At 59.7% G+C, this 461,373-nt stretch carries 371 protein-coding genes, 5 tRNA genes, 1 other RNA gene and 14 pseudogenes (2 of these 391 only partly in view); 152 read left to right on the plus strand and 239 right to left on the minus strand.

Translation table 11 applies throughout. The annotated features are described in order from the left end of the window. From PCPL58_RS18215 to kdpF, 9 genes are all read right to left on the minus strand, one after another. On the minus strand, positions 1-781 hold the 5' portion of the coding sequence (locus PCPL58_RS18215; protein WP_032609408.1) for a DUF58 domain-containing protein. 203 nt of this gene lie to the left of the window's left edge; 781 of the gene's 984 nt are visible here — the first part of the coding sequence; its start codon is at positions 779-781; its stop codon lies off the left edge, out of view. Continuing rightward, positions 751-1,668, minus strand: coding sequence for an AAA family ATPase (locus tag PCPL58_RS18220; RefSeq protein WP_003433070.1), 918 nt, complete (start codon positions 1,666-1,668; stop codon positions 751-753). The genes PCPL58_RS18215 and PCPL58_RS18220 overlap by 31 nt, the downstream gene beginning before the upstream one ends. A 572-nt stretch (positions 1,669-2,240) precedes the next feature. Further along, positions 2,241-2,519, minus strand: coding sequence for a lipoprotein (locus PCPL58_RS18225; RefSeq protein WP_003316607.1), 279 nt, complete (start codon positions 2,517-2,519; stop codon positions 2,241-2,243). Positions 2,520-2,614: 95 nt separating this feature from the next. Further along, the gene (locus PCPL58_RS18230) at positions 2,615-3,307 is read right to left on the minus strand and encodes a response regulator (RefSeq protein ID WP_003366785.1); all 693 of its coding nucleotides are present in this window, start codon (positions 3,305-3,307) and stop codon (positions 2,615-2,617) included. After that, positions 3,304-5,967, minus strand: a complete 2,664-nt coding sequence (locus PCPL58_RS18235; protein ID WP_065351077.1) for a sensor histidine kinase — start codon at positions 5,965-5,967, stop codon at positions 3,304-3,306. Before PCPL58_RS18235 ends, PCPL58_RS18230 begins: the two co-directional genes overlap by 4 nt. 67 nt (positions 5,968-6,034) lie before the next feature. Further along, the gene (gene kdpC, locus PCPL58_RS18240) at positions 6,035-6,607 is read right to left on the minus strand and encodes a potassium-transporting ATPase subunit KdpC (RefSeq protein WP_065351078.1); all 573 of its coding nucleotides are present in this window, start codon (positions 6,605-6,607) and stop codon (positions 6,035-6,037) included. Positions 6,608-6,661: 54 nt separating this feature from the next. Next, positions 6,662-8,740, minus strand: coding sequence for a potassium-transporting ATPase subunit KdpB (gene kdpB, locus PCPL58_RS18245; protein ID WP_065350089.1), 2,079 nt, complete (start codon positions 8,738-8,740; stop codon positions 6,662-6,664). Between the two features lie 10 nt (positions 8,741-8,750). Further along, positions 8,751-10,445, minus strand: coding sequence for a potassium-transporting ATPase subunit KdpA (kdpA, locus tag PCPL58_RS18250; protein ID WP_003433073.1), 1,695 nt, complete (start codon positions 10,443-10,445; stop codon positions 8,751-8,753). Positions 10,446-10,447: 2 nt separating this feature from the next. Further along, a complete protein-coding gene (kdpF, locus tag PCPL58_RS18255; RefSeq protein WP_003406089.1) occupies positions 10,448-10,543 on the minus strand; it encodes a K(+)-transporting ATPase subunit F in 96 nt (31 codons plus the stop codon). 242 nt (positions 10,544-10,785) lie between these two features. On the opposite strand from kdpF, the gene PCPL58_RS18260 reads away from it, so the two are divergent. Further along, positions 10,786-11,049 (plus strand): helix-turn-helix domain-containing protein, encoded by a 264-nt coding sequence (locus PCPL58_RS18260; protein WP_003366775.1) that lies wholly within the window; start codon positions 10,786-10,788, stop codon positions 11,047-11,049. A gap of 80 nt (positions 11,050-11,129) precedes the next feature. Here the strand turns inward: PCPL58_RS18260 and PCPL58_RS18265 are convergent. The 5 genes and pseudogenes from PCPL58_RS18265 to PCPL58_RS18285 form a co-directional block, all read right to left on the minus strand. Then, positions 11,130-14,415, minus strand: a pseudogene (locus PCPL58_RS18265) (RHS repeat-associated core domain-containing protein). A 92-nt stretch (positions 14,416-14,507) separates the two neighbouring features. Continuing rightward, positions 14,508-14,993 (minus strand): hypothetical protein, encoded by a 486-nt coding sequence (locus PCPL58_RS18270; RefSeq protein ID WP_003366771.1) that lies wholly within the window; start codon positions 14,991-14,993, stop codon positions 14,508-14,510. 36 nt (positions 14,994-15,029) lie between these two features. Further along, positions 15,030-20,234 carry an imidazole glycerol phosphate synthase gene (locus PCPL58_RS18275; protein ID WP_065350090.1) on the minus strand — a complete coding sequence of 1,735 codons (5,205 nt, stop codon included), beginning with the start codon at positions 20,232-20,234 and terminating at the stop codon, positions 15,030-15,032. 48 nt (positions 20,235-20,282) lie between these two features. Next, positions 20,283-22,724 (minus strand): hypothetical protein, encoded by a 2,442-nt coding sequence (locus tag PCPL58_RS18280; protein WP_065350091.1) that lies wholly within the window; start codon positions 22,722-22,724, stop codon positions 20,283-20,285. A gap of 66 nt (positions 22,725-22,790) precedes the next feature. Then, positions 22,791-24,578 (minus strand): hypothetical protein, encoded by a 1,788-nt coding sequence (locus tag PCPL58_RS18285; RefSeq protein WP_065350092.1) that lies wholly within the window; start codon positions 24,576-24,578, stop codon positions 22,791-22,793. Between the two features lie 282 nt (positions 24,579-24,860). Between PCPL58_RS18285 and PCPL58_RS18290 the strand changes: the two genes are divergently transcribed. The 5 genes from PCPL58_RS18290 to PCPL58_RS18310 all read left to right on the plus strand — a co-directional run bounded on the left by PCPL58_RS18290 (position 24,861) and on the right by PCPL58_RS18310 (position 35,428). Then, the gene (locus PCPL58_RS18290; RefSeq protein ID WP_065350093.1) at positions 24,861-29,942 is read left to right on the plus strand and encodes an RHS repeat-associated core domain-containing protein; all 5,082 of its coding nucleotides are present in this window, start codon (positions 24,861-24,863) and stop codon (positions 29,940-29,942) included. A 355-nt stretch (positions 29,943-30,297) separates the two neighbouring features. Continuing rightward, positions 30,298-30,861, plus strand: coding sequence for a fimbrial protein (locus tag PCPL58_RS18295; RefSeq protein WP_065350094.1), 564 nt, complete (start codon positions 30,298-30,300; stop codon positions 30,859-30,861). 106 nt (positions 30,862-30,967) lie between these two features. Beyond that, positions 30,968-31,714, plus strand: coding sequence for a fimbrial biogenesis chaperone (locus PCPL58_RS18300; RefSeq protein ID WP_065350095.1), 747 nt, complete (start codon positions 30,968-30,970; stop codon positions 31,712-31,714). A gap of 37 nt (positions 31,715-31,751) precedes the next feature. Continuing rightward, positions 31,752-34,265, plus strand: coding sequence for a fimbria/pilus outer membrane usher protein (locus tag PCPL58_RS18305; RefSeq protein ID WP_065350096.1), 2,514 nt, complete (start codon positions 31,752-31,754; stop codon positions 34,263-34,265). 47 nt (positions 34,266-34,312) lie between these two features. Beyond that, complete coding sequence (locus PCPL58_RS18310; RefSeq protein WP_003366756.1) at positions 34,313-35,428, plus strand: fimbrial protein; 1,116 nt, start codon at positions 34,313-34,315, stop codon at positions 35,426-35,428. A gap of 43 nt (positions 35,429-35,471) precedes the next feature. Here PCPL58_RS18310 and PCPL58_RS18315 read toward each other — a convergent pair whose 3' ends face one another. The 3 genes and pseudogenes from PCPL58_RS18315 to PCPL58_RS18325 all read right to left on the minus strand — a co-directional run bounded on the left by PCPL58_RS18315 (position 35,472) and on the right by PCPL58_RS18325 (position 41,698). Then, the gene (locus tag PCPL58_RS18315; protein ID WP_083188425.1) at positions 35,472-37,004 is read right to left on the minus strand and encodes a hypothetical protein; all 1,533 of its coding nucleotides are present in this window, start codon (positions 37,002-37,004) and stop codon (positions 35,472-35,474) included. A gap of 106 nt (positions 37,005-37,110) precedes the next feature. Continuing rightward, a pseudogene (locus PCPL58_RS32445) lies at positions 37,111-39,319 on the minus strand (autotransporter outer membrane beta-barrel domain-containing protein). A 297-nt stretch (positions 39,320-39,616) separates the two neighbouring features. Further along, positions 39,617-41,698: a hypothetical protein gene (locus PCPL58_RS18325; RefSeq protein WP_065350098.1), complete on the minus strand. Its 2,082-nt coding sequence runs from the start codon at positions 41,696-41,698 to the stop codon at positions 39,617-39,619. A gap of 409 nt (positions 41,699-42,107) precedes the next feature. On the opposite strand from PCPL58_RS18325, the gene PCPL58_RS18330 reads away from it, so the two are divergent. The 3 genes from PCPL58_RS18330 to xopAW all read left to right on the plus strand — a co-directional run bounded on the left by PCPL58_RS18330 (position 42,108) and on the right by xopAW (position 44,762). Next, positions 42,108-42,857, plus strand: coding sequence for a response regulator (locus PCPL58_RS18330; protein ID WP_004661894.1), 750 nt, complete (start codon positions 42,108-42,110; stop codon positions 42,855-42,857). Continuing rightward, a complete protein-coding gene (locus PCPL58_RS18335; RefSeq protein ID WP_003433089.1) occupies positions 42,854-43,888 on the plus strand; it encodes a sensor histidine kinase in 1,035 nt (344 codons plus the stop codon). Before PCPL58_RS18330 ends, PCPL58_RS18335 begins: the two co-directional genes overlap by 4 nt. A 115-nt stretch (positions 43,889-44,003) precedes the next feature. Continuing rightward, complete coding sequence (gene xopAW, locus PCPL58_RS18340; RefSeq protein ID WP_065350099.1) at positions 44,004-44,762, plus strand: XopAW family type III secretion system calcium-binding effector; 759 nt, start codon at positions 44,004-44,006, stop codon at positions 44,760-44,762. 45 nt (positions 44,763-44,807) lie between these two features. Here xopAW and PCPL58_RS18345 read toward each other — a convergent pair whose 3' ends face one another. From PCPL58_RS18345 to PCPL58_RS18385, 9 genes and pseudogenes are all read right to left on the minus strand, one after another. Continuing rightward, on the minus strand, positions 44,808-45,854 hold the full coding sequence (locus tag PCPL58_RS18345; protein ID WP_065350100.1) for an AI-2E family transporter: 1,047 nt from the start codon (positions 45,852-45,854) through the stop codon (positions 44,808-44,810). 69 nt (positions 45,855-45,923) lie between these two features. Further along, positions 45,924-46,747, minus strand: a pseudogene (locus PCPL58_RS18350) (DUF4892 domain-containing protein). Positions 46,748-46,886: 139 nt separating this feature from the next. After that, on the minus strand, positions 46,887-47,741 hold the full coding sequence (locus PCPL58_RS18355) for an alpha/beta hydrolase (RefSeq protein WP_065350101.1): 855 nt from the start codon (positions 47,739-47,741) through the stop codon (positions 46,887-46,889). Further along, entirely contained in the window at positions 47,738-48,547 is an 810-nt protein-coding gene (locus tag PCPL58_RS18360; RefSeq protein ID WP_065350102.1) for an alpha/beta fold hydrolase, read from the minus strand. Before PCPL58_RS18360 ends, PCPL58_RS18355 begins: the two co-directional genes overlap by 4 nt. Positions 48,548-48,683: 136 nt before the next feature. After that, positions 48,684-49,163, minus strand: a complete 480-nt coding sequence (locus tag PCPL58_RS18365; protein WP_065350103.1) for a hypothetical protein — start codon at positions 49,161-49,163, stop codon at positions 48,684-48,686. A 119-nt stretch (positions 49,164-49,282) separates the two neighbouring features. Then, entirely contained in the window at positions 49,283-49,726 is a 444-nt protein-coding gene (locus PCPL58_RS18370; protein ID WP_003366728.1) for a hotdog fold thioesterase, read from the minus strand. A gap of 62 nt (positions 49,727-49,788) precedes the next feature. After that, positions 49,789-50,244 (minus strand): phosphohistidine phosphatase SixA, encoded by a 456-nt coding sequence (gene sixA, locus PCPL58_RS18375; RefSeq protein ID WP_044308395.1) that lies wholly within the window; start codon positions 50,242-50,244, stop codon positions 49,789-49,791. Beyond that, positions 50,241-50,585, minus strand: a complete 345-nt coding sequence (locus PCPL58_RS18380; protein ID WP_044308396.1) for a DUF4389 domain-containing protein — start codon at positions 50,583-50,585, stop codon at positions 50,241-50,243. Before PCPL58_RS18380 ends, sixA begins: the two co-directional genes overlap by 4 nt. 24 nt (positions 50,586-50,609) lie before the next feature. Further along, on the minus strand, positions 50,610-51,635 hold the full coding sequence (locus PCPL58_RS18385; RefSeq protein ID WP_060707551.1) for an NAD(P)H-dependent glycerol-3-phosphate dehydrogenase: 1,026 nt from the start codon (positions 51,633-51,635) through the stop codon (positions 50,610-50,612). 283 nt (positions 51,636-51,918) lie between these two features. On the opposite strand from PCPL58_RS18385, the pseudogene PCPL58_RS18390 reads away from it, so the two are divergent. From PCPL58_RS18390 to fabB, 3 genes and pseudogenes are all read left to right on the plus strand, one after another. After that, positions 51,919-53,861: pseudogene (locus tag PCPL58_RS18390) on the plus strand (ATP-binding protein). Between the two features lie 221 nt (positions 53,862-54,082). After that, positions 54,083-54,598 (plus strand): 3-hydroxyacyl-[acyl-carrier-protein] dehydratase FabA, encoded by a 516-nt coding sequence (gene fabA / locus PCPL58_RS18400; protein ID WP_003316569.1) that lies wholly within the window; start codon positions 54,083-54,085, stop codon positions 54,596-54,598. A 10-nt stretch (positions 54,599-54,608) separates the two neighbouring features. Then, positions 54,609-55,832, plus strand: coding sequence for a beta-ketoacyl-ACP synthase I (fabB, locus tag PCPL58_RS18405; protein WP_054081897.1), 1,224 nt, complete (start codon positions 54,609-54,611; stop codon positions 55,830-55,832). Between the two features lie 147 nt (positions 55,833-55,979). On the opposite strand, the gene PCPL58_RS18410 is transcribed toward fabB, so the two are convergent. Continuing rightward, on the minus strand, positions 55,980-56,708 hold the full coding sequence (locus PCPL58_RS18410) for a dienelactone hydrolase family protein (protein ID WP_065350104.1): 729 nt from the start codon (positions 56,706-56,708) through the stop codon (positions 55,980-55,982). A gap of 90 nt (positions 56,709-56,798) precedes the next feature. Continuing rightward, the gene (gene htpG, locus PCPL58_RS18415; protein ID WP_065350105.1) at positions 56,799-58,706 is read right to left on the minus strand and encodes a molecular chaperone HtpG; all 1,908 of its coding nucleotides are present in this window, start codon (positions 58,704-58,706) and stop codon (positions 56,799-56,801) included. Positions 58,707-59,019: 313 nt separating this feature from the next. On the opposite strand from htpG, the gene PCPL58_RS18420 reads away from it, so the two are divergent. Beyond that, complete coding sequence (locus PCPL58_RS18420) at positions 59,020-59,280, plus strand: hypothetical protein (protein WP_003366710.1); 261 nt, start codon at positions 59,020-59,022, stop codon at positions 59,278-59,280. Positions 59,281-59,373: 93 nt separating this feature from the next. Here PCPL58_RS18420 and brnQ read toward each other — a convergent pair whose 3' ends face one another. Continuing rightward, entirely contained in the window at positions 59,374-60,687 is a 1,314-nt protein-coding gene (gene brnQ / locus PCPL58_RS18425; RefSeq protein ID WP_044308399.1) for a branched-chain amino acid transport system II carrier protein, read from the minus strand. Positions 60,688-60,987: 300 nt separating this feature from the next. Here brnQ and PCPL58_RS18430 point away from each other — a divergent pair. Beyond that, a pseudogene (locus tag PCPL58_RS18430) lies at positions 60,988-61,550 on the plus strand (GNAT family N-acetyltransferase); the annotation flags it as partial. Between the two features lie 91 nt (positions 61,551-61,641). Here the strand turns inward: PCPL58_RS18430 and PCPL58_RS18435 are convergent. Beyond that, positions 61,642-62,412, minus strand: coding sequence for an ArsR/SmtB family transcription factor (locus PCPL58_RS18435; RefSeq protein WP_065350106.1), 771 nt, complete (start codon positions 62,410-62,412; stop codon positions 61,642-61,644). 74 nt (positions 62,413-62,486) lie between these two features. Between PCPL58_RS18435 and PCPL58_RS18440 the strand changes: the two genes are divergently transcribed. Together PCPL58_RS18440 and PCPL58_RS18445 are read left to right on the plus strand one after the other, a co-directional pair. Next, positions 62,487-63,647: a cytochrome P450 gene (locus PCPL58_RS18440; RefSeq protein ID WP_167355213.1), complete on the plus strand. Its 1,161-nt coding sequence runs from the start codon at positions 62,487-62,489 to the stop codon at positions 63,645-63,647. Next, the gene (locus PCPL58_RS18445; protein ID WP_065350108.1) at positions 63,644-63,988 is read left to right on the plus strand and encodes an antibiotic biosynthesis monooxygenase family protein; all 345 of its coding nucleotides are present in this window, start codon (positions 63,644-63,646) and stop codon (positions 63,986-63,988) included. The genes PCPL58_RS18440 and PCPL58_RS18445 overlap by 4 nt, the downstream gene beginning before the upstream one ends. 27 nt (positions 63,989-64,015) lie before the next feature. Here the strand turns inward: PCPL58_RS18445 and tnpC are convergent, their stop codons facing one another. From tnpC to sdhC, 12 genes are all read right to left on the minus strand, one after another. Further along, positions 64,016-65,554: an IS66 family transposase gene (gene tnpC, locus PCPL58_RS18450; protein WP_065351080.1), complete on the minus strand. Its 1,539-nt coding sequence runs from the start codon at positions 65,552-65,554 to the stop codon at positions 64,016-64,018. Positions 65,555-65,687: 133 nt separating this feature from the next. Then, a complete protein-coding gene (gene tnpB / locus PCPL58_RS18455; RefSeq protein WP_083188426.1) occupies positions 65,688-65,939 on the minus strand; it encodes an IS66 family insertion sequence element accessory protein TnpB in 252 nt (83 codons plus the stop codon). A gap of 11 nt (positions 65,940-65,950) precedes the next feature. Then, complete coding sequence (gene tnpA, locus PCPL58_RS29730; protein ID WP_083188427.1) at positions 65,951-66,259, minus strand: IS66-like element accessory protein TnpA; 309 nt, start codon at positions 66,257-66,259, stop codon at positions 65,951-65,953. A 222-nt stretch (positions 66,260-66,481) separates the two neighbouring features. Beyond that, the gene (gene sucD, locus PCPL58_RS18460) at positions 66,482-67,363 is read right to left on the minus strand and encodes a succinate--CoA ligase subunit alpha (protein WP_003316562.1); all 882 of its coding nucleotides are present in this window, start codon (positions 67,361-67,363) and stop codon (positions 66,482-66,484) included. Next, on the minus strand, positions 67,363-68,529 hold the full coding sequence (gene sucC, locus PCPL58_RS18465) for an ADP-forming succinate--CoA ligase subunit beta (RefSeq protein ID WP_003316561.1): 1,167 nt from the start codon (positions 68,527-68,529) through the stop codon (positions 67,363-67,365). Before sucC ends, sucD begins: the two co-directional genes overlap by 1 nt. Positions 68,530-68,737: 208 nt before the next feature. Beyond that, complete coding sequence (gene lpdA / locus PCPL58_RS18470) at positions 68,738-70,174, minus strand: dihydrolipoyl dehydrogenase (protein ID WP_003409846.1); 1,437 nt, start codon at positions 70,172-70,174, stop codon at positions 68,738-68,740. A gap of 172 nt (positions 70,175-70,346) precedes the next feature. Beyond that, positions 70,347-71,591, minus strand: coding sequence for a 2-oxoglutarate dehydrogenase complex dihydrolipoyllysine-residue succinyltransferase (odhB, locus tag PCPL58_RS18475; protein WP_065350109.1), 1,245 nt, complete (start codon positions 71,589-71,591; stop codon positions 70,347-70,349). A 41-nt stretch (positions 71,592-71,632) separates the two neighbouring features. Then, positions 71,633-74,464: a 2-oxoglutarate dehydrogenase E1 component gene (locus PCPL58_RS18480; RefSeq protein ID WP_065350110.1), complete on the minus strand. Its 2,832-nt coding sequence runs from the start codon at positions 74,462-74,464 to the stop codon at positions 71,633-71,635. 259 nt (positions 74,465-74,723) lie between these two features. Further along, positions 74,724-75,428: a succinate dehydrogenase iron-sulfur subunit gene (locus PCPL58_RS18485; RefSeq protein WP_003343563.1), complete on the minus strand. Its 705-nt coding sequence runs from the start codon at positions 75,426-75,428 to the stop codon at positions 74,724-74,726. Between the two features lie 12 nt (positions 75,429-75,440). Then, the gene (gene sdhA, locus PCPL58_RS18490) at positions 75,441-77,213 is read right to left on the minus strand and encodes a succinate dehydrogenase flavoprotein subunit (protein WP_003419913.1); all 1,773 of its coding nucleotides are present in this window, start codon (positions 77,211-77,213) and stop codon (positions 75,441-75,443) included. 3 nt (positions 77,214-77,216) lie between these two features. Beyond that, a complete protein-coding gene (gene sdhD / locus PCPL58_RS18495) occupies positions 77,217-77,585 on the minus strand; it encodes a succinate dehydrogenase, hydrophobic membrane anchor protein (protein WP_003316551.1) in 369 nt (122 codons plus the stop codon). Then, the gene (gene sdhC / locus PCPL58_RS18500; protein WP_003423585.1) at positions 77,579-77,953 is read right to left on the minus strand and encodes a succinate dehydrogenase, cytochrome b556 subunit; all 375 of its coding nucleotides are present in this window, start codon (positions 77,951-77,953) and stop codon (positions 77,579-77,581) included. The genes sdhD and sdhC overlap by 7 nt, the downstream gene beginning before the upstream one ends. 361 nt (positions 77,954-78,314) lie before the next feature. Here sdhC and gltA point away from each other — a divergent pair, with 361 nt between their 5' ends. Next, on the plus strand, positions 78,315-79,604 hold the full coding sequence (gene gltA, locus PCPL58_RS18505) for a citrate synthase (protein WP_065350111.1): 1,290 nt from the start codon (positions 78,315-78,317) through the stop codon (positions 79,602-79,604). Positions 79,605-79,668: 64 nt separating this feature from the next. Here gltA and PCPL58_RS18510 read toward each other — a convergent pair whose 3' ends face one another. The 9 genes from PCPL58_RS18510 to PCPL58_RS18550 form a co-directional block, all read right to left on the minus strand. Beyond that, the gene (locus tag PCPL58_RS18510; protein WP_065350112.1) at positions 79,669-80,280 is read right to left on the minus strand and encodes an START domain-containing protein; all 612 of its coding nucleotides are present in this window, start codon (positions 80,278-80,280) and stop codon (positions 79,669-79,671) included. Between the two features lie 56 nt (positions 80,281-80,336). Then, positions 80,337-80,594, minus strand: coding sequence for a YkgJ family cysteine cluster protein (locus tag PCPL58_RS18515; protein ID WP_003366694.1), 258 nt, complete (start codon positions 80,592-80,594; stop codon positions 80,337-80,339). Between the two features lie 94 nt (positions 80,595-80,688). Further along, positions 80,689-81,330: a translation initiation factor 2 gene (locus PCPL58_RS18520; RefSeq protein WP_083188428.1), complete on the minus strand. Its 642-nt coding sequence runs from the start codon at positions 81,328-81,330 to the stop codon at positions 80,689-80,691. A gap of 114 nt (positions 81,331-81,444) precedes the next feature. Further along, on the minus strand, positions 81,445-82,884 hold the full coding sequence (locus PCPL58_RS18525; protein ID WP_003366691.1) for an aminotransferase-like domain-containing protein: 1,440 nt from the start codon (positions 82,882-82,884) through the stop codon (positions 81,445-81,447). 218 nt (positions 82,885-83,102) lie between these two features. Beyond that, a complete protein-coding gene (locus PCPL58_RS18530; RefSeq protein WP_065350114.1) occupies positions 83,103-83,918 on the minus strand; it encodes an OmpA family protein in 816 nt (271 codons plus the stop codon). Further along, positions 83,915-84,268: a DUF4398 domain-containing protein gene (locus PCPL58_RS18535; protein WP_003345625.1), complete on the minus strand. Its 354-nt coding sequence runs from the start codon at positions 84,266-84,268 to the stop codon at positions 83,915-83,917. Before PCPL58_RS18535 ends, PCPL58_RS18530 begins: the two co-directional genes overlap by 4 nt. A gap of 10 nt (positions 84,269-84,278) precedes the next feature. Continuing rightward, positions 84,279-85,106, minus strand: a complete 828-nt coding sequence (locus PCPL58_RS18540; RefSeq protein ID WP_065350115.1) for a substrate-binding periplasmic protein — start codon at positions 85,104-85,106, stop codon at positions 84,279-84,281. Positions 85,107-85,222: 116 nt separating this feature from the next. Then, positions 85,223-86,152 carry an electron transfer flavoprotein subunit alpha/FixB family protein gene (locus PCPL58_RS18545; RefSeq protein ID WP_003366683.1) on the minus strand — a complete coding sequence of 310 codons (930 nt, stop codon included), beginning with the start codon at positions 86,150-86,152 and terminating at the stop codon, positions 85,223-85,225. Continuing rightward, positions 86,153-86,902, minus strand: a complete 750-nt coding sequence (locus tag PCPL58_RS18550) for an electron transfer flavoprotein subunit beta/FixA family protein (RefSeq protein ID WP_003366681.1) — start codon at positions 86,900-86,902, stop codon at positions 86,153-86,155. It abuts the gene before it with no gap. A gap of 519 nt (positions 86,903-87,421) precedes the next feature. On the opposite strand from PCPL58_RS18550, the gene PCPL58_RS18555 reads away from it, so the two are divergent. Continuing rightward, positions 87,422-89,077, plus strand: coding sequence for an electron transfer flavoprotein-ubiquinone oxidoreductase (locus tag PCPL58_RS18555; RefSeq protein WP_065350116.1), 1,656 nt, complete (start codon positions 87,422-87,424; stop codon positions 89,075-89,077). Positions 89,078-89,128: 51 nt separating this feature from the next. Here PCPL58_RS18555 and PCPL58_RS18560 read toward each other — a convergent pair whose 3' ends face one another. Continuing rightward, complete coding sequence (locus PCPL58_RS18560; protein ID WP_003433116.1) at positions 89,129-90,034, minus strand: AraC family transcriptional regulator; 906 nt, start codon at positions 90,032-90,034, stop codon at positions 89,129-89,131. 179 nt (positions 90,035-90,213) lie between these two features. On the opposite strand from PCPL58_RS18560, the gene PCPL58_RS18565 reads away from it, so the two are divergent. Next, positions 90,214-91,266 (plus strand): NAD(P)-dependent alcohol dehydrogenase, encoded by a 1,053-nt coding sequence (locus PCPL58_RS18565; RefSeq protein WP_003366675.1) that lies wholly within the window; start codon positions 90,214-90,216, stop codon positions 91,264-91,266. Between the two features lie 11 nt (positions 91,267-91,277). Here PCPL58_RS18565 and PCPL58_RS18570 read toward each other — a convergent pair whose 3' ends face one another. From PCPL58_RS18570 to leuC, 9 genes are all read right to left on the minus strand, one after another. After that, positions 91,278-92,087 (minus strand): IclR family transcriptional regulator, encoded by an 810-nt coding sequence (locus PCPL58_RS18570; protein WP_065350117.1) that lies wholly within the window; start codon positions 92,085-92,087, stop codon positions 91,278-91,280. 79 nt (positions 92,088-92,166) lie between these two features. Next, the gene (locus PCPL58_RS18575) at positions 92,167-93,477 is read right to left on the minus strand and encodes an MFS transporter (protein ID WP_065350118.1); all 1,311 of its coding nucleotides are present in this window, start codon (positions 93,475-93,477) and stop codon (positions 92,167-92,169) included. Between the two features lie 322 nt (positions 93,478-93,799). After that, entirely contained in the window at positions 93,800-94,948 is a 1,149-nt protein-coding gene (gene dgoD, locus PCPL58_RS18580; protein ID WP_003366667.1) for a galactonate dehydratase, read from the minus strand. Positions 94,949-95,017: 69 nt separating this feature from the next. Then, on the minus strand, positions 95,018-95,653 hold the full coding sequence (locus tag PCPL58_RS18585; RefSeq protein WP_065350119.1) for a 2-dehydro-3-deoxy-6-phosphogalactonate aldolase: 636 nt from the start codon (positions 95,651-95,653) through the stop codon (positions 95,018-95,020). 1 nt (position 95,654) lies between these two features. Further along, positions 95,655-96,659 carry a 2-dehydro-3-deoxygalactonokinase gene (locus PCPL58_RS18590; protein ID WP_065350120.1) on the minus strand — a complete coding sequence of 335 codons (1,005 nt, stop codon included), beginning with the start codon at positions 96,657-96,659 and terminating at the stop codon, positions 95,655-95,657. Between the two features lie 179 nt (positions 96,660-96,838). Further along, a complete protein-coding gene (gene asd, locus PCPL58_RS18595) occupies positions 96,839-97,951 on the minus strand; it encodes an aspartate-semialdehyde dehydrogenase (protein WP_002552957.1) in 1,113 nt (370 codons plus the stop codon). A gap of 70 nt (positions 97,952-98,021) precedes the next feature. Continuing rightward, positions 98,022-99,104: a 3-isopropylmalate dehydrogenase gene (gene leuB / locus PCPL58_RS18600; protein WP_003366657.1), complete on the minus strand. Its 1,083-nt coding sequence runs from the start codon at positions 99,102-99,104 to the stop codon at positions 98,022-98,024. A gap of 150 nt (positions 99,105-99,254) precedes the next feature. After that, the gene (gene leuD / locus PCPL58_RS18605; protein WP_003366655.1) at positions 99,255-99,896 is read right to left on the minus strand and encodes a 3-isopropylmalate dehydratase small subunit; all 642 of its coding nucleotides are present in this window, start codon (positions 99,894-99,896) and stop codon (positions 99,255-99,257) included. A 10-nt stretch (positions 99,897-99,906) separates the two neighbouring features. Then, on the minus strand, positions 99,907-101,331 hold the full coding sequence (leuC, locus tag PCPL58_RS18610; protein ID WP_065350121.1) for a 3-isopropylmalate dehydratase large subunit: 1,425 nt from the start codon (positions 101,329-101,331) through the stop codon (positions 99,907-99,909). A 145-nt stretch (positions 101,332-101,476) separates the two neighbouring features. On the opposite strand from leuC, the gene PCPL58_RS18615 reads away from it, so the two are divergent. Both PCPL58_RS18615 and PCPL58_RS18620 read left to right on the plus strand, forming a co-directional pair. Then, positions 101,477-102,349: a LysR family transcriptional regulator gene (locus tag PCPL58_RS18615; RefSeq protein ID WP_065350122.1), complete on the plus strand. Its 873-nt coding sequence runs from the start codon at positions 101,477-101,479 to the stop codon at positions 102,347-102,349. 66 nt (positions 102,350-102,415) lie between these two features. Next, positions 102,416-104,608, plus strand: a complete 2,193-nt coding sequence (locus tag PCPL58_RS18620) for a putative bifunctional diguanylate cyclase/phosphodiesterase (protein WP_065350123.1) — start codon at positions 102,416-102,418, stop codon at positions 104,606-104,608. Positions 104,609-104,674: 66 nt separating this feature from the next. Here the strand turns inward: PCPL58_RS18620 and PCPL58_RS18625 are convergent, their stop codons facing one another. From PCPL58_RS18625 to PCPL58_RS18635, 3 genes are all read right to left on the minus strand, one after another. Beyond that, positions 104,675-105,118 carry an Hsp20 family protein gene (locus PCPL58_RS18625; RefSeq protein WP_003316521.1) on the minus strand — a complete coding sequence of 148 codons (444 nt, stop codon included), beginning with the start codon at positions 105,116-105,118 and terminating at the stop codon, positions 104,675-104,677. 129 nt (positions 105,119-105,247) lie between these two features. Beyond that, entirely contained in the window at positions 105,248-106,213 is a 966-nt protein-coding gene (locus PCPL58_RS18630; RefSeq protein ID WP_065350124.1) for a tRNA dihydrouridine synthase, read from the minus strand. Between the two features lie 29 nt (positions 106,214-106,242). Continuing rightward, positions 106,243-106,704, minus strand: coding sequence for an acyl-CoA thioesterase (locus PCPL58_RS18635; protein ID WP_024663306.1), 462 nt, complete (start codon positions 106,702-106,704; stop codon positions 106,243-106,245). Between the two features lie 546 nt (positions 106,705-107,250). On the opposite strand from PCPL58_RS18635, the gene PCPL58_RS18640 reads away from it, so the two are divergent. The 9 genes from PCPL58_RS18640 to PCPL58_RS18685 all read left to right on the plus strand — a co-directional run bounded on the left by PCPL58_RS18640 (position 107,251) and on the right by PCPL58_RS18685 (position 114,591). After that, positions 107,251-108,663, plus strand: coding sequence for a DUF6538 domain-containing protein (locus PCPL58_RS18640; RefSeq protein ID WP_060403803.1), 1,413 nt, complete (start codon positions 107,251-107,253; stop codon positions 108,661-108,663). A gap of 376 nt (positions 108,664-109,039) precedes the next feature. Then, positions 109,040-109,882, plus strand: coding sequence for a helix-turn-helix domain-containing protein (locus tag PCPL58_RS18645; protein ID WP_065350125.1), 843 nt, complete (start codon positions 109,040-109,042; stop codon positions 109,880-109,882). A gap of 106 nt (positions 109,883-109,988) precedes the next feature. After that, positions 109,989-110,222, plus strand: a complete 234-nt coding sequence (locus tag PCPL58_RS18650) for a hypothetical protein (RefSeq protein WP_065350126.1) — start codon at positions 109,989-109,991, stop codon at positions 110,220-110,222. A gap of 258 nt (positions 110,223-110,480) precedes the next feature. Further along, positions 110,481-110,900, plus strand: coding sequence for a hypothetical protein (locus PCPL58_RS18655; RefSeq protein WP_065350127.1), 420 nt, complete (start codon positions 110,481-110,483; stop codon positions 110,898-110,900). Between the two features lie 25 nt (positions 110,901-110,925). Next, positions 110,926-111,180, plus strand: a complete 255-nt coding sequence (locus tag PCPL58_RS18660; RefSeq protein WP_003316512.1) for a hypothetical protein — start codon at positions 110,926-110,928, stop codon at positions 111,178-111,180. A gap of 43 nt (positions 111,181-111,223) precedes the next feature. Next, positions 111,224-112,174 carry a hypothetical protein gene (locus PCPL58_RS18665; protein WP_065350128.1) on the plus strand — a complete coding sequence of 317 codons (951 nt, stop codon included), beginning with the start codon at positions 111,224-111,226 and terminating at the stop codon, positions 112,172-112,174. 263 nt (positions 112,175-112,437) lie between these two features. Then, the gene (locus PCPL58_RS32125) at positions 112,438-112,797 is read left to right on the plus strand and encodes a hypothetical protein (protein WP_232002816.1); all 360 of its coding nucleotides are present in this window, start codon (positions 112,438-112,440) and stop codon (positions 112,795-112,797) included. A 43-nt stretch (positions 112,798-112,840) separates the two neighbouring features. Next, on the plus strand, positions 112,841-113,101 hold the full coding sequence (locus PCPL58_RS18675) for a hypothetical protein (RefSeq protein ID WP_065350130.1): 261 nt from the start codon (positions 112,841-112,843) through the stop codon (positions 113,099-113,101). Between the two features lie 911 nt (positions 113,102-114,012). Beyond that, complete coding sequence (locus tag PCPL58_RS18685; RefSeq protein ID WP_060403809.1) at positions 114,013-114,591, plus strand: recombinase family protein; 579 nt, start codon at positions 114,013-114,015, stop codon at positions 114,589-114,591. A gap of 305 nt (positions 114,592-114,896) precedes the next feature. Here PCPL58_RS18685 and PCPL58_RS18690 read toward each other — a convergent pair. The 6 genes from PCPL58_RS18690 to uvrB all read right to left on the minus strand — a co-directional run bounded on the left by PCPL58_RS18690 (position 114,897) and on the right by uvrB (position 119,414). Continuing rightward, positions 114,897-114,972, minus strand: a tRNA-Glu gene (locus PCPL58_RS18690). Between the two features lie 46 nt (positions 114,973-115,018). Continuing rightward, positions 115,019-115,094, minus strand: a tRNA-Ala gene (locus PCPL58_RS18695). Positions 115,095-115,145: 51 nt separating this feature from the next. Beyond that, a tRNA-Glu gene (locus PCPL58_RS18700) sits at positions 115,146-115,221 on the minus strand. Between the two features lie 88 nt (positions 115,222-115,309). Continuing rightward, positions 115,310-115,385: transfer RNA gene (locus tag PCPL58_RS18705), tRNA-Ala, on the minus strand. Between the two features lie 148 nt (positions 115,386-115,533). After that, on the minus strand, positions 115,534-117,015 hold the full coding sequence (gltX, locus tag PCPL58_RS18710; protein WP_065350132.1) for a glutamate--tRNA ligase: 1,482 nt from the start codon (positions 117,013-117,015) through the stop codon (positions 115,534-115,536). A gap of 383 nt (positions 117,016-117,398) precedes the next feature. After that, complete coding sequence (gene uvrB / locus PCPL58_RS18715) at positions 117,399-119,414, minus strand: excinuclease ABC subunit UvrB (protein ID WP_065350133.1); 2,016 nt, start codon at positions 119,412-119,414, stop codon at positions 117,399-117,401. 402 nt (positions 119,415-119,816) lie between these two features. Here uvrB and PCPL58_RS18720 point away from each other — a divergent pair, with 402 nt between their 5' ends. Together PCPL58_RS18720 and PCPL58_RS18725 are read left to right on the plus strand one after the other, a co-directional pair. Beyond that, positions 119,817-121,013 (plus strand): amino acid aminotransferase, encoded by a 1,197-nt coding sequence (locus PCPL58_RS18720; protein ID WP_003366639.1) that lies wholly within the window; start codon positions 119,817-119,819, stop codon positions 121,011-121,013. A gap of 223 nt (positions 121,014-121,236) precedes the next feature. Continuing rightward, the gene (locus PCPL58_RS18725; protein ID WP_003366637.1) at positions 121,237-121,548 is read left to right on the plus strand and encodes a hypothetical protein; all 312 of its coding nucleotides are present in this window, start codon (positions 121,237-121,239) and stop codon (positions 121,546-121,548) included. 52 nt (positions 121,549-121,600) lie between these two features. Here PCPL58_RS18725 and pvdQ read toward each other — a convergent pair whose 3' ends face one another. Then, the gene (pvdQ, locus tag PCPL58_RS18730) at positions 121,601-123,934 is read right to left on the minus strand and encodes a bifunctional acylase PvdQ (protein ID WP_065350134.1); all 2,334 of its coding nucleotides are present in this window, start codon (positions 123,932-123,934) and stop codon (positions 121,601-121,603) included. A 192-nt stretch (positions 123,935-124,126) separates the two neighbouring features. Here pvdQ and PCPL58_RS18735 point away from each other — a divergent pair, with 192 nt between their 5' ends. The 3 genes from PCPL58_RS18735 to PCPL58_RS18745 are packed head-to-tail and all read left to right on the plus strand — an operon-like array spanning position 124,127 to position 128,669. Further along, positions 124,127-125,299, plus strand: a complete 1,173-nt coding sequence (locus tag PCPL58_RS18735; protein WP_065350135.1) for an efflux RND transporter periplasmic adaptor subunit — start codon at positions 124,127-124,129, stop codon at positions 125,297-125,299. After that, the gene (locus PCPL58_RS18740; protein ID WP_065350136.1) at positions 125,300-127,273 is read left to right on the plus strand and encodes a MacB family efflux pump subunit; all 1,974 of its coding nucleotides are present in this window, start codon (positions 125,300-125,302) and stop codon (positions 127,271-127,273) included. Positions 127,274-127,280: 7 nt separating this feature from the next. After that, on the plus strand, positions 127,281-128,669 hold the full coding sequence (locus PCPL58_RS18745; protein ID WP_065350137.1) for an efflux transporter outer membrane subunit: 1,389 nt from the start codon (positions 127,281-127,283) through the stop codon (positions 128,667-128,669). A 23-nt stretch (positions 128,670-128,692) separates the two neighbouring features. Here PCPL58_RS18745 and PCPL58_RS18750 read toward each other — a convergent pair. From PCPL58_RS18750 to pvdP, 4 genes and pseudogenes are all read right to left on the minus strand, one after another. Beyond that, positions 128,693-129,443, minus strand: a pseudogene (locus tag PCPL58_RS18750) (SDR family oxidoreductase). An 80-nt stretch (positions 129,444-129,523) separates the two neighbouring features. Next, positions 129,524-131,143, minus strand: coding sequence for a GMC family oxidoreductase (locus PCPL58_RS18755; RefSeq protein ID WP_065350138.1), 1,620 nt, complete (start codon positions 131,141-131,143; stop codon positions 129,524-129,526). Positions 131,144-131,380: 237 nt separating this feature from the next. Then, positions 131,381-132,331, minus strand: a complete 951-nt coding sequence (locus tag PCPL58_RS18760; protein ID WP_065350139.1) for an AraC family transcriptional regulator — start codon at positions 132,329-132,331, stop codon at positions 131,381-131,383. A 331-nt stretch (positions 132,332-132,662) separates the two neighbouring features. Next, positions 132,663-134,297: a pyoverdine maturation tyrosinase PvdP gene (gene pvdP, locus PCPL58_RS18765; RefSeq protein WP_044308422.1), complete on the minus strand. Its 1,635-nt coding sequence runs from the start codon at positions 134,295-134,297 to the stop codon at positions 132,663-132,665. A 182-nt stretch (positions 134,298-134,479) separates the two neighbouring features. On the opposite strand from pvdP, the gene pvdM reads away from it, so the two are divergent. The 6 genes from pvdM to PCPL58_RS18795 all read left to right on the plus strand — a co-directional run bounded on the left by pvdM (position 134,480) and on the right by PCPL58_RS18795 (position 145,025). After that, positions 134,480-135,874, plus strand: a complete 1,395-nt coding sequence (gene pvdM / locus PCPL58_RS18770; RefSeq protein WP_065350140.1) for a pyoverdine-tailoring dipeptidase-like protein PvdM — start codon at positions 134,480-134,482, stop codon at positions 135,872-135,874. Next, the gene (gene pvdN / locus PCPL58_RS18775) at positions 135,867-137,147 is read left to right on the plus strand and encodes a pyoverdine-tailoring periplasmic protein PvdN (RefSeq protein ID WP_065350141.1); all 1,281 of its coding nucleotides are present in this window, start codon (positions 135,867-135,869) and stop codon (positions 137,145-137,147) included. The genes pvdM and pvdN overlap by 8 nt, the downstream gene beginning before the upstream one ends. A gap of 45 nt (positions 137,148-137,192) precedes the next feature. After that, complete coding sequence (gene pvdO / locus PCPL58_RS18780; protein WP_065350142.1) at positions 137,193-138,059, plus strand: dihydropyoverdine dehydrogenase; 867 nt, start codon at positions 137,193-137,195, stop codon at positions 138,057-138,059. 68 nt (positions 138,060-138,127) lie between these two features. Next, positions 138,128-139,804, plus strand: a complete 1,677-nt coding sequence (locus PCPL58_RS18785) for a cyclic peptide export ABC transporter (protein ID WP_065350143.1) — start codon at positions 138,128-138,130, stop codon at positions 139,802-139,804. Positions 139,805-140,109: 305 nt separating this feature from the next. Further along, on the plus strand, positions 140,110-142,341 hold the full coding sequence (locus PCPL58_RS18790) for a TonB-dependent siderophore receptor (RefSeq protein ID WP_065350144.1): 2,232 nt from the start codon (positions 140,110-140,112) through the stop codon (positions 142,339-142,341). A 272-nt stretch (positions 142,342-142,613) separates the two neighbouring features. Then, positions 142,614-145,025 carry a TonB-dependent siderophore receptor gene (locus PCPL58_RS18795; protein ID WP_065350145.1) on the plus strand — a complete coding sequence of 804 codons (2,412 nt, stop codon included), beginning with the start codon at positions 142,614-142,616 and terminating at the stop codon, positions 145,023-145,025. Positions 145,026-145,376: 351 nt separating this feature from the next. Here the strand turns inward: PCPL58_RS18795 and PCPL58_RS18800 are convergent, their stop codons facing one another. The 5 genes from PCPL58_RS18800 to PCPL58_RS18820 form a co-directional block, all read right to left on the minus strand. After that, positions 145,377-154,007, minus strand: coding sequence for an amino acid adenylation domain-containing protein (locus tag PCPL58_RS18800; RefSeq protein ID WP_065350146.1), 8,631 nt, complete (start codon positions 154,005-154,007; stop codon positions 145,377-145,379). Between the two features lies 1 nt (position 154,008). Beyond that, the gene (locus PCPL58_RS18805) at positions 154,009-160,473 is read right to left on the minus strand and encodes a non-ribosomal peptide synthetase (RefSeq protein WP_065350147.1); all 6,465 of its coding nucleotides are present in this window, start codon (positions 160,471-160,473) and stop codon (positions 154,009-154,011) included. A gap of 14 nt (positions 160,474-160,487) precedes the next feature. Then, positions 160,488-168,365, minus strand: coding sequence for a non-ribosomal peptide synthetase (locus tag PCPL58_RS18810; protein WP_065350148.1), 7,878 nt, complete (start codon positions 168,363-168,365; stop codon positions 160,488-160,490). Next, positions 168,362-171,772: a non-ribosomal peptide synthetase gene (locus PCPL58_RS18815; RefSeq protein WP_065350149.1), complete on the minus strand. Its 3,411-nt coding sequence runs from the start codon at positions 171,770-171,772 to the stop codon at positions 168,362-168,364. Before PCPL58_RS18815 ends, PCPL58_RS18810 begins: the two co-directional genes overlap by 4 nt. Positions 171,773-172,179: 407 nt before the next feature. Further along, positions 172,180-173,157 (minus strand): TauD/TfdA family dioxygenase, encoded by a 978-nt coding sequence (locus tag PCPL58_RS18820; protein WP_003436569.1) that lies wholly within the window; start codon positions 173,155-173,157, stop codon positions 172,180-172,182. A 296-nt stretch (positions 173,158-173,453) separates the two neighbouring features. Between PCPL58_RS18820 and PCPL58_RS18825 the strand changes: the two genes are divergently transcribed. Genes PCPL58_RS18825 through PCPL58_RS18860 form a run of 8 tightly spaced genes read left to right on the plus strand, consistent with a single transcriptional unit; the run spans position 173,454 to position 179,654 of the window. Next, on the plus strand, positions 173,454-174,677 hold the full coding sequence (locus PCPL58_RS18825) for a PepSY-associated TM helix domain-containing protein (protein ID WP_044308433.1): 1,224 nt from the start codon (positions 173,454-173,456) through the stop codon (positions 174,675-174,677). Continuing rightward, positions 174,674-175,219, plus strand: a complete 546-nt coding sequence (locus PCPL58_RS18830) for a hypothetical protein (protein WP_044308434.1) — start codon at positions 174,674-174,676, stop codon at positions 175,217-175,219. Before PCPL58_RS18825 ends, PCPL58_RS18830 begins: the two co-directional genes overlap by 4 nt. Then, entirely contained in the window at positions 175,216-175,548 is a 333-nt protein-coding gene (locus tag PCPL58_RS18835; protein WP_065350150.1) for a hypothetical protein, read from the plus strand. The genes PCPL58_RS18830 and PCPL58_RS18835 overlap by 4 nt, the downstream gene beginning before the upstream one ends. Then, the gene (locus PCPL58_RS18840; RefSeq protein WP_065350151.1) at positions 175,545-176,111 is read left to right on the plus strand and encodes a DUF6162 family protein; all 567 of its coding nucleotides are present in this window, start codon (positions 175,545-175,547) and stop codon (positions 176,109-176,111) included. The genes PCPL58_RS18835 and PCPL58_RS18840 overlap by 4 nt, the downstream gene beginning before the upstream one ends. Positions 176,112-176,146: 35 nt before the next feature. Then, complete coding sequence (locus PCPL58_RS18845) at positions 176,147-177,076, plus strand: metal ABC transporter substrate-binding protein (RefSeq protein ID WP_044308436.1); 930 nt, start codon at positions 176,147-176,149, stop codon at positions 177,074-177,076. Next, positions 177,073-177,837: a metal ABC transporter ATP-binding protein gene (locus PCPL58_RS18850; RefSeq protein ID WP_044308437.1), complete on the plus strand. Its 765-nt coding sequence runs from the start codon at positions 177,073-177,075 to the stop codon at positions 177,835-177,837. The genes PCPL58_RS18845 and PCPL58_RS18850 overlap by 4 nt, the downstream gene beginning before the upstream one ends. Continuing rightward, positions 177,837-178,736 carry a metal ABC transporter permease gene (locus tag PCPL58_RS18855; protein ID WP_003348835.1) on the plus strand — a complete coding sequence of 300 codons (900 nt, stop codon included), beginning with the start codon at positions 177,837-177,839 and terminating at the stop codon, positions 178,734-178,736. The genes PCPL58_RS18850 and PCPL58_RS18855 overlap by 1 nt, the downstream gene beginning before the upstream one ends. Then, a complete protein-coding gene (locus tag PCPL58_RS18860) occupies positions 178,737-179,654 on the plus strand; it encodes a metal ABC transporter substrate-binding protein (RefSeq protein ID WP_065350152.1) in 918 nt (305 codons plus the stop codon). A 340-nt stretch (positions 179,655-179,994) separates the two neighbouring features. Here the strand turns inward: PCPL58_RS18860 and PCPL58_RS18865 are convergent, their stop codons facing one another. The 4 genes from PCPL58_RS18865 to PCPL58_RS18880 all read right to left on the minus strand — a co-directional run bounded on the left by PCPL58_RS18865 (position 179,995) and on the right by PCPL58_RS18880 (position 195,736). After that, positions 179,995-180,213, minus strand: coding sequence for an MbtH family protein (locus tag PCPL58_RS18865; protein ID WP_003304661.1), 219 nt, complete (start codon positions 180,211-180,213; stop codon positions 179,995-179,997). 81 nt (positions 180,214-180,294) lie between these two features. Further along, positions 180,295-181,707 (minus strand): aspartate aminotransferase family protein, encoded by a 1,413-nt coding sequence (locus PCPL58_RS18870; RefSeq protein ID WP_044308439.1) that lies wholly within the window; start codon positions 181,705-181,707, stop codon positions 180,295-180,297. A 164-nt stretch (positions 181,708-181,871) separates the two neighbouring features. Further along, positions 181,872-194,882 carry a non-ribosomal peptide synthetase gene (locus tag PCPL58_RS18875; protein WP_065350153.1) on the minus strand — a complete coding sequence of 4,337 codons (13,011 nt, stop codon included), beginning with the start codon at positions 194,880-194,882 and terminating at the stop codon, positions 181,872-181,874. 95 nt (positions 194,883-194,977) lie between these two features. Further along, positions 194,978-195,736 (minus strand): thioesterase II family protein, encoded by a 759-nt coding sequence (locus tag PCPL58_RS18880; protein WP_065350154.1) that lies wholly within the window; start codon positions 195,734-195,736, stop codon positions 194,978-194,980. Positions 195,737-196,051: 315 nt separating this feature from the next. Here PCPL58_RS18880 and PCPL58_RS18885 point away from each other — a divergent pair, with 315 nt between their 5' ends. Further along, positions 196,052-196,588 carry an RNA polymerase factor sigma-70 gene (locus tag PCPL58_RS18885; protein ID WP_003319375.1) on the plus strand — a complete coding sequence of 179 codons (537 nt, stop codon included), beginning with the start codon at positions 196,052-196,054 and terminating at the stop codon, positions 196,586-196,588. A gap of 78 nt (positions 196,589-196,666) precedes the next feature. Here PCPL58_RS18885 and PCPL58_RS18890 read toward each other — a convergent pair whose 3' ends face one another. Continuing rightward, positions 196,667-197,191 (minus strand): SgcJ/EcaC family oxidoreductase, encoded by a 525-nt coding sequence (locus PCPL58_RS18890; protein ID WP_003371658.1) that lies wholly within the window; start codon positions 197,189-197,191, stop codon positions 196,667-196,669. A gap of 192 nt (positions 197,192-197,383) precedes the next feature. Between PCPL58_RS18890 and PCPL58_RS18895 the strand changes: the two genes are divergently transcribed. Genes PCPL58_RS18895 through PCPL58_RS18910 form a run of 4 tightly spaced genes read left to right on the plus strand, consistent with a single transcriptional unit; the run spans position 197,384 to position 202,039 of the window. After that, positions 197,384-198,568, plus strand: a complete 1,185-nt coding sequence (locus tag PCPL58_RS18895) for a sensor histidine kinase (protein WP_065350155.1) — start codon at positions 197,384-197,386, stop codon at positions 198,566-198,568. Then, positions 198,565-199,233 (plus strand): response regulator, encoded by a 669-nt coding sequence (locus tag PCPL58_RS18900; RefSeq protein ID WP_003371654.1) that lies wholly within the window; start codon positions 198,565-198,567, stop codon positions 199,231-199,233. Before PCPL58_RS18895 ends, PCPL58_RS18900 begins: the two co-directional genes overlap by 4 nt. After that, the gene (locus tag PCPL58_RS18905) at positions 199,230-201,578 is read left to right on the plus strand and encodes an ATP-binding protein (RefSeq protein WP_065350156.1); all 2,349 of its coding nucleotides are present in this window, start codon (positions 199,230-199,232) and stop codon (positions 201,576-201,578) included. Before PCPL58_RS18900 ends, PCPL58_RS18905 begins: the two co-directional genes overlap by 4 nt. Next, positions 201,575-202,039 carry a response regulator gene (locus tag PCPL58_RS18910; protein WP_065350157.1) on the plus strand — a complete coding sequence of 155 codons (465 nt, stop codon included), beginning with the start codon at positions 201,575-201,577 and terminating at the stop codon, positions 202,037-202,039. Before PCPL58_RS18905 ends, PCPL58_RS18910 begins: the two co-directional genes overlap by 4 nt. Here the strand turns inward: PCPL58_RS18910 and PCPL58_RS18915 are convergent, their stop codons facing one another. The 6 genes from PCPL58_RS18915 to PCPL58_RS18940 form a co-directional block, all read right to left on the minus strand. Further along, positions 202,040-202,471 carry a universal stress protein gene (locus PCPL58_RS18915; protein ID WP_058396578.1) on the minus strand — a complete coding sequence of 144 codons (432 nt, stop codon included), beginning with the start codon at positions 202,469-202,471 and terminating at the stop codon, positions 202,040-202,042. Between the two features lie 116 nt (positions 202,472-202,587). Then, positions 202,588-203,586: a tRNA dihydrouridine(20/20a) synthase DusA gene (gene dusA, locus PCPL58_RS18920; RefSeq protein WP_044308444.1), complete on the minus strand. Its 999-nt coding sequence runs from the start codon at positions 203,584-203,586 to the stop codon at positions 202,588-202,590. Positions 203,587-203,849: 263 nt separating this feature from the next. Next, positions 203,850-204,977, minus strand: coding sequence for a sensor histidine kinase (locus PCPL58_RS18925; RefSeq protein WP_065350158.1), 1,128 nt, complete (start codon positions 204,975-204,977; stop codon positions 203,850-203,852). A 133-nt stretch (positions 204,978-205,110) separates the two neighbouring features. Beyond that, positions 205,111-205,350 carry a hypothetical protein gene (locus PCPL58_RS18930; RefSeq protein WP_044308445.1) on the minus strand — a complete coding sequence of 80 codons (240 nt, stop codon included), beginning with the start codon at positions 205,348-205,350 and terminating at the stop codon, positions 205,111-205,113. Positions 205,351-205,428: 78 nt separating this feature from the next. Further along, positions 205,429-205,872, minus strand: a complete 444-nt coding sequence (locus PCPL58_RS18935) for a LexA family protein (protein WP_065350159.1) — start codon at positions 205,870-205,872, stop codon at positions 205,429-205,431. A 137-nt stretch (positions 205,873-206,009) separates the two neighbouring features. Further along, complete coding sequence (locus PCPL58_RS18940) at positions 206,010-207,272, minus strand: M20/M25/M40 family metallo-hydrolase (RefSeq protein WP_003436597.1); 1,263 nt, start codon at positions 207,270-207,272, stop codon at positions 206,010-206,012. Positions 207,273-207,626: 354 nt separating this feature from the next. On the opposite strand from PCPL58_RS18940, the gene tal reads away from it, so the two are divergent. Further along, on the plus strand, positions 207,627-208,559 hold the full coding sequence (gene tal / locus PCPL58_RS18945; protein ID WP_065350160.1) for a transaldolase: 933 nt from the start codon (positions 207,627-207,629) through the stop codon (positions 208,557-208,559). Between the two features lie 67 nt (positions 208,560-208,626). On the opposite strand, the gene rssC is transcribed toward tal, so the two are convergent. Both rssC and rssB read right to left on the minus strand, forming a co-directional pair. After that, positions 208,627-209,112, minus strand: a complete 486-nt coding sequence (gene rssC / locus PCPL58_RS18950) for an anti-sigma factor antagonist RssC (RefSeq protein ID WP_003315067.1) — start codon at positions 209,110-209,112, stop codon at positions 208,627-208,629. Beyond that, positions 209,109-210,293: a two-component system response regulator RssB gene (gene rssB, locus PCPL58_RS18955; protein WP_003315068.1), complete on the minus strand. Its 1,185-nt coding sequence runs from the start codon at positions 210,291-210,293 to the stop codon at positions 209,109-209,111. Before rssB ends, rssC begins: the two co-directional genes overlap by 4 nt. Before the next feature lie 267 nt (positions 210,294-210,560). On the opposite strand from rssB, the gene PCPL58_RS18960 reads away from it, so the two are divergent. Beyond that, positions 210,561-210,860, plus strand: a complete 300-nt coding sequence (locus tag PCPL58_RS18960) for a PilZ domain-containing protein (protein ID WP_003371638.1) — start codon at positions 210,561-210,563, stop codon at positions 210,858-210,860. An 88-nt stretch (positions 210,861-210,948) separates the two neighbouring features. Here PCPL58_RS18960 and PCPL58_RS18965 read toward each other — a convergent pair whose 3' ends face one another. Further along, complete coding sequence (locus tag PCPL58_RS18965; protein ID WP_003371636.1) at positions 210,949-211,650, minus strand: MlaA family lipoprotein; 702 nt, start codon at positions 211,648-211,650, stop codon at positions 210,949-210,951. 198 nt (positions 211,651-211,848) lie between these two features. Between PCPL58_RS18965 and PCPL58_RS18970 the strand changes: the two genes are divergently transcribed. Both PCPL58_RS18970 and PCPL58_RS18975 read left to right on the plus strand, forming a co-directional pair. Continuing rightward, complete coding sequence (locus tag PCPL58_RS18970; protein ID WP_065350161.1) at positions 211,849-212,457, plus strand: phosphatase; 609 nt, start codon at positions 211,849-211,851, stop codon at positions 212,455-212,457. A 103-nt stretch (positions 212,458-212,560) separates the two neighbouring features. After that, entirely contained in the window at positions 212,561-212,830 is a 270-nt protein-coding gene (locus PCPL58_RS18975; protein WP_003315072.1) for a DUF4404 family protein, read from the plus strand. A 172-nt stretch (positions 212,831-213,002) separates the two neighbouring features. On the opposite strand, the gene queF is transcribed toward PCPL58_RS18975, so the two are convergent. From queF to PCPL58_RS18995, 4 genes are all read right to left on the minus strand, one after another. Then, the gene (gene queF / locus PCPL58_RS18980; protein ID WP_003436606.1) at positions 213,003-213,833 is read right to left on the minus strand and encodes an NADPH-dependent 7-cyano-7-deazaguanine reductase QueF; all 831 of its coding nucleotides are present in this window, start codon (positions 213,831-213,833) and stop codon (positions 213,003-213,005) included. Positions 213,834-213,963: 130 nt separating this feature from the next. After that, a complete protein-coding gene (locus PCPL58_RS18985; RefSeq protein WP_065350162.1) occupies positions 213,964-215,208 on the minus strand; it encodes a lipoprotein-releasing ABC transporter permease subunit in 1,245 nt (414 codons plus the stop codon). 75 nt (positions 215,209-215,283) lie between these two features. Next, positions 215,284-215,967 (minus strand): lipoprotein-releasing ABC transporter ATP-binding protein LolD, encoded by a 684-nt coding sequence (lolD, locus tag PCPL58_RS18990; protein WP_016567727.1) that lies wholly within the window; start codon positions 215,965-215,967, stop codon positions 215,284-215,286. Between the two features lie 7 nt (positions 215,968-215,974). Continuing rightward, on the minus strand, positions 215,975-217,225 hold the full coding sequence (locus tag PCPL58_RS18995) for a lipoprotein-releasing ABC transporter permease subunit (protein WP_003315078.1): 1,251 nt from the start codon (positions 217,223-217,225) through the stop codon (positions 215,975-215,977). Positions 217,226-217,327: 102 nt separating this feature from the next. On the opposite strand from PCPL58_RS18995, the gene PCPL58_RS19000 reads away from it, so the two are divergent. Continuing rightward, positions 217,328-217,915, plus strand: a complete 588-nt coding sequence (locus PCPL58_RS19000) for a PilZ domain-containing protein (protein ID WP_065350163.1) — start codon at positions 217,328-217,330, stop codon at positions 217,913-217,915. A 44-nt stretch (positions 217,916-217,959) separates the two neighbouring features. Further along, positions 217,960-218,682: a glycerophosphodiester phosphodiesterase gene (locus PCPL58_RS19005; protein ID WP_058415942.1), complete on the plus strand. Its 723-nt coding sequence runs from the start codon at positions 217,960-217,962 to the stop codon at positions 218,680-218,682. 42 nt (positions 218,683-218,724) lie between these two features. On the opposite strand, the gene sthA is transcribed toward PCPL58_RS19005, so the two are convergent. Together sthA and PCPL58_RS19015 are read right to left on the minus strand one after the other, a co-directional pair. Further along, a complete protein-coding gene (sthA, locus tag PCPL58_RS19010; protein ID WP_003436620.1) occupies positions 218,725-220,119 on the minus strand; it encodes a Si-specific NAD(P)(+) transhydrogenase in 1,395 nt (464 codons plus the stop codon). 165 nt (positions 220,120-220,284) lie between these two features. Continuing rightward, positions 220,285-221,307, minus strand: coding sequence for an FAD:protein FMN transferase (locus PCPL58_RS19015; protein ID WP_162273820.1), 1,023 nt, complete (start codon positions 221,305-221,307; stop codon positions 220,285-220,287). Positions 221,308-221,689: 382 nt separating this feature from the next. Here PCPL58_RS19015 and tcuC point away from each other — a divergent pair, with 382 nt between their 5' ends. After that, complete coding sequence (gene tcuC / locus PCPL58_RS19020) at positions 221,690-222,982, plus strand: MFS transporter (protein WP_003415899.1); 1,293 nt, start codon at positions 221,690-221,692, stop codon at positions 222,980-222,982. A 62-nt stretch (positions 222,983-223,044) separates the two neighbouring features. Here tcuC and PCPL58_RS19025 read toward each other — a convergent pair whose 3' ends face one another. From PCPL58_RS19025 to PCPL58_RS19070, 13 genes are all read right to left on the minus strand, one after another. Next, on the minus strand, positions 223,045-224,310 hold the full coding sequence (locus PCPL58_RS19025; protein ID WP_065350164.1) for an MFS transporter: 1,266 nt from the start codon (positions 224,308-224,310) through the stop codon (positions 223,045-223,047). After that, complete coding sequence (locus tag PCPL58_RS19030) at positions 224,303-226,750, minus strand: lantibiotic dehydratase (protein ID WP_065350165.1); 2,448 nt, start codon at positions 226,748-226,750, stop codon at positions 224,303-224,305. The genes PCPL58_RS19025 and PCPL58_RS19030 overlap by 8 nt, the downstream gene beginning before the upstream one ends. Positions 226,751-226,753: 3 nt before the next feature. Then, positions 226,754-227,563 (minus strand): hypothetical protein, encoded by an 810-nt coding sequence (locus tag PCPL58_RS19035; RefSeq protein ID WP_065350166.1) that lies wholly within the window; start codon positions 227,561-227,563, stop codon positions 226,754-226,756. Beyond that, positions 227,553-228,467: an MbnB/TglH/ChrH family RiPP precursor modification enzyme gene (locus PCPL58_RS19040; protein ID WP_024681297.1), complete on the minus strand. Its 915-nt coding sequence runs from the start codon at positions 228,465-228,467 to the stop codon at positions 227,553-227,555. The genes PCPL58_RS19035 and PCPL58_RS19040 overlap by 11 nt, the downstream gene beginning before the upstream one ends. Before the next feature lie 75 nt (positions 228,468-228,542). Further along, on the minus strand, positions 228,543-228,695 hold the full coding sequence (tglA, locus tag PCPL58_RS31555) for a 3-thiaglutamate biosynthesis pearlin carrier peptide TglA (protein WP_007252214.1): 153 nt from the start codon (positions 228,693-228,695) through the stop codon (positions 228,543-228,545). A gap of 10 nt (positions 228,696-228,705) precedes the next feature. Further along, positions 228,706-229,848 carry a M50 family metallopeptidase gene (locus PCPL58_RS19045; protein WP_065350167.1) on the minus strand — a complete coding sequence of 381 codons (1,143 nt, stop codon included), beginning with the start codon at positions 229,846-229,848 and terminating at the stop codon, positions 228,706-228,708. Then, positions 229,845-230,516, minus strand: coding sequence for a class I SAM-dependent methyltransferase (locus PCPL58_RS19050; RefSeq protein ID WP_232002819.1), 672 nt, complete (start codon positions 230,514-230,516; stop codon positions 229,845-229,847). The genes PCPL58_RS19045 and PCPL58_RS19050 overlap by 4 nt, the downstream gene beginning before the upstream one ends. A gap of 54 nt (positions 230,517-230,570) precedes the next feature. After that, positions 230,571-230,762, minus strand: a complete 192-nt coding sequence (locus PCPL58_RS32130; RefSeq protein WP_232002821.1) for a hypothetical protein — start codon at positions 230,760-230,762, stop codon at positions 230,571-230,573. A 13-nt stretch (positions 230,763-230,775) separates the two neighbouring features. Further along, a complete protein-coding gene (locus tag PCPL58_RS19055) occupies positions 230,776-231,519 on the minus strand; it encodes a methyltransferase domain-containing protein (protein WP_024681294.1) in 744 nt (247 codons plus the stop codon). An 83-nt stretch (positions 231,520-231,602) separates the two neighbouring features. After that, entirely contained in the window at positions 231,603-232,814 is a 1,212-nt protein-coding gene (locus PCPL58_RS19060; RefSeq protein WP_065350168.1) for an MFS transporter, read from the minus strand. Between the two features lie 37 nt (positions 232,815-232,851). Then, positions 232,852-233,682 carry a pyridoxal phosphate-dependent decarboxylase family protein gene (locus PCPL58_RS19065; RefSeq protein ID WP_269453950.1) on the minus strand — a complete coding sequence of 277 codons (831 nt, stop codon included), beginning with the start codon at positions 233,680-233,682 and terminating at the stop codon, positions 232,852-232,854. 47 nt (positions 233,683-233,729) lie between these two features. After that, entirely contained in the window at positions 233,730-234,254 is a 525-nt protein-coding gene (locus tag PCPL58_RS32350) for a pyridoxal-dependent decarboxylase (protein WP_269453951.1), read from the minus strand. 377 nt (positions 234,255-234,631) lie between these two features. Further along, on the minus strand, positions 234,632-236,095 hold the full coding sequence (locus PCPL58_RS19070) for a glyceraldehyde-3-phosphate dehydrogenase (protein ID WP_003371610.1): 1,464 nt from the start codon (positions 236,093-236,095) through the stop codon (positions 234,632-234,634). A gap of 190 nt (positions 236,096-236,285) precedes the next feature. Between PCPL58_RS19070 and mfd the strand changes: the two genes are divergently transcribed. From mfd to PCPL58_RS19085, 3 genes are all read left to right on the plus strand, one after another. Then, positions 236,286-239,738 (plus strand): transcription-repair coupling factor, encoded by a 3,453-nt coding sequence (gene mfd / locus PCPL58_RS19075; protein WP_003436628.1) that lies wholly within the window; start codon positions 236,286-236,288, stop codon positions 239,736-239,738. Between the two features lie 11 nt (positions 239,739-239,749). Next, positions 239,750-240,274 carry a CsiV family protein gene (locus tag PCPL58_RS19080; protein ID WP_003436629.1) on the plus strand — a complete coding sequence of 175 codons (525 nt, stop codon included), beginning with the start codon at positions 239,750-239,752 and terminating at the stop codon, positions 240,272-240,274. Positions 240,275-240,349: 75 nt separating this feature from the next. Then, positions 240,350-243,094, plus strand: coding sequence for a DEAD/DEAH box helicase (locus tag PCPL58_RS19085; RefSeq protein WP_003371603.1), 2,745 nt, complete (start codon positions 240,350-240,352; stop codon positions 243,092-243,094). A gap of 13 nt (positions 243,095-243,107) precedes the next feature. On the opposite strand, the gene PCPL58_RS19090 is transcribed toward PCPL58_RS19085, so the two are convergent. Then, a complete protein-coding gene (locus tag PCPL58_RS19090; RefSeq protein ID WP_060403860.1) occupies positions 243,108-243,674 on the minus strand; it encodes a cysteine hydrolase family protein in 567 nt (188 codons plus the stop codon). Positions 243,675-243,787: 113 nt separating this feature from the next. Here PCPL58_RS19090 and PCPL58_RS19095 point away from each other — a divergent pair, with 113 nt between their 5' ends. Further along, complete coding sequence (locus PCPL58_RS19095) at positions 243,788-244,537, plus strand: 3-oxoacyl-ACP reductase family protein (protein ID WP_005744370.1); 750 nt, start codon at positions 243,788-243,790, stop codon at positions 244,535-244,537. Positions 244,538-244,715: 178 nt separating this feature from the next. Then, positions 244,716-244,805, plus strand: a tRNA-Ser gene (locus PCPL58_RS19100). A 250-nt stretch (positions 244,806-245,055) separates the two neighbouring features. On the opposite strand, the gene PCPL58_RS29760 is transcribed toward PCPL58_RS19100, so the two are convergent. The 21 genes from PCPL58_RS29760 to PCPL58_RS19205 form a co-directional block, all read right to left on the minus strand. Then, positions 245,056-245,943 carry a hypothetical protein gene (locus PCPL58_RS29760; RefSeq protein WP_080543552.1) on the minus strand — a complete coding sequence of 296 codons (888 nt, stop codon included), beginning with the start codon at positions 245,941-245,943 and terminating at the stop codon, positions 245,056-245,058. Continuing rightward, positions 245,936-246,442 (minus strand): CesT family type III secretion system chaperone, encoded by a 507-nt coding sequence (locus PCPL58_RS19110; RefSeq protein WP_005739958.1) that lies wholly within the window; start codon positions 246,440-246,442, stop codon positions 245,936-245,938. Before PCPL58_RS19110 ends, PCPL58_RS29760 begins: the two co-directional genes overlap by 8 nt. Before the next feature lie 320 nt (positions 246,443-246,762). Beyond that, entirely contained in the window at positions 246,763-248,007 is a 1,245-nt protein-coding gene (locus tag PCPL58_RS19115; RefSeq protein ID WP_017698622.1) for an SGNH/GDSL hydrolase family protein, read from the minus strand. After that, positions 248,004-248,216, minus strand: a complete 213-nt coding sequence (locus PCPL58_RS19120; RefSeq protein ID WP_003383111.1) for a hypothetical protein — start codon at positions 248,214-248,216, stop codon at positions 248,004-248,006. The genes PCPL58_RS19115 and PCPL58_RS19120 overlap by 4 nt, the downstream gene beginning before the upstream one ends. A 12-nt stretch (positions 248,217-248,228) precedes the next feature. Then, a complete protein-coding gene (locus PCPL58_RS19125; RefSeq protein ID WP_005739961.1) occupies positions 248,229-248,744 on the minus strand; it encodes a DUF2514 domain-containing protein in 516 nt (171 codons plus the stop codon). After that, the gene (locus PCPL58_RS19130) at positions 248,741-249,286 is read right to left on the minus strand and encodes a glycoside hydrolase family 19 protein (RefSeq protein ID WP_005739962.1); all 546 of its coding nucleotides are present in this window, start codon (positions 249,284-249,286) and stop codon (positions 248,741-248,743) included. Before PCPL58_RS19130 ends, PCPL58_RS19125 begins: the two co-directional genes overlap by 4 nt. A gap of 61 nt (positions 249,287-249,347) precedes the next feature. Further along, positions 249,348-249,716: a hypothetical protein gene (locus PCPL58_RS19135; RefSeq protein WP_005739963.1), complete on the minus strand. Its 369-nt coding sequence runs from the start codon at positions 249,714-249,716 to the stop codon at positions 249,348-249,350. 13 nt (positions 249,717-249,729) lie between these two features. After that, positions 249,730-250,044 carry a hypothetical protein gene (locus PCPL58_RS19140; protein WP_005739965.1) on the minus strand — a complete coding sequence of 105 codons (315 nt, stop codon included), beginning with the start codon at positions 250,042-250,044 and terminating at the stop codon, positions 249,730-249,732. Continuing rightward, positions 250,044-251,147, minus strand: coding sequence for a phage tail protein (locus tag PCPL58_RS19145; protein WP_065350169.1), 1,104 nt, complete (start codon positions 251,145-251,147; stop codon positions 250,044-250,046). The genes PCPL58_RS19140 and PCPL58_RS19145 overlap by 1 nt, the downstream gene beginning before the upstream one ends. Before the next feature lie 25 nt (positions 251,148-251,172). Further along, positions 251,173-251,859 (minus strand): hypothetical protein, encoded by a 687-nt coding sequence (locus tag PCPL58_RS19150; protein ID WP_065350170.1) that lies wholly within the window; start codon positions 251,857-251,859, stop codon positions 251,173-251,175. Continuing rightward, a complete protein-coding gene (locus PCPL58_RS32135) occupies positions 251,859-252,167 on the minus strand; it encodes a hypothetical protein (protein ID WP_005739968.1) in 309 nt (102 codons plus the stop codon). The genes PCPL58_RS19150 and PCPL58_RS32135 overlap by 1 nt, the downstream gene beginning before the upstream one ends. Positions 252,168-252,175: 8 nt before the next feature. Further along, on the minus strand, positions 252,176-256,321 hold the full coding sequence (locus tag PCPL58_RS32140) for a phage tail tip fiber protein (protein WP_060402350.1): 4,146 nt from the start codon (positions 256,319-256,321) through the stop codon (positions 252,176-252,178). Continuing rightward, positions 256,321-256,719, minus strand: a complete 399-nt coding sequence (locus PCPL58_RS19165) for a DUF6950 family protein (protein ID WP_060402351.1) — start codon at positions 256,717-256,719, stop codon at positions 256,321-256,323. Before PCPL58_RS19165 ends, PCPL58_RS32140 begins: the two co-directional genes overlap by 1 nt. 2 nt (positions 256,720-256,721) lie before the next feature. Continuing rightward, entirely contained in the window at positions 256,722-257,324 is a 603-nt protein-coding gene (locus PCPL58_RS19170; RefSeq protein WP_060402352.1) for a hypothetical protein, read from the minus strand. After that, positions 257,324-257,908, minus strand: a complete 585-nt coding sequence (locus tag PCPL58_RS19175) for a hypothetical protein (RefSeq protein ID WP_005740784.1) — start codon at positions 257,906-257,908, stop codon at positions 257,324-257,326. Before PCPL58_RS19175 ends, PCPL58_RS19170 begins: the two co-directional genes overlap by 1 nt. Positions 257,909-257,936: 28 nt before the next feature. Further along, entirely contained in the window at positions 257,937-258,236 is a 300-nt protein-coding gene (locus PCPL58_RS19180) for a hypothetical protein (protein WP_005740785.1), read from the minus strand. Next, complete coding sequence (locus tag PCPL58_RS19185; RefSeq protein WP_065350171.1) at positions 258,233-262,294, minus strand: phage tail tape measure protein; 4,062 nt, start codon at positions 262,292-262,294, stop codon at positions 258,233-258,235. Before PCPL58_RS19185 ends, PCPL58_RS19180 begins: the two co-directional genes overlap by 4 nt. Before the next feature lie 55 nt (positions 262,295-262,349). Next, positions 262,350-263,027, minus strand: coding sequence for a hypothetical protein (locus PCPL58_RS19190; protein ID WP_065350172.1), 678 nt, complete (start codon positions 263,025-263,027; stop codon positions 262,350-262,352). 65 nt (positions 263,028-263,092) lie between these two features. Then, positions 263,093-263,344 (minus strand): hypothetical protein, encoded by a 252-nt coding sequence (locus tag PCPL58_RS19195; RefSeq protein ID WP_065350173.1) that lies wholly within the window; start codon positions 263,342-263,344, stop codon positions 263,093-263,095. A gap of 17 nt (positions 263,345-263,361) precedes the next feature. Further along, positions 263,362-263,835 (minus strand): hypothetical protein, encoded by a 474-nt coding sequence (locus PCPL58_RS19200; RefSeq protein ID WP_065350174.1) that lies wholly within the window; start codon positions 263,833-263,835, stop codon positions 263,362-263,364. Between the two features lie 71 nt (positions 263,836-263,906). Continuing rightward, positions 263,907-264,827, minus strand: a complete 921-nt coding sequence (locus PCPL58_RS19205; protein WP_065350175.1) for a phage tail tube protein — start codon at positions 264,825-264,827, stop codon at positions 263,907-263,909. Positions 264,828-264,947: 120 nt separating this feature from the next. Between PCPL58_RS19205 and PCPL58_RS19210 the strand changes: the two genes are divergently transcribed. Further along, positions 264,948-265,505 (plus strand): hypothetical protein, encoded by a 558-nt coding sequence (locus PCPL58_RS19210; RefSeq protein ID WP_065350176.1) that lies wholly within the window; start codon positions 264,948-264,950, stop codon positions 265,503-265,505. Here the strand turns inward: PCPL58_RS19210 and PCPL58_RS19215 are convergent. The 14 genes from PCPL58_RS19215 to PCPL58_RS19280 form a co-directional block, all read right to left on the minus strand. After that, on the minus strand, positions 265,502-265,897 hold the full coding sequence (locus tag PCPL58_RS19215) for a phage tail terminator-like protein (RefSeq protein ID WP_065350177.1): 396 nt from the start codon (positions 265,895-265,897) through the stop codon (positions 265,502-265,504). The genes PCPL58_RS19210 and PCPL58_RS19215 overlap by 4 nt on opposite strands. Then, on the minus strand, positions 265,894-266,271 hold the full coding sequence (locus PCPL58_RS19220; protein WP_065350178.1) for an HK97 gp10 family phage protein: 378 nt from the start codon (positions 266,269-266,271) through the stop codon (positions 265,894-265,896). The genes PCPL58_RS19215 and PCPL58_RS19220 overlap by 4 nt, the downstream gene beginning before the upstream one ends. Beyond that, positions 266,271-266,654 (minus strand): hypothetical protein, encoded by a 384-nt coding sequence (locus PCPL58_RS19225; protein WP_065350179.1) that lies wholly within the window; start codon positions 266,652-266,654, stop codon positions 266,271-266,273. The genes PCPL58_RS19220 and PCPL58_RS19225 overlap by 1 nt, the downstream gene beginning before the upstream one ends. A gap of 9 nt (positions 266,655-266,663) precedes the next feature. Beyond that, the gene (locus PCPL58_RS19230; protein ID WP_065350180.1) at positions 266,664-267,659 is read right to left on the minus strand and encodes a structural protein; all 996 of its coding nucleotides are present in this window, start codon (positions 267,657-267,659) and stop codon (positions 266,664-266,666) included. Further along, positions 267,656-268,177 carry a DnaT-like ssDNA-binding protein gene (locus tag PCPL58_RS19235; RefSeq protein ID WP_065350181.1) on the minus strand — a complete coding sequence of 174 codons (522 nt, stop codon included), beginning with the start codon at positions 268,175-268,177 and terminating at the stop codon, positions 267,656-267,658. The genes PCPL58_RS19230 and PCPL58_RS19235 overlap by 4 nt, the downstream gene beginning before the upstream one ends. Positions 268,178-268,229: 52 nt before the next feature. Further along, entirely contained in the window at positions 268,230-268,613 is a 384-nt protein-coding gene (locus PCPL58_RS19240; protein ID WP_065350182.1) for a hypothetical protein, read from the minus strand. Positions 268,614-268,623: 10 nt separating this feature from the next. Beyond that, positions 268,624-269,583 (minus strand): DUF2184 domain-containing protein, encoded by a 960-nt coding sequence (locus tag PCPL58_RS19245; protein WP_065350183.1) that lies wholly within the window; start codon positions 269,581-269,583, stop codon positions 268,624-268,626. 1 nt (position 269,584) lies between these two features. Further along, positions 269,585-270,064, minus strand: a complete 480-nt coding sequence (locus tag PCPL58_RS19250) for a structural cement protein Gp24 (RefSeq protein WP_065350184.1) — start codon at positions 270,062-270,064, stop codon at positions 269,585-269,587. A 9-nt stretch (positions 270,065-270,073) separates the two neighbouring features. Further along, complete coding sequence (locus tag PCPL58_RS19255; RefSeq protein WP_232002823.1) at positions 270,074-271,141, minus strand: DUF2213 domain-containing protein; 1,068 nt, start codon at positions 271,139-271,141, stop codon at positions 270,074-270,076. Between the two features lie 90 nt (positions 271,142-271,231). Continuing rightward, the gene (locus PCPL58_RS19260; RefSeq protein ID WP_065350186.1) at positions 271,232-271,459 is read right to left on the minus strand and encodes an Acb2/Tad1 domain-containing protein; all 228 of its coding nucleotides are present in this window, start codon (positions 271,457-271,459) and stop codon (positions 271,232-271,234) included. A gap of 1 nt (position 271,460) precedes the next feature. Next, complete coding sequence (locus PCPL58_RS19265) at positions 271,461-273,290, minus strand: anti-CBASS protein Acb1 family protein (RefSeq protein ID WP_065350187.1); 1,830 nt, start codon at positions 273,288-273,290, stop codon at positions 271,461-271,463. Then, the gene (locus PCPL58_RS19270) at positions 273,287-274,552 is read right to left on the minus strand and encodes a terminase large subunit domain-containing protein (protein WP_083188561.1); all 1,266 of its coding nucleotides are present in this window, start codon (positions 274,550-274,552) and stop codon (positions 273,287-273,289) included. Before PCPL58_RS19270 ends, PCPL58_RS19265 begins: the two co-directional genes overlap by 4 nt. Then, a complete protein-coding gene (locus PCPL58_RS19275; protein ID WP_065350189.1) occupies positions 274,542-275,063 on the minus strand; it encodes a DUF2280 domain-containing protein in 522 nt (173 codons plus the stop codon). Before PCPL58_RS19275 ends, PCPL58_RS19270 begins: the two co-directional genes overlap by 11 nt. A 32-nt stretch (positions 275,064-275,095) precedes the next feature. Continuing rightward, positions 275,096-275,719 carry a putative metallopeptidase gene (locus tag PCPL58_RS19280; RefSeq protein ID WP_065350190.1) on the minus strand — a complete coding sequence of 208 codons (624 nt, stop codon included), beginning with the start codon at positions 275,717-275,719 and terminating at the stop codon, positions 275,096-275,098. 79 nt (positions 275,720-275,798) lie between these two features. Between PCPL58_RS19280 and PCPL58_RS19285 the strand changes: the two genes are divergently transcribed. Then, positions 275,799-275,984 carry a hypothetical protein gene (locus PCPL58_RS19285; RefSeq protein WP_157893911.1) on the plus strand — a complete coding sequence of 62 codons (186 nt, stop codon included), beginning with the start codon at positions 275,799-275,801 and terminating at the stop codon, positions 275,982-275,984. A gap of 26 nt (positions 275,985-276,010) precedes the next feature. Here the strand turns inward: PCPL58_RS19285 and PCPL58_RS19290 are convergent, their stop codons facing one another. The 11 genes from PCPL58_RS19290 to PCPL58_RS19340 form a co-directional block, all read right to left on the minus strand. Beyond that, positions 276,011-276,256: a hypothetical protein gene (locus PCPL58_RS19290; protein WP_413788846.1), complete on the minus strand. Its 246-nt coding sequence runs from the start codon at positions 276,254-276,256 to the stop codon at positions 276,011-276,013. 29 nt (positions 276,257-276,285) lie between these two features. Beyond that, complete coding sequence (locus PCPL58_RS19295) at positions 276,286-276,624, minus strand: hypothetical protein (RefSeq protein ID WP_065350193.1); 339 nt, start codon at positions 276,622-276,624, stop codon at positions 276,286-276,288. Then, positions 276,624-276,995, minus strand: a complete 372-nt coding sequence (locus tag PCPL58_RS19300; protein WP_007244263.1) for a hypothetical protein — start codon at positions 276,993-276,995, stop codon at positions 276,624-276,626. The genes PCPL58_RS19295 and PCPL58_RS19300 overlap by 1 nt, the downstream gene beginning before the upstream one ends. A gap of 223 nt (positions 276,996-277,218) precedes the next feature. Continuing rightward, on the minus strand, positions 277,219-277,758 hold the full coding sequence (locus PCPL58_RS19305; protein ID WP_065350194.1) for a hypothetical protein: 540 nt from the start codon (positions 277,756-277,758) through the stop codon (positions 277,219-277,221). After that, positions 277,755-277,886: a hypothetical protein gene (locus PCPL58_RS32355; protein ID WP_269453952.1), complete on the minus strand. Its 132-nt coding sequence runs from the start codon at positions 277,884-277,886 to the stop codon at positions 277,755-277,757. The genes PCPL58_RS19305 and PCPL58_RS32355 overlap by 4 nt, the downstream gene beginning before the upstream one ends. A gap of 34 nt (positions 277,887-277,920) precedes the next feature. After that, positions 277,921-278,193, minus strand: a complete 273-nt coding sequence (locus PCPL58_RS19310; protein WP_065350195.1) for a hypothetical protein — start codon at positions 278,191-278,193, stop codon at positions 277,921-277,923. Continuing rightward, entirely contained in the window at positions 278,190-278,633 is a 444-nt protein-coding gene (locus tag PCPL58_RS19315) for a RusA family crossover junction endodeoxyribonuclease (RefSeq protein WP_065350196.1), read from the minus strand. The genes PCPL58_RS19310 and PCPL58_RS19315 overlap by 4 nt, the downstream gene beginning before the upstream one ends. After that, complete coding sequence (locus PCPL58_RS19320) at positions 278,626-279,201, minus strand: hypothetical protein (RefSeq protein WP_157893940.1); 576 nt, start codon at positions 279,199-279,201, stop codon at positions 278,626-278,628. Before PCPL58_RS19320 ends, PCPL58_RS19315 begins: the two co-directional genes overlap by 8 nt. Then, on the minus strand, positions 279,194-280,159 hold the full coding sequence (locus PCPL58_RS30975) for a DnaT-like ssDNA-binding domain-containing protein (protein ID WP_157893912.1): 966 nt from the start codon (positions 280,157-280,159) through the stop codon (positions 279,194-279,196). The genes PCPL58_RS19320 and PCPL58_RS30975 overlap by 8 nt, the downstream gene beginning before the upstream one ends. Positions 280,160-280,161: 2 nt before the next feature. Next, the gene (locus PCPL58_RS19335) at positions 280,162-280,473 is read right to left on the minus strand and encodes a CII family transcriptional regulator (RefSeq protein ID WP_065350200.1); all 312 of its coding nucleotides are present in this window, start codon (positions 280,471-280,473) and stop codon (positions 280,162-280,164) included. Positions 280,474-280,475: 2 nt separating this feature from the next. Further along, on the minus strand, positions 280,476-280,712 hold the full coding sequence (locus tag PCPL58_RS19340; RefSeq protein WP_065351082.1) for a helix-turn-helix domain-containing protein: 237 nt from the start codon (positions 280,710-280,712) through the stop codon (positions 280,476-280,478). 115 nt (positions 280,713-280,827) lie between these two features. Between PCPL58_RS19340 and PCPL58_RS19345 the strand changes: the two genes are divergently transcribed. From PCPL58_RS19345 to PCPL58_RS19410, 14 genes are all read left to right on the plus strand, one after another. Further along, the gene (locus PCPL58_RS19345) at positions 280,828-281,478 is read left to right on the plus strand and encodes a helix-turn-helix domain-containing protein (protein WP_065350201.1); all 651 of its coding nucleotides are present in this window, start codon (positions 280,828-280,830) and stop codon (positions 281,476-281,478) included. Between the two features lie 29 nt (positions 281,479-281,507). Then, a complete protein-coding gene (locus PCPL58_RS19350; protein WP_157893913.1) occupies positions 281,508-281,846 on the plus strand; it encodes a Rap1a/Tai family immunity protein in 339 nt (112 codons plus the stop codon). A gap of 346 nt (positions 281,847-282,192) precedes the next feature. Next, positions 282,193-282,480 carry a hypothetical protein gene (locus tag PCPL58_RS19355; protein ID WP_065350203.1) on the plus strand — a complete coding sequence of 96 codons (288 nt, stop codon included), beginning with the start codon at positions 282,193-282,195 and terminating at the stop codon, positions 282,478-282,480. Next, entirely contained in the window at positions 282,477-282,734 is a 258-nt protein-coding gene (locus PCPL58_RS19360) for a hypothetical protein (RefSeq protein ID WP_065350204.1), read from the plus strand. Before PCPL58_RS19355 ends, PCPL58_RS19360 begins: the two co-directional genes overlap by 4 nt. Positions 282,735-282,858: 124 nt before the next feature. Next, positions 282,859-283,227, plus strand: a complete 369-nt coding sequence (locus PCPL58_RS19365; RefSeq protein WP_157893914.1) for a hypothetical protein — start codon at positions 282,859-282,861, stop codon at positions 283,225-283,227. 124 nt (positions 283,228-283,351) lie between these two features. Further along, positions 283,352-283,873 (plus strand): zinc-finger-containing protein, encoded by a 522-nt coding sequence (locus tag PCPL58_RS19370; protein ID WP_065350206.1) that lies wholly within the window; start codon positions 283,352-283,354, stop codon positions 283,871-283,873. Continuing rightward, a complete protein-coding gene (locus PCPL58_RS19375; protein WP_065350207.1) occupies positions 283,870-284,673 on the plus strand; it encodes a PD-(D/E)XK nuclease family protein in 804 nt (267 codons plus the stop codon). The genes PCPL58_RS19370 and PCPL58_RS19375 overlap by 4 nt, the downstream gene beginning before the upstream one ends. A gap of 6 nt (positions 284,674-284,679) precedes the next feature. Continuing rightward, the gene (locus PCPL58_RS19380) at positions 284,680-285,630 is read left to right on the plus strand and encodes a hypothetical protein (protein ID WP_065350208.1); all 951 of its coding nucleotides are present in this window, start codon (positions 284,680-284,682) and stop codon (positions 285,628-285,630) included. Positions 285,631-285,636: 6 nt separating this feature from the next. Continuing rightward, positions 285,637-285,837: a hypothetical protein gene (locus PCPL58_RS19385; RefSeq protein ID WP_057458394.1), complete on the plus strand. Its 201-nt coding sequence runs from the start codon at positions 285,637-285,639 to the stop codon at positions 285,835-285,837. 9 nt (positions 285,838-285,846) lie between these two features. Beyond that, positions 285,847-286,677: a hypothetical protein gene (locus tag PCPL58_RS19390; RefSeq protein ID WP_065350209.1), complete on the plus strand. Its 831-nt coding sequence runs from the start codon at positions 285,847-285,849 to the stop codon at positions 286,675-286,677. A 7-nt stretch (positions 286,678-286,684) separates the two neighbouring features. Then, complete coding sequence (locus PCPL58_RS19395) at positions 286,685-288,439, plus strand: AAA family ATPase (RefSeq protein WP_065350210.1); 1,755 nt, start codon at positions 286,685-286,687, stop codon at positions 288,437-288,439. A gap of 62 nt (positions 288,440-288,501) precedes the next feature. Further along, entirely contained in the window at positions 288,502-289,113 is a 612-nt protein-coding gene (locus tag PCPL58_RS19400; protein WP_065350211.1) for a 3'-5' exonuclease, read from the plus strand. A gap of 9 nt (positions 289,114-289,122) precedes the next feature. Further along, complete coding sequence (locus tag PCPL58_RS19405) at positions 289,123-289,896, plus strand: hypothetical protein (RefSeq protein WP_065350212.1); 774 nt, start codon at positions 289,123-289,125, stop codon at positions 289,894-289,896. Positions 289,897-289,945: 49 nt separating this feature from the next. After that, positions 289,946-292,114 (plus strand): DNA cytosine methyltransferase, encoded by a 2,169-nt coding sequence (locus PCPL58_RS19410; protein ID WP_005740787.1) that lies wholly within the window; start codon positions 289,946-289,948, stop codon positions 292,112-292,114. 63 nt (positions 292,115-292,177) lie between these two features. Here the strand turns inward: PCPL58_RS19410 and PCPL58_RS19415 are convergent, their stop codons facing one another. Further along, positions 292,178-292,834: a hypothetical protein gene (locus PCPL58_RS19415; RefSeq protein ID WP_065350213.1), complete on the minus strand. Its 657-nt coding sequence runs from the start codon at positions 292,832-292,834 to the stop codon at positions 292,178-292,180. A 157-nt stretch (positions 292,835-292,991) separates the two neighbouring features. Here PCPL58_RS19415 and PCPL58_RS19420 point away from each other — a divergent pair, with 157 nt between their 5' ends. Continuing rightward, positions 292,992-293,663, plus strand: a complete 672-nt coding sequence (locus PCPL58_RS19420) for a hypothetical protein (RefSeq protein WP_005740790.1) — start codon at positions 292,992-292,994, stop codon at positions 293,661-293,663. A 2-nt stretch (positions 293,664-293,665) separates the two neighbouring features. On the opposite strand, the gene PCPL58_RS19425 is transcribed toward PCPL58_RS19420, so the two are convergent. Beyond that, the gene (locus PCPL58_RS19425) at positions 293,666-293,884 is read right to left on the minus strand and encodes a hypothetical protein (protein ID WP_005740791.1); all 219 of its coding nucleotides are present in this window, start codon (positions 293,882-293,884) and stop codon (positions 293,666-293,668) included. Between the two features lie 168 nt (positions 293,885-294,052). On the opposite strand from PCPL58_RS19425, the gene PCPL58_RS19430 reads away from it, so the two are divergent. From PCPL58_RS19430 to PCPL58_RS19455, 6 genes are all read left to right on the plus strand, one after another. Further along, positions 294,053-294,244, plus strand: a complete 192-nt coding sequence (locus tag PCPL58_RS19430) for a hypothetical protein (protein ID WP_005740792.1) — start codon at positions 294,053-294,055, stop codon at positions 294,242-294,244. A gap of 59 nt (positions 294,245-294,303) precedes the next feature. Further along, the gene (gene xisR / locus PCPL58_RS19435; RefSeq protein ID WP_003378582.1) at positions 294,304-294,519 is read left to right on the plus strand and encodes an excisionase family protein; all 216 of its coding nucleotides are present in this window, start codon (positions 294,304-294,306) and stop codon (positions 294,517-294,519) included. Then, on the plus strand, positions 294,516-295,769 hold the full coding sequence (locus tag PCPL58_RS19440; protein WP_005740793.1) for a site-specific integrase: 1,254 nt from the start codon (positions 294,516-294,518) through the stop codon (positions 295,767-295,769). Before xisR ends, PCPL58_RS19440 begins: the two co-directional genes overlap by 4 nt. A 406-nt stretch (positions 295,770-296,175) precedes the next feature. Further along, on the plus strand, positions 296,176-297,102 hold the full coding sequence (gene rbsK / locus PCPL58_RS19445) for a ribokinase (RefSeq protein WP_065350214.1): 927 nt from the start codon (positions 296,176-296,178) through the stop codon (positions 297,100-297,102). A 29-nt stretch (positions 297,103-297,131) separates the two neighbouring features. Continuing rightward, positions 297,132-298,463, plus strand: a complete 1,332-nt coding sequence (gene fucP / locus PCPL58_RS19450; RefSeq protein ID WP_058396584.1) for an L-fucose:H+ symporter permease — start codon at positions 297,132-297,134, stop codon at positions 298,461-298,463. Continuing rightward, the gene (locus PCPL58_RS19455) at positions 298,460-299,527 is read left to right on the plus strand and encodes an aldose 1-epimerase family protein (protein WP_065350215.1); all 1,068 of its coding nucleotides are present in this window, start codon (positions 298,460-298,462) and stop codon (positions 299,525-299,527) included. The genes fucP and PCPL58_RS19455 overlap by 4 nt, the downstream gene beginning before the upstream one ends. 5 nt (positions 299,528-299,532) lie before the next feature. Here PCPL58_RS19455 and deoR read toward each other — a convergent pair whose 3' ends face one another. Then, entirely contained in the window at positions 299,533-300,297 is a 765-nt protein-coding gene (deoR, locus tag PCPL58_RS19460) for a DNA-binding transcriptional repressor DeoR (protein ID WP_042931039.1), read from the minus strand. A 108-nt stretch (positions 300,298-300,405) separates the two neighbouring features. Here deoR and deoC point away from each other — a divergent pair, with 108 nt between their 5' ends. Beyond that, entirely contained in the window at positions 300,406-301,086 is a 681-nt protein-coding gene (gene deoC / locus PCPL58_RS19465) for a deoxyribose-phosphate aldolase (protein ID WP_065350216.1), read from the plus strand. 33 nt (positions 301,087-301,119) lie between these two features. Here deoC and PCPL58_RS19470 read toward each other — a convergent pair whose 3' ends face one another. From PCPL58_RS19470 to PCPL58_RS19495, 5 genes are all read right to left on the minus strand, one after another. Beyond that, the gene (locus PCPL58_RS19470; RefSeq protein ID WP_065350217.1) at positions 301,120-301,368 is read right to left on the minus strand and encodes a hypothetical protein; all 249 of its coding nucleotides are present in this window, start codon (positions 301,366-301,368) and stop codon (positions 301,120-301,122) included. A gap of 372 nt (positions 301,369-301,740) precedes the next feature. Beyond that, complete coding sequence (locus PCPL58_RS19475) at positions 301,741-302,766, minus strand: sensor histidine kinase (protein ID WP_065350218.1); 1,026 nt, start codon at positions 302,764-302,766, stop codon at positions 301,741-301,743. A 10-nt stretch (positions 302,767-302,776) separates the two neighbouring features. After that, positions 302,777-304,237 carry an ATPase domain-containing protein gene (locus PCPL58_RS19480; RefSeq protein ID WP_065350219.1) on the minus strand — a complete coding sequence of 487 codons (1,461 nt, stop codon included), beginning with the start codon at positions 304,235-304,237 and terminating at the stop codon, positions 302,777-302,779. A 123-nt stretch (positions 304,238-304,360) separates the two neighbouring features. After that, positions 304,361-304,669, minus strand: a complete 309-nt coding sequence (locus PCPL58_RS19485) for a hypothetical protein (RefSeq protein WP_232002826.1) — start codon at positions 304,667-304,669, stop codon at positions 304,361-304,363. A 725-nt stretch (positions 304,670-305,394) separates the two neighbouring features. Further along, entirely contained in the window at positions 305,395-305,652 is a 258-nt protein-coding gene (locus PCPL58_RS19495; protein WP_065350221.1) for a DUF1652 domain-containing protein, read from the minus strand. Positions 305,653-305,867: 215 nt separating this feature from the next. Between PCPL58_RS19495 and PCPL58_RS19500 the strand changes: the two genes are divergently transcribed. The 3 genes from PCPL58_RS19500 to PCPL58_RS19510 all read left to right on the plus strand — a co-directional run bounded on the left by PCPL58_RS19500 (position 305,868) and on the right by PCPL58_RS19510 (position 307,598). Next, positions 305,868-306,371, plus strand: a complete 504-nt coding sequence (locus PCPL58_RS19500; RefSeq protein WP_065350222.1) for a cupin domain-containing protein — start codon at positions 305,868-305,870, stop codon at positions 306,369-306,371. A gap of 261 nt (positions 306,372-306,632) precedes the next feature. After that, positions 306,633-307,163, plus strand: a complete 531-nt coding sequence (locus tag PCPL58_RS19505; RefSeq protein WP_003436676.1) for a hypothetical protein — start codon at positions 306,633-306,635, stop codon at positions 307,161-307,163. A gap of 66 nt (positions 307,164-307,229) precedes the next feature. Then, the gene (locus PCPL58_RS19510) at positions 307,230-307,598 is read left to right on the plus strand and encodes a c-type cytochrome (RefSeq protein WP_065350223.1); all 369 of its coding nucleotides are present in this window, start codon (positions 307,230-307,232) and stop codon (positions 307,596-307,598) included. Positions 307,599-307,664: 66 nt separating this feature from the next. Here PCPL58_RS19510 and PCPL58_RS31560 read toward each other — a convergent pair whose 3' ends face one another. Then, complete coding sequence (locus tag PCPL58_RS31560) at positions 307,665-307,835, minus strand: DUF6021 family protein (protein ID WP_003371575.1); 171 nt, start codon at positions 307,833-307,835, stop codon at positions 307,665-307,667. 157 nt (positions 307,836-307,992) lie between these two features. On the opposite strand from PCPL58_RS31560, the gene PCPL58_RS19520 reads away from it, so the two are divergent. Further along, a complete protein-coding gene (locus tag PCPL58_RS19520; protein WP_065351083.1) occupies positions 307,993-308,412 on the plus strand; it encodes a DUF4124 domain-containing protein in 420 nt (139 codons plus the stop codon). Position 308,413: 1 nt separating this feature from the next. On the opposite strand, the gene PCPL58_RS19525 is transcribed toward PCPL58_RS19520, so the two are convergent. Continuing rightward, the gene (locus tag PCPL58_RS19525; RefSeq protein WP_003371573.1) at positions 308,414-308,743 is read right to left on the minus strand and encodes an EthD family reductase; all 330 of its coding nucleotides are present in this window, start codon (positions 308,741-308,743) and stop codon (positions 308,414-308,416) included. A 152-nt stretch (positions 308,744-308,895) separates the two neighbouring features. Between PCPL58_RS19525 and PCPL58_RS19530 the strand changes: the two genes are divergently transcribed. The 3 genes from PCPL58_RS19530 (at position 308,896) to PCPL58_RS19540 (ending at position 311,099) form a co-directional block, all read left to right on the plus strand. Next, a complete protein-coding gene (locus PCPL58_RS19530; protein ID WP_003405751.1) occupies positions 308,896-309,189 on the plus strand; it encodes a DUF6388 family protein in 294 nt (97 codons plus the stop codon). A 125-nt stretch (positions 309,190-309,314) separates the two neighbouring features. Then, positions 309,315-310,004, plus strand: a complete 690-nt coding sequence (locus tag PCPL58_RS19535) for a crotonase/enoyl-CoA hydratase family protein (protein WP_003371569.1) — start codon at positions 309,315-309,317, stop codon at positions 310,002-310,004. Between the two features lie 123 nt (positions 310,005-310,127). Further along, a complete protein-coding gene (locus tag PCPL58_RS19540; protein WP_003371567.1) occupies positions 310,128-311,099 on the plus strand; it encodes a magnesium and cobalt transport protein CorA in 972 nt (323 codons plus the stop codon). Between the two features lie 63 nt (positions 311,100-311,162). Here the strand turns inward: PCPL58_RS19540 and PCPL58_RS19545 are convergent, their stop codons facing one another. Beyond that, the gene (locus PCPL58_RS19545) at positions 311,163-311,891 is read right to left on the minus strand and encodes an amidotransferase (RefSeq protein ID WP_003436690.1); all 729 of its coding nucleotides are present in this window, start codon (positions 311,889-311,891) and stop codon (positions 311,163-311,165) included. Between the two features lie 607 nt (positions 311,892-312,498). Between PCPL58_RS19545 and PCPL58_RS19550 the strand changes: the two genes are divergently transcribed. Beyond that, positions 312,499-312,870 carry a rhodanese-like domain-containing protein gene (locus tag PCPL58_RS19550; RefSeq protein WP_005731508.1) on the plus strand — a complete coding sequence of 124 codons (372 nt, stop codon included), beginning with the start codon at positions 312,499-312,501 and terminating at the stop codon, positions 312,868-312,870. 55 nt (positions 312,871-312,925) lie between these two features. Here the strand turns inward: PCPL58_RS19550 and PCPL58_RS19555 are convergent, their stop codons facing one another. From PCPL58_RS19555 to PCPL58_RS19590, 8 genes are all read right to left on the minus strand, one after another. Further along, positions 312,926-313,756 (minus strand): transglutaminase family protein, encoded by an 831-nt coding sequence (locus PCPL58_RS19555; RefSeq protein ID WP_065350224.1) that lies wholly within the window; start codon positions 313,754-313,756, stop codon positions 312,926-312,928. After that, positions 313,753-314,712: an alpha-E domain-containing protein gene (locus PCPL58_RS19560; protein WP_003371559.1), complete on the minus strand. Its 960-nt coding sequence runs from the start codon at positions 314,710-314,712 to the stop codon at positions 313,753-313,755. The genes PCPL58_RS19555 and PCPL58_RS19560 overlap by 4 nt, the downstream gene beginning before the upstream one ends. Positions 314,713-314,724: 12 nt before the next feature. After that, a complete protein-coding gene (locus tag PCPL58_RS19565) occupies positions 314,725-316,134 on the minus strand; it encodes a circularly permuted type 2 ATP-grasp protein (protein WP_003371557.1) in 1,410 nt (469 codons plus the stop codon). 460 nt (positions 316,135-316,594) lie between these two features. Then, positions 316,595-316,936, minus strand: coding sequence for a ribonuclease E inhibitor RraB (locus PCPL58_RS19570; RefSeq protein WP_003371555.1), 342 nt, complete (start codon positions 316,934-316,936; stop codon positions 316,595-316,597). A gap of 248 nt (positions 316,937-317,184) precedes the next feature. Further along, positions 317,185-317,421 carry a hypothetical protein gene (locus tag PCPL58_RS19575; protein WP_003436696.1) on the minus strand — a complete coding sequence of 79 codons (237 nt, stop codon included), beginning with the start codon at positions 317,419-317,421 and terminating at the stop codon, positions 317,185-317,187. Positions 317,422-317,611: 190 nt separating this feature from the next. Beyond that, the gene (locus PCPL58_RS19580; protein WP_065350225.1) at positions 317,612-319,699 is read right to left on the minus strand and encodes an LTA synthase family protein; all 2,088 of its coding nucleotides are present in this window, start codon (positions 319,697-319,699) and stop codon (positions 317,612-317,614) included. 263 nt (positions 319,700-319,962) lie between these two features. After that, a complete protein-coding gene (speE, locus tag PCPL58_RS19585; protein ID WP_003371548.1) occupies positions 319,963-320,823 on the minus strand; it encodes a polyamine aminopropyltransferase in 861 nt (286 codons plus the stop codon). A 201-nt stretch (positions 320,824-321,024) separates the two neighbouring features. Then, positions 321,025-321,216, minus strand: a complete 192-nt coding sequence (locus tag PCPL58_RS19590) for a PLDc N-terminal domain-containing protein (protein ID WP_003315122.1) — start codon at positions 321,214-321,216, stop codon at positions 321,025-321,027. 152 nt (positions 321,217-321,368) lie between these two features. On the opposite strand from PCPL58_RS19590, the gene PCPL58_RS19595 reads away from it, so the two are divergent. Beyond that, on the plus strand, positions 321,369-322,295 hold the full coding sequence (locus PCPL58_RS19595) for a ZIP family metal transporter (RefSeq protein WP_065350226.1): 927 nt from the start codon (positions 321,369-321,371) through the stop codon (positions 322,293-322,295). On the opposite strand, the gene PCPL58_RS19600 is transcribed toward PCPL58_RS19595, so the two are convergent. Both PCPL58_RS19600 and PCPL58_RS19605 read right to left on the minus strand, forming a co-directional pair. Next, on the minus strand, positions 322,292-322,810 hold the full coding sequence (locus PCPL58_RS19600; protein WP_065350227.1) for a hypothetical protein: 519 nt from the start codon (positions 322,808-322,810) through the stop codon (positions 322,292-322,294). The two genes, PCPL58_RS19595 and PCPL58_RS19600, sit on opposite strands and share 4 nt — an antisense overlap. A 102-nt stretch (positions 322,811-322,912) precedes the next feature. Next, positions 322,913-323,458: an ankyrin repeat domain-containing protein gene (locus PCPL58_RS19605; RefSeq protein WP_003436706.1), complete on the minus strand. Its 546-nt coding sequence runs from the start codon at positions 323,456-323,458 to the stop codon at positions 322,913-322,915. A gap of 346 nt (positions 323,459-323,804) precedes the next feature. Here PCPL58_RS19605 and PCPL58_RS19610 point away from each other — a divergent pair, with 346 nt between their 5' ends. Further along, positions 323,805-324,083: a DUF3509 domain-containing protein gene (locus PCPL58_RS19610; RefSeq protein WP_003315128.1), complete on the plus strand. Its 279-nt coding sequence runs from the start codon at positions 323,805-323,807 to the stop codon at positions 324,081-324,083. A gap of 111 nt (positions 324,084-324,194) precedes the next feature. On the opposite strand, the gene PCPL58_RS19615 is transcribed toward PCPL58_RS19610, so the two are convergent. From PCPL58_RS19615 to aroC, 6 genes are all read right to left on the minus strand, one after another. Then, positions 324,195-324,917 (minus strand): helix-turn-helix transcriptional regulator, encoded by a 723-nt coding sequence (locus tag PCPL58_RS19615; protein WP_065350228.1) that lies wholly within the window; start codon positions 324,915-324,917, stop codon positions 324,195-324,197. A 254-nt stretch (positions 324,918-325,171) separates the two neighbouring features. Continuing rightward, positions 325,172-325,855 (minus strand): acireductone synthase, encoded by a 684-nt coding sequence (gene mtnC / locus PCPL58_RS19620; protein ID WP_003371538.1) that lies wholly within the window; start codon positions 325,853-325,855, stop codon positions 325,172-325,174. Between the two features lie 16 nt (positions 325,856-325,871). Continuing rightward, positions 325,872-326,417 carry a 1,2-dihydroxy-3-keto-5-methylthiopentene dioxygenase gene (locus PCPL58_RS19625; RefSeq protein ID WP_065350229.1) on the minus strand — a complete coding sequence of 182 codons (546 nt, stop codon included), beginning with the start codon at positions 326,415-326,417 and terminating at the stop codon, positions 325,872-325,874. A gap of 82 nt (positions 326,418-326,499) precedes the next feature. Beyond that, positions 326,500-327,114 (minus strand): methylthioribulose 1-phosphate dehydratase, encoded by a 615-nt coding sequence (locus PCPL58_RS19630; protein WP_003371534.1) that lies wholly within the window; start codon positions 327,112-327,114, stop codon positions 326,500-326,502. 28 nt (positions 327,115-327,142) lie between these two features. Further along, on the minus strand, positions 327,143-328,258 hold the full coding sequence (locus PCPL58_RS19635; RefSeq protein ID WP_162273833.1) for an MFS transporter: 1,116 nt from the start codon (positions 328,256-328,258) through the stop codon (positions 327,143-327,145). Between the two features lie 54 nt (positions 328,259-328,312). After that, complete coding sequence (gene aroC / locus PCPL58_RS19640; protein WP_065350230.1) at positions 328,313-329,404, minus strand: chorismate synthase; 1,092 nt, start codon at positions 329,402-329,404, stop codon at positions 328,313-328,315. A gap of 141 nt (positions 329,405-329,545) precedes the next feature. On the opposite strand from aroC, the gene PCPL58_RS19645 reads away from it, so the two are divergent. Then, a complete protein-coding gene (locus PCPL58_RS19645; protein WP_065350231.1) occupies positions 329,546-330,577 on the plus strand; it encodes an alpha/beta hydrolase in 1,032 nt (343 codons plus the stop codon). Positions 330,578-330,720: 143 nt separating this feature from the next. After that, a complete protein-coding gene (locus PCPL58_RS19650) occupies positions 330,721-331,524 on the plus strand; it encodes a hypothetical protein (protein WP_003315140.1) in 804 nt (267 codons plus the stop codon). 74 nt (positions 331,525-331,598) lie between these two features. Here the strand turns inward: PCPL58_RS19650 and prmB are convergent, their stop codons facing one another. Further along, positions 331,599-332,507, minus strand: coding sequence for a 50S ribosomal protein L3 N(5)-glutamine methyltransferase (gene prmB, locus PCPL58_RS19655; protein WP_065350232.1), 909 nt, complete (start codon positions 332,505-332,507; stop codon positions 331,599-331,601). A 260-nt stretch (positions 332,508-332,767) separates the two neighbouring features. Here prmB and PCPL58_RS19660 point away from each other — a divergent pair, with 260 nt between their 5' ends. The 3 genes from PCPL58_RS19660 to PCPL58_RS19670 all read left to right on the plus strand — a co-directional run bounded on the left by PCPL58_RS19660 (position 332,768) and on the right by PCPL58_RS19670 (position 334,427). After that, positions 332,768-333,358, plus strand: a complete 591-nt coding sequence (locus PCPL58_RS19660; RefSeq protein ID WP_003315142.1) for a cysteine hydrolase family protein — start codon at positions 332,768-332,770, stop codon at positions 333,356-333,358. A 148-nt stretch (positions 333,359-333,506) separates the two neighbouring features. Next, positions 333,507-333,824, plus strand: coding sequence for a hypothetical protein (locus tag PCPL58_RS19665; protein WP_065350233.1), 318 nt, complete (start codon positions 333,507-333,509; stop codon positions 333,822-333,824). A gap of 45 nt (positions 333,825-333,869) precedes the next feature. Then, a complete protein-coding gene (locus PCPL58_RS19670; RefSeq protein ID WP_003371521.1) occupies positions 333,870-334,427 on the plus strand; it encodes a Smr/MutS family protein in 558 nt (185 codons plus the stop codon). Positions 334,428-334,887: 460 nt separating this feature from the next. Here the strand turns inward: PCPL58_RS19670 and PCPL58_RS31565 are convergent, their stop codons facing one another. Both PCPL58_RS31565 and PCPL58_RS31395 read right to left on the minus strand, forming a co-directional pair. Then, on the minus strand, positions 334,888-335,055 hold the full coding sequence (locus PCPL58_RS31565; protein WP_003371518.1) for a hypothetical protein: 168 nt from the start codon (positions 335,053-335,055) through the stop codon (positions 334,888-334,890). A gap of 91 nt (positions 335,056-335,146) precedes the next feature. After that, a complete protein-coding gene (locus PCPL58_RS31395; protein WP_058396597.1) occupies positions 335,147-335,356 on the minus strand; it encodes a hypothetical protein in 210 nt (69 codons plus the stop codon). Between the two features lie 488 nt (positions 335,357-335,844). Between PCPL58_RS31395 and folE the strand changes: the two genes are divergently transcribed. Both folE and PCPL58_RS19685 read left to right on the plus strand, forming a co-directional pair. Next, on the plus strand, positions 335,845-336,390 hold the full coding sequence (gene folE, locus PCPL58_RS19680) for a GTP cyclohydrolase I FolE (RefSeq protein WP_010427107.1): 546 nt from the start codon (positions 335,845-335,847) through the stop codon (positions 336,388-336,390). 73 nt (positions 336,391-336,463) lie between these two features. Continuing rightward, a complete protein-coding gene (locus PCPL58_RS19685; RefSeq protein WP_003315148.1) occupies positions 336,464-336,841 on the plus strand; it encodes a glutaredoxin family protein in 378 nt (125 codons plus the stop codon). Between the two features lie 20 nt (positions 336,842-336,861). Here PCPL58_RS19685 and PCPL58_RS19690 read toward each other — a convergent pair whose 3' ends face one another. The 3 genes from PCPL58_RS19690 to PCPL58_RS19700 are packed head-to-tail and all read right to left on the minus strand — an operon-like array spanning position 336,862 to position 339,093. Then, positions 336,862-337,254, minus strand: a complete 393-nt coding sequence (locus PCPL58_RS19690; RefSeq protein ID WP_065350234.1) for a lysozyme inhibitor LprI family protein — start codon at positions 337,252-337,254, stop codon at positions 336,862-336,864. 30 nt (positions 337,255-337,284) lie between these two features. After that, positions 337,285-337,887, minus strand: a complete 603-nt coding sequence (locus PCPL58_RS19695) for a glutathione S-transferase family protein (protein WP_003343108.1) — start codon at positions 337,885-337,887, stop codon at positions 337,285-337,287. Between the two features lie 39 nt (positions 337,888-337,926). After that, positions 337,927-339,093: an aminotransferase-like domain-containing protein gene (locus PCPL58_RS19700; RefSeq protein WP_065350235.1), complete on the minus strand. Its 1,167-nt coding sequence runs from the start codon at positions 339,091-339,093 to the stop codon at positions 337,927-337,929. Positions 339,094-339,175: 82 nt separating this feature from the next. Between PCPL58_RS19700 and PCPL58_RS19705 the strand changes: the two genes are divergently transcribed. Both PCPL58_RS19705 and PCPL58_RS19710 read left to right on the plus strand, forming a co-directional pair. Then, positions 339,176-339,646, plus strand: coding sequence for a MarR family transcriptional regulator (locus tag PCPL58_RS19705; RefSeq protein ID WP_042931015.1), 471 nt, complete (start codon positions 339,176-339,178; stop codon positions 339,644-339,646). Positions 339,647-339,762: 116 nt separating this feature from the next. Next, a complete protein-coding gene (locus tag PCPL58_RS19710; RefSeq protein WP_065350236.1) occupies positions 339,763-340,956 on the plus strand; it encodes a benzoate/H(+) symporter BenE family transporter in 1,194 nt (397 codons plus the stop codon). A gap of 26 nt (positions 340,957-340,982) precedes the next feature. Here PCPL58_RS19710 and PCPL58_RS19715 read toward each other — a convergent pair whose 3' ends face one another. Continuing rightward, positions 340,983-341,918: a S66 peptidase family protein gene (locus PCPL58_RS19715; RefSeq protein WP_065350237.1), complete on the minus strand. Its 936-nt coding sequence runs from the start codon at positions 341,916-341,918 to the stop codon at positions 340,983-340,985. Between the two features lie 374 nt (positions 341,919-342,292). Here PCPL58_RS19715 and PCPL58_RS19720 point away from each other — a divergent pair, with 374 nt between their 5' ends. Beyond that, entirely contained in the window at positions 342,293-343,300 is a 1,008-nt protein-coding gene (locus PCPL58_RS19720) for an NADP-dependent oxidoreductase (protein WP_065350238.1), read from the plus strand. 77 nt (positions 343,301-343,377) lie between these two features. On the opposite strand, the gene pyrF is transcribed toward PCPL58_RS19720, so the two are convergent. Next, positions 343,378-344,076, minus strand: a complete 699-nt coding sequence (gene pyrF / locus PCPL58_RS19725) for an orotidine-5'-phosphate decarboxylase (protein ID WP_003436736.1) — start codon at positions 344,074-344,076, stop codon at positions 343,378-343,380. 291 nt (positions 344,077-344,367) lie between these two features. Between pyrF and eat the strand changes: the two genes are divergently transcribed. Both eat and PCPL58_RS19735 read left to right on the plus strand, forming a co-directional pair. Then, a complete protein-coding gene (gene eat / locus PCPL58_RS19730; protein ID WP_044309798.1) occupies positions 344,368-345,732 on the plus strand; it encodes an ethanolamine permease in 1,365 nt (454 codons plus the stop codon). Positions 345,733-345,851: 119 nt separating this feature from the next. After that, positions 345,852-346,019, plus strand: coding sequence for a DUF2897 family protein (locus PCPL58_RS19735; RefSeq protein WP_003371498.1), 168 nt, complete (start codon positions 345,852-345,854; stop codon positions 346,017-346,019). A gap of 35 nt (positions 346,020-346,054) precedes the next feature. Here PCPL58_RS19735 and PCPL58_RS19740 read toward each other — a convergent pair whose 3' ends face one another. Beyond that, complete coding sequence (locus tag PCPL58_RS19740; RefSeq protein ID WP_032609972.1) at positions 346,055-346,894, minus strand: substrate-binding periplasmic protein; 840 nt, start codon at positions 346,892-346,894, stop codon at positions 346,055-346,057. Positions 346,895-347,146: 252 nt separating this feature from the next. Here PCPL58_RS19740 and PCPL58_RS19745 point away from each other — a divergent pair. Together PCPL58_RS19745 and ppnP are read left to right on the plus strand one after the other, a co-directional pair. Then, positions 347,147-347,541: pseudogene (locus PCPL58_RS19745) on the plus strand (3'-5' exonuclease). 112 nt (positions 347,542-347,653) lie between these two features. After that, positions 347,654-347,935 carry a pyrimidine/purine nucleoside phosphorylase gene (ppnP, locus tag PCPL58_RS19750; RefSeq protein WP_003371493.1) on the plus strand — a complete coding sequence of 94 codons (282 nt, stop codon included), beginning with the start codon at positions 347,654-347,656 and terminating at the stop codon, positions 347,933-347,935. Between the two features lie 59 nt (positions 347,936-347,994). Here the strand turns inward: ppnP and PCPL58_RS19755 are convergent, their stop codons facing one another. After that, complete coding sequence (locus PCPL58_RS19755) at positions 347,995-349,764, minus strand: ABC transporter transmembrane domain-containing protein (RefSeq protein ID WP_024663020.1); 1,770 nt, start codon at positions 349,762-349,764, stop codon at positions 347,995-347,997. A 286-nt stretch (positions 349,765-350,050) separates the two neighbouring features. Here PCPL58_RS19755 and PCPL58_RS31570 point away from each other — a divergent pair, with 286 nt between their 5' ends. Next, positions 350,051-350,221, plus strand: coding sequence for a PA1571 family protein (locus PCPL58_RS31570; protein WP_003371488.1), 171 nt, complete (start codon positions 350,051-350,053; stop codon positions 350,219-350,221). A gap of 74 nt (positions 350,222-350,295) precedes the next feature. Here PCPL58_RS31570 and pdxB read toward each other — a convergent pair whose 3' ends face one another. The 4 genes from pdxB to dnaX form a co-directional block, all read right to left on the minus strand. Further along, positions 350,296-351,438 carry a 4-phosphoerythronate dehydrogenase PdxB gene (gene pdxB / locus PCPL58_RS19765; protein ID WP_003436743.1) on the minus strand — a complete coding sequence of 381 codons (1,143 nt, stop codon included), beginning with the start codon at positions 351,436-351,438 and terminating at the stop codon, positions 350,296-350,298. 89 nt (positions 351,439-351,527) lie between these two features. After that, positions 351,528-351,782, minus strand: a complete 255-nt coding sequence (gene tusA / locus PCPL58_RS19770; protein ID WP_065350239.1) for a sulfurtransferase TusA — start codon at positions 351,780-351,782, stop codon at positions 351,528-351,530. Between the two features lie 156 nt (positions 351,783-351,938). After that, a complete protein-coding gene (locus PCPL58_RS19775; RefSeq protein WP_002552818.1) occupies positions 351,939-352,265 on the minus strand; it encodes a YbaB/EbfC family nucleoid-associated protein in 327 nt (108 codons plus the stop codon). Positions 352,266-352,326: 61 nt separating this feature from the next. Further along, positions 352,327-354,537, minus strand: coding sequence for a DNA polymerase III subunit gamma/tau (gene dnaX, locus PCPL58_RS19780; RefSeq protein WP_065350240.1), 2,211 nt, complete (start codon positions 354,535-354,537; stop codon positions 352,327-352,329). A gap of 100 nt (positions 354,538-354,637) precedes the next feature. On the opposite strand from dnaX, the gene PCPL58_RS19785 reads away from it, so the two are divergent. Then, complete coding sequence (locus tag PCPL58_RS19785; RefSeq protein WP_065350241.1) at positions 354,638-355,432, plus strand: substrate-binding periplasmic protein; 795 nt, start codon at positions 354,638-354,640, stop codon at positions 355,430-355,432. Positions 355,433-355,525: 93 nt separating this feature from the next. Next, a complete protein-coding gene (gene acpA, locus PCPL58_RS19790; protein ID WP_004413947.1) occupies positions 355,526-357,211 on the plus strand; it encodes an acid phosphatase in 1,686 nt (561 codons plus the stop codon). 5 nt (positions 357,212-357,216) lie between these two features. On the opposite strand, the gene PCPL58_RS19795 is transcribed toward acpA, so the two are convergent. Then, a complete protein-coding gene (locus PCPL58_RS19795; protein WP_003315176.1) occupies positions 357,217-358,341 on the minus strand; it encodes a mechanosensitive ion channel family protein in 1,125 nt (374 codons plus the stop codon). A 336-nt stretch (positions 358,342-358,677) separates the two neighbouring features. On the opposite strand from PCPL58_RS19795, the gene PCPL58_RS19800 reads away from it, so the two are divergent. Beyond that, a complete protein-coding gene (locus PCPL58_RS19800; RefSeq protein ID WP_065351084.1) occupies positions 358,678-359,331 on the plus strand; it encodes a DUF1826 domain-containing protein in 654 nt (217 codons plus the stop codon). Between the two features lie 519 nt (positions 359,332-359,850). Further along, a pseudogene (locus tag PCPL58_RS19805) lies at positions 359,851-360,297 on the plus strand (recombinase family protein); the annotation flags it as partial. 303 nt (positions 360,298-360,600) lie between these two features. Here the strand turns inward: PCPL58_RS19805 and PCPL58_RS19810 are convergent. From PCPL58_RS19810 to ffs, 4 genes are all read right to left on the minus strand, one after another. Then, positions 360,601-361,176 carry a hypothetical protein gene (locus PCPL58_RS19810; protein ID WP_065350242.1) on the minus strand — a complete coding sequence of 192 codons (576 nt, stop codon included), beginning with the start codon at positions 361,174-361,176 and terminating at the stop codon, positions 360,601-360,603. Between the two features lie 112 nt (positions 361,177-361,288). Continuing rightward, positions 361,289-361,966: a DUF2971 domain-containing protein gene (locus tag PCPL58_RS19815; protein ID WP_065350243.1), complete on the minus strand. Its 678-nt coding sequence runs from the start codon at positions 361,964-361,966 to the stop codon at positions 361,289-361,291. A gap of 113 nt (positions 361,967-362,079) precedes the next feature. Next, on the minus strand, positions 362,080-363,510 hold the full coding sequence (locus PCPL58_RS19820) for a hypothetical protein (RefSeq protein ID WP_065350244.1): 1,431 nt from the start codon (positions 363,508-363,510) through the stop codon (positions 362,080-362,082). 291 nt (positions 363,511-363,801) lie between these two features. Further along, positions 363,802-363,898, minus strand: an RNA gene (gene ffs / locus PCPL58_RS19825) — signal recognition particle sRNA small type. A gap of 226 nt (positions 363,899-364,124) precedes the next feature. Here ffs and PCPL58_RS19830 point away from each other — a divergent pair. Further along, positions 364,125-364,613 carry a GNAT family N-acetyltransferase gene (locus PCPL58_RS19830; protein WP_065350245.1) on the plus strand — a complete coding sequence of 163 codons (489 nt, stop codon included), beginning with the start codon at positions 364,125-364,127 and terminating at the stop codon, positions 364,611-364,613. 56 nt (positions 364,614-364,669) lie between these two features. Here PCPL58_RS19830 and PCPL58_RS19835 read toward each other — a convergent pair whose 3' ends face one another. The 5 genes from PCPL58_RS19835 to PCPL58_RS19855 form a co-directional block, all read right to left on the minus strand. Continuing rightward, the gene (locus PCPL58_RS19835; protein ID WP_065351085.1) at positions 364,670-365,836 is read right to left on the minus strand and encodes a zinc-binding metallopeptidase family protein; all 1,167 of its coding nucleotides are present in this window, start codon (positions 365,834-365,836) and stop codon (positions 364,670-364,672) included. 296 nt (positions 365,837-366,132) lie between these two features. Beyond that, complete coding sequence (gene ligA / locus PCPL58_RS19840; protein WP_065350246.1) at positions 366,133-368,496, minus strand: NAD-dependent DNA ligase LigA; 2,364 nt, start codon at positions 368,494-368,496, stop codon at positions 366,133-366,135. 129 nt (positions 368,497-368,625) lie between these two features. After that, the gene (gene zipA, locus PCPL58_RS19845) at positions 368,626-369,489 is read right to left on the minus strand and encodes a cell division protein ZipA (protein ID WP_065350247.1); all 864 of its coding nucleotides are present in this window, start codon (positions 369,487-369,489) and stop codon (positions 368,626-368,628) included. A gap of 250 nt (positions 369,490-369,739) precedes the next feature. Beyond that, complete coding sequence (gene smc, locus PCPL58_RS19850; protein WP_065350248.1) at positions 369,740-373,228, minus strand: chromosome segregation protein SMC; 3,489 nt, start codon at positions 373,226-373,228, stop codon at positions 369,740-369,742. Positions 373,229-373,232: 4 nt separating this feature from the next. Beyond that, entirely contained in the window at positions 373,233-373,892 is a 660-nt protein-coding gene (locus PCPL58_RS19855; RefSeq protein ID WP_003371456.1) for a GntR family transcriptional regulator, read from the minus strand. Positions 373,893-374,168: 276 nt separating this feature from the next. Here PCPL58_RS19855 and xdhA point away from each other — a divergent pair, with 276 nt between their 5' ends. Genes xdhA through guaD form a run of 4 tightly spaced genes read left to right on the plus strand, consistent with a single transcriptional unit; the run spans position 374,169 to position 380,302 of the window. After that, the gene (xdhA, locus tag PCPL58_RS19860) at positions 374,169-375,623 is read left to right on the plus strand and encodes a xanthine dehydrogenase small subunit (protein ID WP_065350249.1); all 1,455 of its coding nucleotides are present in this window, start codon (positions 374,169-374,171) and stop codon (positions 375,621-375,623) included. Continuing rightward, on the plus strand, positions 375,616-378,135 hold the full coding sequence (gene xdhB, locus PCPL58_RS19865; RefSeq protein WP_065350250.1) for a xanthine dehydrogenase molybdopterin binding subunit: 2,520 nt from the start codon (positions 375,616-375,618) through the stop codon (positions 378,133-378,135). The genes xdhA and xdhB overlap by 8 nt, the downstream gene beginning before the upstream one ends. Further along, positions 378,132-378,971, plus strand: a complete 840-nt coding sequence (xdhC, locus tag PCPL58_RS19870) for a xanthine dehydrogenase accessory protein XdhC (protein WP_065350251.1) — start codon at positions 378,132-378,134, stop codon at positions 378,969-378,971. Before xdhB ends, xdhC begins: the two co-directional genes overlap by 4 nt. Before the next feature lie 17 nt (positions 378,972-378,988). Beyond that, complete coding sequence (guaD, locus tag PCPL58_RS19875) at positions 378,989-380,302, plus strand: guanine deaminase (protein ID WP_065350252.1); 1,314 nt, start codon at positions 378,989-378,991, stop codon at positions 380,300-380,302. Between the two features lie 567 nt (positions 380,303-380,869). Here the strand turns inward: guaD and PCPL58_RS19880 are convergent. Continuing rightward, complete coding sequence (locus PCPL58_RS19880) at positions 380,870-381,619, minus strand: GntR family transcriptional regulator (protein WP_044308605.1); 750 nt, start codon at positions 381,617-381,619, stop codon at positions 380,870-380,872. Positions 381,620-381,728: 109 nt separating this feature from the next. Continuing rightward, the gene (uraH, locus tag PCPL58_RS19885; RefSeq protein WP_004413963.1) at positions 381,729-382,082 is read right to left on the minus strand and encodes a hydroxyisourate hydrolase; all 354 of its coding nucleotides are present in this window, start codon (positions 382,080-382,082) and stop codon (positions 381,729-381,731) included. Between the two features lie 398 nt (positions 382,083-382,480). On the opposite strand from uraH, the gene puuE reads away from it, so the two are divergent. The 6 genes from puuE to PCPL58_RS19915 all read left to right on the plus strand — a co-directional run bounded on the left by puuE (position 382,481) and on the right by PCPL58_RS19915 (position 388,144). Then, positions 382,481-383,410, plus strand: coding sequence for an allantoinase PuuE (puuE, locus tag PCPL58_RS19890; RefSeq protein ID WP_065350253.1), 930 nt, complete (start codon positions 382,481-382,483; stop codon positions 383,408-383,410). Beyond that, positions 383,407-383,922 carry a 2-oxo-4-hydroxy-4-carboxy-5-ureidoimidazoline decarboxylase gene (gene uraD / locus PCPL58_RS19895; RefSeq protein WP_002552800.1) on the plus strand — a complete coding sequence of 172 codons (516 nt, stop codon included), beginning with the start codon at positions 383,407-383,409 and terminating at the stop codon, positions 383,920-383,922. Before puuE ends, uraD begins: the two co-directional genes overlap by 4 nt. 41 nt (positions 383,923-383,963) lie before the next feature. Next, positions 383,964-384,959: an allantoicase gene (gene alc, locus PCPL58_RS19900; protein ID WP_003371441.1), complete on the plus strand. Its 996-nt coding sequence runs from the start codon at positions 383,964-383,966 to the stop codon at positions 384,957-384,959. Positions 384,960-385,182: 223 nt separating this feature from the next. Continuing rightward, positions 385,183-385,695: an ureidoglycolate lyase gene (locus tag PCPL58_RS19905; protein WP_003371439.1), complete on the plus strand. Its 513-nt coding sequence runs from the start codon at positions 385,183-385,185 to the stop codon at positions 385,693-385,695. 5 nt (positions 385,696-385,700) lie between these two features. Next, the gene (locus PCPL58_RS19910) at positions 385,701-386,993 is read left to right on the plus strand and encodes a urate hydroxylase PuuD (RefSeq protein ID WP_065350254.1); all 1,293 of its coding nucleotides are present in this window, start codon (positions 385,701-385,703) and stop codon (positions 386,991-386,993) included. A 365-nt stretch (positions 386,994-387,358) separates the two neighbouring features. After that, positions 387,359-388,144, plus strand: coding sequence for an outer membrane protein OmpK (locus PCPL58_RS19915; protein WP_065350255.1), 786 nt, complete (start codon positions 387,359-387,361; stop codon positions 388,142-388,144). A gap of 193 nt (positions 388,145-388,337) precedes the next feature. Here PCPL58_RS19915 and PCPL58_RS19920 read toward each other — a convergent pair whose 3' ends face one another. Continuing rightward, on the minus strand, positions 388,338-389,246 hold the full coding sequence (locus tag PCPL58_RS19920; protein ID WP_065350256.1) for a DUF808 domain-containing protein: 909 nt from the start codon (positions 389,244-389,246) through the stop codon (positions 388,338-388,340). Positions 389,247-389,393: 147 nt separating this feature from the next. Beyond that, on the minus strand, positions 389,394-389,900 hold the full coding sequence (locus tag PCPL58_RS19925; RefSeq protein ID WP_058397692.1) for an Lrp/AsnC family transcriptional regulator: 507 nt from the start codon (positions 389,898-389,900) through the stop codon (positions 389,394-389,396). A 186-nt stretch (positions 389,901-390,086) separates the two neighbouring features. Here PCPL58_RS19925 and PCPL58_RS19930 point away from each other — a divergent pair, with 186 nt between their 5' ends. Continuing rightward, the gene (locus PCPL58_RS19930; protein WP_002552793.1) at positions 390,087-391,103 is read left to right on the plus strand and encodes a 1-aminocyclopropane-1-carboxylate deaminase; all 1,017 of its coding nucleotides are present in this window, start codon (positions 390,087-390,089) and stop codon (positions 391,101-391,103) included. 51 nt (positions 391,104-391,154) lie between these two features. Here PCPL58_RS19930 and PCPL58_RS19935 read toward each other — a convergent pair whose 3' ends face one another. Beyond that, complete coding sequence (locus PCPL58_RS19935) at positions 391,155-392,009, minus strand: LysR family transcriptional regulator (protein WP_065350257.1); 855 nt, start codon at positions 392,007-392,009, stop codon at positions 391,155-391,157. Between the two features lie 74 nt (positions 392,010-392,083). Here PCPL58_RS19935 and PCPL58_RS19940 point away from each other — a divergent pair. Beyond that, a pseudogene (locus PCPL58_RS19940) lies at positions 392,084-393,016 on the plus strand (DMT family transporter). Positions 393,017-393,222: 206 nt separating this feature from the next. Here the strand turns inward: PCPL58_RS19940 and PCPL58_RS32760 are convergent. From PCPL58_RS32760 to PCPL58_RS19950, 3 genes and pseudogenes are all read right to left on the minus strand, one after another. Continuing rightward, a complete protein-coding gene (locus PCPL58_RS32760; protein ID WP_414860620.1) occupies positions 393,223-394,095 on the minus strand; it encodes a methyl-accepting chemotaxis protein in 873 nt (290 codons plus the stop codon). 33 nt (positions 394,096-394,128) lie between these two features. Beyond that, positions 394,129-395,151 (minus strand): annotated as a pseudogene (locus tag PCPL58_RS32765) (methyl-accepting chemotaxis protein); the annotation flags it as partial. Positions 395,152-395,419: 268 nt separating this feature from the next. After that, positions 395,420-396,547 carry a saccharopine dehydrogenase family protein gene (locus PCPL58_RS19950; protein WP_065351086.1) on the minus strand — a complete coding sequence of 376 codons (1,128 nt, stop codon included), beginning with the start codon at positions 396,545-396,547 and terminating at the stop codon, positions 395,420-395,422. Between the two features lie 154 nt (positions 396,548-396,701). Between PCPL58_RS19950 and PCPL58_RS19955 the strand changes: the two genes are divergently transcribed. Further along, positions 396,702-397,217, plus strand: a complete 516-nt coding sequence (locus PCPL58_RS19955; protein ID WP_003371419.1) for a GNAT family N-acetyltransferase — start codon at positions 396,702-396,704, stop codon at positions 397,215-397,217. Positions 397,218-397,259: 42 nt separating this feature from the next. On the opposite strand, the gene PCPL58_RS19960 is transcribed toward PCPL58_RS19955, so the two are convergent. From PCPL58_RS19960 to PCPL58_RS19975, 4 genes and pseudogenes are all read right to left on the minus strand, one after another. After that, the gene (locus PCPL58_RS19960; RefSeq protein ID WP_060708845.1) at positions 397,260-398,129 is read right to left on the minus strand and encodes a TauD/TfdA dioxygenase family protein; all 870 of its coding nucleotides are present in this window, start codon (positions 398,127-398,129) and stop codon (positions 397,260-397,262) included. A 96-nt stretch (positions 398,130-398,225) separates the two neighbouring features. After that, complete coding sequence (locus PCPL58_RS19965; RefSeq protein WP_083188440.1) at positions 398,226-407,408, minus strand: hybrid non-ribosomal peptide synthetase/type I polyketide synthase; 9,183 nt, start codon at positions 407,406-407,408, stop codon at positions 398,226-398,228. Continuing rightward, a pseudogene (locus tag PCPL58_RS19970) lies at positions 407,405-408,679 on the minus strand (thioesterase domain-containing protein); the annotation flags it as partial. The gene PCPL58_RS19965 and the pseudogene PCPL58_RS19970, both read right to left, overlap by 4 nt. Position 408,680: 1 nt before the next feature. After that, positions 408,681-413,885, minus strand: a pseudogene (locus PCPL58_RS19975) (amino acid adenylation domain-containing protein); the annotation flags it as partial. Positions 413,886-414,508: 623 nt separating this feature from the next. On the opposite strand from PCPL58_RS19975, the gene PCPL58_RS19980 reads away from it, so the two are divergent. Continuing rightward, positions 414,509-415,027 carry a GNAT family N-acetyltransferase gene (locus PCPL58_RS19980; protein ID WP_065350261.1) on the plus strand — a complete coding sequence of 173 codons (519 nt, stop codon included), beginning with the start codon at positions 414,509-414,511 and terminating at the stop codon, positions 415,025-415,027. Positions 415,028-415,052: 25 nt separating this feature from the next. Here the strand turns inward: PCPL58_RS19980 and PCPL58_RS19985 are convergent, their stop codons facing one another. Next, a complete protein-coding gene (locus PCPL58_RS19985; RefSeq protein WP_054081151.1) occupies positions 415,053-415,775 on the minus strand; it encodes a haloacid dehalogenase type II in 723 nt (240 codons plus the stop codon). 156 nt (positions 415,776-415,931) lie between these two features. Between PCPL58_RS19985 and PCPL58_RS19990 the strand changes: the two genes are divergently transcribed. Both PCPL58_RS19990 and PCPL58_RS19995 read left to right on the plus strand, forming a co-directional pair. Beyond that, the gene (locus tag PCPL58_RS19990; protein WP_004413987.1) at positions 415,932-416,927 is read left to right on the plus strand and encodes an aldo/keto reductase; all 996 of its coding nucleotides are present in this window, start codon (positions 415,932-415,934) and stop codon (positions 416,925-416,927) included. A 265-nt stretch (positions 416,928-417,192) separates the two neighbouring features. Continuing rightward, positions 417,193-418,833, plus strand: a complete 1,641-nt coding sequence (locus PCPL58_RS19995; RefSeq protein WP_024662578.1) for a methyl-accepting chemotaxis protein — start codon at positions 417,193-417,195, stop codon at positions 418,831-418,833. Positions 418,834-418,895: 62 nt separating this feature from the next. Here PCPL58_RS19995 and PCPL58_RS20000 read toward each other — a convergent pair whose 3' ends face one another. The 5 genes from PCPL58_RS20000 to PCPL58_RS20015 form a co-directional block, all read right to left on the minus strand. Beyond that, on the minus strand, positions 418,896-420,095 hold the full coding sequence (locus PCPL58_RS20000; protein ID WP_065350262.1) for an MFS transporter: 1,200 nt from the start codon (positions 420,093-420,095) through the stop codon (positions 418,896-418,898). Positions 420,096-420,355: 260 nt separating this feature from the next. Further along, positions 420,356-421,657, minus strand: coding sequence for a PQQ-dependent sugar dehydrogenase (locus PCPL58_RS20005; RefSeq protein ID WP_065350263.1), 1,302 nt, complete (start codon positions 421,655-421,657; stop codon positions 420,356-420,358). Then, positions 421,654-422,082 carry a DUF2231 domain-containing protein gene (locus tag PCPL58_RS20010; RefSeq protein ID WP_003368607.1) on the minus strand — a complete coding sequence of 143 codons (429 nt, stop codon included), beginning with the start codon at positions 422,080-422,082 and terminating at the stop codon, positions 421,654-421,656. Before PCPL58_RS20010 ends, PCPL58_RS20005 begins: the two co-directional genes overlap by 4 nt. Before the next feature lie 146 nt (positions 422,083-422,228). Next, positions 422,229-422,372, minus strand: a complete 144-nt coding sequence (locus PCPL58_RS29825; protein ID WP_003368606.1) for a DUF2256 domain-containing protein — start codon at positions 422,370-422,372, stop codon at positions 422,229-422,231. After that, entirely contained in the window at positions 422,369-423,928 is a 1,560-nt protein-coding gene (locus tag PCPL58_RS20015; RefSeq protein ID WP_083188441.1) for a cryptochrome/photolyase family protein, read from the minus strand. Before PCPL58_RS20015 ends, PCPL58_RS29825 begins: the two co-directional genes overlap by 4 nt. 234 nt (positions 423,929-424,162) lie before the next feature. Here PCPL58_RS20015 and PCPL58_RS20020 point away from each other — a divergent pair, with 234 nt between their 5' ends. Then, positions 424,163-426,316 (plus strand): TonB-dependent siderophore receptor, encoded by a 2,154-nt coding sequence (locus PCPL58_RS20020; protein ID WP_065350264.1) that lies wholly within the window; start codon positions 424,163-424,165, stop codon positions 426,314-426,316. 50 nt (positions 426,317-426,366) lie between these two features. Here PCPL58_RS20020 and PCPL58_RS20025 read toward each other — a convergent pair. Further along, positions 426,367-426,537: pseudogene (locus tag PCPL58_RS20025) on the minus strand (ArsR family transcriptional regulator); the annotation flags it as partial. Between the two features lie 428 nt (positions 426,538-426,965). Here PCPL58_RS20025 and PCPL58_RS20030 point away from each other — a divergent pair. After that, positions 426,966-427,214, plus strand: a complete 249-nt coding sequence (locus PCPL58_RS20030; protein ID WP_002552767.1) for a hypothetical protein — start codon at positions 426,966-426,968, stop codon at positions 427,212-427,214. 59 nt (positions 427,215-427,273) lie between these two features. Further along, the gene (locus tag PCPL58_RS20035) at positions 427,274-429,964 is read left to right on the plus strand and encodes a beta-glucosidase (protein ID WP_065350266.1); all 2,691 of its coding nucleotides are present in this window, start codon (positions 427,274-427,276) and stop codon (positions 429,962-429,964) included. 87 nt (positions 429,965-430,051) lie between these two features. Here the strand turns inward: PCPL58_RS20035 and PCPL58_RS20040 are convergent, their stop codons facing one another. After that, positions 430,052-430,705, minus strand: coding sequence for a TetR/AcrR family transcriptional regulator (locus tag PCPL58_RS20040; protein ID WP_058415900.1), 654 nt, complete (start codon positions 430,703-430,705; stop codon positions 430,052-430,054). Positions 430,706-431,286: 581 nt separating this feature from the next. Here PCPL58_RS20040 and PCPL58_RS20045 point away from each other — a divergent pair. The 6 genes and pseudogenes from PCPL58_RS20045 (at position 431,287) to PCPL58_RS20070 (ending at position 440,702) form a co-directional block, all read left to right on the plus strand. Further along, a complete protein-coding gene (locus tag PCPL58_RS20045) occupies positions 431,287-434,157 on the plus strand; it encodes a PAS domain-containing hybrid sensor histidine kinase/response regulator (RefSeq protein WP_065350267.1) in 2,871 nt (956 codons plus the stop codon). Between the two features lie 105 nt (positions 434,158-434,262). Further along, positions 434,263-434,871 carry a TetR/AcrR family transcriptional regulator gene (locus PCPL58_RS20050; protein ID WP_003368596.1) on the plus strand — a complete coding sequence of 203 codons (609 nt, stop codon included), beginning with the start codon at positions 434,263-434,265 and terminating at the stop codon, positions 434,869-434,871. Positions 434,872-435,225: 354 nt separating this feature from the next. Then, a complete protein-coding gene (locus PCPL58_RS20055; protein WP_044308672.1) occupies positions 435,226-436,857 on the plus strand; it encodes a methyl-accepting chemotaxis protein in 1,632 nt (543 codons plus the stop codon). A gap of 106 nt (positions 436,858-436,963) precedes the next feature. Further along, on the plus strand, positions 436,964-437,785 hold the full coding sequence (locus PCPL58_RS20060; RefSeq protein WP_003315245.1) for an aldo/keto reductase: 822 nt from the start codon (positions 436,964-436,966) through the stop codon (positions 437,783-437,785). 171 nt (positions 437,786-437,956) lie between these two features. After that, positions 437,957-438,969: pseudogene (locus PCPL58_RS20065) on the plus strand (transporter). 116 nt (positions 438,970-439,085) lie between these two features. Beyond that, positions 439,086-440,702 carry an inorganic phosphate transporter gene (locus PCPL58_RS20070; protein ID WP_024662568.1) on the plus strand — a complete coding sequence of 539 codons (1,617 nt, stop codon included), beginning with the start codon at positions 439,086-439,088 and terminating at the stop codon, positions 440,700-440,702. A 275-nt stretch (positions 440,703-440,977) separates the two neighbouring features. Here PCPL58_RS20070 and PCPL58_RS20075 read toward each other — a convergent pair whose 3' ends face one another. Further along, positions 440,978-442,135, minus strand: a complete 1,158-nt coding sequence (locus PCPL58_RS20075) for an HlyD family secretion protein (RefSeq protein ID WP_003368589.1) — start codon at positions 442,133-442,135, stop codon at positions 440,978-440,980. Continuing rightward, positions 442,132-443,790 (minus strand): MFS transporter, encoded by a 1,659-nt coding sequence (locus PCPL58_RS20080; RefSeq protein WP_065350268.1) that lies wholly within the window; start codon positions 443,788-443,790, stop codon positions 442,132-442,134. Before PCPL58_RS20080 ends, PCPL58_RS20075 begins: the two co-directional genes overlap by 4 nt. Before the next feature lie 284 nt (positions 443,791-444,074). Between PCPL58_RS20080 and PCPL58_RS20085 the strand changes: the two genes are divergently transcribed. Together PCPL58_RS20085 and PCPL58_RS20090 are read left to right on the plus strand one after the other, a co-directional pair. Then, positions 444,075-445,172, plus strand: coding sequence for an enoyl-CoA hydratase/isomerase family protein (locus PCPL58_RS20085; RefSeq protein ID WP_065350269.1), 1,098 nt, complete (start codon positions 444,075-444,077; stop codon positions 445,170-445,172). A 3-nt stretch (positions 445,173-445,175) separates the two neighbouring features. Further along, the gene (locus PCPL58_RS20090) at positions 445,176-446,327 is read left to right on the plus strand and encodes an acyl-CoA dehydrogenase family protein (RefSeq protein WP_044308625.1); all 1,152 of its coding nucleotides are present in this window, start codon (positions 445,176-445,178) and stop codon (positions 446,325-446,327) included. 44 nt (positions 446,328-446,371) lie between these two features. On the opposite strand, the gene PCPL58_RS20095 is transcribed toward PCPL58_RS20090, so the two are convergent. Next, positions 446,372-451,585, minus strand: coding sequence for a dermonecrotic toxin domain-containing protein (locus PCPL58_RS20095; protein ID WP_065350270.1), 5,214 nt, complete (start codon positions 451,583-451,585; stop codon positions 446,372-446,374). Positions 451,586-451,723: 138 nt separating this feature from the next. Beyond that, entirely contained in the window at positions 451,724-452,293 is a 570-nt protein-coding gene (locus PCPL58_RS20100) for an NADPH-dependent FMN reductase (RefSeq protein ID WP_003368583.1), read from the minus strand. A 210-nt stretch (positions 452,294-452,503) separates the two neighbouring features. On the opposite strand from PCPL58_RS20100, the gene PCPL58_RS20105 reads away from it, so the two are divergent. Then, the gene (locus tag PCPL58_RS20105; RefSeq protein ID WP_004414020.1) at positions 452,504-452,719 is read left to right on the plus strand and encodes a hypothetical protein; all 216 of its coding nucleotides are present in this window, start codon (positions 452,504-452,506) and stop codon (positions 452,717-452,719) included. Positions 452,720-452,764: 45 nt separating this feature from the next. Here PCPL58_RS20105 and PCPL58_RS20110 read toward each other — a convergent pair whose 3' ends face one another. The 4 genes from PCPL58_RS20110 to PCPL58_RS20125 form a co-directional block, all read right to left on the minus strand. After that, positions 452,765-453,319 (minus strand): GNAT family N-acetyltransferase, encoded by a 555-nt coding sequence (locus PCPL58_RS20110; protein WP_003368581.1) that lies wholly within the window; start codon positions 453,317-453,319, stop codon positions 452,765-452,767. A gap of 20 nt (positions 453,320-453,339) precedes the next feature. After that, positions 453,340-454,119: a DNA polymerase III subunit epsilon gene (dnaQ, locus tag PCPL58_RS20115; protein ID WP_003368580.1), complete on the minus strand. Its 780-nt coding sequence runs from the start codon at positions 454,117-454,119 to the stop codon at positions 453,340-453,342. A gap of 65 nt (positions 454,120-454,184) precedes the next feature. Next, entirely contained in the window at positions 454,185-454,637 is a 453-nt protein-coding gene (gene rnhA / locus PCPL58_RS20120) for a ribonuclease HI (protein WP_003368579.1), read from the minus strand. A gap of 46 nt (positions 454,638-454,683) precedes the next feature. After that, entirely contained in the window at positions 454,684-455,445 is a 762-nt protein-coding gene (locus PCPL58_RS20125; RefSeq protein WP_004414023.1) for a methyltransferase domain-containing protein, read from the minus strand. A gap of 81 nt (positions 455,446-455,526) precedes the next feature. Here PCPL58_RS20125 and gloB point away from each other — a divergent pair, with 81 nt between their 5' ends. The 4 genes from gloB to PCPL58_RS20145 form a co-directional block, all read left to right on the plus strand. After that, positions 455,527-456,306: a hydroxyacylglutathione hydrolase gene (gloB, locus tag PCPL58_RS20130; protein WP_058396633.1), complete on the plus strand. Its 780-nt coding sequence runs from the start codon at positions 455,527-455,529 to the stop codon at positions 456,304-456,306. A gap of 99 nt (positions 456,307-456,405) precedes the next feature. Continuing rightward, complete coding sequence (locus tag PCPL58_RS20135) at positions 456,406-458,010, plus strand: lytic transglycosylase domain-containing protein (protein ID WP_003368575.1); 1,605 nt, start codon at positions 456,406-456,408, stop codon at positions 458,008-458,010. Between the two features lie 136 nt (positions 458,011-458,146). Next, positions 458,147-459,976 (plus strand): extracellular solute-binding protein, encoded by a 1,830-nt coding sequence (locus tag PCPL58_RS20140; RefSeq protein WP_065350271.1) that lies wholly within the window; start codon positions 458,147-458,149, stop codon positions 459,974-459,976. Then, positions 459,973-461,373 carry the 5' portion of an extracellular solute-binding protein gene (locus tag PCPL58_RS20145; RefSeq protein WP_065350272.1) on the plus strand. It continues 456 nt past the right edge of the window, so 1,401 of the gene's 1,857 nt are visible here — the first part of the coding sequence; the start codon lies at positions 459,973-459,975; its stop codon lies off the right edge, out of view. Before PCPL58_RS20140 ends, PCPL58_RS20145 begins: the two co-directional genes overlap by 4 nt.

The following is a 461,373-nucleotide window of genomic DNA, read 5'->3' on the forward strand; positions in this document are numbered from 1 at the left end:
GGCCACTGAGGTCGGTGAAATCCTTGATCAGCAGCCCCTGCCCGCGAGAATAGGCTTTCCAGTGCAGGCGACTGCGATTGTCACCCGGCTGGTAGCTGCGCAAGCCCTGATAATCATCGACACCGGCCCCCTGGGTGGCATGGCCATCGTCCTCGGCATGCGGCTGCACGCCCTTGAGCAGCGGCATGGTCCCGGACAAGGGTCGAGGGTAGATCAAGGCGCTCTGCTCCAGGTCTAGCCAGCTCCAGGCGCGAAAGATACCCAGCGGAAATACACTCTCGATGCGCAGCCTTGGCGCACGCAGCCAGCCGCGCTTTTCGGCGGGCAGAGTCAGTTCCAGGTCGGTCAGCCCACGGGGCTGCACGTCGCCGGACTGCAATGCTGTCGCACTCCAGCCCAATCCCAATGCCTGGTGGGCCTGCCCGGCACTTTCCAGGCGCAGGCGCAATTGCACCGGCTCGCCGACGAATACCGAACGCGCCACGCCCGCACTCAGAACCAGACCGCTGATGTTGCGGTAGGTGTGCAGGATGGCCAGCACGCCTATCGACAGCAATAGAAAGGTCAATCCGTAGGCCAGGCTGTTCTGATAATTGATCGCCACCAGCAGCATAAGCACCAGCACTAGCGCGTAAATCATGCCGGTGCGTGTCGGCATGATGAAAATGCGCCGGTGGTCGAGGGTAATGCGTGACGCTGGAGGAATTCGCCTCGACAGCCAGCGTTGCCAGAGCGGTTTGAGCGGTTCGATCAAAGCACGGGCACCTCGCGCAACAGCCATTGCACCAGCGCACCGCCGCCATGCCCGGTCGGATCGCTGCGTTCACGCAAACGGTGTCCGATAACCGATGGCAGCACCGCCTGCACGTCTTCGGGAATCACGTACTCCCGCCCCAGCAACATCGCCCAGGCCCGTGCTGCGGCCAGAATCGCCAGGCTCGCCCTGGGTGAAAGTCCGTACGCGAACTGCGGCTGACTGCGCGTCGCCTCGACCAGTCGCAGGACATAATCAACCAGCGCGTCACTGGCACGCACCTGCCGCGCCTGCGCCTGGAGCTGGCCAAGCAGGGCGTGATCCAGAATCGGTTGCAGACGCGGCAACAGCTCGCGGCGCGACTCGCCCAGCAGCAGGGCTTTCTCTGCGGCTCTGGCCGGGTAGCCCATGGAAATGCGCATCATGAACCTGTCCAGTTGCGACTCGGGCAACGCAAAAGTGCCGCCGGAACTGAACGGGTTCTGGGTCGCGATCACAAAGAACGGATCGGGTAACAGACGCGTCGCGCCTTCGATGGACACCTGCCCTTCTTCCATCGCTTCCAGCAACGCGCTCTGGCTCTTGGGCGTGGCGCGGTTGATCTCGTCGGCAAGCACCAACTCGGCGAAAATCGGACCGGGATGAAAGGTGAACTGCCCACTGTCCCGATCAAATATCGAAGTCCCCAGGATGTCACCTGGCAGCAGGTCAGAAGTGAACTGAATACGCTGATAACTCAGGCCGAGAATTTTCGCCAGCGCATGACTGAGGGTCGTCTTGCCCATCCCCGGCAAGTCCTCGATCAACAAATGCCCGCCGCCGACCAGACACGTCATCGCCAACCGTACCTGCGCCTCCTTGCCCAGCACCACCTCATTGATCGCGCTCAGGCACGCATCGAGTTTTCTACCCATCGAAAGCCCCTTCCGGCAACTGCTTCATGACTGTGGGACTGCAAGCGATGCCAGTGTCCGAACACTTTAAAGTGAGCGTAGGCCGTTTCGCCAGAGTTGGTTAGGCCTACCGTCTCGCCAGACTGAAAGATTTGTGACGCAGAACGTCACGAACGGCATTGCCACGCGGAGCGTGAGGAACGATAGCCATCAGCTCCCGGGCCGTGTCTTTAGCCAAATGGCCTAAAATGCTTTTCGAGCGCGATGGCACAGACGAAGCAGAGTGCGACGTCAGTGACAGGGCAAAGGAACCCGACGAAGTCGGGCCGGAAACGGAGCTTGGGTTTGCTTACTTTGGCCCCTCAAAGTGAGTCGCCGAGGGGCGAAAAGGCGACTTGAGTCAGATGGAGAAGTCACTGAAACCACAGAACAGCTGCGTGACGCAGAGCGTCACGAACTGCATGCCAACGCATTGGCACGATAGTCATTTTCCGGACGCCCCATTTTCAGGGGCTTTACTGGCCTCTTCGCGAGCAAGCTCGCTCCCACGGCCTTCGGCCAGAATCAAGAGCAGACCTGTGTATCGTCAGGTATCAACGGCCAGCGCGGGACTCGCGGATGTAGAAGCGGGCTTTCTCGGACTTCTCGGTGCAGCCTTCAAACGCCTCGAACTGCTGCTGAGTCTTGGCACCCGTCAGCAGCGACAAGGCCTTGGAGTAACTGACCGTTCCGGCGAAGCCTTCAGCCTTGGCCAGATCAAGCTCATGCCAGGCAGCGTCGAGCTGAGTGGCACAGCTGTCGCGATATCCAGTCTTGCCAGCACAACCTGCAAGAACCAAAACAAGCAATGGCAGACAGATAAGGGCTTTCATGCGGGTGTTACCTCAGAGTGAACAGGGAGTGTGCGGCTTTGACGGTGCGGGGCAGTAAAAGTGCCGCAGCACGGGGCTATGCTCGCTTTTTTCATCTAGTGATCAGCCAGCAGACGATACCCTATTCCAGGCTCGGTGAGGATGAACCGCGGAGCGGTCGGATCGTCCGCCAGCTTCTGCCGCAAATGCCCCACCACGATACGCAGATAATGACTGTCTTCGGTGTGCGTGGGCCCCCAGATATCCTTGAGCAACTGCTGCTGGGTAATGACCCGCCCGGGATGCCGCGCCAACTGCGCCAGCACCGCGTATTCCTTGCGGGTCAGCGCCACTTCCTGGCCGTCGAGCAGCACACGCCGATAGGCCAGGTCCACGGTAAGCGGCCCGAACTCAAGCGCAGACTCGGGCTTTTCGCTGCCCGACGCCTGCCTGAGCAGCGCCCTGATTCGGGCCAGAAACTCCTGAATGCCAAACGGCTTGGTCACGTAATCGTTGGCGCCGGCGTCCAGCGCCTGAACTTTCTGAGCCTCGCTGGCGCGCACCGAGAGCACCAGCACCGGCACTCCCGACCACTCGCGAAACTCACTCAGCACCTGCTGGCCGTCCATATCCGGCAACCCAAGGTCGAGCACCAGCAAATCCGGTTTGTTCAGGGCAGCTTGAGTCAGGCCCTCAGCGCCAGTGGCGGCTTCCAGCACCTTGTAGCCCTGCGAAACCAGACTGATGCGCAGGAACTTGCGAATCTGCGGCTCATCATCGATGACCAGAATGGTGGTCGCCTGGCTCAAGCGGACTCCTCCAGTTCTACGTCCGGCTGCGCCTGCAGCGGCAGAAACAGCGTGATGCGCGTGCCCAGCCCGTCAATGCCGTCCTCGACCGTGAGCCGTCCACCGTGTGCGCCGATCATGCCCTGACAGATCGCCAGGCCCAACCCTGTGCCCTGCCCGCCCCGATCGCCGCGCGCGGCGGTGTAGAACATGTCGAAAATCTTCGCTCGCTCATCCTCGGGAATGCCCGGGCCTTCGTCACTGACCGAGAAAAACAGTTCACTGTCGACCACACCGGCTGCTACCTGCAAGCGCCCGTCGACGGGTGAAAAGCGCGCAGCGTTCTCAAGCACATTGACCAGCGCCTGCTCGATCAGCGCCGCGTGCACATACAGCAGCGGCAGCTCGCCGGTCACCTGGGTGCTGACCTGCAAGGGCGCCAGTACGGCACGCAGCCGGTTGAGCGCGCTGCCGACGATATCGGCGGGCGACACCCAGTCGCGGGCGAGCTTGAGAGCGCCATGCCCCAGACGCGTCATGTCGAGCAGGTTCTGGATATAGCGGTCCAGGCGCTCGGCTTCGTCACGGGTACCCTCCAGCAGCTCGCGGCGATCCTCCAGTGGAATGGCTTCGCCCAGAGCCAGCAGGCTGTCGATGCTGCCGCGCATCGAGGTCAGCGGGGTACGCAGGTCGTGGGACACCGAAGCCAGCAAGGCGCTGCGCAATTGCTCGGTTTCGCCGTGCAGACGCGCCGCCTCGAGTTCCTGAGCCAATTGCGCACGGGCCAGTGCCTGCGCCAGTGGCTGGGTAAGCGCGGCCAGCATACGTCGATGCTGCGCGGTAAACGACTGGCCTTCTCGCGCGCAGACTCCCAATAGAGCCAACGGCCCTTCTTCTGCGGTGATCGGCCACCACCACCAGCGCCCGGATGGCAAGGTGCCGGTGCCGCTGCCCGCGGGTTGATCGTGCTGCCAGGCCCAATCGGCAGCAGCGCGCTCGGGCTCCGAAAACGTCAGTGGCCCACCGGTTTCGACCACCCAACCGCCGTGCCCGTCGCGATCGACCAGGCACAGATGCAGTTCCTTCCAGCCGGAAAAATGCTGTTCGGCGGCGGCGAGCACCGCCTTGCGATCCGTGGCGGCGGTCATCTTGCGCGACAGGTCGAGCAGCTCGCTGGTCTGTTCCTGGGTATCGCGCAACGCCTGCAACTGCCTGCGCTGGCGCGCCGCGAGCTTGCCGGTCAAGGCCGACATCAACAGGAAGAACAACAGCGTCAGCACGTCTTCTTCGCGCTGGATGTTCAGGGAAAAACTCGGCGGAATGAACAGAAAGTCATAGGCCAGGAACGATAACCCGGCACAGGCGAGCGCCGGGCCCATGCTGCTGCGCACGGCGACCAGCAATACCGCAGCAAGAAAGATCAGAGATATGTTGGGCAGCGCCAGCACGCCTGCAACGCCCCAGGCGACCAGACTGGCGATCAGCGTGGCGACGAAGGCCAGACCGTAATCGAACCACACCACTTCGTGAGCCGGACGGGCACGCGGCGGCTGATCAGGCAGTTCCTCGCTGTCGTCGAGCACCGAGATTTCCAGCCCGTGCCCTTCGCGCAATAAGCGTGCCGCGACGCCGCCACCAAACACGCGACGCCGCCAATGCCGTCGCGACTGGCCGACCAGCACCACGCTGGCGCGCCGTTCGATGGCATGCTGCACCAGCGTTCGGGCGACCTCCCCGGCGCGCAGCGAAACCGCCTCGCCACCGAGCCGCTCGGCCAGTTGTTGGGCGCTTTGCAGACGCGCGCGAGACTGCTCGTCGAGGGTTTGCCCGTCGTCCACATGCACGGCGCTCCACGGCAGATGGCGACGCTGGGCAACCCGACTGGCGTGACGCACCAGACGCTCTGCATGGATATCACCGTCGATGCCCACCAGCATCCGCCCACGAACTGCCGGGGCCGACTGGCCCAATTGCCGGTAGCCCTGCGCCAGATCGTTATCGACCTGGGCAGCCGCCGTCTGCATGGCCATTTCACGCAGTGCAGTGAGGTTGGTCTGGGTGAAGAATGCGTCGATGGCCGCGCGTGCCTGCTCAGGCACGTAGACCTTGCCGTCGCGCAGGCGCTCCAGCAGTTCGCGGGGCGGCAGGTCGATCAGCACCAGATCAAAGGCTTCCTGCAACACCCAGTCCGGCAGCGTTTCGCGCACCTGCACGCCGGTGATGCCGCGCACCTGGTCATTCAGGCTTTCCAGGTGCTGGACGTTGACGGTGGTGTACACATCGATGCCGGCCGCCAGCAATTCCTGAATATCCTGCCAGCGTTTCGCGTGGCGACTGCCGGGCGCGTTGGTGTGCGCCAGTTCGTCGACCAGTACCAGGCTCGGCGCAGCCTTGAGCAGCGCGTCGAGGTCCATTTCTTCGAGGGTCATGCCGCGATACTCAGTGCGCAGCAAGGGCTGTTGCGGCAGACCGTTGAGCAGCGCCTCGGTTTCTGCGCGGCCGTGGGTTTCGACCACACCCGCCAGCACCTTCACGCCTTGGCGCAGCTGCGCGTGAGCCGCCTGGAGCATGGCGTAGGTCTTGCCGACGCCTGGCGCGGCACCCAGAAACACCTTCAGCCGCCCGCGCCCCTCGCGGGGCAACTGGGCCAGCAGTGCGTCAGCTCGACCGGAATCACTCACGTTGGTTACCACCCTCTTTCTGATCAGCTACAGCTTAGTGAATCTGCTGCGTACAAGGCGTACTTTGTTACAACTGCGCGTTGCGCGGTGCAGACGGTAACTGATTCAGGCTCATATTCAAGGCCAATACGTTGACCACGGGTGGGCCGATCAGCGGACGCTGGGTATTGGCGTCGATCAGCGCCTGAACCTTGTCCAACGGCAACTGGCGCGCCGCTGCAACACGACCGGCCTGCCAGGCAACCGCTTCAGGCGAGAGGTGCGGGTCCAGTCCGCTGCCGGAGGTGGTCAGCAAGGCCATTGGCACCGGTTCCTGAGAAGCGTTGGCCAGTTTCGCGGCGTCCTCTTTCACGCGAGTCGCCAGCGCCGGATTGCTCGGGGCAAAGTTACTCGCGCCGCTGGCCACGGTCGCGAATGCGCCCGCCGAAGGACGCGACTGGAACCACTCATCGCCGGTGAACGACTGGGCGATCAGCGTCGAGCCGCGCACCTTGCCCGACGCGTCATACACCAGGCTGCCGTTGGCCTGCGCCGGAAACGCCACTTGCGCAACCCCGGTGACCACCAGTGGATAGGCCACGCCGGTGATCAGGCTCATCAACACGATCAGGCTCAAGGCCGGACGCAATACATTGGACATCTGCACATCCTCAATCAGGTGAGGCTGCACGCCGACCGGCATGCAGCACAGGCTTCAAACAAGGCCGAGTGCGACCAGCAGCATGTCGATCAGCTTGATGCCGAGAAACGGCACAACGATGCCGCCCAGGCCATAGATCAGCAGGTTGCGACGCAGCAAGTGAGCGGCGCTGGCCGCCTGCACACGCACGCCACGCAGGGCCAGCGGAATCAATACGACGATGATCAGCGCGTTGAAAACGATGGCCGAGACAATCGCGCTCTGCGGGCTGGCCAGCTTCATTACGTTGAGCACGCCCAGTTGCGGGTAGATCGAGGCAAACAGTGCGGGCAGTACCGCGAAGTACTTGGCCACGTCGTTGGCAATCGAAAAGGTGGTCAGCGCACCGTGGGTAACCAGCAGCTCCTTGCCGATCTGCACCACGTCCAGCAACTTGGTCGGGTCGCTGTCGAGGTCAACCATGTTGGCCGCTTCGCGCGCCGCCTGGGTGCCGTCATTCATCGCCATGCCGACGTCGGCCTGCGCCAGTGCAGGTGCATCGTTGGCGCCGTCGCCACACATCGCCACCAGACGCCCTTCGCCCTGCTCCTGGCGAATGCGCTCCAGTTTTTTCTCCGGCGTGGCTTCGGCCAGCACGTCGTCGACACCGGCCTCGGCAGCAATCGCTGCGGCAGTCAGCGGGTTGTCGCCGGTGACCATCACGGTACGGATACCCAGTTTGCGCAGCTCTTCGAAGCGTTCGCGAATACCTGGCTTGACCACATCCTTGAGATGGATCGCGCCCAACAACCGACCGTTGGCGCAGACCAGCAGCGGTGTGCCACCGGTCTTAGCAATCTTGTCGACCTCACGGGCCAGTGCAGGCGGCAGCTCGCTGCGCTGCATGTTGATGAAAGCCAGCAGCGAATCCACCGCGCCCTTGCGATACACGTGGCCCTGATAATCAACGCCGGACAGACGTGTGTCAGCGCTGAACGGCACGGCCGTCACCGAGCTCAGGGTCGGCTCGTTCATCGGGTGCAGGTTGCGCAGAAACTCGACGATGGATTTGCCTTCTGCCGTATCGTCGGCCAGCGAGGCCAGCAAAGCACCCTCGCCCAGCTCCTTGGGCGTCACACCCGGTGCAGCGTAGACAGCAGCGCAGCGACGGTTGCCGAAGGTGATGGTGCCGGTCTTGTCCAGCAGCAGCACATGCACATCGCCCGCGGCTTCCACGGCGCGACCGGACTTGGCAATCACATTGAGGCGCACCAGGCGGTCCATACCGGCAATGCCGATGGCCGACAGCAAACCACCAATGGTGGTGGGAATCAGCGTGACCAGCAGCGCCACGAGAAATACCAGCGGCAGGCTGCCACCGGCGAAGTGGGCGAACGGCTGCAAGGTGATGACCACCAGCAGGAAGATCAGGGTCAGGCCGATCAGTAGAATATCCAGCGCGACTTCGTTGGGGGTCTTCTGCCGTTTGGCGCCTTCGACCAGCGCGATCATGCGGTCCAGCGTCGATTCGCCGGGGTTGGCGCTGATGCGTATCAGCAGCCAGTCGGACACCAGCCGGGTATTGCCGGTCACGGCCGAGCGGTCACCACCGGATTCGCGGATCACTGGCGCAGATTCGCCGGTAATCGCGGCCTCGTTGACGGCCGCGATGCCCTCGATGACTTCGCCGTCACCGGGAATCATTTCGCCGATCTCGACCCGCACCACGTCGCCCTTGCGCAACTCGCTGGCATTGATGATGCGCAGGCTGCCGTTGTCGTCCCTGATACGAGCCTTGAGCCCTTCGCTGCCCGCCTTGAGGCTGTCGGCGCGCGCCTTGCCACGGCCTTCGGCCAGCGCTTCGGCGAAGTTGGCGAACAACACGGTGAACCACAGCCACAGAGCGATCTGCACGCAGACCGAAGTCGGCACCTGCGGGTTGGGGATCACGCACAGCACGGTGGTCAGAATGGCGGTCAGTTCCACCACCAGCATGACTGGTGAACGCTTGAGCTGACGCGGGTCGAGCTTGACGAACGCCTGCACCAGCGCCGGACGCCACAGGGCCGCGATTCCGGTTTTTGCCGATTCGGCGGCCTGCGATTCAGTAGATTTCGCAGCAGCATTTTTTGCGGGATTAATAGGTAAGTTCATGATCGGTTCCTCAGAAACCCAGGCTCAGGTGTTCGGCAATCGGCCCCAGTGCCAGGGTAGGCAGGAAGGTCAAGCCACCCACCAGCAGAATCGTGACGGTCAGCAGGGTGACGAACAGCAAGCCGTGGGTCGGGAAGCTGTTCTGGCCCTGCGGCGCGGTCTTCTTCATGGCCAAGCTACCGGCCAGGGCCAGCACCGGCAGGATGTAACCGAAGCGGCCGATGAAAATCGCCAGGCTGAGCATCAGGTTGTGGAACACGGTGTTGGCACTGAAACCGCCGAACGCCGAGCCGTTGTTGGCCGTGGCCGAGGTATAGGCGTACAGCAACTGACTGAAACCGTGTGCGCCAGGGTTGCTGATCGCACCGGCCGGGCCTGGCAGGCTGGCAGCAATCGCGCCCAGCACCAGCACGCCCACCGGCATCACCAGCAAGGTGGCGACCAGCAGTCGGACTTCCTGCGCTTGCAGCTTCTTGCCCAGGTATTCCGGGGTACGGCCAATCATCAGACCTGCGAGGAACACAGCGATCAGTACGTTGAGCAGCATGCCGTTGAGGCCGACACCGACGCCGCCGAAGATCACTTCGCCAACCATCATGTTGACCAGCGCGACCATGCCGGTCAGCGGGTTAAGACTGTCATGCATGCCATTGACCGAGCCGTTGGAGGCCGCAGTGGTAGCGACTGACCACAGCACCGTACCGGTGGTGCCGAAGCGGGTTTCCTTGCCTTCCAGCGGTGCGGTCTGTTCGACACCGGCGATGTTCAGTGCCGGGTTGGGCTGGTACTCGGCCCACAGCGAGACCGCGCCGCCGATCAACAGCAGCGCCAGCATGCAGCCGAGAATCGCGCGACTCTGGCGCATGTCCTTGACGTAGTGACCAAAGGTGAACACCAGCGCAGCCGGGATCAGCAGGATCGACACCAGTTCGAACAGGTTGCTCCACGCCGTCGGGTTCTCGAACGGATGCGCCGAGTTGACGCCGAAGAAACCGCCGCCATTGGTGCCCAGTTGCTTGATCGATATCTGACTGGCCGCAGGGCCCATCGGCAGGCTCTGGTCAGCGCCTTGCAGGGTAAGCGCATCAATGTAATGGCCGAAGTTCTGTGGCACGCCCTGCCAGACCAGAAACACCGCCAGCACGATACTGATCGGCAACAGGCCGTAGAGCGTGGCGCGGGTCATGTCGGCCCAGAAGTTACCCAGGCTCTGGGACGAGCGACGGCTGATACCGCGACACAGCGCGACCAGCACTGCCAGGCCGGTCGCGGCGCTGACGAAGTTCTGCACGGTCAGGCCGACCATCTGGCTCAGGTAGCTGAGCGACGCTTCGCCGCTGTAGGCCTGCCAGTTGGTGTTGGTTATAAAGCTCATCGCCGTGTTGAAGGCCAGCGACCACTCCATGCCCGGCAATTGCTGCGGGTTGAGCGGCAGCATGCCTTGCAGCATGAGGATGGCGAACAGCACGACAAAGCCCGCCAGGTTGAACGCCATCAACGCCCAGGCGTATTGCTTCCAGGACTGTTCGGTTTTCGGGTCGACGCCGGAAATCCGGTAGCAGGCGCGCTCGACCGGCCCCAGCACCGGGCTCAGCCAGGTGCGCTCGCCTTCCATGACCCGGTAATAGAAACGTCCCAGCCACGGCGCGGGGGCCAGCAGCAGGACCAGAAAGGCCAGGATCAACAGATAATCGTAACTGTGCATGATCACTCCTGACTCTGGTCGGCGCGCAACAGCGCCACCAGCAGATAGATGAACAGCCCGACTCCCATCAGCAGAGAGATACCATCCATAACGCTCATTGAAATTTCCCCCATCAGGCAACACCGGTACGGCGCAGGCCGCGTGAGGTGATTGTCCGCAGGCAGGGTGTAAAGGCGCGAGATCGACAGGCTGGCCGGGGCGTAAAGAAGCTGTAAAAAAGCGCTACAGCCTTGACGGCGCAAGGCCTTCACGGCCCTGCGGCGCTGTCATTTATGTCAGGTTCGCGTTAGGGGATGCAGGGGTATCGTGGTGCGGCGATCTTCAGGGAAAGGACTTCACCATGCTTCGCGACAATGGAAAACCACCCGGCATCACGCCGCCTTCCCAAGCCACACCCGCCACTGTCCAGTTGACTGTCAAGGAACGACAAGTCCTGGAATGGGTGGCGCTCGGCAAATCCGCCTGGGAGATATCCCGGATACAAGGCTGCTCGGAAGCGACCGTGCACTTTCATACCAGCAATATCCGCCGCAAGTTCGGCGTGACGTCATTGAAGGCGGCATTGGTGATGGCGATCAGGCAGGGGGTTATTTTGGTGGAGTGATATACAAACGTACTTCAAGCGTCTGGTTTAAACCGGGCAACGGGAGGTAGGTCGTTGACCGGTTATGCTAAAGCACCAGGTTAGTAATCAGGATTCGAACCCAAGTAATGTCTTTCACCCTCGGGGAGTCTTATGTCACTGGGCTTCGCCCGTTTGTTACCCAGCGCTATCCTTTGTTGTTGAGCTTTGATAGCCTGATTAATATCATCTTCTTTTGTTACGCTTTTTAATTTGGACCTGACTTCCTTGGTAATAATCCGCTTTCCTTCATGTTTCTTCGCATACTTGTACTCCTTTTGTGCCTCTTTGTACATGAAGTCGTACATTTCAAAGTTCTCTTCAGCAGAGCTATGGGCAGCCACAAGCTTCGACGGCGGACGTTTACCATTGACCGTATAGAACGAAAGTTCTCGTTCTTGTGCTTTTAGCTCAGACTTTGCGCTCTTGAAGTATCTCTCATTGCGGATGACTCTTTTCTCGAAGTTGTTTACGGTAGAGGGCTTCATCTTCCTCAAGCGAACAGGTGTGGTCTTGCTGTTAATAAGCAGCGTCTTCGGGATGGATGCGTCTGCTGCTGTATTGAGAGGAGCTCTAAGAAATCTGATCAATGCCCCCCAAGGACTATGCCCCGTTGGATCCCGCATATTCACCGGATCCCCCTCGACATACGCATACCCATTCATCCCACCCTCGCCAAACGGACTCCAGCTATCAGGACTGTTGAAGCGCATCAACACCGGGCTGTAGGCCCGATAGCCATTACCCAGCATTTGCCAGCCGGTATCCGCCTCGCTCAGTTCGCCGTTGAACCCCAGTCTGCCGTGCGGTGGATCTTCGCCGCTAGCGTGGCCGTAAGCCGTATACCACCTCCGATTGATCCCGTTGGCATCGACTTCACCGAGCACGCTGTCACTGTCGTTGGTGGCAAGCAGCACCGTCCGATCGATCTGCTGTTCGGCCAGCAGGTAGTCGTCGCCACGCATGAAGGTGCTCTGGGCATGGCTACCGAGTTGATTGGCCAGCTCCCCGTCACGATAAAAGCGCAGATCCCTGTCCGCTCCGCGGGTCTCCCCTGTCAGTTGGTCCTGGGGGTCATACTTATAGTGAATGCCGGCTGAGGGCGTGCCTACTTCGATCAGGCGGCCGAGGGGGTCGTACTTAAGCGTGCGACCGGCTTCGTCGATATCCAGATTACCGTCCGGGTCGTAGTGGAGTTTGATTTCAGGCGGGTAGTATTCGCCGTTACTGTTCGTTATCTGCGTCATCCCGCTCCTCATAGACGACTCGGTTGAGGCCATCGAAATGACTGCAGGTTTTTACCCCCTTGACGTCGATGAGCGTCTGCATGGCCCGATCAGTCGCCTTGGCACATAGCTGATACTCGTAACTTCTGGTCGCCCTGTAGGTTTCATCATTTGGTGCCACGGTTTCACTCAGTACACGCCGCAGGCTGTCGTAGACGTAGCGAATTTCCACATTGTTGTCATCGCGATTGAGCAAGGGTTCGCCGTTGAGCAGAGAATCCTCCAGCGTGATGACCTTCTTCGCGCCATCGAAGCCGGTCACGGTCTGTACGGTTTGCAGCACCGTCGCGGCGTAACGGTTGCTCTCAGGGGAACCCTTAACGAAGCGCTCAGCGAAGCCATCAGGCGAGCCTTGGGCCGGGGTCTCGAAGGAGCGCTTGAAGATGCTGTAGGCATACGCTGTGCTGGTCACCTTCCCGCCCATGATCACTTGCTGCAGTTTGAGCCGACCGTGCAGGGCTGCGTTGCTCGGCTCATCGAAGTATTCATAGGTCGTGCGTTGCTGTTCCTGCTCAGGGGCCTGCGTCAATAAGGTCTCGCTTTGCGGTGCAAGCCATTCCTGTCGCTGGCCGCCATCCACCGCAGGCAACGCCAAGTAGCGATAGCGGGTGACAAGGACCGGTGCCTTGCCGTAGCTGGACAAGGCCGGGATGACCTTGCTGCTTTTCATCCAGCGGACGAAGCCTTCGGGGTCTGGCGGGCATCCGTCCTCACCGGCGGCCGGATACCACTCACTGACCTCGACCACACCGTTGGCCTGAGTCTGAGTGAGCAGATTACCGTGCTTGTCATACGTGCTGCTGACAGTCTCGCTGCGCGGCACACTGCCGTCTGACGACAGCCGCCAGGTGGTCTGCACCTCCTTGGGTAACTGGCAGTAGGCTGGCTGAGTCAAAAAGGGTTGTCCCGGCTCGATGTAGTAACGAGTGTCCACCTGCTTGACGGTGAGGTTCTTGCGCGTGGTTTCTCGAGTGAGCAGGTGAAACTGGTTGAAGGTCCGTTCGATGCTGCGCTCGGCATCAGCCTTGCCCGCGACCTGGACACGCCATGTTTCGGTCGACAAATACTCGTACGGCTCCGCCCCGAGGTATCGATACAGATTGTCCAGACCATTGTCTTCCCAGGCGATATCCAGCCCTGCGCCCAGAAAGTTGCGCTCGCGCCCGGCGCTGTCCTGGTAAGTGTAATAAACGTCCATTTGCGCCTGACCCAGGCCGGGCGTGGTGCGATGGCGCGTGACTCTGGGCAGAGCGGGACGTGCCGCCCTCGCAGGAAACTGATGGCCGCTGTCGGTATAAAAGACCTCTTCCCGACCGCCAACGGGTGTTTCCACCGACGTGATGCATAAATGCTCACGGATCGTGCTGTATGCAAAACGCCAGGAAGCAGCATTGTCGGTCGGCAATTCGATACGGTTGACATGGTGATTCGATCCGGCCAGCACCATCACGAAGGTCGCATCCGGGCCCTCGCCAGTGGTTATGCGCAGCTTCACCGACGTTGCGTCGCGGCTGATGCCGAGCAGGACCTGACCCGAGTCATCCTTGATTTCGCTGAGCATTTGATGCACGCCGAAAGAGGCATAACCCAGCGTGACACTGTGGCCTTCAGGGGCAAATACGCGCACCGGCAGCGCGACTCTGTTGGTGCCGCTGCCGCGCATTTCAAGCTGCTCAACCAGACCGGACTTGTGCATCACCCGGTAGTGGTTATCGTCCTCCTTGTACAAGTGGAAGCTGTCGATTTTCTTTTCCGACATCAGCATCTGGCCGTTGCCGGTACTATCGACCTTGAATGTCTCGCCGCTGCTCAGCGATACGATCTGGTTACCAGGATCGTACTGCGACAATGGCAGGTTCCAGCCAAGACCAAAGCCGCTGTCCAGGCGGTTGAGAGGGTTATAACTGAGTGCCAGCGGCATGCCCGGGCCACGCAATCCGTTGGTTTTGACATCGGGCAGGGTGATCGCCACCGTGTATTGCCCGGTGCGGGGGTCAACGCCGCTCTGTACATAACTGAGAAAGTTGAACGCGTTGGAGTGTACGGAAGTCGATGCTGTCATGTTCCATGAACCTCGAACGTTATGTATTAAGATAACCGCCGCCCACGGGGGCGACGGTTAAGCAGGCCTGACAAGTTCAGTTGTACTAACGACTAACTCGATACATCGACACGGACGCAGGACAACTTGCCTTTTATATTTTCATCACCGTCATACGCCTTGATCACAACAACGCCGCGACTGACGATGGTGCCGACCGGTTTGCTTCTGAGCTGGTCGATGGATATCCATTTTGTTGTCAAGGGGTCGATATACGTCTCGAGCCCAAATACCCAGCCTCCCGAATCATTACAGTCTCTGGATTCCAGGTAAATCTTCATGGCTGAGCGCACATTATCCAGCTTGATAAAACTCATCTCATCGTTCGTGCACGAATGATCGCGCTCGTTGAGATAAACCGTGTCGTCCTGGGCGGTAAAGGTGCAGTTCTTGCCTCCGCCATCAGCGTTTGCTGCGAGCATGATCAGTCGAACCGCCTGTGCCTGGGGCTTTGGCACGGGGCTGTGGGACGGGACGAGCGTACAGCCTGTCAAACCCGTAAGCGCCATGCAGGCCAAGGTTTTACTTAACGCATTCATGATAATGACTCCCTGTCAGTGTGTTGCATCAATGCCTCATTCGGGCAGCGTTTCCGAATAGAAGGTATGCATGAGACGGTTGCGCCTACCGGCGCCGTCGGCCAGAAAACCGATTCGCCGTTTATGGGCATTGCCTTGCTTATCGACCAACAGAACTACCAGTTCACCCGTCAATTTGTCGCGTGCGGGGTCACCTTCCGGGATGTATTGAAGGCCCCGGAGGCGGTGCAGGCTGATAACCAGTTTGCCGGCCTCGAATACGGACATCTTGACGTCAATGTCCAACGACTTACTATCGCCCATCACGTCCTGAAGCGCGTCGTCGAAGTGCACTTTGCTTACATCACCGGGAACCGCCGGGTCGTCGAAGATAAATCCCGTCCAGCTGAACATGACTTCGTTTTCCTGCTGGCTCTCCCAAAGAATGATCGACGTATTGATCACATCACTGTCAGGCTCGGAGGGCAGAAACTTCAGCGTCTGGAAACTCACCCATTGCTGGGTATCGGGGTTAATGGCAGCCAGCGTCCAGTAATCAGTAGTCTCGAACTGGTAATCGAAATGCACATCCTCACCGAAGTCCGGAGGCCCCTCCACCGGCGGCTCAACCGGAGGATCTCCGCCATCCCCATGAGCACGCCGCGGAAGGAAGGTGTAATTGCGGGAATCGAACGTTGGCAAGCGTCGCGGCGTTATTTCAACCGTGCTGTTCACATCTTCATACCGCACAGAGGTCCACCAAAAGCCGGTAGCGTCGGCCCGGAAGGTCGCGTGGAAGACGCCGACAAAACCCGTTTCCGCCCGACTGTGCAGGTAGAAGTCCTGCACGACTGGCCGTTGCGCATCCAGGCCCGATTCAGCAGCGGAGATGCCGGTCCCGGACAGCTCGAAACGGTTATGTTGACTGCGCACGCGCCACGCCTGCTTATCGCCCTCGGACATGCCGTCGAGAGGGGGGAGTACTGACTCGATATTTTGGCCGGTTTCATCGTCTACCAGACGCATGGAGGCCCTTTCAGTGGGACTCAGCTCGTACTCGATTTCGTTGTCCGGCATCACCTGGGTCTTGACCTGCAGCCTGATTTGCTGATAACCGTTGGGGTACAGATTACCTTTGGTATTGTCAGGTGATGACGAGCCAGGGACCGTGATGGTAAACATCGACATTTCGGTCCAACTGCCTTCATCGATGACCTCGGATAATTCGATGACGCTATAGCCGCACGCCAGAACCACCCCGTTGTTCACCACTTCACAGCTCACCACGCTACTGGCGACAAGCGTCTGATCGGGAGGCATGAAAAGCCCCTGCCGATCGACAGTGCCTGGCCCACCCACCACCTTCCAGCGTCGCTCAAGCCCGGGCAACAGTGCACGGTCATCCTGTAGCTGCACCGCTACCTTTGGCCGTGCTCTGGGTACGAAAGCCGGCTCGACACGCAGCATTTGCTGCCCGTTGGCAACAAGCACCGTTGCGATGCCAAGGTCATTGCCCGACGCTTCTATCTGTTGCACGGCCAGCGCTCTTTTCCCGGACCTGGCATCCGGACTGAAAAGCGCGCCCTTGCCGGCCTCACTCAACCTGCCAAGCTCGGAGCCCAGCAACGCCCAGCTCACCGGGCTGCCGTCAAGCGTCGAAGCCGCCAGCGAGACCGTTTGCAGCGTAGCCCCCCCTGGCACTACCGTCACACGTGGCGCCAACTCCATGCTGCGTGATACCACACCCACCAGCGTCGAGACCTTGACGACAGCGCCTGACTCTTCATACGTGGCTGTGATTACCACGCGCAGCGCGTCATGGCCGATCGCCTCAATACCCGCCGCCGTGTAGACGCCGCTGGAAGAGATGCTGCCGCTTCCGGCAGCCAGGTGGCTTTGAATGCTCAATGCACTCCAGCTGGTGGCCGGTATTTCTTCGCCTTGCGGGTTGTACAGGACAAAACGCTGGGTCTGCCCGGCCGTCAGGGTCGAGAACAGGGGTGTGATACTGGCCTGTTTCGACCGAAGGCCGCCAAACAACAGCAGGTCATCCGGGCGGTGCTGCTCAAGTGGTTCGAATACGCATCCACCGGTGAACTTCAGGCTGTCCGCCACCTGCAGGCCTTCACGCTCGATCATCGACTGAGTCTCCTGCGAGAGCATCAGCACCGTGCCGTAGGTTGACTGACCGTCTGCCCCACGATCATCAGGTATCGGATAAACGAAATCATCTGTCGGCGGAAACACGCCTTCGGCGTCGCTATCCTGCGCGTGCATGAACAGCACAAGCGCGCCATCACCGGTCGTGTCCATGCGCGCATCGCTTGAACGCGGCGCGGCGCGGGTAACAAGCCGCAAGCTGCCTGGAGTCTGAACATGGTAGCGATTGAGCTGTGCCTGCAGCACTGAGAAAACCCGACGATGAAGCGCAATGTCCTTGAACGCCTCAGCAAAGAAATCCGCCAGTCGCTGGTTGATCGCCTCATTGACGCCCCCCAGACTACAGGCAACGCCAGCCCCGCCGGCCAGATCGAGCAGCACATGCCCCTCCTCATCCACGAAGAGCTCGACAGTCATCGCCAGCCTGAAGCCCATGGGCTCGCTGATGATGAAGCTGCCGGACACGGTAGTTACACTCCCCTCCGGCTGATGCAAGCCGCTGTAACGGCCAGACACGATGTTCATCGTGACGAGGACACTGCTGGAGCTCGGCGAGCCAGGCAGAAACGACAGGACCGGCACGCCCAGCTCGACCTGTTTCAGACGAACAGTGTCGCCTTGTCGCTCATCCACCACGATGTCGCCGGTGAACAACGGCAAGAAGGCCAGATCCTGATAGCGCTCGATGTATTGTTGCTCTATATGCCGGTTGAGCTCGCTGCGACTGACCGCCGCGACGGCTCCCCAGCCTTGGGTCAAGGTACCTGCACCCGCTCGCTGCACAATACCGCTCAATGAACGGGGCATTGCGTTAGCCGCCGTGCCCCCCGCTGTCCCGGTCAGTGCCTGCAACACACCGGAGGAACCACTCAATGGCAGCGGCAGAATCAAGTGCCCGGCCATTGTGCCAAAAACCTCGTCTTCAAATTCTGCAAACACGACAACGTAGCGTTCGGGTGCTTTGGCATCACTGCTGTACACACCCGTGGCGTCTATAGAGCCCGGCCCATCAATACTCCAGGTGACTGGAAGGTCACGGCCATTGACGACGACTTTCAGCTCGGCACGCTGATCATTGACGCTGGCAAGCGTTATGAACAGCATCGGAGGGTGGCGAACGACCAGTACCTGAATCGATTGGGTGTGCTGATCGTCGCTGACCGTTATTGTGTCAAGGACATAGGTATTCCCTGCCCCCCCTGTACCGGCGACGTAAAACTTCTCATGCGATGCATCAACGCCGTCCTCAAGCGTCCCGCTTTCTCCGGCTACCGGATCGACCACCGTCCATTTCAGGCTGGTTGCACGCGAACTGCGTGCTGTAAGCGCTACCCGCTGACCGTGATTACACACCTGAATCAACGGGCTGACGCTGACGCTGCTGGTGAGCACCGTCACCACAGCGGTACTGTAATGCCCCGACACCGGGTCCATCGCCTTGATCAGTACACGCTGAAAGCCCTGCTTTGCGGGCAGCGCTGCGGGCGCCGTATACAGACCCTGCTTATCGATTTCTCCCAAACCTTCAGTACCGTCATCCGATGGATCTTCCAGGGTCCAGACGATGCCCGACCGCGCAGGCTGGGTGGTCAATTGCAGCGCTTCTCCCGTAGCGATCAATGCCTGGTGCCCGGCGATACTGAACGTCGACGCACCGGGATCGATGCGTCCGAACACGACCTGGTCATAAGGCAGGCGCTTGAGTACAGGTTGCAACACCTGCTCGTCAGGCAATAACCAGCCGCCCAGAAAACGCTCGGCGCCCGTTGCATCCAGGGTTTTGCTCAACCCTTGCAGCAACGCGTGTTTGACGGTGTAGGCCACGAAACCGTTGACCTGCTCCAGCTCCCCGGCACTCAGGTTGTCCAGTGTTCCTGGAACGGCGCTGACTTCATGGTCGAACAGGTAAGGTGTATAAAGATGCCCTTCCACTGCCTGACCATCCGACCCACCTTCGGTCAGATGAAACTCATGCCTGAGGCTGATGTTGAAGGTAGCGTTGTGCGATTGCCATTCATCGCTGTCCAGCGCTCTGTAGCGAAAGCCCAGCGTGCAGGGAAATTCCCAGGTCTGCGTGGTCTGGGCGTACTCGAAGTCAATGGTCAGGGGATGCTGGGCGTTGAAGGCCTGAACGCTGAACGGTTCCGATTCAAAGACGAATTCCGCGCTGCGATATTCTCCAGCCGGAACTGCAAACGTGCCGGCCTGAGCGACCATCCGCTGCAGCGGTTTATCATCCGGAACGCTGAAGCTGAAGTCAGGCGCTTGCAGCATTTGTATCACCGCATGGCCAAAGGCAGCACGGTGCAGTGCGTGAGAGGAAAACACAGCAGTCGCCGAGTACGACTGCTGAGCATCGTTGGGAATCAGGTAACGGAAGTCGGAGTCGCCACCCGGAATCCCGCCCGTCACGCCGTATTCCATGGTCGCGAACAGCAGTAACGCGCCTTTTTTATGGACCGATACAGCATCGGGGCTTTCAAGCTGTGATCGCACATCGATTCTACGTACATTGAGCAATTCGTTGCTCTGCTCGTTGAAAATACCCAGCCTGAACTGCTGCTCATGATTTTCCGGGTTGCTGAACCAATCCTGAAAAAAGTCGCCGATCTTCTCTCGTTCGGTAGAACCGCCCGGAAAATCCAGTGAAAAATTTTTAGCCAGACCAAGGTCCACCACCAGATCCGCGCTTTGACTGCTCAGTTCCAGATCGAAGTCCAGGCCTGGCGCGTTCAGTGGGTCGTAGGCTGCGATTCTGTGAACATTGTGCTGCCCTTGAGCGTTCTCTACCACGGTATGCAAACCGGCGATAACTGAAATGCGCCAGGCCAGCAGCGAATGCTCCAGAACGCTGTGCTTGAACGACAAGCCTGGTGGCCCGAGAACGCAGCCCGAGAAAAAATGGGAATCATGCGTATCGGGAATCGTGATACTTCCGTCCGGCACCGGACGCGACATTCCCTGAGCCAGACTCTGTTGGTAAACCTGGTCGAGGAGCTCGTTGACCTTGTCGCCATCCAGAGCAATGATCGCGTCCCAGCCTCTGAGACGCGTGGTATTTTTCATCCATGCCAGCAGACTTTCCGCTGAATAACCAGCCATGACATCACCTCCTGTGATGTTGATATACAAAGACCGATGCGCATTCGGTCAGGACGCCGGTACTTCTTTGCCCTTCATCAATTCCAGCTCCGGGGCAAACCCGCCCACCGGTAGCGGCAATATGATATGCCCCTCCATGACGTCAAAGACTGGATGATCGGCCTCGGCAAAAATAAGCACAAACCGGTCAGTCGACGATATGTCGGGGGTGTACAAGCCGTCACTGATGCTCCCGCTCCCGGCGCCTACTCTCCATTTGACGCCAGGCAGCGCAACGGCATTGGCAAACGCTTGCAGTTGAACCTGATCGGCACGAATGGTCACAACGTCCACGGACTTGTCGACCTTCGCAACCTCCAGAACTTCAGAAACCTCCACGGTTTTTACGACTTTCACCGTTATCAATGGGGTTTGATGCTTTACCAATACCCACGACGAAACACTCGCCTGCCCGCCGGTCACGACTATCTGATCCAGAACATAGGTTTTGCCGGGCACCTTGTGCGCCGCGACGTAACGGTGATCACCATCAGCCAGTGCACTGCCCTCCAGAACACCGCTTTCGCCGGAAACCGGATCCTTGAGCGACCAGTGCATTTCTTCTGTGCCGAGCGAACCTGCCTCAAGCTCCACAATCTGCCCGGCGTCACACACCTGAATCAACGGATTGACGGTGATCGGGTTGGTCACGATCGTGACCAGCGCCGAACTCTGATAGTTGGAGTTCATGTCAGTGGCCGTCACCCGAACACGCGTGAACGCAAGCTCGGTCAAAGAGGCTTCTGGCGCGTAATATCGGCCGGTGCCATTGATGGCACCGAAGTTCTGCGCATCGCCCTGCAGACGTTCGACACTCCAGGTCACATTCGCACCCGGCGGTTGAATGGAGAAGGTGGTGGAACTGTCGTCCACCATCAGATGCTCCGCCGGGCTGACGACAAAGTCTGCCCCGGAGCTGTTGATGCGGCCGAAGGCGGCTATGTCTCTGGGCCCACGCAGTACATCAGGCACAATGGCTTCGTTGAAATTGAGATCGATACTGTCCCGGATGAACGAACTGATCGGCACACGAGTAGCGAGTTTGCGTGCCAGTGCGGCTTTGATGTCGGACTCGAACGGGTCCTTGTTCAACTTCTCAAAATTGCTTTTTACCGCCTCTATTAAAAACAGTAATGAAAAGCTGTTTGCTGGTGGAGGGATCTCCACGAAAGTCAGGCCATCGATGATGGTGTTTATCGTGAGGCTGGGGATCAAAACCAAGTCGTTGTTTTCTTCGGCGAAGGTATAAATGCACCGTACATCGACCGTGACGACCTTGCTCATGACCAGCAGCGCCCCATGGCCTGGCAACGTAAGCACAACGCCGGGGGTTGCTTTGGACTTCCAGGTCAATGCCACCGTGCCATCGGCAATGAGCTCCACAGACAAAGGCGTGCTCCCCAACGCATCAAGCCAGGTCTCGGTTTTGTAAACATTTGCCAGGACTGACACGCCATCGATTTGAACCTGGACATCCTGGCTGCTCGACTCGGACGTCTTCAGTCTGCCCGACGTGGCAGTCGCCTTGACCAGTCGGCCGGAGCCATCATGAACAGGTTTGAACACCACGCCTTCAATAACCGAAGCAATGGTCTTGGTCACTTCACCTATGAACAGTGCCGCCTTGAACGTACGCTCCGCACTGAACAACACGGTGGCCGAGTAATCTTTCCCGACATCATCCGGTATCAGGTATTGGTACTCTACCGGGATGTCGCCGCCTTCCTGACTGCCTTCCAGACGAATGAACACCAACACGGCCCCGTCGCCGTAGTTGGCGGCATGCGGGTCGAGAGGTGCAGCGGGATTGGTCTGGGTGCGCAGTTTGAAAGACTGTGGGTGCATCAGATTATTCGTGCCACGCTTGATCACGCCAAGCGTCCATATGCGCTCCTCGTCCGGCAACGCATTGAACAAGGCTTTGAAAAAAGCTCCGCCGAGTGCCCGGTCAGTCCTGTCAGCCGCGAAGGTAAGAATGAAATTGTCACTGTCCTTGAGGTCGAGCCGCAGCCGGCCATCGCTCTCGATATTGCCCGGGACCCTTTCCAGCGCGAGATCCAGTGTCAGCTTCGGACCTTGCAGCGCATCGATATGGATGACCCTGTAGGCTTCCCAATTATCGACGTTATTCTTCATCGTCAATTGGGTTCCGCCCAGGATCGAACAGGTCAATGTCGCATGAGACTGACCGAGGTTATCGTTCGAGAAGGCCAGCCTGGGCGCATCCAGAATAAAATTGTGAATGCTTTCTTTAAACCCTTCGCTCAGCCTCACCTCTCCGCTCACAGGCTTTAGATAGGTATCCGACGAAAAACGCGCGACATACTCCTGAAGCAACAGGTTATTCACCTTGCCTCGGGCCATTGCAGCGATGGAGTCCCAACCCCACATCACATTATTGTCGAGGTCTTTCATCCACTCGGTCAGGTGGTTCAGCGTGTTATTGGCCATGGGGTTACGTCCGTGTATGTGTGGGGTCATGCCAGTGGCTGTTGCGTCCTGCGCCAGCCTGCCGGCCTATAAAAAAAGACCGTCCAGTACGATGAAATTAATAGACGGAAACTGTGTGTAATTCGCCCCGTCATCAAAGCTGACTTCGACCGTGACGATGTTGGTCAGACTCTTTCTTTGCAGACTGTCCAGGAAATCCCTCGGGATGATCACCGGCACCTGCCTGGCATCGTATTCCGCCTCAGTGAGCGGTTCGGCGGCGCCGGTACGTAGCCCGAGCGCTTGTGGCGAACCCGACTGGGACAAGCCAGTAACCTTGATTCGTACCCGTTGCCCGGGTGCCATGTAGGCCCAGGATGCCAGCTCGAGAAGCGCACCTTCCGGTGGCACACAGTCAAGGTAAAGCAGGGTATCGGTAACGCGTGGTCGCATGATCTGGATATATGGCCAAACGGGGCCCAGGCCTCTGACTTCCAGCTTGAAGACTGGCGAAGTGCCTGATTGCAACGGTGAAACGACGCTGTAATAGACGCTCACCCACTTGTCCATATTGGCCGGGACCGCTGTGGACGGGATGATGAACAGGTGCGGGTTGTCTGGCGAAGGATCGGCGATAAAGCTGCCCGTGCCTGTATTGCCCTCCCAGTGCATCTGTATCGTGTAGTCGTCGCCGATGAACACATCTTTCGGTATGCGAATTTTCACCCCGCTCAGCAGCAACGAGGCATGGATATAGCCCACTACTCCCCATTCTTCAGCGCTCTCGATCTGGGCGTCGTCGATAACGGGCACAGGAAGATCGAGCGGACGGCTCAGCGTTACCTTGAGCGGCAACGAGCTGGCGGCATGGCCCGGTAGCGCATACTGATACATCAGCTCAATGTTCTTGCCGTTATTGGCAGAAAGCCAGGCCTTCGCCAGCGAGAACTGCAGCACGCCACTGTCGATATTGGATATGTCGGCCCTCAGGGTCTGCACCAGCTGATTGCCGCTGGAGATGTAAACCACGACATCGTCATTGATCTGCATGCCGAAAGGATCGATCAGCAGGGTGATGCCGCCAGGGAAGGCTTCCGGGTCCAGTGAGCCGCCGCTGAAATCCTTGATCTTCAAGGCCGGCAATAACGCCAAGGAGGGTATGACCATGGCCAGCGACTGGGTGACCGAAACCGTTGTCAATGCGGGATCGCCGTACTCGATGAGGTAGCTCATCAGCGCGAAGCCACCCGTTTCAATTGGCACCAGTTCGTTAGTCGGTATCGACCACTGCAGAGGCTGGCCCACCTCTTCCAGCGCCAATACCCGGGACAGGATAACAGGGAGCGCGAAACTGCCGTCACTGTAATAAAGATCCAGTGTGAGGGTCACTCTGTCGCCCTCGCGCATGGCCAGATACGACGGCGTCACGATCGACAGCTCAGAAAGATCCCACAGCAGGCCGGGGTCAAGCTTCAGATCGTGAGACTCCTTGCATTGCGGCACCCCCAGCCCGGCGGCGGCTGACGGACGTTTGCCGACATAGAAGAACAGGCGCTGGGATTCCTCGATGCTGCCCTCGACTACATACGAGTAAAACACCCAGCCCTGATCAAGCCTCATCAGCAACGGGTTAGTGATCATCAGCAGCATACCTTCAGGCTGCAGCCCCGCGACCTCGATCAAATCGTTGACGTAGTCGTCCACTTCGCCCAGGGCGCCGCAACCTCGCCAGTTGGGCATGAACCGATCGCAGTTCTTGATCCCTGGGTAGTCAATCCAGGTGGTCAGGTCGGCACTGCCCAACTGATCCAGATCGAGGTAGTTCCCGGGCTGCTGCAAGTCAGGCACCTTGGGGGCGGGGAAATTCAGCGCCATGAGTGAGACTCCTTTCTCGTTTCCGCTGAAATGGGTAGGTCGCAAGGGTTGACCCTGCAAGTGCGGATAGGACTTTTTTTACGCCGATGCCCATCGGTTGCCCACTAGCACTACTGCTAGGTTGTTGCCCGGGTAAGGACTGTTAGGGTTAGGCAAGACTTCCAGCCACACGGACGCCTCAGGGCGTTCAGGCTTGGGGGTCGTCAATGACCAGAGCGCAAGGACTGCACAATCGTCAGACACCGCTGCGCTTGGCACGCATCAATCAGCGAGGTCCGCTCCATGGCTGCTTCCACTTCCGTGCACTCCAACGCGCTCAATTTCATGAGTTGTCTGAAAAGCGGCGTCGACCCACGCACCGGGCTTTACAACATATCGATCAGCATGCCCGATCTGCAGAGCAATGACCTGCGCGGGCCAGGGTTCCGACTCGACCTGTCCTACAATCAGCTCAATACGCTGGACAGCGGCTACGGCCTGGGCTGGAACCTGCAGTTGTCGCAGTACGACCCTGCCACCCAGATCCTGTCCCTGAGCACAGGCGAGACCTTCCGGGTCGACGGCACCGGCAGCAACGGTCTACTGACGATGACCGAGAAGAAAATTGACACCTTCCACTTCTACAAACAGGACGATACGTCTTACCGGGTGGTGCACAAATCAGGTCTGATGGAAATCCTCAAGCTGCACAGCAGCGGTAATAAAAAAATGGCCTGGCCGGTAAAGATCATCGCCCCGTCGGGACACAGCATCGCGCTCGAGCACACGGTGTTCAACAGCAGCACCTACAGACTTGCTTCGATCACTGACGACCTGGGTCAGACGCTGTTGGCAATTGCACGCAGCAGTACATCCGTCGAGCTGAAACTGCATCCGTACGCGGGCACTGGCGGTACTCCACTGGCGCGCTTTTTGATGACCCTCACCGGCACAAAACACGTAACGTGCATCACCCTGCCCACCGAGAACAATGCGTCGTGGCGCTTCGAATATGCCCTGAAGAACGGCAATCAGTTATGCATCAACCATGTAGAGACGCCCTCTGGAAGCAGCGAAGAAATTTACTACCAGGATGAAGGCCATGCGTTTCCATCCAGCGCCGCTCGCCAGCCCATACCCAGAGTGACAAGACACATCACCGATCCCGGCCTCAGTCAGGCAAAGGTCGATGTGCGATATACCTACAAGGACGGCCAGCAACGCTCACTAAATTTTCTCGGTGCCGGGTTGCCCATCGCCTGGAAAGACGACGGCCTGGACAACCTCTATAAATATCTGCAGGAGTACAACTATGTCTGTACCGAAAGCCTGTGGGTCGACAACAAGGCCGTGCGCAGCATAGAGCGCACCTTCAACCGCTTTCACTTGCAGACCCGCGAAGTCACCACCCAGAACAAAAACCAGCAAACGGTCACCACCGCCTACAACATCCTGGAGGACGTGCATTACTCCAGACAGCCCGACGATTGTCAGCTACCCAGCGAAGTCACCACCCGTTGGCAACGGCTGGACGAGCCTGAGCGGACGCGCACAGAAACCGTCACCAATACCTATGACCGTTACGGCAATCCGCTGGTGCATACACGCGCCGACGGGATCCAAGAAGTCAGCAGTTGGTACCCGGCCGCCGGTGGCGACGGTTGCCCGGCCGATGCGGAAGGGTTTGTCTCACGACTGAAAGAAAAAGTGGTCAAACCCGCCCTGTCGTCGCAGCCCGGGGCCCCTACCCTGTCCAAACGTTATCGCTACAGCGCGCTGCCTGCACTGACCGGCAGCGAGTTACCCGACTGGATCGTGCCGGAAACCGAAACACTGCTGCAGCTTGAAAGCGATGGAACCTCTGTGGAGTTGCAAAAGATCCTGCTGGAGCACATCAACCAGCCGGACGCGTCTTTCCAGCATGGTCGAACCGGGAAAAATATCGAGTCCCTGAATGGAAAGGACACCGTTACCGTCTACGAGTACAGCCACGCCAGCATCAGTCACAGCAACAGCAGCAACCGCAAGAACAAGGGTAAGGGCAACAACAAGGACAACAGCGAACACTTGCAGGTCCCGGTACAGCTGATAGAGATCACCACTATCGGCTTCGACAATGCCCGCATAAGCAAGCAGCAACAGCAATCATTGTTGACCGGCCAGGTGCTGATTACCCTGGAAGAAGGCGTGGAGATCCGCTATGCCTATGACGCGCTCAACCGGCTTACCAAGGAAACGATCGCACCGAATTCAAGTGCTGGCTATGAAGCCAGTCGCGAGTACGAGTACACCCTGTGTTCCGCTCCGGGACAGCATGCAGAACAAGTGCTGACCGACGCCCGCAAGGTCAGGACGCGCTCTGTCATGGATGGCCTGGGCCGGGCAATACTCGAGGAACGGGACCACATCGACAGCAATGATCTGAAAGCGATGCGCATGATCCATACAGCGCAATACAACGCCTGGAACAATGTGCAATACGAAATGGATTACGACTGGTTCGACAACCAGCAACGGTTCACCACGCAAAGTACCTACACCTACGACGACTGGAACCGCCAGTCTGTCATTACCTCGGATCACGGCGTACAGACCCACCAGTACTACGACCCCATCGGTAGTGAAGAACATAACGGTCCGGTCCAGAAGACGTGGGTGCAAAGCAGTGACGCAGAACCTCTGATCAGTGGTCGTAGCGAGACCTGGCTGAACATGTTCGGCAAACCGGACAAGATCAAGAGCCAGAACGCAGCAGGAGAAGATCTGGGCTCACAAACCTTTCTCTACGACGGAATGGGGCGCTGCACGCAGCAGACTGACGAGTCAGACGACACAACCCTGTTCAGCTATGACGCCTGGTCGCGCATGGTCAGAACACGCTTGCCGGATAGCAGCGAGGCACATCGTGAATATGAACCGTTCAGCACCACCGAGCTGCCGACCAGCCTGAGCGTGATTCATCGGGACGGTATTACCAAAAGCCTGACAGGCGAACAGAAGTTCGACGGGCTGGGCCGTCTGACACGGGCGCAGGCAGGGCAACGTGTGGAGCACTACAAGTACGAGGATGGTCAAATGCAGGTCAAAACCCGCACGACGGCCATGGGTGATGCCATCAGCTACACCTACAAGCGGGAGCTCACCGACCAGATCGTCTCCAGTACTGCACCGGATGACGCTGCCCGTTTCGACTATGACAACGTCAGTGCCCGCCTGGTCTCTGCCACTAATCAGCAGGGCAAGCGCGCTTACGCTTATGACGCGCATAACCAGCTGACCAAAGAGACCTGGGAAGATCCGCAAGGCCGGACCTGGCAAACCCTGCATCGGACATCCTTGCAGGGCCGTACGATGTATCGCACCGATGTCGAACAAAAAGAGGTCAAAAATCCGGTTAAAGACGTAGTCAAGGGCCGGGTTAGAGGCGGCGTCAAAAACAGTGTCAAAGGCGTGGAAACGACTTACCGGTATGACACGTTCGGCCGACTCGAAAGTGCCGCTCAGGGCAACGTGGAGGTGACCACCCGGTATGACACACTGGGTCAGCCCTGCGAGATGACAACCCATGACATCGTCGCCGGGACCCGCCTGATAAACCTTATGGAATATGACGACCAAGGGCAGGAAGTGCTCAGGACGCAGATTGCCGGCAATCACCCTGTACGTACGCTGGAACAGCAATGGCAACCCGACGGGCTCATGCGAAGCCGCCACTTGCGGGAAGCGGGCAATACGCTGCTGCTGGAAGAGTTCAGGTATGACACCCGAGCCCGGCTGACCGGCATCACCTATTCAGGCAGTAAGTTGCCAGTGCACGCTTCCGACAAGGCGATGCTCAGCCAGACGTTCACCTTCGACGAGCTGGACAACATGACCCTGAGCTATACCAAATTTGCCGACGGCAACACTGAAACAGCCACTTTCCGCTATGGCAAAGAGGGTGACCCCGACTCCGAGGACCAATGCCAGTTACTGGGCATCACCTACAGGCCTCCACGGGACACGCCGGACCCGACGTTCAGCTATGACGCCAACGGCAATCAGTGCACTGACGAGCATGGCAACCAGTTGCACTACGACAGCCAGAGCCGCCTTCTTCGGGTGGTAAAACCGGCGGGTGAGCCCATCAACACCTACACGTACGACGGCCATAATCATCTGTCCACCACCCGCAATGGCAGTGACAGCGAAATACTGCGTTTTTATCAGGGCCAGCAGTTGAGCAGCACGGTGCAGGACGACCGACGTACTCAGTTTCTGCACATTGACGAGCAACCCATAGGCCAGCAGATCATCGGAGAACCTGCCAAAACCCTGCTGTTGCTGACGGATGCGAACCAGAGCGTTCTCGGTGAGTTCCAGCAGGACACGTTGCGAACGGCTGTCTACAGCGCCTACGGAGAACGCCACAGCGATGACGTGCTGCTCAGCGTTGCCGGGTTCAACGGCGAGGTGTGCGAAACAGATACGGGCTGGTACCTGCTGGGCAACGGCTACAGAGCCTACAACCCGGGCATGATGCGTTTTCACAGCCCTGACTCCTTGAGCCCCTTTGGTGCAGGCGGGGTCAACCCCTATACCTATTGCCTGGGCAATCCCATTGCCTGGCGCGACCCCACCGGGCATGACGCCAGCTCCCAGAGTGGCAGGCTGCGACGACCCGATGAGGATGAGATACCTGCAGAGATGTCGGGGGGTATTGGAATGATGACCTGGGTCATGCTTGCGGTTGGCGTAGCGTTCACGGCAGCAGGTGCCTACGCGACATATGCATCGTTTGGATTGGCCGCGCCCGCCTCGGTTCCTGTAACGGTCCTGGGTATCACGATGACCTCACAGGCGGCGGCCTACGTCGCAACCGGGGTGCTGGCGGCAGGGACCGTTCTGGGTGCTGCATCAACGGCTGCCACTGCTTATGGTGCAGCGAAAGGAGACGACACAGCCCTTCGGATAGGGGAATACGTCGGCTACGCCGCGATACCTTTGGACGCCGGTGGGATGCTATTGAAAAGTGCGGTTAAAAGCGCGCTCAAGGCTACGACCAAGGCTTTAGACCAAGGAAGTAAGATAATGAGGAGATCACTTGACGATTTGCAGGCCGCGCCTGGAATAGCTGCGCGACGTGGGTCTGCCCCAGCGAATTTGGCCGTACCCGGATTGGTTAGGGATGGGGAGATTCCAAGAGCATCCATCTTGAGGGGTGTGCCACCTCAACCGAACCCGCGGCCGACGAAAGGGCCTAACGCCAGGGTCAACCAGCAATCGGCAACTAATACAGCAGCATCCAATGGCCCTTCATGGCTTCTACAGCGAACGGCTTTTCTTAAACCGATTCCCGGCTTAGGGCCAAACGTATTCCAGGTTATAGGCGGTATTCGCATATAACAAATCTGAACTTCCCGCCGCTGACAAAAAACTCGTGACTGTCGGCGGCATTTCAGTCATCGCCTCTAATTCTATACCGTTACATTTGCCCTTCGGGTTCTCTGCCCGAACAAAAAATCACAGCCCCATGAAAGACCCGGAACAACATAAAACTCAAGATTTTAAATGTATGACACTAGTTTAGGAAATATCCTACACCTCCCGCCATTAAACAAAGTGCTTCAGAGACTTTGCAACTAACGCTCCTGCTGTAAACTCCCGCCCCGTCATGACACACAACACAAACCGTCTACCAAGACACCATAAATAGTTACATTTTTAGTCCTGCAACTTTAATACTTATAAGGTTTTAATCGTGAACAAAATGCTATCCGTATTGGGCCTTGCTCTGGCGACTACACTGACCGGCACTGTCGCATCCGCCAACCCCGGCCCCGGCACCATCCGTTTCGAAGGCAAGATCACCGCCACCACCTGCCCTATCGAAGTGGTCAATCCGGGCGATGGCTCTATCGGCAACGTGGTGAACATGGGCTCTATCGAAGCCAACCGTTTCACCGGCATCGGTGACGAACTGTCTGGCAAGAGCTTTGCCCTGCGCGTCAATGACGACGGCAGTTGCGGTCTTACGTCTGGCGGCGCCGCGAACACTGCCAAAGTCACCTTCATCGGCGCCCCTGACAGCAGCGGCGACTACTTCGGCGTCACCCCTACTGTCGACGGGGCAAAGGGCGTTGCGATCGTGATCAAGGACCAGACCGGTACCGCCATCAAACCAGGCGACGCCTCGGCGCCTTATCCACTGGTCGAGGGGGGTGTCACCGACATGGTGTTCAACGCCTACTACCGTTCGACACTGGCTACCGTTCAACCCGGTGCTGCTTCGGCGGATGTCCAGTTTGTTGTCGCGATCAACTGATACATCGACCCACTCGCTCACTGTGTAAGGATCAATAGTCTTTTCACGTGAAGCATCTTCACTACGTTCAGGTCCGTTCGGATCTGAACGTACAAGGTAACTTTCCATGATTTGCCAACAGGCTTTTAAAAGACCTGCCCTCGCGGGGTGCATGATGTTATTCATATGCGCAGCTTATATACCCGCCAGCCAGGCAGCACTGACCGTCAACGCAACGCGTATAGTGTTCGACGGCGACAAGCGCAGTACGTCGGTGGTCATATCCAATCCTAGTGATCGCCCGTTCGCGGTGCAGACCTGGGTAAATACGGAGGCAGACGACACTGTCACCGTCGTTCCATTCGCACCTTCGCCGCCACTTTTCCGCCTTAATCCGGGCAAGGAACAACAGGTACAGATCAATGGCCTGCCCCACGACCTGCCCTCTGATCGTGAGTCATTGTTCTACTTTAACGTGCAGGAAATACCTCAAGCCGACTCTTCGCAAGGCAATGTACTGAATATTGCCCTGCGTACCCGCATCAAACTGTTTTATCGCCCGGTTCTGCTGACTGACAACCCCATTGCCCGCCTCAAGGAATTGCAATGGTCGGTCCGGCAGATTGCCGGCAAGGCAGAGCTGACCGCCATGAATCCGACGCCCTTTCATGTGTCGTTCATTCGCCTCGACGTCTCCGGCGGTGGCAGGACTGAAAAGGTCAGTGAAGTCGCCATGCTTGGCCCGTTCAGCTCTCGCCATTACACGCTCAACGAAACGAAAGCGGTACCGGGCCTGCAGGTGGTGTTTGCCGCGATCAACGATTACGGCGGCTACAGCCAGCCGCAGACAGCTACGGCCACGCTGACTGACTGAAACAGCGCTGGCACGCTTCATCCCCAGGACATTGAACATGACCCTATTACCCGATTTCGGGTTCATACCGGTGCGCCTGCGTTTTATGCAGGTGCTGATTGTGTGCGGCAGCGTGACCGTTCCGCTGGAACTGACCAAGGCGGCAACCCCTGTCAATTTCCAGTCCGGCTTCCTGCGTCAGGGCCAGGACTATGACAGTGCGGCCGCGGCCAGCGTGCTGAACCAGTTGTCAGTTGTCGAGAGCCTCGGGCCAGGCGACCATTGGGTAGAAATCCACGTCAATATGCGCTATTTCGGCCAACGGCAGATCCGTTTCGATGCCGACCCGCAAGGCAGCGGCCTGCTGCCCTGCCTGTCGTCGGAATTGCTTGAGCAGATCGGCGTACGCCTCGACAGTCTGGCCGACCCGGCCTCGTTGCAAGTCGCCTGTGTCGCGTTGGGGCAATTGATTCCGGACTCCAGGGTCGTACTCGACGGCGGCAAACTGCAACTGTCGATCTCGATACCGCAGATCGCCATGCGCCGCGATGCCAACGGTCGAGTGGACCCGGCGCTTTGGGATTACGGCGTCAACGCCGCCTTCATCAATTACCAGACCTCGGCGCAACAGACGACCCACAGGGAGACAGGCACCAGCAGCAGCGCAGACCTGTACCTAAACACCGGTATCAACCTGGGATCATGGCGATTGCGCAGCAATCAAAGCGTGCGCCAGGATGCACAGGGACATCGCGAATGGACCAGAGCCTACGCTTATGCACAGCGCGACCTGCCCGGCACGCACGCTAACCTGACCCTGGGTGAAACCTACACCGGCGGCGATGTCTTCCAGAGCGTGCCGATCAAGGGCGGGTTGATCAAAACCGATCAGGAGATGCTCCCCGATTCCCTGCAGGGTTACGCACCGGTGATTCGTGGCGTGGCGCAAAGCAGGGCCAAACTCGAAGTGCTGCAGAACGGATACCCGATCTACTCCACGTATGTCAGTGCCGGCCCCTATGAAATAGATGACCTGAACACGGCGGGCAGCGGCGAACTGGAGATCGTGCTGACCGAGGCCGATGGACAGGTCCGGCGCTTTACTCAACCCTACTCGACCATCAGCAACCTGTTGCGCGAAGGCGTCTGGAAATACAGCACAGCCCTGGGCCGCTTCAACGGCGCCTACGCCACCGAGCATCCCTGGCTGTGGCAAGGCACGCTGGCCGTTGGAACAGGCTGGAACTCAACCCTTTATGGCGGACTGATGACCAGCGACTTCTACCACGCCGCTGCACTGGGCGTGTCGCGGGACATGGGCCTGCTGGGGGCGATGGCGTTCGATGTGACCCGGTCACGCGCCAATATCGATCAAACCGGTCGGTCCAGCGTGCAGGGCATGAGTTACGCCATCAAGTATGGCAAGGCGTTCACTACCCATACCAATCTGCGCTTCGCAGGTTATCGCTACTCCACCGAAGGCTATCGGGATTTCGACGAAGCCGTCAGTCAGCGCAGCAACAACGCTACGTTCACAGGCAGCCGCCGAAGCCGCCTGGAAGCTTCGGTTCATCAAAGAATCGGCGCACGCAGCAGCGTAGGTCTGACGCTGTCGCAACAGGATTACTGGGGCCGCGATATCGAGCAGCGGCAATTTCAACTCAACGTCAACACCCATCGTGCCGGGATCACCTACAACTTCTACGCCTCACAGTCACTGAGCGTAGACAGTAGCCGCGGCAACGACCGGCAGTTCGGCCTGAGTATCTCGATGCCCCTCGACACCGGCCATTCGAGTAATGCCACACTCGACCTGCAGAGCAGCGCCAATCGCCACAGTCAACGGGGCAGTCTGAGCGGGAGCTTCTATGAAAACCGCGTCAATTATCACGCCAGTCTTAGCAACGATGACGGCAAACAGCAAAGTGCAGGCCTTGCGGCAGGCTATCAGGCGCCCTTCGCCAGCCTCGGCGCCGGCGTGACCCAGGGCAATGATTATCGAAGTGCATCAGTCAACGTCAGTGGCGCCTTGTTGCTGCATGCGGACGGCATCGAGTTCGGCCCGAATCTGGGCGACACCATCGCCCTGATCGAAGTACCCGATACACCCGGCGTTGGCATACAGAACGCTACCGGTGTCAGGACCAATAGTCGCGGCTACGCATTGATGCCCTATCTGCGCCCCTACCGCTATAACCCGATCACCTTGCAAACCGACCGACTGGGGCCCGAGGTGGAAATCGATAACGCCAGTACTCAAGTGGTACCTGCCAGGGGGGCCGTGATCAAGACCACCTTCGCTGCGCGCAAGGTGACGCGCCTGGTCATCAATGCAACCACTGACAGTGGCAAGCCGCTGCCATTCGGCGCCCAGGTCAGCGATGCGCAGGGCAACATTCTGGGCATCGCAGGGCAAGGCGGGCAGATTTTGCTGTCTACCGGCATGCAGGCCCAAACCCTCGATGTCCGCTGGGGTGAGAAAAGCGACCCTCAGTGTCGTCTGCACATAGACCCCGCGGGCATGCCTCTGGCCAAGGGTTACCGAATGCAAGACATGACGTGTACCCAGTGACATCAGATTTGAGCCGTCCGCGACATTGTTATTTCAGGAATCACCCCATGAACACTGCATTGAATGCCCTGCTCCCCAGTCTGATCCTGTTGGGGACCAGCTATAGTGCTGCGGCTTACTCCGAAGAACCGGATGACACACCGAGCAACGATTGTTATTGGGTCTCCTCACCGGGAATAAAGGATTACCGGCGCGACATCGGCACGCTCTACGTCCCCAAAGACGCCGCAGTGGGTACCTTTATCGGCAGCATCGATATGCTTAACGCCACACCAGACCAGGCAGGCCTGGAGGCGGCCTGCAAAAATGACGGCACGGCGCTTCTGGAATTCAACGCTACGGCAACGGCTCCGATCTTTCCGGGCACGGTGGACCCTATAAACGGGGAAGACCTCACAGGCAAGATACTGCAAACCAATATTCCGGGCGTCGGGGTGCGGGTAAGACTGGAGTTTCCGTATGACAGGAACTGCCCCAATTGCTTCACGCCTGTAGGTGGCAGCGCCTCCGTTCCGTTCATCGGCCTCAACGACCACGAGAAAATGCTCACGAGCCTGCGTTTTCTTCATCTGAACAACTATGTCACGCTGGTCAAGACCGGACCGATTCCCTCCGGCCCCAATGTGCTCAATGGCAGTGAACTGTTCTCCGGAAGCGTGACAACGCTTGGCAGGATCATGAAGTTCGGGCTAACCGGCACAATACTTCAGGCACAGTGCAGCGTCGGTGCAGATCCGGTCAGTGCCGACACGGTGCAGTTGGGTGAGTGGGACAGCGCTGACTTCACCGGTCCCGGTTTCACCACACCTGCGGTGCCATTCAGTATTGCGTTGAGCAACTGCGAGACCTATACGGGTGACGGCTTCGTGGCAACGGCGCATATCCAGCTCGATGGTGTCGAAGGCTCGGTCCCCGAGGGCCCTGTCGGCAGCGGGGTTTTCACCCTGACCAGCGATTCGGACGCCAAGGGTATGGGGATTCAGGTTCTCAAAGGTGATGGAGTCACGCCCATGGAGTTGCAGACCGAAGTGCCAATCATGGCGATCACACCCGGTAACGTTGTACTGAACTTCTACGCCCGGTTCTATCAGACACAGGCCAGCAGCGCGATCCGGCCGGGCAAGGCCAAAGGAGCCCTCAGCTTCACGATGACCTACAAGTAGCAATGCATCATGGACTGCCAACTGGCGGTCCATGACCTCCTCCTCAGGGGTACAACGTTGGTCTGAGCGAAGGAAAAGACTGCCAGGAGAGCGTCTGATCGAAACTCACACGCACCCGGACATCGAGCTGAGTGCCTATATTAAATGCCTTCAAATCCGTTTTGCTGATAACACCGGCGTCGATTTTATCGTCCACCCGCGGCACCGGGTATTCATCCAGAACGTTAACGATCAACAATTGATTATCAGCACTGCTGACACCATGCACCTCGATGGTGAGGAACTGGTCAGTGCCCATGAATGACCAACTGTCGAGCGTGAACCGTGCGTAGCCTCCCTCTGCAATGTCCTGCAGGCTCAGACGCCCCCCGGAGACTTTGTCACACTGCACCACCGGAAAGCCTGTCATGACCATGATACTCAGCGTATGCAGGTCCGAAAGATAAGGCGGGGTGGCGCTTTTTTCGAATACCTCATAATAAACGGGGATCGACTTGCCGAAATGCTGGGCAATCTGTGTGGAAGGAATGTTGAACAGTCTCGAGTCTGCTACCTCCGTAAGAAAGGCCCCCACACTGCCGGGCTCGGCCCATTGGACGCGGACGGTGTCACCGGGAGCAATCACGGCACTCTCAGGTATCGATACCACGGCGCCCTGATAGGCATCCAACGGATCGAGCGTACTGGCGCTTGCCGAGCCTGACGCCTTCTGAACCCGCGGGGGTGGCAGCACACGCGGTACTGGCTGAGCACGCACCAGCAGCGAAACAGCCAGCGCACGGGGCCCGGCATTCCCCGAGCGATCCTTCAACCTGTAGGACACATAACGAATGCCATCGCCACTCTCGAGAACCATTTGCTTGTCGAAGGCAATATTGATCGTGCTACCGATGTCGGACGCTTCAAGCGTCAGGGTTCCGGTGTGCTCCGAGCCCGTCAGCGTACTGCTCCAGTACCAGATAATGAGATCCCCGGCGCTCGGCGAAAAATACGCGGGCACTTCGGCCAGCACGGTGTTGCCATGAGAGTCCAGCCAGGCCGAGGTAAGACCATCCCTGATGATTTCTTCCGGAAAAATCAGCGCCCCTTCGTCTGCGAATACCGGTGCCGTTTTATCAATGACAAAGGCCAGTGTTTCGGATTCGGTCTGCACCTGATTGGCGGTCTCGACGCTATAACGGAGTCGATGCTGGCCTTCGCCCAGGTATTGCTGCGCGATCATGATGAACAGATCGACAGGCTGTACAGGTTTGGTCCAGACCTTCTCCTCCAGCAGCAGGTCATTCCAGTACACGCGCAGATACTCAGGGTCGCCCGGAGTGGGCTCGGAGTTTTGCCACATGGGAAAATCGACCCGCAACGGCACGAGCCAGGCACTGCTGGGAAGCAGATTGGGTTCACCGCCGGGTACGTCAGGCAGGAGTTCGGCGATCACAGGCGGCGCAAGCAGCATGCTCTTGCGTCTTGAAGCCGGCCAGAAGAGGACTCTGATCCGTTCGATCCACTTTGAAATGACAGACATGAGCCAGGCCTCCAGTAGGAGAAAGCGGTGGCCGACCCGTTTGCCGACCGCCATGCCCGTCAGTTAACACCCTGTTTTTTTTGCGGATACTGGCACAAGTGATAGGACCGTTGGCGCATCAGCGCCATCGATCAAGCATCAGCCCCCCGCTTCGCTGTCGCTACCAACTGTAACGCAAGCCTGCACTGGCGCCCCACGGCTGCTCGATAGCATCGCCATTGCTGTAATCGAAATCAGCATGCAACTGCAGGTTGTCAGACAGTGACACCGAAACGCCCGCCCCCAACTCGCCACGGGAACCGGAGAGGTCGTTATTGAAGACGTTGTCGTTGACCTCGTTCCTGTTGACGAATTCGTGAGCCACGGCAACCCGCACGTAAGGTTGCAGCGTACGTCCCTGGCCCAGATCGAAACTGCGCCCCGCCGTCGTACCGACCTTGCCGAGCAGCGACCGGCTGCGGTCACCCTCAGCGCGCATACCGTTGTCCAGTGCGTAGTCCTTGCCCTGAACGACCAGGCCCGCCAGTTGGGTGTAGGGTTCGAGAAAATAACCGTTGTCCAGTTTGATATGCCGACCCAGCTCCAGCGACGCGCCAACCCCCAGATTGTCGTAGTTGCCGCGCGTGCGGGAACCATCGCTGAGATTGACTCTGGCCTTGTTTTTGAACTGATTGAGTTTGATCACGCCATCGACGTAGTAGCCGCTCTCGCTGTCCAGCCAGGTGCTGTAAGCGCCCAGCGAGTAGCTGTCGACCTTGCCACTGGCACCGTGATCCAGGCTGAGGTCGGACGAGCTCTGCCCCATCATCACACCCGCCAGCCATTGTCCCGACCCCACAGGCAACTTGCCATCTGCGCCGAGAGCAACACCGTTCTGAACCTGCCGATATCCGAAGCCCGAGGCGTCGGCCACGTTGAATTTGTTGCCGTAGGTCCGTATCCAGCCGCCGGAACGGGCCTCGTCCATGCGCAACTCACCCATGCGCGAACGCAAGGTGCTCAACTCCCCATACCAGACAGTCGGCGCCGTGTTGAACAACGCCATGACAGTCTGTGCGCCCGGGCTGATGGTCCGGGTGGCGGTATCCAGATACCAGTCGTTATCGCCCTGTTTGATCAGGTCATAGGACCAGGCGCCCAGGTCCACTGCGCCGCCTGAGAGCGAAAAGCTGGCATCGCCGGCTGCCGCATGCACGACGTGCAAGCTGGTGTCGCTGAGCGGATCAGCCCCCGTGCTACCGATAAGCAAGGTATGACTGCCGGTCGCACTGCCCGTGATGTCAAGAAAGTCAGTGGTCTTGCCACCGAAATCCACGTCCATCATGAACGTACCATTCCCTGACAAGCTGGCGAGCGACAAGGTGTAAAACGAGGCCGCGTCGCCAAACCTGACCGATCCGCCGTCCATGGACAATTCATTCACCTGACCGTTCTCGACCATCACCCACTGGCCTCGGCTGCTGAGCGACAGGCTGGATACGTTCTCCAGGCGCCCGGTCAGGGTCGCGTTATTTTGCAGTGACAGGCTGGCGGTACTGCCCTCACCCGCCGATACATCGCCCTGCAGATGGCTGTTGTCCACGGTCATGTGCGCCGTTGAGCCGTTGAGCCGTTGAGCCGTTGATCAACTCCAGTATCTTGCCATTGCCGCCGGTCAGCGTAGAACCATTGTTGACCTGGATATCGGCAGTCGCGGGCGCACCGGTGGGCGTTCCGACGATCAGCGCCGCCCCGGTGATACCTTCGACCCGGGTTCCCTCAAGGACCAATAAATTGCTTGAGGGTACGGCCGGGTCAGCGCGCAAGCGCACGCCATATTGCTGCCCGGTGAGGGTACTGCCGGACGCCTTCACCGTGGAGTCAAACATCTCCATGCCTCTGCCATTGGTGCCGGTGGCCGTCACCGAAGTACTTTCCAGGGTCAGGTTGCTGAGCGAGCCGGCATTTATCCCGCGATTCGTGGCAGTGATCGTGCTGCCGATGACGGTGGCAGTGGAACCGACCAGTCGTGCACTTTCATTGCCCATCCCCAGGCCATCCGCACCACCTGTCAGGGCGCTGCCGACAATCAACGCATCTGCCCCGGTCAACGATACGGCTGAAGAGCTGGTGCCTGCACTGACCTGACTACCAGTGAGCGTCAGCTGCGCCCCGGTGATCGTGGATATTTGCAGGGTTGTCGCGCCGTTGGCCGTCAGATTTCCGGTGCTGACAACCCGATAGCTGTCCAGCGGACCTGTTGCATCAATGGTCTGCGGCGTATTGACAAGGATTTGCGCAAAGGCATGACTGCCAGGCAGCAAGGGAGAGAGAAAAATAACGGTTTTCAATGTCCATGAAAGCGGACGCAGCACGAATGGAGCATTCATGACGATGCATTACCTTGAGGTAGACCTGGTTGAACCCCGTGAAGACTGCCCGAAAGCGGTCTCGGGAGAGAGGCCGAAAGACTACGGGGATCCAACCGAATGCTCTGTAGGACGTTTCCTAGGTAAACGTAGGGAGGTTCTGACAGCAGAAGATCGTCGGGGAAAATACCAATAAGCGTAGGTGACATGACCCGGTGCGCGCCGGCCTACCTAAACCGTTTGGGAGCAACCTGAGCCTGCGTATACCCGACAGGGTGCCTGCTGCATGCCGCAGGCACCCTGAACCGGCGACCTTCCTTACTTTTTCTTCGGTTTACGTGACTTGAGCACGATAGGACACGCCCCAACTGCGTCGTACATCCCTACCCGGGCGGTGGTTTCCAACGAGGTAATGGTTTCGGTTGCGCCGCTCATGATGAAGGAGTACTTGATCCTCGCGCTCCCGTTTGGGCTGCCGCTTGCAGGACTATAGACAGGCAGAATGTGTGTCGCGTAGGGCGTGACCAGCCAGGTGAAACCGGTAGCCGGATGATCGGCTCCCAGCACGATAGCCTCATCTTTTTCAGTGCCCGGAATAAGAGCGTCGCCTGTAGTTCCTGTAGAGGCGTACCAGTGCAAAGTAACAGTCTCACCGTCCGACAGATATTTCGAAAGATCCGGAACGCGGACCCGTATCCCCGGCTCACCCGTGGCCGGATTTCCGATGCCGTTGGCGAAGAGTGAATCGCAGTTCAGCCAGCCATTTGTACTGGTGCCCTCGAAAAGCGGTGCGTCCGGGGTTATCACAATGGCGCTTACGTTGACCAGAGTCTCCTTCGAGTGCTGGGTGTTTGCTGAACCGGGCGCATGAATGCGGTAATGAACCGGCAAATCAACGCGATTGCCTTCCGCAAAGATATCATCCCAAGGTATTTCAACCTCACGATCGGAACCCGCTGCGTCTGAAGGCAGTACGGTGTAGGTGGCCGATGAAGTGAGCCTTGTGCCCCAGTAGAAATCGATCATTTCACCCGGCTGAAGATTGATATACAGCTTGAAAAGGACCCTGGCAGCCTTGCCTTTATCCGCTGCTGTCAGGACGTTCGCTGAATCGGAAATCTTGCCGCGGACCTCGACCAGCGGCAACGCATCGTTGACCGGATCCGGCCATACAGGATCGGTTATGGGATCAGGTCCGATAGTGGAGAAATTGACATTGACGCTGGTGCTTTTCACTGCGGAAGGGAGAATGCCACGCAGGATTCGATAACTCACATTAGTGGCCTGGTCACCACCAGTCGCTAAATTGTATTGAGCACGCAGAACCTCATCAGGGACCCTGATCAAGAGCGGAAACTCTGGATAGCTGCCGACTTCCTCGGATCTCAGCATTCCTGCGCCCCAGGTGACTTCGATACGGTCGGTCGGCTTCCAGTTATCGAACGACTTGATCGATACCTGGACCCCGATTCCTGCGTCAGGCAGGTCGATCAATTTATCATTTTCTGCCAATGGCACGACGGGGTCTTGCAGGTTGTCGGGCAACAGTCCCAGCGCTACGTCTATGCGCTTGTAGTTGGAGAGCGGAGTGCGGTTGGTGGCCTTGTCGATCAGAAAGTAGGCGATGTAGTAGGCATCGTCCCTGGACGCTCCAATGACCGAAACTGGGAATTTCAGCGTATTGTTAGTCGGGCCGGGCAGGTTAACGACATCGACCGGAGACGGCAGATCTTCGGGTTTTTCGGGCAACGGATTGCCGACGTAATAGAAAGCTACCCTGTCGTCAGGCGCCCAGTCGTAATAGTCAGGCAGCGTGCCGACCAGACCGTCCGGATGTGCATCCAGATACGCCTGGGTCAACTGATCGGTATCCAGAATCATCTGCTCTGGCTCAAAATGCCCGCCCGGCGGCGTGGTATCGACGATCAGGTTGATCGATGGGCTGGTGGTCTGTTGATCATTCGGTTGTCTGATCCGGTAGCGCAAACTGTAAGTACCGTCTGCAGGCTTTTCCAGGCCTTGCATTAAACTGCTCAACGGAATCTGGATCTTCTTGGGAAAGGTGCCAGGAGCCACCGGTGCGGTAACGATATCGCTAAACACCTCTTTAAACGCGTCCGTCTCCGCCTCTGCACCGATGGCCCAATCGATGAAAAGAGTATCGGAGTCGCCCGGATCAGTGACCAGTCCTGCCCACTGAAGCAAGGAGACCTCAAGAAACTCACCGAGCAGGACATCTTTGTTCAGCGTTCCATCGACAGGGTCCACAACGCCCGTCACCTCTGCCAAAGCAAGGTCTGCGTCGAGCTCCGAATCGGGTCCACTGCCCGCCAGCCCATGGGCGATACGCTCTTTTTGATTGTCATCTAAAGCCGTTGTTGTTTTTGAATCGACCATCATCAGCACTCCTTTGCTATCCGATTGCCGCCCCTGTTTATGCAGAAAACGTACGGGCGGATTGATCATGCCCCCAAGGACTGTCGTCCTTTCATCCCGAGCCGCGATGAAACGGCAACAGACCCTGGCTTTCTCGACAAAAACTTGTCTGCCCAGAACCAGCCATACAGGCCGGTAGCCCGTTCGATTAAACGGCAGTTGCGCGACACTGGATACTGTCATAACTATCAGGGTGAGCTTCGCAGGGCAGGCTCGACAGGCGCTCGTATCAATCTCGATACATTTATGACATGCGCACGACATTCGGTCGCGCCACCCTACCGCCGAGCCTCCCGGCGAAGTAGCATGAGGGGCAGCGTTGATCTTCAACAGCAGCCAGTCCATGGCGGCACAAGCAGGCGACAGACGCATTATGCAAGCACTTCCCGATACCCCCCTGGATGCCACATCGACCGAGCAGCGCTGGAGCGTTCGTGCGCTGATCGTCGATGACGATGTGGCCATTCGCGAGCTGCTCTGCGATTACCTGACGCGCTTCAATATCAACGCTCGTGGCGTCACCGATGGCACGCAGATGCGTCAGGCATTGACCGATGAAACCTTCGATGTCGTGGTGCTGGACCTGATGCTGCCCGGTGAAGACGGGCTGTCACTGTGCCGCTGGCTGCGCAGTACATCGGATATCCCTATCCTGATGCTGACCGCACGCTGCGAACCGACTGACCGGATCATCGGCCTGGAACTGGGTGCCGACGATTACATGGCCAAACCGTTCGAGCCGCGTGAACTGGTCGCGCGCATCCAGACCATTCTGCGCCGGGTCCGCGACGAACGCAGCGATCAGCGCACCACCATTCGCTTTGACGCCTGGCGGCTGAACAGCGTCCTGCGTCAGTTGACCGCCGCCGACGGCCTGGTGGTGCCGCTGTCCAACGCCGAGTTTCGCCTGTTACGTGTGTTTCTCGAACGGCCGCATCGGGTGCTGAGCCGCGAACAGTTGCTCGATGCTGCCCGAGGCCGCTCGATCGAGGCGTTTGACCGCAGCATCGATTTACTGGTCTCGCGCCTGCGCCAGAAGCTCGGCGATGATCCGAAGAATCCGCAACTGATCAAAACCGTGCGCGGTGAAGGCTATCTGTTCGATGCCAGGGAGCTGGGTTGATCCGCAGATTCGATACACTGTTTGCGCGTCTGTTTGGTGGCGCCCTGCTGGCCATTCTGCTGGCGCACCTGCTGGCCTTCATCTGGTTCACCCAGTACGGCATGCGCCCCCCGCCGCCGCCGTCCAACGAGTTCAACGCCGAACATGGGCAATTCGATCAGCGGCCCATGCACAGACCGCCGATGCTCGGTGGCCCGGTCATCTTGCTGTTTTTCCAGTTCATCACCCTGATCATTGCCGCGTGGTATGGCGCCAAGGCCCTCAGCCGTCCCGTGCAGAGCCTGAGCGAAGCAGCCGAGCGCCTGAGTGAAGACCTCGACAGCCCGCCACTGGAAATCAGCGGTCCGCAGGAGGCCCGACAGGCTGCGCAGACCTTCAATCTGATGCAACGCAAGATCCGCGAACAGATGCAGCAGCGCGGGCGCATGCTGGCTGCGGTATCCCATGACCTGCGCACCCCCCTTTCGCGGCTCAAACTGCGTGTCGAACAGATCGAAGAGCCCAGGCTGCATGGCCAGATGACTCAGGACCTCAATGACATGATCAGCATGCTCGACGCCACGCTCGCCTACCTCAATGAACACCGACGCAGCGAAGGCCTGCAGCAGTTCGACCTGCAGGCACTGATCGAGTCGCAGGCCGAGAATGCCCAGGACAATGGCGACGACGTACAGTACGAAGGCCAGTGCAAACCGCTGAAGACGCAGCCGATGGCACTGCGCTCGTGCCTGCAGAATCTGGTCGACAACGCTCTGCGCTATGCCGGCAGCGTACACATCGTGATCGAGGACAGCAGCGAGCGCGTGCGCATCTCCGTGGTCGATCACGGGCCTGGCATTGCACCTGAGTTTCACGAAGCCGTGTTCGAGCCGTTCTACCGACTGGAAGGTTCTCGCAACCGCAACTCCGGCGGTATAGGCATGGGCATGAGCATTGCGCGGGAAGCGGCGCGGCGTATCGGCGGCGAGCTGTCGCTCGCGCAAACGCCAGGCGGCGGCCTGACGGCGATACTGGACCTGCCACGACTGTGACGCACTCTGTAACACTCCGCGTACAAAGCCTACATCCCCTCGACAACTGACGCCCCGAGGCTGCAAAAGCCGGTACACCGTTACCGGGTACATTCATCTCAGGGGAGTGAGACCAATGATAAGTGGGATAAGCAGCAGTTTCTCCAGCTACACCAGTTCGACCAGTGCAACCTCCAGCACCAGCAACAAGAAGTTTCAGGAAGAGCTGTTGGCCAAGCTGGACACCGATGGCGACGGCAGCATTGGTAAGAACGAGCTGAGCTCGGCCCTGTCGTCGAACAGCAAGGATGGCATCACTGTGAGCCTGAGCAAGGCATTCAGCGATCTGGACGGCAACGACGACGACAGCCTCGATGCCGACGAACTGGCCGCGATGACACCACCTCCGCCGCCGCCCATGCAGTCGGTCGATGAACAGGCAGAAGATCTGCTCGGCGCGCTGGACAGCGATGGCGATGACGCCATTAGCAGCGACGAGCTGACCACCGGCCTGAGCAATGCGGGCAGTACGGCGAACAGCAGCCAGGTGTTCGATGCACTGGACACTGACGAGGACGGCACAGTCAGCCTTGAGGAGCTGGTCGCCGGTATGCAACCGCAACAGCCTCCTGCCGGTATGCCGCCTGCGCAGATGAGCACCTCCGGCAGTACTGACAGCGCCAGCCTGTTCAGTGCGCTGGACAGCGATAGCAACGACAGTATCAGCGCCTCCGAGTTGTCTGCCGCGTTGAAACAGAGTGACAGCACCATTGATCAGGGCAACACCAACCAGATTGCGACTCAGGCCTTGAACAAGATGATCGCCGCACTCAGCGAAAAATATGACACCCAGAGCAGCAAGCCGGTCGGCAAGTACCTGGATACCGCTGCGTAAAGCGAGGCTCCGCCGCCCGTCATGGCGCGGCGGAAACTTTCGCCGTCAGTGGCTGCGGGCACGCTCGCTGCCGACCCAGTCGGTCAGCAGGCTGTAAGCGACTGCCAGCAGCGTCGGGCCGATGAACAGGCCGATGAAGCCGAACGCCAGCAATCCGCCGAACACACCCAACAAGACAATCACCAGCGGCAGATTGCCGCCCCTGCTGATCAGGTATGGCTTGAGCACGTTGTCCACGCCACTGATGATGAACATCCCCCAGATGCCCAGAAATATCGCCATGCCGTACTCGCCATGCCAGACCAGCCAGGCAGTGGCAGGCAGCCAGACCAGGGGTGGGCCCATCGGGATCAGACTGAACAGAAAAGTCAGAATACCCAGCACCAACGCGCCGGGAATGCCCGCGATCAGGAAGCCGATCAGCGCCAGTACCGCCTGGGCCGCTGCCGTACCGATGACCCCGTTGACCACGCGTTGCACCGTGCCAGCGACCAGATCCAGATAATACTGGGCACGCTCCCCGATCAGGCGCTCCAGCAGGCTGAGCACGAATGCGGCCAGGCGCGGACCGTCCCTGTAAAAAAAGAAGGCGAAGACGATGCTCAGGGTCAGTTCCAGAATCCCGCTGCCAATCTGCGCACTGCGTGCCAGCACCCAGTTACCGACCTGACCCAGATGCGGTTTGAGCGTCGCCATGAACGCCGCGCCTTGCTGATCGATGGTGGTCCACAGCGCTACCAGTCGTTCGCCCACCAGCGGAATACCCGCCAGCCATTGCGGTGGATCGGGCAAGCCGTCGACCTGAATATCCTTGATCAGGCCTGTAGCGTCACGCACATGGTCGGCGAGATTGAAGCCCAGCCATACCAGCGGCGCCGCGACCAGCAGCATCCAGCACAGGCACATCACCAGCGCGGCCAACGACTCACGGCCCTTGAACCAGCGGGTCAGCAAACGCATCAGCGGCCAGCTGGCGAAGGCCAGTACCGCGCCCCAGACCAGCGCCGACCAGAACGGCGCCATTACCCAGAGACAGGCACCAAACAGCGCCAGCAGCAGAATCTGCACCAACAGACGGTCATTGTTGAACATGCGCTATCCACTAAAAAGGATCGGAGGGAGCGAGCATAATGGCGAACCTGCGCGTCCGCCATCGCTGTTCTAGCGGATAACCTCGATCTTGAGCCCTTTGCCTTCAGTGACGCCCGCCTCGAGCCGGGCAGCGCGAACACCTTTGGCGATCAGGGCGTCAAGCCAGGCGCCGGCACTGGGTCCGGACACCGTGGCGCGCAGGCTGCTGTCCTGATTGAGGGCGCGGGAAACGAGGGTAATCCAGGCATCCTGTGGTTCGCCGCTCAGACGGGGCAGTTCCAGCTTGCCGGTGCTTCGCAGCTGGCGCAGCAAAGTGGCCGAGGTCGGCAGCAGTTCGCCCAGTGGCGCAGAGGATGCAAACTGCTCGACGTGCAGGTAGGCCCGGCGGTTGCCACGGGTGATGCTGTAAAGCGCTACCAGCGTGTCGCTGCGCGGCTCTGCCAGACGCAGCAACAGGTAAGCCTGGCGGTCATCCGCGCCATACAGTTTGGCGTTGCCGAACACTTCGTTGGCCCACAGGCTGCTTTCTCCGCAGTCGCGCGCCTGGCACCAGAACAACAGCTCGGCGCCCTGCTGCTGCAAGGTTTCACGAGCCGCGGTGAAGGCGTCGTCGGAAGTCCGCTCTGCAGGTAACTGATAGGTGACCGACGTCAGATTGCCACGCGCACTGACCTGGCCGTCGAAACGCAACTGGCCGCTGATCTTGCGGATCGAGCCCATGGGATAGACCCGTTCGAGCTCGGCAGCCGGACGATAATCGACGATTTCCGTGTCGGCCAGACGCGGCAGGATCTGCAGATCGCTGCTGCCTGGTACATCGGCGGCGCACAGCACAGCACAGCGCTGAACATAGACATGCACAAGGCAACAACGGGAACACTTGATAAACGCATGAGTGCTCTCATTGGCAGGCAAGCAGGGAGTGAAAATATAAAAGATCGCCAGCGAGGCGGTCACCAGAGGCTGCGGATTGATCCATCACGGTTGACTCCTGTTTCAACCCGTCCAGCGTCGGCAGTTGCCGGTCTCAAGTCAAGAAGCAGCGAAGAAGCGATTGATACAGTGTGCAACAGCGCTCGCACCCTGCTGGTCATCCAGGTGCAGATGATGACCACCTTCAAGCTGCACGACGTCGAAAGGCAGTCCGGACAGCACAAGCTGGTTTTTCGCCAGCATACCGCCCGCAGCGACCAGCAGTTGCGTCGGGCAACGGATAGCATTGACGAAAGACATTGCCTGCTGATGCGTGAGACGTATCGCAGACGGCAAGGTCAGGCGACTGTCGCTGCGCCAGGTATAGCCGCCGGGTACCGACATCAGGCCGCGCTGCGCGAGTAATTCTGCAGCCTCGCGACTGACCGGAACGGTGCCTTTCATTCGCGCCTGGACAGCGCGTTGTAGATCTTCGTAAGCCGGCTTTTTCTTGCCCGACAGCCTGAGCTGTGCCTGCATGGCCGAGCCCATGCGCTCGGCAGCGGATTCGGGGTCACTGGTCAAGGGAATCAAACCATCGATCAGTGCCAGCCGCGTGATGCGCTCCGGCAACGACCCGGCCAGCAATACCGAAATGATCGCGCCCAGCGAATGGCCCATCAGGGCGAAGCGCTGCCAGCCCAATTGCTCGGCGACCTGCAGCACATCAAACACATAGTCGGCCAGCGCATAGGACGCCCCGGCAGGCCGATGCTCTGAATGACCATGCCCGGCCAGATCAAGCGCCACAATACGCAGGCCCTCCAGTTGCGGTGCCAGGCGGGCAAAGCTGTTGGCGTTGTCGAGCCAGCCATGCAGGGCAATCACCGGCTGGCCGTCCTCGGGGCCGTAAAGATGCGCCGCCAGTTCGATATGGCCCAGATTGAAACGCACCTCCTCCACGGTAAACGTCACGCCGTCCCCCTTGAGGCGCTCCGCGCGTCCCAGCGAGCCAGCAGCGCCTTGAGCAGCAATGCGGTTTCATCCGGTCGTTCAAGGGGAAACATGTGCCCTCCGGGCATGGACAGGTATTCGCCTTCGCGCATGCGTCGGGCCAGATAACCATGATGAGGCATGATCACCCGGCTGTGTTTGCCGCGCACCATGGCCAGCGGCACCTTGAGTTGCCGTGACGGCATTGGGCTGGTGTGCGGGATACTGCGGTAGATGCTGATCTCGGTCGCCGGGTCGAAACGCAGACGCCACTGCCCGCCGTCTTCGCGCAGACCATGTTGCAGGTAGGCGGTCAGGCAGTCGGGATCGAAGCGGCTGAACAGGGTCTTGCCCGCGAAGTAGGCGCGTGCCGACTGCAGATCGTCAAACGCCTCACGCCGGCCCAGGGTGCGACCCGCTGGCGTGATGCGGTCGATAAAACCCAGCCGCTTGGCAGCGCGTATGACTAACTGATCAGCCAGCCCCAGGACCGGTGAGTCGAGCATCACCACGCCCCGATAGAGTTCCGGGCAGCGCAATGCGGCATGCAGGTGCAACACGCCGCCGAGCGAGTGCCCTACCCCCCACACCGGGCCCGGCTGCTCACGCAGATGGTGGAGCAACTCATCGACCAGATTCAGCCAGTTGTCATCTACCGGAAAACGCGGATCATGGGCGTGTTGCTCAAGATGAGCCACCGAATACTCCGGTGCCAGCGCGCAAAACAGCTTGTTGTACGTCGCTGAAGGGAAGCCATTGGCGTGAGCAAAGAACACGGGTTGCGACATGCCAATACTTCCATGAGCGGGCGAGTCACGATTGTGCCAAGTTGCTTCGCAGATCGGCAATGACTGGAACCGCCATCGCAGGTGTCACTCCGGCCATCAGGATTACCCGATACGGCGGTCGGAGCGGCGTGAAGGCCTATAAAGCTTGGGTAAAACGGTCCAGACAAGCCTTTATATAGGCGACCTGAAAACCAAAAGACTGTTTGGCAAGGGCCTTGGCCTCAGCAGAGGGCTTGGCCTTTCTGAAATCCAGGATGGCTAACTGCATGGCTTGTACTGCGACATCCGACAACGGCTGGAACAGCGCGAGGGCACCATTGTCGGGAAACTGGACCTTCAGCTTGTCGAACAGCATGTCGGCATCATCACGCAAGGCCATGAACTCGGCTGAGGTCATCAGGTTATCCGCATAGACCGCCTTCAAGCGCTTTTCCAGATTCAATTCACCGTGTTGCGGTGGAGCCTTGGCAGCAGGCGGAGTTGCAGCAGATATCGGTTGACCGGTGAGTATTCCGCCAAAGGGCGGTGAACTGCCCGGCAAAGCAGGCGTTTCAGACGCAACCGTCTGTTCAGGCGCAGGGCTCTCTCCGGGTGAGGCTGGCTTTTCTTCGGTCATTATCAATCCTCCTGAGAATGAGTGCTCCCTCCAGGGAACACTCAAACACTAAGAGAAAAGATACCCTCTCACAACGGCCAAACCGGATCTGAGAATGCGTCCGTAATAGCTGAAAACACTCAATTGACTGGAGGCTCTTTGCCATGCGGTACAACGGCCACCGTCAAGCGCGAAATGCAGCTTGGCTTGCCTTCGTCGTTGCTGATACGGATGTCCCACACATGCGTGGTCCGGCCTATATGCACGGGCCTGACCACACCGGTGACACGGCCGGCACGCACACCGCGCAAATGGTTGGCGTTGACCTCCAGCCCGACGCAAAAGTACTTGCTCGGGTCGACTATCAGATAACTGGCCATCGATCCCAGCGACTCGGCCAGGACCACGGATGCGCCGCCGTGCAGCAGTCCGAAAGGCTGGTGGGTACGTTGATCGACCACCATGCTGGCCGTAAGGGAATCATCGGTGAAAGACTCGAAGCGAATGTCCAGCACCTCGCCAATGGTGTTCTTTTGAGCCGCCATGAGGGCTTCGATATCGGGAGCCTGACGCCATATGCTCATGCTAAATCCTTTTTCCGGAAGAGCCGCATTCGCGGCGGTCATTCATTGCTCGCACAGACCGTTCAGACGTGCCTGACGCTGTTGAGGCGCATCCCGCCTGCCACTAAGAACTCGCCTTCCAGCTCGGCAAGACTGGCCGTGCTCATCGGCTCGGCCTGCTGCGGGCTGCCGTGCGCCAGTACCCCGATCAGTTCGCCTACCAGAGGCTGATGGCTGACCAGCAGCACTTCGTCGACACCCAGCTTGTCCAGTTGCGCCAGCACCTCACGCGGGCTGCTGTCGGGTGTAAGCCAGGGCGCGGTGACGATCGAGTCATCGAATGCCAACGACTGACGCACCAGCTCGGCAGTCTGTTGTGCTCGCACGTAGGGACTTGCGATGATCCGTTGCACGGGCTTGTCTGTCAGGTGCAGCGCACTTTTCAGCACTTCCTCACGTCCGTGTGCAGTCAACTCGCGTTCGGCATCACTGCGCGCCCGCGACTGCGCTTCGCCATGACGCAATACCCAGACCTTCATGGCCTTGGCTCCTCATCGCGCACCGGCTGGGCCGCTGACGGGACATGATGAGCCGACTCGCCTTCGGGCGCACGCGGCGCTGGCCAGTCGCCGAAAGGCCAGGGTTTGTGGTCGCTGTGAAAGGTCCCGAAGCGACCGATCTGCGCCAGGTACTGGCTGATGCTGTCGCCGAAGTTCATCAGGCCGCCATTCGGCGCGCCGTAAATCAGGCGATAAACCAATTGCACCAGCACCACGCCCGCCAGAATGATTTGCGCGACGTGCCATACACCCAGAAACAGCAGCATCCACAGAATGCGCAGCAGGATCGATTCGTTGTGCTGGATTTTCGATTCGTTCAAGACCTTCTCCTGATCAGACTGAATTCAATTAAAGCCGGTAATCGAAATGAAATCGACGTCCGTCTTGGGCTCGGCCCGCATCAGCGCCTCGATGACCTGGCTGAGCGTACGGCCTTCAAAAAGAATCGCATGCAGCCCGGCGACCAACGGCATGTAGACCTGCACTTCCTGCGCCTTGACCTTGAGCACCTTGAGGGTGTTCACGCCCTCGGCCACCTCGCCCAGGCGGGTGACCGCTTCATCCAGCGTCAGCCCCTGGCCCAGCGCAAAGCCGACCTGATAGTTGCGGCTTTTCGGCGAGGAGCAGGTGACGATGAGATCGCCCACCCCGGCCAGGCCGAGAAAGGTCATCGGGTTGGCGCCCTGGCTGACCGCAAAACGGGTCATTTCCGCCAGCGCCCGGGTGATCAGCATGCTTTTGGTGTTTTCGCCCATGTCCAGCGCCACCGCCATCCCGGCAATAATCGCGTAGACGTTCTTCAGTGCCCCGCCCAGCTCGACACCAAAGCGGTCATTGCTGGCATAAACGCGAAAGGTGCGCCCGTGCAATGCAGCCTGAACCGCCTGACACAGCGCTTCGTCTTCACTGGCAACCACTGTTGCAGTCAACGCATGCTCCGCGATTTCCCGCGCCAGGTTGGGCCCGGACAACACGCCGATACGCGCCTGCGGGACGATCTCTTCGAGGATCTGACTCATCAGCTTGAAGCTCTGCGCTTCAATTCCCTTGGTCAGGCTCACCAGCATCTTGCCATTGAGGCGCTCGACGTGAGGCGACAGCACCGAGCGCAAGGCACTCGATGGCAAGGCGACGAAGATCAGTTCGCTGGCGTCGAGCACCGCCGTCAGGTCGGTGACCGGCTCGACTTCAGGACGAATCTTGACACCCTTGAGGTAACGGGGGTTTTCACGATTGACGCGAATGGCCTCAGCCTGCTCCGGATCGCGCATCCACTGACGAACCTGATGGCCGTTCTCGGCCAGCAGATTGGCAATGGCCGTACCGAAGCTGCCACCGCCAAGCACCGCGACGGGTTGCTGTGTGGTCATAAAACTATCCATCCAGAGCCATTCAAGTGGCGATGCCGTCATTATACGGAGCAACACGTTATCAGCCAGCGACAAAGCTGATCTGTTATGCACGCAGGATGGCATCCATCAACAAGTTCGCTGGAAACACGCGCCATCTCGGTTAACATGCGCGCACAGCATGAATCATCACGAATCGGCCCTGCCTTGTGCAGCCGGAGCGATTCGCGACCACCGGGCGAACAGGCATGGACGCATCAATCGAACCACCTCCGCAGTGCGTTGCGCGCGAGGCCCACAGTCGATGAAGTTTCGGCATTGGGACATCAATACCCGCACACAGATCATCAGCCTTGGCCCTGCCCTGTTGCTGACAGCTCTGTTGATCAGCTTTTTTACGTTCGTGCGTATTCAGGACCTGCGTCAGGAGCTCAATCACACCGGGCAACTGATCGCCAATCAGCTGGCGACCGCGGTCGAGCCAGGCGTGACCTCGGGCGATATCGAAGGGCTCAAGGCGTTGATGCGCGCAACCCTGTCCATGCCCAGCGTTCGCTATGTGGAAATTCAGGACAGCTCCAACACCGCCGTAATCTACATAGACCAGCCGCGCGAAAACGAGCAGCAGACCCGGCAGATGGAAGTGTTTCTGGCCCCCGTTCAGCCGCAGCGCACCACCATTCATGGCAATCCAGGCACCCCCGCCGCAGGGAAAAGCCAACCCGCGCAGGGCGCTTCACAGAGTTATCTGGGCCGGGTGCTGGTAGGTATGTCCAGCGAAGCATTCAGCCGACGTCAGCAAGAGATCCTGCTCAAGGCTGGCGTCCTGGCGATGGTGGCCTTGCTGTTCGCCTTTCTGCTGGCGCGCAGCCTGGCCTTGAGCCTGTCCAGACCCATCAGCGCTATGGGCGAAGCCCTCAAGGCAATTCAACAGGGCGATTACCACACGCCCATGCCGGTCAGCGATGATGCCGAGCTGGGTGCGCTGGCGCGGCACATCAACAACCTGGCGGAGAACCTGCACCGCGCCAGCCTCGAGCAGCAACGCTCGGTGGCACAACTGATCCAGACCCGGGAAGAAGCCGAACAGGCCAACCGCGCCAAATCGGATTTTCTGGCCATGATGAGTCACGAACTGCGTACGCCCATGAACGGTGTACTGGGCATGTTGCAGTTGCTGGAAACCACGCAGATGACCCACGAGCAGAGCGAGTACGCAACGCTGGCGACCGAATCCACCGAGCATCTGCTGCGGGTCATCAACGACATCCTCGATTTTTCCCGCATCGAGCGCGATGCCCTGCAAATGGAAGGCATACCGTTCAACCTGGCTGAACTGGTCAGCGCCTCGACCCACGCCTTCAACCACAGCGCCGCGCAACGCAACGCAAGCTGCTGTTGGAACTGCATATTCAGCCAGGTCTTGAGGCGATAAACGTCATAGGCGACCCGACCCGCATTCGCCAGATTCTGGTGAACCTGATCGGCAACGCGCTTAAATTCACCGAGCAAGGCAAGGTCTGCGTCGACGCCAGGTGGGCAATGCTCGACGATGAGCGGCTGCACTTTACCTGCGCGGTTCAGGACAGCGGCATCGGTATCGACGCCGAGCGACTGGAGTCGATGTTCGATGCGTTCAAGCAGGCCGACAGCTCGATTTCCAGACGTTACGGCGGCACTGGGCTGGGGCTGCCGATTGCGCGGACCCTGGCCGAACGCATGGGCGGCACTTTGCACGCCGAAAGCGCGGAAGGTTCGGGCTCGCTGTTCACACTGCAGATCCCCCTGCCCGTCTCGCGCGACGCTTCGGTGGATATTGCCAAGCCGCTGTCGATACTTGATGCACATGGCCGGGAGCGCAGCATTCTGCTGGTCGAAGACAACCCTGTGAACCGCACGGTGGTGCAGGCCATGTTGCGTAATCTGGGGTGCGAGGTCGACATCGCTGTCGACGGTGCCGAAGCGGTGGCGAAGGCAAGCGCAGGCAACCACGCGCTGATTCTCATGGATTGCCGACTGCCGGTCATGGATGGCTATGAGGCCACCCGTCGAATCAGGCAACTTTCCGGGCTGGAGCGAATCCCAATCATTGCCCTGACGGCCAACGCGTTACAGGGTGATCGGGACGCCTGCTTGCAGGCAGGAATGGATGATTACCTGCCCAAACCCTTCAAACATGCTGATTTACAGCAGGTTTTACAGCGCTGGCTGTCCTTTGAAGCACCTGTGACTGGCGATAAATGTTAAATTGCGGCAGTCTTGGCATCCAGATCGGCCAGCAAAATCGGCTGAATGACAAAATTCAGTGTACAGGTGTACCTTGATTTCACCTGCGCTGTGACTTTCATTACAACGCAACAGTCTATGAGTAGGCTGCCGGACAGGGTCCTGGCGAAAATAACACGCCAGAACTGGCGTTCGGGCCAGTGGCGCCACAACCTGCCGCACAAGATTATTGAGGAGCTCGCATGACCAAACAACACGCCTTTACCCGGGAAGACCTGCTGCGCTGCAGTCGTGGCGAGCTGTTCGGCCCAGGTAATGCGCAACTGCCCGCCCCCAACATGCTGATGGTTGATCGCATCACGCACATCAGTGATGAGGGCGGCAAGTTCGGCAAGGGTGAGTTGGTCGCCGAACTGGATATCAATCCGGACCTGTGGTTCTTTGCCTGCCACTTCGAAGGTGATCCGGTCATGCCTGGATGCCTGGGCCTCGACGCCATGTGGCAGTTGGTCGGTTTCTATCTTGGCTGGCAGGGCAACCCCGGCCGTGGTCGTGCCCTGGGTTCAGGCGAAGTGAAGTTTTTCGGTCAGGTGCTGCCTACCGCCAAGAAGGTCACTTACAACATCCACATCAAGCGCGTCCTGAAGGGCAAACTGAACCTGGCCATCGCCGACGGTTCGGTCAGTGTCGACGGTCGCGAAATCTATACCGCCGAAGGCCTCCGGGTCGGCGTGTTCACTTCCACTGAAAATTTCTAAGGGTACTCGCATGCGCCGCGTCGTTATCACTGGTCTGGGTATTGTTTCCTGCTTGGGCAATGACAAAGACACCGTCACCGCTAACCTGCGTGCTAACCGCCCTGGCATCCGCTTCAACCCGGAATATGCCGAAATGGGTCTGCGCAGCCAGGTTTCCGGCTCCATCGACCTGAACCTGGAAGAGCTGATCGATCGCAAGATCTTCCGTTTCGTCGGCCATGCGGCAGCCTATGCCTACCTGGCGATGAAAGACGCCATCACCGATTCGGGCCTGACCGACGAGCAGGTTTCCAACGTGCGTACCGGCCTGATCGCCGGCAGCGGCGGCGCCTCGACCCTGAACCAGATGGAAGCGCTGGACACCCTGCGCGAGAAAGGCGTCAAGCGCGTCGGCCCGTACCGCGTCACGCGGACCATGGGCAGCACCGTTTCGGCCTGCCTGGCCACGCCGTTCAAGATCAAGGGTGTGAACTACTCCATCTCGTCCGCCTGCGCCACCAGCGCACACTGCATCGGCAACGCTGTCGAGCAGATCCAGCTGGGCAAGCAGGACATCGTCTTTGCCGGTGGCGGCGAAGAAGAGCACTGGAGCCAGTCGTTCCTGTTCGACGCGATGGGTGCACTGTCCACCCAGTACAACGAAACGCCGGAAAAAGCCTCGCGTGCGTACGACGCCAAGCGCGACGGTTTCGTCATTGCCGGTGGTGGCGGCATGGTCGTTGTCGAAGAACTCGAACACGCTCTGGCGCGTGGCGCGAAGATCTACGCAGAGATCGTCGGCTACGGCGCGACCTCCGATGGCTACGACATGGTCGCACCAAGCGGTGAAGGCGCCATTCGTTGCATGAAGATGGCGCTGGGCGACATCGATTCGGGTGCCATTGACTACATCAACACCCACGGCACCTCGACTCCGGTCGGCGACGCCAAGGAGATGGAAGGCGTGCGCGAAGTATTCGGCGCCAACGCTCCGGCGATCAGCTCCACCAAGAGCCTGTCGGGCCACTCGCTGGGCGCCGCAGGTGTCCACGAAGCGATCTACTGCCTGCTGATGATGGAAAACAACTTCATCGCAGGTTCGGCCAACATCGACGAACTGGACCCGGTGGTTGCCGACATGCCTATCCTGCTCAAGACTCAGGAAGATGCGAAGATCGATCTGGTCATGAGCAACAGCTTCGGCTTCGGCGGCACCAACGCCACGCTGGTCTTGAAGCGCTGGGCGGGCAAGTAATACCGCTTTTGCGACAAACAAAGAAGGCGCCTTTCGAGGCGCCTTTTTTGTGAATGGGGAAAAGTGGCTGGTGTTCTCCGGTATGCCCACGCGGAGCATGGGCACGATAGTGTTCTCCGGCACGCCCTAGGCGCGATAGGTATTCATTCAGCCGAACACTTCTTTCAGCAAATCATGCATCGACTTGAACGCGCGGTTCGACACTTTGGCGTCGTACATCATCATGCCCGGCACGTTGGCGTGCGGATCTGTGAAGGAGTGGAATGCACCACCGTAGCTGTACAGTTGCCAGTCCACGCCAGCGGCGTTCATCTCGTCTTCGAAAGCCGGTAGTTGCTCTTTCGGCACCAACGGGTCAGAAGCACCGTGCAGGACCAGCACCGAGCCCTTGATGTTTTTGGCGTCAGCCGGGTTAGGCGTATCCAGCGTGCCGTGGAAGGAAATCGCGGCTTTCAGTTCAGCACCGGTACGCGCAAGCTCCAGAGAGCAGCAGCCGCCGAAGCAGAAGCCGAAGGTTGCGATTCTGCTTGAGTCCAGAGCCACATCCCCCTGGCTCAACAACTGGTCGAGTCCTGCCTGCATACGCTTGCGCAGCAGGCTGCGATCGTTCTTGAGCGGCGTCATGGCAGCGCCCGCCTCGTCATTGTTACCGGGGCGAATCTGCTGACCATACAGGTCAGCCAGCAACACGACATAGCCCTCGGCTGCTACCGCTTTGGCGATGTCTTCGGCGCCCTCGCTGACACCCATCCAGTTGGGCGCCATCAACAGACCTGGCTGTGCAACAGTAGCATGGGTGTCGTACACCAGACGGCTTTCATAGGGCTGACCATCAATCTGATAGACCACAGAACGAATTTCGATATTGCTGCTCATTACTGACTCCTGATCGTTGGAGAGATGAAAGACGTGTCGCGGGAACTGAAACAAAAAACCCGCCGAGGCGGGTTTCTTGTCAACCGGCTATCAAACCGACAGTTCTACCAGCAACTTGTTCAGACGGCGCACGTAAGCGGCCGGATCCTTGAGGCTGTCACCGGCGGCCAGCGCCGCCTGATCGAACAGGATGTGCGACAGATCGCCGAAGCGGTCTTCGCTCTGTTCGGCATCAAGCTTGCCGATCAACGGGTGAGCCGGGTTGAATTCGAAGATAGGCTTGGAGTCTGGCACCTTCTGCCCGCTGGCCTCCAGAATCTGACGCATTTGCAGCCCCATATCCTGCTCGCCAATGGCCAGAATCGCAGGCGAATCGGTCAGACGATGGGAAACCCGCACTTCGCTCACCGATTCACCCAGCGCGGCTTTCAGGCGCTCGATCAGGCCTTCCTTGTCCTTGGCGATCTCTTCCTGAGCCTTCTTGTCCTCTTCGGAGTCAAGATTGCCCAGATCCAGGTCACCACGCGCCACATCCACAAAGCCCTTGCCATCGAAGTCGCTCAGGTAGCTCATCAGCCACTCGTCGATACGATCGGTGAGCAGCAGCACTTCGATGCCCTTCTTGCGGAAGACCTCAAGGTGCGGGCTGTTCTTGACCTGTGCGTAGGATTCGCCAGTGAGGTAGTAAATCTTGTCCTGACCTTCCTTGGCACGCGCCAGGTACTCGGCCAGAGAAACGCTCTGTTCGCCGCTGTCGTCGGACGTCGATGCGAAACGCAGCAGACCGGCAATTTTTTCCTTGTTGGCGAAGTCTTCTGCAGGACCTTCCTTTAGGACCTGACCAAAGTTTTTCCAGAAACCCTTGTACTTCTCGGGCTCGTTTTTCGCCAGCTTCTCCAGCATGTCCAGCACGCGCTTGGTCAACGCCGACTTCATCGAGTCGATGATCGGGTCTTTCTGCAGGATTTCGCGGGAAACGTTCAGCGACAGGTCATTGGAGTCGACCACGCCCTTGACGAAGCGCATGTACAGCGGCAGGAACGACTCTGCCTGATCCATCACGAACACGCGCTGTACGTAAAGCTTGAGGCCACGCGGGGCGTCACGCTGATACAGATCGAACGGCGCACGCGCAGGCACGTACAGCAGCGAGGTGTATTCCAGCTTGCCTTCGACCTTGTTATGGCTCCAGCTCAGCGGGTTCTCGTAGTCGTGCGCGACATGCTTGTAGAACTCCTGATACTCCTCGTCCTTCACCTCGGTGCGCGGACGGGTCCAGAGTGCGCTGGCGCGGTTGACGGTTTCCCACTCCAGCGCCGGCGCCTCCTCGCCTTCGGCTGCCGGAGCCTGCTCTTTGGGCAGTTCGATCGGCAAGGCGATATGGTCGGAGTATTTCTTGATGATGTTACGCAGGCGGTAGCCGTCAGCGAATTCCTCTTCACCGTTTTTCAGGTGCAGAACAATGCGGGTGCCACGATCAGCCTTGTCGACGGTGGCAACTTCGAACTCGCCTTCGCCCTTGGAGGACCAGTGCACGCCTTCGCTCGCTGGCGTGCCGGCACGGCGGCTGAACACTTCGACCTGATCGGCTACGATGAACGCCGAGTAGAAGCCCACGCCGAACTGACCGATCAGGTGCGAGTCCTTCTTCTGGTCGCCCGACAGGTTTTTCATGAAATCAGCGGTGCCGGACTTGGCGATCGTGCCCAGGTGGGTGATCACGTCTTCACGGCTCATACCGATGCCGTTGTCTTCAAGCGTAACGGTCTTCGCGTCCTTGTCGAAGCTCACACGAATTTTCAGCTCCGCGCCGCCTTCCAGCAACTCGGGCGTGGACAACGCTTCAAAACGCAATTTGTCGACCGCGTCAGACGCGTTCGAGATCAATTCGCGAAGGAAAATTTCCTTGTTGGAATACAGCGAATGGATCATGAGGTGCAGCAGTTGCTTTACCTCGGTCTGGAAGCCCAGGGTTTCCTTTTGAGTTTCCACACTCATAATCATCAAACTCCGATCTGGATGGTATAAGCCGTCACGGTCAGGCAGCAGCCTGTGTGACAGCGGGTAGTCATCAAGGTGGGGGCTGGGCCGGGGATTTCAAGAGCCAATGATGCGTGGAGCATGTTTCGTGCACCGGTCACAAGGCGAACCGGCTTGCTCGGCGCTCACCGGAAAGGCTCATGATCGGCCCGGTTTCATCAGTGTGTAACGGCCGTGCAACAGCGCTCCCCATTATTGTCGTCACGGGTGGAACTTAACTCGCGGGGGCAGGCTCTTAGGCTCGTGAATACTTAATAAGGAGAAACACCCCATGCGTAAATCTTTAGCCTATGCCTTGATGCTTTCTGCCACCCTGGGCCTTGCCGCCTGTGACAAAAAGTCCGAAAACACTCAGCAAGATGCCAACAAGGCAGCTCAGCAGTCCCAGGAGTCGATGGAAAAGGCTCAGGAAAAAGTGAACGACGCGGCCAAGGAAAGCCAGGAAGCCGCTCAGAAGAACGCTGAAGCCGCTCAGCAGCGCGCCAATGAAAACGCCGACAAGGCGCCAGAAGCAGCACCAGCCACCAAGTAAGGCTGATACGCTCGCAGAACTAAAAAGGCCCGCTTATAGCGGGCCTTTTCATGCAACACGGTTTTTCCTGCGCAATCGTCTAACGCACGGCCTTCAAGCCAGCGCCTCGCTACGCTTGCCCATGGCCCTGTCGACCACCACCGCGACCGCCAGCGTGACAACAGCAGGCACCAGCCACGCGAGCCCCTGATCACCCAGCGGCAGATGGCTCAGAACATCGGGCAGCGCGTCGGCGAAACCGGCGCCCTTCAGCGCATCGATCAGGCCAAACACCAGCGAAACCAGCATCACAGGTGCCACTACGCGTCCCTGGCTCTGCCAGAGCTCCTTGCAGAAGCTCAGCGCGACCAGAACGATGCACGGCGGATAAATCGCCGTGAGCACCGGAATCGAAAACTGGATCAGTTTGGTCAACCCGAGATTGGACACCAGCAGCGAGAACACGGCGAGGATAATCACCAGCGTTCTGTAGGACAGCGGCAGCACCTTGGCAAAGTATTCGGCGCAGGCACAGGTCAGGCCTACTGCAGTGACCAGACACGCCAGGGAAATCAGCACGGCAAGGAACCCGCTGCCCAGCGAACCGAAGGTGTGTTGCACGTAGGCATGCAGAACCGCTGCGCCATTGCTCGCACCGGCCGCCACGGCGTGGCTGCCGGAACCAAGGCGAAACAGACTGACATACACCAGCGCCAACCCCACCCCGGCGATCAGCCCGGCAATGATCGCGTAGCGAGTGATCAGACGGGGCGATTCGACACCGCGAGAGCGGATCGCATTGACGATAACGATACCGAAGACCAGCGCCCCCAGCGTATCCATGGTCAGGTAACCATTGATGAACCCCTGGGAAAACGGTGCTGCGGCGTACGCGGGCTCCGCCTCCCCTATTCCACCCGCCGGCAAGGCGAATGCCGCAATGCCCAGAACCGCCAGCGCAATGATCTTCAGCGGCGCCAGAAAGCGTCCGACGGTATCGAGCAAGCGCCCCGGGTACAGCGAAACCCAGAACACCACCAGAAAGTACACCAGGCTGTAGAGAAACAATGCCATCGGGGTGTCGCCGGTCAGAGGCGCCAGACCGACTTCGAACGATACCGTGGCGGTACGTGGCGTGGCGAACAACGGACCGACCGCCAGATAGCAGACGGCAGCGAGCGCCCCGCCAGCGATCTTGCCAATCGGGCTGCTCAGGGCATCCATCGCGCCGCCGACCCTGGCCAGAGCAATCACGGTAATGACCGGCAAGCCAACCGCAGTGACCAGAAAGCCCAGCGCTGCCATCCACACATGCGGCCCGGCTTGCAGGCCGACTATAGGGGGAAAGATGATGTTGCCAGCCCCGACGAACAGGGCAAATGTCATAAAACCGAGTGCCAGGATGTCCTGGCCTTTCAACACTTTCATTACGAGGGACCACACGGAATCGAAAAAGGGATGGGACGTCACCCATGAATGGGGCAGACGCAGCCCGTCGGCGTAAGACGTGGCAGTACCTTGCGAAACGCCCCTCGTGAGGGCAACGCAAAAACGGCGGACAGGGTAGCCAACTTCGCTCGAAAATGCACTGTCTCAGGGCGAACCACCCGACGACGCACCCTGAACTGGCAGCTGCAAAAGCCGCGATAAAACGAGAAATGCCTGACAGACCAACCGTTTCCTGACAGATAGATTGGGCTTCCTCTCTATACCCGGCAGCTTACTTCCGTGCCTGACATCACCCATCCGAGTGCGATACCCACGCCGACCCTGTATTCGCCACGACTGGTCCTGCGCCCGTTGCAGCTTGAAGACGCCGAAGCGATGCAACACCTGTTCAACCAATGGGAAGTGGTGCGTTATCTGCCCCACCACGTGCCCTGGCCCTCCCCTGACGGAGAAGCGCTGCGTTATAGCCGCGAGGACGCCTTGCCAGCCATGCAGGACGGTGAAGAGTGGCACTGGTCTATTCGTCTTTGCGGCGAGCAGGATAATCTGATCGGCGCCGTGTGCATGATGGATGAGCCAGACAACAATCGCGGGTTGTGGCTTTCCACACCCTATCAGGGGCTGGGCCTGATGTCGGAGGTCTGCGTGGCCATCGACCGTTTCTGGTTTGAAACCCTTAAACGACCCGTTTGCGTGTGGCCAAATCGGCCTTGAATGAAGCGTCGTGCCGCCTGTCGCGGCGCGAAGGCATGCGCCTTGTGACCGTTCAGGAAGCACAGTTTGTTTGCGGGACCACTCAGGAACAGATATGGGAATTGACCTGTCAGGAATGGCAGATGAATGTAAGCATCCCGCTAATACACGTTGATTTTAGATATGGCACGCGAAGCAGTGCCCGCTTCTTGATAGATGCTTAGCTGAAGGGATTAGTAATTATCGTGCCGGCAAAGCCGGCTCGGCGGGACGTGTCGCATTCCGCACTACTGATCTCTCCATTTCTTTGTTTTCCAGCATGATCCCGAATCGGCCAGACAGCTCCTTTCGTCCCTTGGATGTCAATGCGAGTGCCCGACTATCAAGGTCTTGGATAACCCACTTGCGACTTATGACCGTCTGTAGAAAAGCCGCTCCGAGTGCTCCGGCAAGATGAGGGCGCCGCATGCTCCAGTCCAGGCAGGAGCACGCGAAACGACGCCGTTGTGCCCTTACTTCTTCTATCTCGATACCTAGATCGGTCATGGCTTTTTCGCCGCTCATCGTGAGCTGATACATACGCTCCCCAGAAACCGACACGGTTAACCAGCCTGACTCCATGAAATAGTCATGCAGTTGTACAGCCAGTGTTCCTGCCATGTGGTCATAACAGGTACGCGCGAACTGCAATCGGGTTGGGGTCGTGGACACATATCGTGTATCTGCGTTTTGGCTGATCACCATGAGGGCCTCAATAGCCTGGGCCACTTGCGCGTCAGCCAGACTGTAGTAGCGATGCCTGCCCTGCGTGTGCAACCGTACCAATCCGTCCTCTTTTAGTCTTGTCAAATGCGCGCTCGCCGTGGATGCACTCACGTCGGCGATGACGGCCATTTCGGTACTGGTACGGGCGTGGCCGTCCATCAGCGAACAAAGCATTTTCGTCCTCGCTGATTCGGCAATAGCGCCGGCTACCCGAGAAATCGCGGTGTCATTGCTTCGAGCATCCATATTTCGCTCCTGAGCGAATCATCACCATGGGGGATGTTCGATAGTAGCCGTTCTTTGTGAACAGGACTTCCGGAATGACGCCTTTTGAAGCAGCTACCCATACTGATCCCTACGTTTATTACTCAGGTCTCAGGCGACAAAACGGCCTGCTATTCGATGCAGACCTTCGTTTATGGATTGCAAGTAGTGCCAAAGTTGTCGAAGCCATTCTGGGGCATCCCGACTGTCGGGTGCGTCCGCTAAACGAGCCGATTCCTCCCGCGATTGCGCAAGGAGTGGCAGGAATGATTTTCGGTCGTTTGATGCGCATGAATGAGGGCCCGCAGCACCTGTGCCCCAGGATGGCTATCGAACCTGCCTTGGCCTCTGTCGAGACAGATAGCATCGCAGACATCGTGTCACGTGTGGTCGAGACCCTCGATAACCCGGTCGAAAACCTAGATGAGTTGATGTTCACGTTACCGGTTTCCGTTATTGCCGTCTTGATAGGCCTTCCATCCAGCCGGCTACAGGAAGTAGCGAGGCTGACACGGGATTTTGTCGCCTGCCTATCGCCGTTAAGCGACGAAATTCAACTCGGTGAAGCTAATTCCGGGGCCACTCGACTTAGTCAATTATTCAGCGCGCTGCTGAGTAACGACGATGAAAGTAGCCGCTTCTTGAGCCATATCTGGAGCGGATGCGAAGCCACCGCCTGGAGAGATCATGATGCATTGATCGCTAACCTGATCGGTCTGTTGTCACAGACCTGCGAAGCCACCGCAGGCCTGATCGGCAATACCCTTGTAGCGCTCCATTGTAACCCTGATCTGATTAAAGACATGCAACCTACGCAGATGCTCGTTGCAGACTTGGTGGAAGAGGTAGCTCGCTACGACTCGCCCGTGCAAAACACCCGGCGATTCGTTGCGAAGCGATGCACTATCGGGGGCAGTGTCTTGGAGGCGGGCGATACCGTTCTAGTGTTGCTCGCTTCAGCCAATAGGGATCCCTACGCGAACCCAGACCCCGATAGACTCTTGGCCAAACGAACGCAACGACGAACCTTCAGCTTCGGCTCAGGAAGACATCAATGTCCAGGCCAGCATATTGCATTGACTATCGCCTCTGAGGCGATTTTGGCATGGCTGCATCGACAACCAGCCTCATCTGCTCGTCCTTACCGGTGGAGTTATTTGCCCTCCCTTAATGGTCGTATCCCTCATTTTTATCGTGATCGGGAAACTCAGCAATGATCGCAGTTATCTTTGAAGCATGGCCTCATGAGGAGCAATACCAGCGGTATCTTGACCTTGCCGCTGAACTGAAACCATTGCTAGCAGAGCTGGATGGTTTCATCTCAGTTGAGCGTTTCCAAAGCCTAAGTGAACCAGGAAAGGTTCTCTCACTGTCATTTTGGCGTGACGAGGACGCTATTAAGCGGTGGCGCGGCCTTGAGCTACATCGTTCGGCCCAATTAGCAGGCCGTAGGCAGGTTTTCGATGACTATCACCTGCGCATCGCCCAAGTAGTTCGAGATTATAGTCTTGAGGATCGTGATCAAGCGCCGAGCGATAGCAAACAAGCTCATGAATGAAAGAACTGCTTTGTGATCTTTTCCATTTCAACGGCTGCGTGGCGGAAGCCAGTTATGTGGCAGTAAATCTGCAATCTCACTTGCGCGCTGAGTTGGCAGACGCGTGAGTACATCCTTCAAATAGGCATACGGATCATGCCTGTTGAGGCGTGCAGACTGGATTAAACTCATGATCGCTGCCGCCCGTTTGCCGCTGCGTAGCGATCCTGCAAATAGCCAGTTCTTGCGTCCAAGAGCCCACGGTCGGATTTGGTTCTCGGCCCAATTGTTGTCAATGGGTACGGCCCCGTCATCAAGGTAGCGCGATAGCGCCGCCCATCGTTTAAAGCTGTAATCCAGGGCTCTGCTGATGGCCGAACCTTCAGGCACGAGATCGCGCTGGCCGATCATCCAGGCATGCAGCCTTTCCATCACCGGTACGGCTTTTTCTTGCCGTACTCGCTGCCGTGAATCTGGCTCCAGGTCGCGGACTTCACTCTCTATTTCGTAAAGCAATTGGATATAGCGAAGAGCTTGTTCGGCGAGCGTGCTTTTGTTCGTGGCATGCAGTTCGAAGAAATTGCGCCGCGGATGGGCCATGCAGCCGATCTCCATCACCCCGAGTTCGAAACTGGCCTTGTGGCCACCAAAATCATCGCAGACCAAATTGCCCTTCCAGCCTCGCAGGAAGTCGCGAGCATGCTCACCGGCACGGCTGGGGCTGAAGTCGTAAACCACTGCCGCTGTTTCGCAAAATTGGCTGGTGGCGTAGGCCCAAACATAAGAGCGGTGGGTTTTTTTCGAGCCTGGAGCGAGCATCCGTACCGGTGTTTCGTCGGCGTGGATGATCTGCTGCCCGAGCACTACGTCGCGCAGTGCATCGACCAGCGGCTGTAACTGCACGCCAGTCGTGCCAACCCATTGAGCCAATGTTGCACGTGGGATGGCCAAGCCAGCTCGACCAAAAATCGATTCTTGACGGTAAAGCGGAAGATGATAAGCGAACTCCGCGATCATGACGTGGGCAAGTAACCCGGCAGTCGGGATGCCCTTGTCGATGACCTGCGCCGGTAAGGGTGACTGGATCAGCGTTTCGCAGTCATCGCAAACCCACTTGCCACGAACATGGCGCTCGACGGTAAACACGCCCGGCGTGTAGTCCAGCCTTTCGCTGATATCTTCACCTATGCGCTTAAGTGCGCAGCCGCATAGGCAGTGGGTGTTGTCCGGTTCGTGATGGATCAACGTGCGTGGGAATTCTGCCGGCAATGCCGTGCGCTTGGACTTCTGCTTCTTTTGCTCGGTCGCCGCAGGTTCTATTTGCAAGGCTTGAAGCTCGGCCTCAATCGCCGCGATATCGGTATCGATCAGGTCATCAAGCAGGCTAGCCTGCTCAGGATTCATCTGCTCGCTGCGCTTGGCAAACTTCAAACGCTTGAGTTGTGCGATCTCGTGGGTCAGCTTATCGATCACCGTTTGATCGCGGTTGATCCTCTTGCCCATGGTCTCGACTTGCGACAGCAACTGCGCAGCGAATGCACGCAATTGGTCGGGATTCATTTGATCGAGATCGGGCGAGGAAGTCATGCCTTGGATTTTACCGAAGCAGGCCCCTTGCGACAGCAAGCCAAGACGTTCAAAGCAGCGTGATTGCACCGCCAGCTCCAACACGTTGCCAAGGTAGACCAAGCACCAAGGCCTGAAGTTGCTCGGTATCCAACTACACTTCACTACCTTGACGAACGCCTGGCCAATGAAATTTACCTTGGTTCAAGCGCCGTGCAGCCAGCCGGACGCCAATCCCATCGTGCACCAGCACTTTCATCCGAGTCGCGCGGCGATTGGCAAACAGATAGGCGCAGTGCGGCTTCGCCGCACCGAACACCACGATCACCCTGGCCAACGCTGTTTCAGTGCCGGCGCGCATATCCATGGGCTCAGTGGCTAGCCAGATGGCGTCGATGCAGATCATCGCACCAGGTCTCAAAGGAAAGCGGCGCAGGCAGCAGCACTATCGGTTGGCCAATTTACTTTGACGGTGCCGCGTGGGTGCAGAATCTCAACGCTGATATTCGATGAAGATAGGTGCGTTGTTGTTTGCATAGGCAATGGGATGAATACAGGTGTCTGCGCCGTGCTTTTCTGCGCCTGCAACCGAATCCATTTGTGGACGAGGTTTGCGTTAAGGCGGTTGCTGAGCGCGATGCTGGCAATCGAAGCGCCGGGCTGGGCGCAGTCTTGAATGACCTGGGCCTTGAAGGATTTGGAATAGGAACGTCGTGTTGGCTGCATGAAATACCCGCTTAAAAGGCTAGAACTGGTGCCAACTTGAATTTAAGTGCACACCATGTCTGGGCTTTGCAGGGTTGGGTAGATGACTTGGCCGGACGCATACAGATGAATAACAATCGATAGACGCAAGCAGCACAAGGACGCACCGCTGCGTTTTTCAGCGGCCCAAACAAAAGCCACCCGAAGGTGGCTTTTGTCGATTACCCGAAAAGCAAGCGAGGCTTACTTGGTCGGCCAACCGGTCAGCTCGGCCAGGGCCTTGCCGATGTCTGCCAGGGAGCGCACGGTTTTCACGCCAGCGTCCTGCAGTGCAGCGAACTTCTCGTCTGCAGTACCTTTACCACCCGAGATGATTGCACCGGCATGGCCCATGCGCTTGCCCGGAGGAGCAGTCACACCAGCGATGTAGGAAACAACCGGCTTGGTCACGTGCGCCTTGATGTAGGCAGCGGCTTCTTCTTCAGCCGAACCGCCGATCTCGCCGATCATGACGATCGCTTCGGTCTTCGGGTCTTCCTGGAACAGCTTCAGGATGTCGATGAAGTTCGAACCCGGGATCGGGTCACCGCCGATACCGACGCAGGTGGACTGGCCGAAACCGGCGTCAGTGGTCTGCTTCACAGCTTCGTAAGTCAGGGTGCCGGAACGCGACACGATGCCTACCTTGCCTGGCAAGTGAATATGACCTGGCATGATACCGATCTTGCACTCGCCCGGAGTGATGACGCCTGGGCAGTTAGGGCCGATCAGGACCACACCCAGCTCGTCGCACTTGACCTTGGCTTCCAGCATGTCGATGGTCGGGATGCCTTCGGTGATGCACACGATCAGCTTGATGCCGCCGAACGCTGCTTCAAGGATGGAATCCTTGCAGAAAGGAGCCGGAACGTAGATGACGCTGGCGGTTGCGCCAGTGGTGTCTACCGCTTCTTTCACAGTGTTGAACACTGGCAGGTTCAGGTGCGTGGTGCCGCCCTTGCCTGGTGTCACGCCGCCAACCATCTTGGTGCCGTAGGCAATGGCTTGCTCGGAGTGGAAGGTACCTTGCGAACCAGTGAAACCCTGGCAGATAACCTTGGTGTCTTTATTGATCAGGACGCTCATTACTTGCCCTCCGCGGCTTTGACAACTTGTTGAGCAGCGTCGGTCAGGCTGGTAGCCGCGATGATGTTCAAACCGCTTTCTGCCAGTACTTTAGCGCCCAGCTCAGCGTTGTTGCCTTCAAGGCGAACAACAACCGGGATTTTAACGCCGACTTCTTTCACTGCGCCGATGATGCCTTCGGCAATCATGTCGCAACGAACGATACCGCCGAAGATGTTGACCAGAACTGCAGCGACGTTGGCGTCGGACAGAATGATCTTGAACGCTTCAGTAACGCGTTCCTTGGTGGCACCGCCGCCAACGTCAAGGAAGTTTGCAGGCTTGCCGCCATGCAGATTGACGATGTCCATGGTACCCATGGCCAGACCGGCACCGTTGACCATGCAGCCGATGTTGCCTTCCAGCGCAACGTAGTTCAGTTCGAACTTGGCGGCGTGAGCTTCGCGAGGATCGTCCTGCGAAGGATCGTGGAAGCCCTTCAGCTTTGGCTGACGGTACATGGCGTTGGCGTCGATGTTGATCTTGGCGTCCAGGCAGTGCAGATCGCCGTCAGCCTTGATCACCAGCGGGTTCACTTCCAGCAGTGCCAGGTCATGGTCCTGGAACAGCTTGGCCAGACCGGTGAAGATCTTGGCGAACTGAGTGACCTGCTTGCCTTCCAGACCCAGCTGGAATGCCAGATCGCGACCCTGGAACGGCTGAGCGCCAACCAGTGGATCGATGGTGGCCTTGAGAATCTTTTCAGGAGTGTCGTGCGCGATCTTCTCGATGTCCACGCCACCTTCGGTGGAAGCCATGAACACGATACGACGGCTGGAACGATCGACCACAGCGCCCAGATACAGCTCTTTGGCGATGTCGGTGCAGGACTCGACCAGGATCTTGGTCACTGGCTGACCGTTGGCGTCAGTCTGGTAAGTCACCAGGCGCTTGCCCAACCACTGTTGAGCGAACGCTGCAGCGTCTTCCTTGCTGCGAACCAGCTTTACGCCGCCCGCTTTACCGCGACCACCTGCGTGAACCTGGGCTTTGACGACCCACTCGGTCCCGCCGATCTTGTCGCAGGCTTCTGCTGCTGCTTCCGGGGTGTCTACCGCGTAACCCTTGGATACTGGCAGGCCGTACTCAGCGAACAGCTGCTTACCCTGATACTCGTGAAGATTCATGCTTATTACCGTCTTCGTTTAGGTACTGCGCATTCGGTGCTGCACGTCGGCGTGCCGCACCACCTGTGACCGCTACTCCGGGTGGACTCCGCAAGTGCCGTGGGACACTCATGAAGCCGCCTGAGAGGTCGAGTCCGGCGCAGATTCCGCGGTAAGCCCTGCTTGCAAGGCCAACGACGGGCACTGCGCCGTGGTTTCTCTTGTTGTCTTAGCGTTTCTTGCGATTCTGGATATGGATGGCGCCGCCATTCACAGCCAGTGCAGCTTCATGCAGCGCTTCGGACAGGGTCGGGTGCGAGAAGACCATCATGCCGATGTCCTCTGCGCTGCTGCCGAATTCCATCGCGATTGCGCCCTGCTGTACCAGTTCTGCAGCGCTCGGGCCAATAACGTGAACACCCAGTACGCGATCGGTCTTGGCGTCGGCAATGATCTTGACGAAACCGCCGGTGTCATTGGCTGCCATGGCACGGCCGCTGGCTGCGAACGGGAACGTACCGACGTTGACTTCAACGCCTTCGGCCTTGAGCGTCTGCTCGGTCTTGCCGACCCAGGCGATTTCCGGGTGGGTATAGATAACCGACGGGATCAGGTTGTAGTTCATCTGGGCCTTGTGGCCCTTGATGCGCTCGACAACCATGATGCCCTCTTCCGAGGCCTTGTGCGCCAGCATCAGGCCGCGAACCACGTCACCAATGGCGTATACGCCCGGAACGCTGGTGGTGCAGTAGTCATCAACGTAGATGAAACCGCGCTCGTCGAGATCGACGCCGCTGTCCGAAGCCAGCAGGTCAGTGGTAACCGGACGACGGCCCACGGCAACGATCAGACGGTCGAAGGTGATCGACTGTTCGCCGGCAGCGTCGGTGTAGCTGACCACAACCTGCTCGCCTTCGACCTTGGAACCGGTCACGCGAGCGCCCAGCTTGATGTCCAGGCCCTGCTTGTTGAAGGTTTTCAGCGCTTCCTTGGAAACCGCTTCGTCGGCTGCCGGGATGAACTTCTCCAGCGCTTCCAGAACGGTAACCTGGGCACCCAGGCGAGCCCAGACAGAACCCAGTTCCAGACCGATCACGCCAGCGCCGATCACGCCCAGACGCTGTGGAACCTGTTGGAATTCAAGAGCACCAGTCGAATCGACGATGACTTTCTGGTCAACAGGCGCTGGCGGAATGTCGATAGGACGAGAACCCGAAGCCAGGATCACATGATCCGCTTCAATGATTTCGACAGTGCCATCGGCTGCGGTCAGTTCAACCTTCTTGCCGGCCAGCAGTTTGCCGTGGCCCTGCAACGTGGTCACGCCGTTGGCTTTGAACAGGCTGGCAACGCCGCCGGTCAGGCCTTTGACGATGGTCGACTTGCGGCCGATCATCGCTGGAACGTCGATGTTCAGTTCAGAGGTCGAGATGCCATGCACGCTGAAGCCGTTCTTGGCTTCATAGAATTTCCAGGAGCTGTCGAGCAGTGCCTTGGAAGGAATGCAACCCACGTTCAGGCAGGTACCGCCGAGGGCCAGTTTGCCCTCCTTGTCCTGATACTTCTCGATGCAGGCAGTCTTGAGACCAAGTTGCGCAGCCTTGATGGCGGCAACATAACCGCCAGGGCCTGCGCCAATCACTACCACGTCGAATTTCTGGGACATAAAAAAGAATTCCTCTATAGCTGCGAGCTTTAACCTGCAAGCTGCAGGCAGGTCTGTGATGCTTTACAGACGAGCGTTGCAACCTGTTCATTAGATGTAATCTGCAAGACCCGGGCTGTGCGACAGACTGCGCTCTTGCGCAGCCTGTCGTGTGCAGCCCGGGGCTGCGTCATCAAATATCCAGCAGCAGACGAGCCGGATCTTCCAGCAGGTTCTTGATGGTCACGAGGAAGGTTACCGCTTCCTTGCCGTCGATCAAACGGTGATCATACGACAACGCCAGATACATCATCGGGCGAATCACAACCTGACCATTGACCGCCATCGGACGCTGCAGAATGTTGTGCATGCCCAGAATTGCAGCCTGTGGCGGGTTGACGATCGGCGTCGACATCATCGAACCGAAAGTACCACCATTGGTGATAGTGAACGTACCGCCGGTCATCTCGTCGATGGACAGTTTACCGTCACGGGCTTTCTTGCCGAAGGTGGCGATGCCGCCTTCGATTTCAGCCAGGCTCATGTGCTCTGCGTTACGCAGAACCGGTACGACCAGACCGCGATCGCTGGAAACCGCGACACCGACGTCAGCATAGCCGTGGTAAACGATATCGGAACCGTCGATCGACGCGTTGACGGCCGGGAAGCGCTTCAGCGCTTCAGTGGCAGCCTTGACGAAGAACGACATGAAGCCCAGGCGTACGCCATTGTGCGACTTCTCGAACAGGTCCTTGTACTTCGAACGCAGTGCCATGACTTCAGTCATGTCGACTTCGTTGAAAGTGGTCAGCATCGCCATGTTCGACTGGGCTTCGACCAGACGCTTGGCAACGGTTGCACGCACGCGGGTCATCGGCACACGCTTCTCGGTGCGATCGCCAGCAGCGACCACAGGAGCCGCGGCGGCAGCAGGCTTGGCGGCAGGCGCAGCGGCCGGAGCGGATTTCTTCGCTTCAACTGCAGCAACCACGTCTTCCTTGGTGATACGGCCGTCTTTACCGGTGCCCTTGACGCTGGCCAGGTTGATGCCGTTTTCTTCAGCCAATTGACGCGCAGCAGGCGCAGCAATCGGGTCTTCTTCGCCAGCGCCGGCAGGTGCAGCGGGAGCCGCAGCAGGAGCCGAGGCAGGCGCGGCCGCAGCGGCAGCTGGCGCAGCAGAAGCAGTAGCAGTAGCAGTAGCACCAGCGTCCAGCGTTGCAATCACTTCGTTGGACAGGACAGTGCTGCCCTCGCCTTTCACGATCGATACCAGCACGCCGTCGGCTTCGGCCAGTACTTCGAGAACGACCTTATCGGTCTCGATGTCGACCAGCAGCTCGTCACGTTTTACCGCATCGCCCGGCTGCTTGTGCCAGGTGGAAATGGTGCCGTCGGCAACGGATTCCGGGAAAGAGGGGGCTTTGATCTCGATAGCCATTATCTGTAATTCCTTAATTCGGTTTCTAATGCTCGAAGGCGTTAAACAGTGAAGGCATCTTGCAGCAGTTTTTCCTGCTGCTCGGCGTGCATCGAAGCGTAACCACATGCTGGAGCGGCAGAAGCATCACGACCGGCGTACTCGAGAACGAGTTCACGTTTGTGGTTGCCCATGCTGCGACGCAGATGGTGTTGGCTGCTGTACCAGGCACCCTGGTTCATCGGCTCTTCCTGACACCAGACCACATGCTGCAGGTTGGTATAAGGCGCGATGGTTTCCATCAAATCATCTTCAGGGAACGGATACAGCTGCTCGAGGCGAACGATGGCGATGTCTTCACGCCCTTCGGCACGGCGTTTTTCCAGGAGATCGTAGTAAACCTTGCCGCTGCACAGCACCAGACGCGTGACCTTGGCCGGATCGAGAGTATCGATTTCCGGAATGACGGTCTGGAACGAGCCTTCGGCCAAGTCTTCCAGAGTCGAAACAGCCAGCTTGTGACGCAACAGCGACTTCGGTGTCAGCACGATCAGCGGCTTGCGCAGCGGACGGATGACCTGACGACGCAACAAGTGATAGATCTGCGCCGGAGTCGTCGGTACGCACACCTGAATGTTGTGCTCGGCGCACAATTGCAGGTAACGCTCCAGACGGGCCGACGAGTGCTCTGGCCCCTGCCCTTCATAGCCATGAGGCAACAGCATGGTCAGACCGCACAGACGGCCCCACTTGTGCTCGCCGCTGGTGATGAACTGGTCGACAACCACCTGAGCGCCGTTGGCGAAGTCGCCGAACTGGGCTTCCCAGATAACCAGCGCATCAGGCTGGGTAGTCGAATAACCGTATTCGAATGCCAGTACGGCCTCTTCCGAAAGGAAGGAGTCGTACAGGTCGAAACGTGGCTGACCGGAGTACAGATTCTGCAGCGGGATATAGGTCCCGGCGTCTTTCTGGTTGTGCAGCACGGCGTGACGGTGCGAGAACGTACCGCGACCGATGTCCTGCCCCGTCATGCGGATCGGGTGCCCTTCGAATGCCAGTGTGGCGTACGCCATGGTTTCGGCGTAACCCCAGTTGATCGGCAAGCCACCGGCCTGCATCTTCTGGCGGTCTTCGTAGATTTTCTGAACCTGACGCTGCACGACGAAGCCTTCCGGCAGCTCCATGAGCTTGGCGGACAGTTCCTGCAGGGTCTTGAGATCGAAGCGGGTGTCGTGACGCGCAGTCCAGGCATGGCCCAGGTATGGACGCCAGTCGACGAACAATTCCTTGTTCGGCTCCTTGACCAGACTTTTCACCACGTGCAGACCGTTGTCCAGCGCGCTGCGGTAGTCGTCGACCTTGGCCTGAACGCGGGCATCGTCGAGAACGCCGGTCTTGATCAGATGCTCGGCATACAGCTCGCGCGTTGTGCGCTGCTTGGTGATCTGCTGATACATCAAAGGCTGGGTGCCGCTCGGCTCGTCAGCTTCGTTGTGACCACGGCGACGGTAGCAAACCAGATCGATCACGATGTCGCGCTTGAACTGCATGCGGTAATCGATGGCCAGCTGGGTCACGAACATCACGGCTTCCGGATCATCACCATTCACATGGAGGATCGGTGCCTGGATCATCTTGGCAACGTCGGTGGCGTACTCGGTAGAACGCGAGTCCAGCGGGTTGCTGATGGTGAAGCCCACCTGATTGTTGATGACGATGTGGATCGTACCGCCCGTCTTGAAGCCGCGAGTCTGCGACATCTGGAAGGTTTCCATGACCACGCCCTGGCCAGCAAAGGCCGCGTCGCCGTGGAGGGAAATCGGCAGAACCTTGTCGCCGTTTGGATCGTTGCGACGATCCTGACGCGCACGCACCGACCCCTCGACCACCGGAGACACGATCTCCAGGTGAGACGGGTTGAAGGCCATGGCGAGGTGAACCTCACCGCCTGCGGTCATGACGTTGGAAGAGAAGCCCTGGTGGTATTTGACGTCACCGGAACCCAGCTCCACTTTCTTCTTGCCTTCGAACTCGTCGAACAGGTCGCGAGGATTCTTGCCGAAGGTGTTCACCAGTACGTTGAGGCGACCACGGTGGGCCATGCCGATCACGACTTCCTTGGTGCCATAGGACCCGGAACGCTGAATCAGCTCGTCCAGCATTGGAATCAGGCTTTCGCCGCCTTCCAGACCGAAACGCTTGGTGCCCGGGTATTTGGTACCCAGGTATTTCTCGAGGCCTTCAGCTGCGGTAACACGCTCGAGCAGGTGGCTCTGAATGTCAGCCGAGAACACCGGACGGCCACGAACACTCTCGAGACGCTGCATGAACCAGTTGCGCTGCTCGGAATCCACGATGTGAGTGAACTCGGAGCCGATGGTGCGACAATATGTCTGCTGCAACGCTTTATGAATTTCGCGTAGGCTCGCTTCCTCTTTGCCGATGAACAGGTCGCCGGCACGGAAGGTCGTATCAAGATCGGCATTGGTCAAGCCGTAATGATTGATGGACAGATCCGCAGGCGCAGGGCGCTGCCACAGGCCCAGCGGATCGAGTTGGGCAGCCTGGTGGCCACGCATCCGATATGCCTGGATCAGTCGCAGCACTTCAACCTGCTTCTTCTCGTGTTCGCTGCTCACACTGCCGGCGGACACCGGTTGAGCGCGGCGCTGGTTTTTGGCCAGCAACACGAAATGATCGCGAATGGTCGAGTGCGATACATCAGTGGCAGAGCTGCCGTCTGCTGGCAACTTCTGAAAGTAGGTGCGCCATTCTTCTGGCACAGCGTTAGGGTCGTGCAGGTAAAGCTCATAGAGCTCTTCCACATAGGCAGCGTTACCACCGGATAGGTGGGCACTGTTCCACATGCGCTGCATCACGCTTTCTTGCATGCTTGGTCACCCTCGGTAAGGGGACACCACCGGCGAAGACACCAGAGCAATCCTGAAATAGTCGTGTGCAGCGACTGTATCAAGTCACCAGGGATCACGCAGATAGTCCGGGTACCAGCCCGGATGCCCCTGCTGGTCTCATTTCTTCAAAATAAGAGCCGCAGCTTTGCGAGCTACTGCTCAGGTTAAAACTACGGCGCCGGTTGAAGCCTGCGCCGTAGCCACTTCAGTGCAACGGTGTAACAGATAAAGCGATGAATCAGACGCCGTTCTGCAACAGCATGTTGCGTACGTGACCGATAGCCTTGGTTGGGTTAAGGCCCTTCGGACAGACGTTGACGCAGTTCATGATGCCGCGGCAGCGGAATACGCTGAACGGATCATCAAGCGAAGCCAGACGCTCACTGGTGCGGGTATCACGGCTGTCAGCCAGGAAACGGTAGGCTTGCAGCAGTGCAGCAGGACCCAGGAACTTGTCGGGGTTCCACCAGAAGGACGGGCAGGAAGTCGAGCAGCAAGCGCACAGGATGCACTCGTACAGACCATCGAGCTTTTCGCGCTCTTCCGGTGTTTGCAGACGTTCGATGGCCGGAGCCGGCGTGTCGTTCTGCAGGAACGGCTTCACCTTCTCGTACTGCTTGTAGAAGATGCTCATATCGACGACCAGGTCACGAATAACCGGCAAACCAGGCAGCGGACGTACGATCAGCTTGTTCTTGGCAACGACAGCCGACAGCGGCGTGATGCAGGCCAGGCCGTTCTTGCCGTTGATATTCATGCCGTCGGAACCGCACACGCCTTCACGGCATGAGCGACGATAAGAGAACCCTTGATCCTGTTCTTTGACCAGGGCGAGCACGTCCAGCACCATCAGGTCCTTGCCACCGGTATCGACCTGAAACTCCTGCATGAACGGCGCGGCGTCCTGCTCAGGGTTGTAACGATAAACACTGACTTGCAACATATCGGCCACCCCTTAATAAGTCCGAATCTTGGGTTCAAAAGTCGGAACAGTCTTCGGCGAGAAGTTCACGGCACGCTTGGTCACGCGCTTGTCACCCGGGAAATACAGGGTGTGGCACAACCAGTTCTCGTCGTCGCGATCTTCGAAGTCTTCGCGAGCGTGAGCGCCGCGGGACTCTTTACGATGCTCTGCAGCAATCGCCGTGGCTTCGGCAACTTCCAGCAGGTTTTGCAGTTCAAGCGCTTCGATACGGGCGGTGTTGAACGCCTGGCTCTTGTCGTTGATCTTGACGTTGGCGATACGCACGCGCAGATCAGCCAGCTGGGCAATACCCTTCTGCATGTATTCGCCAGTACGGAATACACCGAAGTAGTTCTGCATGCAGCTCTGCAGTTCTTTACGCAGGGACGCGACGTCTTCACCGGTGGTGCGTTCGTTCAGGCCGGCAAGGCGCGCGAGGGCAGCATCGATGTCGGACTCGGAAGCGCGCGCATAATCGACGCCTTCACGCAGCGCCTGCTCGAGGTGGATACCCGCAGCGCGGCCGAACACCACCAGATCGAGCAGCGAGTTGCCGCCCAGACGGTTTGCGCCGTGAACCGATACGCAAGCCACTTCACCTACCGCGAACAGACCTGGAATGATCTGATCGACGCCCGCCGCATCCTGAGTGATCGCCTGACCATGAATGTTGGTGGCAACGCCGCCCATCATGTAGTGGCAGGTTGGTACGACAGGGATCGGAGCGGTCGCAGGATCGACGTGAGCAAAGGTCTTGGACAGCTCCATGATCCCTGGCAGACGGCTGTGCAGCACTTCTTCGCCAAGGTGATCGAGCTTGAGCATCACGTGATCGCCATCGGGACCACAGCCGTTACCGGCAATGATTTCCTTGACCATGGAACGTGCCACAACGTCACGACCGGCAAGGTCCTTGGCGTTCGGAGCATAACGCTCCATGAAACGCTCACCGTGCTTGTTGATCAGGTAACCGCCTTCACCGCGGCAACCTTCGGTGACCAGTACACCTGCACCGGCAATACCGGTCGGGTGGAACTGCCACATTTCGATGTCCTGAACAGGTACACCGGCACGCAGCGCCATGCCGATACCGTCACCGGTATTGATCAGGGCATTGGTGGTCGACGAGTAGATACGGCCTGCACCGCCAGTCGCCAGCACGGTTGCATTGGCGCGGATGTACGAGGTTTCGCCTGTCTCGATGCAGATTGCGATGATGCCGACAAAGGCGCCGTCGTTGTTCTTTACCAGATCCACTGCATAGTATTCGTTGAGGAATACAGTGCCTGCCTTCAGGTTGGCCTGATACAGGGTGTGCAGCAGTGCGTGACCGGTACGGTCGGCGGCAGCGCAGGTACGGGCAGCCTGCCCGCCCTTGCCGAAGTCCTTGGACTGGCCACCGAACGGACGCTGGTAGATACGGCCCTGCTCGGTACGGGAGAACGGCAGGCCCATGTGCTCGAGCTCGAAGACCGCTTCCGGACCTACGGAACACATGTATTCGATAGCGTCCTGGTCACCGATGTAGTCGGAGCCCTTGACGGTATCGTACATGTGCCAGCGCCAGTCATCGTTCGGATCGGCGGAGGCGATTGCACAGGTGATGCCACCCTGCGCGGATACGGTGTGCGAGCGGGTCGGGAAGACCTTGGTGACCACGGCAGTCTTGTGACCGCCCTGGGCGAGCTGCAGCGCAGCGCGCATGCCGGCACCGCCACCACCAATGATGATGGCGTCGAAAGAAAGCGCATTAATGTTAGCCATGGATCAGATACCCCAAAGAATCTGCACGCCCCAGACGAAGTAGGCGAACATCAGAACGCCGCATACCGCCTGGAACAGGAAACGTACTGCAGTTGCGGACTTGCCCAGCGCCATCGGCGTCAGGTAGTCGGTCGCGATGGTCCACATGCCGACCCAGGCGTGAGCGCCAAGGGCAACGAGGGCCAGGAGACTGAAGATACGCATTCCGTTGTGAGCGAACAGACCATGCCATTGGGCGTAGCTCAGACCCGGGTGAAAGACCATGTAACCGATCAGGAAAATGAAATAAGCCGCGAGCACGACTGCGGAGACACGCTGAGCCATCCAGTCATAGAGGCCCGAACGCGACAGGTTGGTGACGTTGGTTACCATATCCATACTCCCGCCAGAAGAATCAGAATCACGGAAACCGCGATAACGATTTTGGAGCCCAGCTTTCCGCCTTCAAGCGTCTCGCCTACCCCCGAGTCCATGATGAGGTGACGAATACCGGCCACCAGGTGGTACAGCAGGGCAGACAGAAGTCCCCAGATGATCAGCTTGGCCAGCGGACTGGTCATATACGCCTTGACTTCACCAAATCCCTCTTCGGAGGCCAGCGACTTGTCCATTGCATACAGCATGATTGCAATACCGACAAAGAGGATGACACCGGAGATGCGGTGAAGGATGGACGTGTAAGCGGTGACTGGGAGCTTGATGGTCCTTAGGTCTAGATTTACAGGTCGTTGGCTATTCACGGCTTTTTTTCACACTGAAGAGCCCCTAACAATCAGGGCAAGTTGTTGGGAAGTGCACTGGTCAGGTACCCACCACCCAGGAAGTGACGACCCCCTTGAAACAGGCCAAAAGCCTCTGGCGGTCGGACGCCGAGTATAGACAGTTAGGTTACTAATGACAACGCGCAGACGTACCGCCAATAGCGGATTGCGTTGCCGCGACAAAAGGCGTAAATGGCAGTAAACCGTCTGAAAAATCCACGGTCGAGCCCTTGCGGAACACGACTTTAGGCAAATTGACTTTAGAATTTATCTCACTATAGTGATGCGGGCCCTGCGTGGGGGGCCTGTCTGATGATTTGAAGCATAAATAGGAGGCCACATGGCTGACAAAAAAGCGCAGTTGATCATCGAGGGCGCTGCCCCCGTCGAGCTGCCAATTCTGACCGGTACAGTGGGTCCGGACGTGATCGACGTACGCGGCCTGACCGCCACCGGCCGCTTCACATTTGACCCTGGTTTCATGTCCACGGCCTCTTGCGATTCGAAGATCACCTACATCGATGGTGATAATGGCATTCTGCTACACCGCGGCTACCCGATCGAACAACTGGCCGAGCAGTCCGACTACCTCGAGACCTGCTACCTGCTGCTCAACGGTGAACTGCCCACCGCCGAGCAGAAAGCCCAGTTCGTGGCCGTGGTCAAGAACCACACGATGGTTCACGAACAACTCAAGACCTTCTTCAACGGTTTCCGCCGTGACGCCCACCCGATGGCCGTCATGTGTGGCGTAGTCGGCGCCCTGTCGGCGTTCTACCACGACTCGCTGGACATCAATAACCCGCAGCACCGCGAGATTTCCGCAGTCCGTCTGGTCGCCAAGATGCCGACCCTGGCAGCGATGGTCTACAAGTACTCCATGGGTCAACCCATGATGTACCCGCGCAACGACCTCAGCTACGCGGAAAACTTCCTGCACATGATGTTCAACACCCCGTGCGAGATCAAACCGATCAGCCCGGTGCTGGCCAAGGCGATGGACAAGATCTTCATCCTCCACGCCGATCACGAGCAGAACGCTTCGACCTCCACCGTGCGTATGGCGGGCTCTTCGGGCGCCAACCCGTTCGCCTGTATCGCAGCCGGTATCGCAGCGCTCTGGGGCCCTGCCCACGGCGGAGCCAACGAAGCGGTACTGACCATGCTCGATGAAATCGGCGACGTGTCGAACATCGACACGTTCATTGCCAAGGCCAAGGACAAGAACGATCCGTTCAAGCTCATGGGCTTCGGTCACCGCGTGTACAAGAACCGTGACCCGCGCGCCACCGTAATGAAGCAGACCTGCGACGAAGTATTGAAAGAACTGGGCATCACCAACGATCCTCAACTCGAACTGGCTATGCGCCTCGAAGAGATCGCCCTGACCGACCCGTACTTCATCGAGCGCTCGCTGTACCCGAACGTCGACTTCTACTCGGGCATTATCCTCAAGGCCATCGGCATTCCGACCAGCATGTTCACCGTGATCTTCGCCCTGGCGCGGACTGTCGGCTGGATCTCGCACTGGAAGGAAATGCTCTCCAGCCCCTACAAGATCGGTCGCCCTCGCCAGCTGTACACCGGCAACGTGCAACGCCACATCGTCGCCCTGCAAGACCGCAAGTAAGCGCCACACGCAAAAAAAGGGCTGCCATTGGCAGCCCTTTTTTGTGCTCGCTATCCGATGCACATCATGGGGTTTGCGCAGCACGCTCCCTGAGGGCTTTCAAGGTGTTGAACGGCGCATCGACAACGAACTTGTTGGCCAGCATAGAAGGCACACTGCCACCCGGCTCGGTGTGAACCTGATAGGTCACTTCAGTCTGGTTCGGCCCTTTGGGCACCATTTTCCAGAAGCCCTTGACCTCGGTTACGCGCACATAGCCCTTTTCTTCGGGGATGTACGAAGGCTGCTCTTCAAGATTACGGGTAACACTCCCGTCAGGGCCTTCCTGAGTGGTGATCAACAGCACGGAATCGCGAGGCGTCACTGGCCAGGGAGTGTTGAACTGGCTGTAGGTCCAGGTCTTGTTGCCTTCGTGCTTGAGCACTTTCTGTAACTTGCACTCATGAATCCAGGCGCAGGCGCCCGTGACATCCTCCTGAAGCGCGCGCAACTTGCTCACGCTGGCATTGATCAGCGCAATGCCCTGATAAGCCTTGTAATCAGACCCGGGCACGTCGCTCAACGAAACCTTGATGCCCTCCTGATTCTTGACCTCTTTCCACTCTTCAGCCTGCGCCATTCCGGCAAGCATTACAGTCAAACCACAAGCAACAGCCATGCGATACAGCGGACCCATTGTTTTATTCCTTGTTTTGAAGTTCCGAAGAAGCATTTGTGCTCGAAAACACTTTTTCAGGCCACCGCAGTGGCTTTTTCCCACCAACCGATCAGGCGAATGGCATCCGCCTGGTCGACACCGCAGACATCCTCTGCCGCCTTGAACTGACTGCATACGGCGGGCCGCTCAGCCCTGCCAAACAAGGCGCACAAAAACTCGACCGACAGGTGCAGACAACGCTCGCCTGCAGGCTTTCCGTCGGGCATACCGGGTATGGGAGACGTTATGGAAGGCGCTATGCAGCACGCTCCACAACCGGAACGGCAGTCCATGACCAGACACCCTTTTGTGAAAATTGAAAAAGAGGAAGGATATTAACCGTCAAAACGTCTGTTTGAAAACGCCGTATCGGACGACAGGCAGGGCTTACTGCTTGAATTTGAAGTCCAGCGCAGCGCCTTCCACGTCGCGACGGTTGTCGTTGCGCATCTGCAATTGCATTTCGTTGGTCAGCAATCGCCCTTCGAGCTCGAACGGACCAGGGTTCGCAGAGTCGCCCTTGTCGCTGAACATCTGCGGCAATATCGGCTTGCGCTTGCTGGTAATCACCTTGGCAGGCGGGTCGAGTTCCTTGACCAGTTCGGGAGGCAGGCTCAGGTCCAGCTTGGGCGATTTGATTCGCACATCCTTGACGCTGGCCGTCTTGGCATCCTTGGCGTTCTTGCGCTTGCTCGCAGGCGCCTTGGCTGCCGCGACCTTGGAAGAAGCTTTTTCGGACGCCACCGATTTGGCGCTTTGGGGTGCTGCAGGTTCTGACTTTTCCTTTCCGACCACCACAGGCACGACTGGCACCCCCGGCATCAGCTGATGCATGGTGTCCGGCGCCTTGATTTGCCTGGCATCGGTGGCGGCTGCCTCCGCAGGTGCCTCAGTCTTCAGATGCACCTCGGGCGATACCGGCGCGGTGATGACCGCCTCGGTCTTGGGTTTGGGCACAGAGGTATCCGGAGCGTCACAACCACTCAGAAGTACGACGACAAGCAATCCGAGACAGCGAAAAACATTCATAGGCAAAAAGTCAGGCAAGACAGTGGCAAAAAGCCGGAAAGAAACACATGCTGTCCTTTTGAGGCCAACCTGACAAGACAAGAGTTCCGAAGAATTGACAAATATCTTTGCCAATCAATAAGCCTGGACAGCTTCCTGACATAACTGCTTGGCCAGAATCCCTAATGTCATCAATGCCCGCTCGGCTTCCTTGTTCCATTTCATGCCGCAATTCAAACGAATACAGTGGTTGAACTGCTCGGTATTACTGAAAATCAGCCCGGGTGCAATGCTGATGCCCTGCTCGAGCGCACGCACGTGCAACTCCTGGGTATTGACCCTGCCCGGCAGACTGACCCAGAGGATAAAGCCCCCTGCGGGACGGCTCATCTGCGTGCCTTCGGGAAAGAACTGCTGCACCGCCAGCTGATACGCACTGAGGTTCTTGCGGTATTCGAGCCGAATGAAGCGCAGGTGCCGATCATAGCCGCCGTTTTCGAGGTACGCGGCGACGGCCATTTGCGTGACACTGCACGCCGAGTGAGTACTGAAGGTCTGCAGGCGCTGAATTTCCGCCTGGTATTTGCCGGCTATCATCCAGCCGATGCGCACACCCGGTGACAAGGTCTTGGAGAAGCTTGAGCAGTAAATCACCCTCCCCAGCCGGTCGAAGGCCTTGAGCGCCTTGGTCCGCCCTACTTCGAACATCAACTCGCCGTAGACGTCGTCTTCAACCACCTGGATATCGAAATCCGAGGTCAGCCGCAGCAGGTTTTTCTGCCGCTCCTCGGGCATGGTGCCGCCCAGTGGATTGCTCAGCCGTGAGGTCAGCACCAGGGCCTTGATGGACCATTGATTGGCCGCCAGTTGCAAGGCTTCAAGACTGATGCCGGTGGCCGGATCACTGGGGATTTCAATGACTTTCAAACCCAGCAGGTCGGCAAGTTGCAGCAACCCGTAATAAGCCGGTGATTCGGCGGCTATCAGATCGCCGGGCCGGGTCAGCACCCGCAGGGCCATCTGCAGCGCATCCACGCAGCCGTGAGTGATGACCACTTCTGACGGGTCGACCACTACACCGGCGTCGCGCATGCGGATCGCGACCTGCCTGCGCAAGGGTTCGAAGCCAGGGCTGAACATGTAACTGAAGGCCCGTGGGCTGTGAAAACGCGTGACCTTGGCCAGCTGCTGATGCAGCGCGCGCACCGGCAGGTAATCCACATGAGGCACGGCGGCCCCGAGGGCGAATACGCCTTCGCGGCGCGACTCTTCGAGCACTTGCTGGATAATGCTGCTGCGTGTGACCAGGCCGGGCCGCTCGACCCGCGCGATATCCGGGGTGGACGCTGTCAGCGCGGGCGTTTGATGGACGTAGTAGCCGGATTGAGGACGCGCCCGGATCAGCCCCTGGTCTTCAAGGTTCGCGTAAGCCTGCAATACAGTCGCATGGCTGACGTTGAGCTGCGAACTCATTTTGCGAACGGACGGCACACGCTCGCCGGGCTGATACACACCACGGCGGATGTCTTCGGCCAACTGCTGAGCGATACGCTGGTAGAGCAAGAGATTGGTCATGACACAGCCTCGAAAAGACCGGTGATTTATTATTTTTGAAAATACAGATGCGTAATAACCGGCACAGATCGGAAGTGTACGGGAACAGTTTGAAGACAGGCCAGCATTGATGGCTGCTGAGTGAAAATAAACGCGGGCAGAAACGCCATAATCAATGTGATTAAAGACAAAAAAGCCCGAGGCCGTTTCCGGCATAGGGCTTTTTTATCGTCTATTTATCAGCGAGCTGCGCCCAGCTGACCTTTTTCGTCCGAGAAAACGATCTCGACACGCCTGTTTTGCGCGCGGCCCCGCTCGGAGGTATTGGCACTCACAGGAAACTCTTGGCCATAGCCTTCGACCTGAATGCGTTTTTCGTCGATGCCCAGGTCCATCAGCACATCAGCGACTGCTTGCGCCCGGTCTTTCGAGAGCTTCAGGTTTTCCTGACGATCGCCCGTGCTGTCGGTATAGCCTTCGATGCGGACCACTCGGCGCGGATTGATCTGCAGAAACTGCACAACCTTGAGAATGGTACGGCTGGCCGAGTTTTTCAGCTCGGCATGTCCGGCGTCGAACAGCACATCGCCCAGGGTCATGACCAGCCCGCGGTCGGTTTCGGTGGTGGCCAGGCTGAGGATCTGATCCTCCAGCCAACGGCCCTGCTGCTGGGCGCTGGCCAGCTTGGCTTCGCGCAGTGCCAACTGCATACGCTGACGTTCCATGTCCATTTTCGCCAGACGCTCCTGACTCAGCATCAGGTTGCTGTGCTCACGCGCGATCTCGCTGTAGCGGCTGCTGAGGTAGGCGTAGTGAGCGACATCGGCGCCACTCCCCAGGTAACTGGACAGACGCTCGGCGCGAGCCAGCGATTCACCCGCACGAATGACATCCTTGGGTGCACTGCGCAGCACATCGGTATCTTCCTTGACCTTCTGGAAGTCGGCACTGGCCTGCTGCAACGCCTGGCCGCTGTCCTGGTGACCGGCACAACCATAAAGGCCAGCCGCACCCAGCAACAGACACACACTCAGGACACGCGGAATACGCTTCATTGCGCCTCCCCCAGCTGCTTGCGCAAGCGATTGAGGCGGGTATTCAACTGATTGACCTGCTCCTGGCTCTTGAGGGTCAACACTCGCGCTTCAGCCAGGCGCGCATCAAGCTCGGCCTGCTCGGCTTTCATACGCGCGTCCTTGTAGGCATGGCTTGCCATGGAAGCGCGGGCTTCGGCAAACCCTGCCTGAGCGACTTCCATCTCGGGTTGATCATCACTCGCGCCGACCGCCTTGGCCTGCTCCAGCGCCTGCTCGGTCAGCTTGAACTGCTCGGTTGGTACCGGATCACTGGCGCAACCGGCCAGCGTGGCGATTGCCATGACGGCAATTGAAAAACGAATACTCACAAAAACATCCCTACTTGTTGGGTGCGCTGGCGCTGGCGGGTTGCAACAGTTGGGCTTTCCACAACTCCAGGTTGTGCCTGATGACATCGCCCGCAAGGCCAGAGGCGGCCGATTCTGTCATCTTTTTCGCCAGCTGTCCGCGCAACCATGGTTCATTGCAGGCCGAGTTGAACGACAAGGCCAGATAGAAACCCGGCGTATCGACCGGTATAGGCTGTGCCGTCAGGTCTTTGGAAAGACCCAGCGTCTGCACCATGACCATACCGGCATAACGCCCGGCAAGCACGTAATCCACCTCACCCAATGCCAGCTTCTGAAAGGCAGGTGTGAGTGCGGGCAGGCGCTCCAGGGTCAGATTCTGTCTGGCCAGCACCTCGAAGGAAGGCGTCAGGCGGGTCTTTTCCGACATGGCGCCGGGATGGCCCTGCAGCTCGCTCACAGCATTGAACGGCACGCTGTGATCGTGACGCGTCCAGACCATGATCTCGTTCTGCACGATCGGCGGATGAATGTAATCCAGCGCTTCGAGTTGTGCGACATTCAATGGCGCGTCAGCCAGCAGGTCCATGCGCCCGGTGCGCACCTCTTCGAGCGCCTGAGTGCGCTTGCCGCCATACAGAAATTCGACCTTGATACCCAGCTCGCCTGCCGCCTGGGTGAGCAGATCGGCATTGGCCCCCATCAGGTGGCGCGGATCCTGGGGATCACGCCACAGATACGGCGGCGCGTCCGGGCTGCCGGTCACGATCAGACGCTCGCACTTGCCTGCGGCGGATGCCAGCGTCGGCAGCGTGATCAGCCCGAGGAGAAGCGAAGACAGCAGCCGGGAATGCACCATGAAAAGTCCTTTCGATACGCAATAAAAAACCCGCTTCATCCAGGCAGGCGCACCGTAAACCGCTGGTGCGCAAACCCCGAATGGAACGGGTTCTCTTTATAGTGGAAGCGCGTGGCTTAAACCAGCTTCTCCAGCTCGGGGATGGCTTCGAACAAGTCAGCCACCAGACCGTAATCGGCGACCTGGAAGATCGGCGCCTCTTCATCCTTGTTGATCGCAACGATCACCTTGGAATCCTTCATACCGGCCAGATGCTGAATGGCGCCGGAAATACCGACTGCGATGTACAGCTGAGGAGCAACGATCTTGCCGGTCTGACCGACCTGCATGTCGTTGGGTACGAAACCGGCATCGACCGCAGCTCGGGAAGCGCCCACTGCCGCACCGAGCTTGTCGGCCAGCGTGTACAGGTGCCTGAAGTTGTCGCCGTTCTGCATGCCGCGACCACCGGAAACGACGATCTTGGCCGCGGTCAGTTCCGGACGATCGGATTTGGCCAGTTCTTCACCGACGAAGCTGGACTTGCCGGCATCGTGAGCAGCCGACACCGCCTCGACAGCGGCCGAGCCACCCTCTGCAGCCACCGGGTCGAAGCCGGTGGCACGTACGGTAATGACCTTGACCGCAGCCGTCGACTGTACGGTGGCGATGGCATTACCGGCATAGATCGGACGAGTGAAGGTGTCAGCGGAAACCACTGAAACGATCTCGGAGATCTGATCGACATCCAACTGAGCAGCGACGCGCGGCAGGATGTTCTTGCCATTGGACGTTGCCGCAGCCAGAACATGGCTATGGCCTGCAGCCAGCTCCACGACCAGCGGTGCGATGTTTTCAGGCAGTTGGTGCGCGTAGGCTTCGTGGTCGGCCACCAGCACTTTCGTCACACCGGCAATTTTGGCGGCGGCGTCGGCAACGGCGCTCACGCCGGACCCGGCCACCAGCAAATGGATGTCACCGCCGATCTTCTGGGCAGCAGCAAGGGTGTTGAGCGTAGCCGGGGCTACGGTCGCGTTGTCGTGTTCAGCGATAACCAGGATCGTCATTTAGATTACCTTCGCTTCGTTTTTCAGTTTCTCGACCAGTTCGGCCACCGACTTGACCTTGATGCCGGCGCTGCGTGCAGCCGGCGCTTCAACCTTGAGGGTCTTGTTGGTCGAGGCCGTGGAAACGCCCAGCGCCTCCGGGGTCAGCACTTCGAGCGGCTTTTTCTTGGCCTTCATGATGTTGGGCAGTGACGCGTAGCGTGGCTCGTTCAGACGCAGGTCCGTGGTCACGATGGCTGGCAGGCTCAGGGAAACGGTCTGCAGGCCGCCGTCGATTTCGCGGGTCACGGCAACCTTGTCACCGGTCACTTCAACCTTGGATGCGAACGTACCCTGCGGGTAGCCGCTCAACGCAGCCAGCATCTGGCCGGTCTGGTTGTTATCACTGTCGATGGCCTGTTTGCCAAGGATCACCAGCTGTGGCTGCTCCTTGTCGACCACGGCCTTGAGCAGCTTGGCCACGGCCAGAGAAGTCAGCTCCTCGGCGGACTCGACCAGCACGGCGCGGTCGGCACCCAGCGCCAGGGCGGTACGCAGTTGCTCCTGAGCCGTGGTCGGACCGATGGTGACGACGACGATTTCGGTGGCTACACCCTTCTCTTTAAGGCGAACAGCCTCTTCAACGGCGATTTCGCAAAACGGGTTCATGGACATTTTGACGTTGGCAAGATCGACGCCGGAGTTGTCCGCCTTGACGCGAACCTTGACGTTGTAGTCGACCACTCGTTTGACAGCTACAAGAACCTTCATGGATTCCTCACTCTCCGGTGAAAAGAAGTCGCCCGGCGGCACCAGGCGATCGATATGTGTCCTCAACAAGCAATCGCAATGCGTGCAGGCCACCCGGACGACTTTAAAAAGCCATATAAAAGCCGGGAGTCACCCGTCAAGCAGCGGCTGGGTGTGTAAAATGCGCCGTGCGACGTTGACCTGTTGCCTGCAGCGCGTCTGCCTGATGCCTTTTGAGAGATTGCCCGCAATCCGGAAACCTCGTTTCAGCCTACGGCAAACGCAAAACCGCCCGTATATTGACCGCAACGCCTTTTCCGGTCAATACGCCAAATCGGCCAGTTCCGAGTCTGGTGTCTTTGATTTATCTGGCCTGCGGCCGATTCAAACAAACGTTTGTATTGGACCCGTGCAGTGGTGTAGATATAATGCGAACCATTAAAAGACGGGACGGTTCAATACCTCCATGCGTCGGCCTGCAGCGACCAAAAAAGCAGTGCCCATAAAAACACCGTGAGCCTTGAGAGTAGGAGATAGCCTGTGGAACGCGAATACATGGAATTCGACGTCGTTATCGTCGGAGCCGGCCCGTCCGGGCTTTCTGCCGCTTGCCGCCTTAAACAGAAGGCCGCTGAAGCTGGCCAGGAAATCAGCGTCTGCGTGGTGGAAAAAGGCTCCGAAGTCGGCGCGCACATCCTCTCCGGTGCGGTATTCGAGCCCCGCGCGCTGAATGAACTGTTCCCCAACTGGCAGGAACTGGGCGCTCCGCTCAACACGCCGGTCAAGCGCGACGACATCTATATGCTGCGCGATGCTGAAAAAGCTCAGAAAATACCGGACTTTTTCGTCCCCAAGACCATGCACAACCATGGCAACTACATCATCTCGCTGGGCAACCTGTGCCGCTGGCTGGCTCAGCAGGCTGAAAACCTCGGTGTCGAAATCTATCCTGGCTTTGCCGCTCAGGAAGCGCTGTTCGACGAAAACGGTGTAGTGCGCGGCATCGTCACCGGGGATCTGGGTGTCGACCGCGAAGGCAATCCGAAGGAAGGCCTGTACACCCCCGGCATGGAACTGCGCGCCAAGTACACGCTGTTCGCCGAAGGCTGCCGTGGTCACATCGGCAAGCAGCTGCTCAAGCGCTTCAACCTCGACGACGAAGCCGACGTGCAGCATTACGCTATCGGCCTCAAGGAAATCTGGGAAGTCGACCCGGCCAAACATGAACAAGGGCTGGTGGTGCACACCGCAGGCTGGCCGCTGGACGATGCCAATCCGGGCGGCTCGTTCCTGTACCACCTGGAGAACAATCAGGTAGTGGTCGGCCTGATCGTCGACCTGTCCTACAGCAACCCGTACCTGTCGCCGTTCGACGAGTTCCAGCGCTACAAGCACCACCCGGTCGTCAAGCAATACCTGGAAGGCGGCAAGCGCATCAGCTACGGCGCCCGCGCGATTGCCAAGGGTGGCTTGAACTCCCTGCCGAAAATGGTCTTCCCCGGCGGCGCGCTGATCGGCTGCGATCTGGGCACGCTGAACTTCGCCAAGATCAAGGGCAGCCATACGGCCATGAAGTCGGGCATGCTGGCCGCCGATTCGGTGGCCGACGCGCTGCTGGCCGGTAAGGAAGGTGGCGACGTGCTGACCTCCTACGTGGATGCCTTCAAGGCCAGCTGGCTGCATGAAGAGCTGTTCGCCAGCCGCAACTTTGGCGTGGCGATCCATAAATATGGCGCGATCAAGGGTGGCGCATTCAACTTCATCGATCAGAACATTTTCGGCGGCAAGCTGCCGTTCACCCTGCACGACACCAAGCCGGATTACGCCTGCCTCAAGCTGGCAGCCGACTCGAAGAAGATCGATTACCCGAAACCCGACGGCAAGCTCAGCTTCGACAAGCTCAGTTCGGTGTTCCTCTCCAGCACCAATCATGAAGAGGAACAACCCTGCCACCTGAAGCTGACCGATCCGAGCATCCCGATCAGCAAGAACCTGCCGCTGTACGACGAGCCGGCTCAGCGTTACTGCCCGGCTGGCGTGTATGAAGTCATCACCAAGGAAGACGGCGAGAAGCGCTTCCAGATCAACGCGCAGAACTGCGTGCACTGCAAGACCTGCGACATCAAGGACCCGTCGCAGAACATCACCTGGGTAGCACCGGAAGGCGCTGGCGGACCTACTTACCCGAATATGTAATGAGCCGCAGCAAGCCTCAATAGAGAAAGCCCCTTTCGGGGCTTTTTTTATTCAGGCAGGGACACGCAGATTGCTGCTCTCCTCCCCCGGGCTGCGCTCGAAGTAGCGCTTGTATTCACGACTGAACTGCGACGCGCTTTGATAGCCGACCTTCAACGCGACCTGCGCCACCCCCAGGCCCTCGGCCACCAGCAATTGCTGAGCCTTGAGCAGGCGCAGACGCTTGAGGTATTGCACCGGCGACAACAGCGTGCTGCGCTTGAAATGCTCATGAAAGGTCGACGTGCTCATGTTCGCGCAACTGGCCAGCGTGTCGACGTTCAGTGCGTGATCATAATGCTCATGCAGGTAGGTCACCGCAGAAGCAATTCGTGCGAACTGCCCCTGCTGCTCGACCAGCGCACGCAAAACCCCTGACTGCGGTCCGCGCAGCGCGCTATACAGCACCTCGCGAATCCGTGCCTGGCCCATGGCCTGACACTCCAGCGGATCATGCAGACAACGCAGCAGACGCTCGACACTGTCGCGCATGCTGTTGTCGATACGCACCGAGGTCATCGATTCCGGCGTCTGCACCTGACTCTCCTGGCCGGTGACCGGGCCCATCGCCTGCACCAGCTCACCGAGCAATACCCGGTCGATGGCCACTGAAACGCCGTAAAGCGGCTTTTCCGGAGTAGCGAAGGTTTCACACTTGAACGGCACAGAGAGCGCCTGAATCAGGTAATGCCCGGTGCCGTATTCGAACGTGCGCGGCCCTAGGCACGCGACCTTGCTGCCCTGTACCACGATCATCAGGCTTGGCTCGTAGATCTGCGGGCTGCTGGCGACATAACCAAACGCCGAAAGCACACGTACCTCCGGCAACGGCGTCGCGACGAACCCCGGGCGCACCGCCAGCGGCTGGATCAGGGACACAAGGGTGGCATTGCCATCCAGCACAACAGGTAAGTTCATGAGCACCGCCTGACAGAGAAACAGACAGTCATATAATCGCAGATTTGCGCCTCAGCGCCGACCCCGAACTATCAGACCGGAGGAATAGGCATGAAACACGGAGGATTCACCATAGCCGCGAAGGGCCCGTATCAGGACAATGGTTCGCCTCTCTTCCGTCACACCTTGCGAGGTCAAACATGTACACAGCTATCGGTTACGCCGCACAGTCAGCTACCGCACCCCTCGCCCCGATGACCTTCGAACGTCGCGCTCTGCGTGCCGACGACGTTGCCATCGAAATCCTTTATTGCGGCGTCTGCCACTCCGATATTCACCAGGCACGCAACGAATGGGGCATCGCCGTCTACCCGCTGATGCCGGGCCATGAAATCGTCGGTCGTGTCACTGCCACCGGCAGCAGTGCAACCCAGTACCAGGTCGGTGACATGGTCGGTGTCGGCTGCATGGTAGATTCGTGCCGCGAATGCTCGGCTTGCAAATCAGACCTCGAGCAGTATTGCCTGGAAGGCCCGACCATGACTTACGCCACGCCAGACCGCGTGGACGGCAGCAACACCATGGGCGGTTACTCGAACAGCATCGTGGTCGCCGAGCACTTTGTCGTGCGCGTCCCGGAAAAACTCGATCCGGCCGCCGCTGCACCGATTCTCTGCGCAGGTATCACCACTTATTCGCCGCTCAAGCACTACGGCGTCAAGGCTGGCGACAAGGTCGGCATTCTGGGCATGGGCGGCCTGGGCCATATGGGCATCAAGTTCGCCAAAGCCATGGGCGCTGAAGTGACCCTGTTCACTCGTTCCGCCGCCAAGGCGCAGGAAGCGCGTCGCCAGGGCGCAGATCATGTGATCGTATCCACCGACGCTGAACAGATGAAGGCTGCTGCCGGGCACTTCGACTTCCTGCTCGACACCATTCCGGTCCAGCATGACCTGAACCCCTACCTGGAAACCCTGCGTTTCGATGGCGTACATATCCTCGTCGGCCTGATCGAGCCGGTCGAGCCGCCGGTACATGCAGCCAATCTGGTGATGAGCCGCCGCGTGCTGGCCGGTTCGTTGATCGGTGGTATAGCGGAAACTCAGGAAGTACTGGATTTCTGTGCCGAAAATGACATCACCTGCGACATCGAGATGCTCGATATTCGCAACATCAACGAAGCCTACGAGCGCATGCTGGCCGGTGACGTGAAGTACCGCTTCGTGATCGACATGGCCACGCTGAAGGCCTGATCGACTGCCGATCAGCCGCCAAGATCGGCCGAGAGTTCCGCTGCGATGGTTTTGATCAGCGGAACCAGCTCGGCCATCTTCTCCAGCGGCATGTAGGGCACGGTACTGGCGACACTGATGCCGGCAACGATCTGTTTGCTGGCATCACGTACCGGCGCTGCAACACAACGGATCGACGGTTCGTTGTCCTCCAGATCGAATGCATACCCCCCTTGTACATACTCCTCGCGCCGCGCCTTCAACTGCTCCCAGGTTTGCTGCTCATGAGCAGGCCATAGCGGATTTCTACCTGTGCTCGGCATGCTGATTTCATACAACCGTTGCCACTCGGACTGAGCACTGTCCAGCAGCAGCGCCTTGCCGATACCGGTGCGCACCAGCGGCATCCGATGCCCGACCCGCGAACGCATTTCCGGACCATTGCGACCGGGATTCTTGTGCAGATAGAGCACGTCGTCCCCTTCCCGCACTGCCAGATGCACGGTATCGCCGGTCAGCTCCGACAAGCGATCCAGATACGGCCGGGCGAGCATCGCCAAGGGCACCTCTTCACGCGCCTGAAATCCCAGTTCGATCAATTTCGGGCCGAGCAGATAGCCCACCTGAGGAACGACCCGCAGGTAACGCTCCTCGACCAGGCAACTGGCCAGGCGGTGCGTGGTACTGCGCGTGGTGCCGATCAGCCGGGCGATCTCCTTGAGGTCCCGTGCGCCACCGGCAACCGCCTGCACCACCCCCAGCCCGCGCAGCAAGGTCTGAGTCCCGGTGGGTACGGAATCCTTGCCGGTGATGTTTTCAGGGGTGATCGAATCGTTGTGCATGAGAGGCCTTGCTCGGATCAAAAGGGTTCGGATCGAAAACCGGCGGCATTATCGCCGCCTGAGTCCAGAGACGTCGACATCAGAGCTCGATACGCTCCACTTTCCCTACCAGCAGGATGTACGACAGCGCGCCCAACAGTGCCAGGACCGAAATGTAGGTGATGGCAGGCGCGAACGAGTCTCCCGATGCCAGAAAGCCGATCACGATCGGGGTGGCGATGGCAGAGAGGTTGCCGATGAAGTTGAACGTGCCACCGGTCAGGCCCAGCAGGCGCGCCGGTGCCAGGGTCGAGACCAGCGACCAGGTGATCGACGCCAGGCCGTTGCCGAAGAACGCCAGCGCCAGAAAGGTGATCACCAGCGGCGTCGAGTCGACGAAGTTGGCACCGATGATCGAGGTCGAGATCAGCAGCCCGGCAATGATCGGCAGCTTGCGCGCAAAGCCTACGCTATGCCCGCGGCGGATCAGCCAGTCGGAGAAGAAGCCCGAGCACAACACACCGACAAACGCGGCGAGGAACGGCAACGACGCCAGCAGGCCAGACTTGATGAAGTCCATGCCCCGGTATTTCACCAGGTAGGTCGGGAACCAGGTCAGGAAAAACCACAGCGTGGAGTTCAGGCAGAACTGCCCCAGGTAGATGCCCCACAGCTTGCGTTTGCTCAACACAATGCTCAGGTCCAGCCAGCTGAACGCCTGCTTCTGTTTTTCGACATCCTTCTGGATGTCCACCAGCCCGCCGCCCTTCTGGATCAGCTCGATTTCCTGCTGATTGACGCCTTTGAAATCACGTGGCTCGCGATACACCGTGTACCAGATCACTGCCCACAGCACGCCGACTCCCCCTGTAGCGACAAACACCATGTGCCAGCCGTAGTGCGCCTGCAACCAGGCCAGCACCGGGGTCAGAAACGCCAGGCCGACGAACTGCCCGGAGGTATAGACGCCGATGGCAGTGGCCCGCTCGCGCTCGGGAAACCAGGTGGTGACTACGCGGCTGTTGATCGGATAGGCAGGTGCTTCCAGCGCGCCGACCGCCATGCGCAGTACGAACAGGGCGATGAAGCTGGCGGCGAAGCCGAGCATGATGGTCGAGATGGACCACAGCAGCAGGGCTGCGGTGTAGAGAATGCGTGGCGGCACGCGGTCCACCAGCCAGCCACCGGGCAGTTGCATGGCGGCGTAGGTCCAGCCGAACGCAGAAAAGATCAGCCCGACATGCACCGGGTCAAGGCCCAGTTCGGAGGTCAGCGCTGGTGCGGCAATCGACAGGTTGCTGCGGTCCAGGTAGTTGATCACCACCGTGATGAACAGCAGCACCATGATAAAGAAACGTTTGCGGGACGGCGTCACCAGGGATGCCGCACCCTCCAGAGTTCGAGTGCGCATGGAATGTAGCCTCTTGTTGGATTTATTGAGGTCTGTGTTTCGATATAACTGAGCTGAAGGCACGCCGGTTCTCGTTCCCGCGCAGAGCGCTCATCGTTATGCACCAGTGCGCTTTTGATTCTGGCCAAAGGCCGTGGGAGCGAACGTGCTCGCGAAGACATTGTTCAAACGAAACATTTTCAGAGAACACGTCGGCCTTTTCGCGAATACGTTCGCTCCTACGCCCTGCGGGCAGAAGCCTGAACGCCCATTTTCCGGGCTCTTCAGGGCTTATGGATGGCGATGAGCGCAGAGCGCCGAAACGATTAGCGGAGTTGTTGTTCTACCACTCCGCAAAACTGCCATCCGCATGCCGCCAGATCGGGTTGCGCCAGCGGTGGCCGATGGCGGCGCGTTCGATGACGTACTCTTCGTTGATCTCGATGCCCAGGCCGGGGCCGTTGGGGATCTTGACCATGCCTTGGTCGTAGTCGAAGACTTCGGGGTGCTTGACGTAGTCGAGCAGGTCGTTGCTTTCGTTGTAGTGGATACCCAGGCTCTGCTCCTGGATGAAGGCGTTGTAGCAAACCGCGTCCAGTTGCAGGCACGCTGCCAGCGCGATAGGCCCCAGCGGGCAATGCAGCGCCAGCGCGACGTCGTAGGCTTCGGCCATGTTGGCGATCTTGCGGGTTTCGGTAATGCCACCGGCGTGCGAGGCATCGGGCTGGATGATGTCGACGTAGCCTTCGCTCAACACGCGCTTGAAGTCCCAGCGCGAGAACAGCCGTTCGCCCAGCGCAATCGGCGTACTGGTCAGCGGTGCCAACTCCTTCAGTGCTTCATAGTTCTCGCTGAGCACCGGTTCTTCGATGAACATCAGCTTGTAAGGGTCCAGCTCCTTCATCAGCACCTTGGCCATCGGCTTGTGAACCCGGCCATGGAAGTCCACACCAATGCCGACATTCGGCCCAACGGCATCACGCACAGCGGCCACGTTGGCCAGCGCCAGGTCGACCTTGTCGAAGGTGTCGAGAAACTGCAGCTCTTCGGTGCCATTCATTTTCACCGCAGTAAAACCGCGCTCTACCGCCTCCTTCGCGGCGCGTGCCGTATCGGCGGGCCGATCACCGCCGATCCACGAATAGACGCGAATCTTGTCACGTACCTGACCGCCGAGCAGGTCACTGACCGACACCCCCAGCGCCTTGCCCTTGATGTCCCACAACGCCTGATCGATGCCGGCCAGCGCACTCATGTGGATCGCGCCGCCGCGGTAGAAGCCGCCGCGGTACAGCACGGTCCAGATGTCCTCGATGTTGCGCGGATCCTTGCCGATCAGGTAATCGGAAAGCTCTTCCACCGCGGCAGCAACCGTGTGCGCGCGGCCTTCGACCACTGGCTCGCCCCAGCCGACAACGCCCTCGTCGGTCTCGACCTTGAGGAAGCACCAGCGCGGCGGAACGATGAACGTGGTGAGTTTGGTGATTTTCATGGGTGCGGTTTCTCTTGTTGATTCTCTTGTTGGATAGCGGCTGCTGCACGGCGGCGTCTGCTGCGCCGTTCAGTCTGCAAGCGCTGCGCTGTGCTGCTTCCAGGCCGCCACATAAGCCTGGGCACGCTCTGTGACGTCTGCGACGCTCATGCCGGGTTTGAACAGCCCGGAGCCCAGGCCAAAACCCTTCACGCCGGCGTCGAGAAATACCTTCATGTTGTCCGGCGAAATACCCCCGACCGGCAGCAGAATCGTGCCCTTGGGCAGGACAGCCAGCCACGCCTTGACCACCGCCGGCGACATCTGCTCGGCAGGAAACAGCTTGAGCACATCAGCGCCTTCGGCCAGCGCGGCAAAGGCTTCGGTCGGCGTCGCGACCCCTGGCGACAGGAACAGCCCGGCCGCCTTGGCCGCACGCAGCACCTTGGCATCGTTGTGCGGCATGACAATCACCTGCCCGCCGGCGTCCTTGACCTGAGTCACCTGTTCAGCGGTGAGCACGGTGCCAGCACCGATCAGGCAATCGGCAGGCAACTGCTGACGCAACAGGCGGATGCTGTCGAACGGTTGCGGGGAGTTGAGCGGCACTTCGATGACCCGAAACCCCGCCTCGTACAGCACATCGCCCATGGCAGGTGCTTCTTCGGGGCGCAGGCCGCGCAGAATCGCGACCAGACCATTTTCTTTCAATGCTTGCTTGAGCATGTCAAACCTCTCGAATGTGTTGGGACGAGCGGCGCGCGATCAGGCCGGCCTGAACGGCGACCTGCCAGAGGCCGCGCTCGGTCGCCTGCTCGGCCAATGTCACCCCGGGAAAGCCACAAACGGCCAGCCCGCGCGCATAGCGCGTGCACAGCGAATCGCTGCCGATGAGGATCACCGCAGGCAATTGTTCGTGGTTGTGCAGATGCAGCCTGGCGATGGCGCCCAGTTCATGGCCAATCAACAGGCCGGAAAGATAGTCAGGTTGCGCACTGGCAGCCAATTGCCCGGTCAGGCCGAGCGTTCGTGTGCTGAAAATCGTCGACAGCGGCCCCGCAGAGCCCGCGTCGGACAGGGCAATCGACAAGCCGCGGTCAAACGCCTGCTCGTCGAACGCCTCCGAAGGCTGCATGGTGCGTCCCAGAATGGTGTGCGCGCAGAGCGCGGCGTAGACCTCGCCGGTCATGAAGGTATCGAAGTGAACGATGCGACCCCGTTCTACCTGCACCCATTTGGAGTGGCTGCCGGGCAGACCGATCAGCAGAGGCTGGCTGCCCTGCCCGTCTTCGCGCCCTGCCAGCACACCCAGCACCTGGGTTTCTTCGCCACGCATGACGTTGGGCAGGGTCGAGCGCTGCAGGACGCCGGGGATGATGTGCACCGTCACGCCGCGCATGCTGCGCACCGTCTGCAACGCTGCGCTCAGCTCATTGACGCTGGCCGGCGTTTCCCGGTAGGCCGCCTCGCGCCAGCCCTGTGCGCTGCCGACCATGCCACAGGCAATCACCTGCAGGTCCGGCTGGGCATCGAGCCAGTCGCCGCACGCCTGGTCAAAGGCCAACTCGAAACCGTCACTGCAGAACTGCCCCGCGATCAGCCGCGGCGTGGTCGGCAACTGCATGATGCCCGCGCTCAATGCGCGCTGTTCCAGTACCTGGCCGTGTTCGCCAAGTCGATAAGCACGAAGTGAGGTTGTCCCCCAATCGAGCGCGATCAATTGCGCCTGCATTGCGTCACCTGTTGTTTTTTTGGAAGTGAGTGCAGGACGACTATAAACCTGTTGTTACACTTATCTCAATATGTAAATTTCAATCCCATATATAGGGACAAAAGGCGATCAATCAAAAGTATCAGGCATTAAAAAACCCGCCATCCTTTCGGAAAGCGGGTTTGCTGTAAAACCGAGCCTCAACGCTCCAGCAGGATTCTCAGCATGCGACGCAGCGGCTCCGCAGCGCCCCACAACAGCTGGTCACCCACGGTAAAAGCGCCCAGGTACTGCGAACCCATGTTCAGTTTGCGCAAACGCCCCACAGGAATGCTCATGGTCCCGGTCACCGCCGTCGGGCTCAGCTCATGCATGCTGGCTTCGCGATTGTTCGGCACCAGCTTGACCCACGGGTTGTGCTGGCTGATCAACCCTTCGATGTCCGCAATCGGCACATCCTTGTTGAGCTTGATGGTCAGCGCCTGACTGTGGCAGCGCATGGCGCCGATGCGCACGCAGATGCCGTCCACCGGGATCGGGCTCTTGAAGCGACCGAGGATCTTGTTGGTCTCGGCCTGGCCTTTCCACTCTTCGCGGCTCTGGCCGTTTGGCAGCGCCTTGTCGATCCACGGGATCAGGCTGCCCGCCAGTGGCACACCGAAGTTCTCGGTAGGGAATGACTCGCTGCGCATGGCTTCAGCCACCTTGCGGTCGATATCCAGAATGGCGCTGGCCGGGTTGGCCAGATCATCGGCCACCGAGGCATGCACCGCGCCCATCTGTCTGATCAGCTCACGCATGTTCTGCGCGCCGGCGCCGGAGGCTGCCTGATAGGTCATGACATTCATCCACTCGACCAGACCGGCATCGAACAGGCCGCCCAGCCCCATCAGCATCAGGCTGACGGTGCAGTTGCCACCGATATAGTTCTTGGTGCCCGCGTCCAGTTGCTGGTCGATAACCTTGCGGTTGACCGGATCCAGCACGATGACCGCGTCATCCTGCATACGCAGGCTGGACGCCGCATCGATCCAGTAACCCTGCCAGCCCGCTTCGCGCAGCTTGGGGAACACCTCATTGGTGTAGTCGCCACCCTGGCAGGTCAGCACCACGTCCAGGGTTTTCAGCTCGTCGATGCTGTAGGCGTCTTTCAGGGGCGCAACATCCTTGCCCACCGAAGGCGCCTGGCCACCGACATTGGAAGTAGTGAAGAACACCGGCTCAATGAGATCGAAGTCCTGCTCTTCCCGCATCCGCTGCATGAGCACGGAACCGACCATGCCACGCCAACCGATCAGACCTACACGTTTCATCGCAACTACACCTTGAATAAAAGTGGGACCGCCGCTCTGCGCGTACACAGCAGGCGGCGGGCCAGAGAGATTACAGATTCCGCAGCGCGGCGACTACCGCATCGCCCATTTCCTGCGTACCGACTTTGACTTTGCCTTCCGACCAGATGTCGCCGGTGCGGATACCCTGATCCAGAACCAGGCTGACAGCCTTTTCGATGGCGTCGGCCGCATCGGTCAGATTGAAGCTGTAACGCAGCATCATCGACACCGACAGAATGGTCGCCAACGGATTGGCAATGCCTTTGCCGGCGATGTCCGGCGCCGAGCCGTGACATGGCTCGTACATGCCCTTGTTGGCCGTGTCCAGCGAGGCCGACGGCAGCATGCCGATGGAGCCGGTGAGCATCGACGCCTGATCGGAGAGGATGTCGCCGAACAGGTTGTCGGTCACGATCACATCGAACTGCTTGGGTGCACGCACCAGTTGCATGGCGGCATTGTCGACGTACATGTGGCTCAGTTCGACTTCAGGGTAATCCTTGGCGACCTGCTCGACGATTTCACGCCACAGCTGGCTGGACGCAAGTACGTTGGCCTTGTCCACCGAGCAGAGCTTCTTGCCACGCACCATGGCCATATCGAAACCGACCCTGGCAATGCGGCGGATCTCGCTTTCGCTGTACGGCAGCGTGTCGTAGGCCTGACGCTCGCCATTATCCAGCACCCGCGTACCGCGTGGCGCACCGAAGTAGATACCACCGGTCAGCTCGCGAACGATCAGGATATCCAGGCCGGCGACGATTTCCGGCTTCAGGCTCGACGCGTCGGCCAGTTGCGGATACAGGATCGCCGGACGCAGGTTGCCGAACAGGCCCAGTTGCGAACGGATTTTCAGCAGACCGCGCTCAGGACGTATGTCGCGCTCGATGGTGTCCCATTTCGGGCCGCCGACTGCACCGAGCAGCACGGCGTCGGCCGCACGGGCACGATCCAGGGTTTCATCGGCCAGCGGCACGCCGTGCTTGTCGATGGCCGCGCCACCGATCACGTCGTGGGTCAATTCAAACCCCAGTTGATACTTTTCGTTGGCCAGCTCCAGCACCTTGACCGCTTCGGTCATGATTTCCGGACCAATACCATCACCTGGGAGAATCAGAATCTGCTTGCTCATAACATCCTCGATTTTGTGCATCGGCGTCTTTGACAACGCCTGCTTGAAACGCTCAATACCACAGAAAATTTAGCGTCCGGCCAAAACACTTTTGCCAGCAAGGCGCAATTGCACCTTACTGGCAAACATGCAGCATCCGCTGTTGATCGATCAGTCGCGGAACAGCCATGGCTGGCTGGCGCGGTGCCTGCTCTCGAAACCGGCGATTGCCTCAGCGTCCATCAGCGTCAGGCCGATGTCATCCAGGCCATTGAGCAGGCAATGCTTGCGGAACGCATCGATTTCGAAGCTAAGGACCTTGCCATCCGGACGGGTCACGGTCTGCGCCTGCAGATCGATATTCAACTGATAGCCGGGCGTGGCTTCCACCTGCTTGAACAGTTGATCGACGTCTTCTTCGGACAGGATGATCGGCAACAAGCCGTTCTTGAAGCTGTTGTTGAAGAAGATGTCCGCGTAGCTCGGCGCGATGATTGCGCAGAAACCGTACTCTTCCAGTGCCCACGGGGCGTGTTCGCGGCTGGAGCCGCAGCCGAAGTTTTCCCGGGCCAACAGCACGCTGGCACCCTGGTAACGCTCGTGGTTGAGGACGAAGTCAGGGTTCAACGGACGCTTGGAGTTATCCTGGTAAGGCTGCCCCACGTCCATATAACGCCATTCATCGAACAGGTTCGGGCCGAAGCCGGTGCGCTTGATCGACTTGAGAAACTGCTTGGGAATGATCTGGTCGGTGTCGACATTGGCACGATCCAGAGGAGCGACCAGGCCATGATGCTGGGTAAAGGCTTTCATACGGGACTCCTCAGTGCTGGATCAGGTCGCGAACATCAATGAAACGGCCATTGACCGCAGCGGCAGCGGCCATTGCCGGGCTCACCAGATGCGTCCGGCCACCGGCCCCCTGACGACCTTCGAAGTTACGGTTGGAAGTCGACGCGCAGTGCTCGCCGGACCCCAGGCGATCCGGATTCATCGCCAGGCACATGGAGCAGCCCGGTTCGCGCCATTCAAAGCCAGCATCGATGAACACCTTATCCAGCCCTTCCTTCTCGGCCTGCTCCTTGATCAGCCCCGAGCCCGGCACCACGATGGCCTGCTTGATGGTCGCGGCCACCTTGCGGCCCTTGGCAACATCGGCCGCAGCACGCAGGTCTTCGATACGCGAGTTGGTGCAGGAACCGATGAATACCCGGTCCAGCTGGATATCGGTAATCGGCTGATTGGCTTTCAGGCCCATGTACTTGAGCGCACGCTCGATGGAGCCACGCTTGACCAGATCCGGCTCTTGCGCAGGGTCCGGCACGTTCTGATCGACCGCCAGGACCATTTCCGGCGAGGTGCCCCAGCTGACCTGCGGCTTGATCTGTGCGGCATCCAGCCTGACCACGGTATCGAACACAGCGTCCGGGTCGGACACCAGGTCCTTCCAGGCTTCGACAGCAAGGTCCCACTCCGCGCCCTTGGGTGCGAACGGACGGCCTTTGACGTACTCGACGGTCTTCTCGTCGGTGGCCACCATACCGACCCGGGCACCCGCTTCGATGGACATGTTGCAGATGGTCATACGGCCTTCGATCGACAGGTCGCGAACCGCGCTGCCGGCGAACTCGATGGCGTAACCGTTACCGCCTGCCGTGCCGATCTTGCCGATCACCGCCAGAACGATGTCCTTGGCCGTCACGCCGAACGGCAATTGCCCTTCGACCGACACCAGCATGTTCTTCATTTTCTTGGCGACCAGGCACTGGGTGGCGAGCACGTGCTCGACCTCGGAAGTGCCGATGCCGTGGGCCAGCGCACCGAAGGCGCCGTGGGTAGAGGTGTGCGAGTCGCCGCAGACCACGCTCATGCCTGGCAGGGTTGCACCCTGCTCCGGGCCGATTACGTGGACGATGCCCTGGCGGGGATCATTCATCTTGAATTCGGTGATGCCGTACTCGTCGCAGTTATCGTCGAGGGTCTGCACCTGCAAGCGCGACACCTGATCCTCGATGGCACCGATGCCACCCTTGCGTTCGGCTGTGGTCGGCACGTTGTGGTCAGGCGTGGCGATGATCGAGTCGATCCGCCACGGCTTGCGCTTCGCCAGCCGCAGACCTTCGAACGCCTGCGGCGAGGTCACTTCATGGATGATATGGCGGTCAATGTAGATCAGCGCCGAACCGTCGTCGCGCTGTTTGACCAAATGCGAATCCCAGAGCTTGTCGTAGAGCGTTTTCCCGGCCATCGGACGTACTTCCTCATCAGCTTGTTTCTATGCCTTGGGCAATCGTTGCGATGACCCCTTGGCTTGTGCGGTCATCCTATGGAATATGCTTAAATAACTCAAATTCATAATTTTCATACTTTGGATAACCAACTGGAATCCGACCATGGACCTGGCCAACCTCAATGCCTTTATCGCCATCGCTGAAACGGGCAGTTTCTCCGGGGCAGGCGAACGCCTTTACCTGACCCAGCCGGCCATCAGCAAACGTATTGCCGGTCTGGAGCAGCAACTCAACGTACGCCTGTTCGATCGCCTGGGCCGCGAAGTCAGTCTGACCGAGGCCGGACGCGCCCTGTTGCCGCGCGCCTACCAGATTCTCAACGTGCTGGATGACACACGCCGGGCCCTGACCAACCTGACCGGGGAAGTCACCGGGCGGCTGACTCTGGCGACCAGCCACCACATCGGCCTGCACCGTTTGCCGCCGATATTGCGCGCCTTTACCCTCACTTACCCGAAGGTTGCACTGGACATCCAGTTCCTGGATTCGGAAATCGCTTATGAAGAAATTCTTCACGGGCGCGCCGAGTTGGCAGTCATTACACTGGCGCCCGAGCCGCATACGCTGATCCGCGCCGTGCCCGTCTGGGACGATCCGCTGGATTTCGTCGCGGCCCCCGAGCACCCGCTGGCCAACAGCGGCCCGATGAAGCTGGAGGATATTGTGCGCTATCCGGCGGTATTTCCCGGCGGTAACACGTTTACCCATCATATTGTCAGCGGATTGTGCGAGGCTCAGGGCCTCAAGCCCAACATCGCGATGAGCACCAACTATATGGAGACCATCAAAATGATGGTTTCCATCGGCCTGGCCTGGAGCGTTCTGCCGCGCACCATGCTCGACGAGCAGGTGGCGCGCATCCCGCTGCCGGGCGTACAGCTCAATCGCCAGCTAGGCTACATCCTGCACACCGAACGCACGCTCTCAAATGCGGCACGGGCATTCATGAAACTGCTCGATGCGCAGACACAGTGAACAGATGCTGCAGCAGGCCGCAGGCAGATCGCTCTGGCCGCCCTATCGATCAAAGGCTCGGATAACATGCCCAACCCACCGGATAACGCCGTGCCGAATGTTGCCGCACAGTCGGTCTCTGCCAGGCTGCCGCTGACAGACGCAGAGCGGATCCTGCAGGAAACCCGTGATCGCCTGGAGCTGGCACTGGAACTGGCGCAAATGGGCACCTGGGATCTGGATATCGTCCGCAACCGGCTGCAAGCCTCGGCACGCGCGGCGCTGCTGCACGGCATGCCGGCACTGCCCTTCAATGAGTCTGGCGGGCAGTTCTTCGGCAGCCTGCCCGGCGAAGAACGCCGCCGAATGCGCGCGCTCTATGCCGCGGCGCTCGAAACCGGGCAGGATTACCTGCAAGTCACTTACCGGTTCCGGCTGAAAAACGGCACGTCACGCCTGCTTGAGAGCCGCGCGCGGATTTACCGGGATGAACAGGGCCAGCCCGTCAGACTGTCCGGCACACTGCTGGACATTACCCAGCAGTGTGCTCAGGTCGCACTGGAGGCCAGCGAGGAGAAATTTGCCAAGGCGTTTCATTCAAGTCCCGACTCGATCACCATCACTGAAATCGACTCGGGCCGCTATGTCGAGGTCAACGATGGCTTCAGCCGCCTGACCGGTTTCAGCGCCCAGGAAGTGCTCGGCCGTACAGCGCATGAAATCGGCATCTGGACCGACACCTTGCAGCGCGAACATATGCTTGAAGAACTGCGCCAGAAAGGCCGCGTGCATCATCGTGAAATGAACGGGCGAGACAAGCACGGTGCGCCCCTGGTGCTGGATATATCGGTCGAGTTCATCACCCTGAACAACACCGCCTGCCTGCTGATGAATGCCCGCGACATCGGCGAACTCAAAAATGCCCAGGCGCAGATCCAGCACCTGGCTTATCACGATCCACTGACCGGGCTGCCCAATCGCGCGCTGTTGCTCGACCGCCTCAGCCAGCAAGTGTCGCTGCTCCAGCACCAGAATCTGCGCGGCGCCCTGTTGTTTCTCGATCTGGACCATTTCAAGCACATCAATGACTCGCTTGGCCATCCGGTAGGCGACAGCGTTTTAAGCATCATCGCCGCGCGCCTGGAAGCCAGCGTGCGCCAGGAAGACACCGTGGCACGCCTCGGCGGCGACGAATTCGTGGTATTGATCTGCGGCCTGGAAGGCTCGCAGGACGAGGTCACCCGGCAAGTCCGGGAGCTGGCCGACAACCTGCGCAACCTGTTGGCCGAGCCGATGTTTCTCGACGGCCATCGTCTGCAGGTCACGCCGAGCATCGGCGTGGTGCTGATTCCGGATGATGGCCTGACCCCGGCCGATCTGCTCAAGCGCGCCGATATTGCCCTGTATCGGGCCAAGGATTGCGGGCGTAACGCTTCACAGTTTTTCCATGTATCCATGCAACAGGCCGTCAGCCAGCGCCTGCGCCTGGAAAATGACTTGCGCCTGGCGCTGACCCGCAACGAATTTCACCTGCACTTCCAGGCCCAGGTCGACTGTCGTAACGAATACATCACCGGGGCCGAGGCCCTGCTGCGCTGGCAACACCCCGAATACGGCCTGCTGGCGCCCGATCAGTTCGTGCAGATACTTGAAGAAAGCGGGATGATTCTGGAGGTCGGCAGCCATATTCTGAACGAGGCCTGTAAAACCGGTGGCCTGCTGTTAAAGCAAGGGCTGATCTCGGAAAACAGATTCCTGATGGGCGTCAATATCAGCCCGCGACAGTTTCTGCAGCACGATTTCATCGAGCGCGTGGAACGCAGCCTGACCCTGCATCAGTTGCCTGCATCCATGCTCAAGCTGGAAATCACCGAAGGTATCGTTATCCAGAACCTGGACGACACCATCCTCAAGATGCTCAGCCTCAAGGCACTGGGCGTCAGCTTTGCGATGGACGACTTCGGCACCGGCTACTCGTCCCTGACCTATCTCAAGCGCTTGCCGGTGGATACGCTGAAGATCGACCAGTCCTTCGTCCAGGACGCTACCAGTGATCCCAACGACGCAGAAATCATCCGTGCCATTGTCGCCATGGCGCAGAGTCTCAACCTGAACGTGATCGCTGAAGGCGTTGAAACCTCAGAGCAGTTGGCGTTTCTGGAAAAAGTCGGCTGCTACACCTATCAAGGCTATCTGTTCAGCGAACCGCTGCCAGGCCCGCAGTTCGAGTCCCTGCTGGAGCTCAGAGGGCCTGCGCAGCAAACCGCACATCAGGACTGAAAAAAGGAAGGCGCCCCGCAGGCGCCTTCCCCGTTACATGCCGCTGACTCAACATCACCTGTCGGATCAGTTTTCCAGCGCTTTTTGGCTATTGAGCGGAATGCGTTTTGGTTTCGCTTCTTCCGGCACGTTGCGCACCAGGTCAATATTCAGCAGGCCGTGAGACAGATCGGCCCCTTTGACTTCGATATTGTCCGCCAGCCTGAATGACAGCTTGAATTCACGCCGGGCAATACCCTGATGCAGATACGTCACGTTTTCGGCTTCTTGCTCGCGCTTGTTGCCGATCACGGTCAGCACACCTTTTTCAACCTGCAACTCAAGATCCTGCTCTTGCATGCCTGCTGCAGCAATCACGATTCGATAATGGTCATCGGTGTGCCGCTCGACGTTGTAGGGCGGATAGCCGCTGGTTGTCTCATTTCGCGCCGCCGACTCGAAGAGGTCGTTGAAGCGGTCGAATCCCACTGAGTTGCGAAACAGTGGAGCCAGAGAAAATGCAGTAGCCATAACAATTCTCCTGTTTATCAGCGAGTGGTTTACGCGACCCGTGTTCGGCATCGCTTGGTCACCAAAATAGGGACAGCCATTCGCTTTTCAAGAGACTTTTTTCAGGATTTTTTTGACCGTTCGTCGGGATCAGCTTCTGGGTAAGCAACCGGGCGCGCAACCCAGCAATACGCTGATGCGATTGCAGTCGGTTTCGCGGCGCAATGTATTGAACATGAGAGTCGCCTCGGGGTAGCTTTTGGTCAGTAGGACCAGCCACTGCTTGAGCCGGCCCGGCGCTTGAATCAGCGTCATCTTTGCCAGACAGTCCTGCCAGAAGACCCGCAGCATCGGCTGCAACTCGTCCCACGTCATGGGCACGACCTCGTCGCCCTTCTGCGCCGCAGCGATCTGCCGGGCCAGATCAGGACGCGCCACCAGACCGCGACCGATCATGATGTCCCGCGCACCGCAGATTTCACGGCAGCGGCGCCAATCCTCAACGGTCCAGATTTCCCCGTTGGCGACCACCGGGACATTGACCACTTCCTGGATGCGCGCAATCCACTCCCAGTGCGCGGGCGGCTTATAGCCGTCGACCTTGGTGCGCGCATGAACGACGATTTGCTCTGCCCCGCCGTCAGCCAGCGCTCTGGCGCAGTCCAGCGCGCCATCGGTGTTTTCGTAACCCAGGCGCATCTTGGCGGTAACGGGGATAGGTCTGGGCACGGCACGGCGTACCTGGCTGACAATCGAGTGCAGCAGTTCCGGCTCCTTGAGCAGGATTGCGCCGCCCCGCGAGCGGTTGACGGTCTTGGCCGGGCAGCCGAAGTTGAGGTCCAGCACGGGTGCACCCAACTCGCAGGCGAACGCGGCGTTTTCGGCCAGGCACACCGGGTCAGAGCCCAGCAACTGAAGGCGCAACGGCGTGCCTGCGTCAGTTTTCGCGCCCTGATGAAATTCCGATGCGTACTTGTAGAAGTAATGCGCTGGCATCAAACGCTCGGACACCCGGATGAATTCGGTCACGCACCAGTCGATGCCGCCAACTTTCGTCAGCACATTACGCAGGATGTCGTCGACCAACCCCTCCATGGGCGCCAGAGAAATTTGCATGGGTCACACTCGAAAAAAAGTCCGGCAGTTTACTGCCCGACGTGCGGATTGGGAACGGCGCTGTCAGAGATGGCTGCGCCATAGCCCTCGATGAACTCGGCAGGCATACGCTTGGGCTTACCAGTGGACAGTTCGATGCAGACAAAGGTGGTTTGCGCGCGCAGCAAGGTCAGGTTGTCGGCAGGACGCTTGAGCTGAAAGCAGCGGGTCATTTTCAGGCGGCGATCCCAGTCGACGATCCAGGTCGCCAATTGCAGCTCGTCGTTCTCGTAGGCGCTGGCAAGGTAGTCGATCTCATGCCTGACCACCGCCATCGCCCGATCCAGACGCCGGTATTCGGTAAGGTCCAGCCCGAGGAACTGCGAATGACGCCAGGCACAGCGCTCCAGCCAGGACACATAGACAGCGTTATTGGCATGCCCCAGCCCGTCGATGTCTTCGGCGGCGACGTTCAGATCGATGACAAACGGCGTTGCCCGGTCCCAGACCATGCGTGCTCCTGCTTATGTGAGTTAGGTGTGCACAGAGTGTAGCGGGTCATGAACCTCGTTCACACGACGGTCTGCAATGTCCGTAATGTCGACTATCGTGCCGATGCTCCGCGTCGGCGTGCAATGCTGGACGCTCTGCGTCCCCTTTGTGGCGACACGCGTCACACGTGGGGTTCTGCGAGTGTCATCGTGGCGAAAAAAGCGTTTTTATGTGCAGTAACTTCGGCGAGGCATGATGCAGTACAGGTGTGACGCCTTGCGTCATCTGATGCAGGCCACCGAAGCATTGGCGCGAGGGTTAGTTGGATTTGTGTATGGAAACAACAAGAATCTGAAAGGAAGGATTTTTCAAACCCTGAAAAAACAAAAGGGCCATTCAATAATCCGACGGCTGTGACACACACGATTAGTAAAACTCGCTGCAAGCCCCTATATTCATGGGCTAGAGCGGGGTTCACCTTGGTACACACAGCTTATTCAGAACGACCATTCTGGGGCATGTGCACGTTCCCTGCGTCCGGTACACGTGCAGCATTGGAGTTCTGAATGTCCTACCTCACCCGCCGCGACGGTCGATACAGCTACCGTCGTCGATTCCCTGCTGACGTTGCAGAGGTAGTCGGGCGTACCGAATACCGTAGAGCCTTGGGTACTGCTGACCGATCCGAGGCACTGAGGCTGGCGCATGTTGTATCGGTGGAGTTCGACCGTATCTGTGACGCTGCCCTGTCCGCCCCTGAGAGCACGCCCGAGGCTGTACCTACGCAGAGTGCAACCGATGTACTGGGCAACCTTGATGCCGTCGTGCGCAGCATCACGCTTGACGTGGTAGACCGGATGCAGCGCCCCGGCTGGCAGGCAGAGATTGAGTGGAAGAAACAGGCGCTTGAGGCGCACGCTCAGGGGCAGATGCCGCCCGGTGTGCAGATGCACCCACTCACTGCTAGAGCGGCGCTCCGGGCGTTAGACAGCGTGCTAGATGGCAACCCTGTACCTGTTCTAACAGACGACCCGGCACCGCCTGTAAGCGCCCGTACCGCGCCTGATTCGCCTGCCGGAACCTGCACCGCGAAGGTGTATGAACACGTACTGGATGAGTACTGCGAAGGCGTGAGCAAAGGCCGGGCGGACAAGGTACGAAGCCTCAGTAAGAAGGTGCTGACGTGGCCTTGCACTCAGGAGCAACAAGTCCAGAACCTGATGCGGTACTGCGCCGAGAAACTGGCTGGGGGCGGTAAACCCACGTCTGTGCATTCCGATGCGTACAGCCTGCTGGCGGTGCTAAAACGGCTACCGGGATGGGCTGGCATGGTATTGCCGAAAGCCGGGGCAGTAGCCAAGGCCGTTCGCTCTGGCGCTGGTATGAGCAAGGACCAACGCCAACCGATCCCACTTAAACAAATGCTGGCGCTGCACCTGCAAATCAAAGCCAGTACTCCGGTGCACTACCCCGCCGTTGTTCTGCTGGCCCGGTATGCCTTGCGCCCGAGTGAGCTATTGCAAGAAGGCCCGGAGGCACTGACTTATCGTGTGGACGTGCTGGGCAAGCGTGAACTGGTGTTCAAGGCTGCACTGAGCGGTGGTAAGAACGCGGCTAGCCGTCGTGACTTGCCGGTACATCCTGATGATGAATCCTTGTTCCGTGCAGTGCTGTCAGGATTGAACATGCCCGCCGGGGCAACTCCCACCGAACGAGATAAACGGGTGCGTCAGCGTGTAAAGAGCCTGTCCCGTGTGTTCACCCGCGCCCTAGGCGAAGACTCTGGCCTGAGCCTGTACAGCCAGCGGCATACCTGCGCGGACCTGCTGCGGGCAGTCGGGGCAACTACCGATGAGGTGGGTGGAATCCTAGGGCACACGCCTGCCGGTGCAAAGGCAACTAGCATCTACGGCGGCACACAGCCGTTGGACAAACCGCGTGAGCTGCTGGCGAAGGTCAGAGAGCATATTCCCGACTGATCCTGGCCCATCGTGTGAGCCTCGCAACGTGTATTCACAATAGCTAGTGCGTTTAAGTAAGGAGAGAAAGCAACCTGCCTGCGGCACCACCGTGCGGGCTGAACTCCCATCTTTTGGTGACTCTCCTGAGAGCCTTGTAATACGGGTCTCTTAGACTGATTGGCTTTAGTTACTCCCTATGAGTACAAGTAAAGCGTAGAAACGTGCTCTGCCTAGATTCGTGATGTGGGCAAGTAACAATAGAACCCCACTTAGCACACCAGAGAGAATGACTGTACAAGCTGCGGCTGACTCGGGGGAAAGCGTATTGGCACTTCCCTATCTACACTCCCACCATCCACCACCGAGGCTATGCCTATGAAATGAGGACCATCGAATGTCAGATTTACAGAACACGTTGGACCGTTTGCCTGCTCAGTTCGTAGCACCCACCGCCGCTGTGTGGACCACTCGGGAGCAGATGCGGGCAATGAAGATGGTGAACGAGGCATGCCCCGGCTTGGACGGCAATGCACTGAGCAACACCCTCAAAAGCGCCAGCACTCACTTTCAGAAGAACGGCACCTTAGATGGCTGGAGTCCGAAACGGCACTCCGTTGGCTCCGAGTTCGCCCGGATCGACCGTGAGGCCAGCGCTCAGCGCAGAGCAGCATTGCAAGCCGCTGGATTCAAACCCCGTTACGCCACCGCCCCCGAGGTCCGCCACGTTATGAAGACTGCCCACGACGTTTGTATGACCGAGGGAGCTAAACCCAGCGCCGCCGCTATGCTGCGTGATGCCGGTGTCCCAGCCAAAGAAGCCACCCGTCTCGCCAGCAAGAGTAGTCGCAATATCGCTACGGAATGGCAGGCGCAGAGCCAGCACCCCGCCCGTACTGCTATGCGTGAGCAAGGTGTCCTAACCCGTCGTAAGGAGAACGCTGCTACCAGTGGCACGCTAGCCGGAACCGTCGCAGCCCTGTACAGCCTTGCCGACCACACGAAAGACCGGCAACGGCTGAGCGCTGTGGAGTCCAGACAAGATGCAATGCAACGAGAGATTGAAGTGTTAAGGGCGCAGCTTGCACAGCATGAGGTCCGTATGGATGTGGCAGACGCTGGCCTTGATCCACGCGCTGAAGCATTGCGCCTGCATTCGGATGGTCTGGGCTACAAGGCAATCGCAACCCGTATCGGTCGGAGTCAATCCACCGTCCGTAACTGGATCAAAGCGGCATGAGTAATTGGGGTGTCAGATTTGGCACCCTTTGGCACCCTACCATTCTGATAAAAACCTAAGGTTATAAACCTATTACGGACATACGCCAATCTCAAGGAGCACGCCCATGGCCCAAATACACCTCCCGAACGGAACCTCGATCCTCGACGATTCGGAACTGATGCCTAACCATCAAGCCCGACGGATGGCGCATGAAGGCGCACCGCCTGATGCCATTGCCCAAGAGCTGGGCGAGCCGCTTGCTATCGTGCAGCGCTGGATTCAAGAGGCACCGTATGAGACACCTGAACAGTACTGGCTGCGACGTTACAACGAAGGCACGCTAGACGAAGACGAATAACACCTGAGCTTCCCTGCTGCATTCGATTGGTCCCGGATGCGGCAGCCCCGTGATACCTGGCTCCTTGGTAGACACGGGGCATCTATCCCGAGGCAGTGCACCCGCATTGCTTCTCGACCACCCCGCACATCAATCAATAGCAGCCTAAATCCCCGAGTTTCCGGGGTGAATTCCTGCGCTAACTCAAAAGACATACCAACACCAAGACTCTGACCAATCGTGCGTTTCTCGCTCGGTAATCCGGGTAATGGCGGAGCTATGTCAATCCCCTTTGGAGGTTTCATGCAATCGCAATACGTAAACACCATCAACACCACCCGCGCATTCGTGCCAGGCCCTTGGCAGAGTCAGCAAGCTAACGCGGCCGCTGCCGCGCGTGAAGCTGCGCAGCAATACGCACGCCAGAACCTGCGCCTCGATTTTGCTGATACCGAGCACTGGCGAACGCTCGCCGCTGCAACTGGAATTCGTCTGCCAGCGTGGTACGTCCGCTGTACAGCCGGTGGCCTGCGCAAATACAGCGCCCGCCTTGGCCTCGACTTGACCGCAATCGAGGACGCCACTGGGTGTAGTTCGTACAAGCAGCTTGCAGCTCTGAATCCCACTTGGCCCCTATTCGCTGTGGTTGGCCTCCTGTTTGAGCTTTCTGCAGAGCGCACCGCTGCAATCACCCACTGACCCACCACCGAAGGAGTACCACGACATGGCTAAATCCAGCCTGAGCTATACCGAGCGCCAACGCATTGAGTTCCTGACTAGCCACCTGCGCAGTCTGTCCCGGCCTTCGACAAAGGCCCGATACGAAGACGAGCTAGCCCAAATCCTTGAGGGTAAAGAGCTGACCCGTGGCGACTTGGCCCTAGCCGCTTATTACCTCGGCAACACCAGCCAGTCCGCTGAGGACACTGCCGCCGCTCAAGATTTCGCCGCCGCGTACCGCTCGACTGCTGCTGAGTAAGTCCCACGGGCAACCTGCCCACCACCTGTAAGGAGATTGACCAATGACCGATTTTAATCTCGCCGCGCTGGCGAACCTTTCCGACGCTGACCTCATGATGCCGTTGACATTCGACGATGAAGCAGCACCGGTGACCCTGGCACCTGCGGTGACGAACGTTCTGCACTTTGGCGCTGATCAGGAACTACCAGACCTTGCGGACCTGCTGGCCAAGGCTGATGCAGTTGTAGCGACTGAATCCGTGGCCGACCTGCCAGCCCGTGCCCCGCGCATAGTGGGTGTGCCAGCCTCAGAGAACGTATCCGGCCACATGCGCTCGAACGGCGCACAGCTGAGCGATGCATTGCGCCTTGCCGTTCGTGCTGGCGTGGGAGAGCCCATCAAGACGCCTGATGATCTGCGTTATGCCCTGCGTGTATTTGCTGCGCACGCCTTGAACTCTCTGATCGGGAACCGCTGGGATGTACTGGCCGAACGTGAGCGAGTCGCTGCTGGTAGTGCTCACGATGTATGGAAAGATCGAGTGCTGTCCGCCCTGCAAGGCGAGATAGCGGCGATCAAGGCCGCTGAGCATTTGACCGATGCTGAATTCAAGTTCGTTTTGGAGCTGGTCGATTCTGACCGTGCTGGTATGGCACAGAACCTCGCAGGGCCAAAGGTCGATGTACCGGCCTTGGCCGCTGGTCGTACTCAGAACTGGCGTGCGCTCGCTGATGCATGGGCCGAGGCTTGCACTTCACGTGGGAACGTAACGCTTGATACCGGTAAGGATGCTGCGGGCTGGGCGTCGTACTCACTGGCCGTTGAGCCAAGTGCGGGCTGGGTGCTGAGCGTTTACGTCGATCAACAGTGGATTCCTCTTGAAGCATCCGCCGCTGGTACGGAGCGTGCCCTGGCTGATCGTGAACAGGTAATGCTCCAGCGCTCCCAAGCAGCGAAGCCCGCCCCATATTTGGGGTCAGTGTTCCCTGACAAGCTCAGAGCGCTGGTGTGAGCGGGGTTTGGGATGCGAGACCCGCGCTCAGACGTGGGCAGCACCCTACAGCAGACGACTTGATCCGTATGCGACTCGGGTATCCGGGGTATGAGGGCCGACTCAATAGCATGCGCCAACTTGCCCCAGCCCGATACGCCGCTGTCATGTCCGGGGCTAAGACCTTCGACGATCCGAACTGGAGCTGTGCGGAGTGTAGTGGCTGCGAACGCCACACTCGGAACCTGACGTGCCGCGCATGTAATGGTGCCCGCGTACTGCAAGTGTTCAAGGAGCTGCCAGACGGCGGCACTGTGTACGCCGCAACGGATGATCAAGCTTCGGAGAACTGGCAGCAACGCCACCAACGCACACAGCGCCTGCTGGATCAGCGGACCATCTTGGACCGGCTGGGGCCTGTGGTCGTCGGTCGGTACAGCCTTGAAGGTGGCCGGGTGATCCGCGCCGGGTCCGTTGCCCTCGACACTGAACCGCTGATGCTCGCCGTCGATGCGCTGCTGTCTGGTGATCCTGCACAGACCCGCGCAGCTATCGAACCCCTGATTGAACAAGACCGAGAACTAGCGCTGTGCGTCCGCACCATCGCTCAAGCCCTTGCGGCTCCAAAACCTAAACGAACTTGATGCCTGCCCTCCGGGTGGGCCGTATCCCCTTGGAGGAACAACTATGAAAGCTCGCATTACTAAACAAGTCCTGGCCTCGTTTCAGGCAGCATTCAGCACCGACCTGACCAGCCCAAGCGGCCTGCGTTGGAACCACTGGAACGGATGCACCGGCACCCGTAGCCGTGAAGCTGGAGCGGTGGCCGGTGGGCAAACCACATCCGGCTCGTACGTTGTAACGCTTGACGGCGAGAAGTATCTGGCATCGGCTGTACTGGTCTCGCTACATCGTGCCCAGCACCGCACCGCTGGGGTGTCGGCGTGACTCGGGGACGCGGCGCAGCCGCCAACAGGAACCAGAAGCCGGTTATTAAACCTTGGCATGAGGAGTACGCCCTGTCTGATACCTCGCCCTGTGGGATGGTTTACATAGTGTGTGGCTCGCCCAGCACCGTACCGGCGGGCTGCCCTAAGGAACCAACATGGCCGTATGACAAGAGCATGGCCCGGCACTGTATCTGGCCCAGGAATTACAACCTCTCGGTTATCGTCGATTGGGAGGGGGAAGACCTTGGCGGGTTCATTAAGTGGGATATGGTTCTGGAGACTGTGCCTGCGTGGACTGTGCGTGGAATCCTGCTGGAGTATGCCGAGCGGGAACGACAGATTCGATTGCTGGAGCAGCACATGCAAGAACTGGAGGCGGCCTAACGGCTGCTTCCCTTTTCAGCCTGCGTCTGGTCTGCGTCGTGCCTGCACTCGCAACGTAAAAATAGTGTGCTCAAGCGAGGGTGTCTCCCATTAATGACAAGCTCCCACGCCCCCGTAGGCCTAGCGCCTGTGGGCAGTTGCAAAGCCGTGGGCGTGAGCTAGCGTTGGTGTGTCGCAACGTGGCGACGTGCCATATAGGAGCAGCTATGCCAACTCGATATCGTGACGCCGTAACCGGCGAGTACATCACCGAGAAAGACGCAAAGAAGAACCCACGGGAGTCTGTGAAAGAGACAGATAAGCCTAAGCCGAAATCGCCATCAAAGCCGAAAGGTAAGAAGTAGGCAAAGCGACTGGTGGTGCAGCTAGCTGTCTAGCTGCATCTCTTTAGCCAGGTCTCAATAGGGTACACGTTACGATACCATCCGTCGGGTATGTGATTTCAGTCTCACAAGTGTCATTGCATAACTCAAATGATCCTGTATCGTTTGGCTCATGAATTGATACTCCCGCTGAGGTGGCACCATGAAGTTTGGATACGTCCGCGTCTCTACCAAAGAACAGAACACCGCTCGCCAAACTGCTGCCCTTGAGTCGCTGGCGCTGGATGAGGTGTTCATCGACCACGCCAGCGGCAAGAACACCGACCGCCCGGAACTACAACGGATGATCGGGAAGCTACGCCGTGGCGATACCGTGACCGTCAAGAGCGTGGACCGGCTGGGGCGTAACACAAAAGACCTGCTGGACCTGCTAGACCAGATGCTGAAACAAGGCGTGACGGTGCAGTTCCTTGAACCTTCCCTGACCTTTGATGAGTCACCAACGTCCCGATTCATCCTGACAATGCTGGGCGCAGTGGGCGAGCTGGAACGCTCATTCATTCGCCAGCGTCAGTCTGAGGGTATCGCTGTCGCTAAGGAAGAAGGCCGGTTCAATGGCAGACCAAAGGATGCTGAGCTACGGGACAAGGTACAAGGTCTGCTCGCCAAGAAGCTGAGCGCGGATGAGATAGCGAAGCTGTGCGGCTGCGGACGGGCCACCGTGTTCAGGATCAAGAGTGAGCTGGCGAAGGAACCCATTCCCGCTGTCGTACCGGAGTGAGCGCGCCCGAAAGCACTACCCCTGTGCACCGCCTGAAACAACGAGTAAGACCGGACGGGTTAGAGCAATCCCTGTGAACACTGGGGAACGCTCGGACCCTGTGCACCGCTCGCAAGCAATGTTCAGCTCAGGTCAAAGGAGGGAGTTTCTAGCCGTTCTGACTGTGACACACGGTACGGGCGCACGGTGCCGACGAGTGGTACTGAGGTGGCTGGAAGCCTTATAAACCGGGGCTTCCAGACCTGAAAAAACAAAAGGGCCACTCAATAATCGAATGACCCTTGGTCCCGCAGAGCGGGAAATCGTGGCGTCCCCTAGGGGACTCGAACCCCTGTTACCGCCGTGAAAGGGCGGTGTCCTAGGCCACTAGACGAAGGGGACGCAAAACCTTCAGTCAGGTTCATCGAACGATGAACCCTGGCAAAATTGGTGGAGCTTAGCGGGATCGAACCGCTGACCTCCTGCATGCCATGCAGGCGCTCTCCCAACTGAGCTAAAGCCCCGGATTTACGCCTCTCGGCGGAGATCAACCTTCCGGCATCCCTCGGTGAAACTGGCGTCCCCTAGGGGACTCGAACCCCTGTTACCGCCGTGAAAGGGCGGTGTCCTAGGCCACTAGACGAAGGGGACAAAACCTTCTCGCAAAACAAACGGTCGCTGGATCCGCTTGTTTCACATCATTTCAGAGCAGTGTAGCAGCACTCTGAAATGCTAAATTTGGTGGAGCTTAGCGGGATCGAACCGCTGACCTCCTGCATGCCATGCAGGCGCTCTCCCAGCTGAGCTAAAGCCCCACATCAGTGGACGGGGCGCATATTAAGCGTGAGTGACAGGGCTGTCAAATTTATTTTCTACAATTTGCAAAGTTTTTTGTCGGTAATACAACCACTTACCTTTCAACCCCCGGAAAACCGGGGGCGATTCACAGGAACAGGTAATGCCTCAGGCAATCGAGCCCAGCAGCTTTTCCCATTCCTTGTTTTCTTTCTTGGAAACGCCGCCCAGCAAATCGAGGGCCTGACGCAGGCGGAAGCGAGTCAGGTCCGGGCCGAGGATTTCCATCGCATCGGTCACCGAGACCGAGTTGGCCTGACCGGTGATCGCAGCGAACATCAATGGCATGGCGTCTAGCAGCTTGAGCTCGAGATGCTCGACCACGGCCTGAATGCAGCCCATGATCCGGTCCTTCTCCCACTGACGCAGCGATTCCAGCTTCCACAGGATCAACTGAATCACCTGGCGCACCTGCTCCGGGGACAGCTTCTTGTGTTCGAAGAGCTTCACATCAGGCGTGACGCCACCTGCAAAGAAGAAGCCGGCCAGCGGTGCAACCTGACTGAAGGTCTCTACCCTGCCCTGCACATGCGGTGCGATCTTCATCATGTAGTCAGGGTTCAGCGCCCAGGTCTTCAGACGCGAGGCAAACTCCTCGACCGGCAGATCACGCAGCCATTGGCCATTGAGCCAGGACAGCTTTTCTATATCGAAGATCGGCCCGCCCAGCGAAACACGCGACAGGTCGAAGTTGTCGACCATCTCCTGCAAGGAGAACTTCTCGCGCTCGTCAGGCATCGACCAGCCCATACGCCCCAGGTAGTTGAGCATCGCCTCGGGCATGAAGCCCATGCGCTCGTAGAAGGTCACCGACGTGGGGTTCTTGCGCTTGGACAGCTTGCTCTTGTCGGGGTTACGCAGCAGCGGCATATAGCACAGCTGCGGCTTGTCCCAGCCGAAGTATTCGTACAGCAGGATCAGTTTGGGTGCCGATGGCAGCCATTCTTCGCCACGCAGTACGTGGGTGATGCCCATCAGGTGGTCATCGACGACGTTGGCGAGGAAGTAGGTCGGCAGGCCGTCGGTCTTCATCAGGACCTGCATGTCCATGCGGTCCCACGGGATTTCGACTTCGCCACGCAGCATGTCAGGGACGACGCAGACGCCTTCGGTCGGCACTTTCATGCGGATCACGTGTGGCTCGCCGGCGTCCAGGCGGCGCTGGACTTCTTCCTTGGAGAGCAGCAAGGCGCGACCGTCATAGCGCGGGGTTTCGCCCTTGGCCTGCTGTTCGGCGCGCATCTGGTCCAGCTCTTCGGCGGTGCAGAAGCACGGGAAGGCATGGCCCATGTCGACCAGTTGCTGCGCGTATTTCTTATAGATGTCGCCGCGCTCGCTTTGGCGGTATGGGCCATGCGGACCACCGACGTCGGGGCCTTCGCTCCAGTCGATGCCCAGCCAGCGCAGTGCGTCGAAGATCTGCTGTTCGGACTCGCGGGTAGAGCGCAGTTGATCGGTGTCTTCAATGCGCAGGATGAACTCGCCGCCGTGCTGTTTGGCAAAGCAGTAGTTGAACAGCGCGATGTAGGCCGTGCCGACGTGGGGGTCGCCTGTGGGCGATGGCGCGATGCGGGTACGAACGGTGGTCATGGAAAATCCCGAATTAGGTCGATCAAGCGCGGAATGTTAACAGGCCGGGGGCATGAGGCTCCAGCAACAAAGGCAATTGCCCGGACGCCTCTCGTTCCGCAAGCTCCGCGCCCGGAGTTGTAAACAAATTCAGCTGATTATCGTGCCAGTGCTCCGCGTGGGCATGCAGTTCGTGACGCTCTGCGCCACACGGCGGTTTTTCTTTTTCAGGTAAATGGGGGTTCGACTCAGGTCACCTTTTCGCCCCTCGGCGACTCACTTTGAAGGGGCAAAAGTGACCAAAGCCCCCAGCTCCGTTTTCGGCTTGACTTCGTCGGGTTCCTTCGCCCTGACACTGATCCGGGGGTCGCCGCACCGGCATGAGAGGTGGCGTGTCCAATGCTTCAAACCGCCAGCAACCGCTCGCGCAGTTTGCCGATTTCGTCGCGCATTTGTGCGGCGGCTTCGAATTCCAGGTCGCGGGCCAGTTGGTACATTTTTTCTTCCAGTTGGCGAATGCGTTTGTTGATCTCGCTCGGCGAGCGCAGTTCGTTTTCGTAGCGGGCGTTTTCTTCGGCGGCTTTGGCCATGCCTTTGCGTTTTTTGCTGCGCGAGCCGGGGACGGTGGCGCCTTCCATGATATCGGCGACGTCCTTGAACACACCTTTGGGGGTGATGCCATGCTCCAGGTTGAACGCCAATTGCTTCTCGCGTCGCCGCTCGGTCTCGCCGATGGCGCGCTCCATTGAGCCGGTAATCCGGTCGGCATACAGAATCACCCGACCATTGAGGTTACGTGCCGCCCGGCCAATGGTCTGGATCAGCGAACGGTCGGAGCGCAGGAAGCCTTCCTTGTCGGCATCGAGAATTGCCACCAGCGACACTTCCGGCATGTCCAGGCCTTCGCGCAGCAGGTTGATGCCCACCAGCACATCGAACGTCCCCAAGCGCAGGTCGCGGATGATTTCGACACGTTCCACCGTATCGATGTCCGAGTGCAGGTAACGCACGCGCACCCCGTGGTCGCTCAGGTAGTCGGTCAAATCCTCGGACATGCGCTTGGTCAGCGTGGTGACCAGCACCCGCTCTTCCAGCGCGGTGCGCTTGTGGATTTCCGACAGCAGATCATCGACCTGGGTCAGCGCCGGACGAATCTCGATCTGCGGGTCCACCAGGCCAGTCGGACGCACCACCTGCTCGACGATACGCCCGGCGTGCTCGGCCTCGTAGTTACCCGGGGTCGCCGAGACGAAAATGGTCTGCGGGCTGATCGCCTCCCACTCGTCGAAACGCATCGGGCGGTTATCCAGTGCCGATGGCAGACGGAAGCCGTACTCGACCAGGGTTTCCTTGCGCGAACGGTCACCTTTGTACATCGCGCCGACCTGCGGCACGCTGACGTGGGACTCGTCGATCACCAGCAAGGCATCCGGTGGCAGGTAATCGAAAAGGGTTGGCGGCGGCGCACCGGAAGGACGGCCCGAAAGGTAGCGCGAGTAGTTTTCGATACCGTTGCAGTAGCCCAGCTCCAGCATCATTTCCAGATCGAAACGGGTGCGCTGCTCCAGACGCTGAGCTTCCACCAGTTTGTTCTGGCTGCGCAGGTATTCGAGGCGCTCCTGCAGCTCGACCTTGATCCCTTCCATCGCCTCGATCAGCGTCTCGCGCGGGGTGACGTAGTGGCTTTTCGGGTAGAAGGTGAAGCGCGGCAGCTTGCGAATCACCTCCCCGGTCAGCGGATCGAACGCCGACAGGCTCTCGACCTCGTCATCGAACAGCTCGACCCGGATCGCTTCCAGATCGGATTCGGCCGGGTAGATATCGATCACATCACCGCGCACCCTGAACGTCGCACGGGCAAAGTCCATGTCGTTACGGGTGTACTGCAGGTCGGCGAGGCGGCGCAGCAAGGCACGCTGATCGAGTTTGTCGCCACGATCGATGTGCATGACCATGCGCAGATAGGTTTCCGGACTGCCCAGGCCGTAGATGCACGACACCGTGGTGACGATGATCGCATCCTTGCGCTCCAGCAGCGCCTTGGTCGCGGACAGACGCATCTGTTCAATGTGGTCGTTGATCGAGGCATCCTTCTCGATGAAGGTGTCGGACGACGGCACGTAGGCTTCCGGCTGGTAGTAGTCGTAGTAGGAAACGAAGTACTCCACGGCGTTGTTCGGGAAAAACGCCTTGAATTCGCCATACAACTGCGCCGCCAGGGTCTTGTTCGGTGCCAGCACCAGCGTTGGACGCTTGATCTGGGAAATCACGTTGGCGATGCTGAACGTCTTGCCCGACCCGGTCACCCCGAGCAGGGTCTGGTGCGCGAGCCCGGCGTCGATCCCTTCGACCAGTTGGCGAATGGCCTCGGGCTGATCGCCGGCTGGCTCAAAGCGGGTAACGAGCTGGAACTCGGACATAACTGACCTCTTGAATGGTGCGCGTGTGACGGAGTTCGCGTGAAACCTTCCGCGACCTGACCGCCTCGACGGCACAACTGGAAATATTCGTCGGCGCATGACGGCGCGCAACGACGAAATCATCGCAAACAGCCGTTCCCGCCGGGAAGCAGGCGTGCGATGTTTTGAAGTGATGGCTAATAGATGGAGTCATATATCAGCCTTTCAAGGCACGCACTTAAAGCATTGAGGTTTTAACCGAACGAACGTTCTACAAATATGCGCAAAAACCTGTAAAAAACCCGCCCTGCACTGTCGATCACCGAGGGGATGCTCTCTATACTACGCTCAGTTTGCGCACCGCTTTGGCGCATCGAGCCTCAGCGTGTCCCCTTCCCACTCTTCACCAAGAGCCGCCGCACCATGAGCCTGTTTTCCGCTGTCGAAATGGCACCCCGCGATCCGATCCTGGGTATCAACGAAGCCTTCAACGCCGACACCCGCAGCACCAAGGTCAACCTTGGCGTAGGCGTCTACTGTGATGAAGACGGGCGCATTCCCCTGCTGCGCGCCGTGGCCGAAGCCGAAAAGATTCGCGTGGCCCAGCATGCGCCGCGTGGCTACCTGCCGATCGACGGTATCGCCGCCTACGACCAGGCCGTGCAAAAACTGTTGCTGGGCGCTGATTCGCCGCTGATCGCCTCGGGCCGTGTGCTGACCACCCAATCGGTCGGCGGCACCGGCGCACTGAAGATCGGTGCCGACTTCCTCAAGCAGTTGCTGCCCGATGCCGTCGTCGCCATCAGCGACCCGAGCTGGGAAAACCACCGCGCGCTGTTCGAAACCGCAGGCTTTGCGGTGCAGAACTACCGCTACTACGACGCTGCCACCCACGACGTGAACCGTGCCGGCATGCTCGAAGACCTGCACAACCTGCCGAACAACTCGGTAGTCGTGCTGCACGCCTGCTGCCACAACCCGACCGGTGTCGACCTGAGCCTGGATGACTGGAAAAAAGTGCTGGAAGTGGTCAAGGCCAAGGGCCACGTACCGTTTCTGGACATGGCCTATCAAGGCTTCGGTCAGGGCATTCAGGAAGATGCCCTGGCAGTGCGCCTGTTCGCCGAGTCGGGCCTGACCTTCTTCGCCTCGAGCTCATTCTCCAAATCACTGTCGCTGTATGGCGAACGCGTCGGCGCGCTGTCGATCATTACCGAATCGAAGGAAGAAACCACTCGCGTCCTGTCCCAGGTCAAGCGCGTGATCCGCACCAACTATTCCAACCCGCCGACCCACGGTGCGATCATCTCCGCTGCGGTGCTTAACGACCCTGCGTTGCGTGCAATGTGGGAAGAGGAACTGGGCGAAATGCGTCTGCGCATCCAGGGCATGCGCAAGGCGATGGTCGAGCGCCTGGCTGACAACCCGGCCGGTCAGGACTTCAGCTTCGTCGCGCGCCAGTGCGGCATGTTCTCCTACTCCGGTCTGACCGCCGAACAGGCCCAGCGCCTGCGCAGCGAGTTCGGTATCTACGCGCTGGACACCGGGCGTATCTGCGTGGCCGCGCTGAATCAGAAGAACATCGACGTGGTGTGTGACGCGATCAAAAAAGTGCTCTGACTGCGCTGAAGCGCACTGGTAGAAGCGAACCTGTTCGCGAAGGCTGCTCTCCGGTCGATGCATCTCATGCAACGTACGGGCCTTTCGCGAACAGCGCTTATCCAATAGCCTTGCACGCAGCACTTCCCACTGCATCACCATTCGGCAACTGAATCGAACGATCCCCATTGCTACCCCTCGAAACTGTGTCAGAACATTTTCTGAAACCGATATCGAGGTACTCATGTCTATCGAACCGCAACGTCAGAAAGAACCGACGCCAAATCAGGACGCACCTGCCAGCCCGGGCCCGGACCGCAACGATCCGGCAATCGAGCCGCAAGTCGGGGACGTAAAACCCGAGACTGAAAAGGGCAATGGCCAGAGCCAGGGCCAGACGCCTTCCCCAAGTCAGTCACAGACTCAGTCGCAGGGCCAGTCAACCAGCGACAGCGCCTACGTGCCTGACCATGAGCCGGAAGAAAAAACCGAGGATTTACGCAATCATCAGCCCACCACTGGCGTTGACGCCGATATCGACACACCGGGCGGCTGATTACCGATAAGCGCATTTGGGCCGCATGGCCCAAACGCTTTTCTTGCCTCTTTCAGCGATCAGGCTCCTCGCTTATCACCTGCACCTCATACGCAGGATCAGCCTTGATCTGCTGTTCAGTGAACGGCAACGCCTGCCATTGTTTTTTTGAAAATGCTTCAGTCTGGTCGCTTGAATGGGCTGACTGTGGATTGCTCGACTCAGAGAACGCCAGTAAACCCTGCGCCCTTGGGCCGTGCTCGTCGAACGTCACCACCTGCAGGTAACTGGTGCCACTGACCACCTCGCGCTTGCCGTCCTTGCCTGCCACGGTCTGCATGGCGTTGTAGATGCCAAGCCCGGCCGGACCACCGTGAATCGGGATCTGCTTGCCGCTGATGCTGGAAACCTGAATGTCGCCCCATTGACTGCTTGCCGAGAGGCCTGCCTTGGCCACTTCATCCACTGCGGCCCGCATGGCGGCGCGCAATGCAGTGGCGACCTGCGGGTTCTCAATCGCCAGCCCGCTCGGCGTGTGAACCGGGTCGCGCGGGTCGAACGCAACACGCCAGCGCGAGGCAACAGCCTGCATGGACGTCACGATTCTCTGGAAGTACACGAACCCGATGCCACTGTTCAGGTCAGCGCGCCCGTCCCAGGCTTTCAGTGCGGTACACAGCGGCGTCAGCCGCGCAGCATCATCACCCAGCTCCGAGGCACAGAACCTGAGCAGATCCGGCAGCACTTGCCCGGCCTGATAGACCTCGTTGTCCATGACCATCGCTTGCAGGTTCTCGACGCTGATCTTGCCCGCCTTCTTCAGGCTGCCCAGCCGATCCAGCGCAAAACGTGCTCGCTGCCCCAGCGGCTGGCTGTCCTCGCTGATCAGCGGCGAAAAGTCCTTCAACGGCGCAGCGGGATTGACCATCCAGGCCGAGTCGTTGGAGTGCTGCACGAAGTCGGTCCGCAATAACTGCGGCTGACGGGAAGAGGGATAAATACCGGCCTGTACCGCCTCTGCGGAAACCTCCCAGTTGCATTCACTGCGCGAGCCGTCGAGCACGATCAGTTCCGTGCCGATGCGCGGATCACTGCATCGGGCAAGCCTGACGGCGTCGACGTTTGGCACCACCGAGAGGTTCATGTACAGCGCCTGACCCCGGGCATCGACTGCCAGGGTGTTGACCCACGGGATGCCCTGGATCTTGCGCACCGAATCCTGAAACGTCTTGAGGCTGTCAGCCTTGTCCATTGCATACCACTGCTGCAACACTCGGTCGTTTTGCAGATTGGCATCACGCAGGCTGAAGGCAAACTTTTCGTCCCAGTCCAGCTTGCCCGGCCACTGCACCACCGGACCGAACCTGGACGAATAGACAATGCGTGGTACCGACTTCAGGCTGCCATCGGCTTGCTTCACGTCGACACTCACCTGCTGCTTGTCCATGGCAACCGATTTGCCATCCAGCAGGTAACGGGTGGAATCCTTCGGGTCGAGCTGCAGGCGATGCAGCGTGAAGTGTTTCGACGTGTCGACGGTATGGCTCCAGGCCAGATGCTGATTGAAGCCGATATTGATCAGTGGCAGGCCCGGCAAGGCTGCGCCCATCACGTCGAGCTTGCCGGGAATGGTCAGGTGCATTTGATAGAAGCGCAGGCCGCCAGCCCATGGAAAATGCGGATTGGCCAGCAGCATGCCGCGCCCGTTGGCCGATAGCTCGCGCCCTATTGCCACGGCATTGCTGCCGCGCTCCAGAGCAAACCGCTGGTTGCGCGCAGCAGCCAGTTGCAGCGCCTGAACCTGCTGAGCATTTACCTGCAGTGGCTTTTGCAGCGCAGGCGGCGTAGCACCGGCCAGCGCTTCGGCGAACTGCCCCACGCCCCCCTCTACCAGCAGGCGACGGGTCAAGCGCACCAGATCATCGGTACTGATCGGCCGAACCCACTCGGCCGCACAGGGCTGCGGCAGGCCCTTGGCCTTCTGTTCATCGAGCGAGCGGTTGTAACCGGCGACATAGCCCTGCATCAACTGGCGGATCTCCAGCGGCTGCGCATTCCAGAAATCCGCCAGTGCCTGCGGCGTATTGAGCCACTGGAACAACAGGTCGCTGGCCATATTGTTGCGCTGCTCAAGGGTCGCCTTATCGGGGCCAAAATAGCGCGAGCGCTGGCCGTTGACGGTGACAATCTCATTGGCCAGCAGGCACAAGTTGTCCTGCGCATAGGCATAACCGATGCCGTAACCCAGACCGCGCTCATTGGCGGCAACGATATGCGGCACGCCAAAACCGGTTCGCCGGATCTCGGCACTGGCCGCCTGTTTTCCAGGCTCAACCAAGCCTTGCGCAGGGAAAATCACAGCGAACGAAAGACCTGCAAACACAAAACCGCACAGGGGTCTGGACATAATCACGCTGACTCCAACTCGACAAGACGACCCGAATTAGCCGCTCCCGTTAAACGAAGCACGGACGCTGATGTTTAGCCGAAGCGGGTAACCCGTGATCAACGCTAAATTCCTGCTGGCATGCCTCGTTTAAAGGGCAGCTCTCGTGGCCGTCGTTCACCGACCGACTGATCTCCCAGCGCAGGAATCTGCATGAAACGCTCTCGACATCCTCGCCGCGCCCTCCTGGTGGCGCTGTGCCTGTTCCCGGTCATTGCCGTATGCGCCTGGCAGATCCTGCCCGACAGCAAAAGCAGCGCCGCGACCGTGACGGTGACCCGCGGCACGATCGAAAACAGCGTCACGGCGCTCGGCACCCTGCAGCCGCGCAGTTACGTGGATGTGGGCTCGCAGGCCAGCGGGCAGATCATGAAAATCCATGCCCAGGTCGACGATCAGGTCAAGGAAGGCGACTTGCTGGTCGAAATCGACCCTTCGACGCAAAAGGCCAGACTCGACGCCGCACGCTACGCCATCGATAACCTCAAGGCGCAATTGCAGGAGCAGCGTGCGCTGCACGAACTTGCAGAACAGAAGCAGCAGCGCCAGAAGCGCCTCGCTGCAGGCGGCGCCACACGAGCCGAGGACGTTCAAGCTGCGGAATCGGAATTTCGCGCCACCCAGGCACGGGTCGACATGTTCAAGGCGCAGATTCTCGAAGCTCAGGCCGCGCTGCGCAGCGACGAAGCAGCGCTGGGCTACACCCGTATTTTCGCGCCCATGAGCGGCACAGTGGTCGCCCTCGATGCACGTGAAGGCCAGACGCTGAACGCGCAACAACAGACCCCGCTGATTCTGCGCATCGCCCGCTTGTCACCGATGACGGTCTGGGCCGAGGTCTCGGAAGCCGATATCGGCCATGTCAAACCCGGCATGACTGCCTATTTCACCACCTTGAGCGGCGGCAACCGGCGCTGGAGCAGCACCGTGCGGCAGATCCTGCCGGTGCCGCCCAGGCCGCTGGATCAAGCCAATCAGGGCGGCGGCAGCCCGAGCAGTTCGCGCAAGAACGGCGGTGGCCGTGTGGTGCTGTACACCGTGCTGCTGGACGTGGATAACAGCGATCAGGCGCTGATGGCAGAAATGACCGCACAGATATTCTTCGTCGCCGAAAAAGCCGAGAACACCCTCACCGCGCCACTCGCGGCGTTGCGAAACGGGGCGCAGGCCGATCGGCAGACCGCCCAAGTGCTATCTGCCAATGGTGAGGTGCAGAACCGTGAGGTGCGCACCGGCATCAGCGACCGTCTGCGAGTGCAGGTACTCGATGGACTGAATGAAGGTGAGCGCCTGCTGGTGCCCGCCTCTGTCGGCAGCGGAGGCTGAATGCGCACGCCGCTGATCGACCTGCGAGGCATCCGCAAATCCTACGGCGGAGGCGACAGCCCACGGGTCAACGTGCTGCGCGGCATCGATCTGTCGATTCATGCCGGTGAGTTCGTGGCGATTGTCGGCGCTTCCGGGTCCGGCAAGTCGACGCTGATGAACATCCTCGGCTGCCTGGACCGCCCGACCTCGGGCGAATACCTGTTCGCCGGGGAAAACGTCGCCGAACTGGGCAGCGACGAGCTCGCCTGGCTGCGCCGTGAAGCGTTCGGGTTCGTGTTTCAGGGCTATCACCTGATTCCGTCCGGCTCGGCACAGGAAAACGTCGAGATGCCGGCAATCTACGCCGGGACGCCCGCCGCAGAGCGTCACGCGCGGGCCGCCGCCCTGCTCGACCGACTGGGCCTGGCGTCGCGCACCGGCAATCGACCGCATCAGTTATCCGGCGGCCAGCAGCAACGGGTTTCCATCGCCCGCGCCTTGATGAATGGCGGGCACATCATCCTCGCCGACGAGCCCACCGGTGCGCTGGACAGCCACAGTGGCGCGGAGGTGATGACCCTGCTGGACGAACTGGCCAGCCAGGGCCATGTGGTGATCCTCATCACCCATGACCGGGAAGTGGCGGCGCGCGCCAAACGGGTCATCGAAATCAGCGATGGGCTGGTGATCAGTGATACGGCTCGAGATGCTTCTGACGTGCAGCGCTCAGTCAATCCGGGCACGCTGCAGGCGGTCGACCTGCGCAAGCGCCTGAGCGAGGGCAGCGGCAGCCACGGCGCCTGGCAAGGCGAGCTGCTCGAGGCGGTTCAGGCGGCGTGGCGCGTCATGTGGATCAATCGCTTCCGAACCGCGCTGACCCTGCTGGGCATCGTCATCGGCGTGGCGTCGGTGGTGGTGATGCTGGCCGTCGGCGAAGGCAGCAAGCGTCAGGTCATGGCGCAGATGTCCTCGTTCGGTTCCAATATCATTTACCTCAACGGCAAGGCGCCCAATCCGCGCGCGCCGAAAGGCGTCATCACCCTGGAGGAAATCGCCGCGCTGGGCCAGTTGCCCGAGGTGAAAATGATCATGCCGGTCAACGGCGGCCAGGCCGGGGTGCGCTACGGCAACGTCGATCACTCCAGTTACGTCGGCGGCAATGACACGCACTTTCCGGCGATCTTCAACTGGCCGGTGGTGGAAGGCAGTTATTTCAGCGAAGCGGATGAGCAGAACGCAGCCGCCGTCGCAGTGATTGGCTACAAGGTTCGCCAGAAACTGTTCGGCGAGCATAACGACCCTGTCGGCCAGTACATCCTGATCGAAAACGTGCCTTTTCAGGTGGTCGGCGTGCTGCAGGAAAAAGGCGCCACGTCCGGCGATCTGGACAGCGACAATCGCATCGCCATCCCCTACTCGTCGGCCAGTATCCGCCTGTTCGGCACGCAGGACCCCGAGTACATCACCATCGCCACCCGTGACGCCAACAACGTCAAACAGGCCGAAACAGCGATCCGCGACCTGCTGCAACAACTGCATCACGGCAAACAGGATTACGAACTGACCAACAACGCCGCGATGATCCAGGCCGAAGCACGCACCCAGAACACCCTGTCGCTGATGCTCGGCTCGATTGCCGCCATTTCGTTGCTGGTCGGTGGTATCGGCGTGATGAACATCATGCTGATGACAGTGCGCGAACGCACCCGTGAAATCGGCATCCGCATGGCCACCGGTGCGCGACAGAGCGACATCCTGCGGCAGTTTCTCACCGAGGCTGTGATGCTTTCCGTGGTCGGCGGGCTGGCCGGTATCGTGCTGGCGCTGGGCATGGGCGCAGCGCTATTGCTGAGTAAGGTGGCCGTTGCGTTCACCCTGCCGGCTGTGGCCGGGGCGTTTGCCTGCGCCCTGATTACCGGCGTGATCTTCGGCTTCATGCCGGCCCGCAAAGCTGCCCGCCTCGACCCGGTCGCGGCCCTCACCAGTGAATGATCGATCAATGAAGCCTAGCCTTTGCGTTTTGACTGCCTGCCTGTTGCTGAGCGCCTGCCAGACGCCTGCTCCGCCGCCGGACAGCGGCATCCAGCCACCGGCAAGCTGGGCGTTTGCCGCAAACGCCGCCGCACAGCGCAGTGATATCCGTTGGTGGCAGCAGTTCGGCAGCCCACAGCTGAATCGTCTGATCGAACAGGCCAGCCTTGACAGTCATGAAGTCGCTGCAGCGATGGCACGGGTTCGTCAGGCACAGGCAAGCGCCATTATCGGCGGCGCGCCCTTGCTCCCGGAACTGGCCTTTGACCTGCGCGGCGAACGTAACCGGTTCCTGCGCAACAGCGACCGCAAGGCCAACCCTTCCGACGACAACAACACCAACAACTTCACCAGCGACCTGACCGCCAGCTATGAGGTGGATTTCTGGGGAGGTATCGCAGCGGGACGCGACAGCGCACTCCAAGGGCTGCGCGCCAGCCAGTTCGATCAGGCGACCGTGGAGCTGACCCTGCTGGCCAACGTCGCCGATCGCTATGCGCAAACCCTGGCGGCGCGCGAGCAAGGGCGGATTGCCGAACTGAATCTGGCCAACGCCCAAGACGTACTGCGCCTGGTGCAAACCCGCTATGAATCGGGCTCAGCTACCGCCCTCGAGCTGGCGCAGCAAAAAAATCTGGTTGCGGCCCAGCAGCGTGAACTGCCCCGCGTTCAGCAACTGGCCAACGAGCAGTTAATCACCCTGGCAGCCTTGCTCGGTCAACCGGTGCAGAATCTGCACCTCGCGGATCAGCCCTTCGACACCCTGAACTGGCCGGACATCGGCCCCGGCCTGCCCAGCGAACTGCTGACCCGCCGCCCTGATCTGGCCAAGGCCGAGGCTGACCTGGCGGCGGCACAGGCCAATGTCACCGTCGCCCGCGCCGCCATGCTGCCAAAACTGACCCTGAGCGCCCGGCTCGGCACCGAAAACACCCGCGCCGAAGACTGGCTGCGCGCACCGTTCAGCAGCCTCGCTGCCGGGCTGATCGGACCGATCTTCAACAATGGCCGTCTGGCCGCCGAGCGCGACAAGGCCACAGCGCGTCAGGAAGAACTGCTGGAAACCTATCGCGGCGCGATCATCAACAGCTTCGCCGACGTGGAAAAAGCCCTGAACAGCATTCGCGGCCTGGATCAACAGCGCTACTGGCACGAAGAAGAATTCAAACAGGCGCAAACCGCCTTCCGCATCGCCCAAAGCCGCTACCAGGAAGGCGCCGAAGACCTGCTCACCGTACTGGAAACCCAGCGCACGCTGTACCTGGCGCAGGACGTAAGCGTGCAGTTGCGGCTGGCACGGGTGCAGGCGAGCATCGCGCTGTACAAAGCGCTGGGCGGTGGCTGGCAGGTGCGCTGAGCGGGCTTCAGGCCCGCTATTCCTCAAACTTGCGCTTTGCCCCCGTCTACACACATCTCGATACCCGCAATGAAACTGCTGTCGTCGCAGGCAAGAAACAGCGCGGCCGCGGCCACTTCCTCAGGGCGGCCAAGACGGCCCAGTGGAATACCTCTGATCAGCGCTGCTTTCATTTGAGCGACGTGCTCTTGCGCAAGCCCTTCCAGGCCCATGATCGGCGTGTCGATCGGGCCCGGGCTCAGTGTATTGACGCGAATACCTCGACTTTGCAGCTCGGCTGTCCAGGTTCGGGCAAACGAGCGTATGGCTACCTTTGTAGCGCTGTAAGTGCTGCAGCCCGAAACGCCCCTGTTGGCGGCAATGGACGAATTCAAGATGATCGAGCCGCCGTCGTGCATCAACACCAGTGCCTTTTGCACGCTGAACAACAGGCCTTTGACGTTGGTATCAAAAAACCTTGTCGTAGTGCGCCGCATCGACGCCATCGATGGATTGCATTTCCATAATGCCGGCGTTGGCGAAGAGCACGTCAATGCAGCCTTTCTCGCGCCTGACCACTGCGTAGAGTCGGTCCAGATCGTCAAGACTGGACACATAGCCTTGTACGGCTGTCACGTTACGACCTATACGTGCAACGGCCTCGTCCAGCTCGGGCTGACGTCTACCCGTGATAAACACATAGGCGCCCTCTTCCACAAAACGCTGGGCGGTCGCAAGACCGATGCCGCTGCTGCCGCCGGTAATCATCGCAATTTTGCCTTGAAGCCTGCTCATGATGATGCTCTCGAAAAGGTGAAAGTCAGCGAGTACCCACCGGGCACTCGCTACATGATCTACGGCATGGATCAAATTATTCAGGACTTGCCAGTGAGCAGACTGCCCAAGCGCTCCCCGATGATCACGCACGGGGCCATGGTGTTGCCGGTGGTTACTCGCGGCATGATTGAGGCGTCCGCGACCCTCAGATTGTCGATGCCATAGACGCGCAATTGCGCGTCCACCACCGATAACTCATCAATACCCATTCTGGCCGTACCGGACTGGTGCCAGACGGTCGATGCGGTGTTGCGCACGAACGACTCCAGATCCTTGCGGTTCATCTTTCCGGGCATCACCTCACGGCGTACAAACGGGCGCAGGGTCGAGCTGTTGCCGATCTCTCGGCAAAATTCGACTGCACGCACCAGCGCCTGCAGATCTTCGGGTTCGGCAAGCGCACCGCTGTCGATTCTCAGTGCGTCCCGGTGCCCGCCGCCAGACAACGTGATCGAGCCACGGCTTTTGGGCCGTACCAGCCCCGGCAACAAAGACCATGCGCTGGCCGGAGGGTTGAACGTCGCCTGCGCTTCAAACGAGGCAATGGGCATTTCAGCGAGAAAGGTCTGGATGTCGGGTACATCGAGCGCCGGATCACTCTTCCAGAAGAACGTCGATTCCCCGGCGTTGTTGCGCGCCGCATGAGCCTGTTCGTATTCCCAGATGCACCCCGAGACCATGATGTGGTCCTGATAATTCTGGCCGACACCCGGCAGATTCTCTAGCGGAGCGATACCATGCCGAACCAGTTGCTGCGCATCGCCGATTCCGGACAGCATCAACACCTTGGGTGTGTTGATGGCACCCAGTGACAGCACGACTTCCTCTCGTGCTCTGAAACTCATGATCCTGCCTTCATGAATGACCTCGACCCCGACCGCTCGCTTGCCTTCCAGCAACACGCGCAATACATGGGTGTGGGCCAGGACCGTCAGGTTGGGCTGCGCCATCAGCGGGTACACATAACTGCGAAAAATCGAACGGCGACGACCGTTTTCCAGACACATATTGACCAGTGCCGCGCCACCCGCGCCCTCCATCATCGCGCCGTTCTGGTCATCGAAAACAGGCATTCCGAGCTCCGCCACCGCTCCCAGCATGGCTGGTGCAATCGGGTTGGGATCAGGCGCAGGCTGCACGAAGACCAGACCGCCCGTGCCTCTGCGCAGTGCGTCTGGCGTACCCTGCCAGTTCTCGATACGTCGATAGGTGGCGAGTGTCGATTGATAATTCCAGGCCGGATCACCTGATTCGCTGGCAAAGTGGTCCCAGTCACTGCTGTGCCCGCGCGCCCAGACCATCACGTTGATCGAGGATCCACCGCCCAGCACCTTGCCCATCGACAAGGGAATGGCCCGGTTATTGAGGTGCGGGTTGGGTTGTGCCTGAAACTGCCAGTCGCGCTCGGTGCCCAGGTTGGTGAACCAGATACTGGCATCGGTAACACTGGGCACATCATCGGTGCCGCCTGCCTCCAGGAGCAGAACACTGACGTCGGGATTCTCTGCCAGACGCCGCGCAACGACCGACCCGGAGGTGCCGGAGCCACACACGATGTAATCGTAAGCGCCCTTCAGACTGGCTTTCAGTCGCCGCTGATTGTCTTCAACACGACGTGCAAAGTCTGCAGTGTCGGTTGCGCCGGTATAACTTTCCATAAGAGTGCCTTTGTAAAACTTCCATGAATTGACGGCGCAAAACTGCCGGGGCCAATCGCGAAAGATGAATAACGGTGGGCTGTGACCGATGCGTCAGCGCAGCAGCCATTGAGATGAATCAGTCACTGAATGACAGGATCGATTCTAGGGCGCAGACGGCGTATCACCGTTATCTGCAAGGCGCGTGAGGGATGTCCACAAGGCGCTTTCAACTGATAAGGCGAGAGCAGAAGTTGCTCAGTTGAAAGTAGCCCGAACATGCGAGGGGCAAATACCGAACTGTGCCCGGTAGGCGCGACTGAAATGCGCTGCCGTGGTGAAACCGCACTGCCAGGCAACGTCCTGAACACTTGGCCGAAGCGTGCGGGTCGAACTGAGCAATTGCTGTGCGTGTTGCAGGCGGATATTCCAGACATCACGCATCACCGTCGTCTCCTCACTCCGGAACAAGCGTTGCAAGTGCTTGACTGAAACATGCACGGCACCGGCAATGGCCGCGCAGTCGAGTTCGGTGTCACTCAAACGCGTGTAAATGTAACGTCTGGCGCGCAACAGCACGACATCAGTGCTGCGCGAAACTGCCTTGTCGCCGGGGCCGCCCAGCATGGCGTCAATCAGCTCCAGCAATTGTCTGCCCATCAACTCGCGTATGACCAAGCCAGGGGCCGCCTGTTGCTGCGCGATGCAGTGGATCAGGTCACGGGCTGCGCGTATGTCTGCCGACTCCATGTCGGCAACCATCAGCCCCGGCAACGAATGCCTCAGGCCCCGATCGCGCAAACTGGACTTGGGAATGCGCAATACGGTCATTTGCCCATGCTGGGTAAACGACTCCTGAAAGGATTGCCCGGGATCGATGAAGAACATGCTGCCAGCCATGAAGCGATGTTGCTTTCCGGCTTCGTCGATATCGACATACCCACCGGTCATAAGCTTCAGATAAAGCCATTCCCCCTGCCAGCAATCCTGTTCTTCTCCAACCGGGATCAATACCAGAGATTTCAGATCAGCCTGCGTGACACCAATAGCCCCCAGGCTCCAGCTTTGCGCTGTGGAGTTGCCTGACAGGGTTTTATCGAACTCACAGTAAAGCCCGTGATGCTTCAGCATGACCTCAGACCAGTTGCCACCGGCATCGGGGCCCAGATCAAAGTGAATGTTGTTCGCGTCAAAAATTCCGGGTGTCATGAAAGGTGTTCTCGAGGGCGCAAGCAAGGAAGGGATGAGAAACGGCCGAACATCCAGACAGCTTGCGACCTGGCGCCACCCTACGCCTTTTGTTCGAGAATCAGGGGGGCATTCATGAAATATCCGACAGAGCGGAGTGCGTTAGGCTCTGTACGAAAAGTCGGCGAGCGAAGGTCAGGCAAGGCAAAAACAGGCGAGGAACGGCCGGGGTCGCGTTCGACTCTACGTGTTGTAAATGAGCATTCCGATTGGACTCGCATCCGAGCCTGTTTTTAACGCAGCATCACCGAGCGCAGCCACTTTTCGTACAGAGCCTAGGAGCCAGCGCTGCTCAAAACCACCTCTCCGGCAGCAGATTCCGTGCATACCAGGGCCGGCGCGGCACGCGGCGTAGCAGGTTGCTCAGTTTGTCATCGGCCGCGAAGGTGATGCGCAGCGCCAGCTTCATGACTTCCGGGTCCATTTCCATGGTCGTGCCTGCAGTCTGGCCGGGCACTGTGCTGCAACCGTGCGTTTCAGGCCCCAGCCACGGGTCGCTGACATTCACCCAGCGGCCTGGCGCAAACCACGGTACGCCGTTGACTTGCAGGCGCTTCACTTCGCCCGGATGAAAGCGCTCATGGGCGCGGAACCAGTCCTCAATGCGGTCGTCAATCCAGCCATGGAACATCCAGAACACCGGGTTCACGTGCGATGAAAACGGGTCGGCAAGAAAGTCGTTTTCCGGCTCGAACCAGCGCTCGGCAAAATCATCCGAACGACGTGCCATCGGCACCGGCTGCCCGTTGGCCGGGTCGCGGGCCACCGAGGCCCAGCGCATGTGCAGCCAGTCGTGCAGCTCCAGTTCGACCTGCGAACCAAACTGGCCCAGGGTCAGCTTCGACAAAAAGCGCGGATCGCGATACTGCGATTCCCAGACCTGAAAATGCGTATGAAACGTCTCGTGGCTTTTGATATCGCTGACCAGCTGTGTGTATTCCTCGTCACCATGCGCCAGCCAGTTGGGCGGCAGCGAACAGCCGTCGTGATTGTCGAAATAGCGGGCAAAGCCCAGGCGGTCGCGTTCCAGCTCAGGCTGCGGCAGCGGAAAACGCGGCCAGGACGGCAAATCCTGAATCCTGCGTGCCTGGATCAGCATGTGCCGGTGCATATAAAAGAAGTCTTCACCCGAGCCGTTGCGGTCCTTGTGCGGGCCACGCGCATCGCGCTCATGGTCACGCGGCCCCGGCTGCCAGCCGATGCCGCGCAGGGCGTTACGCTTGTCTTCGGGCAATTTGTGCCACTTGTCTCGCGAGGCATGCCAGAGCTGATGGAACAGACGATGCTCCCTGGAAACCAGCCAGGCCAGAAACGGCGGACTCAGGCCCACCCTTTCCCGCGCTTCTGGAAACACCTGTTTGATCGCAATCAGACGGTTTTCCAGTTCCGGCAGGGCCAGCGGTCGGTCAAGACGTTCGATACGCCCGCTCAGGGTGCCGCTGCCGGCGTTACCGAACGCACCCCAGACTTCATCGAGGGTCAGGCTGAATTCGTAATCCGGGTTGTCGCTGTGCGGATCATTGCCGGCATGGCCGTCCATGACCCGCAGGTAGAGTCTTGCGGCATTGGCCGGTTGCAGATCGCCAATCACCCGAAAGCGCGGCAGCGCATCGCCGCGCAATTGCCCGGCCGTGTCGATATAGCCGCGCAGGCCGCGACCACGCGGGGCGATGTCGAGAAACATTTCCAGGCCTTCGAGCGGCGCACCGCTCAGTCCGGCATCGCGCCCTTCGAAGCGCAGAGTCCACACACCGCGCAGCTTGTCGGCCAGGCGCTGGGTGGCGGTATCGGCAGGCCCCGCCGTCGCTTCGCCCGGCGTTTCCGGCAGGTCGACCCGGGTGAGTTCCCGATGCGCGTAATACGCTGCCGGAACTGCCGCACCGGTCAGCGCCAGACCCGCTATGAACCCTCGTCGAGAAATCGTCATTACCCTACCTGTTCCAGCCCCGAGACAGCCGTTATCCAAGCTAGAACGTAAACCCGGCAGACAAATTTAGCGCTGCACACACATCCATGAGCCCGCGCTAAATTTCTCGGTGATCCGCTCGTTCTCCACCAGATAGCAACAGCCGTCGCAGGCTGCGCAACGGTTAACCACACGAGACGGAAATGACAAGATCGCGTTGGAAAAAAGCTCTCTTCATCGGCCTGCCACTGGCCCTGGCGATCAGTGCAGGTACGGGCTTTCTGGCCTGGAATTACTGGTCGCCAGCAGGCTACCCGGTCAAGGTCATGCAGCAGGCCGACGACCTGCAGGAGCGGATCATTTCCTTCGACAGCCACATCACCGTGCCGATGAAATTCGGCAGCGAGGGCAACGAAGCCGACAAGGACGGCTCGGGGCAGTTCGACCTGGTGAAAGCCGCGCGCGGACGCCTGTCCGGTGCAGCGCTGACGGTATTCGGCTGGCCGGAGATCTGGAACGGCGACAACGCCCCGCATCGCCCGACACCCGGTTTCGTCGACGAAGCACGCCATCAGCAGGAAGTGCGCTACCGGATCATCAGCGGGCTGGTGCGCGATTTCCCCAATCAGGTCGGCATCGCCTACACCCCGGACGACATGCGCCGCCTGCACGGCGAAGGCAAGTTTGCGATCTTCATCAGCATGCTCAACGCCTACCCGCTGGGCAATGACCTGAGCCTGCTGGACCACTGGGCCGCACGCGGCATGCGCATGTTCGGTTTCAGTTATGTCGGCAATAACAGCTGGGCCGATTCTTCACGCCCCCTGCCCTTTCTCAATGACACGCCCGACGCTCTGGGCGGCCTGTCGGAGATCGGCAGGCAGGCCGTGCAACGCCTCAATGACCTGGGTGTGATCATCGACGTGTCGCAGATGTCGAGCAAGGCGCTGCAACAGGTCAGCGAGCTGAGCCGCACGCCGATGGTCGCCTCGCACTCGGCGCCGCGTGCGCTGGTGGACATCCCGCGCAACCTCAGCGACGAGGAACTGCAGCTCATCAAGCGCAGCGGCGGTGTGATGCAAATCGTGGCGTTCCCAGCCTATTTGAAGCCGCTGACCCAGAAAACCCAGAACAAGCTCAATGCGCTACGCAAGGACTTCGACCTGCCACCGCTGCCGAACCTGGCCATGGCGCTGATGCCCGGCGACCCGATCATCACCGTCTGGCCGGAGCAACGCTTCGGCGCCTATGCCAGCAAGCTGTACGCGATTCTCGAGGAGGAGCCCAAAGCCACGGTCAAGGATTTCGTCGACACCATCGATTACACGGTCCGCAAAATCGGCATCGACCATGTCGGCATCAGCTCCGACTTCAACGATGGCGGTGGTGTGAAAGGCTTCAACGATGTCAGCGAAATCCGCAACGTGACGGCCGAATTGATCGAGCGCGGCTACGCCGAAGCGGATATCACCAAGCTCTGGGGCGGCAACTTTCTGCGCGTCTGGGAGCAGGTTCAGGCGGCTGCCCGTCCGGATGTGAAACACATGAATCTCTCAAACGCCGCTACCCGACCCTCAGGCGCAGACGCTCATGACTGATCGCAGAACCTTTCTCAAACAGGCCGGAGTGCTGGCCGCAGCCCTGCCACTGGGCTCCGGTCTGGCAACAGCGGCCATGACGCCAGCCACTCAGCCGGCCTCCACGGATAAATGGACGCGCCTGAAACAATTGTTCAATCAGGACCCGGACTACGTTCACCTCTCGAATTTTCTGGTCACTTCGCACCCCGCACCGGTTCGCCAGGCCATCGAACAGCATCGCGCGCATATCGACCGCAATCCCGGTCTGGCCATGGACTGGGACCTGGGAGAGACCGAGCGCCGCGAACACGAGGTTCGCGTCTGGGCGGGCAAGTACCTGAAGGCCCAACCCGGCCAGATCGCCCTGACCGGCAGCACCACTGAAGGCCTGGCGATCATCTACGGCGGTATTCATGTGCGCCCGGATCAGGAGATTCTGACCACCGAACACGAGCATTCCTGCGTCCGCGACATCCTGAAATTCCGCCAGCAGCGCGACGGCACGCAGGTTCGCAAGATTCGCCTGTTCAAGGACCCGGCTACCGTCTCGGTCGACGAAATCATCGGCTCCATCGCGCGCAGTATCCAGCCGAAGACGCGCGTGCTGGGCATGACCTGGGTGCAGTCCGGCAGCGGCGTGAAACTGCCCATCGGGGCCATCGGCGATCTGGTCGAGGAACACAACCGCAACCGTGACGACCAGGACCGCATCCTCTATGTGGTCGACGGCGTGCATGGCTTTGGCGTCGAGAACCTCGACTTCCCGGAGATGAAGTGCGACTTCTATGTCGCCGGCACCCACAAGTGGCTGTTCGGTCCACGCGGTACCGGCATCGTCTGCGCCCGCTCGGAACAGGTCAAGGACCTCACGCCGCTGATCCCGACGTTCTCGGAAGCCACCGGTTTCAGCACGATCATGACGCCCGGCGGCTACCACTCGTTCGAACACCGCTGGGCGTTGAACGAGGCCTTCAAACTGCACCTGCAACTGGGCAAGGCCGATGTGCAGGCACGTATTCACCAGCTCAACAGTGACCTCAAGCAGCGCCTCAAGGCCCAGCCCAATGTCGAGCTGGTGACGCCCATGGATCCTGCGCTATCGGCGGGCTTCAGCTTCTTCCGGCTCAAGGGCCAATCGTGCGACGACGTGGCGGCCTGGCTGATGAAGCAGCGCATGGTCGTTGACGCGGTGAGTCGCGACGTCGGCCCGGTGGTGCGCACCGCGCCGGGACTGCTGAACAGCGAAGCCGAAATCGATCGCTTCATGACGCTGCTCGCCCGACGCGCCTGACACGCCTGCACCGTTCACCTGTTCCGTTTTCCATCGAGACCCGTCATGAAAAAAACATTGCTGCCCCTGTACGCCCTGATAGGCCTGTTGCTATGCGGCACCACCCTCGCCGCCACGCCCGCTGCGGTGCCCGCGCCCGGAAAAGTGTTCAAGGACTGCAAGGACTGCCCGGAAATGGTCGTGCTGCCTGCGGGCACCTTCACCATGGGTGCGCCCGAAGAGGAACTGGGTCGTCAGCCGGACGAAGGCCCGCTGCACGACGTGACCTTCGCCAAACCCTTCGCCATCAGCCGTTTTCAGGTGCTGAGCGGCGAGTGGAATGCCTATATCAAGAGCTCCGGCTACACGATGCCGGATGGCGATACCCGGCCAGGCCGCGAGTGCAAGGCCGGCAAGCCGCGCTACCCGCTGAGCCCGCGTCAGCCTGCAGTGTGCATGGACTGGAACGAAGCCAAGGCGTATGTCGAATGGCTGTCGAAAAAGACCGGCAAGTCCTACCACATGGTCAGCGAAGCCCAGCGCGAATACGCGGCACGCGGCGGCAGCAAGGGTTCGTTCCCGTTTCCGATGGACGAAGGCAAGCCCTACAGCATCGCCAAACATGCCAACACTTACGGCCCGGAAGACGGCTTCAGCTACACGGCACCCGCTGGCAGCTACAGCCCCAACGATTTCGGCATCTACGACGCCCACGGCAATGTCTACGAATGGACTGCCGATTGCGAGACCAGCAACTACAACGGCGCGCCCACCGATGGCAGCGCATGGCTGGCCGGTGATTGCACCTGGAAGATGATTCGCGGCAATGACTGGACCGAAGCGCCGATCTTCTCGCGCTCCGGCAACCGCAACAGCCGCCAGCCGGATGTACGGGGTGACTGGCTGGGTTTCCGGGTCGCCCGCGACCTTTGACCGATTTCATGCGCCCCCTCGGCCGGCGATAGCCCACGCCGCACTCACGGACACTGACGAGACACACCATGACCCGCACAACTGAAAGCCTCGCCCGGGAAACCCTGAGAATCCTCAAGCCATTCTGGTGGCTGGTGGCGCTATCGACCGTGCTGGGGATTGTCAGCGGCCTGAGCGTCACCGGGCTGCTGGCCACCATCAACAACGCGATGAACATGCCCGGCGGGCCGGACACGCAGACCGCGCTGCTGTTCGCCGGATTGTGTGTGCTGACCCTGGCGTGCTCGACCCTGTCCAACCTGTCGACCAATTACGTCGGCCAGCGGGTCGTCGCCAACCTGCGCCGCGAGCTGGCAGCCAAGGTGCTGGTCGCGCCCATCAAGCAGCTGGAACGCTATCGCGCGCACCGCCTGATCCCGGTGCTGCTCAACGACGTCAACACCATCAGCACCTTTGCCCTGTCGGTCGCCCCGATGGTCATCTCGTTCACCGTCACCCTTGGCTGCCTGACCTATCTGGCTTTGCTGTCCTGGCAGATTCTGGCGCTGACGGTACTCACCGTGGTGCTCGGCACCGGCGCGCAATACCTGGCGCATGCGTTCGGAATGCGCAGCATTCTGGCCGCGCGCAACAGCGAAGACGAATTGCAGAAGCACTATCAGGCGCTGTCCGCAGGTGCCAAGGAACTGCGCATCCAGCGCAAGCGTCGTCAGCACATGCTCGACGAGAAGATTCATGGGGCCACCGAACACATCTGCCGCTCGAACATTCGCGCTGCCAATATCTTCGTCAGCGCGGAAACCTTCGGCTCGATGCTGTTCTTCGCGGTGATCGGCATGGCCATCGCCTTTCAGGCGCTCTGGCCGACGACCGAAAAGACCGTACTGGGCGGCTTCGTGCTGGTGATGCTGTACATGAAAGGCCCGCTGGAGCGCCTGATTACTGCCCTGCCCGGCATCAGCCGTGCGCAGATCGCCATGCGCCGCATTGCCGAGCTGTCATGGAAATTCTCCAGCCCCGAACCGCACCTGCTGGTCAGTGACCGCCCGACGTCGCTGCCCAGCATGCACACGCTGGAGCTGCACAACCTGCGCTATGACTACCCGCCCGTCGAGGGCAGCGACGCCTTCCACCTCGGCCCGGTCGACCTGAGCATCAAACAGGGCGACATCGTGTTCATCGTCGGCGAGAACGGTTGTGGCAAGACCACGCTGATCAAGCTGCTGCTGGGCCTGTACACCCCGCAACAGGGTGAGATCCGCCTCAATGGCCAGCCCGTCAGCGCGGAAAACCTGGATGACTACCGCCAGCTGTTCACCACGATTTTCGCCGACTACTACCTGTTCGACGAGCCGTTGCAGGGGCAGGCCGCGCTGCCGCAGGACGCGGGCAAATACCTGGAGCGCCTGGACATCGCGCACAAGGTCAGGATCGAGAACGGTGCCTTCACCACCACCGATCTGTCGACCGGTCAGCGCAAGCGCCTGGCCCTGATCAATGCGTGGCTGGACGAGCGGCAGGTGCTGGTGTTCGACGAGTGGGCCGCCGATCAGGACCCGGCGTTCCGTCGCGTGTTCTACACCGAACTGCTGCCGGAACTGAAGCAGCAGGGCAAGACCATCATCGTGATCTCCCATGACGACCGCTATTTCTACGTCGCCGACCAGTTGGTGCGGATGCAGGCCGGGCAGATTCAGGTCGAACAGGTTCGCAACGAAACCCGCGATAAAACCATTACGGCGTGATTCACTCGCACCTGAAACGCCCCGCCCGGCCCGTCCGCGAGCGGGGCTTTTTTTGCCTGGCCGCTCCGCGCCACCCTCAATTGCTAGCCAAGCGCCATCTTTTTTCGTGGATTGTGAAAAAAACATTAAATAAACGTTATTCGCTTTCGTTCTCATTAACAGCGAATTGCGCGCCCAGCCATCTCTCGCGCAACGCCCCATAAAAAAGTGGCTCACGCCTGCCAGGTCGACGGCTGGACCCGACTGCGCAGGCCTGAACGACGCTCCCAATCTCCTTGCCGATACTCACTGGAAAGAGCCAATTCATGCACAACCCGTCACGACTCACCCCGCTCAGCAAAGCGTTGATGCTCAGTCAGATGTTCCGCTCCCGGCCATCCATGGCGGCCATGGGTCTTGCGCTGTGCATGCCGGTCGCCGGTCAGGCACAGGAAACCGTCGCAGACGATTCGAACACCACAAGCACCGTCAATCTGGCCCCGACTGCAATCGACTCGCATTACCTGGGCACCACCACCGACGGCACCGGTTCCTACACCACCGGCGCAGTGAGTATCGGCAAGGGTGCACCGCAATCGCTGCGCGAAACACCGCAATCGGTGAGCGTGGTGACTCGGCAAGTCATGGATGACAACAACCTCACCAGCCTCAGCGACGTGCTGGAAGACACCCCGGGTATCACTTTCCAGTACCGTAACTTCGGCGGTCACGTGTACACCTCGCGCGGCTTCTCGCTGCTGGCGGAAAGCTTCCTGGTCGACGGCATTGGCGGTCAGGGCTATCAGATCACCGGCTGGATGCAGCCGGACATGGCCATCTACGACCGTGTGGAAGTGCTGCGCGGCGCGTCAGGGCTGTTGGTCGGTGCCGGGCAGCCCGGCGGCGCGGTCAATCTGGTGCGCAAACGCCCGACTGCCGATAACAAATTCTCGATCACCACCCGCGCCGGTTCCTGGGACCAGTACCGGGTCGACCTGGATGGCAGCGGCAAGCTCAACGATTCAGGCACCCTGCGCGGGCGCATGGTCGCGGCCTACGATGACAGCGGTTCCTACCTGGATGGTCGCGACAGCCGCACGCCGCTGCTGTACGGCATCGTCGAAGCCGACCTGAGCGATGACACCACCCTGACCATGAGCCTGCGACGTCAGGAACAGGTCATCAACGGCTACTCGATCTATGGCCTGCCGCGCTACAGCAACGGCCAGTCGCTGGGCCTGTCGCGCTCGACCAACCTGGCGCAGAAGTGGAATCGCCATGAAAGCGACATGACCGAGGTGTTCACCGAAGTCGCGCATCGCTTCAATGAGGACTGGACCAGCCGGACCTCGCTGACCTATTCCCAGGGTGGCTTCGATCAGAACATTGCCTACGCACGGGGCGCAGTGAATCCCGTGACGCTGGCGGGCTCCAACTTTCAGGGCACGCTGTTTCGCAAGGACGAGGTCGACAGCGTCGGTCTGAACAGCCAGCTGGAAGGCAACTTCAACGCGTTCGGCCTCGAACATCAGGTGACCCTGGGTGCCGACTGGTCGAAGCAGAACGCCAACACGCATCAGGCGACCGTGACCAGGCGCACCGCCGTCAACGTCTTCGATGTCGATCAGAGCGCTTTCGCCAAACCAGCCCGTCCAGCCTGGCAAACCGACATCGACACCACCGAAGAACGCGCGGGCCTGTACGCCAACACGCGCATTCACCTGAGCGAACCGTTGAGCGTGGTGCTTGGCACGCGCCTCAGCTGGTATGACTACAATTACGACGTCAAAACCGGTGCGGCAAACAGTTACGAATCCAAGCAGACTCAGGAATTCACGCCGTTCGCGGGCGTCATCTATGACATCAACGACAGTTGGTCGTGGTACGCCAGTTATGCCGACATCTTCACGCCACAGGCCAACTACGTCTCCGCTGGCGGCTCGCCACTGGACCCGGCCATCGGCTCTAACTACGAAACCGGCTTCAAGGGTGAGCTATTCGACAAGCGCATGAACCTGTCGATGGCGCTGTTCTACATCAAGCAGAAAGATGTGGCCGCCGTTGATGTGAACACCACTGAACTGTGCCCTACCAGCTCCGACGGCTCCTGCTACCTGCAGGACGGCATCAGCCGCAGCAAGGGCGTCGATGTCGAGGCCAGCGGTGAAGTGTTACCGGGGCTGCAAGTGTTCGGCGGTTACACCTACAACATGCTGCGCAACAACGGTGATTCGGATGTGGCTTACGAAACGCCGAAACACATGCTGCGCCTCAACACCAGCTACAACCTGCCGGGTGCCTGGAACCGCCTGACCCTGGGCGCCGGTGTGTCGGCGGATTCGGGTTACGAAGTGCCGTACAACAAAGAACTTGGCGTGGCCGGTCGGGCCATCTGGGATGCCAGGGCGTCGTGGAAACTGGACGAAAACTGGAAGGTGTCACTCAACGCCGAAAACCTGTTCGACCGCAAGTACTACACCACCTCGATCGCCACCGATCGCTCCAACGTCTACGGCGAACCGCGCAGCTACGTCCTGACCTTGCGGGGAGATTTCTGATCTAAGTAAACGATAGGCGTGATTCTAGCGCCTACGCTCTGCATTCAGCGTTATATACAAGCCCGCTTTTGATTCTGGCCGAAGGCCGTGGGAGCGAACTTGTTCGCGAAGACTGTAGTTCAGACGATGCATTTTTGGACAACATACTGGCCCATGAGCGTTCGAGCGAGCGGAACGCTGGGGGCCGGGACACTCCGCAAACATCTGCATACCACCAACTCCACCGCAAATGCATTATCCTTCGCCATTGATCTCAACGAGCCATCCCTCCCATGCAAACATCCTCCAGCCGTCTGCGCACAGGCCGCGTGAAAACGCTCGGCCTGCGTCTGGGCAGTGTGGGGCTGGTGCTGGCGTTGAGTGTCCAGGGACAGGCTCTGGCGGAGGAGTTCGAGTTCGATATCCCGGCCCAGACACTGAGCAGTGCCCTGAAGGAATTGGGCCGCCAGTGCGATCTGCAAATCCTCTACAACCCCGACGACCTGAACGGCAAGCTCAGCAGCCCGGTGCACGGCAGGCTGACGCCCGAACAGGCCGTCGCCGACCTGCTGAAAAAGGCCAACGTAGCGCACAGTCTTGAAGACAACACCCTGACCCTTGGCGCTGCTGCCTCCGCACAAACCATGAGCCTCGGGCCGGTGGCGATCAAGGGCGATTCGTTCGGCATCACCACCGAGGGCAGCGGCGCGTATTCGGCCACCGGCGTGAGCATCAACAAGACCGCTCAGTCGCTGCGCGAAACGCCGCAGTCGGTCACCGTCATGACCCGCCAGGTGATGGACGACAAAAACCTCACCGGCCTCGACGAGGTGATGGCACAAACGCCCGGCATCACCTTTTCCCAACGCAATTTCGGCTCTCATGTCTTCAGTTCGCGAGGCTTTGCGCTGGAGGACGAGAGTTACATCATCGATGGCGTGGCTGGTCAGGGTTACAGCGTGACCGGCTGGATGACCCCGGACATGGAAATCTACGACCGCGTCGAAGTACTGCGCGGCGCGGCCGGTCTGCTGATTGGCGCAGGCAACCCCGGTGGCGCGGTCAATCTGGTCCGCAAGCGCCCGACCGCCCTGCCGCAGTTCTCGATTACCACCCGCGCAGGCAGTTGGGACAACTACCGGGTCGACCTGGATGGCAGCAGCAAACTCAACGATTCCGGCAGCATCCGCGGGCGTTTTGTAACGTCCTATGAAGACCGCGGCTATTTCACCGATTGTCTGCAGAAAACCGCGCCGTTGTTCTACGGCATCCTGGAAACCGACCTGAGCGAAGACACCACCCTGACCCTGGGCGTGCGCCATCAGAACGCCGACACCCAAGGCTTTTCGATCTTCGGTCTGCCCCGCTACAGCAACGGCAAGGCCATCGACCTGCCGCGCTCGACGTCGCTGGCCCAGGACTGGAACCGCCACCAGACCCGCACTGACGAAGTGTTCAGCGAGCTGGAAACCCGCTTTGACGAAAACTGGAGCGGCACACTGTCGGCAACCCGCTCCGAGGGTGCTTTCGATCAGAAGGTGGCCTACGCACAGGGCGCCATCGACCCGGCGACGCAGAGCGGTTCCCGACTGGTCAGAACCCTGTTTCGCTCGGACGATATCCATAGCGATGGCATCGACGCGCACCTGGACGGCCGGTTCGACGCCTTTGGCCTGAGTCACCAGTTGACCGTCGGCGGTAATGGGTCCGAACAGAAACGCGAGTCGCGCTATGCCACGGTCAACGCCAATCAGCCGCTGGCTATCTTCAACCCCGACCACGACGCGATTGCCGAACCTGTGCGCCCGGCCTGGCGCCGTACCGACTACAGCGACAAACGTTATGGCCTCTACAGCAACCTGCGTCTGAGCCTGACGGAATCGTTGAGCCTGGTGATGGGCGGCCGGGTCAGCAGCTATGACTATCAGACCACATCCGCAGGCGTAACCCGTCGCGCGCAGGAGGACAACCAGGTCACGCCGTTTGCGGGGGTCATCTACGACCTCAACCGGGACTGGTCGTGGTACGCCAGTTACACGGATATTTTCCTGCCGCAAAGCGCCTATCGAACGGCATCAGGCACGCTGCTTGATCCGGCCATCGGTGCCAGCCACGAAACCGGAATCAAGGGCGAACTGTTCGACAAACGTCTGAACGTGTCACTGGCGCTGTTTTATGTGAAGCAGAAGGACGTAGCCGTCGAGGATGACGCCAACGCCGGCCAGTGCCTGAGTAATGATGCCTATGGGACCTGCTACCTGAACGGTGATATCCGGCGCAGCAAGGGCGTCGACATGGAAATCAGTGGCGAGCCGTTACCGGGATTGCAGACCCTCGCCGGGTACACGTTCAACATCACCCGCGGCAGTGACGGACAGTCCATTTCAGCAGAAACACCCCGGCATATGCTGCGCCTGACCAGCAGCTACACCCTGCCCGGCGCCTGGCGTCGGTTGAGCGTCGGCGGCGGGGTTTCGGCGCAGAGCGGCTACTCGGAACACCAGTCGACCCAACCCATCGATAACGCTGGCCGGGCCATCTGGGATGCCCGGGTCGCGTGGAAAATCGACGAACACTGGTCGGTGGCGCTCAACGGCAACAACCTGCTGGATCGCAAATACTACAAGGCCACCGGCGACATCGACCGCGGTAACTATTACGGCGACCCGCGCAACTACGTCCTGACCCTTCGCGGTGATTTTTAAGCGACGCTTGCCCCTCACGATCAACAGCGGACACCTGTCGTTCCTCTTACTCCAGCCCGGACACCTATCGTTCCTCACGCTCCGCGTGGGAATGCCGTGCGTGAAGCTCTGCGTCACAATCGATACCGCGCTACGCACTCAAGAGAGGACGCAGAGCGTCCAGAAACGCATGCCCACGCTGGAGCATGGGCACGATGGTGCTCTTCAGGACGCGTCTCATCCCTCACAATCAAGCCCCGACCCTATCGTCCCGTACGCGCCAGCCTAGACACCCATCGCTCCTCGCACTCCAGCCCGGACACCTATCGTTCCTCACGCTCCGCGTGGGAATGCCGTTCGTGACGCTCTGCGTCACACCAACCGCTCGGCAAGCCCCTGCAAAAATGCTTCAGCGATCACCAGGTTGTCGTGTCGTTGATCGATCGTCGTCGAGCTGCGCAGTCCGTTGACCGAGCACTGTTCCAGCAGCACTGCTTCAGCCTTGGCAATCTGCCCCGGTTTGCGGCTTTGCCCTGCCCACCAGCAATCGGCCTTTACATTGAGAGTCTTCAAGGTAAACGCCTGGCTGAGTTTCGCGTTGGCTTCCAGCAATGTGTAACCGGTTTCGATTTCGTCCTGCACCGCAATGTCCTGGAACATGCTGCGCAGGTTGTCGACGTTCATTGCGTGTTGCAGCGCGATCTGCTCGATCACTCGATCAATCACTTCACTCTCCCCGGTCACCAACTGCCGGGCCGTTTCGATCAGGTCAACAATGGTCTGCTCCTGCAAGCCCGGTACAAAGGCCTGCAGGCTCTTGATCAGGCCGCGGTAGTAGTTTTCGCCCTGCTGCTGCGTGGTGACGTGCGGGTCCTCTTCGACCCATTCCATGCCAGCCGATGTCGGTAGCTGGGTGTCGACCAGCCCGAGAAAGCTCACCACTTCGCCAGCGCGCTCCAGCACATGCGCGACCTCAATGGCCAGCGCGCCACCCATCGACCAACCCAGCAGGTTGTACGGCCCGTGTGGCTGGGTCGTGCGGATCAGCTCGACGTAGTAATCGACCATGTCCGGCCACGACGTATCGAACCAGCCCGGCACCACATAGGCCTTGTTGACCAACCCGTAAACCCGTCGGCTGTCGCCCAATTTGCCCGCCAGCGGGTAATACGAATACGTGCCACCACCGCCCGGCGGCAGGCAGAACAGTGGCGCATGCGTCGAGCCATTGGCGTTCATGGCGATGACCGCCGATTTGACCCTGGCTTCATCGGCACGCATGAAATCAGCCAGCTCGCCCAGGGTCTGCAGCAACAGCAAGTCATGCAGCTTGATGGAGATATCGAATGTCTCGCGAATCCTGCCCGCCAGTGAAACCGCCAGCAGCGAGTGCCCGCCCAAGGCAAAAAAGTTGTCGTTGAGCCCGACCCGTTCGACGTGCAACACCTGCTCCCACAACTCAGCAAGACGCTGCTCGAATGCAGTGCGCGGCGCTACGTAACCCTGCTGTGAGCGGGCCACGTCCGGCTTCGGCAGTGCTCTGCGATCCAGCTTGCCATTGGCGGTCAGTGGCATCGAATCGATAAATACGAAGTAGCCCGGCACCATGTAATCCGGCACATGAGCCTTGAGATGAGCCTGCAGACGCTCGCGCAGAACGTCCGGCGCATCAGCGGCATCGGTCGGCACCACATAAGCGACCAATTGCTTGCCGGACGCCCCGTCGATGTCGATCACCGTGGCTTCGCGCACGGCGGCATGCTCATGCAGACGCGCTTCGATTTCGCCCAGCTCGATGCGCAAGCCGCGAATCTTCACCTGATGGTCAATACGCCCGGCGTAGTCGATAACGCCCGCGTCGCGATAACGCGCCAGATCGCCGGTGCGGTACAGCCTGCCGCCGCCCTGCTCGTCGAACGGGTCCGGCACGAAACGCTCGGCCGTCAGTGCTGCACGGTTGTGATAACCACGCGCCAGACCGACGCCCCCCAGGTACAACTCCGCCGCCACGCCCTGTGCAGCAGGCAGGAGGCCGTCGTCGAGGATATGGGTTTTCAGGTTGTCGATCGGCTGCCCGATCGGCACGCTGAGGATATCGTCGGTGCTACAAGTCCAGTGGGTCACGTCGATGGCTGCTTCGGTCGGACCGTACAGGTTGTACAAACCGGCCTGCGGCAAACGCTTGAGCACCTGAGCGGCCAGCTCGGCAGGCAGTGCTTCACCGCTGCATACCACTCGACGCAGCGTGTTGCAGCTTTCCACCTGAGGATGAGCCATGAACGCCTGCAGCATTGACGGCACGAAATGCAGGGTCGTGACCTGATACTCACGGATGGTCTGCACCAGCCGCTCGGGGTCGCGATGATCACCCGGCAGCGCCATGGCCAGGCGTGCGCCGGTCATCAGCGGCCAGAAGAACTCCCAGACCGACACGTCGAAACTGAACGGTGTCTTTTGCAGAGCAGTGTCGCTGCCATCCAGCGCGTAAGCCTTCTGCATCCAGTGCAAGCGGTTGACCAAAGCACGATGGCTATTGCCCGCGCCCTTGGGCTTGCCGGTCGAACCCGAGGTGTAAATCACGTAAGCCAGGTTCAATGGATGGCTGAGGTTGACCGGATTGGCGGTGCTGTAACCTTCCAGCCAGTCGCCGTCCTGATCCAGGCACAGGCTCTGCACCTGACGCGGAACCGGCAAGCGTTCCAATAGCGCCGCTTGGGTCAACAGCAAACCGATACCGCTGTCCTGCATCATGTAGGCCAGACGATCCTCGGGGTAGTCCGGGTCCAGCGGCACGTAGGCGCCACCGGCCTTGATGATCGCCAGCAGACCGATCACCAGTTCCAGGCTGCGCTCGACGCAAATGCCCACCAATACGTCCGGGCCAACGCCCGACTCACGCAGGCGATGCGCAAGCTGATTGGCGCGGGCGTTGAGCTGTACGTAGCTCAGTTGTTCAGTGGCGAAAACCAGCGCCGGTGCATCCGGCGTGGCGCGCACCTGGGCTTCGATCAGGCTGTGCATGCAGGCTTCACTGGGGAAGTCTGCAGCTGTGGCGTTCCACTCGCGCAGAACATGCTGCTGCTCACGGTCGCTCAACAGCGCCAGTTCGCCAAGCGCCGTCTGTGCGTCATGCGTCAGCGCCTGCAGGACCTGCTGGAAATGCGCCGCCAACTGCGCCATGTGTTGCTCGCTGAACGCCTCGCGGGCGTAGCTGAAGCGCAGCGACAGGGTTTCGCCGAGATTGACCACCAAGGTCAGCGGATAATGCGTTTGCTCCTGCGTACGCAGGCCGCCGAACACCAGCCCCGGCGGCGCAGCCTGTTGCAGGGCTTCGGACACCGGGTAGTTTTCGAACACCAGAATGGTGTCGAACAGCGCCTCGCCAGCGCTGCGGGCCCAACGCTGAATCTCGTACAGCGGCGTGTGTTCATGCTCGCGCAAGGCGATGTTCTGCGCCTGCACCTGTTGCACCCACTCCGCCACCCGTTGCTCGGCACGCGGGCTGGCGATCACCGGCAGGGTATTGATGAACAGCCCGAGCTGCTCCTCGACACCCGGCAGATCAGCCGGACGCCCGGCCACGGTTGCGCCGAAGGTGACGCTGGACTGCCCCGTATAGCGTTGCAGCACCAGCAGCCAGGCCGATTGCACCAGCGTATTGAGGGTCACGCGCTGCTCACGGGCAAACTCGCTCAGTTGACGGGTGTTCTCGGCGTCGATCAAGTGCAGGTAATCACCGTGCCCCTGGCCGTTCTCAGGCGCCTTGAAGGCCTGAACCAGCCGCGTGGGCTCATCGAGTCTGGTCAGCTGATCGGTCCAGAAACGCTCGCTAAGCCCGGCATCCTGGCGCTGCAACCATTCGATGTAGTCGTGATAGCGGCTGACCTGCCTCGGCAGTGTCTGGCCGCTATAGCGTTGCAGCACTTCACCGAGCAGGCGCGAGCTGCTCCAGCCATCCATGAGGATGTGATGGCTGGTGTAGATCAGTTGATGGCTCCGCTCGCCGGTGCGCAATACGGCCAGGCGCAGCAACGGCCCGTGGGCCAGATCGAAACCCTGCTGGCGGTAGGCATCGGCCCATTGGTCGATCCAGCCGGACGACTGCGTCCGGGCATCCAGCTCGACAAAAGGCATGCGCACATCACGCAAGACCACTTGCAGCGCTGGCTGCAGATGGCTGATGAAAGCACTGCGCAGCACCTCATGGGCATCCAGCGTGGCCTGCCAGGCGGCGCGGAAACGCGGCACGTCCAGGCCGCTGACCTCAATGCGCATCTGATTGATGTAATTGCCCGCCTCCTGCTCGAACAAGGTGTGGAACAGCATGCCCTGCTGCATCGGTGCCAGCGGGTAGAGGTCTTCAATCTGCCCGGCAGGTATCGGCAAACGGCTTAACTGCGACTGACTGAGGCACGCCAGCGGGAAGTCCGACGGGGTCACCCCCGCCACGCCTTCGGTGGTGCAATGGGCAATCAGCTGTTGCAATTCGGCGGTGTACTCATCGGCCAGGCGCTGCATGGTGTCGCGCTCGAACACCGCGCCACTGAAGGTCCAGCTCAGCCGCAGCTCACCGGCATAGACCTGACCGTTGATGCTGATCGGCGCAGCCAGCGGCGCAGCGGCACTCTGTGAGGCACCGCTGCTGTCGGCGGAGGGTGTGAACAGCGCCTGCGGTGCATCGAAGCTGCCGTCGAACTGCCCCAGGTAATTGAACACGATGCTGCCCAGCGGCAAGGCTTGCAGGGTCTGCCGCGCCGATTCGCGGCCCAGGTAACGCAACACGCCGTAACCGATGCCCTTGTCGGGCACTGCGCGCAGTTGCTCTTTGATGGTCATGATCGAATCGGCCAGCGAGGCCTGTGGGATGAGCCTGACCGGGTACACATTGCTGAACCAACCCACCGTGCGGCTCAGGTCCAGTGCGTCGAACAGGTCTTCGCGACCATGGCCTTCGAGACGAATCAGTGCATGGGGCTGCGCGGTCCAGCGACTGACCACCCGCGCCAGCGCGGTCAGCAGCAGGTCATTGATCTGCGTGCGGTAGGCCGCCGGGGCGTCCTGCAGCAGTTGCCGGGTCAGCTCGCCATTGAGTTGCGTGACCACCGACAGCGCGTGCTGCTGTTGCTGGCCGCCATGCGGATGATCAAACGGCAAGGCGTCGCTGACGTCCTGCAATTGCGCCTGCCAGTAGCCCAACTCCTGCTCCAGCGCCGGGCTTTGCGCGTAGGCCTGCAAGTGCTCGGCCCAGCTTTTCAGCGAACTGGTTTTCGCCGGCAGCAGCGCTGGCTGACCTGCTGCCAGGGCGATGTAAGCCTGTTGCAGGTCTTCCAGCAACACCCGCCATGACACACCGTCCACCAGCAGATGATGAATCACCAGCAGCAGGCGCTGTTCGCCTTGTGGCAGGTCGATCAGCACGGCACGCAGCAGCGGCCCGTTTTTCAGGTCCAGGCTACGTTGCGCTTCATCGGCCAGCTCAGACAAACGCTCGATGCTGTCCAGCTCATGGGTCCAGAGCAGCTCACGAGTGTTCAGCGCGCCGAAGGTGGCCAGCCATTGGCCGTCCTGTTGAGAGAAACCCAAACGCAACGCGTCGTGCTGTTCGACCAACGCCGTCAATGCCGACTGAAGACAAGAGGCCTCCAGCGTTTGCAGAGGCTTGAGCATCAGCGCCTGATTCCAGTGCTGACGCTCGGGGATGTCCAGCTCGAAGAAACGCGCCTGAATCGGCAGCAACGGCAACGAACCGCTGATCTGCTCTGCCACGGCGGCGGGCTTTTTCTGAATCAGTTTCGCCACCGAAGCCAGTTGGCCGATGGTCTGTCTTTCGAACAATTGCTTGGGGCTGAGCTTGATGCCCTGACGCTTGGCGCGGGCGATGATCTGCAGACTGAGGATCGAATCGCCGCCCAGCTCGAAGAAGTTGTCGGTGCTGCCGACCTGTTCCAGCTTGAGGACATCCGCCCACACGGCGGCGAGCTTTTCCTCGATCTCGCCGACTGGCGCGGTGTAGCGCTGTTTGACCACGCCAGGCTTGGGCAAGGCGCGCTTGTCGAGCTTGCCGTTGGCGGTCAGTGGCAGACTGTCCAGCAGCATGATCTGCGCGGGCACCATGTAGTCCGGCAAGCGCGCCGCCAGTTGCTCACGCAGTTTGTCGACGTTGAGGCTCGTGCCGGCTGCCGCGACGCAATAGGCTACCAGTTGCAGGCGTGTCTCATCGCTTTCCAGCGGCTGCGCCAGCACCACGGCGTCGGCCACGTTTTCCAGGGTTTGCAGAAGCCGGCCGACCTCGCCCGGTTCGACCCGGTAACCGCGGATTTTCACCTGATCGTCAGCACGGCCGAGGTATTCCAGCACGCCATCCACCCACCGCGCGCGGTCGCCTGCACGGTACAAACGCTGACCGTTGGCGTCCGGGTCCGGCACAAAGCGTTCGGCGGTCATTGCCGCACGGCCCAGATAGCCCTGCGCCAGCCCGCGACCGCCCAGATACAGTTCACCGGCTACCCGTTCGGCCACCGGATTGAGGTAAGCGTCCAGCACCCGCGCCTTGCCGTTGGCCAGCGGCTGACCGACCGGCACACTACGGCAGGCACTGAGGTGCCCGGCCACTTCGTGGGTCAGGATACCGACCGTGGTTTCGGTCGGGCCGTAGTGGTTGATGATCCGGCAGCCCGGCTTGAGCGCACGCACCTGCTCGATCAACGCCCAGGCGCTGGCCTCGCCACCCAGAATGAGCACTTGCCCAGGCAGCACGTCCGCCGGGTTGGCGGCCTGCAGCAGGCCCTGCAAATGGCTGGGCACGATTTTCAGCACTTCAACCTGATGCTCGGCCATGTAACGCGCAAAACCGTCAGGGTCGAACGCCTGCTCGTGCGACAGCAGGTGCAGCGGTCGGCCGGACGCCAGCGCACCGAACAACAGCGTATGCCCCAGGTCGGCAGCGACCGTCGACACCATCGCCATGCTCGCCCCTTCATTCAACGCCAGACGCTCAAGCACGCCCTGCACATAGTTGGCCAGCGCGCCGTGGCTGACCACCACCCCCTTGGGCTGCCCGGTGGAGCCGGAGGTGTAGATGATGTACGCCGCTTGCCCAGACAGCACCCGAACATCCAGCGCCCCGCTATCGACAGCGGCCCACAGCGCAGCATCGAACGCCAGCACCGGGCACACGCCCAACCGCGCGGCCTTGTCATCATCGGGTGCATGCACCAGCAGCACCGCGCCGCTGTCACGGGCCAGTTGCTGCAAGCGCTCGAACGGTTGCGCGCTGTCCAGCGGCAAGTACACCGCGCCCAGTTTCAGCACCGCCAGCAGGCTGACCACCCATTCCACGGAGCGGTCCAGACACAGCGCGACGGTCATGCCCGGCTTGATGTCCTGGGCGTGCAGGTAGCGGGCGAATTGGTTACTGCGTGTCTCAAGCTCGTCAAAGCTCAACACCTGCTGACCCACACGCAACGCGGTGTTGCCACGCCCGGCACGCAGGCCCTGTTGCCAGAGGCTGAGGAAATCGGGGCAGGCAACGTCCTGGGTTTGCTCGGCGACCGGCGACGATACGGCGTGTGGATGATCGGCCAGACGCCGGTCGGTGTCCGAGACCAGTGCTTGCAGCACGCTGCGCAACGCTTCGGCGATACGCTCGATGCTCTGCGCTTCGAACAGGTCGGTGGCGTAGGTGAAATAACCGCGTATCCCTTCGGGCGTGTCGGTGAAGTCGAAGGCCAGATCGAAACGCGCATCGCTGCTGCCCATCGGGAACTCATCGACCGTCAGGCCCGACACGCGCTGCCCGCTGCCATCGGCCGCCAGCACGTGCTGATTGATCTTGAACTGGAACAGCGGGTTGTGGCCCGGATTGCGCTCCGGTGCCAAGGCATCCACCAGATGCTCGAACGGCAGTTCCTGATGCGACTGCGCGCCCGTCACCACCTGCTTGACCTGATCCAGCAGCTCGGCAAAGCTCTGCCGCTCATCCACCTGCACGCGCAGCACCTGAGTGTTGATGAAAAAGCCGATCAGCCCTTCCAGCTCGCTGCGTGTGCGCCCGGCATTGGGTGCGCCGATGCGGATGTCGGACTGCCCGCTGAAGCGCGACAGCACCACCGACAGCGCCGCCAGCGTCACCATGAACAGGGTCTGGCCATTGTTGCGCGCCAGGCTTTTCAGTTGCGTGGACAATTGCTGCGGCAGGTCGACGCGCACCATCGCACCGCGATGGCTCGGTTGCAGCGGACGCGGATGATCCAGTGGCAGGCTCAGTAACGGATGTTCGCTGCCCAGTTGCTGTTTCCAGTAGTCCAGCTGCCGCTCGCCCTCCCCGGCCTCCAGCCAGGCGCGTTGCCAGATCGCGTAATCTGCGTACTGAATCGCCAGCTCGGGTAACGAAATCGGCTGTCCGGATACCTGAGCCTGATACAACTGCACGAACTCGCGAATCAGCACTTCGCCGGACCAGCCATCGGACACCACGTGATGCATGCACACGGTCAGTACGTGTTCGCTTTCACTCAGTTGGAACAGCTTGACCCGCAGCAGCGTGCCGCTCAGCAGGTCGAAGGGCCTTTGCAACTCGGCGCGCACCTGCTGCTCGATGTCTGCGGGCGCCACCGACGCGAACTCGAGAGCGACTGTAGCCTCTTCGAGAATCTCCTGATAGAACACGCCATCCTCTGAAACGAAGCGGGTGCGCAGGGTTTCATGGCGTTGCACCAGCCGCTCCAGCGCTGCGCTCAGCGCCTGCCGGTCCAGTGCGCCTTTCAAACGCACCGCCAAAGGCACGTTGTAGGCTGCGTTGCCCGGCTCCATCTGCCAGAGGAACAGCATGCGCTGCTGCGCGTAAGACAGCGGAATACGCGCTGCGGCATGCCGGGTCACGGCGATGGGCAGCAGTTTGAAGCTCTGTCCGGTCTCATGCATTTTGGCGAGGATCTGGCGCCGCTGTTCGACGGGCAGGCCGACGAAACGCTGGGCAATACGCTCTGCTGCAGACTTGTCCATGTCAAATACCCGCCATTTCATTCATCATTTTTTCAATATCGGACAAGCCGTCCTCGGTCAGCGACAGGCCACTGCTGGCGAAGGCCTGAATAAATTCGTTCAGTTGCGGTTTCTCGAAGATCAGGCGCAGCGGAATGTCGATTCCCAGGCCGGTGTGGATTCTGGAAATCAGCTGCGTCGCCAACAGCGAGTGACCACCCAGCTCGAAGAAATCATCGCTCAGCCCGACACGCTGGACTTTCAGCACATCGGCCCAGATCGCCGCCATCTGCTGTTCCTGCTCGGTACAGGGTGCGACGTACTGGCGCTGCAACTGGCTGGCGTCCGGTTTAGGCAGTGCCTTGCGATCGAGCTTGCCGTTGGCGCTCAGCGGCATTCTGTCCAGCACGATGAAATGCGTGGGCACCATGTAATCCGGCAGCGATTCCTTGAGACAGGCCTTGAGCGCATCACGCAACTGATCGTCGTGGTGCCCGACCACCAGATACGCCGCCAGCTGTTTGCCGGACGGGCCGTCAACGTCGATCACCACCGCCTCATGAACGCTGTCGTGCTCCAGCAGGCTGGCTTCGATTTCGCCCAGTTCGATGCGCAAGCCGCGAATCTTCACCTGATGGTCGATACGCCCGGCGTAGTCGATGACACCTGCGTCGCGATAACGCGCCAGATCGCCGGTGCGGTACAGCCTGCCGCCGCCCTGCTCGTCGAACGGGTCCGGCACGAAACGCTCGGCCGTCAGTGCTGCACGGTTGTGATAACCACGCGCCAGACCGACGCCCCCCAGGTACAACTCCGCCGCCACGCCCTGTGCAGCAGGCAGGAGGCCGTCGTCGAGGATATGGGTTTTCAGGTTGTCGATCGGCTGCCCGATCGGCACGCTGAGGATATCGTCGGTGCTACAAGTCCAATGGGTTACGTCGATGGCCGCTTCGGTCGGGCCATACAGGTTGTACAAACCGGCCTGCGACAAGCGCTTGAGCACCTGAGCGGCCAGCTCGGCAGGCAGTGCTTCGCCGCTGCATACCACTCGACGCAGCGTGTTGCAGCTTTCCACCTGAGGATGAGCCATGAACGCCTGCAGCATTGACGGCACGAAATGCAGGGTCGTGACCTGATACTCACGGATGGTCTGCACCAGCCGCTCGGGGTCGCGATGATCACCCGGCAGCGCCATGGCCAGGCGTGCGCCGGTCATCAGCGGCCAGAAGAACTCCCAGACCGACACGTCGAAACTGAACGGTGTCTTTTGCAGAGCAGTGTCGCTGCCATCCAGCGCGTAAGCCTTCTGCATCCAGTGCAAGCGGTTGACCAAAGCACGATGGCTATTGCCCGCGCCCTTGGGCTTGCCGGTCGAACCCGAGGTGTAAATCACGTAAGCCAGGTTCAATGGATGGCTGAGGTTGACCGGATTGGCGGTGCTGTAACCTTCCAGCCAGTCGCCGTCCTGATCCAGGCACAGGCTCTGCACCTGACGCGGAACCGGCAAGCGTTCCAATAGCGCCGCTTGGGTCAACAGCAAACCGATACCGCTGTCCTGCATCATGTAGGCCAGACGATCCTCGGGGTAGTCCGGGTCCAGCGGCACGTAGGCGCCACCGGCCTTGATGATCGCCAGCAGACCGATCACCAGTTCCAGGCTGCGCTCGACGCAAATGCCCACCAATACGTCCGGGCCAACGCCCGACTCACGCAGGCGATGCGCAAGCTGATTGGCGCGGGCGTTGAGCTGTACGTAGCTCAGTTGTTCAGTGGCGAAAACCAGCGCCGGTGCATCCGGCGTGGCGCGCACCTGGGCTTCGATCAGGCTGTGCACGCAGGCTTCACTGGGGAAGTCTGCAGCTGTAGCGTTCCAGTCGTGAAGAATCTGCTGCCGTTCAGCCACGTCGAGCATCGGCACTTCGGCAATGCGCTGTGCGGCATTGGCGCAGATGGCCTGCAACAAGGCCAGCCAGTGCCCGGCCATGCGCTCGATGGTGCGCGGGTCGAACAACGCTGTCGCATAGGTCAGGCCAGCGCTCAGGCCACCGTCATGTTCGGCAGTGTTGAGGGTCAGGTCGAACTGCGCCGGGTAACTGTCCGGCAGCAGCGCTTCGACCTGCAGACCGGGCAGCGCGCGGACGTCGGCGCTGGCCTGGCGCTGGTGATTGAACATCACCTGAAACAGCGGGCTGTGGCTGAGGCTGCGCTGTGGCTGCAGGGCTTCGACCAGTTGCTCGAATGGCAGCTCCTGATGCGCCTGAGCTTGCAGGGCGGTGTGTTTGACCTGCTGCAGCAACTCATTGAACGTCGTATGCACGTCAAACTCGGCGCGCAGCACCTGTGTGTTGACGAAGAAGCCGATCAGGCCTTCGGTTTCAGCGCGGTTGCGGTTGGCAATCGGCACGCCGACGCGAATATCCGACTGGCCACTGTGACGGTGCAGCAGGCTCTGGAATGACGCCAGCAACAGCATGAACAGGGTCACGCCCTGTTGCCGCGCAACCTGCTTCAAGCCATCGATCAGCGCAGGCTCAAGCTCGACTGCCAGACGCGCACCGGCATGGCTTTGCAACACTGGCCGCGGGTAATCGGCGGGCAGTTCCAGAATCGGCTGCTGGTCGCCCAATTGCTGCTTCCAGTAATCCAGCTGCCGGATCTGCTCGCCAGCCTCCATCCAGGTCCGCTGCCACAGTGCGTAGTCGGCGTATTGCAGGTCCAGCGCGGTCAGGCTCACCTCACGGCCCTGACTGTAGCCCTCGTAAAGGCGCACCAGTTCATCGACCATGATCGGCATCGACCAGCCATCGGAGACGATGTGATGCTGAGTCAGAATCAGCACATGCTCATCGGTGTTGAGGTTCAGCAAGCGGACCCGCAACAGCGGTCCCTGCTCCAGATCGAACGGGCGCTGCATTTCCTGCTGCACGCAAGCTTCAAGAGTCTGGCCGCTGGGCAGCGACTCGACAGACAGGATCAAGGCACGTGGCGGGTGGATGATCTGCAGCGCCTGCTCGCCCTGCTGGCGGAAGGTCGTGCGCAGGGTTTCGTGACGGGCAATCAGCGCGCTGAAACTGTGCTCCAGCGCAGCGATGTCCAGCGAACCGCGCAGGCGCAGGGCTGCGGGAATAATGTACGCGGTGTTCTGCGGATCAAGCTGCCAGAGGAACCACTGACGCTGCTGCGCGTAAGACAGCCCCAGCGGCTGCGTGCGGTCGGCCTTGATGAAGCGCGGCGCGTCGTTGCCCTGCCCTGCGCCGGCTGCCAGCGCGAAGGCCTCCAGATCACGCGCTTCGAACAAGTCGCGTAACGACAACTCGACGTCCAGTTGCTGACGAATACGCGAAATCACCTGAGTGGCCAGCAGCGAATGCCCACCCAGCTCGAAAAAGTTGTCACTGCGTCCAACCCGCTCGAGTTTCAACACGTCGGCCCAGATCGCTGCCAGTTGCTGCTCCAGCTCGCCTTGCGGGGCGCTGTAGGTGGCCTGCAACTGACTGGCGTCCGGCGCAGGCAACGTCTTGCGGTCCAGCTTGCCGTTGGCGGTCAACGGCATGCTGTCGAGAACGATGAAATGGGTAGGCACCATGTAATCGGGCAAGTGCGCCCTGAGTTGGCTTTTCAGCGTTTCACGCAGGGTTGGCTGATCCTGATCAGGCTCGGTAGGCACCAGGTACGCCGCCAATTGCCCTTCGATGGCCAGCACGCTCACTTCGCGCACATCCGGATGCGCTTGCAGCCGCGCTTCGATTTCGCCCAGCTCGATACGAAAGCCGCGAATCTTGACTTGGTGGTCGATACGCCCGGCGTATTCGATGGTTCCGGCAGCGCGATAACGCGCCAGGTCGCCGGTGCGGTACAGGCGGCCACCATCATTGGAGAACGGGTCCGGCACAAAGCGTTCGGCGGTCAGCGCCGCGCGGTTGTGATAACCCCGCGCCAGACCGGCATGGCCGATGTGCAGTTCTCCGCTGCAACCCAGGGCAACCGGGTTGAAATCAGCCTCCAGCACGTACCACGACAGGTCGGGAATCGCCTCGCCAATCGGGCTGGCCGGGTTCTGCGTGTCGGCCAGCGTGATCGGTCGATAGCTCACGTGCACCGTGGTTTCAGTGATGCCGTACATGTTGATCAGTTGTGGCGCTTGATCGCCAAAGCGCTCGAACCACGGCTTCAGGCTGGCGACGTCCAGTGCCTCGCCGCCAAAGATGACTTTCTGCAACGACAGCGGTAGCGACGAATCGCAGGCCACACGCATCAGTTGCTTGAACGCCGACGGTGTCTGGTTGAGCACCGTGACCTGCTGTTCGACCAGCAGCGCGTGGAAATCTTCCGGCGAGCGGCTCACTTCGCGCGGCACGATGACCAGTCGGCCGCCATGCAGCAGCGCGCCGAAAATCTCCCAGACCGAGAAGTCGAACGCGAAGGAGTGGAACAGCGTCCACACGTCCTTTTCGCTGAATGTGAACCAGTCATCCGTCGCGGCGAACAGGCGCATCAGGTTGTGATGGGCGAGCAAGGTGCCTTTTGGCTTACCGGTCGAGCCCGAGGTGTAGATCACGTAGGCCAGGTTGTCCGGCGCGGTCTGTCTGATCGGGTTATCGGTGCTGTAGTCGTTCAGCGCATCAGCCAGATCCAGGGTTTGAACGTGTGCAGGAATCGGCAACTGACCCAGCAAATGCGCTTGAGTCAGCAACAATTCGATACCGCTGTCCTGCATCAGAAAGCTCAGGCGATCCTGCGGGTAATCCGGGTCCAGCGGCACGTAAGCGCCACCGGCCTTGAGGATAGCCAGCATCCCCACAATCATCTCCAGACTGCGCTCGGCGGCCAGCCCGACGCGCATGTCCGGGCCAACGCCCTGTTCGCGCAGTTTATGGGCGAGCTGGTTGGCGCGGCGGTTGAGCTGTTGATAGCTCATCTGCTCGGCACCAAAGCTCAGAGCGATGGCCAGCGGCGTGCGCTCGGCCTGGGTTTCAATACGTTGATGGGCACAATAATCGCTCGGGTAAACCGCAAGATCGCGGTTCCAGTCGCGCAGGGTGTCTTGCCGTTCATCGATACTCAACAGCGACAGATCGGCGATGCGTTGGTTGACGTCGCGGCACATGCCGCTCAGCAGGTTGCGCCAGTGCCCGGCCATGCGCTCGATGGTCGATGCGTCGAACAGGTCGGTGGCGTAGGTCAATGCGGCTGTCAGGCCGTCCGGGCGTTCGCAGGTGTCGAGGGTCAGGTCGAACTGCGCGGTGTGCTTGTCGGACACCTGATATTCCAGACGCAGCCCTGCCAGCTCACGGGTCTGGTTGTGGCCTTCGCTCTGGTGGTTGTAGGCCACCTGGAACAGCGGGCTGCGGCTCAGGTCGCGCTGCGGCTGCAAGGCTTCGACCAGTTGCTCGAACGGCAGGTCCTGATGCGCCTGCGCCTGTACGGCGGTGTGTTTGACCTGCTGCAACAGCTCGGCCACGGATGTCCGCGTGGTGAATTCGGCCTTGAGCACCTGGGTGTTGACGAAGAAGCCGATCAGCCCCTGGGTTTCGCTGCGGGTACGGTTGGCGACCGGCACGCCGACGCGTATATCAGCCTGACCGCTGTAGCGATGCAGCAGGGTCTGCAACGAGGCCAGCAACAGCATGAACAGGGTGATGCCCTGTTGCCGCGCCAGCACCTTGAGGCCGTCAAGCAGCGCAGCGTCCAGCTCGACGTTAAGCCGCGCACCTTGGTAACTGCGCAGCGCAGGACGCGGCCGATCAGTGGGCAATTCCAGAATCGGCTGTTGCTCGCCCAGTTGCTGCTTCCAGTACGCCAGCTGGCGTTCCTGTTCACCCATTTCCAGCCAGTTGCGCTGCCAGAGGGCGTAGTCGGCGTACTGGATCGGCAAAGGCGCCAGCTTGACCTCGCGACCGAGGCTGGCGGCCTGGTAAAACTGCATCAACTCCTCGACCATGATCGGCATCGACCAGCCATCGGAGACGATGTGGTGCTGGGTCAACACCAGTACATGCTCCTGCCCGTTCAGCCTGAGCACGTTGACCCGCAGCAGCGGCCCCTGCAACAGATCGAAAGGCTGCTGCACGTGGCGATCCACCCAGGCTTCAACGGACTCGCCAGCCGCCAGTTGCTCGACACCGAGCGCAAAAGGCGACACCGGATGCACCACCTGCAGCGCTTCATCGCCCTGCTGTTCAAACGTGGTGCGCAGCGTTTCGTGACGCTCGATCAGTTGCTCCACACTGCGCCGCAATGCCTCGACATTCAGCGCGCCGTGCAGGCGCAGCGCCAGCGGAATGTTATAGGCCGCGCTGTGCGGTTCCAGTTGCCAGATGATCCATTGCCGCTGCTGCGCGTAGGAGAGCGCGGACGGTGCCTGCGTCTCCCGCACTGCGATCGGCGTGACCCCGTAGAGATTCACCCCTTGACGCTTGAGCAGCACCGCCAGCGCCTTACGTTCACGGGCGGACAGCGATTTAACGGAGTCAAGCAACTGTTGCACTGGGGTCTCTCCTGCTAAGCAATCAAATTATCAATTTCCTCCGCTGATAAACGTTTGAGTGCCTCCAGTGATTTAGTCAATTCGTCCTGCGCGTGGCCACTTTCGCCATTTTTTTCGTGCAGCGTGGCGCTGAAGTCCGCCAGCACCGGTTGCTCGAAGACATCCTTGAGGCTGACCTCGTGCTGCAACTGTTCGCGCACCCGCACGAGCATCTGCACCGCCAGCAGCGAATGCCCGCCCGACTCGAAGAAGTTGTCACTGCGACCGACCCGCTTGATCTTCAACACATCGGCCCAGATCGCTGCCAGTTGCTGCTCCAGCTCGCCTTGCGGGGCGCTGTAGGTGGCCTGCAACTGACTGGCGTCCGGCGCAGGCAGCGCCTTGCGGTCCAGCTTGCCGTTGGCGGTCAACGGCATGCTGTCGAGGACGATGAAATGGGTAGGCACCATGTAATCGGGCAAGTGCGCCCTGAGTCGGCTTTTCAGCGTTTCACGCAGGGTTGTCTGATCCTGATCAGGCTCGGTAGGCACCAGGTACGCCGCCAATTGCCCGTCCAGCGCCAGCACGCTCACTTCGCGCACGGCCGGGTGCGCTTGCAGCCGCGCTTCGATTTCGCCCAGCTCGATGCGGAAGCCGCGAATTTTTACTTGATGGTCGATGCGCCCGGCGTAGTCGATCATCCCACCAGCCCGATAACGCGCCAGGTCGCCGGTGCGGTAAAGGCGGCCGCCGTCGTTGGAAAACGGGTCCGGCACAAAGCGTTCGGCGGTCAGCGCCGCGCGGTTGTGATAACCCCGCGCCAGACCGGCATGACCGATGTGCAGTTCGCCGCTGCAACCCAGGGCAACCGGGTTGAAATCAGCGTCCAGCACATACCACGACAGGTCGGGAATCGCCTCGCCAATCGGGCTGGCCGGGTTCTGCGTGTCGGCCAGCGTGATCGGTCGATAGCTCACGTGCACCGTAGTTTCAGTGATGCCGTACATGTTGATCAGTTGTGGTGCTTGATCGCCAAAGCGCTCGAACCACGGCTTCAGGCTGGCGACGTCCAGCGCTTCGCCGCCGAAGATGACTTTTTCCAGTGACATCGGTACAGGCGAATCACACGCCACACGCATCAACTGTTTGAACGCCGACGGTGTCTGGTTGAGCACCGTGACCTGCTGTTCGACCAGCAGCGCGTGGAAATCTTCCGGCGAGCGGGTTACTTCGCGCGGCACGATGACCAGTCGGCCGCCATGCAGCAGCGCGCCGAAAATCTCCCAGACCGAGAAGTCGAAGGCAAAGGAATGGAACAGCGTCCACACGTCCTTTTCGCTGAATGTGAACCAGTCATCCGTCGCGGCGAACAGGCGCATCAGGTTGTGATGGGCGAGCAAGGTGCCTTTGGGTTTGCCGGTCGAGCCCGAGGTGTAGATCACGTAGGCCAGGTTGTCCGGCGCGGTCTGGTTGAGCGGATTTTCCGTGCTGTAACCGTTCAGCGCATCAGCCAGGTCGAGCGTCTGCACCTGTTCGGGGATTGGAATTTTGCCAAGCAGCGGCGCCTGGGTCAGTAGCAGTTCGATACCGCTGTCGTGCATCAGAAAGCCCAAGCGATCCTGCGGGTAATCCGGGTCCAGCGGTACGTAAGCGCCACCGGCCTTGAGGATCGCCAGCATACCCACGATCATTTCCAGACTACGCTCAGCGGCCAGCCCGACGCGAACATCCGGACCGACGCCCTGCTCACGCAGTTTATGGGCCAACTGGTTGGCGCGGCAGTTGAGCTGTTGATAGCTCAGTTGCTCGTCACCGAAGCTCAGAGCGATGGCCAACGGTGTGCGCTCGGCCTGGGTTTCAATGCGTTGATGGGCGCACTGCTCGCTCGGGTAGCGCTGCACGCTTTGCGTCCAGGCGGTTGGCAATGCCAGTTCGCCGAGTCGCGTGGTTGCCGATGCGCAGAGACTCTGCAGCAGGTGATCGAAATGCGCCGCCAGTTGCAGAATGCCTTCGGCGCTGAAGTGCTGGCGGTCGTAGCTGAAACGCACCGACAGCACCTCATTGGCCTCGACCACCAGGGTCAGCGGGTAATGCGCCTGCTCCTGATTGCGCAGGTCGTTGAAGGCCAGACCGTCCGGCGCACGTTGCAGGGCTTCGGACACCGGGTAGTTTTCGAACACCAGAATGGTGTCGAACAACGCCTCGCCACTGTTGCGCGCCCAGCGCTGGATGTCATACAGCGGCGTGTGCTCATGCTCGCGCAGGGCAAGGTTTTTCGCCTGTACCTGATGCACCCAGTCGGCCACCGTCTGCTCGGCACGCGGGCTGGCGATGACCGGCAGGGTGTTGATGAATAGCCCCAGCTGTTCTTCGACACCCTGCAACTCGGCCGGACGCCCGGCCACGGTCGCGCCAAAGGTTACGCTGGACTGGCCGGTGTAGCGTTGCAGCAGCAACAGCCAGGCCGATTGCAGCAGCGTATTGAGGGTGACGCGCTGCTCGCGAGCAAATTCGCTCAAACGTCGGGTGCCGTCGCTGTCGATCAGCTGGATGTAGTCGCCGTAGCCCTGCCCCTCGGCCGAGGACTTGAACGCTTGCAGCAAGCGGGTCGGCTCATCCAGTTCCGCCAGCTCCGCAGTCCAGAAACGCTCGCTGAGGGCGGCATCCTGATGCTGTAGCCACTGAATGTAATCACGATAGCGACCCGCCTGTTTCGCTGGCATCTGCCCGCTGTAGCGTTGCAGCACTTCACCGAGCAGGCGCGAGCTGCTCCAGCCATCCATGAGGATATGGTGGCTGGTATACACCAGATGCCACGCGTCTTTGGCGGTGCGCAACACGGCCAGGCGTAACAATGGCCCTTGCGCCAGATCGAAGCCTTGCTGACGGTCGGCCTGCGCCCAGTCGCCGAGCCAGCTTTCTGGCTGACCGCGCGCATCCAGCTCGACAAAAGGCACCTCGACCTGACGCTGCACCACTTGCAGCGACTGCTCGCGCTGGCTGACAAAACCGCTGCGCAGCACGTCGTGATTGTCCACCGCGGCCTGCCATGCATCGCGGAAACGCGGCACATCCAGCCCGCGAATGTCCACCCGCAACTGATTGATGTAGTTGCCCGCGCCTTCATCGAACAGCGAATGAAACAGCATGCCCTGCTGCATCGGCGACAGCGGGTAGATATCCTCGATCTGGTCCGCAGCAATCGGCAGATCGTCAAGCTGCGCCTGGGTGAGGCGCGCCAGCGGGAAGTCCGAAGGCGTGACGCCTTGATGCCCGGCCGTGCAATGTTCGATCAGGGTGGTCAGCGCCTGCTCGTAGCGACGCGCCAGGGTGTCGATGGTCGAGGCGTGATACACCTCGCGGCTGAAGCTCCAGTCCAGTTGCAACTGGCCGTCGAACACCTGACCGTTGAGGCTCAGCCAGTTGCCCAGCGGCCCGTCCTCGCACAGCGCAGTGCCTGAACTGTCGGCACTCGGTACGAACAGCGCGCCTTGGTGTTCGTTGAAGCTGCCGTCGAACTGGCCCAGGTAATTGAACGTGACCCGCGCCTGCGGCAAGGCAGCCAACTGCTGCGCGAAAGACGCCTCGCCCATATAGCGCAACACGCCGTAACCAATGCCCTTGTCGGGCACCGCACGCAATTGCTCCTTGATGCCGCACAGGCTTGCACCTGGCGCGATCTGCGGCGTGAGGCGCACCGGAAACAGGCTGCTGAACCAGCCTGCGGTGCGGCTCAGATCGGTATCGTCGAACAGGTCTTCACGGCCATGCCCTTCCAACTGGATCAGCACCGAGGGCTGCTGGCTCCATTCGCAGAGGACCTGGGCCAGCGCCGTCAGCAGCAGATCGTTGACTTGCGTGCGGTACGCGGCGGGCGCGACTTTCAGCAGCTTGTGGGTCAGGTCCCGGCTCAGCCAGGAAGAGGCATGCGCCGCGTCGCGATTGCGCATCGTGCCTTCGGGCTTGTCGCGAGGCAGTGGCTGGTCTTCGCCCTGCAAGGCCTGCAGCCAGTAATCGCGCTCGGTGTTCAGCTTCTGGCCGGTCGCATACTGTTGCAATTGCTCGGCCCAACGCTTGAGCGACGTGGTCTTTGCCGCGAGTGCTACCGGCTGGCCCTGCGCCAGGGTGAGGTACGCCTGTTGCAGGTCCTCCAGCAGCACCCGCCATGACACGCCGTCCACCACAAGATGGTGAATCACCAGCAACAGGCGCTGTTCGCCTTGTGGCAGGTTGATCAGCACGGCACGCAGCAGCGGGCCGTTTTTCAGGTCCAGGCTGCGCTGCGCCTCATCAGCCAGCTCAGGCAAGCGCTCGATGCTGTCCAGTTCATGGGTCCAGAGCAGCTCGCGAGTGTTCAGCGCGCCGAAGGTGGCCTGCCATTGGCCGCTCTGCTGGGTGAAACCCAAGCGCAGTGCGTCGTGCTGTTCGACCAGCGCAGTCAATGCAGTCTGAAGATAAGTGGCCTCCAGCGTTTGCAACGGCTTGAGCATCAGCGCCTGATTCCAGTGCTGACGCTCGGGAATGTCCAGCTCGAAGAAACGCGCCTGAATCGGCAGCAACGGCAACGAACCGCTGATCTGCTCTGCCACGGCGGCGGGCTTCTTTTGAATCAGTTTCGCCACCGAGGCCAGTTGGCCGATGGTCTGCTTTTCGAACAGCTGCTTGGGGCTGAGCTTGATGCCCTGACGCTTGGCGCGGGCGATGATCTGCAGACTGAGAATCGAATCGCCGCCCAGCTCGAAGAAGTTGTCGGTGCTGCCGACCTGTTCCAGCTTGAGGACATCCGCCCACACGGCGGCGAGCTTTTCCTCGATCTCGCCGACTGGCGCGGTGTAGCGCTGTTTGACCACGCCAGGCTTAGGCAAGGCGCGCTTGTAGAGCTTGCCGTTGGCGGTCAGTGGCAGACTGTCCAGCAGCATGATCTGCGCGGGCACCATGTAGTCCGGCAAGCGCGCAGCCAGTTGCTCGCGCAAGCTGTCGACACTCAGGTCAGCCCCGCCTGCCGCCACGCAGTAGGCCACCAGTTGCAGGCGGGTCTGATCGTCATCGATGGGCAACGCCAGTACGCTGACCTGCGCCACCGAAGCCAAGCCCAGCAACACCCGCGCGACCTCTGCTGGCTCGACACGATAGCCGCGCACTTTGACCTGATCGTCGGCCCGGCCGATGAACTCCAGCAGGCCCTGATGAGTGCGGCGCATGCGGTCGCCGCTGCGGTAGACCCGCATGCCGTCGCCCGCGAACGGGTCCGGCACGAAGCGCTCGGCGGTCAGCGCGGGCTGGCCGATATAGCCCAGCGCCACGCTGTCGCCGCCGATGTACAGCTCGCCGGCAACCTGAGTGCCCACAGGGTTCAACACGTCGTCCAGCACATAAGCACTGGCCCCTGGCAACGATGTGCCGACTGGCACGCTGCGCAGAAGGTCGCCAGAGTTCACCCCAGTGGATACACATACATCCTGTGGGAGATACACATCCTGTGGGAGCGACATCAGCACCTCATAAGTCAGCACACCAACCGTGGTTTCGCTCGGCCCGTAGTGGTTGATTACCCGGCAACCCGGCTTGAGCTGACGCACCTGCTCGATCAGCGCGGGCGAGCAGGCTTCTCCGCCGACAATCAGCGCATGCTGCGGCAGTACGTCGGCTGTCCGGCCGGCCTGCAACAGCGCGGCCAGATGACCGGGGACGATTTTCAGCACGCCCACCTGATGCTCGGCCATGTAGGCCGAGAAGGCATCCGGATCGAAACCCAGCGCCTCGGTCAGCACGTGCAGCGTGCGTCCCGAACACAGCGCGCCGAACAGTACGGTATGGCCGAGGTCGGCGGCGATGGTCGAGACCAGCGCCATGCTTGCCTCGGGGGCCAGTTGCAGCTGTTCCAGCAGGCCGCGCAGGTAACTGGCCAGCGCACCCTGGCTGACCAGCACCCCTTTTGGCTGGCCAGTCGAGCCGGAGGTATGAATCACATAGGCCGCCGAATCGGCTGAAGACAGGATGTCGGGGCGGCTGACAGGCAGGTCCTGCCACAGCGCAGGCTTCCAGGTCAGGCCCTGACAACCGGCAACACCCAGTGACGTCTGCCGCACATCACCCTCGGCACACAGCAGCACCCCGGCCTGCGCATTGACCAGCATCTGTTGCAGTCGCGCATCGGGGGCTTTGACGTCCAGCGGCATGTACACGCCGCCGGCCTTGAAAATCGCCAGCACGACCGTCAGCCAGTCCAGCGAACGCTCCATCAATACTGCGACCGGCTGGCCCTCGCTGATGCCCATGCGGATCAGGTGATGAGCCAGCTGATTGGCGGCCTGCTCCAGTTGCAGCGTGGTCAGCGTGCGCTCCAGGCAGCGGGCTGCCTGGGCATGAGGTTGCCGTTCGACCTGTCGGTCCCAGAGTTGCAGCATCTGCGGTGCGGGTTCGCGAGCGTCGCGCCTTGGCTCGACCGCGAGTGCTCCCAGGCTGAACAGCGGTGCCTGCGGCGCGTCGAGCAGGGTTTCGAACAGCGCTAGCAGTTCAGGAATAAAGCCTTCGACGGTCGAGCGTCGATACAGGTCGCTGGCGTAGGCCATGTCGCCGTGGATCAGTGTGCCGTCGTCAGTGATGTCCAGCGCCAGGTCGAAATGCGCGCCCTGTTTGTCGAAGGCATACTCGCTGACCTCCAGCCCGGCCAGCCTCAGCGCAGTTTTCTGCTTGAGGATCACGTTCTGGTTGAACTTGGCCTGAAACAGCGGGTTATGGCCCAGGCTGCGCTCGGGCGCCAGTTGATCGACCAGTTGCTCGAAGGGCACGTCCTGATGCGCCTGCGCACCGAACGAGGTGTCGCGAATCTGCGCCAGCAGGTCAAGGTAGCTTAGGCGTTCGTCCACTTGGCAGCGCAAAACCTGAGTATTGATGAAGAAGCCGATCAACCCTTCGGTTTCCGCACGACCGCGGTTGGCATTCGGCACGCCGATGCGGATATCGCGCTGCCCGGCCTTGCGCGACAGAAACAGCGAAAAGCCGGCCAGCACCAGCATGAACAGGGTCATGCCCTGCGTTCGCGCAAAGGCGTTGAGCCGCTGCGACAGGTCAGCACCGAAATCGAAGCGCAGATGCTCCCCCTGGTAGCTCTGCGTGGCCGGACGCGGGAAATCCGGTGCGGCGTCCAGCAGCGGTTGCTCTTCGCCCAATTGGTTACGCCAGTAGTCCAGCTGACGTGCGCCCTCACCCGCCTCCAGCCAGCTGCGCTGCCAGATCGCATAATCGGCGTATTGCAGCGGTAGTTCGGGCAGCGTGGGCTCACGGCCTTCGCAGTACGCCTGATAGCAGTGCACGAACTCCTGAATCATCACGTCCATCGACCAGCCGTCGGAGACGATGTGGTGCATGCTCACGACCAGCACATGTTCATCGTCCGCGAGGCGAAACAGGTGCGCGCGCAACAGCGGCCCCGTGCGCAGATCAAACGGTTGGCCCGTGACGGTGGCCACTCGCAGCGCCAGCTCGGCATCGCGCAGTTCGACATCGGTCAAACCGGCCAGATCGATACACTCCAACACGATTGTCTGGTCGTGCAACAAGACTTGCTGCGCCTGATCGCTATCAGTGTGAAACACCGTGCGCAGCACCTCGTGGCGCTCGATCAGGTGATCGAACGCACGACGCAACGCCGACTCATTCAACGTGCCGTGCAGACGCAGGCCGGTGGTCATCTTGTAGGCGTCGCTCGAGGGATCGAGCTGCCAGAGGAACAGCAGGCGTTGCTGAGCGAAGGACAGCGGAATGGCGCTGACATCATGCCGACTGACCGGCACCGGCAACAGGCTGAAATCCTTGCCTTCCTGGCGCAACCGGGCGAGGAACTGCTGGCGTTGCTCCAGCGACAGGCCGACAAAACGTTTCGCGATGCGTGCAGCAGTGGTCCCGGTCATGCGCCGAATTCCTCCAGTGAATCCATGAACTGGTCCATGTCGCTCCAGTCGTTGTCCGTGCTGTTGTCGGTCAGCGCTGCCACTTCGACGGCGAGCTCACTGAGCAGCGGCTTTTCAAACAGAGTGCGCAGCGGCAGGCTGATGCCCAACTGCGTCTTGATCCGGGCGATGACTTGCGCGGCGAGCAGCGAATGCCCGCCCAGTTCGAAAAAGTGATCGTCCAGACCCACCTGAGGCGCATGCAGGACGTCCTGCCAGATGGCCGCCAGGCAGATTTCCACCTCGCTGCGCGGCGCCCGATAACGCGCCTGCAACTGGCTTGAGTCGGGGGCTGGCAATGCCTTGCGGTCCAGCTTGCCGCTGGGCGTCAGGGGCAATTCGGGCAACAGCAGCATGTGCGTCGGCACCATGTAATCCGGCAGGCAGGCTTGCAGCTGGATGCGGATGCTTTGGCGCAGGGCCGACTGTTTGGCCTCTGTGGTGGCGGCAATGTCCGGCACGGCGTAGGCGACCAGCTGCGTGCCGCCCGCCAGTTCGACGGCCAGCACCACAGCCTCGTGCACGCCCGTGCATTGCTGCAGGCGCGATTCGACCTCGCCCAGCTCGATACGGAAACCGCGAACTTTCACTTGATGATCGACCCGGCCAATGTACTCGACAGCGCCATCGGCGCGCAGTCGGGCGCGGTCGCCGGTACGGTACAGGCGCTCACCGCTGACAAACGGATCGGCGACGAAACGTTCGGCGCTCAGGCCGGGCTGGGCGTGATAACCCCGCGCCAGACCAGGACCGCCGATGTACAGCTCGCCCACCGCACCTTGCGGCAGCAGGTTCAATTGATCGTCGAGAACGTACAGGCGTCGTCCTGCCAGCGCCTGACCGATCGGCACGCCGCGCCAGGACACCTGCGGCGGGGTCAGCGTGCTGCAATCATGAATGCTCGACACCACGGTGGCTTCGGTCGGGCCGTAGGTATTGAGCAGGCGTACATGCCCCAGCCCTGCCTTGTGCCACAGGCGCAGACCTTCCACGGCCATGGCTTCGCCGCCGACATGCACCTGGCGTAGCGCGCCGTAATGCGCGGGCGGGCTGGCGGCGAAGTCCTGAACCAGCGTCAGCCAGTAGGCCGCTGGCAAGTCGGCGAGGGTCACGCCGTGCTCGACGATGGTCTGATGGAAGGTGGCACTGTCCCACAGGCGTTCGTCACGCAGGACAACGGCCGCACCGCGACACAACGGTGGGTAGAACTGCTCGACGAAGCCATCGAAGCTGTGGGTGGCGAATTGCAGGACCCGGTCGCTTTCGCGCAGGTCACTGTAGTCCGCCCCCAGGGTGACGAACTCGGCCAGCGCCGCATGACTGATCGCCACGCCTTTGGGCCGCCCGGTCGACCCCGAGGTGTAAATCACGTAGGCCAGACTGGCCGGATCGATCGGGCCGTCGAGGTTTTGCACGCTGGCGGCTTCGCTGCTCATCCGATCGATGCACAGGCATTGAATGTCAGCCGGTTCAGGCAGCCTGGTCAGCTGATCACTGTGGGTCAGCAGCAGTTTCACGCCACTGTCCGCCAACACATGACGCAAGCGTTCGCTCGGCGCATTCAGGTCCAGCGGTACATAAGCGCCGCCAGCCTTGAGCACGGCGAGCAGCGCCACGGGCATGTCCAGCGAACGACCCAGCGCCACGCCGACCAGCACGTCCGCGCCGACACCTTGCTCACGCAGTTGCCAGGCCAGACGGTTGCTGCGCTCATTCAGTTCGGTGTAACTCAGGCTGGGCGCCTGGCCTTCACCGGCGAGGATCAATGCCGGGGCGTCCGGTGTGCGCTGCACTTGCGCTTCGAACTGGCGATGCGCGGGGGTTGTGGTGTCGGCTTTGGTGGCGCTGTCGACATCCAGCAGTTGCGTGCACTCGTCGGCAGAGAGCATCGACAGTTCGGCGATGGTCTGCAGCGGGTCAGCACACACCGAGGCCAACAGGTTGCGCCAGTGCCCGGCCAGACGAGCGATGGTCGACTCGTCAAAAATGTCGGTGGCGTAGGTGAAGGCGGCATGCAGTTGCTCGCCTTCACCGCTGGTGGCCAGCATCAGGTCGCTGGCGGCGGCGTGCGAGCGTTGCGCCAGTGCCTGTTGTTCGGCAGGCAGATTGGCCACGCGCAAGCCGCCGCTCAACTGCTTGTCGAGCAGGTCAGCCACCACCGGCTGGTGATTGAACATCACCTGAAATAACGGGTTATGGCTCTGACTGCGCTCCGGCTGCAGGGCGTCGATGATGGCGTCGAATGGCAACTCCTGATGCGCCTGGGCACCGGTCGAGGCATCGCGGACGATATTCAACAGGTCGACGAAGCGGGTCTGCGCCGTCACTGCACTGCGCAGTACCTGAGTATTGATGAAGCAGCCGACCAGCCCTTCGGTTTCGCTACGGGTGCGGTTGGCGATCAGACCGCCGACACGGATATCGGTCTGCCCGCTGTAGCGATGCAGCAGGCTTTTGAAGGTCGCCAGCAGCACCACGAACAGGGTTACGCCCTGGCGTTGCGCGAGGCTTTTCAGGTTGCGCAGCAGCTCGGGCTCCAGTGCCAGCTCCAGGCGAGCGCCGTCGTGGCTGGGCAAGGCCGGATAGGGACGGTCGGTGGGCAGCTCCAGCAGCGGATGCTCGTCGCCCAGGTGGCTGCGCCAGTAGTCCAGCTGACGCTCCTGCTCACCGGCTTCCAGCCAGCTGCGTTGCCAGACCGCGTAATCGCGGTACTGCACAAGCAGCGGCTGAAAAGGTAGCGGTTTACCGGCCAGCAGCGCGTCGTAGCCGCGCAGCCATTCGTCGATCAGCACGTTCATCGACCAGCCATCGGTGATCATGTGGTGCAGGTTGAGCAGCAGCAGGTGCTCCTGTTCGGCCAGACGCAGCACCTGCACGGTGAACAGCGGCCCGCGCTGCAGATCGAAGGTTTGCGCGGCCTGTTCGGCGATGGCCTGACGCGCACTGGCCCAGCCCTGCCCGGGCGGCAAAGCGCTCAGGTCGGTCAGGCGGATGCTCACTGGCGCTGGCGGCGCGACACGCTGAAACGCCCGGTCGCCCTCCTGGCCGAAGGTGGTGCGCAGGCTTTCATGTCGCTCGACCAGCGCACTGAAGGCCCGCTCCAGCAAAGGCAGCTCCAAAGGACCGTTCAGGCATACCGACATCGGCAGGTTGTAGGCCGCACTGTGCGGGTCCAGTTGCCAGAGAAACCACATACGTTGCTGGGCATAGGACAGACCGTCACGCTCGGCCAGCCCGGCACAGGAAGGGATCGGGAACAGCGAGAAATCCATGTTCTCCTTGCGCATGCCATCGAGGAACAGGCGGCGTTTTTCAAGGGGTAACTCGACAAAGCGGCGAGCGAGTTTCTGGGCGTGTTCGGGGTTCATGGGTCGATCCTTGCTGAGTGGGGCTGACCGTCGGGCGGGGTCGTATCAACAAGAACGAATTGGCGAGGAAATATTTAGAAAGGTTTCTCGGGGGTGAGGCTCTGCATTGCACCGCGCACTGAAGAGAGGACGCAGAGCGTCCAGAACTGCATGCCTACGCGGAGCGCAGGCATGATAATCACAAGCCGGACAACCATCGTTACGCACGCTCACGCGTGGTAATGCCACATGCCATGTTGTGGGAGCGAGCTTGCTCGAGAAGAGGCCATTGCGCACTCTGCGACTATCGTCCCCACGCTCTGCGTCACACAGCGGCTCTGTGACCTCAGGTAGATTGAGGTTCGACTCAGGTCACCTTTTCGCCCCTCGGCGACCTACTTTGATGGGGCCAAAGCAGGCAAAGGCGTTTACTTATCCGAATGCCCCTGTGCCATGGCCACCACCACTTTGCGTTTGCCGGTGAAGGGTGCGCGGGAGTGGGCGGCGAGCATGTTGTCGAGCATCAGGACGTCGTTTTCCAGCCATGGGAAGCTGACGGTGCATTCATCAAGTACGCCGCGAATTTCGTCCAGCAGGGTTTCTTCGAGGGGCGAGCCGTCGCCGTAGTAGACGTTGCGCGGCAGGTCTTCTTCGTCCACTACGTCGAGCAGGGTTTCGCGCACTTCCGGCTGCAGGTTGGAGATGTGGAACAGGTGCGCCTGGTTGAACCAGACGGTGTCGTGGGTGACCGGGTGGCGCGATATTGCCTGGCAGATCTGGCGGGTGCGCAGTTCGCCGTCGTCTTTCCATTCGCACTCGATGTTGTGCGCCCGGCAGTAGGCTTCGACCACGGACTCATCTTCGGTATTGAATACCTGACTCCATTCCACATCGAGCCCGTTGCCGTAGTTACGCACGTACATCAGTTTCTTTTCGACAAAGCGCTCGCGAATGCGCGCCGGAATACGTCGGTAGATTTCGCGGCTGTCGGCGATCGGTGTTTCGCCACCTGTCTGCGCCGCGATCATGCTGTAGAACCAGATCTTCATCGGCCATTCCAGCGTGTAGGCCTGCTCGTTGTGCAGCGGTATGCTCTGGTGCGCCGGGTACTCGGTCGAGGTGTACACGCCTTTGGTGACGTTGCTGCGCGGCGTAGAGCCGAACTCGTAATTGAGCAGCGGATCGCCGAAACCGGCGGCGAACTCGCGAAATGCCTCTGCGCCGCCCACCTCGAAGCCGCGAAACAGAATCCCGCCAGCGCTGTACAAGTGCCCGGCGACCAGAGGCTTGAGTTCGCCCAGCGCTTCCATCAAGTCCAGACCGGGCTCGGGTGCCTGTACCAGCATCGGCAAGCTGCCCGCCCCTGCCAGCAGCGGCCGGATATCCAAACTCAACGCATGACTCATGATGTCTCTCCCTTGATGGCAAAAGCGCCCGAACCCCTGCGGCCTGGCGCAACACCAATGTCCAGATTGAACGTACTGCGCCGCTGAAAAATTAGCCGTACCACCCCATTCATGGGGCATGCGAAGGCGTTCGCCCGCGCTGAAACATTTTTTTGCATTTAAAACGCAAAAAGCTCTTACAGGAATCTGGCCCTCATTCGTCTTTAACTGAATGCGAGGCCTTCATACGCCCGCGCGTACTAAAAAGAGCGCTCACCTGACGTCCGCGCCACATCGCGAATCGAGATTGTTTATCCATGTCGAAGAAGTCCCGTTCAAAAATCTGGTTTCTCGTCCACAGCTGGCTGGCCCTGCCGATCTGGTTCTTCGTGCTGATCGTCTGTGTGACCGGCACGCTGGCCGTGGTCAGCAAGGAAATCATGTGGCTGGCCAACCCGGAGATGCGTGACAACCGCCCTTCCGACGATGCCCCGCGCCTGAACTTCGAACAGATTCGCGCCACCATCGAACGCAATGAACCGGACCTGATCGTCGGCACCATCATGCAGCCGGACGGCGACTACTTCGCCTTGAGCGTGTTCATCACCTACCCCGACGGGCGTTCGGTCCCGGCTTACGTCAACCCTTACACCGGGGTGATTCAGGGCATTACCCCGTCGTTCGACTTCCGCCGCTTCACCCGCGCGCTGCACGGCTGGTGGCTGGTGCCGTTTACCAACGGTTATTCGTGGGGCTGGTATCTGGTGTCGATTCTCGGCCTGCCATTGCTGGCATCGCTGGTGACCGGGCTGGTGGTCTACAAGAAATTCTGGCGCGGCTTTTTCAAACCCGTGCGTTTCAGCCAGGGTCCACGGATTTTCTGGGGCGACCTGCATCGCCTCAGCGGCGTCTGGTCGATCTGGTTCATTGCGGTGATTTCCATTACCGGCACATGGTTTCTGATCCAGGCGATTCTGGGCGACAACCAGATCAGTATTTCCAGCAAATCCCAGGTCGCGTCGATCATTCCGCACAGCGCCGTGCCGCTGACTGCCGACGGCAGTCCTGCGCCAACCATCAGCCTGGAGCGCGCCGTGGAAATCGCCAAGGAGCGGATTCCGGGCCTGGAAGCCAGCTTCATCACGCCGCCGTTCAATGCCTACAGCAACATGCAGGTGGGTGGACGCAGCTGGTATCCATTGATGTTCCAGACCGCCGAAATCAACCCGTACAGCGGCGAGATTGCCGCGTCACACCTGCTGTCGGACCGCAACAAGCTGGAGTTCGTCACCGAGTCCATGCGCCCCCTGCACACCGGCGATTTCGGCGGCATCTGGATCAAACTGATCTGGGCATTCTTCGGCCTGCTGCTGAGCATGATGGTGCTCAGCGGCCTGTTGATCTGGAGCAAACGTACTGCCCTGGCGACGCTCAACGCCCTCAAGCGTGAAGCCCGAACCCGCCCGGCAACGGCCGCTGCAACCCCACGAAACACCACGCCCTCGCCGCTGGCGACCCGCACCCCGGAGAACAGTCTGTGAGCAAGGCCGCCGCTGTTGCACAACCTGCATCGTCACTGAGCCGTTTCTGGCACAAATGGCGCTTTCATATCAACGTGCTGCTGGTGCTGATCCCGCTGGGTTTCATGCCCAAGTACTTCTCCGACAACGCGCTGGACCGCGGTGATCAGGGCCTCGGCCAGCGCGAGGTCGGCGAAATTCAGGTCGGCCCGTGGAGCCTGCGTCTGGCAGAGGACCGCAACGAAGCGCCGCGACTGTCCGGTCCTTCGGGCTACATGAAAAGTTTCAACGCTGCGCTGTGCAACGCCTGCATCGACCGGGTCAAGGCCACTTATCTGCGCATCGGCAAACCGCGCAGCCTGCGCACCGCCGGGGTGATTTTCTTCGGTGGCGGCTACCGCATGAGCGCCTTCATGCAGATCGCGCAAAACACCGATCCCGACGCCGAGCTGTGGATCACCATGGAAGGCTGGGACGGCGCCGTGCATCAGACTTCCATCCCCCTGCAACAGGCTTCGCCCAGCACCGTGGCGTGGCTGAAAAAACAAGGAGCCCAACCATGAGTGCCCGCCCTTCCCTGCGCTGGCTGACGGCCAGTGCCATGTGCCTGCTTGGCCTGAGCGGCAACGCCCTGGCGCATAACCCGATGTGCGAATGCAAACAGATCGACACCGAGCAGATCCGCTGCACTGGCGGTTTTTCCGACGGCAGTGGTGCGCCGGGTGTGACCCTGGACGTGATCGGCTACGACGAAACCATCCTGGTGCCCGGCAAGCTCGGCGAAGACTCGACGGTGACCTTCAAACGCCCCGCCTCCGAGTTCTACGTGCTGTTCGACGCCGGTCCCGGTCACGTGGTGGAAATCGATCAGGCGGATATCCAGGCCCCATGAGCACACCGACCCGACACATCGTCCGTCCGGCAGGCGCCGGGCATGAAACCCTGTATGTGCTGGTGCTGTGCCTGTTGATCCTTGGCTGCGCTGCAGGCGTGATCAGCCTGCACCGTGATACCCGGGAAACGCACAGCATTGCCATCTACCAACTGGACGCACGACGCGACCTGAGCGCTGCGGAACAAGGCATTTACGCCGACCTGCGCGTGACCCTCGACGAAATCCGCCTGCTGGCCAGCGAGCAGCAGACACCGATCACCCCGCAGCAACTGGGCGACGAAGGCTTTGCGCCGTTCGCCACGGATGCCAGTTCGGTGAGCCGCGGCGATCATGCCTGGCAGATTATCAAGCAGTCCTACCTGGGACTGAGCCGGACACCAGGCGTGGCCGGTTCCTTTCTGATGCGTGTCGATTCCGGCGAGCAGCCGGACATCTGGATCAACCGCAACGCCTCGCTGGCGGCGGTCAGCGACCTCAGTGACCGGGCCTTGATCGATTCAGGCTGGAAGCAGGTCGTCGCGCAATTCGATGCTGGCGTGACCCGCCAGCACCCGCACTGAAACTCCGCACTCCTTTGAAAGAAGACCGCTCGCCCATGCCTATTTCATTCAAACGCCGTCCCTTGCTGCGCGTCCTGCTGACGGGGCTGATGATCGCCCTGCTGGCGCCGTCCAGCTTCGCCGAACCGGCCAAACGCCTGCGCATCGGCATTACCCTGCACCCTTACTACAGCTACGTGAGCAATATTGTCGGCGACAAGGCCGACGTTGTGCCGCTGATCCCGGCGGGCTTCAATCCGCATGCCTATGAGCCGCGCGCCGAGGACATCAAGCGCATCGGTTCACTGGACGTGATCGTGCTCAACGGTGTCGGCCACGACGACTTTGCCGACCGCATGATCGCCGCCAGTGAAACGCCGAACATCAAGACCATCGAGGCCAATGCCGATGTGCCGTTGCTGGCGGCCACCGGGGTGGCGGCGCGAGGTGCCGGCAAAGTGGTCAACCCGCACACCTTCCTGTCGATCAGTGCGTCCATTGCGCAGGTCAACAATATCGCCCGCGAGTTGGGCAAGCTGGACCCGGACAATGCCAAAACCTACACCGCCAACGCCCGCGCCTACGGCAAGCGCCTGCGTCAGATGCGCGCCGATGCGCTCGCCAAACTGATCAAGGCACCCAACGCCGACCTGCGCGTGGCCACGGTACATGCCGCCTACGACTACCTGCTGCGCGAATTCGGCCTGGAAGTCACCGCCGTGGTTGAACCGGCGCATGGCATCGAGCCCAGCCCGAGCCAGTTGAAAAAAACCATCGACCAACTGCGCGAACTGGACGTGAAGGTGATCTTCTCGGAGATGGATTTCCCGTCCACCTACGTCGAGACCATTCAGCGTGAATCTGGGGTCAAGCTGTACCCGCTGTCGCATATTTCCTATGGCGAATATACCGCCGACAAATACGAAAAGGAGATGGCCGGCAACCTGGACACGGTGGTACGGGCCATTCAGGAGTCAGGCGCATGACGGCCGCACAGCACCTCGACATCGCCAGCCAGGGTCCGGGCATCGAATTCAATCAGGTCAGCCTGACCCTCGGGCGCACCACGATTCTCGATCAGGTTCACTTCAATGTGCGCGCCGGCAGCGTACACGCACTGGTCGGCCCGAACGGCGGTGGCAAAAGCTCGCTGATCAAGACCCTGCTTGGGCAGACACCGCATCAGGGCCAATTGAGCCTGCTGTGGCCTGCTGCTCCAGGACTGATTGGCTATGTACCGCAGGCGCTGGAGTTCGACCGTGGCCTGCCGATGACCGTCGACGATTTCATGGCTGCGATGTGTCAGCGACGCCCGGCGTTTTTGGGCTTGTCGAAGCACTACGTGGCAGCGATTGGCGAGGCACTGGAACGGGTCGGCATGCAGGACAAGAGCAAACGGCGCATGGGCGCGCTTTCCGGTGGCGAACGGCAGCGCGTGCTGCTGGCGCAGGGGCTGATTCCTGCGCCGCAATTGCTGGTGCTGGATGAGCCGATGTCGGCGCTGGATGAGGCGGGTATTCAGGTGTTTGAGCGGTTGTTGGGCGACTGGCGCCGAAGCGGTATAACGGTGCTATGGATCGAGCACGATCTGGATGCGGTGCGGCGTCTGGCGGATCAGGTGACCGGGCTCAATCGCCGCGTATTGTTCGACGAGTCTGCCGCCACGGCACTGACGCCGGAACGCCTGCTGACGTTGTTTTCTGCTCATCCGCGCACTGCTGATGCTGTTAACGGGGGCGCCGTGTGATGGATTACGAAACGTTTCGCCTGTTCATTCAGGGCCTCGCTTCATCCGGCTATCTGCCGGAGGCGCTGGCCTACGGTTTCGTGGTCAACGCCCTGCTTGCGGGCCTGTTGATCGGCCCGGTGCTGGGCGGTCTGGGCACGCTGGTCGTGGTCAAGCGCTTTGCGTTCTTCTCTGAAGCGGTGGGCCATGCGGCACTGACCGGCGTGGCCATCGGCATTCTGCTCGGTGAGCCGTACACCGGGCCTTATGGCGCGCTGTTCGGCTATTGCCTGCTGTTCGGTATCGTCCTCAACTACCTGCGCAACCGCACCGGGCTGGCACCGGACACGCTGATCGGTGTGTTTCTCTCGGTGTCGCTGGCGCTGGGCGCGAGCCTGCTGCTGGTGCTGGCCGGCAAGATCAACGTGCACATCCTGGAAAACGTGCTGTTCGGCTCGGTGCTGACCGTCAACGGCAATGACCTGCTGGTGCTGCTCATCGTCGGTTCGCTGGTCATGGGCCTGAGCCTGCCGCTGTACAACCGCATCATGCTGGCCAGTTTTAATCCACAACTGGCTGCGGTGCGCGGTGTGGCAGTGAAGACGCTGGATTACCTGTTCGTGATTCTGGTGACGCTGATCACGGTCGCTGCGGTGAAAGTCATTGGCGCAATTCTGGTCGGTGCGTTGCTGGTGATTCCAGCGGCGGCGGCACGCCTGTTGAGTCAGTCGCTCAAGGGTTTTTTCTGGATTTCGGTCGCCATTGCAACGTTCAGCACCCTGTGCGGCATCCTGCTGCCCATCGTCTTCGACCTGCCCGTGCCGTCCGGCGCGGCAATCATTCTGGTGGCGGGCATGGCTTTCGCCCTCGCCGCCATCGCTCGCGGCACGCTGCCGAGCCTGAAAGGGAATATTGGATAAATGCCTACATTACGTACCTTGACCCTGGCGCTGGCCATGACCGGCCTGTTCAGCAACAGCCTGTATGCCGCCGACGCCAAAACCGACAACGCAAAACCGGTACAGGTGCTGGCCAGCCTGCCGATCACCTATGGCCTGGGCGAAATACTGCTCAAGGACAGTGGTGTGATGCTGGAACGCGCTGCTGCGGCCAATCTGCCGGGCTCGCGTCAGACGGCGTATTTCACCGGGCGTGGTGCCGATGCGTTGCGCGGGCTGGCCACCAACGCCGACGCGGTGATCGGCTTGCGCTCAATCTGGGCCGATGACCCGCTCTACCCCAATGCACGGCGCAGCAATATTCGTATCGTCGAGATTGATGCAGCGCGGCCGGTGGACGGCGGTTTGCCGGGGATTGCCGTGCAGCCGGGCCAAGGCACTGACGGGCTGAACAGTCAGCCGTGGCTGGCGAGCAATAATATGGGGCGCATGGCCGATGTGCTGGCGGCGGACCTGGTGCGCCTGGCACCGAGTGCGAAGCCGAAGATCGAGGCCAATCTGGCGGCGTTCAAGCAGCAGTTGCTCAAGCTGAGTGCCAGCAGCGAAGCGGCACTGGCCGGTGCAGACAATTTGAGTGTGGTGAGTTTGTCAGACCGCTTCGGCTACCTGATCAGCGGGCTGAATCTGGAGCTGATCGACACTCAGGTGTTGACCGACGAACAGTGGACGCCCGAGGCATTGAGCAAACTGAGCGCGACCCTCAAGGATAACGACGTGGCGCTGGTGCTTGATCATCGTCAGCCGCCAGAGCCGGTAAAGGCTGCAATTGAAGCGGCAGACAGCAAGTTGCTGGTATTGGGGATTGATGGCGCTGATCCGCTGGCGGAGTTGCAGGGGGATATTCAGGGGGTTATCGGGGTGCTGGCTGGCAAGGGGTGAGGTTATCGTTGCTCACGCTCCGGCAGATCTCGACGCTCTGCGTCGCACGATATCAGCTATCGTTGCTCACGCTCCGGCGTGGGGATGCAGGTCGCGACGCTCTGGGTCGCGAGAGGACGCGGAGCGTCCAGAACGGCATGACGACGCGGAGCGTCGCACGATAGTCAGTTATCGTTGCGCACGCTCCAGCGTGGGGATGCAGGTCGCGACGCTCTGGGTCGCGAGAGGACGCAGAGCGTCCAGAACGGCATGACGACGCGGAGCGTTGCACGATAGTCAAGGCTGTACCGGCCTCTTCGCGAGCAAGCTCGCTCCCACAGGACTTGTGTATAACGCTCAATCAGGCCGTCTGCGCTTCCATTTTCTGGCGCAGGCTCAGGGGGCGCATGTCGGTCCAGACTTCTTCGATGTAAGCCAGGCATTCTTTCTTGAAGCCGCTTTTGCCCACGGTGCGCCAGCCGTTGGGGATCGCCTTGTAGTCGGGCCAGATGGAATACTGTTCTTCGTGGTTGACTACAACTTGAAAGACGATGTCTTCCCGATCGAATACTGAAGTCATTGCTGCTCTCCATGTGTGTTCAGGGCTGCCGTGCCAATTCATGGCAGCTATAGGGATTGAACGTATCACTACGTCGAAAAATTAAACCTGGGCGACAGCGGCATTCAACGCGCGACCGAAGATCTCTGCCACCTCGTCGATCTGCTCGGCGGTTATGATCAGCGGTGGCAGAAAACGTACCACGCTGGCATGTCGCCCACCCAGCTCCAGAATCAGCCCGCGCTTGAGGCATTCACGCTGAATCAGCGGGGCCAGACGCGCAAATACCGGCGGATGACCCTGTGCATCGCATGCACCGGACGGGTCGACCAGCTCGACACCGAGCATCAGCCCGCGCCCGCGAATATCGCCCAGTTGCGGGAAGTCACGCTGCAAGGCACGCAAATGCCCGGACAGCCGCGCGCCCATGGCTGTCGCGTGTTCGCAAATAGAGTGCTCCTGAAGATAGCGCATTACGGCAGAACCGGTAGCCATGGCCATCTGATTGCCGCGAAACGTCCCGGCGTGTGCGCCCGGCAGCCAGGTGTCCAGCCAGGAACGATAGATCACCACCGCCAACGGCAAGCTGCCGCCGATGGCTTTGGACATGACCACCACGTCCGGGATGATCCCGGCATGCTCGAAGGCAAACATCTTGCCGGTGCGCGCGAAACCGCTCTGGATTTCATCGACGATCAGCGCCACGCCGGCCTTTTCGGTGATACGCCGCACGCCGCGCAGCCAGTCCAGATCAGCAGGGATCACTCCGCCCTCGCCCTGCACCACTTCAAGGATGACCGCCGCGGGCAATTGCACGCCAGCTTCCGGGTCGTTGAGCAGGTTTTCCAGGTAATGCAGGTTGGCGCGCACGCCCTGTTCGCCGCCGAGCCCGAACGGGCAGCGGTAATCATAGGGGTATGGCAGAAACTGCACGCCTGTACCGAGCAACGCACCCAGCGGCTTTTTCGGCCCCAGGCTGCCCATCAGGCTCAACGCGCCCTGGCTCATGCCGTGATACCCCCCCTGAAATGACAACACCGTGCTGCGTCCGGTAGCGGTACGCACCAGCTTCAACGCGGCTTCCACCGCATCGGTACCGGTCGGGCCGCAAAACTGAATCTTCGCGTCATCGGCCAGCGCTGGTGGCAGCAGGCCGAACAGGTCCTGAACGAACTGGTCCTTGACCGGCGTGGTGAGGTCCAGGGTGTGCAGCGGCAACTCGTCGGTGATCACTTGCTGGATCGCTTCGATAATCACCGCATGGTTATGCCCGAGCGCCAGGGTGCCCGCGCCTGCCAGGCAATCGATGAAGCGCCGCCCTTCGACGTCCTCGACGTGAATACCTTTGGCGCGTTTGAGCGCCAGCGGTATGCGACGCGGGTAGCTGCGTGCGTTGGACTCCTGGCGACTCTGCCGGGCCAGCAGTGGCGACTCGTCGAACTGGTAGAGCATCTCAGCCGCAGCCGGGGCAACCCGTGTCGGCTGATCATCGATAAACCTGGTAGCGACTGACATCTGTGCAACCCTCAATACGAGTCTTGAATAACCTGAAGCATGGGCGTCGGCGCATGCCGCCTCAGGTGTGTGTTCGGTCCTTTGAAAACGCGCCAGCGAGCTGCGGATTTACACCCGGTAACGAGTTTTTTATCCGCAGCCCCGTCGCTCCGACGAGAGGCTGATCAGAGCCCTTCCAGTTCCGCCATCAAGTCCGCCAGACGGTCGAATTTCTGCTCGTCGACCTGTGCTCCTCCAAGGCTTTCCAGATGCTGCGCCAACGCCTGAACGGTGTTGAATTCGAACATCGCCCGCAATGGCACGTTACGCTGCAAGCGCTTCTGCGCACGGGTCACCACCTGGGTCGCGAGCAGCGAGTGCCCGCCCAACTCGAAGAAATTGTCGGTAATGCCCACGCGCTCGACCTTGAGCACATCAGCCCAGATCGTTGCCAGCTGCTGCTCCATTTCCGTCTGTGGTGCCAGGTAATCCCGCTGCGCCAGGCTGACGTCCGGCGCCGGCAGGGCCTTGCGGTCCAGCTTGCCGTTCGGGGTCAGCGGCATGGCCTCCAGTAGCACCAGATGCGTCGGCACCATGTAGTCCGGCAGGCTGGCTTTGAGGTGGCCTTTCACCTCGTCACGCAGGGCCTCATGATCCTGCGTCGCGGAGCGCGGCACCAGGTAGGCCGCCAGCACCTTGCCCAATGGGCCGTCGACGTCCAGCACCACTGACTCACGGATAGCGGGATGCTCCAGCAGACGGGTTTCGATTTCGCCCAGCTCGATGCGATAACCACGAATCTTCACCTGATGATCGACCCGGCCGACGTACTCCAGCACGCCGTCCTTGCGGCGCCGCGCCAGGTCACCGGTGCGGTACAGACGTTCGCCCGGCGCACCGAACGGATGCGGTACGAACACCGGAACGGTGCGCAGCGGATCAGCGACATAACCACGACCGACACCGGCCCCGGCCACACACAGCTCACCAACCGCACCCAGCGGCACGAGGTCCAGCGCATCATCGAGCAGGTACAGACGATTGTTGTCGGTCGGCGAACCGATCGGCAGATAAGCGCTGCGAGTGGACTGCGCATCGACCCGGAAGAACGCCACGTCATCAGAGCATTCAGCCGGACCATAGGCATTCACCAGGCCGATCTGCGGGTAACGTTGCAGCCACTGGCTGGCCAGTTCCGGCGGCATGGCTTCACCGGTCGGCAGCATCCAGCGCAGGCCATCGAGCGCTGCCTGCGGTTCGGCGAGCAGGCCGTTGATCAGCGACGGCACGCTTTCCAGCACGCTGATGCGCTGTGCCTGAACATACGCCAACAGCGCCTGCGGATCGCGGGCGATGTCGTTCGGCACGATGTCCACCCGAGCACCAAACAGCGGCGCGGCGAGGAACTGCCAGACCGAAATGTCGAAACTCTGCGAGGCGGTCTGGGCGATCACATCGCGGTCGCTCAGGCTCAGGTAAGGCACCTTGCTCAACTGGTTATTGAGCATGCCGCGCTGCTCGACCATCACGCCCTTCGGCAGCCCGGTGGAGCCTGAGGTAAAGATTACATAAGCGAGGTTGTCCGGCGCGCTGTAGCGACCAGGATCGTGCTGCGCGGAATCGCTCTGCTGCACGTCTTCCCAGACCCGCAACTGCGGTCGGCGCCCTTCGGGCAGTGCTTCGAGCAGCGCCCTGCCCTGTTCCAGGCACTCAGCGCTGCACACCAGCAGCGGTGTGGCGCTCTGGCCGATGATGCCGCTCAGACGCGAGTTCGGCAGTGCCGGGTCCAGCGGCAGGTAACCGGCACCGGCCTTGAAGCTGCCGATGATCATACCGAGCAATTCAACACCGCGCTCGGCCAGCAAGGCAACCGGCTGATCGAACCCGACACCGGCCTCGATCAGGGCATGGCCCAGACGGTTGCTGGCGATATTCAGCTCGGCATAGCTGAGCTGGCGCTCCAGGCAACTGACCGCAATGCGCTCCGGATGCGCCGCGACCTGCGCTTCGAACAGCTCGACATAGCTTTTATCCAGCGGGTAAGCATGGTCACTCTGGTTGCAACCGTCGATCAGGAAAGTGCGTTCCTGCTCACTGACCAGCGCCAGTTCGGCCATGTTGCCATGAAAGCCTTCGACCAGCGCCAGCAGCAGGCGCTTGAACTCACCGAGCATGCTCTGCACGGTGGATTCGTCGAAATAGCGCTGGTCGTAGGACAGGTGCAGACCCAAGTCATCTCCCGGATAGCAGACTGCGGTCAGCGGGTAGTTGGTGTGGGTACGACCGGAATCCGAGGAGGCATTCAGGCTTTGCGCACGGTCCAGCACCGAGACCTCGACCGGCGCGTTCTCGAACACGAACAGGCTGTCGAACAGTGGCTGGCCCTTGGGCAGCTCGCTGTTTTCCTGAATGGTCACCAGCGGCAGGTATTCGTACTCGCGCAGTTGCATGTTGCTGTCCAGCAACTGGCCGAGCCACTGGCGAACGCTGCAACGCTGGTCGTCAGCCGGCATGCCGACACGCAGGGCGACGGTATTGATGAACAAGCCGACCGTGCGCTGCATCTGCGGCAGTTCCACCGGCCGCCCGGCCACGGTAACGCCGAACACCACGTCGCGCTCACCGCTCATGCGCCGCAGGGTCAGCGCCCACGCCGCCTGGGCGAAGGTGTTGACGGTCAGTTGATGCTGCTGCGCCAGTTCGCGCAGCTGTGCACCGTCGCGTTCATCGAGACGGGTGTAGCAGTCGCCCACCACCATGCCACCGCTGTCGCCGGCATGTTCACGCAGGAACGGCCGGTCGCTGGGGATCGGCGTAGGCTGCTCGAAGCCGCGCAGGTTATCTCGCCACCAGTCACGCGCCTGCGTCAGTCCTCGGCGTTGCAACCAGCCGATGTAGTCGCGATAGCGCGGTGCGGGGGCCAGTCGCGCATCGCGGCCTTCGCCCAGCGCAGTGTAGATGTCGAAGAAATCGTTCATCAGCAGCGAGCGGCACCAGGCATCGATCAGGATGTGGTGGTTGCTCATCATGAACCAGTAGCGCGCCTCGTCGACGCGGATCAGGCGCAGGTGGAACGGCGGCTGATCGAGCAGATTGAAACCGGCCTCGCGCTCGGACTTGAGCAGGACCTGCAAGCGCGTCTCCTGCTGCTCCGCTGGCATCTCACGCCAGTCCAGATAATCGATTGGCGTGCTGCCCGGCTTGTGAATGACCTGCAGCATGGTTTCGCCGATATCCCAGCAGAACGAGGCGCGCAGCGCTTCATGACGGGCGATCACCGCCTGCCAGGCCTGGGCAAAACGCTCTGGGTCGAGCGCGCTGTTGATGCGGTAGCGGTCCTGCATGTAATACAGGCCGGTGCCCGGTTCCAGCAGGGTGTGCAGCAGCATGCCCTCTTGCATTGGTGTCAGCGGGTAGACGTCTTCGATGTGGCTTGGCAGAACCGGCAGCGCGTCGAGCTGCGCCTGATCCAGATCGGCCAGCGGGAAGTCCGAAGGCGTCAGGCCACCGCTGCCATCGCTCAGGCAATGGGCAATCAGCGCCTGCAGGCAGGCCAGGTAATCCTGTGCCAGCGCTTCGATGGCAGCCGGTTCATAGCGCTCGGCACTGAAGGTCCAGCGCAGCAACAACTCGCCGCCATACACCTGACTGTCGATGCTCAGTTCGTTGGGCAACGGCGCCTGCGGGTCGTGGGCCGCGCCTGGCGACTCTTCCAGCGGACGGAACAGCGCGTCGTCAGCGAAGCTCTGATCGAACTGGCCGAGGTAGTTGAAGGTGATCGGCGCCACCGGCAGCGCCTGCATGGCAGCCTTGCTGGCACTGTCGGCCAGGTAGCGCAGCACGCCATAGCCCAGCCCCTTGTGCGGCACCTGACGCAGTTGCTCCTTGATCGCCTTGATCGAGTCGCCCGGTGCCGAATCGGCAGCCGGCGCTGGCGTCAGGCGCAGCGGATAGGCGCTGGTGAACCAGCCCACCGTGCGGGTCAGGTCGATGTCATCGAACAGGTTTTCACGGCCGTGACCTTCAAGCTGGATCAGCGTCGACGGCTGCCCGCTCCAACGGCAGACCACTTGTGCCAGCGCGGTCAGCAGCAGGTCGTTGACCTGGGTTCGGTAGGCACTCGCCGCCTGTTGCAGCAATTGCCGGGTACGTTCGGCATCCAGTCGCACGCTGACCGTCTGCGCATGCAGATTCTGCTGACCGCCCTGCGCGTTATGGCACGGCAGAGTCGTCGCAGCCCCCCCCAGCTGGCGCTGCCACAGCTGCAGTTCTTCACGTAACGATTCATTGCCTGCATAGGCCTGCAGACGCGCGGCCCAGTCGCGGAAGGCGCTGGTCTTCGCCGTAAAGCGCACAGGCGCTGCGTCGCGCAGTTGACGATAAGCGTTTTGCAAATCGTCGAGCAGCACACGCCACGACACGCCATCGACCACCAGGTGATGAATCACCATCAGCAACCGTTGCCGGCCCTGGGGCCCATCGACCAGCAAGGCGCGCAGCAGCGGACCGTCTTGCAGATCGAGACTGCGCTGGGTGTCGGCGTACAGAGCTGCGCATTCGGCCATGTCGGTGACCCGCGCCCGAATCAACAGGGTGTCGGCGGTCACTGCGCGGTGTTCTGCCTGCCACGTACCCTCGTGCTCGGTGAAACTCAGGCGCAGGGCATCGTGTTGTTCGAGTAGCGCACGCAACGCCTGCTCCAGCAGGTTCGGGTCCAGGGCGCTGAGCGGCTCCAGCAGCAGCGACTGGTTCCAGTGCTGACGCTCGGGGATAGGCGTGTCGAAAAACCAGTGCTGAATCGGCGTCAGGCCGCAAGCACCGTCAAGCTGGCCCTGCTCGGCCTGAATCAATTCGCGGGTGGTCGCCACGGCGGCCAGGGTCTGTACGGTCTGGTGCTGGAACAGATCACGCGGGCTGAAATGAATGCCCGACTGACGCGCCCGGCTGACCACCTGAATCGACAGGATCGAATCGCCACCCAGTTCAAAGAAGTTATCGTTGAGGCCGACTTTTTCCACGTTCAGCACCGCACACCAGATTGCCGCCAATTGCTGCTCCAGCTTACTGGCAGGCGCTACGTAGTGTTGACGATTGAGTTCCGGGTCCGGTGCAGGCAAGGCACGGCGGTCGAGTTTGCCGTTGGCGGTCAGTGGCATGCTGTCGAGCAGGATCAGGTGGGTCGGCACCATATAGTCCGGCAGTTGCGCCTTGAGGTGCGATTTGAGCGTTTCACGCAATTGCGTCTGCTGCTCGTCGCCCTGCCCGGCCACGTCGCTGATCAGATAGCCCGCCAGCTGCTTGCCCGACGGCGTGTCCAGCGCCAGCACAATGGCTTCGCGGATCGCTGCATGCTCCAGCAGACGGGTCTCGATTTCACCCAGCTCGATGCGGAAGCCGCGAATCTTCACCTGATGGTCGATACGCCCCAGGTACTCCACCAAACCGTCGGCGCGCTGGCGCACCAGATCGCCGGTTCGGTACAGACGCCCGCCGTTGCTGGCGAATGGATCGGCCACGAAGCGTTCGGCAGTCATGCCGGGGCGCTGGTGATAGCCCTGCGCCAGGCCCGCTCCGCCGATGTACAGCTCACCGCTCGCGCCCTGGGGCACCAGCGCCAGATCGGCGTCGAGAATGTACGCCACCCTTGCGCCGACCACGCGACCGATCGGCACGCTGGCTTCGCCCTCCTCCAGTTGCTGCGGGGCCAGGCTGGCCAGCGGCATGACCACGGTTTCGGTCGGGCCATAAGCATTGAACAACAGCTCGGGCTGGAACACTGCACGGATACGTTGCAGGTGTTCGCCGGTCAGCGCTTCGCCGCCGGTGATGCACATGCGCACCGGCAGGGTCTGGCCCTGGGTTGCCAGCCACTGCGCCAACTGGCTGCCATAGCTGGGCGTGAAGCCGAGAATATTGACCTGCTGCTGGCGAATCAGCGTGCAGATTTCTTCGGCGTCCCACTGCCCCTGAGCACGCAGCACCACGCGTGCACCGCTGAGCAAGGGCACCAGCAGGCGCTCGGTGGCAGCATCGAAATTAATCGAGTAGAAATGCAGCTCGCAGTCGTCAGGGCGCATGTCGAAGCGCCGGATCACCGCCAGGCAATGCATGGCGATTTCACCGTGGGACACCACCACGCCTTTGGGTTTGCCGGTCGATCCGGAGGTGTAGATCAGGTACGCCTGGTGCTGCGGCAGGTTGATGAACGGCAGCTCACAGGTTGGGCAGGACGCCAGCAATGGCTGATCATCTTCCAGGCACCAGCGGGCAACACCCTCAGGCAACTCACCCAATGCGGCAAACAGCGCACGATCGCTCAGCAGCAGCCCGACGCCGCTGTCTTCGATCATGTAGTGCAGGCGTTCCAGCGGGTATTCCGGGTCGAGCGGCACGTAGGCACCGCCAGCCTTGAGGATCGCCAGCAGGCCGACGACCATGTCCAGCGAGCGCGGCAGCGCCAGACCGACGCGAACCTGCGGGCCGACGCCGCGCTCGCGGAGCATCCAGGCCAATTGGTTGGCCTTGGCGTCCAGCTCGGCGTAACTAAGGGTTTGCCCGGCGAAGGTCAGCGCCGGCGCGTCTGCACGCCGTTGTGCCTGTTCGGCGAACAGGCTGTGAATGCACTGGTCGAGCCGCTGCTCACCCGCTTCGACGCCGAGGCTGTCGAGCAGTTGCTGACGCTCTGTGTCCTGCAGCAGCGGCAATTCACTCAGGCGTTGTTGTGGATCAGCGAGCAGCGCCTGCAGCAGGTTCAGCCAGTGCTCGGCCATCTGCGCGATGCGCGGTTCGTCGAACAGATCGGTGCTGTAGGTCAGGCAGCAACCCAGTCGGTGATCCAGCTCGGTGACTTCCAGATTGAGGTCGAACTTGGTGGCCCGCGCATCGTTGACCAGGTACTCGACGGTCATGCCCGCCAGTTCGCGACTCTGCTGGAATTCCCAGCGCTGCACGTTGCACATCACCTGAAACAGCGGGTTGTAGGCGGCGCTGCGTGGCGGTTGCAGGGCTTCGACCAGATGATCGAACGGCAGGTCCTGATGTGACTGGCCTTCGATCACCGTGTGGCGAACCTGTTCGAACAACTGGGCGACGCTCATCTGCCCGTCAAGCTGCACGCGCAGCACCTGGGTATTGAGGAACGCGCCGATCAGCCCTTCGCTTTCCGGACGGATACGGTTGGCCACCGGTGCGCCGATGCGCAGGTCGTTCTGGCCGCTGTAGCGGTAGAGCAATACCGCCAGGGTGGCGGTCATGGTCATGAACAGGGTCAGGCCATTGCGGGCATTGAATGCACGAACTTTCGCGGCCAGGTCGGCGTTCAGGTCGAAGCGATACAGTTCGCCCTGATGGCTTTGCACCGGCGGACGCGGTCGGTCCGCAGGCAGCTCCAGCAATGGGTGCTCGTTGCCCAGCTGTGCGGTCCAGTAATCGAGCTGGCGCTGGCGTTCACCGGCTTCCATCCACTGCCGTTGCCAGACGCTGTAATCCAGGTAGTGCACTGCCAGCGGTTCCAGCGGCGAAGGTCGTCCTTCGAGGAAGGCCTCGTAAAGCTGCCCCAGTTCGCGGGCGAAAATGTCCATCGCCCAGCCTTCGGTGACGATGTGGTGCAGGGTCAGGACGAAGTAATGCTCAAGGTCGCTCGACTTGACCAGACACGCGCGCAGCAACGGTCCGGTTTCCAGATCGAAGGGCTGGTGCGCCTCACTGTCGGCCAGCGCCTGAATGCGCTGCTGACGAAGCTCGGCGGGCAATGCCGAGTAGTCCTGCCATTGCACGCACAGGCCGGACTCCTCGCTGACCTTCTGGCACGCTACGCCGTTGACGCTCGGGAACGTGGTGCGCAGGGTTTCGTGGCGCAGAATCAAGGCTTGCAGCGCTGCCTCGAAACACTCGATGTTCAGCACGCCTTTCAGGCGCGCCATGCCGCCGACGTTGTAGGCCGGGCTGTCCGGCTCCATTTGCCAGAGGAACCACATGCGCTGCTGGGAATAGGACAACGGCACCGGCTGGCTGCGGTCGACACGGGCAATCGGCTGCAGGCTGCTGCGTGCGCCTGACTGCTGAATACACTCAACCTGTTCGGCAAATGCACCGAGTTCGCTGGCTTCGAACAGCGCCCGCAACGGCAGGTCGATGTCGCACGCCTGCCGCACGCGGGAAATGATCTGCGTGGCCAATAACGAGTGCCCGCCCAGTTCGAAGAAATCATCGCGCAGGCCGACACGCGGCACACCCAGCACCTGTCGCCAGACAGCGGCGATCTGTTTTTGCAGATCGGTCTGCGGCTCGACATGCTCGCGGGTCTGCCATTGCGGCTCGGGCAAGGCGCGGCGATCCAGCTTGCCGCTCGGGCTCAGGGGCATGCTGTCGAGACGCACCAGCTGCGCCGGGACCATGTAATCCGGCAGTTCCAGGGCCAGCGCCGACTTGATCCGCTCGGCCTCGACGCTCTGCCCTGCTTCGGCGGTGTAGTAACCGATCAGTTGCGGCCCGGCAACGGTTTCGCGCAGCAGCACGGCTGCCTGGCCTACGCCTGGCTGGGCCAGCAGGCGGGCTTCGATCTCTTGTGGTTCGACGCGAAAACCGCGCAGTTTGACCTGCTGATCCAGACGGCCAAGGTATTCCAGCGCGCCATCAGTGCCCCAGCGTACCAGGTCCCCTGTGCGGTACAGGCGCTCACCCACTTGCCCCAGCGGATCGGCGACAAAGCGCTCGGCGGTCAGCCCGGGACGCTTCAGATAACCGCGCGCCAGACCGATGCCGCCGATGCACAACTCACCGGCCACCCCGCGTGGCAGCGGATTCAGTTCGCTGTCCAGCACACGGCACAGCACATTGCCCAGAGGACGGCCGATCGGCGAACGCAGGCCGTCGCTGATCCGGCACTGCCAGTGGGTGACGTTGATCGCGGTTTCAGTCGGGCCATAGCGGTTGTGCAACTGTACGCCGGGCAGTTGCTCCAGCACCCGGTTGCGCAGCTCGCCGGGCAATGCTTCGCCGCCAGAGAACAGCCGACGCAGGCTGCTGCACTGTTGCGCCAGCGGCTCATCGATGAACAGTTGCAGCAGCGGCGGCACAAAGTGCAGCGTGGTCACCGAATACGCGTTGATCAGCTGCGCGATGCGCTGCGGGTCGCGGTGTTCACCAGGGCCTGCCAGTAGCAGACGGCAGCCGGTGATCAGTGGCCAAAAGCACTCCCACACCGAGACGTCGAAGCTGATCGGTGCCTTCTGCATCAGCACGTCGCTTTCATCCAGCGCGTAGGTGTCCTGCATCCATTGCAGGCGTTCGGCCAGTGCCGCATGGGTGTTGCCGACGCCTTTGGGCTGACCGGTCGAGCCGGAGGTATAAATCACGTACGCCAGGTTGTCGCCGTGCAGGTTCAGACGCGGCGCGCTGACCGGCCAATTGTCCAGGTGCAGCCTATCCATCGCGACCGTGCACACGCCTTCGGCGCTCGGCAGGTCGCCCAGCAGATGGCTCTGGGTCAACAGCAGTTCGACCCCGCTGTCCTGGAGCATGTAGGCGAGTCGATCCATCGGATAGTCCGGGTCCAGCGGCACGTACGCCCCGCCCGCCTTGAGGATCGCCAGCAGCCCGATCAACAGCTGCGGCGAACGCTCGGCGGCGATCGCCACCTTGATGTCCGGACCAACGCCCTTGTCGCGCAGGTAATGCGCCAGGCGGTTGGCCTGCGTGTGCAGGCCGGCGAAGTCGAGGCTGCCACCCTCCCACACCAGCGCAATACGTTCCGGGGTCTGCCGCGCCTGGCGGTCCAGCAGTTCAGGCAACCACAACGTGGCCGCTGCGCAAGGCGCGGCGCTCCATTGCGCCTGTTGCTCCTGCTCCTCGGCGCTGAGCAGCTGCACATCACCCAGCGCGAGCTGTGCCTGCTGGCTGACCTGCGTCAGCAGCCGTACATAGTGCCGAGCCATGGCGACGATGGTGTCGTGCTCGAACAGTTCGTCAGCGTAATCGAAAGACAGCGTCAGGCGACCATTGCGGTCCTCCTCGCTGTGCAGTTGCAGATCGAACTTGGCCTCGCGGCTGTGCCACGGCAGCTCTTCTGCCAGCAGCCCCGGCAAACGACGCAGTGCGCCGAGGTCGCGTTGCTGATGGTTGAACATGACTTGAAACAGACCGTGCTCGCGCGCCTGCGGAAACGCTTCGACCAGTTGCTCGAACGGCACATCCTGATGGGTCTGGGCTTCAAGCGCCGCCTGCCGGGTCTGGGCCAGCAGGGTCGAGAATGGCAGACGCGGGTCCAGCTCTGCGCGCAGCACCAGGGTGTTGATGAAGAAGCCGATCAGGCCCTGGGTTTCATGGCGTGGCCGATTGGCGCCGGGCACACCGATGCGAATGTCGGCTTGCCCGCTGTAACGATGCAACAGGGTCTGGAACCCTGCCAGCAGGAACATGAACGACGTCGACTGCCAGGCTTGCGCGGTGTTGCGCACGGCGGTGCTCAGTTCGGCAGTCAAGCGCAGGCTGTAGCGCGAAGCGCTGTGCTGCTGACGGGCCGAACGCGGATGGTCGGTGTTCAGCGTCAGGACCGGTTGTTCATCACCCAGTTGCTGCTGCCAGTAAGCCAACTGGCGCTCGGCCTCGCCGTTCGCCAGCCATTCGCGCTGCCATTGGCCGTAATCGGCATAACGTAGCGGTAACGGTGTCAGCTCCAGGGTCTGGCCCTGAACGGCCGAGGCATAAAGGCGCGAGAACTCGTCGATCAGCACATTCAGCGACCAGCCATCGGCAATGATGTGGTGCAGCGTGACCAGCAATTGATGCTCTTCTTCGTCCAGTTGCAACAACGTGACGCGCAGCAATGGGCCATGTTGCAGATCGAACGGCAGACGCGCCTGCTGTTCGCGAATTGCCACGGCCCGTGCCTGACGCTCGGTGCTGGGCAGATCGCTGATATCGAGGGTGTCGAGGTGGAATTCACTGGGCGCGTCGATACGTTGCAGGGCCACGCCGCCCTGTTCGTAGAAGCGCGTACGCAGCGATTCATGACGCTCGATCAGGCGTTGGAAGCTGGTGCGCAATGCAGTTCTGTCGAGTTCACCGCGCAAGTGAAGCCCACCGGGAATGTTGTAGGCGCTGCTGTGCGGATCGAGCTGCCAGAGGAACCACAGGCGGTTCTGGGCCATGGACTGTGGCAGATGCTCGTTGCCGGGCAATCGGGCGATGGCGCTCTGCGTCTGGCTGTCGCCTTGCAAGGCGGCGACCTGCAGCGCTTCGACCTGCGCCGCGAAGGCCGCCAGCGTCGGCGCTTCAAAGAGCAGTCGCAGGTTCAGGTCGATCCCCAGCGTTTCGCGCAGGCGGGCCACCACCTGAGTCGCGATAATCGAGTTGCCGCCCAGCAGGAAGAAATGGTCGTCGGCACTGACCTGCTCACACTGCAACTGCTCGCACCAGACTGTGGCAATCTGCGCTTGCAGGTCCGAGCCGCTGTTTGGGACACAGCCTGAAAGAGTGGTATCGCTCGCGGGGAACACCGCGTAGCTGTCCAGGCTGCCGTCGGCCAGACGCGTGCGGCAGGCCGAGCGTTGCAATTTGCCGCTGGAGGTCTTGGGCAGAGCGCCCGGATTGAGCAGCACCACGACACTCGGCGCTTCCTGAAATGCCTCGGCCACGGTCTGCCGGATGATTTTAATCAACGCTTCGGGCGTGAGGATTTTCTGCACGCTGCGACTGATTTCAGCAGCAATGCCGATGCCTTCGTTACCGTCCTGAGTGACGGCAAACGCCGCCACACGGCCTTTGCGCACGACATCCACCTCACTCTCGATGAGCTTTTCGATGTCCTGCGGGTATAGGTTATGGCCACGAACAATCAGCATGTCCTTCAAGCGACCGGTGATGTACAGCTCGCCGTGACGCTGAAAACCCAGGTCGCCGGTGCGCAGCCAGGTCTGCCCGGCATGCTGCACGAATGCCTTGGCGGTGGCCTCAGGGTTGCGCCAATAGCCGTGGGCGATGCTCGGCCCGCTGGCCCAGACTTCGCCAACCTGATTTTCGTCGAGCACCTGCAGGCTGGCCGGGTCGGCAATCAGTACGCCATGCCCTGGCTGGCCTGTGCCGCAGCTCATGACCGGCTGACCGTCGCCCGGTTCTACGACGTTGCGTGCCAGCGCCTGCGCATTCAGGCGCAACGATGGAATACCCTTGCCGCGCTTGCCACCGGCCACATACAGCGTCGCTTCGGCCAGGCCGTAGGACGCCATGAAGCTGTCAGGCGTGAAGCCGCAACTGGCGAATTTCTCGGCAAATGCCCTCAGGCTGTCTTCGCGAATCGGCTCGGAGCCCGAATACGCCACGCGCCAGCGACTCAGGTCCAGACGCTCCAGCGCTGACTCGCTGACCCGTGCGCTGCACAGCTGGTAGGCAAAGTCAGGCCCACCGCTGATGGTGCCGCCGTATTCACTTATGGCTTCCAGCCAGCGCAATGGCCGGGCAAGAAAGTACGCGGGGGCCATCAGGATGCACGGGACACCACTGAAAATCGGCTGCAACAAGCCGCCGATCAGGCCCATGTCGTGGTACAGCGGCAGCCAGCTGACAATCACGTCGTCCGGGTTGAGGTCGATGCCGAAGCCGTGGCGGATCAGTAACTCGTTGGCGACCAGATTGCCATGCGTGACCTGCACGCCCTTGGGCAGCGCGGTCGAGCCCGAGGTGTATTGCAGGAATGCGATGTCGTCGGCCTGCAACTGCGGGCCCTGCCAGTCTCGTGCCGGGGCAACAGGCAACGTGTCGACACAGAGCAGTGGCGGCGCATCGGCGGCGGTCAACTCGTCCATCTGCAGCAAGGCCGGCTGCAAATCGGAACCGGTCAGCAGCAGACGCGGCTCGGCATCGGCGATGATCGACAGCAGGCGCTCCTGGTGATGGCGACGGTTGGATTCCGGCGGATAAGCCGGCACGGCAATGACCCCGGCATACAGGCAGCCGAAGAACGCCGCGACATAGTCCGGCCCGCTATGGAACAGCAGAATCGCCCGATCCCCCGGCACGGCCTGACGTTGCAACGCAGCAGCGATGGTCCGCGCGCGCAGGTCCAGATCACGGTAGGTCAACACCAGGCCCTGGTCTTTCTCATCGGTGAGAAAACGCAGCGCCAGCCGATCCGGCGTGTGCAAGGCGCGACGCTGAAGAGCCTGAGCCAGAGTGTCGGGGAGTTCAAACGCATCCATGATGGGGTTCCTGCTAGATTCGGCGTGCCAGATAAAATCTGAATTTCAAAAAAGACGCGCGCCCTGCAAAGAGGCCGCGCGCGAGGCAAACAGGGTCAACCGGCGGCCCGGTTCATTTGCCGTGAGGTGCTGTTGCGCCAGCGGGCCAGGTGCTGTTCGCAATAGCGCCGCAGCAGACGGAGCAGCTGTGTTTGCTCGTCGACCAGATAAAAGTGATGGCCCTCGAACATGTCCAGAGAGAATCCGGTGCGGGTCTCTTCCTGCCAGTCGAGCAGTTCCTCGACGCTGATGCTGTCCTGTTTGCCGCCAAATACATGGATCGGCACGCTGAGCGGCTCGCGCCTGCCGTACACAAAGCTGCCGCAGAGCAGAAAATCGGCGCGCAGGATCGGCAGCATCAACTGCATGAGTTCCTGATTGGCGATGACGTTTTCGCTGGTGCCCTTGAGCGTGCGCAGCCGGTCGATCAGTTGCGCATCGGTCTTGGCGGCGACGTATTCGCTGACATCGCGGCGCACCGGACCGGCAGTCGCTGATGCGAACAGCGCCAGCGGTGCGGGCAGACCGCGCTCGCGCAAGGCGTGCGCCAGCTCAAAGGCCAGCAGCCCGCCCAGACTGTGGCCAAACAACGCATAGGGCTTATCCAGCTCGGCGCTGATTTCGTCGGCCAGATGATTGGCCAGTTGCACGATGTCGGTCTGCAAGGGCTCGTCCATGCGCATGCCACGACCGGGAAGCTCCAGCGGGCGCACGTTCAGCCACTCCGGCAATTTGCGCCGCCAAGGGCTGTAGAACATCGCGCTGGCCCCGGAATAAGGCAGACAGAACAGCGTCAGGCTCACCGGCGTGCTCATATCGAAACCGCCTGTCTGTGGGCGCGGATGTAAAGGCGGCGATGCGCGTGATCGGAACGCATGGGGTTCTCCTGAGGTATTCCCTGGCCGCAACCGTGGTCGGGCCTGTCACCAATGAGAACGGATGGCGTCTGCAAATAATTAGGCGGATGCACGCAGCGAGAACAGGCACGATGAAAGCGCCCTTTTAAAGTGCACTGATTTGATTTCGCATTTGACAATAATTATCATTAAGGCTAATTTGTCGCCCCATGTGACGGTGCTGCCCCTCCATGCGGCCCTCCCCTCCATTGTTGAAGCAGCAAGGTGAATTCCATGACGGAACACGTAATCACAAGTAAGTGCGACTCACCCTTACTCCAGGCCTTCGTCGATAACTACTTGCTGCTGGTCAAGATTGCGGCCCGCATCGTGGGTTGTCGCTCGCGCGCCGAAGACGTCGTGCAGGATGCCTTTTTCAGACTGCGCTCGGCACCTCAGGCCACGCTGACCTTCAAGGCCCAGCTCAGTTACCTGTTTCAGATCGTGCGCAACCTGGCCATCGATCATTACCGCAAACAGGCGCTCGAACAGAAATACACCGGCCCGGAGGCCGAGGGGCTGAACGTGGTGATTCAAGGTGCCTCGCCGGAAATCTCGCACATCAACTTCTCCAGCCTGGAGAAAATTGCCGATGCCCTGACCGAGCTGCCGCCTCGCACTCGCTATGCATTCGAGATGTACCGCCTGCACGGCGTGCCGCAAAAGGACATTGCCAAGGAACTGGGTGTGTCGCCGACGCTGGTCAACTTCATGATTCGCGATGCGCTGATTCATTGTCGCAAGGTCAATGGCGCACAGGCCGAAGCCTGACAGCGAGCGGTTCAGACAGGCAAAAAAATCCGGAGCACTGGCTCCGGATTTTTTGTTTTCCGCCTGGCGGATAACAGATCAGCGGCTGACCTGATACTCGGGCTGTACTTCCGGCATCGCCGAGGAGTGGTGGTTGAGAATCTTCCACTCGTTGCCGACGCGGTGGTACAGAAAGGTGTAGCGCGCCTGGACTGTGCTCTTCTTGCCGTCAGCGGCGGTCAGGGTGAACGTGTAGACACCACTGTCCACCGCTGCATCCGGACCCAGGCGGCGGATTTCCCGGTAGTTGATCTCACCGGCCGGCTTGAGCGCCAGGAAGTGATCGAAGTAGTCCTTGATCTCCGCAGGCGTCGCCCGGACCTTGTTCGAAACGGTCGGCTGCAGAACTGCGTCCGGTGCATAGAGCGACACCACAGTCTGCGAGCTGCCGGTCTTCAGGGCCTTGTTCCAGCGGTCGAACAGACTGGCGATCTCCTTGTCGTTCACGTTGCTTGGGGTCTCGGCCACCATGCGGTAGGTATAGCCGGAAGGCTCGGCGGCGGCGTGGACCATCGGCGCACTCACAGCCAGCAACAGGGCCAGGGCGGTCAATTTCATTTTCATCGCTACTCTCCTACGGGGATCTGTTCAGGGATTCAGTGAGTGCCACTTTGCCCTCCCCGCCACGGCTCGCCATCGGCCAACCGGGGTTAACTGTGTATGCCGATCGGCAGATAGGCTTCACCTCCTGATACAGTTCTAATAGCCTTACTTCTGTTATGCCCGCGCGGGCATCACCCCTCGCTGGAGCATCCCATGCAAAGTCCCCCCCATGATCCGGCAAGCGCACTGGCCATTCGTAACCAGTATCGCCAGTCGCAAAGCCGTGCCGCACGGCTTCGCCTGCTGGTGGATACCGGCCAGGAGCTGACCCATCTGCCGCCTCAGGCCATGCGTCAGCGCGTGCTGCAACGCGCGTGCGCATTCGTGGCGATGGACCATGGCCTGCTGCTGGAATGGAGCGCCGACACCGGTGTGCAGATCACCGCCCGTCATGGCAGTGCAGAACGCCTGGCGACACTTGAGACCGCTGCCGACCCGCTGGCCATCGGCCCGCAGTGGCTGGAGCGGCCCGATGCCAACCTGCCGTGCATGCTGCTGTTACCGTTGCGCGGCGCCGACGAAGGCTCTTTTGGCACCCTGCTGCTGGCCAACAGCGTGGGCATCAATACGCCGGACAATGAGGACATCGAGTCGCTGCAATTGCTGGCGACGTTGCTGGCGGCACACCTGGAGAACAATCGGCTGCTTGATGCGCTGGTGGTCAGAGAACAGACCATGTCCGAGCTGGTCCGCCAGTTGTTCACCGCTCAGGAAGACGAACGCAAACGCGTGGCCTACGACCTGCATGATGGGCTGGCCCAGACCCTGGCCGGGCTGCACCAGCGGCTGCAGGGTTTTGCCGGTCGCCGTCCTGATCTGCCTGAGCCGCTGGACGCCGATCTGCAGGCCATTCTCAAGCTGGCGCAGCACTGCGTGGGCGAAGGTCGCCAACTGATCAGTGGCTTGCGGCCAAGCGTGCTGGACGATTTCGGCCTGCTGCAGGCGGTCGACAAGGAAGCTGACCGGTTGCGCGAAGCCGGAATCGCGGTGCACTGGCAGTCGCGCTCCCTGACCCGCCTGCCCAGCCACCTGGAAATCGCCCTGTTCCGTATTGCCCAGGAAGGCATCAACAATGTGCTCAAACACGCCGCTGCGAGCAACGTAGAATTGGCTCTGGAACTGAGTGAAGAGCACATTTCACTGCTGCTCGAAGACAACGGCAGTGGTTTCGTCACCCAAAAACCGTTCAATGACAAAGGCGTGCAGAAACTGGGCCTAGTGGCCATGCAAGAGCGCGCCAGCCTGCTCGGCGGCCGTCTGACCTGCGTCAGTCGGCCCGGGCACGGCACCCGACTGCGCGCCATCGTTCCTTTTACCGCAGACAAGGCAATGACATGACTGACACTGTACGACTGGTTTTGGCGGACGATCATGAAGTGACGCGTACCGGGTTCGTCTCACTGCTGGCGGGGCATCCGGAGTTCGAAGTGGTCGGTCAGGCGGCCGACGGCCAGCAAGCCATCGATCTGTGCCAGGAGCTGCAACCGGACATCGCCATCCTCGACATCCGTATGCCGGTGCTCAACGGGCTGGGCGCTGCGCGGATTCTCCAGCAGCGCATGCCGGATCTGAAAGTGGTGATTTTCACCATGGACGACAGCACCGATCACCTGGAAGCCGCCATCAGCGCGGGCGCGGTGGGCTATTTGCTCAAGGATGCCAGCCGCGACGAAGTGATCGACGGTCTGCAACGCGTGGCGCGTGGTGAAGAAGCACTGAACAGCGCCGTCAGCGCGCGCCTGCTGCGGCGCATGACCGAACGCAATACCAGTGGCGCAGCCCTGCCGGAAACCCTCACCCCGCGTGAACGCCAGGTGCTCGGGCTGGTGGCGGGCGGCTTCAGCAATCGGGAAATCGGCGAAAAACTTGGCATCACCACCGGCACGGCCAAGGCCCACGTGGAAAAGGTCATCGGCAAACTCGGCGCCTCGGACCGCACTCAGGCGGCGGTACGCGGTGTGGCGCTGGGGCTGGTGAGCCAATCAACGAGCGACTGGCAATGACCGCAAACGCCAGCAGTCGCTGGGAAGACCTTCCGCTACGCGGCAAGGCGCTGGTGGCCATTTCGCTGCCACTGGCGATTCTCATGTTCTCGCTGGTGCTGATCTATATCGCCGAGCGCCAGACCGCTCAGGCAGAGGAGGACGTAAGGCGCGTGCTGCTCGTGCAAGGCGACATTCAGACCCTTCATACGCAGATCGCAGAAGGTGCGGCCAGCGTACGTGGCTACCTACTGACTCACCGGGAAGACTTCCTGCCCGGCTACCTCAACGCGCAACCGCTGATCGAGGCGGCGCTGACCCGGCTCAACACCAATGTGCGTGACGAGCAGATGCGCGAACACCTGAAAGCCATCGAGCCGCTGATCAACACCAAGGTCGAAGGCCTGGAAAAACTGCGCTCGATGGATAGGCAAGATCAAGAAACCGTCGCCCGCATCCTGATCGAAAACAAGTACGTGCTCGACCAGTTGCGCGAACGCATCGGCATCATGCGCGAGCGTGAAGACGCGCTGCTCGCCGAACGTACCGAGGCTGCGGCAGCCACTCGCGAGCGCCTGCTGCTATCGACTCTGCTGGCCGCAGCCTGCGGCATCTTCGGTGCCATTCTTGCCGTGTTGATGCTGTCCAAAGGCATCGTCGCCAGGGTGCATCAGGTGCAGCGCAACGCCCAGCGTCTGGCGCTCGGGCATCCGCTGCTGCCCCAACCGCCTGAAAAGGACGAGATCGGCCAGCTCGGCACCCGCCTGGTCGAGGCCGGCCAGCTGCTGGCCGAACGTGAACGCGCACTGCGCGACAACGAGGAGCGTTTGCGGTTGATCATCGAAGGGGTCAAGGACTACGGCATCTTCGCGCTGGACCGCAATGGCTACATCACCACCTGGAACGCAGGAGCCGAGCGTATCAAGGGCTACACGGAACAAGAGATCATCGGCCAGCACTTTTCTGTGTTCTATCTGCAGCAGGAATGTCCGCAACACCCCGACATGGCATTGCATGAGGCCACCGTCAACGGCCGGTATACCGAGGAAGGCTGGCGCCAACGCAAGGACGGCAGCCGTTTCTGGGCCAGTGTGGTGATCACCGCGCAATACGACAGCAATGACGAGCTGCGCGGTTTTTCCAAGATCACCCGTGACATCAGTGATCGTCGCGTTGCCGAAATTGCTCTGGGTACTGCGCGTGAGGAAGCCGAACGCGCCAGCCGGGCCAAAAGTGAATTCCTGTCGCGCATGAGTCATGAACTGCGCACACCGCTGAACTCGATTCTGGGCTTTGCCCAGTTGCTGGACATGGACTCGCCCGCCAGCCAGCGCCCGCAAATCGGTCATATTCTGCGAGCGGGCCAGCATTTGCTGAAGCTGATCAATGAAGTACTCGATATCGCCAGAATCGAAGCCGGGCATGTTTCCCTGGTCCTCGAGCCCGTATCCCTGTCGAGCGTGCTTGAAGAAGCCCTGGTGCTGGTCTCGCCGATGGCTGCCGACGCCAATATCGAGTTGAAGCCCTTGCCGAATCTGCCTGACGAGATCGGCGTGGTCGCTGATCGCCAGCGCTTGATTCAGGTGTTGTTGAACCTGCTGTCCAACGCGATCAAATACAATCGGCCCGCTGGCCAGGTGCGGATTGAAATCGAGCAGACTACCGAGCAGGTGACGGTCAGCGTAGTGGACACCGGCTACGGGATTGCGCCGGAGCGTATCGGACAGCTGTTCAAGCTGTTCAAGCCGTTCGAGCGGCTGGACGCCAACCCGAGCGTCGAAGGCACCGGGCTGGGACTGGCGCTGAGCAAAAGCATGCTGGAGATGATGCACGGCACACTGTCCGTACAGAACACACCGGACGAGGGCTGCCGGTTCATACTCGCGCTGCCGCTTGTGCGGGTGCAGCCGCCCGCCGCCAAACCGCCGCGTCAAGCTGACACCGCTCTCGAGATAACGCCGGATGTCCGCTCGCCCGCCCGCCCGGCCTATCATGGCAAGCTGCTGTGCATCGAAGACAATCTGTCGAGCATGGCCTTGATTGAAACGCTGCTGCAACGCAGACCGGGTATCCAGTTGCTGTCGAGCATGCAGGGCCAGCTGGGGCTTGATCTGGCGCGCCAGCATGCGCCACAGCTGATTCTTCTCGACCTCAGCCTGCCGGACATCAAGGGGCTTGAGGTGCTGCAACGTCTGCGACGCCTGCCGGCTACTGCTCACACACCGGTGCTGATGATCACTGCCGACACCAGTGATAAAGCCCATCGCGAACTGAAACAGGCCGGAGCCACGGCCATTGTGATCAAACCCATCCAGGTGCCGGTGTTTCTTGCCCTCCTGGACCAGTATTTACCGGAGCCCACATGACCGGCGACTTTCGCATTCTGATCATTGATGACCAACGGCCCAACCTCGATCTGATGGAGCAACTGCTTGCCCGCGAGGGGCTGACCAACGTCCTGAGCAGCACCGAGCCGTTGCGCACGCTGGACCTGTTCAACAGCTTCGAGCCCGACCTGGTTGTGCTCGATCTGCACATGCCCGAATTCGATGGCTTTGCGGTGCTGGAGCAGCTCAACCGGCGCATACCGGCCAATGACTACCTGCCGATCATGGTGCTGACCGCCGACGCAACACGCGATACCCGCCTGCGCGCTCTGGCGCTGGGCGCGCGGGATTTCATCAGCAAGCCGCTGGATGCCCTGGAAACCATGCTGCGCATCTGGAACCTGCTGGAGACCCGAGCGCTGTACAAATCGCTGCGCGAGCTGGTGCCTGCGGACAATATCGAACTGCTGCGCCAGCCGCGAACGCTGGCGCAGCAGTGATTATTTGATCAGCGTCACCGGCACCGATGCTTCGTGGATCACCCGCGTGGCCACGGAGCCCAGCAGCAGGCCGCCAAAGTTACCGAGCCCGCGGGTGCCCATGACCACGGCGTCGCAGCCGAGCCGCTGAACCTCAGCCTCGACCTGCTCTGCCACGTTGCCCAGATCGACGTGGGCCTGAAACGACACACCAGCAGCAGTCAACAATGCAACCGCATCAGCCAGCACCCGCTTGCCTTCATTGGTCAAGCCGGCCTTGACGCCATCAATCATGTCGGGAGCCAGATAAAGGCTGTAATCGATGGGGCTGGCCTGCACATTCAGGATATGTACCTCGAGCGACTTGGTGAGCTCGCCAGACAACTCGATGACATAGCCCAAGGCACGCATGGCGTGCTCGGAGCCGTCGAAAGGAACCAGAACTTTGTGCATGGGCGTTTTCCTTGTTGGGTTATGCGCTCAACATAACCGCAGCCCGATAACGCCGCTACTGGAATAAGCGTTTCCTTTGATTCGGCTCAACTCAAATCAATTCACGGCACATGCGATCAATGCCCCTGCAGAAACGCCGCGGCCTGATCCAGCAACAGCATCGGGTTTTCGGCCTTGTGTATGTCAACCGACAGCAACTGCCGGAAGCGTCGCGCACCAGGGAAACCCAGGCCCAGACCGAGCATATGCCGGGTGACGTGGTGCATATTGCCGCCGCTGGCAATGTGCTCCGCAATGTACGGCCGCATCGACTCCAACGCGTCGTAACGACTGATGACCGGCGCCGTGCTGCCGAACAACTGCTGATCGACATGCGCCAACAGATACGGGTTGTGATAAGCCTCACGCCCCAGCATGACGCCATCGAACGACTGCAAATGCTCACTGCACTGCTCCAGCGTCTTGATGCCGCCGTTGAGCACAATCTCCAGGTCAGGAAAGTCAGACTTCAACTGCGCGACCACGTCATAACGCAGTGGCGGAATATCGCGGTTTTCCTTGGGAGAAAGCCCTTCGAGAATCGCGATACGCGCGTGAACCGTGAAACTCTGGCAACCCGCCTCCTGAACCTTGCCGACGAAATCACACAACTCGGCGTAGCTGTCACGGCCATTGATACCGATCCGGTGCTTGACCGTAACCGGAATACCAACCGCATCGCGCATCGCCTTGACGCAATCCGCCACCAGCGCAGGATGCGCCATCAGGCACGCACCGATCATGTTGTTCTGCACCCGGTCACTCGGGCAACCGACGTTCAGATTGACCTCGTCATACCCCGCCTCTTCCGCCAGACGCGAACACGCAGCCAGATCCGCCGCCGTACTGCCACCCAGCTGCAATGCCAGCGGATGCTCGCTTTCATCATGCCGCAGGAACCGCTCACGGTCGCCATGCAGCAAGGCGCCGGTGGTGACCATCTCGGTATAGAGCAAGGCATGCTTTGAGAGCTTGCGCATGAAGTAGCGGCAGTGGTGGTCGGTCCAGTCCATCATCGGAGCGACGGAGAAGCGGCGCGTGAACGAGCGCCTTTTATCGGGGCTTGCGGATGACATTAGCGTCGGTAGCTCGGAGAGAAGTATGGAGGCATTCTATCATCGGGCGTCGTTGTGCAGCCACGTTAGCCAATTGATGCCGCTGGATGGCTGTAAATTGGGAAGGTTTTGATGGATAAGTTTGAGGTCTTTCGGAATTGATCAAGCGGGCATCTCTGTCGCCCGCAAGATGCTTGAAAGCAGGTCCTCACCTCAGGAGCAAGACCGGGACACTATGTGTGTCGGTGTCGGATATACACCTCTGACTGACAACCGCCCCCACCTCACCCCGCACTCAACGGAATGAACACCGCAAACGTAGTCCCATGATCCGCTTTCGACGTCACCTCGATACGCCCGCCGTGCGCGTCGACAATCCTGTCGACGATGAACAGACCCAGCCCCAGGCTTGAATAAGGTCCGTTGTCGGTCATCTTTTCGGGTGAGTAGCGGTCCATCGGGTTGAAGATAAACGGCAGCACATCTGCGGGAATCGGGCTGCCGGTGTTGTGGACGGTAAAGCGGAGCTCGCCCTCCGAAACGGCCAGCGTCACTTCGACGGGATCGCAGCTATTGCCGTGCTGTATGGCGTTGCCGATGAGGTTCGAGAAGACCTGCTCCAGTCGATCGCCATCGAAGCGGCCGATGACCGGGTCCTCCGACGTCAAGCGAATGTCTGCTTCCGGGTTGAAGGTACTCGATTCGTCAACGATGCGAACGCAGATCGGTTGCATGTCTATTTTGGTCTTTTTCAACGGGATGCCGGGACCAATCTGTGAGCGCGTGAAGTCGAGCAGATCGCCGACGATCTGGTTGGCCCGCTTCACGCTGGAGTAGATCCTCGATGCAACCTTGGTTGGCCGCGCGCCCAGATCATGGGTGCGCAGCAATACGTCGGCCCCCAGCAGTATGGCGCTTAGCGGGGTACGCAAATCGTGCCCGAGGATGCCAAGGAATATATTGCGTGATGCCTGAATCGCGCTGGTATAGCTGGAGATAGACTCGGCCAGGGCCTGATCTATCGCCTCGTTGAAACGAATCATGTCTTCGATCTGCTGTTGAGTGTCCAGCGCTTCTCGCGACATCCACTGTTTGATCACGCTCGCCCGTAATGCCCGAAACTCCGAAACCACCTGATCGATGGTGAAGCCCGACATCAGTCGAGTGATCGCGTGGCTTTTGGCTGCGGTTTGTTCATGTGACACGCCGTGGCCCTGCGATTTGTCGACCTGCTGTTGCAACGACTGATCCGTTTCCAGATCAGTGGCGATCGCCCGCAGCATTTGCTCGACATGGTCCCTGAGCTCTGTGGTATCCAGAGGCTCACCGGCCGGAGACAAGGTGCGTGCGAAATCGGTCCACTCGCGCACGATAGGTTCGATGTTTTCGAGGATGAAGCCTGATAAACGCATAGCCATTCAAACCTGAACATGAACTCCGCAGATTGCAGGTTCGTAGAGTGAGCCGGGCACCCGTCCCGAACCTGCGGACAGATAAAATCTGGAGTGAAGTTCACACAGTCAGCGGACTAATGGAATACCGAATCTAATCGGAAAGTGCCTGTAAACGAGCCTGAACTGCGTCGTCGAAAATAATGTAAAGCGCTTCGGCATCCGCTGGACGCAGCTTTCTGCTTGTCTCCAGGCCATGAATGTATTCGATCTGCAACGCCCCCTCGGCTTCCACGTCGGCGCGGGTGCTGGTTGCGTCGAGCGCTCTTACCAGATCACTGATCGCTCCCTGTACAGGCTTGGGGAGTCGTAACTGATCAAGTCGTTCTTGCATGCGCTCGGTATTCCGGTAAAAGCCATAGAGTGAGCAGCAAATCACGCAGCGCCTTGCAATGCAAGGACATGCGTCTGTTCATCGATGAGCTGATGATGCAGCGCGGCCCTCCAGCAGGTTTTTCAGGCTGTAGGTGACCACGCCCAGAATGATCAGGTCATCGTTGTCGGTGACACGCAGTGGTGGGTAATCCGGATTTTGCGATTCCAGAATCACCACATCGCCGCGCATGTGCAGACGCCGGCAGATCTGCCGTGCATTGAGCGAGGCAACGACGATGTCACCGTGCTCAGCGAACTGGCTGCGGTCGACCACCAGCATGTCCCCGCTGCACATGCCGCCCCCTTGCATGCCTTGGTCTTCGATCCTGGCCAGGTAGGCGTGCGGCTCACGGACCTCGCAAAGCTCGGCGATGGAAACATGCTTCTCGACCACTGGCGATCTGGAGCCAACGGACGACAGCGATATAAACGGGAGCTTGATGCCCCCTGCCGACAACGGGCCAAGGAATGTAACACTCATGAGGCAAGCCTTTTCTGATTAACTGTATACATATACAGTTAATCGTTTATCGGTGATCAGGTCAATCGCAATGCCCCACGCATCGACAGATGGCGTGGCCCGCAGACCACGCCTGTCAACGCTCCCCTCACGAGTCGTCAGGGCGCAGCATCGCCCTTCGACAACTGCGTAATCAGCGCCACGGTCAGGTAAAGCCTGGGCGCGATGCTCGACAACTCAATGTATTCATCGTCGGCATGCAGACCGGCGCCGACCACGCCCATGGTTTCGAGTACCGCAGGTTTTGCACTGCCCGGTACGTAGGCATAGCCCGCGTCGGTACCGAAACGCATGGCAATCGGCTCCAGAGTGCGGCCTGTTTTCTGGTACAGCGCCTGCGCGGTTTTCGCCAGCTGTTCGGAGCCAGGGTTTCTGGCCAGCGGCGGTCGGCCTTTTTCCATTCGCAAGGTCACTTCGGTGCCATCGACCAGTGTCTTCTTCACGATTTTTTGGCCATCAGCCAGTACGCGATCGCTCTCGCTGAGGTCGGAATAGCGCATGTCCGCCTCGGCTGATGCGCTGGATGGAATGATGTTGCGCTTCTCCCCGCCCTTGATCAGTGTCCAGTTGACGGTCGTGCCTTTGCCTGGGTCGCCGAGGTCCTTAAGCTGCAGCAACTGATGCGCCAGCTCGATGGCGGCATTGCGCCCGGCCTCGGGAGCGGAGCCCGCATGTGATGATTTGCCTTTGACATCGAGGAGCAGGCCATTGATGCCGTTGGTGGCGACGGTGACGGCATCCTTGTCAGGCGGCTCGTACGAAAACACGTAGTCATGCTGGCGAGCGAGTTCGGCGATGACTTTTTTCGAACCGCTGGAGCCGGTCTCCTCGTCCGGGTTAAAGAGCACAGTGAGCGTACCGAACTCCTTGAAGTGCTCATTCTGCAACAACTGCAGTGCGTGCAGAATCATCGCCACGCCGCCCTTGGCATCTGCCACCCCTGGCCCATAGGCGCGCTCGCTGTCGAGCCTGAAGGGACGCTTGGCGGCAGTGCCCGGCCCGAACACCGTGTCGTAGTGGACCATCAACAGAAAAGAACGCGTGCCGTTGCCTTTGAACGTGCCGACGATATTGTCCCCCGCCGAAGGATCTGCCGGCGTGGTGGAGACTTCAGCGCCCAGCGCCTTGAGACGTTCGACCAGCATCGCGCTGACGGTCTTCAGCCCGGGTGCCTGGCCGGTGCCTGTGTCGATATCGACCAGTTGCCGGACAGTGTCGAGGTAGGCCGGTTGTTCGGCCTGGGCTTTTTTCAGCAACTGATCGGGTGACAGCTCGGCGGCATTGGCAGCCATGGAAAACAGCCCCATGGAAACCAGGGAAAGTCCGATGGCGGCAGTGAGGGGGAAGCGTCGTGAATGCATGCTGGTTCCTTCAGATCATCGCGAGTCGAACAGCATCTTTACCCCAATGCGCCGCTCGACGCCACAGCCCGGTCTGATTGCGAACCCGGCTCACCCCAGCGCAGCGGCCTTCTGTCAAAGGCACGGTAAGCTGATGTTCCCGCCCATTGCGCAACGTGCAGGCCGCTCTTCAAGAGGTTAAATTCACATCAAGGGAACAAGCGGTCTGTGCGAGGCTCAAAAACAGCCTAGACAAAGGTATTCACGACAACGCCATCCCTCAGGGCCTATCATCGGCAGCAGTAAACGCTGCGGCCTTGAGTGGTCGGCAGCGCTCGGGTAATGTCATCCAACCGCACAGGACAGAGCACGCTCATGACTTCCAAGCTGGATCAACTCAAGAAATTCACCACCGTTGTTGCCGATACCGGCGACTTCGGCGCCATCAAGAGCCTCAAGCCTCAAGATGCAACCACCAACCCTTCTCTGCTGCTCAAGGCCGCTTCGAGCGAAAGCAACAAAGCGATGCTCGAGGAGGCATTCGCCCTTGGCAAGGGCGACATAGGCCTGGCCTGCGATCATTTCGCAGTGGCCATCGGTCAGGAGATTCTCAAGGTCGTACCCGGCCGCGTGTCCACTGAAGTGGACGCCCGACTGTCCTTTGACACCAACGCCCTGATCGAACGCAGTGAACGCCTGATCGGGCTTTACAACGCTGCCGGTGTCGAAAATGATCGCGTGCTGGTGAAGCTTGCCTCCACCTGGGAAGGCATCCGCGCCGCCGAATACCTTGAGAAGAAAGGTATCCAGACCAACCTGACGTTGCTGTTTTCCTTCGCCCAGGCTGTCGCTTGCGCCGAGGCTGGCGTCTTCCTGATTTCGCCGTTCGTGGGCCGCATCTACGACTGGTACAAGAAGTCGACAGGCACCGATTACACTGGTGCAGAAGACCCGGGCGTGCAGTCGGTAACGCGCATCTACAATTATTACAAGGCCAACGACTTCAAAACTGTCGTGATGGGTGCCAGCTTCCGCAACTTGAATCAGATCGAACAGTTGGCCGGTTGTGATCGTCTGACCATCAGCACCGAGCTGCTCAAACAATTGGCCGAAGACACCGGCACACTGGAGCGCAAGCTTGCTCCGGGCAATAATGCAGGCGAGCCACGTCAGAGCCTGACCGAGAGCCGGTTCCGCTGGAACTCCAACGAAGATGCCATGGCCACCGAGAAACTGGCTGAAGGCATTCGTCAGTTCGCTCGCGATCAGGAAAAACTGGAAGCGCTGCTTCCTGCCAAGAAAGCCTGATACGAAAAAAAGGGCGGCATCCTCGCGGATGCCGCCCTTTTTGCTGTCTGCGATTTAGCGCAGCGGCCTAGCGCTGACCTTCCAGTGCATTGACCAGATCATGGAACGCTTCACGATTGGAATCGTTGAGGCCCATCAGGATCTTGTGCGCTTCGAGCACCTTGGCTTTCACCACTTCTTCGCACTGGTCCTGTGAAGGCAGATCAGTCAGGCACTCAGGCCGCGGCAGAGGCCGGTCAACGATGTTGAAGACCTGATCAAAGCCCATCGACTGCAGCAGGCGCGTGATGTCCTCGTGAGTGGTCACGAGCGTCGGCAACAGGCCCACCTTCTGGCGCGACAGAATCGAGAGTTTGGCCAGCAGGCCAAGCGTGGTGCTGTCAATGCTGCGCGTTTCGGTCAGGTCAATGACCACCGCCGAGAAATTCAGCGCAGTGAAGATGCGCTCGATAGTCGCATCCAGGGCCGAACACAGCGTCAACCGTACTTCACCCACGAACTTGAGAACGAAGGTGCCTTCCTGCTCGGCGAACTGGATTCTACCGGTACTCATTCAAGATTCCTGCTTAACACTAACAAGGCGATATCATCCGGCATCTCCCCTAGCGTTGCCAATTCAAAAACCCGCTGCAAGCCATCCAGGCTGCCGCCAGCCGTCTTGACCAATTCGGGAAGGACGGCTTCTTTCTCTTTGAGTGTATCACCGGGTAACAAGTCCAGTATGCCATCAGACAACATGGTCAGACTGAAGGACTCGGGCAGATCAATTTCATGATCCTGATAGGTGGCCTCATTGAACAACCCGACCGGCAGTCCACGACCTTCCAGATAATGCGCCTGCCCTTCGGAATACAACACAGGCAGTGGCAGATGCCCGCCCACTGCGTACGTCAGTTTACCTGACTCTTCATCGATGACACCGCCGACCATCGTAACGTGCTTGCCCAGCTTGCAACTGATAAGGCCGCGATTGATATGCCCCAGCACATCCGATGGCTTGAACTCCGGAAGCGTTCCGCCACGCTTGGACTCGAACAGCAGCCGCGTGGTCATGAACTTCAGCAGTACGGTAATGAATGCCGATGACGCCCCATGACCTGAAACATCGGCCAGGTAAAAAGCGACACGCCGCTCGTCGACCCTGAAATAATCGACAAAATCGCCGGACAGGTACAACGACGGAATGATCTGGTGGGCAAACTTGAATGCATCAATCGACCACGGAGTGATTGGCAGCATGTTCATCTGCACTTGCCGACCTGCGTCCTGGTCTTCCTGCAACAGGTGAAGGCTGGCTTCGAGTTCGCGATTGGCCTTTTCCAGCTTTTCGCGGTAGACCTGGTTTTCAGTGAGCAGGCGCGCCCGATCCAGCGCACGGCGCACCGAATGCTCGAGCACAGCAAGATCTTCGAGAGGCTTGATCAGGTAGTCGGCAGCGCCAAGGCGCAAGGCCTCGACTGCATCGCTCATCACGCCCGCACCGGAGACGACGATGACAGGCGTCTGCGGAGCGATGGCGGTGACCTGACGGATCAGCTCAAGCCCGCCCATCTGTGGCATGCGAAGATCGCAGACCACCAGATCGGGGTTCTCCTGCTCGAATATCTGAATTCCCTGCAAGCCATTACTCGCTTGCAGAACGCTGAAGCCACTGTCTTCAAGGTAGGCGGCAAGGCTTGCGCGCACTACGTCGTCGTCATCGATAATCAGCAGCTTGGCACTGGTTTTTGGCATGGGGGCAAACGGCGCCAGATCAGGTTGGCGTAGGCGGCCCGGGATTACCGGAAACCGCTTACTGGATTCGCTTCTAGCCTCTCCGCAATAACACGCAGTAACTTGATAAGTCTGTCGTGTTTCAGAGGTGCCCTTCAAGGCGCAGACGGTACTCCCATCCGACGGGTGTTTCAAGCATGCTCCTACCCTCACTTTGCGCTCTTTACATCGCAAATCACCCAGAGTTATAAGAACTCACAAATCAGCAACTAAAACGAAGGACTGTACATGAGTCGAAATGATCGCGACTACGAGGAAAAGCGGGATTACATCCGCATGCGCGTCGATGCAGACGTCAACCTGATCCACGCCGGTCAGGTCATCCCTGCCGTATGCATTGATCTTTCAAGCTCCGGCATGCAGGTTCAGGCGCCACGCTTGTTCCAGGTCGGAGACAAACTCAGCGTACGCATTGACTCTGACCATCCTGCGCTCAAGGGGCTTGAAGCCGAAACCGAGGTGGTCTGGGTAAATGATGAAGAAGGTGGCGTACAGAAACTGGGGCTTTCAATCGTCTCGATGAAGTGAAAACAGGCGGAACAGGTTCACATTTTTACAAAATAATAAAGGCGATCCAGGGTCGCCTTTATTGATTCATGCAGAGGCAAAGCAGCGATTAAAAATCGTCTTCGACCTTGCCATCCTTGACCTTGAACTCGCGGTTCTGCAAATAGGCATTGCGAATGAAGGTGTAGCGATCGCCACTGACCATGCGCTCGGCAGACAGCAGGCTGGCCCGCGTATCGACCAGGTTGACGCCCAGCGCCGTGTTACGGGTCGGGACGTGATCGATGTAGCGGTAAGGCGAGGTGTAGGTGTCCGGGTACTTGGCGAACGCATCACGTACGGTGCTTGGCCCCAGAAACGGAATGACCACGAACGGGCCGCTCGGCACGCCCCAGTAGCCCAGCGTCTGACCGAAGTCTTCATCGTTGCGCTGCAGGCCCATGCGGGTACCCACGTCGATGAAGCCCAGCAGACCGAAAGTAGTGTTGACGATCAGGCGCGCCGTGTCGACGCCCGCCGCTTCAGGCTTGGCCTGCAGCACGTTGTTCGCCAGGTTGCCGACATCGCCGATGTTGCTGAAGAAGTTATGGATACCGTCTTCGACGAATTGCGGCGCGATGTACTGATACCCCTTGGCCAGCGGCTTGAGCGTGTAGGCATCAAGGGTATCGTTGAAGGTGAAAATGGAACGGTTGATACCTTCCCAGGGATCGTCCTCGGCGGCCTGAACGGCTACCGGAACCAGCGCGATGCCTGCACACAGGGACAATTGCACCAAACGTTTGATAAAGCCTGCACCGGTCACGGGCATAGCTGACACTCCTGATCGAGATATCGAAATAATGACGCGGGTGCTACGCCCCACACGCTAGGACAGGGAGTATAAAGCCTTCTGTCGAGAATAAGGCAGGTCTGTCAGCAAAGGGTTCCGCATAAACCTCGTCATCGCACATTCATCGAAGTGTCACAAAAGATCGGTAGCGTTTCTCGATATTTCAGAGAGATCCTCATGCTCGCCCCGGTCATCACGCCTTTGCCAACCTTCCCTGCCCTGCTGTTCGGCCTGAGCGGCTGCCTGGTGGACTTCGGTGCGCAGGCCGCGAACTCGCGCGCACCCGGCCATGAGCACACACAGTTCACACCCGGCGCAGAGGCTATTCTGCAGACCCTGCGCGAGCAGAGCATGCCTTGCGCCTGGCTCGAGGAACTGCCTGAAAGCGTGAGCAGCGCACTGGCTGTGCCGGTGAATGACTGGATGATTCCCGCGCCCCGCGCCACTGCAGGCTGGCCCGCCCCGGATGCCTGCTGGATGGCATTGATGGCCCTGAAAGTCAGCCACCTGGATGGTTGCGTCCTGATCAGCGGCGACCCGCGCCTGTTGCAGTCCGGACTGAACGCCGGACTGTGGACCATTGGCCTGGCATCCTGCGGACCACTGTGCGGGCTCTCGCCTTCACAATGGCAGGCACTCGGCGATGCAGAACGCGAACAGCGACGCGCACAGGCCACGCTCAAACTCTATTCGCTGGGCGTGCATTCGGTGATCGACCACCTGGGTGAACTGGAATCCTGCCTGGCCGACATTGCCCTGCGACGCAGCAAGGGCGAAAAACCCTGATACATATGCAGCAAGGCGTTGACTGGATTAGTCTTGAGTGAACATGGACCTTTAACGCTCCGGCGAAGTCCATGAGACAGACTTATCAATCAAGGAGCACGTCATGCCCGCCCGCGAACTGCAAGAACAACTCAATACCCTGCGCGAGCAACTGGAGCATAACCCGCCGATGTCAGAGTCCGAGCGGGAAAACCTGCACGAACTCATGCAACAAATTGAAACTAAAATTCAGCTGGAACAGGCCACCCACGAGCAGGACAGCAGCCTGGCTGATGGCGTGAATCTGGCCGTCGAGCGTTTCGAGCTGGAGCATCCGACCATCGCCGGCACCTTGCGCAACATCGTGCAGACGCTGGGCAATATCGGGGTCTGATTGGGGGATGCCGTTCTAATGGCTCTGCGTCCGACCGCTGATGCGCGGTGCGACGCAGAGTTTTGACGCAGAGCGTCACCCAATGCATGCCCACACACCTATCGTTCCTCACGCTCCGCGTGGGAATGCCGTTCCGGACGCTCTGCGTCCACGCCCTTGGCGGCAGACGCTACTACTGCCGCGCCAGCCTGCGATTGCTCACGTCCAGCGTTTCTGTGCTGCGATACGGGTTGATATCCAGACCCCCGCGGCGCACGTAGCGTGCGTAAACCGTCAGTTTTTCCGGTTTGAGCAAACGCTGCAGGTCGAGGAAGATTCTTTCCACACACTGCTCGTGAAAGTCCGAATGCTGGCGGAAGCTGACGATATACGCCAGCAGGCTGGCATGATCCAGCGCCGCGCCGCGATATTCGACGACTACGCTGCCCCAGTCGGGCTGACTGGTGACCGGGCAGTTGGACTTGAGCAGGTGACTGTGCACGCTCTCTTCCACCACCCGCGAGTCATCACAATGCAGCAACTCGGGCTGCGGCCGGTCATAGCTGCTGACCGAGATGTCCAGGTCGTCGATACATACGCCCGGCAAAGCCGCGACACCTTCTTCTTCGATCGCCGCCAGACTGCGAATACGCACCCCGACCGGCTTGCCCGCCGCGGCCGACAGATCCTGCTCAAGGGTGGTCTGCAGCTGTTCGACGCTCGCGAAAGCTGTCTGATTCAGCGAATTGAGGTACAGCTTGAACGACTTCGATTCGATGATGTTCGGCGATTCGGCCGGAATACTGAATTCGCCAATGGCCACCACCGGCTTGCCGGAAGGCAGCAGCCATGACAGCTCGTAGCAGTTCCAGAAATCGACACCCTGATAAGGCAGCGTCTGCGCGGTGAGCCCAAGCTCGGCCCATTTTGCGGCACGAGGAATCGGGAACAACAGAGACGGCGTGTAGGTGGCGATGTACTCACTGGACTTGCCCAGCGGCGAGTGTTCGGCTGCGGGATGCATGGCGATACCTGGATCATGAATTAACGCGGCGAGTTTATAGCGTTTGCGCGGGGCTTTCAGCGAAAATCAGCCTTGCCCCGCCACCCGCGCAGGCCGCCGTGCGGCCTCGACGAAGGTGGCTAAGGCCCTGTCACTCGTAACGCAGTGCGTGCGCTGGCTGGATCTGCGCGGCGCGCCATGCGGGGTAGATGGTCGCCAGAAAGCTCAGGATAAACCCGGCACTGCAGATCAGCAGCACGTCACCGGCCTGCAGTTCGGACGGCAGGTTGCTGATGAAATACACATCGGAACTAAAGATGTGCTGGCCGCTGACCCGCTCCATCCAGCCCACCAGGCTGCTGACGTTCAGCGCTGCAATAATCCCCAGGATGCCGCCGATCAATGTACCGACGATGCCGATGACGGTGCCCTGGACCACGAAAATCGCCATGATCTGCCGCGGCGTGGCGCCGATGGTGCGCAGGATGGCGATATCTGCGCCCTTGTCGTTGACCACCATGATCAGCGTGGCAATGATGTTGAACGCCGCCACGGCGACGATCATCAGCAGCAACAGACCGATCATGGTCTTTTCCATTTTCATGGCGCTGAACAGGCTGCCCTGAGTGTGGGTCCAGTCATCGGCGCGATAGCCCTCACCGAGGCCGGCGGCAATGGCGGTGGACACCTGAGGCGCCTTGTACAGATCCTTGAGCGCCAGTCGCACCCCCTGAACCTGGTTCGGCTGCCAGCGCTGCATCTGTGCCGCATCGGCGATGTTGATCAGGCCCATCGAACCGTCCAGCTCGGCACCGACCTTGAAGATACCCACGACAGTCAGGCGTTGCAGGCGCGGCGTGATGCCGCCAGGGGCGCTGCTCACTTCCGGCACGATCAGGGTCAGCTTGTCGCCGATGGTCAAACGAAAGCGGCGTGCGGTGATATCACCGAGCACCACGCCGAATTCGCCCGGCTTGAGGTCTTCGAGGCTTCCGCGGGTGATGTGCTGCGTGACGATCGACACTTCATGTTCCAGCGCCGGGTCGACACCGCTGATCTGGATCGGCTGCATCGAGCCCTTGTAGGACAGCATGCCTTCCATGTCGGTGAACGGCACGGCAGCAGTGACTTCAGGGTTTTTCAGCGCAGCGTCGGCCAGGGGTTTCCAGTCATCGACCGGCGTGGTACCGGCAATGACCGCGTGCGGCACCATGCCGAGAATCCGCGAGCTCATTTCCCGCTGGAAACCGTTCATGACCGACAGCACCACGATCATCGCCAGGACACCGAGTGCCAGACCGATCATCGAGGTCATCGAAATGAACGAGATGAAGCTTTTGCGGCGTTTGGCGCGGGTATAGCGCATGCCGATGAAGATGGGTAACGGTCTGAACATTCGCGAAGCACCGTGGAAAAATACACCGTATAAAAACTGGAACCCGACGCGATGAATGGCGCCGGGCCGGGTCGATCAGGCCTCGACGAGGCGGCCGTCTTCCAGGCGCAGGACACGGTCCATTTGCCGGGCCAGGTTCATGTCATGGGTCACGATCAGAAACGCCGTGCGCGACGACGTGCTCAATTCACGCATCAGGTCCTGAATGCCCTGCGCTGTGTGGTGATCGAGGTTGCCGGTAGGCTCGTCGAGCATCACCAGACCCGGCTGATTGATCAAGGCACGGGCAATTGCCACACGCTGACGCTCGCCACCGGACAGCTCCGAAGGCTTGTGCGCCAGACGATGCCCAAGACCGACACGCTCCAGCAGTGCGGTGGAACGCTTGCGGGCTTCAGGGATGGGCGTACGGCCGATCAGCAATGGCATGCAGACGTTTTCAAGCGCGGTGAATTCCGGCAGCAAATGGTGGAACTGGTAGACGAAACCCAGCGCCCGGTTACGCAGCAGGCCTCGGGCCTTTTCGCCCAGCGCCGACAACTCTTCGCCCGCGAGCCACACACTGCCTTCGGACGGCGTATCCAGCCCACCCAGCAGGTTGAGCAAGGTACTTTTGCCCGACCCCGAACTGCCGACGATCGCGACACGCTCGCCGGGGTGCAATTCCAGCTGCAGACCGGACAACACCACCACGGATTCCGGGCCTTCCTCGTAGGATTTACCCAGGTTGCGGCAACTCAATACTGCTTTATCAGACATGCCCGACTCACTCATAACGTAACGCCTCCGCCGGCTGGGTGCGCGCAGCACGCCAGGCGGGATACAGGGTGGCGAGGAAACTCAGGACCAACGCTGCACCGCAGACCTGGAACACGTCCTGGGCCATCAGTTGCGAAGGCAGGTAATCGATGAAGTAGACGTCGGCGTTGAGAAACTTGTGGCCGATCAGCCCTTCGAGTGCAGCAATGGCGGCGCTGACATTGAGCGCCGCCAGAATACCCAGTGCCGCGCCGATCAGCGTACCGACCACGCCGATCACCGTGCCCTGGACCATGAATATCGCCATGATCTGTCGCGGCGTAGCGCCCAGGGTACGCAGAATGGCGATGTCGCCCTTCTTGTCATTGACCACCATCACCAGCGTGGAAATGATATTGAAGGCCGCCACCGCCACGATCAGCAGCAGCAACAGACCGATCATGGCTTTTTCCATGCGGATGGCCTGATACAGGTTGCCGTGAGTGCGCGTCCAGTCACGCGAGTAGAAATTGTTTTCGCCCAGCTTCTGCGCGATTTCCCACGAGGTACGTGGCGCGGCGAACAGGTCGTCGAACTTGAGACGCAGGCCCTGCACCTGATTGGGCTTCCAGCGGTGCAGACGGCCCAGGTCATCGAGGTTGGTCAGCCCGAGGAAACCGTCGATTTCGCCAGCGCCGACGTGAAAGATGCCGGTCACCTCGAAACGCTTCATACGCGGGAACATCCCGGCCGGCGTCACCGTTACTTCAGGTGCAACGAAGGTCAGTTTGTCACCGATACCGACGCCCAGCTTGGCCGCGGCCTTGTCGCCGATCATGATGCCGAAGCTGCCGGGCGAAAGACTGTCGAGCTGGCCCTGCTTGATGAAGTGGTCAATGATCGAGACCTTGCGCTCTTCAAGCGGGTCGATACCGTTGAGCAGCACTTTCTGGACCTTGCCGTCGTGAGTCAGCAAACCCTGCATCTGGGTGAACGGCGCCACGGCCAGCACCTGCGGGTTTTCCTGAACCTTCGCGGCCAGACCGCGCCAGTCGGTGATCGGGTCAGCGGATTCGATGGTCGCGTGCGGCACCATGCCGAGCACACGGGTACGCATTTCGTGATCGAAACCATTCATCACCGATAACACGACTATCATGACCACAACGCCCAGGGCGAGGCCGATCATGGATGTCAGGGAGATGAAGGAAACAAAATGATTGCGTCGCTTCGCACGGGTGTAGCGCGTGCCGATAAATACAAAAAGAGGTCTGAACATGTAGGAATTTGTTCGCAGGAATGAGGACGTCCGTGTGGCGGGCCTTGACGTGCAGCTTTACACTCGAAACTCTCTGACCACCGCCGCTAGCTTGGGTTCGCCATGTCGACATTAGATGAAGCAGGACGCCGCGAATACTACCGTATCGACGACAGCGTCGCACTGGAAATTAACCCCCTGTCTGCCGCCGATCAGGCAAGCCAGGATGCCATGCAGGACACCTCGACGCTGTTCGACCTGCTCAGCGAGCTGCACGTCAGCGAGTTCGAGTCGCAGCATCTGATGCGCCAGCTCGACGAGCGCGACCGAGTGCTGAACAGTTTTCTCAAGTCGCTGAGCAAGCGCATCGACCTGCTGGGCGAAGTGGTTGCCCACACCGCACTGGGCAAACTGGGCGCTCCCCAGCCGGTCAAACTGTCCGAAGGCGGGATCCAGTTCAATTCGCAACAGGCTTTTGCCGTCGGCGAACAGCTGTCGATCAAGATGGTGCTCATGCCACAGGCCGCGGGTCTGATGCTGCGCGCGAGGGTTTCGCAGTGCGACACGCTGGCAGACGGCAACTTCGATATCAGCACCGACTTTGTCAATCTTCCGGACGCCCAGCGCCAGTTACTCGCCCGCCATGTGTTGCAGCGTCAGGCTCAGCAGCGACGTCAGGCACTGGAACAGGGCCAGCCCTCCGGAAATTGAACGCCCTGCCCCTTTTTCACTATCAGCAGTAGCCAGGAGTAAACGTGACCCTTATCTACGGCCACCGCGGCGCCAAGGGCGAAGCACCGGAAAACACCCTGACCAGCTTTCAGGAATGCCTCAAGCACGGCGTGCGCCGCTGTGAACTGGACCTGCACCTTTCAAAGGACGGGGAGTTGATGGTCATTCACGACCCTACCCTCAAGCGCACCACCGACCGGCGCGGCAAGGTCAATGAACACCTGGCAGCCGATCTGGTGACGTATGACGCACGCAAGGGTGGCCCTGGCTGGGTCTCACCGTGCCCGATTCCACGCCTGGAAGAACTCTTCGAACAATGCGATTTCGAGCACTGGCAGCTGGAGGTCAAAAGCGCTTCACGCACTCGCGCCGCCAACACCGTGCTGGCGATTCGTGAAATGGCTCAGCGCCATGGCTTGCTGGACAAGGTGACGATCACCTCCAGCTCTCGCGAAGTACTGCGCGCCGCGCTGGACCTGACGCCGGACATCTCGCGCGGGCTGGTAGCCGAGTACGCCTGGCTTGACCCGCTGAAGGTCGCCCAGAGTTACGGCTGTGAAATTCTGGCATTGAACTGGACACTGTGTACCCCGGAGCGTCTGCAGAAAGCACAGCGTCAGGGCCTGCATGTGTCGGTATGGACAGTCAACGAGCCTGCCTTGATGCGCAGGCTCGCTGATTTCGGCGTCGACAGCCTGATTACAGACTTTCCCGGTTTGGCCACTGCCACGCTCGGGAATCGCTGAAATCGGTCTCCCCGGCCGGCTCAGGCCACCGGCCGGAGTCGCTTAAAAAAGCCGGTTGAGGCCGTCGTATGCAGCTACCCGATAGGCTTCGGCCATGGTCGGGTAGTTGAAGGTGGTGTTGACGAAGTACTTCATGGTGTTCGCTTCACCCGGCTGGCTCATGATTGCCTGACCGATGTGCACAATCTCGGACGCCTGGTCACCGAAGCAATGCACGCCCAGCACTTCGAGCGTCTCGCGGTGGAACAGGATCTTCAGCATCCCGACCCGCTCCCCGGAAATCTGCGCACGCGCCATGCCCTTGAAGAACGCCTTGCCCACTTCGTAAGGCACCTTGGCCTGCGTCAGTTCGTGTTCGTTCTTGCCGATCGAGCTGATCTCGGGGATGGTGTAGATCCCGGTCGGCACATCGTTGACATAACGCCAGCTGCCATTGTCGACCATACTGCCCGCTGCCGAACGGCCCTGGTCGTAAGCCGCACTGGCCAGGCTTGGCCAGCCAATCACATCGCCGGCGCCGTAGACGTTGGAAACGCTGGTGCGGTAGGTCTCGTCCACTTCGATCTGACCACGGCCGTTGGCCTTCAGACCGATGTTCTCAAGACCCAGCTTGTCGGTGTTGCCGGTACGGCCGTTGCACCACAGCAAGGCATCGGCCTTGATCTTCTTGCCGGACTTGAGGTGCAGGATAACGCCGTTATCCAGACCTTCGACCTTCTCGTATTCTTCGTTGTGGCGAACCATCACGTTGTTGTTACTGAAGTGATAACTCAGCGCCTGGGAAATTTCCGAATCCAGGAAGCTCAGCAACTGGTCACGGTTATCGACCAACTCGACCAGCACGCCAAGGCCACTGAAGATCGAGGCGTATTCACAGCCGATCACACCGGCGCCATAAATGATCAGCTTGCGCGGGGTATGGCCCAGGCTGAGGATGGTGTCGCTGTCGTAGATGCGTTTGTGACTGAAATCGATATCGGCCGGCCGATAAGGGCGCGAACCGGTGGCGATGATGATCTGGTTGGCCACCAGCTTTTCCACCACACCGTTGGTGCAGACCACGTTGATGCTGGTCTCGTCGGCAAAACTGCCGGTGCCGAAGAACACGTCGACGCGGTTACGGGCGTAATAACTGGTGCGCGAGGCCACTTGCTTTGAGATGACCATTTCGGCGTTTTTCAACACATCCGGAAACGAAAACCAGCGCGGCTCGCCGATGGCACGGAACATGGGATTGGTGTTGAACTGAATGATCTGCTTGACCGAGTGACGCAGGGCCTTGGACGGAATGGTACCCAAATGGGTGCAGTTACCGCCCACCTGCCGACGGCTGTCGACCATGGCGACCTTGCGCCCCGCCTTGGCGGCGTTCATTGCCGCGCCTTCTCCGGCAGGGCCGGAACCCAGTACCACTACGTCGTAGTTGTAGACAGCCATGCGTACTCCTTTAAACAGACCGAGGCGCCACTCTGGCATCTCTGGCTAAATCACGCGGCGCAGTCTAGCGCTACACCGAGGCGGCGAACATTAACCCTTGGTCGCGTCGAAGGCCAATTTTTGTCTGCACGAGGCGCCAGTGACCGGCTGATCCGGCATGTTGAATTAGCGCGACTGCTCCACGACCAGACGATCAAACGACGCGTTGCTGCGGATGATAAAGCGCTTATCGGCACGAATCACAAAAAAAGCAGGGATTTTATGTTCTTGCGCATAATTCCAGCCCTGTTGCGGGCCGAGAATCAACAGCAGGGAGGACAGACCGTCGGCCATCAGCGCCGAGGGATGAATGACGGTCACCGACGCCAGGCCGTGGCTGGTCGGCTTACCGGTCAAGGCATCGAGCGTATCGGAAATGCGCCACCCGTCATGGTCGATGTAACGACGATAGTCGCCCGACGTAGATACGGCGTAGCCCTTCAGCGGAAATACCTTTTGCGTGACATTGCCATCATCGAGCGGCGCATCGAGCGTCACTCGCCAGGGCGAGCCGTCAGGCTTGAGCCCGCTGACTTTCAGTTCACCCGTAGCCTGCACCAGATAATCGTGCAAGCCGAGCGCGTCCATCCGCTCGCTGATGCGATCTACCGCATAGCCGGCGGCGATGCTGTTGAGGTCCACTTGCACGGCAGCACTCTTGCACAACCGGTCGCCGACGATGCGCAGGTTGCGATAGCCGACCAGCGCCTGAGTCCGGGCCAGTTGCCGCACCAGCGGCATCTGCTCGAACAGCATATGAGGCCCCAATCCCCACAGGTCCATCAGCGGCTTGATAGTCAGATCGAAGGCACCGCCGCTCTCCTGCGATAGCTGTTCGCCCACACCGATCATCTTCAAGACCGGTTCCGGCATCGCCTGGCAGCTATTGGCAGGCAATGCATTAAAGCGTTCGATATCAGAATCAGTGCGCCAGAGCGACATCTGCTGATCGACCTCGTCCAGAATCGCTTCAACCTCGGGACGCACAGCCGCAGGCTCTGGCTGCCCGGAAGCGCGCGCATACACCACGGAATAATGGCTGCCCATGGTCGGCCCGCCAAAGCTTTCCAGCTTGCGTTCCTGGCCACAACCACTGCACACCAGCAACACGAGGCACCCTGCAACCTTGCCAAACCTACGCAAACCCATGCCCCGCACTATAAAAACCTTCAAAGTGACTTGCCGCCATCGGCGAACAAGACAGAAAAGCGTCCAGAAACCCGCCCTGACACCCCGTGAACAACCCCAATACAAGGCCAACCGGCATATTGAGTGGTCGAAGGCGACTTATGATCCCTGCGTGACATGCCTGCTCATCAGGTTTCATCAAAATGACACGCCGCAAGATCTCAATTGTCTTGACCTGTCAAGCGTCAGTTAACCGATAGCAAATCGCCGAAACGGTTGTCTTTGAGCCCTGTTACACATACTGTTACAAGTGCGCATCGCCAGTTGCACACACGAAGTGACGATGCGAACGGGATAAAAACGACAACGGACTCCAAGCCGACGAGCCTGAGCGAGTAACTAAATGGCCTCCACAACAAGTAAGGGCAAAGCGATCTTTCGCGTTGTCAGCGGTAACTTCCTCGAGATGTTCGATTTCATGGTCTATGGCTTCTACGCCACGGCCATCGCAAAAACCTTCTTCCCTTCCGACAGCGCTTTCGCTTCGTTGATGCTGTCGCTGGCGACCTTCGGCGCAGGCTTCCTCATGCGTCCTCTGGGCGCGATTTTTCTCGGCGCTTACATCGACCGTCACGGGCGTCGCAAAGGGCTGATTATCACCCTCGCGATGATGGCAATGGGCACTCTGTTGATTGCCTGCGTGCCGGGCTACGCCACACTGGGTGTCATCGCACCCTTGCTGGTGCTGCTCGGTCGTTTGCTGCAAGGTTTCTCGGCGGGTGTGGAACTGGGTGGCGTTTCGGTGTATCTGGCTGAAATCTCGACACCGGGCCGCAAAGGCTTCTTCGTCAGCTGGCAGTCCGCCAGCCAACAGGCCGCCGTGGTCTTCGCCGGCTTGTTGGGCGTGGGTCTGAACCACTGGCTGAGCCCCGAGCAGATGGGCGAATGGGGCTGGCGCGTGCCGTTCCTGATCGGCTGCCTGATCGTGCCGGCGATCTTCATCATCCGTCGCTCGCTGGAAGAGTCCCCAGAGTTCGAAGCCCGTACCCATCGCCCAACGCTGCGTGAAGTGGTGCGCTCCATCAGCCAGAACTTTGGCCTGGTGCTGGGCGGCATGGCATTGGTGGTGATGACCACCGTGTCGTTCTACCTGATCACCGCCTACACTCCGACCTTCGGCAAGAACGAACTGAACCTGACCGACCTGGAAAGCCTGCTGGTGACGGTCTGCGTGGGTGTGTCCAACTTCATCTGGCTGCCGATCATGGGTTCGTTCTCCGATCGCATCGGCCGCAAGCCGCTGCTGATTGCCGCGACCGTGCTGGCCATCGCCACTGCTTACCCTGCCCTGTCGTGGCTGGTCGCACACCCGAGCTTCGGCAATCTGCTGATGGTCGAGTTGTGGTTCTCGTTCCTGTACGGCTCCTACAACGGCGCGATGGTCGTGGCGCTGACCGAGATCATGCCGGTCGAAGTCCGCACCACGGGTTTCTCGCTGGCCTACAGCCTGGCGACCGCGACCTTCGGCGGCTTCACCCCGGCGGCCTGTACTTACCTGATTCACGAATTGGGCAACAAGGCAGCGCCAGGCATCTGGCTGACCGGCGCAGCAGTGCTGGGCCTGGTGGCCACGCTGGTGCTGTTCCGCAAGGGCGGGCAAAAGCTTGAAGCGCCTGTGGCGGCTTCCGCCAGCTGATTGATCGCTGCATCGCAAAAGAAAACCCCGGCTTGAGAGACTCTCGGCCGGGGTTTTGCGTTTCAGGCCCTGCGTTTCCAGGGACGGAAGCTGAGCCAGAGCAGCACGCCAGGCAATTGCAGGGCAATCATGAGGCCCAACGACCACTGGTAAGCTTCGAGCGAGTGACTGGCGCCCTGGGATGCTGGCCACAGATTAAGGACAGCGCCCATCAGCCACTGGAGGAAAAACGCCAGCACGAATACCACCAGATTGAATGAAGAACTCACCCTGCCCGCCAGTTCCGGTGATACCGATTGCGCCACAATGGCGTAGTTCATGGTCGTCGAGGTGCCGAAGAAGCTGAAGCCCATGGCAATCAGATAAGGCGATACCGGCAAGCCGCTGGCCATCAGCACCTGAAAACCGATAAAGATCACCATACCGGTGCCACAGATCATGATCGGCTGCACACCGAACCTGCGCAGATAATCGGTGATTGCGCCGAACGTCAGAGATCCCGCCACCATCGCGATAGCTCCGAACAACAGCACATTGGCCATCCCGGAATCGCTCAAGCCCGCCATATCACGTAACCACGGCCCCATCCAAAGAGACAGGACCGACATGTAGATGGCGTGCGCGAACACCGAGTACAGCGCCAGACGCCAGAACGTCCACGACGAGTACAGTTTGCCGACCGCGGCAAACATATCGCTGTATCGCGTGTTTTTGCTTTCGTAGGCTTTGGGGACGCTGAGGTGTATGACCACCGCCACACAAAAGGTCAGCAGCGCCAGAACAAGAAATGCTTCTCGCCAGGTCAACCAGCTCAGCAACACATGCAAAGGCGTAGTCGACGCCATCGCGCCCAGCCCGCCAATCGACAGCAGACAGGCGGTACTCAGTGGCAAACGCTCGACCGGCAACCAGATGGCACACGCCTTGATGGCGCTCATCAGCGAACCCGCTACCCCCAGACCGATCAGACCACGCCCGATCAACAACCCGGTTTCGGTGCTGGAAATACTGAAGATGACCGAACCGGCAACCGCGAACAACAGCATCGGCGCCTGCACGCTGCGCGGGCCATAACGGTCGAGCATCACGCCAAGCGGGATCTGCGCGGCGGCGAAGGTCAGAAAGTAGACACCGGTCAGCAGACCCAGACTGCTGGCGGGCAAGCTCAGGTCGGTTTGCAGATCGACGTAGATCACCGCATTGACGGTACGAAACAGGTAGGAAACGAAATGCCCCAGGCCAAAGGGAATGAAAATTGTCAGAAACAGCAGGAAAAAGCTGCTCTTGAGCTTTTGCTGCGAAGCGTCCAGAGCCGAACTGTTATTCATCACGCGTTACTCCATCGTCCCTAAAAGTTGTACGTATTTCACAACAGAAATGCCCGCGCGCTTCTTCGAGCCATAGTTGGTCCGGAGCAGGACACATCTCGGAAAACTTGACGTGCCCCGCTTTCTTCATCGAATTACTGACACCGTCGAGTGACAACGGGTTATCGAAATCAATGAAAATCGGCTTGGGTTCGATATCGATCTTGGCGAACACATAACGGGGCAAACCGTGCTCGACGGCCCACGCTCGCCATGCCAGCACGTCGTCGAGCTTGTCCACACTGAATTCAGAGCACGGCAGTTGCTCTGGACTGAACCACCACGAAGCACGTTTGTACAAGGTCTTGCCCAAGCCTATTCGGCGTCGGTCGTTCTTGGCAACGACGCTGCCAGCCAAGGCAAAACCCAGTCGGTGCATAGGAGTGGGATACACGCACACTAAGTCTTCGCTGAACTGGCCGGCAATATCCTCGACGCGCAAACGCCCCTCGCTCATGACAAGACGAGCACGGCCGGCGGCAAAGCGCTGATCCGCCGGCACGCAACCGCCGCCAGAAGGCAGTATCAGTTGTTGATAGCACTCGAGCAAAGGCCAATCGATATGCGAACGCTGATAACTGTCCGGCGAGTCGGCGAGCACCAGACGAGGTCCGTCGAATATTTGCCGAACCTCCTGCTCGATCTCTTTATTGAACGGTCCGAAAGGCTCGGCTACCGGCTGACTGAGGGTGTGCACGCCCGGATGGACCTCTCCGAGAATGATTGAGTAGTCGCCTTGGTTCAGCGCGTCTGTCGAGGTACTGGAAATCAGGAAATCCGGAGAGTGAAAGTGGCTGCCAAATACGCTGAACGTCCGAACATCCAGACGCGTGTTCAGCTCGACAATCAGCCGCTCTATGTCCTCATGGGTCAACTGCACGTGTTCAGGGTCGTGTTTATCGCTCAGGACCTGCTGCCAGGCGTCTGCCAGCACTGCGTCCAGTTCCTCGATGATGCCCGCCTCGGCGTGCGCAACTACTGGCTGCACAGCGCCAAGAAAGGCCAGGAAGTTCACCGGATTATGCTCGTCCTCTGCCTGCAGGCGTTGCCATACCTGAGCGTAAAAACCATGCAGTTGCCGGGCGCATGCCTTGATCAGCCATTGATGAATGCGCATCAGCGGCGCCAGATCGGCATTGACCTGATCAAGCAAGGCCCCACCCAGACTGATATCGATATTGCGCGAACAATCCTCGTAGACCGGGTAGCGACCGACATACATGGCGCCGCTCTCACGCGAAATATCCACGCCGGCTTCGCCAAGCAGCCGGTTCAGCTTGTCGAGGCTGGCAATGCGTACAGCCAGATCGCCTGTCGCATAGTCTTGCCGAATCGCTTCAAGGCCCGACAGACGTTCATGCCACTGAGTGCGAAAGTCATCAGACAGGCGTGCGTCGGCCAGCAAAGTGTGCAGCACCTGAACAGGCTTTCGTTCCCTAGGGGAAATCTGCCAGCCGCGACGCACAACCTGCTGGGCGACCAGATGATCGATCAGGTCGCGCAATTGCCCGGCACTGACATCCTGCAACTCGGCCTGCAACCCGAACAGAGTCGGTGCCACAGCGCCCTGGCACTGAATGTAACCCAGCACTCTGGCCGTCAAGGCACTGACTTGACGACGTTTGTTGACGGGCAGATGCAACGTGTCTTGATTCAAAAAACAGCCCGGGTTGAGTTGCAACGGCATGAACTGCACATCAACGCACTGGCGATTCAACTGCTCGACCAGCCGCTGCACAACCCAGCTTTCGAAAAAGGTATGGCGTTCTCTGATCCAGCCGGGTCCGTGCTGCGTGATACGAACATGCTCGACCTGCGTACGATCAAACCGCCCCCAGGCCAGCGGGCCGAAAAAACTCGACGTATCATTTTTTGAACAGAATCGCTGTGCGTAGCTCCAGGCCAGGCGCAGTTTCTGCTTCTTGCGGCTGTCAGTTCTCGCATGGCGCTCTTGCCTGAGCTCCTGAAGCCGGGTCAACGCGGTCGGGTTGGAAATGAACACGGCCTGCTCGACGTCTTCGTCGTCCACGAAATCAATCAGGGCCTGCCGCGCGCTTTCGAGAAACACGGCATATTCCTGATCCACTTCGGCACGTTGCTTGAGCCGGCCAAGCCGCTCGTTCCAGTGCGCCAATTCATCCACTGCGTTATCACGCAGCGCCTCGGGAAGATCAGACACTTGCAGCGGCAGGTTTTCATTCAGCTTGCGGATCAGCTTGCGACAGGCCTGAGGCGAGTGGCTTATGGACTTCTCCAACAGTCTGTCGCGTAGAGTATTCAGGGAGCGATAATCGGTTTCAAAATCCTTCAGCAACGGCAATGCGGCCATTTTCCCCAAGCGGGTCAGGTGATGCACCGCAAACCCGGTCGAGCGAAGCCAGAAATAGAGTGAGCTTTCCATAGGCTACAAAGGCTTCCTTATCGCGTTGAGCTGTTCCAGCCTGTCGAGCAGCGCCAAGTCTGCGCTACCCGGCACGGACGCCGAGTTCGAATTGATCAGCATGAACAACCCGGCAGCGGACTGAGGTTGCTCCAGGCAGTTGTAAAGCCGGGCAGCCTGCGCGTTGATCAACGTGAACTTGTGACGAGCCTGAAGCGTGGGAAGGTAGATCAGCACCTGCTCGGTGTTCTCGGGCAGACGTGTCAGGCCCAACTGATCCTTCTGTCTGAGCCAGCCAGACAGGGCAAAACGTGTCTCGTAAAGACGAGCCATTGAGGTGCGGTGATAACGGTTGTCTGCCGGCAATGACTCAGGATCGACCAACCCCCGATACAGGCGAACCGATTCGCGCTCCAGCCGCATCAGATCAAGGATTTCAGGATAACCCTGCAGCTCATCCGCCTCGGCAAGGAAACCCAGCACATCATCACAATAGGTATAAACCTGCGGCCCGTAATCGCGCCACTGCCTGTCCCGCAGGAAGGCCTTCGATTGCGCATTCAGGTCCACATTGATATGCAGCAACGCCCGCAACGACAAGGGCGCCCCGGTCTCCAGCGCGTTCAAAAAAGAGTTCACCAGCCGGAACTGATAGTTCTCGACGAACCATTTGACGCGGTCAAACTGCTGCGCATACACCGAGAGAATCTCGCTCTCGGACTTGCTGAAACCTGACAACCAGTGCCCGGCATCGGTAGCCGAAAACAACTGCGCCTGAAGGCGCTCATCACGCAGAACGCGCCGCCACAGTTTCCATACCTGTTCAGCTTCCATACTGACGCTCCTGCGGATGCCTGTTGTAACGATTCCAGATTGCCTGAGCACGCTGGACATCCCTGACAATCATCGACTCGTCGGACGCATCCATGACTCTCGTCTGGGCATGATGCGCCTGCCCCTGATACTCAAGAATCACAGCAGAGGGCTGTGCACGCGAAAGCAGGTCTTCATACAAGTCCCAGACAGGCTCGGGCACGCAGGCGTCATGCCAGTCGTGATACAGACCGCCGTGCCAGCTTCCTCCGGCCAGATGCACCGAAATCACCTTGTCCAGCGGCAGCGTGTCCATGTAGTCCTTGAGATCGAAACCTTTCAGATTGAGGTGGTTGGTGTAAATGTTGTGCAGGTCAAGGTGAAGAAAAGTCCCTGAGCGCTGCACCAGTCTTGCCAGAAACTCGGCCTCACGCATTTCGGCGCCCGGGCATTCAAGGTAGTAGGCGGCATTTTCATGAGCCAGCGGCATGCCATAAAGCGCCTGCAACGATTGTGCGCGATCGGCACAACGCGCCACTTCGGCTGCGGAGAACTGAATGGGACTGCTCCAGATATCCAGCCAGGACTGGTCCCCATAGAAACAATGGTTGGCCACCCACGGGCTGTTGAGCATTTTTGCCAGAGGTACATGGCGCTGCACCGCCGCTGTTTCTTCGAGGGCACTGAAACCAAAATCGCAGCCGTAATTGGAGTGGGCCAGCAAGGTAAACTTTTGCCCTAGCCGCTCGATCATTGCCTGGGCAGAAGGCTTGATAATCTGCGGGCCATCCATGGGCGCCATGATGTTATCGAGCAAAATCTCCAGAATATCCACCTGGATATCCTCGAATGGAAACCAGTCCAGTATTTCGGGGTTGTACTGGATACCCACACCGATAGGCGCGGGCTTGACGAAATCAGGCATGGCTAACACTCGCACTGATGAAAGAAGCCCCCCTGCGTAACCCTACAATCCGGCACGCAGGAGGGCACGGCGCACTCAGGCGAAGACCTTGCTCTCGATGACTTCAATGTCATCCAGGTCAAACTCTTCAAACAACGCCTCCTCTGTGGCCTGCGGAGTGTTTTCGAGATCTTTTACATCGCCAGACGCTTGCTGGTTTTCAACGGACTGCACGTTGGGTTGTCCCATGGGTAAATCCTCACTGGTTATGAAATACACGAAAAAGCGTCTGCAGCACGAAGCCCCACACCAACACCCAGCCAAGACAGGTGATCGATACAGTGCTCAGATAAAGGCGTTGGAGCCGGACTGACGTTTCACAAGGTGCCCCGCGCGAGCGTGCTTTCAAATAGTTGAAAGAGCGCTGCCTTAAACGGGGCTCGTTGATGAGTTCGGTGATGGCCAGGTAAGTATCGCCATTGAACATCGGCAACAAGGTTGGAATCAGCGAGATGAACGATGCCACGATCATCACGATCGACAGCGCAAGCAAGTTACCTTGCGCTTCACCGTAAGCAGCCCAGATCACAATGCCTGCAGTGGCGTAAACAAGGCTGACCAGTGGCCCGGCCAAAATGGTGACGATGCGCTGATACCTCGGTAACGAACTCCATTGTTCTTGAACCGGCCGCACCCACCCGGTGGCCAGCAACAGATAGATGCCGATCCCGAAATCACTGACCTGAACCTTGTAATGTCGACAGGCCAGGGCATGCCCGAACTCGTGCAGTGCGATAGAACTGAGAATGACCGGAAAATGCCACCACAGCCATTGATTGCTGTGCACATACACCGCGAGAACATCTTCTTGAAACGCGCCGAAGTGCATCCCCAGGTAGACGTAGCTGATCAAACACGCCGCCAGCATCGCCAGACAAAACGGTACGCTGCATATCCAGCGCACGCTGGGGTAAACAGCGTCCAGGCCCGGCTGCGGATTCATCTTGACCAGGTTGATCAGCAGGTACTTCTTCAAAGGCCCATAGGTAATACCGGTCGCGGGATCACGAAGCTTTTCAAGATCGCCATCTACCCCCGACAGAATATTCAGACTCAATAGGCGACTTTCAAACTGCACCAGTTTCGCCTGACTGACTTTAATGCGGTGCCGGGTTTCAGCGTATCGGGAGATCTCTTCGTGTGTGGATACACCATCAAAAAGGCGGGCCAGTGCATACTCGGTTTTACCCAACTCAAAACCGATATCGTTACTGGGGTCGTAAAGCTTGTAGCGCAACCGGCCGTCTGCCTCCACACGCTCGCTGACAACAATATCGTTGCGCAGACAGGATGCAATTGAAGTCTGTTTCAGGACCTCGGACACATCGGAAGCGTGAGTCATGATGGCAACACCAGCGCCAGGAAGCGCCCCCGGTAGTAACTGTCCAGGCGCTCACGCCCTTGCGCCTTGACACGTTCGAGCTGCACATCATCCGACGGGACTGCGCATCGACCGAGGACGAAAACCGCACTAGGTCGAGTAGGCCCGCATAACGGTTGCTCGGTGATCAGCAGCGGCTCCCAGCCGTGCATGCGCATCAGCAGTTCGATGCTGGTGCCGCTGAGATAACGCCGATGATTGTGGGTCAGCATGCCCTGCTCCAGGCCGTGACCCAGTGCGCGGCCTTCAATCAATAACAGACCGTTTTCCGACAACGCCTGCCGACAGCGCTGCATGACGCAATGCACGTCGTACATATGTTCCAGCGAGCCATTGATGATAATCAGGTCGACATCGCCTGCGGCGTCCATTTCTTCGGCCGCTGTCAGCTCGATATTCAGGCCGATCTGTTTTCCGTATTCGACATAAGCGCGATCAGGGTCATTGCCGGTGACAGACCAGCCTCGCTTGGCAAAAGGGATCATCAGGCCACCGGCTGAACATCCGACATCCAGCAGGCGCCCACTCTCTGGCAGGTATTCGCGCAGGCTCTGGTGCAGGTATTCACCACGACGAACCTGGTCGAGAAAAAACGCTTTTTCCGGCGCGCTGTTGCCGAACAGTTTCAAGCGATAAAACTTGTCGTAGTAGTCTTTGTAAAACTGCGCATCAAAGCGATATTTTTAAAAAATATGGCCGCACGCCTGACACCCCAACACAGGCAAATCAACGCCGTGGGGTTCAGGACCACAGATACGTGGCAGCAACACCTCATGGTGTTCACTGCCGCAGAGTTCGCAGTCCAGTGCAACGGCTTGATAACCGCTGTCCATGTGCAACACATCCAGGTAATGACTGATAGCCCAATCGTTCATCGCAACGTCCCTGTTACTTGATGCAGAAGAAACCTTCAAAACAGATGTATTTGAAAATGCTCATGACGTCCTTGAAACCGGCCCGGGCGAGCATGTCCTGATTACCGGCCGTGGAGAACGGTTCCAGCACACCTTTGAGACTACGCGTTTTGGCCAGGATCTCGCTCGGCGTATAGCCCTGCTGCATCTTGTAGTCGACATACAAACTGCTGATCACATCCTGAAACCGAGCATCCGGCCCCCTGACTTTCTCGAACAGCACAAATGCACCGCCCCAGTTCAGAGACTCGTAAATACGATTGAACAGCTCCTGGCGAACGCGGGGGTGCACAAACTGAACCGTATAATACGCGACGATGAAATCGCTCTTCTCATACGGAAAGGTGAGGATGTCGTCGGTCACAAAGGTGACGTTACTGATCGGCGCACGGCCGAGTGATTGATTGGCTTGTTGAGTCATGGCCTCTTCGACATCGATACCCACCCATTTGCCTGAACGCCCGTGACGTTCTGCCAATTGCCGTGTCAATGTGCCGGTCGAACTTCCAAGTTCATAACAGACGCTGTCAGCCTTGATAAAAAAGTCGCTCAAGGAAAGAACAATATCGTGACCGTCCTTGTACTTGGGAACCGACTTCGAAACATGCGAGTCGAAATGTTTGGGCGTGTCACCGCCAAAACTCCAGGCTGCGTTATTTGAAGCCAGTCCATCCCCGACCACTTCAAGACTTGCTACTTCGGGCGCGTTAACAGGCACAATGAATCTCCTTACTTACCTTGCACAGGAACACCGGAAACTGCAGCGCGTCACGCGATGCAGTTTGACTGGAACGCTTAGGGTCAGGCGATGGCGGCGCCAGCCACCTTGCGCCAGGCAAGACGGCCCAACGCGATACACCCGTTTAAAAGGGCGACCGAGAGAATCGTGTACAGCAGTGAGGGCATGCCGTAAGCCACGATTATTTTTCCGGCCAACAGTGGGAAACCGAACACGCCTACAAAGTAAGACAAACTGAATAACAATAAGGACTGTGCGGTGAGTCCGTTGGGCGCTTCATTGGCCGCCAAGCCGTTTATCACCGAGTACGTCAAGCCATAACCCACGCCAAGAATGATCGCGGCCAACAGATAACTGAATGGCGACTCAACCGAGAACACAAACATCAGTATCGAAACAATCATCAGGGATGTCAGCACGCAGGAAGACAGGTAAGCATCACGCTTGACGATGAACCCGGCAATCAACAATCGGCAAGAGATGGCTGCACACATGAACCCGAGGAAAAACAGCGAATAGTCCAGATGATGCAATGCGGCATAGGAGGTCTGAAAGCTGGAAAGCCCGCCGAAGATTGCGCCGCCCAATCCCACCATCACGATAGGAAAGAACGCCTTGGAGCGCAGTACGCGCGCGGCAGCACCTGTAGTGATGCGGCACACGGCCACAGGCCCGAGAGCAGCCTGTTGCAGCCTGATTTTCGGAGCTATCAGGAAAAACACGACTGCACCCAGCAGGCTGGCAGCGGCCGCGACGACGAACGCCGATTCAACCGGATACCCCATTGCCACCGCACCGCGCCCTGCCAAAGGCCCGGTACCGATCCCACTCATCATGCTGCCGGACAGCAGAGCGAAATACTTCACCCGACGCGCAGGCTCGATGATCATTGCAACAATAATCGGCCCCAGTGTGTAGAACACACCCCAACCGAAACCCAGTATCAGACCGAATATCAATAATGCCGGGCCATACGTCGGGGTCATGGCAAACCCGATGCATGCAATCATCAACGTCAGACCTCCGGCAGCAATAGCCCGGGGCGCACCGATGATATCGGTCAGGTGACCTGAGAAAATGACGGCGAGAAATGTGCTCAGCATGGCCACTGAAATCACTGTGCCTGCGTCAGACTCGCTTCCGCCATGAGAGCCCAGCATCAGGGCCAGTAGAAAAGTGGTGCCGTAAGACAGGGACAGCAGATAGCTGGCCAGGCAAAACAGGCCGAACAGCCCCTTGGTCGAAGGGGTATTTTCAGGCGCTTGCGAAGACATGTAGGACATTCCTTATCGTTTGATAACAGTGCCGCTCTCAATAACCAGCCACCGCGTCGTGTAAGGCATTGATCACAATTGCGACATCACTGCGTGTGGTCATCCAGTTACAGACAGCCAGACGAAATACCTTTTCCCCTTTGTACGTACTGGGCGTCAGAAACAGTGCACCTGTGGCATTGATTCTTTCCAGCACTGCCGCGCTGTGCGCGTCATGATCACGCCCGCCGACACGTCGGCAGCGAAACATCACGATGTTCAAATAGACAGGGCACAACACGTCGTAATGTTTACACCCGTCAATCCACGAAGCGATCTGGCGTACAACATCACAATTACGCTCTACCAACTCGCGGTAACCCGACTTGCCGTAAGCCATAAGCGTCATCCATAACGGCAACGCACGATAGCGACGCGACTGTTCGACACCTCGGTTCATGAAAGCAGGAAGCTCGCCCTCCATGGGTACATAGGGCGCGTCAGCGGAAAAGCTCCGCTCATGAAACGCAGTATGTCGGGTCAGGGCAATTCCACAGTCATAGGGCACGTTAAGCCACTTGTGAGCGTCCGCCGTTATCGAATCAGCACGCTCCAGCCCCTCGATCAAGTGTTCGTAACGAGGAGAACAACGAGCAAAGGCACCGAATGCCGCATCGACATGCAACCAGGCGTTGTACCTCATGCATAAATCAGCAATACCATTGAGGTCGTCGAAATCACCGCTATTCACGGTACCGGCGCTGGCCACTACAATTCGAGAAGTAGAGGCACTGCTTTTCAGCGCTTCTTCCAGGTGTTGAATATCCATGGCTTCACGATCAGGCAAACTGCGTATCGACATTATATTTTTGCGACCGATGCCCAGCACACCCAGACTTTTGATAACGCTTGAGTGGGCAGATGCCCCGAATACCGCTATCGGAGGGGCTGCTGCAATTCCTTCGCAATGCTGACTCCCGCCTGCTCACCGCACCACTCACGAGCGCTGGACAGCCCCACCAGATTTGCCGCGGTCGCTCCGGTTGTCAAAACGCCCTGAAACAAACCCGCCGGAAGCTTCAGCAAGTTACTGATGAACGTCAGCACTTGAGCTTCGATGAATGCAGCGATCGAATGGCGCTCAGTGGCGACGTTCTGGTCAAGGACGGAAACCAGCCAGTCTCCGGCAAGTGCAGCGGGCGTCACACCTCCTGTCACGAAGCCATAGTATCGAGGGCCTGTGCTGCGACTGTGCCCATCAGCGTAGCGCTGCCAATAAGTCCTCAGAGCCTCCAGACAACCGAGCCCCTCCTCGGGCATTTCCGCTTGCTGAGTCAGGCCATCAGGGCGCGTGTCGACCGCAGCAGCGGTCTGGGCGCCAGACAGAAAGTCGAGCGACAAGCTGCGAAGCTGCGTCAACAGCTCGGGGATACAGCGCTCATCATCCAAAATGCATGACATTTCGATCCGTCCATGGCCTGCCGAATGAAGCTTCAACCGCGACTAAAACGCCGCCCATCGATTTCTTGAATAAGCTTATAACTGCTATTCATTAGGCAGCGCAATAGGATCCAAAGTAGTCACCACATCTTGAAAAACACGAAAAATTCGCTTTATTTCCTTTAAAATATTCGATCACTTTAAATATGCATAAATAAGTCATTGGAAAGAAAAATCTAGATGTCGCAGGTGAATATTCCAATTACGACATCAGCGCATGATCTTTATGTAAATCACGAAGATCAGGTGCAAAAGCAAAAAGGCCGAATCCCGTTTGCACAGGATTCGGCCCTTCAATGCTTTGCCCGGTCAGACCGGGCAACTCATACGCTTGATGCTTACTGCGGGAACGCTGGCGGATTGACGTCTGCCATGTCTTCCATCACGCGAACTACCTGATGGCTGTAACCGAATTCGTTGTCGTACCAGACGTACAGCACAACGCGGTTGTCATTGACGATGGTCGCTTCGGCGTCCACCACACCGGCGTGACGCGAGCCGACGAAGTCAGTGGAGACCACTTCCTGCGAGTTCACGAAGTCGATCTGCTTGTGCAGGTCCGAGTGCAGCGCCATGTAGCGCAGGTACTCGTTCATTTCTTCGCGAGTGGTCTGCTTCTCGAGGTTGAGGTTGAGAATGGCCATGGACACGTTCGGCGTCGGAACGCGAATAGCGTTGCCAGTCAGCTTGCCGGCCAGCTCAGGCAATGCCTTGGCAGCAGCGGTAGCGGCACCGGTTTCGGTGATGACCATGTTCAATGCAGCGCTACGGCCACGACGGTCGCCCTTGTGGAAGTTGTCGATCAGGTTCTGGTCGTTGGTGTACGAGTGAACCGTTTCGACGTGACCGTTGGTGATGCCGAACTTGTCGTTGACCGCCTTGAGCACCGGCACGATGGCGTTGGTGGTGCAGGATGCCGCCGAGACGATCTTGTCGTCCGCAGTGATTTCACCGTGGTTGATACCGTGCACGATGTTCTTCAGCTTGCCCTTGCCCGGCGCGGTCAGGACCACGCGGTCGATGCCCGGGCAGGCCAGATGCTGACCCAGACCGTCGGCATCACGCCATACACCGGTGTTGTCCACCAGCAGAGCGTCCTTGATACCGTACTGGGTGTAATCCACCTCGGACGGGTTCTTGGCGTAGATCACCTGAATCAGGTTGCCGTTGGCGGTGAGCGTGCTGTTGGCTTCGTCGATGGTGATGGTGCCATCGAACGGACCGTGAACCGAGTCACGGCGCAGCAGGCTGGCGCGCTTGACCAGATCGTTTTCCGCGCCCTTGCGGACCACGATGGCGCGCAGACGCAGGCCGTCGCCACCACCGGTCTTCTCGATCAGGATCCGCGCCAGCAGGCGGCCGATACGACCGAAACCGTACAGCACGACATCGGTGCCCTTGCGTGGGCTGGTGCCCTGCTGACCCACTACACTGGCCAGTTCTTCGCGAACGAACTGCTCTGGCGTGCGGCCATTGCCTTCGGTCTTGAACTTCACGGCCAGCTTGCCCAGGTCCACCGAAGCGGCACCCAGCTTGAGCTCGCTCATCGCCTTGATCAGCGGGAACGTCTCGTGTACGGACAACTCAACCGCATCGGACTGACGATGACGCGCAAAGCGGTGAGCTTTGAGAATCGCGATGACTGAACGGTTGATCAGGCTACGGCCATAGATCGAGCTCACCACATTATTATTGCGGTAGAGCTGACCGATGAGCGGGATCATCGCTTCGGCGAGAGCTTCACGATCAATCCATTCACCAAGACACTGGTCGGGCTTCTGAGTCACGGGAACCTTCCACATGTAGGGGCTGAAAAAAGGGGCTACATTATGACCGCGCCTTTGTTTATGAGCAATGCACGGCTGTCATATCGACGCGCACTACATAATTTTCGCCCGTAAACACTCGGTAATACTCCGGAAAACTGACAGCCACCACCTTCCCCCGTTACAATCGCCGCCCCTGTTGCAACGCCTGGAGCCCGACCTTCCCGTGCCAGTTCTGCGTCTACCGCATCTTTCTGCCGCTGCAGGCAAACAACACTGGGGCAATCTTCCCGGTGCCACACTGAGCCTGGCCATTGCCGAAGCCGCCAGCGCGGCGAAGCGCTTCACCCTGCTCCTGACCGCCGACAGCCAAAGCGCCGAGCGGCTCGAGCAAGAGCTGAAGTTTTTTGCGCCTACGCTGCCGGTTCTGCACTTCCCGGACTGGGAAACCCTGCCCTACGACCTGTTTTCGCCGCATCAGGACATCATTTCCCAGCGTATTGCCAGCCTCTATCGCCTGCCGGAACTGGAGCATGGCGTTTTGGTAGTTCCCATCACCACCGCCCTACACAGACTGGCGCCGACCAAATTCCTGCTCGGCAGCAGCCTGGTGCTGGATGTTGGCCAGAAGCTCGATGTGGAAGCCATGCGTACGCGTCTGGAAGCCAGCGGCTACCGGTATGTGGACACGGTCTACGAACACGGCGAGTTCACCGTGCGCGGGGCGCTGATCGATCTGTTCCCGATGGGCAGCAAGCTGCCGTTTCGTATCGACCTGTTCGACGATGAGATCGAAACGCTGCGCACCTTCGATCCGGACACCCAGCGCTCCATCGACAAGGTCGAGTCGGTACGCCTGTTGCCTGCCCGTGAATTCCCGTTGCAGAAAGAAGAAGTCACGCGCTTCAAGGCGCGCTTTCGCGAGCGCTTCGACGTGGACTTCCGGCGCAGCCCGATTTTCCAGGACTTGAGCAGCGGCATTACGCCTGCCGGCATCGAGTACTACATCCCGTTGTTCTTCGAGGAAACCTCGACGCTGTTCGATTATCTGCCGCAGGACACTCAGGTGTTCTCCCTGCCGGGCATCGAACAGGCTGCCGAGAACTTCTGGAACGACGTGCGCAATCGCTATGAAGAACGCCGCGTCGACCCGGCCCGGCCGCTGCTGCCGCCAGCCGAGTTGTTTCTCCCGGTAGAAGACTGCTTCGCGCGCCTGAAAAACTGGCCGCGCGTGGTCGCCAGCCAGCAGGATGTCGACGCCGGTGCCGGACGCGAGCGTTTCCCGGCGCAGTCCCTGCCGGACCTGTCCATCGAAGCCAAGGCCACTCAACCACTGGCGGCCCTGTCGAATTTTCTGGATGACTTCCCCGGTCGCGTGCTGTTCACCGCCGAGTCTGCCGGACGCCGGGAAGTGCTGCTGGAACTGCTCGAACGCCTCAAGCTGCGACCCAAGACCGTCGACAGCTGGCTGGACTTCGTCGACGGCAAGGACCGGCTGGCGATCACCATCGCGCCGCTTGACGAAGGCCTGCTGCTGGAACAACCAGCCCTGGCGCTGATCGCAGAGAGCCCGCTGTTCGGCCAGCGTGTCATGCAACGCCGTCGCCGCGAAAAGCGCACCGACGGCGGCAATAACGATGCAGTCATCAAGAACCTCACCGAGCTGCGCGAAGGCGCGCCGGTGGTGCACATCGATCATGGTGTAGGTCGTTATCTCGGGCTCGCGACCCTGGAAGTCGAAAACCAGGTCGCCGAATTCCTGATGCTGGCCTACGCCGAAGACGCCAAGCTGTACGTCCCGGTCGCCAACCTGCACCTGATTGCCCGCTACACCGGCAGCGACGACGAAACCGCGCCGCTGCACCGCCTGGGCTCGGAAACCTGGCAGAAAGCCAAGCGTAAGGCTGCCGAGCAAGTCCGTGACGTGGCGGCCGAACTGCTGGACATCTACGCGCGTCGCGCAGCCCGCGAAGGCTATGCGTTTGCCGACCCGAAAGCCGATTACGCGACCTTCAGCGCAGGCTTCCCGTTCGAAGAGACACCGGATCAGCAGACCACCATCGATGCCGTGCGCGCCGACATGCTGGCGCCCAAGCCGATGGATCGGCTGGTCTGTGGCGACGTGGGCTTCGGCAAGACCGAGGTGGCCATGCGCGCTGCCTTCATCGCCGTGCATGGCGGGCGTCAGGTGGCCATTCTGGTGCCGACCACCCTGCTCGCCCAGCAGCACTACAACAGTTTCCGCGACCGTTTCGCCGACTGGCCGGTGACCGTCGAGGTGATGAGCCGCTTCAAGTCGGCCAAGGAAGTCAGCGCCGCGGTTGCCGATCTGGCCGAGGGCAAAATCGACATCGTTATCGGGACGCACAAGCTGTTGCAGGATGACGTCAAGATCAAGAACCTCGGTCTGGTGATCATCGACGAAGAACACCGGTTTGGCGTGCGCCAGAAAGAACAGCTCAAGGCGCTGCGCAGCGAGGTCGATATTCTGACCCTGACTGCAACGCCGATCCCGCGCACCCTGAACATGGCCGTGTCGGGCATGCGTGATCTGTCGATCATCGCCACGCCACCGGCGCGCAGGCTGTCGGTGCGCACTTTCGTGATGGAGCAGAACAAGCCGACCATCAAGGAAGCCCTGCTGCGCGAGCTGTTGCGCGGCGGTCAGGTCTATTACCTGCACAACGACGTCAAGACCATCGAGAAATGCGCCGCCGACCTGGCCGAGCTGGTGCCGGAGGCGCGTATCGGCATCGGCCACGGGCAGATGCGCGAGCGCGAACTCGAACAGGTGATGAGCGACTTCTACCACAAGCGCTTCAATGTGCTGATCGCCTCGACCATCATCGAGACCGGCATCGACGTACCGAGCGCCAACACCATCATCATCGAGCGCGCCGACAAGTTCGGTCTGGCCCAGTTGCACCAGTTGCGCGGTCGCGTCGGGCGCAGTCACCACCAGGCCTATGCCTACCTGCTGACCCCGCCGCGCAAACAGATCACCCCGGATGCCGAAAAGCGTCTGGAAGCGATTGCCAACACCCAGGACCTGGGCGCGGGCTTCGTGCTCGCCACCAACGACCTGGAGATCCGTGGCGCAGGCGAACTGCTCGGTGACGGCCAGAGCGGCCAGATCCAGGCGGTGGGCTTCACCCTGTACATGGAAATGCTCGAGCGCGCAGTGAAGTCGATTCGCAAGGGCGAGCAGCCCAATCTCGACCAGCCGCTGGGCGGCGGACCGGAAATCAACCTGCGTGTACCGGCATTGATCCCCGAAGCCTACCTGCCAGATGTGCATACGCGCCTGATTCTCTACAAGCGCATTGCCAACGCCGCCGACGAAGAGGCGCTCAAGGACCTGCAGGTCGAAATGATCGACCGCTTCGGCCTGCTTCCGGAACCGACCAAGAATCTGGTGCGTATCACGCTGCTCAAACTGCACGCCGAACAGCTGGGCATCCGGAAAATCGACGGTGGCCCGCAAGGTGGCCGTATCGAGTTCGCGGCCGAGACGCCGGTTGACCCACTGACCCTGATCAAGCTGATCCAGAGCCAGCCCAACCGCTACAAGTTCGAAGGTGCCACGCTGTTCAAATTCATGGTTCCCATGGAGCGCCCGGAAGAGCGCTTCAACACGATCGAAGCGCTGCTTGAGCGCCTGACCCCGAAAACTGCTTGAAGGATTCACGCATGCGTCTGTTTCGTTCATTGATCCTGCTGCTGACGCTGATCGCGCCGACCGCGTTCGCCGACGGCCTGTATCAGGTCGAGATTCTGCTGTTTCGCCAGAACGGCGAGCCGGCCTCGACCCGCCAGCTTGTACCGGAAAACTGGGACAAGGGCGCACAGAAGATCGACGCGAACGATGAACGAAGCCCCGCCCTCAATGATCTGGCGAGCAAACTGCAAGGCAGTGGCAACTATGAAGTGCTGATGCAGCGCGCCTGGCAGCAGAGCATCGGCAGCGAACCGGGCAAAGTCGCCATCACCAATGGTGAAGAGCGGCTTGGGCATTTCCCGATCGAAGGTACAGTGAGTCTGGCGATGGCACGCTTCACCGATATTGGTGCACAATTCTGGGTCAACCAGCTGGACCCGCATGGCGTGGTCATCAGCAGTGAACGATTGAAGCAGACTGCCAGGGTAAAGAACGGTGAGCTGACCTATCTGGACAACGGCAACCTCGCGTTGCTGATCAAGGTTTCTCCTCTTTGATCTTTACGTACGCAAGGGACGCCCGGGCGTCCCCTTTCTTTTTGAGCATCGCTGCGGCGTAGGGCTTTTTAAAACTTGTCGTCCATTCTCGAAAAAGTCCTGGCTGCGGCCTGGACAGACCTATTCCACGAGCGAACGCTTGAGCGAGGGCGCGACTACGCCCGGCAAAAACGCATCGTGCTGGAAGACTCCAGCCCGCAGATCATCCGCACCGCCTGTCGGGGCTCGGGCCTGGAAATCTATACCCAGACACTGCTGTTCAAGGACCCCGATCGCTACAAGAATTACCTGACCTGCAAATGCACCTGCCCGGTTCGCAACGATTGCAAACATTGCGTGGCTGCCCTGCTGTTTCTGCAGGACCCGCAAAACCGTCCGTTGCTGCAGGCCGCACTGGCCTCGCACCAGCAAGAGCCGGAAAAGCCCGTCGAGCAAAAACCCAGGCTGCCGGAGCGCCTGATCGATGACCTGCAGCCACGGCCCAGGCTGATTCTGGCCAGCATCGAGTTCAGTGCCTACGAGCCGCGCAACGGGCGCATGCAGCGGCACATTCAGCACCGTGCCGCGCTGGCCTTTGCCTACGGCAAGCATTACGCGGTCGGCACCACCAACGTCAGCATTCTGGTCAGTTCGCTGGGCAGCGATCTGGTGAATCAGAAAAGCGACATCATCGAACACACCGACACCGAAACCCTGCGCATCCGTCGTCAGGGCGAACGGGAGCGGCAGTTGCGTCAGGAACTGGCCGACCTGGGCTTCAAGGTCGCCACTCGGCAAAGCAAGGCACTGCCCGACAGCGCCGGCGACATGTACGAACTGCCCAACGACAAGGCCTGGCTGCATTTCGTCCTCGATGACCTGCCGCGACTGCGCGAGCAAGGCTGGGAAATCGACATTCAGGACGAGTTCGGTTTCGACGTCACGCCGGTGGAAGACTGGTACGCGGTCATCGACGAAGAGAACGAACGCGACTGGTTCGACCTGGAACTGGGCATCATCGTCAACGGCGAGCGCCTGAGCCTGCTGCCGATTCTGATCAACCTGATCCGCAGCCATCCCGAACTGATGAGCCCGTCGGCCGTGGCCAAGCGCGGGGACGAAGAACAATTGTTGGTGCAGCTCAACCACTTCACGCAAAGCGGCGGCAGCCCGGTACAGATCGCCCTGCCCTATGGCCGACTCAAGCCGGTACTGGCGACGCTGGGGGACTTCTACTGGCGTCAGGAGGGCAACAACGCGCTGCGCATGAGTAAAGCCGATGCGGCGCGCCTTACCCAGCTCGAAGACCTGCCGCTGACCTGGCAGGGCGGCGACCGCCTGCGTCACTTTGCCGAACGCCTGATCAACATCAAGGACGCGCCGGTCAGCCTGCCCGATGGCCTGAACGCCACGTTGCGCCCGTATCAGCTGGAAGGCCTGAGCTGGATGCAGTCGCTGCGCGAGCTGGAAGTCGGCGGTGTGCTGGCCGACGACATGGGCCTGGGCAAGACCCTGCAGACCCTCGCTCATCTGCTGATGGAAAAACAGGCCGGACGCCTCGACCGCCCGGCGCTGGCGGTCATGCCGACCAGCCTGATACCCAACTGGCTGGACGAGTCCGAGCACTTCACCCCGGATTTGAAAGTGCTGGCTCTGTACGGCGCCAATCGCCACCAGGACGCCGGCAATCTTCAGGATTACGACCTGATCCTGACCACCTACGCGCTGTTGCCACGGGACCTGGAACTGCTCGAAAAACAGCCCTTCCACGTGCTGATTCTCGATGAAGCGCAGTACATCAAGAACCCCAACAGCAAGGCCGCCCAGGCCGCACGCAACCTCAACGCCCGCCAGCGCCTGTGCCTGAGCGGCACGCCATTGGAAAACCACCTGGGCGAGCTGTGGTCGCTGTTTCACTTCCTGATGCCCGGTTGGCTGGGCAACAGCAAAGAATTCAACAGCAATTACCGCACGGCGATCGAAAAGCACGGCAACCAGGACCGCTTGCATCACCTCAATGCGCGCATCAAGCCGTTCCTGCTGCGTCGCACCAAGGAACAGGTCGCGACCGAACTGCCACCCAAGACCGAGATCATCCACTGGGTAGACCTCAACGACGCGCAGCGCGATGTGTACGAAACCGTGCGCCTGGCGATGGATAAAAAGGTCAGGGACGAAATCACCCGCAAAGGCGTGGCACGCAGCCAGATCATCATTCTCGAAGCGCTGCTCAAGCTGCGTCAGGTGTGCTGCGACCTGCGCCTGGTCAATCAGGACATGCCGGTCAACAGCAAACAGGGCACCTCGGGCAAGCTCAACAGCCTGATGGAGATGTTCGAAGAACTGCTGGCCGAAGGTCGCAAGATTCTGTTGTTCTCGCAGTTCACTTCGATGCTCAGCCTGATCGAGGAAGAGCTCAAGCAACGCGGTATCGCCTACGCCCTGCTGACCGGGTCGACCCGCGATCGCCGCACGCCGATCCATGATTTCCAGAGTGGCAAGCTGCCGATCTTCCTGATCAGCCTCAAAGCAGGCGGCACCGGCCTCAACCTGACCGCCGCCGATACGGTGATCCACTACGACCCGTGGTGGAACCCGGCAGCGGAAAATCAGGCGACCGACCGCGCGTACCGTATCGGCCAGGACAAGCCGGTGTTCGTCTACAAGATGATCGCGCGCGGCACCGTGGAAGAGAAAATCCAGCGCCTGCAACGGGAAAAATCAGCGCTGGCCTCGGGTGTGCTTGACGGTCGCACCAGCGGCGACTGGAAATTGCGCGACGAAGATTTGCAGGCACTGTTCGCCCCGCTTCCCGCAGCCCCGAAGAAAACCCGCAAGTAAACCCGTCCGGCGCTTATTCGACAGCAACCTGCTGGAGAATTTGCGCCGTGGACAGGACCGTGGCGTATTCACCGTGCAGGTTGGCCAGCGACATTGCATGCACGTCCTCGGCACTGCGCGGCGTGCCGAAAAAGTCCTGTTGATCGAAGGTAAAGCAGGCATCGTGCGCGACCAGCACATCAAACCCCAGATTGCCGCCACTGCGTGCGGTGGACTCGACCGAATTGTTGGTGATCACGCCGACAATCACCACCTGCCCGATCCCGTCCGAACGTAACCACATCTCCAGAAACGATCCGCAAAACGCGTCGGGGACCTGCTTGCTCAACTCCCGCTCATCGGCACGCGGCAAGAACGCTGGCTGATACTCGACCCCCGACTGCTCCGGCCAGAACACTGATTGCGGCGACGTCGAGAAATGCCGGACGTGGATCACCGGACGCCCGGATTGTCGCCAAGCACTCAGCAGCGCGCCGATATTCGCCTCGGCCTGCGGATTGTTACGCCGCCCCAGCTTGGGGTGATTGATGCCCTGCTGCATGTCGATCAGGATCAGCGCGCTGTTGCCTTGAATATCCATGTTGAATCAGTCCGAACTTTTGGTTCAGCAAGACTATCGCAATCAAGGTCTATTCTGGTCGCAATCGTCGATAGGCTCAGGCCTGTCCGAGACCTGCCCCCAAGGAGAACATCATGATCGAACACCTTAAACTCGCCGGCAAAGTAGCGCTCGTGCAGGGCGGCTCACGCGGTATCGGCGCGGCCATCGTCCAGCGCCTGGCCAAAGAAGGCGCTGCCGTGGCGTTTACCTACGTCAGCTCCGAGGTCAACGCTCTGGAGATTCAGGACAGCATCGTCGCCAACGGCGGCCGGGCCCTGGCCATTCGCGCCGACAGCGCCGACGAAAAAGCCATCCGCCAGGCCGTACAGACCACTGCCGAGACCCTTGGCAGGCTGGATATTCTGGTCAACAACGCCGGCATTCTGGCCATTGCGCCGCTCAATGAATTCAGCATGCAGGACTTCGACAAAACTCTGGCAATCAACGTGCGCAGCGTGTTCATCGCCAGCCAGGAAGCCGCTCGGCACATGGAAGAAGGCGGCCGCATCATCAATATCGGCAGCACCAACGCCGACCGCATGCCCTTTGCGGGCGGTGCCACGTACGCCATGAGCAAGTCGGCGCTGATCGGCCTGACCAAAGGCATGGCCCGCGACCTCGGCCCGCAGGGCATCACCGTCAACAACGTCCAGCCCGGCCCGGTGGACACCGACATGAACCCGGCGCAGGGCGAATTCGCCGAAACCCTGAAAGCACTGATGGCCCTGCCCCGCTACGGCACCAGCGAAGAAATCGCCAGCTTCGTTGCCTACCTGGCAGGCCCGGAAGCCGGCTACATAACCGGTGCCAGCCTGACCATCGATGGCGGCTTTAGCGCCTGAAGCCTCCACCACATGCGGCCCTTTGCCCAAGGGCCGCATCCGCTACAAAGGCTTTTTACTGGCGAATCGTCGTTTATTTGCTTAAGCGCATGAAAAATCTGAAAAAAAGTTTTGCGTTAGGAAAAGGTTTCGACTACATTAGCGCGCCTCGACAGACACAACGTTGTCGTCGAGATACGGTGAGGTGTCCGAGTGGCTTAAGGAGCACGCCTGGAAAGTGTGTATACAAGAAATTGTATCGAGGGTTCGAATCCCTCCTTCACCGCCATATTCGAAACACGCTAAACCCCTGAATTCATTAAAGAATTTCAGGGGTTTTGTGTTTATAGGTTGTCGGTTAGGACCATTTTAGGACCAAAACAGCGTTCTACAGTCCGCTCCACGCCTTTCTGCACCACTCCTCCGGCATCCTGCCGACGAACACCACTCCTCAACGTGAAACACTCGACCACTGTACGCAAATACAGGGCTTGAAGCAGCGCGCGCTACCGCGCTGCACTAAAAATTAGGGAATGCCTTTACCGCAGAATGGGGTCAAAAGATTGCCATTCAGTACCAGAGTCAGCTTTATAGAGAGTGCTTGGATCGGTAGCGACGCGAACGTCAAACTGGCCGAATCGGTCATCACTCAACGCACGATTCACAAGTTGCTCAGAATCCAACTTAGGAAGCTTGGCTTTCCTGAGCATTTCGTTAAGATCGTCGGTCCCAAGTACTTTAATTTTGGTCAGCCGCCGTACATCTGCAGAATCGACCGGTGATTCCCAGATTTCATTTCGATAGCTTTCAAGCAAGTGAGTGACTGGGTGATGGGTACCATTTGAAGCATCATGCAGAATTGCCTGATCCAGCGTACAGGCGCTAGGGTAGGTAGGCCAAGAGTCGACCACAACTGTATTTCGATCTCCGGACTGGCGGCGATCCCCCAAAAGTAGAAACTCGTGACTATTGCCATCTGGCAGACTCGCACGTACGCGGCTGACAGGATAGCGCACGCCTCGGCTTTGCAAAGCAGCAGCTGCGACGCTGGCATGAACAGCACAGTTACCCCCCTGAAATTCCTGCGCACGCTTGAGGTGATTTGTGCTGCCACCGTGTTTATACTTAGCGTTAGCTAAATGTAATCTGGCCCAACTTTCACCGCTAGAATTTATTATGTCCGTTTTTTGATTGCCGGCGCCCGAAGGAATTACGCTTTTTACCACCCTATTTGCCCACGTTGCATCAGCAAGCATCGCGAGCGTGCCGGAGGAAACTGTGACCCCGTAGCCATTGTAGGCAGGGAGACCGAGGTGACTACTGTCATATGTGTTATGCACGGTGGCGGTGGACTGACTGTGCCGAACAGTCGCATCATAGGTTTGGACGGACGATCCACCTCCAAAAAGACTACTGATTTTATGCACGACTTTTCTCCTTAACTGGTGATGATGGATTACTTTTCACTTGTAAACGGGTCTTGCCTAACTCCCCGGGTTTTGGCGCGGTACTTGTCGTCGACGGAGAGAGAATTTTTCCCGAATGCATATCAATTGCTTGCCTAACAAATGCTTCGAATAACGGCAAGACACTTTCGTCGCTTAGCTCGGCCAATGGCTGACGCAGCGAAATCACCAACTTCCCGCCCGCCGCATCCAAACCCAAAACAATCTGGGGATGCTGGAGGCTAAAGATATTTTCTGAGAGCAAAGCATGAAGCCCTTCAACCTCTAGCCAAGCCCTAGGTGCGGGGAATGTGGCAACTAAATTCAGATATCCGGGCTGGCTTCCTATGAGATGAATATTCAGATCCGCGCCAAACGTCAGTAAGTAAACTGAATGTTTTTCCGACTCATGAATTTGGGGCGTGTCCGGATATTGTTTGATGATCAATCGCGCGAACGACTGGAAAGGATCTGCCTGCATGATAATGTCCTGAGCGAAGAGTCAACGCTGAGTGGCAGGAGTCGCAGAATGGTTCCAACGCTTGTCCAAAACCTGACCATCGGGCACTGCCGCTCTTGATCGGGGTGACTTCAAAGCCTACGTTGCGCTGTGGGAGCGCCACAGCTATTCGACATTTATCAGGTGCCTCCACTGCTGTGACAGATTCGACCTGCGCGAGGATTGCGCGCCTTGCGCTGGCCTGGGTTTTGTCGAAGATCCGGAGTGCCCGAACAAGCTGCCGCAATCGTTCGGCAATCAGGGGTGTACGCCAGCTTTATCGTAGATCGCGTCCCGTTCATCTATACCTTGCGAATCCCGAACTGAGCGACCTTCACAGTTGAGCCCTGCGCCACGCCCGTTGCCAGGTACAGCCCCATACGTGAAGTGATGACCGTTTCCGTAAGATCGATGGTCCCGCGCTGGGTTTCCAGTTGCCCGGAGAAGCTGGCGGGCATGGTGAAAGGCTCTTGGTACTTGTCCATCGAGCGATAGTAAATTGTGGTCGAGGCCCCGCTGACGGGCTTGGTGATGGTCAACTCAGCCTCCCAGGCCAATATGCCGCGCGACGAACCTACAATATCCACCGCCGACACCATTTCAATAACGTCACCGGCCGCCAGATTGGCTTGCATGACATTGGCCGTGGGCTGAACGTAGATGTAGCCGCCCGCCGCCGCCATGTTGCCGGCCAGCTCAACGCACTGCGCCTCACCATAGGCAGCCGGTTCCTTGTACCACCGCGTGGTGATGCCGCTCAGGCCCGATCCGACAGCCTTGTAATTGTCCGCCAGCACAGACCCCGCCACGGCGTTCACGCCAGCCGGAAGCGTGCCGCCAGTACCCGCCAGCAGCGGGTTGGCATTTAGGCAGCCGAACGGGCGGATGGCCGAGTAGATATCGCCAGCGTCCGTGGGCAGCGGAATGCCGGGAAACTCGAAGTTGGCATTGATGATCGGCACGACTCGCGAACTGATGAAGTCCGCACCCAGGAGGTTCGGGTGCAGGCCTTCCACGGTCATGGCCTCGGTGAAGCCGTCCCAAATATTTACGACCGGCACGAACTGGCTGACGTAGCTCAGCACCCAGTCTTTGTAGGCGATCGCATCCGCCAGCGCCTGCCCGGTCAGCGCCCTGCTACCGAAGCGCGGCGTACCGGTGCCGACGATCAGGTACTTGCCGGGCGTGTTCAGGAACGCGGTGACGATCTTCATCACGTTGGCTTTCGTGTCGACCAAGCTCATACCTGCCGTGGTGCTGTCGTTGGTCCGCGACAGCAGCAGCCACAAGTCTGCAGTGGACGACGCGACGCAGGCCGGAAGCCGAGCGAGAAACTGGCCGGTGTGGTCGCCGACCTTGCCCTGGTTGTCGAGGTAGCTGGGAAACAGGCCGGTGCGCGCCGCGATCATGGCCGCATAGCCGTAGGCCTCGGTGCCGAACGCCGTCGCCGCGATGGTGTGGCAGTTGCCCGAGAAGCTATCGCCGAGCAGGCCGAGGCCACGGCGGATCGGCTGGCGGCGCGGAGTTTGATTGACCAGAAGGCTCATCGGGTGACCTCGAAGAAAGCACCAGCAATAGGGGTTATGCGGGTATAGGAACTACCCAGTTCCAGAAGATACCCGCCGTCCCTGGCGAACGTATCGGTTACCACCCAGCTCTCGCCGGCCTTTTTCTCGACCGTCACAGTGCCGCCGTTCGCTTTGACGATAAGCATCGTCCTTCCCATGTCTCTTTGAATCAGCTGCGTAGTGGCCATTTTGTTTTTCCGTTACTCAGAGGTAATCAAGGATTTTTGAGATCGCTCGCAGGCCAGCCCGGCTATTCGGGATTCGTCATAAGCCTTTGCCAGTTCTCCCGCTCGCGCGTCAGCCCGGCCGAGCAGGTCGGAGAGCACCATGGCGGCGCGGGTGGCTGCCTTGCCTCGTTCGGTAGCTCCGGTATCGCCGGGCACACAACTTGCCGTGGCTGCCAGCCTTCCAGCTTCGACGCGCAGCCGGTCGCCAGCAGCGTCAGCGACAGCAGCATCAGTAAGCGCAGCGGTCTGTTCTTGTCTTGCATCGTTTGCCACCTGGTTGGCCGCTTTCTGGCGGCGTTGCTCTTCGGTTCGATATTCAGCGGTGGTGGTGGCCACTGCCTCGGCTTGGGTGCTGACTTGGTTGGCCCACTTCGCCTGCCAAGCCAGATCGGTGACTGTGACGCCGTGCCGGTATGCGCCGTATAGGGCAACGGCCAGCGCCAGCAGGATCAGCAGTGCGCCAACCGCCCGCCACGGCACGACCTTCACGCCAGCACCTTTAATGCGCGGCCGAACAGCTCCTGCCGATCAGCCAGGCCGTTCGTGCCGCCGTTGATGCGCTTGGTGATGGTCAGAAAGTCGCCTTTGTCTGCCAGCGTGTTGAGCCCGGCCCGGTGCCAGAACCATGCCGCCGACATCGCGGCGTGCTGCGGCAGCTCGAGCAATTCGGGATGGTTGATCAGGTCCAGGCCCAGCGCTTCGCCGCATTCCTCGTAGTTGGCACGCCCCGTCACTTGGATCAGGCCCCGCCCGCGGTACAACTGGCCGTCGCCGTCGGCCTCGGGTGTGTTGCCAAGCCGCTCAGCAAGCTTGCCGGTGTCGTACTTCGACAGGTAGGCGCTGCCGCCCAGCTCGCGCACGTAACGCAGCTGGCCGGACTCGTGGCCGACCTGAGCAATGAACGCCGCAACGCGTGGCACCGTGACGATCTGGTATTTGCTCATCGCCGTGTTGAGGACGGGTGCAAAAACGCCGGCTTTCTGGCCGGCGCTCGGAAGGATCTGCAGCAGCTGCTGCGTGGTGATGGACATTCGGTTTTCTCCAGGCAAAAAAATACCCGCTCAGTGGCGGGTGATTTGGTTTTGGCGTCTATCAGGTAGCAGGTTCGTCGAGCATCATCGGTGCGGCGGCGATTTCAGGGGTGGCGGGTGCGACCGGCCAGACCGGTGCCTGATACCAGGTCGGCTGAGCGGTGACCTTGCCCAGCGCGAACTTGTAGGCCTTCCACGTCTTGAGAACAGGGGCAAGCGCCGCCGCCTCTTCCTCTTCCTGCTGAGTCGCCTCGCCGGCCTCGATTCCATAGCCCAGCGTTTCAATGCGGTCCTGAATGCGGGCGATCTGTTGAGCGGCCGCACTGCTCCGCTCGAGCAAATCACTCTTCGCCTTGGCTAGGGATCGGGCTTCGGAAGCTGCCTCTTTCATTTCTTTGGTAATTAATTGGGTCCAGTCAATATTGGACATATGTTCAGGTCCTTTAAGCCGTTTCGATCAGAGGGAGCGCTTTCGGAAACTGGACGATACCGTCAGGCACATCAGTCAGGTCCGCGGGGTAGGCTTGCTCAGGGCTGTAATTTGCGGGAACAGGTAAAATCAGGCATACAACAAGTTGCCCGCCATCAACATTAACGTCATCCCATATCCATTCACATGCAATGGCAGACCTCGGCAACGTACCCCCTTCTTGCATTGGCGAAAAGTCGAACGTATCTCCATTAATCTTCAATGCCATGCCGTTTTTTTCTACAACAAATTCATCATCCCGTCGCTGGGGAGCTATTTTGATAATCATTAGAACCACCTGCCAACGGCTATATAACAAAGGTACGAAGAAGCGGTACTCGATGGGGAAACAACTCGACCGATGATGCCCGTAGCAGTGGCACTACCATCGGATGCACCCCAACAAAAGTAACCATTAGAGGTGATGGCCTGCATCGTCACTGCCGGAACAGCAGCAAATGGCGCAGGAAATACGAAAGAAACGCCGCCTGAGTAGAAGATCGGTCCACCTCCCTGGCTAGCCGCCACTGGGGTTGGCGATATCCCTCGGCAAATCATCGTGCCGTCCAAATATTTCGTGAACGTGCCGCCGTTTAAATTCCCCGTTTCTATTATAGCGCCTGTGGGCAAGCCTCCTGACTGTGAAACAGTTCCGACCGCGTTGCCTTCGTGGTAAATCGTTCGCGCTACAGCGCCCATCGAAAACCCGCCGATCTTGAATCTATTGTCGGTATCAATGCCTAAGTGAAGTCCAAATGATCCGTCCCGAATAAAGGTCATGACCGCAGATGCGTTATTGTTGTTGCCGTTGCCAATCCGCAGAGCTGTATTGCCGTCGTTGTTAGAAGAACTGATCGCAGCTATACCTGGCGGCGCCCCAGAAAAAAGACTTGTGCCTATGGATGAGTTGCCTACCCCGAGGCGGATACCACCAAGAGCCTGGATTGCTTCGCCTGCCGTCTTCCTACCGGTGCCGCCCTGGTCGATTGTCAGAGCTGTTGTCAGGCCGGACAAGGAAACGATGTCGCCGTTATTCCCGCTGGCGGCGGCCGCAAGTGCTGCGCGTACGCCCTCGCGCGTACCAGAAGCGCCCAGCACCGCAAGCGTAGATCCGAACTGGTTGACCAGCGCCCGGAGCGCATCAGCAGAATCCTTGACGTAGCCCTGCATCGGAGCAAGCGCGTACCCACCCGCGTTGTTGGTGGCTCCCTGATAGTTCGGCGCAATCGACATCGCGGTATTGCTGGCGATGTTGGTCACCTCATACCAGCCACCATCAGGCCCGCGGAAGCCATCACCTACCCGGCTGTTTGCTATGAATGCGGTATTGGTGCCAATGACCGCGTTCGAATTTTGGGTGACGGCAACCGTACCCGACTTGTACCAAGGCATGATGTTTACTCAATAAATTTATGGGTTAGGCATTCATCTTTGCAAAGACTGCTGGCAGAAAGAACGCTGTCGGATTAGCTGGCGCAGTGGTAATTGCATAAAGCTTATTATTCGGAAAGTCCCACCAGCAATACAGCCCTCTTGATATCCCACTACCCGAGTTCAGCCCCATTCCGAACGAGTTAATAAGTAGATATTCGTTTTCGGGAAAGTTGAACGGAACTGAGTAGTAGACTCTGGTAAAGCCCTGCGCTGACGTGTCGGATTTCTCCCGCCCCCATGATTGGAACGCTCGAGTAAAGTTTGCGCTCGGAGTCCCGGAATCGAAAAGCAAATTGGTCGCGCCATCCCATAGTCGCATCCCAAAGTCAGCCACCGGCTGGGCGGCAAATTGAGCGACGAAATAGCGGCCGTTGGGTTGAGCAGTGTTCACGTCATACGCTCGGACGTAGAACCCTGTCCAGTTACCAGCCGAACCCACAAGACGCATCATGCAAAGACCTGCAACTGCATTCACAGTATCAGGCCTAACAAATACCAAGGGCGGTTCTTGGGATGTAACAGGCCGAGGAAAGTAAGTGGTCGAGCCAAGCCCGCTTTCCTCGGTGGGCTGATAACGCCCGGAAGCAATAACCATCAGCCTCGCGTATTGCGAGTCAAGCACCACCACATTGCTGTTATTGGAAAACTCCAGTCCGTATGCTTCCGCCATTATGAAAACCTCATAACGATTAGGCGCATGGTTCCCGAGGAAACCGTGCTTGATCCATAAGTTCTGGTGTGGTTGTAGACCCTCGCGACACCGTCAACGAGTTCTGTTTCATGCTGCCTTTGATTACTGTCATAGGTGCCGGCCGGGATCACTATTGCCACTCCGTTCCCCGGCCCCACTCCAGGCACAGCAAAGTCTTGGCTGGTCTTTGTGGAGCCGGAGAACGTGACAAGCGTCGACAGTACAACCCGGATCGTGAATGAATTCTCGTCCAACTGGAGCGCAGCATCTGCGCCCCACACCCTCATTCCGTTGCTCATTCACTGAGGTCTCCGAGCTGCACGCGCTTGACGTTGTTGGTGTCGTACACGCGGACCGAACGATTGGTAACTACCAGCCTGCCGCCGCCAGCGCCTGATCCGTTGATCTCGAGCGTCCCGTCCTTGCGCAGAATCCACCCGCGCTGCCCGGCCACATAGTCAGTCGAGCTGATGAAACTGCCGATCTTGGCGTTGGTGATCGTGCCGTCCATGATGAACGTAGGGCCGAGGAACAGCTGGCCGTTCTGAGCAACGAACGGTGTCGATATCGCCCCGCCCGCCAACGTGTTCACCAGCGCAAACCGATCAGCAGACATGAGGATCTGGCTTTGCAGAATCCCGCCGACGTTCTCAATCCCCGCGCCGATTCCCGCCATGACGTACTGGCCGTTGGAATTGACCTGCAATTTGACGGTATACAGCGCCGTCAGCTTGCCGTCGGTAGTCGCCTGCGCCGAGCTGACGGTTTGAACGGCTGCGCTCGCACCGTTGGCCGTTGCCTGGACTTGATCCAGTTTCGTGGACAGCGCGCCGTCTGCGTTCGACCTAGCCGTCGCCTCTGACTGGATGGCTGCCGAGTTACCGCCCACCTTCGTGGTCAGCTGCGTAATGGCCGTCGCCGTAGAAGCGAGATTGCTAGTGACGACCTCACGAAGGTCAGTAATCTGGCCGGTGTTTGAACCCACCGATGCGGTCAGTTGCGTAACCGTCCTGGCCGTGGCTTCGTTCTGCGTGGCTCGTACAGTTGCTTCCTGCACAATGCCTGCTGCACTGTTGTAGCCATTCACGGCATCGGCCAGCTCACCATCCCCATTATCGTCCCGAGACGATGCCTGCAACGCCTGCACACTGGATGCCTGGGCAATGATCGTCGCGCCCTGCTGGCTAACGCTGGAGCTGAGCGCAGCCACTGCAGACGAAGTCGCGGACTGCTCTATGCCCAACACTGCGTTGTTGTCTTTCCAGCCGCTGACCGTGGTGCCTATTTCAAGCTGCGCCCGCGTGTACTCTGCAAAGCCCGCGCTGACCGTATCCGAACCATACAGCCGGAAGTAGACCTGCACAGAAGCAGTCCCGGCCGGCAGGTTCGGGAAGTCGTAGACGAGCCGCTGAGTGCCGCCAGTGGCCACGACCCTAGGACCGGACACGGTCACTGCATCGGTACCTGCGGCATTAACACCTTGAATGAAGACCGCGAACACCAGCCCTGCAGTTGCTCGCACGTTGCACGAAGCAACCACAGAATTACCCGCAGTGACCTTTGGCCGATAACTTGCGCTGACGATTCTAATGCTGCGATAACCCGCAGCCTGGTTAAGGTCGGAGACGTCGATACGCTGGGCTTTCTCGGTACTTACCAGCCATGACGGCACCAAGGAAGCGATGTGCGTGCCGCCCGTACCAACGTCGATTTGCCAACCTTCCGCTACGCCGGCAACTGCACTTTCCTTGGTAAACGCCGGATTGAAAAACAGGTTCTGCCCGCCCGTGTTTCCGAGGCTCGCCGTCACGCTTGTGATGGCCTGGCCTTGCGCCTTTATATCCTGGCCTTGCTGCGTGACTGTGTTGCTCAGCGCCTGCACCGTGGCGCTGCTGGCTTTACCGGCTAGCTCAGTGTTGATCGCCGTAATGGCAGAGCCTTGGCTGGTGAGCTTCCCCTCGGCATCTGTGACACGATTACCGAGCGACTGCACGCTGCTGGCCGATGCCTTGCCGTCCAGAGACGTTTGCAGGCCGGTGATCTGTTGCGACTGGGCGGTGTTGACGCCCTCGATGGACGTAACCTTCGTTTCAACGGTCTGCACCCGCGACGCCAGACCCACGGCAGTGGCCACCGCCTGGCCCACGTTCAGCCAGTAATTGGTGTTCGGCGGTGGAGTGTTGACCGGCACGTTCTGCGTGGCCTGATAAATGATGCCATCAGCGCCCAGAACGCCCTGCCCGGCCGCGTAAGTCTCACCTGGCTTGTAGGGCATGGAATCGGCAAGGTCGGCAATGCTATCGATCTGCTGCTGCAGTTCCGCCCTGACAGTGCCCAGCGCATCATCAACGTCAGATATCTGCTCGGCCAGCTCAGCTTTTGCTGCCGCCAAGCGGTCGTTGACCGAACCCGGCCCATTGCCGTCGATCAGGTCGATTTTCTCCACCAGGTTCTGACCAAGCTCGGTTTCGGAGATCTTCCCGGCTAGAGCCGCCAAGTAGGCGGAGACATCGTTCGACGTGGAGGCTGGAACATAGAGAAAAGCACTCTTTCCGTATGCATTGGACGATCGGATGAAATAATAATAGTTGGTGTAAAACGCCAGGCCGTTGTGAGTAAACGACAAGCCCTGCCCAAGGTACTCGGCCGTGCCTGATGTGGCCTTCGGATTGGTACTGAAAAAATACTCGTAGGTGCCGCCGTTCAGCGCGTGATTCGGGTTTTGAGGAATAAGCACGATGCTGTCGAGCGAGGACTGCACAACGCAGGACTCGGGGATTGGCGGACCCTGAATGCTCACCGATATCGTTGCCTCGCCAGACCTGGCCATAGGGCCCAGAGCGGCGACACTCATGGTGTAAGCACCCGACGGCAGCCCGTTGATAGCCAAAGTGTTAGCAGTGGCAGGCACAGAGCGCGACTGCACAGCGTTCCCGCCTTGGCGAACCGTGACCACATACGACGTGACGATACCCTGCGGCGGGACCCACGACAGCACGCCCTGCACCACCTCAGCAGCATCGCCAGCCGACCATGCAAGCCCGGTGGGCGACCCTAGCCCGCCGCTTGGCAGGTTGATGAAACCCAGCGGGTTGTAAGGCTGGCCCACGGCGTCATCGAAGATTGCCGCCTCGTACTGCTTGACTTGAACCGTGCAGCCTTCGTTGTCACCCATCGACCAGTCCGAGACGATGAATTCGCCTAGGATGTTCAGTGATGGCAGGTTCACACGCACGACGCGACCAGGCCTGCAGTTGTAGCCCCAGAAGTTCATCGGCAGGCTGATCGCACCGCCAGCCCGACGTTGGCGCATAGCGATGTTCGCCAGGCGCTGCGGCTGATATGCGTCGGTCACATACGAGAACGTCATAGTCTCGGCAGCTTCGCCGCCGTCCTCAAGAATCCATTCGGAAACGCTGACCTCCGGGTAATCCGTCTCGGTCCAGGACTGCTCAGGATCGATGAATGTGCCGCGCACCGTGTTGATGGCGGAATCGTTGGTCGACTCGGTGCTGCCGGACACAGTGCCGATGATCATGTCTTCGGTGATCTCGAAGTCATGCGGGCCGTAGTAGGCACCGGCCTGGAGCATCCAACGGCCCCCGACACGGATCAGCTTGCCGGCGCATGACGCTTCCAGCTTCTGCAGTACGCCCGGACGCTGCTCGTCAGCACCAATCACGCAGGAGGTGCGATATCGCTGGCTGACCGAGCCGTCGGCATTGGTCAGCGTTTCATCGCAGACGTTTGCCGCACTGGCGAAGGTCTCGAAAATGATCTCGTCGTCTGGGACGTTGCAGCGGTTACGCAGGTACCAGAGAATGTGCAATGCGGTGTTGGCGGTGTAGATGTTGTTGCCGGTACGCGGGTCGTAAATGTCATTCCGGCCACGGACTACGAAGCGGGTGTCAGGAATGCCTGACGGGAACCGCTCGGCGCTGTATTTCAGCGTGACGCGCACGAACGACAAGCCACGTCCGATCTGACTGTCTTTCCAGTCTGGGCAGTTGGCCTTGAGGTACGCATTGACCTCTGCTGGATTGACAATCAGTTCGTAGCTGGCGAATTCGCCAAACGAGGCTATCTCTTCTTCGCCGAGATAAATGTTTTCCAGGCCGTCGATAGCGCCTTCACAGAGCACGTACACAAGATGCAGAAGCTCGCCTTCGGTGGCCTCCCCTGCCTGCTCTTGCGCCCATACCAGCACGCCGCCAGTGGAAACCCGACCGAGGATGAAGCGGACAGGAGCCTTCGACGAGCGCACGGTCTGGGCGGAAGGCTCGTTGTCGCGAAGAGGTGACTTGGTGTTGAGCTTTTCCTGCTGCGATGCGGCGTAGAACGCCAAACCAGCACCCACCACTGCGCCAACGGGGCCGCCTTGCACGAAACCGATCACTGCGCCGACGGCGACCTGGGCAATCTTTTTGACGCCACTGCCCATTATTCAACCCTCCACGCCGCCAGCGGCTCACACACAACGCGAGCAACGCCGTCGTCGGTCGTCGCCCAATAATCTCCCGCCCAGAACACGGCCATGCTGCGTCCCGCTGGCGCTTCGTACATGACGACATCACCGCGCTGGATAAAGGGAACGGCAACCCGCGCAAAGCACGCATCCCATGCAGCTTCCAGGCTGCCGTGGCGCTTCTTCAGCGCGCGCTTTGCCCCGGACTCAGTCTTGTAACTTCCTCGGTATTGCTCGGCCGGATCGACACCGCACACCGCGCTCGAGCAGTCGGCGGCGAACAGGCAACAGTCAAATTCGCCCCATGAAAAAGGCCGCCCTTGGGCAGCCTTGATCACTTCGTTCAGACGCGTGGTCCAGTCTCGATGGCGCATAGCTAATTTCCGTAGGTAAATGTCGGCGCGTCCTTCTTGGAGCCCCAGTAGATGGGCCATTCGGACATTTGCGCGATTGCGTAGAAGAACCGGTCGCCCTGATGGCGGGCTCGGTGGTTTTCGTCCGTCCAGCGCTCGGTGCCGGTGCGGCTCCACTCGGCCATGCGGTCAATGACCGGGACGGTGATGGTGTTGCCGTCCTGGCCATTACCCGCGAACGAGAACTTGGCGGCATCCATCCGCCCGGAAAACAGAATGTCGGCGGCGTAGTTACCGGCCTCGTCGAATACCACGAAGATGACCTTGGCCATTCGGCCCCGGCAACCACGCACGTTCGTTTCGGACAGGATGTAGGAGTCCAGCCCGCTCAACGTCAGGTCCACCGACATGGGCGAACCTGAGTTGTCGCTCTCCTGCGATTGGCTGACCTGGCCGAAATTGCCCACGCCTTCATAGGTGATTCCGTCGACGACCAGCTCACCGGTACCCGTATGGGCGAAAACCATGCCGTCGGCGAAGTCCAGCTGCACGGCGTACACGGGCATGAATTTGCCAGTGGCGATGATATCCACCACCTTCTGGCTGAAAGGGAATACTGAGGGCATCAGAATGCCTCCCTGAATGAGTAACTGCCGTTGGCGACCACCGGGCGGCGTGTCATGGCCCATGTGTCAGTGGTCATACGCATTTCCGAGTACGGGGCCAGGTATTCAACTGCCGCCCCTGCCGTGAGCGTTTTCCGAATTCGCTTGTTGAGCGGCACCGTGACCTGGCCCTGGGCGTTCGACGAAACCGGATCGGTCACCTCAAACATCTCGCCTGCGATGGTGATGTAGTCACCAACGCCGAAGACCGGGGAGTTGGCTGGCGCGCCAGCAATGATCATGCTGCGCGCCTGGGCGAAACCGCTGACCACGCTGAGTGCGCCGACGCTGTCCTTTCGGTACCGCGTGAAATCCGGAAGGTTGAAAGTGCCGAACATCCCGTCCAGCTTGCCGAGAAAAGATGAAAGCTCGCGCTCCTGAGCCCGCGTGAGCAAGCCGAAGGTCAGCGTGCACTGCCAGTACGCGCCGGGATAGCCAACGATCTGCTGAGCGTTCGAAAGCGACGAAGTGAACGCCCGGCTGTTGTTGACGATGCCCCAGCTCATTTCTGACGGGCGCAGCGAAGCAGGCCACGTGAGAGCCATGCGTTACTCCTTGGGGAAAGCCTGGGGCTTAGGTCTTGTGGATTTTGCTCAGAGAGCCGCCAGGGCCGAGCACGGAAGCGAATGATTGCTCGTACCCGGTTTGCATGTGGCCCGTGCAGAGAGCAATAAGGTCGTGGATTTCTGGGCCGACCTCATCGCCGCACTGCAGCACCGCCGTGATGCGCCCCATCACCTCTGCGCTTATCTTGACGCGCTCGCGCCACACATGTGCTGGCGTGCTCTGATCGAGCCCCTTGAACATGACCTCTGATATTGCCGGACTGATAACGCCAAGCAGTTCAGCAATGTCCAAATCTGAAACCTTCATCGTTTTCCCCTGATCATCTGCATCCCCGGACCATTTCTCTGAAAGTCGGTGAGCATCATTTGGTAAGCGCGATTGGAGGCCCGAGTCATAGAGTCTTCCAGTCTTGCCAGTTGATCGGCGTCCGGATTACCGTGGACTTCGATCTGGTTGATGATAGGTGGCAGCGAAGAGTTCGACGTGGTTTGCGAATTCTGCGAGCCGCTGGACGCTGCTGTCGTAGCCGCCTTGCCGACATAACCTCCGTCGGCGTAACCCTTGGTGTTGGCGTTCATGCGTTCCAGGAACTCACGCGCGCCGGGCTGGCTGACCACTTCTTTTTTCACGACAAACTCGCCGCCGTGCACAACGCCTTTCGGCTGGAACTTGCCGCCGTCACCGGTATAGCCGCCGTCGGAGAACCCGTATTTGGAGCCGTAACCGGCCGCCGACGCGCCGAGCTTCGAAGAGGCAGCACCAGCTGAGCCGGCAGCAAGACCACCTGTGCCGCCGAGTCCCGATAGGGCGCTGAATGCCGTGCTGAGGAATCCCGCCGCCGCCTGACGCACCTGAATGCGGATCAGATCCTCGATCACACCGTTGGCGAAGTCCTTGAAGGACAGCTTCCCGGTTTTTACGAAGTTCACGACAGCGTCTTCCATGCCGCTGAAAGCGTTGGTGAACAGCTGTTTGGTCTGCGCGGCCACGTCGCGCGACTGTTCGAGGTAGTTCTCAAGCGCCGAACTGGCACCCAATGTCCAATCGGACTGGGCTTTGTCGACGTCCGAGTAATACTTCTGCTGCATCGCCAGACGGCTTTGCAGTGCGGCATTTAGCGCATTGGTTTCCTTGCTGTACAGGTCCTGGCTGATCTTCCCTTCGTTGCGCTGCTGCAACAGGTTGTCCAGTTGGGACTGGTACTGCTCCTGGATACCGAACTGCTCCTGCAACCGGGCTTTGGCCTGATCGCCCATACCCAAACCGGCCAAGTTATTGCTGAGGCCGGTCTGATCCTTGACGAGCTGGCTGCTCAGATTCGCCTGGAAAGCCGCAAGCTTCTGCGTTTCCTCGTAAGCGGTCTTGCGAAGTTCAGTCTCCTTTTCCAGTGCGGCGTTCTGCTTCTGCTGCGCAATGTTCAGTTCGGCCATGGCCAGAACCTGCTTTTGCGCAGTAGTGAGCGTTTTCTTTTCCTTGAGCTGGGCGATCTCTGCTTCCAGTTCGACCAGTTTCTTTTGCTCGGCACCAATGGACTTGATCGTTCCGTCCTGGCCGATCAGTTCCTTGCTTTGCTGCTGGAGCACGGCGTAACGCTGGCGCGCGTCGTCGAGCATCTTGGTGCCGGCGTCTTCCTGATACGGCTTTTCCTTACCGGCGTTCTTGTTGGGTTTGGTGCCTTCTGTGATCTGTTGCAACTGCCTGTCAGCGAGCTGCGCGGGCGTCAGGCGGATAGGAGCTAGGGGTGACGCGCCATTGGTCAGCAAGTCGTAACCGGTGCGTTTCTTCTGCATGCCAAGGTCAATCTGCGGGCCGCCCTGCAACTTCAAAGCAGCGTTGATGACGCGCTGCATCTGCTCGATCTGCTTGTTGGCGCTGGTCTCGGCGGCCTTGGCTGCCTCTTCGTGACTCTTCTTCACCGCTGCGGTCGCGTCCTCTGCTGCCTGCTGCTGGGTGTACAGGGCGATCAATTGGCTTCGCAGTGCGGACTGCTGAGCCTTGTCCGCAGTTTTCACTGCGTCCTCGTACTTCTTCAGCAGGTCGGTCTGCTCGGCAACGATGCTGGCTTGGGCGGCCTGCTCCTTGGTCAGACCCATTTTACCGGCCCGGTAAGCAGCCTCGGCCTTTTCGTTTGCTCCGACCAAGTCGCGGGCCTCGGTCAGCTTGGCGATGTACTTCTGCCACTCGCCGAGCTGGGCCTTTGTTTGAGTGCTTGAGCCAGCCTGAGCAGCGCTTAGGCTGGATGTGCTGCTGGTAACTGCTTTGTTTGCTGCGTCAACACCAGCGAGCTTTGCCGCGAAATCTGCCGAGTTTCTGCTGCTGGTCTGCTGCGTTACGGCCAGCTCAGAAAGCGATTTGATGAACGCGGGAGTAGCGTTGCTGTTCTCCTGAATCCATTTTGTTACATCGTCCAACGGGCGCTTGCCTGCCTTAACCTCATCAACCATGGTTCGGAATTGTGCGGCGAAAGGCCCGAGCACGATGCCCGTCTGAATTTTGTAGGTGAAATCATCAAGTGCTGATTCAGCGGTTTTCAGCTCCTTGGCCTGCTGCTCTGCCCAAGTGATTTTTTGCAGGCGCTGCTGCTCTGCCGAAAGAGCCTTGTACTTCTCTATCGACTCAGCAACGGTTGCGTTATGACTGACAAGCGATGCCGACGCGTCCTTGGCGCTGTCGCCCACGCTCAGAAATGAGTATGCGACTGCGCCGGTCATGGCAATCAAGCCCACAGGTCCGGTAAGGAGCCCCAGCAACCCGCGACCGGCCGCACCAGCCAGCAGCATTGCCTTGCTGGCCGTCGTCACTGCCGCCGTAGCTGTCTCTGAGGCTCGTATGGCTTGATTGGCGACTAATGTAGTCTCAGCGACACCTGCTATCGCAGCAGACCTCACAGCGTAGGCCTGCTGGATCTCGACAGACGTTGCAGAAGTTGTGGCTGCCAACTGGGTCTCGGCGGCCTGGATCTGCTTGATGATTTTTATTTCGTCCTGCCGGGCTATCGCCATTCTGTTTCGCGCTGCAGCTCGGCCCTGCTCAGATATCTGATTGGACAATCGTGTAACTTCCAGCTCGCGCTCGGCAACCAGAGCCGCCTGCACAGACCTCATATTGTTGAGCTCAGACTCCTGGCGCATCCGGTCGGCAGCTAGTTTTTGTTCTGCTGCTACCAGCTCGGCATTTGCCCGTGCGAGCGTCGCATTTGCATCGGCCTGCTTTGACTGCGCGCTCAGCACCGCCTGTCTCGCTGACTCCGCCTCGGCCTTGTTTGCTGTCAGCGTTGCAGCGGTAGCGCTGTACAGCGCGGCGGCCTGCTGGATAGACGCCTTGGTCGACAGTGCTAAATTGGCGATGGCCTGGCCCACAGACAGAACCAGTCGACCACCGACGATATAGGCGAGCGTTTCCGCTGCGTTCGACACACGGGAAAGCATGAGGTAGGTGGCTGACGAGTCACTGGTCAGCGCATCCATAGACTTCGACGCAGCAACGAGCGCGGATGAAATCGAAGCGCTCGCGCCGCTTGCCTGATCCATTTTCCCGATAAGCTGTGTGAACGAGTTATCAAGGGCTGTGATGCTGTTACCGATCGTTACCGCTGTCTTGTCGAACAACTGATCGACAGCTACGCGCTGAGCCTGGAGAGCCTTGACCACAGCATCTGCGGTCAGCAGGCCGGCAGCACCAAGCGAGCGTAGTTCGCCCACCGTCTTGCCCATACCTGCCGCAATAGCCTGTGATAACGCTGGAGCTTGCTCCATGACGCTGTTCAGCTCTTCGCCGCGCAGGACGCCAGACGCGAATGCCTGGCCAAGCTGGATCAGAGCTGAATTGGCAGATGCCGCAGAAGCTCCAGAAATTGCCAGGGTCTTGCTGATAGTGCCGACGACGCCAGCAACGCCCTCGCCGGTCAGTTTCAGCTCTTTCTGATTGGTCGCGATACGCTGATAAAGCTCTGCTGTCGCCGTCAGCGGCTGGTAGGAGCTTTGAGAGATGGCAAAAACTGCTTTTTGAGCGGCGGCAAGCTCTCCAGCACCGTCAGTTACAAGTTTCATGCGGTTCGTGAGAGTGCTGTAAGCCTCAGCCGCATCGTAAAACGCCTTGGCGCTGAACGCCGCAGCGAGTGGCCCCGCGATTCCTGCGGCTACACTGCCAAGCGACTTTACCTGGCGCTCGAGGCTTTGAACCTGCGCGGTCGCTGATCTGGCATTTTGGCCTGCGCCGTTAATTGCGTTGCCAGCACCGGAAACAATCGGCCCAGTTCTCAAGCCCGCATCGTTAAGCGCTTGTAGACCTCGGCGAAGATCGTCAACCTTCTGCTCAGCACTACGACTATCGACCTCAATGGAGAGGCGTGAGGTGAGGGCCATACTTTTCTCCGGGCATAAAAAAACCCGCCGAAGCGGGATTTATTTTTCAGTTTAGCTATGAAGCAATTTTGAAAAGAACCAGCATTACAACCACTACAAACAAGAGCATTACCACAATGCCTTTCCCTGAGCTCGGGGATATTTCAACTGAAGATGGCTGAGGGTCACGATCGATTGTCTCAAGCGGGGGATTAAGAATCATATGAAGATCATCTTTCAATTTTGCTTCCGAGGCCAATATCTCCTCGGTCTGCATATTGATAATCTTCAGCTTTTCGTCGTTATTGAGCCCCTCCAACAGCACTTCCAAAGCGTCTTGCTGGTCAAGAGCCTTCTGATGCCTATTTCCGCCATTCTTTTGAAAGGTTTCAAGGGCCTCAAGCTCGATCTTGACATACGCTCGAACCTTCTCTCTACAGACCTTTCCGTCAGGCATCCATCTTTCTAGTGCAGCAGCTCGCCTCATCGCAAGCTCAGCCAGGTGGCGCTCTGATGCTTTCGCGCTTTCCTCCATCGCCCTAACCCTTCGCTCAAGCTCTTCAGTGTGGAGTTGCTGAAAAAGGATAACGTCCTTTTCGTCCAGGTCCGCCATCACCTCAAATACGTAATCGCGCTCCTTTGCCAAGGCTGCGTGAATATCGCCGCCCTGCTGTATGATCTGATTGCGCACAGCATCATTCCGATCTTCAATTGAGACGGCGAGAGCTCTGAGGTTTTCCCTATTTGCTTCCATTGCCAAATTCCAACGCTTATTGATGACGGCAATCTACCATCATCGGGCGTACCAACGAACAACCGTTAATCCTCTTCCTCTTCGTCGTCCTGATCCATGAACAGACGATCCAGCTCGAATATCACGTCGTCCACTTCTTCCCTGGCTATCGGCGACGGTCGAGCATCCAGCCAGTCAGATATCTCGCGGGCAGAAAGCGGCATTGGGAATACGCCGCCCATGCCTGAGATGTAACGCCGCCCCCGGCACACACCTCTGAACGTGTTCAGCAGGTATGCAGTTATCGGGTCTTGGGGCGGCTCATCCGGCACGGTCATGCCGAACCTGTCGAATATCAGCTTGCGCTTCTCGGCTTCCGGACCTGCCCACTCGCTTTCCCAATGGAAGCGGGCGACGGCTTTTCCAGCGTTTCAACCTTCTCGGCCTTCAACTCGACGGCCAGCTCACCGGCCTTGCCGAGCACGAACAGAAAGAAATCGATGTCGTTCTCGAGCATCTGCGCGCCGATGGCTGGCTTGTAGACCAACTCGTTGCCCTCTTCGTCCAGCGCGCCCTGCCAGTCTTTCAGCAAGAAAAATGAGATAGCCAGGCAATGATTGACGTACTCGGACTTCTCGCCTTGGATCACGCCGATGTCGCCCTCTTGGAACTGAGCATCGTTGCGCTGCACGCGCCTGCGCATGCGCTCCATGGCGATCTGGTATTCAGTGCTGTCCAGAGAAACCAACTGGACTTTGGTGTCTTTGTCGAAATCGAACCACTTCGCAGCGGTATCGACCACTTCTTTGTTCTTCAGCTTGAGAGCCATGATGCAACCTCAACGCCACGCCATAAAAGGACCGCCCCGGCAGGCGTTATCACCGGAGCGGTCAAAAGGGTTTACGGTGCTGGGTCAGCAGCGTCACGAGTGATGGTCGGGCTCTGCTTGGCCACGGTGTAGTTCAGCTCGACCTCGATCAGGTCACGCTTACCGCCGTTGGGCAGTTCGCCGTCCACTTCCACGGCAGGGAAGTTGAACGTGTACTTGTTGCCCAGTGAGTCGGTGATGGGGAACTCAACGGCAATCGGCAAGCGGGTAAAGGAGTTCTTCCAGATCTGCCAGGCGCGCTTGGACCATGCCAGGGTAATGCTGCCGGTGATTGCCGCTTCGGTGGCGATGTGGGCACCCGGGCCGAGTCGATCCGAACCCAGGCAGCGCTGAGTCTGCAGGCTGTTGTCCAGGTTGATGGTCATGGCCGAGACGCAGGCCACGCCTTCCAGCGACTCGCCATTTACCAGAATCGTGCCGACGTTGTTGTTCGACAGGAACGGCGTGGTGGTCGGTGCCTTCGGCGTGACGACAATCGATACCTCGGAGTCGACGTAATCCAGGCACGCCATGTTGAATGTGGCCGTCACCTTGCCTTCGGAAGGAATCTCCAGCGCGAAGGTGGACACGTGAGCGCCCTTGAACACGCCGTAGACGCCGATATCGGTGAAGCCCTTGGCGATGCTGAATGTGTTGCGCGTATCGCCCACACGCAGCACGTCGTTCGTCCAGACGCCGTAAAAAGCGGCTTCCAGAAGCTGATCAAACGAGCCGAACGAGAACTCTGCCGACAGGTCGCCGCCGATATCGATGCTGGTCAGCACCGAGCCTTGGCTCAGCCTGGTGTCGGTGATCTCATCACTGACTTCGGTGTTGGGTGTTGGGGTCAGCGCGTTACCAGTCAGGCGCAGCGTGTCCCAGGTGCCGTTGGGGGTAACGCCGGGCGTCACCTCCTTGATGATATGGCTGACAACTTTGGCTCCGCTAGACATTTGGTGTCTCCTATTTGCGGGCGTAAAAAAACCCGCGCAAGGCGGGCTGGATGTGGATAGACGCGGTTGATCGGAATAAGATCTGGGCTTCAAAACCCCAGGAAGGCATAGGTAATAGCAATGGACACGTGGACTATCGTAGTTAATATCGCTCAAACATTCGCAGCAGTGGCAGCAGCTGCATCTGCAGTGTTCGCTGGATTGACAGTCAAGAACTACCTAAAGGACCGGGCGAACGCCCATCTGCTCAGTCACGCAAAGACAAGCCTGCAACGTGCGTTTGAGGCTTTGTGTGGTACGACTCAAGCTGGCGCACCTCCTCACGATAGATTGGCATGGCTTACTTCCGCACGATTGATAGAGGAATATAAAGCAACCAAAGAACGTATCAGTGACAAGCTCACATTACAGGAGTGCGAGAGTCATGAAGAACATTGGCGTCACCAGTTTTACATGAGGCTTGAGGCCCTACAGGCTGGACCTGCGAGTTACTTCACACCAAGACCTCAAGGGTCGGAAATTCAAAAAACGTCAGCGATCATAATTCACCATTTCGCCACATGGCCGGAGGGAAGAATCGATCCCCTCTCGAAGTACCAGTCCTCAGATGATACGTACGATAAGCTTGGAATCCATATGAAATGGTTCCACCTTCGCATCTTCTGCAACCGTCCTTAACCAGCCCTGAACCGGGTATTCACATTGATCTGATAGAAGCCTTCGTACTCGCCTGCGTCGACCTGGCTGGCCTCGATGCACTCAAGGTCGCCTTCGGTCCAGTAGGCAAAGTGCGCTTCCAGAGCGTCGGCCAGTTCATTCAGACCGCGCATGCCAGTGCGCAACCGAGCAAAGCACTGCACGACGATGATGCCGGGCTTGCGGGTGTAGGGCTGGTCGGCCATGCCAGCCATGAAGGCCGTGGCGTGCTGGATGTGTAGGCGGCACCAGAGGCCGTCGGCTGGCGTGTCGAATGCATCGGGCTGGTTCGGATACTGAATCCTTTCCTGCGCGATACCGGTAAACGTCACCATTCGCGCGGTGATCAGCTGGCGGATCTGCTCATAGGTCATGTGTATTGATCCGATACGCCGACAAAGGTGATGCCGTAGACGCCTGCGGGTGCTTGTGCGGAGTGCCCGTTCTCCAGTCGCTCGGCGTATGGCAGGTTGTTCTGGATGTAAACAACTGTGTACGGCTTGAGCGTTGACAGCGCCGATATCCCCGCCGCCCTTGTCGGACCACCATCACGGTCCAGCGATGTCGTGGTGCTGAATACCGGAGCCCCAACGCTGACGATGTTGTTGGCTCGGAACAGGCCGGTGTCCACCGGAGCCCTGCTGATGACCTCGCCATGCATCGCCTTGACGATGTTCTGCATGTGCTTGACCAGATCCTGCTCGATGACTTGCACAAAGCGGGTCGGTGGAATGCTCCAGCCTGCCATCACGTAGCCCTCAGCTGAATTTGGAAATGCACGCGCGCTGGATCAGTGACAACGCCCTCGACGCGATACTTTGTGCTCAAGCCTGTCCCAAGGTCGCGAGCCACAACGTCGTGACCTGCCTGCGGTATATCCGTGAGCTCGTTCGTTAGCACGATCAGCAGAGTGTCGGTGGCAAGGATTCGATCATTGTCGATCTGGTCCCGCTTGAACTTGGTCGAAACTCCGCGCCCGGTGTACGTAACGGTTTGTCCCGTGGCCACTTCGCTTACAGGGTCATAAACACCTGGCCCCAAATAGGAGCCGGTGAACGGTGTCATCAGCTCGGCGAATGCCGTATCGAAGAGATTGCCGAATGACGGCTGCATCGTGTCTCTGATGCCCATAATGGCCGCCTAAATTCTGAGTTGAACGATTGAGTACTCTGCCGTGCATCGGCACCTGGCCCGCTCGCTAAGGGGTGCACCCAACGATGAGTCGCATGGGAACATCAGCAGGGCGCCGCGCGGCGACATGAACGGCTGATCTTTGTCGACTTGCTGACCATTCATGGCCGAGTGACTGAACCTGACCTTGTTGTCGCCGCGAGACTTCCACGTCTTGATGAAGCTCAGTCGACCCTTGCTACGGGCAACAACCTGACGCCACGCTTGGTCACGGCCCTCGTTGAAGGACTCGGCGACAAATGTCTGGGCGACCATTTCTGCCTGGGTGGCCAGAAGCCTATCGGCGTACCGCCCAGTGATCTTGTTGACCGCTTCTTCATCCAATGGCTTGCCGCTTTTGATCGCCGCCCTGACAGTCGGGTCGAAGCGACGATCACGCCGGACGCGCAGAAGGTACTGCCGCAGCATGGCTTTCTCGCCACTCAGCAGCTGGGTTTTTGCGAGGGTCACACTTTCGGCGTAGCCACCGCTCAGGCCGATGACACCGCCAGTGCGCTGCCCGGTCTGCTTACTGATTCTCCCAATCAGGTCGAGCGCCATCTTTCTGGCTGAATGCCCGCTGGCCGATCCGTTGGCCATCACAGCTCTTACAGCTACGACCTGATCAGCTGCTGCCTGGCTGACAAGCCTGTTGGCCTGCCCCGCCATGAATCCGGCAGGTTCGGCAGCGTGAAAGTCCAGGTCCTTGCTGATGCCTTTGACCTTGATGCCCGCCGCTTCGGTCTGCGCGCCTTTGACGTAGGCAGTGCGCAGATGCTCGATCAGTGCGGCGAAGATGCCGATCTGCACGGCAGCCACCACCGCACTTTCGTCGCCCGAGTCAATGGCGCGCTCGACCTCGGCCAGGCTGACCGAATCAAGCGACTGCGCTACCTGCGCCAGGTACGCACGCTGGGCGGCAGGCTCAAGGCCTTCAAGGGCCTGCAGTACCTCAGCGGCCTTCATACAACAAACACCGCGATACCGCTGGCAACCTTGCACCCAAGCAACGGAGCAATCAGCTCATCAACGACGGTGATGACCGGCCGGGTAGGCACACCAACGTCGGTGCTTGCCGCCTGATACTCAATCTCCAATACATCGACCTTCTGCCGCTTTATTGCGGCAGATGCGACGTAGTCGGGGCTCAGGCTACCCGGCACTGCGATCTCTCTCAGCGCAGCCTCGTAGGTAGCCTGTACGACCTCAACAGGTATCTCTTCCGTAGGGATTTCGTATCCCTCGGTGTCGGTAGCTCCAGTGCGAGGCCATTGCAGCGCTTGCGCGCGGCCGCCAGTCTTTGCGCCGGAGAACAGGGACTCCCAGCGCCCGCAGCTGTTTTGCGCCTGAAACTTGCCATCAATGTAAGCCGATGCCCGGATCAGTGCGGCCTGCTTCGGCTTGTCATCGCCATTCCAGGCGGTGTTCGCACGGGCAGCGTGATAGGCGTCGGCATCTGCGACGGTTCCGTAAAAGTCTGGCATCGGGATGTCTCGAATAGGTGGAGCGACGTGTGCGCTCCGGGTTTTGCGGGGTTTACGGCTTGGCTGCAGCCAGTGCGGCCTGCAGGGCTTCCAGGTTCGCTTCCTTGTCGAACTCGACGTTCAACGCAGTCAGCTCGTCGATGACCTTCTGCTTTTCAGCAGCGGCCTCGGCTTCTGCCAGACGCTTCTGCAGGGTCTCGACACCAGAATTCTTTCCAGCTTCGATACCCAGTGCTTTCAACTTGGCCAGCAGTTCGGCCTTCTCGTCGGACTCAGGCTTCACAACCTCCTCGAAGCTGAGAACGTCGATTTTGCGAGCCTGAACCAGATCATCGCCTTCAAGCGCCAGGTCCCGACTTTCGCCGGGCCGAATCATCTTGATAGTGCCGCCCAGGTAAACCCCCCAAGGGGCGGTGCCGCTGTTCGTGACTTTCATAATGATCCCCTTATGCAGGTGCGGAAACACGATCCATGTAGGCCATTGCGCCCGGCAAGCGGACCTCAACGCCACCGGTGCGCGCGATGATGCCGGTCTCGAAGCCCATGATCGACTTCTGGTGAACCGGCAGAACCATGCGAGGCATCGGCAGGTGGAAGCGAATCACGTCCAGCGCCTTGCGGTACGCCACGATACGGCCGCCACCATCGCCACCAGCCGTAGACTGAGCGTCAGCGGTGAGAATGGTCAGCGGGCGCTTGGTGCGGGCCGTGTACACGTTGGAGGTGATGAAGCGCTCCAGAATGGTCGGACTGTTCGCTTCGGTGCCCACGAACGTGGTGGAGATGTAGTCCATCACTTCCAACGGCAACGAAATGGTGTCAGCCAGCTCAACGTTGTTCGAAGCTTGAGGAACCAACTTCAGCAGGTTGTTCAGATCGGCCAGCACCTGAAGAGGCGTCTTGTCCACGAACAAAGTGGAGCCGTTCAGGCCAGTTGCAGCTGCGTTGATGGTCTGGACGTTGCTCTGGTTGGTGAACCCGCGCCAGTTCTTTTCGGTGCTGCCGGTCACGGCGATGTCGTACAGCAGGCGCTCGGTGGAGCGACTGGCAGACATGGCCTTCAGGTCGTTGAGGTTGCGGCCGTAAAGCGCGGCGGTGTTGACCTCTTCCAGGTTCCACTCCCAGCCGGAGCCGATCATCGCGAAATCATGGGAGCCTTCACCAAACGAAACCTGGTTGAAAGGCATGTCGTTGCCAGCCCCGGAGAGGAACTTGGCCTCACCAGCCAACTGCTGGCTGTAGAACTGAGTACCCACGGCCCACTGGTTGCCCTCGGTGACCACCGGCATCAGATCGCGGTAGCTGTACTCCGGGTAGCGCGCCTCGTAGATGGCCGCTTCGATGTTGCGGCCTTGGGCCACAACGAATGGCAACGCTGCTTGAGCGTCTTGAAAAGCTTGAGACATGTTACGCGCTCCGGTTCTTGAGGGAGATTTCCACGATGTCGCCCGCAGCACCGGAGGTGTCGAAGAAGGCATTCGGGATCGGGCCAACAATGCCGGTGCCGGCCGCGTTGGTGTAGGTGTTGGAGGCGGTCACGAAGTAGACGGGATCACCATCAACCACAGGAGCGCTTACTGCGACGTACATCTGACCGCGCTGACGGATAGCGGCGGTGCAGTACTGCGGGTAGCCATCGACCAGCGTCGAGCCTTTTGCCACAGCCGGTACGGCAGGGTTCAGCTTCGCGATGCCGAGGAACTTGCCACCAGTAGCGAACGGAACCACTCCGTGATCACCCGCGCCGCGCTGCACTGGCTCGCCGAAGCGGACGCCGGCAGCGTTTTCGATGGTACGACTGATGTCGTTCTTGATTTCTTCGTTCGCCGACGCGCCGTGCAGGCCTTTCGCTGGGCGATCCGGGTAGGACGTTTGATAAGCGGCCATGATGGCTCCTTACTTGGCAGGCTGGGTGGAGTTGAGGTCTTCCAGCATCTTGGCGCGGGCAGCGGCAGCAGGATTGGTATTCGGCTTGCTGTCCTGCTGGATCATGTGCTGACGGAAGGGGTCATTGCCTGGCTGCTTGGCGGCATCCTCGACGAGGATCTCGAAGCGCGCGTCGACATAGTCGCTGGACTTGCCAGCCACCGCAGCGTCACCCAGCTTGGCGATAACGACAGCCTTGCGGATGTCAGCATCGGTTTTGCCGGTGTAGTCCGCATCGGCAATGATCTTGGCCTTGCTGATCAGGTCAGCACGCGCCGTGACACGCTTGTCGATGTCAGCATCGCTGAGCATCTTCGCCTTCAGATCGTCAATCTCGGCATCCTTCTTGGCCAGTTCGCCGTCCTTCAGCGCAATCGCAGTAGCGTGCGCGTCGGTCAGGGTCTTGGTGTTGCTGCCGGCATCGTTGAGCTGCTTAGCAAGCTTCTCGATGGCCTGTGCGCCTTGCTCGGTGACATCAATGGAGATGCCGTCGACAAGGAGTTTTCGCAGTAAATCAGCCATGTCATGGCCTCCTTTTGGGTTTTCTGGTTTGTGGTCACCTATGCGAAACTCTTCGCCAGCCCGTGCGCTGTGCACAAGGCTGAGGTGATTCATTTTCATTGGGCCCAGGCTGACGTGATATGCGTCACCCTCTGGCGTCACACCATCTTGGAAGATGATCTCAGCGCCATAACCCATGGAGAGCTGTCGCTTGCCCGCTTCAAAGTCCGTGATGGCCTTGGCGTCCATGAGGACCAGCGGAACTTTCACTCGCTGACCGTCACGAATGACCTCGCCGCCGGTGTTGCCGATAGCCACGTCCTTCCAGTTCTTTGAGTTGACGCCGTCGCCGCCAGGGTGATCGTTGGTCATGGGCCGGTAGGCGTAGGAGTTCATTGCGTCTGCGTGAAACACCGAGCTTTCTGGCCGGTACACCTTGACGATCGGAACATCTCGCAGCCCGTGGTCGTTATTGGGGTCAATCTCGGTCCCGAGATAGTCCTGAATACCCGTGCGGGCCACGTATGCCTCGGCCACAAGGTATCCGTCCGCTGTGCGCCGAACGCCAGAGACTGGTATTGAATCGGTGAAAATCATTTTCTTCCCTTGGCTGGTGCCGCCCGGCTGCTAGAACGTGGACGGCTTGGCAACTGCTCGGGTAAGCGCCATAAGGCCGGTTTGCAAATCAGTAGTGCCGATGTCAAGCCAGCGCTGGTTGAGGTCAGATCTCGAGCTCAGCCGGTCGACCAACCTGCCTAAAGCGACGCCGTGAGCCTTGATATCATTCATGAGCGCAGCATCTTCTTCGCTGAGCTGGCGGTATCCCGTGATTTTTGGTTGGGTAAAGGTTTCCATGTCATGCCTCCTGAATAGTGGATTTCCAGTCGGTGTTGACCTCTTCGAATATCTCCGGGCCAAACTCGATGGCGCCCCGGTACGGCTCGACCATGCTCAGGTCAACGCTGCCGGGTTCGTAGGTTAAGGTGATGTGCGGCTGATACTCCGGCCAGTCCCAAGAGGCGCCAGCCTCAACGATGGAGACGTGTCGCCAAGCCAGCTCGGAACTGTTGAACAGCAACACCACGGCGTCTTCGCCAAACTTGTCGATCAGCCTTGCGCCACCTGGTGCAATCTTGAGCTGGCCCTTGCCGTCGCCCGACCACGATTCGCCGACCTTCATCCAGTCAACCGGGTTGCGGCTGTAGGCGATGGTGACGTGCAGGTCTGCCCCGGGCAGCGTGGTTTCAAACCCCTGCGACTTGGCCCAGGCGATAATCTCGCCTGCGTTGGTGACCTTTCGCGAGACATACAACGTGCGAGGCGCTGCATCAGCAAGCGCCTTGCGATCCGGTAGCTGGTCAGCAGCGCCAAGATCGTCAACGCCGGGATCGCCTTCGGCCTCTTCGTCCAGCTCATCGCCGAACTGCTCAATGGCTGCTTCGAGGCCGGGCATGATGCTCAGCTCGACCAGCAGGTTCACTGAGGCCTTGGAAAGGGCATCAGGCGGGAACAGGCCGGAATCCTTCAGCGACTTGATGGTGTCTGCCGTGGTCTTGCCAATGTCGGCTTTGTCCTTGGCCGTGGCCTGCCAAAGCGGCGACCAGCCGTAATGAACTTCCTTTGGCCTGCTGCCCAGCGCGGAAAGAATCAGGCACTCGTCCAGCACGCTCATTGCTGGCTTGATCTCCAGCTTCTGGCGTGACGCGACGTTGTCGTAGTAGTTGCGGGTGTTCTCTTCGCCGTTAGAGTTCAGACCGCCGGAGGACTGCCCGAACATGCGCGTGCCGGGGATATCGAAGGCACCGCAGACGCCCTGCTCGGTTTTGGCGATCACATCGGGCAACGTGCCGAAACTGGCCGACTTGGACGAGTGAGTTTCTGTGCCGTCGAGGATCAGCGTGCCGTTGATGCCCTTGGCGGTCGCTGCCAGCCTCAAACGCTCCAGCAGGTTCCTCTCGTAATTCTTGTCTTGCAGGCTGCTCATCAGATTGGGAATGTTGATGACGTCGATCTTCGCCTCGTAGACCAGGCTCACAACGTTGGCCACCGTCTCGTCGTAGTGCTTGACAGCTGGCATGGCAGACAGCAGCACCGAGTCGCCCCAGCCGAAGGCCGTGCCCATAGCCAGTTCCGGATCGGGATGACGCACGCCGATAAAGATCACCAATCGCGACGGGTGAATCTCGACGTTAGAGCCGGGAAGCCGGTAAGCCTTGGGCCAGCCGAATCGGTCGCTTTGCGGGTCCTGCTCGATCTCAGTGGCAGCCAGCTGGCGTCGAGTCATCACAGTCAGGTACTTGATTCCACCCTTGCCCAGGCGATCGGGGCTCAGCGCGGACGACGTATCACGCTCACCGGTGCCGATGAACACAGCAGCACCACCGAACAGACGAGCCTTCAATAGAGCCTCAAGAATCTTGCCCTGTACGTTCAGCCGGGCCTCTTCGGCCTCTATCATCTCGATCTGGTCCTTGGATGCCTGCCAGTTGCGCCAGTTGCGACAGGCATCAACAGCGGGGATCGTGACGCCCTTCTGGGCGGTCCACGAACTGCGGAAGGCATTCAGCAGTTGCTGGTCGTCCAGTTCATTGGTGACATATTGCGAGTGGGAAGCTTTGTCGCGCGCGGTACCCAGTCCAGCGACGAGGTTCTGCAGGCTGTCCTTTAGGTAGCTTATTGCGCTCATGAGTTGCTCACGTTTGCGAGTGTGTAGCCGCCCGCAATCGGGAAGCGCTGAACAATGAAGTAACCCAGTGCGTCGATAGGGTCTTCAGCGCCGTCTTTGTTGGGTTGACCTTTGTCGTCATAGGCCTGCTGCTCAAGCACCTGAGTGGTGACCGGGCAGTTGTCGGTGTTGATCCGGTAGCGGCGCTGGCCCTCGCCATTCAGGAGCACGGCGTTCACAGCCAGCACCCGGTCGCGCACCTCAGGATTGGATGGGTTGACCATCACCATGAAGCCCGCAGCGCGGAGCAAGCTGTGATCTGACTCGCTGCCGTTGACGGACTTCCGGTTCTTGCCGCTGGCGTCCGGATAGACCGTGATGCTGTGCCCCGGGAAGCGGCGTTTAAGTTCCTTGATCATGGCCGGCGTATCGAATATCGATGTCGCCTCCTCAAGCAGACGAGGCAGGCCGTCACGGATGACGTGGATCGTTGCCGCCATCCGGTTGATGTTGAAGTCCATGCCAACGTGCAACTGCTCGCCTGGGCGAATCCTTTCATCCGTGTGGCAAAGGCGCCTGTCGAAGTTCGGGTACACGCTGCCGGACGTCAGGTTGACGAATAGGCCGTCGATGTAGGCGTCTACCAAATTGGCCGGGTAGGACTTGCGCAGCGACGGGATGTAATCCTTCGGCAGATTCTTGGCGTTCTGCCGCGTGGACGCGTGCACGATGCCGTAGAACTGGCGTTGCGTAGGATCTGCTGCCAGCTCCTTGACGAACTTGCGGTATACCCAGTTGAAGCCCTCGGGCGTCGTGGTCACGTCGATGGTGTTCATGTCGCGGCCAGGCCAAACCGTGGACATCCGCGCAATGATCTTCTTCCAGGCGCTATCGGCCTTCTTGATCGGCATACAGTCGATCTCGTCGACCAGCGCGTGCGCGATGTTGAAGCCAACGATACGGTGCGGGTGCTCCATGCTTTTGCAGATGATCGTCGAGAGGCATCTGCCCTTCTTGTCCCTCAAATAGACGCGTTTGTTGCTTGCCACGATGTCAGCGAACAGGCCGAACGCCTCGGCAACCCCCGGCAGGGTGTCGTAGAAGATGTCAGTGATCTGCGGATAGGTAGGAGCAAAGTAGCCCTGCGGTATGCCAGGGAACTCCAGCGCGTTGATGCACATCCGCACGCAGCCCACGAAAGTCTTGCCGCTGCGGTAGCCTCCGACGAAGGCCATGAACTTGTTGTGGCTTTTGATGAACTCGAATTGAGGCTTATTCAGCATCAGGATCGGTTGCATCTTCCACCCCGATGATTACTTTCTTTGGCTCGGGCAGACCCTGGTCAGGGTCTTCCAGTTCTCGCTGAAGCTTTTGAATGTTCAGGCGCTTGATTTCATCGTCTAACGATTTGTCTGGCTCTACCCGGCGATTGACGTAAGCGTCTCCGACCTCTTTCGCTGCCTGTTCAAGAATCTGCATGGCCAGGCTTATGTTCTTCATGCCCTCGGCCCGCTCAACGAATCGGTTCATAGCTCGCAGTCGGTAGGCGCGGTTAGCGATCGGTATTTCAGTTGTCTCTTCGCGGAATCGCTTGCGGGCGGTATGGAACAGTTCGGCCCACTTCTTGCCCAGACGCTGTCCCGCGAACTTCGTGGGATCATGTGATTCGCACTGCTGGCGGGTGATTTCGATTCCGAACTCGATCTTGACCGCTGCAACTACCTGGGATGGCGTATCAAAGCAGGCCAGAGCCTGAACGATGAAGGCTTTGACCTCGCTTCGTAGTACCGCCATATGGTTTCCATCCGTCATAACCTGTCATGGAGTCAGGCCGACTTGAGCAGACAGGTTCCGCAGGCCCTCGAAATATTCAATTTACCTACCTCAGCAGGCTTGTTTGCAGCGTCGACCAGTCGCTGAACGTCTGGGCTTGCCCCATAGCGACGGACCACACCGACGAACTCTTCGACGTCGTGGCCGCGCATCTCAAGCTTCGGTAATCCGTCTTGCGTGAACTTGGGCGCGCCGTACTGATCGGTTGCCTGGGCGATGTGGTACAGCTCATGCTCAACCAGTGCGCAGAAATCAGCGTCGCTGCACTGTGAGCAGTAATCGGCGGCCAGGGTGATGATGTAGCTCGGCACGAAGCCGAACCAGTCACGCATCTGCTGTTCCATCCGAGCCTTCTGCCAACCCCCGGCACGGAACGCTACCTGTTCGGCCTGGCCCAGCACTGTGCGACCCTGCTTCGTGAATGCAGACGAGGCCCACATGATGCAAATGTCAGCATCAATCAGATGGGCATGGTCTTCGTTGTGGATGCTGCCGGTGTTGGCAACGATCTCGGTTTGGACCCACTCCAGCACATCAGGCGCGGGAGTGAGGCGTATGCCGGAGTTGGACATATCCGAGACAACGACTAATGTTGCTGCAGGATATGGCCTTTCCATGCTAAACCTCTTAACACTTGTAGCCCCCGCTTGTCAGCGCAAGCGAAGGCTTAAATTAATCTTGCAGAGGAAACGCGAAATGACTAAGAAATTCTTCGTTGAGAAACGCCCTAAAAAATCAAATCACCAAGGCAATGAATTGGACTACGTTCCAATTGAATCCAAAGAGTTTCATGTGGTTACAGAGGAAAATGGCAAATCACTCGCAAAGCATCAAACATCGAAAGAGGCGCAAGACGATTGCGATGAACGAAATCGAGAATGAAACGATTTCCCGCCCCTCCCGCATACTCAGTCGTCAGTATCTAGCAGCACGTCAATCAGTTTCTGCTCACCCAGGCGCATAGCCCCCAAGCATTGCAGGTCGTCACACTTCGGGCCGAGACCGAATACTGTCACTTCCCCCTTCGGTCCGATCAGCGTCAATGCGCCTACCGTGCACTCTGGATGCTCACCCGCATCGAGGTCGTCAGCAATCTTGCGCAGGGTTTTCGCAGCATCACGCCACCCCTCACGCTTGATCTCTATGATTTTCATGCTCATGCGCTACTCCACTGTGTGGCGCGTTACGGCGTCTGCCGCTCTACCGCCTCGTTGACCTTGTCGGCGGCCTTACTGGCAACCTCTGCCGCTTCGGTAGCCTTGCCGGCGGCACCTTCAACCTTCACAGCTGCTTCGGTGGCGGACTTGGCCAGCTTGTTCAGACGCATATCACGCTGAATGGTGGCTTCGTCGTAACCCCGGCGAACTTCGGCGACCTGGGCGGTGTACCAACTGGACAGACGCCACTCGGCGACCTGAAAGCCCAGCATTGCGCCACCGGCCAGCAGCACGACTGCGATCAGCCAAACCTCGACTCGTCTCCACCAGTGGCGGGCCATGAAATTGATTGCGCATTTTTCCATCAGCTGTTTCCTCCGAGTTGAGTGCGCAGACGGGAGATCTCCGAGCTCTGCGATGTCACTTTGTCGGTGAGCTGCGCGACCTGGCTGGTGAGGGCATCAATTCGCCCTTCCATCCTGCCGACAGCAGCGGCGAGTTCGTTGCGTTCTTTGGCGAACTGATCGGCACGGGCCTCGGCCTCTTTCCGTGCAATGCGTTCAGAGTCGAGCAGTTCGTTCAGCCTGCGGACGGTGCCGATATCGGCGTTGTCCATTGCACGGTCGGTCGCGTCCCTGGAGAGGAATTTCCTCAACCACAGGAAGCCACCCAGCAGGATTGTGCCCGTACCGCCCAGCCAGGTAGCTGTGCCTGGGCCGAGGTCGGTTGGGTCCATCTTTACTCCGGAATAAAAAGGGCCGTCAGGGCGGCCAATGAGGAACAAGGTACGAATGAGGCCCTCGCTGAACTTGGCGATCAGCGTTTCCAAGGGGTTGGGGTAAATCGCAGGCACAAAAAAAGCCCGACGGTTAAGCCGGGCTTTTGTGGTCAATCCCCTATGCACGCAGGAATGACAGGATGGGGTGGATAATGGCTCACTGGCTCAGTCGCCGTCAAACTCAATCTGCAATCAAAATGCCTTCAGCCTCCAAAATGTGCTGAGCTTCGGTCAGGGCGACGTCTACCGCGCTTTCGAGCCCCTTGCGAATGTCACGTCTCCAACGCTCCTGCGTTTTGATGGGATGCGGGTCGTCGCTCCAGTTGTCCATCTCGTACCAGGCGGCTGGAAGAACATTTGTACTGCGCTTGCCATCAACGCCAGGCAGCTTTGGCATGGCCCAGGTGACGATGGCGCAATGACGAAACCGCTCTGGCGCCGGAGACCGGTACTGCTTGGTGATTTCGGTGATCGCCGCGTGCTTGCGATCTGTGTGCGTGGAGAACTTCGCCACTAGCGCGCGCCAGTGCTCTGGGCTCAGCGCCTTGTGCAGGCGGCCGAAAACCCAGCAGTCGGTCAGGAACGCATCCTCATTGCCGACGATCTCACCCTTCTGCTTTGCGCATTGAACCTTCTGCTCAAAGTCGCAGCCGCCGGCTGAGTTGATGGTTTCCGCAGCAAGCGCCCGGACCACTGCCGCTACAACGTTCCGATACATCATGCCGCTTCTCCCGTCTTCAATTCTCTGTTCAGTGACGGGCACTTGCCCGTGATTTGCTTGATTTCTTCCGCCGTGCTTTTGCGCGCCTCGCTTGGGCCGCCGATCTGAGTCACTGTGGCGATGCTCATGACGGCAACCCCTTGTGGCACGCTAAAAGTGTCATCAAGCACAAAGACCTCGAAGGCGAGGCAGGCAATGATCCAGTGCGCTATGCCCCGCTGCCCCCCACATAATCGCGTCAGTCATTTCAGCGATGACATGCGTGAACGCTACAACCGGTTCGCTGGCCTCGTCGAAGTGGAACGGGTGTACGGCGCGCTTGAAACCGAGCATCGCCTGGGGCTCTCCTGGCTGTTCAAGATTGGCTTCGACACACAGCAGCACCCAACCGTCGGCGAGTTTGTGCGTGGTCCAGATCAGTTTGGGCGTGGTCATGATGGCAATGCCTCGAGGGGGACAACACGCACGTACACGCCGGGCGTGGAGCTGAAACGCTTGCTCAGGGAGACGTTAACGACCTGCACGTCATCCCTGAATACGATGCCGTTGATACCGTCACAGATGGCTTTCAGGACGTTGTCGGCGTCTGGTTTCTTAGTGGGCATGACCTGGCCTGCCAGTGCCTGGGCGGTTTTCTTCTTCGACCATGACGCGGCGATGGGAACCATGATGCGCAGTTCCATCAGGACAGGGCCTGCCAGCAGCTCGCGTTCGGCCATGACCTCGTGCGCAGCGATGGCGATGCGGGATTCGTAGTCTGCGGTCTTGGTCGGCGTGAACGCACGCGCATGGCCGTTGACGGTGGTCATGCGTGGCCTACCCTTGCCGATTGGCTCACCGGGAACGAGGAACGTGACGGGCTTGTGGTCAGACATTCGCGCTTCTCCGGATGCCGAGCTTTGCCAGCAGCATGGCGCGGCAGGCCTTGGGGTCTTTGGGGATTTCGAGGACATCGAGAATGCGATCGCCTTCCTTGCGGGAATGCTCGAGCTGGACCTGTCGCGGATCGCGCATGCTGTCGTGGCCGACGCCGTGAGCAATGCGCCCTTCCAGCTGTTGGCCGGTCTGAGCCCTGCGCATGACGATGGCGTAGTTGCGTTCGAAGCGTTGGCGCAGCGCCTTGTCGTTGCTGTCTGATCCGTGCAGGTCGAACGTGCTGGTGGCTTCTGCGGCAATGCGCACGGCTTCGTGGGTGTACTTGCCTGACCTGGCTTCGTCCCACGCCTGCGCCTCGGTCGGTAGGCCCTTGACCTGCAAGCACAGCGACAGGAATACGTTCGCAGGTGGTGGCCAGTCGAATTCATCACCACGCTCGATCAGCGCGTGCAAGCCGTTGGCAAGCTGGGTGCCGGTGACGCCAGCAAGGACCTTGGCCCAGGTGTGTTCAGGGTCAGCGATCACGCCAAAGCTTGAGGTCCAGCGGTGTCCGTAGAATTCAGCCATCTTGATCCACAGCTTGTCGAGCAGCGTTCTCGAGAGCATCGCGCTCTGCGATTGCGGCTCGGACACGGTCTGGAGCAGAGAGGGGGCCCTGTCGAGCAGGTCGCTGGTTGCGATCTTGGGAACCACTGCCCTGATGGCCTTGGGAATTTCCCGATAGTTCGGCGTTTTGGTTTCCATCGGTAGATCTCCCGTTGGCCTGCTGGTGGCGAAGGTCACGTTTCAAATGCTGGGCAAGTGCGTGTTCCCACTTGGCTTGGGTGCGGTGTTCGTCAGGGGATGCGATCCAGAACGACTTGAATTCGAGCAGTTGCTCTTCGTCGAACTGCTGGTTGGCCATGCCGTTCATGGTCAGCATGGCGGCGAATGTCTTTTCGCAAGGGAGCCAATCGGGGTTCATGCTGAACTTGGCCCGAGAGTCGAAAACGTCCTGCGCGTAGAGAGGTGGTGGTGTTTTATCTAATCTCCTCTCCTCTTCTCTGTCGTGACATGGCGTGTCGGTGTGTGACATGTCGTGACTAGCTGCGTTTTGAGCAGCAGCTTTTTTTCGTTCGCGCTCTTCTCGTTTTCGCTGGGCTGCCGATTTAGCACCGAATTCATTGACCCTTGCGTCCTCACGCTTCGGCTGGCGCACTTCCCACCCGGATACCAAGTCGCCGTCAAGAACGCGACCCTGCATGGCATCAAGAATGGATCTGACGTGTGCGATATCGAGGTCGAGAGCGGTGGAAAGACCCTCGATAAAATTGATTTCGTGACATGTCACGCTTGTCACGTTTTCGCGTGACATGTCGTGACAGAACAATCCGTCTACGTGACCACGGTCAGGATTTGAGGAGGCCATCACCAGCAAATGGCAGTAAATCGCCATAACTTCCGAGATGGATCGACCTGAGACGCGGGCGATCGTCCGCCACTTCGGGTCATTGGGCATGTCATGCCAGAGTCTGAGCCAATCCATGATCAATCCCACCCGAGCGGGCCAGGCCGCTTTTTCTCAGCCTTCAACCCGATCTCTGCCAGGGTTTCCAGCGAGTGCAGGTAGGCAGGCGTCACGAGCATCGCGGACTGCGGAACGACGCGCAGGCCGAGGAACGACAGCACCTTGGCCCATCTTGCGTACTCTCCCTCGTTCCACCTCGAAACCGTGGACTCACTCAACCCGGTTTCACGGGCTATCTCTTTCTGACCCACGGACAAAACCCGCTGCAAGATCAGGGTTTCCGTCTCCCGTGCGGTTTCGTCTGTATCCGGGCTTACTGAGTTCGTCGACATGGTCAGGCAGCCTCAGAAGCGCCTTTGAAGCGCTCCGGATAGAGGATATGGATTTCAGTGATCTCTCCATCGAATACCCGACTCAAGTTTTCGGCCAGCGCTGTGGATGCACGCTGGACCCCACGCTCTACGCGGGACAAGTTGCCGGAATCGATGGTGTCACCTAACTGGGAAAGACGTGCCGAGACATCGGCGAGCGTCCATTTCCTGGCGGTTCGTGCACGTTTTAAGGGAGTCATGGCTGTGCCCTGAATGGATTTCAGGAGCGATTCTGCGATTAGCGCAGATTTAAAGCAAACAAATTCTGCGCCAACCGCTTTGCGCATAACGCAGCAACACCGGAAAATCAGCGCCATGGAAATTGGACAGATCATCAAGAACGCGCGGAAAGCCAAAAAGCTTTCGCAGGAACAACTCGCCAACCAGGTCGACTACGACACTGGAAACTTGTCACGCCTAGAGCGCGGGCTTCAAAGCACCACGCCAGAGAAGCTCAAGCGGATAATGGACGTACTCGGCATCAAACTGGCTCAGATCGGTCAGGGATTGGACTCGCCCCAAGACAGTGGAATGTCGAACGTGCAGATGGCCCTGCAGCCAAACAGGGGGCCTAAGGAATATCCATTGATCAGTTGGGTAAGTGCCGGCGAATGGACGGAATCCTACGACAACTACCCGGGTGATGCGGAAACATGGCTCGCATCTGTAGAAAACGCTGGAGAAAACGGATTTTGGCTTGATGTGCGTGGGGATTCTATGACCTGCGCGGGCAATCCAAGCTTTCCCGAAGGCTCACGCATCCTTGTGAGGCCCGAGGCAGAATTGATCAGTAGCAAATATTACGTGGTGAAGCTGGAAAACGGCGAAAGCACATTCAAGCAATACATTGAAGACGCTGGGAACAAGTATCTACGCCCATTGAACCCCAGCTACAGGACGATAGAGCTGGGCGGCAGCTTCAAAGTTATTGGTCGGGTAATTGATACCAAGATGAGCGGACTCTAATAGGGAAAATTACGAGTATGAATATGAATATGAATATGATCAAGGTATTGTTAATTCTTGCCTCAATCATTGCGCCTAGCACTGCATGGTCCTTCACCGGAAATGATTTGGTTGAATTTATTCCCGACTTTGAAGCCACTAAAGGAACGTTTGGAAACGGTTTATTTATCGGCTATGTGATAGGCATTACCGAGCTTGGTAGTGGAATCTTGTTCTGCCCACCAAGCAACGTCACACACGGCCAGAGTGGTGCAATCGTCGTAAAATACCTGCGGGCGCATCCTGAAGATTGGAACTGGCCAGCAGCTACTTTGGTGACTGAAGCTCTGAAAAAAGCTTATCCAGAGTGCCCCGCGAATAAAAAGTGATCCTTCTCCTTTGAAATGAGCCCGCCCCGTGCGGGCTTTTTTTCGCCCTCTTTTTGCCTCCCTCAAAATCTGCGCTTGACGCAGAATTAATTCTGCGCATAATGCAAAACATATTCTGCGATTAGCGCAGATATGGAATCCGGCGAAAGCCAGCGCTCTTTAAAAACCAAACGATTCACCGCTGATGGCTTGGAAAGGCTTTGACGCGCTGGGCGTGGGCGATACCCACACTGGCTGCGCCGTATAGACCTCGGGGCCGTTGGCAATAACGAATGCATCACCTCTGCCCGTTCGATGTTGAGCGGGTTTTGGGATGCAAACAAACGCCACATTGGAGGGCGAACACATGATCCATGAAGTGATTGTTGAGGGGTTTGTCCTTCAAGTGGACGTAACCCATTGCGAGAACAGCCCGCCCCAGCCGAACAACCGCGACAGCGATTGGGATTGCATCGGCACCCGCGAACTTGAATACAAGCTGCTGTCCGGCATCACCTACGACAGCGCCGGCATCCGCATGGACTGCTCTGGATGGGACTTGCGCGAAGCCTCACGACTGCACGATGCGCAGATCCGGGCAGCACTCTGGCGTGAGATTGACAGCAGCCTGTTCAGGCAGCGGTGGGCAGCATGAACCGCTCAGCCAACGCAGTGACGATGATCGAACGCCAGATAGCGCAGATCGGCACGTCGCAGTACCCCGACGCCGAGTTCGTCAAGGGGATGATTCAAGCCAATTACGCCCACGGCTTCATCGATGAGCGTCAGTTAGTGGATTTTGAAGACAGGGCAAGCGAGGCGGCGTCAAGGCGTCGCCTGGCATTGCGCAGCGAAAACATGGGGCGCCGACTCGGTGCCCTCAACTTGTTACACGGGGGTGCGCAGTGACGATCATTGCCAGAGACATAAAAGGAATTATCGAAGCCCTGCATCGTCGGGGCATTTTTTTGGTCGCTGATTTGCCTGGACCCATGCGGCTCAAGCTGAGCAAGCGCGGGATGCTTATTGCGAGGTGCGCATGAAGAATGCATATGGCAGGGCCGCAAAGCTGGCTGCCGACTACGCCAAAAACCGTAGCGATATTCGCACGGTATCTCAGAGCATCGCGCTCTTGACCGACTTCCAGCGCGAAGACGGCGGCGTGCATCTCGACGATGTTCGAACCGAATACCTTGAAGACGGCGACCGCTGGCGAGGCTGGCAGCATGCAATCGAGCATGTTCAAGGCTGCCGCGCCCCTGACGATCATGACCCCATCAGCGACGCACAGCGGGAACTGGCGATGCTGCTGGACAGGAAAGCGGCGCTACGTGTTGAAGCCGGAAAAATCAAACGAGGCATCGTAGCGGCTGGGCGCTGCCTTCTGGACGTGCCGTTTTGACCCGCCACCAGCGCATCACCCGCCGCCGCATCTGGTGGGTGTCGGCCATCACCGGCGCCCTCTTCTTCGCAATCACCCTCTTCGGCCCCGCAATCGGCGGCCTGATCACTCAATAGGTAAACCCATGCCGATCGATCCTCGGGCAAACGCCCCCGAGCGTATTGCTGCACCTGCGCCGCTGCCTCACGTCAGTCGCCGTGCACTTAAACGCGTAAAAAATCCTCTGCCAGCGCCTGCCCAATGCCGCTACTGCGCCGGCGACGTGTCGCTGGTGTGCAACAGCGAAATCTATAACGGACGCTCCTACGGGGAATGGCCTTACGCCTATCTCTGCACTGATTGCAAAGCCTACGTCGGCCTGCATCCCTCGACGGATATTCCGCTGGGCACGCTGGCTACCGCCCAGCTTCGCAAAGACCGCAACACCAGCAAAGATTTGTTCCACAAGTTCAAAGAAGCCCGTGGGTACACGCGCACGATGGCTTACGAATGGCTGGCGAAGGAAATGGGAATACCTGTTGCCCAGTGCCACTTCGGATGGTTTGAGCAAGAAGACTGCGCCAAAGCGGCAATGGTTTGCATTAATGCTCTTCCCTCTACATCTGCGATGCTCCAAGCGTTCGCTCAGGCGAGGGCCAGAGTATGAGCGTAACCACCGTCCGCGCCTCGTCGTGGGGCTCGCTGTTCGACTGCGCTTACAAATGGGAAGGCGTTCACTTGCTGGGCATCAAGAGCCCGAGCAGCCCACGCGCCCACCTGGGAACGTCGATCCACGCCAGCACCGCGGCGTTCGACGTGTCCCGTATGAACGGCAGCAACCTGAGCGCTTACGACACCGCCGAGCTGCTCATCCACACGTTGCGCAACCCTGACCGTGAAGTCGATTGGAAGGCCGACAAGCTGACCATCCAGGAGGCTGAGCGCATCGCCCTGCCCCTGCACACGAAGTATTGCAACGAGGTCAGCCCGCGCTACGAATACCTGGCAGTCGAGCGCACAGCCACGCCGCTGGAAATTGATTGCGGCGGTGGCGTGATCATTCGCCTGACCGGCCAGCTCGACCGGGCGCGTATCTGCAAGACCGGCGACGGCAAGGGCATCGCTGACGTGAAGACGGGCGGCGCTGCCGTCAGTGAGGGCGTGGCGAAGACGAAAGGCCACGCCGCGCAGATCGGCACCTACGAAATCCTTGAAGAACACACGACTGGCGAGCCCTGCACCGCCCCGGCCCACATCATCGGGCTGAAAACGAAGGGCAAGCCGGAAGTCGGCATCGGCGAGATTCGCAGCGCCAAGCAAATGATGGTCGGCACCGAAGACTTTCCCGGCCTGATCCAGATCGGTGCCGAAATGTTCCGCACCGGCCTGTTCCCGCCAAACCCCCAGAGTTTCCTATGCAGCGCGAAGTATTGCCCGCGCTGGTCAACCTGCCCCTACCACGAGTAAACGACCATGACCCAGCAAACCACCTCACTGGCGCAGATGCAGACCAGCGCTGTCGCCACACCAAAGAACGATGCCCCGATGTCGCTGCTGACCGGCTCCGGCTTTGAACAACTGCAGCGTGTTGCCAAAGCGCTCGCCGGTTCGACGTTGGTGCCAGTCCAGTACCGCGCTTTCACCGAGGTAAAGAATTACGGCAAGGTCACTGGCCACATCCCGAACCCGGCCGGCCTGCCCAACTGCGTAGTCGCGCTGAACATGGCGTTGCGCATGGGCGCTGACCCGCTGATGGTCATGCAGAACCTGTACGTGATCGAGGGTCGGCCGTCTTGGTCAAGCCAGTTCATCATCGCGATGCTCAACAGTTGCGGTCGTTTCAGCCCGCTGCGCTTTGACCTGAGCGAACCCGGCAAGACAGAAGAACTGACCTACACCGCCACGTTCTGGAAAGACGGCAATAAGGTTTCAGAACCACGCAAGGCGAAGATCAAACACCAAACCTGTACGGCCTGGGTGATCGAGAAAGAAACCGGTGACCGTCTCAACGGCCCGACGATTTCCATGCAAATGGCCATTGATGAGGGTTGGCTGACCAAGAACGGCAGCAAGTGGCTGACGATGCAGGAAGTGATGTTGCGCTACCGGGCGGCAAGCATGCTGGGCCGTCTGTATGCCCCTGAGCTGCTGATGGGCTTGCAGTCACGCGAAGAGGTTGAGGATTTCATCGACGCTACTGCCGATGGCGCAGGCACCTACTCGGTGGACGTCAGCGACCTGCGCAACAAAGAGCCCGAAGCACCGTCGATCATCGAAGAAGACGGCCAGTCGGTTGATACAAAAACAGGCGAAATCGTCACAGAAACGGCGGAAAACGCGACAAAAACCGCTGATCCGGCACCAGAAACTCCCGACACCGTGACGCCAGAGCCAGCCGACACCGACGGCCTGGCTTTCGAGTAACCCGCCATGGCCGCCCTATCCGTCGAAGAGCAATACGACCGGGTGGAGGAATTCGCCGTGCTGTTGGCCGCCGCCGAGTTACTGGCGGCCAACGACTGGGAAGTGACCTTTACCGACGACATTCGGGCCGGCTTCAAGCGCCACGGCCCGCGCACCCACCTGAGCCCCGCACAGCGCCAGACGCTGGAGCGCATCGCCAATAACTGAGGAACACCCATGAAGATAGAACACATCGAAGCGATCAATCGCGCCCGTATGCATGGCGTCCACCCTATGGTGCTTGCTCACCAGTTGATGGTGCACGACCTCGTCGAGGCTGCGCTGTTCGAGCTGCGCAATATCAAAGCGCCGTTTCCCCGCCTGAGCGAAGAAGATCAGCAGGAAGTGATCGACCGCCTCACCTCGCTGGCCGAAGACGCTGTGACCGCTGCTATCAGCATCATCAGCTCGCGCAGCGTCGACACCATCCCGGTGACAGTGGTTGACGCCAAGTTCAAGGCCAAGGCCATCACAGTGACCGCCGCGATTGATGCTCAAGACCCTAACCGGCATGGGCTGATCGACGTGGCGGGGAAACTCTGCTTGCTGGTGCTGGCTCCGAACGACTACGCGGAGGGCAAAGACGGCATCCGCGCCGAGCGTGACCAGCGCGAATTGCCATTGAGCGCCGGAGCCATTGCAGAAGCTATGCACCGCGGTCGGTTCAAGTCTGAGGAAGATGAACCGGACTTCGACGAGGTAGAGCAAAAGGATCTGCAGCAGGCACCGCAACAGCACAAGCAGGCGATGGAAGAACACCAGCAACTGCACGGCAAAGAGTTCGGCGATTACACCTACGAAGACGCCAGCCAGCTGGTTGTGCTGCACGCCACCACCGTGGACGTGACATGGCTGCAACGTCGTCTGGCCATCGATAGCGATCAAGCCACCACCCTGCTGCTGCGCCTCGTCGACAACAACGTCATCGAGCTGGAAACCGAAGCCGAGCAGTCCATCGATAACACCTACAAGGTCATTGCCGAACTCGGCAGCCTTTGCGTGGAGTAACGCCAGCATGAAAATCGAATCGATCTACATCGAAAACTTCCAAGGCCTGAGCAACGCCAACCTGGAGCTGACCGCGCCCATCACCATGGTGTGCGGTCACAACGGTGCCGGTAAATCCAGCCTGAAAGAGGCCATCGGCCTGGCACTGGGCGAAGCCGCCCGCGTCGCCAAGAAGGGCGACTACAAGATGCTGATCACCGAGGGCCAGAAGAAAGGCCAGATCATCATCGGGCACGACGGCGCGGCCAGCACCATCACCCTGCCCACCGGCAAGGGTGAGCGCACCGACGTGGATGGCCAGGAATATCTGCCCTTCGTGCTGAACCCGGATGCTTTCGCCAAGCTGGACGACAAGGCCAAACGCTCGCTGTTGTTCGCGCTGACCAAATCCAGCGCCAAACCTGCGGTCGTGGCCGAGAAGCTGCTGGCCAAGGGTGCCGATCCGAAAAAGGTTGAAGCCATCAAGCCGCTTTTGCTGAGCGGCTTTGCGGCTGCTCAGGAACAGGCCAAGTCGAACACCAGCGAAAGCCGGGGCGCGTGGAAGGCCATCACCGGCGAGGCCTACGGTACCGAAAAGGCTGAATGCTGGGCTGTCTTCATCGACGAGCTGCCAGAGGGTGTGCCCGAGGTGACGCCAGCGGACCTTGAGGCGGCGCAAGCCGAGCAAGGCAAGGCCGCGATAGAGATCGACAAGGGCAACCAGTACCTGGGCGAGCTCAAGGCGAACCTGAACGCCAGCGCCAACTGGGCTGCGCGCAAAACAGACCTTGAAGAGAAAGCGAAACTGCTGGACCGGGAGCGCGCAAAGCTGATCGCAACCGAGGAATCACTGGCAGAGTGGCAGCCAAAGCTCAAGCAATGGCAGGACGCTGTCCAGGCGTACAACGGCGAATCGCCGTGCGAGTGCCCGAGCTGCCACGTCAAGTTGAAGGTTGTGGGCCAGCAGGTTGAGGTGTTCAAGGGCAAAACTGCCGACGCCAAAAAGCTGACCGAGGCTCAGGCGGAAGTGAAGAAGGCCGCCGAGGCCGTTAGGCTTCTTGAAAGCACACGTAACAATGACCGACTGCGGATCGATGCAGCCCTTGCCGCCCAGCGTGACCTGGCTGCCCACATCGAAAGCACGCCGCAAAGCTCCAGCGAAGCCGATATCACTCGTTGCGAAAGTGCCATTCAGGTGCAGCGTGATATCCGAACCCGCGCCGAGGCCAAAGCGACTATGGTCCGGGATCGTCTGAACACCATCGCCAACGCTGGCAAGATTGCTGCCGACGCCGCTAAGCACCACAAAGACGTGCTGGACTGGATTCTGATCGAGAAGGCTCTCGCTCCGGACGGCATCCCCGGTGAAATCCTTGCCGGGGCGCTGCAACCGATCAACAACAGCCTGAAACGCCTTTGCACGCTCGCTGGCTGGCCGGTCACTGCCATCGGCGGCGACATGGCAATCACTGCCGGTGGCCGCGCTTACGTGCTGCTGTCCGAGTCTGAGCGCTGGCGGTGTGATGCGCTGATCGGCACGGCCATCACCATCGCGTGCGGCCTGAAACTGATCGTGCTGGACCGCTTCGACGTTCTGCTGCCAGCAGTTCGCGGCCAGTTGTTCGGCATGCTGGTTGCGCTGGCCAGGTCCGGCGATATCGAAACTGCCATCGTGTGTGGCTCGCTCAAAGAGAAGCCACCCAAGATGCGTGACGAGATTGACACGGTGTGGATCGAAGGCGGCATAGCCGGTGGCGACGTCCAGTTGCAGCAAGCCAGCTAACCGAACCCACGCAACACCACAGAGCGCCTACGGGCGCTTTCTTTTCGCCTGGAGAAAACCAAATGTCCCAACTGATCGCGATTTACGACACTGAAACCACCGGCCTGCCGCTATTCCGCGACCCAAGCGATGATCCGCGTCAGCCTCATCTGGTCGATATCTGCATTCTGCTCTACACCCCGCAAGGCGAGCTGGTTGATTCATTCGAAGCGATGATCCGCCCAGACGGCTGGGTCATCCCTGACGACGTCGCAGCGATCCACGGCATCACCACCGAAATGGCGCTCGAGCATGGCATTCCGGAACAGGAAGCCTTGGGCGGTTTCCTGCGCGTCTACGAGAAGGCTGGTCTGCGGGTCGCGCATAACGTCAGCTTCGATGACCGTATCATGCGTATCGCCATCAAGCGGTTCATCGGCGAGCAGGCAGCGAACGAGTTCAAGGCCGTGCCGAACTACTGCACCTGTCAATCGAGCAAGAACATTGTTCAGTGCCCGCCCACCGCCAAGATGATCCGTGCAGGCTTCGGCAAGCAATACAAGGTCCCGACCGTGGCCGAGGCCCTGCGCCACTTCACCGGCGAAGAGCTGGTCGGTGGCCACCGCGCGCGCCCGGACACCGAGGCCTGCGCCCGCATCTACTTCGCAATGAACCCGCCTGCGCAGGTGGCTTGAGGTAATCAAATGGTCATCACCGAATCGCGCATTGTTTGCCAGTTCAGTTGCGGTGCTGCCTCGGCGGTGGCGACCAAGCTGGCAATCGCCGAGTACGGCGCCACTCACGACGTGCAGATCATCAACGCATTCCTCGCCAACGAGCACGAAGACAGCCGGCGCTTCCTCGCGGACTGTGAAGCGTGGTTCGGCAGGCCGGTGACCGAGCTGCGCGATACCAAGTACGGCGCAGACATCATCGAGGTCTTCCGGCGTGAGCGGTATATGAAGAATCAATATGGCGCTCCCTGCACCAAGCTTCTCAAGCGCCGGCTACTGGATACATGGAAACAGCCAGGTGACGTCATGGTCTTCGGTTATACAGCCGAAGAGCAGGATCGGCTGGACACATTCCGGGAGCGAAACCCTGATCGCCCTGTCATCGCGCCACTGATTGATCGCGGCTTGGGCAAGGAAGACTGCAAGGCGATGGTCGAACGAGCAGGCATCGAACTCCCCTTCATGTACCGATTGGGTTACGACAACGCGAACTGCATCGGCTGCGTGAAGGGTGGCGAAGGATACTTTCGCGCGATCCGAGAAGATTTCCCGGAGCAGTTTGAGGCGCTGTGCCAGGTGCAGGACACTCTCGGTTCTGGCTCCTACCTGCACCGCAATAGGACGACCAATGTGCGCTTTTCACTGCGCGATCTGGGCGAAGGCCCGGTGCGTCGCAACGAAAAACTGCCTTCATGCTCCTTTTTTTGCGAGATGGCCGAAGCCGACATTATCGCATCCGCGTAACTGACTACCCCACCTCCAATAGATCACGGCACACAGCCGAGGATGAACTATGTCCGCTCACCAGAAGAAACACCCCTTCGATTTCAAAACCCAGTACGGCCTTGGCTTCAATCCGCAAGACGATGAGATCGTTGTGGACTTTTTTTGCGGTGGCGGCGGTGCTGGGACCGGGCTTGAAATGGGCCTTGGGCGCACCGTCAGCGTGGCCAAAAATCACAGCGCAGCGGCGATCAGCATGCACACTGTGAATCACCCGGGTGCGAAGCACTTTACGACCGACGTGTTTGACGGCGATCCGGATACGGAATGCGGTGGCAAGGCCGTGGGCTGGTTCCACATGAGCCCGGATTGCACCCACCACAGCCAGGCAGCCGGCGGCCAGCCGCGTAAACGCGAGATCCGCAACCTGTCGTGGATCGGCTTGAAGTGGGCAGGCAAGAAGAAGCCCCGCGTCATCAGCCTTGAGAACGTGAAGCAGATCCTGCAATGGGGGCCGCTGGTGGCCAAGCGCGATAAAGCGACTGGCCGGATCCTCAAGCTGGTGCCAGGCGTGAACAAAAAGGGCAAAGAAGTGCTGGTGAAGGTGGTTGCCTCACCCGGCGAGATTGTTCCTGTAGGTGAGCAGTTCCTCGTCCCAAACCCCGAGCGCAAAGGCAACACCTGGAAACGTTTTGTGGAGCTCCTGGAGCAGCACGGTTACGTGGTCGAATGGCGAGTGATTAAGGCGTGCGACTTCGGCGCGCCCACCAGCCGGGAACGCCTGTTCATGATTGCCCGCTGCGACGGGCAGCCGATCGTGTGGCCGGAGCCGACCCACGCCAAGCGCCCCACCAAAGGCCAAAAGCCTTGGAGGACAGCGGCCGAGTGCATCGACTTCACCGACCTGGGCAAAAGCATCTTCGGTCGCAAGAAAGACTTGGCTCCCGCCACCCTGCGCCGGGTCGCCAAGGGCATGAAGAAGTTCGTCATCGACAACCCCGCCCCGTTCATCGTCCCGATTGCGAACTGGTCAGGTGAGACAGTGCAGTCGGCCAACGAGCCGTTGCGCACCGTGACGTCATACCCAAAAGGCGGCGCATTCTCGGTCGTCAGCCCGGTCATCGCACCGGCGACCCACCAAGGCAGCGACCGCATCAACGATCCTTTGGAGCCACTGCCGACAGTTACTTGCGCCAACCGTGGCGAGCTGACGCTGATCAGCCCTACCCTGATCCAGTCTGGCTACGGCGAGCGCGAAGGCCAGCAACCTCGCGTGCCGGGAATCGACCAACCGCTGGGAACGGTCGTTGCCGGAGGAGTGAAGCACGCGCTGACGAGTTCGATTCTCGTGGGTGCTGGCGGGCCAGTGTATGCAGGCAAGCCGGTGGCGGCAGATCAGCCCGTCGGGACATTGATGACGCGGAATCACCGAGCGGTGTCCACTGCATTCATGGCTCAGATGAACGGTGGCTTCAACACTACCGACGCCAAAGGCGCTGACGAGCCTATGACGACAATCACCAATACTGGCAGCCAGCAGCAACTGGTGACCGCGACGCTGATCACCAACACAACGGGCCACGGGCCGACGAATCTTGAAAGTCCGGTACCGACCCTGACAACTGGTCAGCACCACGCTCTTGTGGCCGCAAACCTGGTGCACCTGCGCGGTAACTGTGATGCGCGGGACGTGAATGATCCGCTGCACACGATCAGCGCCGGCGGCCAGCACCACGGAATGGTGACAGCATTCATGGAGCGGCAGTTCGGTGCCAGCGTCGGCCAGCCTCTGGATGAGCCAGCGCCTACCGTTACGGCAGGTGGAGGCGGTAAAAGCTCTGTCGTATCGCTCAGGCTCTCCCCGGAGCATGAGGAAGGTGCGCTGCGCGTTGCCGCGTTCCTGATCAGTTACTACGGGACCGAAAACGTAAGCGGCGCGGGCGAACCGTCACCAACGATCACGACCAAAGATCGCCTGGCGCTGGTCACCGTCATGGTCAAGGGCACGCCCTACGTGATCGTCGACATCTGCCTGCGAATGCTCAAACCGGCCGAGCTGTACAAGGCCCAGGGATTTCCCGCCGACTACGTCATCACCCACGGTGCCGACGGCAAGCCCTTCAACAAAACCCAGCAGGTGCACATGTGCGGCAACAGCGTCAGCCCGCCGCCGATGGCTGCACTTGCTCGAGCAAACGACCCGTGGCGCACATCAACTCAACACCAGGTGGCAGCATGATCAATCTCTTCTGGCGACTGCTCGCCAAGCTACTCGCGCGCCCGGCAATCGCCGCCTAGCTAATCACCCCTTGACCAATCTTAGATGAGGGCGAGACCTAGGCGGCGGCAGGAACTCCGTCTTCGCAGATTCGACGATATCGCCCAGCGCCGCTAAGTAAATTTTGCACAGCTCACTAGTACTAAGCTCCCTTAAATGCTCTGGAACCGACTCAGGCATACTATGAAAAACCTGCTTCGCCTCAACAAGCGATGATGGTATCTGAACGTAGTATTTAATCGGCTCTCCGTCCCCAATATCCAAAAGCCAACCGGAACCCCCGGTTTCGTCACCGACGAAAAAGCCAGTGCTATCAAACGGTGGTTTTTCGAGACCGCTGAGTATATTGGAGTTAAAGGACTTAACATTAATCTCCCGATTAACGTCTAACTGCCCTCGTTTTTCAAGATTGTTTCTGGCTTCAACAAAGTATTTCATTAATGGATCTGCTTTCATTCGTTCCTGATGGGGGCTGTACCAAGCAGTAAACTTTTGCTCGCCGACAATAGTTTTTAGATTTTGTATAACAAATGTTACTGACCTGCCAAATACAAGTACGTTCCGCAATCCGGCAGATTTTTGCTCAGGAGGTCCGAAATTCAAAATATTTAATCCGAAGTGCGCGGTACTTAAAGTTTGCTCCGTACGAACAAGAGCTTGCTTTACTTCTTCGATGTCCATGTATGGTTTCTTCCAGTATTTTCCGTTGAAGTTTTTCGCTCGCCTGCGCTATCGCGCACAGTTCGGCGAATACCGCGGTATCTGGTGACAGTGTATGTCAACTGGTACCTAACATGTCTTTCGTAATGATCCTGCCTTCGATGGGCGGGACGGAGCTATGCCATTGATCAACCAAACCAAAGAACGCCCCATCCTTTTCTCGGCTCCGATGGTGCGCGCCATCCTGTCGGACCAGAAGACAGTCACGCGGCGAGTGGTAAAGCCGCAGTACTGCGAAGGGCCGTGGTCCGTAAAGCCAGCACTTGAGTCGCATCATTCTGGCCATAGCCACGACTGGTGGCTGCCTACCGGATCCCAACCTTATGCAGCCCTGCCTAAATGCCCATACGGCAAGGCGGGCGACCGGCTGTGGGTGCGCGAGACCTGGTACTGCGATCACTTCGAAGTTATGCGCGGGCCCTACCTCAAGCCGGATGACTTGGACATAGGTGAAGCGCACAACGACGGGACGCTGGTCTATGCAGCCGACGGACTGGCCCCTTACGAGCAGGAGCAGCCAACCTGGAAGCCAAGCATCCACATGCCGCGCTGGGTCAGCCGCATCCTGCTGGAGATCACCGATGTGCGTGTAGAGCGCTTGCAGGAAATCAGCGAAGAGCAGGCGCTGGACGAGGGTGTCATGAGCTGTAAACAGGACATCGACCCAGACGGAAATGACTATTCGCCGCAGGAACTGTTCGCCGGGCTCTGGACGATGATCAATGGCGACGGCTCATGGCAGTCGAACCCGTGGGTCTGGGCCGTCGAGTTCAAGCGCGTGGCGGCGTGAGCCTACCGCACCATAAAGATCAGCGCTCCCCGGTCAGTCATCGCCATACCGTACTTGAACCGGCCCAGGTACTGCTCGTGCATTGAGTAGACCCGGTCGTCGATGATTCTGAAAATGAGGGTCCTGCCCGACCAGATGTTGCCGTCGGCACCGCGCTGACCCAGCTTGGCGTTGTACGGCCCGTATACCTCGTTCGTGGTTGTGGTGCATTCCATGACCATGCATCTCCTTGGTGCTAACCCAGCGCCTGCTGGCTGCTTGGACCATAGCAGTAATCGGCAGTACCTGCCTGATATCCCCTTCCCCTTTACAGCCTGCCGGTGACCGGCGGGCGAGGTGTACCCATGAAAGCATCAATAAAAGTAGAACCGAGCGGTTCAGGAATCACGATGGGCGTCGTCCAGCCCAGCGCGATCAAGTGCCCGAAGTGCGATTACAAGGGGCACGTCCAGCTTATTACGACCCGTGCAGTTTACTGCCCTCAATGCTTCGATGACTTCATCCGTCAGCACGTACCCGTGTTAGTGCCAGACCCCGAAGGCAAGCCGTTCGATCCGAGCTGCCTTACCGTCAATCTGTAATCCCTTCCGCCGCCCAGTGCGGACCAGATCAAACTAAATATAATTGAGGACCGCCAATCATGGCCGCAATACAGAAAGCTGAATATCAGGTTCACCCAGGACTGTGGTTCCGTCAGGAACTGCTGCTACCAATCTTCGGAATCACAACCGAGGCCGCTCGCAAATATCGATCAAACGGGTTGTGGCTGGAGGGCAAGCACTGGCGCAAAGACCCGGCAAACCGGGTAGTTTACAGTCGTCAGGCGATAGAAAAATGGATGGAAGGAAGGCCATGACCGAGAAGCTGCCAACAGGCGTCGAGATCCAAGGAAACCTGCTGCGCATCTCGTTTTACCTCAACGGTCAACGATGCAAGGAGCCGCTGGCCGGTGTTCCGAAGATCAACAAGGCCTCGATTGCCTACGCAAATAACAAGCGCCAGACGATACTCGCAGAGATAAAGGAAGGCCGGTTTGATTACCTCGCGCACTTTCCAGACTCCGCGCGGGCGGCAGCGCTATCTGGCCGGGCGGGCGGCGACTCCAAGCGTACAGTCACAGAGGGGGTTGTGCGCTGGATGGAGGTGCAGGTGGCCAGGAAGGCGAGCAGCACCAGCCGAAACTATCAGTCCAAGGCAAAACACGTTACGGCGAAATTCGGTAAACAGAGAATTGCAGACGTCAACAAGAGCGATCTGGAGTTGTTCCAGGCTCAGCTACTCAAAAGCGGACTGTCACCAAAGACGGTGAACGACATTTTCACCGTAGTGCGCGGGGTCTGGGGCGATGCCTATGCCGATGGGGCCATTCGCTCTAACCCGCTTGAACGAATAAAGAACATTGAGCGAGACGCGGATGATGACAGCGCGGACCCATTCACCAGGGACGAAATGGAGAAACTGAGCAAGATCAAAACAGCTCGGCAACAAGACATCAACATGATCCTGTTCGATTGCTGGGCAGGCCTATCTGTGTCTGAGTTGATCGCGTTGGGGTGGGATGACGTAGATCTGGAGAGCGGCACGATCATGGTTCGACGTGCGCGAGTTGAAACGGAATACAAAATCCCGAAAGAGAAGAGTCGCGCCAGGCGCGTGGAGCTGATTGATCCCGCCATACACTACCTGCGCGCACAGCATGCGATCACGCTCGATCTGCCGGCCGTCACGATTGATGTCGTTCAGCGCGACAATATTACGGTGAAGCGAGAGAGCGTGCGCTTTGTGTTCCGAAACGGCCAAAGCGGCGAGCCGTGGCACGCGTCCAGCGTCGGCCGTTGGTTCGGCGGGCATCTTAAATCTGTCGGCGTTCGACATCGAGGGCCGAACCAGTGCCGCCATACATTTGCCAGCCAGGCTCTGTCGAGCTACGTGCCTGTAGAGTGGGTGGCTCGACAACTGGGCCACACCGACACCACAATGGTGAAGAAACACTACGGTCGATGGATACCTGGTGACACGAAGAGCCTTGCTGGCCTCGTATCGCAGATGATGGGTTTCCGGCCTGACGACAAAGAAAACAGCTCGCCGAAGCTAGGACCATTTTAGGACCAAGCGCCAGCCGCCTAAGACCGCTACAGGCCAGCTTAATGTCGATACCCTCAAGCCCTAAGCGGCCTACAGCGGCATAGGTGCATTGGTAGAAGGGTTCGAATCCCTCCTTCACCGCCATATTTGAAATACACAAAACCCCTGAATTCTTCAACGAATTCAGGGGTTTTGTGGTTTCCGGGGTCTGAAAAAATGGCCGTGGAATCAATTATTCAGGGGCACGCCTCACGCGCGCGACAACCCCGTCTCCGCTCTAAAACGGCCACCAAAACGCCCTACAGGCGTTTTGATAGCGCACGCTCACATCAAAAAATAAAGATTGAATCCTCACAGAAAATGTTATTTAAATAACATAAATAAAGCCGTCGAGGCTTCCATCGGCGCTGGTGAGGTCAAAATAACAATGAGCAAGATTGCAGTCATCGGCAGCAACATGGTCGACCTGATTACTTACATCGAACGCATGCCTGCCCAAGGCGAGACGCTCGAAGCACCGCGTTTTGCCATGGGCTGCGGCGGCAAGGGTGCCAATCAGGCCGCTGCCGCAGCGCTGTTGGGCGCGGACGTGCTGATGCTCAGCAAGGTCGGCGACGATGCTTTTGCCGATACCACCCTGGCCAACTTTCAACGGCTGGGCATTGATACGCGCTTCGTCGAACGGGTGCCGGGCGTGTCGAGCGGCGTGGCGCCGATCTTCGTTCAGGAGAACTCCCACAACAGCATTCTCATCGTCAAAGGCGCCAATGCCCACTTGAGCCCGGCCGATATCGACCGGGCCGAGGCGCAGCTGCGCGATTGCGCGTTGATTGTGCTGCAACTGGAAGTCGAGCTGGCGACCGTTTACCACGCCATCGCCTTCGCTCATCGGCATGCCATCCCGGTGCTGCTCAATCCGGCGCCGGCCTTGGCCGGCCTGAGCCGCGAGCACCTGGCGCAGCTGGATTTCCTGATCCCCAACGAAAGCGAGCTGGCACTGATCAGCGGCCAGCCGGTGACGTGCGCCGAAGAGGCGGCTCAGGCGGCACGGCAATTGGTCACGCTGGGTGTACGCCACGTCATCGTCACCCTGGGCGAACAAGGGGCGCTGTACGTCGGCGCCGAAGGCGAATGGCAGGTGCCAGGGGTCAAGGTTCAGGCGCATGACACCACCGGTGCCGGTGACGCCTTCATTGGCTGCTTCGCCCGGCACTGGAGTCAGGACGGCAATATTCGCCAGGCCATGCACCAGGCGGTGGCCTACTCGGCCTGCTCGGTCACCGGCCTCGGCACGCAATCTTCTTACCCCGATGCGCCGACGTTTGCGCGCTTCCTCGACGCATCGGCCAACTGAAACTCACCAGCATCTCGCGGAGAACAATAATGAATAAGCCTGCGCTGCAACAAACCCCGGACGGGTTCTACCTGAACCGTACGCCGTGGTTCGCCTTCCTCCTGCTCTGCAGCATCTTCGCCCTGTGGGCGGCGGCCGCGAGCATGAACGACGTGCTGATCGCGCACTTCAAGAAGGCCTTCCTGCTCAGCGACTTCCAGACCGCTTTCGTCCAGTCGGCGTTCTACCTGGGCTACTTTTTCGTCGCCATTCCGGCGGCACTGGTGGTGCGCCGCTTCAGCTACAAGACCACCATCCTCATCGGCCTGATGCTGTACCTGTTCGGCTGTGCCCTATTCTTTCCGGCGGCGTCGACCGCCAAGTACGGCATGTTCCTGATGGCACTGTTCGTCATCGCCGCCGGCCTGTCGTTTCTCGAGACCGCGTGCAACACCTATTCGACACTGATGGGGCCACGGGAAACCGGCACACGGCGCCTGAACATCTCGCAGACCTTCCACCCGTTCGGCGCAATGACCGGGGTATACGTCGGCAGCTTCGTGATGTTCAAGGACACCGACGCCACCAGCGAACAGTTGGCCCAGATGAGCGCCAGCGAGGCAGCAGCGCAGCAATTGCAAATGATCCAGTCGACCCTGCTGCCGTACAAATGGATGATCGCGGTACTCATATTGATGTTCATCCTGATCGCCATCACCCGCTTCCCCGCGTGCAAGGGCAACGGCACCGTCAGCGAATCGCGTTCGAGCATCGGCCAGAGCCTCGGCCGCCTGCGTCGCAATCCGCGCTTCTGCTTCGGTGTACTGGCGCAGTTCCTCTACGTGGGCGCGCAGGTCGGGGTGTGGAGCTTCACCATTCGCCTGGCCATGCAAATGGGCGGCATGAACGAGCGCAGTGCCTCGTGGTTTCTGCTGACCACCTTTGCCGCCTATTTCATCGGCAAGATGATCGCCAACCTGTTGATGCGCAAAATGCACCCGGCCAAAGTTCTCGCGGTGTATGGCGTGCTGTGCATCGCGCTGCTGGCCTACACCATCCTGGTGCCGAATATCACTGCGGTGTATGCCGCCGTGGGGGTCAGTGTGTTTCTCGGGCCTTGCTGGCCGACCATCTATGGTCTGACCATTGACGGGCTCGGCGAGGACACCGGTGTTGGCGGCTCGTTGCTGGTGATGAGCATCGTTGGCGGTGGCGTGATGCCGATTTTCCAGGGCCTGCTCAGCGACGCCAATGGCGGCAACATGCAGATTGCCTATAGCGTGCCGCTGCTGTGCTTCGTGGCCATCGTGATGTACGCAGTGTACTGCATGCGTCAGCCGCAACCGGTGCTGGGTGGTTCGGCCACGGCGGTGGCGCAATGAGTGGCGAAGCGTTGCGCCTGCCGCTCTACCCCCAGCTCTGGGACCAGACCAGCCGGCTGCTGCTCGAATCCGAGAATTTCAGCGTGCGTGCCTGGACCTACCCCAGCGGGATCAAGGCGCTGTCACTGGAAAACAGCCGCGGCAAGCTGGTGATCCTGCCCTGGCAGGGGCAAATGATCTGGTCGGCCGAATTCGACGGCATTGATTTGACCATGCTCAATATGTTCACCCAGCCGCGGCCCAGTGCCAGTGTTATCGGCACCTACGGCTGTTTCATGTTTCACAGCGGCCTGCTGCGCAACGGTTGCCCGGGGCCCGAGGATGACCATGCGCTGCACGGCGAAATGCCCTGCGCGCCGATGGACGATGCCTGGCTGCAGGCAGGCGAAGACGAGCACGGTGCGTATCTGCGACTTGGCGGCACTTGTGAATACGTGCAGGGCTTTGGCGACCATTACCGAGCCAGCCCGAGCGTGACCCTGCGCCCGGCCAGCGGGCTGTTCGAGATCGGCATGCAGGTGGTCAATCTGGCCGGCAAGCCCATGGACCTGATGTACATGGCGCACATGAACTACGCCTACGTCGACGGCGCCCGCCTCACCCAGCCCCTGGGCTGCGAGCGCACACGGGTGCGTGCCAGCGTGCCGGCCCATGTGCGGCCGACGCCGACCTGGAGCGCCTATATAGCAGAACTGAGCGAGGACCCGACCCGCCTCAAGGTGCTCGACTCGCCCGCGCTGTATGACCCGGAAATCGTCTGCTTCTTCGACGACGTGCGCAGCGACGCTCAGGGGCAGGCGCACTTCTTCCTTGATCATCCCGACGGCGCAGCGTTCTACACCCGCTACAGCCCCCGGCAATTTGAACATGCTGCGCGCTGGATCCTGCATAACACCGATCAGCAGGTGGCGGCCTTCATCTTGCCGGCTACCTGTGAACCGGAGGGCTACCGCGCCGAACTCGCCAAAGGCAACGTGCGCAGCCTCGCGCCCGGTGCCAGCGCCGAGTTCAGCCTGACCACCGGTTACCTGAACGCAGCCGAACGCCGGGCGCTGCAACCGTGATGCTTCTAGATTACAAGCTGCGCCCCGCCAGCCTCGATGGCCTCGCGGTAGCTACGCGGGATTTTCTTATCGCTGACCACGCAATGGAAATCGCTCAAGGCACCGAAGTGCGCAGTGCGTACGGCGTCGAATTTGGAGTGATCGGCCAGCAGCAGGCTTTGCCGGGCCTGGCGCATGACCTTCTGCTTGACCTCCACTTCGTGGAAGTTGAAGCAGGTGACACCACAGTCCAGGCTGACCCCGGCCGCCGAAACAAAGGCCCAGGTCAGGCGCACGCCATCGAGGATGCTGGTTTCGGCATGGCTCTCGAACACCTGGTTCTTGCGGTGGAACATGCCGCCGCACAGGACGATGCTGCAGTTGGGTTTCTGTTGCAGCTTGAGCAGCACGTTGAGCGAGTTGCACACCGCGGTGAACTCCAGCTCGTCGGGGATGAAATCGACCACGAAGGGGATCGTCGTGCCACAGTCGAAAAACACCGTGTCGCCAGGCCGGATGAAGGTGGCGGCCAGCTTGCCGATGCGGCGCTTCTCCTCGACATGACGGGTGTCCTGCTCGCTGACCCGGTAATCCCCCGGTTCAGGATCATCATGGGCGCGGGTGATGTAGCCGCCCAGCAGCCGTAACTGCTCGGGGTGCCGGCTGAGGTCACGGCGCAAGGTCATTTCGGACACATCGAGCAGCGCCGCCATCTCCCGCAGATGGATTGCTTTCTGATCTTGCAGGGCCTGTTGAATCTGTTTGATGCGGTCGTTTTTCTTGACGTCCATGGGCATCCCGGCAATCCGTTGGAGGTGTCGCTAGAGTAACACCAAGTGTTAATTTTTTAACTTATGGGTATCCACCCAAGTGTTTTTACTGATGACAGGAATCCCTTGATGAATTCACTCGAACCCGCTGCACTGGCCCAGGCCATCGATCACACCTTGTTGGCGGCGGATGCCAGCCGAGAGCAGATTGCAACACTTTGCGCCGAAGCCCGGGAGCACGGTTTCTACTCGGTGTGCGTGAACTCCAGCCAAGTGCCTTTTGCCGCTCGACAACTGGCGGGCTCTGCCGTGAAGGTCTGTGCGGTGGTGGGCTTTCCGCTGGGCGCCGGGCTGAGTGCCAGCAAGGCGTCGGAAGCAGCCCTGACGATCGCTGCCGGCGCTCAGGAAATCGACATGGTGCTGAACATCGGCTGGCTCAAGGACGGCCTGTTCGATGAGGTCCGCGACGATATCGCCGCGGTGTTGCAGGCCTGTGGCAAGGTGCCGCTCAAAGTGATCCTGGAAACCTGCCTGCTCGATGAAGCGCAGAAAGTCCGCGCCTGCGAGATCTGTCGCGACTTGGGCGTGGCATTCGTCAAGACCTCCACCGGCTTCAGCCGCAGTGGCGCGACGCTCGAGGATGTGGCGCTGATGCGCCGGGTGGTCGGCCCTGACATCGGCGTCAAGGCGTCTGGCGGTGTGCGTGACGTGGCCACGGCCAGAGCGATGATTGAAGCCGGCGCAACACGCCTGGGCACCAGTTCCGGGATTGCGATCGTTACAGGCGCAGGCACGGGGGCAGATTATTGAGTCTGCGGGCTTTGACATCAAAGCCCGCTGCACTTAGCTCAGATCGATCACACCGGTCATGGCCGTGAAATGGCTTTGCTTGTGCTGAACCTTGTCGAGAACCTCCGCAGGGGTCGACTCGCGAAAGACCACCATGTGCCCGACGTCCTTGCCGCCCTCGGTCACGCGCTCGATATCGTTGATCATCCAGGTGGTCAGCTCTTCGGCCGTAATGCCCAGTTCGGCCGCTACTCGCTGGTGAAGGCGCTCGGCGTCGTATTGATTGAATTGATCGCTGTTCATGGGGGTAGCTCCTTCAAGGGGTGTTAAGTTCAGGCCTCGGGAGGGCTTCACAGTTCAGTCGGGTTTGAGCGGGCGGATTGGGCATCTGTGGCATCAACGGCACGGGCTCGCGGCGAATCTGTTCATTATCAATGCCTGATTGCTTTACACAATCAGGAACGATTCACATGTCCGGACGGGAGAGGATAATTAGCGTTCTACAGATGCAACACTAAGGCACGATCGTCAGTGAGCATTAACAAGCATTAGCACAGAAATTCAGGGCATTGCAGGCGCTGAATCCAGGTTGATATGAGGGAGTAAATACCGAAGCGCAGTCGAAACAGTGGGTGCATGTACCGCACGGAAAGCCTGTTTTGCGTCTGGACGCCGTCAATGGCTCGCCAAGGGTAGTTTCATTATAAACTCGCTCCCCTTACCTTCTCCCTCACTAGTACCAGTCACCGTACCGCCATGGGCTTCGATCAACTCACGCACGACCGTCAGACCAATGCCCAGGCCTGCACCGTTGAACCCCACCGCGTGAACATCCTGTACAAAGGGCTCGAAAATAAATGGCAGCGCGCCAGCAGTTATACCAATACCGGTATCGCGGATAAGTATTTCCAGGTGTTCGGCTTGAGTTGTCGCGGTCAGAGTGACCGTACCACCGGCAGGAGTATACTTCGCTGCGTTGCTCAGCAGATTGCCAAGGATTTGAGCAAGGCGAGCAGAATCGCCCTTAACCATCATCGTGCACTCCTGCAGTTGCGAACTGAAATGCAGGTTATGAGCGACCATGATCGGGGTGCAGATCTCTATTGCCTCATGGATTGTTTGAGCCATATCGACAATGTGGCAATCAAGGCGAAATTTACCGGTGCTGGCGCGGGCGATGTCGAGCAAATCTTCGACCAATCGGGACATCTGCTTCACCTGCCCCTCAATCAACATCTGCATACGGGGTAATTCTTCGCTAGGCACACATACCAGCCTGCCAGCAATCATGCTGATGGGCGTCAGTGGATTTCGGAGTTCGTGGGCCACCTGGTTCAGAAAGTTGCGTTGCTGATCCAGCGCATGTTCCGCTGCAACCTGGAGGTCTCGTGCGCTAAGCGCGGCTATTACCAATTGCTCGTTTGCCTCGCGCATCTCGAGGTACATGTTCTGTTCTGTCTGCGCGCTTTCCGGATTTTCCACATCCGATTGCGCGGCTAGAATTGACAGTACCAACTGCTGGTTGGCCTCGATCAATTGCTCGACGTGGCGATTATCGACGAGTTTGGCATTGGTCTGGTTGAGTTCCTTATGAACCGCTGCCAGCGCCGCACGCGCTGCGACCGTTTTCTGGCCGAGAAGGAACAGTTCGCGTGCTGCGGCCGCCGTGGCTTGCGCATTCTTGCCGTTGCCCTCGCTCATGATATTTCGCTCATCCTTCGAATGTGACCATACGCTGTTGGGTCGGGCGCCCCCCTAGCAAGCCTTCCTTATTCGGCAACATGTCTCCAATCTGCAAGCCATCATCGTCGATACAGTACAACCTTAGTTCATCGGAGTGAGCACTGGCCCGCACCTTGACCACAGCCATGATTCGCAACAAACGGCTCTCAACCTCAATGTAGCGCTGGACAATGATTGCGTCGGTCAGAAATGCCGTACCGTAGGGACTGAAGCGCAGATCGGTGTAACGGTCTTCCAGCTCGGAGGTCATTAATACGCTGACGCCTGCACTGGTGAGCGCCGTGACCATGCGCGACAGCGACTCACGGAAATCCTCGCGGAACGTCGGGGCCAGGGCTAGTTCGAAGCCTGACAGGGAGTCGATCACGACGCGTGTGGCATTTAGTCGGCCGATCTCGTGCAACAGCAACTGGACGATTTCGTCAATGGACAAATCCGGCGCGCGGCTATCGACCAGACTGACTGTTCCATCCTTGATCAAGCCCGCGAGAGTGGCATTCTGGGAGTGGTTGGGGCGTTGCTCGAATACCGCGATCACGCCGGTCTCGCCATTGCGCGCTCCCTCCGCCAGGAACGTCGCAGCGAGAATGCTTTTGCCCGACCCTGATGGGCCTGCCACCAATAGGGAGTAACCACGGGGCAAGCCACCCCCGAGCATCTCGTCAAGTTGTGGCACACCCATTTTCAGGCGCTGTATCGGAAACGTCACGGGCAGGTCAACATGGCTGATGGGCGCCGGTGCGAAAACCTTTATGCCTGAGGTGGCGATACGAAAGGTGTGCAGTCCCGGCAGCGTCGGCTGGCCGCGCATCTTCATGATTTCCATTTTGCGCACCATGGAGTTGCGCTGCACGCTCTGGCGCAACCAGATCAGACCGTCGGCCACGGTGAAAATCGGGTTGGTGTCAGTTTCGTTGAAGTATTCGCCAATCAGGAAGGTCGTTGCTTGCCAAGTGGTCATCAACATGCCCAGTTGCTGAACGAACTGCGGCAAATTGTTATTGGGGTTGTCCTGGGTCTGGCTCGCCAGCACCACTGAGCGAAACGAGTCGACGAACACCAGCGCCGGAGAGTATGCCTCTACCTCAGCGACGATTCGGCGTAATACTTCATCCAGATCCCCCGCCAGAGTGTCACTGGCCAGGTTGATGTAACGGATCGACTGGTTGATGGCTTCGTCGTCGAAAAAGTCAAATTGCTGTTGATAACGCAGCATCTTCAACGGAGGTTCGCCGAGCACGGTGAAGAACAATGCCGGACGCTCGGGCGTTGCCAGGGCGAACATCATTTGGTGCGCCAGAGTGGTTTTGCCACAGCCAGGCGGGCCGGCGATAAGATTGAACGAAAACTCCGGCAATCCCCCGCCCAGTACCTCGTCCAGTCCTGGCACCCCAGTGGCCAAGCGGTTGATAGTCACTTTGGTGTTCATGGCGAATTTTCCTGCGCAGATGTGTCGCTCAAAGAAGGTTTCCACACATCACGAAGCAAACGTGCGGTGAGCGAGGGCCCGATCAGCTTAGTGAGCAGTTCGTAGAAGGTGGTCAGCATCACTTCACCAAACAACAAAGGCGTCTGCTTCGCTTTCTGTAACGAGTTCAGAATTAAGCGTGTTCAGATCCGGCGCGGTTTGCACACGATCGGATATGTGGGCCAGGTGCGGCTGGCGGGAGGCGCAGAGATGAAGGCTGCGTCGATGAAGCGCCGCGACCCCCTGCTGACCAATGATGGGGGTAAGTGCTGCGTGCATAGCCTCCAAAATCGAGACCGTCGCTTGCGCGATGCTTGCAGTATCAGCATTCGGGCCAACCCGGTACGCCAGAGCAGCTACGATCTGGCGGCTCTCTTCGTTTAGCGCGGACATGGCTAGCTGATTTCTGATGGGTAGTCTTCGATAGTACACCCTGTAACGAATCACAGAGTCCTATTGGCCAGAGAATCTTCTTCACTGTCTGTCATGGATCGGACCTCAGGAGCACAGGCCCGCTGGCTCACAAAAGCTCATCACCGACGCCCGACCTGACGACCCCGGCATTCAAGAGGCGTCGGGCGAAGTATTCTGGAGTTATCGTGTCGTCGGTCATACCGCGACCCAACGGCAATCTGATCCCTAAAACTTTGAAAGAGAACGGCATGAAAGTGCCTTCGCATGCTTGGACGATCAAGAACTTTCGTGATCTGAATGAATATAGGGTTGAGATCATCAGAAGATCGAAGCAAGCATGCGCGGAACGACGATACCCAAGGAGTGGCTTATCGGTACATTGAATGATCCCGAGATTCATAGACAGATCGGTGATCGGCCTTCCTTGCACCTGACCTTTACGGCTATTGAAACCACCAAGATACGCCTGTAGGGAATATCAATATTCAGGAACAGGTCAGACGAATACACGAAATGCGTCGAAGCCGAGCTCAATGAATGAGCAGTGAGTCCTGTTGGGCATTCGGTCGGAGTGACTGCCTATGCATTTGCCCACCGCTACCCACTGCGAGTAAAGAGCCTTGTCAGGGTTGAAGGTAACTTCACCCTGAAAGATGCTTTCTGGTCATCACTGATACAACGCAATCAACATACGAGCCCAGCCCCTACGCCATCCTCCTCAGGGACAAATCCATCAACCCCATCAGGTCTCGTTGTTCTCTCAGCGAAAGCACCAGCCGTGCGATGGATCGGCTGCTGTCTACCTCGGACAGGGACAGCCCCGTTACGTAGAGCTGGATATCACCTGACTCGGGATGGAGAAGCTTCACCGAGAAGGTTTCATTTGGCGCTACAACGCACTCACACCTTGAAGGCAGAAAAGCTGTCTCAAGAACGCGCTGAATGTCGGGTTTTGAAAACATGGTGCGTCCTCTGGTAGGGGCCAAATCGTGATTTGAAGTGTAGACGAGTTTCAGGTGAATAGGTTTCCGAGTTGCGCAACGGATGCATGCGGCGCGACGGGCTTTTTGTGGCGGCTGCCTGGGGCTGTTTTTTCCTGATCGAGGTAACTGCCTGCAACACCTCACGCGCTCTGGTCTAAAGTACCCTCTTCTGAACTCATCGAGCGTCGACCGACATGAATGAACGCGCACGTGAACTGGCGTCTCGTCTGATTCGCAATTTCAATGAGGCTCACCTCGAACATGAAGTTCGTGAACCGCTCTATGAAAGCTCGGCAGCCCGCCTGGGCACAGGCACGGCGGCACAAAAGCTCGGGGCCTCGATTGATGTCGTCGCGCCGGGCAAGCGCTCGTGCCCTTATCATTTTCAACATGCGCAGGAAGAGATGTTCGTGATCATCGAGGGCGAAGGCAGTTTGCGTGTTGCGGGCGAGATGCTGCCGATCAGAACGGGTGACATCGTATTTATCCCCGCGGGTGCCGATTACCCGCACCAGATCATCAATACCTCACAGGCGCCGCTGAAGTACCTGTCGATCAGCACCCGGGAAACGCCCGAAGTGTGTGAGTACCCGGACTCGGGCAAGTACCAGGCGATGGTTTCGGTTCAAGGGACCCGAGTGTTCACCGCCAACCAGCGGACCACGGAAAACCTCGATTACTGGGACGGCGAGCCGTGATTTGAATTGTTTGTAAATTGTATCTGGCAGTTCACGCTTTTTTCACGTTCGCGGGTTTATTGTTAACTCAATTCCCAGCAAGACCTTAAGCCCGCTACCCCCCATCGCGGGCTTTTCTTTGTCTGCGATTTGAGCATGCAGCGTCTGGCATGGGTCAAGAGACATCAGGGACACGACTGCTCAAGCAAGCGTCGGGCAGACAGGGAACATCATGCAGAAAACGATTTCCAAGCCCTACCTCCCGGATGAAACCCTGCAATCATGAAAAACACCCTGAAAAAACTGCTCCTCGCCGTTGCGTGTCTGGCGGCTGCTCCCGCGTTCGCTGCGTGTCAGATGACGCCGGTGGCGTATGACATGCCTTCGCAACGTCTGGACGAGGCCTTGCAGCAACTGGCGCATCGATCCGGCTGCCCGGTGAAGGTCGATCTGGGCGCGGACAGCAGCAGAAAGGTCAAGAAATTCAAGGGTACGTTCACGCCGGATCAGGCGCTTTGGCTGGTGTTGAAGAAAACCGGGCTGGAGGGCTATGTCGAAAACGACGGGCTCACCGTTGATCGTCGAGGCCAGGACTTCGTAAACCAGCGAGCAACTGAGCTACGCACGGCTATCGATGAGGCTGGCACACGGATGGAAGCCAGAAAGAAAAAGCGCTTTCTTCACCAGCTGGAGACCATCGAAGCCGGAGCGAAGAAACTGGTTCTTGAGCAGAGCTTTGTCAGCGCAGCCGAGATGGCGAGTTACAAGCGTGACTTCGACGAACTGTCGAGCCAGATACCGGCCAGCAAGTGATCCCGCGATAATTGCGCTAACATTTGCCACTTTTGAGCAAAAGGCCGAACGCGCTGTGGATGACCGATGAAAAAAACCGCATTACTCCTCTTGGCACTGGCCCTGCCTGCGCTTGCTCAAGGCGCGGGTGATGCAGAGGCCGGGAAAGCAGTCTTCACCCGCCTATGCTCCGGCTGTCACAAGATCGGCCCTTCTACACGCAGCGCATTTGGCCCGCCCCTCAACGGCATCATTGGTCGTCAGGCGGGGCAACAGGAAGGCTACGTTTACACCGACGCGATGAAGAACTCGGGGCTGGTCTGGACGCGCGAAGAGTTGCGCACGTATATCAAGGACCCGAGCGAAGTTGTCCCCGGCACTCGCATGAAGCTTTGGTGGATGGGTAACGATGAGCGAATGGAAGATCTGCTGGAATACCTGGATGCCAACAAGTAGTACGAGGGGGTAAAGCGAGGTTCGGCTATAAATCGCCCCCGGTACTCACCGAGGGCAATCTGTCAGTTACTTGTCCGGTGTGTAAGGCGGGTAATCATCCTTGCTGCCTTTTTCGGTCGCAGGAGTCTTTGCAGGCTCGGTAGGGTCGATCTGCGGGTCTTTGGCGTCCGGCGACTTCTCGTCGAAACCCTGATCGTTGTTGTTTCCGTTGCTGCTGCCTGGCTGGGTGCCGGTCATGTGCGCCTCCGTTTGTTAAATTCAGGACCTGATAGTCAGAGAGCCTGTGGACACAGCCGTGCGATGTGTCTGACGAACGGACCTGGCAGAGGGATATGGCAGCGGCAAAGAGCAAATGGTAGCCTTGCGCCATGCTTGCGTCTGCCGGGAGTACATCATGAAAAGGCTTTCAATAACGCTGTCGATGTTCGCTTTGCTGGGCAGTGGCGCAACATACGGCGAGATCTTCAAATGCACATCACCTCAGGGCAAGGTGAGTTATGCATCCATCCCCTGCGATGGAAGCGCGCAAAGCGTATTGCAACGCCAGGGGCCGCCATACATGCGATGGGACGACGAGCCGTTGGACTATGTTCACAAGACCAACCTCAAGGCGACCGAATACCTGAAGGTCGGCGGTCGCACTCGGGTGCAGGTGATCGAGACCGAGCGCTACAAGGCCTTCCAGCGAAACCGCCCGCCTCCCCCGAACGTCCCCTCGCAGTGCCAAAGCCCGCATTACGACAGTCAGTGTTTCGATCCGTCGGGTGGAATGTCCTCGAAAAAACGGCCGGCCCTTCAGGACAGCGCTCGATAACTTACAGAACGTTTTTCACATCGGCGCGCACTTCGCTGATCTGAATTTCAGGGATCAGGTCGGTGTAGTTGATGATATCGGCATTGATCTGTTTTGAATGCGGACCCATGCCGGCTTCAAAGTCTTCAATGGAATCACAATAAATGTGGCACATGCCTATATACACGGGGTCCGAGCCTGGCGTTGCCCCGCCTATGCCTCGGTCCACGCTGTAACCCTTGCAGTACGTGCCCATCAGCTCCTGCACCAGCGGCATGTGTTTGTCACGATAGTAATCGTGGTCGAAACGGGCACCCTCTTCATACGCATACAGCACGCTGACTTTGATCATAACGACAGGCTCCTCTTCAAGTGATCGATAAATTCGTGCGGACAGCCGCTTGCAAGTGCTGACACCAAAGGCCACCTCCCTCACAATCACGCCGTCTTGCCGGGCTACTCCAAGAGACAGCCTGGCTATCGAAACGTTTGAGGAAAAACCACATGAATACGCTTGAGTGGAACGAGGCCGCGCTGGCGAAATACCTCGCGACCCATCCGACCCTGAAGGATGAGATCAGCGCGTTGAGCCCCAAGGAGCAAAAGCAGCAAGTGCAGTGGGCGTTCGAAGACGAGGCCGAGAGCCAGGGTATCGAAACCTGGGAGCTGGCACTGGAACTGATTGCCGAGTCGCCCGAACAGTTGCAGAGCATGCGTCTGGAAGCACACCGCCAGGTCGCCGAAGCGCTGGGGATGGACTGGGAAGAATATTGCGGATTCAACGATATCCAGCCATGACGCAGAGCGCAGTCGGCGCTGAATCCGCCATTGATCGGCACGCCATTCAGTGACCCGGCAGTCAGCGCTTTACCTGCTCCCTATGGATGAGTAACGTCTGCTCACTTCAATAAAGGAATCACGTCATGAGTGATCTGGTCTCATACCATCTGGACGACGGTGTCGCCACGCTGACCCTGAACAACGGCAAGGTCAATGCCATTTCCCCGGACGTGATCGTTGCGTTCAACGCCGCGCTGGACCAGGCCGAAAAAGATCGGGCCATCGTTATTCTCACCGGCCAGCCGGGCATTCTGTCGGGCGGTTACGACCTCAAGGTCATGACCTCCAGCCCCGAGGCCGCGATCGAGCTGGTCGCACAGGGCTCGACGCTGGCGCGGCGCATGCTGTCGCACCCCTTCCCGATCATCGTCGCCTGCCCCGGCCACGCGGTTGCCAAGGGCGCCTTTCTGCTGCTGTCCGCCGATTATCGAATCGGTGTCGCCGGGCCATTCAGTATCGGTCTGAACGAAGTGCAGATCGGCATGACCATGCACCATGCCGGTATAGAGCTGGCGCGCGATCGCCTGCGCAAATCGGCGTTCAATCGCTCAGTGATCAACGCCGAGATGTTCGACCCTGAAGCAGCGATGGCCGCCGGTTTCCTCGACCGCGTGGTCAGCGTCGAGGAGCTGCAGAGCACCGCGCTGGCCGTCGCCGGGCAATTGAAGAAGATCAACATGAGCGCGCACAGGAAGACCAAACTCAAGGTCAGAAAGGCCTTGCTCGACACGCTGGAGGCAGCGATCGAACAGGATCGGCAGCACATGCTCTGAGGCTCGACCGAAGCCCGCGCCAACGGGCTTTCGTTTATCGGCGAACTCATACGCATTTGATCAATCTGATCAGCGACCGCGCATGTTTTTGCGCCACTGACAAATTGAAGAAGCGATAGCACCATGGGTCGAGTTGTTGCAGCAGCGGTGTACAGCAAGGGTAAAAAAGTCCGTGATATCACCCTCGATGAGGGCGCCGCCTGGGCAGCCAAGCCCGATCACTTCGTCTGGATAGGACTGGAGCAGCCCACCAACGCGGAGCTGACCAGCCTCAAGGAGCAGTTCAATCTGCATGAGCTGGCCCTTGAAGACGCGCTGGAGGTGCATAGCCGTCCGAAGCTGGAAACCTTTGGCGATGCACTGTTCATCGTGACTTACGCCCCCGTACGCGACAACGGCAAGCTGCTATTCATCGAAACCCATATCTTCGCCGGCAAGGGCTACGTCATCACCTCGCGCAACGGCCACTCCAAGTCCTACGGACTGGTGCGTCAGCGTTGCGAGGCCAGACCACTGCTGCTGGAGCACGGCGAAGACTTCGTGCTCTACGCGCTTCTGGACTTCGTGACCGAGAACTATCAGCCGGTGACCGAAGCCATTCACGCCGAGCTTGAGCAACTGGAGCAGAGCGTCATCGGTGGCTCGTTGCGCGAGTCCGACATCCAGCACATTCATGCCCTGCGCCGCGACCTGTTACGCATGCGTCGCTACGTGGCACCCATGGTGGAAGTGGGCGAAGAATTGCAGAGACTGAGTTTTCCGTTCATCGACAAAAACATGCGCCCCTACTTTCGCGATGTCGAAATTCACGTCAAGCGCCAGATGGAAGACCTGGGCAACCTGTGTGACATCGCCAGCCAGACGATCGAAATCGGCCTGCTGCTGGAGTCTTCGCGGCAGAGCATCGTGCAACGCAAGTTCGCCGGTTGGGCAGCGATTCTGGCGTTCCCGACAGCGATTGCCGGCATCTACGGCATGAATTTCGAGAACATGCCTGAACTCAAGTGGGAATACGGCTACTTCATCGTGCTGGGCGTCATTCTGGGCGGGTGTACGGCACTGTTCGCCAGCTTCAAGCGCTCCGGCTGGCTATAAACCCGCCACTGCAACCTCATTCAAACAGTCCGGCGAAAGCATGACGATGGGCCATGCGCCGGGTCAGACTGACTGTTTTTCCGGTTTGTGCGCCACAAAGCGCATCATCCATTCCGCCACTGTCGCGCCATGATGGTCGTGGTCAAGGCTGGCCACACCCTGCTTGTAAATCTGCTCGCCCAGCGCTTCCTGACGAAGGTCAAGCAAGGTGCGTGAAAAATCATGAATGAACTCGGGATGCCCCTGGAAACACAGCACCTGATCATTGATATGGTAAGCCGCAAACGGGCAGAACTCGCTGGACGCAATGACCGTGGCGTTCTCGGGCAGCGCGGTGACCTGATCCTGATGACTGATCAGCAGCGTGAGCGTGTCCATCGCCGGTGTCATCCACGGCCTGGCGGGGGCAAGTTGATAATGGTGAATCCCGACGCCCCACCCCTGCACGGCACGCTCGGTCCTGCCGCCCAGCAGCAAGGCCAGCAACTGGTGACCGAAGCAGATGCCCAGCAGTTTTTCGCCGCGCTGATACAGTTCCAGCAGATAGACCTTCAAGGTCTGAATCCAGGGGTCGGTGCCAAATGAGTCGGCCTTGCTGCCGGTCACCAGGTAAGCATCGAACTGCTCGTCTGCAGGTGGATAGTCGCCCTGCACAACGTTGTAAACCGTCAGCTCTGCGGCGATGGGCTGGCGAGCGAAGAGTAATTCGAACATCCGCCCATACCCGTGATATTGCTCGACCAGTTCAGGTCGCAGATTGTCGGTTTCCAGAATACAGATGCGTAAAGACATAAAAGGGACCCTGAAGCAGTAATGAGGCAGTAGCGCACCGGCAGAGCCTGCCTTGAAGACCTCGGCAAATCAAGCAGCGCCCCGGCCCGTTTCAGACGTTTATTCCATGTAGGAAAAATCTGTCCCGGACGAACGGTGCAAAGCTGACGGGCAAAGACGAAGCGTCTAGAAAAGGCCTGTTGATTCAGCGCCCCTTCCGATAATAGCCTTCGCTTCTAGATAAGCAATTTTAGATTCCCAACAGTTCTAAACTCCAGGGCACCTCGGCTCTATGGTTAGATCTGTAACAGGAAGCGCGCAAAATCCTTTCAGCGCTCGGGCCAGCGGTCGAATGACCGGACCCACCTGTTCAATGCGCAACCTTGCCAGCAGTCGATGATCCGTTTTGCGGATCGGCCTGCTTCTGTCGCTCAGGAATAACAACAAAAGGCGGTCAGCCATGTTCAAGTTCAAGCACTCCAAAGTACGTCAGGCGGGATTGATCCTCTTTACCACTGCGCTGTTATTGATCGTGCCTAACCTGAATCGATTGTTTGGCTGATCCACGCGCTTTCGAACTATGTTCAACTGTGCCACTCTTTCCATTCGCACTGAGGGAGGTGGGTTTATGCGCCAATGGATTGCTGTTTGGGCACTTGTCAGCAGCTTCGCAGCACACGCGGGGATGGTCGATCAGGCTGCGGCCGTGGCAGCGTTGAAGGAAGGCAAACTGGCAATGGATGTACGTAGCCAGACCGACTATGACGCAGGCACGGTACTGAACGCCGTACGCGTCGATGACCGACGGTTGGTCAATCAGATGAAACAGGTGCTCAACGACCGCAATGCCGTGTTCGTCATTTTCAGCAGCACGGACAGCAAGGCCGACAAGGCTCAGGAACAGCTCAGGGCTGCGGGCTACTTCAGCGTCATCAATGGCGGCAACTATGAAGAGCTGCACAACGCGCTCTACGACATCACCGACGATCCTGCCGAATGAACAATGGCCGGGTAGTTGAGCCCGGCCATTTCATGATGCGCAGACCCGCTGCGGGTTACTGATGCTGCGTCTGGACCTGCACGCGGGTTTTCACTTTTGGCGTGCCGGTCATGGGCGACACCACGACCTTGGCGTGCATCTGCTCGGATCCGCCGCCGCGCCGCATGCCGCGCACCGGACAGGCGTCCAGATAATCCAATCCTACCGCCAGTTTCAAATGGCGCTCGGGGATCGCCAACTGATTGGTGACATCGAAACTGTACCAGGCGTCGTCTATCCAGGCCTCGGCCCAGGCGTGGCTGGACAGATGCTCGCTGTCTTCGCTGCACAGATAACCGGAAACATAACGGGCCGGCACCCCAAGGCTGCGGGCACAGGCCAGAAACGCGTGAGTATGGTCCTGACAGACGCCAGAGCGTCCGGCGAAGGCCTGCGCGGCACTGGTGTCCACTTCGGTCGCGCCCTGGGTGTAGGTCATGTGCTGGTTGAGCGCCTGCATCAGGTCGATCAACCCTGTGCGGTCAGCCCGCTTGCGACACTCCATGGCCGCAAAACTGCGAATCGCTTCGTCAGGCTCGGTCAGTCGCGTCACGCGCAAAAACGGTAATGCCGACGGGCTTTCGTGCTCGGCCTCGCGGGTTTCATCGATTTCCACTTGCCCGCGCGCGCCGATGATGATTGCTTCGTGCGGCTCTTCCAGGCTCAGGACGTGCAGGATATTGCCAAAGGGGTCGATCTGCGCACGCACCGGACGTGGCAACGTCAGCTGCCAGCTGAGCACTTGCTGGCGCTCACTGTCGTGAGGCGTCAGGCGCAGATACTGGATACTCGAGCGCACCTGGTCATCGTAGTGATAGGTGGTCTCATGGCTTATCGAAAGTCTCATGCAGCCTCCAGGTACGAAGTGTGAATGGCATCACCCAGTTGGGCCAGCAGCGGAATGAATTCGTTCAACCACTCGTGCAGGCCTTCAGCCAGGATCTCGTCGATGCTGGTGTAACGCAATCTGGCATCCATCTCGGCAGCCATGCGTTGTGCGGGTCGCCCATTGACGCCCGGCAGACTGGCCAGAATGACGTCCATCTCCTCCAGACACGCGCGTAGCGAGCGTGGAATGTCAGCACGCAGCAACAACAGTTCAGCAACCTGACGCGCGCCTGGCGCATCCCGATAGACTTCAGTGTAAGCCTCGAACGAGGACAGTGCGCGCAGCAAGGCGCTCCACTGGTAATAACCGGCCGCCGAGTTGTCTGCCGCAGCATTGGCCTGTGGCCCACGCAGTTCAAGCATTTCATAGCGGGCATCGAGCATGCGCATGGTGTTGTCGGCGCGCTCGATAAACGTGCCCAGACGGATGAAACGGAACGCATCGTTACGCATGATGGTGCCGTAGGTCGCGCCACGGAACAGGTGCGAACGCTCCTTGACCCATTCACAGAAACGGCTCATGCCGTAGCGGGTCAGGCCCTGCTGGGCGATGCCGCGAATCTCCAGCCAGGTGGAGTTGATGTTCTCCCACATGTCTGCGGTGATACGCCCGCGCACCGCGTGCGCACTGGCCCTCGCTGCACCCAGGCAGCTGTAGATGCTGGCCGGGTTGGTGGCGTCCAGGGCAAAGAAATGCAGCATGCGCTCGGCATGCAGCTCGCCATGACGCTCGATATAGGTTTCCAGCGTTCCGGTGATCAGTAACGGCATGGCTATTTCATCCAGCCCGTCGCCCCGCCCGTCCTGCGGCATCAGCGACAGCGAATAGCTCACGTCCAGCATGCGGGCGAGGTTCTCCGCTCGCTCCAGGTAACGCGACATCCAGAAAAGATCAGAGGCAGTTCTACTTAACATTGGCAGGCATCCTTAATCCTCGACCACCCAGGTGTCTTTGGTTCCGCCACCCTGTGACGAATTGACCACCAGTGAGCCTTCACGCAAGGCCACTCGGGTAAGCCCGCCAGGCACAACGCGGGTTTCACGACCGGACAGAACAAACGGGCGCAAATCGATATGTCGCGGGGCGATGCCGTTCTCGACAAAGGTTGGACAGGTCGACAGGCACAAGGTGGGTTGGGCGATGTACGCATGCGGCTTGGCCTTGAGGCGCGCCCGGAAGGCTTCGATCTCGGCGGCGGTCGCTGCGGGGCCGACCAGCATGCCGTAGCCACCGGAGCCCTGGGTTTCCTTGACGACCAGATCGCCGAGGTTGGCCAACACATGTGACAGCTCTTCCGGCTTGCGGCACTGCCAGGTCGGCACGTTTTTGAGAATCGGCTCTTCGTCCAGATAGAAGCGAATCATGTCGGTGACGTAGGGGTAAACCGACTTGTCATCCGCGACGCCGGTACCGATGGCATTGGCCAGCACCACGTTGCCGGATCGATAGGCCGACAGCAGCCCCGGGACGCCCAGCATCGAATCAGGGTTGAAGGCCAACGGATCTAGGAATGCGTCATCGAGGCGACGATAGATCACGTCAACGGCTTTCGGGCCGTCGGTGGTGCGCATGAACACGCGGTCATCACGGACAAACAGGTCGGCACCTTCCACCAGTTCGACGCCCATCTCGCGAGCCAGAAACGCATGCTCGAAAAAGGCGCTGTTGAAGCGGCCAGGCGTCAGCACCACGACACTCGGGTTGTCCAGATGGCTGGAACTCTTGAGCGTGTCGAGCAACAGATTCGGGTAGTGGTCGATCGGCGCAATGCGCTGTGCGGAAAACAGCTCCGGAAACAGGCGCATCATCATCTTGCGGTCTTCGAGCATGTAGCTCACGCCGCTCGGAGTGCGCAGGTTGTCTTCCAGCACGTAATACGTGCCATCACCGTCGCGCACCAGATCGACGCCGGAAATATGCGAGTACAGATCGCGGTGCAGATTCAGGCCCTGCATTGCCAACTGGTACTGCTCGTTGGCCAGCACCTGTTCGGCGGGAATGATCCCGGCCTTGATAATCCGCTGGTCGTGATACAGATCCGCGAGAAACATGTTCAGCGCCTTGACGCGCTGAATGCAGCCACGCTCGACAACCCGCCATTCACTGGCCGGGATGCTGCGCGGGATGGTATCGAAAGGGATAAGCCGCTCGGTGCCCTGCTCATCACCATAGAGTGTGAACGTGATCCCGGCACGGTGAAACAGCAGATCAGCTTCGCGCCTGCGTTGAGCCAAAAGCTCGGGAGGCGTATCACCCAGCCAGCGGGCGAACTCCCGATAGTGCGGACGGACTACGCCGCCCGCATCGTACATCTCGTCATAAAAGGTGCGGATCATGCCGTACTCCTTGTCACCATGGACACCAAGACCATCGCAAAGCCCGTGCCACCGGCATAAACGCTTTAATTTCAAAAGGTTAGGTAAACACTCGACGCTCTACGCACCATTCCTGTGCACTAAACGCCCAAGCCAATTCTTTTGCGCCTCATTCGGAAGCGTCATTCAACCGTGAAATCTATGATCAGCATAGTCAGAGTTGATTTCCGCCAACAGCATTAGTTCGCCACACTCCACAGCAACCGAGCAAACAGGCACCAAACGCCGTTTTTTGCCGCAACCGATATTTTGTCCAGCAGATGAAGAACGCCTGCGGATTTTAAACAGACTTCCCTTTGCGCCACTCGTTTGAGTGGCTTTTTTTTGACCACTGTTTATGAACGCGGGCCGAAAACAGAACCGGCCGATCCGGAACGTGTCCCGAATCAGCCGGTGGTGTATGCCTGACAATCCGCAGCCATCAAGCGTGCAGTCTTCTGATCTCCTGAGTAACGCCCCATCCCTCGACTTCGCCGTCCATAGGTGAAATGACCGTCTGGAAGTCCTGTTCGAAGTCACCAATGCCGTGATAGGTCGCGTACATGACTTTGCTCAATTGCAGGTGCCAATGGCCGTCATCACGTACGTTTACCTGGGTGTTGAGGGATTCGCCGCGAAATTGCTCTGCGGCCTGCCGTGCCCGTTCCTCATCCGGGAAGATGGCGTAGAACTCGATGGGATAGATTCGCGCGAAGTCAAAACCGCCTTCTTTCATGCGGCGCAGTACGTTACTGCTGATGTCCTCTTGATAGGCTGTGCTCATGAAACGTCCTCCTATGCAACGATAGATAGAGTTTCAACTCTTCCAGAGCGACCGCCGAGTCCTCGGGGGCCGCCTCACGACAGATAATCCGGCGTGGGGAATCAAGCATGTAGCTGACCGGACCAGGCTTGGCGCCGGTCGGGTATCGAGATGTCAGAGGCCGTCTGAACAGCCTCATCTGCAGAGTAGCCCCATCGTGGGCCGGATGCCAAGTGGTTGCCACGAAAAGGTTTTTGAATCAGCGCAGATCAGGCAACTTCTGTAATGGAAATAATCTGCACACTGTTATGGTCCTTGAGCGTCTTCACGGTAGGCTCCTCAGTACGCCCGTCAAGATCATTGAGATCCAGCTCGTCGGTCATTGGGTAAAGGTCCTTGCGCAGGAAACGCGCAGCCTCTTCCTCACTGGGACGCTCATCAAAACCAGCCTCGCGGCGCTGCTGCACACCATCCTTGTCCAGATACAAAATGGCCCACTGTTTCATCAATGCCTCCCATACGAAGCCAGGCACTCTGGCTTATGTGATCTGGACCTTTTGGCCCGCGCATTCGTTCAACCGATTACGCCGCAGGGCCACCCATGACGGGCAAAAAAAAGACCCTCGCAGTCAATGCCGAGGGCCCTTGTCGCCAGACTGATCCGACTCGCCGGTCGCCCGGACGAGTCAGTTGTCATCAGTTGCGGTTTTTGCTGGCTTCTACACCGGCCGTGTTGTCCAGCAGGCTCTTGGTGGCCGTCTGCAGGAAGCTTTCCAGCTTGCGCTTGAGCTCCTGCGTGTCCGGCGCATCAGGCACTTCTTCGGCATGCGGCTTGGCACCGAGCGTGTAGGTCAACAGCTTGGCAGGCATCTCGGTCGGTTCGATCAGGATGCGATTGCCGCTGATGATAGCGACCACCTGCTCACTGCCCGACGGCTTGATCACACCGAAGCCCTTGTCACCCTCAGGCAGGTTCAGCAGATCGCGGCCCCAGCACTGGTTGCGGTTCAGGCCACCCAGACGCCCCATGATGGTCGGTACTACGTCGACCTGCGTACCCACAATGCTGCTGCGCTGGCCGAACTTCTCCTGCACACCAGGGCCGATCAGCAGCAGAGGCACGTTGAAACGGCCAAGGTCCATTTCGGTCAGTTGCTTATCGTTACCGAAACCATGGTCGCCCAGCACCACGAACAACGTGTTCTTGTAGTAAGGCTCTTTTTTGGCCTTCTCGAAGAACTGGCCGAGCGCCCAGTCGGCATAACGCATGGCGGTCAAATGCTCGTCCAGCGAGCCGTGCCCGGTGACGCGCTCGACCGGCAGAGGATCCGGCAGCGCATACGGCGTGTGGTTGGACAGGGTCTGCAACAAGGCATAGAACGGCTTGCCGTCCTGACGGGCCTTGAGCTCCTGCGCACCACGGTCGAACATGTCCTGGTCGGAAACACCCCAGGTCGGATCGGAGAACACCGGATTGACGAAGTCCTCGCGGCCGACGAAGTTGGTCATGCCCTGGTTGCTGAAGAAACCCGACTGGTTGTCCCAGGCAAAATTGCCGTTATAGACGTAGACGTCGTCGTAGTTGCGGCCCGTACTCAGCAATTGCGGAAGACCCGACAGCTTGTGGCTGCCTTCCGGCGTTTGCATCAGGTACTCGAAGCCCGGCAGGTTCGGGAAGCACGCCATGGTGGCGAACATGCCCTGGTGGGTGTGGGTACCGTTGGAGAAGAAGTGATCGAACAACAGGCCTTCCTTGGACAACTTGTCGAAGTACGGCGTGATGTTGGCATCGTTGCCCAGGGCGCCTACCGAGTGACCGGCGAAGCTTTCCATCAGGATCACGACCACGTTGCGGATCGGCAAGGTCTTCTCTGCCGGTGGCGTGAAGTCGCGACGCACAGCGGCAATATCCGGCTCGACCAGCTTGTCATTCGGGGTCAGCAGCATGTCGCGCACGGTCTGCTGGGCCTCGTTCTGTGGCAGCGTGGCTTTCCAGATGTTGTCGCGATCTTCGGACATACGGCTCTTGGCCGCCGTGATCAGCGTCAGAGTGCCGTTGAGGCCCAACTGGTTGGCGAAATTGGACTCGGTGGTGTAGGCGTCGCCCCAGCGCAAAGGCGGGCCCTGGCGCAAGGTGCCACGGATGCAGACCACCATGACCAGCAACACCAGCACGAACACACCGGCGCGCACGTACCACGGCGCAACGGAACGAGTGGCCTCCGGACTGGTTTTTGCAGCAATACGTGGACGGGTTGCACGGTCAATACCCTTGAACACCAGACTCAGCAGCCAGGTCACCACGGCCCATGCCAGCAGGTAACGGACCACCGGGAAACCGTACCAGAGCATGCTCAGGACAGTCTTCGGGTCTTCCTTGACGTACTGAAACACCAGGCCGTTCAGGCGCTGGTGAAACTCACGGTAGAAGTCCATTTCCATCAAGCCGAAGAACAGCGTGATGCTGCCGACCAGGGTCAGCCAGAAACGGAAGAACCCGCGTGCCGCCATGGCGCGTGCGCTGAACAGCGACAGCACCAGCGGAATCAACAGGTACATGGTCAGGCGCAGGTCGAAGCGCGTGCCGTTGAACAGAGCTTCAAGGAACGTCGAGGCAGGCGTGTCGCCAATCATCTCGCGGTTGTAGACCAGCAGACCGATACGCAACAGCGTGTACATCACCATCAGGGCGAAGCCACTGAGCAGGATGTAAGCCAGATGCGATTTGACAGTGGGATTTTGCAGGCGGGCTTGCCGATGAATCTGGGCGTCCGTTTTGGCCATGGTTGTCAGGATCCGGTGGATTCAGGGGTAGGTTCAGGGTGCAGCGCCGCCTTGCTCTTGAGGCAGACGGCGCGCGACAGGGCGCAGATATTACTTGATTGCGGGTCGCCAGGGGCCCGGTCAGCCCATGAAGACGCGTGCCTGTTCAGCTTCGCGCGCAATTCTGTGACAGAACGTGTGAAATTTCTGTCGCGAATTAAGCGCTTATAAAGCCTTGCAGGCGACGCTCGAGAGAATCCGGCTCGAGAAGCCGGACCGACTCATCAGTCGTTGCTGGCCTTGCCCACGGCCTGCAGAACGTACTGCGGCAAGGCGAACGCACCGATGTGGACTTCCGGATTGTAATAACGCGTAACAATACCGCTGCCCGAGAAACGCTGACGCAGGGTTTCCAGCGGCAATTTGCGATAGCTCTTGTCGGTCGAGCCCCAGGCGAAGGTCATCGCTCCGCCGATGTAGGTCGGGATGGCAGCGTGATAGAAATGCCAGTCGGCAAACAGACCGTTCATACGCCCGGCCGTGGTCTGCACACCGCTCAACTGCATGAAGGGCGTGCCGTTCTGGGTGACCAGAATGCCGCCTTCGTTGAGGCAGCGATGGCAGGCCTGATAAAAGTTTTCCGAGAACAGGACTTCACCCGGGCCGATCGGATCGGTGGAGTCGGAGATGATCACGTCGAACTTTTCTTCGGTGGTCGCGACGAAGCGCATGCCGTCGTCGATGACCAGGTTCAGACGCGAATCGTCAAAGGCGCCGCTGGAATGATTGGGCAGATATTCCTTGCACATCTCGACCACGGTCGCATCGATCTCGACCATGGTGATGTGTTCGACGCTCATGTGCTTGGCGACTTCACGTAGCATACCGCCGTCGCCGCCGCCGATGATCAACACACGCTTGGCTGCACCGTGCGCCAGAATCGGCACATGGGTGAGCATTTCGTGGTAGATGAACTCGTCAGCTTCGGTGGTCTGAATGACGCCGTCCAGCGCCATGACACGGCCCATGCGCGGGTTCTGGAAGATCACCAGGTGCTGGTGATCGGTACGTACTTCGTGAAGCATTTTTTCCATACGAAAGCGCTGGCCGTAGCCTTCGTATAACGTTTCCTGATAATCGCTCATGGGTAAGCTCCCGCTGGGTACTGATGACAGGACGGCCGACCGCCCACAACAAAGGCGCGCATTCTACGTCGAGGAACATGACAGGTCGAACCTCTATGCAGCCTGGCGTGCCATTGCCGCTGCGAATGCCTGGCGCATGAAACGAAAAACGCCTGATTACCCAAGGTAATCAAGCGTTGTTTTGCCCAGCGTGTGGACGTATCACATGCGTACGTTGCCACGCGGTCCGAGGATTGCCCAGATGATCAGGCCTACCACAGGAAGCAGTACGATCAGCAATACCCAGAGGATTTTCTTGCCGGTCTCGGCACCGCTTTTCAAGACGTTGATGATGGCCCAGATATCGAGCGCCAGAATGATCAAGCCGACCAGGCCGTTGAAGCTAGAACCCATGGTGTTGCCCCTAAATTGAATGCTTACCCTCCTAGGATAGTAGCGCCGTTCGGGGGTTCCGTTGAACCAACCTTATATTCTCGGGCTCCCAGACGGGGTCGACTTTGTATTTCAGTCACCATCGCTCCCCCTTTATCAAAGGTAGCCTGTCAATGCCTACGCCCGCACAACCCCGAACGCCCTGGGCGGCCTGGTTAAACCAGTTCCAGGGCAGCCCACTGGTGAGCCTGGGCTTTGCCCTCGCTCTGCTGATCGTCGTCGGCCTCGTTGGCATCAGTCTTTATAACGCCTTCCATGGCACCAGTGAGGTCAACTTCAATCACGCCCTGCTGGGCGGCATGGCGGGTTTTCTGGCCACGGCGCTAGGCGCCGTGATGGCGGTTGCCCTGCGCAATGTTTCGCAACGCGCTCAGGACATCATGCTCGGCTTTGCCGCCGGAATGATGCTGGCGGCCAGTTCGTTCTCGCTGATTCTTCCAGGCCTGGAAGCCGCCCGGGACATTACCGACAGCGGCCCATGGGCAGCTGCGACGGTTGTTGCCGGTCTGGGACTGGGTGTGCTGCTGATGCTGGGACTGGACAAATTCACCCCGCACGAGCATGAAAGCGTAGGCCGCCAGGGACCTCATTCGGAGCGAATCAGTCGGGTCTGGCTGTTCGTGCTGGCGATCACCCTGCATAACCTGCCTGAGGGCATGGCGATTGGCGTCAGTTTCGCCAGCGGCGACATGAATGTCGGCCTGCCATTGACCACCGCCATCGCCATTCAGGACATTCCCGAAGGTCTGGCCATTGCGCTGGCCCTGCGCGCCACCGGCCTGTCAGCCTTCAAGGCGATGCTGGTGGCCATCGGTTCCGGCCTCATGGAGCCACTGGGCTCACTGGTGGGCCTGGGTATCTCCAGCGGCCTTGCCATCGCCTATCCGCTGAGCATGGGGCTGGCAGCAGGCGCGATGATCTTCGTGGTGTCCCATGAAGTCATCCCGGAAACCCACCGCAATGGCCATCAGACCTCGGCAACCCTGGGCCTTATGGGCGGCTTTGCGGTGATGATGTTTCTCGATACGGCGCTGGGTTAACCGCGCAACGCCTGCAGTGCAGGTGCGGCATGGATGCCTGCCGATGCTGCCAGCTCGACTACGCGCGCTTCGTCACGGCCGTACACCAGCACTGCTTGCAACTCATCATCCAGTGGCTGGCTGAAGTTCATCAGCACATAGCCGCCCATCTCCTTGTTCATGCTGCTCAACTGAATCTGAATGCGATTGAGCGCGACCAGCGGCTCGACCTTGGCCAGCTGCTTGGGCTTGATGTTGAAGGTCACGTCCTTGCCGAACGACTGAACGATCTGCTCGAACAGGTCCATGTAGCTGTCGGCCTGGAACAGCACGGTTTCCGGCAGGCTGCCCACCACGACCCACTCGCCCAGCGGGATCGGGAATGTATCGTCGTAGTTGATATCAGGGTTGGCGGCCAGAAATGCCTGCGGATCGGCATACGCCTGCGCGGCTTCATCGGCGATATGCACGATTTCATCGTCGCCCATGCAGCCGGAGCTGACTTTGCTGATTAATTCGACCAGTGAGTCTTTCATGGGCGGCGATCCTGATAGCGGGCAAAAAAAAGAGGCGCGAAGGATAACGGTAAATCCATCGCGCCTCTATGTGTTCATGCCTTGCTGTCACTGCACTTGCTGTCAGGACCGGGCTGGCTGCACGCCCATTCTGGTCAACTGCTCAATAGTGACGGTCGCGCCCATTGCCTGAGCGGCGCCCAGTGCAGTGATGCCCTTGGCGTCAGTGGCATGCGGGTCCGCGCCCTGACTGATCAGGTAATCGACTATTTCGTTGCGATTGAACATCGCCGCCATCATCAATGCGGTACGGCCATCAGCAGAGGCACCGTCTATGTCGGCACCCGCCTCGACCAGCAACCTGACCACCGCCAGATCGCCCTTGAACGCTGCACCGGCGATGGGGCTTTGGCCGTTATCGTTGCGGATTTCAGGATCAGCCTTGTGGTTCAGCAGCACACGGACCGCATCCGCATGGCAGTGATAGCTGGCCAGCATCAGCAGCGTATCGCCTTTGTGGTTGCGCAGATCTGCAGGCAGGCCCTTTTCAAGCAGGCGCTCCAGCATGACTGCATTTCCCTGGCGAGCCACATCGAATACCTGCTCGGCGAACTCGGCGGCTTCGTCTTCAGTCATGGTTTTCGAAGCGCTGATATCTGTATCGGTCATTAACTACTCCTTGGCGCACGGTACTCCGGGCATGCGTTGACCCGGCGTCGATACACACACTGACCTCAAGTCTCGCCAGCTGTTCGATCAGCATCGACGCGGATGCGCAATGCCTGCTCCTGATCGCCGCTATCCATGCAATCCCCCTTCTGCCCGATCCCCATCGTGCAGGAAACGGCAAAATGCAGGGCGCACGAAGGGTGTTCATGCAAAATGCACGAAGACTGAAATTAGAGGATATTGCAAGTCATTGATTTTAAAGGATTTATTTTAAGGGAAAGACTGGCACAGACACTGCAATAGTACTTGCAAGCTTGTTATCCCATGAGCAATGGAGCCGCCTCACATGACTTTTATTCAAGAAAAATTCGCTTCCGTATTCTCCGACTACACCGTTACTACCCAGCCGCGCCCAGATGGTGGTGTTCTGTTGTCACTGCGTACCCAGGATGGTAAGCAGATCCGTCGCTCAGTCTCTTATGCTCAGTTGCACACACCAGTTCAACTGGAATGGGTAATCAGCGCCATCCGCCGCGACCTGGCTGCACAAGCCAGCGAGCTGCCAGCTATCTCGATGCTGCAAAGCCAGCACCGTTTTGATCTGCCGACGTACCACACACGTTGATTTTGCCCGCCACCCTCTTGGGTGGCACCCGCTGTACGCTCTCTCATCCCTTGTTTGCCGCGATTACACTTTGTTCTCGCGGCTTTTTTTTGCCTGCGTTTTGTCGGCCGACTATCTGATCAGACCACGACAAAGTGCTTCGCCCACCGCCTGTGCCCTGTTGGCAACGCCCAGCTTGGAGTAGATGGTCTTGAGGTGATACTTCACCGTCGATTCCGACACATCGCGGATCATCGAGATCTCCCAGGCCGTTTTCCCGTCTCTGGCCCACTGCAACACTTCAAGCTCGCGATGGGTCAGACCGCGTGAACAGAACTTCAGACCACGCGCGACACTGTGCAGCACTGGCATGAGACTGCTCATGAGGTACTTTTGTTCAGCGCTGATGGGACGCTCAACTTCGCCCAGGGTACAGACCGATGTCACGCTGTCGGCACCACGGCAATGATTGGTGTAGCCGTAGGAGATGGCCGGAAGCAGTTCGCAGGCATCGACGAGCTCGTCATAAAAGGCGGAGACCGGGTATTGCCTGAAAGCATCCTGCCAGTTCAGGAAGCCCAGTTGATTGCGATAACAACGGATCACCGGGTCCTGCGTGATCAAATCGTGCTGGCGGTAGGCCTCGCCCCAGGCATCGTCGACGCTGGACGTGATGAATGTCAGCAACACCGGGCCCTTGAACTGAAAGAACATCGCGCGCGCGCTGCTGCATTCGCGCCGTAACCACTCGAGTGCGTTTTCGATGGCAGTCTGCCCATCAAGCTCGGTAATCGTGCTCACCATCTGCTGTATCAATAAGTCCCTGGTTGCGCTTTCTGTCATGGCACTGCCCATCGCTGCCGCTCCTTCTTCGCCCGGCAGTCGGTACAGGTGTTGTCCGTGACCCCGGTGACGATGGCGCAGAACTTACACGAATAATCACGTTGAAAAACCGCGAACAGAACAAACAGATTCAACGCACTTTCGACCAGGCAACAGCTCACTCGATAACAGGAAAAGCCCTACAAAAGTAATGTGTGAGCCTTGTGGCAGGCATATTTCAATGCAGCGGCATCAGGGCGATGCCGCGCACAGCAGGCGGGAGTTTTCTAGAAAGACGCTGGATCGATAAGCGCAAAACTGGCCACATGTCGGTGCCCGGCAAGTGCCCCGCCATCACGCGCAAGACCACAGGTGGCCATGCCAGCGGCCTGTGCGGCATCGAGTTCTTCGACGATATCCGACAGGAACAGAATCTCCCCGGCAGGACAGTCCATTGCCTGCGCTATCGTCCGGTAGGACTGCGCTTCGCGTTTGGGGCCGGACGTCGTATCGAAGTAACCGCTGAACAGGCCGGAAAGGTCGCCCGCCTCGGAGCAGCCGAAAATCAATTGTTGAGCCTGAATCGAGCCCGAGGAATAAACGTAAAGCCGGTAACCCTGTTGATGCCAGTGTTTCAGGGCCTCGACAGCATCCGGATAAACATGGCCCTTGAGCTGTCCGGCGCTGTAGCCCTGCTCCCAGACCATGCCCTGCAGGGCCTTGAGCGGTGTGGCCTTGCGGTCCTCGGCGATCCACTCCAGCAGAAGTGCAATGACGCGCTCGACATCAGCGTCCGGTTCAGCGGCCTGCTCGCGTACCGCCTGCAGCTGCTGCGCCACGGCCGGTTGCTCGGCATTTTCGCGAACGAATGCGGGCAAGTGCTTTCTGGCGAACGGAAACAACACGTCGAACACGAAACTCACTGCACTGGTGGTGCCTTCGATATCCGTGAGGATAGCTTTGATGGGCATCAGAATCGGGCTCCTCTCAGTCTTCCAGCCGTGGAAAACGGCCGGCAATGTCTTCACCGGTAAAATTGGCCACCCAGCCTTCAGGGTTGTTGAACAGGCGGATGGCAACGAAGTGCGGGTTTTCGCCCATATCGAACCAGTGCCGCGTGCCGGCCGGTACGGAAATCAAGTCGTTCTTTTCACACAACACGGCGTACACGTAGTCGTCGATGTGCAGGGTGAACAAGCCGCGCCCGGCGACAAAAAAGCGTACTTCGTCTTCACCGTGGCGGTGCTCTTCGAGAAATTTGGCGCGCAATTCGGCTTTTTGCGGATGATCGCTGTTGAGACTGATGACGTCCACGGTGACATAACCACGTTCGGTCATCAGCTTGTCGATCTGGATGCGATAGGCGCTGATCACCTCTTCCTGACTGGCACCGGGGGTGATCGGCGTCGCGGCCTCCCAACGGTCGAACGCCACCCCGTGCTCGGCCAGCGTCGACGCGATGTCTTCCAGATGGGTCAGCACCTTGTTGGGCATATCAGGGCTTGAAACGTGATAAACGGACAGGCTGCTCATGCGTGAAATCCTCGGTTTGGTGCAACGCCTTCCGGCTTTTACAGGCCGGTCAGGCTTACAGGCTGGTTTGGGCGGGATACGATCAGCGGTTCAATACCGCGCGCATTTTCAGTTCGCACTCGAACAGGAACTCGAACGCTTCGATCTGGCGCAAGGCGTCGCTCATTTTAGCGCCCCAGGTGTAGAGGCCATGACCGCGGATCAGGTAGCCGGCGCACTCGGGATGGGCGTCCAGCCAAGGCTGCACCTTTGCCGCGAGGCGGGCAATATCCTGATCGTTGTCGAAAATCGGCACCACGACCTGCGACTCATGAGTCACCACGCCGCTAAAGGCCTTTTGCAGTTCGTAATCCTCGAACACCAGATGATCGGCCGTGGTCAGCCTCGACAACACGGTCGCGTTGACCGAGTGGGTGTGCAGCACGGCGCCGACCTGCGGCCTGCAGCTGTACAACTGGGTATGCAGCAAGGTCTCGGCAGACGGTTTTTTACCGGGTTCCAGGCTGTTGCCAGCCAGATCGGTGGCCAACACATCGTCAGGGCCCAACTGGCCCTTGTGCTTGCCGGACACGGTCAACAGCGCCTCGCTGGCAGAAAGGCGCGCAGAGTAATTGCTGCTGGTGGCAGGCGACCAGCCACGGCCGTACAGAAAACGCCCGGCCTCGATGATTTCCAGGCTCAATTGTTCGCGGCTCATACACCTTCCTCTTTCTTGGGTGTGACAATCATGACGGCAGCGGCCAAGGCTGCAAGGCTGCAAGGCTGGCGATGGCAAAGGTCCAGACCGGGCCCAGTGCGTTCCAGCTGTAACCGGAATACAGAGCACCCAACGCCCCGCCGACGCCGGACAAGGCGGCATAAAGCGCCTGCCCCTGACCTTGCTGACGCGGACCGAAGCTACTTTGCACGAAGTGAATGGCAGCGGCGTGAAAGCTGCCGAATGTCGCGGCGTGCATCACCTGCGCAATCAGCAGCGCGGTGAGGTGATCGGCAAACAGCCCCAGCAGCAGCCAGCGCAATGCGGCCAGCAGAAAGCTGGCGAAGAGTACCTGGCGCACGGTGAAGCGCTGCAGAATCCGACTCATGACCGTGAACATCAGCACTTCGGCCACCACGCCGACGGCCCACAGCAGGCCGATCAGGCCCCGGCTGTAACCAAGCGCTTCGAGGTGCAGGGTCAAAAAGGTGTAATACGGGCCATGGCTGAGCACCATCAGCGCGACACTGAGGTAGAACGCCAATACACCGGGGCGCGTCAGTTGCCTGAGAAAGCCGCCCGGCCCGGTTTCAAGGCTCGACGGTGCTGGATGCGCATTCGGCACCCACCAGCTGCTGACAACGATACCGGACATGATCGCCAGTGCGATGTAGGGGAACAGGTCCAGGCTGAACCATTCGAACACCCGCCCCAGCACCACGACCGCCAGAATGAAACCGATCGAGCCCCACAGGCGGATCTGGCTGTAACGCGAGGTCTGGCCTTGCAGGTGTGCCAGGGTGATGACTTCGAACTGCGGCAACACGGCGTGCCAGAAGAACGCGTAGAGCGCCATGACCATCGCCAGCCAGGCATAACTTTTTTCGACCAGGATCAGCGAAAACGCCAGCAACGTGCAGATGGCGCCAGCCCGCACAATGGTCAGACGCCAACCGGAGTGATCACCCAGCCACCCCCAGAGATTGGGCGCAACGCAGCGCATCAGCATAGGGATGGCGACCAGTTCGCCGATCCGTGCGCTGGAAAAACCCAGATGATGCAGGTAAAGGGCCATGAAAGGCGCCGACAGGCCCAGCAAGGCGAAATAGCATACGTAGAACCCGGACAGCCGCCAGTAAGGCAGCTGTCCGCCGGCAGGTTGCGCCACGCTAGCAGTCCGCAACCGTAACAGCGTGCATTACACCTGCCCCAGCACAGGCGTGTTGACGCTGACGTCGGCGTTCTGACCGCGATGACGCAGCAGATGATCCAGCAGAACGATGGCCATCATTGCCTCGGCAATCGGTGTGGCACGGATGCCGACACACGGGTCATGCCGACCTTTGGTGATCACGTCGGCGGCGTTGCCATCGACATCGATCGAACGCCCTGGCGTGGTGATGCTGGAGGTCGGCTTGAGCGCCAGATGCGCGATGATCGGCTGGCCGGAGGAAATACCGCCGAGAATGCCGCCCGCGTGATTGGACAGGAAACCCTGGGGCGTCATCTCGTCGCGGTGCTCGGTGCCGCGCTGGGCAACACAGTCGAAACCGGCACCGATCTCCACACCCTTGACCGCGTTGATGCTCATCAGCGCGTGGGCGAGCTCAGCGTCAAGACGATCGAAGATCGGCTCGCCGAGCCCCGGCATCACGCCTTCTGCGACCACGGTGATTTTCGCACCGACCGAGTCCTGATCACGTCGCAGCTGGTCCATGTAGGCTTCCAGCTCCGGCACCTTGTCAGGGTCGGGGCAGAAAAACGCGTTGTCTTCGACCGAATCCCAGGTCTTGAACGGGATCTGGATCGGGCCAAGCTGGCTCATGTAGCCGCGAATGACGATGCCCTGGCTTGCCAGATACTTCTTGGCAATGGCCCCTGCGGCCACACGCATGGCGGTTTCCCTTGCCGAACTGCGGCCACCACCACGGTAATCGCGGATGCCGTACTTGTGGTGATAGGTGTAATCGGCGTGGGCCGGGCGGAACAGGTCCTTGATCGCCGAATAGTCCTTGGACTTCTGATCGGTGTTGCGGATCAGCAGGCCGATGGACGCACCGGTGGTCTTGCCCTCGAAGACACCCGAGAGAATCTCGACCTCATCGTCCTCCTGACGCTGCGTGGTATGGCGGCTGGTGCCCGGCTTGCGCCGATCCAGGTCGCGCTGCAGGTCTTGCAGGTCCAGCTCCAGCCCCGGCGGGCAGCCGTCGACGATAGCGACCAGCGCCGGGCCGTGGCTTTCGCCGGCGGTGGTGACAGTGAACAGCTTGCCGAAAGTGTTGCCGGACATGCGGGCGCTCCGAAAAATCAGCCAAAAAACCAGATCGTTAAACCAAGCGCGCCAGTATACGCAGGCTCGCGGTTCAGTTCATCCTCGAACCTTCTGTCACGGCGTGCGTCCAAGCGTGACTCCCCCAATGATGGCCTTGCGATGTTATCCGGTATTTCCCTGCTTCGAGTTCCCAACGCGCTGCGTCTGCTGGCCCTGCCGATAACCCTGATCCTGAGCCTGACCGCCGCAACCGCCAGCGCTGCTGCACCCGGCACGGTGCAGCGGCCGATAAGCGTGGATACCGAAAACGGCAAGCTGTACGGCACGCTGCTGATGCCGCGTTCCGACAAACCGGTGCCGGTGGTGCTGATCGTCGCCGGTTCCGGCCCCACCGACCGCGACGGCAACAACCCGGAAGGTGGACGCAACGACAGCATGAAACGCCTGGCAGTGATCCTGGCCAGCAACAATATCGCCAGCGTGCGCTACGACAAACGTGGCGTCGCGGCCAGCAAGGCGGTCACACCGGATGAACGCAACCTGAGCGTCGAGCGCTACGTGGCCGATGTCCAGCTCTGGGCCAGAGCACTGAAAGCCAACCCGCGCCTGGGCCAGTTGATTCTGTTGGGCCACAGCGAAGGTGCGCTGGTGGCGACGCTGGCGGCTGAGAAGGTAGGTGCAGCAGCGATGATCTCCGTGGCCGGCACCGGACGCCCGGTGGATCAGGTGCTGCGTGAACAGTTTCAGGAGCGCCTGCCACCGGACCTGCTGCAGCGCAGCGATCAGTTGCTCGACGAACTCAAGGCTGGCAAGACCGATGACAACGTGCCCGCCGAGCTGGAAGTGGTGTTCCGCCCCAGTGTCCAGCCGTACCTGATCTCGCTGTTCCGCCAGGATCCGGCGGCGGCTTTCGGTGCCTTGCACATTCCGGCGCTGATCGTTCAGGGTCGCAACGATATTCAGGTCGGTGTGGGCGACGCGCTGCTGCTGCAGAAAGCCAAACCGGATGCCCAACTGGCCCTGATCGACGGCATGAATCATGTGCTGCGCATCGTCCCGGACGATCTGCAGCAGCAACTGCTCTCCTACCGCAATCCGACTCAGCCGCTGGCCAGTGAAGTGACCGAGCGGATCCTGAGCTTCATCAAGGCACTCCCTGCCCCGGACGCCCCACACGGAAAAAAGATCTGACGCGCACGAGTCAACAGCCCTTCAGTCCTGGCAAATCTGGCCGATAGCAATGTGCTGGCCCTGTGTTCCGGCACCTTAGTGTTTCGGCACCTTTATGCCCCGGCAAACATGCTCCGGGGCAAGGCCCAGGAAAGGACACCCTTATGACAGACGCAACTACCATGACTGAAACCCTCGCAGAACCGGCCAGCGCAGAAGTCGCAGTGCCAGTACCCCCGCAGCCGTGGGAAGACGTTCTGCCCGAAAGCTTTCAGATGCTGCGTCTGTCGCCACTGCCTACCGACCGTGCTACCGGCGGCCGCCCTCTGCGCTTCGTACAGTTCGGGCGTGCCGAGCGGCATAGCAAGGCCTTGAGCCTGCTGCGGATCACGGTGCAATTGCCAGGTCAGCGGGTCCGCAAGGAACAGAACCATCTGGATATCTGGGCCGACCATGAAAAGCGCATGGTGCGCTTCGGTCCCGAGTCAGGCTTGCAGATCGAGCCATGGAACCGCGGCATCGGGCGCTTCATGATTGCGCATGCGGTGCATTGGGCGCAGAAAAGATGGTCTTCCTACAAGATTGAAGGCGTGGCGCTGGCCAGCAAGGACGGTCTGAACGAAGACACACGTCTCCGTCGCGATCACTTTCTGCGCACTCTGGGCTTTGAAGTGACGTATGCCGATGCCCAGCACATGAAAGGCGCGATCAAGGATGTACACGTCGGCAACCTGCACAGCACCTGGAACAACGACAAGGTGCAGATCATCGAGATTCTCGAAGCCTCGCAAATGCTGGAAAAGGCCGAGAAAAACCTGATCGAACAGGAGGTGACGATCCGTCAGCATGAAGACCGGGTGAGCAAATACAAGCGTGAGGACAGCGGCCTGCGCTTCACGATTGCCTGCCTGGTGACCTTCGCGGTCTTTCAGGCCGGACTGCTGATCTGGATCGCGACGCACCGATAAAAGACACGCCTATAAAAAAGGGAGGCTGATATCAGCCTCCCTTTGGTCTCAGCCGCTTATCGCGGCTGTTGAGCTCAAACCTTCGACTGGAACAATGCCTGATGGTCGCGGCACTGTTCTGCCGTGAGCATGAACACACCATGCCCGCCCCGCTGGAAGTCCAGCCAGGCGAAATCGACCTCCGGATACAGCGCCTGCACGTGCACCTGGCTATTGCCGACCTCGACAATCAACAGGCCCTTCCCGTTGAGATGATCGGCGGCCTGGGCGAGCATGCGGCGGACCAGGTTCAGGCCATCGCTGCCACAGGCCAGCGCCAGCTCCGGCTCATGCTGATACTCGTCAGGCATATCGGCAAAGTCTTCGGCGTCCACATAGGGCGGGTTGGAAACGATCAGGTCAAAGCGCTGACCCGGCAGGCCGTCGAATCCGTCGCCCTGAACGGTGTAGACCCGGTCCTCCATGCCGTGACGTTCGATGTTCTGGTTGGCCACTTCCAGCGCGTCGTAGGACAGGTCGGCCAGGGCCACCTCGGCTTCCGGGAACACATCGGCACAGGCGATACCGATGCAACCGGAGCCAGTGCACAGGTCGAGAATCCGCGCCGGCTCGTCGGCCAGCCAAGGGGCGAAACGCTCTTCGATCAGCTCGGCAATAGGTGAGCGCGGGATCAGGACGCGGTCATCGACAATGAACGACATGCCACAGAACCAGGCCTCGCCCAGCAGGTACGGGGTCGGCACACGGTCATCGATGCGCCGCTTGATCAAGCGTTGCAGTTCGGATATTTCGTCGACTTCCAGGCGGCAATCCAGGTAGCTGTCGGCAATTTCCCAAGGCAGGTGCAGTGCGCCCAGTACCAGTTGCCGCGCTTCATCCCAGGCATTGTCGGTGCCATGACCGAAAAATACGTCTTCCTCGTGAAAGCGGCTGACGGCCCAGCGTATATGGTCGCGCACGGTACGCAGACGGGAAGTGATCATGGACAAACTCCTTGAAAGGCACGAACTGTTGTAAGACGAGCCTCGGTGAACAGTCTGGTTACGAACAACGTGCATTCTTCGTACCCGATAGGCGGGGAAGTTTCCATGATTCGCGTACCGCCATCAAGGCAAACCGCCATCCACCCCCTCCTCCAACTGCCCTGCAGGCCATAAAAACCGTGGCTTGCGATGGTTGCCATTCCCAGAACGCTTCAGCCAGAGGACAATGTCGCAAAAGCCCCACACCAAGGAGCCCGTGAATGTCCGATTTAAAGACCATGTTTCAACTCAGTGGCCGGGTGCATGCGCCTGCCCATCTGAGTAACGCGACGCTGATCATCATCGACGCGCAAAAAGAATACCTTCGCGGCCCGCTGGCCCTGACCGGCGTCAGGGAAGCGATGGCCAACATCGGCCGACTGGTCGAGAAAGCACGGGCGGTCAAGTGCCCGATTGTTCACATCCGCCATCTGGGCACTGTGGGCGGCCCGTTCGATCCACATGGCGAGCGCGGCGAACTGGTGCCGGAGCTGTTGCCGCAGGGTGATGAACATCTGGTCGAAAAACGCCTGCCCAATGCCTTCAATGGCACCGGACTGCATGAACTGCTGCAGAGCCTGGGGCACCTGGACCTGATCGTCTGCGGCTTCATGAGCCATTCGAGTATCAGCACCACGGTTCGCGCCACCAAGGACTACGGCTATCGCTGCACCCTGGTCGACGATGCCTGCGCAACCCGTGACCTGCCGAGCCCGCACGGTGTGGTCAGCGCTGAGGTCGTGCACAGAACCGAGATGGCAATCATGGCCGACAACTTCGCCACCCTGGCACTGACCAAAGACCTTGTCTGACGCTACACAGGCGAAGGAGCGTGTGACAGCGTTCACATAACCGCCCATCCTTTGCCGTCATGGATCGTCCCGGAGGCGGGAACCACCCCTCCTTCCCCGGGTCAGAGCGCCGATACTCCATTGAGCTGATACCTGTTGAGGAAAAGGCATGAAAACGTCAGATGGTTTCGATGCACGTCGCCTGCGCCCCAGGGGTCAGGGCAACTGGGGCAAACGCATCGGCACGCTGATCGCACTGCTCCTTGTGGTCGCAGGCCTGTTGCTGGCAGTTGCCGGTGCATCCAGCCTCACGGTTCACCCGCAGATACTGGGCGAACTGAATGCCAGCCCGGGCGGCGCGGCGTTTGTCGCCATCGGCGGATTGCTGGTGCTGTACATGGGCGTCTGGCTATGGCGCCGCTGCCGTCGTCAGCGCAGTGGCGGCGGCTTGAGTATCTCTTCGCATCTGATGAAAAAACACAACTGACCCTCTCGCCTGAGCGGTTAGAATGGCCTCCTTCGCGGAGGCCCCATGCAAGACGACGATTTTTCCCTGTTCAGAAGCGAGACACGCGGCGTCAAGCCGCTCAAGCATGAACACGCCGATGTCGGCAAACCCAAGACCGATCGAAAAATGCTGGCCCGTCTGCGCCAGTCGGCAACCGTGCGTACCGACTCGGTGACCGTCGACGGCTTGTCGGATCAATTCGTGATCGACGTCGGTCCTGAGGATGTCCTGAGCTGGTCGCGTGACGGCGTGCAGGAAGGCCAGATGCGCAAGCTCAAACTCGGGCAGATCAGCTTCGAGGGCAGCCTTGACCTGCATGGCATGAGCGTGGAAGTGGCGCGAGAGACGCTGTGGGAGTTTCTGGCTGAAGCGACGCGTCTGGAAATACGCTGCGTACGTGTCACCCATGGCAAGGCGGTACGCCTGGACGGCAAGCGACCGATGATTAAAAGCCACGTCAACACCTGGCTGCGTCAGCATCCGCAGGTACTGGGCTTTTGCTCCTGCCTGGCCAAACACGGTGGTGCAGGCGCAGTGTACGTAATCCTCAGGCGCACCATGATGGAAGGGCGCGACGAGTAGAACCCGCCGCGCCCTTCCAGTCAGTCAGACCCTGTACGCCGGGCAGCGAACCGCCGCCCTGCTGGTGAATCAGCGACCCGGGCCAGGGCCGCCAGGACCAGGGCCACCGCCTTCATGGTGACCGCCACCGCCGCCGCCATGTCCGCCCGGGCCAGGCCAGAACGGCCAGCAGCCGGAAACCGACGACAGTACAATCGCGAACAACGCTATTTTTGCTACTCGACTCAACATCCGGGTTTACTCTCTAGACAGGCAATGGATTGATGACCTGCCTACTCAGACCGTGATGGACGGCAGAAGTGGGTAGCGATCTGGTCGCCAACGTGTAAGCGAGAGGATACAAAAGCTGTAAAAGCGGATTTCCAAGGGCAAACAAGACACGGCCGTCAGACACAAAAAGCCATACGGCCTTGGACCTGACTCAGGCGATTAACTGCCGTGGCCTAGCTCTCGCAGGCGTTCAGAACCAGACCTTGAATGCAAGCCATGAAAAAACCAGAGCAAATACTGCACCGGATGCAGCAGACACCAGGACGTTTCGTGGTTCATGGGCAGACATATTGCGGACCTCGTTGCCCAACTGCTCAAGGTCTTCGCGCATCCGCTTTATGACTTGATCATGACTCATACTCATCTTCTCTCGGAATGCCGGTTCATACGTTATGTGCACACCTTCGCTTGGTCCAGCCTGAATCTCAAGCGCTGCAGGTCAATGTCCGCTACTGAATACTGGCTGCCTGAAGCTTGTGGATGAAAGCGGCAGCCGTAACGATTACGGTGATCAACCCACCAGCCGCCACAAATGGATAAAAGCTTGTTTCGCGCTTGAGCTTATGCGTCTCCGCAATCATTTTTCGCGCCTCAGCCACAAACTTGTGAACCTCAGCCTGGAGTTTCTCAAGCTCAAGCTCGTCCCTTTGATTCGCCATCCAACCTCCTGTCAGACTTTGGATTGCATCTCGCAAGCCGCTTTCATGAACCAAGGATACGCTTCACATCTGCTTTGCAGATGCTTGAAAAAGCTAAGGCATATGTCATTCCAGCGCTCCAATCAAGGCAACAGAAACGCATGTCGGAGAGCCCAAGCCAAAACACATGCTCTCTGCATTCGCTTTTCTGCGACTCTGGAAAGCACCTGGCTATAGCGCAATGCCGGGCAAAGTCTAAAAACCGGAGCTGATTGCGAAAGCATTACGAGGCCACGGCAGTACAACTGCGAGCACACCTACGCTACCATGTGCCCAATCGCCGGGATAAACCCCGCATTCATCGCCAATCAACGAGATCCGCAGGTCACGTATGCGAAATCGCCCAATTCCACTGGAGCGGGATCGGCAAACGGGACACCAGCTCGATTGGTAAAAAATCGGTACAGCCCCAAACGTACCGCTCTGAAACCTATACGGAATCACCCTCTGTGACACTGGAACAGAATTACACCGCCATACTCGGGCAATTGGGCGAGGACGTCTCGCGCGAAGGTCTGCTGGACACCCCCAAGCGCGCCGCCAAGGCCATGCAGTATCTGTGTCGCGGCTACGCGCAGACCCTGGAAGAAGTGACCAACGGCGCGCTGTTCAGCTCCGATGCCAGTGAAATGGTGATGGTCAAGGACATCGAGCTGTACTCACTGTGCGAGCACCATCTGCTGCCGTTCATTGGCAAGGCACACGTGGCCTACATCCCGCAGGGCAAGGTGCTTGGCTTGTCGAAAGTAGCGCGGATCGTCGACATGTATGCCCGCCGTCTGCAGATCCAGGAAAACCTGAGCCGCCAGATCGCCGAGGCCATTCAGCAGGTCACCGGCGCGCTGGGCGTTGCGGTGGTGATCGAAGCCAAGCACATGTGCATGATGATGCGTGGCGTCGAGAAGCAGAACTCGGCCATGATCACCTCGGTGATGCTGGGCGAGTTCCGTGAAAACGCGGCCACCCGCAGCGAGTTTCTCAGCCTGATCAAGTGACCGTTCAGCCTGCGTTCACCTGCCGTGAGGCACGCTGAATGCACGGCTGGCCACGCCACCGCCCGCAAGAGGTATGACCTTGTTCATGAAAGCGTTAAGAGTCGGCCTCGGCCAACTCGTCATCGGCATTGATTTCCTGACTCGCCCGAGCAGGAAAAAACGTGACCCGCAGGCCCAGGCGGCTGTCGCTGAAGCGGCTCAGGACCTGACGCTGTATCAGTTCCATGCCTGCCCGTTCTGCGTGAAGACGCGTCGCGCCCTGCGCCGCCTGAATGTTCCGGTCGCGTTGCGCGATGCGAAAAACAATGAGCTTGATCGCCAGACACTGCTCAACGAGGGCGGCAGGATCAAGGTGCCTTGCCTGCGCATCGAGGAAGGCGACAAAACCGTATGGATGTATGAATCCAAGGTGATCATCGACTATCTGAACCAGCGCTTCGGAGCGATCTGACCGCTGTTTCCCGGCGCCTCTCAGCGCGGGCAACCTTCCTCGCGGCAAGCCACATAGGCTTGCAGTTGCTTGAGACGCACACGGGTCTGCTCGGCCAGGCATTGCGATTGCAGCAACGGCCAGACAGAGCCTGAATCCTCGGGCTTGCCCGCCTGATACAGGCAATCGGCATCACGCAGGGCTATCCACTTTCGTTGTGCGTCCTTGAGTGCCTGCTTTTTCGCCGGGGTCTTCAACCACGCCATTTGCGCGTTGTACTGCTTGTTGAGCTCGGCATCGAGCGCTGCCTGCTGATTGGCAGCGCAGCGGTTCAGGCTGGCCTGATTGGCGTCGCAGTCCTCGGCCTGGGCCTGGGCCGAGCAGCCGATACCCAGCGCAATGAAAGCACCCAGAAGTACGATTGAAACGCGCATACATTTCCCTTTGTTCAAATGACGGATGTGTCAGTCCAGCATACCGATATAACCCGGCTGTGCCTTGACCCGATCCAGCCAACGGCGGATCCCGGTATAGGGTGCCAGATCGAAACCACCCTGATGCGCGACGTGGGTGTAGGCATACAAGGCAATGTCGGCGATGGAGAAATTCTCGCCGACCAGAAACGGCGTACGGTCGAGCTGCTGCTCCATGACCGCCAGTGCGCGATAGCCGGCTTTCTGCATGGCGCGATACTCGGTCATGCGTTCAGCCGGCAAGCCCAGGTAGAACTGGATGAAACGGGCCACCGCGACCGACGGCTCATGGCTGTACTGTTCGAAGAACTGCCATTGCAGCACCTGGGTGCGCAACCTCGGTTCGCTTGGCAGGTACGAAGAGCCGTCAGCCAGAAAGTTGAGAATCGCGTTGGACTCCCACAGGCAAGTGCCATCCTCCAGCTCCAGCACCGGAATCTTGCCGTTGGGGTTCTTTTCCAGAAACGCCGGGGTCTGTGTTTCGCCGTTGAGAATATCGACCGGCACCCACTCGTACTCGCTGCCCAGCAGATTAAGCATCAGCTTGACCTTGTAGCAGTTGCCCGAGTTGTAATCGCCATAAACCTTGTACATCAGACTGCTCCCTTGCTGCGTCTATGTTGACGTCTTGAATCAGGCGGCTTGCAGAAGGTGTGCTGCGCGGACCACCGACGCCAGACGTTTTATACCCTCATCGAGCCGTGCAGGGTCGATATGGCTGAAATTGAGCCGCAAGTGACCGTGATTGGCGTCCGGATCGGCGAAAAAAGGTTCGCCCGGCATGAACGCCACATCGTGCGCCAGCGCTGCATCCAGCAAGGTGCGCGTATCCAGCGGCTGCTTCAGCGTCAACCAGAAGAACAGTCCGCCTTGCGGGCTGTTCCAGGTGGCCAGGTCTGAAAAATGCGTTTGCAAGGCACTCTCGAACGCATCACGACGGCCCCGGTAAAACTCGCACAGCGTCACCAGATGCTCACGATAGTGCTCAGTACCAATCCACTGCAAGGCCTGCCACTGGCCGAGGCGATTGGTATGCAGATCGGCCGACTGCTTCAGACGCAGCAAGTGCGGAAACAGATCGGGGCTGGCGATCAGATAACCCACCCGCAGGCCTGGCAGCAGTGTCTTGGAAACCGTGCCGGTATAAATCCAGCTGGCCGTTTTCAGACTGCTGACAATCGGCCTGGCACTGCCGCCGTCAAAACTCAGTTCACGGTACGGTTCGTCCTCGATCAACGTGACACCGAACTCATCGAGCAAGGCCGCAACGGCATCGCGACTGGCCTGGCTGTAGCGCACCGCCGAGGGGTTCTCGAACGTCGGGATGAGGTAGGCGAAGGCTGGTTTGTGCTGTTCCAGACGCTGACGCATGGCAAGCAGGTCCGGGCCATCGGCCTGCAACGGCACGGTGATGCAGTCGGCGCCGAACAGCTGGAATATCTGCAACGCCGCCAGATAGGTGGGCGCCTCGAGGAGAATTTCGGTGCCTTTGTCGATATACAGCTTGGCGGCCAGGTCCAGTGTCTGCTGAGAACCACTGACCACCATTACCTGACGGGCGTCGCAGTCGATACCCAGAGCGCGGGCATCGGCGGCCAGCGCTTCACGCAGCGCAGGTTCGCCCTCGCTCATGCCGTACTGACCCAGCGCAACAGGCATGTCGGCCCACTCCACTTTGGGCAGCATTGACTCGGCGGGCAGACCACCGGCGAACGACATCACTTCCGGGCGCTGAGCGGCGGCGAGGATCTCGCGAATCAGAGAACTTTTCAGACGGGAAACGCGTTCGGAGAAAGCCATGGCAGTTACCTGTAGCCGAGACAATTGGAAATACGTCAAACTGGTTGACTCAAATTACGACGATCAACCCGGATACGTCAACATGCTTGACCTTAAAAAACCTGCCAATCAACAAATGGCCATGGAAGCGTTCTTCTTCGGCTATCAGGCATTCACTGCCAAGGCTGATGAAATGCTGGCCAGACGCGGCTTCAGTCGCGTGCACCAGCGCATCGTATTTTTCATCGCCCGTTACCCCGGCCTGAGCGTCAAGGAGCTGCTCACCGTATTGGGCGTCAGCAAACAGGCCCTCAATGCCCCGCTACGTCAGCTGATCGCCATGAATCTGGTGCACAGCGCTGCCCCCGAAAATGACAAGCGCAAACGACTGCTGGGCCTCACCGATGAAGGCGCCCTCTTTGAACAGGGCTTGCGCCGCGAACAGGTCAAACTGCTGCAGCGGGTGTTCGCCGAAGCAGGTCAGGATGCCGTGGATGGCTGGCTGACGGTCAATCGGGCGCTGGGGCAGACCCTGCAATCCGGCGCCTGTCCGGCCGGGGCTGACGCCGAGTAAACGCCACGGCTGCAACTGTGCTGGCGTTTACTCATGTCGCTGTATTGCAAGGCGCAGCAGCCATGCGTTTAGGCTTGGCGCACTTTGCTACCTGCCCGTTTCAAGGAACGCCCAGCATGAACCAATCCCTGAAGGTGCCATTGCGCCCGCTGACAGACTCATCGCCGTCGGCGGTGGTTGCCGGTTTCATCGCCATGATGACCGGCTGCACCAGTTGGCTGGTGTTGATTTTCCAGGCGGGCCAGGCGGCAGGGCTGAGCAGCGTGCAGATTTCATCGTGGCTGTGGGCGCTGTTCATGGGCATGGCGGTGTGCAGCATCGGCCTCTCGCTGCGCTACCGCATGCCAATTACCGTGGCGTGGTCGACACCCGGCGCCGCACTGCTGATCACCAGCCTGGGCGGCGTCAGCTACCCGCAGGCCATTGGCGCGTTCATCACCAGCGCGCTGCTGGTGATTCTGTGCGGGGTGACCGGCAGTTTCGAGCGCATCGTGCGGCGTCTGCCGGCGTCGCTGGCTGAGGCCTTGCTGGCAGGGATTCTGTTCCGGATCGGCAGTGAGATCTTTATTGCCGCACAGCATCACACCAGCCTGGTAATGGGCATGTTTTTCACTTACCTGCTGGTCAAGCGCCTGTCGCCGCGCTACTCGGTGCTGCTCGCGCTGCTGGTCGGTATCGGCATCTCTGGCATGCTGGGTTTGCTGAACTTTGACGGCCTGGCGCTGGAAGTCGCCATACCGGTCTGGACCACCCCGGAGTTTTCATGGGCAGCGACAGTGAGCATTGGCATCCCGCTGTTCGTGGTGGCCGTGACCTCGCAGAACATGCCGGGTGTGGCCGTGTTGCGAGCCGACGGCTACTTCCCGCCTGTTTCGCCGCTGATATCGGTGACAGGCTTTGCCTCATTGCTCACGGCACCGTTTGGCTGCCACGGGATCAATCTGGCCGCGATCAGTGCCGCCATCTGTACCAGCCCTCATGCGCACGAGGACAAGTCCAAACGCTATACAGCGGCGATCTGGTGCGGGATTTTCTATGCGATAGCCGGCATTTTCGGTGCCACCCTGGCGGGTCTGTTCAGTGCGTTCCCCAAGGAACTGATGCTCTCGATTGCCGCGCTGGCGCTGCTCGGGTCGATCACCAATGGCCTGACCGTTGCGATGGCCGAACCAAGGGAACGCGAACCCGCCTTGATCACCTTCATGGTAACCGCCTCGGGACTCACGCTGTTTTCCATAGGCTCGGCATTCTGGGGCATCGTCGCGGGTTTGCTGACCTTGCTGATCCTGAACACACGCAAGGCCGATTAGGCCAACCGCTGGCAGCGCGGCAGAGATCAACTACGCGCGGCAGCCGCTATCAGCAGGGTTCCGGCGTCGGCATCGAGTATCGCCTGGGTGCCCAGGGGCACTGCCTGATTGGGATCTCCATGCCCCACCGGCAGACCGCCGAGCACCGGGATGCCGAGACTGCCCAGCCGCTCCAGCAGCACATCCGCGGGGCTGATGGTACGGCCAGTGTTTGGAGCAGGGGTAAATTCGCCGACGGCAATGCCGGCCAGAGACGCAAGAATCCCGCAGTTGCCCAGGTGGGTGAGCATGCGGTCGACCCGGTAGGCGGGTTCGTTGACCTCTTCGATGAGCAGGATGGCGCCGCTCAGGTCAGGCATGAACGGCGTACCCACAGAGGTATCGAGGATGCACAGGTTGCCGCCCAACAGCAGGCCCTGTGCGCTGCCAGCGGTTCTGACCCTGGCCGTTGGCGAGGCCGGATCAGCCTTGAGCAGGACCGGCTCGGTGCTCATCAACACATGGCGCATACCGCTGACGAACAGACCGCCACGTTCCAGCTGCGAAGCGACCGGTCCATGAATGGTCGCCAGGCGCGCATGGTTCCACAGCGCACCGTGCAACGCGGTGATGTCAGAAAAGCCAGTCACCAGCTTGGGATCACGACGCACCGCGTCCATATCCACCTGCTGGACAATCCTTTGCACGCCATAGCCACCGCGAGTGCAGATGACCGCGCGGATTTCCGGGTCGGCCAGCGCGGCGTTGAGGTCGGCGAGCCGCTCTTCATCGGTCCCCGAATAGAACGAGTAGTTGCCCAGCGCATGCGGATAGACCCGCGGGCGCAGCCCCCACCCCTCAAGTACCGCCACCGCCGCCTGGATCTTGCCGGGGTCCACAGGGCTTGCCGGAGAGACCAGTGCCACGGCGTCGCCAGCTCGCAGAGCCCGGGGGTGAAGAGTGTTTGAAGAGGTGGCAGGCATCACGGTCGTCCAAGCGTTGATCGAACTAGGAATCTAGGTTCTGTACGAAAAGTCGGCGAGCGAAGGTCAGGCAAGGCAAAAACAGGCGAGGAAGCGGAGTGTACGTGTTGTAAATGAGCATTCCGAGCCTGTGTTTAACGCAGCATCACCGAGCGCAGCCAATTTTCGTACAGAGCCTAGAGCACTGAGGGGGCGCGACTCAAGCCATATCCGTCATCAGCATGGCTCATCCGCAGATCCGTCTGAACGCCGGCGGCGCAACGGACTCCTATCAATCACATGGATCAAACGGCACTCGCTGGGTGATCGCTTCTTGTCCGAATGGCGCGATGAGCGTTTGAATCCATTCTTGACCCTTTTCAGGAGACCCCGCCATGACCGATCTTTCCAACCGCCAGTTCCTGCTCGCCAAGCGCCCTTCGGGCGATGCGCGCCGTGAAGACTTCACCTATCAGGAAGTCCCGGTCAGCGCACTTGCCGACGGGCAGATTCTGGTCAGGAGCAAATACCTGTCACTGGACCCGGCAATGCGTGGCTGGATGAATGACGGCAAATCCTACATTCCAGCCGTAAAGCTGGGCGAAGTAATGCGTGCCCTCGGCGTGGGTGAAGTAATTGAATCGAAAAACCCCAAGTTCGCCGTAGGTGACCATGTTCAGGGCGCCCTGGGCGTGCAGGACTACTTTGCTGGTGAACCGAAGGGTTTCTACACGGTGGACACGAACCTTGCGCCACTGCCCCTTTATCTGTCAGCACTGGGCATGACCGGCATGACCGCCTACCTGGCGCTGCTGGACGTCGGCCAACCGAAAAGCGGTGACACCGTGGTGATTTCCGGTGCGGCAGGCGCTGTCGGCAGCGTGGCCGGGCAGATCGCCAAGCTCAAGGGATGCCGGGTCGTCGGCATTGCGGGAGGCACGGAAAAATGCCGTCTGCTGACCGAGGAGCTGGGCTTTGACGCCGCCATCGACTACAAATCCGAAGACGTCATGGACGGTCTGAAACGTTACTGCCCGGATGGCGTAAATGTGTACTTCGACAACGTCGGTGGCGACATCCTCGATGCGGCGCTCAGCCAACTGGCGGTCGGCGCGCGCGTGGTGATCTGTGGCGCCATCAGCCAGTACAACAGCACCAAGGCGATCAAAGGCCCGGCCAACTACATGTCGCTGCTGGTCAACCGTGCACGTATGGAAGGCTTCATCGTACTGGACCACCCGGAGCGCTTTGCAGAAGCGGGCCAGGTCATGGCCGGCTGGATCAAGGAAGGCAAGCTCAAGAGCAAGGAGCACATCGTGGAAGGCCTTGAGACGTTCCCGGAAACCTTCCAGATGCTGTTCAGCGGTGAGAATCAGGGCAAGCTGATCCTGAAAGTGGAATAAACCCGCAGGGTTTTCGCAGCGTCACAGCCCTTCCCCACGATGCAGGTAAAGAGCCGTGACGCTACGAACCCATCCACTCAAGCCAGCTCGGCAACCACCGCCGCCAGGGCCTTCGCCGGGTCAGCCGCTTGGCTGATCGGGCGGCCGATGACAAGGTAGTCGGAGCCTGCATCCAGTGCCTGACGAGGGGTCAGGATACGACGCTGGTCGTCGTGCGCACTGCCCGCCGGACGAATGCCGGGTGTCACCAGTTGCAATGACGGGTGAGCGGCTTTCAGAGCCTGCGCTTCCAGCGCCGAGCAGACCAGACCATCCATCCCGGCTTTCTCGGCCAGAGCAGCGAGGCGCAGCACCTGCACCTGCGGGTCGATGTCCAGGCCGATACCGGCCAGATCCTCACGTTCCATGCTGGTCAGAACGGTCACACCGATCAGCAGCGGCTGTGGGCCAGTGCGCTGCTCAAGCACTTCCCGACAGGCCGCCATCATGCGCAGGCCACCCGAGCAGTGCACGTTGACCATCCACACGCCCATCTCGGCCGCCGCCTTGACCGCCATTGCCGTGGTATTGGGGATGTCGTGAAATTTCAGATCCAGAAACACCTCGAAGCCCCTGTGGCGCAGGGTCTCGACGATGTCGGCCGCGCAACTGGTGAACAGTTCCTTGCCAACTTTGACCCTGCACAGTTTGGGATCGAGCTGATCAGCCAGGCGCAAGGCGGCTTCGCGGGTCGGAAAATCCAGGGCGACGATGACAGGAGTCTGGCAGGCGGACATGAGCGTGGTCTCAGGTAAGTCGAAATCGGCGCGCATTGTAGCTGAACCGGCGCACTGGCGGGACCCGTAGATCGGCATTTGCCCGAACAGCGTCCTGACACCTCTGAATTCCATGCACCCCTGGCGGTCATCGCCGCACCAATCCGGACCAAAGCTTTACAACGAGTTGAATCGATTCACCCTGACGTTCTGTAAACGACCCGTTTTGAAGCATCACGACACCAATGCGTGCACTGGCACGGCCTCTGCAACAGGATGTTTCAACGTTTATCGAATCCCAGGGAGAGAACAATGAGCACACAACTCAAGCCGACGCTCGGCACGATTCATTTATGGGGGATCGCGGTAGGGCTGGTGATTTCCGGCGAATACTTTGGCTGGAGCTACGGCTGGGGCGTCGCGGGTACGTTGGGCTTTTTGGTAACAGCCCTGATGGTTGCAACCATGTACACCTGTTTCATCTTCAGTTTTACCGAGCTCACCACTGCCATCCCCCACGCGGGCGGTCCGTTCGCCTACAGCCGTCGCGCCTTTGGCGAAAAAGGCGGACTGATCGCCGGCATGGCCACGCTGATCGAATTCGTCTTTGCGCCACCGGCGATTGCCATGGCGATCGGTGCGTACCTCAACGTGCAATATCCGGGTCTTGACCCCAAGCATGCGGCAGTCGGCGCCTACATCGTGTTCATGGCGCTCAACATCGTGGGCGTGAAGCTCGCGGCAACCTTCGAGTTGGTGGTGTGCATTCTGGCCGTGGCCGAGTTGCTGGTGTTCATGGGCGTGGTTGCACCTGCGTTCAGCTTCAGCAACTTCGCCCTCAACGGCTGGGCCGGTTCGCAGACTTTCGGACCCGAAGCCATTGCCGGCATGTTCGCTGCCATTCCCTTCGCCATTTGGTTTTTTCTGGCCATCGAAGGCGCTGCAATGGCCGCCGAAGAAGCCAAGGACCCGAAACGTACCATCCCGAAGGCCTACATCAGCGGCATTCTGACCTTGGTGATACTGGCGATCGGCGTCATGCTGTTTGCCGGTGGCGTGGGTGACTGGCGCACCCTGGCCAACATCAACGATCCCCTGCCGCAAGCCATGAAAGCCGTGGTCGGTGACAGCTCCGGCTGGCTGCACATGCTGGTGTGGATCGGCCTGTTCGGCCTGGTCGCCAGCTTCCACGGGATCATCATGGGTTACTCGCGCCAGTTCTTCGCCCTTGCCCGCGCTGGCTACCTGCCCGCCTCGCTGGCCAGACTCTCGCGCTTCCAGACACCGCACCGGGCAATCATCGCCGGCGGCCTGATCGGCATCGCCGCGATCTACAGCGACGGCCTGATCAACCTGAGCGGCATGACGCTGACCGCTGCGATGATCACCATGGCCGTGTTCGGCGCCATCGTCATGTACATCATGAGCATGCTCAGCCTGTTCAAACTGCGCAAGACCGAGCCTGACCTGGAGCGCACGTTCCGCGCACCCGGCTATCCAGTAGTGCCCGGCATCGCTCTGGCGCTGGCCGTCGTGTGCCTGGTGGCAATGGCCTGGTTCAACGCACTGATCGGCCTGATTTTCCTGGGCCTGATGGCCATCGGCTTTATCTACTTCAGTCTGACCGCCAAATCCCGTGCCGACGCGCCGACCGACGCGATGCTGACCGGGGAGTAATCACCGGAGTTCTTCGGGTTGCGGGCGAATGCTTTCGCACGCAACCCCTTCAAGGCGCATACACTTGAACCATTGGGTAGCCGTGCTGCTCAAACCGGTATCACAACAAGGAGAGCGCTATGCCCTGGTATGCCTGGTTAATTCTGCTCGTAGCCATTGGCTCGGTCGTCGGCGGTCTGATGATGCTGCGCGACACAGCCAAGAAACTGCCCCTCACTGAAGAACAGCTCAAGCGCGTCCACGAGCGCAACGCAGAAATGGATGCCAAGGACGCCAAGGACCGCTAAGTGCCTCCGGGTGGCAGGCGGACACCTGCCACCCGCTACTTGTCAGGCATCTCGGCGTTTATCGGAAGCACCTTGATGTTTAGCGGCTCGAAAATCTTCGCCAACTGCCCATCTGCACGCAACCTCTCCAGTAATTGCCTGAAGTGCGAAACATCAATGTTGCCGTTCGGGCGCAACAACGCATATTGACGGTAGATCTGATCGACACGGTCGGACACCATCAACTGCGCCGCTTCATCCTTGTTATGCGCCATGAAATCAATCAGGTACGAACGGGTAACGGGTGCAATATCGGCGCGGCCGCGCACCACCATCAGCAAGTTGCTGTCGTGGGAGTACGTGGAGGTAATGGTGAAGTGCTCGCTCAGGTACTTCTGATCGGTATTGAAGTTGGCAAATCCATAATGATAGCCACTGAACAATGCCAGACGTTTGTCAGCCAGGGTGTCGAAGTAATCCTGCCCCCGCCCTTCTTCCCGGCGCGCCACATAGACCTCGGCATCCTCGAGCCCCATATCGAGCTGTTCATGTGGAATATCCTTCCAGCCCCAGTCAGGGTTTTCGAAGACTGCAACATCGAAACGCCCTTCCGTGAAATCACGAAAACGCCGGGGCACCGAGGTCGGGATCATCACGAATTCGTAGTCGTCCTGCTCGCCATTCAGGGCGTCGATCAACCTGGGTAAAAGACCGGCGTCTTCACCTTTTTCAGGGCGCACCATATAAGGGGGGAAGTGCACTGCGGCCACGCGCACGATCTGCGCGGCGAAGACCTGCGGCGTTGCCATCAACGGAATGAAGAGCATGACGCCGGTAACGATCTTGCGCGCCACACCGTCAATTAACACTGCAAGTCTTTTCATAAAACACGACATCAATCAAAGCCGTTCAAACTATGCGGTTTCCATGATTTAAACAACTGTCAAATCGACGGCGTCAGCGCTCTGCGGCATCCTTGCGGTATTCGCCCAGGCAAGTGACAGCCGCCTGCGAGGCACCAATGCAATCACCCGTGGTCACTGTAGGGGCAGTTGTTACAACAAGGGTGCCGATGCAAGGCTCAGGGTGTGCGCACCGGGTTAATCTGGCTACGCTCAAGCCATTGACTATCGTAAGGAAGCTTGATGATGCCGCACTGGCTGGTGATTGATCTTGAGGCTACGACCGAAGAAGGTGGGTGGCCGGTCGCAGAAATGGAAGTCATCGAGATAGGCGCGACACTGGTCAATCAGGACGGACGCGAGCTGGACCATTTCGAACGCTTCGTGCGCCCGGCGCGCAGGCCTACGATCGTCAGCAACTGGAAGAGGAATGGCGTCAGCATCACCTCGACAGTGCACTGTCCAGCATGCCGCACGTCAATCTCAAACAGCGTTTCGCCCAGGCTCGCCATTTGCAGAAACCGATGGGGCTGAACAGTGCCTTGCAACTGGCAGGCATGCAGTTCAGCGGGCAACAGCACCGCGCCTTGGTCGATGCCCGCAATACTGCCAGGCTGCTGCCGTTGATTCTGCCCAACTGAATGCCGCTGCAGGTCGACGTTTCGTCAGCGTCGATGTGCAAGGGGCGTGACGAGTTTTAACGTGTTGGGCATACTGGCGAGCCATTTTCAGCCCTTTCAAAAGGAATCGCCCATGTTCAAGGTCAACGAGTACTTCGACGGCACCGTCAAATCCATCGCCTTCACCCAGGCCGATGGTGAGGCAACCATCGGTGTCATGGCGGCGGGCGAATATGAGTTCGGTACGGCGCAACGGGAAATCATGCATGTGATCTCCGGCGAATTGAGCGTGAAGCTTCCGGACAGCACTGACTGGGAAACCTTTGCCACCGGCAACCAGTTCAACGTACCGGCCAACAGCAAGTTCCAGCTCAAGGTCAAAGTCGATACCGCCTACCTGTGCGAATATCGCTGAGACTCAGCGAGTGGGAGGCTTGACCTCCCACGTTGCCCACAGGCCCTCCTCACCCTCTCCTACTCAACCCCGGCATTGAACTGCAACGCCGCCAGTCGCGCATAAAGCGGGTTGCTGGCGATCAACTGCTGATGGGTGCCCACGGCCACCAACCGCCCCTGATCCATGACGGCAATCCGGTCGGCATTCTGCACCGTGGCCAGCCGGTGGGCGATGACCAGCGTCGTACGCCCCTGCATCAGGCTCGGCAGGGCCTGTTGAATCAAGTGCTCACTCTGCGCGTCCAGCGCACTGGTCGCCTCGTCCAGCAGCAGAATCGGCGCATCGACCAGCAAGGCACGGGCAATCGCCAGACGCTGACGCTGTCCGCCGGACAATCCCACCCCGCCCTCACCCAGATGCGTACCGTAGCCGTTGGCCATGTCGAGAATGAACTCGTGCGCATGGGCAATGCGCGCCGCCGCCTGTACCTGCTCAAGGCTCGCAGTGGCGTTACCGTAACGAATGTTGTCCTCAACACTGCCGAAAAACAGGGCGGGCGATTGTGAAACCAGCGCGAAGCAGCGGCGCAGATCATGGGGATCGAGCTGCGCGATCGGCACGCCCTCGATCAGAATGCGCCCTTGAATCGGGTCGTAAAAACGCAACAGCAGATCCAGAATGGTCGACTTGCCCGCGCCGGAGGGCCCGACCAGCGCCAGGGTTTCACCGGGCTCGATGCTCAGGGTCAGGTTATCCAGCGCATTGCGCTCAGGACGCGATGGGTAGGCGAAGGTGACATTCTCCAGCGCCAGACGCCCACTGATGCGCTGCGGCAGACTCTGCAGATCCGTGGTCGGCACACTGATCTCGCTGCGTGCCTGAAGCAGCTCGCCGATCCTCTCTGCGGCACCGGCGGCGCGCTGCAGATCGCCAATCACCTCGCTCAACGTACCGAACGCCATACCGACCATCAGCGCGTAGAACACGAACGCTGCCAGCTCACCGCTTGAGATGCGGCCGCTGATCACGTCCATACCGCCGACCCACAACATCACCGCCACGGCACCCAGCACCAGAACGATCACCAGCGTGATCAGCCATGAGCGCTGCAGGATACGTTTACGAGCGGTCTCGAACGCCTGCTCCACCGTATGCGAAAAACGCTGCTTGTCCTGCTGCTGATGGTTGTACGCCTGCACTGTCTTGATCTGCCCCAGGGCTTCGGCCACGTAACTGCCGACATTGGCGACCCGGTCCTGACTTTCGCGCGACAGATTTCGTACCCGCCGCCCGAACATGAGAATGGGTGCGATGATCAGCGGCAACGCCACCACCACGATACTGGTGAGTTTGGGGTTGGTGATGAACAACAACACGATGCCGCCAATGACCATCAGCGCGTTGCGCAGGAACATCGACAGTGACGAGCCGATGACCGACTGCAACAGCGTGGTGTCGGCGGTCAGTCGCGACTGGATTTCCGAACTGCGATTGTTTTCGTAGAAGCCCGGATGCAGTTCGATCAGGTGATCGAATACCTTCTTGCGCAAGTCGGCAACCACACGCTCGCCGATCCACGACACCAGATAGAAGCGGGCGAAGGTTCCGACGGCGAGGCCGACCGTCAGCAGCATGAAAAACCCGATCGAGCGCTCGAGCAGTTGCGGTGAGCGGGTCATGAAACCCTGATCGACCATCAGTTTGATGCCCTGCCCGATCGACAGGGTGATACCTGCGGTGATGACCAATGCCAACAACGCGCCGAGCGCCTGCCAGCGATACGGCGCGATGAAGCTCGCAGCCAGACGCAAGGCCTGGCGATGACGTCGGGTAATCCGTGAAATCATGAACGATGAACCTGCCTGTGTGCCCGATCTGTCTGAGTTGCAAAGCCTACACCTGTGTGGCCAGGGCGCCGAACATCATTTCGAATGAACTTGCGGCTGGCTTCCAGAGTCAGGTTATGACTGCTTTACAGAGGCCGCTATAAGACATCGATCTAAGCGCCTGCTGGCAGATTTGCATCATATCTGTTGCACTTGCAGCGCGTTTGAGCGGCTGACAGTACCTGTCACGGACCGGTCATCAAGCGCGGTTAACTTAACGCCGTTACCTGATGAAAGGAGAAACACCATGAACCCGCAAGAGCGCAGCAATGAAGTTCAGGTTGTTCGAGCCACGCCTAATCTGCCGGTTGGCGGTGCCATTCTTGACCAGCACGGACAAGAAGTCCTGATCACCGAAGAAATGGTTCAGGCTGCCTGCCAGGAATGCGACAAGCACTGGGTAACCCCGGAAAAATAAAACCAAGCCGTACCAGATATTTGAAACCCGACCACTCGGTCGGGTTTTTTATTGCCTGATGACCCGGCTGGCGATCAGACCAGCACTGCACCCAGCGCCCGCACCAGTTGTGCCAATGCCTCGGATTCTCCCTCCAGATGAACCTTCAGCCCTTCGATTTCCCGGCGTGGCGGGTACTGCTTGCGCAATGCATCGAAGGCCAGACGCTGGCTGGCGGTGTCACCGGTCAGGCTGCGGCGGAAATCCGCATCGTCACGTCGCGGGTCATACACGCCGCGGCACAACATGTTAAGCGCCCAGACCGGGTCGCAGGCAGCGTCGAGACTGACCTGCGCCAGCCAGGGTTTTGGCAGCAGATCGTCCAGCTCGATCGTCGCAGGCTGATCAAGAAAGCCACACAACGCCTGATAGATCTGTGCAGTACCGCGCTGCCTGCCATCCAGGCTGTAACCGGCGATATGCGGCGTACCCAGAACGCACAAGTCAGCCAGCGCGACGTTGACCTGCGGCTCGCCCTCCCACACATCCAGTACGGCCTGCAGGTCTTCCCGCTCAAGCAGCACGTCGTGCAACGCCGCGTTATCCACTACGGCGCCTCGGCTGGCATTGATCAGCCAGGCACCCTGGCCGAGCTGACGCAAACGCGCGTCGTCGAGCAAGTGCCAGGTCGGTGACGCCCCGGTTTTGTTCAGAGGCGTGTGCAGGCTGATCACGTCACAGCGCTGCAGGATCTCGTCAAGGCTGACAAAGTCGCCGCCTTCGGCAGCCTGGCGTGGCGGATCGCAGACCAGCACGTTCCAGCCCAGCGCCTTCAATACGCTGATCAGCCGGCCACCCACCTGCCCTGCACCGACCACACCGTAGGTGCGCTGCGCAAGATCGACCCCTTCGATTTCAGCCAGGGTCAGCAGGCTGCCTAGGACATAGTCCACCACGCCGCGCGCATTGCAGCCCGGAGCGCTGGCCCACTGGATACCGGCTTGCTGAAACCAGTCCAGATCCAGGTGATCGGTGCCGATGGTGCAAGTCCCGACAAAACGCACCGGGCTACCCTCAAGCAGTTCGCGGGTCACGGCGGTGACCGAGCGAACCAGCAGGATGTCGGCATCCGCCACAGCGGCTCGGTCCATGGCGCGGCCCGGCAAGCGATGAATCTCACCGAAATGAGCAAAAAAGGCGTCGAGCAGGGGAATATTTTCGTCAGCAACAATGCGCATGGAAGACTCTCTGGGTCTGGCGAACAGGGACCTGCTCGAATCGGGAACAGGTGCGTCGTGAACAGGCGCGGGTTGCAGCGATGTGGTGATCAGTCGGACTTCTTGCGGATCCAGTACAGGAACGTGCCCTCTTCGGCTTGCTCCGCAACCAGTTCATGACCGAGAAATACACAGAATTTCGGGATATCGCGACGCGTGGACGGATCGGTTGCAATGACCTTGAGTAGACCGCCCGCGGGCAGGTCACGCACCTTCTGGTGCAACATCATCACCGGCTCCGGACAAAATAGCCCGACGGCGTCCAGCTCGGCGTCGACAGTGAGGGTTTCAATGGGCTCAGACATGGGGCACTCCAGAGACGGGTGACGATTGTCGCTCAATTCGGTCGGTCAGGCCAAATGCTGATGGTTATACCGGCGCCGAATGGCGGCGCGCGGCCAGACAGCAGACAGAAAAATGCCAGGCACAGGGCCTGGCACTGATCATGACCCGGGCGAGCGTCAGAACGGCAGCTTCATACCGGGCGGCAGCTGCATGCCGGCCGTCATGGAAGCCGTCTTGTCCTGGCTGGCCTGCTCGATCTTGCGCACGGCGTCGTTGACGGCGGCGGCGATCAGGTCTTCCAGCACTTCCTTGTCTTCCTGCATCAGGCTGTCATCCAGATTGATGCGCTTGACGTCATGACGACCGGTCATCACCACGCTGACCAGGCCTGCGCCCGATTGACCGGTGACTTCCGCGTTGGCCAGTTCTTCCTGCATCTTGGCCATTTTTTCCTGCATTTGCTGCGCCTGCTTCATCAGGCCAGCCATGCCACCTTTCATCATGGGATATCTCCTCGAAAATGGATGGTTCGTTTGCGTGGCGCCAGCGGCGCCCTGTGTTCAGTTATTGAGCCTGCGCCGCAGGTGTGTCAACGGGCTTGATCGTGTCTTCCCGGATCACAGCGCCAAACTGTTGCAGCATCTGCTGGACGTACGGGTCGGCCTGAATCGAGGCTTCGGCCTGGCGCTGGCGCTCGGCCCGCAACCGTGAAGCAGCCTGCGCAGGGGTTTCCTGCTCGGGCTTGATCAGCTCGATACTCAGATTGATCGTGCGCCCATGATACTGGTTCAACGCATCGTTCAGGCGCCGCTGCTGCGTCGAGTTGAACAGCGCGCTGTGCGCAGGGTCTAGGTGCAGCAGCCAGTGGTCGCCATCGACCGAAATCAATGTGCAGTTGGCCGCGATGCTGCCGGTCATCCCGGAGATCGGCAGCTTGGGAAACACGTCCAGCCATTCGGCCGCAAGACCGGTGGCCGGTTTGGCGGCAGGAGCGGGCTCCGGCTCGACGGCTTCAAGTTCGACAACACTTTCGTGGGCCAGCTCATCCAGATAGCTGTAGGACGCCGGATCTATATCGATGTCCGGCTCGACGTAATCGTCGTCCGCTGGCGGTTCGTCATCACGGCCCATCGGCCCGGAGTCGGAAGACATCGAATCGGTGTGCATGGACAGATACGCAGAGTCCGGGATGGCTTCGAGCATTGCCGGCGTGTCCTGTTGCTCGGCAACCGGCTGCGCCGGCTCGGCTTCAGGTGCGGCCGGCACCGGGCTGGCGGGCGCAGGCGTCGGCATGGGCGTCAGGTCAGGCTGCTCGGAAACGGTCTCCAGAACCGGCTCGGCTACCGGCTCGGCAGCGGCTTCTGTATCAGGCGCAGTTTCGGCGGAGGGTTCGGCAGCCGGGGATTTCGGCTCGTTCCACGGCAGGTCGAGGTCTTCAACCGGCGCGGCTTGTGGCTCTGGCTTCGATTCCGGTTGTACCGCGGGCGCTGGCCGGACGGCGGCCGGCATCGGAGCCGCTGCAGGCGGCAGCGCTTCGAAGGCCGGATCAGGTGCAGCCATCACCGGGGCGGTCGACACTGCGGGAGTTGCCGATGCAACAGGTGTCGCATCAGCCACTGCTTTTCGGGAATCAACCGTGGCCTGGCTGATCCCCACTGGCTTTAGCGGCTGCCTCGGCGCGTCCTCGCTGTCGGCAGGACGAAACGCCAGCATGCGCAACAGGACCATCTCGAAGCCACCACGCGGATCAGGGGCCAGCGGCAGGTCACGACGACCAATCAAGCCCATCTGGTAGTAAAACTGTACGTCTTCGGCAGGCAGGGCCTGCGCCAGGGCCAGCACCCGGTCACGATCGCCATTACCGTTGTCGACGCCTTCCGGCAACGCCTGGGCAATCGCCACACGGTGCAGCACGTTGAGAATTTCCGAGAGCACGCCGTTCCAGTCAGGGCCCTGCTCGGCCAAGTGGCGTACCGCCTCCAGCACGCCACGCGCATCGCCTTCCAGCAATGCGGTCAGTACATCGAAGACCTGGCCGTGGTCCAGCGTGCCAAGCATGGCACGTACATCGGCAGCCATGACCTTGCCTTCACCGAAGGCAATGGCCTGATCGGTGAGGCTCATTGCATCACGCATCGAACCGTCGGCGGCGCGCCCGAGCAACCACAGCGCGTCGTCTTCGAACGGTACGTTCTCGACGCCCAGCACATGGGTCAGATGCTCGACCACGCGTTCAGGCGTCATGTTTTTCAGCGAGAACTGCAGGCAACGCGAAAGAATGGTCGCCGGCAGCTTTTGCGGATCGGTGGTGGCAAGGATGAATTTGACGTAGGGCGGCGGCTCTTCAAGCGTCTTGAGCAAGGCGTTGAACGAGTGGCTGGACAGCATGTGCACTTCGTCGATCAGGTAGACCTTGAAGCGACCGCGACTCGGCGCGTACTGCACGTTATCCAGCAGCTCGCGCGTATCTTCGACCTTGGTACGGCTGGCGGCGTCGATTTCGATCAGATCGACGAAACGGCCCTCGTCGATCTCCTTGCACACCGAGCAGGTGCCGCAGGGCGTCGAGGTGATGCCGGTTTCACAGTTCAGGCACTTGGCGATGATCCGCGCGATAGTCGTCTTGCCGACGCCCCGTGTGCCGGTAAACAGATAGGCATGGTGCAGGCGCTGGCTGTCCAGCGCGTTGATCAGGGCCTTCAACACATGAGCCTGGCCGACCATTTCGCGGAACGAGCGCGGACGCCATTTACGTGCAAGAACCTGATAACTCATTTAAAACCGTCGCAACTGGTAAGCGGAAGACCGCCAATGCTAGCCGAGCAGGGGCAAAATTGCATCTGGTGTCCGTCTCTATTGTGGCTAAGCTGTGCAAATGACTCTATTGACGCGCTTTATTCGGGCCTTCACCACGCCGCGGCTGCCTCGTGCAGCGGCGGCCTGCCTGCTATTGCTGATGCCGCAAAACGGCAGCGCGGCGCAGAGGACCTTGAGCTTTGCGGTCAATGAAGGCTGGACCATGCCGATGATGCACATCACCGACTTTCGTCCCGAATCCGGCATTCTGTTCGACATCATGCAAAGCCTTGCGCACCACGTGGGCCTCGAGGCCAGTTATCACGTAATGCCGCGCCTGCGCATCCAGTCGGCGCTGGAGCGCGGCGAAGTCGACATGCACTGTTACAGCGCCCAGGCGTGGTACCCGGACTTGTCCGGGGATTATCTATGGAGCCTGCCGATTCTCTATCAGCGCGACTGGCTGGTCGCTTCGGCGGCGACGGCTGCCGGCCCCTACCCCGAGCAGTTCGACAACGAGACCGTCGGCACCGTGCTGGGCTACAACTACCCGGCCCTGGAGCACCTTTTCGAGAATCACAAACTGGTCCGTGAAGACGCGCGCACCCAGAATCAGACGCTCGGCAAGCTGATGGCCGGGCGCTACAACTACGCGGTGACCAATCAGTTGATCCTCGAATGGACCAACCGGAACCTGCCTGTCGGCAAGAGGCTCAAGCCGATATCACTGGTCGCCGAACAACCAGCCGCCTGCCTGATCCGCAATAACCCCGAACTGCCAGTGGGCAGAATTTTGCGCACGCTGGTGCAGATGCGTCTGTCGGGCGAGATCCAGAAGATCATCGATCACTACACAACGGCCACGGCCCCCTGATCCTTCATCTGCGCTGTCGCAATAGCGTCATATTCCATGGTTACGCTCGCGTGAAATCTTTGGTAACACATTAACCAGCGCGAGTATTTGGCGATGAGCGACAGACCAGACGACGAAGATACCAACGAAAACCCCAGCCGCCGTCGTTTTCTGGGCGGGATGGCTGCCTTGGGTGCAGGTGTCACCCTTAGCAGCTACGTTTCCGCCCACGAGAAGCCGCCCGGCGACAACGAACGGCACCATCACCTTGCCGGACCCGCGCTGGATCGCGCCTTGCGCGAAAATGTGAAAACCATTGTGGTGATCTACGCCGAGAACCGCAGCTTCAATAACCTGTTCGGCGATTTCCCCGGTGTCGAAAAGCCGCTCTCCTCGCTCAGGCCTTCCGATTACGAGCAGCGCGACCGCGACGGCACGCGATTGTCCAAACTGCCACCTGCCTGGGGCGGCGTGCTGCAGGTCGGACCGCAAACCGTCGATGGCGTGACTTATCCGGTGGGCGAGCAGTTTCAGCAAGACCTGCCCAACGCGCCGTTCCCGCTCAAGGGACCGAACGGTGAAGACCTGCCGCTGAGCCTGGTGACCCGTGATCTGTGGCACGTGTTTTACCAGAACCAGATGCAGATCAACGACGGCAAGAACGATCGCTTCGTGGCCTGGGCGGATGCGGGCGGCCTGACCATGGGCAACTATGCACAGACTCAGTACTCGCTGCGCCTGTGGGACGTGGCCGAAGAGTTCGTGCTGTGTGACAACTTCTTTCAGGGTGCTTTCGGCGGCTCGTTCCTCAATCACCAGTACCTGATTTCAGCCACCGCGCCTATTTACCCGAACGCCGCCGAATCTCCGGCCAAGTCGCAAATCGCTACCTTGCAGAGTTTCAACCCGCAGGATCCGCGCCTCAAACCGCTCGACAAGTCGCCGGCCAGCGCCATGGACGGACCGCCACAATTCGGCCCCAGCGCCATCACGCCGGACAACTACGCCGTCAACACCATGGCCCCGCCCTACTGGCCAACCTGGCTGCGTGACCCGCAAAACCCTGATTACTCGAAACCGGATCTGCCCAACGTGCTGGTTCCGCAAAGCCACGAGCACATCGGTGACAAGCTGTCGAAAAGGAATGTTGACTGGGCCTGGTACGCCGGTGCCTGGCAAGTGACGCTGGATGAATTCAAGGACTCCACCGGGATCCCGAAAATCCCCAATTTTCAATACCATCACCAGCCGTTCAACTACTTCAAGCAGCAGGGGCCGCAGCACCCTGAAGAGCGCAAGAAGCGCCTGCGTGACGGCGGGCTGGGTGACGAGTCGAGCACCAATCGCTTTCTCGCCGATGCCGAAGCGGGCAAGTTGCCTGCGGTAACCTTCTACAAGCCCCAGGGCAACCTGAACATGCACGCCGGTTACGCCGACGTTGCTTCGGGTGACCGGCACATCGACCGGGTGATCAAGGTGCTGCGCAAGAGCCCGCAGTGGGACAACATGGTGATCGTCCTCACCTTCGACGAGAACGGCGGCTGGTGGGACCATGTCGCGCCGCCAAAAGGCGACCGCTTCGGGCCCGGCACGCGCATTCCCGCTCTGGTCATCTCCCCTTTCGCCCGCAAGGGCAAGGTCGACCACACGGTTTACGACACCGCCTCGATCCTGCGCCTGATCACCCGCGTGCATGGCCTGGAAAAACTCGACGGCCTGAAACGCCGTGACGAGGCCATGATTGCGCGTGGCCAGGCGCCGATGGGCGACCTGACCAACGCGCTGCAGTTTCCGGCCTGATCCCGTCAGGTGGTCGCGTCGGCAGCCTCCAGCGCAGTCGGACGAGCGGTTTTAACCGGTGGCAGGGACGCCACGTACACCGTGCGGGACGGGAACGCGAAACGCACGTCCAGTTCGGCAAAGGCTTCCATGATGTCCAGATTGATCGCCTGCTGCACATCCATATAGACGTTGTAGCTGGGGTCGAGCACGATAAAAACGGTCTCGAACTCCAGCGATGTCTCGCCAAACCCCCGAAAATGCGAACGATCGAAACGTGCCAGTTTCTGCGCGTTGATGATCGCTTCGACTTTCTTCGGCACTTCCCTTATCTGATCGACCGAGCAGTCATAGGTCAGCCTGAACTCAAAGACAATCCTTCGTTCCTGCAAGCGTTTGTAGTTCTGGATGGTGTTGTTGATCATGTCGGCGTTGGCCATCACGATCTGCTCGCCACCCAGGCTGCGGATCCGTGTGGTCTTCAGGCCGACGTGCTCGACCGTGCCGGACAACGCACCGACGACGATGAAGTCGCCAACCTCGAAAGGCTTGTCCACGGCGATGGACAGCGAGGCAAACACGTCACCCAGAATGTTCTGCACCGCCAGCGCGACCGCAATGCCGCCGACCCCGAGGCTGGCGACGAACGCGGTGATATTGACCCCGACGTTCGACAGCATCGCCATGACCACCGTGGCCCACAGCAGCACCTTCGCCCCCCACAGACTCAACGTAGCCAGCGCGCTGCCCTGAAAGGTGCCGCCAGCGTTGTGACGCACGAAGTAGCGCTGCAAGGCGAGCGCGATTGCCCGGTTCGCCCACAGCCCGACCTGTAATGCGGCGACCACGAACCACAGACTGCTGACCCGCCCGAGCCAGCGCTCCGGCAGATCGAGCATGCCGATGCCGATCAGAATGGAAGCCAGCAGCAATAACGTATTACTGGTGCCCGACAGCACCTGCACCACGATGTATCGCATATGCGTGCTGGGCGCATCCGCACGCGAGCGCATCTTTCTGAGCACAAAACCGATCACGCCCCTGACCAGAATAAAACTCAGGGTCGAGGCGAAAATAGCCAGTATCCAGTTGGCGAGCGATATGCCCAGAAATTGCGAGTCTGTGAAAAATCTGATGATGTCCTGTTCCATCCGGCCCCCGGCTCCACTGCTGCGAGACGCCTGACCGAAAAGCCCGTGACACCCGCAGCGACTTGAATTGCCCCTTGCCGTAAAACGGTTTCAAGCGACGCGTAAGGAGTTAGGGGGTGTGTGGAAGTGAGGGTTCAGTTGAATTGGCTATTGATCGATCACCTGAACGCACACCGAGTTTTCACTGTTCGTCGAAACTGATCGGACAGCATGGAACCTCTCCTCAATGAGTTGCCACTCATGGCCCCGAGCGACGGGCTACCAAGCCCCAAGCGTTCAAGCGGCCCAAAAGGCCAATTCGTGGTTAACACCACATTCAAGCAGAGGAAAATATCCGTGACCTACGGCATTCGCGGCGGAGTTGGCACATCGGCTTACTACACCCAGCCCCAGCCTTTTGATGAGTTGAAGCTGAAGCCGGAACAGATCCAGGAAAAGACGGCAAAACTCATGGAGAAAGGGTATTTCACCGTTCCCATAGCAGAACCTACAAGACGTTTTTTGCATGAGCAAAGCAGTCTCAGTAACCCCGCCTGGAGACAGGAGACCGTTGGAAAGCTTATTGATTTGAAAGCAACCGACTACGAACGATCAACAACAGCCGTAGCGAAGGACATTGCAACCACTCTTACCGGGAGGCAACAACAATTGAGGCCTCATGAGTTCCAACTGCGAAGGGCCAAAAATCAGGGCGCAGACCAATGGCATCAGGATAAGGGGCCGAAAAAGGTCATCTGCATCGCCACCATCGAGGGTCGCGGCACCGAATACGTGAAGCGCGCAGAATCAGAAGGAATATTTGAAGCGGGGCATTTTGGGAAAATGACGCCTCTGGATGCCAGGGCGGTCGAGCAGAGAACCAGAGAAGCCAAGCAAGACCGCTTCTATTTCTTTGCGGGCAAAGGTATTTGCGAAGACAGCATTCCCAAACTGGTACACCGCTCGCCCCATCAGAGTGGTCGCTCCATCTTCCTGGCACGATGGCAGTAACGCAGGCCATGCAGGATTAACCGCCGGCCTGGAGACATCCGGCGGTTATCTCCGTGCCGGGCAGACTGTTTTTACAGACGCACGAAGTTCTCGCCAGCGCAGGGCGCCGTCGAAACAGGAATAGGCTTTCATTTTTACGAGCAGGCCACTTTCAGAAAAGGACCTAGAGATAGGTGGTGCCCCCACCAGCCACACCCCGGCACACAATGTTCCCGCTGTGGCTGCTTCCTTCCGGATCTGACCATGTGGCATGCAGGCATGCTCGGTAATCGTTGCGGGTCTTATGGGGCAAGGGTTTCAGGCTGATGAAGGTGCAACATCTTCGCCGTGCAAACACTCAGCACTGGCGGTCAAAACTCCGGGGTGTAGCCAGCATTGTCACACTTTGCTGTCACACATCGGTGTCATACATGGCATATCTGATCCGTCGCGGAGCCTTTTACTATCTAAACCTCCGCCTACCCAAGCACCTCTTCCCAAGGTGTCACACATTACGTCTGAGCTTGAAACGGACCACTCGCCAAGCCGGGGGAAATCCTCCTGTGCGAATCCGTAGACAGATTGAGTCGCCTTTCTCTGGAAGACTGGGAAACCCTCAAGGCCACTATTAAGGCCAAGGGCTTGAAGCTAGTAATTGCTGACCTTCCAACCAGCCACCAAATGTTTGATGCTAAGGGCATCACTGGCGAAGTGATGCGAGTCATCAACGATATGCTGATAGAACTCATGTCAACCATGGCCCGTCTTGACCAAGAGAAACGTGTTGAACGTATCATGCAAGGTTTAAGGAACAAAAAAGCTGCTAACCCGGATTGGAAGCCAGCAGGGAAAGGCAAAGACACCGCCAAGTGGGCTAAGGTGAAGGAAACTCTAGCCAAGCACCCAACTATGTCTGCTGATGATATAGCCAAGGTGCCTGGCTGTGGCGTTGCTACGGTGTACAGGATCAAGCGTGAGATGGCTTGAGGCTTCCATCAGGTAGTGTGGCTCTCAGAGGGCACAGACTTACTTTGAAAAAGCCCAGCTTTCTGCTTTGGCCGGTCACTCTGCGTTAAGCAGTGCAGGTGAAAACCCTACTTTCCAAACGCGCCGCCCTCAAGCCCACTCCATTACTTTCTGGCTTGGTTTTCCAGCTTTATAAATATGAGGCTGAAAATTATGGCGCGGGATTTGAAATCTGTACAGAAAAGGCTGGAATGGGACACACTCACAATCTGCCACTTCGCCAACTCACATACCCTCACCCTTCTTACCAAACAAGGTACATGGCTAGCCGAGCTTCAGTTTTCCTCGCGACTGGAGATCGCTTACCAGCCATAGCCCCGCTCTGGTCATTAAGCAAAATGTTGCTATTACAAAACCAACTGCTAACCCATCAGCAATGGTCAGTCGCTTTCCATCAGATTGGATCACCATTTCCTTAATGGGTCCCTCTCCTAGGTACGGCACGGCGGCTTTATGCTTAAAGTTGTCGGCTAAGACGATATAGCCATCAAGCTCTGACTGACTGAGCTTCTTTTCAAAATCATGTCCAAAATCGTTTCTGATCTTGTTCAAATACTTCAGCGATTCACCTAGCTGAGTAGGTAGTCCGTATGCGATCGCAACCATCAGTTTTTCGTTAAAGTATTTTAGGAACGTACCATTCCTGTCTTTTGGGAAAAACTTCTTACTCTCATCAGGTACTCTTTCCGAAAGATATACTTCTAAGAATCTTTCAGAAATGAGCTGAAGGCGGAGGATACTGCCAACGTCGTCATTATCAGCAATGATGTCAGCGTAATATTTTGGATCGATAAATTTAGTGAAATCGTGTCCAAGCTTTATCATTCCCTGCTCAACCATGTGGCACCCAATTTTCCATTGCAATTTATGGATTAGTATAATTAAAACCGGTTATGCAAATCCACACCATACCATTCTGAAAACTTAATATCCAGCAACACCCCTAGTTCCATCAACGAGATTTAACAGTATAAAGCTTCGATTTCCTAACAGTCCCCGTAAACCCTAAGACATCTTGAATATAGTGACGCATGGCGTGACAAATCTCATCCGGAGCTCTAGGATCAAACAATATGGAGTCAATCAGATCAACACCTTCGAAATTGACTACAACCCCTTTTAACACACCACGATCTTCTCGGCCAGCATTTGAATTGTATAGAACTGCCCTCACTTCATTTTCGTGCTCAAAGGCCGATCTTTTTAAGCAAAGTAAATCAGCACCTAGAGAAGGACTGCTAAAATCACTTTCACCCATGAGAGCCCCGATCTGCGCAGTTTCTTTCTTATAGTCAACTTGCCCTAGATATTTAACCTTTTCCAACCGCCTTTTAAAACCTTTATTGTTCGCAGTGTAGGCTTGCATAGCTTTAGTTAGCGTCCCCACCCTAGTGCGAAGACGAACACCAAGAAAATTAGGGGAGTATATCCTCCACATTGCATCCGACATACTTGCTGTAGTCCAGCACTGAGCAAAAATCGCATGGTCATAGCTATGTTTTACATGCGTTTCATACGGATCTTCCCACTGAGACGGGTGCGAAAAAAAAAGCTCCCCCTTTAGCACCTGCACAGCGTGGTCAAACCTCATAATACGATACAGGTATTTATTGTCTGAAATCTTTGCCATATTACACCTTGTACTTCATATATCAAACACTCCGAACATTAGAAATATAGAGCTCTAAAAATTCGAAGCCTCACCATCCACTTTACCGTCAACCATTAAAGACAGCGTGGGCATCAATTTATCAAATCACTCCACTGCTGCCTAAAGCCCTCAAAAATATTATTACGTTCATCATTATAAATCCTCACCAGATTTTCGATATCCTTATCTTCTAACACCAGCATATAACCCCGCCTATCCTTAGCAGTATCTTTACATCTTTCCAACAATAGCGACCTGTCATCGAGAGACCGACATACCAAAATACCGACTTGCCCTCTACTTGGCCCAAACCTAGAGGACAGCTGATCAACTTCAGGATTTCCGATTTCCTTTCCGTAGTTTTTACATTCAACAAATATCAAAGGAGCGCAGTAATGAAGAGACAGCCATGCAAAAAACCCACTCTTCGCCTCATTGCTATACGTGACATCAACTCGTTTCCGACCTTGGTGCAAAACAGCCTGCTTCTTAGGATTACAAAGAGAGGGATAAAAAATAACAGAGAAAATCTTTTCGATTACTTTTTCGTAAGCGTCCGCATCATTTCTCCCCGGAGCCAAAGTTTTCATTTCAAGCACTAACGAATCCAGATCAGGAGGCTCAACTCCCTCCACCTCGGAAAGCTGCTCATGAGACAACGGTGGAGAAACGTTACTTTCTTTGAACTCCCTATATTCATCCAAAACCCTAGGACGCAGCTGAGTCTCTCTCACAGCAGCCAACTTATCACGTCCATACTTTTCCATTAGTGCCTTCTTCGTAACTCGCTCCCTACCATTACTCAAAACTTCTACAAGACTAGACCTTGCGCTTAAGTGCTCCTGCTGCATTTGAGGCAACAAATAATTTCGGTAATATTCATCAAATCGGTAGCTAAGACGCTGACGAACTAGAAGCTTAGGGACCAAAATCACTTTTCCATAAGGTGTAATTGGCAAAGGAACTAGAGCCGTCTCCCACTTCCCCGCCTCCGCATTCCATATAGGACCAGAATCAACATCAGGAGTTAAAGGGACACCATAAAAGGAACACATATCCTGCGTATATCTAATAAGCGGTCCACGCAAAATATTACACACTGCATCAGATATCATGTCCGTCCCTATACCCGGAATGAGCAATGCAGTGTCCTCAAGGTCTCTCAGCAGGCCGGTTTTTACAGCGTCACTTTGACTGAGGGCACCCCAAACGCTCTTGGCCGATCCACTACCAAACCCATGCCCTCGAGACTCATTTGCCGAGTACCCCAAATGAAATTCATTTCGCTCATTCAGTGATGAAAGCAGCCTTTGTGCTTTATCATTATTTCCGGAGCGGATTAAGGTTAAAACTTCTTCAAAGAAAGTCTGGAGGAGTGATGATAATTCATTACCCCATGGACTACTTAAAGACTTGATTGCAGTTGGCTCCAAGAATACAGGAACGTCAGTATCCAGACGAATATCGACAAAATCTAAATAGGGCTGCGTCAGCCCAAGCTTGAAATGCTCAGAAAATCTCATCATTCCCTCGATGACAGTCAGGTCTAGACTGACAATACCGGGACGCGAGTCACTTTGCTATCACCCTGACACCAAATGCATAGAACAGGGCGCGGGATCAAGCCAGCGTGCTCACCGCCAAATTGAAATATCGATCAGAAGCGGACAGAACATTGGAGAATTGGATATGGGATGAGCACAGGTAACATGCCGCTTTCGGTGCACCATTTAGGTGTACCTAAACGCTGTCACACTTCGAGATTTTTTACTGATAAATCCTTGTAAAATCAAGGACTTAAAGATAGGAGGCAACCCCACCAGCCACACCCCGGCACACAATGTTCCCGCTGTGGCTGCTTCCTTCCGGATCTGACCAGGTTCACGGGTAATCGTTGCGGGGGGACCGATGGGGTCACCATAACGACACTCACCAGTTGGCGAGCCGAGCCATTGTACCGGTCTTGCGCGAGTTTACAACCGTTGCTGCGGATAAAAATTTCGAGGGGGCTCAAGCACTTGTGTGCCGGGGCTGAAAGGCAAATGCGTGCCGGTCATCAGCGTTACAAATCCTCGAAACGGCCCCGTTCGATCCTGTACCCTGCCCGCCTCAACCATAATCAGCCAGCAGGTTGCTCATGCAGACTCGATTGGTCGACTACCACGACCTCAGCGCCTCTCAACGCCAACAGCTCGGATACCTCGAGGTGACGCAGGAACAGATACAGTTCTCCGGCGACATCTACACCGCGCTCAATACGCTTCTGGTCAGACCCAGCCCGAATATTTGCGGCTTCGCGCTGCTCGGTGACGAGAAGCCGGTGGGGTTCTTCCTGCTCAAGCGCGATGATTGTCTGCCGCACTGGGCTCAGGAGGCTCTGACGGCGACACTGCATGCGTTGCAGGTCGATCACCGTGAACAGGGCAAGGGACTGGGCAAGGCGTGCCTGCAAGCGTTGCCTGCGGCGTTGCGCCTGAAATGGCCGGACATCACTCAATTGATGCTGTCGGTGGATGCGGACAACTCGGCCGCCATCGGGCTTTATACCGGCCAGGGCTGGGTCGATACCGGTGAGGCGTATCGCGGGCGGATCGGTTTCGAGCGCAGGCTGACCCTGACGCTTTGAGCCGCTTTTGCACAAAGGCCTGACACGCCGCCGAAGCGTGTCAGGCATGGCCCGCGTTACTGGGCCTGCAAAACCTCATCGGCCTTGCCACCGGCATCCTGAATCACCAGGTGGATGAAGTGCAGCTTGGCGATGACCGCTTGAGGCAGTACGAACGGATAGAAATCCGGCTGCCCCATGCTGCGTGACAACTCGTTGAGCATGCTCGCCAGCTCAATCCAGGCATTGACGAACGACAGGAACGCCGGGCCGCCCGGATGCTGAGGGTCGTAGAGTACTTCCAGCGGAAACGGCTGGTAATCGAGCTCCATGTCGCGAGCGCTCATGCCAAACCCCAGCGCGGTGTCGACCGCATCCATCATGTGCAGGTAATGCGCCCAGGTTTCGGCCCAGTCTTCCCACGGATGCATGGTCGCGTAGGCACTGACGAAGCTTTCCTGCCAGTTGTCCGGCGCACCGTTCTGGTAGTGATGATCGAGCGCGTCGGCGTAGCTGGCGCGCTCGTCGCCGAACAGGTTGCGATAACTGTCCTGCCAGTGGGTATTGGCGATGAGCCGATCCCAGTAGTAGTGGCCGACTTCATGACGGAAATGGCCAAGCAAGGTGCGATAGGGTTCGTGCAGCTGCACGCGCATCGCTTCACGGTGTGCGTCGTCGGCTTCTTCGATGTTCAGGGTGATCAGGCCGTTGGCATGGCCTGTAGTTGGCAGGTTGCCCTCCAGATCGACACCGACGAAGTCGAAGGCCAGGCCGGTCTCTTCGTCGACAGTCTTGGGAATGACCTGCAGGCCCAAGGAAATCAGCTGCGCCACCAGACGCCGTTTGGCGGTCTCGACCTTGCGCCAGCGCTCGCCGTTTTCAACCACCGACAGGTCGGGAATGGTGTGATTGAGGCTGCACGCAACACAGAATTCGCCGGAATTATGCTCTGGAAAAAGCCAGTTACAGGCTGCTGGGGTGCCGAGGTTGGCGCAACGCCGATACAACCCGACACCCGGCTCATCGCTCAGGCGCCAGGTAGTAGGCTCAGGCCCCGCTTCGAGCGTAGCGACACGCCCCTGCTCAGGCAGGTAGCCCAGCGCTGCAGAACAGGCCAGGCATTGGGTATTGGGGAAAAACACCGACTGGCCACAGGTGCACTGCCAGACCTTGCTGTTACGTTTGGATTCGCCGACAAATGGGGCGGTGATGCGTGAACTCAGTTGCTCGAAAAAGCGATACATGGCGATCTCCCGTTGACCTTGCATGGACTAGATCATACCGACGCTTCAGGGGTTCAAAATATTATCGAGCGGCATGGATGATGAGGCTTACGGCGTGTTCATGGGCCAAAACGGTGCGTCGCACGGTAGTCGGGATTATCGTTCCGCACGCTCCAGCGTGGGAATGCCGTGCGTGACGCTCCGCGTCACAGATCTACGCCGCACCATCACACTCAAGACCGGACGCAGAGCGTCCAGAACTGCATGCGACGCGGAGCGTCGCACGATAATCAGGGCATACGGAGCGTCGGTCTTCCTCAATCAACCGCCACACCCAGCTCGGTCAAACGTTTGAGCAGTGCATCTTCGTCCAGCACGGTAAGGCCGAGTTCGTTGGCCTTGGTCAGCTTCGAGCCGGCACCCGGCCCGGCAACCACGGTGTGGGTCTTGGCCGAGACCGAGCCGGACACCTTGGCACCTAGGCTTTCGAGCTTTTCCTTGGCGACATCGCGGCTCATGCGTTCCAGCGAGCCGGTCAGTACCCAGGTCTGGCCAGCCAGCGGCAAACCTTCGACGGTTTTTTTCTCGCTGCGCCAGTGCATGCCGAAGTCCTTGAGCTGGGCTTCGATGGCGCGGGCGCGCTCGGCGTTTGCGCTGTCGTCGAAGAAATCGCGAACCGACTTGGCCTGTTTCTCCGGCAGTGCCTGACGCATGTCCAGCCAGTCGGCACTGATGATGGCTTCCAGCGTACCGAACCGGTCCGCCAGTTTCTGCGCAGCACCCGGCCCTACCGACGGAATGTGCAGTTTGTCGATCATCCCTTCCAGCGTGGTGCTGGCCGCGAACTCGGCGCCCAGCTCGCCCTGGTCCTGCAATTGCAAACCGCATTCACCGAGCAGCGCATCGATGACGCTACGGTTGTGCTCGTCCTCGAAGAAGCTGTGAATCTCGTATGCGACTTCCAGGCCGACATCCGGCAGGTAGGTCAGCACTTCCGGCAAGGCCTGTTGGACACGCTCCAGCGACGCCAGCGAACGCGCCAGGACCTTGGCCGTCTCTTCACCCACATCGGGAATGCCCAAGGCATAGATGAAACGCGCCAGGGTCGGCTGTCGGCTGTCGGCGATGGCCTTGAGCAATTTATTGCTGGAGATTTCCGCGAAACCTTCCAGGTCAATGATCTGTTCGTATTTCAGTTTGTACAGATCGGCAGGCGAGCCGATGAGTTTCTCATCGACCAGTTGCTCGATGGTCTTGTCACCCAGCCCTTCGATGTCCATGGCGCGACGCGATACGTAATGAATGATCGCCTGCTTGAGTTGCGCACCGCAGGCCAGACGCCCGACACAGCGATACACCGCGCCCTCGGTGACGGTTTCCTTGCCTTTGCTGCGTTTGATCAGCTGCGTGCGCTCGACATGCGAGCCGCACACCGGGCAGGTCTGTGGAACCTGCACCGCCCTGGCATCCTCGGGGCGGCGCTCGGCAACCACCTGCACTACCTGCGGAATCACGTCACCGGCACGCCGGATGATTACCGTGTCGCCAATCATCAGGCCGAGCCGCGCCACTTCGTCCATGTTATGCAGCGTGGCGTTGGCGACCATGACGCCTGCCACCTTGACCGGCTTGAGCCGCGCGACCGGCGTTACTGCGCCCGTGCGGCCTACCTGGAACTCGACATCCAGCAGTTCGGTCAGTTCTTCCATAGCGGGGAATTTGTGGGCAATCGCCCAGCGCGGCTCACGGGCGCGAAAGCCCAGTTCGCGCTGCGCTGCCAGGTTGTTGACCTTGAACACCACGCCGTCGATCTCGTAAGTCAGCGCCAGGCGTCGCTCACCGATATCGCGGTAATAGGCCAGACACTCCTCGACGCCATTCGCCAGTTTCAGCTCGCGGCTGACCGGCATGCCCCATTTTTTCAACGTTTCAAGCACGCCAATATGAGTGTCGGCGATTTCCGCCGACGTCTGGCCCAGGCCATAGCAGCAAAACTCCAGCGGCCGGTTGGCCGTGATCTTCGAATCCAGCTGACGCAGGCTGCCTGCCGCTGCGTTGCGCGGGTTGGCGAAGGTCTTGCCGCCGATTTCCAGCTGACTGGCGTTGAGGCGCTCGAAACCGGCCTTGGACATGAACACTTCACCGCGCACTTCCAGCACATCCGGCCAGCCTTTGCCCTGCAGCTTGAGCGGGATGTTGCGCACTGTGCGCACATTGACGCTGATGTCTTCGCCGGTGGTGCCGTCGCCGCGCGTCGCACCCCGCACCAGCGCGCCGTCGCGATACAGCAGGCTGACTGCCAGACCGTCCAGCTTGGGCTCGCAGCTGTACTGCACCTTGCTGCCTTCGCCAAACAGGTCGCCGGCCGGCAGATCCAGCCCCTCGGTGACCCGGCGATCGAATTCGAGCATGTCGTTTTCTTCGAACGCGTTGCCCAGGCTGAGCATCGGCATTTCGTGGCGCACCTGGGTAAACGCCGACAAGGCCGCGCTTCCGACCCGCTGCGTCGGCGAATCGGGAGTGACCAGATGAGGGTTTTCCGCCTCCAGGGCCTTGAGCTCGTGAAACAGGCGGTCGTACTCGACATCCGGAATGCTCGGCTCATCCAGAACGTGGTAGCGGTAGTTGTGCTCATCCAGCTGTGCACGCAGTTCCAGGATTCGGGTTTCGACGGCCTTCATACGGTGTTCTCTCAAAAAGCAAAAAAGCAGCCGAGGCTGCTTAATCTGTTGGCTCTGTTCTGTTCAGGTCAGGCCCCGCCAGAGCGGGCCGCAGCACGCTCATGATCGGAGACCTGCCCAAGGGTTTGCTCAACCGCGACGCTGGGTCAACGCCCGACGCTCGAACTCGACGATGCGCTGGCGATAATGCTCGATGGTCTGCGCGGTCATGACGCTGCGCTGATCATCCTTCAGTTCGCCATCCAGCTCGTGAGCCAGCTTGCGAGCGGCGGCAACCATCACGTCGAATGCCTGCTTGGGATGACGAGGGCCTGGCAAGCCGAGGAAGAAGCTCACTGCACGGGTGCTGAAATGGTCGATATCGTCCAGGTCGAACACGCCGGGCTTGACCGCATTGGCCATCGAGAACAGCACTTCGCCGTTGCCAGCCATGCTCTCGTGACGGTGGAAAATATCCATCTCACCGAAACGCAGGCCGCTTTCCAGAATGTTCTGCAACAGCGCCGGGCCCCTGAAACCGCCTTCGCTGCGCGAAATCACGCTGATGACCAGCACTTCCTCTACCGGAGGCAGGTACTTGTCTTCGGTGATGCGCTGGGCCGGCTTGTCGTCCGGGAAATCGTCGTCGCGTGCGGTAAACAGGCTCGGGCCATCGAGATCCAGGTTCAGGTCGCCCTGCTGTGGCTCATCCTTGCGCTTCTTGTCACTGCGCTTCTCGCTGTTGCCACGCTTGCCTTCACGCGGGCTGGCGCTCATGGACGGCAGATCGTGCTCGTCGAGCTGCGGCTCCTTGTGGGTATCCAGCACACGAGGCGGCCCGAGCAGTTCGGCAGACGTGGTCTCTTCTTCATCCGGAAGGTTGGAGAAGCTCCGATCCAGTCTGAATTTCAATTTACCCTTGCTGCCGCGCATACGGCGCCAGCCATCAAAGAGAATACCGGCGATGACTATTATGCCGATGACGATCAGCCACTCGCGCAGACCGATTTCCATGTAATCCAGTGCCTCTAATGAAGAAATCTGAAAATAAGGGCCTAAACCCCTTTAATACGTGGTGCCAAGTCTATGTTCTGACTGGCAATTCGCCCACGCGAAAATAAAAAGTGGTCACTAAACTAGCACGACCAAAGGTAACTTTACACCGTCTGTTACGTCTCTTCGCCGCCCAAGTTGCCATCTCATGTACCAGCGTCTCGTTTTCAGGCCTCTGGACAGCCACTTGCCCGCAAAACGAGGCGTCGAATCAGGCATCCACCAGCGCCATCGCCTGCTCCACATCCACCGCCACCAGCCGCGAACAACCGGGCTCGTGCATCGTTACCCCCATCAGCTGATCAGCCATTTCCATGGCGATCTTGTTGTGGGTGATATAGATGAACTGCACCGTTTGTGACATTTCTTTCACCAAACGTGCATAGCGACCCACGTTGGCGTCATCCAGCGGCGCATCCACCTCGTCAAGCATGCAAAACGGCGCAGGATTGAGTTTGAAAATGGCAAAAACCAGCGCCAGCGCCGTCAGGGCTTTTTCACCACCCGACAGCAAATGAATGGTGCTGTTCTTCTTGCCGGGGGGACGCGCCATGATTGTCACCCCAGTATCGAGTAAATCTTCGCCCGTCAGTTCCAAATAAGCGGAGCCGCCACCGAAAACTTTTGGGAAAAGTGCCTGAATTCCGCTGTTTATCTGATCGAAGGTATCCTTGAAGCGGTTTCGGGTCTCCTTGTCGATCTTGCGAATGACGTTTTCCAGAGTGTCCAGCGCTTCGACCAGATCGGCATCCTGCGCATCCAGATAGCGCTTGCGCTCGGACTGCTGCTGATACTCGTCGATGGCCGCGAGGTTGATCGCGCCCAGGCGCTGAATACGCCCGGCGATGCTTTCCAGTTGCTGCTCGGCAGCCTGTTCGCTGGCTTCCGGCGTCAGTGTCGCGAGCACGCCATGCAGGTCATAGCCGTCTTCATGCAACTGGTCCTGCAAGGCTTTGCGACGCACCGTCAGCGCCTGCCACTCCAGACGCTGTTGTTCCAGCTGGCCACGCAGCAGCTGCGATTGCTGCTCGGCCTGAGTGCGGCGCTTTTCTGCCTCGCGCAATTCGCGGTCAGCGTCTTCGAGTGCGTTCTTGGCGATGCGCATTTCGTCATCGACCACCATGCGCCGCTCCAGCAATTCTTCAAGCTTGAGGCGCAGTTCTTCGAGCGGTGCCTCGCCCTCCTCCAGATTCAGGCTCAGTTGCTCGCGCTTCTCGGTCAGCCTTTCGGACTGCATGCGCAGGCGCTCCAGCGCCTGACGGGTCGAATCGTATTGCGCCTTGATCGAGCCGAGACGCACCGCCAGCTGATGACTGTGATCCTTGTGCTGCCGCGCATCCTGACGTATCCGGTCCAGACGCTCACGCAGCGCATCACGCTGGGCCTGCAGCACCTCGCGCTGCTCGGTATCCTGCGCCATGCTGTCCAGTGCATCCTGCAATTGCAGGCGCGATTCGCCGAGGTGCTCGTGCTCGACAGCGCGTTGCTCACCCAACTCGGCCAATTCTTCATCAAGACGAGTGCGCCGCAGGGTCAACTGCTCGACTTTTACCCGGACCGCCGACAACTGCGCTTTCAGTTCGCTTTGCTGACGGGTTTCGTCCTGCACGCGACGGCGCAACTGCTCACGAGCGTCTTCCTGCTGCGACTGCTGCTCGCGCAAGACCAGCAACTGCTCTTCCAGGGTGGCCAGAGTCGCTTCGCGCTCGTCGCGCTCCAGACCCAGCTGCTGCAATTCCTGGCCGCGCGCCAGCACCCCGCTCTGCGCTTCGCTGGCGCGGCGTACACGCAAAAAGTGCCGCCCCACCCAGTAGCCGTCACGGCTGATCAGGCTTTGCCCGGCGCTGAGTTGTGCACGCCGCGCCAGCGCCTCGTCCAGGTTCTCCACCGGTATCACCTGGCCCAGCCAGGCGGACAGATCAACCGTGCTGTCGACCTTTTCCAGCAAGCTACCGGGCGCGCGAACCGTGTCGGCACCCGCGCCGATCAAGCGCAGATCGCCCTGCTGAAAACCGGCCAGATCGAGCCCGTCGAAGTCATCCACCAACACGGCCTGCAAATCCGCACCAAGCACGGTTTCCACGGCCAGTTCCCAGCCGGCTTCGACGCTCAGCCCCTCGGCCAGACGCGGCCGTTCGGCCAGTTGCTGATCCCGCAGCCACTCGGCAGTGCCGGTGTCCGGGTCAAGTGCCGCCTGCTGCAACGCTTCCAGGGACGCTAGCCGGCCGTTGAGCCGTTGCAACTCGCCCTGCGCCTGCTGTTGCGCCTGGCTGGCGTGCTGCAACGCCTCGCGCAATTGTTCAAGACGCTCGACCGCCTGCTCCTCGCCCATGTGCAGCTCTTCAAGGGTCATGTCACGGGTGGCGAGGTCTTCGCTCAATTCCAGAATGGCCGCATCTTCCGGGTCAGCGGCCAGCAGTTGACGCTCTTCGGCCAGCCGCCGCTGGCGCTCTGCAAGGCGTTCGATGCTCTGTTCCAGCTGTTGAATGCGTGACTGCTGGACCTGTGCCTGACGCTGCGGCTCGGCGGATTGCTGATTGAAGACGTCCCACTTCTCCTGCCAGCCCTGCATGGCCGCTTCGGCGTCTTCCAGAGCGATGGCCGACTCCTCGGCGGCGGCGCTGGTCATTTCCTGCTCGGGCTCGAGCATCTCCAGCTCTTCGCCGAGGGTGGCGAGCAAGGTGGTGTCGTGCCCAAGGTGCGATTCGGTTTCCTGGCGGGCACGCTCGGCTTCGCGCAGGTCATCCTGCAATTGGCGCAGCCGCTGCTGACCGTGCTGAATGCTCTGCTCGACGCGGGCAATGTCGCCGCCGACCGAATAAAAGCGGCCCTGCACCAGGTTAAAGCGCTCGGACAGATCATGGTGGCCGTCGCGCAGCCTTTCGATACTGGCATCGGCACTGCGCTGATCGGCCACCAGCGCCTCGAAGCCGACCTCCTGATTGCCAATCACCGCCTCGCGCTGCCCCACCAGATCATTCAGCGCCTGCCAGCGCAGGGCCGACAATTGCGCTTTCAACTGACGCTCTTCGGCCTTGTATTCCTGATACTTCTCGGCGGCCTGAGCCTGTCGGTGCAGACGCTCCAGCTGACGCTCGAGCTCTTCACGCAGGTCGGTCAGACGCGCCAGGTTCTCGTGGGTGCGACGAATGCGGTTTTCGGTTTCCCGGCGCCGCTCCTTGTACTTGGAAATCCCTGCGGCCTCTTCGATGAAGTTGCGCAGGTCTTCGGGCTTGGCTTCGATCAGCTTGGAGATCATGCCCTGTTCGATGATCGAATAGCTGCGCGGCCCGAGGCCGGTGCCGAGGAAGATGTCGGTGATGTCGCGACGGCGGCATTTGGTGCCGTTTAGGTAGTAGCTGTTCTGACTGTCGCGGGTCACTTTGCGGCGAATGGAGATTTCCGCATACGCCGCGTACTCGCCGACCAGCGTGCCGTCCGAGTTGTCGAAGACCAGTTCGATGCTGGCCTGGCTGACCGGTTTGCGGCTGGTGGAGCCGTTGAAGATGACGTCGGTCATCGACTCGCCGCGCAGGTTCTTGGCCGAGCTTTCGCCCATCACCCAGCGCACGGCGTCGATGATATTGGATTTGCCACAGCCATTGGGGCCGACGACAGCCGCCATGTTGCTGGGGAAGTTCACCGTGGTGGGGTCGACGAAAGATTTGAACCCCGCCAGCTTGATGCACTTCAGGCGCACGGCGTCAGCCCTTTGCCAGGGCGGCCAGCACCAGCTGGCAGCTGCGCTGACAGTAGCTGACCAGCACGACACGAATCTTCGGTATGTCCCGCGCCACCACTGCGCCAAGCAGTTCGTCGAACAATGCCAGGTAGTCGCCCATATCGGCCTTGCGTTGCTCGAGCGCGAGGAAATAGCTGCGGCTCATGGAAGGCTGCAGGTTCTCGACGGTTTCCTCGAGGTACGGGTTGTTGGCGAACGGATAGGCCGCGCGCATCACATTGAAGCTCTCTTCGACGAATGCGTTGACGTCCTGCTGCTGGAAACTGCCCTGCAGACGCTGTTGTATCTGCAGAAACGGCGCAAGATCGTCCTCGGTCTTCCAGCGCTCGACCACCGCATTGGCCAGCAGAATGTAAAGCTCGCTCATCAGGCAGCACAGGCTGGTGACGTTATGGGCGTTGAGCACCGTGACCTGCGCGCCACGACGCGGCAGGATCACCACCAGGTGGCGGCGCTCCAGAATCAGCAGTGCTTCGCGCACGGAGCCACGGCTGACGTTCAACGCCTGCGTGACTTTCTGCTCCTGAATACGCTCTCCAGGCTTGAGCTCACCGCGAATGATCCGCTCGGCAAGATGATGAGCAATTTGCTCAGCGAGGCTGTCCGGGGCCTTGAACGTCATGACTATCCTTCAGAAAAAACCAGTTCAGCATGCAAGTCGCGGAGTGTATCGCAACCGGCACGGGTGGCGCAGGGCCATAAACACGGAAACTGGCACGAAATACGCAAAACCTTGAATACACCCGGCAGGCGATTCAAGAACCAGAGGCTGTTTGATCGGCAGATCGCCGAAAAACTCAATTTCCTGACTCCTAAGTCAGAAACAAATTGACCCAATAAACAGAGCTGATAGATTCATCGACATGTCTGATGACAATAAACGTGAGGGCTTTGCGCCGTGATTCAGTTCCTTTTGAACCAAGAGCTAAAAACCGAGCGCAGCCTGAATCCGAACATGACCGTGCTGACCTACCTGCGTGAGCAGGCACACAAGCCCGGTACCAAGGAAGGTTGTGCCAGTGGTGACTGCGGTGCCTGCACCGTCGTGGTGGGCGAGTTGCACAGTGACGCTGACGGCGAGCAAACGCTGCGTTATCGCAGCCTCAATTCGTGCCTGACATTTATGGCGTCGCTGCACGGCAAGCAATTGATCAGCGTCGAAGACCTCAGGCATCAGGGCCAGTTGCACAGCGTGCAGAAGGCGATGGTCGAGTGTCATGGCTCGCAATGCGGCTTTTGTACCCCGGGCTTTGTGATGTCGCTGTTTGCCCTGCAAAAGAACAGCAGCGAAGCCGATGCCCATCAGGCCCACGAAGCCCTGGCCGGCAACCTGTGTCGCTGCACCGGCTACCGCCCTATTCTGGCCGCCGCCGAGCAGTCTTGCGCGCAGCGCCTGCCGGATCAGTTCGATCAGCGCCAGACGCAGACCGTCGAACGCTTGCGCGCCATCGCTCCGGCCGGCACCGATGAACTGAATGACGGCGAAAAACGCTGCTTCATTCCGCTGACCGTGGCGGATCTGGCGGACCTCTACGACAGCCATCCGCAGGCGCGCCTGCTGGCCGGAGGCACCGATCTGGCTCTGGAAGTCACGCAGTTTCACAAACAGTTGCCGGTGATGATTTACGTCGGACACATCGACGCGATGAAGGGCGTGAAGCGTTTCGACGACCGCCTGGAGATCGGCGCAGCGACTCCGCTGACCGATTGTTATGCCGCACTCAAGGCCGAGTACCCGGACTTTGGCGAGTTACTGCAGCGCTTCGCCTCGTTGCAGATCCGCAATCAGGGCACGCTGGGTGGCAACATCGGCAACGCCTCCCCCATCGGCGATTCCCCGCCGCTGCTGATCGCCCTTGGCGCGCAGGTCGTGCTGCGCAAAGGCAGCAGTCAGCGCACGTTGGCGCTGGAAGACTATTTCATCGACTACAAGGTCACGGCCCGCCAGGAAAGCGAGTTCATCGAAAAGATCATCGTGCCCACCGCCACATCGCGGCAGATCTTCCGCGCCTATAAAGTCTCCAAGCGGCTCGATGACGACATCTCGGCGGTCTGCGCGGCTTTTCGCCTGACCCTGGAAGATGGCGTGGTCCACGAGGCTCGCGTGGCGTTCGGCGGCATGGCGGCGATTCCGAAACGTGCAGCGGCCTGCGAAGAGGCGCTGATCGGGCAACCATGGAGCCATGCAACCGTCGAACGCGCCTGCACTGCACTGAGCGAGGATTTCACTCCGCTGTCGGATTTCCGTGCAAGCAAGGAATACCGCCTGTTGAGCGCGCAAAACCTGCTGCGCAAGTACTTCATCGAGTTACAGACCCCAGCCGTTCCAACGCGGGTGACTGACTATGTCTGAGCATTCCCCACACCTCACCCAGGCCGAGATGCTTGCAGTATTTCAACAAGGCCTGAACACCGGCGTCGGCCGCAGCGTCAAGCACGACAGTGCCGACAAGCACGTGTCCGGCGAAGCGGTGTACATTGACGATCGCCTGGAATTTCCCAACCAGTTGCACGTGTACGCACGTCTTTCCGACCGTGCCCATGCGCGTATCGTCAGCATCGATACCTCGCCCTGCTACGCCTTCGAAGGTGTACGCATCGCGATTACCCATCAGGATATTCCGGGGCTCAAGGACATCGGGCCGTTGCTGCCCGGCGACCCGCTGCTGGCCATCGATAAGGTGGAGTTCGTCGGGCAACCGGTGCTCGCCGTGGCGGCTCGCGACCTGGACATTGCACGCCAGGCGGCCATGGCGGCGATCATCGAATACGAAGACCTGCAACCGGTACTGGATGTGGTCCAGGCCCTGCGCCAGAAACACTTCGTGCTCGACAGCCATACGCACAAGCGTGGCGACTCTGCCGCTGCGCTGGCGAGCGCAACCCACCGCCTGCAGGGCAACCTGCACATTGGCGGCCAGGAACATTTTTACCTGGAAACCCAGATCTCGTCGGTGATGCCGACCGAAGACGGCGGCATGATCGTCTATTGCTCGACCCAGAACCCCACGGAAATCCAGAAGCTGGTGGCCGAGGTGCTGGGCGTGCCGATGAACCGCATCGTGGTCGACATGCGGCGCATGGGCGGTGGTTTTGGCGGCAAGGAAACCCAGGCGGCCAGCCCGGCCTGCCTGTGCGCCGTGATTGCCCGCTTGACCGGCCAGCCCACCAAGATGCGCCTGCAACGCTTCGAAGACATGCAGATGACCGGCAAGCGCCACCCGTTCTACATCGAGTACGACGTGGGTTTCGATGATGACGGTCGCTTGCAGGGCATACAACTGGATCTGGCCGGCAACTGCGGCTATTCGCCGGACCTGTCGGCGTCCATCGTCGACCGCGCCATGTTTCATGCCGACAACGCCTATTACCTCGGTGAAGCCACCGTCAACGGCCACCGCTGCAAGACGCACACCGCCTCCAACACCGCCTACCGGGGCTTTGGCGGCCCGCAGGGCATGGTCGCCATCGAAGAGGTCATGGACTGCATTGCACGTTTCCTGGGCAAGGACCCGCTGCACGTGCGCAAGGCCAACTATTACGGCAAGACCGAGCGTAACGTCACCCACTATTACCAGACGGTCGAACACAACCTGCTGGAAGAGATGACCGCCGACCTCGAGCAAAGCAGCCAGTACGCCGAGCGCCGCGAAGCGATTCGTGCGTTCAACGCCGGCAGCCCGGTGCTGAAAAAAGGCCTGGCGCTGACGCCGGTCAAGTTCGGTATCTCGTTCACCGCCAGTTTTCTCAATCAGGCCGGTGCGCTGATTCATATCTACACCGACGGCAGCATCCACCTGAACCATGGCGGCACCGAAATGGGCCAGGGCTTGAACACCAAGGTTGCGCAGGTCGTGGCCGAGGTGTTCCAGGTGGACATCGAGCGCATCCAGATCACCGCGACCAACACAGACAAGGTGCCCAACACCTCGCCCACTGCCGCTTCGAGCGGTACGGACCTGAACGGCAAGGCGGCACAGAATGCCGCTGAAATCCTCAAGCAAAGGCTGGTGGAGTTTGCCGCCAGGCACTATCAGGTAAGCGAAGCGGACGTCGAGTTCCGCAATGGCCATGTGCGGATCGGCGAGCTGTTCCTGCCGTTCGCCGAACTGGCGCAATTGGCATGGATGGGCCAGGTGTCGCTGTCCAGCACCGGCTATTACAAGACGCCGAAGATTTTTTACGACCGCAGCCAGGCGCGTGGCCGGCCGTTCTATTACTACGCCTTTGGCGCAGCCTGCGTGGAAGTCATCGTCGATACGCTGACCGGCGAATACAAGATGTTGCGCACCGACATCCTGCACGACGTCGGCGCGTCGCTGAACCCGGCCATCGATATCGGTCAGGTCGAAGGCGGCTACATTCAAGGCGCCGGCTGGCTGACCACCGAGGAACTGGTGTGGAATGATAAGGGCAAGCTGATGACCAGCGGCCCGGCGTCCTACAAGATCCCGGCAGTGGCGGACATGCCGCTCGATCTGCGCATCAAGCTGGTAGAGAACCGCAAGAACCCGGAAGACACGGTGTTTCATTCCAAGGCCGTCGGCGAGCCGCCGTTCATGCTCGGCATCGCCGCCTGGTGCGCGATCAAGGACGCCGTGGCGAGCCTGGGTGACTACCGTCATCAACCAAACATCGACGCCCCGGCGACGCCGGAAAAAGTGCTGTGGGGCTGTGAACAGATGCGCCAGAACAGCGCCGCGCGTCACGCATCCAGCGAAGGCGCCGAGCCGGTTGTTTCCGCCTCTTCGCGGGCAAGTGAAGCTTCGCCAGGCTCGCCCTTACCTATTCAGGATGCCCCCGTGGGAGCCAGCTTGCTCGCGAAGGCGCCTGGCCTGGATCACTCTGTCCTGGAGCAGAAATGAACAACTGGATCAGCGCCCTGGCCGAGCTGCAGGCCCGTGGTGAACCCGGCATTCTGGTGACGATCATCGAGGCGCTGGGCTCCACGCCGCGCAATGCCGGATCGAAAATGGTGGTCTGCGCCGAGCGCATCCACGACACCATCGGTGGCGGCCACCTGGAATACAAGGCCATGGAGATCGCCCGTGAGATGCTTGCCAGCGGCACACGGCAGACGCGCCTGGAACGTTTCAACCTGGGTGCAAGCCTGGGCCAGTGCTGCGGCGGCGTGAACGTGCTGTTGTTCGAACCGATGGGCGAGCCCGTCGCGCAGATCGCCGTGTTCGGTGCCGGTCATGTCGGCCGCGCGCTGGTGCCGCTGCTGGCCAGCCTGCCCTGCCGGGTGCGCTGGATCGACAGCCGCGAGCATGAATTCCCCGAGTCGATGCCCGGTGGCGTGATGAAGATCGTCAATGACGAGCCGGTCGACGAGGTCGCGCAACTGCCTGTGGGCACCTATTGCGTCGTGATGACCCACAACCATCAACTGGATCTGGAACTGACGGCCGCCATCCTCGGGCGTGGTGACTTCGGTTACTTCGGACTGATCGGCTCGAAAACCAAACGGGTCAAGTTCGAACATCGCTTGCGGGAACGCGGTTTCGACGCCAGTCTGCTGCAACGCATGCGTTGCCCGATGGGCCTGGCCGAGGTCAAAGGCAAGCTGCCCATCGAGATCGCGGTGTCGATCGCCGCGGAAATAATCGCCACTTACAATGTCAGCTTTGGCCAACACACCGCCAACGCCGAACCTATCGCCAGACTGCTGCCTGCATCGCGCCGCAGTCAGTCGCAATGAGTCACAACGAGAGTGCCATGAGTTCAGTTTCCCGCCGTAAAGCCTACCGCGCCGCCATCGTTCACAGCCTCGCCGACCCGGCCAAAGTGGCGCTGGAGGCATCCTGTGAATACTTTGCCGACGGCTTGCTGCTGGTCGAGGACGGCAAGATCGTTTCGGTGGGTCATGCTGCCGATCTGCTGGAGCGCCTCGACGACGATGTCGAGCTGATCGAGTACCCGGACGCACTGATCACACCGGGGTTCATCGACACCCATATTCACTTGCCGCAAACCGGCATGATCGGCTCCTACGGCGAGCAGTTGCTGGACTGGCTCAACACCTACACCTTCCCCTGCGAAAGCCAGTTCGCCGACCCCGCGCATTCAGCACAGGTGGCCGACATCTTCATCAAGGAACTGCTGCGCAACGGTACAACCACGGCACTGGTGTTCGGCAGCGTGCACAAGGAATCGGTCGAGGCGTTTTTCAGCGCGGCGCAGGCACTTGATCTGCGCATGATCGCCGGCAAGGTGATGATGGATCGCAATGCGCCGGACTACCTGGTCGATACGCCAGAATCCGGGTATGCCGACAGCAAGGCTTTGATCGAACGCTGGCATGGCAAAGGGCGTTTGAGCTACGCAGTGACCCCTCGATTCGCGCCAACCAGCAGCCCGGAGCAGTTGAGTCTGGCCGGCCAGTTGCTGACCGAATACCCCGGCCTGTACCTGCAGACCCACATCAGCGAGAACCTTCAGGAGATCGAGTGGGTCAAGGCGCTGTTCCCGGAGCGCAAGCATTACCTGGACGTCTATGATCACTTCAACCTGCTCGGCGAGCGCTCGGTGTTCGCCCATGGCGTGCACCTGTGCGACGAACAATGCGCCCGACTGGCGCAGACCGGTTCGGCGATTGCTTTCTGCCCGACCTCCAACCTGTTTCTGGGCAGCGGCCTGTTCAACTTGCCGATGGCCGAGAAGCACAAGGTGAATGTCGGTCTGGGCACCGACGTGGGCGGCGGCACCAGTTTTTCGATTCTGCAGACCCTGAACGAGGCCTACAAGGTCATGCAGATGCAGGGCGCGCGGCTCAATCCATTCAAGTCGCTGTACCTGGCGACGCTGGGCGGCGCGCGGGCGCTGCGCCTGGAAGACAAGGTCGGCAGCCTGAAGCCAGGCAACGAGGCTGACTTCCTGGTGCTCGACTACAACGCCACCCCGCTGCTGTCGTATCGTTTGAAGCAAGCCAAAGGCATCGAAGAGATTCTGTTCGTGCTGATGACTATTGGTGATGACCGGACTGTGAAGCAGACCTGGTCAGGTGGGCGATTGGTGCATGAGCGGAGTTGAACCTGCTCTCAGGACAACTCTCGCCACTCACGCTCCAGCGTGGGAATGCAGGTCTCGACGCTCTGCGTCGCCAAGAGGACGCAGAGCGTCCGGAACGGCATGACGACGCTGAGCGTCGCACGATAATCGGATTGTCTGTTCAGACCGACGCAGAACATCAGCACGATAGTTGAGATGATCGTTCCTCACGCTCCGCGTGGGAATGCAGGTCGCGACGCTCTGCGTCGCCAAGAGGACGCAGAGCGTCCGGAACGGCATGACGACGCGGAGCGTCGCACGATAATCGGATTGTCTGTTCAGACCGACGCAGGACATCAGCACGATAGTTGAGATGATCGTTCCTCACGCTCCGCGTGGGAATGCAGGTCTCGACGCTCTGCGTCGCCAAGAGGACGCAGAGCGTCCGGAACGGCATGACGACGCGGAGCGTCGCACGATAATCGGATTGTCTGTTCAGACCGACGCAGAACATCAGCACGATAGTTGAGATGATCGTTCCTCACGCTCCGCGTGGGAATGCAGGTCGCGACGCTCTGCGTCGCACGATAATTGTTCATCCACACAGCCTCAACGCCCCGGTTTTTTCCGGCCCATGACGTGCGAGAACACAGCATGCAAATCATCCGTGGCGCTGTCTTCGTCAAGGTTGAGTTTGCTGTCGATGTGGTCCATGTGATGCATCATCAATTCGACGGCCAGTGCCGCATTGCGGGCTTCGATGGCGTCGATCAACTGGTTGTGCTCATCGTAGGAACAGTGCGTGCGATTGCCGGTTTCGTACTGGGCAATGATCAGCGAGGTCTGCGACACCAGGCTGCGCTGGAAGCTGATCAGCGGCGCGTTTCTAGCGGCCACGGCCAACTGAAGATGGAATTCGCCGGACAAACGAATACCGGCACCCCGATCACCGCGGGCGAAGCTGTCGCGCTCGTCGCTGACCATCTGGCGCAGCTCGGCCAGTTGCTCGGCAGTAGCGTGCTCGACCGCCAGTTCAGTGATTGCCTTCTCGACCATACGCCGGGCGAAAAACACCTGCCGCGCCTCTTCAACGCTGGGGCTGGAGACCACCGCGCCACGGTTGGGGCGCAGCAGCACGACGCCCTCATGGCCCAACCGCGACAGGGCGCGACGAATGATGGTACGGCTCACACCGAAAATCTCGCCCAGCGCCTCTTCACTCAATTTGGTACCCGGCGCCAGCCGCTGTTCCAGAATGGCATCGAAGACATGTTCGTAAACGACATCGTCCTGCGTGACGTTACGGCTTGAGCCAAGGCTGCGCGGCTGTTTCTTGAGGGGCAGGGACTGGTCGTTCATGGGCACTCGTGCGCAGGTGGATGACGGCATCGGGACTGGCGCATTGTACACAGGGCAAAAGCGCAGACACGCGCAAAAAAAGCCCGCAGTGTGGGCGGGCAAGAGGTATTCAGCTGCCCCTGTACGTCGAGTAGCTGTATGGCGAGATTAACAGCGGCACATGAAAGTGTTCCTGACCTGCATCAATGCCGAAGCGCAGCACCACCTCATCGAGAAAGGCAGGCTCATTCAGGGCCACGCCCCGCGCGCGGTAATAATCGCCAGCCTTGAAGTGCAACTGATAGACGCCGGATTGATAGGCCTCGCCCTGCAGCAGCGGCGCATCGCAACGCCCGTCGCTATTGGTGAGCGCACTGACAACGTGCAGCAGTTGCTGGCCTTCGACCCGGTACAGCTCGATGTGGATGGCGCTGCCTGGGCAGCCGTGGGCGGCATCCAGTACATGTGTGGTCAATTTTCCCAAAACTTCACTCCTCACATCCGGCCATGGTCAAGCAGTGCACCAATGAAGTGCTCTACATCGTGCGATTGCGACCGATTAAGACACTTTCGGGAAAAGCTGTACACAATATATTCCTGATCGTTCAACAGCCCGTGGCCAGGACGCCGGCTGGGCGCAGGATTGGCCAGAGATATAGGAAGCAGAGGAAAAATATCAGGTTTTTTACGATTAGCTGACCAGTCAGGCAGGTTTCTTGCTTGTTTTACGCTTATCGAGACGCTTCGGTGCAGAAACGTACAGGGTTACAAGCTGAAAACAAAATTGTATACAATCTTGACCCAACAGTGCCTTGACCGCTCTTGGCATTGCACCTGACTTAACGCATCCAACGCACCCCATGTAGAAAAAGGAAGCTTGCAGTGAGCGCTGACTACCCACGCGACCTGATCGGTTACGGCAACAACCCGCCTCACCCACGCTGGCCGGGTAATGCGCGCATTGCCTTGTCTTTCGTGCTGAATTACGAGGAAGGTGGCGAGCGCAATATTCTGCATGGCGACAAGGAATCAGAAGCCTTTCTGTCCGAGATGGTTGCCGCGCAGCCACTCCAGGGCCAGCGCAACATGAGCATGGAGTCGCTGTACGAGTACGGCAGCCGCGCCGGTGTGTGGCGCATTCTCAAGCTGTTCAGGCAGTTCGATATCCCCCTGACCATTTTTGCCGTGGCCATGGCCGCGCAACGTCATCCGGAGGTGATCCGTGCCATGGTCGCCGAAGGTCATGAGATCTGCAGCCACGGCTATCGCTGGATCGACTACCAGAACATGGACGAAGCCCAGGAGCGTGAGCACATGCGCCAGGCGATCCAGATCCTCACCGGCATCAGCGGCGAACGGCCGTTGGGCTGGTACACCGGGCGCACCGGCCCCAACACCCGGCGCCTGGTCATGGAGGAAGGCGGGTTTCTCTATGATTGCGACACCTACGACGACGACCTGCCGTACTGGGAGCCGAACAACCCGACCGGTAAGCCTCATCTGGTGATTCCGTACACCCTGGACACCAACGACATGCGTTTCACCCAGGTGCAGGGCTTCAACAATGGCGAGCAGTTCTTTCAGTACCTCAAGGATGCGTTCGACGTGCTGTATGCCGAAGGCGAAGACGCACCGAAGATGCTTTCCATCGGCCTGCATTGCCGCCTGATCGGCCGTCCCGCCCGCCTCGCCGCACTCAAGCGTTTCATCGAGTACGCCAAAGGCCATGAGCAGGTGTGGTTTACCCGTCGTGTCGATATCGCCCGGCACTGGCACACTGAACATCCGTTTACCGGCAAGGCCGAGCAATGAGCACGTTCAAGACACTGACACCTTCAAGCCTGGGCCGGGAGGCGTTCATCGCGGCCTTTGCCGATATCTACGAACACTCACCGTGGGTCGCGCAGCAAGCGTTCGACCAAAGCACAGGCGCGCATCTCGATCAGGTCGAGACCCTTCACGCACGCATGAGCGAGATCCTGCTGGGTGCCACACACGAGCAACAACTGGCACTGATCAATGCCCACCCGGACCTGGCAGGCAAGGCTGCCGTCCAGGGTGAGCTGACTCAGGCCAGTACCGATGAACAGGCCGGCGCCGGTATCCACCACTGCACGCCTGAGGAGTTCCAGCGCTTTACCGAGCTGAACGAGGCTTACAAGGCCCGCTTCGGCTTTCCGTTCATCATGGCGGTCAAGGGCAGCGACAGGCACAAAATTCTGGCAGCGTTCGAACAACGCATCCACCACTCGCCCGAGGCCGAGTTTGCTTGCGCCCTGGCCGAGATCAACAAGATCGCACTGTTTCGTCTACAGGCGCTTTGAGTGTCGCAGTCATAACCGTATTCAGAAGGCAGACAAAGAGCATGAAAGTTTACGCCGCACCGTTCGAGAAGTTCGTGAACCTGGCCGACGCGCGTCTGGGCACCAAAATCCTTTCGGTCACCGATGACTGGTTCGCCGACGCCAACCGGCTGTTCCAGCCGACCCCGGCCGTCTGGAAAGAAGGCGTGTTCGACGACAACGGCAAGTGGATGGACGGCTGGGAGTCGCGCCGCAAGCGTTTCGAAGGGTACGACAGCGCAGTGATTCGCCTCGGTGTGGCAGGAACCATCAAGGGTGTGGACATCGACACCTCGTTTTTCACCGGCAACTTCCCGCCTTCCGCGTCGCTGGAGGCGTGCTTCCTGGCGTCGGGCGAGCCCGATGAAAACACTGCCTGGACCGAAGTGCTGCCGTCTGTGGAGCTGCAAGGCAACAGCCATCATTACCACGAGATCAGCAACGATCAGGCGTTCAGCCACCTGCGCTTCAACATCTACCCGGATGGCGGCGTCGCGCGTCTGCGCGTGTACGGTGTGCCGCATCGCGACTGGTCGAAAGTCAGCGAGGACGAGCAGATCGATCTGGTTGCAGCGCTCAATGGCGGCCGATCGATTGCCTGCTCCGATGAACATTACGGCAGCATGAGCAATATCCTCAACCCTGGGCGCGGTGTGAACATGGGCGACGGCTGGGAAACCGCGCGCCGCCGCACACCCGGCAACGATTGGGTGATTGTGGCACTCGGGCATAAGGGCGAAGTCGAGAAAGTCATCGTCGATACCCTGCACTTCAAAGGTAACTACCCGGACAGCTGCTCGATTCAGGGCGCTCTGGTCAAGGGTGGTACCGACAGCCAGATCGAAACCCAGAGCCTGTTCTGGCGCGAGTTGCTGCCCAGCCAGAAGCTGACCATGCACGCAGAACACGAGTTCGCCGAGCAGATCAAGGCGATCGGCCCGATCACCCACATCCGCCTGAACGTATTCCCGGACGGGGGTGTGAGCCGCCTGCGAGTACTGGGCAAGGTGGCCAGGTAACAACGCGTCGGAAGTCAGCAGAAGGCAACAGGCTATCGTTCCCACGCTCTGCGTGGGAATGCAGTTCCGGACGCTCTGCGTCCAGTCTTGAGTATGTGTGGCGCGGCGTAGAGTTGTGACGCAGAGCGTCACGAAATGCATGCCAACGCAGAGCATTGGCACGATAGTCATCAATACGAATGTGCAAACGACCCACCCTCAAAACCATTGAAGAAGAACCCGCATGCGCAAACTGATAATCGAGCCACTGACCAAGGAAGCCTTTGCGCCATTCGGTGATGTGATCGAAACCGACGGCAGCGATCACTTCATGATCAATAACGGCTCGACCATGCGCTTTCATCGTCTGGCTGATGTGCAGACCGCGCAGCCGGAAGACAAGGCGATCATCAGCATCTTCCGCGCCGAAGCGCTGCCGATGCCGTTGACCATCGGCATGCTGGAGCGTCATCCGCTGGGCAGTCAGGCGTTCGTGCCGTTGCTCGGCAACCCCTTTCTGATCGTGGTCGCGCCAGTTGGCGATGTGCCTGAATCAGAGCTGACCCGCGCCTTCGTGTCGAACGGCAGGCAGGGTGTCAATTACCATCGCGGCGTCTGGCACCATCCGGTGCTGACGATCGAAAAGCGGGATGACTTCCTGGTGGTTGATCGCAGTGGCGAAGGCAACAACTGCGACGAGCATTACTTTGCCGAGAGCCAGTTGCTGGTTCTCGATCCCCACCCACTGGAAGGGTAAACACCGTGCTGGCACATATGATGGAATGGCTGAATCTGGGCGTGCGCTGGATTCACATGATTGTCGGCGTCGCCTGGATCGGCGCATCGTTCTACTTCGTCTGGCTGGAGAACAACCTCAACCGCAGTAACCCGCGTGAAGGCCTGTCGGGTGATCTGTGGGCGATCCACGGCGGCGGCATCTACCACCTGGAGAAGTACAAGCTCGCACCGCCGACCATGCCGGAGAATCTGCACTGGTTCAAATGGGAAGCCTATTCGACCTGGCTGTCAGGGGTCGCGCTGTTGTGCGTGGTGTTCTACGCCAACCCGACGCTGTACCTGCTGGCACCGGGCAGCAGCCTGAGTGGTGCCGAGGGCGTGCACATCGGCCTGGGTTCGTTGTTCGTCGGCTGGTTCATCTACAGCTTTCTGTGTGACTCGCCACTGGGCAAGCGCCCTGCCCTGCTGGGCGTGGTCCTGTTCGTGCTGCTGGTCGCGGCGGCATACGGGTTCAGCAAAGTGTTCAGCGGTCGCGGTGCCTATCTGCATGTGGGCGCGATCATGGGCACTATCATGGTCGGCAACGTGTTCCGCATCATCATGCCGGCCCAGCGCGCACTGGTAGCCGCCATTGCCGAGAACCGCACGCCGGACCCAAGCCTGCCGGCAAAAGGCCTTTTACGTTCACGGCACAACAACTACTTCACTCTGCCTGTGCTGTTCATCATGATCAGCAATCACTTTCCAAGCACCTACGGCAGTGAGTACAACTGGCTGATTCTCGCAGGCATCGCACTGCTGGCCGTGCTGGTCCGCCATTACTTCAATACACGGCACAACAGCCACCGCTTCGCCTGGACCCTGCCGGTCGCGGCGCTGGGCATGCTGTGCCTGGCGTATGTCACCGGCCCTGCGCAACCACCGGCCAGGATCGTCTATCAGCCACTGCCCGGTACAGCGGTCGGCGGTCATCGGGCTGATGAGCAACCTGCGCAACCCGCCGCTGCGCCTGCCCAGGCAGCGTCTGTCCAGCCCGAACCTGCCAAGGTGGCAGGTGCAGACTTCAACACGGTGCACGACGTCATTCGGCAACGTTGCTCGGTCTGTCACTCGGCCACGCCTACCAGCCAGTTGTTCAGCGTCGCTCCGGCCGGCGTGATGTTCGATACGCCTGAGCAGATTCAGCAACAGGCACCGCGTATCAAGGCGCAGGCGATCACCGCGCCGATCATGCCGCTGGGCAATATTACCCAGATGACCCAGCAGGAACGTGATCTGGTAGGCGCCTGGATCGATCAGGGCGCACACATCAACTGAAGCACCGGGCATTGCCCTGTTTTCGCTCCAGGCGCCCTGCTCTGGAGCACTTGAGCACGGCGACGCGAGTCAGTATCCTCCGCCGCCGCTGCCAACCCGCCCACCACTTTCCCGCTAACTGAACCCGACCGGGCGGCCCACTGGCTGAACGGCACGCAGAACGCTGTGCATTGGAAAAAAAGACCTGAAATCGACATTTAGATATCGGTTTGAAGGGTTACTTAAACTTTTTTTCACTGATTGGCGCAGCTCTTGCTAACAACACAAAGCTGACCAGACAGACAAATTATTGCAACCACCGACAAGGCGTCACGCATAGAGCGCCAGTCCGAAAAAATCACGATCTACATCAAGGGGCTCACCGCATGAACCGTACGATTTCCAGTGCATTACTGGCCAGCAGTCTGCTGGCTGCCGCACCCGCCATGGCAGGGGATATCTTCCAGTGGCAGAGTAATAGCCTGACCTATCTCAATGGACGAGACTTTGCTGTCAACCCGGAAAATCAGCAGACCTTTACCTTTGAGCACGCGGACAGCTGGAAGTACGGCGACAACTTCTTCTTCGTCGACAAGATCTTCTACAACGGCAAGAAAGACGCAACCGCTGGCGATAACACCTATTACGGCGAGTTCTCGCCACGCCTGTCGCTGGGCAAGATCTTCGGCCAGAAGTTCGAGTTCGGGCCGATCAGCGATGTGCTGATTGCCGCAACTTACGAGTTCGGTGAAGGCGATAACGAGTCGTACCTGATCGGTCCGGCGTTCGACCTGAAGATCCCGGGTTTCGACTACTTCCAGCTTGACTTCTACCAGCGCCAGACCGAAGGCAATCGCCCGGGCGACGGCGTGTGGCAGATCACTCCGGTGTGGTCCTACACCATCCCGGTGGGCAAATCGGATGTGCTGATCGACGGCTTCATGGACTGGGTGGTCGACAACGACAAGACCTCACGTGGCACTTACCACTCCAACCTGCACTTCAACCCGCAGATCAAGTATGACCTGGGCAAGGCACTGAATTACCCGGAGCGGCAGCTCTACGTGGGTATTGAGTACGACTACTGGACCAACAAATACGGTATCAAGGACACCAGCTCCTTCGACACCGATCAGAACACCGCGAGTTTGCTGGTGAAGGTGTTCTTCTAAGCACGTTGTTTGACGGTGATGACGCTCACTCCCAAGCTCTACATTACATAGGTCTCTGGGGAGCGAGCTTGCTCGCGAAGGCGGTGTTTCAGACACCCTTCGGTTGGCTGTACCAGCCCCTTCGCAAGCAAGCTAAGCGTCACCCGGCTCGCCCCCACGGCCCTGGATCAGAAGTGTGGATGACCGCCTCCACTCACTCCTTCGCAGCTTTCCAGACCTTGCCAACCAGCGTCACGACCAGCACCAGCACGGCACCGGCAATGATCCCGGCAACAGCATCGATCAGCGTCGGAACGATCATCGACAGACCGCCAACCGCACCGGCTGCCGCTTCAGTCACGCCTTCGACCCAATGATGAGCGAACGGCAGGCCGTGGACCAGGATCCCGCCGCCGACCATGAACATGGCGGCAGTACCGACGATCGACAGCACTTTCATCAACACCGGTGCCAGCCACAGCAGGCCGGCACCGATCTTTTGTGACACCGAAGCTGCGCTTTTCTTCAGATACAGGCCCAGGTCGTCGAGTTTGACGATACCGGCCACCAGCCCGTAGACCCCCACGGTAATCAGCACTGCGACGATGACCAGCACACCGACCTGATCCATGAAGGGTCTGGCCGAGACCACGCCCAGCGCGAGCACGATGATTTCCGCCGAAAGAATGAAGTCCGTGCGAATCGCGCCTTTTACGCGCTCCTTTTCGAACGCCACCATGTCCACGGACGCATCCGTCGACGCCTGCTTGCGCTGCTCATGCTCTTCACCGGTTTCGGGATGCAGCCATTTATGGGCGATTTTCTCGAAGCCCTCGAAGCACAGAAACGCACCGCCGATCATCAGCAACGGCAGAATCGCCCAGTGTGCGAAGGCACTGATCAACAGCGCTGCCGGAACCAGAATGGCCTTGTTGAGCAGTGACCCCTTGGCCACGGCCCAGACAACCGGCAATTCGCGATCCGCTGAAACACCGGTGACCTGCTGGGCATTGAGCGCCAGATCATCACCCAGCACACCCGCCGTCTTCTTCGTGGCCAGCGCCACGTCATCGAGCAACGTCGCAATATCGTCAAGCAGGGTAAGCAAGCTTCCAGCAGCCAAAATGAAAATCCTTGAGCAAGTAAAAAAAAGAAACGGCGCTGATTGAATCATGCGCCAGAGTCAATCGTGTGGCAGTCAGCAACTCTGACCTTGGTCAGACGTGAACGTTTGACGCTGCATGCAGCAAACAGGCCACGCCGAAACCCGTCAAATGGGCAACTGTGTCGTGGAAACGACCTGACGCAGCCCCATGAACGAACGGATCTGTCTGACACCGGGCAAGTACAGTAACTGTTCGGCGTGCAGGCGGTTGAAGCTCTGACTGTCCCTGGTGCGCAGCAACATGAAGTAGTCGAACTCGCCAGTGACGACATGAAACTCCATACAGCCGGAAACCTTCTGCGCGGCGGCTTCGAATTGAGCAAATGAATCCGGTGTCGAGCGGTCCAGTACGACACCGATCAGCACCACCATGCCTGCGTCCAGAACATCGCCATTGAGCAACGCCACCACGCCCTTGATCACGCCCGCCTCTTTCAGCCGCTCGACGCGCCGCAGACACGCAGGCGGACTCAGTTTGACCTTCTCGGCAAGTGCCACATTGGAAATGGACGCGTCACGTTGCAGGGTCTTGAGGATGGCGCGGTCAATCCTGTCCAGCAGCGGCGTCATGTCAGCACCGGACTTTTTAGTGCGTTCATTTATTGCTTTCATAATGAAATTCACACAATAAAAATCTGTTTAGTTGTGTTCAGGCTAACGCTTATTTTGTAGATAGACAATTCTTTGCAACCACGATTATTCGCAGTTTTCCTATGATGGAAGCCATGCCGGGCCGCTCGATAAACATGTCGAGTTCCACCTTCAATGCCCGGATCAACTTATCAATGGAGACCCGATATGAACCTGAGCAAGTTCAAGCGCTACCCTCTGACCTTCGGCCCCTCGCCCATTACCCCACTGAAACGCTTGAGTGAGCATCTGGGCGGCAAGGTCGAGCTGTATGCCAAGCGCGAGGATTGCAACAGCGGTCTGGCCTTCGGCGGCAACAAGACCCGCAAACTGGAATACCTGGTGCCGGAAGCCATCGACGGCGGCTACGACACATTGGTGTCGATCGGTGGCATCCAGTCCAACCAGACCCGTCAGGTGGCAGCCGTCGCGGCGCATCTGGGCATGAAGTGCGTGCTGGTTCAGGAGAATTGGGTCAACTATTCCGACGCGTTGTACGACCGGGTCGGCAATATCGAGATGTCGCGCATCATGGGCGCCGATGTGCGCCTGGATTCGGCAGGCTTCGATATCGGCATTCGCCCGAGCTGGGAAAAGGCCATGGCCGACGTCGAGGAAAGCGGCGGCAAACCGTTTCCGATTCCAGCGGGCTGCTCGGAGCACCCTTATGGCGGCCTGGGGTTCGTGCGTTTTGCCGATGAAGTGCGCCAGCAGGAAGAAGAACTGGGCTTCAAGTTCGACTACATCGTGGTCTGCTCGGTAACCGGCAGTACTCACGCAGGCATGCTGGTGGGATTCGCTGCCGATGGCCGGGCACAGCGTGTGATCGGTATCGACGCGTCAGCCAAACCGGAAAAGACCCGCGCGCAGGTTCTGCGTATCGCTCAGAACACCGCAAAACTGGTGGAGCTGGGCCGCGAAATCACCGCCGAAGACGTGGTGCTCGACACCCGCTATGCCTACCCGGAATACGGCCTGCCGAACGATGGCACCCTCGAAGCCATCCGCCTCTGCGCCCGCCTGGAGGGCGTGTTGACCGACCCGGTCTACGAAGGCAAATCCATGCACGGCATGATCGACATGGTGCGCAACGGCGAATTCCCCGAAGGCTCGAAAGTGCTCTACGCCCACCTGGGCGGCGTGCCGGCGTTGAATGCCTACAGCTTCCTGTTCAAGGACGGTTGAGCCGAAAGCGTTCCTGCAGTCGATAACACACTTCGGCTGCAGTGTTCCCGGCTAAACCCGAAAATACTTCTGCAGCGCCTGCGCCAGCAGGCTCACCGCCTCGTCGTTCTGCGACGACAGCGAGCGCAGGAAGACGATTTCGTGCTCGGGTATTTCAGGCAGGTCATCGAGAATCTGCATGGCTTCCGTGACCCCGCTCCGATCGATGAGGCTGATCGCCAGACCCGCTTCCACACAGGCTTTGATCGCCTGGTTGGACGGGCTTTCGAGAACTACACGGGTTTTGCGGCCGTTGTCTTTGAGTGACGCCAGCATGGCTTCACGATAAGGACATTGCGCTGCGTGAATCGCCAGCGGCAACGGGTCCGCAGATGCCAGTGCGGTACTGGCTGGCCCGACCCAGACCGGTTTGGTCGATACCAGAAACTGCGTATCAGCACTCAGCTGCCCTTTGGGTTGCGCGATCACTGCTGTCTGCAACTTGCCACGCGCAACCTGCTCGCGCAGGGCGTAGCTGGGTGCGGATTTCAACTCCAGCACGACATTGGGCCACGCGGCCGCGAACACTGGCAGGATGTCGCGAATGACATGCACGGCGTACTCATCCGGAACCCCCAGCGTGATGCGTCCGGCCAGATGAGTGCCTTGCAGATCCGCCAGCACCCGGTCATGCGTGGACAGCAACTCTGTCGTCGACAACAGCAGGCGCTTGCCCAATGCCGTCAGCGACACCGCCTGGTTGTCACGGTTGAGCAAGCGCCCGCCCGCCACGGCCTCGAGGCGCTGGATATGCACACTTACTGCTGCCGGGCTTTTATGAAGTTGTTCGGCAGCCGCCGAAAACTTTCCTATCCGCGCCACCGCATGGAAGGTGCGCACCAGTTCGATGTCGAGAATGGCCGTCATGATTCAGATTTCCTGAATAAGTCATGCATTTAATTTTGATTTATTAGACTACGCCGTTTTCGTAACCTGCGTCCATGAACCCATACCTGTCGATTGCTCCGAGCGTCTCGCGGCCTGCCTGGCACCAGGCCATTCCCTTGCCCCTGCTTGAAGCTGCGCTGGTTCTGACCTGGAGTTCGGGCTTCGTCGGCGCACGCTTTTCGCTGGAACATGCGCCGCCGCTGCTGGTGGTGTTCTGGCGCTGTGTGGTGGTCACCCTGATCCTGCTGCCTTTTGTCGCCAGGCAACTGAGATCGATCGCGCCAACCACGCTGCTGAAAAACGCAGGTATCGGCCTGCTGGCCATGGCCGGCTACGTCGCCGGTGTCACGCACGGCATTGCGCTGGGCGTGCCCGCCGGACTCGCCGCACTGTTTGCCGATTTGTTGCCCATGGGCATGGCGCTCCTGGCGGCAGTGGTGCTCGGACAACGGCTGGCCTGGCAAATCTGGGCGGGACTGTTGGTCGGGCTGATCGGTGTAGTGCTGGTGACCTACAGCGCGCTGGCGGTAGGTGACGCACCGTTGTGGGCCTACGGCCTGCCGCTGCTGGGCATGTTGTCACTGGCCATCGCGACGCTGTGGCAGAAACAGTCTAGCACCGCACAGCCTATGGCACTGCTGCCCAACCTGTGGCTGCAATGCGCTGTTTCCAGCATGGCCTTCGCGATTATTCAGGGCACACAGGGCAGCCTGGCGCCTGTAGCCAGTACCGGCTTTGCGCTGAGCGTGCTATAGACGGTGGGGCTGGCAACCCTGGGCGGGTACGGACTGTATTGGGTGTGTCTGCGCCGCGCGACGGCGACCCGCGTCGCCAGCGTGCTGTACCTCAGCCCACCGGTGACGATGCTCTGGGCCTGGGCGATGTTCGACGAACCGCTGTCCTGGCAGATGGCGTCAGGCATGGCGGTGTCAGGTATCGGCGTGTGGATGGTGGTGCGGGCGGAACAACGGCAGTCGGCCTCCTGATGGGGTCAGGAGGCCGACTTTGCTTAGGCTCTGTACGAAAAGTGGCTGCGCTCGGTGATGCTTCGTTAAAAACAGGCTCGGAGGCGAGTCCAATCGGAATGCTCATTTACAACACGTAGAGTCGAACGCGACCCCGGCCGTTCCTCGCCTGTTTTTGCCTCGCCTGACCTTCGCTCGCCGACTTTTCGTACAGAGCCTGGCGCAGGTTAAATCTTGAAACGCGCGACCATGCTCTGCAAATCGCTGCCCAGACGGGCCAGCTCGACAGTCGACGCAGCGCTTTGCTCAGTGGCAGAAGCGGACTGATCGGCAATGTCGCGAACGCTGAGTACGCTGCGGTTGATTTCTTCGGTCACGGCGCTCTGTTGCTCGGCCGCGGCGGAAATCTGCTGACTCATCTGTTCGATGGTGCCGATGGACTGGTTGATTTCCCCCAGCGCCTGTTCGGCCTGACGAGCCAGCACCACGGTGCCTTCAGTGCGCTGCAGGCTGGCGTCCATCAGGCCCGAGGCGGCGCCTGTACCTTTTTGCAACGCCTGGATCAGCGCTTCGATTTCGGTTGTGGAGTTCTGCGTACGCTGAGCCAGCGAGCGAACTTCGTCAGCCACCACGGCAAAACCGCGACCCTGCTCGCCTGCCCTTGCGGCCTCGATGGCTGCGTTGAGCGCCAGCAGGTTGGTTTGCTCGGCGACCGCCTTGATCACGTCAATCACGCTGCCGATCTTGCCGCTGTCTTCGGTCAGACGCTGCATGGCTTCACCCAATTGCTGCACTTCACCGGCCAATTGCCCGATTTCGCGCGTAGCATGCTGCACCACACTGCTACCGTGAGCAGCGCGCTCGCTGGCCTGTTTGGCGGCTTGCGAAGCGTCTTCGGTGTTGCGCGCCACTTCCTGTACGGTAGAGGCCATTTCGTTCATGGCAGTGGCGACCTGATCGACTTCGTTTTTCTGCAGGGTGACACCCGCGCTGGTCTGCTCGCTGACCGCAGACAATTGTTCGGCCGCCGTGGCGATCTGCGTAACACCGTTGCCGATGCCACCGATCAGGCCGCGCAGCGAAACAGTCATGTGCTGCATGGTGTTCTGCAGCAGGCCCAGTTCGTCCTGGCGGGTGGTGCTGCTGTCATGGGTCAGATCACCGTCAGCAATACGGCGCGCCGCAATCACGGTGCTGTTCAACGGCACGGTAATCTGACGCGTGATCAGGAACGCAGCAAAGATGCCGACCAGCAGCACGACCAGCGCTACGCTGAGCAATTGCACCACAGCGGTTTGTTGTTCCTTCTTGGCACTGATGACCTGCAGCGCTGCCAGATCATCGGCACGGGCTGCGGTCGCTACGGATTGCTGTTGCAGATCGTTGCGGATCTGCTCGGTCTGCTGAAGCATGTCCGAAATCGACGACATCAGGACCTTGTATTGTTTCAACGCCACCAGCGCGGCATCCACTGCAGCATTTGCCTCGACAGGCAATTGGCTGCGAGCGGCGTCCACTTGTGCGATCAGGGCGTCGGCGGCCTTATAGGTGGCCTGACGGTTGTCGGCATTGGGAACGCTCAGGTAGCGGCGAAACACCAGACGGAAATTGGTCATGCCGTTACGCAGGTCGCCAGCGATCTTGACCTGCCTGATGCCGGTTTCATTCGGCGAGCGCAAGGTGTCGTCAATGGTTTTGTTCAGCAGATTCTCGAAGGTCGCGCTGACGTCATCGGACACCTTGATGATCGGTTTCAACGCCTCGTCGACTTTCTGATTGATGCCGACCAATTGGTCGAACGTCTGCTTCAGACCGCCCGCCTGCTCCTTGATCTCGCGCAGCTTGGCGAGGTTGCTCGAGATCACGAACATCTGCAGGCCCTGATCGACACTGCGGCTCAAGGTATCCAGCGCGCTGGCGTAATTCTGCACACCTGCGGCGGTAGGGCCGGTCGCATAGGCTTGCGCAGCAATCCGGGCATTCAGGACGTCAGCCTTGATCTCGGCGACCTTGCTGCTTTTGCCCATGCGCTCGATCAGCAGGTTGGTGCTGGAGTAGCCGATGACGGTGACGGTCAGTACTCCGAGCAAAATAGCGGCAAAGCCCAGCCCGAGCTTCTTGCTGACTTTCAGATTGTCCAACCATTTTGCGCTCATTGCATGTGTGCCTTTGATTTTTCGGAATACCCGTGAGTCGGCGCTGAAAGATTTAACTTGATAGTTAACGTTATCGGAATCACGCACGCGCCAATCGAAGGCACCCTGAAGCTCATGAATTACGGGGCCGGCGCGCGATGATGAATATTTATTTAAATCGCCTGAGCAGAATTTTTCCGATGATTGGCACCGCGCGAAACCGGAAGATCACGCAATGAAACTGCCTTGATCTTCGCCTGTACGGAGCCATCGGAGATTGGCAACAGCGTCAGACGTTGCGGTCGGTGAAATGAACATCCAGCCGGATGTTTTCCGGCTCGTTGATCGCTGCCAGGTACTCGTCTACGGTGATTTCTCCGACGCAGGCCCGTGCGCCCGGTTGTGGGCGATAGCCACCGGCCATTTTGCTGCCCAGCGCGACGGCAGCACTGCCGGGGATCTCCGGGCCCTTGTCGTTCAGTGCAGTCAATTGCGCACGCATGTGCAACGGCTGGCCGGTGAGGTCGACGCCATCGACATCGATGTACATCGCGCTCTTTCGATCACCCCACTGTTCAAAGCGCGCGCCCCAACGGTACAGGCGCTCGGCCCATGACGCAGGATCGCGCAGCAGCCCACAGCGAATCGCCAGCGCCAGCAGCCAGGTCGCGATGCCGCCGGCCTTGAGCGCGGAGCCGGCCTTGAAGCTCAGATGCTGCGCGGCATAACGTGTCGCGAATACATCCAGGTCCGGGACGTCGACATTGGCCACCAGCCGTGTGCCCATGCCGGGCATCCGGCGCAGGGTCAGGTCCATCCAGCCATGGACTTCGTGGACCTTGCCGTTGCGCAGTTGCCTGATCGGTCGCCCGGCATTGGCCAATACGCCACGCACGGTCGACAGACCAGGCATTTTCGCTGCCGAGGAGATGCCATGCTCTATCGAATCGATGCGCAGAAAACGCTGGCGATGCTGATCGATGATGGCCGCCGAAAGCGTTGGCACCGAGCTGCAACCGCTCAGCACGCTGACACCTGCCTCACGCGCCTGGGCATCGAGGCTGGCGATACCGGCGACAAACGCCCGGCAATCCGCCATGTCGCAATAATTCACACCCGCCTCGATGCAATGCCGGGCCACGGCATACGACTGCCCCTGAAAAGGCCCCGCCGTGTGGATAAGCAGATCAATGCCCAATTCACCCAGCTCACTGCCCGCGCCGTCCTGCATGATGTCCACGCACCAGCTCTCGCAGAATCTGCCAGCCAGTGTTTGCAGTGCGGCAACCTTTTCCGCCAGCTTGCGCGGGTCGCGACCGGAAATGACCAGTTCGATGTCCGGCATCATCGCCAGATGATTGCAGATAAGGCTGCCGAAGTTGCCGTAGCCGCCGATGACCAATACGCGAAATGCCATTGACTCGTCCCTGACCTGCAGAAGGATGTGACCCTGCCTCGTTGCGCCACGATTGCCGTGAGCAATGGCAATGAAATGCGCGTGCATTATTGATCATTGGCCGCAGGCCGGGTACAAAACCCTGTGCCTTTTTTGATTGTCCCGGGAGCAACGGATGCTGGAACTACACACCGAACGACTTTATCTGCGGACCCTGCTCGCCAGCGACTGGCCGCTGTTTTTCAGGCTGCACTCCGAGCCCGAGACCATGCGCTACGTATTCGGAGAAATCGAAGAAGCGCAGATCCGCAAAGGCTTCGATCATCGCCTCCCCGACTGGACGCCGGAGTCCGATCACTGGCTGTGCCTGGTGGTCACAGACACACAAAACGATGCAGAGCTGGGGGTCAGCGGCTTTCGCATCCTGTCGCCGGGTCATGCCGAAGTGGGCTGTCTGTTACTGCCGGAACATCAAGGCAAGGGCTTCGGCACCGAGTCACGCCGCGCAATCATCGACTACGCAACTGCCATCGGCCTGGATTCACTGGAATCGACCGTGACCGACGGCAACATCGCTTCCTGCAAGGTTCTGGAGAAATGCGGCTTTACCTTCGAGCGCCGTGTCCCGCAGGCCTATCAAATCGGCGATCAGTGGTTCGACGACCTGATATACCACCTGCCACTGCGCTGATGAAGCAGCTGACCGGCGTTCGCCGGTCAATCGCAAACGCCTTCAGGCCTGGGGCCGCCCTCCGAGAATCGTCACTCGCTCGCCATAGCGCGAGTGCGGGAAGTAATCCCACACCGCGTGATGCTGGGTGCAGCGGTTATCCCAGAACACCAGCGTGTTCGGTTCCCAGCGCACGCGGCAACTGAGGCAGGGTTCGCGGGCGATCAGATCGAACAGCATATTCAGTACGGTGCGGCTCTCGCCGGGCGAGAGTTGCACGATATGCGAGGTGAACCCGGAATTCACGAATAGGCTGCGGCGCCCGGTTTCAGGGTGACGAACCACCACCGGGTGTTCGCTTTTCGGAAGGTTGGCGGGCGGCTGATAGCCTTTCCACGGAATCTCGCCATCGTGAATGGCTGTCAGCCCGCCGAGAAACTGCTGCATCGCCGGCGAGAGCATTTCAATGGCCAGGTGCATGTTGGCAAACAGTGTGTCGCCGCCGGTGCCGATGGCGGGGGTTTCCTTGACGTACAGCATCGAGCCCATTGACGGCTCCAGATCAGCGGTGCCGTCGGTGTGCCATAGCTCGCCCGCAGCGAAACGCGATTGCGCATTGGCGCGCACCACGACCAGTTCCGGGTCATCGCCATCGATGCTGTCCACCGGCAAGGCGCGCAACGGACCAAACAGTCGGCCGAACGCCTTGTGCTGTTCGACCGTCAGGTGCTGATCGCGAAACACCAGCACATGATTTTCCAGAAAGGCCCGGCGGATTTCCATCAACTGCTCCGCACTGGGTGGCTGCGACAGATCGACACCGCTGACCTCGGCACCGATGATCGGTGTCAGGCGGTTGACCGTGATGCTCTGATACGGCGCACGCACGGCGCCTGCGATGCCTTCTATGGCCTTGAGTGCCATTTGATCCATGATCCCTCACCTTCAGGTTGTTGGCATGGCCGATCACCATGCACGTGGTTCGTTTGCGGGGACATAAGCCCCGCCTGAAAAGCCTGCCGCTGACGTTCAGCCCTGCTCCGCTGGCAGGTCGGCATTGATCATCTCGGCCATCACCTGCGCCCAGGGCGCTGCGACAATGCCGTAGTGATCGGTGTCCAGTGCTTGCCAGCTCAGCAGGTGCGGCAACAGCCGTTGCCAGGCCCGCTGCAGATCGGCCATCCGCCAGGCGCTGCCCATGCCGTAAGGATTGGGCTGCGTGGCAATGAATAGCCGCACGGGGGTGCGCGACAACGCCACGGGCCGGTGGCCCGCCATGCTCGCCATGTTGTTCTGGCAGCAGACAATCAGGCTTTGCAGGTAACGCGATGTGTCTTCACTGGCCGCGCCGGTGGCTGTGTTGAGGCCGCTCCGTGCAGAAAACTCGCGCTGGAAGACCTGCTGAATCTGCGCTTCACCGATCTGCGCCAGCTCGTTACCCGCATCCGGCGCGGGGGGATCGATCAGGTACAACAATGGCTGCTCGCAATCCTCCGTCAGCAGGCTGCACATCGCCTGCGTCACCCATGCGCCGAACGACCAGCCAGCCAGACGCCATGCCGTGCCGTCGGGGTGATGGGCCTGCAACGCCTTGAGATACAGCTGCGCGCGCTCATCCACGCTGATGTTCGGCAGTTCGGGCAGGCGCAAGGCCGGATCGGCGATCACCCACACGCCCAGATCAGGGTGCAGCGCCGAGGCCAGCTCGCGATACGCTTGCACGTCGCCACCCACCGGGTGAATCAGATACAGGCGCTCGCGGCCCGCGCCCGCATGCCACTGATCGATCCTCACTGCATCAGCCCACTGGTTTTCGTCCGCAGCCGGTTCGGGCACTGACGCCCGCACCAGCGCCAGCACCTCGGCCAGGCTGACCTTGTGGCTGAACTGCGACAACTGGAAGACCACGCCGGTCGCGGCCTGCAGTTCGTCGATCAGGTCCAGCAGGGTCAGAGAATCGGCGCCCAGCTCATAGAGCGAGGCATCCGGCTGCAGCGCACTCACGCCGAGCCATTTGCACAGGCAGTCATGCAGATGCTCGGGCAGACGGTCCGGCGCTGCAGTGTCTGCCGTCAGCACTGGCGCAGTATCGGCCAGCGTCGAACCTGCGCTGTGGCGAACCGGGTAAAACTGTCGCGCCGTGTCCGGATCGGTGATCGAGATCAGCAGTTGCGGCAGTTGAGCCGTCATGGCTGCATCGAACACCCGGCAACCCTCCTGCGCCGACATGCCGACCGCCAGGTGTCGCTGATGCGCGTCATCCCCGACGCCACTGGCAGCGGCCATGCCGACATCGCGCCAGATGTCCCAGTTGATGCCCAGACGCACACAGCCATTTTCGGCATGCGCACGGTAGTGGGTGAAACCGTCAAGCACGGCACTCGCGGCGGCATAGTCCAGATGCCCGGCGCCGCCGAACAGTGCCGACATCGAAGAGCTGTACAGCACGAACCCCGGCGTCATCTGCTCGATCAACGCTTCAACCGCCAGCATGCCGCGGGTCTTGCTGGCCATCGCCTCAGACAGCACCTGAGCATCGCGCTGACGGATCAGGCTGCCCGCTCCGGTGCCAGCCGCGTGAATCACGCCGTCAAAGTGCCCATAACGCTCACGCAAGTGTTCCAGCACCGTGGGCCAGCGCGCCAGGTCGGCGATATCCGCAGCGATGCTGTCGATGCGCGAAGCATAGGCGTCCAGTTCTTTCGGACACCCGCCACCTCGCGACAGCAGTACTACCCGGCGCTGGCTGGATCGCAGCAGGTGTTCACACAAGGTACGACCGATGCCGCCTGTACCGCCCAGCACCAGGAACGTGCCGTTCGCCGGCAGCAGATTCGAAGCCGCCGTTGGAGCTGCCAGCGGACTGGCCAGCAGCTGTGGCTGCCACAGATAACCGTCACGAATGGCCATGCGCCGCGGCAGCAACGCCGGTTTAGCAAGCAGCGCCGCGAGGTGCGGAGCCTGGGTGCTCAACTGCGCCGTGGGCAGGTCCAGCCAGTGACAGCGTATCGGGTATTCCTGCGGCGCCACTTCGGTGATACCGGCCAGCGCCGCCAGTTCCGGACGCATGACCTGGCCGTTCACCGGGCACGCTTGCCAGGACAGCAGCCAGAGCCGCAGGGCGGTCTTCTGTGCGTTCTGCCCCCAGGCCTGCAACAACGCGCTGAGCGTATCCAGACAGGCCCATTGCGCGGCCGCCAGGCTTTGCTCGTCAACCGCCCCGCCCACCGACAGCGGCAAGGCATGCAGCCAGTCCAGTTCGGTCGCCGTCTGCCCACTCTGATCGAGCGCAGTGATCAGTCGACCCAACGCCACAGGGTCCAGCGGGTCGAGCTCATAACGATTCGGGCCAAGCTGCTGGTAGCCATTGCCGGTCTGCACCTCAATGACGTGCCGATAGACGCTCTGCAGGCTGCCAAGCGTGGTGGCATCCAGACGCTCATGGCTGCACACCACCAGCACTTCACGACCCTCGCCAGTCGGGTTTGTACGCAGACGGTTTACCCGCTGCCACTGACGCTGATAGAACCAGTCCGCCAGCGGCTGGCGCTCGACGACTGACGATTTCTGCTGTTCGGTGCGAGCGGCCGCTTTGAAGCGAAAGGTCTGCAGATCGAATGCCGACGGTGGCAAGTCCCAGGGTGGCGGCGCCGAACCGGTCGACCCTTCGATACTGGCCCCCGCATACCAGGCGTCCAGCAGGGCCTGCGGCGAATGCTCGCTGGCGTTTACTCGCACGTCAGAAAGCTTCACCTCCTGGATCGACGAGGCTTGCAGGCGCGGCGTCTGACCGGGCGGGCAGATCATCGCGAAGCGCCAGGGCAACGCGCGCCGACCGTTTTGCAGGTAACGCAGCAACGCGGCCTGCTGCTCGGGAAAGGCGTTGAGCCAGGCTTCAATCGCCAGCATGTCCCGCTCCAGGGCAGTACGGCTGTGCGCTGACAGCAGCAGGCACGCCGGGCAATCCTCGACGCGGTCTGTCTGCTGCGGCGCGGCGCCGACAATCACATGCGCGTTGGTGCCACCGATGCCGAAACTGCTGACCCCGGCCAGAAGCCGACGCCCCTCGGGCCAGGGCCGTGAGGTGCTGGGTATGTAGAACGGCGAGCGCTGCAGATCGATTTGCGGATTGATCCGGGCAAAGCCGAGGTTGGGCGGGATCACTCCGTGGAACACGGCAAGCGTCGCGCGAATCAACCCGACCACGCCGGCAGCCGCGCCCAGATGACCCACCTGGCTTTTCACTGAAGCCAGTGCGCAACTGGCGGCCAGCGTCGCGCCGAACGCCTTGGTCAAGGCAGCCACTTCAATCGGGTCGCCCAACAGTGTGCCGGTACCGTGGGCCTCGATGTAGCCCATGTCGGCGCCACTGACCCCGGCCTTGCGCAACGCCTCGCTGATCACAGCACTCTGCCCCGCCACCGACGGCGCGGTATAACTCATCTTGGCGCGGCCATCGTTGTTCAGCGCAGAGGCTTCGACCAGTGCGTAGATCCGGTCGCCGTCGGCTTGGGCACGGTCCAGCGGTTTGAGTACTACCACACCATAACCGCTGGCACCGATGGTGCCGCTGGCGTCGTCACTGAACGGGCGACACAGCCCGTCGCGGGAAAAAATGTGCTGTGGACGATAGCGGTAGCCATCGGTCAGAGTCGGGTCGATCAACACCCCGGCGGCCAGCATCACGTCACTGTCGCCCTGACGCAGCATCGCCGCCGCCAGGTGCACGGCAATCAGTGAGCTGCCGCATGCCGCCTGGACGCTGAGTGCCGGGCCGCCGAGGTCGAGGTGGTAAGCCGCCTTGGTGGCCAGAAAGTCCTTGTCGTGGTGCAGCGCCATCTGAAAGCCGTCCGGCAGATCACCCTCAGCAGTTTCGCGCAGTATTTGCTGGAAATACGTGGTTTCGCCGCAACTGGCGATCAGGCCGATGCGCGGACCGTCGGCTTTGGGCGTGAGCCCGGCATGTTGCAGTGCCTGCACACAGCCCATCAGCAGGTGCCGCTGTTGCGGGTCCATCAACCGTGCTTCCTGCAGGCTGATGCCGAAATACTCGGGATCGAAATCCAGCAGGCCGGTCAGTTGACTGCGCGCTCCGACCAGCCCTTCGGCAGCGTCGAACTGCTCGATGCCCAACCGGTTCCCTTGGACCATCGCCCAGAACTCGGCGAGGTTGCTCGCCCCGGCCACATTCACCGACATGCCGATGATCGCCATGGGTTGTTCGCCAGCCTTGGCACCTCGCTCATTGCCCTCAGCAGCCGCGGGCATTTGGCCTGCTGGTAAGGACAAATGCTGCGCCAGGCGACGCACACTGACATGCTCGAACAACGCTGCCATTGCCACCGGCTGCGGCAGTGCTTCGTTGTAACGGGCGTGCAGGCGCATCAGGCCAAGGCTGGTGGCGCCGGCTTCGAAGAAGGTCTGATCAGGCTTGATGTCGCGACCGATGACCGCCACGAACAACTCGCTCAGTTGCTGTTCAAGTGCGCTCAACGGCGCCGCAGGCAGCCCGGTGCGTTGCCGTTGCAACACCTCGCCCAGATCTCCCAGCGCCCTGCGATCAATCTTGCCGCTCGGCGTGCGCGGCCAGGTGACAACCCGCCGGTACTCGTCGATACGCACATGCGCCGGCAGGTGCAGGCTGATCTGTCGGTCAAACTGCTGTGCATCGGGCAGCGTACCCTCGCTGTGCAACCAGGCCACCAGCCGGGGCGGCTCACCCTGCGTGGCCACCACCGCGTTGCTCACCTGAGCGACCTGCATCAGCGCGGCCTCGATCTGCCCCAGTTCAAGACGCTGGCCACTGATCTTGATCTGCTGATCGTCCCGGCCCTGGTAGTGCAGGCAGGCGTTTTCATCAGCCCGCGCAAGGTCGCCGGTGCGATAGAACAGGGTCATGCCCTCAGGCTGCAGCAACTCGACAAAGCGCGCGGCATTCAGCACCGGGTCAGCGAGGTAGCAGCGCGAAATCATCGGCCCTGCCACCAGCAGATAGCCCTGACTGCCACGCGGCACCGGTCGGTCTTGTTCATCCACCAGCAGCAGACGTGCATTGCTCACTGCACGCCCGATCGGCGCGCGCAGCGGCCAGTCCTGAACCGCCGCAGGCAAGCGCCAGGCGCTGACCACGTGGGTTTCGGTCGGGCCGTAATGATTGAACAGCCGTGCCTGGGGCATGCCGCCGAACCAGTTGCGCAATGCCTCGGTGCACAGCAGTTGCTCGCCCGCCGTGATCACTTCGCGCAACGCCTGCGGATACACGCCCTGGCTGACAGCGGTCTGCGCCAGATGCTGCAAGGCCACACAAGGCAGGAACAACCGCTCGATGCGCGTCTGCACCAGATAGCTCAGCAATGCCTGGGCATCCTGCCGCCAGCGCGGGTTGATCAGGTGGTAACAGCCTCCGCCGCAGAGGGTGCTGAAAATCTCCTGAAACGACACATCGAACGACAGCATGGAGAATTGCAGGGTCACGGACTTCGCTGGCAACTGCCCCTCATTGCGCTGCCAGTGCAACAGATTGCAAAGGGTCCGGTCCGGCACCTGAACCCCTTTCGGGGTCCCCGTCGAACCGGACGTGAACAGCGTGTACAACGGTCGTTGCCCCGAGTGACGGCGACGCTCGAACGGTCGTGCTGCAGCGCTCAGGTCGACCCGATGACAGATCTGCCGGTCTGCGTTCAATTGCTCCAGTGCCGCCTCGGTGGCCGCGCTGTACAGCACACAGCCGGGTTGTGCCTGCTGCATGACCTGACGCTGCACCGCCAGCGGATAGCCAGGATCGAGGGGCACAGCCGTCAAATTGAGCCTGGCCAGCGCCAGCAAGGCCACGATGTGCTCGACCGACGCCTCGAGGTACAGGACCACTTGCAGCGGCGCACCATTTTCCTCCGGCAGCGGACACTGCTCGATCAGGGTGGCCGCCAGCGTGTCGGCCAGTGCATCCAGTTCGGCGTAGCTGATGCACTGCTGATCGGCGACCAGCGCCGGAGCATCCGGCGTGCAACTCACCTGATAGGCGAACCAGTCGGCCACGGTGTTGAACGGCGGCTCAGCGCTGTCGCCCTGACTGGCGGGCGGCAGGCTGAAGCGGTAAGGCGTGAGCAGCGCATCAAGGGTGGCCGACGGCTTCTCCAGCAGCAGATCAAGCCCCTGTTGCAACAGCCGATTGACGGCGACCATTTGTGCCGCATCGAAATAACTGCGCTGGTACTCCCACCAGCATTCCAGTTGGGACCCGGCATCGACCACCAGCAAGGTCAGGGGGCACTTGGCCTGCACCGTCTCGTTGAATTCCAGCGTGGCCCGCAGGCCGGTATGGGCCAGCCTGGCGTAGTCAGTGTTTTCCAGCACGAACATGAAATCGAACAGCGCACTGCTCGACGACAGCCGCAGGTCTTCCACCAGGTCCGCCAGAGCGACGTCCTGCAAGGCCAGCACCTCACGCACCGTGGCGGTTTGCTGATGCATCTGCTGGTCAAGCGGCTTGTCGCCGTCGAACGCCGTGGGGATCAGCACGGTGTTGGCGAACATCCCGATTGCGTCTTCGAATTCGCTCAGCGGACGGTTGGATACCGGGCTGGCGATGCGTGGCCGTTCACAACCGGTCAGGGCGTAAATGCTCCAGGCATAGACGCTGAACAGCACCTCATAACGAGTGACGCGCTGGCGGCTGCAAAACCGATCCAGTGCAGCACTGCGCGTGGCTCCCAGCGGCTGACGATAGAGCCGTGCCTGCGGGTCTGGCTCACGAACCGGCAGCAGCGCGGGCGAAGGCGCCGGGTGCTGACGGTGCAACCCGGCCAGGGCGCGGCGCTGATCGCGGTAACGCGGGTCGACACGCCATTGCCGTTGCCAGAGTGCGAACTCCAGCGTGCCCAGACCGGGCGAGGTTTCGGCACTCGGCCGCCCCTGCAGCGCATCGTCGTACAGTTGCACCAGATCATCGAACAACAGGTTCATCGACCAGCCGTCGATGGCCACGTGGTGCAGGTTCAGCAGCAAGCGACAGCTGCCATCGGCAAACGGCAGCAGCCAGGCCTTACACAGCGCCGATGTTGCCAGATCGAACGGTGTGTCGAAGACCAGGGCTGCAAAGCTGCGCCAGGTCTGTTCACTGAACGCTCCTGTGGCAAAGGTCTGGCACACCGCGTCCCGTTGGTGAACCTGCTGATGCAGCCCTTCAGCAGCGGACACGAACGCCGTGCGCAGCCCGCTGTGCCGAGTCAGCAGGCGCTGCACGGCGTCGGCCAATGCGTTCAGCTCCACGCCTGCCGCCAGGTGCAGGATGATTGGCACGTTGTAGGCCGTCGCCTGCGGCGCGCGCTGCTGCATCAACCACAGGCGACTTTGCTCGGCAGTGGCCGGCGCACGCCCTGAACGGTTGACGGGCGGCGCGGGCGGATAGGCAGATTCCGCACCCTGATCATCGCCAAGGCGCTCGGCCAGTGCCGAAAACGATTCGTTCAGCAGCGCACCCAGGGTGATTTCCCGGCGCCAGTGTGTGCGGATTGCAGAGCGCAAACGCATGGCCTTGAGCGAGTCGCCGCCGCTGCCCAGCCAGTCATCCTCGCCGTTCAGCTCAGGTTGCGCCAGCAACCTGCGGGCCTGGGTCAGCAGCCAGTCCAGCGTGGGCGAGTGTTGCTCGTCAGGACGTGAACCGGCCTGTGGTCGCCACGGCTTCAAGGGCTGCTCCAGCAGCGCACGCTGATCGATCTTGCCATTGCTGGTCAACGGCAGGCGCTGCAGCACAAACAGTTGATGCGGGCGCATCCATACCGCCAGGTTTTCGCGCAGGTGCTGATCGAAATCGCGATAGTCCAGCGCTTCGCGCGGCACGATGAAGGCCAGCAACTGGTGGTCTTCAGCTGCCTGCCTGCGCGTACAGACATGCACCTGCGCCACCTTCGGGTGCTCCAGAATACGCTGCTCGACCTCGCCCGGCTCGATGCGAAAACCGCGGACCTTCACCTGACGGTCAATCCGCCCCAGGTACTCGATCAGCCCGTCGGCATTGACCCGCACCTGATCGCCGGTTCGGTAATGCAGCACGTCACCGGCCTCGATTGTCGGCAGGCGCAGGAAATGCTGCGCGGTCTCTGCGGGACGGTTGCGATAACCGCGTGCGACCCCGCTGCCGCTCAGGTAAAGCTCACCCGCCTCGCCTTGAGCAACCGGGCGCTGTTGCGGGTCGAGCACTTGCACGCTGGTGTCGGGCAATGGCCGACCGATCGGCACCGCATCACCGGAAAAGTCGCGGGGGATCGTATAGCACACGGCGAAGGTGGTGCATTCAGTGGGTCCGTAGGCGTTGAAAATCCGGCAGCGGCTGTCGGGATTGGCCTGATACCAGGCACGCACCGCCGCGGCGCTGACCTGCTCACCGCCGATCAGCACCTGGCGCAGGCTGGCGAAACAGGTGGGGTTATCTGCGCTCAAGGTGTTGAACAGCGAAACGGTCATGAACAGGCTGTCGACCTGCTGCGTTTCCAGCACGCTGGCCAGCTGTTGCGCGTCCTGCAGGTCTGCGTCGGCAATGATGACGCAGCAACCGCCGTTGAGCAGCGGTGCCCACAGTTCGAAATTACAGGCATCGAACGCCGGGTTGGACAGGCAGGCCACGCGCTCGCCTGCGCGAATGTCGAGGCAGCCGTCGGTCCGGGCCAGACGCAACAGGCCGCGCTCGCCCACCTCCACAGCCTTCGGGGTGCCGGTGGTGCCTGAGGTGTAGAACAGGAAACTCGACGCAGCGAAATCCTCGGGCAGCGGCAGTGCCGGTTGATCGGGGAATTCCAGCAGGGTTTCGACGCTGACGTACCAGCCACGTTGTGGCGCTGCCAGGGTGTCCGCGTCTTCGCCGAGGGTCACCAGCCCGACGCAACCCCCGTCGTCGAGCATCAGCTGTCGACGCCGGGCCGGGCTGGCCCGATCCAGCGGCACCACCACAGCCCCGACTTTCAGCACGGCGATTATCGTGGCGACCCATTGCCAGCCGCGCGGCATGCACAGGGCAATCGGCTTCGCAGGGCCTGCGCCTTGTGCCAGCAGCCCTTTGGCGATGCGTTCGCTGGCGCTGGCCAGTTGCACGTAGGTCAGCCGTACCTGCCGGTCGATCACGGCGAGCCCCTGAGGATTACGGCGTACCTGCTCGGCAAAACGCGACAGCAGGGTCATGGAGTTGCGGGCGATATTCTCCTCGTACCGACTCATCATTGCGCCTCCTGCGTGTCGAAACGTTGCAGCTCTTGCCTGAGCGTCTGCGAGACCCGATGCACCTCGGCACTTTCCAGCATGTCCCAGTGCCCGCCGTGCACCAGCCGGGCTCTGTAACCGTTGCCCGCGCGGCGACGCCAGAAGCTGCGCAGCTCATGCAACTGCGTGCGGCTGAAGCCTTCACGGGCCTGAATCAACACAATGCGTCCGGCGTGTGGCGCACACTCGTAAGCGGCCATAGCCAGACGGTTGTGGTTGTAAAGATGGAAATACCGCTCGACCTGCGCGTCTTCGATGCCGGGGTACATGCCGTTGAAGCGCACCAGCTTGTCGCGGAACTCAGCCATGTCCACCGTCCCGATCTGTTGCCGGAACCCCGGGGCATCCGAGCCCTGGGTATCGAGCAGCACCACCGTCACCTGACGATGGCCGGCAGCCGTCAGACGCCGGGCCATTTCGTACGCCACCAGACCACCGAACGACAGCCCGGTGAGCACCAGCGGTTGTGAGGTCAACGCCGCGATCCGCCGCAGATAGGCGTCGGCCATTGCTTCAACGCTCGGCTCGGTGCTTTCTCCAGGGTTCAACCCCGGCGATTGCACACCGTACACACCGATGCTTTCCGGCAGCTCCTTGGCCAGCGACAGGTAGCAGAACGCCGTGCCGCCCGCCGGGTGAATGCACACCACGTTGCGTTGCCCGGCACCGCGCCGGAATTCGATCAGGTTGTCCTGCGCCGCGGCCAGGCTGGCGCCGGTACGCAGCCAGCCGCCCAGCGCCTCGATGGTCGGGTGGCCGAGGATCACACGCACAGGCACCTCGACGCTGAACGCCCGGCCAATTTCGTAGGCCATCTTGATCGCCGCAATCGATGTCCCGCCGACGTTGAAGAAGTTGTCGCGAATGCCGATCTGCGGCACCGGCAGCAGGTCTTTCCAGATCTGATACAGGGTCAGCTCGATATGGTCTCTGGGGCTGCCGAGGTTGACCTGCCGGTCGGCCAGATCCTGATCGGCCAGTGCCGCCAGGGCGGCACGGTCGATCTTGCCGTTGACCGTCAGCGGCAAGGCGTCCAGCCACAGATAAGCGCTGGGCATGACGGCGCTGGACAGGGTCGTTGCCAGGTGCGCACGCAGTGCGGATTCGTCCACTGCGCTGTCGGTGACGCAGCACGCCACCAGGCGCTGGTTCTGCGCGCTGTCACCGACGATCAACGCCACACTGGTGCGAATACCGGGGAACAGGTCGAGCCGCGCTTCGATTTCACTCAGTGGCACTGACCCCGCCGAGGCTGACCGACGCTTCGCGGCCAAACCAGTACGCCTGCTGGATGTCGGTCAACGGAAACGGCGCGAAACGTGCGCTGCGATCAGCTTCAATCGGGGCAAAGGGTGTGTCGAGCGAAGGCCCGTCACCCCGCCCGAGCCGCACCTGCTCGGCCAGGTCCATCAGCACCGGCGTCTTGAACAGGCTGCTCAGGGACAGTTGCGCGCCCATGCGCTGGTTGATCATGTAGATCATCCGTGTGGCCAGCAGCGAATGCCCGCCCAGCTCGAAAAAGTTGTCGTGAATACCAACCTGCTGGCACTTGAGCACCTCGGCCCAGATGCACACCATCTGCCGCTCGGTCTCGTCGCGCGGTGCCACATAGGCACTGGCGGCCTGCCGCTCTGGCGCCGGCAGCGCCTGACGGTCGAGCTTGCCGTTGCGGGTCAGCGGCAATTGCGCCAGCGCCACCCAGGCCGTCGGCACCATGTGTTCCGGCAGGTGGCGGTGCAGCTCGGCACGCAGCGTTTCGGCGGTTGCAGGCCCCACCACGTAGGCCACCAGACGCTTGTCGCCCGGCACGTCTTCGCGCAGCAGCACCACCGCTTCCTGCACACCGGGTTGCCGGTGCAGAAGGCTGTCGATCTCGCCCAGCTCGACGCGAAAACCGCGCAACTTGACCTGCTGGTCGATGCGCCCCAGGTACTGCACATTGCCGTCGGCCTGGAACCGCGCCAGATCCCCGCTTCGGTACATGCGCGCACCAGGCAGTGGGTTGAACGGGTCAGGCAGGAAGCGTTCAGCGCTCAGGTCCGGACGATTCAGATAACCCCGGGCCAGGCACGCACCGGCGATATACAGCTCGCCTGCCACGCCGACCGGCACCGGGTTCAGGTCGCCGTCCAGCACATACAAACGCGCATTGGCGATGGGCCGGCCAATCGGCGGTGCGTCCGGCCACTGCGTGGCGTCGTCACAGTTCAGGCTGAACTGGCTGACCACGTGGGTTTCGGTCGGGCCGTACTGGTTGTGCAGTTGTGCACCGCCAAGGCCGCAGACAAAGGCACGCAGTTCGTCGTTGACGAGCAACGCCTCGCCAGCGGTGATGACTTCGCAGCCGCCCTTTGGCAAGGGCATCGGCACCGACGCGTCGGTTTCAGTGAAACTGGCCAGTTGCTGAAGCACGGCGAACGGCAGAAACGCCCGTTGTACGTCCTCGGCCACCAGCGTCGGACGCAGCGCAGCGAGGTCCTTGCGGCCGGCTTCGCTCATCAGCACCAGGCTGCCACCCTGGCACAACGTGCTGCAGATTTCCTGAAACGACACGTCGAAATTCAACGATGCGAATTGCAGCACGCGTTGTGACGCAGGCGTTTGCTCCAGTTGCCAGGCGATCAGGTTATCCAGGGCGGCACGACTGTGCGCCACGCCCTTGGGCCGCCCGGTCGAGCCGGAAGTGTAGAGCACGTAAGCCAGGTTGCCGGGGCTGACGGGGACTTGCGGGTTGGCCTCGGAATACCCAGACCAGCGCTGCGCCTCAACGTCGAGGCAGCAGATCGGCAGCGTGTCGGGCAATGGCGGCAGACCGGCACGCAGTGCAGTCTGGGTCAGCAGCAGGCTTGGAGCGGCATCCGCGAACATGAACGCCAGCCGCTCGGCCGGATATGCCGGATCGAACGGCACGTAAGCGGCGCCGGTCTTGAGAATGGCCAGCAGGCCGATGATCATCTGCGGCGAGCGCTCCAGACACAGCCCCACGCGCTGCTCGGGACCCACGCCCTGCTCGATCAGGTAATTCGCCAGGCGGTTGGCAGACAGATTGAGCGCAGCGTAAGTCAGCGCTCGCTCATTGGCCAGCAACGCCACGGCGTCGGGTGTGTGCTGCGCAACGGCTTCGAAGCGCTTGACGCAATCGGGCTGTGCCGAGGTATCGCGCTCGGTGCGGTTCCAGTCGTGGACGATTCGTCGGTGCTGCTCGGCGTTGAGCAGGTCGAGCGTCGCCAGCGGCTGTTCGCTGTCCTCGACCATCTGCATGAGGATGCGGCGCAGGTAGTCGCCCATCTGCACCACGGTCTCCGGCTCGAACAGCCCCGACGCGTATTCCAGGCCACCGACGATTTGTCCGTCACGTTCGCTGAGTGCCAGTTGCAGGTCGAATTTGGCCACTGGCTGGACGCTTTGCAGCACGCTGACGTCGAGCCCGGACAACTCCAGATCCGAATCCTGATGCTGCTCCCAGGCGAACAGCACCTGGAACACCGGGCTGTAAGCCAGACTGCGCGGCGGGTTGAGCAACTCCACCACTTGATCGAAAGGCAAGTCCTGATGTTCCTGAGCGGCAAGCGCTACGTTGCGCGCCTGTTGCAGCCAGTTGGCCACCGTCGGGCTGCCGGAGCGGGTCATGCGCAGGGCCAGGGTATTGACGAAGAACCCGATCAACCCTTCCAGCTCATGCTGGCTGCGGTTCGCCGAGGGCACACCGATGACCACGTCATCCTGACCCGACAGGCGCATCAGCAGCAGCGACCAGGCCGCCAGCAGGTTCATGAACAACGTGGTGCCCTGCTGCGTAGCCAACACTCGGAGCCGTGCTGTCAGCGCGCGGTCAAAGACCAGCGGCACGAAGCCGCCGCGGTAATCCTGGGCCGCCGGACGTTTATGATCGGTGGGCAACTCCAGCAATAGCGGAGCACCGCTCAGGGTTTCACGCCAGTAGCACCGCTGCGCGTCCAGCACCTCACCGGACAGCCACTGGCGTTGCCAGGCCGCGTAATCCACATACTGGACAGGCAACGGCGGCAGTGCCAGGGACTGCCCGAGTGCGGCCGGTTGCTGAGTAGCCGCTGCGTAGAGCAGCCCCAACTCGCGGGTCAGCACGCCCATCGACCAGCCATCCGAAACAATGTGGTGCTGGGTCAGTAACAACACGTGATCATCATCGGCCAGTTTGACCAGGCTGACGCGCATCAACGGCCCCACCGCCAGGTCGAACGGCTTGCTGCCCTCTGCGTCGATCAACGCCAGCAGACGCGCCTGGGCATCGTGCTCGCCGCGCAGATCGATGACTGGCAACGGAATGATCGCTCCCGCCGCCGCAACGCGCTGCCGCCCCTCGCCCTCGACCGCGAAAAACGTGGTGCGTAACGCCTCGTGGCGGGCCACCAGTTGATTGAAACTGCGCTCCAGCGCGGCCACTTGCAACGGCCCGCGCAGGCGCAGGTTCAACGGCATGTGGTAGGCCGCGTTGCCGCCTTCCATCTGCGCCAGAAACCACAGACGCTGCTGAGCAGACGACAACATGTGTGCCCCGCTACGTTCTACAGCCATGATCGGTGGACGAGCGTCGCCCTGCTGAGCGGTGCTCAGTCGTTCGGCGAACTGCTGCAGCACGGGGGCGGTAAACAGGGCTGAGGGTGACACCTCAAGATGCAGCGTCTGTCGAACCTTGGCCAATACGCGCATCACCAGCAGCGAGTGGCCGCCGAGTGCAAAAAAGTGATCCTGGCGACCGACTCGCTCGACGCCCAGCACCTCGGCCCAGATGGCCGCAATATCCATTTCCAGCGCGCCTTGCGCGGCTTCGAAAACATGCCGATCGAACGCGTCATCCCCCGGCTCGGGCAGTGCGATGCGGTCCAGCTTGCCATTGGCGGTCAGCGGCAGCGCGTCCATACGCACGAACGCGGCAGGAATCATGTAGTCCGGCAGGCTGAGCTGCAGATGCTGGCGGAGGCTTTTGGGCGTCAGCGCTGCGCCGGTCTGTTCGCGAAAGTAGGCAATCAGCCTGGGCACGCCCGCGTTGTCCTCGCGCAGCACAACCACGTTGTCACGCACACCGGCAACCTCGGCCAGACGCGCCTCGATTTCACCCAGTTCCAGGCGCAGACCGCGCAGCTTGGCCTGCGAGTCGTTGCGCCCGAGAAACTCCAGATGGCCGTCAGCCCGATAGCGGGCCAGGTCGCCAGTACGGTACAACCGCTCACCGGCCACGAACGGGCTGTCGATGAAGCGCTCGCGGGTCAGTTCCGGCAAATTCAGGTAGCCGCGCGCTACCCCCGCGCCGCCGATGTACAGTTCGCCGGTCACGCCCTGGGGAACACGCTCGCCAGCGGTATCGAGCAGGTAAATCCGCGTGTTGGCCAACGCCCGTCCGATGGGCAGCACCGCATCGACGTGGCTGTCGGGCTCGAACTCGAAACAGGTGCTGTCGATGCTCGCTTCGGTAACACCGTAGGCCTGGACGATTTGTACATGCTCGCCACACAACCTACGCAGTTGGCGCGCGCTGTGCGCTGTCCAGATGTCCGAGCCGCAAACCACCGTGTTCATGAACGACAGGTCGCGCCCTGCCTCCTGCGTCCAGGTCAGCAACGGGTTGAGCACCGCAGGCACGAAGTCCGCGAAATCGATGCGCGCCTCGCTCAACAGGCGATACAGCGAAGGTGGGTCCATCAACGTGTCTCGCGGACAGAGCACGAGCGTGCCGCCAAAACCCAGTGCGCGGATCAGGTCGGCGCTGAACACATCAAAGGAAAACCCGGCCATTTGCAGGTGAGTGAGGGGCTTGTGCAGCGCGTACAACGGCTCCCAGGCGGCGCTGACCGCGATCAGCCCACGGTGCTCGACCATGACCCCCTTGGGCGTCCCGGTGGAGCCCGAGGTGTAGATCACGTACGCCAGATGGCGGGGCGTCAGACCAACCGCGTGCGGGTCAGGGTTGTGCGTCGGCTGCGCTGCCCACAGCCGGCTATCGGCCAGATCGAGCACCTGCGTTGCGACTCCAACCTTCTCCAGCGCCGCCAACAACGCCGCGCGCGCCGGAGCGTGGCTCAGCAGCACGCGTGGCGCGCTGTCTGCCAGCATGTGTGCCAGACGGGCTTCCGGGTACGCGGGGTCCAGCGGCACGTAGGCACCGCCCGCCTTGAGTACCGCGAGCACGCCGACCAACATGTCCAGCGAGCGCTCCAGGCAAATCCCGACACGCACATCCGGCCCGACACCGAGGCTGCGCAGGTAGTGGGCCAAACGGTTGGCACGGGTATTGAGCGTCGCATAGTCAAGCGTGTCCTGCTCGAAGCGTGCCGCGATGGCGGCAGGGTTGCGCTGCACCTGTGCCTCGAAAAGGCCATGCACACACTGGTTTTGGTCAAATGGTTGCTCTGTATCAGGATGAGCGAAGCCCGTCCCGCGCGAGGAAGATTGGTCGACCATCAGAAATCACCGTCCGTGAGCAGATTATTTTTTTATGAGCAGACGGGAGCGCAGAGCAGCAAGCCCGTCAGGCACGGCATGAGAAATGCCGGATGAACATCGAGACTCAGGGAGAAGGTGCGGCGCGGGCTCTCGGGCTCATGTCATGACCTGACATGCAAGCGCTCGGGGGGATCGCAGAGGGATGACAGACGAACGCGGCAAGGCGCGACTCGCCTACAGAAAGGGGGGTGGCTGGCTCGTTGACGAGACTGATCGCTCTGCCCTTGGAACTGACGTTTGCATACCGCGTGACCAATTGAAACCTCATCTTCCGTTTGAGGGTCAACGACGGGGAACGGCCTGCGCCGGGGTGTCAGCGCCAGGGTGGACCCGATCGGCTGTGACTGCGGAGTCTGTGAACCCGTGACAGTCATTGGCGCTGGGTTTTTGGCCCTGGGCGCCGGGGATAATAACCACGATTTTCGGCGATGAGGCAAACAAAAAGTTACAAACCGCGAAAGTGTCCGTCAAACGGCACTGCTGTCCAGGCGGGAGAGCGGTTTGAAATTTCAGCGTCGGCGGCGACTTTTCCCTGCGCGCAATGCAATACTCAAAAACTGACTCACACGAGCCCGGCCTCCATGACCCTCACCTACCGACGACTGACTCCGGCCGATGCACCTGCCTATCGCGCCTTGATGCTCGAGGCCTATGAACGTCATCCAGACGCCTTTACCTCTGACGTGAAGGAGCGCGAAGTGCTGCCTGCCCAGTGGTGGGAGAAGAGGCTCGATGACAGCGCTGACGCAACCGAAGTAGTGTTTGCCGCCGTTGAAGACGGTCTCTTGCTGGGTGTAGCCGGCCTTTGCGTCGAAACCCGAAAGAAGGCCCGACACAAATCGACCTTGTTCGGCATGTATGTGCCACTGGCGCACAGGAACAGAGGCATCGGCTCTCGATTGGTACGCAGCGTGCTCGACCATGCCCGAACCCGGCCCAAGCTTCTGGTCGTCCAGCTCACTGTCACGCAGGGCAACGCCGAAGCAGTCGGGCTGTACGAGCGCATGGGCTTCGTGACCTTTGGCATCGAACCCATTGCAGTCGCTGTAGGCACCGGATTCGTCGCCAAGGTGCATATGTGGAAAGACTTGCGCGGGTAACCGGTCCACCCAGGTAACAGGCGCTTCAGCAATCGAGCGCGTCAGCCGCTTCGGTCAGGGAATCGACGATCACGTCCCAGTCCTGTTCGGCGGTCAGGTCAGATGTCTGGCCTGGCCCGTGCTCGGCGGGGCGTCGGACGAAAACGGTCTTGAAGCCATTCGCACGTGCGGCAGTCAGGTCGGCGTTATGCGCAGCCACCATGGCGACGCAATGCGGCGCCAGGCCCACTGCTTTTGCAGACTTCAGGTAGGTCTGGGGCATCGGTTTGTAGGTGCCGGCGATCTCCGCGCCGACGATGACGTCCCAGGGCAGTCCGCCGAATTTAGCCAGGTTGAGCATTCCGGCGATGTGTCCGTTCGATAGCGTACCGATCGAGAATCTGCGCTTTAATCGGGTCAGGCCTGAGACCGAGTCAGGCCATGGATCGAGCCGCTCCCAGGCCTTGTTCAGCTCGGCGAGCTCGGCCCCGGGGATGCTGCCGAAATCCACCTCGTGGCGCGCCAGCACGGTTTCGAGACTCTCACGGTTGAGCACATCGAGTGTCACGTAGGGGCGCTCACCCGCACGCACGCGCTGCATGGAAGGTTGATACAGGCTCCGCCACTGATCGGCAAAATCAAGGGGATCGATGTCCACGCCATGCCGCTGCAGAAAGGGCGCCGCGGCCCGCGCCACGCCGTTTCGCCAGTCGACAACGGTGCCGAATACATCGAAACCGAGAAACCCTATCTGTTCCAGCCTGGCCATATTGCTCTCCCGAATCGTGCGCAGTCGCTTATAGTTCTACAGAATTAGAACTATAGAACCAATCGCACCAAAGAGAGTTGTTTCGGGCAGGCATTGCCCCATCTGTAAACGCAAAACTGCTCGGCGACTGATCAATCAACGGTAGATGGAGGATTCATGGACTACGTAAAGCTTGGCAACACAGGACTGGATATTTCCAGACTGTGCCTTGGATGCATGACATTCGGCGAGCCCGATGCCGGAACGCACCCTTGGACACTGGGCGAAGAAGCAAGCAGGCCGATCATCAAACACGCCGTCGAGCAAGGCATCAATTTTTTTGACACGGCCAACAGCTACTCGGCAGGCACCTCGGAAACCATCGTCGGCAAATTGCTCAAAGAGTTCACGCGTCGCGACGAGACCGTGATCGCAACGAAGGTGTTCTTTCCGGCGAACATGTGGGAAGGCTCGACCCGCCCTAACGAAAAGGGCCTCTCGCGCAAGGCCATCATGTCCAGTATCGACGCGAGCCTGACGCGACTCGGCACTGACTACGTTGACCTGTACCAGATCCATCGCTGGGACTATGACACGCCCATCGAAGAAACCATGGAAGCCCTGCACGATGTGGTCAAGGCCGGCAAGGCCAGGTACATCGGCGCGTCCTCCATGTACGCATGGCAGTTCGCCAAAGCCCAGCAGGTTGCAACCGCGCATGGCTGGAGCAGGTTCGTCTCGATGCAGAACTACCTGAACCTGGTGTATCGCGAAGAAGAGCGCGAGATGATCCCGCTGTGTATCGATCAGGGTGTCGGCCTGATGCCGTGGAGCCCGATGGCACGCGGCAGGCTGACCAGGCCCCATGGTCAGCAGACCGAGCGGACCAGAACCGACGTTTCCGGGCAGTCGTTTTACGAGGCGACGGAAAAGGAAGACGGTCGAGTGATCGATGCCGTGGAGCAGCTTGCCGCAGAGCGCGGGGTACCGATGGCGCAAATCGCACTGGCTTGGGTGTTGGCCAAACGCGGTGTATCAGCGCCCATCGTCGGTGCTTCCAAGGCGACGCAGCTGGACGATGCCATCGCAGCACTGCAACTGGTGCTCAGTGATGAGGACATCAAACGCCTCGAGGCACCGTACGTGCCCCATGCAGTGACCGGTTTCGTCTGACCGGCGCTGCAGAACCCCGGGACCGGCGAATGGCGTGAGCCTCGCCGGTTACCTGTTGGAGACTGCGACCACGAATACCCGTAAAGAACGCACCGCAGCTTTCGTAACTGTCACACCGTTCTGAAATAACACCTGTCTATGTCACTGTACGCAAATATCTATTAGTCAGTCAGTCGACTGGGCGGTATCGTCAGGCCATTCTGAATAAAGGCTCTTTGCCATTATTTAATTCGACTTTTTCTCTTGCCTCTTTCGGGTTCATTTCATGAAAAATCAGGTTTCTCTGGCTACGCGCATCGGCTTGGGATTTGCCGCTGTCGTCTCGCTGCTCATCTTGATCACAGCCGTTGGCATTCAGCGGGTCGGGTTCATCGACAGCACCCTGGAAGACGTAGGCGAAAATGCCGCCAAGGTACAGCGCTATGCGATCAACTTCCGGGGCAGCGTGCACAATCGTGCAATCGCTTTGCGCGATGCCGTGCTGGTCAACAACGATCAGGACCTGGCGCTGCATCTGGCAGAGATGACCCGTCTTGAAAAGGACTATGTCGACTCGGCTGTACCGATGGAGCAGTTGTTCGCCAAGCAGAATATAAGTGCCGAGGAACGCCAATTGCTGCGTGGCATCAAGGAAATCGAACAGCAAACGCTCGGCTCTACCAAGAGCGTGATTGCCTTGCGCCGTGCCGGAGACATCGCCGGTGCCCAGGCTCTTTTGCTGAGCCAGACCTCCGGCGACTACAGCGAATGGCTGAAGCGTATCAATGCGCTCATCGACCATGAGGAAGCCTCGATCAGGGTTCAGCTGGATAATGTGCAGGCGACCGCCAGCCAGTTCCGTGGCCTGATGCTGCTGGCCACTGCGTTCGCTGTACTGCTGAGCATTGCGCTGTCGGCGTTCATCATTCGCTTCGTGAAAAAGACGCTGGGCGCGGAGCCTGTCGACGTTGCCGAGGCCATTCGCCGACTGGCTGCGGGCGATCTGCAGCAAACCATCACCACAGCGTATCCCGACAGCGTCATGGGTGTGCTGAAAACGGCGCTGAGCCGTCTTTCGGAAACCATCACCGAAGTGCGAATGGCCGCTCAGGAGGTCAGCCAGTCCTCTACCGTGCTGTCGGCAGCCTCCTCCGCCAACAACACCCAGATCATGGTGCAGACCCGTGAAGCCGAACAGGTGGCCACTGCGATCAGTGAAATGGCCGCGACGGTCAGTGAAGTCTCGGGCTACGCAGCACAGGCCGCAGATGCTGCGCGCCTGGCTGACAGTGAGGTGGCGAACGGCAACAGCCTCGTCGAAGGTACGACCACCGCCATCGAACAACTGGCAGCCACGCTGACTGAAACCACCAGCACCGTGGAGCAGGTGTCACGGCACGGCGAGCAGATCGAAACGGTGATCGAGGTGATCAACTCGATTGCCTCGCAAACCAACCTGCTGGCGCTCAACGCAGCCATTGAGGCCGCCCGCGCGGGCGAGCATGGCAGAGGTTTTGCGGTCGTGGCCGATGAGGTTCGTTCGCTGGCCAATCGCACCCAGCTGTCGACCCAGGAGATTCAAAACATGATCAGCACGCTGCAGGGTGGTACTGAAACCGCGGCACAAAACATGCGCGACAGCTGTGAACTGGTCAATCGCGCCGTGGAGCAGACACGCAATGCCCAAAGCGCCCTGTCGAGAATCAATCAGGAAGTGAGTGCGATCAATCACATGAACGCGCAGATCGCCAGCGCTTCGGTTCAACAGAGCTCAGTGGCAGAAGACGTTGCGATGAACATCACCAGCATCCACGACTCGACACTCAAATCCGCCAATGGATCGCAGCAGGTGGCTACCGCCAGCGAGGAGCTGGCACAGCTTGCGGATCGCCTGACCCGCAAGGTCGCGTTTTTCAAGGCAGGCTGAGGGTGCAATGAGGTATCGCGACGATGCTTTCGGCATCGCCGCGGTATTCCGCTATCGGCAGATCAGTCTGTGCAACTGACCGGTCTTGAGCTGCGCATCGCCAGCATCACGGTGAGCATGGACAGCGCGGCACACACCGCGCCGATCACGATGGCAGCGGTGAAGCCGGCCCGACCGGACACCACGCCGCCAATGAACGCCCCGCCGCCAATCGACAGATTCACCACACAGACCAGCAGCGCCTGAACACCTTCCACGCGATCATTGGAGGCTTCGAAACACCAGATCTGCGTGGTGATGGGGATCATCCCGAAAGCGAACCCCCAGACCAGAATCACCGGCCCGAGCAGCCACGGGTTGCCGACGAACATTAGCAGCGCAGTCAGCGAACCCAGCATCAGCAGAGTCATGATCAGCACCGAGGACGGCGCACTTCTGGCCGCCAGGGCTCCACCGGCCAGATTGCCTGCAACCGCCGCCAGGCCGAACGCGAAAAGCAATGCCCCCAGGGCCTGGCCCTGAATATGCGCGAATTCCTGCACGAAGGGCGCGAGGTAAGTGTACGCCGCGAAGTGCCCCACATAGATCAACAGTGCGGCAGCGAACATTCGACGAATGCGCTGCTCGCCAGCCAATGACAGCATCTGGCTGATGCCGGCAGAACGCTCGCCCGGCAACGCAGGCAGGAAGAATGCGATCAACAACCCCACTGCCACCGTGACCACTGCCGCTGCTTCAAATGCCGCCCGCCAGCCGAAGGCTTCACCGATCAACGTACCGGCCGGAATCCCGGCGACGGTGCCGATCGAGACGCCGGCCAGCACATAGGCGGTAGCCTTGACGCCCTCCTTGCCGGGCCTCAAACGAGGCCCGAGCGAACCGGCAATCGTCCAGAATCCGCCCAGCGCGAAGCCGAGCAGGACCCTGCCCGCAAGGGTCAGCCAGAAGTGCGTGGACAGCGCGACGATCAGGTTGGATGCCAGCAATATCGACAACAGTCCGAGCAACAGGCGCTTGCGGTCGACATGACTGAACAGGGCAATACAGGACGGTGCCGAAATGGCCGCGAGGATGCCGGGAACGGCCATCATCAAGCCTGTCTGGCTGATGCTGGTTCCCAGGTCGTGAGCGATATCGGGCAGCAGCCCGACCGGAAGAAATTCAGTGGTGACGGTGGCGAACGACCCAAGCGATACGCTACCAACGGCCCACCATGAAGCGGGTTTTGTATCTACATTTCCAGCGGTTTCAAAGCGACTCACAGCGGTTCCAGAATTCGGGAATGTCAGCGACCAGCCACTCAGGCCAGCGCGTGGATGCGGCCAACCCTAACGTGTAAGCCCGTATCGAAGCCACCTTGCGAAAGAATTTTGTGTGGATGACGCGAGGTAAGCCCAGCCAGGACTGGCCATCAGGCCGATGCTCTGCGTCGAGGTTGCATGGTTGACGCAGAGCTTCACGAACGGCGTTCCCAAGCAAAGCTTGGGAACGATCACTCAACAACGACCCCAGGCCATGTGACCTACTTGTTGCGGGTCACTCTCCAGACAGTGTTTGCCAGGTCGTCGGCGATGATGAGTGCGCCTTTCGGATCAACTGTCACGCCCACTGGACGGCCACGAGTCTTGCCGTCAGCTCCGCGGAAACCGGTTGCGAAATCCACAGGCTCGCCGGCAGGACGTCCATTGCTGAACGGCACAAAGATCACCTTGTAACCCACCGGGTTATCACGGTTCCAGCTGCCGTGCTCGCCAACGAACACGCCGTCGGCAAACTTGTCGCCCATGGCTGGGATCGAGAACGACACGCCCAGTGCGGCGACGTGCGAACCAAGGCTGTAATCAGGCTTGATCGCAGCAGCGACTTTGGCCGGATTCTGCGGCTGGGCACGCGTGTCGACATTCTGGCCCCAATAGCTGTAAGGCCAGCCGTAGAACGCGTCCTCCTTCACCGAGGTCAGGTAATCCGGAACCAGATCAGGCCCCAGCTCGTCACGCTCGTTGACCACCGTCCACAACTGCCCGGTGCCCGGTTGAATCGCCAGTGCCGTCGGGTTGCGCAGACCGGTCGCATAAGGCTTGTGCGCACCAGTGGCGGCGTCGATCTGCCAGACCATCGCCCGATCGATCTCGACCTCCATGCCGCGCTCGGTCACGTTGCTGTTCGAGCCGATACCGACATACAGGTAGCGGCCATCAGCGCTTGCCGTCAGCGACTTGGTCCAGTGGTGGTTGATCGCCGCAGGCAAATCGGTGACCTTGGTCGGCTCACCGCTGGCCTTGGTCTGACCTTCCTGATAATCGAAGCTGACCAGCGCATCCTGGTTGGCCACGTACAGCTTGCCGTTCGCGAAGGCCAGGCCATAGGGCGCATTCAGGTTCTCGGCAAAGACCGTTTTCAGCTCATACTTGCCGTCGCCGTCTGCGTCCCGCAACAGTGTCAGACGATTACCGCTCTTGACCTTGGTGTTGCCCTGGGCCTTGATGACGCTGGCAATCACGTCTTTGGGTTTGAGCTTGGCAGCGCTGCCGCCGCGCCCTTCGGCAACGATAATGTCGCCATTGGGCAAAACGATGGACTGACGTGGAATATTCAGATCACTGGCGATCGCCGTGATACTGAAACCCTCAGGCACGGCAGGCTTCTGATCGCCCCAAGCCGTCGGCTCGGCAATCTTCATGCTCGGCAACAGGCCGCGTTGCGGGTCCGGCAACTTCGGGTCCGGTCCGCGCGCCTGAGTGCTGTCGGCTTCACCACCGCAGGCGCTCAGCAGCAGCGCCATGCTCAATGCAGTCAATGCAGTCAATGCGTGGATATTTCTCATTCTGCACCTCCGGAACGCAGGCTGGTGAGCCCGGTCCACGTCGCAACGCAGGCCAGAACAGTAACAATGACCGACAGGATCAAGCCAGACGGCATGACCGCCCAGGCGTCTTTCGCATGCTCGAAGGCATTGACCAGACCCAGTACCCAGGTAACCAGCAACAACAGGAAGTACACCACGGGACGACCGGCCTTGTGATCGGCGCGAACCAGATTGACCAGCGCAAACAGCAACGCCAGCCCGCAGAACAACAGGCCTCCGGCGATCAGCCAGGCGGCAAAGTTGCTCCACTGAACCTGAAAGGTCTGGTAATAGGCAATATCACTCAGCAAGCCGCCGAGAAACAAAGGCACGGTTCCGGCAAGCAAGGTCGCATGTAGCGGGCCTGGCGTGTAGCGGTAGACGGGATGGGTGGTTACGGTCATGACGGCTCCTTTTCGTTCGGCGACCCTGGATCAAAACTCAGCGCGGATGCGCTGGCAGGTCGGGGTCGCGCTGAATGCGCATAAGGAATGATCGTGCTGACCAAGCGATAGTTCAGCGCTTTTCATTTCGAAATATTTTGAAAACGCTATTGGCTTGCAGTGCGCTTGTTTCGCCGGCAACGCTCAGAGCAATAAAGCACCTCATCCCAGCAACGCGCCCACTTCTTGCGCCAGGTAAACGGCAGCCCGCAGACCGCACAGGTTTTGACCGGCAACTCACTCTTTTTCAAAGCGCCTCTCCGGCATCCAGTCTGGCCAGCAAGTGCTCGCCGCGCTCCCAGAGCGCCTTTTGCTTGGGCTCAGCCATGCGATCAAGGTTTTTATAGATAATCGCCATGCGCTGATTGCGACGTAACAGGTCGCCATGACGCATCAGGAAATGCCAGTAGAGCGCATTGAACGGGCAGGCATCCTCAGTGGTGCTTTCAGTGACCTTGTACGCACAGCCGCGGCAATAGTCAGACATGCGTTTTATGTACTGACCGCTGGCGCAATAAGGTTTGGAGCCCAGATAGCCGCCATCCGCATGCATGACCATGCCCAGCGTATTGGGCAGCTCGACCCAGTCGAAGGCATCCATGTAGATCGCCAGGTACCACTCGCAGATCTGCTCCGGCACGATGCCGGCAAGCAGGGCAAAGTTGCCGGTCACCATAAGACGCTGAATATGGTGGGCGTAGGCATGCTTCAGGCTCTGGCCAATGGCCTGAGTCATGCAGTTCATCTTCGTTTCGCCGGTCCAGTAAAACTCGGGCAGCGGCCGGCTGTTACCGAACAGATTACCGCCCGCGTAATCGGGCATTTTCAACCAATAGACGCCACGCACATACTCACGCCAGCCGATCAGTTGGCGAATGAAACCTTCGGCGGCATTCAGCCCCACCCTGCCCGACCAGTACGCGGATTCAACGTCACTGCACACCTGGCGTAAATCCAGCAGCCCGATGTTCAGCGCCGCGCTGATCCGGGCATGAAACAGAAAAGGCTCACCAGTGGCCATGGCGTCCTGATAATCGCCGAAACCGGCCAGGCCGTAATCCAGAAAGTACTCCCATAGCGCTTGAGCATCGACGTGCGTAACCGGATAGTCGAAATCATCCAGCGAGCCGTAATGGCTGGCAAAGCGCTCACCTACCAGCTCCAGTACCTGGCAGGTGATGGTGTCGGCGGAAAAGCGCAGCGGATATGGCGCTGCCACGCCCTTGGGCAGCGCCTTGCGGTTCTCGGCATCAAAGTTCCAGGCACCACCGACCGGCGTACCGTCGCCGTTCAACAGCAGCCTGCTTTTGCGGCGCATCTCCCTATAGAAGAACTCCATGCGCAACTGCTTCTTGCCGTGCGCCCACGACGAGAACTCGTCACGGGAACAGAGAAAGCGCGTATCGGCGTGCCACTGGATGGGCAACCCGCAGTCCTTGATCGACTGCTCCAGACGCCAGTCGCCGCACTCGGTGATGTGCAGCTCTTCTGCTCGCAACAGGGCCTGCCAGCGCTGTAACTCCCCCGGCACCGAGCCTGTGTTCTGCGGATCATCGAGCATGACGTACTGCACCCGAACACCACGCTCACGCAGCGCCTCGGCAAAATGACGCATGGCGCTGAAGATCAGCACAATCTTCTGCGGATGATGCGGCACATGACTCGCCTCTTCCATGACCTCGACCATCAGGACCGTGTCGCGCTCGGGGATCAGCCCCGCCAAGGATGCGAGATCGAAGGAAAGCTGATCGCCGAGGATCAGGTGGAGACGAGGGGCTTGGGTCAATGGAAAAGGCTCCGCAGTCATAAAAACTTGTACCAATGTAATTTCATGTACAAGATTTTCATAGCGTTTCTCGATGGAAGACCCATCAGCCCCTTAAGACGACACACGCCCGACCTCAATGTAGAATGTGAAAATTTTGTTAACTATTTGTTCGCAGTGTCTTTTTCTGTGCGAGACAACCTGTCACACTAATACGAACCATTATCAACACCATTATCATTCTGCCATGGAGGGCATCGAGGGAGTGTCGGGTTCATGTCGGGGCAACAATCACAACGCAGTAATCGTTTCACACCGGGTCTGCTGGCCATGGGCATCTGGGCTGCCACCACGCAGGCAGCCTTTGCCGCTGAGGAACAGCCCGCCACGACCATGGAACTGGGCGCCACGCAGATCAGCAGTGATCAACTTGGCTCCACCACCGAAGGCAGTCAGTCCTACACCACCGGCCCGATGCAGACCGCGACCAAGTTGCCGCTGACCATTCGTGAAACGCCGCAGGCCGTGACGGTCGTCACCCGTCAGCGCATGGACGATCAGGCCATGACCAGCATCAATGATGTGGTCAGGTACACGCCCGGTCTGTTCCTTGATCAGTCCAGCGGCCCCGGTCGGCAAACCTACACGTCGCGCGGCTTCGACATCGACAACATCATGTACGACGGCCTGCCCGCCTCGTACTCGGGCTACACGGCAGGCGTTCAACCCAATCTGGCCATGTTCGATCATGTCGAGGTGATCAGGGGTGCGACTGGCCTGGCGACAGGGTCTGGCAATCCTTCGGCAGCGATCAATATGGTGCGCAAGCGCCCTACCGCCGTGCCACAGGTCACCCTCACCGGCACGGTCGGGAGCTGGGACGATTACCGTGGCGTGTTTGACGCGTCCGGCCCACTGAACGACAGCCGCACGGTTCGCGGCCGGATAGTCGGTTCCTACCAGGATGCCAACAGCTTCCGCGATAAGGAAAAGAGCGATCACGGCGTGTTCTACGGGGTGGTCGAAGCCGATCTGAGTGACGCGACGACTGCCACCCTGGGCCTGTCTCGTCAGGAAGATCAGACCAACTACTTCTGGGGCGGCCTGCCCCTCGGCGTCGATGGTCACCACCTGAACCTGCCGCGCTCCACCTATTCCGGCTCGGATTGGGAAAACAAGAAAATCCAGATAGACACCGTGTTCGGTGAGCTGGAGCACCGTTTCGACAATGACTGGAAACTGCGCGTAGCAGGCTCGAGCTCGTCGCAGGAGGGCCTGTTTTCGGGCACCTATCTGTCTCGCTACAACGGCCCGCTGGAAACCACGGCCTACCAGTCGAGGCCGGAAGAGAAGCAGACCGCCTTCGATGTCTACGCCAGTGGACCGGTCGAAGCCTTCGGCCGCACTCATGAAGTGGTGGTCGGCACCAGCCGGCGCGTATACGACCAGACCAGCAAGGAGTACAGCCCTTACGACACTGGTCTGCCCATCGGCGCGCCAAAGCCGGACTTCGTCCGCGATGGCAAGACGCACAGCATCGCCACTCAGGACGCAGTCTATCTCACCACACGCCTGAGCCTGGCCGATCCGCTGACCCTGATCCTCGGCGGCCGTCTGGACTGGTACGACTACGATGACCGCGCCGGCGATGAAGACTACAAAGTCACCCGTAATCTGACGCGCTACGCAGGGCTGATCTATAAGCTGGATGAACACCACTCGCTGTACACCAGCTACACCGATGTTTTTCAGCCGCAGAGCGCACAGGACCTGTCCGGCAAGGTGCTCAAGCCGGTGGTCGGCGAAAACTATGAAGTCGGTATCAAGGGTGAATACTTCAACGGCGCCCTCAATACCTCCCTGGCGGTGTTCCAGATCGACCAGAAAAACCTCAAGACCCAGTCACCGACCCAGGCGGGCTGCGCGGTCCTGACCTGTTACGACGCTGCCGGTCTGGTACGCAGTCAGGGCGTCGAGATGGAAGTGCAAGGCGCGCTGACCGAGAACTGGCAAGTCGGCGCAGGCTACACCTACGCCCGCACCCACTACCTCAAGGACGCCGATCCGACGAAAAAGAACCAGCGTTTCGACACCGACACGCCCGAGCATCTGTTCAAGGTGTCGACGGTCTATCGCCTGCAGGGCGCACTGGAGAAAATGCGTGTCGGCGGCAACGTCTACTGGCAGAGCCGCATGTATAACGACATCGCACTCACCGATGGCAGCTATCGTCTGGAACAGGGCAGCTACGCCGTCGCCGACCTGATGGCGGGGTATCAGGTGAGCAAGAACCTCGACCTGCAACTGAACGCCAACAACATCTTCGACCGCACCTACTACACGGCAATTGGCGCAAGCTCGGTATGGGGCTCCACCGACGTGTACGGCAACCCGCGCAGCTATGCGTTGACGGCCAAGTACAGCTTCTGAACCTGAGCCACGCTGCTACCGGGCATGCTCGGTAGCGGCGTGGTTACGCCTTACACCCCAAACGCCTTCGCCATCCCGCCCGCCCCTTTGGGCGTCAGCTTCAACGCTCTGGAATCCAGATGGCGGCTTACCCAGTCACGCTGGAGCATCAGTTCCAGCAGCGCCGCCCCCAGAGCGCCACCAATGTGCAGGGTGCGTTCACTCCAGTCCAGGCAGATATAGACGCTCTTCGACAGCGTCCGGACTTTATTCAACGGGCCTGACAGCGACGTGATGATACTGGCACTCACTGCCAATATTCAGGCGTCAGCACTACTTGCGCTTATCAGCACGCCACCGCATGAAAAGCCAGAGAAAACCAAAAAACAGAGCGATCACTCTGCTTTTTAAAAAGATGATTAATCCCTAAAAAATAAAAAAATACCCGATTATATTGTCGTAAAGCTATTAATATGGAATTAAAACAACGCAAAAACCAAACATACGATACTAGAATTTAGCACTTATCGACTATATAAAATTTAATTCGTGTATTTTACCTTTCAGCAATTTTCTGTTTGTCACGCACGCCTTGAATGAACTGTCAGCGGCCCTGAGCTGCCGACTTGCCTGTCTGCCTGTTTCATATTTCTGTTTGGAGATTCTCCCGATGGCCAGCCCCCTGCTGCCTGTTGTTGCCACTTTACTGATGTCCCTTGCCGCCCTGCCGGTGTCTGCCGCTGACAGGCAGAACCCGCTGCCATCCACGTCGAGCGAGCGCCGCGCAGAGGTCGATGCTCAGCGTGAGCAGATCACCGGTGCCGACGCTGCCGTACAGAAAACGCCCAATGGCGCGCAAACGGTGGTGGATGCGCCGATCGACACTGCTGACGCCCCTGCCGGCAATGAAGACCACTGAGTGACCCACTGACTGCAACCGATCAACCTATGAATGACGTAAGGAATAACTCCGTGTCCATGATCAAACAAGGCCTGGGCCTGAGCCTGTTGGCGCTCGGTATCGCCCAGGCAGGGAGCGTATTCGCTGTCACGCCGATGACCGGCAATGAAGTGGAAGCGCGCGTAGGCGCGATGCTGGACAACATGACGCAATCGGAAAAAATCAATTTTTCGCGCGTTGACGACGGCCGCATGATTCCCAAGCTGGACAAGTTCAACCTGCAGGGCACGGTCGCCTATGACTCGGCCATGGGTGTACTGGTCGGCGGCAAGACGTTCGGCGCGCAGTACCCTTCCCCGTCAGCACTTGCGGCCACCTGGAGCATCAATCGCGCCAAGGAATTCGGTCTGGCCATCGGCTACGAAACCCGCATAGCAGGTGGACAGCAAATGCTCTCGCCAGCCATCAACCTGTACCGCACGCCGTTCAACGGCCGGGCGGCTGAGTACATGAGCGGGGAAGATCCGTTTCTCGGCGCAGTACTGGCACCGGCAGTCACCAACGGTATCCAGGTTCAAGGCATCCAGGCGGCCGCCAAGCATTACCTGATGAACGAGCAGGAAGCGAACCGTCATTATCTGGATGTGAAGATTGACGAACGAGCGATGCAGGAGCTGTACCTGCCGGGCTTCGAGTCGCTGGTCAAGAACGCCAATATTGCCTCGGTCATGTGTGGCTACAACAAGATCAACGGCGAATACGCGTGTGAAAACCATCACCTCATCACCGATATCCTGAAAGGCCAGTGGGGCTTTCAAGGTAACGTCATGAGCGATTTCAACTCGGTTCAGGACGCCTTCAAGGGTGCCTGGGCAGGCACCGATATCGACATGCCCAGCGGCCTTCAGTTTACTGAAGCCAAACTGCTGCCTTATGTCTGGAATGGTCAGTTGCACCAGAGCGTGATCGACGACAAGGTGCGCAGGAACCTGAGAGCGCTGGTCAGCTACGGCTTTGACAAGGGGATCAACAAGGCGCAACCACTGGAGCATCGTGAATACGGGCAACTGGCGGCCTTGAACGTGGCCCGAGAATCGATCGTCCTGCTGCGCAACGAGCCCGTGGACGGTCAGAAACCTCTCCTGCCATTGCCGAGAAACGCAAGGATTGCCGTGATTGGCGACATGGCCATGCAGCCGCCGACCGCGCCTTTCGGTACTGCCTATTCGGCGCCGGCCAGCTATGTCACCGAAGTGAGCGGACTCAAGCAACTGGCGTCTGACCCGTCCAATGTGGATTACCTGCCACAGATGAGCCTCAACCCCAAATCGTCGGTCTGGTATCAGCCAGGCAGTGACCAACAGGCGATCAGCAATACCGGCGTAAAAGCCGAGTATTACGCCAACACCTCGCTGTCCGGCGACCCGGTGGCAACCCGCATCGAACCGGGCGTCAATCTGGACTGGATTACCAATACCAACGTCACTGATTACGGCAGCAGCGCGGTCAATGGCTACAGCCCTTCAGCCGGCTCGTTCTCGGCCCGTTTCACTGGCAAGATCAAACCGACGATCACCGGTCCCCAGGTGTTCAAGGTCCGCGCGGACGGTGCCTATAAACTCTGGATCAATGATGAACTGGTGCTCGAGGACGAGGGCTCACAAGTCTCGTTCGACCTGATTCCAGTGGTTCCGCGGACGGTTAAAACCGTGAACCTCAAGGCTGGCAGCGAATACAACGTGCGCCTCGAATACCGCCGGCTCAAGGGCAACTTCACCCCGGTACTGGGCGGCATGAACGGCGTGCAGATGAGCTGGGCAGCGTTGCGTCCACCGAAGAACCTGGGGGATTACGACGCTGTCGTGGTAGCCGCCGGCAATAACTTCGAGTACGAGGGTGAGTCGCTTGATCGTCCGTTCGAACTGCCGCAATTTCAGTCCGAGCTGATCGGTTTCATTCAGAAAGCAAACGCGAAAACCATCGTGGTGCTGCACGGTGGCGGTGGCATGGACATGCAACCGTGGGCTGACAAGGTAGCGGCGTCTCTGCATGCCTGGTATCCAGGGCAACAGGGCGGCCAGGCACTGGCTGAAATCCTGTTCGGCAAGGTCAATCCATCGGGCAAGCTGCCGATCACGCTGGACAAGAAGGCGCAGGACAATCCGAGCTATGCGTCGTACTCGAACCCGGTGCCGTACTATTTCAGCAGCCCTAACCCGCCTGTCGAGATGAGCTACAGCGAAGGCCTGTACCTGGGCTATCGCGGTTACGACAAGAAGCACACCAAACCGCTCTACCCATTCGGCTTCGGGCTTTCGTATACCACTTACGCGTACAGCGATCTGAAGCTGTCGAGCAACGTGCTGGCAGCGGGTGCGACCATTCAAGCGTCGTTCAAGGTTACCAACACGGGTGACAAGGCCGGTTTTGAAGTGGCTCAGTTGTACGTGCAGCCTTCCAAGCCGCTGGTTGATCGTCCAGAAAAAGAGCTGAAGGGCTTTTCCAAGGTTTACCTGAAGCCTGGCGAAAGCAAGACCGTGACCATTGCCCTGGACTCGCGCTCGTTCGCTTACTACTCAGCCAACTCGGTGAGCTGGAACGTTGACCCTGGCAAGTTCAAGGTGCTGGTGGGCAAGGACTCGGAAAACCTGACGCTCGACCGCACGGTTGTAGCGCTGTACCCGGAGCAATTGACCACTCGCGACTCCAACGCGCTGCCGATCCCCCTGCGCAAGGCCGTACAGCTCAAGGCAGAACAGGCTTACTAAGCCACATTCATCCCAGGCAACATTCACATGCCAAAGGCATCGGTGGTCGACAGGACCACCGATGCCTGCCTGGCAAATGCCCGCAACTCAGCGTGCAGCCAGATCCCGCGCCAGTCGTTCGAGAAACCTGGCAAACCCCGCCTCTATCTGCACATCCCCTGGCGATCGAAGCCATTGAATCTGCATGCCATCCATCATGGCGGCTATCTCCAGGCTGATCTGCCTTGCGTCAACATCCGCTCGAATTTCGCCTGCCTCGACCAGCAACTTCAGGTGCGCCTGAAGATGGCCGTGCACGATCGCGAAACGCTCGCTGAACCAGCGGTGTGCAGGATGCGTCACCGAGAGACTTTCAGTGTTGATGATCATCAGCGCCTGGCTGACCGCGGCGTCTTCGATACTGAAACTCAGGACCTGCTTCAGAAACGACAGGAACCCATCCAGAGAAGCGACCTGATCGGCATCCTGCAGCCTGGCGGCAATGTACTGGTCGCGATGTTCGAGAACGGCTTGCAGCAGCACCAGTTTGGTCGGGAAGTGGTGCAGCAGGCCGACCTGGGAGAGACCTGCCACCTTGGCAATGTTGGTCAGCGAGGCGCCGGCATACCCATCCCGAGCGAAGAGGGTCATGGCCGCCTTGATGATTTCGGCCTTGCGTACCTCGCCCTTGGGCAGGCGACGCTTGGCTGCGGGCTGCTTGGCTGCAGAGGGTGTACCGGAACTGTTTGCATCGATGGACATACGAAGGGCACGTTTCGCATAACGAAAGGGTAAATCCTAGCATGCGCTCCGCAGAACCCCTGAAAAAAAGGCTGACCCGCAAGCACAATTCGCATCAGGTCATGAGCAATGTGCGCAGCCTGCAAATAAAGTTGTTCCCCTGACCTGACGCCCTATAAAGAAAGCCCTCCACAGGCCGATGAGTACCCGGACAAATCGCCGCGCCTTGACCATCTCGCCTGAATCGGCTCAGGACACGATGGCTGCTTTAAATTCCTGATCCGTCGAAACCCGATTCGTCGACAGATGTCCACTGACACGGCCACTGCGCTGCGGTCACGACAGGACGTGAATTCAAGCGCGACAATGACTGTATGGTGGTCGCCATAGAAAGAGGCACATCAGGTGCAGCCTGCCGAGAGAAAGTGGTCTATTCGCTGATACTCGCGCCCGGGACGCACACAGGCAAATGCAGATATCAATAACGACCGGATTCAACGTGCAAAGCAGGCCACCGGCAAGTGCCCGCCCATGCCGAACATAACGTGTGAGCGGGAGGCGCTCTGAAAGACCTGACAAGAGAAGAGCTTGAAGCGCAGATCGTGGACCTGCGCAGAATGCTTGAAGAAGCCGGCATCGACGCCGCAACGAATACCCCTCGACACGTAGCCGTTGGCCAGGAGGCACGCCAGCGCGCAGTCTTTGAAAGCGCGATGGATTTCGCCATGATCCTGACCGATGGCAACGGCATCATTACCGACTGGAACCCGGGCGCAGAACAGGTTCTGGGCTGGACCCAGGATGAGATGGTCGGTCAGAGCGCCGAGCGTTTCTTTACGCCCGAAGACCTGGCCAACGACCGGATAGAGCATGAAATGCAGCTGGCGCTGAGCGTAGGCCGGGCGTCGGACGAGCGCTGGCACCTGCGCAAGGACGGTGAGCTGTTCTGGGCATCGGGCGAGATGATGCCGCTCTACGACGAAAGGAATACGCACCTCGGTTTCGTGAAGATCCTGCGCGATCGCACCCGCGAGTACTTGGCGGGCCGCGCGACCGAGGAAGCCCAGGAACGTTATCGGCTGGCCGCCAAGGCGACCAACGACGCGATCTGGGACTGGGACTTTGCAGCCAATCTGGTGCTCTGGAACGACGCGCTTGAGGAGGCTTACGGCCACCCGCTGGCAACCCTGGACAACTCTGGTGACTGGTGGATCAGCCAGATCCATCCCGACGACCGTAGCCGCGTGTACAACTCCATTCACGCCGTGATCGACGGCAATGGCACTGCCTGGACGGATGAATACCGCTTTCGTCGGCTGGACGGGTCCTATGCCGATGTACTGGACCGCGGCCATGTAATACGCAATACCGACGGCCAGGCGGTGCGCATGATCGGTGCAATGCTCGACATGTCACAGATGCGCAAGGCCGAGACGGCGCTGCGCCAGAGCGAAGAGCGCTCCAGGGCCATGCTGGAGACCATCGAAGCTGCATTCGCCATCATTCAGGTCAAGTTCGATGCCGATGACAGCCCCGTGGACTACCGCTTCATCGAAGCCAACCCCGCGTTTGAACGTCAGGCCGGCGTCGATCTGCGCGGCAAGTGGGTGACCGAGTTCGCGCCGGACCTGGAGCGGTTCTGGTTCGAAGCCTATGGGCACGTCGCCAAAACCGGCGAGCCTGCCAGCTTCGAGAACTATGCCAAGGCTTTCGAGCGCTGGTTCGAAGTCAAGGCGGTGCGTGTCGGTGAGCCGGCTGACCGGCAGATTGCGGTGATCTTCAGCGATGTGACGGCGCGACGCGACGCCGAGGAGCGCTTGCGCACCAGTGAGGCCGTCGCACGCGAAAACATCGACCGCGTTCAGCTCGCCCTGGCCGCCGGTGCAATCATCGGCACCTGGCACTGGGACTTGCAGACCGATCGCTTTACCGTCGACGAAGCCTTCGCCAAGGCCTTCGGTCTGGACCCCGGGCTGGGCCGTGAAGGCCTGAGTCTGGAGCAAGTCATTGCCACTGTTCACCCGGAAGACAAGCAATGCCTGATCCATGCGATCAATGCGGTCATCACCAACGGACGTGTTTACGCCCACCAGTACCGCGTTCGTCGTACTGACGGGGTCTACTACTGGATCGAAGCCAACGGCCGGGTCGACCGAGCGGAGGATGGCACGCCACTGAGCTTCCCCGGTGTGCTCATCAACGTTGACGAACGACGCGCCGTGGCAGCCGAACGCGACCGTGCCACTGCCGCGCTGCGGGCACTCAACGACACGCTTGAGCAACGCGTGGCAGCGCGCACCACCGAGCTCATGCAGGCCGAAGAGAAGCTGCGCCAGTCACAGAAAATGGAAGCGGTCGGGCAACTGACCGGTGGCCTCGCCCACGACTTCAACAACCTGCTGGCAGGCATTTCCGGCGCCCTGGAACTGATGGGCTCGCGGATCGAGCAAGGCCGCTGGGGCGAGGTTGACAAGTACATCGTGACGGCCCAGGGCGCGGCCAAACGTGCAGCGGCCCTGACGCACCGGCTGCTGGCCTTCTCTCGACGCCAGACCCTGGACCCGCAGCCGACCGACGTGAACAGGCTGATGAAAGGCATGACCGATCTGATCCAGCGCACGGTCGGCCCCAGCATCGTGGTCGAGACCATAGGTGCCATGGGTTTATGGCCGACACTGGTCGATGCCAGCCAGCTGGAAAACGCGCTGTTGAATCTGTGCATCAACGCCCGCGATGCGATGCCGGACGGCGGACGCATCTCCATCGAGGCGAGCAACCGCTGGATAGACGGCGATGTGGCACGCGCACACGATATGCCTGAGGGCCACTATCTTTCGCTGTGCGTGACCGATACCGGCACCGGCATGACGCCTGATGTCATCGCCAAGGCATTCGACCCCTTCTTCACCACCAAGCCCATTGGTCAGGGCACCGGGCTGGGCCTGTCGATGATTTACGGGTTTGCCAATCAGTCCGGCGGACGCGTGCGCATTCAGTCTGAGGTTGGCAAGGGAACCGCGATATCGCTGTACCTGCCCCGCTACGAAGGTACTGCGGCCAGGGACGAAGGCGATGTGCACAAGGCGCCATTCGAGTTTACCCAGTCCGGGGAAACCATCCTGATCGTGGACGACGAACCCACGGTGCGCATGCTGCTCACCGATGCCCTCGGTGACCTGGGCTATACGCTGATCGAAGCCGCCGACAGCCTGGCCGGCCTCAAGCTGCTGCGCTCGGATGTGCATATCGACCTGCTTATCACTGACGTGGGCTTGCCGGGCGGCATGAACGGACGACAAATGGCCGATGCCGGACGCGAGGTCCGCCCGCATCTGAAGACACTGTTCATCACCGGCTACGCGGAAAACGCCGCCATCGGTGACGAACAGCTCGGGCCAGGAATGCGCGTACTGACCAAGCCATTTGCGATTGACGCGTTGGCCGCCAGAGTCCAGGAACTGATGAGCGCCTGAGTAGACGGCCCGGTGCAACCCTGCCCCGGGCCGTCAACATTGAGCGCTGCGCAAACCCGGTGCTAACATGCGCGACCGCCATGCAGGCAAGGGAATAACCGGGTCATGAGCAGTATCCGCGAGCGCAACAAAGAACTCATCCTGCGCGCTGCCAGCGAGGAATTTGCCGACAAGGGCTTCGCCGCCAGCAAGACCAGCGACATCGCAGCCAAGGCCGGTGTCCCCAAGCCCAACGTCTACTACTACTTCAAATCCAAGGAAAACCTCTATCGCGAGGTGCTGGAAAGCATCATCGAGCCCATTCTGCGTGCCTCGACACCCTTCAATCCCGAAGGCATACCAGCCGAAGTCCTCAGCCGCTATATCCGTTCGAAAATCCAGATCTCCCGCGACCTGCCCTTCGCCTCGAAAGTGTTCGCCAGCGAGATCATGCATGGCGCCCCGCACCTGACAGCGCAGCAGATTGAACAGCTCAATGGCCAGGCACGGCACAACATCGAATGCATCCAGGCCTGGATCGACAGCGGACAGATCGCCCCGCTCGATCCTCACCACCTGATGTTCACCATCTGGGCCGCGACCCAGACCTATGCCGATTTCGACTGGCAGATCGCAACGGTCACCGGCAAGGCAAAACTGCAGGACGCCGATTACGAGGCGGCAACCCGGACCATCCTCAGGCTGGTGCTCAAGGGTTGCGAGCCGGACCGCTGAACCCGCCCTGCTTTCCTGCAGACGCAAAAAACCCGCCGAAGCGGGTGGTTTTGCAACATGACCATTCCGACATCCTGTCAGTAGCCTCCTGGCAATGGTCGATCCTCCCTGATCACTGCGGCGTTCCTTCGCTGCAGCTGTTGAATTGGATCCTACATTCACTGAGGGTCCGTCGATAGAGCCAATCGCGTCTGTTGCTGTAAGCCTTTCGCCATAGCGGTGTACGCCGTTAAAAAGTGTGACCGGCCGCTCATGTTTGGTCAGGATGCGCCGAGATGCTTGAAAGGCTCTGAATCGCGCGTTGCGCGGATCGGAGTCATCAGAAGAAAAAAAATAATGCATGGGATGCCAATCATGAGTATGCGCAGTTTGTCCATCAGTCGCCGTCTGTGGCTGATTCTTGTCGTTTCAGTGCTGATGCTCTTCGTCCTGTCGGCGACGCTGCTCAGGCAGCTGCATAACGACCTGTATCAGGCCAAGGCCGAGAAAACCATGCACGTGGTGCAGACTGCCAGCGGCATCCTCTCGTTTTATCAGGGGCTTGAAGCTGCAGGCGGCATGACACGCGAGGCTGCGCAACAGCAGGCCTTGAAAGAGATAAAGAGCCTGCGTTACAGCCAGAGCGACTACTTCTGGATCAACGACCTGCGCCCGGTGATGATCATGCACCCCACCAACCCCAAACTTGAAGGCCAGGATCTGTCGACCATCAAGGACCCGGACGGCTTTGCGGTGTTCAACGAAATGGTCACGCTGGTCAAAGCCCAGGGTGCCGGGATGGTGAATTACCGTTGGCCCAAGCCCGGCGCCAGCGAGCCGGTGAAAAAGACCTCCTACGTGCAGCTGTTTCAGCCATGGGGCTGGATTCTGGGTTCCGGCGTGTACGTCGACGACGTCGCGGCAGAGTTCAAGACACAGCTGTGGAACGCCGGGATGTTCATCGCCGGCATCGTGCTGATCATGGTCTTGCTACTGGTGATGATCGTACGCAGCATCGTGCGCCCTCTCAGAGCGGCGGTTGATGCGATGGCCGATATTGCCAGTGGCGAAAGCGATCTGACCCGCACGCTGGAAACCCACGGCAAGGATGAAATCACTGAACTGGGTACGCACTTCAATGCCTTTGTCGCCAAGCTGCGCAATGTCGTCGGTCAGTTGCAGCACTCTGCCGTGGCGCTGGGCAAGGCCTCGACCGATCTGGGCAGCGACGCCGAACAGGCGCAAGGCCGCAGCGAAAAACAATCGCAGCAAATGGATCTGGTTGCCACGGCGGTCAACGAGGTGACCTACGGCGTGCAGGACGTGGCCAAGAACGCTGAACATGCCGCCAGCGAAATGCGCGATGCCGAGTCGCAGGCACAGCAGGGCCAAATCAATATCGATAACAGCCTGCGCCAGATCGAACACCTCTCCAGCACCATTGGTCAGGCCGTGCAAGTGATGCAGAGTCTGGCCAGCGAGAGCACACAGATCGGCAGCGTGCTGGAAGTGATCAGTTCGATTGCCGAGCAGACCAACCTGCTGGCGCTGAACGCAGCCATCGAAGCGGCGCGCGCCGGCGAACAGGGCCGCGGCTTTGCCGTGGTGGCCGATGAAGTGCGCCTGCTGGCCCAGCGCACGCAGAAGTCGACCGCAGAAATCCAGTCAATGATCGAACGCCTGCAAAAGCATTCCGATGCAGCGGTCAAGGTGATCGGCGACAGCAGCCGTTCCTCGCAACTGACCATCGAGCAGGCCAATCAGGCCGGTCAGAGCCTGACCTCAATCAGTCAGGCGCTGCGCAACCTCAACAGCCTGAACGCCTCCATCGCCAGTGCCACCCTGCAGCAGACGCACGTGGTGGATGACATCAACCAGAACGTCACCCAGGCCGCACAATTGTCCCAGAGCACGGCACTGGCCGCCGAACAGTCGACTTCGGCCAGTCTGCACCTGCGCGGGTTGAGCGAAGAATTGAACACCTTGCTGAAGCAGTTCCGGGTTTAAATCTGCATGGCGATTGGCGGGCGTACGGAACCTCGTGCGCCTCTTGTTGCCTGAGACCTGCTTATTCAACCGCTCATTAGCTGCTTATTTAATTGCAGGGGGTCACATGCGCACACTGGAGCTGGCAGGCAGAACCGTACCAGTGCTGGGTCAGGGCACCTGGCACATGGGTGAAAAAGGGCATCAGCGCTCGGCAGAGATCGCGGGCCTGTGCCTCGGTATCGAACAGGGCCTGACCCTGATCGACACCGCCGAGATGTACGCCGATGGCGCAGCCGAGGAAATCGTCGGTCAAGCCATTGCCGGACAGCGGGACAAGGTATTCGTGGTCAGCAAGGTCTACCCGCACAACGCCAGCCGCGCCGGTATCCCGACCGCGTGCGAGGCCAGCCTGCGACGAATGAACACCGACTACATCGACCTGTACTTGCTGCACTGGCCTGGCCAGTACCCGCTGACCGAGACGGTCGAGGCATTCGAGCGTCTGCGTGAAGCGGGCAAAATCGGTGCCTGGGGTGTTTCCAACTTTGATGTGCCGGACATGATCGAGCTCAACAACCCGCGTTGTGCCACCAATCAGGTGCTCTACAACCCGGAGCAACGCGGCATCGAGTTCGACCTGATGCTGTGGAGCGCGGACCGTCATCTGCCGTTGATGGCGTACTGCCCGATCGGTCAGGCTGGCGATCTGCTCTACCACCCTGCCCTGCACGAAATCGCCAAACGCCACGATGCAACACCGGCACAGATTTCGCTGGCCTGGGTGCTGCGTCAGGACAACATGATCGCCATTCCCAAGGCGACCAACCCGGAACACATTCGTCTGAACATCGCAGCCGAGCAGATTCGTCTGACCGAGCGTGATCTGGCCGATATCGATCTGGCATGGCCTGCACCCACTCGCAAGGTGCCGCTGGCGATGGTCTGACCGCTGTCAATGCGACAGCGAGCTGTCGATTGACTGAACGGCTGCCCACCCAGCCGCTTGCCGGTATGACAGATGACACACCCGGCAACAAGCTGTCACAAATATGAAATAACGCCTTGTCATCATGCGGCCTTCGCCTCCCTGCCCGGGCCAGGCCGCACGTGGACAGCCATGAACCACAGTATCGCGCACCATCATCAGGACTCCGACCTTTTCGGTCTGCTCTACGGCTTCCGGTTTCGCCACGGTGAAAGTGGCCAGGAAATCGGTTCGGCTGCCGCGCTGGATTACCTGCAAAACCCTCCCGAAGAGAACGACTTCATCTGGCTGCACCTGAACCTCTCGCATGCGGCCTGCGAGCGCTGGATGAAAACCCAGCTGGATCTTCCGGAAGAGTTTTTCGAGGCATTGCACGAGGGCTCGCGCTCGACCCGGATCGAGCACGTGGATACCACGCTGCTGGCGGTCGTCAACGACGTGGTGTTCGACTTCAACAGACTCTCGACGGATATTTCCACCTTGTGGGTCTGTGCCCGCCAGCGTCTGCTGATCACCGCCCGGCTGCAGCCGCTGCGTTCGGTGGACAAGCTGCGCTCGGCAGTCAAACGCGGCGAGCAATTCGACTCACCGCTGGAACTCCTCGCCCATTTGCTGAGCGATCAGGGCGAAGTGCTGACGCAGTTTCTGCGCAAGACCAGCGTCAACGTCGACCGCATCGAAGACCAGTTGCTTTCGCAGCGACTGAGCAACAATCGCTCCGAACTCGGCGCCATGCGCCGGGTGCTGGTACGTCTGCAACGCCTGCTGGCGCTGGAGCCCGGTTCGTTGATGCGCCTGTTGCACAAACCTCCGCAATGGTTGCGCGAACAGGATGTCCAGGCATTGCGTCAGTCCATCGAAGAGTCCTCGCTGGTGATCAACGACCTCACGGCGCTGGGCGAGCGCATCAAACTGTTGCAGGAAGAAATTGCCGCCAACCTCAACGAGCAAAGCAGCAGAACCCTGTTTACCCTGACCGTGGTGACTGTTCTGGCCTTGCCGATCAACATTGTCGCCGGCTTTTTCGGCATGAACGTGGGGGGCGTACCGCTGGCGTCCGACCCTGAGGGATTCTGGTGGCGCTGGTGGCGACCTTCACCCTTGTTGCCGGGCGCTGGGCGTTCCGCAAACGCGGAGACTACTGACCGGCCTGCCGGTTGTCAGAAATCTGGCGCAAAAGCGCACTGATTGGTGGCATGTCGCATCTCTGTCACATTTTGCAATGACCATGTCAATATTCTTTCAATCCAGGATTGCGAACATGGCTACAAACGCACTGTCTCCAGACGCTCTCGGCAAGGCGAGCCTGTCAGCGAGTCAATTCGGTCGCAAACCCAGCCGAATGACCATGATACTTTTCTTCACGATACTTATCGCAGGCTTGCTGTTCACCGGCTACAGCCTCAAACAGGACGTTGACGACATGGGCACGGTGGTCACCACCTGGACCCCGTTTGTGCTGTTGGGTGTAGCGTTGTTGATCGCGCTGGGATTCGAATTCGTCAACGGCTTTCATGACACGGCCAACGCCGTCGCCACCGTGATCTACACCCACTCCCTCCCGCCGGGCTTTGCCGTGGTCTGGTCGGGCTTTTTCAATTTTCTCGGCGTGATGCTTTCCAGCGGCGCGGTGGCATTCGGCATCATTGCCCTGCTGCCGGTGGAACTGATTCTGCAGACCGGCTCATCGGCAGGCTTCGCGATGATCTTCGCGCTGTTGATCGCGGCGATCATCTGGAACCTCGGCACCTGGTGGCTGGGTCTGCCGGCGTCCTCGTCACACACGCTGATCGGCTCGATCATCGGGGTCGGTATCGCCAACGCCCTGATGCACGGCCGCGACGGCACCAGCGGTGTGGACTGGTCGCAGGCCACCAAGATCGGTTACTCACTGCTGCTCTCGCCACTGGTGGGTTTCGGCTGTGCCGCGTTGCTGTTGCTGGCCATGCGCATGTTCATCAAGAACCGCGCGCTGTACAAGGCTCCGGAAGGCAATGCGCCGCCACCGTTGTGGATTCGCGCCATGCTGATTGTGACCTGCACGGGCGTTTCGTTCGCGCATGGCTCCAACGACGGGCAGAAAGGCATGGGCCTGATCATGTTGATTCTGGTTGGCACCCTGCCGATGGCTTATGCGCTGAACCGCACCATGCCCGCCGATCAGGCCACTCAGTTCGGTGCGATTGCAGAGGTCACCCAGCAGGCATTGATGCGCAGCGTTCCCCTGCCCGCCCCGACCGATTCGCGCAAGACCCTGTCCGATTATCTGGTCAGCAAACAGGCCGGCCCCGACCTGATCCCTGCGCTGGCGGTCATGACCGGCAAGATCGGCAATCAGGTCGCCAGCTACGGCTCGCTCTCGAAGGTGCCTGCCGAAGCGGTGACCAACGTGCGTAACGACATGTACCTGACCTCGGAAACCATCCGCCTGATGGAGAAAAACAAGGTCGGCGATTTCGACGCGGATACCAGGACCAAGCTTGAAGCGTTCAAGGGTCAGATCGACAGTGCCACGCGGTTCATTCCGACCTGGGTCAAGATTGTCGTGGCCATCGCCCTGGGGCTGGGCACGATGGTTGGCTGGAAGCGTATCGTGGTGACTGTGGGCGAGCGCATCGGCAAGACGCACATGACTTACGCTCAGGGCGCGTCGGCAGAGGTCGTGGCGATGTTCACGATCGGGGCGGCGGACATGTACGGGCTGCCGGTGTCGACGACCCATGTGCTGTCGTCCGGCGTGGCCGGTTCGATGGTCGCCAATGGCTCGGGGCTGCAAATGCGTACCCTGCGCAATCTGGCCACGGCCTGGGTTCTGACCCTGCCGGCGGCAATCCTCTTGTCAGGTTCTTTGTATTGGGTGTTCAGCAAGCTGTTCTGATGCTTGTTGCGTTTGCCTGGCGTCCTGCCAGGCAACCCCCGAATCAGGGCCAGGACTCAGCCGTCACTTACGTCGCACTCTGCATCGTCTGTGCCATCGCGGTCGAAAAGCACTGCGTTGGCAGCGGCCGCGAGTAAGGCATGACGTTGTTTCGCATCAGGGGTGGATGGCGCAGAGCGTCATGAACTGCATGCCGACGCGGAGCGTCGGCACGATAGTCAACTTGCATCGGATCGAATCCTGCCCGCGTCCAGCATCAGCGATCATCCAAAGGTTCAGCGCACCGCCGGATCAGGCGGCACATCGCCGTCCGCGCTGGTGTCGATGCTCACGACCACAGACATCCCAGGCCGCAGGTGCTCAAGCATGGGCTGATCGGCATCGACCACGATGCGTACCGGGATACGCTGGGAAATCTTCACGAAGTTGCCGGTGGCGTTGTCGGCAGGCAGCAGGCTGAATTCCGAACCCGCAGCGGGCGAAATTCGTTGTACGTGGCCGTGCATCTGGTGGCCGTCGAGCGCATCGACGGTAAAGCTCACCGGCTGCCCCAAGCGCACATTGGCCATCTGGGTTTCTTTCATGTTCGCCACGATCCAGCGCTGCTCGGGCACCAGTGCCATCAACTGCGCACCCGAATTGACATAGGCACCAAGACGCACGCCGATCTGCCCCAACTGCCCGTCACGCGGGGCAACGATACGCGTGTTGTCCAGGTCGATGCGCGCCAGCTCGATAGCCGCTTGCGCATTGGCGACCGAGGCTTCCAGTGAGCCACGGTTGACGATGACTGTTTGCAAGTCCTCACGGGCGATCTGCAAGACTGCCTTGGCTTCGGCAACGGCGGCGTTCGCCTGCGCGTCGGCGGCACGCGTGACATCCAGCTCGCTTTTCGAAACCGAACCGTCGGTCACCAGCGCCTGATTGCGCCGCAGATCGGCAGCGCTCTTGCGGCTCTGGGCGATGCTGTTCTGCAGTTCGGCCTGGCGCTGGCCGATGGTGGCTTCGGCACTACGCCGCTGTTGCAGATTGTTGGCCAGCGAGGCCTTCTGCACAGCCAGTTGTGCAATGGCCTGATCCAGGCGCTGACGATAGATACGGTCATCCAGACGCACCAACAGATCACCGGCCTTGACGAACTGGAAGTCCTGCACCGGTACTTCGTAGACATACCCGCTCAGCTGCGGCCCGATCAGCGTGGTCTGGCCCTTGACCTGCGCATTCTCGGTGCTCTCGATCGGGCTGGCAAACGGCGGAAGTTGCCAGGCGTACAGCACCACCAGCACCCCGGCCAGGGCAACGGCGCCGAAAATCACCGAAGACACGACACGCTTGCGGGTCGAGCGCGGCTTGCTGGTCACCGGGGACGTCAACGGAGCCGGTGGCGGCGAGTTGCGCGGGGCTTCGGTATCTGGGGTTTTGGATTCGGTCATGAAGATTTAACGCCGGAATTGGATACGGTGGGCGGAGCAGCAGGTGCAACGGGTGCCAGCGGCAGAGGTTGAGTGGTCATTTTCAGCCACAGGACCCGGGCTGAAATCCAGATCATGGTCAGCACGGCAATCAGCGCGATCAGCATGAACACATCATTGTAAGCCAGCACATTGGCTTCCCGGGTCGCGGCCGTGGCCATCGTGCGGATGCCCTGACTGTTGCGCAACGACGGGTCGGCGATCACCGAGCTGTAGCTGGCGCTGTAACTCTGCAGTCGCGCCTGTACCAGCGGATCGATGAGGGTCAGGTGTTCAACGATGTGGCTGGAATGAAACTTCTCGCGCACCACTTGAAAGGTGCCCAATGCAGCAGACCCGATCAGCCCGCCGATGTTCTGAGTAATCCCAAACAACACCGAAAAACTGACCATGTTACGCGGGTTCGCCAGCACGCCGCTGATCCCCAGCACCAGGGTAGGCCCAAGAAAAAACGTGCCGCCGAAGGCCAGCAGAAACTGGCTGAGGTACATGTTCGATTGGCGGGTCAGGTTGGTGGAGTGACTGTCCATCCAGGCACCGATTGCCATCATCGCCAGGGAGATCAGCAAGGGTTTGATCAGATGTGCCGGATTGATGGTCAGCGCACTGACCGCCAGCCCCGAAACGCTGCCGAGCAGCATCACCAGGTACAGCGTGTGCAACTGCTGACTGCCCATGTTCAGCGCCTGAAGAAACCCGACAGCGCCGACCGACTGTTCGGACAGCACCACGCGAAACAGGATGACGGCCAAGCCCAGGCGCAGAATCGCTCCACTGCCCAGCCAGCGAGTGATCAGCAACGGATTGCTGCGGTTATGCTCGATGGCCAGTCCGGCGCAGATCAGCGCAATCGATGCCGCTGAGGCGATACCAATCCACTGCGCTTCCAGCCACCATTCGATACGCCCCAGCGACAGCACCGCACAGAGCAGCGCAAAACCGGTGGCCAGCAGGCCGAAGGTGAGGAAATCGAGCTTCTCGAACGCCTTGAAGCGATCGCCAGGCGGCAGTTTGAGCATCAGCACGCAGCCCAGCTCGAACAGATAAAGGCCACGCCACTGGGCAATTTGCAGCAAGTCTTCCGACACCAGCCGCGCCAGCGGCGTTGCCAGCTGGGCGGTGCCAAGCCCGAGTACCAGCGCCTTGAGCCGCCACTTCTGCGGGAAAGCCTGGATCATGTAATACAGCCCCAGGGTGCTGAGTGCAGCGCCAACCATGCCGTGTGCCGCACGTACAGCGATGGCCGAATCGATGTCGTTGACGAACAGATGCGCCAGCGTCACCAGCGCGTACAGCACCAGAAACAGCTCGGTGAACGCGCGCAGACCGAATTGCTGACGAAACTTCACCAGCAGCAGATTCATCGATACGTTCGTCATGATGTAGGCCGCCGGCAGCCAGGCGATGTCCTGCGACGTCGCCCCCAGCGCGCCCTGCAGATACGGCAGATTGGCGACCACCAGTGCGTTGCCGAGCCCACCGGTCAGCGCGACGATCACCCCTACGACAGCAAACGCCCAACGCCGCGCAGTCGAATGCAGCGGCGTCGACGGCGAGCCAGGCATGGTCGGACGCTCGTGGGCGGCCCACTCGCGTGGGGCATACTTATCGCTCATAAACGACAGAAACGGGGACTTTCATGGGGTACACCTGAGGAATTCCCTTTTGTGACATTAATGACAGTCATAATACTCATCCGTCAGGCAATGATTCGCGTTGGTCAGTGCAATACAGCGTCGCTCCGGCAGTTGCGAATGCGCCAGACAGTGGATATCTGAAACTTCAGACTATGCTTAAACGCAGTTTTGCTTTGCACATTTGCGCTGCTAGGATCTTCTGCGACGCTCGAACGCTCGAACGCTCGAATAAGAAAAAAGCGCAACCGAACAAGGAGTTCAGAATGAGTTCACAGGTTTCATCGGCCCGCTCGGTTCGACCATCCGCCAGCCGGGATTCGATCGTTGTCGACGTGCGTAACCACATTGGTCACTTGACCCTCAATCGCCCGGAAGGCCTGAACGCAATCGATCTGGACATGGTCCGCACACTTCGCCAGCAACTTGACCGCTGGGCCGACGACCCCTCGGTTCATGCCGTGGTCCTGCGTGGTGCGGGCGGCAAGGCATTCTGCGCCGGTGGCGACATCCGTTCACTGTATGAGAGCCACCAGAACGGCCAGGATCTGCATCACACATTTTTTGCCGAAGAGTACGAGCTGGACCTGGCCATTCACCGTTACCGCAAGCCGGTACTGGCCCTGATGGACGGTCTGGTGCTGGGCGGCGGCATGGGTCTGGTTCAGGGAGCCGACCTGCGCGTGGTCACCGAACGCAGCCGCCTCGGCATGCCCGAAGTCGCCATTGGTTATTTCCCTGACGTCGGCGGCAGTTATTTTCTGTCGCGGCTGCCCGGCGAAGTGGGGACCTGGCTGGGCGTGACGGGGTCGCAGATCGGTGCCGCCGATGCGCTGTACTGCGGCCTTGCCAACTGGTCCATGAACAGCGAACTCCTGCCGCGCCTCGACCATATGCTCGACCATCTGAAATGGAAGTCGACCCCACTCAAGGACCTGCAGGGTGCGCTGGCCAAGCTGGCCACCCAGCGCCTGCCCTCTCCGCCGCTGGAAGCCCTGCGCCACGCCATCGACCACTTTTTCGGATTGCCGGATGTCCCAAGCATGCTCGAACAGCTTCAGCAAGTGGTCATCGGCGATACCAGAGAGTGGGCGCTGGATACCGTCAGCCGAATGAACGCTCATTCGCCGCTGGGCATGGCCGTGACTCTGGAAATGCTGCGCCGTGGTCGTCATCTGCAGCTGCAGGCCTGCTTCGCCATGGAGTTGCATCTGGATCGCCAATGGTTCGAACGCGGTGACCTGATTGAAGGCATACGCGCGCTGATCATCGATAAAGACAAGAAGCCGCAATGGAAACACGCCAGCGCGCAGGACGTCAGTGCCGCGCAGGTGCAGAGTTTCTTCAGCGGTCTGGAGAATTGAGCCGTGCACGATCTTGAATTGACCGAAGAACAGGTAATGATTCGCGACATGGCGCGCGACTTTGCCCGCAACGAAATTGCCCCACATGCCCAAGCCTGGGAAAAGGCCGGCTGGATCGACGACGCGCTGGTTGCCAAGCTCGGTGAGCTGGGCCTGCTGGGCATGGTGGTGCCAGAGCAATGGGGTGGCACTTACATCGACTACGTTGCCTATGCACTGGCGGTTGAGGAAATTTCCGCCGCCGACGCCGCCACCGGCACGCTGATGAGTGTTCACAGTTCCGTGGGCTGCGGGCCGGTCCTCAACTACGGGACCGATGAGCAGAAACATGCCTGGCTGGAAAAACTGGCCACAGGCCGGGCCATCGGCTGTTTCTGCCTTACCGAACCGCATGCAGGCTCTGAAGCCCACAACCTGCGCACTCGTGCCGAGTTGCAGGGTGATCAGTGGGTGATCAACGGCGCCAAGCAGTTCGTCAGCAATGGCAAACGGGCACAACTGGCTATCGTGTTTGCAGTGACCGACCCGGCGCTCGGCAAAAAGGGCCTGTCAGCCTTTCTGGTGCCGACCGAGAACCCTGGTTTCGTGGTGGATCGCAGCGAGCACAAGATGGGCATCCGGGCATCGGACACCTGCGCGGTCACCTTGAACAACTGCCGAATCCCGTCCGCCAACCTGCTGGGTGAGCGTGGCAAGGGGCTGTCTATCGCCCTCTCCAACCTGGAAGGCGGCCGCATCGGCATCGCCGCGCAGGCACTGGGAATCGCCCGCGCCGCCTTCGAAGCAGCGCTGGCGTATGCGCGGGAACGGGTGCAGTTCGACAAACCGATCATCGAACATCAAAGTATTGCCAATCTGCTGGCCGATATGCACACCCGAATCAACGCCGCCCGCCTGCTGACCCTGCACGCTGCGCGGCTGCGCAGCGCCGGGCAAGCGTGTCTGTCGGAAGCCTCTCAGGCCAAGCTGTTCGCTTCTGAAATGGCCGAATGGGTGTGCTCCAAGGCAATCCAGATTCATGGTGGCTATGGCTACCTGGAGGACTACCCTGTCGAGCGTTTCTACCGGGACGCGCGCATCACCCAGATTTACGAAGGCTCCAGTGAGATCCAGCGCCTGCTGATCGCCAGGGAACTGCGTCATTATCTGGTCTGATTCAGGCGCAGTGGCCGCTCAATGCGGTACGCCGGGGCAGAGCATCAGGGCTTCACAAATCGCTCTCGCCCCAGCAACGTCACCAGCAAGGCTACCGAGTCGGCATTTTTGAGCATGATGTCGACCCGCTTGTGGACGTCTTCATAAAACACATCACGCGCCTCTTCGAGCGTGCTCTTGCCAGCGATGCGCAGAATCGTCTGTTTTCCATTACCATCCATTCGCCTCAGGTCGCGCCACGAATCTTCGTCCAGCTGCTTGAACAACTTGTCGCGGTCTGTATGAAAGGACAGCGTCTTTTGCTGCTGATAAATCAGTTCGTTTCTGATCCGCAGTCGATAGGTCGGTGCATCTTCAAGCAAATCGATGAATGGGGCCTGTGAGTCCACGTAAGCAATGTCATCCGTTTTCAGCACCATATGTGATAACTCATGAATCAGGATCGCGGCCCGGTAATGCTGAGGAAACTTGAACTCCCCGGCACGTTGCGCGCTGAGCTTCAATCGATAGGTCGGCAGTCGAAAAAACTGCTCCGTCAGAAAAATCCTCCGCGCCGGGTCTGCTTCGAAGATGAACGCGCTGGCCGATTCGTTGCCCATTCGATTGACTCCGACCACATAACGCGGCGAGTCGATGGGCGACAGCGAAGGATCTATCAACTCCTGATACAGACCGGTGACAGCTTTTTTAGTCACTTCGTAGAGTCGATCGTCAGGCACTTTCTGCGCAAAAAAATCGCTCAGTATTTTCGCCGCACGCGGATCCAGCTTGTTGTCCGGCAAGCGTCTGGTCAGGTTGTCCAGAGCGTTTTCCAGATAGCGCTGCGCCTGCAGGCAGGCATCTTCGATGGTCAAAGCCATATCCCGGTGGCGATGACGAATTTCGGGCATGCCTCGAGCGCTGACAACCATGATTTCATCAACCAGATCGTCGACAAGACTGCCCTCCATACGGGTAAGCGCCCCTCCTCCACCGCGCAGTCCGCCCTGGATGTCCAGCTTCCATTGCTGATCCGCATCCAGACTCACCGAGGGACCTATCCTGTCGCCCGACACAATGAACCAACCGTCCTCATCTGACTGCACCTCATAGGTTTTCCCACCTATGGCTGCATACGCTCTGCCGGTAACAGGATCGCGGTAGACGCTTAACAGTTCATCGCGTTGCAGCGTGTACAAGGCTATGTCGTGAACTTCGAACTCGCGCAAACGCTCCCGTATCTGTTGCGTCAGAGAGCTGTTGCCCCAAGAGAACTCGAACGTATCAGCGGCATCGATCAATTGCACAAGCGGGTCGGGCGACGTTGGGTCATCCAGCAAGGCGCTGGTCTCATGAGACGTCAGTGATGCGGCCTCCGCAGGGTTCTGCCCGGAAGAAATCATCACGCTCAGAGCCGTCATGAACTCCGAGATCGCCTGGCCCCATTGCTGATCCGTTGCCGAGATGAGCGACAGGTTCAACAATGTCTCCCCCTGAATGATGCCGATCAGTGCCCCCAGGCGTCCAGGCATGAGCGCCATGAATTGCTCTGCGCCCAGCGTGAACAGATACTGCGTCGCCGCGCGGCGGTGTTCGGCATTGGTGACGCTGTACTGCTTGACCTGCAACTTCAGAATATCCAAAGCGCCCTTGAACATCAGCAACAGGCAATTGCCCTCATAGGGATCGATTTGCACGGTGACAGGGGCAGCACGCTCGAACGGCAGATCGAAAGAGGACTCGGTGCTGAAAGGCAGGTGCGGCTCCACAAAGCCACCCTTGTCGTAAATCTTGCGCAAATCGGGGTCGATCCGGTCCAGAATGTACGCTTGGAAATAGGCGGAAGTGTGAATATCAAGCACCAGCGCAGCCTGGTCGGGATACTCCTTGAATACGAACTCGTCGTGCAGGGGCGCATAAAGCACCCACGGTCCCGGCTGATTTTCCCTTGGCCCCATCAGGTACGTATTGAGCACGACGGTCGGCTCCCAGCCCTCCTTGGCCGGCAGCAGTTTCAAGGGACTGAGGATCATCTGGCAGCCGTTGACCGGCAGGCGCGCGACCGCATCAGGCATGCTCAGTACGTTTTCGATAATCCGATACGCCTGCTCGGACAGCTCGTTTTTCAGCTTGGAAGCAAAGGCTCGCAAAATATCCAGCGAAGGAACCTGCTCGACGAACAGTTTGCGGCGCTCGAGATAATCCGGCCTCGTCTCGGCCAGCACCGAGTTCAGCATCGTGCGGTAACCCGAGGCGATGTCCAGCGACCTTACCAGCTCACGCAGATACACAGGTGTCAGGGCCACGTCCAGCGGCGTGCCATCCTTTGAGGAGAGCAGAATGACCCCGTCCTGCCTGGACAGAAAGCGGTTGATTGCAAACTCCACCAGGTTTTCGCTGACGACCTGGGTAGCCGCAGGTATCGACTGGGGCAACTCGCCCGGCGCCACCGGGGCGGGGACGTAGTGCGTCAGCGAAACACGCACGTTTTCAGGATCAGGCCGAGGCTTCGCGAAGTCCTTGTCGAACCTGCGCTTGAGTTGCTTGAGGGAGTAATCGTAGAGGCTTGGAATATCGAACAGAAAGTCCTTCTCGCCGACACAGGTCACATAAAACCGTCGCAGGGTCTCGACCAGAATGACCTGATCACGCTTCGACGCCTCGCTGACCCATGAAGGTACGAGCGCTTTGTAAATGATGAGCTGAATGGCAACCCCCAGAGAATTGAGGGCCTGACGATTTCGGTCATCCCGCTCTGCGGCACTCAGCAGGTTGGCGAACAGTTCCGACGGCACCTGCCAGGCTATGGACTGCCGATAAAGATCGGCCACCGTACGCTGCTGGCGCTCGACCTCGTCGCGCTGCAATGCCTCGATGAAATGCCCTTCAATGGGTTGCAGGACGACCTTGAGTTCAAGCGTCCCTCGACGGGCACGCTGGCCGAGTAACATGCGTCGGTCAGGTTCAGCGATAACGCCTGACACCTGCGAGCTCAGCTCCATGCTTGTCAGTCGCCCGGCGAAATACTCTTCCAGCGCCTGCTGGGTTTCAAAACCGACGAGTCCCTGATCCAGGATCCACAGGACGGGCTTACTGTCGGGAAGCCTGCCAGTGACCACAAACGCATTGGTTACCTTGACCACGGGCACCTGCGGGTCGTACTGAACCGTCACCCTAAAAACATCGACGCGCGCCTCGCCCAACGTCTCCCGAAGTGCCGGCAACGGCCTGTCGAGGACCTGCTGTACGTTGTCGAGGAAAGCGACAGGCAGCGTGGCCGTGCGCCGTTCGACCAGCAACTCAAGACGCAGCGAGTACTCCCGGACCAGGGCGGATATCACGTCGGGATGCATGCTGGTATCGCGTTGGCGAATCGTACGTGAGTAGAACTCGCTGATCTGACCCTCGAAGCGATGGGCAAAATCTGCCTGCACGCAGATCAATATCTGCTCAAGCAATGCCAGCGACAGACGCTGCACCGGTTGATCCGCCACCGGAGTGATCTGCCCGGCGAGAACGATGCTGTCAGCCAGGGGGATGCTTGTGTAACCGCACACCCGTTCAAGCGCCAGCGTCAACACTGGCACCGGCGTCGCCTCAGCGACATCCGCCTGCACCCAAAGCTTGCGGGCATCAAGGGGCGGACCGCCGATCAAAGCCAGATAGAGGTTGAGCGCGCGATGCATGCAGCCATCTGCACCGGGATGCATGGCATCGACGCTGCCGAGCAAAGCGTCGAGCTTTTTCAACTTGCCCATCCAGTTGTAGGACGGGTCTGAAATCAAGTTCGGCCGTTCACTGACACTGCTCTGGGCAGCCGCCCCCCAGACGCTGTCAAAGCTCAGCCGGTCCTGACGCCAGCGTCCTGCGTCGTCCGTGTTCAAGAGCCGACCATCGAGCAGCTTGCGGATGTCCAGTGCATCGTCAATCCGAGCCGGATTTTTTTCGGAATGAAGGGCCGGCAGGTCAAGTACGTAGCGCAGGTCGCGCTCTTGCAAGGCGATCAGGGCATCAATGAATTCGCTGAAAAAGTCCTCGGTGAGCGTGTCGTGACGCAGCTCAAGCTGACCTTCCAGGCTGATGACGGAATGATCATTCAACGATGAGTAAAACAACAATCCGGCGCGTGAAGGGCCCCTCAGCACATGCTCGATGGCCTGAGCCTGATCGCCGAAGCGCAGGAAGCCCGGCAATGACGAATAGAGAAATACCGCCGGTGACGCCTCTCCGGGGAAATCGATGAGGAATACGCCGACCAGCTTGACGGGGTCCTGGCCGGCCACGACAACAGATAACCTGCGTACCCTCGGCACCGGCGCAGCGGGCCCGCCAGGCTGCGAAGGCAGCAGGGTCAGCAGCCAGCGATATTCAGCCTCCGTCATGTTGCGGTGCGCCCGGCCCGATAACAGATGCTGGCGAAAACACTCTGCAAGCGCATCAGCGGTGAGGTCGCGACGCGTGCGCCCATCCTGCCCCTGAGACGTCCAGTAGTCAGACAGCAACTGCTCATACGCGGTGCCGACTGAAGCAGCCGAGTCTGCCAGCGCCTGATCGAAAACGATCGCCTGTGCCTCGGGCAACGCCGCCCCCTTGGTATCCAGATAGCGACGTGTCTGGCCTTGCGGCAGGGATTCGTAGGAAAACGCCTGCATGGCGGCATCGGCAAGGTATTGAGTTCCGACGACTGCTGACGCTGCCGGAGCAGCACCGGGCGCCGTGTGCACAAGCTGGACGGTCTGGGCAACGACGTCGATGCCCCTTTCTACCAGCACATCCTGAAAGGCCTTGCCTGTCGCCTGTCGAAAATCAGGCAGCGCCTCCAACCTGGCCGCCAGGCGCTGCAGATGCCCGGCCTGCTGGCGCAGCACGGCCTGCGTGCGGGCGTCAAACAGCGAGCCTTCGATGCGTTCGCGCTCGACGATCGACAAGGCAGTGATATCGTCGAATCGCTGCTGCAAGGCGTTGAACAGCGCGCTGCGACTCTCGAATTGCTCGATGCCGAAGGCCAGGGTACTGAGAAAGACCCGCGCCGAGGGATTGGCGGCATCACTGATGAACAGGGCTGCGGCCAATTCCGCATTAACGGGCTGCGCGTCGCTTATCAGCAGCCGGTCGACTCGGGGAGCCGCATCGCTGGTGGGCTCGTTACTTTCGGCAGCCAATAGCTGCAACCACGCGCCGTCGCCACGGCTGATTCGAGACTGTTCGATAGCGTCCCGAATGTCTTGTGTGAAGCGCGCGCGCAGAGAGTCGCTGAAAAAATAGGGAGCTGCTGACATGTACTGTTTCCTTTGGAGGGCGCCTCTGCGCACAGCGCCCAGGCGCGTGGCAGAGAAAAAGGAAACAGCTTATGGGGATGGACCGACGCGCCTGCGTTACATAAAGCAATCGATCGGCAGACGCGCTTCGTCAAAAAATCAGTGGGCAGCAGCCCTGCCGTTCTTCTCGACCCAGGCGGCGAAGGCATCGATGAACTTCTGCAGGAAGGGCCTGGTTTTATCGGACAACGCGCCGGACTCGTCGAAAAAGCTCCCGGCGCCGCCCAGGTAGGCTTCGGGCTGCTGAAGGCACAGCACGTCCAGAAACACCAGCGACTGACGCAGGTGATGGTTGGCACCAAAGCCACCGACAGCACCCGGCGAGGCACTGATCACGGCGCCCGGCTTGCCGCTGAAGGCACTTTTGCCGTAAGGACGCGAGCCCACGTCGATGGCGTTTTTCAGGGCACCGGGCACCGAGCGGTTGTATTCCGGGGTAACAAACAGCACGCCGTCGGCAGCGCCCAGTTGCTCGCGAAAGGTGGTGTATGCAGGCGGCGGTGAGTCGCCATCGATGTCTTCGTTGTACAACGGCAGATCACCGATCTCGACAATATTCAGTTTCAGGCTGGCAGGTGCCAGTTCTGCCAGAGCAAGAGCGATCTTGCGGTTGATGGACTCTTTTCGCAGACTGCCGACCAATACGGCAATGGTATGAACCTGGCTCATGAAAATATCCGTCATCTGATTCAAGGGAAGGTTAGGTATAGAACAGAAGCCGGGTTTAGACGACCTTTGCGCCAGTCAATTCCCTACGCGCTTGAACGGCAGGGATTATTTTTTCCCTCAAAGGCAAACTCACCTATAGATCAGTGGTCTACTAGCCTCGATGGATTCGTAAACCAGCAGTTATATTCAGTTTCAGAGGTTACAGAGCAAATGGCTTCAGTTCTCGTCGGACAATTTCATGCCAGGGACGCCGAAGGTCGCGTTTATCCGGTTCATGAGTTCCAGGAATCGCAGCCGGATGAGGCGCAGGGCGGTCAGCCGGTGATCACCTACAGGCTGGCAATCGGCGACCGGGTCAAGCATTTGGGTGGTGAGGACTTCGAGCTGGTGCAATCGGGCATAAAAATTACCCGTACACCCACGTAATAACGGCAGCATTCCCGCCTTGGCTGCATGGCCAGCGGGAAGCTGTTAATCCGAAAAAATCAGATACCAGAAAATCGCCGTTTCACGAGTGTTCGGATCGATGCCCCGATAGCGCATGTGATCCACCCCGCCTACCACGTACCCGCAACTCTCATACAGCCTGCAGGCCCCCAGGTTATTGTTCTGCGTTTCCAGAACGATGCCAGGCAGATTGCGCTTACGAGTCCAGAATTGCGCGGCGTCGAGCAACGAGCGTGCGACGCCATGACGGCGCGCCGACTCGTCCACTGCCAGCTCATCGATATACGCGAATCCGCTCCAGTGAGTGCTCATCACGATATGGCCGACGGCGTGGTCATCCAGCCAGGCAACCATCACCGAACTGGTGGCGGCTTCACGATGATCGGCAAATTCCTGAGAGTCGATGCCATAGTTCTTGCTGTACGGCTCGACCAGCTCGACCGGCCATGAATCCACGGGCTCGCCGATACGCGGCTGCGCATAGCCAAGCACTGTAAACGTGAATTCGCTGTTGAGGATGTAGTCCTCGAAGCATTCGTCTGCAACCCGAATGCTCAAAGCAGGATGTGCCACGCTCATTTCACCTTTGCCGCTTGCTGTCAGGAAGATGCCTGCGCTCCGGCTTCCAGCATCTGTACCCAGAGCGGAGGAGCACCGCAAGCCTTGGCGATGGTGCTCATACGCACTTCGTGCTCGGCCAGCTCACTTTCAGAGGCGCGAATGATGCGGCATGGCTTGCGATCGGCAGGCAGGCGGCGAATTTCGCTGCCACGATTGCCAGAGCCTTCGCCCGAACCGTTGCCATCGGAGGCATTGCCAGCCAGCGACAGGCTGGTCTGACCGCCGGTCATCGCCAGATAGACGTCGGCCAGAATCTCGGAGTCGAGCAATGCGCCGTGCAGCTCACGGCCCGAGTTATCGACGCCGTAGCGCTTGCAGAGTGCATCCAGACTGTTGCGCTGACCCGGGTGACGCTCTCGCGCCATCATCAGGGTGTCGAGAATCGAACAGTGCTGGGTGATATCAGCCCTGTCCTGCGAACCCATCAAGGCAAATTCGTTGTTGATGAAGCCAACGTCGAACGCTGCGTTGTGAATGATCAGCTGCGCGCCTTTGATGAACTCGAAGAATTCATCGGCGACTTCGGCAAACCGCGGCTTGCCGACCAGAAATTCATTGGTGATACCGTGAACACCGATCGCGCCTTCGTCACTTTCGCGATCAGGTTGCAGGTAAACGTGAAAATGCCGACCGGTCAGGCGGCGACCGATCAACTCGACACAACCGATCTCGATGATGCGGTGACCATCCGTCACCGGCATACCGGTGGTTTCGGTATCGAGGACGATGGATCTGTTATCCAGGTTTTGCAATGCCATTGACTGTTGCCTCATGTACAGGCCGCGATTCTAGCACGCAGCGGCCGTTGCAAGCCCGTGCGCGTCTAGCCGTGCCGGATGCCGCGCACTTCGTCGACGCCACGGTTGGCGAGCTGGTCGGCACGCTCGTTGCCAGGGTGGCCGATGTGCCCGCGCACCCACTGCCATTTCACCGTGTGGCGACTGACCTGTTCATCCAGAAGCTGCCACAGATCGGCGTTTTTGACCGGCTCCTTGGCAGCGGTTTTCCAGCCGCGCTTCTTCCAGTTGACCATCCACTCTGTAATGCCTTTCATCACGTACTGAGAGTCGGTCACCAGCGTCACTTCGCAAGGGCGCTTGAGTTCTTCAAGCCCGCGAATCGCACCGGTCAGTTCCATCCGGTTGTTGGTGGTATTGGCTTCGCCACCCCACAACTCTTTTTCGACGCCCTTGCACACCAGCAGGGCCCCCCAACCGCCCGGGCCAGGATTACCCTTGCAGGCACCGTCGGTGAAGAGTTCAACGCTATCGCTCATTACGACCTTTCCAGAATGATGGGCTTCATGTGCAGCAAGGCGTTATTCAAGCCTGGTCCTGAGTGTTGCGGCTGACCTTGGCCATCGGCATGGGGATCAGCTTGCCGATGGGGTCGCGGCGCACCTGACGCAAGGGCCTGAGGCCGACCACCAGTTTGCGCGCCACCAGTACATAGAAGCCGCCACCGGGGCTCTGACGCCCCTCGCCAAGGCGTTCGAGCCCTGCAAGACGCGACTGCCATGCTGCTGAAGCAAGAGGCGGACGATAGCATCCGAAGCGCCGTTTCTCCAGCGCGAAGCCCAGCAGATTCAGCCAGTCAGCGACCCGCGAGGATGAAATGCAGCGCGCCTTGCGCAACGCATCCCGCGCGAATACGTGACGTATGCCCCAGGTGCTCCAGGGGTTGATGCCGATAATCAGCAAGTGCCCGCCCGGCCGCACGCTGCTGGCCGCTTCGCGCAGCAGGCCGTGGGGCGACAGGCAGAAATCCAGGCCGTGCTGCAACACCACGACATCGGCCGCGTGCTCACTCAATGGCCACGCCTGTTCCTCACAGACGATCTCGACACCCGGCAACGGCGCACCAAGGCGTACATTGCGCTGCACCTGGGGAGCCACTGGCGGGCTTTCCGCCGACGGGCCGTAATGCACCAGATAGCCGCCGAAGTATCGCCCCAGCTCTTCGTCGAGAATGCGCCGTTCCTCTTCGAGCAGAAGCTGCCCGAGCGGCCCGGAAAGCCATTCACGGGCAGCGCGGATCAATGCAAGCCACTCAGGATCAGCCTGAGCGAACGCTTCATCGGTCATGAGTTCTCCTCCAGAGGTGCTCGCATACAGCGGCAACAGACTCTAAGATGCACCATTGTCTGCCGCTATGCGAACTGCGCCATGATACAGATCCACGCCCTTCCTGCTTTCAATGACAACTACATATGGTTGTTACAAGACCTTTCGAGCCAGCAGTGCGCTGTCGTCGATCCGGGCGACGCGAAGCCGGTGCTGGGCTGGCTGGCGCAGAATCCCGACTACCGGCTGACCGATATCCTGATCACCCACCACCACAATGATCATGTGGGCGGCGTTGCGGAACTCAAGCAGTCGACCGCGGCGCGCGTGCTGGGCCCTGCAGCCGAAACCATACCGGCACGCGATGTCGCGCTGGTCGACAATGACCGACTGACCGTGCTGGGCCTGGAATTTGTAGTGCATGCGGTTCCTGGCCATACGCTGGGGCATATCGCGTTCTATCACGAGGACGCCACGACCCCCCTGCTGTTCAGCGGCGACACGCTGTTTGCTGCTGGCTGCGGACGGTTGTTCGAGGGCACGCCGCAACAGATGCACGATTCTCTCAGCCGCCTGACCGATCTGCCGGACAGCACACTGATCTACTGCGCTCACGAATACACGCTGAGCAATCTGCGCTTTGCGCAGGCCGTCGAGCCCGACAATGTCGATATCGCCGAACGCCTGGCCGAAGTGACGCGCTGGCGCAGCGAAAATCGCATCAGTCTTCCGTCGAATCTGGCCCTGGAAAAACGTACCAATCCGTTCCTGCGTACGGGGGAAACATCCGTTAAAGAAAAAGCGGACGAACGGAGCGGCGGGCAAAACACCTCGCAGAGTGCGGTCTTTGCCAGCTTGAGGGCCTGGAAAGATAAGTTCTGACCCGACCTTAAAACCGCAATAAAATTCTGAAAGGTTGACCGACGGCAGGCTGCTTCCTAGAATCGCCCGACATTTTCGTCTGGATGTACCCCCCGAACAATGTCGTCATCTACCAGCAAGCCTTCACATTCGGACGCATTGACTCGGTTGGCTCAGGCCATGGCCGTCACCGCGAGTGCCCTTCTGGCCGGTTGCCAGAGCACCGCCAGCGTCGACCCGGTCAATAGCCATCGCGCGCCTAACCTGGCCGCCGGCATCAAGCAAAAACCGATTTTCCTGTCGCACAAGCCTGCCACCCCTCTCGCACCTCCACAGGATGTCTGGGAGCGCATGCGTCAGGGCTTTCAACTGCAACAAGGCAATGATCAGAACCCCCGCATCGATCAACAGCGCCTATGGTTCGCCAACAACCCTTCCTTTCTGGAAAACGCTGGCGAGCGCGGCAGCCTGTACATGCACTACATCGTCGAGCGCCTTGAAGAACGCAACATGCCGCTGGAACTGGCGCTGCTTCCGGTCATCGAAAGCGCCTACAACCCGATGGCCGTTTCGCGCAGCCAGGCGGTCGGCCTCTGGCAGTTCATCCCGTCGACCGGGCGTTACTTCAACCTGCGCCAGACCAGCTTTTATGACGGACGTCGCGACATCCAGGCCTCGACCGTTGCGGCACTGGATTACCTGACCCGCCTGCATGACATGTTCAACGGTGACTGGCTGCTGGCCCTGGCAGCCTACAACGCCGGCGAAGGCACGGTGAGCCGCGCCATCGAGCGCAATGACAAACTCAACCTGCCGACCGATTACTGGAACCTGCCGCTGCCGCAGGAAACCCGCGATTACGTACCCAAGCTGCTGGCCCTGTCCCAGGTGGTGTTGTCGCCGGAAGCTTACGGCGTCAATCTGAACCCGATCGCCAACCAGCCCTACTTCGAAGTCGTCGAGCTCAACAAGCGTGTCGACCTGTCCAAAGTGGCCAGCGCCGCCGATATCGACGAAGACGAGCTTATCCAGCTCAACCCCGCCTACAAGAAGCGCCTGACCGTCGATGGCCCCCAGCACCTGCTGGTGCCCACTTCCAAGGCGCAACTGCTGACGGCCAGCCTGCTGACCATGAAACAGGAAGAACTGGTCGCCTGGCAGCCTTATCGGGTGCGCAAGGGCGATACCCTGGAAAGCCTGGCCAGTCGTTATCAGGTCACGGTCAGCTCGCTCAAGGGCAATAACAAGCTGTCCGGCAACCGCCTGAAGGTCGGTCAATCACTGAGCATACCGGTCAAGCCGGGCATGCAGAATTCACAACCCGTGTTCGAAGCGCTGGCCAGCAACGACAAGCCGTCACGTACCCGAAGCTACAAGGTGCGCAGCGGTGACAACCTGACCACCATCGCGCAAGCCAACAAGGTGGATGTCGAAGACCTGCAACGCTGGAACAAGCTGACCGGCAAGAAGCTCAAGGTCGGCCAGACGCTGGTCATGCAGGACACCAGCAAACCTGCCGGCAAAGCCGCCAGCAAGTCGGTCGCCAGCACCGGTGGCAAGGACAGCGAAAAGAAATCCATGCAGTACAAGATCCAGAAAGGCGACTCGATGTATCTGGTCGCCAAGCGCTTCAACGTCGAGATGCAACATCTCAAGCGCTGGAATCCACGTAGCGGGCAGGCTCTCAAACCCGGCCAGACCCTGACCGTTTACCTGCCACACTGATGCGCACGGCCACTTGCCCTTCGATAACCTTGGGGCGGGTGTCCGATGCAGCCCGGCAGCGCCATCACCTGCAGTCTTTTTCCAGCTGGAACAAGCTGTTACTGTTAGCGACCCGAAAGCCCAGGCCGTCTGGATCGTGATACGTCCCTTCCTGCTGACCCTCAGCCTGGCCTTGAGCTTCTGCGCCAACGCAGCCATCACCGAAAGTCATGGCTACGCGCAGTTTGGTGTTCTCAAGTACCCGGCCAGCTTCACTCATTTCGACTGGGTCAATCCCGAGGCGCCGAAAGGTGGTACCCTGAGAATGATGGCCTTCGGCACGTTCGACACGTTAAACCCCTACACATTCAAGGGCAGCAGCCCGGTCTCGACTGGCAACTTCCTGCAGTATGGTGTCAACGAGCTGAATGAACCGCTGATGGTCGGCACAGGCCAATACGACCCATCCGGCGATGAACCGACCTCCAGTTACGGGCTGATCGCCCAGTCGGTGGAATACAGCGAGGACCGCAGCTGGGTGGTGTTCAACCTGCGCCCGCAGGCGCGCTTCCATGACGGCAAGCCCATCACCGCCTACGACGTGGCGTTTTCCTACCGGACACTGCTCAAGGACGGTCACCCCCAATACCGCACCGCCTTGCAGGAAGTGCAGCGCGTGGACATTCTCACCCGTCATCGCATCCGGTTTGTCTTCAAGCGCTCGGGCAACCCGCTGCTGATCCTGCGCCTGGGCGAACTGCCGGTGTTGCCGCAACATTACTGGAAGGACAGGGATTTCAAGGCGACCACCTTCGAGCCGCCGCTGGGCAGTGGCCCTTACCGCATCACCCGCGTGCAGCCGGGTCGGCAACTGGTGTTCGAGCGGGTCAAGGATTACTGGGGCAAGGACTTGCCGGTCAACCGCGGCAAATACAATTTCGACCGGGTCGAGGTCGAGTTCTACCGCGACAGCGACGTGGCGTTCGAAGCGTTCAAAGCGGGTGAATTCGACATCTACATCGAGCATCAGGCCAAGAACTGGGCCAGTGGCTACGACTTCCCCGCGGTGGCCAATGGTCAGGTGATCAAGGCGCAGATCCCCCACCGCATACCGACACAGACCCAGGGACTGTTCATGAACACCCGGCGCGCCGCCTTCGCCGACATCCGCGTGCGCGAAGCCCTGGGTCTGCTGTTCAATTTCGAATGGACCAACCGCACGCTGTTCAGCGACGCCTATGACCGCTCGATCAGCTACTACCCCAACAGCGAATTTTCCGCGACGGGCCTGCCGACCGGGGCCGAATGGCTGCTCCTGGCGCCCTACCGCGATCAGTTGCCCGCCAGCCTGTTCACCCAGCCGTTCGCCCCGTCGAAAACCGATGGTGGCGGAATCCCGCGCGAGACCTTGCGCAAGGCCCTGAAGCTGCTTGCCGAGGCTGGCTGGACGCTGTCGGACAAGGGTTTGCTCAATGCCGACAAGCAACCGTTGCGCTTCGAGATCCTGCTGGTCAACCCCAACCTCGAACGCATTCTGCAACCGTACATCGAAGACCTGCGCCGTCTGGGGATCAATGCAGGGCTGCGCACCGTCGACCGCGCCCAGTACAAGCAACGTCTGGACCGTTTCGATTTCGACATGATTCTGATGACCCTGCAACAGATCCTGAGCCCCGGTCTGGAGCAGTGGCAGTATTTCCATTCCAGTCAGGCTGCGATCAACGGCAGCAAGAACTACGCGGGTATCGCCAACCCCGTGGTCGATGCCCTGCTGAACAAACTGCTGGCCGCGCAAACCCGGGACGAACAGGTCGCCGCGGCGCGGGCGCTGGACCGCGTATTGCTGTCTCAGCACTACAGCATCCCCAACTGGTATCTGAATAATCATCGGCTTGCCTATCGCAACCGATTCGCCATGGTCACTACCCCGCCCTACACCCTGGGGCTGCGTGCGTGGTGGCTCAAGACTCTGGAGAAGCCCCGATGAACCCTCTGCACTCCCTGCGCTCGCAGGCAGCCGGCCTGCTGCTGGCCAGCCTCGCCTGCACAGTACAGGCTGCGCCTCAGCATGGCGTGACGCTGTATGACGAAGCGCCGAAGTACCCGGCTGATTTCAAGCACTTCGACTACGTGAACCCGGATGCCCCCAAGGGCGGCACGCTGCGTCAGGCAGGCTTCGGCGGCTTTGACAGCTTCAACCCGTTCATCAACAAAGGCGTACCGGCAGAAGATATCGGTCTGATCTACGACACCCTTGCCCGCTCGAGCCTGGATGAGCCATTCACTGAATACGGACTGATCGCGGGCAAGATCGAGAAGTCCCCGGACAACAGCTGGGTGCGTTTCTATCTGCGCCCCGAGGCGCGCTTTCATGACGGCCACCCGATCCGCGCCGACGACGTCGAATTCAGCTTCAAGACCCTGATGGAGCACGGTTCGCCCATGTACAAGGGCTACTACGCCGACGTCGATCAGGTCATCGTCGAAGATCCGTTGCGCGTGCTGTTCAAGTTCAAGCACAAGGGCAGCCGCGAGTTGCCGCTGATCCTTGGCCAGTTGCCGGTGCTGCCCAAGCATTTCTGGGCCGATCGCGATTTCAGCAAGGGCAACCTGGACTTCCCGCTGGGCAGCGGACCTTACAAGGTCGCCGACGTGAAGGCCGGTCGTTCGGTGAGTTATGAGCGGGTCAAGGATTACTGGGCACAGGACCTGCCAATCAACAAGGGTTTCTACAACTTTGACGTGCTGACCACCGACTACTACCGCGACAATACGGTAGCGCTGGAGGCCGGCAAGGCCGGGCAATTCGACTATTGGCTGGAAACCAGTGCCAAGAACTGGGCAACCGCTTACGACACGCCCGCAGTGCGCGACGGCAGTCTGATCAAGGAAGAGCTTCCCAATGGCAACCCGACGGGCATGCAGGGCTTTGTCTTCAACCTGCGCAAGCCTGTGTTTCAGGACGTCAGGGTCCGTGAGGCGCTGACTCTGCTGCTGGACTTCGAGTGGACCAACAAACAGCTGTTCAACGGCTCGTACAGCCGCACCAAAAGTTATTTCGACAACTCGGAAATGGCCGCCAGCGGCCTGCCGTCTGCCGAAGAACTCAAGCTTCTGGAACCGTTGCGCGGCAAGATTCCGGATCGCGTGTTCAGCGAACCCTTCACCCTGCCGGTCACCGATGGCAGCGGTATGATCCGTCCGCAGCAGCGCCGGGCCTTCCAGCTGTTGCAGGAGGCGGGCTGGAAGATCGTCGACGACAAGATGGTCGACGCGCAGGGCAACCCGGTAAAAATCGAGTTTCTGATGGCCCAGACCGAGTTCGAGCGCATTCTGCTGCCTTACAAGCGCAACCTGAGCGACCTGGGTATCGAGCTGGTGATT

The organism is Pseudomonas cerasi, from assembly GCF_900074915.1.
Lineage (GTDB): Bacteria > Pseudomonadota > Gammaproteobacteria > Pseudomonadales > Pseudomonadaceae > Aquipseudomonas > Aquipseudomonas cerasi.

Coding starts and splice junctions, on each gene's coding strand:
- PCPL58_RS18220 (WP_003433070.1), bottom strand. CDS start 1,668: ATGGGTAGAAAACTCGATGCGTGCCTGAGCGCGATCAATGAGGTGGTG.
- PCPL58_RS18225 (WP_003316607.1), bottom strand. CDS start 2,519: ATGAAAGCCCTTATCTGTCTGCCATTGCTTGTTTTGGTTCTTGCAGGT.
- kdpC (WP_065351078.1), bottom strand. CDS start 6,607: ATGTCCAATGTATTGCGTCCGGCCTTGAGCCTGATCGTGTTGATGAGC.
- kdpB (WP_065350089.1), bottom strand. CDS start 8,740: ATGAACTTACCTATTAATCCCGCAAAAAATGCTGCTGCGAAATCTACT.
- kdpA (WP_003433073.1), bottom strand. CDS start 10,445: ATGCACAGTTACGATTATCTGTTGATCCTGGCCTTTCTGGTCCTGCTG.
- kdpF (WP_003406089.1), bottom strand. CDS start 10,543: ATGAGCGTTATGGATGGTATCTCTCTGCTGATGGGAGTCGGGCTGTTC.
- PCPL58_RS18260 (WP_003366775.1), top strand. CDS start 10,786: ATGCTTCGCGACAATGGAAAACCACCCGGCATCACGCCGCCTTCCCAA.
- PCPL58_RS18270 (WP_003366771.1), bottom strand. CDS start 14,993: ATGAATGCGTTAAGTAAAACCTTGGCCTGCATGGCGCTTACGGGTTTG.
- PCPL58_RS18275 (WP_065350090.1), bottom strand. CDS start 20,234: ATGGCTGGTTATTCAGCGGAAAGTCTGCTGGCATGGATGAAAAATACC.
- PCPL58_RS18280 (WP_065350091.1), bottom strand. CDS start 22,724: ATGGCCAATAACACGCTGAACCACCTGACCGAGTGGATGAAAGACCTC.
- PCPL58_RS18285 (WP_065350092.1), bottom strand. CDS start 24,578: ATGGCGCTGAATTTCCCCGCCCCCAAGGTGCCTGACTTGCAGCAGCCC.
- PCPL58_RS18290 (WP_065350093.1), top strand. CDS start 24,861: ATGGCTGCTTCCACTTCCGTGCACTCCAACGCGCTCAATTTCATGAGT.
- PCPL58_RS18300 (WP_065350095.1), top strand. CDS start 30,968: ATGATTTGCCAACAGGCTTTTAAAAGACCTGCCCTCGCGGGGTGCATG.
- PCPL58_RS18305 (WP_065350096.1), top strand. CDS start 31,752: ATGACCCTATTACCCGATTTCGGGTTCATACCGGTGCGCCTGCGTTTT.
- PCPL58_RS18310 (WP_003366756.1), top strand. CDS start 34,313: ATGAACACTGCATTGAATGCCCTGCTCCCCAGTCTGATCCTGTTGGGG.
- PCPL58_RS18315 (WP_083188425.1), bottom strand. CDS start 37,004: ATGGCGGTCGGCAAACGGGTCGGCCACCGCTTTCTCCTACTGGAGGCC.
- PCPL58_RS18325 (WP_065350098.1), bottom strand. CDS start 41,698: ATGATGGTCGATTCAAAAACAACAACGGCTTTAGATGACAATCAAAAA.
- PCPL58_RS18330 (WP_004661894.1), top strand. CDS start 42,108: ATGCAAGCACTTCCCGATACCCCCCTGGATGCCACATCGACCGAGCAG.
- xopAW (WP_065350099.1), top strand. CDS start 44,004: ATGATAAGTGGGATAAGCAGCAGTTTCTCCAGCTACACCAGTTCGACC.
- PCPL58_RS18345 (WP_065350100.1), bottom strand. CDS start 45,854: ATGTTCAACAATGACCGTCTGTTGGTGCAGATTCTGCTGCTGGCGCTG.
- PCPL58_RS18360 (WP_065350102.1), bottom strand. CDS start 48,547: ATGTCGCAACCCGTGTTCTTTGCTCACGCCAATGGCTTCCCTTCAGCG.
- PCPL58_RS18365 (WP_065350103.1), bottom strand. CDS start 49,163: ATGACCGAAGAAAAGCCAGCCTCACCCGGAGAGAGCCCTGCGCCTGAA.
- PCPL58_RS18370 (WP_003366728.1), bottom strand. CDS start 49,726: ATGAGCATATGGCGTCAGGCTCCCGATATCGAAGCCCTCATGGCGGCT.
- sixA (WP_044308395.1), bottom strand. CDS start 50,244: ATGAAGGTCTGGGTATTGCGTCATGGCGAAGCGCAGTCGCGGGCGCGC.
- PCPL58_RS18385 (WP_060707551.1), bottom strand. CDS start 51,635: ATGACCACACAGCAACCCGTCGCGGTGCTTGGCGGTGGCAGCTTCGGT.
- fabA (WP_003316569.1), top strand. CDS start 54,083: ATGACCAAACAACACGCCTTTACCCGGGAAGACCTGCTGCGCTGCAGT.
- fabB (WP_054081897.1), top strand. CDS start 54,609: ATGCGCCGCGTCGTTATCACTGGTCTGGGTATTGTTTCCTGCTTGGGC.
- PCPL58_RS18410 (WP_065350104.1), bottom strand. CDS start 56,708: ATGAGCAGCAATATCGAAATTCGTTCTGTGGTCTATCAGATTGATGGT.
- htpG (WP_065350105.1), bottom strand. CDS start 58,706: ATGAGTGTGGAAACTCAAAAGGAAACCCTGGGCTTCCAGACCGAGGTA.
- PCPL58_RS18420 (WP_003366710.1), top strand. CDS start 59,020: ATGCGTAAATCTTTAGCCTATGCCTTGATGCTTTCTGCCACCCTGGGC.
- brnQ (WP_044308399.1), bottom strand. CDS start 60,687: ATGAAAGTGTTGAAAGGCCAGGACATCCTGGCACTCGGTTTTATGACA.
- PCPL58_RS18435 (WP_065350106.1), bottom strand. CDS start 62,412: ATGGATGCTCGAAGCAATGACACCGCGATTTCTCGGGTAGCCGGCGCT.
- PCPL58_RS18440 (WP_167355213.1), top strand. CDS start 62,487: ATGACGCCTTTTGAAGCAGCTACCCATACTGATCCCTACGTTTATTAC.
- PCPL58_RS18445 (WP_065350108.1), top strand. CDS start 63,644: ATGATCGCAGTTATCTTTGAAGCATGGCCTCATGAGGAGCAATACCAG.
- tnpC (WP_065351080.1), bottom strand. CDS start 65,554: ATGACTTCCTCGCCCGATCTCGATCAAATGAATCCCGACCAATTGCGT.
- tnpB (WP_083188426.1), bottom strand. CDS start 65,939: ATGATCTGCATCGACGCCATCTGGCTAGCCACTGAGCCCATGGATATG.
- tnpA (WP_083188427.1), bottom strand. CDS start 66,259: ATGCAGCCAACACGACGTTCCTATTCCAAATCCTTCAAGGCCCAGGTC.
- sucD (WP_003316562.1), bottom strand. CDS start 67,363: ATGAGCGTCCTGATCAATAAAGACACCAAGGTTATCTGCCAGGGTTTC.
- sucC (WP_003316561.1), bottom strand. CDS start 68,529: ATGAATCTTCACGAGTATCAGGGTAAGCAGCTGTTCGCTGAGTACGGC.
- lpdA (WP_003409846.1), bottom strand. CDS start 70,174: ATGTCCCAGAAATTCGACGTGGTAGTGATTGGCGCAGGCCCTGGCGGT.
- odhB (WP_065350109.1), bottom strand. CDS start 71,591: ATGGCTATCGAGATCAAAGCCCCCTCTTTCCCGGAATCCGTTGCCGAC.
- PCPL58_RS18480 (WP_065350110.1), bottom strand. CDS start 74,464: ATGCAAGAAAGCGTGATGCAGCGCATGTGGAACAGTGCCCACCTATCC.
- PCPL58_RS18485 (WP_003343563.1), bottom strand. CDS start 75,428: ATGTTGCAAGTCAGTGTTTATCGTTACAACCCTGAGCAGGACGCCGCG.
- sdhA (WP_003419913.1), bottom strand. CDS start 77,213: ATGGCTAACATTAATGCGCTTTCTTTCGACGCCATCATCATTGGTGGT.
- sdhD (WP_003316551.1), bottom strand. CDS start 77,585: ATGGTAACCAACGTCACCAACCTGTCGCGTTCGGGCCTCTATGACTGG.
- gltA (WP_065350111.1), top strand. CDS start 78,315: ATGGCTGACAAAAAAGCGCAGTTGATCATCGAGGGCGCTGCCCCCGTC.
- PCPL58_RS18510 (WP_065350112.1), bottom strand. CDS start 80,280: ATGGGTCCGCTGTATCGCATGGCTGTTGCTTGTGGTTTGACTGTAATG.
- PCPL58_RS18515 (WP_003366694.1), bottom strand. CDS start 80,594: ATGGACTGCCGTTCCGGTTGTGGAGCGTGCTGCATAGCGCCTTCCATA.
- PCPL58_RS18520 (WP_083188428.1), bottom strand. CDS start 81,330: ATGAATGTTTTTCGCTGTCTCGGATTGCTTGTCGTCGTACTTCTGAGT.
- PCPL58_RS18525 (WP_003366691.1), bottom strand. CDS start 82,884: ATGACCAATCTCTTGCTCTACCAGCGTATCGCTCAGCAGTTGGCCGAA.
- PCPL58_RS18530 (WP_065350114.1), bottom strand. CDS start 83,918: ATGAAGCGTATTCCGCGTGTCCTGAGTGTGTGTCTGTTGCTGGGTGCG.
- PCPL58_RS18540 (WP_065350115.1), bottom strand. CDS start 85,106: ATGGTGCATTCCCGGCTGCTGTCTTCGCTTCTCCTCGGGCTGATCACG.
- PCPL58_RS18545 (WP_003366683.1), bottom strand. CDS start 86,152: ATGACGATCCTGGTTATCGCTGAACACGACAACGCGACCGTAGCCCCG.
- PCPL58_RS18550 (WP_003366681.1), bottom strand. CDS start 86,902: ATGAAGGTTCTTGTAGCTGTCAAACGAGTGGTCGACTACAACGTCAAG.
- PCPL58_RS18560 (WP_003433116.1), bottom strand. CDS start 90,034: ATGAACTTACCTGTTGTGCTGGATGGCAATGCCACCCTTGTGTCCCTG.
- PCPL58_RS18565 (WP_003366675.1), top strand. CDS start 90,214: ATGTACACAGCTATCGGTTACGCCGCACAGTCAGCTACCGCACCCCTC.
- PCPL58_RS18570 (WP_065350117.1), bottom strand. CDS start 92,087: ATGCACAACGATTCGATCACCCCTGAAAACATCACCGGCAAGGATTCC.
- PCPL58_RS18575 (WP_065350118.1), bottom strand. CDS start 93,477: ATGCGCACTCGAACTCTGGAGGGTGCGGCATCCCTGGTGACGCCGTCC.
- dgoD (WP_003366667.1), bottom strand. CDS start 94,948: ATGAAAATCACCAAACTCACCACGTTCATCGTTCCGCCGCGCTGGTGC.
- PCPL58_RS18585 (WP_065350119.1), bottom strand. CDS start 95,653: ATGCTCAAGCAAGCATTGAAAGAAAATGGTCTGGTCGCGATTCTGCGC.
- PCPL58_RS18590 (WP_065350120.1), bottom strand. CDS start 96,659: ATGCAGGCGCAATTGATCGCGCTCGATTGGGGGACAACCTCACTTCGT.
- asd (WP_002552957.1), bottom strand. CDS start 97,951: ATGAAACGTGTAGGTCTGATCGGTTGGCGTGGCATGGTCGGTTCCGTG.
- leuB (WP_003366657.1), bottom strand. CDS start 99,104: ATGAGCAAGCAGATTCTGATTCTCCCAGGTGATGGTATTGGTCCGGAA.
- leuD (WP_003366655.1), bottom strand. CDS start 99,896: ATGAAAGCCTTTACCCAGCATCATGGCCTGGTCGCTCCTCTGGATCGT.
- leuC (WP_065350121.1), bottom strand. CDS start 101,331: ATGGCCGGGAAAACGCTCTACGACAAGCTCTGGGATTCGCATTTGGTC.
- PCPL58_RS18615 (WP_065350122.1), top strand. CDS start 101,477: ATGGACCTGGCCAACCTCAATGCCTTTATCGCCATCGCTGAAACGGGC.
- PCPL58_RS18620 (WP_065350123.1), top strand. CDS start 102,416: ATGCCCAACCCACCGGATAACGCCGTGCCGAATGTTGCCGCACAGTCG.
- PCPL58_RS18625 (WP_003316521.1), bottom strand. CDS start 105,118: ATGGCTACTGCATTTTCTCTGGCTCCACTGTTTCGCAACTCAGTGGGA.
- PCPL58_RS18630 (WP_065350124.1), bottom strand. CDS start 106,213: ATGCAAATTTCTCTGGCGCCCATGGAGGGGTTGGTCGACGACATCCTG.
- PCPL58_RS18635 (WP_024663306.1), bottom strand. CDS start 106,704: ATGGTCTGGGACCGGGCAACGCCGTTTGTCATCGATCTGAACGTCGCC.
- PCPL58_RS18640 (WP_060403803.1), top strand. CDS start 107,251: ATGTCCTACCTCACCCGCCGCGACGGTCGATACAGCTACCGTCGTCGA.
- PCPL58_RS18645 (WP_065350125.1), top strand. CDS start 109,040: ATGTCAGATTTACAGAACACGTTGGACCGTTTGCCTGCTCAGTTCGTA.
- PCPL58_RS18650 (WP_065350126.1), top strand. CDS start 109,989: ATGGCCCAAATACACCTCCCGAACGGAACCTCGATCCTCGACGATTCG.
- PCPL58_RS18655 (WP_065350127.1), top strand. CDS start 110,481: ATGTCAATCCCCTTTGGAGGTTTCATGCAATCGCAATACGTAAACACC.
- PCPL58_RS18660 (WP_003316512.1), top strand. CDS start 110,926: ATGGCTAAATCCAGCCTGAGCTATACCGAGCGCCAACGCATTGAGTTC.
- PCPL58_RS18665 (WP_065350128.1), top strand. CDS start 111,224: ATGACCGATTTTAATCTCGCCGCGCTGGCGAACCTTTCCGACGCTGAC.
- PCPL58_RS18675 (WP_065350130.1), top strand. CDS start 112,841: ATGAAAGCTCGCATTACTAAACAAGTCCTGGCCTCGTTTCAGGCAGCA.
- PCPL58_RS18685 (WP_060403809.1), top strand. CDS start 114,013: ATGAAGTTTGGATACGTCCGCGTCTCTACCAAAGAACAGAACACCGCT.
- gltX (WP_065350132.1), bottom strand. CDS start 117,015: ATGACCACCGTTCGTACCCGCATCGCGCCATCGCCCACAGGCGACCCC.
- uvrB (WP_065350133.1), bottom strand. CDS start 119,414: ATGTCCGAGTTCCAGCTCGTTACCCGCTTTGAGCCAGCCGGCGATCAG.
- PCPL58_RS18720 (WP_003366639.1), top strand. CDS start 119,817: ATGAGCCTGTTTTCCGCTGTCGAAATGGCACCCCGCGATCCGATCCTG.
- PCPL58_RS18725 (WP_003366637.1), top strand. CDS start 121,237: ATGTCTATCGAACCGCAACGTCAGAAAGAACCGACGCCAAATCAGGAC.
- pvdQ (WP_065350134.1), bottom strand. CDS start 123,934: ATGTCCAGACCCCTGTGCGGTTTTGTGTTTGCAGGTCTTTCGTTCGCT.
- PCPL58_RS18735 (WP_065350135.1), top strand. CDS start 124,127: ATGAAACGCTCTCGACATCCTCGCCGCGCCCTCCTGGTGGCGCTGTGC.
- PCPL58_RS18740 (WP_065350136.1), top strand. CDS start 125,300: ATGCGCACGCCGCTGATCGACCTGCGAGGCATCCGCAAATCCTACGGC.
- PCPL58_RS18745 (WP_065350137.1), top strand. CDS start 127,281: ATGAAGCCTAGCCTTTGCGTTTTGACTGCCTGCCTGTTGCTGAGCGCC.
- PCPL58_RS18755 (WP_065350138.1), bottom strand. CDS start 131,143: ATGGAAAGTTATACCGGCGCAACCGACACTGCAGACTTTGCACGTCGT.
- PCPL58_RS18760 (WP_065350139.1), bottom strand. CDS start 132,331: ATGACACCCGGAATTTTTGACGCGAACAACATTCACTTTGATCTGGGC.
- pvdP (WP_044308422.1), bottom strand. CDS start 134,297: ATGACGATTTCTCGACGAGGGTTCATAGCGGGTCTGGCGCTGACCGGT.
- pvdM (WP_065350140.1), top strand. CDS start 134,480: ATGACAAGATCGCGTTGGAAAAAAGCTCTCTTCATCGGCCTGCCACTG.
- pvdN (WP_065350141.1), top strand. CDS start 135,867: ATGACTGATCGCAGAACCTTTCTCAAACAGGCCGGAGTGCTGGCCGCA.
- pvdO (WP_065350142.1), top strand. CDS start 137,193: ATGAAAAAAACATTGCTGCCCCTGTACGCCCTGATAGGCCTGTTGCTA.
- PCPL58_RS18785 (WP_065350143.1), top strand. CDS start 138,128: ATGACCCGCACAACTGAAAGCCTCGCCCGGGAAACCCTGAGAATCCTC.
- PCPL58_RS18790 (WP_065350144.1), top strand. CDS start 140,110: ATGCACAACCCGTCACGACTCACCCCGCTCAGCAAAGCGTTGATGCTC.
- PCPL58_RS18795 (WP_065350145.1), top strand. CDS start 142,614: ATGCAAACATCCTCCAGCCGTCTGCGCACAGGCCGCGTGAAAACGCTC.
- PCPL58_RS18800 (WP_065350146.1), bottom strand. CDS start 154,007: ATGGACAAGTCTGCAGCAGAGCGTATTGCCCAGCGTTTCGTCGGCCTG.
- PCPL58_RS18810 (WP_065350148.1), bottom strand. CDS start 168,365: ATGACCGGGACCACTGCTGCACGCATCGCGAAACGTTTTGTCGGCCTG.
- PCPL58_RS18815 (WP_065350149.1), bottom strand. CDS start 171,772: ATGAACCCCGAACACGCCCAGAAACTCGCTCGCCGCTTTGTCGAGTTA.
- PCPL58_RS18820 (WP_003436569.1), bottom strand. CDS start 173,157: ATGAGTCATGCGTTGAGTTTGGATATCCGGCCGCTGCTGGCAGGGGCG.
- PCPL58_RS18825 (WP_044308433.1), top strand. CDS start 173,454: ATGTCGAAGAAGTCCCGTTCAAAAATCTGGTTTCTCGTCCACAGCTGG.
- PCPL58_RS18835 (WP_065350150.1), top strand. CDS start 175,216: ATGAGTGCCCGCCCTTCCCTGCGCTGGCTGACGGCCAGTGCCATGTGC.
- PCPL58_RS18840 (WP_065350151.1), top strand. CDS start 175,545: ATGAGCACACCGACCCGACACATCGTCCGTCCGGCAGGCGCCGGGCAT.
- PCPL58_RS18845 (WP_044308436.1), top strand. CDS start 176,147: ATGCCTATTTCATTCAAACGCCGTCCCTTGCTGCGCGTCCTGCTGACG.
- PCPL58_RS18850 (WP_044308437.1), top strand. CDS start 177,073: ATGACGGCCGCACAGCACCTCGACATCGCCAGCCAGGGTCCGGGCATC.
- PCPL58_RS18855 (WP_003348835.1), top strand. CDS start 177,837: ATGGATTACGAAACGTTTCGCCTGTTCATTCAGGGCCTCGCTTCATCC.
- PCPL58_RS18860 (WP_065350152.1), top strand. CDS start 178,737: ATGCCTACATTACGTACCTTGACCCTGGCGCTGGCCATGACCGGCCTG.
- PCPL58_RS18865 (WP_003304661.1), bottom strand. CDS start 180,213: ATGACTTCAGTATTCGATCGGGAAGACATCGTCTTTCAAGTTGTAGTC.
- PCPL58_RS18870 (WP_044308439.1), bottom strand. CDS start 181,707: ATGTCAGTCGCTACCAGGTTTATCGATGATCAGCCGACACGGGTTGCC.
- PCPL58_RS18875 (WP_065350153.1), bottom strand. CDS start 194,882: ATGGATGCGTTTGAACTCCCCGACACTCTGGCTCAGGCTCTTCAGCGT.
- PCPL58_RS18880 (WP_065350154.1), bottom strand. CDS start 195,736: ATGAGCACGCCGGTGAGCCTGACGCTGTTCTGTCTGCCTTATTCCGGG.
- PCPL58_RS18885 (WP_003319375.1), top strand. CDS start 196,052: ATGACGGAACACGTAATCACAAGTAAGTGCGACTCACCCTTACTCCAG.
- PCPL58_RS18890 (WP_003371658.1), bottom strand. CDS start 197,191: ATGAAAATGAAATTGACCGCCCTGGCCCTGTTGCTGGCTGTGAGTGCG.
- PCPL58_RS18895 (WP_065350155.1), top strand. CDS start 197,384: ATGCAAAGTCCCCCCCATGATCCGGCAAGCGCACTGGCCATTCGTAAC.
- PCPL58_RS18900 (WP_003371654.1), top strand. CDS start 198,565: ATGACTGACACTGTACGACTGGTTTTGGCGGACGATCATGAAGTGACG.
- PCPL58_RS18905 (WP_065350156.1), top strand. CDS start 199,230: ATGACCGCAAACGCCAGCAGTCGCTGGGAAGACCTTCCGCTACGCGGC.
- PCPL58_RS18910 (WP_065350157.1), top strand. CDS start 201,575: ATGACCGGCGACTTTCGCATTCTGATCATTGATGACCAACGGCCCAAC.
- PCPL58_RS18915 (WP_058396578.1), bottom strand. CDS start 202,471: ATGCACAAAGTTCTGGTTCCTTTCGACGGCTCCGAGCACGCCATGCGT.
- dusA (WP_044308444.1), bottom strand. CDS start 203,586: ATGTCATCCGCAAGCCCCGATAAAAGGCGCTCGTTCACGCGCCGCTTC.
- PCPL58_RS18925 (WP_065350158.1), bottom strand. CDS start 204,977: ATGCGTTTATCAGGCTTCATCCTCGAAAACATCGAACCTATCGTGCGC.
- PCPL58_RS18930 (WP_044308445.1), bottom strand. CDS start 205,350: ATGCAAGAACGACTTGATCAGTTACGACTCCCCAAGCCTGTACAGGGA.
- PCPL58_RS18935 (WP_065350159.1), bottom strand. CDS start 205,872: ATGAGTGTTACATTCCTTGGCCCGTTGTCGGCAGGGGGCATCAAGCTC.
- PCPL58_RS18940 (WP_003436597.1), bottom strand. CDS start 207,272: ATGCATTCACGACGCTTCCCCCTCACTGCCGCCATCGGACTTTCCCTG.
- tal (WP_065350160.1), top strand. CDS start 207,627: ATGACTTCCAAGCTGGATCAACTCAAGAAATTCACCACCGTTGTTGCC.
- rssC (WP_003315067.1), bottom strand. CDS start 209,112: ATGAGTACCGGTAGAATCCAGTTCGCCGAGCAGGAAGGCACCTTCGTT.
- rssB (WP_003315068.1), bottom strand. CDS start 210,293: ATGCCAAAAACCAGTGCCAAGCTGCTGATTATCGATGACGACGACGTA.
- PCPL58_RS18960 (WP_003371638.1), top strand. CDS start 210,561: ATGAGTCGAAATGATCGCGACTACGAGGAAAAGCGGGATTACATCCGC.
- PCPL58_RS18965 (WP_003371636.1), bottom strand. CDS start 211,650: ATGCCCGTGACCGGTGCAGGCTTTATCAAACGTTTGGTGCAATTGTCC.
- PCPL58_RS18970 (WP_065350161.1), top strand. CDS start 211,849: ATGCTCGCCCCGGTCATCACGCCTTTGCCAACCTTCCCTGCCCTGCTG.
- PCPL58_RS18975 (WP_003315072.1), top strand. CDS start 212,561: ATGCCCGCCCGCGAACTGCAAGAACAACTCAATACCCTGCGCGAGCAA.
- queF (WP_003436606.1), bottom strand. CDS start 213,833: ATGCATCCCGCAGCCGAACACTCGCCGCTGGGCAAGTCCAGTGAGTAC.
- PCPL58_RS18985 (WP_065350162.1), bottom strand. CDS start 215,208: ATGTTCAGACCGTTACCCATCTTCATCGGCATGCGCTATACCCGCGCC.
- lolD (WP_016567727.1), bottom strand. CDS start 215,967: ATGTCTGATAAAGCAGTATTGAGTTGCCGCAACCTGGGTAAATCCTAC.
- PCPL58_RS18995 (WP_003315078.1), bottom strand. CDS start 217,225: ATGTTCAGACCTCTTTTTGTATTTATCGGCACGCGCTACACCCGTGCG.
- PCPL58_RS19000 (WP_065350163.1), top strand. CDS start 217,328: ATGTCGACATTAGATGAAGCAGGACGCCGCGAATACTACCGTATCGAC.
- sthA (WP_003436620.1), bottom strand. CDS start 220,119: ATGGCTGTCTACAACTACGACGTAGTGGTACTGGGTTCCGGCCCTGCC.
- PCPL58_RS19015 (WP_162273820.1), bottom strand. CDS start 221,307: ATGGGTTTGCGTAGGTTTGGCAAGGTTGCAGGGTGCCTCGTGTTGCTG.
- tcuC (WP_003415899.1), top strand. CDS start 221,690: ATGGCCTCCACAACAAGTAAGGGCAAAGCGATCTTTCGCGTTGTCAGC.
- PCPL58_RS19025 (WP_065350164.1), bottom strand. CDS start 224,310: ATGAATAACAGTTCGGCTCTGGACGCTTCGCAGCAAAAGCTCAAGAGC.
- PCPL58_RS19030 (WP_065350165.1), bottom strand. CDS start 226,750: ATGGAAAGCTCACTCTATTTCTGGCTTCGCTCGACCGGGTTTGCGGTG.
- PCPL58_RS19035 (WP_065350166.1), bottom strand. CDS start 227,563: ATGGAAGCTGAACAGGTATGGAAACTGTGGCGGCGCGTTCTGCGTGAT.
- PCPL58_RS19040 (WP_024681297.1), bottom strand. CDS start 228,467: ATGCCTGATTTCGTCAAGCCCGCGCCTATCGGTGTGGGTATCCAGTAC.
- tglA (WP_007252214.1), bottom strand. CDS start 228,695: ATGGGACAACCCAACGTGCAGTCCGTTGAAAACCAGCAAGCGTCTGGC.
- PCPL58_RS19045 (WP_065350167.1), bottom strand. CDS start 229,848: ATGACTCACGCTTCCGATGTGTCCGAGGTCCTGAAACAGACTTCAATT.
- PCPL58_RS32130 (WP_232002821.1), bottom strand. CDS start 230,762: ATGAACGATTGGGCTATCAGTCATTACCTGGATGTGTTGCACATGGAC.
- PCPL58_RS19060 (WP_065350168.1), bottom strand. CDS start 232,814: ATGTCTTCGCAAGCGCCTGAAAATACCCCTTCGACCAAGGGGCTGTTC.
- PCPL58_RS32350 (WP_269453951.1), bottom strand. CDS start 234,254: ATGTCATGCATTTTGGATGATGAGCGCTGTATCCCCGAGCTGTTGACG.
- PCPL58_RS19070 (WP_003371610.1), bottom strand. CDS start 236,095: ATGTGGAAGGTTCCCGTGACTCAGAAGCCCGACCAGTGTCTTGGTGAA.
- PCPL58_RS19080 (WP_003436629.1), top strand. CDS start 239,750: ATGCGTCTGTTTCGTTCATTGATCCTGCTGCTGACGCTGATCGCGCCG.
- PCPL58_RS19090 (WP_060403860.1), bottom strand. CDS start 243,674: ATGGATATTCAAGGCAACAGCGCGCTGATCCTGATCGACATGCAGCAG.
- PCPL58_RS19095 (WP_005744370.1), top strand. CDS start 243,788: ATGATCGAACACCTTAAACTCGCCGGCAAAGTAGCGCTCGTGCAGGGC.
- PCPL58_RS19110 (WP_005739958.1), bottom strand. CDS start 246,442: ATGCAGGCAGATCCTTTCCAGTCGTTCGCGCGATTGATCATCAAACAA.
- PCPL58_RS19115 (WP_017698622.1), bottom strand. CDS start 248,007: ATGAGCCTTCTGGTCAATCAAACTCCGCGCCGCCAGCCGATCCGCCGT.
- PCPL58_RS19120 (WP_003383111.1), bottom strand. CDS start 248,216: ATGGCCACTACGCAGCTGATTCAAAGAGACATGGGAAGGACGATGCTT.
- PCPL58_RS19130 (WP_005739962.1), bottom strand. CDS start 249,286: ATGTCCATCACCACGCAGCAGCTGCTGCAGATCCTTCCGAGCGCCGGC.
- PCPL58_RS19135 (WP_005739963.1), bottom strand. CDS start 249,716: ATGTCCAATATTGACTGGACCCAATTAATTACCAAAGAAATGAAAGAG.
- PCPL58_RS19140 (WP_005739965.1), bottom strand. CDS start 250,044: ATGATTATCAAAATAGCTCCCCAGCGACGGGATGATGAATTTGTTGTA.
- PCPL58_RS19145 (WP_065350169.1), bottom strand. CDS start 251,147: ATGCCTTGGTACAAGTCGGGTACGGTTGCCGTCACCCAAAATTCGAAC.
- PCPL58_RS19150 (WP_065350170.1), bottom strand. CDS start 251,859: ATGGCGGAAGCATACGGACTGGAGTTTTCCAATAACAGCAATGTGGTG.
- PCPL58_RS32135 (WP_005739968.1), bottom strand. CDS start 252,167: ATGAGGGTGTGGGGCGCAGATGCTGCGCTCCAGTTGGACGAGAATTCA.
- PCPL58_RS32140 (WP_060402350.1), bottom strand. CDS start 256,321: ATGGGCAGTGGCGTCAAAAAGATTGCCCAGGTCGCCGTCGGCGCAGTG.
- PCPL58_RS19165 (WP_060402351.1), bottom strand. CDS start 256,719: ATGCGCCATCGAGACTGGACCACGCGTCTGAACGAAGTGATCAAGGCT.
- PCPL58_RS19170 (WP_060402352.1), bottom strand. CDS start 257,324: ATGCCCTCAGTATTCCCTTTCAGCCAGAAGGTGGTGGATATCATCGCC.
- PCPL58_RS19175 (WP_005740784.1), bottom strand. CDS start 257,908: ATGGCTCTCACGTGGCCTGCTTCGCTGCGCCCGTCAGAAATGAGCTGG.
- PCPL58_RS19180 (WP_005740785.1), bottom strand. CDS start 258,236: ATGAAGGTTTCAGATTTGGACATTGCTGAACTGCTTGGCGTTATCAGT.
- PCPL58_RS19185 (WP_065350171.1), bottom strand. CDS start 262,294: ATGGCCCTCACCTCACGCCTCTCCATTGAGGTCGATAGTCGTAGTGCT.
- PCPL58_RS19190 (WP_065350172.1), bottom strand. CDS start 263,027: ATGGAAGCAAATAGGGAAAACCTCAGAGCTCTCGCCGTCTCAATTGAA.
- PCPL58_RS19195 (WP_065350173.1), bottom strand. CDS start 263,344: ATGACCGTGCCGGATGAGCCGCCCCAAGACCCGATAACTGCATACCTG.
- PCPL58_RS19200 (WP_065350174.1), bottom strand. CDS start 263,835: ATGGCTCTCAAGCTGAAGAACAAAGAAGTGGTCGATACCGCTGCGAAG.
- PCPL58_RS19205 (WP_065350175.1), bottom strand. CDS start 264,827: ATGTCTAGCGGAGCCAAAGTTGTCAGCCATATCATCAAGGAGGTGACG.
- PCPL58_RS19210 (WP_065350176.1), top strand. CDS start 264,948: ATGGACACGTGGACTATCGTAGTTAATATCGCTCAAACATTCGCAGCA.
- PCPL58_RS19215 (WP_065350177.1), bottom strand. CDS start 265,897: ATGACCTATGAGCAGATCCGCCAGCTGATCACCGCGCGAATGGTGACG.
- PCPL58_RS19220 (WP_065350178.1), bottom strand. CDS start 266,271: ATGGCAGGCTGGAGCATTCCACCGACCCGCTTTGTGCAAGTCATCGAG.
- PCPL58_RS19225 (WP_065350179.1), bottom strand. CDS start 266,654: ATGGGCATCAGAGACACGATGCAGCCGTCATTCGGCAATCTCTTCGAT.
- PCPL58_RS19230 (WP_065350180.1), bottom strand. CDS start 267,659: ATGAAGGCCGCTGAGGTACTGCAGGCCCTTGAAGGCCTTGAGCCTGCC.
- PCPL58_RS19235 (WP_065350181.1), bottom strand. CDS start 268,177: ATGCCAGACTTTTACGGAACCGTCGCAGATGCCGACGCCTATCACGCT.
- PCPL58_RS19240 (WP_065350182.1), bottom strand. CDS start 268,613: ATGAAAGTCACGAACAGCGGCACCGCCCCTTGGGGGGTTTACCTGGGC.
- PCPL58_RS19245 (WP_065350183.1), bottom strand. CDS start 269,583: ATGTCTCAAGCTTTTCAAGACGCTCAAGCAGCGTTGCCATTCGTTGTG.
- PCPL58_RS19250 (WP_065350184.1), bottom strand. CDS start 270,064: ATGGCCGCTTATCAAACGTCCTACCCGGATCGCCCAGCGAAAGGCCTG.
- PCPL58_RS19260 (WP_065350186.1), bottom strand. CDS start 271,459: ATGGAAACCTTTACCCAACCAAAAATCACGGGATACCGCCAGCTCAGC.
- PCPL58_RS19265 (WP_065350187.1), bottom strand. CDS start 273,290: ATGAGCGCAATAAGCTACCTAAAGGACAGCCTGCAGAACCTCGTCGCT.
- PCPL58_RS19270 (WP_083188561.1), bottom strand. CDS start 274,552: ATGCTGAATAAGCCTCAATTCGAGTTCATCAAAAGCCACAACAAGTTC.
- PCPL58_RS19275 (WP_065350189.1), bottom strand. CDS start 275,063: ATGGCGGTACTACGAAGCGAGGTCAAAGCCTTCATCGTTCAGGCTCTG.
- PCPL58_RS19280 (WP_065350190.1), bottom strand. CDS start 275,719: ATGGAAAGGCCATATCCTGCAGCAACATTAGTCGTTGTCTCGGATATG.
- PCPL58_RS19285 (WP_157893911.1), top strand. CDS start 275,799: ATGACTAAGAAATTCTTCGTTGAGAAACGCCCTAAAAAATCAAATCAC.
- PCPL58_RS19290 (WP_413788846.1), bottom strand. CDS start 276,256: ATGAAAATCATAGAGATCAAGCGTGAGGGGTGGCGTGATGCTGCGAAA.
- PCPL58_RS19295 (WP_065350193.1), bottom strand. CDS start 276,624: ATGGAAAAATGCGCAATCAATTTCATGGCCCGCCACTGGTGGAGACGA.
- PCPL58_RS19300 (WP_007244263.1), bottom strand. CDS start 276,995: ATGGACCCAACCGACCTCGGCCCAGGCACAGCTACCTGGCTGGGCGGT.
- PCPL58_RS19305 (WP_065350194.1), bottom strand. CDS start 277,758: ATGATGTATCGGAACGTTGTAGCGGCAGTGGTCCGGGCGCTTGCTGCG.
- PCPL58_RS32355 (WP_269453952.1), bottom strand. CDS start 277,886: ATGAGCATCGCCACAGTGACTCAGATCGGCGGCCCAAGCGAGGCGCGC.
- PCPL58_RS19310 (WP_065350195.1), bottom strand. CDS start 278,193: ATGACCACGCCCAAACTGATCTGGACCACGCACAAACTCGCCGACGGT.
- PCPL58_RS19315 (WP_065350196.1), bottom strand. CDS start 278,633: ATGTCTGACCACAAGCCCGTCACGTTCCTCGTTCCCGGTGAGCCAATC.
- PCPL58_RS19320 (WP_157893940.1), bottom strand. CDS start 279,201: ATGGCTGAATTCTACGGACACCGCTGGACCTCAAGCTTTGGCGTGATC.
- PCPL58_RS30975 (WP_157893912.1), bottom strand. CDS start 280,159: ATGGATTGGCTCAGACTCTGGCATGACATGCCCAATGACCCGAAGTGG.
- PCPL58_RS19335 (WP_065350200.1), bottom strand. CDS start 280,473: ATGTCGACGAACTCAGTAAGCCCGGATACAGACGAAACCGCACGGGAG.
- PCPL58_RS19340 (WP_065351082.1), bottom strand. CDS start 280,712: ATGACTCCCTTAAAACGTGCACGAACCGCCAGGAAATGGACGCTCGCC.
- PCPL58_RS19345 (WP_065350201.1), top strand. CDS start 280,828: ATGGAAATTGGACAGATCATCAAGAACGCGCGGAAAGCCAAAAAGCTT.
- PCPL58_RS19350 (WP_157893913.1), top strand. CDS start 281,508: ATGAATATGATCAAGGTATTGTTAATTCTTGCCTCAATCATTGCGCCT.
- PCPL58_RS19355 (WP_065350203.1), top strand. CDS start 282,193: ATGATCCATGAAGTGATTGTTGAGGGGTTTGTCCTTCAAGTGGACGTA.
- PCPL58_RS19360 (WP_065350204.1), top strand. CDS start 282,477: ATGAACCGCTCAGCCAACGCAGTGACGATGATCGAACGCCAGATAGCG.
- PCPL58_RS19370 (WP_065350206.1), top strand. CDS start 283,352: ATGCCGATCGATCCTCGGGCAAACGCCCCCGAGCGTATTGCTGCACCT.
- PCPL58_RS19375 (WP_065350207.1), top strand. CDS start 283,870: ATGAGCGTAACCACCGTCCGCGCCTCGTCGTGGGGCTCGCTGTTCGAC.
- PCPL58_RS19380 (WP_065350208.1), top strand. CDS start 284,680: ATGACCCAGCAAACCACCTCACTGGCGCAGATGCAGACCAGCGCTGTC.
- PCPL58_RS19385 (WP_057458394.1), top strand. CDS start 285,637: ATGGCCGCCCTATCCGTCGAAGAGCAATACGACCGGGTGGAGGAATTC.
- PCPL58_RS19390 (WP_065350209.1), top strand. CDS start 285,847: ATGAAGATAGAACACATCGAAGCGATCAATCGCGCCCGTATGCATGGC.
- PCPL58_RS19395 (WP_065350210.1), top strand. CDS start 286,685: ATGAAAATCGAATCGATCTACATCGAAAACTTCCAAGGCCTGAGCAAC.
- PCPL58_RS19400 (WP_065350211.1), top strand. CDS start 288,502: ATGTCCCAACTGATCGCGATTTACGACACTGAAACCACCGGCCTGCCG.
- PCPL58_RS19405 (WP_065350212.1), top strand. CDS start 289,123: ATGGTCATCACCGAATCGCGCATTGTTTGCCAGTTCAGTTGCGGTGCT.
- PCPL58_RS19410 (WP_005740787.1), top strand. CDS start 289,946: ATGTCCGCTCACCAGAAGAAACACCCCTTCGATTTCAAAACCCAGTAC.
- PCPL58_RS19415 (WP_065350213.1), bottom strand. CDS start 292,834: ATGGACATCGAAGAAGTAAAGCAAGCTCTTGTTCGTACGGAGCAAACT.
- PCPL58_RS19420 (WP_005740790.1), top strand. CDS start 292,992: ATGCCATTGATCAACCAAACCAAAGAACGCCCCATCCTTTTCTCGGCT.
- PCPL58_RS19425 (WP_005740791.1), bottom strand. CDS start 293,884: ATGGTCATGGAATGCACCACAACCACGAACGAGGTATACGGGCCGTAC.
- PCPL58_RS19430 (WP_005740792.1), top strand. CDS start 294,053: ATGGGCGTCGTCCAGCCCAGCGCGATCAAGTGCCCGAAGTGCGATTAC.
- xisR (WP_003378582.1), top strand. CDS start 294,304: ATGGCCGCAATACAGAAAGCTGAATATCAGGTTCACCCAGGACTGTGG.
- PCPL58_RS19440 (WP_005740793.1), top strand. CDS start 294,516: ATGACCGAGAAGCTGCCAACAGGCGTCGAGATCCAAGGAAACCTGCTG.
- rbsK (WP_065350214.1), top strand. CDS start 296,176: ATGAGCAAGATTGCAGTCATCGGCAGCAACATGGTCGACCTGATTACT.
- fucP (WP_058396584.1), top strand. CDS start 297,132: ATGAATAAGCCTGCGCTGCAACAAACCCCGGACGGGTTCTACCTGAAC.
- PCPL58_RS19455 (WP_065350215.1), top strand. CDS start 298,460: ATGAGTGGCGAAGCGTTGCGCCTGCCGCTCTACCCCCAGCTCTGGGAC.
- deoR (WP_042931039.1), bottom strand. CDS start 300,297: ATGGACGTCAAGAAAAACGACCGCATCAAACAGATTCAACAGGCCCTG.
- deoC (WP_065350216.1), top strand. CDS start 300,406: ATGAATTCACTCGAACCCGCTGCACTGGCCCAGGCCATCGATCACACC.
- PCPL58_RS19470 (WP_065350217.1), bottom strand. CDS start 301,368: ATGAACAGCGATCAATTCAATCAATACGACGCCGAGCGCCTTCACCAG.
- PCPL58_RS19475 (WP_065350218.1), bottom strand. CDS start 302,766: ATGAGCGAGGGCAACGGCAAGAATGCGCAAGCCACGGCGGCCGCAGCA.
- PCPL58_RS19480 (WP_065350219.1), bottom strand. CDS start 304,237: ATGAACACCAAAGTGACTATCAACCGCTTGGCCACTGGGGTGCCAGGA.
- PCPL58_RS19485 (WP_232002826.1), bottom strand. CDS start 304,669: ATGTCCGCGCTAAACGAAGAGAGCCGCCAGATCGTAGCTGCTCTGGCG.
- PCPL58_RS19495 (WP_065350221.1), bottom strand. CDS start 305,652: ATGTTTTCAAAACCCGACATTCAGCGCGTTCTTGAGACAGCTTTTCTG.
- PCPL58_RS19500 (WP_065350222.1), top strand. CDS start 305,868: ATGAATGAACGCGCACGTGAACTGGCGTCTCGTCTGATTCGCAATTTC.
- PCPL58_RS19505 (WP_003436676.1), top strand. CDS start 306,633: ATGAAAAACACCCTGAAAAAACTGCTCCTCGCCGTTGCGTGTCTGGCG.
- PCPL58_RS19510 (WP_065350223.1), top strand. CDS start 307,230: ATGAAAAAAACCGCATTACTCCTCTTGGCACTGGCCCTGCCTGCGCTT.
- PCPL58_RS31560 (WP_003371575.1), bottom strand. CDS start 307,835: ATGACCGGCACCCAGCCAGGCAGCAGCAACGGAAACAACAACGATCAG.
- PCPL58_RS19520 (WP_065351083.1), top strand. CDS start 307,993: ATGAAAAGGCTTTCAATAACGCTGTCGATGTTCGCTTTGCTGGGCAGT.
- PCPL58_RS19525 (WP_003371573.1), bottom strand. CDS start 308,743: ATGATCAAAGTCAGCGTGCTGTATGCGTATGAAGAGGGTGCCCGTTTC.
- PCPL58_RS19530 (WP_003405751.1), top strand. CDS start 308,896: ATGAATACGCTTGAGTGGAACGAGGCCGCGCTGGCGAAATACCTCGCG.
- PCPL58_RS19535 (WP_003371569.1), top strand. CDS start 309,315: ATGAGTGATCTGGTCTCATACCATCTGGACGACGGTGTCGCCACGCTG.
- PCPL58_RS19540 (WP_003371567.1), top strand. CDS start 310,128: ATGGGTCGAGTTGTTGCAGCAGCGGTGTACAGCAAGGGTAAAAAAGTC.
- PCPL58_RS19545 (WP_003436690.1), bottom strand. CDS start 311,891: ATGTCTTTACGCATCTGTATTCTGGAAACCGACAATCTGCGACCTGAA.
- PCPL58_RS19550 (WP_005731508.1), top strand. CDS start 312,499: ATGCGCCAATGGATTGCTGTTTGGGCACTTGTCAGCAGCTTCGCAGCA.
- PCPL58_RS19555 (WP_065350224.1), bottom strand. CDS start 313,756: ATGAGACTTTCGATAAGCCATGAGACCACCTATCACTACGATGACCAG.
- PCPL58_RS19560 (WP_003371559.1), bottom strand. CDS start 314,712: ATGTTAAGTAGAACTGCCTCTGATCTTTTCTGGATGTCGCGTTACCTG.
- PCPL58_RS19565 (WP_003371557.1), bottom strand. CDS start 316,134: ATGATCCGCACCTTTTATGACGAGATGTACGATGCGGGCGGCGTAGTC.
- PCPL58_RS19570 (WP_003371555.1), bottom strand. CDS start 316,936: ATGAGCACAGCCTATCAAGAGGACATCAGCAGTAACGTACTGCGCCGC.
- PCPL58_RS19575 (WP_003436696.1), bottom strand. CDS start 317,421: ATGAAACAGTGGGCCATTTTGTATCTGGACAAGGATGGTGTGCAGCAG.
- PCPL58_RS19580 (WP_065350225.1), bottom strand. CDS start 319,699: ATGGCCAAAACGGACGCCCAGATTCATCGGCAAGCCCGCCTGCAAAAT.
- speE (WP_003371548.1), bottom strand. CDS start 320,823: ATGAGCGATTATCAGGAAACGTTATACGAAGGCTACGGCCAGCGCTTT.
- PCPL58_RS19590 (WP_003315122.1), bottom strand. CDS start 321,216: ATGGGTTCTAGCTTCAACGGCCTGGTCGGCTTGATCATTCTGGCGCTC.
- PCPL58_RS19595 (WP_065350226.1), top strand. CDS start 321,369: ATGCCTACGCCCGCACAACCCCGAACGCCCTGGGCGGCCTGGTTAAAC.
- PCPL58_RS19600 (WP_065350227.1), bottom strand. CDS start 322,810: ATGAAAGACTCACTGGTCGAATTAATCAGCAAAGTCAGCTCCGGCTGC.
- PCPL58_RS19605 (WP_003436706.1), bottom strand. CDS start 323,458: ATGACCGATACAGATATCAGCGCTTCGAAAACCATGACTGAAGACGAA.
- PCPL58_RS19610 (WP_003315128.1), top strand. CDS start 323,805: ATGACTTTTATTCAAGAAAAATTCGCTTCCGTATTCTCCGACTACACC.
- PCPL58_RS19615 (WP_065350228.1), bottom strand. CDS start 324,917: ATGGGCAGTGCCATGACAGAAAGCGCAACCAGGGACTTATTGATACAG.
- mtnC (WP_003371538.1), bottom strand. CDS start 325,855: ATGCCCATCAAAGCTATCCTCACGGATATCGAAGGCACCACCAGTGCA.
- PCPL58_RS19625 (WP_065350229.1), bottom strand. CDS start 326,417: ATGAGCAGCCTGTCCGTTTATCACGTTTCAAGCCCTGATATGCCCAAC.
- PCPL58_RS19630 (WP_003371534.1), bottom strand. CDS start 327,114: ATGAGCCGCGAACAATTGAGCCTGGAAATCATCGAGGCCGGGCGTTTT.
- aroC (WP_065350230.1), bottom strand. CDS start 329,404: ATGTCCGGCAACACTTTCGGCAAGCTGTTCACTGTCACCACCGCCGGC.
- PCPL58_RS19645 (WP_065350231.1), top strand. CDS start 329,546: ATGTTATCCGGTATTTCCCTGCTTCGAGTTCCCAACGCGCTGCGTCTG.
- PCPL58_RS19650 (WP_003315140.1), top strand. CDS start 330,721: ATGACAGACGCAACTACCATGACTGAAACCCTCGCAGAACCGGCCAGC.
- prmB (WP_065350232.1), bottom strand. CDS start 332,507: ATGATCACTTCCCGTCTGCGTACCGTGCGCGACCATATACGCTGGGCC.
- PCPL58_RS19660 (WP_003315142.1), top strand. CDS start 332,768: ATGTCCGATTTAAAGACCATGTTTCAACTCAGTGGCCGGGTGCATGCG.
- PCPL58_RS19665 (WP_065350233.1), top strand. CDS start 333,507: ATGAAAACGTCAGATGGTTTCGATGCACGTCGCCTGCGCCCCAGGGGT.
- PCPL58_RS19670 (WP_003371521.1), top strand. CDS start 333,870: ATGCAAGACGACGATTTTTCCCTGTTCAGAAGCGAGACACGCGGCGTC.
- PCPL58_RS31565 (WP_003371518.1), bottom strand. CDS start 335,055: ATGAGTCATGATCAAGTCATAAAGCGGATGCGCGAAGACCTTGAGCAG.
- PCPL58_RS31395 (WP_058396597.1), bottom strand. CDS start 335,356: ATGGCGAATCAAAGGGACGAGCTTGAGCTTGAGAAACTCCAGGCTGAG.
- PCPL58_RS19685 (WP_003315148.1), top strand. CDS start 336,464: ATGACCTTGTTCATGAAAGCGTTAAGAGTCGGCCTCGGCCAACTCGTC.
- PCPL58_RS19690 (WP_065350234.1), bottom strand. CDS start 337,254: ATGCGCGTTTCAATCGTACTTCTGGGTGCTTTCATTGCGCTGGGTATC.
- PCPL58_RS19695 (WP_003343108.1), bottom strand. CDS start 337,887: ATGTACAAGGTTTATGGCGATTACAACTCGGGCAACTGCTACAAGGTC.
- PCPL58_RS19700 (WP_065350235.1), bottom strand. CDS start 339,093: ATGGCTTTCTCCGAACGCGTTTCCCGTCTGAAAAGTTCTCTGATTCGC.
- PCPL58_RS19705 (WP_042931015.1), top strand. CDS start 339,176: ATGCTTGACCTTAAAAAACCTGCCAATCAACAAATGGCCATGGAAGCG.
- PCPL58_RS19710 (WP_065350236.1), top strand. CDS start 339,763: ATGAACCAATCCCTGAAGGTGCCATTGCGCCCGCTGACAGACTCATCG.
- PCPL58_RS19715 (WP_065350237.1), bottom strand. CDS start 341,918: ATGCCTGCCACCTCTTCAAACACTCTTCACCCCCGGGCTCTGCGAGCT.
- PCPL58_RS19720 (WP_065350238.1), top strand. CDS start 342,293: ATGACCGATCTTTCCAACCGCCAGTTCCTGCTCGCCAAGCGCCCTTCG.
- pyrF (WP_003436736.1), bottom strand. CDS start 344,076: ATGTCCGCCTGCCAGACTCCTGTCATCGTCGCCCTGGATTTTCCGACC.
- eat (WP_044309798.1), top strand. CDS start 344,368: ATGAGCACACAACTCAAGCCGACGCTCGGCACGATTCATTTATGGGGG.
- PCPL58_RS19735 (WP_003371498.1), top strand. CDS start 345,852: ATGCCCTGGTATGCCTGGTTAATTCTGCTCGTAGCCATTGGCTCGGTC.
- PCPL58_RS19740 (WP_032609972.1), bottom strand. CDS start 346,894: ATGTCGTGTTTTATGAAAAGACTTGCAGTGTTAATTGACGGTGTGGCG.
- ppnP (WP_003371493.1), top strand. CDS start 347,654: ATGTTCAAGGTCAACGAGTACTTCGACGGCACCGTCAAATCCATCGCC.
- PCPL58_RS19755 (WP_024663020.1), bottom strand. CDS start 349,764: ATGATTTCACGGATTACCCGACGTCATCGCCAGGCCTTGCGTCTGGCT.
- PCPL58_RS31570 (WP_003371488.1), top strand. CDS start 350,051: ATGAACCCGCAAGAGCGCAGCAATGAAGTTCAGGTTGTTCGAGCCACG.
- pdxB (WP_003436743.1), bottom strand. CDS start 351,438: ATGCGCATTGTTGCTGACGAAAATATTCCCCTGCTCGACGCCTTTTTT.
- tusA (WP_065350239.1), bottom strand. CDS start 351,782: ATGTCTGAGCCCATTGAAACCCTCACTGTCGACGCCGAGCTGGACGCC.
- PCPL58_RS19775 (WP_002552818.1), bottom strand. CDS start 352,265: ATGATGAAAGGTGGCATGGCTGGCCTGATGAAGCAGGCGCAGCAAATG.
- dnaX (WP_065350240.1), bottom strand. CDS start 354,537: ATGAGTTATCAGGTTCTTGCACGTAAATGGCGTCCGCGCTCGTTCCGC.
- PCPL58_RS19785 (WP_065350241.1), top strand. CDS start 354,638: ATGACTCTATTGACGCGCTTTATTCGGGCCTTCACCACGCCGCGGCTG.
- acpA (WP_004413947.1), top strand. CDS start 355,526: ATGAGCGACAGACCAGACGACGAAGATACCAACGAAAACCCCAGCCGC.
- PCPL58_RS19795 (WP_003315176.1), bottom strand. CDS start 358,341: ATGGAACAGGACATCATCAGATTTTTCACAGACTCGCAATTTCTGGGC.
- PCPL58_RS19810 (WP_065350242.1), bottom strand. CDS start 361,176: ATGGTTGAGCAGGGAATGATAAAGCTTGGACACGATTTCACTAAATTT.
- PCPL58_RS19815 (WP_065350243.1), bottom strand. CDS start 361,966: ATGGCAAAGATTTCAGACAATAAATACCTGTATCGTATTATGAGGTTT.
- PCPL58_RS19820 (WP_065350244.1), bottom strand. CDS start 363,510: ATGAGATTTTCTGAGCATTTCAAGCTTGGGCTGACGCAGCCCTATTTA.
- PCPL58_RS19830 (WP_065350245.1), top strand. CDS start 364,125: ATGCAGACTCGATTGGTCGACTACCACGACCTCAGCGCCTCTCAACGC.
- PCPL58_RS19835 (WP_065351085.1), bottom strand. CDS start 365,836: ATGTATCGCTTTTTCGAGCAACTGAGTTCACGCATCACCGCCCCATTT.
- ligA (WP_065350246.1), bottom strand. CDS start 368,496: ATGAAGGCCGTCGAAACCCGAATCCTGGAACTGCGTGCACAGCTGGAT.
- zipA (WP_065350247.1), bottom strand. CDS start 369,489: ATGGAAATCGGTCTGCGCGAGTGGCTGATCGTCATCGGCATAATAGTC.
- PCPL58_RS19855 (WP_003371456.1), bottom strand. CDS start 373,892: ATGACGTTCAAGGCCCCGGACAGCCTCGCTGAGCAAATTGCTCATCAT.
- xdhB (WP_065350250.1), top strand. CDS start 375,616: ATGTCTGAGCATTCCCCACACCTCACCCAGGCCGAGATGCTTGCAGTA.
- xdhC (WP_065350251.1), top strand. CDS start 378,132: ATGAACAACTGGATCAGCGCCCTGGCCGAGCTGCAGGCCCGTGGTGAA.
- guaD (WP_065350252.1), top strand. CDS start 378,989: ATGAGTTCAGTTTCCCGCCGTAAAGCCTACCGCGCCGCCATCGTTCAC.
- PCPL58_RS19880 (WP_044308605.1), bottom strand. CDS start 381,619: ATGAACGACCAGTCCCTGCCCCTCAAGAAACAGCCGCGCAGCCTTGGC.
- uraD (WP_002552800.1), top strand. CDS start 383,407: ATGAGCACGTTCAAGACACTGACACCTTCAAGCCTGGGCCGGGAGGCG.
- alc (WP_003371441.1), top strand. CDS start 383,964: ATGAAAGTTTACGCCGCACCGTTCGAGAAGTTCGTGAACCTGGCCGAC.
- PCPL58_RS19905 (WP_003371439.1), top strand. CDS start 385,183: ATGCGCAAACTGATAATCGAGCCACTGACCAAGGAAGCCTTTGCGCCA.
- PCPL58_RS19915 (WP_065350255.1), top strand. CDS start 387,359: ATGAACCGTACGATTTCCAGTGCATTACTGGCCAGCAGTCTGCTGGCT.
- PCPL58_RS19925 (WP_058397692.1), bottom strand. CDS start 389,900: ATGAAAGCAATAAATGAACGCACTAAAAAGTCCGGTGCTGACATGACG.
- PCPL58_RS19930 (WP_002552793.1), top strand. CDS start 390,087: ATGAACCTGAGCAAGTTCAAGCGCTACCCTCTGACCTTCGGCCCCTCG.
- PCPL58_RS19935 (WP_065350257.1), bottom strand. CDS start 392,009: ATGACGGCCATTCTCGACATCGAACTGGTGCGCACCTTCCATGCGGTG.
- PCPL58_RS32760 (WP_414860620.1), bottom strand. CDS start 394,095: ATGCAGCACATGACTGTTTCGCTGCGCGGCCTGATCGGTGGCATCGGC.
- PCPL58_RS19950 (WP_065351086.1), bottom strand. CDS start 396,547: ATGGCATTTCGCGTATTGGTCATCGGCGGCTACGGCAACTTCGGCAGC.
- PCPL58_RS19955 (WP_003371419.1), top strand. CDS start 396,702: ATGCTGGAACTACACACCGAACGACTTTATCTGCGGACCCTGCTCGCC.
- PCPL58_RS19960 (WP_060708845.1), bottom strand. CDS start 398,129: ATGGATCAAATGGCACTCAAGGCCATAGAAGGCATCGCAGGCGCCGTG.
- PCPL58_RS19965 (WP_083188440.1), bottom strand. CDS start 407,408: ATGATGAGTCGGTACGAGGAGAATATCGCCCGCAACTCCATGACCCTG.
- PCPL58_RS19980 (WP_065350261.1), top strand. CDS start 414,509: ATGACCCTCACCTACCGACGACTGACTCCGGCCGATGCACCTGCCTAT.
- PCPL58_RS19985 (WP_054081151.1), bottom strand. CDS start 415,775: ATGGCCAGGCTGGAACAGATAGGGTTTCTCGGTTTCGATGTATTCGGC.
- PCPL58_RS19990 (WP_004413987.1), top strand. CDS start 415,932: ATGGACTACGTAAAGCTTGGCAACACAGGACTGGATATTTCCAGACTG.
- PCPL58_RS19995 (WP_024662578.1), top strand. CDS start 417,193: ATGAAAAATCAGGTTTCTCTGGCTACGCGCATCGGCTTGGGATTTGCC.
- PCPL58_RS20005 (WP_065350263.1), bottom strand. CDS start 421,657: ATGAGAAATATCCACGCATTGACTGCATTGACTGCATTGAGCATGGCG.
- PCPL58_RS20010 (WP_003368607.1), bottom strand. CDS start 422,082: ATGACCGTAACCACCCATCCCGTCTACCGCTACACGCCAGGCCCGCTA.
- PCPL58_RS20015 (WP_083188441.1), bottom strand. CDS start 423,928: ATGACTGCGGAGCCTTTTCCATTGACCCAAGCCCCTCGTCTCCACCTG.
- PCPL58_RS20020 (WP_065350264.1), top strand. CDS start 424,163: ATGTCGGGGCAACAATCACAACGCAGTAATCGTTTCACACCGGGTCTG.
- PCPL58_RS20030 (WP_002552767.1), top strand. CDS start 426,966: ATGGCCAGCCCCCTGCTGCCTGTTGTTGCCACTTTACTGATGTCCCTT.
- PCPL58_RS20035 (WP_065350266.1), top strand. CDS start 427,274: ATGATCAAACAAGGCCTGGGCCTGAGCCTGTTGGCGCTCGGTATCGCC.
- PCPL58_RS20040 (WP_058415900.1), bottom strand. CDS start 430,705: ATGTCCATCGATGCAAACAGTTCCGGTACACCCTCTGCAGCCAAGCAG.
- PCPL58_RS20050 (WP_003368596.1), top strand. CDS start 434,263: ATGAGCAGTATCCGCGAGCGCAACAAAGAACTCATCCTGCGCGCTGCC.
- PCPL58_RS20055 (WP_044308672.1), top strand. CDS start 435,226: ATGAGTATGCGCAGTTTGTCCATCAGTCGCCGTCTGTGGCTGATTCTT.
- PCPL58_RS20060 (WP_003315245.1), top strand. CDS start 436,964: ATGCGCACACTGGAGCTGGCAGGCAGAACCGTACCAGTGCTGGGTCAG.
- PCPL58_RS20070 (WP_024662568.1), top strand. CDS start 439,086: ATGGCTACAAACGCACTGTCTCCAGACGCTCTCGGCAAGGCGAGCCTG.
- PCPL58_RS20075 (WP_003368589.1), bottom strand. CDS start 442,135: ATGACCGAATCCAAAACCCCAGATACCGAAGCCCCGCGCAACTCGCCG.
- PCPL58_RS20080 (WP_065350268.1), bottom strand. CDS start 443,790: ATGAGCGATAAGTATGCCCCACGCGAGTGGGCCGCCCACGAGCGTCCG.
- PCPL58_RS20085 (WP_065350269.1), top strand. CDS start 444,075: ATGAGTTCACAGGTTTCATCGGCCCGCTCGGTTCGACCATCCGCCAGC.
- PCPL58_RS20095 (WP_065350270.1), bottom strand. CDS start 451,585: ATGTCAGCAGCTCCCTATTTTTTCAGCGACTCTCTGCGCGCGCGCTTC.
- PCPL58_RS20100 (WP_003368583.1), bottom strand. CDS start 452,293: ATGAGCCAGGTTCATACCATTGCCGTATTGGTCGGCAGTCTGCGAAAA.
- PCPL58_RS20105 (WP_004414020.1), top strand. CDS start 452,504: ATGGCTTCAGTTCTCGTCGGACAATTTCATGCCAGGGACGCCGAAGGT.
- PCPL58_RS20110 (WP_003368581.1), bottom strand. CDS start 453,319: ATGAGCGTGGCACATCCTGCTTTGAGCATTCGGGTTGCAGACGAATGC.
- dnaQ (WP_003368580.1), bottom strand. CDS start 454,119: ATGGCATTGCAAAACCTGGATAACAGATCCATCGTCCTCGATACCGAA.
- rnhA (WP_003368579.1), bottom strand. CDS start 454,637: ATGAGCGATAGCGTTGAACTCTTCACCGACGGTGCCTGCAAGGGTAAT.
- PCPL58_RS20125 (WP_004414023.1), bottom strand. CDS start 455,445: ATGACCGATGAAGCGTTCGCTCAGGCTGATCCTGAGTGGCTTGCATTG.
- gloB (WP_058396633.1), top strand. CDS start 455,527: ATGATACAGATCCACGCCCTTCCTGCTTTCAATGACAACTACATATGG.
- PCPL58_RS20135 (WP_003368575.1), top strand. CDS start 456,406: ATGTCGTCATCTACCAGCAAGCCTTCACATTCGGACGCATTGACTCGG.